This window comes from Aestuariibaculum sp. M13, from assembly GCF_024723255.1.
GTDB lineage: Bacteria > Bacteroidota > Bacteroidia > Flavobacteriales > Flavobacteriaceae > Aestuariibaculum > Aestuariibaculum lutulentum.
The window spans coordinates 115,344-576,716 of record NZ_JANIAC010000002.1; the positions used below are offsets into that span (position 1 = coordinate 115,344).

General features: G+C 34.2%; 377 protein-coding genes, 1 tRNA gene and 2 other RNA genes (2 of these 380 running past the window's edge). 200 read left to right on the forward strand and 180 right to left on the reverse strand.

The features are described 5' to 3' along the window. The 13 genes from NO995_RS07635 to NO995_RS07695 form a co-directional block, all read left to right on the forward strand. Positions 1-583: the 3' end of an efflux RND transporter permease subunit gene (locus tag NO995_RS07635; RefSeq protein ID WP_258226990.1), read on the forward strand. 2,525 nt of this gene lie to the left of the window's left edge; 583 of the gene's 3,108 nt are visible here — the last part of the coding sequence; the start codon falls outside the window, past its left edge; it ends in the stop codon at positions 581-583. After that, positions 570-2,087 carry a TolC family protein gene (locus NO995_RS07640; protein ID WP_258226991.1) on the forward strand — a complete coding sequence of 506 codons (1,518 nt, stop codon included), beginning with the start codon at positions 570-572 and terminating at the stop codon, positions 2,085-2,087. Before NO995_RS07635 ends, NO995_RS07640 begins: the two co-directional genes overlap by 14 nt. Before the next feature lie 559 nt (positions 2,088-2,646). Beyond that, the gene (locus NO995_RS07645; protein WP_258226992.1) at positions 2,647-3,018 is read left to right on the forward strand and encodes a hypothetical protein; all 372 of its coding nucleotides are present in this window, start codon (positions 2,647-2,649) and stop codon (positions 3,016-3,018) included. Between the two features lie 2 nt (positions 3,019-3,020). Then, the gene (locus NO995_RS07650) at positions 3,021-4,298 is read left to right on the forward strand and encodes a 6-bladed beta-propeller (protein WP_258226993.1); all 1,278 of its coding nucleotides are present in this window, start codon (positions 3,021-3,023) and stop codon (positions 4,296-4,298) included. Further along, positions 4,295-4,891, forward strand: a complete 597-nt coding sequence (locus tag NO995_RS07655; RefSeq protein ID WP_258226994.1) for a hypothetical protein — start codon at positions 4,295-4,297, stop codon at positions 4,889-4,891. The genes NO995_RS07650 and NO995_RS07655 overlap by 4 nt, the downstream gene beginning before the upstream one ends. Positions 4,892-5,345: 454 nt before the next feature. After that, positions 5,346-5,615 (forward strand): hypothetical protein, encoded by a 270-nt coding sequence (locus tag NO995_RS07660; RefSeq protein ID WP_258226995.1) that lies wholly within the window; start codon positions 5,346-5,348, stop codon positions 5,613-5,615. Positions 5,616-5,634: 19 nt separating this feature from the next. After that, entirely contained in the window at positions 5,635-5,922 is a 288-nt protein-coding gene (locus NO995_RS07665) for a hypothetical protein (RefSeq protein ID WP_258226996.1), read from the forward strand. Between the two features lie 62 nt (positions 5,923-5,984). Further along, on the forward strand, positions 5,985-7,055 hold the full coding sequence (locus NO995_RS07670) for a TolB-like 6-bladed beta-propeller domain-containing protein (RefSeq protein WP_258226997.1): 1,071 nt from the start codon (positions 5,985-5,987) through the stop codon (positions 7,053-7,055). A gap of 4 nt (positions 7,056-7,059) precedes the next feature. Then, a complete protein-coding gene (locus NO995_RS07675) occupies positions 7,060-7,647 on the forward strand; it encodes a hypothetical protein (RefSeq protein WP_258226998.1) in 588 nt (195 codons plus the stop codon). Between the two features lie 215 nt (positions 7,648-7,862). Then, positions 7,863-9,029, forward strand: coding sequence for a signal peptidase I (gene lepB / locus NO995_RS07680; RefSeq protein ID WP_258226999.1), 1,167 nt, complete (start codon positions 7,863-7,865; stop codon positions 9,027-9,029). 13 nt (positions 9,030-9,042) lie between these two features. Continuing rightward, on the forward strand, positions 9,043-12,243 hold the full coding sequence (locus NO995_RS07685) for an efflux RND transporter permease subunit (RefSeq protein WP_258227000.1): 3,201 nt from the start codon (positions 9,043-9,045) through the stop codon (positions 12,241-12,243). Between the two features lie 337 nt (positions 12,244-12,580). Continuing rightward, positions 12,581-12,880 carry a type II toxin-antitoxin system RelE/ParE family toxin gene (locus NO995_RS07690; RefSeq protein ID WP_258227001.1) on the forward strand — a complete coding sequence of 100 codons (300 nt, stop codon included), beginning with the start codon at positions 12,581-12,583 and terminating at the stop codon, positions 12,878-12,880. A gap of 2 nt (positions 12,881-12,882) precedes the next feature. Then, the gene (locus NO995_RS07695; RefSeq protein WP_258227002.1) at positions 12,883-13,167 is read left to right on the forward strand and encodes an addiction module antidote protein; all 285 of its coding nucleotides are present in this window, start codon (positions 12,883-12,885) and stop codon (positions 13,165-13,167) included. 260 nt (positions 13,168-13,427) lie between these two features. Here NO995_RS07695 and NO995_RS07700 read toward each other — a convergent pair whose 3' ends face one another. The 6 genes from NO995_RS07700 to NO995_RS07725 form a co-directional block, all read right to left on the reverse strand. After that, positions 13,428-14,270 carry a universal stress protein gene (locus NO995_RS07700; RefSeq protein ID WP_258227003.1) on the reverse strand — a complete coding sequence of 281 codons (843 nt, stop codon included), beginning with the start codon at positions 14,268-14,270 and terminating at the stop codon, positions 13,428-13,430. A gap of 32 nt (positions 14,271-14,302) precedes the next feature. Continuing rightward, a complete protein-coding gene (locus NO995_RS07705; protein ID WP_258227004.1) occupies positions 14,303-15,151 on the reverse strand; it encodes a universal stress protein in 849 nt (282 codons plus the stop codon). A gap of 381 nt (positions 15,152-15,532) precedes the next feature. Beyond that, a complete protein-coding gene (locus NO995_RS07710) occupies positions 15,533-15,919 on the reverse strand; it encodes a hypothetical protein (RefSeq protein WP_258227005.1) in 387 nt (128 codons plus the stop codon). A gap of 5 nt (positions 15,920-15,924) precedes the next feature. Beyond that, complete coding sequence (locus NO995_RS07715) at positions 15,925-16,773, reverse strand: universal stress protein (protein ID WP_258227006.1); 849 nt, start codon at positions 16,771-16,773, stop codon at positions 15,925-15,927. Between the two features lie 87 nt (positions 16,774-16,860). Beyond that, positions 16,861-17,919: a response regulator gene (locus tag NO995_RS07720; RefSeq protein WP_258227007.1), complete on the reverse strand. Its 1,059-nt coding sequence runs from the start codon at positions 17,917-17,919 to the stop codon at positions 16,861-16,863. Then, positions 17,916-19,796: a PAS domain S-box protein gene (locus NO995_RS07725; protein ID WP_258227008.1), complete on the reverse strand. Its 1,881-nt coding sequence runs from the start codon at positions 19,794-19,796 to the stop codon at positions 17,916-17,918. The genes NO995_RS07720 and NO995_RS07725 overlap by 4 nt, the downstream gene beginning before the upstream one ends. A 131-nt stretch (positions 19,797-19,927) precedes the next feature. Here NO995_RS07725 and NO995_RS07730 point away from each other — a divergent pair, with 131 nt between their 5' ends. The 8 genes from NO995_RS07730 to NO995_RS07765 all read left to right on the forward strand — a co-directional run bounded on the left by NO995_RS07730 (position 19,928) and on the right by NO995_RS07765 (position 25,724). After that, positions 19,928-20,335, forward strand: a complete 408-nt coding sequence (locus NO995_RS07730; RefSeq protein WP_258227009.1) for a hypothetical protein — start codon at positions 19,928-19,930, stop codon at positions 20,333-20,335. Positions 20,336-20,445: 110 nt separating this feature from the next. Next, positions 20,446-21,333: a J domain-containing protein gene (locus tag NO995_RS07735; protein WP_258227010.1), complete on the forward strand. Its 888-nt coding sequence runs from the start codon at positions 20,446-20,448 to the stop codon at positions 21,331-21,333. Then, positions 21,333-21,629, forward strand: coding sequence for a chaperone modulator CbpM (locus NO995_RS07740; protein ID WP_240575055.1), 297 nt, complete (start codon positions 21,333-21,335; stop codon positions 21,627-21,629). The genes NO995_RS07735 and NO995_RS07740 overlap by 1 nt, the downstream gene beginning before the upstream one ends. A gap of 9 nt (positions 21,630-21,638) precedes the next feature. Next, on the forward strand, positions 21,639-22,559 hold the full coding sequence (locus tag NO995_RS07745; protein ID WP_375141547.1) for a mechanosensitive ion channel family protein: 921 nt from the start codon (positions 21,639-21,641) through the stop codon (positions 22,557-22,559). Continuing rightward, complete coding sequence (locus tag NO995_RS07750) at positions 22,546-23,130, forward strand: CDP-alcohol phosphatidyltransferase family protein (RefSeq protein WP_258227011.1); 585 nt, start codon at positions 22,546-22,548, stop codon at positions 23,128-23,130. The genes NO995_RS07745 and NO995_RS07750 overlap by 14 nt, the downstream gene beginning before the upstream one ends. Positions 23,131-23,146: 16 nt before the next feature. After that, on the forward strand, positions 23,147-24,367 hold the full coding sequence (locus NO995_RS07755) for a metallophosphoesterase (RefSeq protein ID WP_258227012.1): 1,221 nt from the start codon (positions 23,147-23,149) through the stop codon (positions 24,365-24,367). Between the two features lie 127 nt (positions 24,368-24,494). Continuing rightward, entirely contained in the window at positions 24,495-24,992 is a 498-nt protein-coding gene (locus NO995_RS07760; protein ID WP_258227013.1) for a nicotinate-nucleotide adenylyltransferase, read from the forward strand. A 63-nt stretch (positions 24,993-25,055) separates the two neighbouring features. Then, positions 25,056-25,724: a BON domain-containing protein gene (locus NO995_RS07765; RefSeq protein WP_258227014.1), complete on the forward strand. Its 669-nt coding sequence runs from the start codon at positions 25,056-25,058 to the stop codon at positions 25,722-25,724. A gap of 49 nt (positions 25,725-25,773) precedes the next feature. On the opposite strand, the gene NO995_RS07770 is transcribed toward NO995_RS07765, so the two are convergent. From NO995_RS07770 to NO995_RS07780, 3 genes are read right to left on the reverse strand one after another with little or no spacing between them, the layout of a single operon-like run. Continuing rightward, positions 25,774-26,760 carry an MlaD family protein gene (locus NO995_RS07770; protein WP_240575049.1) on the reverse strand — a complete coding sequence of 329 codons (987 nt, stop codon included), beginning with the start codon at positions 26,758-26,760 and terminating at the stop codon, positions 25,774-25,776. 12 nt (positions 26,761-26,772) lie between these two features. Then, on the reverse strand, positions 26,773-27,552 hold the full coding sequence (locus NO995_RS07775) for an ABC transporter ATP-binding protein (RefSeq protein WP_258227593.1): 780 nt from the start codon (positions 27,550-27,552) through the stop codon (positions 26,773-26,775). A 3-nt stretch (positions 27,553-27,555) separates the two neighbouring features. Next, positions 27,556-28,326 (reverse strand): ABC transporter permease, encoded by a 771-nt coding sequence (locus tag NO995_RS07780; protein WP_240575048.1) that lies wholly within the window; start codon positions 28,324-28,326, stop codon positions 27,556-27,558. Positions 28,327-28,544: 218 nt separating this feature from the next. Between NO995_RS07780 and NO995_RS07785 the strand changes: the two genes are divergently transcribed. Next, positions 28,545-29,147: a hypothetical protein gene (locus tag NO995_RS07785; RefSeq protein WP_240575047.1), complete on the forward strand. Its 603-nt coding sequence runs from the start codon at positions 28,545-28,547 to the stop codon at positions 29,145-29,147. 81 nt (positions 29,148-29,228) lie between these two features. Here NO995_RS07785 and NO995_RS07790 read toward each other — a convergent pair whose 3' ends face one another. Then, entirely contained in the window at positions 29,229-30,932 is a 1,704-nt protein-coding gene (locus NO995_RS07790) for an AarF/ABC1/UbiB kinase family protein (RefSeq protein WP_258227015.1), read from the reverse strand. Between the two features lie 4 nt (positions 30,933-30,936). Further along, a complete protein-coding gene (locus NO995_RS07795) occupies positions 30,937-31,305 on the reverse strand; it encodes a hypothetical protein (RefSeq protein ID WP_258227016.1) in 369 nt (122 codons plus the stop codon). A 201-nt stretch (positions 31,306-31,506) separates the two neighbouring features. Between NO995_RS07795 and NO995_RS07800 the strand changes: the two genes are divergently transcribed. Both NO995_RS07800 and NO995_RS07805 read left to right on the forward strand, forming a co-directional pair. Beyond that, positions 31,507-31,914, forward strand: coding sequence for an HPP family protein (locus NO995_RS07800; RefSeq protein WP_240575044.1), 408 nt, complete (start codon positions 31,507-31,509; stop codon positions 31,912-31,914). 22 nt (positions 31,915-31,936) lie between these two features. Then, entirely contained in the window at positions 31,937-32,836 is a 900-nt protein-coding gene (locus NO995_RS07805) for a L,D-transpeptidase (protein ID WP_258227017.1), read from the forward strand. Between the two features lie 48 nt (positions 32,837-32,884). On the opposite strand, the gene fucP is transcribed toward NO995_RS07805, so the two are convergent. Continuing rightward, complete coding sequence (gene fucP / locus NO995_RS07810; protein ID WP_258227018.1) at positions 32,885-34,189, reverse strand: L-fucose:H+ symporter permease; 1,305 nt, start codon at positions 34,187-34,189, stop codon at positions 32,885-32,887. A gap of 214 nt (positions 34,190-34,403) precedes the next feature. On the opposite strand from fucP, the gene NO995_RS07815 reads away from it, so the two are divergent. From NO995_RS07815 to nagB, 3 genes are all read left to right on the forward strand, one after another. Beyond that, entirely contained in the window at positions 34,404-36,302 is a 1,899-nt protein-coding gene (locus NO995_RS07815; RefSeq protein ID WP_258227019.1) for a six-hairpin glycosidase, read from the forward strand. A 30-nt stretch (positions 36,303-36,332) separates the two neighbouring features. After that, positions 36,333-38,438 (forward strand): alpha-L-fucosidase, encoded by a 2,106-nt coding sequence (locus tag NO995_RS07820; RefSeq protein WP_258227020.1) that lies wholly within the window; start codon positions 36,333-36,335, stop codon positions 38,436-38,438. Between the two features lie 131 nt (positions 38,439-38,569). After that, positions 38,570-40,501, forward strand: coding sequence for a glucosamine-6-phosphate deaminase (gene nagB, locus NO995_RS07825; protein WP_258227021.1), 1,932 nt, complete (start codon positions 38,570-38,572; stop codon positions 40,499-40,501). Between the two features lie 118 nt (positions 40,502-40,619). Here the strand turns inward: nagB and NO995_RS07830 are convergent, their stop codons facing one another. Then, on the reverse strand, positions 40,620-41,333 hold the full coding sequence (locus NO995_RS07830; RefSeq protein ID WP_240575038.1) for a LytTR family DNA-binding domain-containing protein: 714 nt from the start codon (positions 41,331-41,333) through the stop codon (positions 40,620-40,622). A 39-nt stretch (positions 41,334-41,372) separates the two neighbouring features. After that, complete coding sequence (locus NO995_RS07835) at positions 41,373-42,431, reverse strand: sensor histidine kinase (protein WP_240575037.1); 1,059 nt, start codon at positions 42,429-42,431, stop codon at positions 41,373-41,375. A gap of 117 nt (positions 42,432-42,548) precedes the next feature. On the opposite strand from NO995_RS07835, the gene NO995_RS07840 reads away from it, so the two are divergent. From NO995_RS07840 to NO995_RS07920, 17 genes are all read left to right on the forward strand, one after another. After that, positions 42,549-44,792, forward strand: coding sequence for a GH92 family glycosyl hydrolase (locus NO995_RS07840; RefSeq protein WP_258227022.1), 2,244 nt, complete (start codon positions 42,549-42,551; stop codon positions 44,790-44,792). 4 nt (positions 44,793-44,796) lie between these two features. Next, positions 44,797-46,671 (forward strand): sodium:solute symporter family protein, encoded by a 1,875-nt coding sequence (locus tag NO995_RS07845; RefSeq protein ID WP_258227023.1) that lies wholly within the window; start codon positions 44,797-44,799, stop codon positions 46,669-46,671. A gap of 12 nt (positions 46,672-46,683) precedes the next feature. Then, positions 46,684-47,649 carry a glycoside hydrolase family 130 protein gene (locus NO995_RS07850; protein WP_258227024.1) on the forward strand — a complete coding sequence of 322 codons (966 nt, stop codon included), beginning with the start codon at positions 46,684-46,686 and terminating at the stop codon, positions 47,647-47,649. A gap of 40 nt (positions 47,650-47,689) precedes the next feature. Further along, entirely contained in the window at positions 47,690-48,730 is a 1,041-nt protein-coding gene (locus NO995_RS07855) for a carbohydrate-binding family 9-like protein (protein WP_258227594.1), read from the forward strand. A 71-nt stretch (positions 48,731-48,801) separates the two neighbouring features. Then, positions 48,802-49,971 (forward strand): glycoside hydrolase family 18 protein, encoded by a 1,170-nt coding sequence (locus tag NO995_RS07860; RefSeq protein WP_258227025.1) that lies wholly within the window; start codon positions 48,802-48,804, stop codon positions 49,969-49,971. 59 nt (positions 49,972-50,030) lie between these two features. Next, positions 50,031-51,146: a putative glycoside hydrolase gene (locus tag NO995_RS07865; RefSeq protein ID WP_258227026.1), complete on the forward strand. Its 1,116-nt coding sequence runs from the start codon at positions 50,031-50,033 to the stop codon at positions 51,144-51,146. A gap of 9 nt (positions 51,147-51,155) precedes the next feature. Further along, positions 51,156-53,396 (forward strand): GH92 family glycosyl hydrolase, encoded by a 2,241-nt coding sequence (locus NO995_RS07870; RefSeq protein WP_258227027.1) that lies wholly within the window; start codon positions 51,156-51,158, stop codon positions 53,394-53,396. 10 nt (positions 53,397-53,406) lie between these two features. Further along, complete coding sequence (locus tag NO995_RS07875; RefSeq protein ID WP_258227028.1) at positions 53,407-54,423, forward strand: isoaspartyl peptidase/L-asparaginase family protein; 1,017 nt, start codon at positions 53,407-53,409, stop codon at positions 54,421-54,423. Between the two features lie 23 nt (positions 54,424-54,446). Beyond that, complete coding sequence (locus NO995_RS07880) at positions 54,447-56,774, forward strand: glycoside hydrolase family 20 protein (RefSeq protein ID WP_258227029.1); 2,328 nt, start codon at positions 54,447-54,449, stop codon at positions 56,772-56,774. Between the two features lie 26 nt (positions 56,775-56,800). Then, the gene (locus tag NO995_RS07885; protein ID WP_258227030.1) at positions 56,801-58,129 is read left to right on the forward strand and encodes an alpha-L-fucosidase; all 1,329 of its coding nucleotides are present in this window, start codon (positions 56,801-56,803) and stop codon (positions 58,127-58,129) included. Positions 58,130-58,142: 13 nt separating this feature from the next. After that, entirely contained in the window at positions 58,143-60,470 is a 2,328-nt protein-coding gene (locus tag NO995_RS07890; RefSeq protein ID WP_375141548.1) for a GH92 family glycosyl hydrolase, read from the forward strand. Between the two features lie 7 nt (positions 60,471-60,477). Beyond that, entirely contained in the window at positions 60,478-61,953 is a 1,476-nt protein-coding gene (locus tag NO995_RS07895; RefSeq protein ID WP_258227032.1) for an alpha-L-fucosidase, read from the forward strand. 149 nt (positions 61,954-62,102) lie between these two features. Further along, the gene (locus tag NO995_RS07900; protein WP_258227033.1) at positions 62,103-64,526 is read left to right on the forward strand and encodes a glycoside hydrolase family 3 N-terminal domain-containing protein; all 2,424 of its coding nucleotides are present in this window, start codon (positions 62,103-62,105) and stop codon (positions 64,524-64,526) included. Between the two features lie 11 nt (positions 64,527-64,537). Then, positions 64,538-66,799: a GH92 family glycosyl hydrolase gene (locus tag NO995_RS07905; protein WP_258227034.1), complete on the forward strand. Its 2,262-nt coding sequence runs from the start codon at positions 64,538-64,540 to the stop codon at positions 66,797-66,799. A gap of 216 nt (positions 66,800-67,015) precedes the next feature. After that, positions 67,016-70,333, forward strand: coding sequence for a SusC/RagA family TonB-linked outer membrane protein (locus NO995_RS07910; RefSeq protein ID WP_258227035.1), 3,318 nt, complete (start codon positions 67,016-67,018; stop codon positions 70,331-70,333). A 37-nt stretch (positions 70,334-70,370) separates the two neighbouring features. Further along, complete coding sequence (locus NO995_RS07915) at positions 70,371-71,945, forward strand: SusD/RagB family nutrient-binding outer membrane lipoprotein (RefSeq protein ID WP_258227036.1); 1,575 nt, start codon at positions 70,371-70,373, stop codon at positions 71,943-71,945. A gap of 182 nt (positions 71,946-72,127) precedes the next feature. Then, entirely contained in the window at positions 72,128-73,231 is a 1,104-nt protein-coding gene (locus tag NO995_RS07920) for a formylglycine-generating enzyme family protein (protein WP_258227037.1), read from the forward strand. A gap of 91 nt (positions 73,232-73,322) precedes the next feature. Here the strand turns inward: NO995_RS07920 and NO995_RS07925 are convergent, their stop codons facing one another. Continuing rightward, complete coding sequence (locus tag NO995_RS07925) at positions 73,323-73,955, reverse strand: hypothetical protein (RefSeq protein ID WP_258227038.1); 633 nt, start codon at positions 73,953-73,955, stop codon at positions 73,323-73,325. 168 nt (positions 73,956-74,123) lie between these two features. On the opposite strand from NO995_RS07925, the gene NO995_RS07930 reads away from it, so the two are divergent. Beyond that, the gene (locus NO995_RS07930) at positions 74,124-75,101 is read left to right on the forward strand and encodes a DUF3667 domain-containing protein (RefSeq protein ID WP_258227039.1); all 978 of its coding nucleotides are present in this window, start codon (positions 74,124-74,126) and stop codon (positions 75,099-75,101) included. A 58-nt stretch (positions 75,102-75,159) separates the two neighbouring features. On the opposite strand, the gene uvrA (NO995_RS07935) is transcribed toward NO995_RS07930, so the two are convergent. Then, on the reverse strand, positions 75,160-77,940 hold the full coding sequence (gene uvrA, locus NO995_RS07935) for an excinuclease ABC subunit UvrA (RefSeq protein WP_258227040.1): 2,781 nt from the start codon (positions 77,938-77,940) through the stop codon (positions 75,160-75,162). Positions 77,941-78,264: 324 nt separating this feature from the next. Between uvrA (NO995_RS07935) and NO995_RS07940 the strand changes: the two genes are divergently transcribed. Beyond that, positions 78,265-78,849, forward strand: coding sequence for an RNA polymerase sigma factor (locus tag NO995_RS07940; protein ID WP_258227595.1), 585 nt, complete (start codon positions 78,265-78,267; stop codon positions 78,847-78,849). 57 nt (positions 78,850-78,906) lie between these two features. Then, the gene (locus NO995_RS07945; RefSeq protein ID WP_240575016.1) at positions 78,907-79,053 is read left to right on the forward strand and encodes a hypothetical protein; all 147 of its coding nucleotides are present in this window, start codon (positions 78,907-78,909) and stop codon (positions 79,051-79,053) included. A gap of 22 nt (positions 79,054-79,075) precedes the next feature. On the opposite strand, the gene nth is transcribed toward NO995_RS07945, so the two are convergent. Then, positions 79,076-79,735: an endonuclease III gene (nth, locus tag NO995_RS07950; RefSeq protein ID WP_258227041.1), complete on the reverse strand. Its 660-nt coding sequence runs from the start codon at positions 79,733-79,735 to the stop codon at positions 79,076-79,078. Positions 79,736-79,820: 85 nt separating this feature from the next. On the opposite strand from nth, the gene bcp reads away from it, so the two are divergent. Next, positions 79,821-80,276, forward strand: coding sequence for a thioredoxin-dependent thiol peroxidase (gene bcp / locus NO995_RS07955; RefSeq protein ID WP_258227042.1), 456 nt, complete (start codon positions 79,821-79,823; stop codon positions 80,274-80,276). Between the two features lie 66 nt (positions 80,277-80,342). Here bcp and NO995_RS07960 read toward each other — a convergent pair whose 3' ends face one another. Beyond that, complete coding sequence (locus NO995_RS07960) at positions 80,343-81,806, reverse strand: TonB-dependent receptor (RefSeq protein ID WP_240575013.1); 1,464 nt, start codon at positions 81,804-81,806, stop codon at positions 80,343-80,345. Between the two features lie 97 nt (positions 81,807-81,903). Between NO995_RS07960 and NO995_RS07965 the strand changes: the two genes are divergently transcribed. Beyond that, positions 81,904-82,665: an MBL fold metallo-hydrolase gene (locus tag NO995_RS07965; protein WP_258227043.1), complete on the forward strand. Its 762-nt coding sequence runs from the start codon at positions 81,904-81,906 to the stop codon at positions 82,663-82,665. Positions 82,666-82,675: 10 nt separating this feature from the next. After that, the gene (locus tag NO995_RS07970; protein ID WP_258227044.1) at positions 82,676-83,176 is read left to right on the forward strand and encodes a hydrolase; all 501 of its coding nucleotides are present in this window, start codon (positions 82,676-82,678) and stop codon (positions 83,174-83,176) included. Between the two features lie 103 nt (positions 83,177-83,279). On the opposite strand, the gene NO995_RS07975 is transcribed toward NO995_RS07970, so the two are convergent. Both NO995_RS07975 and NO995_RS07980 read right to left on the reverse strand, forming a co-directional pair. After that, positions 83,280-83,648, reverse strand: a complete 369-nt coding sequence (locus tag NO995_RS07975) for a DNA topoisomerase IV (RefSeq protein ID WP_258227045.1) — start codon at positions 83,646-83,648, stop codon at positions 83,280-83,282. A gap of 56 nt (positions 83,649-83,704) precedes the next feature. Continuing rightward, entirely contained in the window at positions 83,705-84,124 is a 420-nt protein-coding gene (locus NO995_RS07980) for a helix-turn-helix domain-containing protein (RefSeq protein WP_258227046.1), read from the reverse strand. A 335-nt stretch (positions 84,125-84,459) separates the two neighbouring features. Between NO995_RS07980 and NO995_RS07985 the strand changes: the two genes are divergently transcribed. Then, the gene (locus tag NO995_RS07985; protein WP_258227047.1) at positions 84,460-85,593 is read left to right on the forward strand and encodes a M14 family zinc carboxypeptidase; all 1,134 of its coding nucleotides are present in this window, start codon (positions 84,460-84,462) and stop codon (positions 85,591-85,593) included. 70 nt (positions 85,594-85,663) lie between these two features. Further along, positions 85,664-86,143 carry an Lrp/AsnC family transcriptional regulator gene (locus NO995_RS07990; protein ID WP_240575007.1) on the forward strand — a complete coding sequence of 160 codons (480 nt, stop codon included), beginning with the start codon at positions 85,664-85,666 and terminating at the stop codon, positions 86,141-86,143. 57 nt (positions 86,144-86,200) lie between these two features. On the opposite strand, the gene NO995_RS07995 is transcribed toward NO995_RS07990, so the two are convergent. Together NO995_RS07995 and NO995_RS08000 are read right to left on the reverse strand one after the other, a co-directional pair. Beyond that, complete coding sequence (locus tag NO995_RS07995) at positions 86,201-87,484, reverse strand: nucleotide sugar dehydrogenase (RefSeq protein ID WP_258227048.1); 1,284 nt, start codon at positions 87,482-87,484, stop codon at positions 86,201-86,203. Between the two features lie 15 nt (positions 87,485-87,499). After that, a complete protein-coding gene (locus tag NO995_RS08000) occupies positions 87,500-88,498 on the reverse strand; it encodes an SDR family oxidoreductase (RefSeq protein ID WP_258227049.1) in 999 nt (332 codons plus the stop codon). A gap of 134 nt (positions 88,499-88,632) precedes the next feature. On the opposite strand from NO995_RS08000, the gene NO995_RS08005 reads away from it, so the two are divergent. Next, a complete protein-coding gene (locus NO995_RS08005; protein ID WP_258227050.1) occupies positions 88,633-89,760 on the forward strand; it encodes a DegT/DnrJ/EryC1/StrS aminotransferase family protein in 1,128 nt (375 codons plus the stop codon). Positions 89,761-89,798: 38 nt separating this feature from the next. Here the strand turns inward: NO995_RS08005 and aroB are convergent, their stop codons facing one another. Beyond that, positions 89,799-90,866 (reverse strand): 3-dehydroquinate synthase, encoded by a 1,068-nt coding sequence (aroB, locus tag NO995_RS08010; RefSeq protein ID WP_258227051.1) that lies wholly within the window; start codon positions 90,864-90,866, stop codon positions 89,799-89,801. 101 nt (positions 90,867-90,967) lie between these two features. On the opposite strand from aroB, the gene NO995_RS08015 reads away from it, so the two are divergent. After that, complete coding sequence (locus NO995_RS08015) at positions 90,968-92,143, forward strand: proline dehydrogenase family protein (RefSeq protein WP_258227052.1); 1,176 nt, start codon at positions 90,968-90,970, stop codon at positions 92,141-92,143. A 2-nt stretch (positions 92,144-92,145) separates the two neighbouring features. Here the strand turns inward: NO995_RS08015 and NO995_RS08020 are convergent, their stop codons facing one another. The 4 genes from NO995_RS08020 to NO995_RS08035 all read right to left on the reverse strand — a co-directional run bounded on the left by NO995_RS08020 (position 92,146) and on the right by NO995_RS08035 (position 95,469). After that, the gene (locus NO995_RS08020) at positions 92,146-93,210 is read right to left on the reverse strand and encodes a polysaccharide biosynthesis protein (protein WP_258227053.1); all 1,065 of its coding nucleotides are present in this window, start codon (positions 93,208-93,210) and stop codon (positions 92,146-92,148) included. 65 nt (positions 93,211-93,275) lie between these two features. Then, positions 93,276-93,872: a sugar transferase gene (locus tag NO995_RS08025; protein WP_258227054.1), complete on the reverse strand. Its 597-nt coding sequence runs from the start codon at positions 93,870-93,872 to the stop codon at positions 93,276-93,278. An 8-nt stretch (positions 93,873-93,880) separates the two neighbouring features. Further along, positions 93,881-94,228 carry a hypothetical protein gene (locus tag NO995_RS08030; RefSeq protein ID WP_240574999.1) on the reverse strand — a complete coding sequence of 116 codons (348 nt, stop codon included), beginning with the start codon at positions 94,226-94,228 and terminating at the stop codon, positions 93,881-93,883. A gap of 41 nt (positions 94,229-94,269) precedes the next feature. Next, positions 94,270-95,469 carry an alanine dehydrogenase gene (locus tag NO995_RS08035; RefSeq protein WP_240574998.1) on the reverse strand — a complete coding sequence of 400 codons (1,200 nt, stop codon included), beginning with the start codon at positions 95,467-95,469 and terminating at the stop codon, positions 94,270-94,272. A 205-nt stretch (positions 95,470-95,674) separates the two neighbouring features. Here NO995_RS08035 and NO995_RS08040 point away from each other — a divergent pair, with 205 nt between their 5' ends. Next, a complete protein-coding gene (locus NO995_RS08040; RefSeq protein ID WP_258227055.1) occupies positions 95,675-98,113 on the forward strand; it encodes an outer membrane beta-barrel protein in 2,439 nt (812 codons plus the stop codon). Here the strand turns inward: NO995_RS08040 and NO995_RS08045 are convergent. The 4 genes from NO995_RS08045 to NO995_RS08060 all read right to left on the reverse strand — a co-directional run bounded on the left by NO995_RS08045 (position 98,110) and on the right by NO995_RS08060 (position 100,971). Then, the gene (locus NO995_RS08045; protein ID WP_258227056.1) at positions 98,110-98,586 is read right to left on the reverse strand and encodes a hypothetical protein; all 477 of its coding nucleotides are present in this window, start codon (positions 98,584-98,586) and stop codon (positions 98,110-98,112) included. The two genes, NO995_RS08040 and NO995_RS08045, sit on opposite strands and share 4 nt — an antisense overlap. Positions 98,587-98,593: 7 nt before the next feature. Continuing rightward, positions 98,594-98,737: a hypothetical protein gene (locus tag NO995_RS08050; RefSeq protein ID WP_258227057.1), complete on the reverse strand. Its 144-nt coding sequence runs from the start codon at positions 98,735-98,737 to the stop codon at positions 98,594-98,596. A 185-nt stretch (positions 98,738-98,922) separates the two neighbouring features. Then, the gene (tsaE, locus tag NO995_RS08055; RefSeq protein ID WP_258227058.1) at positions 98,923-99,327 is read right to left on the reverse strand and encodes a tRNA (adenosine(37)-N6)-threonylcarbamoyltransferase complex ATPase subunit type 1 TsaE; all 405 of its coding nucleotides are present in this window, start codon (positions 99,325-99,327) and stop codon (positions 98,923-98,925) included. 90 nt (positions 99,328-99,417) lie between these two features. Further along, entirely contained in the window at positions 99,418-100,971 is a 1,554-nt protein-coding gene (locus NO995_RS08060; protein ID WP_258227059.1) for a PglZ domain-containing protein, read from the reverse strand. 106 nt (positions 100,972-101,077) lie between these two features. Between NO995_RS08060 and NO995_RS08065 the strand changes: the two genes are divergently transcribed. The 18 genes from NO995_RS08065 (at position 101,078) to hisIE (ending at position 119,453) form a co-directional block, all read left to right on the forward strand. Beyond that, complete coding sequence (locus tag NO995_RS08065; protein WP_258227060.1) at positions 101,078-102,298, forward strand: HD domain-containing protein; 1,221 nt, start codon at positions 101,078-101,080, stop codon at positions 102,296-102,298. A 117-nt stretch (positions 102,299-102,415) separates the two neighbouring features. Continuing rightward, positions 102,416-103,438 (forward strand): UDP-3-O-(3-hydroxymyristoyl)glucosamine N-acyltransferase, encoded by a 1,023-nt coding sequence (gene lpxD, locus NO995_RS08070; RefSeq protein ID WP_258227061.1) that lies wholly within the window; start codon positions 102,416-102,418, stop codon positions 103,436-103,438. After that, positions 103,429-104,841 carry a bifunctional UDP-3-O-[3-hydroxymyristoyl] N-acetylglucosamine deacetylase/3-hydroxyacyl-ACP dehydratase gene (locus NO995_RS08075; protein WP_258227062.1) on the forward strand — a complete coding sequence of 471 codons (1,413 nt, stop codon included), beginning with the start codon at positions 103,429-103,431 and terminating at the stop codon, positions 104,839-104,841. Before lpxD ends, NO995_RS08075 begins: the two co-directional genes overlap by 10 nt. 106 nt (positions 104,842-104,947) lie before the next feature. Beyond that, positions 104,948-105,733 (forward strand): acyl-ACP--UDP-N-acetylglucosamine O-acyltransferase, encoded by a 786-nt coding sequence (gene lpxA / locus NO995_RS08080; RefSeq protein WP_240574990.1) that lies wholly within the window; start codon positions 104,948-104,950, stop codon positions 105,731-105,733. Between the two features lie 34 nt (positions 105,734-105,767). After that, entirely contained in the window at positions 105,768-106,337 is a 570-nt protein-coding gene (efp, locus tag NO995_RS08085; protein ID WP_240574989.1) for an elongation factor P, read from the forward strand. 6 nt (positions 106,338-106,343) lie between these two features. Then, positions 106,344-107,282, forward strand: coding sequence for a UDP-3-O-(3-hydroxymyristoyl)glucosamine N-acyltransferase (locus NO995_RS08090; RefSeq protein WP_258227063.1), 939 nt, complete (start codon positions 106,344-106,346; stop codon positions 107,280-107,282). 72 nt (positions 107,283-107,354) lie between these two features. Then, positions 107,355-108,227, forward strand: coding sequence for a succinate--CoA ligase subunit alpha (sucD, locus tag NO995_RS08095; RefSeq protein ID WP_240574987.1), 873 nt, complete (start codon positions 107,355-107,357; stop codon positions 108,225-108,227). Between the two features lie 245 nt (positions 108,228-108,472). After that, complete coding sequence (fabG, locus tag NO995_RS08100) at positions 108,473-109,219, forward strand: 3-oxoacyl-[acyl-carrier-protein] reductase (protein ID WP_240574986.1); 747 nt, start codon at positions 108,473-108,475, stop codon at positions 109,217-109,219. A gap of 52 nt (positions 109,220-109,271) precedes the next feature. Further along, positions 109,272-111,305 (forward strand): VWA domain-containing protein, encoded by a 2,034-nt coding sequence (locus tag NO995_RS08105; protein ID WP_258227064.1) that lies wholly within the window; start codon positions 109,272-109,274, stop codon positions 111,303-111,305. A gap of 13 nt (positions 111,306-111,318) precedes the next feature. Next, positions 111,319-112,134 (forward strand): prohibitin family protein, encoded by an 816-nt coding sequence (locus NO995_RS08110; protein WP_258227065.1) that lies wholly within the window; start codon positions 111,319-111,321, stop codon positions 112,132-112,134. 330 nt (positions 112,135-112,464) lie between these two features. After that, entirely contained in the window at positions 112,465-113,322 is an 858-nt protein-coding gene (hisG, locus tag NO995_RS08115) for an ATP phosphoribosyltransferase (protein ID WP_258227066.1), read from the forward strand. 12 nt (positions 113,323-113,334) lie between these two features. Beyond that, on the forward strand, positions 113,335-114,618 hold the full coding sequence (gene hisD, locus NO995_RS08120) for a histidinol dehydrogenase (RefSeq protein ID WP_258227067.1): 1,284 nt from the start codon (positions 113,335-113,337) through the stop codon (positions 114,616-114,618). Then, positions 114,618-115,652, forward strand: coding sequence for a histidinol-phosphate transaminase (gene hisC, locus NO995_RS08125; protein ID WP_258227068.1), 1,035 nt, complete (start codon positions 114,618-114,620; stop codon positions 115,650-115,652). The genes hisD and hisC overlap by 1 nt, the downstream gene beginning before the upstream one ends. Continuing rightward, positions 115,652-116,788, forward strand: a complete 1,137-nt coding sequence (gene hisB / locus NO995_RS08130) for a bifunctional histidinol-phosphatase/imidazoleglycerol-phosphate dehydratase HisB (protein WP_258227069.1) — start codon at positions 115,652-115,654, stop codon at positions 116,786-116,788. The genes hisC and hisB overlap by 1 nt, the downstream gene beginning before the upstream one ends. Further along, positions 116,789-117,370 carry an imidazole glycerol phosphate synthase subunit HisH gene (hisH, locus tag NO995_RS08135; protein ID WP_258227070.1) on the forward strand — a complete coding sequence of 194 codons (582 nt, stop codon included), beginning with the start codon at positions 116,789-116,791 and terminating at the stop codon, positions 117,368-117,370. Position 117,371: 1 nt separating this feature from the next. Continuing rightward, positions 117,372-118,106 (forward strand): 1-(5-phosphoribosyl)-5-[(5-phosphoribosylamino)methylideneamino]imidazole-4-carboxamide isomerase, encoded by a 735-nt coding sequence (hisA, locus tag NO995_RS08140; RefSeq protein WP_258227071.1) that lies wholly within the window; start codon positions 117,372-117,374, stop codon positions 118,104-118,106. Between the two features lies 1 nt (position 118,107). After that, entirely contained in the window at positions 118,108-118,863 is a 756-nt protein-coding gene (gene hisF / locus NO995_RS08145) for an imidazole glycerol phosphate synthase subunit HisF (RefSeq protein ID WP_258227072.1), read from the forward strand. Further along, on the forward strand, positions 118,860-119,453 hold the full coding sequence (hisIE, locus tag NO995_RS08150; RefSeq protein WP_258227073.1) for a bifunctional phosphoribosyl-AMP cyclohydrolase/phosphoribosyl-ATP diphosphatase HisIE: 594 nt from the start codon (positions 118,860-118,862) through the stop codon (positions 119,451-119,453). The genes hisF and hisIE overlap by 4 nt, the downstream gene beginning before the upstream one ends. A gap of 54 nt (positions 119,454-119,507) precedes the next feature. On the opposite strand, the gene NO995_RS08155 is transcribed toward hisIE, so the two are convergent. Continuing rightward, the gene (locus NO995_RS08155) at positions 119,508-119,924 is read right to left on the reverse strand and encodes a hypothetical protein (RefSeq protein ID WP_258227074.1); all 417 of its coding nucleotides are present in this window, start codon (positions 119,922-119,924) and stop codon (positions 119,508-119,510) included. Positions 119,925-120,024: 100 nt separating this feature from the next. Between NO995_RS08155 and NO995_RS08160 the strand changes: the two genes are divergently transcribed. Both NO995_RS08160 and NO995_RS08165 read left to right on the forward strand, forming a co-directional pair. Beyond that, on the forward strand, positions 120,025-120,801 hold the full coding sequence (locus NO995_RS08160; protein WP_258227075.1) for a tRNA pseudouridine(38-40) synthase TruA: 777 nt from the start codon (positions 120,025-120,027) through the stop codon (positions 120,799-120,801). 46 nt (positions 120,802-120,847) lie between these two features. Continuing rightward, positions 120,848-121,522: a DUF2461 domain-containing protein gene (locus NO995_RS08165; protein WP_258227076.1), complete on the forward strand. Its 675-nt coding sequence runs from the start codon at positions 120,848-120,850 to the stop codon at positions 121,520-121,522. Here the strand turns inward: NO995_RS08165 and NO995_RS08170 are convergent. Next, positions 121,519-121,935 (reverse strand): glyoxalase, encoded by a 417-nt coding sequence (locus NO995_RS08170; protein WP_240574972.1) that lies wholly within the window; start codon positions 121,933-121,935, stop codon positions 121,519-121,521. The two genes, NO995_RS08165 and NO995_RS08170, sit on opposite strands and share 4 nt — an antisense overlap. Before the next feature lie 129 nt (positions 121,936-122,064). Here NO995_RS08170 and NO995_RS08175 point away from each other — a divergent pair, with 129 nt between their 5' ends. The 6 genes from NO995_RS08175 (at position 122,065) to leuB (ending at position 128,240) form a co-directional block, all read left to right on the forward strand. Next, on the forward strand, positions 122,065-122,952 hold the full coding sequence (locus tag NO995_RS08175) for a DUF72 domain-containing protein (protein ID WP_258227077.1): 888 nt from the start codon (positions 122,065-122,067) through the stop codon (positions 122,950-122,952). Between the two features lie 18 nt (positions 122,953-122,970). Further along, positions 122,971-123,357 (forward strand): acyl-CoA thioesterase, encoded by a 387-nt coding sequence (locus NO995_RS08180; protein ID WP_258227078.1) that lies wholly within the window; start codon positions 122,971-122,973, stop codon positions 123,355-123,357. Positions 123,358-123,593: 236 nt separating this feature from the next. Continuing rightward, a complete protein-coding gene (gene leuC, locus NO995_RS08185) occupies positions 123,594-124,988 on the forward strand; it encodes a 3-isopropylmalate dehydratase large subunit (RefSeq protein ID WP_258227079.1) in 1,395 nt (464 codons plus the stop codon). A gap of 56 nt (positions 124,989-125,044) precedes the next feature. Further along, the gene (gene leuD, locus NO995_RS08190) at positions 125,045-125,641 is read left to right on the forward strand and encodes a 3-isopropylmalate dehydratase small subunit (RefSeq protein ID WP_258227080.1); all 597 of its coding nucleotides are present in this window, start codon (positions 125,045-125,047) and stop codon (positions 125,639-125,641) included. Between the two features lie 3 nt (positions 125,642-125,644). Continuing rightward, positions 125,645-127,168 carry an alpha-isopropylmalate synthase regulatory domain-containing protein gene (locus NO995_RS08195; protein ID WP_258227081.1) on the forward strand — a complete coding sequence of 508 codons (1,524 nt, stop codon included), beginning with the start codon at positions 125,645-125,647 and terminating at the stop codon, positions 127,166-127,168. A 13-nt stretch (positions 127,169-127,181) separates the two neighbouring features. Further along, a complete protein-coding gene (gene leuB / locus NO995_RS08200; RefSeq protein ID WP_258227082.1) occupies positions 127,182-128,240 on the forward strand; it encodes a 3-isopropylmalate dehydrogenase in 1,059 nt (352 codons plus the stop codon). Between the two features lie 91 nt (positions 128,241-128,331). Here leuB and NO995_RS08205 read toward each other — a convergent pair whose 3' ends face one another. From NO995_RS08205 to NO995_RS08220, 4 genes are all read right to left on the reverse strand, one after another. Then, positions 128,332-129,618, reverse strand: a complete 1,287-nt coding sequence (locus tag NO995_RS08205; RefSeq protein WP_258227083.1) for a mechanosensitive ion channel family protein — start codon at positions 129,616-129,618, stop codon at positions 128,332-128,334. 2 nt (positions 129,619-129,620) lie between these two features. Continuing rightward, entirely contained in the window at positions 129,621-129,911 is a 291-nt protein-coding gene (locus tag NO995_RS08210; protein WP_258227084.1) for a DUF3817 domain-containing protein, read from the reverse strand. Between the two features lie 65 nt (positions 129,912-129,976). Then, positions 129,977-130,594 (reverse strand): YqaA family protein, encoded by a 618-nt coding sequence (locus NO995_RS08215; protein WP_258227085.1) that lies wholly within the window; start codon positions 130,592-130,594, stop codon positions 129,977-129,979. A gap of 187 nt (positions 130,595-130,781) precedes the next feature. Then, positions 130,782-131,609 (reverse strand): OmpA family protein, encoded by an 828-nt coding sequence (locus NO995_RS08220; protein WP_240574962.1) that lies wholly within the window; start codon positions 131,607-131,609, stop codon positions 130,782-130,784. Between the two features lie 472 nt (positions 131,610-132,081). On the opposite strand from NO995_RS08220, the gene NO995_RS08225 reads away from it, so the two are divergent. The 5 genes from NO995_RS08225 to NO995_RS08245 all read left to right on the forward strand — a co-directional run bounded on the left by NO995_RS08225 (position 132,082) and on the right by NO995_RS08245 (position 138,293). Next, positions 132,082-132,711 carry a fasciclin domain-containing protein gene (locus tag NO995_RS08225; RefSeq protein WP_258227086.1) on the forward strand — a complete coding sequence of 210 codons (630 nt, stop codon included), beginning with the start codon at positions 132,082-132,084 and terminating at the stop codon, positions 132,709-132,711. Between the two features lie 193 nt (positions 132,712-132,904). Continuing rightward, complete coding sequence (locus NO995_RS08230; RefSeq protein ID WP_258227087.1) at positions 132,905-134,095, forward strand: histidinol-phosphate transaminase; 1,191 nt, start codon at positions 132,905-132,907, stop codon at positions 134,093-134,095. Further along, on the forward strand, positions 134,095-135,204 hold the full coding sequence (locus NO995_RS08235; protein WP_258227088.1) for a permease: 1,110 nt from the start codon (positions 134,095-134,097) through the stop codon (positions 135,202-135,204). Before NO995_RS08230 ends, NO995_RS08235 begins: the two co-directional genes overlap by 1 nt. Positions 135,205-135,310: 106 nt before the next feature. Beyond that, a complete protein-coding gene (locus NO995_RS08240; protein WP_258227089.1) occupies positions 135,311-137,008 on the forward strand; it encodes an IPT/TIG domain-containing protein in 1,698 nt (565 codons plus the stop codon). Next, positions 136,995-138,293 (forward strand): hypothetical protein, encoded by a 1,299-nt coding sequence (locus tag NO995_RS08245; protein ID WP_258227090.1) that lies wholly within the window; start codon positions 136,995-136,997, stop codon positions 138,291-138,293. The genes NO995_RS08240 and NO995_RS08245 overlap by 14 nt, the downstream gene beginning before the upstream one ends. Positions 138,294-138,309: 16 nt before the next feature. On the opposite strand, the gene NO995_RS08250 is transcribed toward NO995_RS08245, so the two are convergent. Then, entirely contained in the window at positions 138,310-140,436 is a 2,127-nt protein-coding gene (locus tag NO995_RS08250) for a DUF748 domain-containing protein (protein ID WP_258227091.1), read from the reverse strand. A 764-nt stretch (positions 140,437-141,200) separates the two neighbouring features. Between NO995_RS08250 and NO995_RS08255 the strand changes: the two genes are divergently transcribed. Beyond that, positions 141,201-142,934: an APC family permease gene (locus tag NO995_RS08255; RefSeq protein WP_258227092.1), complete on the forward strand. Its 1,734-nt coding sequence runs from the start codon at positions 141,201-141,203 to the stop codon at positions 142,932-142,934. 45 nt (positions 142,935-142,979) lie between these two features. Beyond that, positions 142,980-143,138, forward strand: a complete 159-nt coding sequence (locus NO995_RS08260) for a hypothetical protein (protein WP_258227093.1) — start codon at positions 142,980-142,982, stop codon at positions 143,136-143,138. Here NO995_RS08260 and NO995_RS08265 read toward each other — a convergent pair whose 3' ends face one another. The 10 genes from NO995_RS08265 to NO995_RS08310 all read right to left on the reverse strand — a co-directional run bounded on the left by NO995_RS08265 (position 143,139) and on the right by NO995_RS08310 (position 152,720). Continuing rightward, positions 143,139-144,353: a glycoside hydrolase family protein gene (locus NO995_RS08265; RefSeq protein ID WP_258227094.1), complete on the reverse strand. Its 1,215-nt coding sequence runs from the start codon at positions 144,351-144,353 to the stop codon at positions 143,139-143,141. It lies immediately after the preceding gene. A gap of 16 nt (positions 144,354-144,369) precedes the next feature. Next, positions 144,370-145,902, reverse strand: a complete 1,533-nt coding sequence (locus NO995_RS08270; RefSeq protein WP_258227095.1) for an arylsulfatase — start codon at positions 145,900-145,902, stop codon at positions 144,370-144,372. Between the two features lie 160 nt (positions 145,903-146,062). Next, positions 146,063-147,097, reverse strand: coding sequence for an MBL fold metallo-hydrolase (locus tag NO995_RS08275; protein WP_258227096.1), 1,035 nt, complete (start codon positions 147,095-147,097; stop codon positions 146,063-146,065). 59 nt (positions 147,098-147,156) lie between these two features. Continuing rightward, positions 147,157-147,717 carry a GNAT family N-acetyltransferase gene (locus tag NO995_RS08280; RefSeq protein WP_258227097.1) on the reverse strand — a complete coding sequence of 187 codons (561 nt, stop codon included), beginning with the start codon at positions 147,715-147,717 and terminating at the stop codon, positions 147,157-147,159. 33 nt (positions 147,718-147,750) lie between these two features. Beyond that, complete coding sequence (locus tag NO995_RS08285; RefSeq protein WP_258227098.1) at positions 147,751-148,227, reverse strand: GNAT family N-acetyltransferase; 477 nt, start codon at positions 148,225-148,227, stop codon at positions 147,751-147,753. 2 nt (positions 148,228-148,229) lie between these two features. After that, a complete protein-coding gene (locus tag NO995_RS08290; RefSeq protein ID WP_258227099.1) occupies positions 148,230-148,760 on the reverse strand; it encodes a GNAT family N-acetyltransferase in 531 nt (176 codons plus the stop codon). 522 nt (positions 148,761-149,282) lie between these two features. After that, positions 149,283-149,531, reverse strand: coding sequence for a hypothetical protein (locus NO995_RS08295; RefSeq protein WP_258227100.1), 249 nt, complete (start codon positions 149,529-149,531; stop codon positions 149,283-149,285). A 141-nt stretch (positions 149,532-149,672) separates the two neighbouring features. Then, positions 149,673-150,314, reverse strand: a complete 642-nt coding sequence (locus tag NO995_RS08300; protein ID WP_258227101.1) for an HdeD family acid-resistance protein — start codon at positions 150,312-150,314, stop codon at positions 149,673-149,675. Positions 150,315-150,356: 42 nt separating this feature from the next. Continuing rightward, positions 150,357-150,791 (reverse strand): VOC family protein, encoded by a 435-nt coding sequence (locus NO995_RS08305; RefSeq protein WP_258227102.1) that lies wholly within the window; start codon positions 150,789-150,791, stop codon positions 150,357-150,359. A gap of 123 nt (positions 150,792-150,914) precedes the next feature. Then, positions 150,915-152,720, reverse strand: coding sequence for a von Willebrand factor type A domain-containing protein (locus NO995_RS08310; RefSeq protein ID WP_258227103.1), 1,806 nt, complete (start codon positions 152,718-152,720; stop codon positions 150,915-150,917). A 324-nt stretch (positions 152,721-153,044) separates the two neighbouring features. On the opposite strand from NO995_RS08310, the gene NO995_RS08315 reads away from it, so the two are divergent. Continuing rightward, the gene (locus NO995_RS08315; RefSeq protein ID WP_258227104.1) at positions 153,045-153,428 is read left to right on the forward strand and encodes a hypothetical protein; all 384 of its coding nucleotides are present in this window, start codon (positions 153,045-153,047) and stop codon (positions 153,426-153,428) included. Between the two features lie 130 nt (positions 153,429-153,558). Here the strand turns inward: NO995_RS08315 and NO995_RS08320 are convergent, their stop codons facing one another. The 14 genes from NO995_RS08320 to NO995_RS08385 form a co-directional block, all read right to left on the reverse strand. After that, positions 153,559-154,257 (reverse strand): SIMPL domain-containing protein, encoded by a 699-nt coding sequence (locus tag NO995_RS08320; RefSeq protein WP_258227105.1) that lies wholly within the window; start codon positions 154,255-154,257, stop codon positions 153,559-153,561. A gap of 111 nt (positions 154,258-154,368) precedes the next feature. Beyond that, positions 154,369-154,896 (reverse strand): menaquinone-dependent protoporphyrinogen IX dehydrogenase, encoded by a 528-nt coding sequence (gene hemG, locus NO995_RS08325; RefSeq protein WP_258227106.1) that lies wholly within the window; start codon positions 154,894-154,896, stop codon positions 154,369-154,371. Between the two features lie 196 nt (positions 154,897-155,092). Then, positions 155,093-155,632, reverse strand: a complete 540-nt coding sequence (locus NO995_RS08330) for a hypothetical protein (protein ID WP_258227107.1) — start codon at positions 155,630-155,632, stop codon at positions 155,093-155,095. 133 nt (positions 155,633-155,765) lie between these two features. Further along, entirely contained in the window at positions 155,766-156,125 is a 360-nt protein-coding gene (locus tag NO995_RS08335; RefSeq protein ID WP_258227108.1) for an iron chaperone, read from the reverse strand. Between the two features lie 66 nt (positions 156,126-156,191). Next, positions 156,192-157,367, reverse strand: a complete 1,176-nt coding sequence (locus NO995_RS08340; protein ID WP_258227109.1) for a P1 family peptidase — start codon at positions 157,365-157,367, stop codon at positions 156,192-156,194. 150 nt (positions 157,368-157,517) lie between these two features. Continuing rightward, positions 157,518-157,991, reverse strand: coding sequence for a VOC family protein (locus NO995_RS08345; protein ID WP_258227110.1), 474 nt, complete (start codon positions 157,989-157,991; stop codon positions 157,518-157,520). Between the two features lie 175 nt (positions 157,992-158,166). After that, positions 158,167-159,387, reverse strand: coding sequence for an alpha/beta hydrolase-fold protein (locus tag NO995_RS08350; protein WP_258227111.1), 1,221 nt, complete (start codon positions 159,385-159,387; stop codon positions 158,167-158,169). Positions 159,388-159,608: 221 nt separating this feature from the next. Beyond that, a complete protein-coding gene (locus NO995_RS08355) occupies positions 159,609-160,355 on the reverse strand; it encodes a DUF6090 family protein (protein ID WP_258227112.1) in 747 nt (248 codons plus the stop codon). A gap of 178 nt (positions 160,356-160,533) precedes the next feature. Further along, complete coding sequence (locus NO995_RS08360) at positions 160,534-161,850, reverse strand: serine hydrolase (protein ID WP_258227113.1); 1,317 nt, start codon at positions 161,848-161,850, stop codon at positions 160,534-160,536. Between the two features lie 172 nt (positions 161,851-162,022). Beyond that, positions 162,023-162,481: a hypothetical protein gene (locus tag NO995_RS08365; protein ID WP_258227114.1), complete on the reverse strand. Its 459-nt coding sequence runs from the start codon at positions 162,479-162,481 to the stop codon at positions 162,023-162,025. A 191-nt stretch (positions 162,482-162,672) separates the two neighbouring features. After that, positions 162,673-163,491, reverse strand: coding sequence for a DUF6090 family protein (locus NO995_RS08370; protein ID WP_258227115.1), 819 nt, complete (start codon positions 163,489-163,491; stop codon positions 162,673-162,675). Between the two features lie 169 nt (positions 163,492-163,660). After that, a complete protein-coding gene (locus NO995_RS08375) occupies positions 163,661-164,143 on the reverse strand; it encodes a hypothetical protein (protein ID WP_258227116.1) in 483 nt (160 codons plus the stop codon). 79 nt (positions 164,144-164,222) lie between these two features. Then, positions 164,223-164,747, reverse strand: a complete 525-nt coding sequence (locus NO995_RS08380) for a hypothetical protein (protein WP_258227117.1) — start codon at positions 164,745-164,747, stop codon at positions 164,223-164,225. 156 nt (positions 164,748-164,903) lie between these two features. After that, positions 164,904-165,473: a hypothetical protein gene (locus tag NO995_RS08385; protein WP_258227118.1), complete on the reverse strand. Its 570-nt coding sequence runs from the start codon at positions 165,471-165,473 to the stop codon at positions 164,904-164,906. A gap of 360 nt (positions 165,474-165,833) precedes the next feature. Here NO995_RS08385 and NO995_RS08390 point away from each other — a divergent pair, with 360 nt between their 5' ends. Further along, positions 165,834-166,475 carry a DUF6266 family protein gene (locus NO995_RS08390; RefSeq protein ID WP_258227119.1) on the forward strand — a complete coding sequence of 214 codons (642 nt, stop codon included), beginning with the start codon at positions 165,834-165,836 and terminating at the stop codon, positions 166,473-166,475. 29 nt (positions 166,476-166,504) lie between these two features. Here the strand turns inward: NO995_RS08390 and NO995_RS08395 are convergent, their stop codons facing one another. From NO995_RS08395 to NO995_RS08405, 3 genes are all read right to left on the reverse strand, one after another. Next, entirely contained in the window at positions 166,505-168,316 is a 1,812-nt protein-coding gene (locus tag NO995_RS08395; RefSeq protein WP_258227120.1) for a prolipoprotein diacylglyceryl transferase, read from the reverse strand. Between the two features lie 189 nt (positions 168,317-168,505). Further along, entirely contained in the window at positions 168,506-169,135 is a 630-nt protein-coding gene (locus NO995_RS08400) for a hypothetical protein (protein WP_258227121.1), read from the reverse strand. 152 nt (positions 169,136-169,287) lie between these two features. Then, positions 169,288-169,839 (reverse strand): DUF4251 domain-containing protein, encoded by a 552-nt coding sequence (locus NO995_RS08405; protein ID WP_240575412.1) that lies wholly within the window; start codon positions 169,837-169,839, stop codon positions 169,288-169,290. A 117-nt stretch (positions 169,840-169,956) separates the two neighbouring features. On the opposite strand from NO995_RS08405, the gene NO995_RS08410 reads away from it, so the two are divergent. Both NO995_RS08410 and NO995_RS08415 read left to right on the forward strand, forming a co-directional pair. Then, positions 169,957-170,775, forward strand: coding sequence for a DUF1853 family protein (locus NO995_RS08410; protein ID WP_258227122.1), 819 nt, complete (start codon positions 169,957-169,959; stop codon positions 170,773-170,775). Between the two features lie 39 nt (positions 170,776-170,814). Beyond that, positions 170,815-171,717: a DMT family transporter gene (locus NO995_RS08415; RefSeq protein ID WP_258227123.1), complete on the forward strand. Its 903-nt coding sequence runs from the start codon at positions 170,815-170,817 to the stop codon at positions 171,715-171,717. A gap of 293 nt (positions 171,718-172,010) precedes the next feature. Here the strand turns inward: NO995_RS08415 and NO995_RS08420 are convergent, their stop codons facing one another. From NO995_RS08420 to NO995_RS08445, 6 genes are all read right to left on the reverse strand, one after another. Further along, complete coding sequence (locus tag NO995_RS08420; protein ID WP_240575408.1) at positions 172,011-172,622, reverse strand: Crp/Fnr family transcriptional regulator; 612 nt, start codon at positions 172,620-172,622, stop codon at positions 172,011-172,013. Between the two features lie 197 nt (positions 172,623-172,819). Then, positions 172,820-173,866: a glycosyltransferase family 9 protein gene (locus NO995_RS08425; RefSeq protein ID WP_258227124.1), complete on the reverse strand. Its 1,047-nt coding sequence runs from the start codon at positions 173,864-173,866 to the stop codon at positions 172,820-172,822. Between the two features lie 82 nt (positions 173,867-173,948). After that, on the reverse strand, positions 173,949-174,794 hold the full coding sequence (locus NO995_RS08430) for a DMT family transporter (RefSeq protein ID WP_258227125.1): 846 nt from the start codon (positions 174,792-174,794) through the stop codon (positions 173,949-173,951). Beyond that, positions 174,784-175,698 carry an EamA family transporter gene (locus NO995_RS08435; RefSeq protein WP_258227126.1) on the reverse strand — a complete coding sequence of 305 codons (915 nt, stop codon included), beginning with the start codon at positions 175,696-175,698 and terminating at the stop codon, positions 174,784-174,786. The genes NO995_RS08430 and NO995_RS08435 overlap by 11 nt, the downstream gene beginning before the upstream one ends. Before the next feature lie 27 nt (positions 175,699-175,725). Continuing rightward, complete coding sequence (locus tag NO995_RS08440) at positions 175,726-176,178, reverse strand: cold-shock protein (RefSeq protein WP_258227127.1); 453 nt, start codon at positions 176,176-176,178, stop codon at positions 175,726-175,728. A gap of 169 nt (positions 176,179-176,347) precedes the next feature. After that, a complete protein-coding gene (locus NO995_RS08445) occupies positions 176,348-177,910 on the reverse strand; it encodes a DEAD/DEAH box helicase (protein ID WP_240575392.1) in 1,563 nt (520 codons plus the stop codon). Between the two features lie 172 nt (positions 177,911-178,082). Here NO995_RS08445 and mgrA point away from each other — a divergent pair, with 172 nt between their 5' ends. Beyond that, on the forward strand, positions 178,083-179,096 hold the full coding sequence (gene mgrA / locus NO995_RS08450; protein WP_258227128.1) for an L-glyceraldehyde 3-phosphate reductase: 1,014 nt from the start codon (positions 178,083-178,085) through the stop codon (positions 179,094-179,096). 2 nt (positions 179,097-179,098) lie between these two features. Here the strand turns inward: mgrA and NO995_RS08455 are convergent, their stop codons facing one another. Continuing rightward, the gene (locus NO995_RS08455) at positions 179,099-179,776 is read right to left on the reverse strand and encodes a hypothetical protein (RefSeq protein ID WP_258227129.1); all 678 of its coding nucleotides are present in this window, start codon (positions 179,774-179,776) and stop codon (positions 179,099-179,101) included. A gap of 251 nt (positions 179,777-180,027) precedes the next feature. On the opposite strand from NO995_RS08455, the gene NO995_RS08460 reads away from it, so the two are divergent. After that, positions 180,028-180,585 carry a biopolymer transporter ExbD gene (locus NO995_RS08460; protein WP_258227130.1) on the forward strand — a complete coding sequence of 186 codons (558 nt, stop codon included), beginning with the start codon at positions 180,028-180,030 and terminating at the stop codon, positions 180,583-180,585. Between the two features lie 6 nt (positions 180,586-180,591). On the opposite strand, the gene NO995_RS08465 is transcribed toward NO995_RS08460, so the two are convergent. From NO995_RS08465 to NO995_RS08475, 3 genes are all read right to left on the reverse strand, one after another. After that, complete coding sequence (locus NO995_RS08465; RefSeq protein ID WP_258227131.1) at positions 180,592-180,993, reverse strand: 3D domain-containing protein; 402 nt, start codon at positions 180,991-180,993, stop codon at positions 180,592-180,594. 86 nt (positions 180,994-181,079) lie between these two features. Continuing rightward, positions 181,080-181,556 (reverse strand): Hsp20/alpha crystallin family protein, encoded by a 477-nt coding sequence (locus tag NO995_RS08470; protein WP_240575385.1) that lies wholly within the window; start codon positions 181,554-181,556, stop codon positions 181,080-181,082. 137 nt (positions 181,557-181,693) lie between these two features. Continuing rightward, complete coding sequence (locus tag NO995_RS08475; RefSeq protein ID WP_258227132.1) at positions 181,694-183,670, reverse strand: dehydrogenase E1 component subunit alpha/beta; 1,977 nt, start codon at positions 183,668-183,670, stop codon at positions 181,694-181,696. A 148-nt stretch (positions 183,671-183,818) separates the two neighbouring features. Here NO995_RS08475 and NO995_RS08480 point away from each other — a divergent pair, with 148 nt between their 5' ends. The 6 genes from NO995_RS08480 to NO995_RS08505 all read left to right on the forward strand — a co-directional run bounded on the left by NO995_RS08480 (position 183,819) and on the right by NO995_RS08505 (position 189,093). Further along, complete coding sequence (locus tag NO995_RS08480) at positions 183,819-184,769, forward strand: isopenicillin N synthase family oxygenase (RefSeq protein ID WP_258227133.1); 951 nt, start codon at positions 183,819-183,821, stop codon at positions 184,767-184,769. Positions 184,770-184,773: 4 nt separating this feature from the next. Continuing rightward, entirely contained in the window at positions 184,774-185,103 is a 330-nt protein-coding gene (locus NO995_RS08485; RefSeq protein WP_240575381.1) for a translation initiation factor, read from the forward strand. 3 nt (positions 185,104-185,106) lie between these two features. Continuing rightward, positions 185,107-186,036: a DUF1835 domain-containing protein gene (locus NO995_RS08490; protein WP_258227134.1), complete on the forward strand. Its 930-nt coding sequence runs from the start codon at positions 185,107-185,109 to the stop codon at positions 186,034-186,036. A gap of 1 nt (position 186,037) precedes the next feature. Next, positions 186,038-186,907, forward strand: coding sequence for a nucleoside phosphorylase (locus NO995_RS08495; protein WP_258227135.1), 870 nt, complete (start codon positions 186,038-186,040; stop codon positions 186,905-186,907). 13 nt (positions 186,908-186,920) lie between these two features. Further along, positions 186,921-187,775 (forward strand): substrate-binding domain-containing protein, encoded by an 855-nt coding sequence (locus tag NO995_RS08500; RefSeq protein ID WP_258227136.1) that lies wholly within the window; start codon positions 186,921-186,923, stop codon positions 187,773-187,775. A 112-nt stretch (positions 187,776-187,887) separates the two neighbouring features. Beyond that, complete coding sequence (locus tag NO995_RS08505; RefSeq protein WP_258227137.1) at positions 187,888-189,093, forward strand: T9SS type A sorting domain-containing protein; 1,206 nt, start codon at positions 187,888-187,890, stop codon at positions 189,091-189,093. A gap of 69 nt (positions 189,094-189,162) precedes the next feature. Here the strand turns inward: NO995_RS08505 and NO995_RS08510 are convergent, their stop codons facing one another. Continuing rightward, on the reverse strand, positions 189,163-192,762 hold the full coding sequence (locus NO995_RS08510) for a T9SS type A sorting domain-containing protein (RefSeq protein WP_258227138.1): 3,600 nt from the start codon (positions 192,760-192,762) through the stop codon (positions 189,163-189,165). Positions 192,763-193,148: 386 nt separating this feature from the next. On the opposite strand from NO995_RS08510, the gene NO995_RS08515 reads away from it, so the two are divergent. After that, the gene (locus NO995_RS08515) at positions 193,149-195,470 is read left to right on the forward strand and encodes a T9SS type A sorting domain-containing protein (RefSeq protein ID WP_258227139.1); all 2,322 of its coding nucleotides are present in this window, start codon (positions 193,149-193,151) and stop codon (positions 195,468-195,470) included. Positions 195,471-195,514: 44 nt separating this feature from the next. Then, a complete protein-coding gene (locus NO995_RS08520) occupies positions 195,515-196,897 on the forward strand; it encodes a VCBS repeat-containing protein (protein ID WP_258227140.1) in 1,383 nt (460 codons plus the stop codon). A gap of 67 nt (positions 196,898-196,964) precedes the next feature. On the opposite strand, the gene NO995_RS08525 is transcribed toward NO995_RS08520, so the two are convergent. After that, on the reverse strand, positions 196,965-200,567 hold the full coding sequence (locus tag NO995_RS08525; protein WP_258227141.1) for a T9SS type A sorting domain-containing protein: 3,603 nt from the start codon (positions 200,565-200,567) through the stop codon (positions 196,965-196,967). A 635-nt stretch (positions 200,568-201,202) separates the two neighbouring features. On the opposite strand from NO995_RS08525, the gene NO995_RS08530 reads away from it, so the two are divergent. Further along, positions 201,203-202,579, forward strand: a complete 1,377-nt coding sequence (locus NO995_RS08530; protein ID WP_258227142.1) for a TlpA disulfide reductase family protein — start codon at positions 201,203-201,205, stop codon at positions 202,577-202,579. A gap of 49 nt (positions 202,580-202,628) precedes the next feature. Here NO995_RS08530 and NO995_RS08535 read toward each other — a convergent pair whose 3' ends face one another. Continuing rightward, entirely contained in the window at positions 202,629-204,185 is a 1,557-nt protein-coding gene (locus tag NO995_RS08535) for an NAD(P)H-hydrate dehydratase (protein WP_258227143.1), read from the reverse strand. A gap of 395 nt (positions 204,186-204,580) precedes the next feature. On the opposite strand from NO995_RS08535, the gene thrA reads away from it, so the two are divergent. The 6 genes from thrA to NO995_RS08565 all read left to right on the forward strand — a co-directional run bounded on the left by thrA (position 204,581) and on the right by NO995_RS08565 (position 212,086). Further along, positions 204,581-207,028, forward strand: coding sequence for a bifunctional aspartate kinase/homoserine dehydrogenase I (thrA, locus tag NO995_RS08540; RefSeq protein ID WP_258227144.1), 2,448 nt, complete (start codon positions 204,581-204,583; stop codon positions 207,026-207,028). 94 nt (positions 207,029-207,122) lie between these two features. After that, positions 207,123-208,046, forward strand: coding sequence for a homoserine kinase (locus NO995_RS08545; RefSeq protein WP_258227596.1), 924 nt, complete (start codon positions 207,123-207,125; stop codon positions 208,044-208,046). Positions 208,047-208,071: 25 nt separating this feature from the next. Further along, entirely contained in the window at positions 208,072-209,364 is a 1,293-nt protein-coding gene (gene thrC, locus NO995_RS08550) for a threonine synthase (RefSeq protein ID WP_258227145.1), read from the forward strand. Positions 209,365-209,477: 113 nt separating this feature from the next. Further along, positions 209,478-211,118: a sulfatase gene (locus NO995_RS08555; protein ID WP_258227146.1), complete on the forward strand. Its 1,641-nt coding sequence runs from the start codon at positions 209,478-209,480 to the stop codon at positions 211,116-211,118. 169 nt (positions 211,119-211,287) lie between these two features. Further along, positions 211,288-211,848: a sugar O-acetyltransferase gene (locus tag NO995_RS08560; protein WP_258227147.1), complete on the forward strand. Its 561-nt coding sequence runs from the start codon at positions 211,288-211,290 to the stop codon at positions 211,846-211,848. Position 211,849: 1 nt separating this feature from the next. Next, complete coding sequence (locus NO995_RS08565; protein ID WP_258227148.1) at positions 211,850-212,086, forward strand: hypothetical protein; 237 nt, start codon at positions 211,850-211,852, stop codon at positions 212,084-212,086. Between the two features lie 13 nt (positions 212,087-212,099). Here NO995_RS08565 and NO995_RS08570 read toward each other — a convergent pair whose 3' ends face one another. Beyond that, positions 212,100-213,425, reverse strand: coding sequence for a LamG domain-containing protein (locus NO995_RS08570; protein WP_258227149.1), 1,326 nt, complete (start codon positions 213,423-213,425; stop codon positions 212,100-212,102). A 293-nt stretch (positions 213,426-213,718) separates the two neighbouring features. On the opposite strand from NO995_RS08570, the gene gcvT reads away from it, so the two are divergent. The 6 genes from gcvT (at position 213,719) to NO995_RS08600 (ending at position 220,685) form a co-directional block, all read left to right on the forward strand. Then, positions 213,719-214,801, forward strand: a complete 1,083-nt coding sequence (gene gcvT / locus NO995_RS08575; RefSeq protein ID WP_240573935.1) for a glycine cleavage system aminomethyltransferase GcvT — start codon at positions 213,719-213,721, stop codon at positions 214,799-214,801. Between the two features lie 17 nt (positions 214,802-214,818). Further along, positions 214,819-215,655, forward strand: coding sequence for a sugar nucleotide-binding protein (locus tag NO995_RS08580; RefSeq protein WP_258227150.1), 837 nt, complete (start codon positions 214,819-214,821; stop codon positions 215,653-215,655). Positions 215,656-215,719: 64 nt separating this feature from the next. Further along, a complete protein-coding gene (locus tag NO995_RS08585) occupies positions 215,720-216,016 on the forward strand; it encodes a 4a-hydroxytetrahydrobiopterin dehydratase (protein WP_240573941.1) in 297 nt (98 codons plus the stop codon). Positions 216,017-216,143: 127 nt separating this feature from the next. After that, on the forward strand, positions 216,144-216,863 hold the full coding sequence (locus tag NO995_RS08590) for a YebC/PmpR family DNA-binding transcriptional regulator (RefSeq protein ID WP_240573944.1): 720 nt from the start codon (positions 216,144-216,146) through the stop codon (positions 216,861-216,863). 137 nt (positions 216,864-217,000) lie between these two features. After that, positions 217,001-217,987 carry a Gfo/Idh/MocA family protein gene (locus tag NO995_RS08595; RefSeq protein ID WP_258227151.1) on the forward strand — a complete coding sequence of 329 codons (987 nt, stop codon included), beginning with the start codon at positions 217,001-217,003 and terminating at the stop codon, positions 217,985-217,987. Positions 217,988-218,087: 100 nt separating this feature from the next. Beyond that, the gene (locus tag NO995_RS08600) at positions 218,088-220,685 is read left to right on the forward strand and encodes a zinc-dependent metalloprotease (protein WP_258227152.1); all 2,598 of its coding nucleotides are present in this window, start codon (positions 218,088-218,090) and stop codon (positions 220,683-220,685) included. 180 nt (positions 220,686-220,865) lie between these two features. Here the strand turns inward: NO995_RS08600 and NO995_RS08605 are convergent, their stop codons facing one another. The 5 genes from NO995_RS08605 to NO995_RS08625 form a co-directional block, all read right to left on the reverse strand. After that, positions 220,866-221,948: an iron-containing alcohol dehydrogenase family protein gene (locus NO995_RS08605; protein ID WP_258227153.1), complete on the reverse strand. Its 1,083-nt coding sequence runs from the start codon at positions 221,946-221,948 to the stop codon at positions 220,866-220,868. A 98-nt stretch (positions 221,949-222,046) separates the two neighbouring features. Continuing rightward, positions 222,047-222,751, reverse strand: a complete 705-nt coding sequence (locus NO995_RS08610; RefSeq protein WP_258227154.1) for an HAD family hydrolase — start codon at positions 222,749-222,751, stop codon at positions 222,047-222,049. Continuing rightward, a complete protein-coding gene (gene kdsB / locus NO995_RS08615) occupies positions 222,742-223,470 on the reverse strand; it encodes a 3-deoxy-manno-octulosonate cytidylyltransferase (RefSeq protein ID WP_258227155.1) in 729 nt (242 codons plus the stop codon). Before kdsB ends, NO995_RS08610 begins: the two co-directional genes overlap by 10 nt. An 83-nt stretch (positions 223,471-223,553) precedes the next feature. After that, positions 223,554-224,129: a DUF4126 domain-containing protein gene (locus NO995_RS08620; protein ID WP_258227156.1), complete on the reverse strand. Its 576-nt coding sequence runs from the start codon at positions 224,127-224,129 to the stop codon at positions 223,554-223,556. Positions 224,130-224,148: 19 nt separating this feature from the next. Further along, positions 224,149-225,573: an ATP-dependent RecD-like DNA helicase gene (locus tag NO995_RS08625; protein ID WP_240573964.1), complete on the reverse strand. Its 1,425-nt coding sequence runs from the start codon at positions 225,571-225,573 to the stop codon at positions 224,149-224,151. Between the two features lie 127 nt (positions 225,574-225,700). On the opposite strand from NO995_RS08625, the gene NO995_RS08630 reads away from it, so the two are divergent. The 5 genes from NO995_RS08630 to NO995_RS08650 all read left to right on the forward strand — a co-directional run bounded on the left by NO995_RS08630 (position 225,701) and on the right by NO995_RS08650 (position 229,255). Further along, positions 225,701-226,438, forward strand: a complete 738-nt coding sequence (locus NO995_RS08630) for a hypothetical protein (protein WP_258227157.1) — start codon at positions 225,701-225,703, stop codon at positions 226,436-226,438. Next, complete coding sequence (locus NO995_RS08635) at positions 226,422-227,243, forward strand: DUF3822 family protein (protein ID WP_258227158.1); 822 nt, start codon at positions 226,422-226,424, stop codon at positions 227,241-227,243. Before NO995_RS08630 ends, NO995_RS08635 begins: the two co-directional genes overlap by 17 nt. Then, positions 227,243-227,788 carry a 16S rRNA (guanine(966)-N(2))-methyltransferase RsmD gene (gene rsmD / locus NO995_RS08640; RefSeq protein WP_258227159.1) on the forward strand — a complete coding sequence of 182 codons (546 nt, stop codon included), beginning with the start codon at positions 227,243-227,245 and terminating at the stop codon, positions 227,786-227,788. The genes NO995_RS08635 and rsmD overlap by 1 nt, the downstream gene beginning before the upstream one ends. Positions 227,789-227,934: 146 nt before the next feature. Then, entirely contained in the window at positions 227,935-228,480 is a 546-nt protein-coding gene (locus tag NO995_RS08645; RefSeq protein ID WP_258227160.1) for a nuclear transport factor 2 family protein, read from the forward strand. Positions 228,481-228,511: 31 nt separating this feature from the next. Then, positions 228,512-229,255, forward strand: coding sequence for a hypothetical protein (locus tag NO995_RS08650; RefSeq protein ID WP_258227161.1), 744 nt, complete (start codon positions 228,512-228,514; stop codon positions 229,253-229,255). 57 nt (positions 229,256-229,312) lie between these two features. Here the strand turns inward: NO995_RS08650 and rnpB are convergent. Further along, positions 229,313-229,694, reverse strand: an RNA gene (gene rnpB, locus NO995_RS08655) — RNase P RNA component class A. Positions 229,695-229,797: 103 nt separating this feature from the next. Between rnpB and dnaX the strand changes: the two genes are divergently transcribed. From dnaX to NO995_RS08670, 3 genes are read left to right on the forward strand one after another with little or no spacing between them, the layout of a single operon-like run. After that, positions 229,798-231,501: a DNA polymerase III subunit gamma/tau gene (dnaX, locus tag NO995_RS08660; RefSeq protein ID WP_258227162.1), complete on the forward strand. Its 1,704-nt coding sequence runs from the start codon at positions 229,798-229,800 to the stop codon at positions 231,499-231,501. 10 nt (positions 231,502-231,511) lie between these two features. Next, on the forward strand, positions 231,512-232,078 hold the full coding sequence (locus NO995_RS08665; protein WP_258227163.1) for a hypothetical protein: 567 nt from the start codon (positions 231,512-231,514) through the stop codon (positions 232,076-232,078). A 1-nt stretch (position 232,079) separates the two neighbouring features. Beyond that, positions 232,080-232,661, forward strand: a complete 582-nt coding sequence (locus NO995_RS08670; RefSeq protein ID WP_258227164.1) for a tRNA-(ms[2]io[6]A)-hydroxylase — start codon at positions 232,080-232,082, stop codon at positions 232,659-232,661. Here the strand turns inward: NO995_RS08670 and NO995_RS08675 are convergent. From NO995_RS08675 to NO995_RS08690, 4 genes are all read right to left on the reverse strand, one after another. Next, positions 232,658-233,182 carry a porin family protein gene (locus NO995_RS08675; RefSeq protein WP_240574013.1) on the reverse strand — a complete coding sequence of 175 codons (525 nt, stop codon included), beginning with the start codon at positions 233,180-233,182 and terminating at the stop codon, positions 232,658-232,660. The two genes, NO995_RS08670 and NO995_RS08675, sit on opposite strands and share 4 nt — an antisense overlap. A gap of 106 nt (positions 233,183-233,288) precedes the next feature. Beyond that, on the reverse strand, positions 233,289-234,194 hold the full coding sequence (locus NO995_RS08680) for a Ppx/GppA phosphatase family protein (protein WP_258227165.1): 906 nt from the start codon (positions 234,192-234,194) through the stop codon (positions 233,289-233,291). Between the two features lies 1 nt (position 234,195). Then, the gene (gene ppk1, locus NO995_RS08685; protein WP_240574017.1) at positions 234,196-236,259 is read right to left on the reverse strand and encodes a polyphosphate kinase 1; all 2,064 of its coding nucleotides are present in this window, start codon (positions 236,257-236,259) and stop codon (positions 234,196-234,198) included. A gap of 74 nt (positions 236,260-236,333) precedes the next feature. Continuing rightward, positions 236,334-236,828, reverse strand: a complete 495-nt coding sequence (locus tag NO995_RS08690) for a histidine phosphatase family protein (protein ID WP_258227166.1) — start codon at positions 236,826-236,828, stop codon at positions 236,334-236,336. Positions 236,829-237,273: 445 nt separating this feature from the next. On the opposite strand from NO995_RS08690, the gene NO995_RS17810 reads away from it, so the two are divergent. The 4 genes from NO995_RS17810 (at position 237,274) to NO995_RS08715 (ending at position 246,702) form a co-directional block, all read left to right on the forward strand. Continuing rightward, the gene (locus tag NO995_RS17810) at positions 237,274-243,240 is read left to right on the forward strand and encodes a gliding motility-associated C-terminal domain-containing protein (RefSeq protein WP_308813195.1); all 5,967 of its coding nucleotides are present in this window, start codon (positions 237,274-237,276) and stop codon (positions 243,238-243,240) included. Between the two features lie 12 nt (positions 243,241-243,252). Further along, positions 243,253-244,179, forward strand: coding sequence for a type IX secretion system membrane protein PorP/SprF (locus tag NO995_RS08705; RefSeq protein WP_240574026.1), 927 nt, complete (start codon positions 243,253-243,255; stop codon positions 244,177-244,179). Positions 244,180-244,190: 11 nt separating this feature from the next. Continuing rightward, entirely contained in the window at positions 244,191-246,107 is a 1,917-nt protein-coding gene (locus tag NO995_RS08710; RefSeq protein ID WP_258227167.1) for an OmpA family protein, read from the forward strand. 223 nt (positions 246,108-246,330) lie between these two features. After that, complete coding sequence (locus tag NO995_RS08715) at positions 246,331-246,702, forward strand: hypothetical protein (protein ID WP_258227168.1); 372 nt, start codon at positions 246,331-246,333, stop codon at positions 246,700-246,702. 162 nt (positions 246,703-246,864) lie between these two features. Here the strand turns inward: NO995_RS08715 and NO995_RS08720 are convergent, their stop codons facing one another. Further along, a complete protein-coding gene (locus NO995_RS08720) occupies positions 246,865-247,359 on the reverse strand; it encodes a CAP domain-containing protein (RefSeq protein ID WP_258227169.1) in 495 nt (164 codons plus the stop codon). A gap of 166 nt (positions 247,360-247,525) precedes the next feature. Beyond that, positions 247,526-248,173 (reverse strand): pyridoxamine 5'-phosphate oxidase, encoded by a 648-nt coding sequence (pdxH, locus tag NO995_RS08725; RefSeq protein ID WP_258227170.1) that lies wholly within the window; start codon positions 248,171-248,173, stop codon positions 247,526-247,528. A gap of 88 nt (positions 248,174-248,261) precedes the next feature. On the opposite strand from pdxH, the gene NO995_RS08730 reads away from it, so the two are divergent. After that, positions 248,262-248,672, forward strand: a complete 411-nt coding sequence (locus NO995_RS08730; RefSeq protein WP_258227171.1) for a hypothetical protein — start codon at positions 248,262-248,264, stop codon at positions 248,670-248,672. Here the strand turns inward: NO995_RS08730 and NO995_RS08735 are convergent. The 6 genes from NO995_RS08735 to rpsA form a co-directional block, all read right to left on the reverse strand. Next, positions 248,665-249,573 carry a ribonuclease Z gene (locus NO995_RS08735; protein WP_240574043.1) on the reverse strand — a complete coding sequence of 303 codons (909 nt, stop codon included), beginning with the start codon at positions 249,571-249,573 and terminating at the stop codon, positions 248,665-248,667. The two genes, NO995_RS08730 and NO995_RS08735, sit on opposite strands and share 8 nt — an antisense overlap. Before the next feature lie 3 nt (positions 249,574-249,576). Further along, positions 249,577-250,044, reverse strand: coding sequence for a DUF3291 domain-containing protein (locus NO995_RS08740; protein ID WP_240574046.1), 468 nt, complete (start codon positions 250,042-250,044; stop codon positions 249,577-249,579). Between the two features lies 1 nt (position 250,045). Next, a complete protein-coding gene (locus tag NO995_RS08745) occupies positions 250,046-250,378 on the reverse strand; it encodes a ribonuclease Z (RefSeq protein ID WP_240574048.1) in 333 nt (110 codons plus the stop codon). Between the two features lie 3 nt (positions 250,379-250,381). Beyond that, a complete protein-coding gene (locus NO995_RS08750; RefSeq protein WP_258227172.1) occupies positions 250,382-251,311 on the reverse strand; it encodes an aspartate carbamoyltransferase catalytic subunit in 930 nt (309 codons plus the stop codon). Between the two features lie 62 nt (positions 251,312-251,373). Next, a complete protein-coding gene (gene pyrR / locus NO995_RS08755) occupies positions 251,374-251,913 on the reverse strand; it encodes a bifunctional pyr operon transcriptional regulator/uracil phosphoribosyltransferase PyrR (RefSeq protein ID WP_258227173.1) in 540 nt (179 codons plus the stop codon). A 203-nt stretch (positions 251,914-252,116) separates the two neighbouring features. Continuing rightward, on the reverse strand, positions 252,117-253,949 hold the full coding sequence (rpsA, locus tag NO995_RS08760) for a 30S ribosomal protein S1 (RefSeq protein ID WP_258227174.1): 1,833 nt from the start codon (positions 253,947-253,949) through the stop codon (positions 252,117-252,119). A gap of 294 nt (positions 253,950-254,243) precedes the next feature. On the opposite strand from rpsA, the gene NO995_RS08765 reads away from it, so the two are divergent. Continuing rightward, the gene (locus NO995_RS08765) at positions 254,244-254,624 is read left to right on the forward strand and encodes a LysM peptidoglycan-binding domain-containing protein (protein WP_258227175.1); all 381 of its coding nucleotides are present in this window, start codon (positions 254,244-254,246) and stop codon (positions 254,622-254,624) included. Positions 254,625-254,692: 68 nt separating this feature from the next. Here NO995_RS08765 and cmk read toward each other — a convergent pair whose 3' ends face one another. Next, on the reverse strand, positions 254,693-255,385 hold the full coding sequence (cmk, locus tag NO995_RS08770; protein WP_258227176.1) for a (d)CMP kinase: 693 nt from the start codon (positions 255,383-255,385) through the stop codon (positions 254,693-254,695). Between the two features lies 1 nt (position 255,386). Beyond that, the gene (gene porQ / locus NO995_RS08775; protein WP_258227177.1) at positions 255,387-256,406 is read right to left on the reverse strand and encodes a type IX secretion system protein PorQ; all 1,020 of its coding nucleotides are present in this window, start codon (positions 256,404-256,406) and stop codon (positions 255,387-255,389) included. Positions 256,407-256,588: 182 nt separating this feature from the next. Here porQ and NO995_RS08780 point away from each other — a divergent pair, with 182 nt between their 5' ends. After that, positions 256,589-257,758 carry a retropepsin-like aspartic protease gene (locus NO995_RS08780; RefSeq protein WP_258227178.1) on the forward strand — a complete coding sequence of 390 codons (1,170 nt, stop codon included), beginning with the start codon at positions 256,589-256,591 and terminating at the stop codon, positions 257,756-257,758. Positions 257,759-257,797: 39 nt separating this feature from the next. Here NO995_RS08780 and lon read toward each other — a convergent pair whose 3' ends face one another. Then, a complete protein-coding gene (gene lon / locus NO995_RS08785; RefSeq protein ID WP_258227179.1) occupies positions 257,798-260,248 on the reverse strand; it encodes an endopeptidase La in 2,451 nt (816 codons plus the stop codon). Positions 260,249-260,481: 233 nt separating this feature from the next. Further along, positions 260,482-261,129, reverse strand: coding sequence for a rhomboid family intramembrane serine protease (locus tag NO995_RS08790; RefSeq protein ID WP_258227180.1), 648 nt, complete (start codon positions 261,127-261,129; stop codon positions 260,482-260,484). A 62-nt stretch (positions 261,130-261,191) separates the two neighbouring features. Here NO995_RS08790 and NO995_RS08795 point away from each other — a divergent pair, with 62 nt between their 5' ends. Then, positions 261,192-262,073: a lysophospholipid acyltransferase family protein gene (locus NO995_RS08795; protein ID WP_258227181.1), complete on the forward strand. Its 882-nt coding sequence runs from the start codon at positions 261,192-261,194 to the stop codon at positions 262,071-262,073. 51 nt (positions 262,074-262,124) lie between these two features. Here the strand turns inward: NO995_RS08795 and NO995_RS08800 are convergent, their stop codons facing one another. Together NO995_RS08800 and glmM are read right to left on the reverse strand one after the other, a co-directional pair. Continuing rightward, entirely contained in the window at positions 262,125-262,640 is a 516-nt protein-coding gene (locus NO995_RS08800; RefSeq protein WP_240574106.1) for a DUF3124 domain-containing protein, read from the reverse strand. A 13-nt stretch (positions 262,641-262,653) separates the two neighbouring features. Continuing rightward, positions 262,654-264,048: a phosphoglucosamine mutase gene (glmM, locus tag NO995_RS08805; RefSeq protein WP_258227182.1), complete on the reverse strand. Its 1,395-nt coding sequence runs from the start codon at positions 264,046-264,048 to the stop codon at positions 262,654-262,656. An 83-nt stretch (positions 264,049-264,131) separates the two neighbouring features. Here glmM and NO995_RS08810 point away from each other — a divergent pair, with 83 nt between their 5' ends. The 9 genes from NO995_RS08810 to pheT all read left to right on the forward strand — a co-directional run bounded on the left by NO995_RS08810 (position 264,132) and on the right by pheT (position 278,683). Then, positions 264,132-264,743 carry an ACP phosphodiesterase gene (locus tag NO995_RS08810; protein ID WP_258227183.1) on the forward strand — a complete coding sequence of 204 codons (612 nt, stop codon included), beginning with the start codon at positions 264,132-264,134 and terminating at the stop codon, positions 264,741-264,743. A 141-nt stretch (positions 264,744-264,884) separates the two neighbouring features. Continuing rightward, positions 264,885-265,601 (forward strand): hypothetical protein, encoded by a 717-nt coding sequence (locus NO995_RS08815; protein WP_258227184.1) that lies wholly within the window; start codon positions 264,885-264,887, stop codon positions 265,599-265,601. Between the two features lie 498 nt (positions 265,602-266,099). Beyond that, on the forward strand, positions 266,100-268,934 hold the full coding sequence (gene uvrA / locus NO995_RS08820) for an excinuclease ABC subunit UvrA (RefSeq protein ID WP_258227185.1): 2,835 nt from the start codon (positions 266,100-266,102) through the stop codon (positions 268,932-268,934). A 113-nt stretch (positions 268,935-269,047) separates the two neighbouring features. Further along, on the forward strand, positions 269,048-269,734 hold the full coding sequence (locus NO995_RS08825) for a TIGR00730 family Rossman fold protein (protein WP_240574120.1): 687 nt from the start codon (positions 269,048-269,050) through the stop codon (positions 269,732-269,734). Positions 269,735-269,832: 98 nt separating this feature from the next. Next, positions 269,833-272,664 (forward strand): metalloprotease, encoded by a 2,832-nt coding sequence (locus NO995_RS08830; protein ID WP_258227186.1) that lies wholly within the window; start codon positions 269,833-269,835, stop codon positions 272,662-272,664. Positions 272,665-272,831: 167 nt separating this feature from the next. Continuing rightward, positions 272,832-275,243, forward strand: a complete 2,412-nt coding sequence (locus NO995_RS08835; protein ID WP_258227187.1) for a thiamine pyrophosphate-dependent enzyme — start codon at positions 272,832-272,834, stop codon at positions 275,241-275,243. Between the two features lie 34 nt (positions 275,244-275,277). Continuing rightward, positions 275,278-275,661, forward strand: coding sequence for a DoxX family protein (locus NO995_RS08840; RefSeq protein ID WP_240574145.1), 384 nt, complete (start codon positions 275,278-275,280; stop codon positions 275,659-275,661). A gap of 3 nt (positions 275,662-275,664) precedes the next feature. Continuing rightward, positions 275,665-276,135 (forward strand): hypothetical protein, encoded by a 471-nt coding sequence (locus NO995_RS08845; RefSeq protein WP_258227188.1) that lies wholly within the window; start codon positions 275,665-275,667, stop codon positions 276,133-276,135. A gap of 118 nt (positions 276,136-276,253) precedes the next feature. Continuing rightward, entirely contained in the window at positions 276,254-278,683 is a 2,430-nt protein-coding gene (pheT, locus tag NO995_RS08850; protein WP_258227189.1) for a phenylalanine--tRNA ligase subunit beta, read from the forward strand. 38 nt (positions 278,684-278,721) lie between these two features. On the opposite strand, the gene NO995_RS08855 is transcribed toward pheT, so the two are convergent. Then, complete coding sequence (locus NO995_RS08855) at positions 278,722-279,453, reverse strand: sulfite exporter TauE/SafE family protein (RefSeq protein WP_258227190.1); 732 nt, start codon at positions 279,451-279,453, stop codon at positions 278,722-278,724. Positions 279,454-279,568: 115 nt separating this feature from the next. Here NO995_RS08855 and NO995_RS08860 point away from each other — a divergent pair, with 115 nt between their 5' ends. Further along, complete coding sequence (locus NO995_RS08860; RefSeq protein WP_240574156.1) at positions 279,569-279,805, forward strand: DUF2007 domain-containing protein; 237 nt, start codon at positions 279,569-279,571, stop codon at positions 279,803-279,805. A gap of 18 nt (positions 279,806-279,823) precedes the next feature. Then, the gene (locus NO995_RS08865; protein WP_258227191.1) at positions 279,824-280,063 is read left to right on the forward strand and encodes a DUF2007 domain-containing protein; all 240 of its coding nucleotides are present in this window, start codon (positions 279,824-279,826) and stop codon (positions 280,061-280,063) included. 69 nt (positions 280,064-280,132) lie between these two features. Here NO995_RS08865 and NO995_RS08870 read toward each other — a convergent pair whose 3' ends face one another. Beyond that, a complete protein-coding gene (locus NO995_RS08870; protein ID WP_240574173.1) occupies positions 280,133-281,758 on the reverse strand; it encodes an ABC-F family ATP-binding cassette domain-containing protein in 1,626 nt (541 codons plus the stop codon). Between the two features lie 291 nt (positions 281,759-282,049). Here NO995_RS08870 and NO995_RS08875 point away from each other — a divergent pair, with 291 nt between their 5' ends. Beyond that, positions 282,050-283,474, forward strand: a complete 1,425-nt coding sequence (locus NO995_RS08875; RefSeq protein WP_258227192.1) for a hypothetical protein — start codon at positions 282,050-282,052, stop codon at positions 283,472-283,474. Between the two features lie 17 nt (positions 283,475-283,491). On the opposite strand, the gene NO995_RS08880 is transcribed toward NO995_RS08875, so the two are convergent. Continuing rightward, a complete protein-coding gene (locus NO995_RS08880) occupies positions 283,492-284,295 on the reverse strand; it encodes an SDR family oxidoreductase (protein WP_258227193.1) in 804 nt (267 codons plus the stop codon). Positions 284,296-284,364: 69 nt separating this feature from the next. Then, positions 284,365-284,463, reverse strand: an RNA gene (gene ffs / locus NO995_RS08885) — signal recognition particle sRNA small type. Positions 284,464-284,550: 87 nt separating this feature from the next. Here ffs and NO995_RS08890 point away from each other — a divergent pair. Beyond that, complete coding sequence (locus NO995_RS08890) at positions 284,551-285,585, forward strand: glutaminyl-peptide cyclotransferase (RefSeq protein WP_258227194.1); 1,035 nt, start codon at positions 284,551-284,553, stop codon at positions 285,583-285,585. Positions 285,586-285,689: 104 nt separating this feature from the next. Here the strand turns inward: NO995_RS08890 and NO995_RS08895 are convergent, their stop codons facing one another. From NO995_RS08895 to dnaK, 8 genes are all read right to left on the reverse strand, one after another. Then, complete coding sequence (locus tag NO995_RS08895) at positions 285,690-286,832, reverse strand: MFS transporter (RefSeq protein ID WP_258227195.1); 1,143 nt, start codon at positions 286,830-286,832, stop codon at positions 285,690-285,692. A gap of 173 nt (positions 286,833-287,005) precedes the next feature. Next, a complete protein-coding gene (locus NO995_RS08900; RefSeq protein WP_240574184.1) occupies positions 287,006-287,983 on the reverse strand; it encodes a type IX secretion system membrane protein PorP/SprF in 978 nt (325 codons plus the stop codon). A 38-nt stretch (positions 287,984-288,021) separates the two neighbouring features. Next, the gene (locus tag NO995_RS08905; protein ID WP_258227196.1) at positions 288,022-301,767 is read right to left on the reverse strand and encodes a T9SS type B sorting domain-containing protein; all 13,746 of its coding nucleotides are present in this window, start codon (positions 301,765-301,767) and stop codon (positions 288,022-288,024) included. Between the two features lie 73 nt (positions 301,768-301,840). Further along, positions 301,841-304,432 carry a PorP/SprF family type IX secretion system membrane protein gene (locus tag NO995_RS08910; RefSeq protein WP_258227197.1) on the reverse strand — a complete coding sequence of 864 codons (2,592 nt, stop codon included), beginning with the start codon at positions 304,430-304,432 and terminating at the stop codon, positions 301,841-301,843. Position 304,433: 1 nt separating this feature from the next. Further along, positions 304,434-305,873 (reverse strand): gliding motility-associated C-terminal domain-containing protein, encoded by a 1,440-nt coding sequence (locus tag NO995_RS08915; protein WP_258227198.1) that lies wholly within the window; start codon positions 305,871-305,873, stop codon positions 304,434-304,436. Between the two features lie 198 nt (positions 305,874-306,071). Then, the gene (locus tag NO995_RS08920; protein ID WP_240574192.1) at positions 306,072-307,382 is read right to left on the reverse strand and encodes a hypothetical protein; all 1,311 of its coding nucleotides are present in this window, start codon (positions 307,380-307,382) and stop codon (positions 306,072-306,074) included. Between the two features lie 318 nt (positions 307,383-307,700). Next, on the reverse strand, positions 307,701-308,150 hold the full coding sequence (locus tag NO995_RS08925; RefSeq protein ID WP_240574195.1) for a hypothetical protein: 450 nt from the start codon (positions 308,148-308,150) through the stop codon (positions 307,701-307,703). A 266-nt stretch (positions 308,151-308,416) separates the two neighbouring features. Further along, positions 308,417-310,324 (reverse strand): molecular chaperone DnaK, encoded by a 1,908-nt coding sequence (dnaK, locus tag NO995_RS08930; RefSeq protein ID WP_258227199.1) that lies wholly within the window; start codon positions 310,322-310,324, stop codon positions 308,417-308,419. A 339-nt stretch (positions 310,325-310,663) separates the two neighbouring features. Here dnaK and NO995_RS08935 point away from each other — a divergent pair, with 339 nt between their 5' ends. The 3 genes from NO995_RS08935 (at position 310,664) to NO995_RS08945 (ending at position 313,694) form a co-directional block, all read left to right on the forward strand. Continuing rightward, the gene (locus NO995_RS08935) at positions 310,664-311,614 is read left to right on the forward strand and encodes a BamA/TamA family outer membrane protein (protein WP_258227200.1); all 951 of its coding nucleotides are present in this window, start codon (positions 310,664-310,666) and stop codon (positions 311,612-311,614) included. Between the two features lie 43 nt (positions 311,615-311,657). Next, positions 311,658-312,149 carry a hypothetical protein gene (locus NO995_RS08940; RefSeq protein WP_258227201.1) on the forward strand — a complete coding sequence of 164 codons (492 nt, stop codon included), beginning with the start codon at positions 311,658-311,660 and terminating at the stop codon, positions 312,147-312,149. 123 nt (positions 312,150-312,272) lie between these two features. Next, the gene (locus NO995_RS08945) at positions 312,273-313,694 is read left to right on the forward strand and encodes an L-serine ammonia-lyase (RefSeq protein ID WP_258227202.1); all 1,422 of its coding nucleotides are present in this window, start codon (positions 312,273-312,275) and stop codon (positions 313,692-313,694) included. A 1-nt stretch (position 313,695) separates the two neighbouring features. Here the strand turns inward: NO995_RS08945 and NO995_RS08950 are convergent, their stop codons facing one another. Beyond that, a complete protein-coding gene (locus NO995_RS08950) occupies positions 313,696-314,157 on the reverse strand; it encodes a nuclear transport factor 2 family protein (protein ID WP_258227203.1) in 462 nt (153 codons plus the stop codon). Between the two features lie 158 nt (positions 314,158-314,315). On the opposite strand from NO995_RS08950, the gene NO995_RS08955 reads away from it, so the two are divergent. The 4 genes from NO995_RS08955 to NO995_RS08970 are packed head-to-tail and all read left to right on the forward strand — an operon-like array spanning position 314,316 to position 318,546. Further along, complete coding sequence (locus tag NO995_RS08955) at positions 314,316-315,671, forward strand: glycoside hydrolase family 28 protein (protein ID WP_258227204.1); 1,356 nt, start codon at positions 314,316-314,318, stop codon at positions 315,669-315,671. A gap of 4 nt (positions 315,672-315,675) precedes the next feature. Further along, positions 315,676-316,974 (forward strand): acetylxylan esterase, encoded by a 1,299-nt coding sequence (locus NO995_RS08960; protein WP_258227205.1) that lies wholly within the window; start codon positions 315,676-315,678, stop codon positions 316,972-316,974. Between the two features lie 41 nt (positions 316,975-317,015). Continuing rightward, a complete protein-coding gene (gene panB, locus NO995_RS08965) occupies positions 317,016-317,834 on the forward strand; it encodes a 3-methyl-2-oxobutanoate hydroxymethyltransferase (protein ID WP_188215535.1) in 819 nt (272 codons plus the stop codon). Positions 317,835-317,850: 16 nt separating this feature from the next. Beyond that, the gene (locus tag NO995_RS08970; RefSeq protein WP_240574249.1) at positions 317,851-318,546 is read left to right on the forward strand and encodes an RluA family pseudouridine synthase; all 696 of its coding nucleotides are present in this window, start codon (positions 317,851-317,853) and stop codon (positions 318,544-318,546) included. A gap of 26 nt (positions 318,547-318,572) precedes the next feature. Here the strand turns inward: NO995_RS08970 and NO995_RS08975 are convergent, their stop codons facing one another. The 5 genes from NO995_RS08975 to NO995_RS08995 form a co-directional block, all read right to left on the reverse strand. Next, positions 318,573-319,370: a sensor histidine kinase gene (locus NO995_RS08975; RefSeq protein WP_258227206.1), complete on the reverse strand. Its 798-nt coding sequence runs from the start codon at positions 319,368-319,370 to the stop codon at positions 318,573-318,575. A gap of 24 nt (positions 319,371-319,394) precedes the next feature. Continuing rightward, positions 319,395-320,108, reverse strand: coding sequence for a hypothetical protein (locus tag NO995_RS08980; RefSeq protein ID WP_258227207.1), 714 nt, complete (start codon positions 320,106-320,108; stop codon positions 319,395-319,397). 10 nt (positions 320,109-320,118) lie between these two features. Further along, on the reverse strand, positions 320,119-320,841 hold the full coding sequence (locus NO995_RS08985; RefSeq protein ID WP_258227208.1) for a hypothetical protein: 723 nt from the start codon (positions 320,839-320,841) through the stop codon (positions 320,119-320,121). 21 nt (positions 320,842-320,862) lie between these two features. Next, positions 320,863-321,369, reverse strand: a complete 507-nt coding sequence (locus NO995_RS08990) for a hypothetical protein (protein ID WP_258227209.1) — start codon at positions 321,367-321,369, stop codon at positions 320,863-320,865. 95 nt (positions 321,370-321,464) lie between these two features. Further along, entirely contained in the window at positions 321,465-321,926 is a 462-nt protein-coding gene (locus tag NO995_RS08995) for an Lrp/AsnC family transcriptional regulator (RefSeq protein ID WP_258227210.1), read from the reverse strand. A gap of 160 nt (positions 321,927-322,086) precedes the next feature. Here NO995_RS08995 and NO995_RS09000 point away from each other — a divergent pair, with 160 nt between their 5' ends. The 12 genes from NO995_RS09000 to NO995_RS09055 all read left to right on the forward strand — a co-directional run bounded on the left by NO995_RS09000 (position 322,087) and on the right by NO995_RS09055 (position 333,483). After that, on the forward strand, positions 322,087-323,301 hold the full coding sequence (locus NO995_RS09000) for an aminotransferase class I/II-fold pyridoxal phosphate-dependent enzyme (RefSeq protein WP_258227211.1): 1,215 nt from the start codon (positions 322,087-322,089) through the stop codon (positions 323,299-323,301). A 124-nt stretch (positions 323,302-323,425) separates the two neighbouring features. Further along, positions 323,426-324,895 (forward strand): Na+/H+ antiporter NhaC, encoded by a 1,470-nt coding sequence (nhaC, locus tag NO995_RS09005; protein WP_258227212.1) that lies wholly within the window; start codon positions 323,426-323,428, stop codon positions 324,893-324,895. 139 nt (positions 324,896-325,034) lie between these two features. Next, entirely contained in the window at positions 325,035-325,676 is a 642-nt protein-coding gene (locus NO995_RS09010) for a peroxiredoxin (protein ID WP_240574285.1), read from the forward strand. 7 nt (positions 325,677-325,683) lie between these two features. Continuing rightward, positions 325,684-325,998, forward strand: coding sequence for a co-chaperone YbbN (locus NO995_RS09015; protein ID WP_240574288.1), 315 nt, complete (start codon positions 325,684-325,686; stop codon positions 325,996-325,998). Then, complete coding sequence (locus NO995_RS09020) at positions 325,979-326,236, forward strand: DUF6952 family protein (RefSeq protein WP_188221844.1); 258 nt, start codon at positions 325,979-325,981, stop codon at positions 326,234-326,236. Before NO995_RS09015 ends, NO995_RS09020 begins: the two co-directional genes overlap by 20 nt. Positions 326,237-326,433: 197 nt before the next feature. After that, complete coding sequence (locus NO995_RS09025) at positions 326,434-327,252, forward strand: AraC family transcriptional regulator (RefSeq protein WP_258227213.1); 819 nt, start codon at positions 326,434-326,436, stop codon at positions 327,250-327,252. Between the two features lie 82 nt (positions 327,253-327,334). Continuing rightward, a complete protein-coding gene (locus tag NO995_RS09030) occupies positions 327,335-329,809 on the forward strand; it encodes a TonB-dependent receptor domain-containing protein (protein ID WP_258227214.1) in 2,475 nt (824 codons plus the stop codon). A 264-nt stretch (positions 329,810-330,073) separates the two neighbouring features. Then, positions 330,074-330,520, forward strand: a complete 447-nt coding sequence (locus NO995_RS09035; protein WP_258227215.1) for an SRPBCC family protein — start codon at positions 330,074-330,076, stop codon at positions 330,518-330,520. A gap of 76 nt (positions 330,521-330,596) precedes the next feature. After that, a complete protein-coding gene (locus NO995_RS09040; RefSeq protein ID WP_258227216.1) occupies positions 330,597-330,971 on the forward strand; it encodes a hypothetical protein in 375 nt (124 codons plus the stop codon). Positions 330,972-331,116: 145 nt separating this feature from the next. Continuing rightward, a complete protein-coding gene (locus tag NO995_RS09045) occupies positions 331,117-331,539 on the forward strand; it encodes a DsrE family protein (protein ID WP_258227217.1) in 423 nt (140 codons plus the stop codon). A 14-nt stretch (positions 331,540-331,553) separates the two neighbouring features. Beyond that, the gene (locus tag NO995_RS09050; protein WP_258227218.1) at positions 331,554-332,573 is read left to right on the forward strand and encodes a TQO small subunit DoxD; all 1,020 of its coding nucleotides are present in this window, start codon (positions 331,554-331,556) and stop codon (positions 332,571-332,573) included. Between the two features lie 115 nt (positions 332,574-332,688). Then, entirely contained in the window at positions 332,689-333,483 is a 795-nt protein-coding gene (locus NO995_RS09055) for a cation transporter (RefSeq protein WP_258227598.1), read from the forward strand. Positions 333,484-333,487: 4 nt separating this feature from the next. On the opposite strand, the gene NO995_RS09060 is transcribed toward NO995_RS09055, so the two are convergent. Further along, on the reverse strand, positions 333,488-333,940 hold the full coding sequence (locus NO995_RS09060) for an Lrp/AsnC family transcriptional regulator (RefSeq protein WP_258227219.1): 453 nt from the start codon (positions 333,938-333,940) through the stop codon (positions 333,488-333,490). A 182-nt stretch (positions 333,941-334,122) separates the two neighbouring features. Here NO995_RS09060 and NO995_RS09065 point away from each other — a divergent pair, with 182 nt between their 5' ends. Beyond that, positions 334,123-335,244, forward strand: a complete 1,122-nt coding sequence (locus NO995_RS09065; protein WP_258227220.1) for a histidine decarboxylase — start codon at positions 334,123-334,125, stop codon at positions 335,242-335,244. A 115-nt stretch (positions 335,245-335,359) separates the two neighbouring features. Next, positions 335,360-335,815, forward strand: coding sequence for a hypothetical protein (locus NO995_RS09070; RefSeq protein ID WP_258227221.1), 456 nt, complete (start codon positions 335,360-335,362; stop codon positions 335,813-335,815). Between the two features lie 57 nt (positions 335,816-335,872). On the opposite strand, the gene katG is transcribed toward NO995_RS09070, so the two are convergent. Next, positions 335,873-338,047, reverse strand: a complete 2,175-nt coding sequence (gene katG / locus NO995_RS09075) for a catalase/peroxidase HPI (protein WP_258227222.1) — start codon at positions 338,045-338,047, stop codon at positions 335,873-335,875. 282 nt (positions 338,048-338,329) lie between these two features. On the opposite strand from katG, the gene tpx reads away from it, so the two are divergent. The 6 genes from tpx to ribB all read left to right on the forward strand — a co-directional run bounded on the left by tpx (position 338,330) and on the right by ribB (position 345,542). After that, on the forward strand, positions 338,330-338,830 hold the full coding sequence (gene tpx / locus NO995_RS09080; RefSeq protein WP_258227223.1) for a thiol peroxidase: 501 nt from the start codon (positions 338,330-338,332) through the stop codon (positions 338,828-338,830). A gap of 18 nt (positions 338,831-338,848) precedes the next feature. Beyond that, positions 338,849-339,217, forward strand: a complete 369-nt coding sequence (locus NO995_RS09085) for a diacylglycerol kinase (protein ID WP_240574320.1) — start codon at positions 338,849-338,851, stop codon at positions 339,215-339,217. A 64-nt stretch (positions 339,218-339,281) separates the two neighbouring features. Further along, positions 339,282-341,726, forward strand: a complete 2,445-nt coding sequence (locus tag NO995_RS09090; protein WP_258227224.1) for a DNA translocase FtsK — start codon at positions 339,282-339,284, stop codon at positions 341,724-341,726. A gap of 13 nt (positions 341,727-341,739) precedes the next feature. After that, the gene (locus NO995_RS09095) at positions 341,740-342,375 is read left to right on the forward strand and encodes an outer membrane lipoprotein carrier protein LolA (protein ID WP_258227599.1); all 636 of its coding nucleotides are present in this window, start codon (positions 341,740-341,742) and stop codon (positions 342,373-342,375) included. Positions 342,376-342,386: 11 nt separating this feature from the next. Then, complete coding sequence (locus NO995_RS09100) at positions 342,387-344,354, forward strand: LptF/LptG family permease (protein ID WP_258227225.1); 1,968 nt, start codon at positions 342,387-342,389, stop codon at positions 344,352-344,354. Positions 344,355-344,384: 30 nt separating this feature from the next. Next, on the forward strand, positions 344,385-345,542 hold the full coding sequence (gene ribB / locus NO995_RS09105) for a 3,4-dihydroxy-2-butanone-4-phosphate synthase (protein ID WP_258227600.1): 1,158 nt from the start codon (positions 344,385-344,387) through the stop codon (positions 345,540-345,542). Here ribB and NO995_RS09110 read toward each other — a convergent pair. The 3 genes from NO995_RS09110 to NO995_RS09120 all read right to left on the reverse strand — a co-directional run bounded on the left by NO995_RS09110 (position 345,539) and on the right by NO995_RS09120 (position 348,568). Then, complete coding sequence (locus tag NO995_RS09110) at positions 345,539-346,504, reverse strand: hypothetical protein (RefSeq protein ID WP_258227226.1); 966 nt, start codon at positions 346,502-346,504, stop codon at positions 345,539-345,541. The two genes, ribB and NO995_RS09110, sit on opposite strands and share 4 nt — an antisense overlap. A gap of 120 nt (positions 346,505-346,624) precedes the next feature. Beyond that, on the reverse strand, positions 346,625-347,824 hold the full coding sequence (locus NO995_RS09115; protein WP_258227227.1) for a DegT/DnrJ/EryC1/StrS aminotransferase family protein: 1,200 nt from the start codon (positions 347,822-347,824) through the stop codon (positions 346,625-346,627). A gap of 114 nt (positions 347,825-347,938) precedes the next feature. Continuing rightward, a complete protein-coding gene (locus NO995_RS09120) occupies positions 347,939-348,568 on the reverse strand; it encodes an NAD(P)H-dependent oxidoreductase (RefSeq protein ID WP_258227228.1) in 630 nt (209 codons plus the stop codon). A gap of 193 nt (positions 348,569-348,761) precedes the next feature. Here NO995_RS09120 and NO995_RS09125 point away from each other — a divergent pair. From NO995_RS09125 to NO995_RS09160, 8 genes are all read left to right on the forward strand, one after another. Beyond that, a tRNA-Ser gene (locus NO995_RS09125) sits at positions 348,762-348,846 on the forward strand. A gap of 306 nt (positions 348,847-349,152) precedes the next feature. Continuing rightward, complete coding sequence (locus NO995_RS09130; protein ID WP_258227229.1) at positions 349,153-349,635, forward strand: hypothetical protein; 483 nt, start codon at positions 349,153-349,155, stop codon at positions 349,633-349,635. A gap of 157 nt (positions 349,636-349,792) precedes the next feature. Beyond that, the gene (locus NO995_RS09135) at positions 349,793-350,260 is read left to right on the forward strand and encodes a type II secretion system protein GspG (RefSeq protein ID WP_258227230.1); all 468 of its coding nucleotides are present in this window, start codon (positions 349,793-349,795) and stop codon (positions 350,258-350,260) included. Between the two features lie 526 nt (positions 350,261-350,786). Continuing rightward, positions 350,787-351,467 carry a TetR/AcrR family transcriptional regulator gene (locus tag NO995_RS09140; RefSeq protein ID WP_240574343.1) on the forward strand — a complete coding sequence of 227 codons (681 nt, stop codon included), beginning with the start codon at positions 350,787-350,789 and terminating at the stop codon, positions 351,465-351,467. Next, complete coding sequence (locus tag NO995_RS09145) at positions 351,457-353,121, forward strand: peptidase domain-containing ABC transporter (protein WP_258227231.1); 1,665 nt, start codon at positions 351,457-351,459, stop codon at positions 353,119-353,121. Before NO995_RS09140 ends, NO995_RS09145 begins: the two co-directional genes overlap by 11 nt. 5 nt (positions 353,122-353,126) lie before the next feature. Then, the gene (locus NO995_RS09150) at positions 353,127-354,488 is read left to right on the forward strand and encodes an HlyD family secretion protein (RefSeq protein ID WP_258227232.1); all 1,362 of its coding nucleotides are present in this window, start codon (positions 353,127-353,129) and stop codon (positions 354,486-354,488) included. Between the two features lie 29 nt (positions 354,489-354,517). Further along, complete coding sequence (locus NO995_RS09155) at positions 354,518-355,942, forward strand: TolC family protein (RefSeq protein ID WP_258227233.1); 1,425 nt, start codon at positions 354,518-354,520, stop codon at positions 355,940-355,942. A 403-nt stretch (positions 355,943-356,345) separates the two neighbouring features. After that, the gene (locus tag NO995_RS09160; protein WP_258227234.1) at positions 356,346-360,368 is read left to right on the forward strand and encodes a glycoside hydrolase family 2 TIM barrel-domain containing protein; all 4,023 of its coding nucleotides are present in this window, start codon (positions 356,346-356,348) and stop codon (positions 360,366-360,368) included. 93 nt (positions 360,369-360,461) lie between these two features. Here the strand turns inward: NO995_RS09160 and bglX are convergent, their stop codons facing one another. The 7 genes from bglX to NO995_RS09195 form a co-directional block, all read right to left on the reverse strand. Next, a complete protein-coding gene (gene bglX, locus NO995_RS09165) occupies positions 360,462-362,741 on the reverse strand; it encodes a beta-glucosidase BglX (protein ID WP_258227235.1) in 2,280 nt (759 codons plus the stop codon). Position 362,742: 1 nt separating this feature from the next. Next, complete coding sequence (locus NO995_RS09170) at positions 362,743-363,852, reverse strand: glycoside hydrolase family 16 protein (RefSeq protein ID WP_258227236.1); 1,110 nt, start codon at positions 363,850-363,852, stop codon at positions 362,743-362,745. Positions 363,853-363,923: 71 nt separating this feature from the next. Continuing rightward, the gene (locus NO995_RS09175) at positions 363,924-364,880 is read right to left on the reverse strand and encodes a PKD domain-containing protein (RefSeq protein ID WP_258227237.1); all 957 of its coding nucleotides are present in this window, start codon (positions 364,878-364,880) and stop codon (positions 363,924-363,926) included. Positions 364,881-364,898: 18 nt separating this feature from the next. Continuing rightward, positions 364,899-367,034, reverse strand: coding sequence for a hypothetical protein (locus NO995_RS09180; protein ID WP_258227238.1), 2,136 nt, complete (start codon positions 367,032-367,034; stop codon positions 364,899-364,901). Positions 367,035-367,045: 11 nt separating this feature from the next. After that, complete coding sequence (locus tag NO995_RS09185) at positions 367,046-368,506, reverse strand: RagB/SusD family nutrient uptake outer membrane protein (protein ID WP_258227239.1); 1,461 nt, start codon at positions 368,504-368,506, stop codon at positions 367,046-367,048. A 7-nt stretch (positions 368,507-368,513) separates the two neighbouring features. Continuing rightward, the gene (locus NO995_RS09190) at positions 368,514-371,522 is read right to left on the reverse strand and encodes a TonB-dependent receptor (protein WP_258227240.1); all 3,009 of its coding nucleotides are present in this window, start codon (positions 371,520-371,522) and stop codon (positions 368,514-368,516) included. 230 nt (positions 371,523-371,752) lie between these two features. After that, positions 371,753-374,530: a triple tyrosine motif-containing protein gene (locus NO995_RS09195; protein ID WP_258227241.1), complete on the reverse strand. Its 2,778-nt coding sequence runs from the start codon at positions 374,528-374,530 to the stop codon at positions 371,753-371,755. Between the two features lie 634 nt (positions 374,531-375,164). Between NO995_RS09195 and NO995_RS09200 the strand changes: the two genes are divergently transcribed. From NO995_RS09200 to NO995_RS09215, 4 genes are all read left to right on the forward strand, one after another. Then, positions 375,165-375,659 carry a hypothetical protein gene (locus NO995_RS09200; protein ID WP_258227242.1) on the forward strand — a complete coding sequence of 165 codons (495 nt, stop codon included), beginning with the start codon at positions 375,165-375,167 and terminating at the stop codon, positions 375,657-375,659. 118 nt (positions 375,660-375,777) lie between these two features. Next, positions 375,778-376,497 carry a hypothetical protein gene (locus NO995_RS09205; protein WP_258227243.1) on the forward strand — a complete coding sequence of 240 codons (720 nt, stop codon included), beginning with the start codon at positions 375,778-375,780 and terminating at the stop codon, positions 376,495-376,497. A 63-nt stretch (positions 376,498-376,560) separates the two neighbouring features. After that, positions 376,561-377,037, forward strand: coding sequence for a hypothetical protein (locus NO995_RS09210; RefSeq protein ID WP_258227244.1), 477 nt, complete (start codon positions 376,561-376,563; stop codon positions 377,035-377,037). A 99-nt stretch (positions 377,038-377,136) separates the two neighbouring features. Then, positions 377,137-378,693 carry a PQQ-binding-like beta-propeller repeat protein gene (locus NO995_RS09215; RefSeq protein ID WP_258227245.1) on the forward strand — a complete coding sequence of 519 codons (1,557 nt, stop codon included), beginning with the start codon at positions 377,137-377,139 and terminating at the stop codon, positions 378,691-378,693. 533 nt (positions 378,694-379,226) lie between these two features. Here NO995_RS09215 and NO995_RS09220 read toward each other — a convergent pair. The 27 genes from NO995_RS09220 to NO995_RS09350 form a co-directional block, all read right to left on the reverse strand. Next, complete coding sequence (locus NO995_RS09220) at positions 379,227-380,102, reverse strand: DUF6268 family outer membrane beta-barrel protein (RefSeq protein ID WP_258227246.1); 876 nt, start codon at positions 380,100-380,102, stop codon at positions 379,227-379,229. 405 nt (positions 380,103-380,507) lie between these two features. Further along, a complete protein-coding gene (locus tag NO995_RS09225; RefSeq protein WP_258227247.1) occupies positions 380,508-382,370 on the reverse strand; it encodes a hypothetical protein in 1,863 nt (620 codons plus the stop codon). 19 nt (positions 382,371-382,389) lie between these two features. Then, complete coding sequence (locus NO995_RS09230; protein ID WP_258227248.1) at positions 382,390-384,714, reverse strand: glycoside hydrolase family 3 protein; 2,325 nt, start codon at positions 384,712-384,714, stop codon at positions 382,390-382,392. 88 nt (positions 384,715-384,802) lie between these two features. Then, a complete protein-coding gene (locus NO995_RS09235; protein ID WP_258227249.1) occupies positions 384,803-385,222 on the reverse strand; it encodes a DUF2141 domain-containing protein in 420 nt (139 codons plus the stop codon). Positions 385,223-385,233: 11 nt separating this feature from the next. Beyond that, positions 385,234-386,046 carry an SDR family oxidoreductase gene (locus NO995_RS09240; RefSeq protein WP_258227250.1) on the reverse strand — a complete coding sequence of 271 codons (813 nt, stop codon included), beginning with the start codon at positions 386,044-386,046 and terminating at the stop codon, positions 385,234-385,236. A 10-nt stretch (positions 386,047-386,056) separates the two neighbouring features. Next, the gene (locus tag NO995_RS09245) at positions 386,057-386,821 is read right to left on the reverse strand and encodes an SDR family NAD(P)-dependent oxidoreductase (RefSeq protein WP_258227251.1); all 765 of its coding nucleotides are present in this window, start codon (positions 386,819-386,821) and stop codon (positions 386,057-386,059) included. A gap of 249 nt (positions 386,822-387,070) precedes the next feature. Further along, the gene (locus NO995_RS09250; protein WP_258227252.1) at positions 387,071-388,195 is read right to left on the reverse strand and encodes a helix-turn-helix domain-containing protein; all 1,125 of its coding nucleotides are present in this window, start codon (positions 388,193-388,195) and stop codon (positions 387,071-387,073) included. A 182-nt stretch (positions 388,196-388,377) separates the two neighbouring features. Continuing rightward, on the reverse strand, positions 388,378-391,272 hold the full coding sequence (locus NO995_RS09255; protein WP_258227253.1) for a TonB-dependent receptor: 2,895 nt from the start codon (positions 391,270-391,272) through the stop codon (positions 388,378-388,380). Between the two features lie 473 nt (positions 391,273-391,745). After that, positions 391,746-393,602, reverse strand: coding sequence for a beta-glucuronidase (gene uidA / locus NO995_RS09260; RefSeq protein WP_258227254.1), 1,857 nt, complete (start codon positions 393,600-393,602; stop codon positions 391,746-391,748). Positions 393,603-393,700: 98 nt separating this feature from the next. After that, a complete protein-coding gene (locus NO995_RS09265) occupies positions 393,701-394,126 on the reverse strand; it encodes a hypothetical protein (RefSeq protein ID WP_258227255.1) in 426 nt (141 codons plus the stop codon). A gap of 208 nt (positions 394,127-394,334) precedes the next feature. Then, complete coding sequence (locus NO995_RS09270; protein WP_258227256.1) at positions 394,335-395,384, reverse strand: GntR family transcriptional regulator; 1,050 nt, start codon at positions 395,382-395,384, stop codon at positions 394,335-394,337. Positions 395,385-395,408: 24 nt separating this feature from the next. After that, the gene (gene uxuA, locus NO995_RS09275; protein WP_258227257.1) at positions 395,409-396,587 is read right to left on the reverse strand and encodes a mannonate dehydratase; all 1,179 of its coding nucleotides are present in this window, start codon (positions 396,585-396,587) and stop codon (positions 395,409-395,411) included. Between the two features lie 19 nt (positions 396,588-396,606). Then, positions 396,607-397,434 carry an SDR family oxidoreductase gene (locus tag NO995_RS09280; protein WP_258227258.1) on the reverse strand — a complete coding sequence of 276 codons (828 nt, stop codon included), beginning with the start codon at positions 397,432-397,434 and terminating at the stop codon, positions 396,607-396,609. 32 nt (positions 397,435-397,466) lie between these two features. After that, the gene (locus NO995_RS09285) at positions 397,467-398,327 is read right to left on the reverse strand and encodes an alpha/beta hydrolase (RefSeq protein ID WP_258227259.1); all 861 of its coding nucleotides are present in this window, start codon (positions 398,325-398,327) and stop codon (positions 397,467-397,469) included. 13 nt (positions 398,328-398,340) lie between these two features. Next, positions 398,341-400,572 carry a glycoside hydrolase family 3 N-terminal domain-containing protein gene (locus NO995_RS09290; RefSeq protein ID WP_258227260.1) on the reverse strand — a complete coding sequence of 744 codons (2,232 nt, stop codon included), beginning with the start codon at positions 400,570-400,572 and terminating at the stop codon, positions 398,341-398,343. A gap of 18 nt (positions 400,573-400,590) precedes the next feature. After that, positions 400,591-402,735: a hypothetical protein gene (locus NO995_RS09295; protein WP_258227261.1), complete on the reverse strand. Its 2,145-nt coding sequence runs from the start codon at positions 402,733-402,735 to the stop codon at positions 400,591-400,593. Between the two features lie 17 nt (positions 402,736-402,752). After that, positions 402,753-406,532, reverse strand: a complete 3,780-nt coding sequence (locus NO995_RS09300) for a glycoside hydrolase family 2 TIM barrel-domain containing protein (RefSeq protein WP_258227262.1) — start codon at positions 406,530-406,532, stop codon at positions 402,753-402,755. A 44-nt stretch (positions 406,533-406,576) separates the two neighbouring features. Then, positions 406,577-407,242 carry a LamG domain-containing protein gene (locus NO995_RS09305; RefSeq protein WP_258227263.1) on the reverse strand — a complete coding sequence of 222 codons (666 nt, stop codon included), beginning with the start codon at positions 407,240-407,242 and terminating at the stop codon, positions 406,577-406,579. 55 nt (positions 407,243-407,297) lie between these two features. After that, positions 407,298-408,176, reverse strand: coding sequence for an alpha/beta hydrolase (locus tag NO995_RS09310; RefSeq protein WP_258227264.1), 879 nt, complete (start codon positions 408,174-408,176; stop codon positions 407,298-407,300). A gap of 18 nt (positions 408,177-408,194) precedes the next feature. Further along, positions 408,195-409,520: a family 43 glycosylhydrolase gene (locus NO995_RS09315; protein ID WP_258227265.1), complete on the reverse strand. Its 1,326-nt coding sequence runs from the start codon at positions 409,518-409,520 to the stop codon at positions 408,195-408,197. Between the two features lie 6 nt (positions 409,521-409,526). Beyond that, positions 409,527-411,296, reverse strand: a complete 1,770-nt coding sequence (locus tag NO995_RS09320) for an alpha-L-rhamnosidase C-terminal domain-containing protein (RefSeq protein ID WP_258227266.1) — start codon at positions 411,294-411,296, stop codon at positions 409,527-409,529. A 255-nt stretch (positions 411,297-411,551) separates the two neighbouring features. Further along, the gene (locus NO995_RS09325; RefSeq protein ID WP_258227267.1) at positions 411,552-413,126 is read right to left on the reverse strand and encodes a carboxylesterase/lipase family protein; all 1,575 of its coding nucleotides are present in this window, start codon (positions 413,124-413,126) and stop codon (positions 411,552-411,554) included. A gap of 1 nt (position 413,127) precedes the next feature. Further along, a complete protein-coding gene (locus NO995_RS09330) occupies positions 413,128-414,828 on the reverse strand; it encodes a carboxylesterase/lipase family protein (RefSeq protein ID WP_258227268.1) in 1,701 nt (566 codons plus the stop codon). 241 nt (positions 414,829-415,069) lie between these two features. After that, positions 415,070-416,623, reverse strand: coding sequence for a RagB/SusD family nutrient uptake outer membrane protein (locus tag NO995_RS09335; protein ID WP_258227269.1), 1,554 nt, complete (start codon positions 416,621-416,623; stop codon positions 415,070-415,072). A 23-nt stretch (positions 416,624-416,646) separates the two neighbouring features. After that, positions 416,647-419,928 (reverse strand): TonB-dependent receptor, encoded by a 3,282-nt coding sequence (locus tag NO995_RS09340; RefSeq protein ID WP_258227270.1) that lies wholly within the window; start codon positions 419,926-419,928, stop codon positions 416,647-416,649. Positions 419,929-420,165: 237 nt separating this feature from the next. After that, positions 420,166-421,323 (reverse strand): FecR family protein, encoded by a 1,158-nt coding sequence (locus NO995_RS09345; RefSeq protein WP_258227271.1) that lies wholly within the window; start codon positions 421,321-421,323, stop codon positions 420,166-420,168. 184 nt (positions 421,324-421,507) lie between these two features. Further along, a complete protein-coding gene (locus NO995_RS09350) occupies positions 421,508-422,032 on the reverse strand; it encodes a sigma-70 family RNA polymerase sigma factor (protein ID WP_258227272.1) in 525 nt (174 codons plus the stop codon). Between the two features lie 243 nt (positions 422,033-422,275). Between NO995_RS09350 and NO995_RS09355 the strand changes: the two genes are divergently transcribed. The 6 genes from NO995_RS09355 (at position 422,276) to NO995_RS09380 (ending at position 429,257) form a co-directional block, all read left to right on the forward strand. Continuing rightward, positions 422,276-422,800 (forward strand): Crp/Fnr family transcriptional regulator, encoded by a 525-nt coding sequence (locus NO995_RS09355; protein ID WP_258227273.1) that lies wholly within the window; start codon positions 422,276-422,278, stop codon positions 422,798-422,800. 71 nt (positions 422,801-422,871) lie between these two features. Continuing rightward, positions 422,872-423,468: an NAD(P)H-dependent oxidoreductase gene (locus NO995_RS09360; protein ID WP_258227274.1), complete on the forward strand. Its 597-nt coding sequence runs from the start codon at positions 422,872-422,874 to the stop codon at positions 423,466-423,468. Positions 423,469-423,923: 455 nt separating this feature from the next. Beyond that, positions 423,924-426,512, forward strand: coding sequence for an AAA family ATPase (locus NO995_RS09365; protein WP_258227275.1), 2,589 nt, complete (start codon positions 423,924-423,926; stop codon positions 426,510-426,512). A gap of 407 nt (positions 426,513-426,919) precedes the next feature. Then, complete coding sequence (locus tag NO995_RS09370; RefSeq protein WP_258227276.1) at positions 426,920-427,702, forward strand: hypothetical protein; 783 nt, start codon at positions 426,920-426,922, stop codon at positions 427,700-427,702. Between the two features lie 27 nt (positions 427,703-427,729). Beyond that, positions 427,730-428,515, forward strand: a complete 786-nt coding sequence (locus NO995_RS09375) for an ion transporter (RefSeq protein WP_258227277.1) — start codon at positions 427,730-427,732, stop codon at positions 428,513-428,515. Between the two features lie 61 nt (positions 428,516-428,576). Then, positions 428,577-429,257: a hypothetical protein gene (locus NO995_RS09380; protein ID WP_258227278.1), complete on the forward strand. Its 681-nt coding sequence runs from the start codon at positions 428,577-428,579 to the stop codon at positions 429,255-429,257. A 135-nt stretch (positions 429,258-429,392) separates the two neighbouring features. Here NO995_RS09380 and NO995_RS09385 read toward each other — a convergent pair whose 3' ends face one another. The 13 genes from NO995_RS09385 to NO995_RS09445 form a co-directional block, all read right to left on the reverse strand. Beyond that, positions 429,393-430,328 (reverse strand): DUF6371 domain-containing protein, encoded by a 936-nt coding sequence (locus tag NO995_RS09385; RefSeq protein WP_258227279.1) that lies wholly within the window; start codon positions 430,326-430,328, stop codon positions 429,393-429,395. Positions 430,329-430,339: 11 nt separating this feature from the next. Beyond that, the gene (locus NO995_RS09390; RefSeq protein ID WP_258227280.1) at positions 430,340-431,818 is read right to left on the reverse strand and encodes a phage/plasmid primase, P4 family; all 1,479 of its coding nucleotides are present in this window, start codon (positions 431,816-431,818) and stop codon (positions 430,340-430,342) included. A 12-nt stretch (positions 431,819-431,830) separates the two neighbouring features. Beyond that, complete coding sequence (locus NO995_RS09395; protein WP_258227281.1) at positions 431,831-432,181, reverse strand: hypothetical protein; 351 nt, start codon at positions 432,179-432,181, stop codon at positions 431,831-431,833. Further along, a complete protein-coding gene (locus tag NO995_RS09400) occupies positions 432,171-432,527 on the reverse strand; it encodes a helix-turn-helix domain-containing protein (protein ID WP_258227282.1) in 357 nt (118 codons plus the stop codon). The genes NO995_RS09395 and NO995_RS09400 overlap by 11 nt, the downstream gene beginning before the upstream one ends. 146 nt (positions 432,528-432,673) lie before the next feature. Next, complete coding sequence (locus NO995_RS09405; RefSeq protein WP_258227283.1) at positions 432,674-433,432, reverse strand: hypothetical protein; 759 nt, start codon at positions 433,430-433,432, stop codon at positions 432,674-432,676. Positions 433,433-433,494: 62 nt separating this feature from the next. After that, positions 433,495-434,637, reverse strand: a complete 1,143-nt coding sequence (locus NO995_RS09410; RefSeq protein WP_258227284.1) for a site-specific integrase — start codon at positions 434,635-434,637, stop codon at positions 433,495-433,497. Between the two features lie 84 nt (positions 434,638-434,721). Continuing rightward, positions 434,722-435,273, reverse strand: a complete 552-nt coding sequence (locus NO995_RS09415; RefSeq protein WP_258227285.1) for a helix-turn-helix domain-containing protein — start codon at positions 435,271-435,273, stop codon at positions 434,722-434,724. A 235-nt stretch (positions 435,274-435,508) separates the two neighbouring features. Continuing rightward, positions 435,509-436,906, reverse strand: coding sequence for a tRNA uridine-5-carboxymethylaminomethyl(34) synthesis GTPase MnmE (mnmE, locus tag NO995_RS09420; protein WP_258227286.1), 1,398 nt, complete (start codon positions 436,904-436,906; stop codon positions 435,509-435,511). A 5-nt stretch (positions 436,907-436,911) separates the two neighbouring features. Then, on the reverse strand, positions 436,912-437,742 hold the full coding sequence (locus NO995_RS09425) for a S1 RNA-binding domain-containing protein (protein WP_258227287.1): 831 nt from the start codon (positions 437,740-437,742) through the stop codon (positions 436,912-436,914). A 108-nt stretch (positions 437,743-437,850) separates the two neighbouring features. Continuing rightward, positions 437,851-438,189 carry a DUF2853 family protein gene (locus tag NO995_RS09430; RefSeq protein ID WP_258227288.1) on the reverse strand — a complete coding sequence of 113 codons (339 nt, stop codon included), beginning with the start codon at positions 438,187-438,189 and terminating at the stop codon, positions 437,851-437,853. A gap of 141 nt (positions 438,190-438,330) precedes the next feature. Beyond that, positions 438,331-440,091, reverse strand: coding sequence for a 2-succinyl-5-enolpyruvyl-6-hydroxy-3-cyclohexene-1-carboxylate synthase (gene menD / locus NO995_RS09435; protein ID WP_258227289.1), 1,761 nt, complete (start codon positions 440,089-440,091; stop codon positions 438,331-438,333). Between the two features lie 50 nt (positions 440,092-440,141). Beyond that, positions 440,142-441,260: a chorismate-binding protein gene (locus NO995_RS09440; RefSeq protein ID WP_258227290.1), complete on the reverse strand. Its 1,119-nt coding sequence runs from the start codon at positions 441,258-441,260 to the stop codon at positions 440,142-440,144. Between the two features lie 3 nt (positions 441,261-441,263). Further along, the gene (locus NO995_RS09445) at positions 441,264-441,689 is read right to left on the reverse strand and encodes a PaaI family thioesterase (RefSeq protein WP_258227291.1); all 426 of its coding nucleotides are present in this window, start codon (positions 441,687-441,689) and stop codon (positions 441,264-441,266) included. Between the two features lie 98 nt (positions 441,690-441,787). Between NO995_RS09445 and NO995_RS09450 the strand changes: the two genes are divergently transcribed. Further along, positions 441,788-442,360: a GNAT family N-acetyltransferase gene (locus NO995_RS09450; RefSeq protein WP_258227292.1), complete on the forward strand. Its 573-nt coding sequence runs from the start codon at positions 441,788-441,790 to the stop codon at positions 442,358-442,360. Here the strand turns inward: NO995_RS09450 and NO995_RS09455 are convergent. The 6 genes from NO995_RS09455 to NO995_RS09480 all read right to left on the reverse strand — a co-directional run bounded on the left by NO995_RS09455 (position 442,337) and on the right by NO995_RS09480 (position 447,644). Beyond that, on the reverse strand, positions 442,337-442,945 hold the full coding sequence (locus NO995_RS09455) for a Pr6Pr family membrane protein (RefSeq protein ID WP_258227293.1): 609 nt from the start codon (positions 442,943-442,945) through the stop codon (positions 442,337-442,339). The genes NO995_RS09450 and NO995_RS09455 overlap by 24 nt on opposite strands. An 18-nt stretch (positions 442,946-442,963) precedes the next feature. Beyond that, a complete protein-coding gene (locus tag NO995_RS09460; protein ID WP_258227294.1) occupies positions 442,964-443,761 on the reverse strand; it encodes a COG3650 family protein in 798 nt (265 codons plus the stop codon). A 3-nt stretch (positions 443,762-443,764) separates the two neighbouring features. Further along, positions 443,765-444,193 (reverse strand): META domain-containing protein, encoded by a 429-nt coding sequence (locus tag NO995_RS09465; RefSeq protein ID WP_240574527.1) that lies wholly within the window; start codon positions 444,191-444,193, stop codon positions 443,765-443,767. 163 nt (positions 444,194-444,356) lie between these two features. Then, the gene (locus NO995_RS09470) at positions 444,357-445,343 is read right to left on the reverse strand and encodes an aldo/keto reductase (protein ID WP_258227295.1); all 987 of its coding nucleotides are present in this window, start codon (positions 445,341-445,343) and stop codon (positions 444,357-444,359) included. A 62-nt stretch (positions 445,344-445,405) separates the two neighbouring features. After that, a complete protein-coding gene (locus NO995_RS09475) occupies positions 445,406-446,353 on the reverse strand; it encodes a nitronate monooxygenase family protein (protein ID WP_258227296.1) in 948 nt (315 codons plus the stop codon). 67 nt (positions 446,354-446,420) lie between these two features. Then, a complete protein-coding gene (locus NO995_RS09480) occupies positions 446,421-447,644 on the reverse strand; it encodes a class I SAM-dependent rRNA methyltransferase (RefSeq protein ID WP_258227297.1) in 1,224 nt (407 codons plus the stop codon). Positions 447,645-447,812: 168 nt separating this feature from the next. On the opposite strand from NO995_RS09480, the gene NO995_RS09485 reads away from it, so the two are divergent. Further along, on the forward strand, positions 447,813-448,508 hold the full coding sequence (locus NO995_RS09485; RefSeq protein ID WP_258227298.1) for a Crp/Fnr family transcriptional regulator: 696 nt from the start codon (positions 447,813-447,815) through the stop codon (positions 448,506-448,508). A gap of 145 nt (positions 448,509-448,653) precedes the next feature. Further along, entirely contained in the window at positions 448,654-449,388 is a 735-nt protein-coding gene (locus NO995_RS09490) for a hypothetical protein (protein WP_258227299.1), read from the forward strand. Positions 449,389-449,454: 66 nt separating this feature from the next. Here NO995_RS09490 and NO995_RS09495 read toward each other — a convergent pair whose 3' ends face one another. Beyond that, the gene (locus tag NO995_RS09495) at positions 449,455-451,488 is read right to left on the reverse strand and encodes a tetratricopeptide repeat protein (RefSeq protein WP_258227300.1); all 2,034 of its coding nucleotides are present in this window, start codon (positions 451,486-451,488) and stop codon (positions 449,455-449,457) included. Positions 451,489-451,582: 94 nt separating this feature from the next. Here NO995_RS09495 and NO995_RS09500 point away from each other — a divergent pair, with 94 nt between their 5' ends. From NO995_RS09500 to NO995_RS09535, 8 genes are all read left to right on the forward strand, one after another. Further along, on the forward strand, positions 451,583-453,466 hold the full coding sequence (locus tag NO995_RS09500) for a sigma 54-interacting transcriptional regulator (RefSeq protein WP_258227301.1): 1,884 nt from the start codon (positions 451,583-451,585) through the stop codon (positions 453,464-453,466). A gap of 186 nt (positions 453,467-453,652) precedes the next feature. Further along, positions 453,653-454,207, forward strand: a complete 555-nt coding sequence (locus NO995_RS09505) for an OsmC family protein (RefSeq protein WP_240574551.1) — start codon at positions 453,653-453,655, stop codon at positions 454,205-454,207. A 72-nt stretch (positions 454,208-454,279) separates the two neighbouring features. Next, positions 454,280-457,729 (forward strand): 4Fe-4S binding protein, encoded by a 3,450-nt coding sequence (locus NO995_RS09510; protein ID WP_258227302.1) that lies wholly within the window; start codon positions 454,280-454,282, stop codon positions 457,727-457,729. Between the two features lie 301 nt (positions 457,730-458,030). Then, positions 458,031-458,924: a c-type cytochrome gene (locus NO995_RS09515; protein WP_258227303.1), complete on the forward strand. Its 894-nt coding sequence runs from the start codon at positions 458,031-458,033 to the stop codon at positions 458,922-458,924. 2 nt (positions 458,925-458,926) lie between these two features. Further along, complete coding sequence (locus tag NO995_RS09520) at positions 458,927-459,601, forward strand: Tat (twin-arginine translocation) pathway signal sequence containing protein (RefSeq protein WP_258227304.1); 675 nt, start codon at positions 458,927-458,929, stop codon at positions 459,599-459,601. A gap of 18 nt (positions 459,602-459,619) precedes the next feature. Continuing rightward, a complete protein-coding gene (locus NO995_RS09525; protein WP_240574556.1) occupies positions 459,620-460,033 on the forward strand; it encodes a DsrE family protein in 414 nt (137 codons plus the stop codon). Between the two features lie 226 nt (positions 460,034-460,259). Next, positions 460,260-461,225: a hypothetical protein gene (locus tag NO995_RS09530; protein ID WP_258227305.1), complete on the forward strand. Its 966-nt coding sequence runs from the start codon at positions 460,260-460,262 to the stop codon at positions 461,223-461,225. Between the two features lie 48 nt (positions 461,226-461,273). After that, positions 461,274-461,373: the beginning of a DUF418 domain-containing protein gene (locus NO995_RS09535; RefSeq protein WP_258227306.1), read on the forward strand. The gene runs 1,196 nt beyond the window's last position; 100 of the gene's 1,296 nt are visible here — the first part of the coding sequence; its start codon is at positions 461,274-461,276; its stop codon lies beyond the right edge, outside the window.

Here is a 461,373-nt window from a genome sequence, read left to right on the forward strand (position 1 = left end):
AAACAAATGGTACGACGTTACCTTTTCGGGAAGTTTTTTTGATAATAAGAGCATGTTAAACCAGCTTATTATAATCCTGTCTATTTCATTGGCACTCCTCTATTTTATTTTAGCTTCACAATTTGAATCGTTTTTATTGCCCCTGATTATTTTGTTGGAGGTACCCATAGATTTGGCCGGGGCTTTTTTGTTTCTCAAGCTTTTTGGAATGGGAATCAATCTCATGTCGCTTATAGGTATGGTTGTGATGTGCGGTATTATTATAAATGATTCTATTTTGAAAATAGATACTGTAATTCAGTTACAGCGTCAGGGCTATTCTATACTAAAAGCATTACTTGTAGCTGGTCAACGACGATTGAAACCTATTTTGATGACTAGTCTAACAACCATTTTGGCAGTAGTCCCTCTACTCTTTTCTACTGGAATGGGAGCTGAATTGCAAAGACCATTGGCGGTTACGTTAATTGGTGGTATGCTATTAGGGACTTTGGTTAGTATTTATTTTATTCCGTTATGTTATTATTATACTCAAACCAAACTATTAAAAACAACTAACAAATTTGTTGATGACAACGTATAAATATAAAATAGAAATTGTGTTTGTCTTACTAGGGTTAATACTATTTAATAACAACTTGAATGCCCAAGAAGATTTGTTAGTTTCTAGTAAAGGCGAAATTACTCTTAAAGAAGTTTTGAAAATAGCCAGTAAAAGTTCGTTGGATGCCTTTAAGGCAAAACGGAAGTACGAATATAGCTATTGGGATTTCAGGTCATTCAAGGCCAGTGTGTTGCCCCAGATAGATTTTAATACGGCACCATTAACCTATAGGAGTTCTGTAATAGAACGTTACGATTCTAATTTAAACCAAGATGTCTTTAGACCTGTGCAGAGTTTAAATTCCTATGCAGGCTTGTCGTTAAGCCAGAATATATTGCAGACTGGAGGACGGATTTCGTTAAACTCAACGTATAACAAGCTGACAAATTATAACGATGGCATAACCAATAGTTATAACGTAACCCCAGTAAATATTGCTTTATCGCAACCGTTAATGGCCTTCAATAGTTTCAAATGGTTGAAGCGAACGGCTCCTTTGGAGTTCTCAAAATCCCAGAAGGAACTGGTTTATGAACTGCAAAGTATCAATGTAAAAACCGTAAGCTATTTTTTTGCATGGGCTTTGGCAGCCAAAAAGGTTGTAATGGCAAGAGAAAACCTTGCATCGTCAAAAAAAATGTATGGAATTGGAAAAAAAAGGTATGACATAGGGAGTATCGAAAAGGAAGACCTTTTAAATCTTGAATTGCAACTATATAATGCTGAGACTAACTTGACCATAGAAGAGAAAAACTTAATTCAGGTTAAAAACAATTTGACCATATTTTTAAGGGATGATTTAGAGAATTATAATGTGCCTGTTCTTCCGGAACTAATATCAGATTTGAAAATAGATTTAGATTCTGCCATAGAGCTTTATAAAGAAAACAATCCCCAAATGTTGGATTTGGAAATCAATAATATTGAGGCCGAGCGCGATTTGGATCGTGCCATTAAGGAAAATAGATTTGATCTGTCCATCTCAGCAAGTTATGGTTTGAACCAACAGGCCGATGTGTTTGCCGATGTCTACCATAATTTACTGGAGCAACAATTGGTGTCCGTAAATTTTAGAATACCCATATTGGATTGGGGAGAGCGAAAAGGCAACATTAAAAAAGCCAAAATGAACAAAGAGGTGCAGGAAATAGACAGGCAACAGGAAGAAAGTAGGTTAATTCAGGATATTGAAACCAAGGTGAGGGATTTTAACCTACAGGAGCAACTCGTTCAAAACGCTTTAAAGGCTTCGGAAATTTCAAAGGAGTCATATATCATAACAGAAAAGCGTTTTTTGGCGGGCAGGGTAGATTTGCTAAAGTTAACGAGTGCATTAAATGCTTGGCAATCCAGTAATGAAAGCTATATGTCCAAGCTTGCGAATTATTGGCGGTATTATTATGAATTGCAACAATATACCTTGTATAACTTTATGGAATCGAGAGCGGTGCAAATTGATATAGAAAAAGGAATTTTAGACTAAAACTTGTTATGACCTATCTAGAAAGAAAGGAAAAGGAAAAACATCTGCTATATTTAATAGAACATAAAAGATTGTGTGATTTACAGAAGGTAGCGGAAGATTTTGAATGTAGTGTTCGAACAGTCAAGCGGATTCTAAATGGTTTAAGGCATGAAGGATATCACATAAAATATAGCAGAAAATCTGGGTGTTATTTTATTGAAAAACAGTAAAGTGACAAAATTTGTCCATGGGAGATTTTATTATTGTAAGATAATAATTCAAAAAGTAAATACCTCTGGGTTTAAAAAGTTAAAATAGCAAAAAATGTATAACCTTTAAAATGAAAGCCTATGTAATATAAACTAACCGCACCTAGAGGGTAGATTTATGCCTGCTTAGGCATAAATATTATGAGTTGAAACCTGAAATTCAAATGTAATATTAAAAATCTATTATAACAACCAAAAGGGATTCGGTTGGTTGTGTTTTCAAAGTGGCATGACTCTTTAGACTTTTAATAGTAAATAAATTTAAAGGACGTTTGGACCTTGAATAATTTTTAAATTAAAATAGTATAATGAAAAAAACAATAAAAGTAATTGGATTTCTGGCAGCAATTGTGCTGTCAATGTTCTTAAACACAAATGCAATTGAAAGTAGATCTGAAAAATTTAATTTAGCTGATGCCATATCAATGATTTCTGCTAATGCTGAATGTAATTGGTGGGACCCCGGTTATCCTAATTGTGAACCAGAGCCTTATGGAGAAGTAGAAGAGCCATATGTTGATCTTTGTTATTATAGTTTACAAGATCCTGAAAATCCAATGGTATGGTATACTTATTCATATCAGGGAGAAGGGATTACGTGTGAAGATGCTCAAACTATGGGACCATTATATTGTGAGCCTAAACCAGCTTGTGATCCAGAAGATAACCCAATTGTTTAAGGATGGATGTAAATAAAAAAAAACACATATTAAAGCTTTCATTTTTTGTATTTACTTTATTCTTTAATTGTACAAATGAATCAAAAAATAATGTTTCATTAAAAAGTATTGGTGCAAGTGGTAGAAATAAGCAAATAAAAATAAAAACTGAGGCCGTAAAACTCTTGGATGTAAATAATAAAGGAGCTACAAAAGTTGTTATTCCTTCTGATGTTTTTAATTCCAATATTGAATTGAATGGTATAATTTATAACATTGACTTAATTCCGTTAGAAACGACTTCAGAGAGTATTATAGGTAGTATTCATAATATATTATTTGATTCAGATTCTTATTTTATTCATGATATAAGGAATAATAAATTGTTAAGGTTTAGTGAAAACGGTAAGTTTTTAAACTCAATTGGCACAATAGGTAATGGACCTAATGAGTTACTTAGAATAAGAGATGTAGCTATTAACACTGAAAAGAAATTTATCTCAATTTTAGATTCCAAATCAAGAAAAATATGTAGGTATCGCTACTCAGGTGAATTTATAGATTCGAAGCCCTTTTATTACATGGTTTCTGAACATGAGTACGGCAATAATTCTTTGGTTTTTGGAGCCTCCATAGCACAAAAAAATAAAGGTATACCATTGGTTGAGTCTTTCAGGTTGATATTAGCAGATACTAACGTTATTCCTCTAGGTAGAGCTTTTAAAACTCCTGAAAATTCATTTATCTATGCAACGAAACGTCCTCTTCGTAAATTTAATAATAGTATTTATTATCATCAACCTTTTTCAAACGGTATATGGAAAGTTGAAGATGGGGTCTTAATTCCAGTAATTAAGTTTGAATTTGAAAAAAATGGATTTCCAGATGGGGTATGGAAAAAAGAAATTAGTACCAAAAAATTTAAGAGCATTCTTGATAAATATATGACATTCTCTGGAGAATTTATAATGTCTGATAGTATTTACTTCTTTAGATTTTTCAACAAAGGAGAGGTTTCTGACTTGTATTATAATAAAGAATCGGAAGAAATAATTTATGGAAAAGGTATAAAAATCAATAAAGATAATCCAGAAATGGTATTGTACAGAAGCCCTATAGGGATTGGAAAGAACAACTCTTTTTTTACAAAAATTGAGGCAATGAGTTTGTTTTCTTATAGGCAGGCAGTTGAAGAAAAAGAAATAAAAAACACACTTAAAACAAAATATTGGGAAGTAATTAAAGATATCAAACAAACCGATAATCCATTAATCGTAACGTATAAAATAAAAGATTTTTGAAAAAAAGATATAAAAATTATTTGATTTATAGCCTTTTCCTGTTATCGATGGGTTTTTTAGGAATAATTTTTATTTTAATAAAAGAGAATAAAGATCAATCAATTAGATATGCCGAAAAAATTGAAAAATTAAGCACGAGAGTGTTACTGCAATCTCATTATTCGGGGCATATTAAAATACCTGAAAATAATAAACTCCAAACTGTTGAAGGCGACTTACAATATTTTGCAAAGGTGTTTTCAGAATTAAATCTTGTATTATATATAAGTTCAAATCAATGTAATTCTTGTATGAATGATGCTATTGATAAAGTTGAAACATATTTAAAAAATCATCCAGAATTTAAATATGTAATTATTTCAAAAGGCTTTAGTTTAAGGGAATTAAAATTAATACAGACAGTTAGAGGTATCAATGCAGAGATCTATTCTCTAACCAATGTTGAACTTTCTTTTTTTAAGAAAATGGATGATGTGCAATATCCATATTATTTTACAGTAAATAAGAATTTAGAAATTTCAAACATATTTTTTCCAATCAAATCGTCTTCAATATTAGAAAACCGATATTTTAATAAACTCAAGTCTAAGTGATTTATTTTATACTAGACTCGTAACAAAAAGCGATGATATCTAATTTAAGCTTGAAGGGAATCACAAGGGCACAATATTGTTTACTGTAGGGCAAAACATAAATGTTGTGTAAAAAATAGTATAAGAACAAAATTTGTCCCAGCGACTTGTTTTATTTACCAAATGAAAGATAAAAACCTCTGGGTTTTCAAAAGTTAAAATAGCTAAAAAATGTATAACCTTTAAAATAATGCCTATGTAACATAAACAATATACCCAGAGGATAGGTTTGTTTTCTTTGTAAAAGGATTATTTTTAATTAAATCCATAAATTTCAAAATTAAGAATTAAATCTATCACAACAACTTAAAAGTTTAAGTTGTTGTCATGTTTTATAAAGTAGCATGTCTAGAGACTTTTTGAAAATAATTACCAAATTAAGGGATTTTTTCCAGTAATATTAAAACTTAAAACAATGAAAAAAACAATAGTAATAGCCTTTGTTTTCATTTTTGCATTAGCCATTTCTTTTACAACGAATGCTAATGGAGGTAACTTAACTGAAAATTTAGACCTAACTGACTTATTGACTCTAAACACAGCAAATGCTGAGTGTGAGTATAAGAAAAATGGAACTTGCGAATTTAAATGTGATGATACCCCTAATGAAACCTGTAAGGGAGAGGCTACTGTAGCAGGTTATAAGACTAGAGTAACCTGTGATGGCAAAGAAGTAAGTTGTTAATAATTATATATTTTTAAATATGAAAACAATATTAAGTCTAATTGGAATTGTATTATTAGTTGTATCATTCTCTTTTGGTACTGAAAATAGAACTAATGGGGATATAAACTTAACTGATCTAGTTGGTATTAATACTGCCAATGCTGAATGTGAAGTTGAAGTGAAAATTGGCATATTCTGGAAAACAGTATTGAAGTGCGATGATACCCCTAATGAAACATGTACCTTTGAACATACTGATGAAGACACAGGAGAAACAACGACGTTTTCTTGTTCAGGAAAACAAACATATATCTATCAACCTTAAATAAGCAATTACCACCTCCTTGCATATATAATTGTTTGGAGGTGTTTTAATTAAAAAATTATATGAAACAAACTAGTCTAATGTTTTTTCTTTTTATTTTAAGCATAAGTTGTAATAAAAAGACAGCTTCAAATGAAAGAGATATTTTTTCGCGAGCTGACTTTAATGAAATAGATTCTTTAACATCTGAAACAGTTAAGTTTAACAAATCTTTAAACCCTTCTTCATTCAATGTTGTAAAGGATACAATAATTTTATCTGTTGATTTAAAAGCAAGTAATAAATGCTTTATTGAACTTTTTGGAATCCAATCTAAAAAATTGTTAGCAAAAGTAGCTTTCAAAGGTAGAGGTCCAGGTGAGTTTTTAAGTTGTAGAGTTATATATAACAATGCAGAAGATGCTTTTATTGTTCATGACTATATCTCCCATAAGTTTGCAGAATATGCAATTGATTCTATCTTACAGAACAATAAGTATTTCCCTAAACAAATTAAATTACCTACTGAGGTGGAAAGTCTGAGCAAAATTGATGATGGTAAGTTTATAGTATACAACGATATGTATATTGACAATAATAAAATAACAAACAACGTAGATGAAATTTCCTTGATAGATTTATCAAAAGATAACACGTCATCTATTGTTACAGGTAATGAAAAGTTTTTCCCTCCTAATGTTAATGGCGCTTATGTATTAGTGTCTCCAAAAAAAGATAAAATTTTTGTAGTGGATCATCATGATGACAATATTAATATCTACAATAACCAGTTAAATCTGATTAAATCACTAAAAGGACCTGATCAATTTCAAATAGAATATCAGATAATTGATAATAGACGTTTAAGTTTTAAAAAGGATGAGTATTATAGATCTTATTACCCAAGTTATTACACGAAAGATTATATCTATTTGTTATATGTTGGAGCTAACAGAATTAGTAGTAATATTAAAAAGTTAGACGCAAAACCTGTAGAATTATTCAAATTAGATTGGAATGGAAATCTTTTGCATTGTTATCAATTAGATAAATTTCTTATTAATATTTCTTTAGACAGTAACGAGCAATATTTGTACGGTACAGTTTGGCATAGTGACGGTAAATCACCAGATTTAGTGAAATATAAACTTTAATAAAATGGGGTCACATATATATATAAAATTAGTAGGTCTATCTTTATTTTTCACAATATTATTTGTGGGTTGTGAGAATACAAATAAAAATACAAATCCTACTTCTGATTTGGAATATTTGTTACCGCAAAAAGAATGGATAGGAAGAAAAATAAATATTAATTCTTTTTCTAAAATGGATACTATTTTTTGTTCTGAAAGATCTTCTTTAGAAAAAAATGAAACCCATAATATTGTATATTATTTTAATGGGGAATGTTCTTCATGTATAGCAAAATTAGCAGAGTGGCATAAGGATTTTATTAAAGTAAAAAAAAATAATGAAGATGTCAAATGCACATACGTTTCTTTTGGAATAGATTCTGATATATTGCAATATTATTTAGAACAATTAAACGTTAATTTAAATCATTGCTTATTACATGACAAAAACAAACAGATATTAAAAAAAAATGACCTCCTTAATAAGAAAAAGTTATATACCTATGTATTACTGTTAGATGCACAAGGTAAAGTTATGGCTTTTGGAAACCCCTTTGAAGCTAAAAATGTTATGGATATTTACAAAAAAAATAGAGTTTTTAAATTGTAAATTTTATATGCACACCCCCATTACTATAGACCTTAAAGTTATTCGAAGTCATAGCAATAAGTTAGATTTCCGTATTCTATAGTAAATCCAACTAAAAATCGTTATGACATCAAGAATACGAACCTAAAGGCTATCTTCTCGCAATACTTGAAGGTGATTTGTCAAAAATGATTTTTCAATTCAGATATTATTTAAATTAAAATGAGAAATACTACATGAAATTGGAAAAGATAAAAAAGAAATATCTAATATTATTAGCTATATTATTAGTTGTTTTATCAGTTTTAAAACTATTCTGGTTAAGCATCGCTATACTGATACATATACTATTATCGTGGGGTATTAATTATGTAATAAACCTAATAAAATATGAGGTTGTAAAAAAGCTATGCAAAATTGTATTTTTAATTTTAATATTTCTTTATGTAGGTATTGGTATTCGCGTGTTTGTAATAGATATTTATTTAATACCAAGCCCATCCATGGCAAACACTCTGTATCCACAAGATGTTATTTTGGTAAATAAGTTAAAGTATGGCCCTAATTTACCTCAATCACCCTATGAAATCCCGTTGGTAAATATTTTTTATTATTTAAATGATAATTCTAAAAAAACGGTTAATCGTAAAGTGTGGCCATATAAACGCTTATCGGGCACAACCACTATAACTCAAGGGGATGTGGCTGTTTTTAAAAATAGAGCAGTTTTGGTAAAGCGAGTTGCTGCTATTGCCGGAGATACGCTTAAAATAGTTAATGCAGAGGTGTATTTAAATAATAAATTGATAGAGCCACAAAAACATGTACGTAACTCTTATGTGTTTAAATTAAACAAACCCAAACAGTTTTATCGGGCTATAGATTCTTTAAACATTGAAGGCCGTTTTTTTTCCATAAATGATTTTAATTGGAAACAAGCTGAACTATACTACTTGGAGGCTAAACAGATTAAACAGTTGAACAGTATTGATTCTTTTTCCGTAAAAGTGGCCGATACACCTATTAAGGCTAAAATGTTCCCATGGTATAAAGATAAGAATTGGACATTAGATAATTATGGACCCATTATTATACCTAAAAAAGGTATGGAAATACAACTTAACGATGATTCTTTCGAACTGTATAAATACATTTTACAAACCTATGAAAATATCGATATAAAAAAACAAAATGATAACTTCTATGCTAATGGCAATGTGTTGACCAAATACATTTTTAAGCGAAATTATTATTTTATGTTGGGAGACAACAGAAACGATTCAAGGGATTCCAGGTATATGGGTTTTATACCTGAAGAAAATATTATTGGTAAAGTGTCATGTATATTGTTTTCCAATAAAGATGGGTGTTTTCAATGGAATCGTTTGTTTAAAGGTGTTTAAAAAGAAATAAGGTATGAAGTTTAAGTTACCGTCGTTTACAGTGTTAACCCTTTTTTGTTGCCTTTCTCTTATTGGGTTGAGTCTGTTGCCTTTATTAAATGTGCAATTAAAACCTTCCAAGCAAAAACACTCCTTGTACATAAGTTACAGTTGGAGAGATGCTTCAGCTAAAGTAGTTGAGCAGGAGGTGACCTCAAAACTAGAAGGGGTTTTTAATACGGTGGGTGGTGTTAGAAATATTAACTCTACCTCATTTAAAGGAGGAGGTAAAATTTGGTTGGATTTCAAAAAGAATTCCGATATGAATATGCTCCGTTTCGAAGCTGCCAATCTCATTCGCCAAATATATCCTAATCTACCTGAAGGGGTCAGCTATCCCAATCTTTCAGGTGATTTTCAAGACGATGAGGAAGATGCCAAAAAGGCCATTTTATCCTACAGTATCAATGCCCATGAAAGCCCATATTATATAAAAAAATATGTTGAGGAAAAGCTCATGCCCCGTTTAACAAACTTAAAAGGGGTGAACGAAGTGCGATTAAACGGAGCAACCTCTTACGAATGGGTAATCGAGTATGATACCGATAAGCTTCTACAGCTCAATCTATCGGTCAATGATATTGCTGAAAGTATAAACACCTATATCGGATACCAGGAATTGGGGGTTGGGGACTATTATGTTGATGAAACTTCGAAAAAAGAGCAGGTTTCAGTTACGTTGGTATATAACACCTTAGATGAAATAGAATGGAGCCATATCCCCATACGTAAAATTGGAAACAGAATAATCTATTTAAGGGATGTGGCTCAAGTGCGTTTTAAAGAAGCGGAAGTTAGAAATTATAACCGCATCAATGGCTTGAATTCGGTATCCATTGTTATCTATTCAGACAAGGGGAGTAATACTATCGAGTTGGCAAAACAAGTAAAGGGAGTCGTTGAGGGGTTGAAGATGGAAGTGGGAAATGATGGCTATTCTTTAAAATTAACTAATGATGCTTCAGCGTTTTTATCGGAAGAAATAAACAAAATAGAAGCTAGGACTTGTTATTCCCTATTGATTTTATTGTTACTGATTATTCTTATCAATAGGAGCATTAAATATCTAACCGTTTTATTTTTAAGCATCCTGGTTAATCTATCCATAGCGGTTATTTTCTATTATATTTTGGATATAGAATTACACATTTATGCTTTTGCAGGTATAACCATTTCTTTTGGAATCATAATAGATAATAGTATCATTATGATTGACCATTTAAGGAACAAAAAGGACAAAAAGGCTTTTTTGGCTATCTTGGCAGCCACTTTAACTACCATTGGTGCGTTGACAATCATTTTCTTTTTAAAGGAAGACCAACGCATCAACTTAATTGATTTTGGACTGATTATGGCCGTTAATTTAGGGGTGTCGTTGTTGGTGTCGCTGTTTTTTGTTCCTGCATTGATGGAGCGTTTAAAGTTTCAAAGCAAAAAGAGTAAATTCTCCATTAAACGTAAACGAAGAATCATAAAATTTACAAAAGGATATTATACACTCTCTATACATCTAAAAAGAAAACCAATAAGACTGGGTTTAATTTTGCTTTTGATTTTGGGCTTTGGTATACCATTGCATTTAGCACCTGATAAAATTAAGGGTGACTCTTTTTGGGTAAGCTTGTATAATGATACTTTAGGTAAGGAATGGTTTGTTAAAGAAGTAAAACCAACGTTGAAAAAGTTTATAGGTGGTTCGTTACGTTTATTTACTGAAGAAACTTTTGCCAATTCTTACAACACTGAGCCAGAGGAGACCATGCTGAGAGTGACAGCCAAAATGCCACCGGGGTGTTCCATTGAACAGTTAAATGAAGCAGTTGTAAAAATGGAAAATTTGATTTCTAAATATGATGAAGTGAGATTATATGAAACCAATATATACAATCCACAAAATGCCATAATACGAATTTATTTTAAAGACGAATTTGAGTTTGGAAGTTTCCCTTATACTTTGAAAAGTTTATTGGAATCCAAAGCTATAAGTTTAGGGGCTTCCGATTGGACGGTTTCAGGTGTAGGCCGAGGGTTTTCCAATACTTTAGGAACAGGATATAAGAGTCAACGGATTACCTTGGAAGGCTATAATTATGATAGGTTGTATGGCTATGCAGAAGAATTGAAGAAACAACTTGTAGATAGTTCGATGTCCAGAATTAGGGAAATTGAAATTCAAAGTGGCGGCCACTCAACAACAAATTTGGATGAATATTATCTGAGTTTCGATCCTGAAAAAGTTGCTGAAGTAGGAATTTCCCAGTCTAGTATATATGGCTTTTTGAAGAATCAAGTTTATTCCAATAATATTGCAAGTATTGTTAACCATGATGAATTACAATCGGTAAAGTTAGTATCAAATAATTATAAAAAGTTTAATGTTTGGGATTTGAGTAATGTTCCCCTATGGATTCAAAATAAGCAGTACAAATTAAACCAATTGGCAACCATTGAAAAGCGCAATACAGGAAATATAATTTCTAAAACTAATCAAAAGTACAGTTTGAATTTGACATATGATTTTATTGGAACATATCAACTGGCTAAAAAAGTAAAAGAGGACAATGTTAAAAGTTTCGAGGGGAAATTGCCCATAGGTTATAGTGTGGGAAAATCGACAAAAAACAACTGGGATAAGGACGGTGCAAATCAATATTACTCACTATTTATTGTCGTATTGATTATTTTCTTTATTTGTTCCATTTTATTGGAATCCTTAAAACAGCCTTTTGCAATAATAATGATGATCCCCATTTCATTTATTGGTGTTTTTTTAACTTTCTATCTTTTTGATTTTAATTTTGACCAAGGTGGGTATGCGTCATTTATTTTACTATGTGGGATTAGTGTAAATTCGGCACTGTATATAATCAACGATTATAACAATCTATTAAAACAATATCCAGAAAGAGATGTGAAATTATTATACTTTAAAGCATTCAATTACAAGATAATCCCTGTCTTACTTACAATAATATCTACGGTTGTGGGGTTAATTCCTTTTGTTTGGAATGGGCAAAATGAAGGCTTTTGGTTCTCGTTTGCTGTTGGGTCGATTGGAGGGTTGATTTTTTCTTTGGTCGGTATCTTAGTTTATTTACCTGTTTTTGTTTTAAAAGATTATAGAAGTAAAACTCATAAATATAAAGTAGTTGAAATTCATAATGGGGATATTTAGTTTTATTAATCATTTGCAGAGGTATGTTGTGTTTCTATTATATAAAACAAATGATCCTTAAAAGTAATTAGTTGTGTGCTGCTAAATTATTAAATAAAAACAGGCTGGACTTGCAATATAGAAAGTCGGTAATTTTTCTAAGACCTATACTATATTTTTAAATTGATAAAATTCTTGTGCTTCTTGATAGAAGTTTATATCATAAAAGGAGCGTCAATGTTTCCTTTTGTGTCATTTTTATCTTTGCAGTTTTGTTACCTAAATTTTATATGAATTACAAATTGGTTAACATCAAAAAAAAATGTATATTTGTATCCAAATGAATACAATTTAATAAATGTACTTTATTGAGAAAACTTCAGAGTTCGATAAATGGTTAAGGAAACTAAAGGATATTAAGGCTAAGGCTAAAATTTTATTCAGGATTCAAAAATTAGAGAATGATGAACATTTTGGAGATTGTAAACCTGTTGGAAATGGTATTAGTGAATTAAGAATAAATTATGCCAAGGGATATAGGATTTACTTCAAAGAAAAGGATGGAAAAATTATAATACTTTTGGTAGGCGGGGATAAGTCAACTCAGCAAAAGGATATTGAAAAAGCAAAAGAGATTTGGAATAAATTAAAAGACTAAAAATGGAAGCATCAAAATTTGATATTGCAGATTACTTAGACAGTAATGAAATGATTGCTGAATATCTTAATACAGTACTTGAAGAAGGAGATAACACAGATGTTATTATCGCTTTAGGGCATATAGCAAAAGCCATTGGTATGTCTAAAATAGCTGAGGAAACAGGGTTAAGTAGACCAAGCCTATATAAAGCATTATCTGAAGGAGCTAAACCTCAATTTTCAACGATAATGAAAGTATTGAAGGCTGTAGGAGGTCAGATTAGAATTAATCCGATTTCAGCATAAAAAATGTAAATCATATAAAGTCTATTGTGATTAATAAGATTTCTGTAATTTTATAATAGAGCAATAATTTTAGTATAAATACAAACAAAAGTTCCTGTCAAATAAGTTACTTATTCGGTTACCAAAGGTTAATTGGAGTCTGAAACTTATTGATTTCACAACATAAGTTGGGATTTTAGGTCTTCCTGCCACCCCGACAAACAACGCCTGATGAATTTCATCAGGCGTTGTTATTTTTATGAAGCTGATAAAGCCAATTGTTATAGTTTAGCAGGAATAACCAAAAAAGGAACATTTAAGTGAAACCCTATTTGGTTTATGGTGGATTTAAAGAATAGATTTGTAAAGAATGAGTGTTTGTTATTTAGCATGACTAATAAATTAATTCTGTTTTTAAGTTGAAAATTTGAAATACCTTCCTCAACAGTTTGTTTATCTACTTCATGAATTAAGTAGGTCGCATCTTTAAAATGATTTTTAAGAGCTTCTTTATTTTCTTTTTGATATCCAGCCAAACCGTATCCATCGAGTACGTGAAGGATATTAACACAAGTATGATCTAATGAAATTAAATCCAAAATGGGTTTTATATGTCGTTCTTCATATTCCACGCCATAATCTGTTGGGAACAATACTTCATGAAGTTCTTCAAATTCAAATTCACTGGGAATAGCCAGCACCGGACATTTTACGTGTTTTAAAACATGTACGGTGTTAGACCCAAACAGAATGCCTTCGACACCTGTTGCTCCCTTGGTGCCCATAACAACATAGTCTATGTGTTTGTCTTTTATAATATCATTGATTTCTGAAATTAGAGTGTTAAAGGCGGCAATGATTTCTATAGTGTGTTTAGGATTATCAAATTCGTTTTTTATTCGAGTTTTAAAATCTTCCAGACCATGAATCGAATTGTCTCTAATAGCGTCGTACATCCCAAATTGAGCTGGCTGAACTAATACATATTCAACATGATAAATAGCAGGTGTGTATATGTTTAATAAATAGAATGTACAGGTTTCATTTTTAAAAAGTTGCATGGCATACTTTATGGCATTCCATGAGTTCTCGGAAAAATCGGTGGGAAGCAGTATTGTTTTCATGACTTTAGTTTTATTTAGTTAGCTGTTATTCGTTAGTAGCGTTTGATGTTTTGCAAGGCTAAAAATGGAATATCTAAGTTTAAGCCGAATTCATCTATGGCAGATTGGTATATCATATTTTCTAAAAATGAATGTCTCGTATTTACCATGACTAGCATATTAATGTCATTCTCTTTTATGTGTTGGTAAATTGAATTTATAATATGTTTACTATTAGCTATTTTAAAATTAAGGGTGGTTTTATGTAACTCTTCTTTTATAAATTTTTGATTGTCTTTTTGTCTTAAGGATAGTTTGTCGCTAACAGATATATAAAGTACATCAACTACAGCTCTATAAGTTGATGCCATTTCACAAAGTAATTTTAATTCTCTTCTTTTATATGGAATTAAATAGTTGGTAGGAAAGAGTATATGTTTAGGTTGTGTGTATTTATAGTTTTCAGGAATGGCTAAAACAGGGCACTGCACGTATTTTATAACTTGTAGAGTATGGCTTCCAAAGGTTATTTTTTTATCATTAGTTTTTCCTTTAGTTCCCATGATAATAACATCAATGTTTTTATCATCAACAATAGCGTCCATTTCGTCTATTAGCATATTATTTGCTGAAATAATATTATAAGTATGTTTTGGATTAGGAGAGATGGTTTTAATGGTTTTTAAAGTGCGTTCTAAGGAAGTTTTCGATGAGTTGCTTACGGTTTCAGTTACCTTTTCTACGTTGCTTTCATCAATTAGATCTTCAGACTCATATATTTCATCTTGATAAGCGTGCATTATATAAAATTCACTTACCTCATATTTAAATAGGTCGATGGCAAACTTTATAGCATTGAATGCATTTTCAGAAAAATCGGTAGGAATTAATATCTTTCTCATCACTTTAGGTATTAGTATTTAAAAGTAATTAGTACAGGGAGTTGATGCAATGATATTTATCAGATGGATTTAAAAAAAGGGAATGTTTTTAATAAAGAAACATTCCCTTTTTTCATCGCAAATCCTCAAGAAAGCGAACTGATCAATAGCCAATTTGAAACTAAAAGAAACAGGACGTTTTAACTTAACGGCCTGTTTCTTCTAAAGATTTAATGCTAAGCCTTGATTTTTGGCTTTCAACAATATGTATTTAGATTTTATAACTTGAAAAGCATTAAACCGTTTGTTGTTTTAGTTTGTCATTAAATAAATGAACGTTTTATGGTGTCGAAGATATTTTAACTTTTCAGTTTTAAAAATGATATTTATCAGTCGTTAAAATTATAACGGAACAACATTATAAGCCATGTTTAAAAGAAATAATCCAACAAGAAATAAAAGCGTGTAAATAAGTTGAATAAGTTTAATGTTTATGATTTGTAATACGTAAACGGTTTGCTTTGGAAAAATAAAAAGCGATAATCCAATAAAAATGGAAAACCAGCCTGTAAGTGTAATGATTAACGTCCAGTTTGGTTCCCATATGTTATGAAAAAGGGTGTTTACTAAACCTACAAGAATGGCTATAAAAGATGATAGAATGAGAAATTTTTCATCTTTCAAATCGCTGAAAATTTGTTTAATGCGTTTCGGGTTGAAACTCAATATCAGGAAGAATATGATGAGATACCATCCCCAGAATTTTGCTAATAAAATTGAAGTTTCCATAATATTTAAGGTGTTTCATGTAATACTAAAAATGGTATTTTTAAATGATAGCTTAATTCTTCAATTTGCGAATGAAATAAGATTTGCTGAAAATAGTTTAAGTTTTTGGCTACCATACAAATCATATTGATCTCTCTGCTATCAATAAAGCATTGTACAGCATCTTCTAATTTCCTGTTTGTTAAGTAGTGAAAACTAGATTCGATACAGGTAAAGTAATCTTCAAGCAATTCACGGTTTTTTAATTGTTCAGCATTTAAATCGGTTTTGTTTTTACTAATGTGTAATACGCGAAGAGATGCTTCGTTGTGTTCTAATATATCTAATAGTGGTTGGAGAATTTGAATGTTATAGGTTAGTGAAAAATCTGAAGGAAAAGCAATTTCCTTTATGGTGTTAAACGTTGCTTTTTCGGGAACTGTTAAAACATTACATTTTACTTTTTTTATAACATCTCCTGTATTGCTTCCCATAACAATCTTTCTTAAACCATCGGAGCCTTTTGTACCCATAACAATAAGGTCTATATTTTTTTCTTCAACATGTTTCCGAATAGAGTCAATAAAGAAATTATAGTCAAACAGTGTATGGAATTTATGATTGGTGTTTGCCGGGAGTTCTGTTATTATACGTTTTAAAATGCTATGTAATTTTTGTTTAGTTGGTTTTACATAAACATCTTCTAGCACCTCCTCTGAAACGATATAAGGGGAGCCATTCATGTAATTCTCGCCAACTCTGTTAACATGCAGTAAATAAAAATGACATGTATCTTTTTCAAAAAAGTTAATAGCATACTTTATGGCATTCCATGAGTTCTCAGAAAAGTCCGTTGGTAAGAGTATATTTTTCATTTTAACAACATCTTAATATGTCTAAATTACAATGAAGATGTTGTTGCTAAAATGATATTCATCATTTTAATGAGGTGAGCCAAAGCATTAAGTAATGCTTTTTAATTTGTTAAGGTCTAATATTTTAATGTTTCGTCCTTCAGCAGAAATAATGCCCGATTTTTTAAATTCGGTTAGGGCTCTTATTAAGGTTTCTGTTGCAATACCGGCAACACTGGCCAGGTCATTTCTTGAAATTTTTATAGGGTCGTCTGGCTTCCGATTTATTTTTTCAGCAAACTTTAAAATGGTTGAGGCGGTTTTTTTATTTACGGTTCCATAAGCCATTTGTAATAGTAATCCTTTGGCAGAGGAGAGGTCGTCGGTTAGTAATTCTATAAGCGCTAAAGCGACTTTGTGATTTTTATCCAGAAGTTCATTGAAGTGTAAAAGGGAGATGCCCAGTAATTTTGTATCTGAAATGGCCGAAGCAGTTTCTTTATGTGGCGCATTAGTGTTTAAGGAAGTGTAGCCAAACAAATCGTCTTCTTTATAAAGTGCGGTAACCAGTTCCTTGCCTTTTTCATCAATTCTAAAACATTTAACTGTGCCATAGCTAATAAGGTAGATGAAATTAGAATGATCGCCTTCGTAGTAAATAATATCTTCTTCATTATACTTAAACTCCTTTCCGTGGTCATCAAAGAAATTTTTTAAATCGTTAAGCGATTTTATTTCGTTTTCTTCAGTATGCGCTGCTTCAGCAACTTGATTCTGGTGTTTTAAATCTTCCAGTATGGAAACTTTTGCTAACCGGCTTTCAATAGCACTTACAATATCGTCTTCAGTAAAGGGTTTTGTAATATAATCGTCAGCTCCAAGATTCATGCCTTTTCTAATGTCCTGTCGTTCAGTTTTCGCCGATAAAAATATAAACGGAATATGTTTAGTTGTACTTTGTTTAGACAGGGTTTGTAGCGTTGTATAACCATCCATAACAGGCATCATAATATCGCAGATAATAATATCAGGGATTTGTTTTTTTGCCAGTTCAACACCTAAACGACCATTAGAAGCGGTTAAAACTTTGTAATTAGAGAGCTCTAAAAGTTCGGCTGTGTTTTCTCTTAAAACAGTATCATCTTCAATTAATAAAACAGTTTTCATGGTGTGGCTGTATTTGGAAAAGTTATTATGAAGGTAGAACCAATATGTTCTTTAGTTTCAAAACAAATAGAACCACCTAAGTTTTCTAAGTGGTTTTTAACGATATTTAAGCCAATGCCAGTGCCTTGGGTGTTGAGTACATTTTCGGCTCTGAAATAGCGTTCAAATATATGTTTCTGGTCTTTTTCAGGAATACCAATACCTTGATCTATAACTTTAATGGTTGTAGTGTTATTGTTTTGTTTTACAATAAGTTCAATGCTTGTGCTTTCGTGTGAATATTTTATAGCATTATAAAGCAAGTTGGATAAAATAAGCTGAATTATTTTTTCATCCTGGTATATCGATAAATCATCAATATTTTCAGGGTATTTAATTTGCTGCCCTTCTTTTAAATGCATATTCGCATCGTAAACCGCCTCGTTAATAACCTTGCTGAGTTTAAAATGACTAAAGCGGTAATTTACTTTACCCGTTTCCAGTTTTTCAACCGATAAAAAGTCGTTAAGAATATTATTTAGGAAATGAACTTTATCTACAACAGTTTTAATGTGTTTGTTGCGCTTGTCTTGCTGTTCCTCTAGCTGATATTTGTTTAATAATTCACAGGATGTTAAAATAGCACTTAGCGGTGTTTTGAATTCATGGGATACTAACGATAAGAAGCTTGTTTTGAGTTCGTTGAGTTCCTTTTCTTTGTTCAGGGCTTTTTCTAATTGTTTGGTTCGTTCTTCAACCTGATTTTCAAGATTCGTGGTATAGTTTTTACGTTCGGTAATATCTAAAATAATGGCGACCAACACATCCATTTCATTTAAACGTGATAGCTGAAGGTGCACTTCAATAGGGTATTCGCTGCCATCTTTTCTTTTGTGAATACTTTCAAATTCTAATTTCTCTATATCTTTTTTTAATAAAGATTTGATTGTTTTTCTGAAGTTAGATTCGGTTTCACTCTTAGTTAAATCTAAAGGCGTCATCGCTTTTAGTTCTTCTAAACTGTAACCTATATTTTTCTGAGCTCCATAATTAGCATTTACAAACTTTAAAGTGTGAGCATCGAAAACGTAAATTTCGTTAAGAGATTCATCGAAGATGGTAGCCAGGTGAAGGCGCTCTTCTTCGGCTATTTTCTTTGTTGTAACATCGTTTTGTATGCCCACAAAATTAGAGACAACACCTCTGGAATTGGTTATCGGGAAAATGTATAAATCGTTCCAGAACATGGAACCGTCTTTTCGGTAATTACGAATGGTAATTTGGCAACTTTCTCCTTTTTGTAAGGCTTCGTTGAGTTTTTTTATAGCCTCTTGTTTGGTGTCTTTGCCTAAAAGAAATCTAAAATTATGATTTAGAATTTCTTCCTCAGGATATCCTGTTAAGTTTTGAAAACTGGAATTAAAATAGATTATGGGGTTGTCCTTTTTTAAAGCGTCGGTAATGAAAATGCCACTTTTAGCAGATTCCAAAGCCTGCGTTCGCAACATCAGGTTTTTTTCTACTTCTTTCCGTTTAGAAATATCATTAATTAAGGCGATAACAAAGTTTTGATTGTAACTTTTAAACGGATTTAATTCAATATCAATAGGGAAGATAGTACCATCTTTTTTTAACCCGTAAATGTCGGCAGACTCTGTCATTTTACGACGTTTACCTTCCTCAATAAACCGTTGAAAATAGTTATGATGATTGATGTGATAATTTGAAGGGATAAGTACATTAAGAGGTTTGCCTATTAATTCCTCCCTGGTATATCCAAATATGGCTTCAGAAGCCGCATTCACTTCTCTTAATATTTGATGACTATCAACTATAACCACGCCTTCTGATACGGTTTCTAATAGAATGTTAAATATTTCCTGATCTTGGTGAAACATGAATGATTTTAAGTTAGGAATGGTTACTTAAAAATACGAAAAAATCAACTTTAAATGTTAATGTAACTGATGAATATCATTACAAAAACACTCTATAGCGTGTATTTTTATTGTAATAAAAACGCGACGTCATGGAAACTACAAAGAAATTAACCCATACCTTTTACCAAAATCTTGGTAAGCTATTTTATGCCATTGCGGCTTCCGATAATCAGGTGAGACAAACAGAGTTTAATAAGCTGAAAGCATTAGTGAAAAGCAATTGGTTAGACATGGACCCTTTAGTGGATGAATTTGGTACAGATGCAGCTTACGAGATAGAAATTGTTTTCGACTGGCTAAACGCACAACAAGCATTAAACGTTAATACTTGTTTTAATGATTTTGTGACTTATAAAAACGCTCAACCTCATCTGTTCACTCCCGAGGGTAAAAAACTCATTTTAAAAACAGCTCATGCTGTAGCCGATGCTTTTTCAGGCATTAATAAGTCTGAATTAATCCTTTTAGCGAAGTTAGATTTGGAATTGAAAAAATAGCACATGATCCTTTTGGTATAAGACTAAAAACGTCAGATTTCACTCTGATATATATCATTTTATTATTGGTATAAACGCTTTAATTTAGGAAATACTTTAATAAGAAAACCATGGCTTATATAGATTATTATAAGGTATTAGGAATGTCGAAAACAGCTTCCGAAAACGATATTAAAAAAGCGTACAGGAAGTTAGCAAGAAAATATCACCCTGACTTAAATCCTAATGATGCTGAGGCCGAAAAGAAATTCAAAGAAATTAACGAGGCTAACGAAGTTTTAAGCAACCCTGAGAATCGTAAAAAATACGATCAGTATGGAGAGCACTGGCAACATGCCGAAGAATACGAAAAAGCAAGACAGCAGGAACAGTACCATCGTCAGCATCAAAGTGATGGTGGTCGTTATTCTGAAGAGGATTTTTCAGAGTTTTTTGAGAATATGTTTGGTGGCGCCGGAAGAGCTTCAGGTGGCCGACAAGTTAAGTTTAGAGGACAGGATTTCAACGCAACACTTCAGCTGGATTTAAAAGATGTATATGCCACACACAAGCGCACTTTAACAGTAAACAATAAGAATATTAGAATTACAATTCCGGCAGGTGTTGAAAACGGTCAAATCATTAAAATTAAAGGTCATGGCGGTAAAGGCATTAATGGCGGACCAAATGGTGATTTGTACATTCAGTTTTCTATTGAAAACCATTCAAAATTTAAACGCGACAAAGATAATCTTTATACAAATGTAGATTTGGATTTGTACAAAGCTTTATTAGGAGGAGACATTATGGTTGACACGTTTACCGGAAAAGTAAAACTTACAGTAAAACCGGAAACTCAAAGCGACACCAAAGTAAAATTAAAAGGCAAAGGATTTCCTAAATATAAAATGGAAGGGCAGTTTGGTGATTTAATCATTACCTATAAAATTATTTTGCCAACCAAACTTTCTGAAAAAGAAAGAGCACTGATAGAACAATTACAAACCTTAAGAACCTAATGGAAACAACAGATTTTATATCGGTACAACTTATTTGCAAGCATTATAATATTCCACAGGACTTTATAAACAGGTTACAGGAATTTGAGTTAATAGAATTAAAGATGGAATCAAACGATTTTTTTATTCATAAAACAGAATTGAAAAGGGTTGAAAAAATGGTTCGGTTGCATTACGATTTAGATATTAATATGGAAGGTATTGATGCAATTTCTAATCTCTTAGATCAGGTAGATAGTTTGAAAAAGCAAATAACAAACCTGAACAACAGATTGCGTTTGTATGAGGATTTTTAAATAGCAGCCATGGAACAAATAAAACAATGGACAATAGATAATCCAACACTTTACAGTGTTGTAAAATATGTTTTGCTTGTTGTTTTTGTGTTTGTTTTAATTCAGCTGGTAAGAAGGTTGCTACGGAAACAAGTAACCGATTCTACAGCAAGATACAAGTCACAAAAGGCTATCGAGATTGTAGGTTATGTTGTTTTAATTTTTTTAACGGTTTCTTATTTTACGGGGAATATTAGAGATTTTACCTTAGCTATTGGTTTGTTTTCTGCGGGCGTAGCCATTACGCTTCAGGAACTTATTTTAAGCATTGCAGGATCACTTTATATTTTTGTTGTTAAAGTATATAAACCAGGCGACCGTATAGAAATAAACGGCATTAAAGGCGATGTCATAGATGTGGATAGTATTTACACCACGATGATGGAAATAGGGCAGTGGGTAAGTAGCGATAATTACAGTGGTCGTATTGTTAAACTAAGCAACTCCTTTGTGTTTAAAGGGCCGATATATAATTATTCCAGTGATTTTCCTTTTATATGGGATGAATTTAATATTCCCATTAAATACGGAAGCAATATAGAATTAGCTAAATCTATAGTTATTGAAATCGCTTCCAAAATTCTTTCAGAGTATACCGCAAATTCTAAATCGCAATGGCAAGAGGTGGTCAATAAATACTATATAGAGGACGCTCAGGTCGATCCCACACTGGCTATAACATTAAACGATAACTGGATTCAGTTTAACCTGAGATATATTGTAGATTATAAAAAACGGCGATTAGTAAAACATATGCTTAATGAGGAAATTCATAAAGTTATTTTAGAAACAAATCGTGAAGTAGAACTGGCATCAACGACGTTAGAACTTATAAAAATTCCAGAACTGAGTGTTGAATTAAAAAATAATCAAACACATGCTAACCTTTAAAAACTATAACATAGCCGATTGGTTATCATTTTACCGAATAGCCGCTGCACCTTTTTTACTTGTAATAATTGGGTTAGATCATCGTTTGCTGTTTTCGTGTTTTTTATTAATAAGTTATTTAACCGATGCTCTGGATGGGTATTTAGCTAGAAGGCTTAAAATAACGAGTCCCAGAGGTTCTCAGCTTGATTCTTTTGGCGACCAAATAACCTTGATTGTAGGGCTTGTAGGTTTGTTTTATTTCGAGATGGCCTTTATTAAAATCCATCTAAAATTAATAATTATTGCGTTTATCCCTTATGTGTCTCAAATGCTTATAGCATATTTTAAGTATGGCAAAGCCACGGCGTTTCATACGTATTTGGCAAAACTTTCAGCTATACTTCAAAGTATATTCATCTTATTCTCCCTGTTTTTCTTTCCGGAAAAGCACTTGTTTTACATCATGATTATTATTGGAGTTTTAGAAACCATAGAAGAGATTACCCTCATTTTTATGTACGATAACTGGGCATCCGATGTTAAAGGTATTTACTGGGCCTTAAGAGATAAACGAAGATTGAAAGAATAATTAAAAACATACTCTAATGCGCAGCTATTCGTTATTTACCATATTACTGTTATGCGCTGCTGTTTTACTGGTTGATGTGCTGTCGTTTTACTGGTTACAAAACATTACTAAACTTATAAGTTCGTCATTTCTGAAAAATAGTATTTTTATACTATTCTGGTGTTTTTCTATAGGGTTGATAAGTGCCATAATTGTTCTAAAAGTAACTTTAGATGATATCAATCCACAACGAAAACATCTTTTAATCTCATCGTTATACGGGCTAACAGTGTCATCATTTATTCCGAAAATTCTTTTTGTTATTGTAATATCCGTGCTGTTTTTCGGGAATTATATGTTTTCAGAAAATCAGTCTTTAGTGGTCATACCATTAGTTGGTCTGCTTTCAGGAGTTTTACCATTTCTGGCTATTTCCTATGGTATTTTCAGAGCCGTTTATCGCTTTAAAATTTATAAGCATAAATTGTATTTTGATCATTTGCCTGAAGCCTTTGCAGGATTAAAGATTGTGCATATTTCCGACTTGCATTTGGGAGGGTTTAATAAGCGATACAAGGTGTTAAAGAAAGCTGTGAATCTGATTAATGATTTGCATGCAGATTATATTTTTTTTACGGGTGATTTGGTAAACAACTACGCCTGGGAGCTTGTAGGCTGGGATAAAGTGTTTAATCAACTATTGGCAAAAAAAGGAAAATACGCAGTCTTAGGAAATCATGATTATGGCGATTATTCGAAGTGGAATAACAATGAGGAAAAAGAGGAAAACTTAAATCAAATTAAGCATTTTTATAAAGAAGTAGACTTTAAATTATTACTTAATTCGTCGGAGATTGTGGAGAGCGAAGGAGAAGCTATTGCCATTGTTGGTGTGGAAAACTGGGGAAAACCACCGTTTAAGCAATATGGCAATTTAACCGAGGCTTTAAAATCGGCTTTACATATTCCGTTTAAAATTTTATTATCTCACGATCCCACGCATTGGAATGAAGAAGTAATAGAAGATACCACTATCGCTCTTACTTTGTCAGGACATACACACGGTATGCAATTGGGACTCAATTATAAAAATATGACCTGGAGTCCCATAAAATACAAGTATAAACATTGGGCAGGTTTATATAAGCATAATCAGCAGTATTTACATGTTAACAGGGGACTGGGTTGGATTGGTTTTCCTGGCCGATTAGGTATGCGTCCTGAGATTACTTATTTAGAACTTCACTCGAATCAATAGGGGTTTTAAAATCATGATTTTATGATTTAGGCTTTTGGGTTGTAAGTGTAAAAAACTGATGTTCATCATTTTACATTTTTTATTATCTCAATAGATTTAATCGTATTAACCCGTAAAGATTAGAATCATGAAAAAGTTAATTATTGGTTTGTTTATTTTGGGATTAACCATCCCTATGCACGCCCAAGATCCCATTCAATTACCAACAGTAGTTTTAGTTCACAACTATAAATATTTGGATGCTACGGGCTCAGAAGATTTGGCGGTAGACGTTGAACAGTTAGAGTTAAAAGTTAGCGATTTCAACGTTAAAGAATTAGATGTCTATTCAGAAGACAATGAATTTTACAGAGTGTTTTTTATCATTCCAAAAGGAAAAATATTAGCAACTTACGATGAGCATAGCCATCTAATAAGAACAGCTGAAAGATTTCAAGATATCGATTTACCAATACATATAAAAGAATCGATTGCTGAAAGATTTCCTCAATGGACTGTTTCAAAAAATGTGTATTTGGTGAATTATTACGAACCAGACAACATAAAAAAAATGTACAAAATTACATTAGAAAATGGTGATAAACGTATTAGAATAAAAGTAGATGATCATGGTGATTTTATGTAAAATCCTTATGATTCTAATGTGTTAAACATAGCTAGACCAGATAAAATATTAAATCTTAAAATTATGAAAACAGATTCTCAAATAAAACAAGATGTGCTTGACGAATTAGCGTGGCAATCAAGTATAGATGAAACTCAAATAGGGGTCATTGTAAAAGATGGTATAGTGACTCTAAACGGCGTGGTAGATTCATATGCAAAGAAAATGGCAGCAGAACGCGCAGCTAAAAGTGTTTATGGAGTAAAAGCCGTGGCAGAAGATATCGAAGTTAATTTTAAAACAGGACAAGGAAAATCAGATGCAGAGATTGCTAAAGTAGTGGTTGATGCTATTAAATGGAATTCCTCCCTTCCTGAAGATAAAATTAGCATTAAAGTAGAAAATGCCTGGGTTTATTTATCAGGAGAGGTAGAATGGTCTTTTCAAAAAACCGCGGCCAAGGTAGCTGTCGAAAACTTACATGGTGTTAAAGGCGTTGTAGATAATCTTAAAATAAAACAACGTGTAGAACCTGTGGAAGTTAAAGACAGAATTACCAAAGCCTTTGAAAGATCGGCTGATCTTGAAGCTAAAAACATTCAGGTAGAAGTTAGTGGAGGTGTGGTAACCTTAAGCGGAACAGTGCACTCTATTACCGAAAAAGAAGAAGCTCGAAGAGCCACTTTTTTCGCACCTGGAGTAACTAAGGTTATTAATAACTTAAAAGTTAAATTCTACCCTGAATACGCCTAAGTATTTTCTAAAGAACAACTAAAAGTATGATACAAATACAATTATGCTTTTAGTTGTTTTCTTTTTCAGCTTTCTTTTGCTGACGCTCTAATTTTCTAAAATAACCACGAGTTAAAAAGTTGTGTTTTAAAGCCTCCATGTTCTGATTGAAGTTATCCGTGCCTTCGTTTATATTTTTTATGGATTGCTCCAGGTTTTTTACAAATTCTTCATCGTTAAAAAGGTAGTTTACCGCGCCATTTCCATTTCTGTAGTCGGAAATCGTTTCGTTTAGATTATTAATGACTGTTTTAATCTCTTCGGTTGAGGTTTCAAGGTTTGTAAGTACAGCACTTACTTTTTGGGCTTCAATAGAATCGTTAAGCAATTTGCCTGCAACACTTTCATCAAAATTCACGGAGTTTATTATAGTATTTAATTCTCGCATGGCTTTATTGGCTTCAATACTCATGATTCGCAATTGGTTTACGGTTTGTTTTAAATTTGAGGCTACTAAAGTGTCGTTAATCAACATACCCAAGGTTCCTTTATCATCCGACATGGCATCGGCTACATTAAGCAATTTTGCTGTTAATAGGGCGGCATTTTCATTGGTTACATTTAAGGTGTTTAACATTTCGCTCGTGCCTATTTTCGTGTAGGTTTTAATTACATCGCCCGATGAAATCATTTCAGCATCACCTTTTCCTGGAATAATATTTACAATCATATTACCCACAAGTCCGTCTGTACTAATGGTGGCAATCGCATCTTTTTTTATATGTTGAACCATTTTTTCATCGATAACCATATTTACGTTTATGGTAGAATCGTTAATCATGAAAATGGTTTTTACGGTTCCAATATTAATACCCGAATACCTTACATTATTACCTTGCATAAGGCCATTTACGTTAGTGAAATTAGCACTTATGGAGAAGGTTTTAACAAACATGTTTTGTCGGTTGCCAATTAAATAGACAGCAACCACAAAAAGTATTAAACCAATAACAACAAAAAGGCCTAAATTCAGTTTTTGATTATTTGTTTGTTTCATGACTCTAAATATTTATTTAAAGAATGCTTTTACTTTATCGTCTTTAGAAGCTCTTAAATCTTCAAAAGTACCTTCGGCATAATTAACACCTTCAACCAATAAAATCATCCGTTCCGATACGACACGTGCGCAATCGACATCGTGGGTAATTATAAGCGATGACGTTTTATATTGTTTTTGTACGCGACGCATGAGTTCTATAATTTCTTTTGATGTAATCGGGTCTAAACCACTTGTAGGTTCGTCGTATAAAATGATTTTAGGTTTTAGTATTAATGTTCTGGCTAATGCCACGCGTCTTTGCATACCACCGGAAAGCTCATTGGGCATAAGGTCTATAGTGTTTGCAAGACCAACATTTTCTAAAGCTTCTAAAACCAGGGGTTCGGTGTCCGTAATATTGCCAAATTTGTGTTTGTGCCGTCTTAGCGGAAATTCTAAATTTTCCCGAACCGTCATAGAATCGTATAAAGCACTTCCTTGAAACAGGAATCCGATTTCGGTTCGAAGTTTATCTAAATCCATGCGATTTAAGGTGTTGATGTCTTGCCCCATAACATTAATGCTACCGGAATCGGGCAGCATTAAACCAACCAGACATTTTACCATTACCGATTTACCCGCGCCCGATCTGCCCATAATTACGAGATTTTCACCTTCGTATAGTTTTAGGTTGAATCCGTTTAACACTGCTTTATCACCAAACGATTTTTTCAAATTTTTGATTTCAAGAATAGGTTGTTTAACCTGTAAACTTTCAATTGAATGTGATATGTTATGTGTTTCGATCATCATTTAAATTTCAAAGAAAATATCGGTTACAAACACAGCTATAAAGTCGATAATAAAGAGCAACATGGATGAAAAAACCACCGCCGAATTGGCTGCTAAACCTACACCAACCGTACCTTTTTCGCAATAATATCCTTTAAAACAGCCTACCAGTCCTATGGCAAATCCAAAAAAATAGGTTTTAATAGTCGCTGGGATTAAATCTCCAAACTCTAAAGCATTAAAAACCTTATTAAAATATAACAGAAAGGAAACGTCTCCCTTTAAATTCTCTATAATGTAAGACCCGTAAAGCGCAATGGCATCGCCTAAAACAACCAGAATAGGAAGCATTAAAGTGGTAGCCAGAATACGAGTTACTACCAAAAACTTAAACGGATTGGTACCTGAAACTTCCATAGCATCAATTTGTTCGGTAACACGCATAGATCCCAATTCGGCACCAATACCAGAAGCAATACGCCCAGCGAAGGTTAGAGCAATAATTACAGGGCCAATTTCACGAATTATAGAAATACTAACCATGGAAGGCATCCACGATTCCGCTCCGAATTCTTCTAAAGTGGGACGGGTTTGTAAAGTAATAACCAAGCCAATTATGAAACCCGTAACTCCAACTAATAATAAAGACCGGTTACCAATGTTATAGCACTGTTTGAGTAGCTCATTAAATTCAAAAGGTTTATTAAAAAGCTCTTTAAAGAACCTTTTGGTAAAATAAGTGAGTTCACCAATTTCTATAAAAAAGGATTTTATTTTAGTTGGTTTTAGCATTGCATGTGTTTCTATATTTAAAGTTATAATAGCAATGACACATATAAAATGATTAAAATCATTTGGTTAATTAGGTTAAGTTACTAAAATTAAGTGTAAAACAAATATTACTAACCTTTAAAAGGAAAAGTATATGTAAAGTGGTTTAAAACTGATATTCCTCATTGCAAAACAGTTAGTTTGTTATGATATTTAGTAGAATCTTAAACTAAATAGTCATGAAAAACAAGGATATTCATTTTGTCGATCGGGTAATAGATGCTCTTAGAAAATCGGCTACCGAACTTGAGGAATTTCAGGTACAGGCTGCTTTAGGAAAAGCAGAGGCTCAAGATAAATATGAAGAGGTTAAGAAAAAATTTAATCAATTCATTCACGATAACGAACATAAAATAAAAGATGTTAAAGAGAAAATAGAAGAATTGCACACTAAATTCGATCAGCTTCGTGTACAATTAGCATTAGGTAAAGCAGAAACCAAAGACATGTTTAAAAAACAAAAAAAACAGCTGCTGGCTATAATACATGATATAGAAACTAAAATAAAAACCAACGAAACGTTAAATAGAATGTATGCACTAACGCTTATTGAAATGGAGCAGTTTAAAATACAACTGGAAATTTTAGAGCAAAAATTCAATAAGGAAAAACCGGAGGCTAAGGCGTCTTTCGAACAAGGGAAAAAAGACTTCAATACTTTTATAGATAAGTTTAGAAGTAAATACACCCAAAAGAAAGAAGAAACCAAATTGGAGCATTTTCAAAATGAAATATCTGCAGCCTACGACCATTTTAAAAAAGCATTTTCAATGCCAAACTAATTATAACCTCTCTGAAAAAGAAAAGCACAATTTAAAGTTGTGCTTTTCTTTTTTGGTGGAACGTTATTTTATGAATACTCTTCAGTAATCGTAATCGCCTTTTTTTATATTAGAGAGCATGCCAAAACCTAATAGAAAAGCAATGACGAAACAAATAATTCCAATTACAGATATACCTTTCCAAAGCGGAAGAATTTTAAAGGCTATAAACAGAGAGGCGCCAACAATTAAAGCAACCATAATAAAGGCTGTTATGAGCTGTTTAGTTATTCTTTGAAGGGTGTGAACCATAGGATCAATGCCCTTGTGGGTAAGATCTACTTTTATTTGACCAGAATTTATTTTTCGAATGGCATTTTTTAAATCCATTGGAAATTCTTCAATATAATCGGTAAGTTCTACAATAGAATTTATGACTTTTTTTCCCATTTTTATAGGATTGTATTTTCTGGTGGCACTGGCTGTTAAATAGGGTTTTGCAATTTCAAATTGTTCTAAATCCGTATCCAGTTTTTCAATAACACCTTCAATGGTTACTAAGGAACGTGCAAAAAGGAAAAAGTAAGTTGGCACTTTTAATCCGTGAGAAATAATAATATCTTTTAGTTCCAATAGTACCGTGCTCATTTCGTTATCATGAATATCACGCACGTAATATTTTTCTACAAACTCATTAATATCAAACTCCAGATCTCTGCGGTTTGCAATTGGAGCATTATTGGAAAGAGCTTGTAAGACTTTGATTATTTTCTTTACATCCTTATCGGTAATAGCCATAAATAATCTTCCAAAAATTGTAATATCTCGAGGGAGCATACTACCCATCATGCCAAAATCTAAATAGCAAATATGGTTGTTTGGGAGCACTAATAAATTGCCAGGATGTGGATCGGCATGAAAGAAACCATATTCGAAAATTTGTTTGTAAAAGCTAATGCTTAAACGTCTGGCAATAATTTTCGTGTCAACATTTTTAGCCTTAAGTTCTTCAATTCTATCAATTTTAATTCCAGATACAAATTCCAATGCCAGAACTCTTGAGGTTGTAAATTCCTGATACACTTTAGGAGCTTGAGCAAATTGTTCCAAAGAATCGTCTTTTTTAATGTTATTATAAAATCGTTGAACGTTAATGGATTCATGAATAAAGTCGAGTTCTTTTAAAATAGAGGATTCAAAATTTTTAACTAAGCCAACAGGATCAAAACTTTTTAATGAAGGAATTCTGTGCTCTAGAATTCTGGCAATTTTGTACATGACTTTAATATCTTCAACAATAACATCATGAATGCCTGCACGTTGGATTTTTAAAGCAATTCGTTTGCCAGAGTGCAAGGTTACTTTGTGAACCTGTGCCATTGAAGCCGATGCAAAAGGGGTAGGCTCAAACCAAGCAAACAGATGTTCTACAGAATTTTTTAATTCGGTTTCCACAACTTCCTTGGCTAAATCTTCAGACATAGGAGGTACATTGTCCTGAAGTTTTTCAAGTTCGATGGTCAATTCCAAAGGAACCAAATCGGGGCGGTTACTTAAAATTTGACCAAACTTCACAAAAGTAGGGCCTAATTCTTCGCAAACTAATCGCATTTTAGCCCATTTGCTATACTGTGCAACATGTTTTTTTGTGCTGTTAGGAATGAATTTTTGAATGAAAGTATAGCGTTTGTTTTCTTCCAGATAATGTACTAAATCCTCAAAGCCATATTTCATCAAGACTTTAAGAATCTGGTTATATCTGGAAAAGGATTTAAAACGTTTTGTTATGTCGGTTACGATTCCCATGGTATTAAGCTTCCATTTTGTTCAATCTGGCCTCCAAAAGCGCAACAGCTGTGTCCAGCTTTTCAATTTTTTCATTTAGGGCTTTGATTTCATCTAAGTGAGCTACATTTATTTTTTTATAAAACTTAGCCACCAGTTCTTCAATTTTAGTATCTAATTCTTCTTTGAATTCATGGGTTTTTAAAAAAATCTTATCCATAAATTCCAGTTCATTTCCATTTTCATCCAACTGAGATTCGGCCATTGCTTTGTTGATGTTATCTTTTCCTTTTTCGGAATACTCATTTAGTTTTTCTAAAAATTTAGTGTCTCTGGCCAAAACATATAAACTAGAACTTAAAGTGAGTAATTCTATGATGGTTTTAGTTTTCATAACTATATTTTTTATTGATCATATTTACAGAAGAAAATGTGCTGTTTTAGTTGTTGTTAATCTTTTGTATGTAAGACTACACTTAACTTATACTTGTATTAAATGTATTAACAATTATGGTTTTTTAACATGATATATATCATGTGAGAAAAGCGCTTTAAGTTCTAACTTTAAGTGTTGGATAAACTAAATAATTGCGCCATGAAAACCAATTCAATTGTATTAGTAATGACTAGAGATGTGGTAACGGTATCACCGCATCAAAAGCTTTTAGATGTAAAACATATTTACGAAAAAGAAAAATGGCATCATCACATTCCGGTTTTGGAAAATGATAAACTGGTGGGTATGGTTAGTTTGGTGGACTTTATGTACAACATCGCAGGAGCCGGATTGAAAGATAATCATGAGGTTTATAAAACCTTGGAGGTGAAAGATATCATGACTGCTAAGCCTTTTTATTTAACTACCAGTGCGAGTGTTGAAGATGCTGCAAAAGTATTTTCTAAAGCATATTATCATGCCGTACCTGTTTTAGAAGACGATAAGCTGGTAGGAATTGTTTCAACTGCCGATATTATAAATTATTACCTTAAGAAAGCCGTGTAAAAGATTTAAAGTATCAATGGATATGAAACTTTTTAAAGCATTTCTGATTGTTTTTACTTGGCTTTTATCGAATTCACTATTAGCTCAGAATACAAAGGTTTATTCAAGAGATAAAGAGCAAATTTACCCCGAATATATTCAGGTAGATCGAAATATTCTGGTTGAGAGTTATTTTCAATTTATGGATTCACTTGTAACGGTATATGATTCTATAACAGCTTATACTTTAACGGAGCATCTTTTGGTTAGAAATAACCCGTGGATTATTGATACACTTCAAAATACCGATTATTACCGAATGAAAGCGAGAGATTCCTTTGTGTACAATCAAAAAAAGATGATTGTAATTCCAAAAGGAAATAGAATTAGGCTACCTGATTCACATACGGCAGATTCCCTTCAAAATGTATTTAATCACACTCAAATAGATATCAATATCCCTGAATTTAAACTTCGTATTTTTCACGATGCTGTTAAGATGTATGAGTTTCCTATTCGGGTAGGACGAAATGAAAAGAAGTTTCTTGAGATGTCAGGCAGAGAGGAGGATTTAAGAACTAAAACCGGAACGGGAAGTATTGTAGGTTATAATAAAGATCCGAGATATGCCAATCCTGCTAATAATCATGATTATACTGTAACCAGACGAGATGATAAAAAAATCACTTTAGTTCCGCAAATTCCGTTTATAGAAACCGAGCTAAATGGTATTAGATACGGACAAATGATTCACCCGACGACCAATCCTGAGACTTTAGGGAAAGCATATTCTAATGGATGTATCGGTACTAAAGAGGCTGATGCCTGGGTGATTTATTATTATGCACCTATCAATACTAAAGTAACAATTAGATATGATTTGAGGGTTCTTAATGAGAATGGAGATATTGAAATTTTAAAAGATATTTATGGGTATCAATAAAAAAAAGCCTGATACTGTTATCAGGCTTTTTTTTTAAAAGAATATTATTTATTCATGCTTTTTATAAACATGAGCACCATACCAGGCTATAAAACAAAAGCAAATAAGCGGTAAGACAAACGAAAAGTTGATTTCTGAAACGCCTAAAACTGTTGTGTCGGCAACACCATGTCCGCCAAGGTCAATAATATCACCTTGAAGTTTTGGTAATAAAGCACCACCTACAATAGCCATAACTAGTCCCGCTGACCCAATTTTTGATTCTTCCTCGGTTAAATCACCTAATGCAATTCCGTAAATTGTAGGGAACATTAAAGACATAAAAAATGAAATCATAACAAGGAAATAAAGTCCAACAGAACCTTTTATAACAATTGCTCCTAAAACACATAAAGCGGCCAATAAGGCAAAAGACATTAAAAGTTTACCAGAGCTAACAAAACGTAACATGTATGTTCCAACAGCTCTTCCAACAGTAAACAGTATAAATGCTGCCATCTGATAATATCCGGCTGTGACGCTATCGACACCAATAGCCTCTGCATATTGATAAATATAGGTCCAGCACATAATCTGAGCACCTACATATAAAATTTGAGCTAAAACTCCTAGAATGTATTTTTTGTTTTTAGCCAAAATACCAAAGGTTTCTCCAATTTTTGGAGTATTTCCCTCATCTTTTGATTGTGGCATTTTACTAACTAAAAATAACACGAATACAGCAGAAATAACTAAACCTAAAACCACATAAGGGTTGCGAATCACTATTAAATCTGAGGTTCTTATTAATAGTTTAGAAGCTTCATCTAAAACACTAAAGTCAGCAATGTCATCTGATTGTAAATTTTTTAACACGAATTGTTGAGCGACTAATAACCCAATAATTAATCCAACAGGATTAAAGGCCTGTGCGAGATTTAAACGTTGTGTAGCTGTTTCTTTAGCACCCATAGCTAAGGCATAAGGGTTGGCTGCGGTTTCTAAAAAGGCCAATCCGAAGGTTAAAATATAAAGACCCAAACAGAAAAACCAAAACTTTTCGGTAATTGCAGCTGGATAAAATAATAAAGCGCCGGTCGCATAAAGAGCCAATCCAATTAAAATTCCAACTTTATAAGAGTACTTTCTCATAAAAATGGCCGCTGGAAGCGCCATACAAAAATAACCACCGTAAAATGCCATTTGAACCCAGGCGGCTTGCGAGTTAGATAGTTCTAATACTTTTTTGAAAGCTTGCACCATAGGGTCGGTTACGGCATTTGCAAAACCCCATAAAGCAAAAAGCGAAGTGACTAGAATAAATGGTACGAGCATTTTTTTCTCAACCACAGGAACGTGTTTAATTTCACTCATGTTTAATATTTAGTTTAGTTTTTAATTGAAGGAAAAATAATTTTTTTGTTGACAATAATAAATATTTTTTCGACGAGCGCTACTTTTAATTATCTAAATGTTATAAAGAATAATATTTCAAATAGGACTTTTAAAGACGCATTCGTCGAAAAAAATGCAGAGCGTGAGCTATTTATGTTAATCTTGTTTATTCCGATAACACAAGGTTTTAAAAATGAACACTAAAATAAAAATCACTCGCCCTAATTGTTTTAAACGTTTTAAAGCAGGTATCTTAGTAGTTGGGGTGTTTTTTGGAGGATTTCAAGTTGTATTTGGTCAAACGGGAAGTGTCTATGAACCTTTACGTTATGCTGGAGGGATACATATAGATCGTTTTACACATGAAGGCGGTTTACGATATGCTATTGGCGTAGAAAATATTCAAACCATGAGAGCGAACAGAACGCATCCTGAATGGAGTGATGGTTTTGGATGGACCTATAATCACGCTTCAAATTTAGCGTATTGGAATGGGCAGTTTTTTCAGCAATATTTAAGTGGAGAATCAGATGAACATGTTCCTCCGGTTCAAACACTATTAATAACATCGAAGAATGGAAAAGAATGGAGTTTTCCTCAAGTTATTTTTCCACCATATCAAGCGCCTAAAGGTGTGGCATTGCAAGAAGGAGCTACTGGGTATATGATGCATCAGCGTATGGGTTTTTATGTGGCGCCAAACGGACGGTTTTTAACCCTCGCATTTTATGGGCATTCCGAAAATCCGTTTAGAGAAAATGGGATTGGTAGGGTTGTTAGAGAAATATATAAAGACGGTAGCTTCGGACCAATTTATTTCATTCGTTATGATAGTCAGACAAAATGGAATGAAACCAATACGTCTTATCCATTTTATAAAACCTCTAAAGACAAAGGTTTTATTAAGGCTTGTGAGGCACTACTTAGCAATAAGTTACAAACCTTGCAATGGTTTGAAGAAGATAATGGTGATGATGGTTTTTATTCATTTAACAAAGGAGAGCAGGCGTTTTCATGGTATCATAGAAAAGATGGTAAGGTTGTAGGGCTATGGAAAAAGTCTTATGCAGCCTTGTCTGATGATGAAGGAGAAACTTTTTCAAATCCCGTTAAGGCAAAAACCTTAATTATGTCTGGAGGAAAAGTATGGGGGCAGCAAACTGATGACGGAAAATATGCGATGTCTTATAATCCTATAGACCAAACACAATATCGTTTCCCGATGGCTTTGGTGACAAGTGATGATGGAATTGTTTATGATAACTTATTGTTAGTGCAGGGAGAAGTGCCACCGCGTCGTTTTTTTGGAAGATGGAAGGATTTCGGACCGTGCTATATGCGTGGAATTTCAGAAGGAAATGGAAATCCACCCGGCGATGATATGTGGATGACTTATAGTATGAACAAGGAGGATATTTGGATGTCTCGTATACCGGTTCCTGTTAAATATGTTGTAGAAGAAGACATTCATGATGATTTTGAAAACATGAAAGAGGGAGGGCACATTATAGATTGGAATACGTATTCACCAAAATGGGCTCCGGTAAGTTTGATTAAAGAAAATAGAGGCAATCAATGCTTGCAACTAATTGATGAAGATTATTACGATTATAGCCGTGCTATTCGCATTTTTAAAGAAGGAACTCAGGTAAGCGTAAGTTTTAAACTGAAATTGGAAAGTGTTGACACGACGCAGTTTGATATTGATATTACAGATCGATATGGCAATCGACCAGTTCAAATATCTATAGATAAAAACGGAGTTTTAAATGCTTCTAAAGGCTCTAACATGAAGTCTATATTGAAGTTGGACCTAAGGAAATGGTACAATATAAAAATAGTGATGAATACTGCTGGATTAGGAAGTTATTCGTTGTTTGTTAATGAGGAACAGGTTTTAACGGAAGTTTCAACTGTTATGGCGGTTAAATCTGTAGAAAGAATATCTTTTAGAACCGGAGCATATAGAGACATTCCTAATAGAGAAACACCTAACGAAGTGAAATATCCTCCGCTTGAAAATGCAGATGAGAAACAAAATAAATCTATGTATTTAATTGACGATGTGTTCATCTCATCCGAATTGAAATAATCTTACTGAACATAACTAAAAACTTAAATAATGAATTACAAAGGCTTATTGATTATTATGCTAGCATTTATTCAACTATACAGTTGTAAAGACGCAGTTGCGCAGCCAAAAGCATATGGTCCAACACCTTCTGAAAAACAATTGAAATGGCATGAAATGGAGTTTTACGCCTTCGTCCATTTTTCTTTAAACACCTTTACTAATAAAGAATGGGGTTACGGAGATGAATCTCCTGAATTATTTAATCCAACAGAATTGGATGCCAAACAATGGGCTAGAGTAGCAAAGGAAGCGGGTATGAAAGGGATTATCATAACAGCAAAGCATCACGACGGATTTTGTTTGTGGCCATCAGAATACACAGAGCGTTCTGTTAAAAATTCACCATGGAAAGATGGTAAAGGCGATGTAGTTAAAGAGTTGGCTGAAGCTTGTAAGGAATATGGTTTAAAACTAGGTATCTATTTATCGCCATGGGATAGGAATCACCCAGGTTACGGAAAAGAAGAGTATATCACATATTTCAGAAATCAGTTAAAGGAATTGTTAACCAATTACGGTGATGTTTTCGAGATGTGGTTTGATGGAGCTAATGGTGGTGATGGTTATTACGGAGGAGCTAATGAAACAAGAAAAATAAATACTTTAGAGTATTACGACTGGGATGAAACCTATAAAATGATTTACGATATTTCTCCCAACACTTTGGTTTGGGGTATTGGGCCATCAGAAGCACGTTGGATAGGGAATGAAAGAGGAAGAGCAGGAAAAACCAATTGGTGTTTATTACGACAAAAAGATGAGTTAGCGGGAAAAGTCCATTATTCCGAATTTATGAATGGCCATGAAGACGGTGAAAAATGGGTACCAGGAGAAGCCGATGTATCAATTCGTCCGGGGTGGTTTTATCATGAATCTGAAGACGATAAAGTCAGACCACTAGAAGAAATGGTGGATATCTATTACGAGTCGATTGGAAGAAATGCAAATCTGTTACTTAATCTTCCAGTAGATAAGCGCGGACTTGTTAATGAAAATGACATAGCCAGATTAAAGGAACTTACCGCGGTAATTAAAGCAGATTTCAAAGAAGAACTTTTAGCGAACAGTAAAGTTTCAGCTGATAATATTCGAGGTAATAGCGAAACATATTCCACAGACAACTTAGTAGATGATAATAAAGAAACCTATTGGGCTACTGATGATAGTATAAGCACAGCTTCAGTTCTATTTGAATTTGAAAGACCAACGAAATTAAATCGATTAGAATTTCAGGAGTATATTAAGTTAGGTCAGCGAGTAAAAGCATTTAATGTTGAAGTTAAAGTAAACGGCAAGTGGGAAACTATAGCAAGCGAAACCACTATTGGTTACAAGAGGATTTTACGTTTACCAAGAGTGAAAGCAGAAGCTCTTAGGGTAAATTTTACAGAGTCTAAATCAAGTTTAGTTATTTCTGCAATTAAAGCATATAACGCACCAACTTTAGTAACCATGCCTAAAGTTACGCGTGATAAATCAGGAGAGATAACTGTTGAAGCTGAAGGCGATAATATAATTTACTATACCCTGGACGGAACGGAGCCAACAGTAGATAGTCAACTTTATTCAAAATCCATTAAAGCGCCACAGGCGGTTACATTAAAAGTTATGTCTTATAATGAAGAAGAAGGTGTAAGTAGTAAGGTGAAAACTGTAAATTATGGAAAGGCTAAAGGAAAATGGAAAGTGATTTCCAGTTCAGCAAAGGACTTTAAATCTGCAGACAGAACTATTGATGGTGATAGAAATACATTTTGGACTTTTGGAGAAAACAATCCAGATAACCCACAAGAAATTGTAATTGATATGACAGAGACTTTAAGTATTAAGGGGTTTTCTTATTTTCCTAAGCAGTTGGGGCATGATTTAAATTTAATTTCTCAATACGAGTTTTATACAAGCACAGATAATAAACTCTGGGTAAAACAATCTGAGGGAGAGTTTTCCAACATTAAGAATAATCCGGTAGAGCAATTAAAAACATTTAATAGTGTAAAGGCTCGTTACATAAAATTTGTTGCAAAATCAGGGATTGATGACAAGCATATTTTTTCAATAGCTGAATTAGATGTACAGGAAACATTAGAAAACTAAATTCTCCTGTTAGGTATTTAAAAATATTTCCTTTGGAGCAGTTCTGTTGTTATTAGTCGAAATTATAAAAACAAAACAGATTGTAATAGGTAACTTAGATAACCATCATTTAATTAGTAATCGACATGTTTATGATTAATACGGTAATAAATAAATCTAAGGAAATAAGTTACAGCGAGGCTGGTAAGTTTGAAGAAACGCGATTTGAAAAAATTCACAATGTTATTTTTGAATCGTCGCAAGAAGCATCGGTTTTAGTAGCACACGAAATAGCAAACTTAATTCGTCGTAAAGAAGAATTAGACGAAGTCTGTGTGTTAGGGTTGGCAACTGGTTCTTCACCTGTAAAGGTGTATGAGGAATTGGTAAGAATGCACCGTGAGGAAGGATTGAGTTTTAAAAATGTGGTAACTTTTAACTTAGATGAGTATTATCCTTTGGATAAAGATAATATTCAGAGTTACTATTATTTTATGCATGATCATCTTTTTAATCATGTCGATATTTTACATGAGAATATAAATATTCCAGATGGTACTGTAAGTGATCAGGACTTGCATCAGTATTGTATTGATTATGAAATGAAAATTCAATCTTATGGAGGTATCGATTTTCAGTTGTTAGGAATAGGAAGAACAGGACATATCGGATTTAATGAGCCAGGTTCTCATATAAATTCAGGAACCAGAGCTATTAATTTAGATTATATAACGCGAGTAGATGCAGCTCCTGCTTTTTTAGGCTTAAAAAATGTACCTAGAAAGGCAATAACAATGGGAGTAGGAACGGTAAGGAAAGCCAAACGCATTGTACTTTTAGCTTGGGGTATCAATAAAGCGGGTATTGTTAAGGAAGCCATAGAAGGAGAAATATCTTCACACGTTCCTGCTACATATTTACAAGAACATAATAATACCACATTTGTACTTGATGTTGAAGCGTCGTATGAGTTAACAAGGGTAAAAACGCCTTGGTTGGTGAAATCCTGTCGATGGAATGATGAATTGAAGTGTAAAGCCGTAATTTGGTTAAGTGAGCTAACGGGAAAACCATTTTTAAAACTTACGGACAAGGATTATAATGATAATGGAATGTCCAGCATATTAACCGAAGAAGGTTCTGCTTATAATTTGAACATAAAAATGTTTAATAAAATGCAGCATACCATTACAGGTTGGCCAGGAGGAAAACCAAATGTGGATGATAGTTGCAGACCAGAACGTTCCGAGCCAGCTAAAAAGCGAGTGATTATTTTCAGTCCGCACCCAGATGATGATGTCATATCTATGGGCGGAACCTTTGCGAGATTAGTAGAGCAAGGGCATGAAGTTCACGTGGCATATCAAACTTCAGGAAATATAGCAGTGTCTAATGAGGAAGCCTTAAAATTTGTAGAAGTTTCTAAAGTGTTGAATTCAGATTCAGCCGAAGTAGATAGTATTATTCATTTTTTAAAGAATAAATCTCAAAATGATATAGATACTCTTGAGGTAAGAAAATTAAAAACTACAATTAGAAAATGTGAGTCTTTAGCGGCTACAAGATATGTAGGTTTATCAGACGATAATGTTCACTTTTTAGAACTTCCGTTTTATGAGACAGGAACCATAAAAAAAGGGAAACTTACTGAAGTGGATATTAAAATTATGTGCGATTTAATAGATGATATTAAGCCTCATCAAATTTATGCAGCAGGTGATTTGGCAGATCCACACGGAACTCATAAAGTGTGTTTAGATGCTTTGTTTGAAGCTTTAAAAATATTAAAGCCAGAAAGTTATATGAACGATTGCTGGGTATGGTTATATCGTGGTGCATGGCACGAATGGGAACCTTACCAGATAGATATGGCTGTTCCTATGAGTCCGGATCAGGTGCTTAAAAAACGTCAGTCGATATTCTATCACCAATCACAAAAAGATGGTGTCATGTTTCAAGGTGATGATAATCGTGAGTTTTGGGTACGTGCCGAAGATAGAAATCGCGAAACAGCAAAAAAATATAAAGACCTTGGTTTAGCAGATTACGAGGCAATAGAAGCGTTTAAACGCTTCTATTTTTAAAAGTTAAGAACGAACTCATTATAGTTTTTTATTGTTTAGTTTATGTTATTTGAGTTTGGTTAATTAGATGGTTGTTTCTATTGAATTAGAGGTAACCATCTTCCTTTTTATAAACATACTAAACAGAAGCGTCTAAAATTTTTTGCTTTACTTCATCAATATAAGAGCGTCCAATAACATATCTTAAACCTTCAATTTCCACACTATTTCCCTCTAAAGCATCAATTTTGTCGATAGCTACAGTGTAAGATCTGTGAATTCTAATAAAATCGCCTGGAGGCAGTAAGTTTGTAAAATCCTTTAAGGTATAATGGACGATGTAAGAGCCAGAAAATGTTTTTATTTTTAAGTAATCCTTTAAACTTTCAATGATTAAAATTTCATTAAGAAAAATTTTCTTCATTTTCTTTTTGTCTATTTTAATAAAGATAAAAGGAGTTTCTTTATTAGCGCTAACCGGTATTTTTTTTGCGTTTTCAAGACGTTTGGTAATTTTATTTAAGGTTTTCATAAACCTAGGCATTTCAATAGGCTTTACCAGATAGTCTAAAACATCTAACTCATAAGTTTCCAAGGCATATTCATCATAAGCACTGGTAATAATAATTAATGGTGGATTTTCTAAGCTTTTTATGAAATTAATACCATCAAGAACAGGCATATTAATATCAAGAAAAATAACATCAACATTGTTGTTTTTAAGAAAATTTAATCCATCGATCGCATTGTTAAAAGTTTCTGCGATTTCATAATTATCTATTTGCTCAAGATAATTTTTAATCACATTTACAGCTAACGGCTCGTCATCAATTATCAAGCATTTAATTTTCATAGTTTGTTTGGTCGTAGTTTTTAGTTTTGTAATAGTTTGTTAAGCAACTTTAATCTTTAGTTTAACAACAAATTTGTTCTTTTTTTGCTTTATTGAAAGTTTGTAATCGTTTTTATTGTAGCCTAATTCCAATCTTTTTTTTGCATTTACCAATCCAATTCCGCCGGCTTTTTTATTCGGTTTTTGATGCTCACTAATTTGAGGTAATGGGTTGGTGACGGTAAAGTAAAGAAAATTTTCTATAATCTTAAAGTTGATGTTGATTTTTACTTTGCCAATATTCTTGTCAGCCCCGTGTTTAAAGGCGTTTTCAATAAAAGTTAATAAAAGAATAGGTGCGATTTTCTTGTCTTGAATGTCGCCGGATATGTACATATTAACTTCTAAATTCTCATCATATCTAACACGCTCTAAATCCAGATAATTTTGAATATATATAATTTCCTTTTCTAAAGTTTGTCGCCTTTCTCGTGTTTCATAAAGGAGATAACGCATCAATTCAGAAAGTTTTAAAATCATTCGAGGTGTTTTGTTCGATTTTTCTACTGATAATGAATAGATGTTATTTAAAGTGTTAAAAAAGAAATGCGGAGAAACCTGTGTTTTTAAAAAACGCAGTTCTGTTTCTAATTGGGTTTTTTCTAAAAGGGCTACACGCTTATGTTCTTTGAGGTAGTCTAAAGTTATTTTTATAGCGGTAACAAAAGTGATGACATAAAGCTCGCCAATCATCATATCTATAGTATAATTTAAACTTAGCTTGTCGGTAGCTTCAGGACCTTCGGGCCATACGTTATGGCTAACCAGCCAATAGGTTAAATTGTACTTTACTAGGACCATAATAAATATGGATCCTAAAACAGAAATAACATAGAGCACATACTTTTTATTATAAACCAAATAGGGCATTAGAATAAATATGTTCAAGTAGCACAAAATCATATGTATAGGAAATCCAATAAGAGTGGTTTTTAAAGAATATCCGTAATCGTCAAAATAACTTCCCCAGCGTAATGTATTCAGAAGAAAGTAAATTGACCAAAAAACAATGTGGTAAAACAATGGAATTTTAAAGAGTTTGTTTTGATTTGCATCCATTTTAGAAAACAATTTTTATTTTTTGGTGTTTAGGTCTTAAAATGTGTTATCCGTCTAAAATAATTTTAAAGTTTAGAAAAAACTAGAAACTTTAGAGTTCAATATTAAAAATATTATATGAAAAACGTATCGGTAATTGTTTTATTAGTTGGTCTTTTTGTGAGCTGCGGAGACAATGTTACTAATAAAACCATGACTAGCAAAATTTTAAGTGATAAAGTAGATCCGTTTATTGGCACAGGAGGACATGGACATACATACCCAGGAGCAACAGTGCCTTTTGGAATGTTACAGGTTAGTCCTATAAACGGTATAAGTAAATGGGACTGGTGCTCTGGGTATCATTATTCAGATTCCATTGCCGTAGGATTTAGTCACTTAAGTTTAAGCGGAACAGGAATTGGAGATTTAGCCGATATTTTATTCATGCCGATAAATAAAGAAGTGGATCTTTCGGTTTATCCAAAATCGAGAGACAGCATTACGTATAAATCAAAATACAGTCATTCAAATGAAACAGCCAAGCCAGGTTATTATCAATTGTATTTGGATGATCACAATATAAATGTAGAATTAACAACGGCTAAACGCACAGGGTATCATAAGTATACCTTTAAGGCTGGAGATGCTCAATCTGTTGTTGTTGATTTAGGGTTTACTTTAAACTGGGATAGAACGGTTGAGACTATTATTACTGTTGAAGATGAACATACCATTTCTGGTTACCGATACAGTAAGGGATGGGCGCCTAATCAAAAAGTATTTTTTGTAGCGAAGTTTTCAAAACCTATTACTGGTAAAAATGTATTTGCTGATGGCTCAAAAGTTAAAGGGAACAAAGTTGAAGGAGAAAAAACAGCCATTCAGCTATTTTTCGATAATGCTGACTCTAATGAGCTTTTTGCAAAAGTAGCTTTGTCCTCTGTTAGTATTGAAAATGCTAAAGGAAATTTAGAAGATGGTGGTTTTGAATTTGAAGCAGTTAAATCTACTGCAGATAAAAGCTGGAATAATGCTTTAAAATCTATTGAAGTAGAAAGCTCAGTAGATTCATTGGAAACCATTTTTTATACCGCCATGTATCATGCTCAAGTAGCTCCGGTAACTTTTAGTGATGCTAATGGGGAGTTTAGACTGGAAACAGACAGCATTGCAACAGCGAAAGATTATACAGCATATTCTACATTGTCGCTTTGGGATACTTTTAGAGCAGAGCAACCACTATTAACTTTAATAGCGCCTAAAAATGTCTCGGATATCATCAATTCGATGTTGGCATATTATGAAACAAAGAAGATTTTACCGGTATGGACACTTTATGCCAATGAAACGAATACTATGACAGGGTATCATTCCATTCCTGTAATTGTTGAAGCTTACTTAAAAGGTATTAAAGGTTTTGATGCTGAAAAGGCGTTTGAAGCGATGAAAAATACCATGATGCAGGATGAACGCGGTTTAAAATATTATAAAGAATTCGGATATATTCCGTACACGTCAATAGATGAATCGGTTACTATTACTTTAGAATATGCTTACGACGACTGGTGTGTGGCGCAAATGGCAAAAGCCCTTGGTAAAACAGAAGATTATAATTTCTTTTTAAAACGTTCTGAAGCTTACAAACACTTATTAGATACCGAAACCGGATTTATGCGTGGAAAATCTGAAGATGGTAAATCTTGGAACGAGCCATTCGATCCGAAATACTCAAACCATAGAGTTCAAACCGATTATACCGAAGGTAATGCCTGGCAACATAGCTGGTTTGTACCTCATGCTGTTAAGGAATTAGCAGAGTTGCATGGTGGTGAAGATGTATTTACTTCGCGTTTAGAGCAACTTTTCACTGAAAGTTCTGAGATTACAGGGACTCACACCTCGGCAGATATTTCAGGTTTAATTGGTCAGTACGCACATGGTAACGAGCCTAGTCACCATATTGCTTATATGTTTAACGATGCCAATAAACCATGGAGAACACAATATTGGGTACGTCATATTTTAGACACGCAATACAATACAACGCCTAACGGATTAAGTGGTAATGAAGATTGTGGGCAAATGTCGGCTTGGTATGTATTTAGTTCAATTGGTCTTTACCCAATGAATCCGGCTTCAGCTGAATACGAAATTGGAAGTCCGATTTTCGACAAGACCACCTTGAATTTAGCAAACGGAAAAACATTCACCATTGAAGCAGAAAACGTTTCCGATAAGAATATTTACATTCAATCGGCAACCTTAAATGGTGAAGATTTCAACGACACATCAATAGCCCATAAAACAATTTTAGAAGGAGGTACTTTACATTTCGTAATGGGACCAAATCCAAATAAAAACTGGGGAATTAAAAAATAGTAGGATGGATATAATAGATATAAGTATTATTGTCTCCTACGTTTTAATAACCGTAGGAGTAGGAGTCTGGATTTCAAAAAAGGCTTCACAGGGGTTAGACCATTATTTTTTAGGTGGAAAATCCATTAAATGGTATTACTTAGGTTTAAGTAATGGCTCCGGAATGTTTGATGTCTCTGGAACGGCCTGGATGGTTGGAATTTTATTCCTGTATGGTGTTAAAAGTTTCATGTTTATGTGGCTTTGGCCTATCTGGAATCAGATTTTCGTTATGATGTTCCTGGCAGTTTGGATTCGCCGTTCAAAAGTAATGACAGGTTCTGAATGGATTTTAACACGATTCGGAAATGATAAAGCCGGAAAAGCATCTCATATTATTGTGGCTATTTTTGCTATTATTTCAGCCATTGGTTTTATAGCTTATTTCTTTGAAGGTGTAGGAAAGTTTTTAACCATTATTTTACCTTGGGATTTAACTGCGCAAATAGGTGAAACAGTATTGTTTACATCCACCCAATCTTACGCATTAATCATTATTTTACTAACGACAATTTATACCATAAAAGGGGGGATGTTTTCTGTTGTGGCAACAGAGGTTCTTCAGTATTTAATAATGGTTGTGGCAGGTCTTCTTGTGGCGAGTTATACGTTAATTACCTTTACAGATTTCGAAATAACGTCTATCATTTCAGAAGAATGGAAAAACATTTTCTTTGGATGGGAATTAGGTCCGCAGTGGAGTGATAAATATCAGGCGTTTAACGATTTGATAGACTCTGAAGGCTATAAAATGTTCGGTGCTTTTATTGGTATGTCTTTGTTTAAAGGCTTCTTTGCAAGTATTGCAGGACCAACGCCGAGTTACGATTTACAACGTATTCTTTCTACAAAAACGGTTAAAGAAGCAGCGTATATGTCTGGATTTACGAACCTGATTTTATTTATTCCAAGGTATTTATTAATTGGTGGAATTGTAGTTATAGCATTGGTTGTTTTATCTTCGGAAATGAATAATGGCGCTTTAACTGGAGGCGATTTAGAAATTATTCTACCAAAAGTGATTAATTTTCATGTTCCTGTTGGGATAAAAGGCTTGCTGTTGGCAGGTTTATTAGCAGCTTTTATGTCTACGTTTTCAGCCTTTGTAAATGCTGGTCCAGCGTACATAGTTAACGATATTTATAAAAAATATTTTAAACCAGTTGCTGATAGTTCACACTATATAAAAGTGAGTCATTTGGCTTCTTTGGTTATTGTTTTGCTGGGGGTTTTAATGGGCTTTTTTGCAGACTCCATTAACTCGTTAACCTTATGGATTACTAGTTCTCTGTTTGGTGGTTATGTAGCAGCTAATTTTCTGAAATGGGTTTGGTGGCGTTTTAATGGCTGGGGCTATTTCTGGGGTATGCTAGCAGGTCTTGTAATAGCGTCATTTCAGTTTGTATTAGATCAGAATAAAATGAATTTTGATGTAGAGGGTGTATGGTATCAATTAGCAACCATGCCATCAATCTACTTATTCCCAATCATCTTTGGTTTTTCATTATTAGGTAGTTTATTAGGAACCTGTTTTTCAAAACCTACTGATGAAGCGGTTCTAAAATCGTTCTACACGAATGTTAGACCTTGGGGTTGGTGGAAACCTGTATTTGAAAAATTAAAAGCAGAAGATGCGTCTTTTGAGAAAAATAATGAGTTTTTTAGCGATATGTTAAATTGTATTATTGGGATTGTATGGCAATCGAGTATGATTGTTTTGCCAATATTTCTTTTAATACGCGATTATCCTAAAACAATCATATCGTTAGTTGTATTTGTAATTACCTCAATAATTTTAAAATACACTTGGTTAAATAAAGTGAATAAAATAACAGATTAAATTATATAAAAAGTGGCAAATATACCTTGGCAAGACAGACCGGAGAATAATAATGAGGTCATGTGGAGATATTCTGAAAACCCGATTATAGATCGATATGCAATCCCATCATCAAACAGTATTTTTAACAGCGCTGTAGTACCTTTTAAAGATGGATTCGCAGGTGTGTTCAGATGTGATAATAAGGCGGTGCAGATGAATATTTTTGCAGGCTTTAGTAAAGATGGAATTAACTGGGATATTAATCATGATCCAATTGTGATGAAAGCCGGAAACACCGAGATGATTGAGTCGGATTATAAATACGATCCTCGTGTGGTATTTATTGAAGATAGATATTGGATTACCTGGTGTAACGGGTATCATGGCCCAACAATTGGTATCGCATATACATTTGATTTTGTGGAGTTTTTTCAATGTGAAAATGCCTTTTTACCATTCAATAGAAATGGGGTGTTATTCCCAAAAAAAATTAATGGAAAATATGCGATGTTAAGTCGCCCGAGTGATAACGGTCATACGCCTTTTGGTGATATCTATATTAGTTACAGCCCGGATATGAAATACTGGGGAGAGCATCGTTGTGTTATGAAAGTAGCTCCTTTTCAGGATAGTGCCTGGCAATGTACTAAAATAGGCGCAGGACCTATACCAATTTTAACTGATGACGGTTGGTTAATGTTGTATCATGGGGTTATTAATACCTGTAATGGATTCCGTTATGCTATGGGAGCTGCCATTTTAGATGAAAATGAACCAGACAAGGTAAAATACAGAACCAAGCCTTATTTATTAGGCCCTGCAGAAATGTATGAGTTAACAGGTGATGTACCAAATGTTGTATTCCCATGTGCAGCGTTACATGATTACGAAGAAGATAAATTAGCAGTGTATTATGGCGCTGCCGATACCGTTGTAGCTATGGCATTTGGTAAATTGAGTGAAGTAGTAGAATTCACAAAAAATAACAGTTTGTAATTTGAAAATACAGAGAAAAATAAAGGTGTTGTTTGGAGCAATGAGTTGTTTTTGTGCCGTTGGTTGCGCACAACCTAAGCAAGACATGGAACCCAGACAATACATAGCCTATAAAACTTCAGAATCCATTTCTATTGATGGAATGGGTTCTGAGGCTTCATGGGATAAAGCCGAATGGACTGATTTGTTTATCGATATTGAAGGTGATAAAAAACCAAAATATGAAACCAAAGTAAAAATGCTTTGGGATGAACAATACTATTACATTCTGGCTAGAATGGAAGAGCCTCACGTATGGGCCGATTTAAAACAGCGTGATACTATTATTTTTTATAATAATGATTTCGAAGTGTTTATTGATCCGGATAGTGACTCCTACAATTATTATGAATTGGAAATTAACGCCTTAAATACAGTTTGGGATTTGTTTTTAACGAAACCTTACCGCGATAATCCAAAGATTTTAAACGACTGGGATATTAATGGGTTAAAGTCAGCCGTTACTATTCAAGGTACTCTAAATAATTCAAAAGATATAGATGAAGGCTGGACATTAGAAATTGCCATTCCTTTTGCAGCTTATAAAACCTCGTATTTTCATAAAAATGTACCGGTTGATAGTTTTTGGCGTGTTAATTTTTCACGTGTTAACTGGCAACATGATTTATCAAACGGAAAGTATAGTCGTAAAAAAGGAGAGGATGGTAAATTTATACCAGAATACAACTGGGTATGGTCCCCAATGGGCGTGATTAATATGCACGAGCCAGAAAAATGGGGTTATGTGTATTTTTCATCGAAGGAAATTGGTGGGAAAGATGCCTTTGAAATTCCTCAAGATGAAAAAATAAAATGGCAAATGTTCAGTTTATACCGTGCTCAAAAAAGCTATAAAAACAAAAATAAAGTTTGGGCATCATCATTATCCGAACTTGTCGATAACGATATTAAGGTTGATGGTAAAGTTTTAAAACCAGTTTTAGAAAACCATTCAACGGGGTATAATATTTCTGTGAAAAGCCCTTTTTCAAATAAAACACTGATAATTAAGGAAAATGGAGAATTTTCTGAAATAAAATAAAAATCCAGAATAAAAAGAAGCAGGGTTCAAAAAAAAAATTGAACGTATTATTATTAAGAAAAAGTCGATACATGTTACAGTTAAACTTAATCAATACAACATCGAAATTCATAAAATCAGGAGTTTGTCTTTTGATGTTTTCTGCACTTTTAAACTGTGAAAACAAGGTAGAAAAAGAAGGAAAAGTTGAAGCTCCAGTTGAAAACTTAAAATTGATTGGTTACGTGGCGGGTTACGAAGATTTTGATCCTTCTCAGGTCGATGCCAAGAAGTTAACACATATTAATTATGCTTTTGCCAATATTGTACAAGGCAAACCAAAATTTGAGTTAGCTGTAGATTCTAGTAAAATTGCGAGTTTAATGGCGTTAAAATCTAAAAAATCAGATTTAAAAGTGTTGTACTCTGTTGGTGGTTGGGTTTGGTCTGATCAATTTTCTCATTTAGCGGCATCAGAATCAGCACGACAAATTTTTGCTAATGGTTGTGTTTCACTTTTGAAAAAACACGGTTTTGATGGTGTTGATTTAGACTGGGAATACCCGGGGCAACGTGGTGAGGACAACGCATTTCGTCCGTCGGATAAAGAGAATTTTACGTTATTATTAAAAACCATCCGCGAAGCTTTAGAAATACAAGGAAAAACAGATAACAAGCATTATTTACTAACTATTGCGAGTGGTGCAGATCAGGCTTATATAGATCATACCCAATTAGGCAAGGCTCAGGAGTATCTTGATTTTATTAATGTAATGTGTTACGACTACTATCATGGATGGCATTATCAAACGGGGCATCATGCGAATTTAAATCCTTCACATGCAGAAAAATTTGAAGGAAATAGTGGTAAACAAGCCATAGAACGCCATTTGAAAGCGGGTGTTCCGGCAAATAAATTAGTGATGGGCATTCCGTTTTACGGAAGAATGTGGGAAAAAGTGAATCCGCAGAATAACGGATTGTACCAATCGGCTAAGTCTACCGGTATGATTGTACCGTATTGGGATATTGTTGAGAAAATCAAGTCTGGGCATTTTAAAGAATTATATGATGAATCTGCTAAAGCATCATATCTGTGGAATGCAAAAGATAGCGTGTTCATCTCATGGGAAACACCTAAAGATATCGAAACTAAAGTTCAGTTTATAAAAGAAAATGGACTTGGAGGCGCGATGTTTTGGGAATACAGTTTAGATAACAATCAGGAATTATTAAACGCATTGTTTAAGGGTATGGAATAACAAAAGACGTCTAGGGATAGACAAAAGGCGACAAAATAACAAACGACTAACAACAACTTATGAAAACAAAATACTTACTAATAACTGCTTTGGTGTTACTCTGCATATCTTGTGGATATCAAAAAAAAGAGAATACTATAGCTGAAGTTGATTCTCCTGAACCTAAAAAAGAAGCTTTCGAATTTGGGGTTTGGACAACCGCAAATGGAAAAAAATCGGATGAAGAATTCCTTAAGGAATTTGAAAAATACAGTAACGGAGGCATAGATGAAGTGTTAATCAACACCGGAACTGACCCTAAGTTGTTAGAGCGATTAGTGCCTTTAGCCAAGGAAAAAGGTTTACGGGTGCATGCCTGGATTATGGCAGTAAACCGTCCGGGAGATACTATTGCTCTGCAACATCCAGAATGGTATCAGGTAAGTAGAGAAGGAAAATCTTGCTTTGATACACGTCCTTATGTAGGGTATTATCAGTGGTTATGTCCGAAAAGAAAAGAATCACGAAATCATATTTTGGGCTTAGTGGAAGGTTTGGCAAAAGTTGAAGGAGTGGAGAGTGTCCACTTAGATTATATTCGTTTTCCGGACATCTTTTTACCAATCGGACTATTACCAAAATACAATTTAGTTCAGGATGAAGAATTACCTGAATACGATTTTTGTTATTGCGATGTGTGCATTAGCGAGTTTGAAAAATTACACCATAAAAATCCTTTAAAAAGTAAAAATACGGCGATTGATATGGAGTGGAAAAACTTCAGATTAAACGCTATTAAATCTGTTGTTGATGATGCTTATAAAATCGTTCACAATAACAATAAGATTTTAACAGCTGCGGTATTTCCATACCCTGAAATGGCCGATCACATGGTGCGTCAACGTTGGGATAAATGGGATATTGATGAAGTTTACCCAATGATTTACCATGGATTTTACGACGAAGAGGTTGACTGGATTGGTTATGCGACCAAGCAAGGTGTAACCGATACTGAAAGCGAAGGGATTTCATTGAACACAGGAATTTACATCCCCGATTTTAAAACCGCTGAGGATTTAAAGCAAGCTATTTTATATGCTAAAGAAAATGGAGCAAAAGGGGTTTCATTTTTCGATGGTAATGCGATTTCAGATGAGTTTTTTGAAACTATAAAAACGACAAAAGCTAATTTATAATCATACGAAATGAAGTTTGGAGTTTACATAGTTTCAGTTTGTGCAATGCTTTTTGTGGGTTGCAAACAAACCGATGATATTATTCAAACAAACTTTACACAATATGTTAATCCATTTATAGGAACCGATGGGTCGGGAAATACGTATCCGGGGGCCACAGTCCCTTTCGGCATGGTGCAACTCAGTCCCGATATAGGTATTCCGGGATGGGATAGAATTGCGGGGTATTTCTATCAGGATTCTATAATTTCCGGTTTTTCACATACGCACCTATCTGGAACTGGAGCGGGCGATTTATATGATATTTTAGTCATGCCTACCAATAGCCATTTTAATGAACGAATGGAGGCTAATAATTTTAAACCTTTTTCAAGATATAATCATGAGCAGGAATCGGCTGAACCAGGGTATTATCAAGTTGATTTAATAGATTATGGCATCAAGGCAGAGTTAACAGCTACTCAAAGAACAGGTATTCATAAATATACCTTTCCAAAAGATACATTGTCGCAAATTCATATCGATTTAGGCTATGCGCTTAATTGGGATGCACCTACAGATACATATATAAAAGTGTTGAACGACAGCACACTTCAAGGTTATCGAAAATCTACAGGATGGGCTAAAGATCAGCGTGTGTATTTTGAAATTCAGGCGTCTAAACCATTTCAGTCCTATCAGTTGTTTTCAAATGATTCAATAGTAGAAGGTGAAGCCTCAGGAAAAAACACCAAAATCATTTTAAATTATAAAACTGAAGATATTGATGTCATCATTTTAAAAACAGGGTTATCGACAGCAAGTCTGGATGGTGCCCATAAATCTTTGGAGAACGAAGCGCCTCATTTCAATTTTAAGGAATATAAAGAGCAAGCGAACCAGGTTTGGGAACATCAACTTGAAAAAATTGAAGTATTCACTACTGATGAAACAAAGAAGCATATTTTTTACACGATGCTGTATCAATCCATGTTAGCGCCAACTTTATTGAGTGATTACAATAACGAATACAAAGGTGCTAATGATAGTGTTATGACAACTTCTGGTTTTAAACGTTACGATACCTTTTCGTTATGGGATACGTATCGTGCAGCACATCCTTTATACACCATAATACATCCTAATAGGGTTTCGGATATGATTAATTCATTGCTGGCGCATTATAAGGAAACTGGATTGTTACCGGTTTGGTCGATGCAAGGGAATGAAACAAATATGATGATTGGTAATCATGCGATTCCTGTTATTGTTGATGCTTATTTTAAAGGAGTTAACGGGTTTAATGAAAATTTAGTCTATGAAGCCTGTAAAGTTAGTTCTATGGTGGATGCTCGTCAGTTGGATGAATATAAGACATTAGGCTTTATTCCAGTTGATGAGCATCACGAAAATTGGTCGGTTTCAAAAACTTTGGAATATGCATACAACGATTGGTGTGTCGCTCAATTTGCCAAAGCTTTAAATAAAACAGAAGATTACGAGTATTTCCTAAATCGTTCTGAAAACTGGAGGAATTTATACGATTCAAAGAGTACTTTTTTACGTCCAAAAAAGGAAGAAGGAAGCTTTATAGAAAACTTCATTCCTAAAGAATATACACCCTATTATTGCGAGAGTAATGCCTGGCAATATATGTGGTCAGTACCCCAAAACATTGAAGGTTTGATAAAAGAAGTTGGTACTGAGCAATTTGAAAAAAAACTGGATTCTATGTTTAGTTTTTACCCTTTAGCTACCGACAAATTACCTATTTTTAGCACGGGTATGATAGGTCAATATGCCCACGGTAATGAGCCAAGTCATCATGTGGGCTACTTGTATAATTACATAGGGAAGCCTGAAAAAACTCAGGAAATTATCAGAAGAATTTTAGAAACACAATATAACAATACACCAGATGGCCATTGCGGAAATGAAGACTGCGGACAAATGTCGTCTTGGTATGTATTTAGTGCTTTAGGGTTTTATCCGGTAAATCCTGCCCAGGGTGTTTACGCTTTTGGTTCGCCTATTTTCGATAAGGCCATTATTCACTTAGAATCGGGAAAAGATTTTACAATTGAAGCTGAAAATAACACCTCGAAAAACAAATACATTCAATCTATAACTTTAAACGGAAAAGAAATTTCAAAAAGTTATATAGAACACAAAGACATTATTAACGGTGGCTCATTACGATTTGTTATGGGGCCTCAACCAAATAAAAACCAAACGTACACAATGGCAATATCGTCACAGGTATATAAATAATATTGAGAACATGGGAGACAGAAGACATTTTATTAAAAACGCAGCGTTAGGAACTTTAGGTGTTAGCACGCTTTTAAGTTGTAAAGAGGAAGCTAAATCAGCAGTTTCAGCTGTTGCAACCGAAGAAAAAACAGGAAAAAAACCTTTAATTATATCCACTTGGAATCATGGCTTACCAGCTAACGAAGAAGCATGGAAATTACTAAAATCTGGTAAATCTGGACTGGATGCTATTGTTGCGGGAGTTGGAATTCCGGAAGGGGATCCGAAAGTGAGAAGTGTTGGTTACGGTGGTTACCCAGATCGAGAAGGTAAAGTGACTTTAGATGCTTGTATAATGGATTCTAATAGCGATTGTGGTTCGGTATCTTTTCTTCAAAATATAAAACACCCTATTGCAGTTGCACAAAAAGTATTAGAAAATACGCCTCATGTTATGTTAACTGGCGCTGGCGCCTTACAGTTTGCTAAAGAGCAAGGTTTTAAAGAAGAAAATTTGTTAACAGAAGCCTCTGAAAAAGACTGGAAAAACTGGTTAGAAAAATCGAAATATCAACCAGTCATTAATATTGAAAATCACGATACTATAAGCATGTTGGTGATTGATGAAAATGGCGACATTACGGGGGGGTGTACAACCAGTGGTGCGGCTTGGAAAATGCACGGACGCGTAGGAGATTCTCCTATAATTGGTGCAGGATTATTTTTAGATAATGAAGTTGGAGCTGCCGCTGCTACAGGACTTGGTGAAGCAGTTATAAGAACGGCAGGAAGTGCTATGGTTGTTGAGTTAATGCGTCAGGGGAAATCTCCGGACGAAGCTTGTAAAGAAATTGTAGAACGTATTTATGATAAACACAAAAACCATAAAGATATGGAATATTTGCAGGTAGGATTTATAGCCGTAAATAAGGCCGGTGAATATGGTGGTTATAGTTTAAGATCTGGGTTTAATTATGCAGTTTACGATGAAGCTCATGGTAACAGAATGGAAGATTCTAAATTTAAAATGACCTGGGATAAATAAAACAAGACACAAACTAACTTAAAATGATAAAATTTAGTCACTCAAAAATATTGCTTTTAGGACTTGGATTGATGTTGGCATTGTGCCAGTCGAAACAGGTAAATTTCACAGAAGCCGATATTCAAATCATTCCAAAACCTGTTGAATTAACCTTGAATCAAGGTGGATTTGAGATAAACGAGAACACGCAATTTGTTATTGAAGATGAAAGTCAGAAAGCTGCTTTAGAGGTTTTAATTAATAAATTAAAAACGGCTGCAGGATTTACTCCTGAAATTGTTAATGAAGCGCCTTCAGAAAATTATGTTCAATTTGTAACAGATGCTAATCTCAAACCCGAAGCTTATGAGTTAGATTCAGATTCAAAGGGTGTAATCATAAAATCCAACGGGGCTGCTGGTTTTGTGTATGGTATTGAAACGCTTAGACAATTACTGCCAACAACAATCGAGAATACTTCTTTAGTAGCAAATCAAGATTGGATTGTTCCTAATGTTTCGATTAAAGATGAACCGCGTTTTCAATATCGAGGTTTAATGTTAGATTTATCGCGCCATTTTTTCGACAGTGATTATATTAAGCAAACTATCGATCGTTTAGCGATGCATAAAATGAATGTGTTGCATTTGCATTTGGTTGATGATCAAGGGTGGCGAATAGAAATTAAAAAATATCCAAAATTAACCGAAGTTGGTGCATGGCGCGTCGATCAGGAAGATAAATTCTGGCACAACCGCGATAAAAATCCACATGGTGTTAAAGGAACTTACGGCGGTTTTTTAACCCAGGAAGAATTAAAAGATATCGTTGCTTACGCAGCGTCTAAAAACATAGAGGTGATTCCTGAAATTGAAATGCCAGCTCACGTGTCGAGTGCAATAGCGTCCTACCCGGAACTGGCCTGTTTTAATCAAGAGATTGGAGTACCTTCTGGTGGACTTTGGCCAATCACAGATATTTATTGTGCAGGAAAGGACAGTACGTTCAAGTTTTTAGAGAATGTATTGGATGAAGTCATGACCATTTTTCCATCAAAATATATTCATATTGGAGGCGACGAAGCCACTAAAACCAATTGGAAAATCTGTCCGCATTGTCAAAAACGTGTTAAAGAGGAAGGTTTAAAAGATGTTGATGAATTACAAAGTTATTTTGTAAAACGTATGGAAAAATACATCAACTCGAAAGGCAAACAACTAATAGGTTGGGATGAAATTATTGAAGGTGGTCTTGCTCCTGAAGCTACGGTGATGAGCTGGAGAGGTAACAAACCAGGTATCGAAGCAGCAAAGCAAGGACATGACGTGATTATGACACCAACATCTCATTGTTATTTTGATTATTATCAAGGACCTCAGGAATACGAACCAACAGCATTTACGGCTTATACACCTTTAAGTAAGGTATACGAATTCGATCCGGTTGCAGATGAAATGACTTCCGAAGAAGCGAAGCATGTTTTAGGTGGTCAGGCGAATTTATGGGCGGAATATTTACCAACTACAGATCAGTCTGAATATATGATCTTCCCAAGATTGGCAGCCATGTCTGAAGCTTTATGGAGTACTAAGGAATCTCGTAATTTTGAAGATTTTTCACGCCGAATGGAAATGATGTTTGAGCGTTATAAGGATTTAGATATCAATTATGCGAAAAGTGCCTATATTTTAAGGCCTGCATATTCTTTCGATTCAATTAATCAAGCAGTCAATTTATCCCTTAAAAATGAATTTCCAAATCCAGATATTCGTTATGTGTTAGGAGCTGCGGACTTAAATGAAAATGCACAGAAGTACGCTGATACGTTTCAGATTAAAGAAACTACAATTTTAAAGGCGTCTTTATTCAAAGATGAAAAACCTGTTGGAATCACTTATGTAGATACGATTAAATTTCATAAAGCCATAGGAAAAAAAGTTTCCTACAATACGCAGTATAGCAATGCTTATAAAGGAACTGGAGCAACCACTCTGGATAATGCATTAAGAGGTTCTCAAAATTTTCACGACGGACAATGGCAAGGCTGGTTAACCGATATGGAAGTGGTAATCGATTTAGAAAATGAAACCGAAATTAGTAATGTAGCTGTTGGAACTTTAGAAAGTCAGAAGGCAGGTATTTATTTTCCTGTTGCTGTTGAAGTATCGATATCTAATGATGGTAAAGTTTTCGAAAAAATAGGAGAAACAACAAGACCATATGCGCAAGCTTCAAAAGTCTCTAAAAAAGATTTTGCGGTGAATTTCCCTGAACAATCTGCAAGATTTGTAAAAGTGAAAGCAAAAGCTTTAGAAAATAATCCAAGAGGTGGCGGGGTTTGGCTATTTGTTGATGAAATATTGGTAAACTAATTAGACTCTAATAGATAAACTTAAAAATGAAAAAACGTTATATAGCTGCAGCTTTACTGATGACATTATTCAGTTTTCAAACTAAAGCGCAGGAATCAGAGCAAAGTAAGGAAGAGCGCATGGCGTGGTTTAAAGATGCCAAGCTTGGTATTTTTATCCACTGGGGTATCTATGCCGTAAACGGAATCGACGAATCCTGGTCGTTTCACAACGGATACATCACTTATGATGATTATATGAAGCAATTAAATGGCTTTACAGCTAAGAACTATGATCCTGAATACTGGGCAAAACTAATTAAAGAAAGCGGCGCAAAATATACAGTTATTACTACAAAACATCATGATGGTGTAGCTTTATGGAATACCAAACAGGGCGATTTAAATGTTATTGATAAAACCCCGGCGAAAAAAGATTTAATCACGCCTTTTGCAAAAGCGGTTCGTAAAGAAGGCTTAAAATTAGGGTTGTATTATTCATTGTTAGACTGGTCTTATCCTGATTATCCAAACTTTTTAAGAAATGAAAAACGTTATAAAGAAGATGATAAACGTTGGGATAAATTCACCAAATTTAATTTCGGTCAATTAAAAGAATTAGCTGCTTACAATCCGGATTTATACTGGTTTGATGGCGATTGGGAACAGAAAGCAGAAAAGTGGAAAGCTAAAGAAATTCGTGAGCTTTTATTCAAAGAAACCCCTTCAACCATCATCAATTCAAGACTACAAGGTTACGGAGATTACGCGACGCCAGAGCAAGGGGTTCCTGTAAACAAACCAAAAGATAAGTACTGGGAATTATGCATGACCATGAACAACTCTTGGGGCTATCAACCAAACGACACCAAATACAAGAGCTTGAATCAAATCATTCGCATTTTTGTGGACTGTATTAATATGGGAGGTAATCTACTTTTAGATATCGGACCTAAAGCGGATGGAACTATTCCAGAGGAGCAAGTTGAAATCTTAAAAGGATTAGGAAAATGGACGAACAAGCATGCTGCAGCCATTTATGGAACACGTGCAGGAATTCCATTCGGTCATTTTAATGGTTATACGGCATTATCGAAAGATAAAACCATTTTGTATCTGTACGTAGACAACAAACCAAACGGGCCGTTATTAATTAAAGGACTTAAAAATAAAGTAAACCGTGCTTGGGTAGTTGGTAATGGCACCAAATTAAAAACCGATGTGGTTGGGAAATTATACTGGAGCAAAGTTCCTGGTTTATTATATATCGATTTGCCAGAACACGTACAGGATGAAAACGTTACAGTAATCGCTCTTCAGTTAGATGGCGAGGTTGATTTATATGGAGACGCTGGTCAGGTAATAGAAAGTAATTAGAAGAATTATGGATATGAGTCGGTTAACAATATTTTTTGGGGTATTACTATTAAGCTTTGTTTCTTGCAATAAGGCGACCAAACAATCTGAAAATACCAAAGCGGTTAAAAATGATAATTTAGTCGACTTGGTAAACCCGTTAATGGGAACCGACTCCGATTACAGTTTATCTAACGGAAATACCTATCCAGCTATAGCCACACCATGGGCGATGAACTTCTGGACTCCCCAAACGGCAAAAATGGGAGATGGCTGGACCTATGCTTATGATGCCAAGAAAATAAGAGGGATCAAGCAAACACATCAACCAAGTCCGTGGATTAATGATTATGCCGCCTTTTCTTTAATGGCAGTTACTGGCGATTTAAAATTTCAGGAGGATGAACGTGCCTCATGGTTCTCGCATAAAGCGGAAACTGTAAAACCGTATCATTATTCGGTGTATTTAGCTGATTACGATGTGAAAGCAGAAGTTGCTCCAACCGAAAGAGCAGCACATTTTAAATTTACGTTTCCTGAAGCCGAACAGTCGTATATTTTATTAGATGCCTTTTTTAAAGGATCCATGGTGAAAATCATTCCTGAAGAACGAAAAATCATTGGCTATTGCAGAAATAACAGTGGCGGCGTTCCAGAGAATTTTCATAACTATTTTGTTGCGGAATTCGATTGTGATTTTGAAATAATAAACACCTGGCATGACGATTGGAAATTACAGGAAAACGTTAAAAACAGTGAAGGAAATCATGTTGGTGCGATCATTGGATTTAAAACCAAACGAGGCGATGTGGTGCATGTAAAAGTAGCGTCGTCTTTTATAAGTCCAGAACAAGCGCAGTTAAATCTTGATAGAGAAATTGGAGGAGATTCTTTTGAAGACACTAAAGACAAAGCAAAGCAGGCATGGAATAAAGAGTTAAACAGAATTGAAATAGAAGATGATAATATCGATCATATTCGAACTTTTTATTCGTGTTTATATCGTGTTTTACTGTTTCCGAGAAAGTTTTATGAATTTGATGCAAATAACAACATCGTTCATTACAGTCCGTACAACGGAAAAGTATTATCAGGTTATATGTTCACTGATAACGGGTTTTGGGATACATTTAGAGCTGTTTTTCCATTTTTTAATATGATGTATCCAGAATTGAATAGTCACATCATGGAGGGGCTTGCAAATACATATAAAGAATCAGGATGGTTGCCGGAATGGGCAAGTCCCGGGCATCGCGATTGTATGATTGGTTCTAATTCAGCGCCAATAATTGTTGATGCATTTCTTAAAGGAAATGTAAAAGAGAAAGATGTTGATGTCCTTTTTGAAGCGATTCTAAAAAATGCTACCGTTGAAGACGGTCGCCCAGTAAATTCTGTTGGTCGTGCAGGGTTAGACTATTATAATACCTTAGGATACGTGCCTTATAATGTAGATATAAAAGAAAATGCAGCTAGAACTTTAGAATATGCGTATGCAGATTTTACAATTTCTGAAATGGCTAAAAAACTCGGTAAACAAGAATTAGTAGAAAAGTTCGAAAAGCAGTCGTTGAATTATAATCACTTGTTCGATCCTTCATCGGGGTTAATGCGTGGAAAAAATGAAGACGGTTCGTTTCAATATCCATTTAACCCGTTAAAATGGGGTGATGCATTTACCGAAGGCAATAGTTTACATTATACTTGGTCGGTATTTCATGATGTTCAGGGATTAATCAATCTCATGGGCGGAAATGAAGCGTTTGTTTCAAAATTAGATGGTGTTTTTATGATGCCTCCAAAATTTGACGATTCGTATTACGGACACACTATCCATGAAATTAGAGAAATGCAGGTGGTAAATATGGGGAACTATGCGCATGGGAATCAACCTATTCAGCATATGATTTACCTGTACAATTTTGCAGGAGCACCTTACAAAACTCAGCAACACATAAGAGAAGTTTTAACTAAACTATATTCATCAGCCCCAGATGGCTATTGTGGTGATGAGGATAACGGCCAAACTTCGGCTTGGTATGTGTTCAGCTCTTTAGGATTTTATCCGGTAACCCCTGGAATAAATCAGTATGTCATCGGTAGTCCGCTATTCAAAAAGGCAACACTTCATTTAGAAAACGGGAATACTTTCGAAATACATTCAGAAAATAACTCAGAAGACAACTTTTATATTCAATCAGTAGATCTGAATGAAGCATTTTACAACAATACCTATTTGAATTATGAAACCATCCAGAATGGAGGTGTTTTAAAATTCAATCTTACAAACACAGCAAACATAGAGTGGGGAAGCAAAGTGGAAAATGCTCCTTATTCACTTAATAACTCAATTAAAAAATAATTAAAGTATGAAAAAGACGCTTATAGCTATTACGGCATTGCTATCGATGCAATCGTTTTCGCAGGCTATTTATGAAGATGAACGTTATGTGCCGGAAACCGATCCGTTAGTATTAGAAAAACTTGATGAATGGCAAGACCTTAAGTTCGGATTACTAATGCACTGGGGTACTTATAGTCAATGGGGAATTGTGGAATCATGGTCCTTGTCACCAGAAGAGTACGGATGGTGTGAACGTAAAAAAGGAAGCAATCCAGACGATTATTTTGCATATAAAAAGGAATATGAAGCGCTTCAAACCACTTTTAATCCAACAAAATTCGACCCAGATAAATGGGCAAAAGCAGCCAAACATGCTGGGATGAAATATGTGGTGTTTACGACAAAGCACCATGACGGATTTAGTATGTTCGATTCAAAATATACCGATTATAAAATTACATCGCCTAAAACACCTTTCTCCTCAAATCCTAAGGCGAATATTGCTAAAGAAGTATTCAATTCATTTAGAAACGAAGGACTTTGGGCAGGAGCATATTTCTCAAAACCAGATTGGAATGTAGATAGTTACTGGTGGCCAAAATACCCACCAAAAGATAGAAACGTAAACTATTCGCCTTCAGAAAATCCTGAAAAATGGCAGGAGTATGTCGATTTCACGCATAACCAGATTATGGAACTTTTAACCGATTATGGTAAAATTGATATTCTTTGGTTAGATGGTGGTTGGGTTGCTAAAACGCCAAAAGCTGAAATTACGGAGTGGTACAAACATACGCTTGACAATGTTGAAGATGGCTACTTGAAACACCGCATCATCAATCAGGATATTAAAATGGATGAGTTAGTGGTTAAAGCTCGTAAACAACAACCTGGTTTAATTGTGGTTGATCGTGCTGTTCACGGCAAAAACCAAAACTACTTAACACCTGAAAATCGTGTGCCAGAGAAGACGTTGCCATATCCTTGGGAGTCTTGCATTATTTCAGGTGGAGGATGGTCATACACGCCAAATGCAAAATACATGAGTCCTCGCGAAGGTATTCACACGCTTATTGATGTGGTTGCTAAAGGTGGTAATTTACTATTAAATATTGCCCCAAGTCCGGAAGGTGAGTGGCAGCAAGGTGCATACGATTTATTACAGGCTTATGGCGATTGGATGGATGTAAACAGCACAGCTATTTATGCTACAAAACCAATCGCGCCATTTAAAGAAAATAACATTTGTATGACGCAAAATGAAAAAGGTAATGTGTTTTTATTCTATATGGCAGGAGAAAATGAAAACAAAATTCCTGCTGAAGTTATTGTGAAATCAATCACACCAAAAAAAGGAACAAAAATTACTATGCTTGGTTCAAAAACACGTTTAAAATGGGAGAAACAAGCTGAAGGATTTAAAGTGATTATTCCTGAAAACTTAAGAAACAACCTGCCTTCAAAATATGCTTGGACATTAAAAATTGATGCAGTAAATTAATAAACATTTGCTTTATATTATAGATAGGTGTTTGCTTAATTTTTAATTATGTAAACACCTATTTTTGATTTGATTACTAGTCAATAATTCGTTTAAAACTTTAGTTGCTTAGAAATGTGATTAATGCCTCAAATAGAACAATATAGTTTATGAAAATAAAACAATTAATTCCATTATTAATAATAGGTGCTGTATCTTACAATACAGTGTCTGCTCAGGAATTTATTTCAAAGAAAAGGAAAGTTAAAATATATCACGATAGTTGGATTGATTTTAATAAGAATAATAAAAAAGAAATTTACGAAGATCCAAATCAACCTTTAGATGCCAGAGTTAATGACTTAATAAGTCAGATGTCGTTGGATGAAAAAACCTGTCAAATGGCAACGCTTTATGGGTTTGGCCGTGTTCTTCAGGATGAATTACCAAACGCCGATTGGAAAAATCGAGTTTATAAAGATGGAATTGGTAACATCGATGAACATTTAAACGGTTTAGCTTATCATAAGAGTGCCGAAACGGAATACTCTTGGCCGCCATCAAACCATGCGAAAGCTATTAATGAGGTGCAACGTTTTTTTGTTGAAGATACGCGTTTAGGTATTCCGGTAGATTTTACCAACGAGGGTATTCGGGGCTTATGTCACGACGGCGCAACGAGTTTTCCAGCTCAAATAGGCATTGGAAGTACCTGGGATAAAGATTTGGTTTCAGAAATTGGTGCCATCACAGGAAAGGAAGCCCGGGTTTTAGGCTATACCAATGTGTATTCTCCAATTTTAGATTTAGCCAGAGACCCGAGATGGGGCAGAACGGTAGAGTGTTATGGGGAAGATCCTTATTTAGTGTCTCAGTTAGGCTTGGCAATGGTGAAATCTATAAAAAAACAGAATGTGGTAGCTACAGCAAAGCATTTTGCGGTGTACAGTGCTCCAAAAGGTGGACGTGATGGCGATGCCAGAACCGATCCGCATATTACTGAGCGCGAAATGCATGAAATTTACCTTGAGCCTTTTCGAACTGTAGTTCAGGAAGGCGGATTAAAAGGCATTATGTCTTCGTACAACGATTATAATGGTATTCCGGTAACCGGAAGTCATTATTTTTTAACCGAATTATTAAGAGATCAGTGGGGTTTTAAAGGGTATGTGGTTTCAGATAGCTGGGCTGTTGGAGGTTTGAAAGGGCGTCATCACGTTGCAGAAGACTTTAAAGAAACCGTATATTTATCAGTGATGGCGGGCTTAAATGTGCGTACTAATTTTTCACCTGCCGAAGATTTTATTTTGCCCTTAAGAGAATTGGTTGAAGAAGGCAGAATTCCAATGAGAGTTATAGACGACCGCGTTAAAGATGTTTTAAGAGTTAAATTTGAATTAGGTTTATTCGATAGTCCTTATGTAAATAAAGCAAAAGAAGCTGATGCCATTGTTCATGGTGCCGAAAGTGAAAACATAGCTTTAAAAGCATCGCGAGAGTCTTTGGTGTTATTGAAAAATTCAGAAAATCTGTTACCAATTAAAGTTGATGCTTTCAAAAATATTTTGGTAACTGGGCCAAATGCCAAAGCGATAAATCATTCTATTAGCCGTTACGGTCCTTCCAACGTGAAAATTCAATCGGTTTATGAGGGCATTAAAACATTTGTTGGCGATAAAGCGAATGTGAATTTTGCACAGGGTTGTGACTTTTACGATGCAAACTGGCCTAAAAGTGAGTTGTATAGTATTGCTCCAGATGAAGTACAACAAAACTATATAAATGAGGCTATTAAAGCAGCTGGAAAATCAGATTTAATAGTGGTTGCTGTTGGTGATAATGAAGATACTGTAGGTGAATCAAAATCCAGAACCTCCTTAGATTTACCGGGAAACCAATTAGATTTAATAAAAGCACTTTACGCTACCGGAAAGCCAATTGTGGTTGTTTTAATTAATGGTCGCCCTATGAGTATTAACTGGGTAGACGATCATATTTCGTCTATTATTGAAGCGTGGTTTCCCGGAGAATATGGTGGACAAGCCATTGCCGAAGCTATTTTTGGAGCTTATAATCCGGGCGGAAAATTATCAATAACGTTCCCAAGAACCGCAGGTCAAATTCCTTATAACTTCCCGTATAAAAGAAGTTCGCAAAAAGGACAAGGTAAAGGCGATATTGGACAAACCAGAATCAATACTGCCCTATATCCGTTTGGATATGGATTAAGCTATACTACTTTTGAATACAGCGATATAAAAATTACACCGGATAACACTTCAAAAGATTTCAATTCTATTTCAGTGTCATTTAAGCTTAAAAATACTGGGGAATATGAAGGTGATGAAGTGGTTCAGCTTTATATTCAGGATGAGTATGCTTCGGTTGTAACTTACACAAAAGTACTTAGAGGTTTTGAGCGTGTTACATTGAAACCTGGAGAGATAAAGGAAATAACAATGACGCTTAATCCAAAAGATTTATCTTTATTAAATCCAGAAATGGAACGCGTTGTTGAGCCTGGTATGTTTAATGTTTTTATTGGATCCTCTTCAGAAGACGATCGTTTAACCGGGCAAATAATCATAAAATAAAAGTGATAATTATGAGAAAAAGTAACATAACTCATTCTACTATAAATCAATTAAAAAAAGCTTTTGTTTTTGGTTTGTGTGGCATCGTTTTTCAAAGCCTGCAAGCCCAAGAGCAACCAGCAGATTATGTGAATCCGTTTATTGGAACTTCAAATTATGGCGCGACCTATCCAGGGCCTATCGCTCCAAGAGGAATGGCAAGTGTGAGCCCGTTTAACGTGGCGGGACCTCAAAATCCTTTAGAAAAAGATAGTCAGTGGTTGTCTAACCCTTATGTTAACGAAAACACCTTTTTAACTGGTTTTTCACATGTGAATTTAAGCGGCGTTGGTTGTCCGGATTTAGGGGTGTTATTATTGATGCCAACTACAGGAGATTTAAAAACCAATCATTTGGAATATGGTACCACCTATAAAAACGAAGTTGCCAAAGCAGGCTATTACAGTGTTGATTTAGATAAATATGATACAAAAGTAGAATTAACAGCTTCAGAACATGTGGGGGTTAGTCGAATTTCTTTTCCGGAAGGTAAATCTAATCTTTTATTAAATCTTGGTTTAGGACTTACAAACGAGCAAGGCGCCATGGTTAAAATTATATCGCCAACCGAAATTGAAGGCATGCGCACCGTAGGGTCGTTCTGTTATAATAGTCCTGAAGATTCTTATCCTGTGTATTTTGTAGCACAATTTTCTATGCCGGCAGAAACTTTCGGTGTTTGGAATACGCCTGCAAAATATGATGGTGTTGAAGCGCAATGGATGGGTTATAATGGTAAAACCCGTATTATGGAAAATGCCACAAAAACGGTAGCAGGCGATAGTATCGGCACTTTTTTTTCATATCAATTCGAAAAGCCGGAAACCATTGAAGTTAAAATAGGAGTATCGTACGTAAGTATTGAAAATGCCAGAGAGAATTTAGAAAAAGAAACTCAAGGAAAATCATTCGATGATATCTATAATGAAACTTATAACAAATGGAACAACTTATTATCCAGAATAAAAGTTGAAGGCGGCTCACAAGACGACAAAACCTTATTTTATACAGCATTATACCACACGTTAATTCACCCGAATATGCTTAACGATGTTAATGGTGAATATCCGGAAATTAAAACCGGAAAGATTGGCAAAACAATCGGAACGCGATACACGGTGTTTTCATTATGGGATACCTATAGAAATCTGCATCAGCTGATGTCGTTGGTTTATCCTGAACAGCAGGTCGATATGGTTAATAGTATGATTGACATGTATGATGAAAATGGCTGGTTGCCAAAATGGGAATTAAATTCTACCGAAACCTTTACTATGGTGGGAGATCCTGCAAGTATTGTTATTACTGATACATATTTAAAAGGCATAAAGGATTTTAATGTTGAAAAGGCTTATGAAGCGATGCTTAAAAGTGCCGATCAAATTGAAAACAATCCGTTACGTCCTGCATTGAAAGATTATATAGAAAAAGGCTATTTAACTACAGAAAGCAAAGGGCCGGTTTCCACCACTCAGGAATATAATATTGCCGACTATGCAATCGCACTTATGGCGAAAGCCTTGGGAAAGAATGATGATTACAAACGTTTTTATAACCGTTCATTATCATATAGAACATTATTTGATAATGATTGGGATTTACTAAGACCACGCAATGCCGATGGCAGTTGGTATGAGCCTTTCGATCCGGATGCAGGCGCAAACTTCACAGAAAATGTTGGTTTTATAGAAGGTAATGCATGGCAATATGCTTTTATGGAGCCACATGATATTAAAGGTTTGAAAAAGCTTATGGGTGGCGATAAGCCATTTACGGCTCAACTACAAAAGATTTTTGATGCTGATAAATTCGATATGGCTAACGAACCTGATATCGCTTATCCATATTTATTTAATTATGTAAAAGGCGAGGAGTATCGCACACAGGAGTTGGTTAAAGCATTAGTTAGAAAGCATTTCAAAAACACTCCTGCTGGTTTACCAGGTAATGACGATACAGGAACCATGTCTGCATGGTTGGTGTATTCCATGATGGGTTTTTACCCAATTATTCCGGGAGAACCATTATATACCATTACAACACCAATGTTCGATAAAGTTACCATTCAATTAAATTCTAAATATTATAATAAAAAAGAGTTGGTTATTGAGCGTGTAAAAAACAATGATGGTCATGTTAAGGAAATCCTAACAAAGAACAAGAAGAACAACAGTTATTTTATTAGTCATGATGACTTAATTCATTCAGAAATAATAAAAATTATTCAGGAATAATAGATTTCTGAAAAATAAAGTGTATTTATGCCACTTCAAAAAGCTTATAAATAGTGGGTTTTCCCATTCTTTGTAAGCTTTTTACTATTATAAAACAGCAATTATTCAATTTGTTTTTCATTCACTGCTTCAACATGGTTGTTGGTCGAAAAAAGAATGTGAGTCAAGTTAAATAATTGTTAATTCAATCCTTATTAACTCAAAACTAAAAAATTTATGAACCAAAAATTATTTAAACTACTGTTTGTATTTTGTTTCTTCGGTGTTTTGTATGCCGGAGCGCAAACTACAGTTTCAGGGGTTGTTTCCGATGCAAATAGCGGGATTCCTCTTCCAGGGGCCAACGTTATTGTTAAAGGGACATCAAAAGGGGTTGCTACAGATTTCGACGGGCGTTATGTTATCGAAATTTCAGGCGATGAAATATTGGTGTTTTCCAGCATTGGATATACAACTAAAGAAATTTCTATTGCGGGACAAAAAACAATTGATGTACAATTAGCTGAAAGCACTGAAAGCTTAGAAGAAGTTGTTGTAACTTCTTTTGGTATAAGCAAGGAAAAAAGGGCTCTTGGTTATGCCACTTCTATTGTTGAAGCAGAAGAAATAACAAAAACAGGAACACCTAATTTTGCAACAGCTTTATATGGTAAAGCGCCAGGTGTTCAAATTGCAGCAACTACGGGAGGATCAACTTCTGGAGTTAACATGCAAATTCGTGGTTTAGGATCTATTACTGGAAATTCACAACCTCTATACGTTGTAGATGGGGTGCCTATTCGTAATGGAGAAAATGATAATACGAGTTACTGGAATGATCAACGTATCCAGGGTAATGGTATCTTAGATATTAACCCGGAAGATATTGAAAACATTTCTATTCTTAAAGGAGCTTCTGCTGCTGCAACTTATGGTAACGAAGCTATGAATGGTGTGGTTTTAATTACAACTAAAAGTGGAAAAGGTGTGAAAAAAGGATTAGGAGTTGCTTTTAATTCAACTTACACAATGGACAAAGCCGCATATTTTCCGCGTTTTCAAAATGTAAGAGGTCCTGGTTACCCAGTATATTTTAACGATGCTGGTCAGGATGAGGATATGTGGTTATATAACTCAGAGTATGGTGTAAGAACACCTATCGCTACTAATGTTAACTTTGGTCCTAAATTTGACGGGCAACCAACTTTAGCTTGGACAGGAGATGTAATTGCTTATAATGCGCAGGATGGAGTAGAAGCTTTATATCAAGATGCGCATAACTTTATGAATAACATTTCTATTGTTAATGCTACTGATAAATCTAACACACGTTTTTCTTATACACGTCAGGATAACGAAGGTTTAAGTAGAAACTCGGAGAATGATAAGAACATTTTTAATTTAAATACAAGTTTTAACTGGAATGATGATTTAAAAACTGATGTTTTAGTGAATTACATAAATTCTAAAGTTAGTAACAGACCTTACAAAATCGACCGTATGGTTAATAATTTTGGAGGGATGATGACTCGATTTGATAGTGGTGATTGGTATTATAAATATGCTCAAACGAGTTTAGGATATCGCTACGTGACAGGAAATGGAGCTAGTTTAACACCAGACGAAAACTTAAGAATTCCAGGGTATAGAGGTGATGTATTAGACTACGCTTGGCGTGTGAATAATTACCAATTTGAAGAAAATAGCGATCGTGTGCTTGCTAGTATAACTCAACATTGGAATATTATAGACGAGTTAACTTTAAGAGGTAGAATGTCTACAGATTTCACGGCATTCGAATATGAAGACAAAAGACCTAGCGTAAGACCATTATCTCTTGGAAATGCAAATGGATCTTTATATAGAGTACAAAATAGAATCGATAAATTAGTTTATGGTGATATCTTCTTAACTTATAATAAAGATTTAACTGAGGATTTAGGAATGACTTTAATGGCTGGTTATACAGGTACAAAATCGATGTATAAATGGACAGAAAGAGCTACTAACGGTGGGTTAAGTGTTGAGAACTGGTTCTCAATTAACGCTTCAACCAATACTCCTAATTCTAACAACGATAAACAAGGTTTTGTTAAAGATGCCTTTGTAGGAACTGCAAGTTTTAGCTATAAAAACTTTTTATTCGTAGAGGGAACAGTTCGTCGTGACCGTACATCAACTATGAATCCTAAAGATAATTCATTCTATTATCCTTCTGTTAATTCAAGTTTTGTGTTTTCTGATGCTTTCGAGATGCCAGACTTTATTAACTATGGTAAATTCCGTGCATCTTGGGGTAAAGTAGGTAATTTCCCAGTACCTTACCAAGCAAATATAGCTTATACTCAAAGTTCTTTAGGAGATCAAGGTGATGGCTCTGTAATTTATACGACCCTTCCTTTAGCTGCGGGTAATGATGGTATTAAATCTGAAACAAAGCGTGATGCTGAGTTTGGTTTAGAGTTAAAAATGTTTAACGGACGTATGGGTATAGATATGGCTTATTACGATTCTAGATTACAAGACCAAATTTTACCATTAACATTACCTAACTCAGCAGGTGCTAATTCTGTTTTAACAAACATTGGTACGATGCGTAATAAAGGTTTTGAAATAGCTTTTACAACAACACCAGTAGCAGGTAAAGATTTTACTTGGGATGCAAATATTAATTTTGCTTTCAATAAAAATACTGTAGAATCTTTAGCTCCAGGTCTAGAAGAATTAGTACACGCAAACTACGACGGTAGTGCTGCTAAATTAGTGTCACAGCCAGGTGAGCCAGTAGGTGTATTCTATACACACCCTGTAGCTACAGATGCTAACGGAAATAAAATTGTTGATCCAAATGGATTATATAAAGTAGATGCAGACGAGTGGATTAAAGTAGGAAGCGCTCAACCTAAATTTATTGGTGGTTTCTCAAACTTCTTTACTTATAAAAACTTTACGTTAAGTGCACTTGTTGATTTTAGAGTAGGTGGTTATGTAATGCCTACAGGTATTAACTGGATGACAAGTAGAGGTTTAACTGAAGAGAGTTTAAAATATATGGATGCTGAACACGGTGGTTTATCATGGTTTGAGAACTCTGTAACTGGCAATAGAGAATTAATTGCTGAAGGTACTGCTCAAGGTCCAAACGGAGAGACTGTTTATGACAACGGTATCGTTTTAGACGGTGTTAAAGCAGATGGAACTGAAAATGATTATATCACTTCTAATCCAGAGTATTATAACACAGTTTACAACTGGGGAGGACCTCAATACAGCCCAAATACACGTTATGAATTGTATATTAAAGAAAATACGTATTTCAAAATGCGTGAATTATCTCTAGCGTATCAATTACCATCAACAATAGTTAAGAAAATTGGTTTCCAGGATTTACAATTATCAGTATTTGGTAGAAACTTATTTTACTTCTATAGAACAATCAAAGATATGGACGCAGAGCAACTTACTGCAGGATCTAGATGGTTCCAAAACGTGAACAGTGCAGGTATGAACCCTTCTAGTAGAACATTTGGATTAAGTTTAAGAGCTAAACTTTAATATGATGGTGAAAATGAATAATTTTAAAAGATACAACATGAAGAAACATATTTTCATAGCATTAGTAGCGCTAGGACTAGTAAGTACAGGGTGTTCAGATGCAGAACTTAGCGACAACTATAGCGATCCTAATAAAATTGGAGAAACGACAGTTCCAAAACAATTTACAGGTGTGTTATATGCTAATGCTAATTACGTTTTACCGAACTACGGGAACTACTTTATAATTTTAAGACCAACATTGTTACCTTGGACACAAGCTGCAGGATGGCTAAATAGTTTAAGTCAGTATAAAGTAGGAGCGGCTACAGTAGATGAGCAATGGAATCAATACTATAGCATGCTTACGCAGTATAGAGAATTACAAAAAGTGTATAATGCATCTTCATCTGAAGACCAAGCTAAAAATGAGATATTCATGTTAGCTTCTACCATTTATTTGTATGATCATACTCAAGATATGGTAGATTTATTTGGATATATTCCATTTACTGAAGCTGGTATGCTAAGTACTAACGGAGGAGATTACATTTCTTCGTTACCTGCTTATGACTCATCAACTAGTCTCTATACAATGATGTTAGATGATTTAGCAACTATCGCAGATCAGTTAAATAGTATCTCTTTAGATGCCGTAACAGCTACGATATTTACAAATCAGGATTATGTAAATCATGGAGATTTATCAATTTGGAAAAAATACTGTAACTCTTTACGTTTACGTTTACTTAATAGAGTTTCAGGAACTTCTGAGTTTGCTTCTCGTGCGAGTTCTGAAATGGCTACAATTTTAAGCGGAAGCACCTATTCTGTAGTTGATTCAAATGATGAAAACGTACAAATAGAAGTAGTTAATGTTGATTCTGATATCAACTCAAAAGGATTCGAAAATGGATTCGGAAGTGACGGTTGGTATACAAACTTTGCTGGTAAATTGATGGTAGACCATATGGTAGCCAATACCGACCCGAGATTACGTGTTTATTTTGAGGAAATTACCGGAGGTGGTTATGCTGGGATTGACCCATTAGCAGATGCTACAGCGCAGCAGGCAGCTGCAGATGCTGGACAAATTAGTTTATTTAACAGATCTACTTTCAATTTAAATCAGGTATTTCCTGGTGTTATTATAGATGCTGCTGAAGTTAACTTTATTAAAGCAGAGTATTATTTACGTGCTGGTAATGACGCTATGGCAAAAACAGCTTACGAAACAGCTATCGAGCAGTCTGTGGAGTGGTATTTTTGGGTAAGATCAATTACTAATAACACTATTGCTGGAGCAGTAACGGCTTTAGGAGCTACTGAGGTATCCGATTATATCGCTGGTTCAGGTATTGCTTGGTCTGGAACAGCAGCTGAAAAGTTAGAGTTAATTGCTACTCAAAAATGGATTCATTATGGAGTTGTAAACTTACGTGAGAGCTGGGCAGAGCAACGTCGTTTAGACTTACCTGCACTTTCATTTATGGAGGATAATTCAGATGTTCAGTCATTACCACCTGTAAGATGGATTTATCCAGATAAAGAGAGAGCTCTTAATACAGAGAATTTCTCAGAAGTATCTTCAATGGATAATATGACAACCCCAATTTTCTGGGACGTTAATTAAAGTTTGATTTATATAAGTGTTCTAAAAAGGCCTTTCATTAATTTGAAAGGTCTTTTTTGTTTTCGAGAGTTTACAAATAACTTTAAAAGTTTGCTTATAACCCGTCTTCAATTTTTATATTTGTTTGTATTGAAAACGAATTTTTTCAACCTATTTATTAAATAACAGTGGTCATTTCCTAAATGAAAGCAACAATAAATTCTAAGATTTTAGTATTTCTTCTTACATCTTCAATTGTATTTAGTTGTAAAAATGAAAACAAAACGAATAGTTCCGAAATTAAAGAAATAGCAGAACTTAAATCAACTGGTATCCCAAAGAGTCTTAAAGCTCCAAAGGGAATGGTTTGGGTAGAAGCAAAAACGTTTACTCAAGGTACTAAAAAAGATGATGAAATGGCTTTGCCAAGAGAAAAGCCTGGGCATGATGTATTTGTTGATGGATTTTTCATTGATGTTACTGAAGTCACCAATAAGCAATTTAAAGCTTTTGTTAAGGAGACAGGCTACATTACGGTTGCAGAACGTCCTATAGATTGGGAAGATTTAAAAAAAGAATTACCAGAAGGTACACCAAAACCACACGATTCTGTTTTAAAGCCAGGTAGTTTAATATTTAATAAAGAAATAAAGCAGGTAGCTAATATGCGAAACTACGAACAGTGGTGGCGTTGGCAGGTAGGAGCGGACTGGAAACATCCGGAAGGCCCTGAAAGTTCTATAAAAGGAAAAGATAATTACCCGGTAGTACATATTGCTTTAGAAGATGCTTTGGCGTATTGTAAATGGGCTAATCGAAGATTGCCTACAGAAGCAGAATGGGAGTCGGCGGCGCAAGGAAGTAACAAGGATGCTGTGTATACCTGGGGAAATAATCCAGAGATTTTAAATGAAAAGGCAAACACATGGCAAGGTGTTTTTCCTGTGAAAAACGAATCCAAAGATGGTTTTGATCTAATTGCACCTGTAAAAGCATATCCGGCAAACAGCATCGGTATTTATGATATGTTGGGCAATGTCTGGGAATTGACTGGTGATTTATTTAATGAGAATTATTACAATCAAATAGATTCTAATAAAGTTTTAAAGAACCCTAAAGGCGCTGATAAAGGCTATAGCATAGGAAAACCTTATATTGAAGAACAAGTTATTAAAGGAGGATCTTTTTTATGTAATGCTTCATATTGTGCAAGTTTTAGAATTTCAGCAAAAATGGGTATGGAGCCTAATTCAAGTTCAGATCATATTGGTTTTAGAACCGTTGCCACTCCAGATATGTTAGAATAATTTCAACTTGAAAAGAAATACGTTATTGCAAAAAAAAATCCCGAACTCGTGGAAAACCGAGTCCGGGAATCTTTAACTAACTAATAAAAATCTAATTTCTCTTTTTCACTTTCTTTACTTTACCATTTTTCTGGTAATAGTAATAATTATCGTCGTTATCGAAATGCGTGTTGTTATTCCATGAGTCATTTTGAACAGCACATAAATCTGCATTTCGGTTATGTGTATTTATGTATCCTCTGGTCGAAACAATTTGTCCCCAATTATTGTAATTAACTGTTAATCCACCAACTTGGTTTAACGTTGTGTTTCTTCCGCGACCGTAACCAATAAAAACAGAACCTATTTGAGTTACATTTCCAGCACGGTCGTAATTAATTGGTACATTTCCAATAACACGAATCGTGCCATTTCTGTCTCTTGAGATATAATTTCTGTTTGGAGAGGTAGATGTGTAGTTAATACTTACTCTGGGGCCATTATAAGAAGCATTTATAGAACTTCTTCTTGAATTTGAATTGTAATATGCGTCATTATAAAGAAAATCAAAATCGAAATTTCCATCAGGAAAAATTGAAAATTCAATGCCATTCTCTACAAAAGTTACAGGTTGTACATAACGATAGTGTTTCGGGGTATCTGTACTGTTAGCATTTAAATCTAAGGCCGTAACACTATTTATGCTAAAAAGTATCCCTGCAAATAAAAGTACTAGTGTTTTCATAATCATTCAATTTTTAGATTGTACCTACTCATAAGCTTTTCGGTATCCGCTTCGATCTTAAATTAAACAATTTGCGTGCCAAAAATGTAAGTAATTGTTTATCAGTAATCTTAGTTTTGTAGATGTGTCGGCTTTTTTATTATTTTTATATAAACCAACCTTTATTAGATGAAAAAATCTATGGAAACTTGTAAAAATTGTGAAAATGATTTTGAGCAAGGTTATAATTTTTGTCCGCACTGTGGGCAGAAATCAAATGACGAACTCACGGTATCTGTTTTGTTTTATAATACGATAAGCAATTATTTTTCGGTTGATGCTCGTTTTTTTAAAAGTTTTATTCCTTTAATGTTTAAGCCGGGGTATTTGGCTAAGCGCTTTGTTGAAGGGAAACGTTTGTTGTATTTGCATCCAGCACAAATGTATTTGTTTATTTCTGTAGTGTTTTTCTTTTTGTTTTCATTTATTAGTCGAGATCAGGTTAAAACGGTAAATAATGCATTAAAAAAAGGTGAAATACCAGTGGTTGTTCACGATAGTTTAAAAACTCAGGTTATCGATTCCTTGAAAAATGTAACTACAGCAGATTATGTTCTTAAAGATGATTTTTCTTTCAATCAAAGAACTGTAGATTCCTTGATAGCGATTGATGCTCGGGAAGAGGACATATATACAGCTATGGGAATGGATAGTGATGCCGGATTTTTTAAAAGAAGATTGTATACACAAATTTTGAAATTCTACGAGCAACGAAATGGCGGGTCTATTTTACAGGTGTTTTATGATAGTATACCTATGGCTATGTTTTTTTTATTACCCATTTTTGCTTTTATTTTAAAATTGCTCTATTACAGGAAAGCTTCATTTTCATATCACCTTGTTTTTAGCTTGTACTTTTTCGCTTTTATTTTTATGGCTTTTAGTATTTTAGTACTCGTAGATTTGATTTGGAAACCGCAATCATGGCTAAATACTCTGGTGTTAATTTTAATTTTTATTTATTTCTATCTTTCTGTTTTAAAGTTTTATAATCAAGGTAAGTTGAAAAGTTTATTTAAGAGTATAGTTGCTGCTTTTTCTTTTATATTAATGGTTATTCCAGCTGCAGTTGTAGTGATGTTTATGGTCGCCTTTTTCTTTTATTAGGACATAAAAAAAAGACTTAGGTTTTTCTAAGTCTTATCTTTATGATATTAATTAATTATTAAAGTTTATCTCTAAGATATTTAGCAATAAGTGAGTTTGAATGAATAATGTCTTCCGGTGTGCCGGATGCTACTAAGTTGCCTCCGTATTCACCGCCATTTGGACCTAAATCGATAATATGATCAGCGGATTTAATTAATTCAATGTTGTGTTCTACAACGATAATGGAGTGTCCTATTTCAATTAGAGCATTAAATGATTTAAGTAGCTTTTTAATATCATGAAAGTGCAAACCAGTGGTTGGCTCATCGAAAATAAAAAGTGCTTTTTCTTTACTACTACCTTTTCCTAAAAACGATGCCAGTTTTATACGTTGCGCTTCACCACCTGAAAGTGTAGAGGAACTTTGTCCTAAAGTAACATAACCAAGTCCAACATCCTGAAGCGGTTGCAGTTTGTTCTTTATTTTAGTTTCATCGTTTGCTTCAAAGAATGTGATAGCATCGTCAATGGTTAAGTTTAAAATATCGTCGATGTTTTTATTAGCAAACTGGACTTCCAAAACTTCTTTTTTAAAACGCTTTCCTTTACAAGTTTCGCATTCTAAGTGAACATCAGCCATGAATTGCATTTCAATGGTTACTTCACCCTCGCCTTTACAAGTCTCACAACGTCCGCCATCTACGTTAAAAGAGAAGTGCTTGGCCTGGTAATTTCTAAGCTTACTTAATTTCTGTTTAGAAAATAAAGTTCTAATATCATCGTAAGCCTTAATGTAGGTTACCGGATTTGATCTTGAAGAACGCCCAATAGGGTTTTGGTCTACAAATTCGATATGTTTTATGTTGCTGAAGTTTCCTTCTAGATCAGTAAACTGACCAGCTTTATCGCTAAAATCGGTTAGTTTTTTCTGTAAAGCCGGAAATAAAATCTTTTTAACTAAGGTGCTTTTTCCACTTCCGGAAACTCCTGTTACCACCGTAAGCATACCTAAAGGAAAACGCACATCAATATTTTTTAAATTGTTTTCACGAGCCCCTAACACGTCTACATAGTATTTTGAAGTACGACGTTTTTCAGGGATTTCAATCTTTAATGTTTCATTTAAATATTGAGCTGTTAGTGATTTCGAATCAAGTAGTTCTGTAAAATTACCATATGCTACAACTTCACCTCCAAAAGTCCCTGCTTCAGGCCCGATATCGATAATAGTATCTGCCGCTTTCATGATGTCTTCATCGTGTTCTACTACAATTACGGTATTTCCTAAATCACGTAATTGTTTTAAAACCAAAATCAATCGCTCGGTATCTTTAGGATGCAAACCAATACTTGGTTCATCTAAAATATACATCGATCCTACAAGACTACTTCCTAAAGAGGTTGCCAGGTTAATACGCTGACTTTCTCCACCCGAAAGTGTGTTAGATTTTCTATTAAGTGTTAAATAATCTAAACCTACATTCGATAAAAATGACAAACGGTTATTAATTTCCTTTAAAAGACGATCTGCAATTTTTGTATCGTGTTCGTTTAAAGTCAGGTTTTTAAAGAATTCGGCTAATCGGTCTAAGGGCATTTCAACCAAATCTGTTATTGTAGCTCCAGCTATTTTAATGTAATTTGCTTCTATGCGTAAACGTTTGCCATTACAGGCTTTACATTTGGTTTTTCCGCGGTAACGCGATAACATCACTCTGTTTTGTATTTTATAGGCCTTAGCTTCTAGCTCAGCAAAGAAGGAATTTAAACCTTCAAAGTGTTTGTTGCCGTCCCAGATAAGTTGTTTCTGCTCGTTACTTAACTGGAAATAGGGTTTATGAATAGGAAAATCAAATTTATGAGAATTATTAACCAATTGGTCTCTATACCAACTCATGCTTTCGCCTCGCCAAGGAAAGATGGCATTTTCGTAAATTGAAAGTGCCGTATTTGGAATGACTAAATCCTCATCAATCCCAATAATATCACCATAACCTTCGCACTTAGGACAAGCTCCATAAGGATTATTAAAACTAAACAGATGCACATTAGGTTCTAAAAAGCTCATGCCATCCAATTCAAATTTATTAGAAAATGGGCGCAAATTGCTGTCTGATAGCGTTTCAATAAAACATTCTCCTTTTCCTTCAAAAAATGCGGTTTGAATAGAATCTGCAAGTCTATTAAAAAAATCTTCGTCCTGTTTAATAACGATTCGGTCTACAACCAATAAAACATTGTCCTTTTCAGTAAGATGTTCAGCTTCGTCTATTCGAATAACACTTCCCTTAACTTTTATTCTGGCATATCCTTGTTGAGCTAAAGTGCTAATTTTATCATTCATCGCTCGACCTTCCTCCAAATGAATAGGAGATAGTAACAGTAATTTTTCGCGTTCAGGAAAACTTTTTAAATATTCAAGAACATCGGTAACGGTATCTTTTTTTACTTCTAAGCCAGAAATAGGCGAGTAGGTCTTACCAATCCTGGCGAATAACAATTTTAAATAGTCGTAAATCTCTGTACTTGTTCCAACAGTTGACCTTGGGTTTGTTGAATTCACCTTTTGTTCAATAGCTATAGCTGGCGCTATTCCTTTTATGTAATCGACTTTAGGTTTGTTTAATCGTCCTAAAAACTGACGCGCGTAACTCGATAAACTTTCAACATAACGTCTTTGTCCTTCAGCATATAATGTATCGAAAGCTAAGCTAGACTTTCCAGAACCCGATAACCCCGTAATAACTACAAGTTTATTGCGCGGTATTACAACATCTATATTTTTTAAATTGTGCAGTTTAGCACCTTTTATAATAATATTTTCTTTCGGATTTACTTCAGAAATAGTCGTATTCATAGGTCTTAAAAGGAATGATTTCGCAAAGATACTAAAGTATTTATTCTGTTAAATATAATCTGTTTTTAAATGAATTTACAGCAATCTTTTTAATTGAATTCTAAAAGAAAAACAATTTTTTAAGATAAAAGCAGTATAAATCATCGGGTTAAGAATAAAAAAAGTCGCATTATTTTTGTTTTGGGAACGATTGTTGCTATATTTGAATCTATTAATCAATTTATCAAACTAACACAAACTCCGCCTATAGTATAACATTACTTTAAAAAGTTTATAACCCCAAAAGCCTGGAAGTTCACTTCTATGCCTAAAAAAGTAATGATTATGCAATACGATAACATACAAGATTCTATCTTAGTTAGCAACTACATTAAAGGAGATGAAAGTGCTCTGGAAATACTAATAAACAGGCACAAACAAAAAATTTACAGTTTTATATTCTCGAAGGTTTACGACAGAGATGTTGCCGAAGATATTTTTCAGGATACCTTTATTAAAGTGATTCGCACTTTAAAACGAGGAGCGTATAACGAAGAAGGTAAATTTTTACCTTGGGTGATGCGAATATCTCATAACCTTGTGATTGATTATTTCAGGAAAAACAATCGTATGCCTAAATTCGATAATACTGAGGAATTCAATATTTTTTCGGTTTTGAGTGATAATAGCTTAAATGCAGAAAGTAGTATTATTAAATATCAGGTAGAAAATGATGTAAGACGTTTGGTTGAAGAACTTCCGGACGATCAAAAACAGGTGTTGCTAATGCGTATTTATGATGACTTAAGTTTTAAAGAAATATCAGATAAAACAGGGGTGAGTATCAATACGGCTTTAGGGCGCATGCGATATGCTTTAATTAACCTTAGAAAAATAATTGATAAGCATAATATTATTTTAACGAATTAATGCAATAAACTGATTTTTGCCACGTTAGTAATTTAAATGAATCCTTAAATTAATATAATGGCAAAACTTTACTCTGGAAATTCTATTAAAAAATCGAATGCAATGGAACCGCGCGAAGAAACGGTAAAATTTCTTCTTGATTATTCAAAGGCTTTAAGTGTTATAAATTGTAATAAAAAGAAGTTTGAAGCGCTTCTGAATTAAGTTGGAAAAGTCCTAATGAAAATTAGGACTTTTTTGCTTTATAGTAATCATCGATCACAGACTTTCTTCCTATTGTTTTAGTAATAATATCTTTATCTAAATTCCAACCTCGGGCAGGCGAATATTCGCGGCCATACCAAATAATTTGAAGATGCAAATCATTCCATAATTCCATCGGGAATAGGCGTTTAGCATCTTTTTCTGTTTGAGCAACACTTTTTCCGTTACTTAAATTCCAGCGATACATTAAACGAAGAATATGTGTGTCTACCGGAAAAGCAGGAATACCAAAAGCTTGAGACAAAACCACTCCCGCAGTTTTATGACCTACAGCAGGTAATTCCTCTAAATCTTCAAAATTTTGAGGTACCTCGCCATTGTGTTTTTCAATAAGAATTTTCGATAAGCCATGAATGCCTTTACTTTTCATAGGTGACAAACCTACAGGTTTGATGATTTCTCTAATTTCTTCAACCGTTAGTTTTACCATATCATAAGGATTGTCGGCTTTTTCAAACAACAAAGGTGTAATTTGATTAACGCGAACATCGGTACTTTGTGCAGACATTAATACCGCAATTAACAAGGTATACGGATCTTTATGATCTAATGGTACTGGTATAGTAGGATATAACTCTTTAAGTGTTTTTATTACGAACTCAATTTTTTGTTCCTTGGTCATAAATCGTATTTTTGTACAAAAGCAAAGTTAATACAACTATTGTATTTGGCTTTGATATTGAATTTAAATTGTAAAAATTAAACAAATGAATACGTTAAAAGTAGGAGATACAGTACCTGATTTTTCTTCAATAGACGAACAAGGTAATGCGGTATCGCTAAGTGATTATAAAGGTAAAAAGTTAATTGTATTTTTCTATCCGAAAGCGAGCACGCCTGGTTGTACTGCTGAAGCTTGTAATCTTAGAGATAATTTTGAGGTTTTAAAAGAAAAAGGATTTGAATTGTTAGGCGTGAGTGCCGATAGCGCAAAGCGTCAAAGCAATTTTAAAGATAAATATGAATTTCCTTTTCCTTTGTTAGCTGATGAAGATAAAACGGTGATTAATGCATTTGGTGTTTGGGGACCGAAGAAATTTATGGGACGCGAATTCGATGGAATTCACCGAATGACTTTTATTATTGATGAAAACGGGGTTGTAGAGCGTGTTATTGAAAAAGTAAAAACTAAAGATCACGCAGCTCAAATTTTAGAAGCTTAAAGTTTGAAAATATCACATAAAAAAAGCAGCTTAATAAAGCTGCTTTTTTGTTTCTATATAGAAAGATTATTTTCTTTTTCTGATTAGAGTTAATGGTTTTCTTGAATAACCGAATAATCTATAATCTTTAATTAATTCAGCTGTTCCGTCAGGTACCATATCTTCCCATCCGCTTTCCCCATTGGCAATCATATTTAAGATTTCGCGAGAGAAAATATTCATAATTGTAGGATCGTATTCTTCAATGTCGATTACTTTGCCATTGTATTTAAAGAATTTATATAATTCTTTCATACGTGGATACACTTTTAGGTTTTCACTGGTAATTAATTCACCGGTTTCCTGATCGTGCATTGGGTATAGGTAAACTTTTAAATCCTTAAAGAATAACTTACCAAATGCTTCTAAAATACCTCCACTTAAATGTCTGTAATATTTCTCGTCGAAAATATCAACTAGATTGCTAACACCCATGGCTAATCCCATTCTGGATTTTGTATAGTTAGAGAAGTATTCTACTACTTTATAGTATTCCTGGAAGTTCGAAATCATTACCGAATGTCCAAGCGCACAAAGTAAATCGGCTCTATCAATGAAATCCTGCTCGTCAATTTCACCTTCAGCTCTTAAATTAGATAAGGTAATCTCGAAAACAACTTCGGTTTTTTCTTTATCAACTTTATTTTCTTTGATAAACATTTCGTATGATTTTTCATACATCTCCATGTTTACCTTGGTTACGGGTCTAAAACTTCCGCGAAGCGCTAAAATGTTTTTTTTGTAAAATATTTTAGCAGGCAAAACATTTGTTCCGTCAGGCCCAAACATTACGGCATCGGTCATGCCATTCTTAACCAGTTGTAAACTCATTAAACGGTTGTCTACATTTTTAAAGACAGGACCAGAGAAGTTTATGGTATCGATTTCTAATCGATCTTTATCTAAATGGTCGTATAAATAACGAAGTAATTTTTTAGGTTCGTTATATTTATAAAAAGCGCCATAAATTAAGTTAGTTCCTAAAACTCCAAGGGTTTCTTGTTGTAATCTGGCATCGGTTTCTTTAAAACGAAGGTGTAAAATAATTTCGTTGTAATCGCCACCAGCTTCAACCTGATATTTAATACCAACCCAACCGTGTCCTTTAAATTGCTTAGCAAAATCTATAGTTGCTACAGTATTGGCATAGGTAAAGAAGATTTTATTCGGATTTTTTTCACGTGTTAAGCGGTTTTCCATAAGATTCATCTCATGGGTTAACATTTTTCTTAAACGCGCTTCAGTTACATATCGACCGTCGTCTTCGGCACCATATATAGCATCACTAAAATCTTTATCGTAAGCAGACATTGCCTTTGCAATGGTTCCAGAAGCACCCCCGGCTCTAAAAAAATGTCTACAGGTTTCTTGTCCGGCACCAATTTCGGCGAAGGTTCCGTAAATATTTTCGTTTAAGTTAATTCGAAGGGCTTTAGTTTTTAACGAAGGAATATCATCAAATTCTCTATCACCTTTAATGGTTATTTCCATAGGTTTTTAAAGTTAGTTTCTATTGTGGAGTAAAGATATTAAATAAGTAAGGGAAACAAAAAAACATTCTTATTTTTGTGATAAACTTAAGAATCGATTGAAAATAACATTTCTTGGTACAGGTACATCTCAAGGAGTTCCTATAATAGGGAGCGATCATCCAGTTTGTTTAAGTAAAGATCCTAAGGATAAGCGACTAAGAGTGTCCGTTTTAGTTGAATGGAATAATTACACTTATGTAATAGATTGTGGTCCTGATTTCAGATATCAAATGTTACGTTCAGGTTGTAAAAGAATAGATGGTATTGTGTTCACTCATGAACATGCCGACCATGTTGCGGGTTTAGATGATATTCGTCCGTTTTATTTCAGACAAGGCGACATTCCTATTTATGCACACAAGCGTGTTTTAAAATCTTTAGTAAAGAAGTACGATTATATATTTGCTACAAAAAACAAATATCCGGGAGCACCAACAGTCCTTACAAACCGTGTTAAAAATAAACCGTTTCAGTTAAAGAATTTGGAAGTTATTCCGGTAAACGGAAAGCATGGAGACTTACAGGTTTTTGGATATAAATTTGGAGATTTTGCATATCTCACCGATATGAAGACCTTAAAAGAAAAGGAGATTGAAAAAATAAAAAATGTAAAAGTTTTAGTTGTTAATGCATTACGTTACGAACCACATTATTCTCACTTTAATTTAGACGAGGCTTTAGACTTTATAAATAAGGTAAATCCGGGAAAAGCATATTTAACTCATATTAGTCATTTGTTAGGTTTTCACGAAGAAGTAGAGAAAACTTTGCCAGAAAATGTATTTTTGGCCCACGATGAATTACAAATTATCATTTAAAAAATAGAAGATGAAGCAAAGAATTTTTATGTATTTGTTTGTGTTTGCCATGTTATTGGTATTGTTTCAGTTTGTTAACTCGAAACGCGTGTTTGAAGACATGAACAAAAACATTGGTGATTATAAAGAACAATTACAGCAATACAAAGATTCACTGGTAACCATGCAACACGAAATTGCAGATTTATCACATTTCAATTTAAATAGAAATGAAGACGCGATTAGCTATTTTGAAAATCAAGGTTACAATACAAGTGAATTAATTCCTATTATAAAAGACGAACTTTACAAGTTGAATGAAGTAAAAGGAGAACATCCTATGGTACCATATGCCGCAAGTGAAGGTAAACGTATGATGATTAACACTATTAAATTGTTAAATCACAAATGGATTATTGCAGATTTCACGGATGGAAAATACTGGGGAGAAATGTTTTTAACCTATTACATTAACGAAGATCAACAAATTGAATTTAATGTTGTTGAGTCGTTTTTGTATCCATTCGATTAAATTCTGAATTTTACTCGATAACCGAAATGTCAATATTTTGAAGCTTGCTTCAAAATTAAACTAAGTTTCTTTATAACGCCTCGTGTACTTGTATCGAGGTGTTTTACTTTGTTCTATAAGCTATTCCCTTTTGTTTTTTGGTTTCGCCAACATACGAGTATTCGTAAGTGTAAGAGCTGTCGGTGGTTGTTAAGATTTTTAAATGAATATCTTTTCGTTCGGCCATGTTTTTCGGATTAATGGTTTTAAAAATAACTTCACAATCATTAATCCATCGTAAAGAAGAAGAATCTACTTTATTGTTGTAGGTTTCCACCTGAAGATCTTCAGTACGTTTAAACTTTGACTTAAATAATTCGCCGTTAATAGTTACTTCGCTATAAAATTCTCCGGTTTTGTAATCACTACAATTACGTGTCGTTTCATAACAGCTAAATAAGCTTAAAAAGATTAGAGCGTATAAAAATTTCATCTGGACGAATTATATGGTTTTAAAATTTCAGGCAAAGGTACTAAACAATCTTAATTTTAATTGTGATAGTTCTTAAAAGTACCATCTGAATAAAAAACAACAATACGCTCTATAGTTTTGTCATTTGCATTTTCAGAAAATATTTTTTCTTCTGGAAGATTTATGGGCGCTCTGGAAATTGGTGGTGTATTTACAACCTGATTAATTTTTGGAGGAGCTTCAACCGGAGGTGAAGGTGTAATTTCTTTTTTCGCAGGAAAACTTCCTTTGCCATTTAACAACCAATACAATTCTACTTCCGGATAAGCTGAAAGAATTTTTAGAACAAACTCTAAACTTGGTTTATTTCGCCCGGATAAAATGTGCGATATGCTTGAGCGTTGAACACCTATTTTTTCTGCAAAAGAAGAGGCAGATTCACCGTAAAAATTGATGACTCTCTCCAGGCGTGTTGTGAATTCTTCTGTGTTTATCATTGTAATCGTTTACAAATGTTTACCATGTCACAAATGTAACAAAAATATATTTACAGTATACAAATGTATACAAAAAACAAGTAAAAAATGTAAATTTATATAAAGCTTTACTTTAATGTAATATCATTAAATAACTGAAATATAATATTTTAAATATATATTGCTGTTTGTCGATAAACAACTAAGTTATTATGGAGATTAAAGGGTTATCCGACGAAACACCAGTGTTTACAAATGTATACAACTAATTTTAAATTAATGTTTACAATTGTAAATCACCGATTGTTGACAATTGTAACTTTTTAAATTCTTACATTTGTCAACAAATTATTATCATGCAATTAGAGACCATAAAATCACTTTACTTAAACAACAAAGAGTCGCGTTTAAGTCATCGATATATAACCAACAATCACATTAAACCTGTTCTAGATTCTTTAAACAACCAATTAAATATTGAGTGTATTGGGCAATCTGTTTTAAAAGACGATATATATGCATTTAAAATTGGTAAAGGTGATAAACGGATTCTTATGTGGTCGCAAATGCACGGTAACGAATCGACAACAACTAAGGCTATTTTTGATCTTACAAACACCTTATTAAGCAACGATGCTTCTGTAAAACACATTTTAGAAGCTTGTACTTTGTATGTTATTCCAATTTTAAATCCGGATGGCGCTAAGGCTTATACTCGAATAAATGCCAATGAAGTGGATTTAAACAGGGATGCTCAAAATTTAACTCAGCCTGAAAGTTTGGTTCTGAAAGCAGCTTTCGAAGCTTTTAAACCACATTATTGTTATAATCTACATGGTCAGCGTACTATTTTTAGTGCTGGGAGAGCTGAAAAATCGGCTACAATATCATTCTTGTCACCAGCGCAGGACCAGGAATGTACTATTACGCCTAACAGAAAGGTGGCTATGGAGATTATAAGTGTAATGAATGAGGCTCTGCAAAAGGAGATACCAGGGCAGGTTGGGGTGTATGATGATGCCTTTAACTTAAATTGTGTAGGAGATACGTTTCAAAGTAAAAATGTGCCAACCATTTTATTTGAAGCAGGTCATTTTCATGATGATTACGGAAGGGAAAAGACACGAGAGCTTATTTATATATCTTACATCACTTCCTTTGATTATATAGCTAAAAACAACGTTTCAGGGGGTAATTATGAAGCTTATTTAGAAATTCCTGAAAACGAAAAACTATTTTTAGATGTTATTATTAGAAATGCATCTATTGGTGATATTGGCATTATGTTTCAGGAGACATTGGTTGATGATGAAGTTGTTTTTATTCCTAAAGTTGATAAAATCGAGGATTTGAAAGAATTTTATGCACATAAAACGATTCAGGCCAATGGTTTAGAAGTGTTAAATGAATCAGGGAATCCTATTAAGATAGGTGACGAAAACGTTTTCGTGATTATGAATAATGAAAAAATCTCATTAATTTCAAAATAAAGCCTATTATTAATGTATTATTTTTAAAGAAAATGTACTATTTTTGCTTTATACTTAAGAATAATTAATTATGGGGAAAATTAAATTAGACGAGATTGATCACCAAATCCTTGATATGTTAATCGATAACACTAGGATTCCGTTTACAGACATTGCAAAAAAATTACTAATATCGGCAGGTACTGTGCACGTAAGAGTGAAGAAAATGGAAGAACATGGTATTATTAAAGGTTCTTCTTTAATGTTAGATTATAAAAAATTAGGATATTCTTTCATAGCATACGTAGGAGTATTTTTAAATAAAACTTCGGAAACTAAATTTGTTTTAGAAAGAATTAATCAGATTCCTTACGTTACCGTTGCGCATATTACAACAGGTAAATTTAATGTTTTCTGTAAGATTCGTGCAAAAAGTACAGAACACGCTAAGGAAGTAATCTTTATGCTGGATGATATTGAAGGTGTTTACAGAACAGAAACTATGATATCGTTAGAAGAGAGTATCAATGATAAAAAACGATTAATGCATACTATTTTCAATGAAATGTAAGCTTAATCTCTATGCATAAGAAAAACGCTGATTTATATAATCAGCGTTTTTTTTGTTTTATAGCCTTCCGTTAACAGGTTCTTTTAAAAAACCTTTTACGTCGTATAGAACGCTATTTGGTTTTAAAAGATTCTTTATAGTTATGTTTAGAAATTCGCTGTGAGAAACAGCTAATACTACAGCGTCAAATGTGTTATCTGGTAATTCTGTAATTGTTTTAAGGTTGTATTCGTAAAATACTTCGTCTGGTTCGGCCCAAGGGTCGTAAATCGTTACTTCTGTACCGTAACTTTGTAATTGATTAATTACATCTACAACTTTGGTATTTCTAACATCAGGGCAATTTTCTTTAAATGTGATGCCGAGGATTAAAATTTTAGCATCCTTGATTCGAATATCTTTTTGCGCCATAAGTTTAATAACCTCAGAAGCCACATAATGCCCCATGCTGTCATTCACGCGACGTCCGGCTAAGATGATTTCCGGGTGATAACCTATTTCGATAGCTTTTTGAGCTAAATAATAAGGATCAACACCTATGCAGTGTCCTCCAACTAAGCCAGGTTTAAAAGGAAGAAAGTTCCATTTGGTTCCGGCAGCTTCTAAAACGGCTTGTGTGTCAATATTCATTAGGTTGAAAATCTTTGCTAACTCATTCACAAAAGCAATATTAATATCGCGTTGTGAGTTTTCAATAACTTTTGCAGCTTCAGCAACTTTTATAGATGGGGCTAAATGAGTGCCTGCAGAAATAACACTAGCGTATAATTGGTCTACTTTTTTACCAATTTCTGGGGTGGAGCCAGAAGTGACCTTTAGAATTTTGTCTACCGTATGCAATTTATCTCCTGGGTTAATACGCTCCGGAGAATAACCTGCAAAAAAGTCTTTGTTGAATTTTAATCCGCTTATATTTTCTAAAACAGGGATGCATTCATCTTCTGTTACTCCCGGGTAAACTGTGGACTCGTAAATAACAATATCGCCTTGTTTTAAAACTTTAGCAATCGATTCAGTGGATTTATAAAGAGGTGTTAAATCAGGTTTATTGTTTTTGTCAATAGGAGTAGGGACAGTTACAATGTAATAATTACATTCTTTAATGTCTTCTAATTGAGAAGAACAAAAAAGACCATTAGACATGCTTTCTGTTGAAGATTTTAAAACCGCTTTCAGTTCATCTTCTTCAACTTCTAGTGTTATGTCATTGCCTTTGTTTAATTCTTCTATGCGTTTTTGACTGATATCAAAACCTATAACGGGGTATTTTGTAGCAAATAATCTTGCGAGGGGTAAGCCAACATAGCCTAAGCCTACAATAGCAATTTTAATATCCTTCATATGTATTAAAGTCTTTTATCTCAAATGATTCCAATACCACTTAACAGCTTCTTGTAATCCTGATTTTATATCGTATTTTGGGTTGTAATTTAATAAATCTTTTGCCTTGTCTATTGAGGCTAAGGAATGGGGGATGTCACCAATTCTATTGTCTTTGTGTTTAATTTCAATGTGTTTTATATTTTCATCATAAGATGACAGGTAGGTTTTTAGTAAAGACGTAAGTTCTAAAAGTGTTGTACGCTCACCATAGGCTACATTGTAAACGGTATTTAACGCATTTTCATTTGTAGTTGTTAATGCATTAATATTAATTTGAACAACATTATCTATATAAGTAAAATCCCTTGAGTAGCTTCCATCTCCATTAATTACGGGAGATTCATGTTTTATAAGTTGCTGAACAAATTTTGGGATAACAGCAGCATACGCTCCGTTTGGGTCTTGACGTCTTCCAAATACATTGAAATATCGCAATCCGATAGAATCCAAACCATATGTAGAATGGAAAATATCAGCATATAATTCGTTAACGTATTTTGTAATAGCGTATGGAGAAAGCGGTTTTCCTATTTTATGTTCTACTTTAGGTAAAGATTTGCTATCTCCATAAGTTGAGGAGCTTGCGGCATAAATAAAACGCTTTACATTAGCTTCTTTTGAGGCAACAAGCATATTTAAAAAACCAGAAACATTAACCTCGTTTGTGGTGATTGGGTCACTTATAGATCGGGGAACAGAACCTAGAGCGGCTTGATGTAAAACATAATCTACATTGTAGCATGCAGCTTTACAATCATTCAGATTTCTAATATCTCCTTCAATGAGCTTAAAATTCGGATGATTTTTAAAACCCTCCAGATTTTCTCTTTTTCCGGTGGAAAAATTATCCAGACAAGTCACCTTTATATGGTAAGATAGAAGATATTCACAAAGATTTGAGCCTATAAAACCAGCGCCACCCGTTACTAAAACGTGTTTATTTTTTAGGATGTCTAATTGTTCAGGTGTCATTTTATAGTTCTTTTTAGAAAACGGATTAAAAATATAAATGTATTTTTAATTGCTAAACTAATTCATGTATTGTTTTCTTTTTTTATTCAATTTTAAATGATTTAATTTAGTTTTAAACCTACTAAAAGAATTTGATGAGCAGTAGTAAGAGGATTTATTTATCGTCTCCGCATATGAGTGGGTTAGAGCAGGATTTTGTAAATCATGCTTTTGAAACAAATTGGATAGCTCCTGTAGGGGATAATATTGAAGGGTTTGAATCCGATTTGGAAAACTTTCTGAATAATAAAGCTTATGCGATTGCATTAAATTCGGGAACATCAGCAATTCACCTGGCTATGCTGTTATTGGGAATAACAAAAGGCGATGAAGTTTTATGTCAGAGTTTTACGTTTGTAGCTTCAGTGAATCCTGTGATTTATGCTGGTGCAACACCTGTTTTTGTGGATAGTGAAGCTGAAACCTGGAATATGTCCCCAAAACTTCTGGAAGAAGCTATTCAAAACAGAATAAAAAATTACAAAAAACCCAAAGCAATTATTACGGTACATCTTTATGGAATGCCTTATAAAGTTGATGAAATAAATACTGTTGCTAAAAAATATGATATTCCGGTTATTGAAGATGCTGCCGAAGCCCTGGGTAGTTTCTATAAAGGTGAGCCTTGTGGTATTTTTGGGGATTTTAGCGTGTTTTCGTTTAATGGAAATAAAATTATTACGACTTCGGCAGGAGGAGCTTTAATGGTGAAAAATTTAGATGAAAAGAGTAATGCAATATTCTTGTCTAGTCAGGCAAAAGAAGAATCTGAACATTATGAGCATTCTAAAATAGGGTTTAACTATAGGATGAGTAATGTTTTGGCAGGAATTGGGCGAGGACAAATGAAAGTTTTAAAAGGCAGAGTGGAAGCGAGACGGAATAATTTCGAGTTTTATAAAACAGAATTATCTACACTTAAAAATATTACATTCTTAGAGGAGCCTAGTAATAGTGTGTCTAACCGTTGGTTAAGCTGTGTTGTGTTGGAGTCTTTTGAGGAAAGGGAGTGTATTCGTTTAGCTTTAGAAGCCGAAAACATAGAATCACGACCTTTATGGAAGCCTATGCATTTGCAACCTGTTTTTAAAAATTGTTTGAGTTTTACTAATGGAATTTCTGAAGACCTATTCAGAAGGGGGCTATGTTTACCAAGCGGATCCAACCTAAGTCAGGAAGATTTGAAGAAAGTAGTAAACGTGATATTGAAATTGGTTGACTAATAAAAAAAGCCTGCAATTATATTGCAGGCTTTTGGTTTTTATGATGCATAAAAATTAAAAGCATCAATTATAATGTTATCATCGACCAAACAGTCTATTTTCGGTTTACCTATGTCTTCTAAAAGAACGAAATTGATATTCCCATGATTGTTCTTTTTGTCGTATTTCATTAAATCCATAATCGGCTGACGTTCATCTTCACTTATGTCAATCTTTCCGTAGTATTCAGTAAAGAACTCTTTGATTTTTAATGTTGTTTCTTTTGGGAATCCGGTTAACTCTGTTGAGATGTAAGCGGCTAAAATCATACCTATTACAATGGCTTCTCCGTGTAAGAGCGTTGTTTTTTCCGGGGTACTTAAAAAATAAGTTTCAATAGCATGACCTAAGGTGTGGCCGAAATTCAATGTCTTTCTTAATCCGTTTTCGAAAGGATCAATTTCAACGACATTCTTTTTAATTAAAACCGATTCATGAATCAGTTGATCTAAATCGTTCGTGTTTAATTCTGAAAGGTTTTGAAACTTATTCCAATAGTTCTCACTGCTTATAAGTCCGTGTTTTAGCATTTCAGCTAAACCTGAACGCATTTGGTTTTGAGGTAATGTAGCTAGGAATTGGGTATCGATTAATACTAGGTTGGGATTACTTATGACTCCAATTTGATTTTTCAAATGACCAAGATCAACGCCGGTTTTTCCTCCAACAGAAGCATCAACCATGGAAAGAAGAGTTGTTGGGACATTTACATAAGCAATACCACGTTTAAAAGTGCAGGCTACAAAACCTCCTAAATCGGTAATAACTCCGCCGCCAATATTAATTAATAAACTTTTTCTATCGGCATCTAATTCAGATAGGGTGTTCCACACACCAACGCAGGTGTCGATTGTTTTGTTTATTTCGCCAGATTCTATTTCTATAATTTCTATAACAATCTCCGTTTCTAATTGTTTTAAGAAAAATGGTAAGCAAAATTCATGTGTATTTTCATCAACTAAAATAAATATTTTTGAAAAATTATTTTCATTAATGTGCTTATTTAAAGCAGGATATATAATGTCATTAAAATGAATAGTACAGTTGTTTGTTTGAATAGAATCCATTGATTTTTTTAACTTTTTTTTAAGTTGTGAAATTTAAGGAGATTTTACATAAAATGATAACTTCGCCTGCATTATCTTTATATAAATTTTGATTTTTCGTTATGAGTGTAGAACGCATATTCGACAACACGGAAGTAGCCTTTGCGCTTAAAAGTGACTCTGAATTAGAGCGCGCTTATTTTTTATTCAAAATGATATCTATAGAGCCTTTGGTTCGAATAGGGACAGCAGCGACAAATTTTGCAATTAAAGCACATTTGCCGGTTAAAGGTCTTATTCGCGCCACGGTATTCGATCATTTTTGTGGCGGCGTAAATGAAGAGGACTGCTTACCTGTCATTAATAAAATGTATGAAAAAGGCGTGAGCTCTGTACTTGATTTTTCTGTTGAAGGAAAAGAAAGTGAAAAAGAGTTTGATAACGCTTGCAATGTGGTTCTTAAAATCATGGAATTTTCAAAGGAACTAAAAGCTATTCCAATTGCTGTATTTAAACCAACAGGCTTTGGTCGTTTTTATTTATATGAAAAATTAGGAAAAGGAGAAGCTTTTACAGATAAAGAGCAAGAAGAATGGAATAAGGTTGTAGCTCGATTTGATGCTGTTTGTAAAAAAGCGAAAGATTATAATATAGCGGTTCTAATCGATGCTGAAGAAAGCTGGATGCAAGATGCTGCTGATGATTTGGTAACTGAGATGATGAAAAAATATAACACTGAGAAACCAGTTGTATATAATACACTTCAAATGTATCGTCACGATAGAATGGAATTTCTAAAGAAGGAATATGCGAAAGCTAAAGCTGAAGGTTATTTTTTAGGGTATAAGATTGTTCGTGGTGCTTACATGGAAAAGGAAAATGAAAGAGCAGAAGAGAATGGATATCCAACACCTATTTGTGCAAGTAAAGCCGCTACAGATGATAACTTTAATGATTGTTTAAATTATATTTTAGATCATATTGAAGATATATCGCTGTTTGCTGGGACACATAACGAAGAGAGTTCATATTTATTAATGAACTTGATGAAACAAAAAGGATTAGAGAATAATGACTCTCGAGTTTGGTTTGGTCAGTTATATGGAATGAGTGATCATATAAGTTTCAATTTATCAAGCTTAGGTTATAATGTAGCTAAATATATTCCTTTTGGCCCGGTTAGAGATGTGATGCCTTATTTAATTCGTCGTGCAGAAGAAAACACTTCAGTGGCGGGGCAAACAGGAAGAGAGTTAACATTATTGACCAAAGAAAAGAAGCGAAGAAAGAAACTTTAATATTAAAGAAGTTTTTTTAAAATCGACTTAATTTCCTGAGTTGATGATTCTGGAGAAATATTTTCCAAAGATTTAAAGTCTACTATTTGTTTAGTAGGCTTTTTTTTGTGTTCAATCTGAAAGATTTCGGGGTGATTTGTTGGAGTTAGTAATTCACTTTCAGCTACCATAGTTTCGTGCATTTTTTCTCCAGAACGAACACCTGAAACTTCAATTTTTAAATCACTCTTTTTTGAAATGGAAATAATAGCTTTTGCTAAATCTAAAATCTTTACGGCTTGACTTGTTTTAAATATTAAAGTATTGTTTTTGTTCGTTTTAAGACAGGTAGACTCAAGTATTAGTTGACATGCTTTTTCTTTGCCTATAAAGTAGCGCGTCATGCTATTATCAGTAATTGTTAGAGTTGAATTCAACTCAATTTGTCTTAAAAACACAGGTAGCACAGAGCCATTCGAACCTAGTATATTTCCAAACCTAGTTATTATAAATTGTGTATTTGAATTTGGAGTAATTTGTTTGAGATACTGTTCTGAAATATTTTTAGTCATTCCCATAATACTGGTGGGTTCAACAGCTTTGTCGGAAGAAATAAAAACAAAGGTCTTTACATTATAGTTAATAGCAAAATCTGAAAGGTGCTTTGTTGCTAAAATGTTTGTTTTTATAGCTTCGTAAGGATGAGTTTCCATTAGAGGCACATGCTTATAAGCAGCGCAATGAAAAATAATGGTTGGTTTGTAGGTGTTAAATAAACATTCAACCGAAGTTTTATCGTTTATGTTTGTTATTTTGAAAACTATTGAACTGGTGAGTTGTGTTTCAAAATCAATAAAAAGGTTATAAAGTGCAGATTCTGCAATATCGACCAGGATGATTTTTTTATAAGAACATTTTATAAGTTGATTAAATAGTTCTTTACCAATCGTACCTGCAGCACCAGTAATTAAGATGGTTTCTTCAGAAAAATCGAAAGTTTTATTCGGATTGAAATTATTAATATTAGTATCAAATATATTGGTATGGTTAATAAGTTGATCTATATAATAATCAATCGAGTAGTTCATTCGGTTTAATTTAAGTAGCTACAAAGTAGAAATAATAAAAATTTAGTGCAAATAGAAGTTATTTCTTATTCTACGATAATCTTGGTAAAAGTTTGTAATAATAATTTTATATCGAACAATAAACTTCTTTTTTTAATATATTCCTTGTTGAGTTTTAATTTATCCGGCATGATAGAATGAATGTAGAATTTTTCTGGGTTTTCAGCTGATTTTAATAACTCTGCTTCATGCCTGTATTTTATAGATGCCAAACCTGTAACGCCTGGTTTAACGGCTAATACTTCTAAATCAGATTGAGAATACAAGTTAACATAATGTCGCAATTCAGGTCTTGGGCCTACAAAACTCATGTCTCCAATTAAAACGTTGATTAGCTGAGGGAGTTCGTCTAATTTATATTTGCGTAAAATACAGCCTAGTTTCGTTATTCTTTTATCGTTGTTCCCTAAGGTAAGAAGGTTTTTATCTTCAGAATTAACAATCATAGTACGAAACTTAAAGATATTGAAATCTTTATTCATTTTGCCGACACGCGATTGTTTAAAAATAACAGGTCCTTTTGAATCTAGTCTTATGAGAAGAGCTAATAATAGGAGCAAAGGAGTAAATAAAACGAGCGATAAAAAAGAAAAAACAATATCAAATATTCGTTTTATTACCATGCCCCATTTTATTTGTATGCAATATTGCTTATGGTTGCAATACTATCGCAGTTTTCAATCGTTAATAAAATATTTTTTTCTTCATATTCTCCTTCAACAACATAAACTCCGCATGGTTTTTTATGCACATCACTTTCAGAGAAATTAACATCCCCTTTTTTTAAAATATAATTCACCATAATAGTGTCCGATAATTCTGAAGGATAAACAATTTGCTTTTCTCTTATATTTTTAAGCACTCTGGCATCTGGCCCGTAACTGCATGATACTTTTTTTCCGTTTAAAAAGAATGCCAAAATGATTAAACCGAATGAAAATCCGCCAAGATAATACCCAATACGTTGAATTAATTTCATGTATAAAATTTATGGTTGGCTTTAATTAAAACAGGATGAGATTAAAATATAATTAAATTAATGTCGCTGTAATTAAGGTTAAACCATTCACCAACCGATTTGTTTGTTAAAATTCCGTGGTAAAAGTACAACCCATTTTTTAAACCTTTGTCAAATCTTATAGAATTTTCAACGCCGCCATCTTCAGCAATCTTTAAGAGGTATGGTGTAAAAATGTTACTGATTGATAATGATGATGTTCTGGAATATCTTGCTGGAATGTTAGGCACGCAATAGTGTACAACGTCATGTTTTAAAAATGTTGGTTGTTTGTGAGAAGTGACTTCACTGGTTTCAAAGCAACCACCCATATCAATGCTAACGTCAATAATGATACTGCCTTTCTTCATGACTTGAACCATGTTTTCGGTAACAATAATAGGGGAGCGGTTATTTCCTCGAATCGCACCAATAACCACATCACAGCGCTTAAGAGCTTTCGTTAATATTTTAGGTTGTATGGTGGAAGTATATAATGGACGACCTAAATGTGTTTGAATACGTCTTAACTTGGTAATTGAATTATCGAAAATCTTTACACTTGCACCTAAACCAATGGAACTTCGTGCAGCAAATTCACCAACGGTCCCTGCTCCAAGTATAACGACTTCCAATGGAGGTACACCACTGATATTGCCAAACATACGTCCGTTTCCGCTTTTAGCGTCTGTTAAAAGTTCTGAAGCAATTAAAACCGCAGCTGTCCCTGCAATTTCACTCTGCGATTTAACAGCAGGGTAGTTGCCGTCAGTATCACGAATAAATTCAAAAGCCAAGGCTGTAATGCGTTTAGCTGCAAGGGCTTCGAAATATTTTTTAGATTGTGTTTTAAGTTGTAATGCTGAAATGAGAATCGTTTGTGGATTCATCATTTTGATTTGTTCTAAGCTTGGTGGTTCAACTTTTAAAATCATCGGGCAAGCAAAAACTTTAGCCGTGTCTTTTGTGATTTCGGCCCCAGCTTCACTATACTCCTTGTCACTAAAATTTGCACCATCACCAGCTCCAGACTCTAAAAGAACACGGTGACCATTACTAACAATAGCAAAAACAGCATCAGGTGTTAAGCAAATACGGCTTTCTTGAAAAGCTGTTTCTTTTGGGATCCCTATAAAAAGCTCACCTTTTCGTTTAAAAATTTCCAGTGTTTCCTCTTGGGGTAAGAGTTGTTGTTTTGTGAAAGGAGATAATTGTTTAGACATGCTTTATGCTTGGTTGATATCAAAAAGTTAAATTACAAATTATTTAGTTAGCACATTTAAGTAAAAAGGAAATTTTTCGATTTATATCTTTAATATGTTATTCGTCTGATATTTTACAGGTTAACAAATAAAGTTTTGGCTTTTATGGATTTCCCTCAAAATATTTTAAATAAATTATTTTATGTTTGTATGTAGAAATCGCTCTATGTTAAAAAAACTACCACTACTTTTTATATGCTTCTTTCCTTTGTTTGCTTTGACGCAAAACTACATTATTTCCGGACATGTAGTAGATGAAAATAAAATCTCGGTTGCTTTTTCTAATGTTATTTTAATGGATAGCGATTCTGAAGTAAAAAGTGGAACAACAACAGATGATTCAGGTGATTTTAAATTTGAAAACATTCAAGAGGGTACTTATATTCTTAAGATTTCGTATTTAGGTTTTGAAGATTACAGTTTGACTTTTGAGTTGTACAAAAATATAGCATTTAACAATATTGTTTTAAGTGAAAAGGCTGAGGCATTAGAAGGAGTTTTGGTTACCGCTAAAAGACCCACTGTAAAACGATTGATTGACCGTGTTGTTTTTGATGTTGAAAATTCTACATTGTCAAATTATAATGTTTTAGATGTTTTAAAGAATACACCAGGTGTAATGGTGGCAGATAATAAGATTACTGTTAAAAACGGAGAGCCGATAATTTACTTAAATGATAAACGGGTTTATTTGTCTTCTAATGAAATTCAGCAACTCTTAGAAGGCACTACAGCTCAAAACTTGAAATCAATTGAGGTTATAACTAATCCTCCAGCAAGATACGATGCAGAAGGAAATGCTGTAATAAATATTGTAACTAGTAAAAATATTGTAGCAGGCTATAATGGTAGTGTTTATGGAAATTACAAGCAAGGTTATAAATACCCGAAGTATTCTTTAGGAACAAGTCACTTTTTTAAAGCTGATAAATTAAATGGGTATTTAAACTATAGTGGAAATCCAAGAAAAGATTACAGGCATAATAGTGAAATTGTAAATTTCAAAGATGAATTAAACGAAACATCAGCTATTTGGGAAACAGATTTTAAACGCACTAAAGAAACTCTTAATCATAATTTAAACGCTAATATAGATTATGAGTTAAATGAAAATAACACTTTAAGTTTTTCTTCCAGTATTTTAATTGCCCCAGAAAAAAACACAAATACAGATATTAATTCAACTACCGAAATGTTTAGTGTGAATTATATTTTAGATTCTTTATTCGACACAACTAATAGGGCTAATCTTAAAACCAATAATTTGGCTTTTAATCTTGATTTTGTTCATGATTTCAAAAAAGAAGGAGAAAAGTTATCTGTAAATTTTCATCATACAAATTATGATTTTACAAGTTTACAAAATGTAAATACAAAATATTATTTGCCAAATGGAAACGTCTCTTTTAGAGAAAATGTGTTTCAAACAAATGCAAATCAAAAAACACAATTATATACTGGGCAATTAGATTATCAATTACCTTTAAATCATAACATTCAAATCGAAGCAGGCATTAAGGTTTCTGACATTGATTCAGAAAGTTTTATTAATCAGTTTGTTTTAAATAACGGTCAGATATCGGAAGATATTGACGAGCAAGACACCTTTCTTTATGGAGAAAAAAATTACGCTGTTTATTCAAGTTTTGCAAAAGACTGGGATAAATGGAGTTTTAAAACAGGATTGCGAGTTGAGCACACCAGCTTGATCGGGGAGTTATTGTTAGCGGCAAGTTCGAATAAAATAAATTATACTAAATTCTTTCCTTCATTTTATTTATCTGATCAAATTAATGATAATAATCAGATTTACTTTAGTTATAATAAACGAATATCAAGACCAAGATATAATGATTTAAATCCATTTAAATATTACTTAAACGATAACACCTATATCGTTGGAAACCCGAATTTACAACCACAAATTGATGATGTTTTTACTTTAGGCTATACTTTAAAAAGCACCTATACATTTGAGGTTTATTACAGAAACGAAAACAATCCGTCGTTACAATTATTACAGCAGGATAATGAAAATAATAAGGTTAGATATATAAATACAAATATTGACAGAAATATATCTTATGGATTGGATTTTATGACGTATACCAACATTGTCACGAACTGGAATTTGTATGTATTGTCTTCTTTGTTTTATTACGAAGGAAAGTACTATGGAGGGTTAAATAAAAATCAACTATACACAAATGATAAATGGTCTGTTTACGGTCAGATTATTAACTATTTTTCTTTTTTACAAGACAAAAGTTTAACCGCTGATATATCCTATAATTATATTTCCGCAATAGTTGATGGGCCTTCAGTGTATAGTTTACGTCACGGACTTGATGTGAATTTAAGAAAATCTTTTTGGAGTAATAGAGCTTCGTTAAGTATTGGTGTTACAGATGCTTTTAATACTCAAAATTTTGATATGACAAATAATTATGCTAACCAAGATCTATACATGAAGTCCAGAATGGAAAACAGAATGTTTACTTTTGGTTTTAATTATAAGTTTGGTAATTATAAGTTATCTTCAAATAAGAAAGAAATTAATATAGATGAACGAGATCGATTAGAAAATAATAATTCGAATCATTAAAAATAATTTCTAAGCCTATCCCAGAAGTTTTTAGGAGTCATTTTAAATTCATCTTCAAGTTCCTCCATAGTTTTATCTGCATTATTGATTTTGTTAAAAATCTGCGCTCGAATAAGATATATAGAAGGTACAATAACTGCCATTATAGGAATTAGATATATTAATTGATTAGAATCAACATAATCTAAATCATCATTTAATGTGATGAAAATTTGATAGGCATACATAGCAATAGGAACAAGTAAAACATGATACCACCAATGACGACAAGTAAAGAACCAAATAAAAATTAAATATAATGGTATAACTTTACCGGTTAAAGTCCAGGCTAAAACAAAGATGCTACCATAGTATTTACTGTCGTATGTAAATAAAAAAGTGTCCCAAACTTGAATGTCTGGAGCACTTTCATATAGGTAAAATAAATAGGGTGTAATTGCTATCAATGTAGCTATAATACTCCCTATAATCAAGCTTTTTTTATCCAGCCGATGGAACTTTAATTCTTGATCTTTCAATTTTTGCTGTTTGTTGCTCATCTTGGTTAACTGCGTTAGCTGCATAAGCTGTAAACAACATTCCTCCGAAGATCGCTAATGCGATTAAATACTTTTTAGTTTTCATTTTTTAAGGGATTTAATTAATTAATTACCCAAATGTAACTAAAGGCTGATTTGAAGTTTTTCTTAAAATGTTAAAAAAATGTTAAAAACTAATGTTTTTGTTTTTTTTGTTACGGGTTTGCCGTAAAACTTCAAATTTCGGAGCAAATGTGTGTTTATATCATGTAACTTAAACGTTATTAATTACTATTTTAGAACTAATAATCTATTATTAGCTTCCTTTACATCAATTGATATGATGTCAAATTTATTTGGCAATAAATCATCTATGACATCTGGCCACTCAATTAAATTCCAGTATCCCGAATCTAAATAATCTTCTATGCCAAAATTATAAGCCTCTTCAATATCTTTAATTCTATATAAATCGAAATGATAAATTTTGTCATTTGTCAATTCATATTCATTAACTATTGAAAAGGTAGGGCTGCTCACTTCGTCATGACTTCCTAAAGCTTTAATTAAAGCCTTAATTAGTGTTGTTTTTCCAGCGCCCATATTACCATGAAATAATAATGTCTTGGTTTTTAGGTTTTTGATGATTTGCTCAGCAACATTATCAAGTTGATCAAGATTATAATTTATTTCCAATTCAATCAAATTTAAAAACAATATTACAAATTATATACGAAAATTGCTAATCATTTTAGCTTTTTATCGGATTTTTATGTATTTTATAGATTATTTTGGTAGAAAAACGGAAAAAGGAATAATCATCTCTTCTAGCGAAACACCACCATGTTGGTATGTGTTTCGGTAATAACTAACATAATGGTTATAGTTATTAGGATATGCAAAGAATGAATCACTTTTCGCGAAAATATAAGAACTACTCATATTTATTGAAGGCAAATGCACTTCTTTTGGATCTTTAAACACAAGTACTTCCTTCTCTTCATACGTTAAGCTTCTACCGGTTTTATAGCGCAAATTTAAACTAGTATCTCTATCTCCAATAACTTTAGATGGGTTTTTTACATTAATAGTACCATGATCTGTAGTTATGATTAATTTAAAACCTAATTGCTGAGCTTGTTGAATCATTTCTAAAAGAGGTGAATTTTTAAACCAGCTAAGAGTTAAAGATCTGTAAGCCTTATCGTTGGAAGCTAATTCCTTTACAACTTCCATTTCTGTTTTAGCATGCGAAAGCATATCAACAAAATTATAAACGACTACTGTGAGATCGTTGTTTTTGAGTGATTTAAAATTATCGACTAGCTTTTTTCCTGTTTTAAGATTAGTGATTTTATGAAATTCACAAGTCAAGTGACTCAGGTTTAATCGCTTCATTTGTGCCTGTAAGAAATCTTCCTCATGCAGATTCTTGCCTCCCTCGTCAGTGTCGTTTTTCCAGTACTGAGGATATAGTTTCTCCATGTCGCCTGGCATTAGCCCGGAAAAAATAGCATTTCTAGCATATTGAGTTGCTGTTGGTAATATGCTAAAAAAAGCTTCTTCATGATTTTTTTTATAATGATTGTTAACAATAGGCTCGAAAACTTTCCATTGATCATAACGTAAATTATCAACTACAACTAATAGTGTTGGTTGGTCTTTGCTTAGTTCCGGAACAATTTTTTCTCTGAATAAAGTGTGAGACATTACAGGAGCTTTGGTGTGAGGACTGAACCAATCGGCGTAATTTTTCTCAATAAACTTCCCGAATTGAATGTTAGCTTCTGTTTTTTGAGATTCCAGAATTTCAAACATACTCGGGTCTTCAATATTTTCTAATTGAATCTCCCAATACAGTAATTTTTGATATAAACTCACCCATTCTTCAAAAGAATTTACCATAGCTAAATCCATGGCTATTTTTCTAAATTCTTGTTGGTAGCTTGATGTTGTTTTTTCAGAAACCAATCTGGAATGGTCTAAGTTTTTTTTCAGACTTAATAATATTTGATTCGGATTTACTGGCTTTATGAGGTAGTCGGCTATTTTACTGCCAATAGCTTCTTCCATAATATATTCCTCCTCACTTTTTGTAATCATGACAACTGGAAGATTGTCTTGCTTGGCTTTTAACTCATTTAAGGTTTCAAGACCTGTAAGTCCAGGCATATTTTCATCTAAAAATACAATATCAAATTTTTCATTTTCTAAAACATCGATGGCTTCAGTACCGCTTTTGCAGGTGGTTACATTGTAATTGCGTTGCTCTAAAAATAAAATATGTGGTTTTAGTAAGTCAATTTCATCATCTACCCAAAGTATTTGTATTGCACCCATTTAAATATGTTTAATAATTAATTTATTTCAATTTGTTTTGTAAATGTCTTTTGTTGAGACTGTCTATATATTTATATTTGTTAGTATAAACCTTAATGATTAAAGTTTGAACAAACTTAAAATATTAAACGACCCAATTTACGGATTTATTACTATTCCGAATTCTCTAATATTCGATTTAATTCAGCATAAATATTTTCAACGTTTACGTAGAATAACCCAAATGGGGATGTCTTATACGGTTTATCCGGGAGCGCATCACACGCGTTTTCATCATGCTATTGGCTGCGTGCATTTAATGCAGCAGGCGGTTAATGTACTTCGTTTTAAAGGGGTTACAGTATCTGAAGAAGAAGAAAACGGACTCTATATAGCAATTTTATTGCATGATATTGGTCATGGGCCATTTTCGCACGCCATGGAACATAGCATTGTGAATAGCGTGTCTCATGAGCAACTTTCATTGCTTTTCATGGAACGTTTAAACGAGGAATTTAACGGAAGTTTAACGTTAGCAATTGAGATTTTTAAAGGAGAATACCCGCGCGCTTTTATGTGTCAGTTAATCTCTGGTCAATTTGATATTGATCGTGCCGATTATTTAAAGCGGGATAGTTTTTACACAGGTGTTGCTGAAGGTAATGTGAATAGCGAGCGTTTAATTACGATGCTCAATGTGGTTGATGATAATTTGGTTGTTGAAGAGAAGGGTATTTATAGTGTAGAAAAGTTTATTGTAGCCCGGCGATTAATGTACTGGCAGGTGTATCTTCATAAAACAGGATTGGTTGCCGAACAATTATTGATAAGGGTACTGCAACGTGCTAAAGAGTTATATAGTGAAGGTTATAAATTAACTGCAAGTAAGGCTTTAATCTATTTCTTGGAAAATAAAATTAAACTAGAAGATTTTAATGAACACAGACTTAATGTTTTTGCACAATTAGACGATTATGACGTTATAAGCGCCATGAAGGAATGGCAGTTTGAAGATGATTTTGTATTGAGTCATTTATGTGAAATGATTATCAATAGAAATCTTTTAACCATAAAATTGAAAAAGAAACCCATAAAACCTGAAAGTCTGGAAAGGTTTTTAGAGGAATTAATAGCTAAATATAATATAAGTAGAGAAGAGGCGTCTTATTTTGTTTTTACTGGAGATATTTCAAATCAGGCTTATCAGCTTAAAAATAAGAGTATAAATATTTTACATAAATCGGGTAAAATTCAGGATGTGGTTAAGGCGTCGGATCATTTAAACATAAAAGCCTTATCAAAACCGGTAACAAAATATTATATATGTTACCCAAAACAAACAACTTAGGCTATATGGCGTTGAAAAGTGACGTTAATCTTTAAAACAATAAGCGGGTAGAGATGAAAAACTTTAGGACATTTTTCCTATTTTTGCCCAATATATTAAATCATCAAACTCTAAAGTGTGAAATTTACAGCAGAACAAATAGCAGGGATTTTAATGGGTGATGTCGTTGGAAATCCTGATGCTGAAGTGTCTAAACTTTCTAAAATAGAGGAAGGAACCGAAGGCTCTTTAACGTTTTTAGCGAATCCAAAATACAAACACTATATCTACACCACAAAGGCTTCAATCACCATAGTTAATAAAACTTTTGAACCTGAGGAAGAAATCAATACGACGTTAATAAAAGTTGATGATGCTTATCTGGCATTTTCAAAAATTCTCGAATATTACAATTCTGTAAAACTTAATAAAACTGGTATTGAACAACCTTCATTTATAGCTGAATCCTCTAGTTATGGAGACGATATTTATGTAGGAGCATTTTCCTATATAGGTGAAAATGTCACTATTGGGAATAATGTTAAGATTTTCCCTAATTCATATATAGGGGATAATTCTGTTGTAGGAGATAATACCATTATTTTCTCAGGGGCAAAAATATATTCAGAAACTGTTATTGGTAAGAATTGTGTGATCAACTCAGGTTCTATTATTGGTGCCGATGGATTTGGTTATGCGCCTAACGAAGAGGGGGGATACAATAAAGTACCGCAGACAGGAAATGTAATTATTGAAGATTATGTAGATGTTGGTGCGGCCACCACAATAGATAGAGCAACTCTAGGTTCAACCATAATTAGAACGGGAGTTAAGCTAGACAATCAGATTCAGATTGCTCATAATGTCGAGATTGGAAAAAACACCGTTATTGCTGCACAAACCGGAATAGCAGGATCGACCAAAATTGGTGAAAACTGTGTAATTGGAGGTCAGGTTGGTATTGCCGGACATATTGTTATTGGTAATAATGTGAAAGTTCAGGCACAATCTGGCATTGCCAGAAAAGTAAAAGATAACGAAGTGTTACAAGGGTCTCCTGCGATAACACTTAGTGATTATAATAAATCGTACGTTCACTTTAAGAACCTACCTAAGATTGTTAAAAACATTAATGATTTAGAAAAAAATAAATGGGAATAGTAGTTACTGAAACGAAGCAAAAAACTATTGAGAAAGAAATTTCTTTAACTGGTGTTGGTTTACATACAGGTAAAGACGTTACCTTGACTTTTAAACCAGCTCCTGCTAATACCGGATTAGCATTTAAGCGAGTGGATTTAGAGGGTGCGCCTGTTATTGAAGCTGATGCAAATTATGTTACAAACACCCAAAGAGGGACATGTTTAGAAAAAAACGGAGTTACTATTCAAACTTCAGAACATGTACTTGCAGCGTTAATTGGTTTAGATATCGATAACGTTATTTTAGAATTAAATGCTTCAGAACCTCCAATTATGGATGGATCTTCAAAGTTTTTTGTGGAAGCTATCGAAAAAGCAGGTATTGTTGAGCAAGATGCTTTTCGTGAAGAATTTGTAGTGACCGACATTGTTGCTTATACCGATGAAGATTCAGGAAGCGAAATTCTTGTTATGCCGGCAAATCAGTATCAAATTACTACTATGGTAGATTTCGGCACTAAAGTTTTAGGAACTCAAAATGCCACTTTAAATCAGATGTCTGATTTTAAAGAGGAAATATCTACGTCAAGAACATTTAGTTTTTTACACGAAATAGAAATGCTTTTAGAGCATGGTTTAATTAAAGGGGGTGATTTAAACAATGCTATTGTTTACGTAGATAAACCTTTATCTCCTGAAACAATGGAGAAATTGAAAGTGGCATTCAAGAAAGATGCTATTGCGGTTAAACCAAATGGTATTTTAGACAATTTAACTTTGCATCATCCAAATGAAGCAGCCAGACACAAACTGTTAGATGTTGTTGGTGATTTAGCTTTAGTAGGAACTAAAATTAGAGGTAAGGTTATTGCTAACAAACCAGGACACTATATTAATACACAATTCGCTAAAAAATTATCTAAAATAATTAAAAACGAGCGTCGTAACAATGTACCAAATATCGATTTAAATCAGCCTCCATTAATGGATGTGACTCAGATTATGGCTATGTTACCTCACAGACAGCCGTTCTTATTAATCGATAAAGTTTTCGAGCTTAGTGACCAGCACGTAACAGCTACAAAGAATGTGACTATGAATGAGGATTTCTTCAGAGGTCATTTCCCGGGAGCACCTGTTATGCCAGGTGTTTTAATTGTAGAAGCGATGGCCCAGACAGGAGGTATTTTAGTTTTAAGTACAGTTCCGGATCCTGAAAATTATTTAACATTCTTCATGAAAATGGATAATGTTAAATTCAAACAAAAAGTATCTCCAGGAGATACGTTAATATTTAAATGTACATTAATAACACCTATTAGAAGAGGTATTTGCCACATGCAGGGATATGCGTATGCTAACGGAAAATTATGTGCTGAAGCAGAGCTTATGGCGCAAATTTCAAAGGTGAAAAACGATTAATAATAACGAGCCGTTATATGGCTTAAAGACTGATTTCGATAAAAGCATCGAAGCAATAAATCTCGATTATTGAGGAAAATAAACTTTTAAAGACAAAACTAAACAAATGAATCAACCTCTTGCATACGTTCATCCAGGAGCTAAAATCGCAAAAAATGTTGTAATCGAGCCGTTTACAACTATTCATAACAATGTAGTTATTGGTGAAGGAACCTGGATAGGAAGTAATGTGACTATTATGGAAGGTGCTCGCATCGGAAAAAATTGTAACATCTTTCCTGGTGCGGTTATTTCAGCAGTTCCACAAGATTTAAAATATAACGACGAAGAAACTACTGTAGAAATCGGTGATAACGTAACCATTAGAGAATGTGTTACTATTAACCGTGGAACTACAGATAGAATGAAAACCGTAATCGGGAACAATTGTTTAATCATGGCTTATTGCCATATCGCTCATGATTGTGTTGTAGGCGATAACTGTATATTTTCTAATAACAGTACCTTGGCAGGTCATATAACCGTTGGGAATTATGTGGTGTTAGCAGGTATGGCTGCGGTGCATCAATTTGTTTCTATTGGTAATCACGCCTTTGTGACCGGAGGGTCATTAGTACGTAAAGACGTGCCACCGTTTGTTAAAGCAGCAAGAGAGCCGTTATCATATGTTGGGATTAACTCAGTAGGGTTAAGACGTCGTGGTTTTTCAACGGAAAAAATCAGAGAAATACAAGACATTTACAGAATCCTTTATCAAAAGAATTATAATAACACCCAGGCGGCAGAAATTATTGAAGCTGAAATGGAAGCAACACCGGAGCGTGATGAAATCCTTCAATTTATTAAAGATTCTCAGCGTGGTATTATGAAAGGATACTTTAAATCAAATTAAAAAAAATAAAAATACAATTTTAGATACATAAATTATGGCAGTTACAACGAGCGATATTAGAAACGGATTATGTTTAAGATTCAATAACGATATCTATAAAATTATAGAGTTTTTACACGTAAAGCCAGGAAAAGGACCTGCTTTCGTAAGAACAAAATTAAAAAGTGTAACAACAGGAAAAGTATTAGATAATACCTTTTCGGCAGGACATAAATTAGAAGATGTTCGTGTTGAAACTCACAAATTCCAGTTTTTATACAACGATGGTGAGTATTACCACTTTATGAATACAGAAGATTATTCTCAAATTCAATTATCTGAGGCTGCTTTAGATAACCCAGGTTTAATGAAAGAAGGAGAAGTAGTTACGGTTATGATTAACGCTGAAGATAACATGCCGCTTTCTGTAGAGATGCCTGCAAGTGTTGTTTTAGAAGTTGTTGCAACTGAGCCTGGAGTTAAAGGAAATACTGCAACTAACGCAACAAAGCCTGCTACTGTTGAAACTGGAGCGATTGTAAACGTACCCTTATTCATCAACGAAGGTGATAAAATTAAAGTTGAAACTGAAAAAGGAACTTACAAAGAACGCGTTAAAGAATAATTTCAGTTGAAATTTCCAAAACCACATACTTTAAAACAAATTGCTCAATTAATCGATTGTGAATTTGTTGGGGGTGACGATTTTCCTGTTTTAGGAATGAACGAAATACATGTTGTCGAGCCTGGCGACATTGTATTTGTTGATCATCCAAAATATTACGATAAAGCTTTAAATTCAGCTGCAACTATTGTTTTAATTAACAAAGAAGTTGAATGTCCTGAAGGCAAAGCTTTGTTGGTAAGTGATGACCCTTTTAGAGATTTTAATAAGCTTACTAATCATTTTAAGCCTTTTAAACAGGCTAATGCTCAGGTTTCGGATTCAGCTCAAATAGGAGAGGGAACCGTTATTCAACCTAATTGTTTTATCGGCCATAATGTTGTTATTGGTAAAAATTGTGTCATTCATTCTAATGTAAGTATTTATGATGATGCTGTTATTGGTGATAACGTAACTATTCATGCTAATACCGTTTTAGGAGCTAATGCATTTTATTATAAAAAACGTCCAGAAGGTTTCGATCGATTAAAATCTAGTGGGCGAGTGGTTATTCAGGATAATGTTGATATCGGAGCTTCTTGTACAATTGACAGAGGAGTTACAGGAGATACTATTATTGGTGAAGGTTCTAAACTTGATAATCTTATTCAAATTGGTCATGATACTGTTGTAGGTAAAAAATGTTTAATTGCCTCTCAGGCCGGAATTGCTGGATGTGTTATTATTGAAGATGAAGTGACTATTTGGGGACAGGTTGGTTGTGCTAGCGGAATAACGATAGGAACTAAAGCTGTAGTGCACGCTCAAGCTGGTATTAGTAAATCGTTAGCAGGACATACAACCTATTGGGGAACACCTGCTCAGGAAGCTAAAGAACACCTAAAAGGCTTAGCTTTAGTGAAACAAATTCCTAAAATTTTAGAAGAATTAAAATATAAAAAATAAATTAAAAATGCTGCCCAAAGTATATTCAAAAAAAGTATTTTTGTGCAGCTTTATTCAAAATAATAATAAAAAATGAGTGTTTTAGTAAACAAAGATTCAAAAATAATAGTTCAAGGGTTTACTGGAAGTGAAGGTACTTTCCACGCTAGCCAAATGATTGAATACGGAACAAACGTAGTAGGTGGTGTTACTCCAGGAAAAGGAGGACAAACTCACTTAGATAAGCCTGTTTTTAATACAGTTAAAGACGCTGTAGAGCAAGTAGGTGCCGATACTACTATTATTTTTGTACCGCCAGCTTTTGCTGCTGATGCGATTATGGAAGCTGCTGATGCAGGTATTAAAGTAATTATTACAATTACTGAAGGTATTCCTGTTGCAGATATGATTATTGCTTCAGATTACATTAAAGATAAAGACTGTCGTTTAATTGGTCCTAACTGTCCAGGTGTAATTACTCCGGGAGAAGCTAAAGTTGGTATCATGCCAGGATTTGTATTTAAGCAAGGTAAAGTAGGTATTGTTTCTAAATCAGGTACATTAACTTATGAAGCTGCAGACCAAGTTGGAAAACAAGGTTTAGGTATTACTACTGCAATTGGTATTGGTGGAGATCCAATCATTGGAACAACTACTAAAGAAGCTGTTGAGTTATTAATCAACGATCCTGCTACAGAAGCTGTAGTTATGATTGGTGAGATTGGTGGTCAGTTAGAAGCTGATGCTGCACAATGGTACAAAGCTAGCGGAAGTAAAAAACCTATCATCGGTTTCATCGCTGGTGAAACTGCTCCGGCAGGACGTACAATGGGGCACGCAGGTGCAATTGTAGGTGGTAGCGATGATACTGCTCAGGCTAAAAAGAAAATTATGAGAGAATGCGGAATTCACGTGGTGGATTCTCCAGCTGAAATCGGTAAGAAAGTTGCTGAAGTTTTAGGATAATCTCTCTAAACATATCTGAAAAACCTCGCAATAATTTGTGAGGTTTTTTATTTGTTGCAATTTGTATTTGTTATATTTGAAATAAGGAAAAATTTCCAACCATGTACATGACTCTTTTTAATAGAGTTATGTTCAAATAAAATTAAAGTAATCACAATGAAACACCTAACATTTTGATTTAACAATATTAAGCAGTGTTAAATTTGGTGTTGCATGTGACTATTAAAAAACAATAAATATTACACATGAAATTATTAGAAGGTAAAACCGCCATTATCACAGGAGCAAGTAGAGGTATTGGAAGAGGTATTGCACAAGTTTTTGCTGCTCAAGGTGCTAATGTAGCGTTTACATATAGTTCTTCTGTTGAAGCTGCTAACGAGCTTGAAAAAGAATTAATCGCTTTAGGAGTTAAAGCTAAAGGTTATAAAAGTAACGCAGCAAGTTTTGATGAAGCTCAAAAATTAGCTGACGATGTTGTTGCCGAATTTGGTAGTATCGATGTATTAGTAAATAATGCAGGTATCACTAAAGACAACTTATTAATGCGTATCTCTGAAGAAGATTTCGACACCGTTATTGAAGTGAACTTAAAGTCGGTTTTCAACATGACTAAAGCAGTACAACGCACCATGTTAAAGCAACGTGCAGGTTCTATTATTAACATGAGTTCTGTTGTTGGTGTTAAAGGAAATGCTGGTCAAACAAACTATGCGGCTTCTAAAGCGGGTATCATCGGATTCTCTAAGTCTGTTGCTTTAGAGTTAGGTTCTCGTAACATTCGTAGTAACGTTGTTGCTCCAGGTTTCATTGAAACTGAAATGACAGCTAAATTAGATGAAGAAGTGGTTAAAGGATGGAGAGCTGGTATTCCATTAAAACGTGGTGGGACTCCTGAAGATGTTGCTAACGTATGTGTATTCTTAGCAAGTGATATGAGTGCATACGTAACAGGGCAAACATTAAACGTTGACGGTGGAATGTTAACCTAATTTTCAATTTCTGCGAAAGCGGAAATCTCACTTTTAAACTTTATGTAAATTAATGAGTTCTGAAACTCTGGTATACATCATAATTTCTGGAATAACTGCTTTATTAATAGCGGGATTTCAGTATTATAAAAACAAAAAAGGCATGTCTAAATTAAGCATGCTTTTTTTGTTTCTGCGTTTTATCACAATTTTCTCGGTTATTTTATTGTTAATCAATCCTAAATTTGAGCAAGTTGTTTTATCTGTAGAAAAACCAAATTTAGTCTTAGCCATAGATAATTCATCTTCAATAAAGTATTTAGGTCATGACACAGAAGCCAACACATTATTAAATCAATTAAGGACTAATAAGGAATTACAGGATAAATTCAATTTAAGTATTTATAGTTTTGGAAATACTATAAAAGCTTTTGATTCGCTTTCCTTTACAGAACAAGAGACAAATATCAATCAGGCGTTTTCTCAATTAACGCAAATATACAAGCAAAGTACATCGCCTACAGTACTTATAACCGATGGTAATCAAACCTACGGTAATAATTATGAGTTTGCTTATCTCGATTATAAACAACCTGTATATCCTGTTATTTTAGGTGATACAATTAGTTATGTTGATTTAAAAATTCAGCAGCTTAGCGTTAATAAATACGCATATTTAAAAAATAAATTTCCTGTTGAAACCATTTTAGTTTACAACGGAATAGGTTCAGTAAAATCCCAATTTACAGTAACAATAGGGAATTCTATAATTTATTCTGAACCAGTTAATTTTTCGCAAGAGAACAATTCCAAGGTTATCAATTTCACTTTACCTGCAAATCAGGTAGGTGTGCAGGTGTACAAAGCGACACTATCGCCTTTAAATTCAGAAAAAAACACCATAAATAACTCTAAAAATTTTGCAATAGAAGTTATTGATCAAAAAACAAAAGTGGCTATTGTTAGCGATATTATACATCCGGATTTGGGTGCTTTAAAAAAGAGTATTGAAAGTAACGAACAACGCTCTGTTAGCTTTTTTAACTCAAAATCGATTTTAAATCAAATAAATGATTTTCAATTAATTGTGCTGTATCAGCCAAATGATAAGTTTAAAGAATTGTTTGAGCAATTAGACAATGAAAACAAAAACAGATTTATTATCGTAGGGCCAAAAACAGACATTGAATTCTTAAATAATATCAATAAAAGTTATGAGTTCGAAATCACCTATAATACAGAAAATTATCAGGCAGCTTTAGAGAAAAATTACACGCCATTTTTTGTTGATGATATCGATTTTGAATCCTTCCCTCCATTACATTCATATTACAGTTCGTTGATTGCCTTGGTGCCTTTTGAAACGATTCTGTATAAAACGCTAAACGGAATAGATGTTGGAGAGCCTTTACTTGGAACTTTTGAAACCCAAGGTAGAAGGGAAGCGTTGTTGTTAGGTGAAAACATCTGGCAATGGCGATCGCAAAGTTATGTGGAAACCAAATCGTTTCACGGATTTGATAATTTCTTCAATAAATTAATTCAGTATTTAGCTTCAAATAAATTAAAAAGCAGACTGAATGTCGATTATCAATCGTTTTACAATGGCTCCGGAAATGTTATTGTAACAGCGCAATATTTTGACAAGAACTATATTTTTAATGAACGGGAAACTCTTAATATTACCGTAGCAGATAAAATATCGAAAGAATCTAAAACATTTCCACTCATTCTAAAAAATAATAATTACGAGGTAGATTTAAGTAGTTTATCACCTTCGGAGTATGATTTTAAGGTTCATGCTGAAGAAGCTAATATTTCAAAAACCGGTAGTTTTACTATTCTTGAATATAATGTAGAGCAACAATTCTTAAATGCTAATGTAACAAAGCTTCAACAACTAGCGTCTAATAGTTCAGGAAAGGCATATTTTATTGATAATCCAGATGCTTTAATTGATGATTTGCTTAATGATAATCGTTTTAGCACAATTCAGAAAAGCCATAAAAATAGCTTACCTTTAATAGATTGGAAATATTTACTAGCCGTAATCGCTCTGAGCCTAAGTCTAGAGTGGTTTTTAAGAAAATATAACGGATTAATTTAAACTAAATATATAGATGGAAAAATTACCAAAAATTGCATTTCCTGTAATTATTGTTGCAGTAGTTTTAATTGTTTTATTGTCAAAATCAGCAGTGACTATTGGTTCTGGTGAAGCAGGTGTTTTGTATAGAACCTTTGGAGGCGGGGTTGTAACCGATGAGCCACCGTTAAGTGAAGGATTTCATATTGTGGCACCTTGGAATAAAGTGTTTGTTTATGAAGTGCGTCAGCAGGAGAAATTAGAAAAAATGAATGTATTATCCTCAAACGGTTTAGATATTAAACTGGAAGCTTCAGTTTGGTTTCAGCCTAAATACGATCAGTTAGGAAAACTGCATCAGGAGAAAAGTGAGCAGTATATCGATCGCGTGCTGCTTCCGGCAATTCGTTCTGCGGCACGTAGTGTAGTTGGCCGTTATACCCCTGAGCAATTATATTCTAGTAAGCGTGATGCCATTCAGCAGGAAATCTTTGAAGAAACTCAAAAAATTGTTGAGGATCAATACATTCAGTTAAATGAAGTGTTGGTGAGAGATGTGACTTTACCGCCTACTATTAAAGATGCTATTGAGCGCAAACTGAAACAAGAACAGGAGTCATTAGAGTATGAGTTTAGATTAGTGACTGCTCAAAAAGAAGCTGAAAAAGTGATTATTGAAGCGCAAGGTAAAGCTGATGCTAATAAAATTCTAAGCGCTTCGTTAACCGATAAAATCCTTCAGGATAAAGGTATTGAGGCGACGGTTAAATTATCAGAATCACCAAATAGCAAAGTGATTGTTATTGGTTCGGGAGATAGTGGTATGCCTATTATTTTAGGAAACCAATAAACAGTCGATTAATAGATTATTTAGCTTTGTATTTAAATATTGAATTTTAGTTAACAGAATTGAGCTAAAACTTTTAAATGTTAAATACTTTAAAAAAATAATAGCATTATTTGGAATTAAACGTTTTTATTTTAAATATTTGTGAAACAGAAATAGAACAAATGACATTTATTCAAGCACATTATCATCATTTTCAAATTTGCCCTCAAGCGAAGTGAAAATGTATTGAATAAATTCAACATATTTTAAAACCCGTTTGAGACAATCAAGCGGGTTTTTTATTTCTAAACCAACTAATTGTTTCAAACTCATATAAACCGAAATGAACTAATGAGTAAATTACGAATTGCAGTACAAAAAGCTGGTCGTTTACACGACGAATCCATGGAATTGTTAAAAAATATCGGTATATCTATCGATAACGGAAAAGATCAATTAAAGGCTTCTGCCAGAAACTTCCCTGTCGAAGTGTTTTATTTAAGAAATGGCGATATCCCTCAATATCTTAAAGATGGTGTTGTTGATGCCGCGATTATTGGAGAAAATGTTCTAATTGAAAAGGGTGAAGATATTGGCATTGCCGAAAAATTAGGGTTTTCATCTTGTCGTGTTTGTATTGCTGTGCCAAAATCTATGAAATATAACGGACTTACAGATTTAGAAGGTAAGCGCATTGCGACATCTTATCCGAATACTGTTCAAAAATATCTTGATACTAAAGGGGTTTCTGCAAACATTCACATTATTAACGGGTCGGTTGAAATTGCGCCAAACATAGGGCTCTCTGAAGCTATTTGTGATATTGTTTCTAGTGGAAGCACCTTGTTTAAGAATAACTTAAAGGAAGTTGAAACGCTGTTAAGGTCGGAAGCTGTTTTAGCTGTATCTCCAGTGCTAAACAAAGAAAAACAAGCTATTTTAGATAAAATCCAGTTTAGAATTCAATCGGTTTTAAAAGGAAGAGAATCTAAATATGTATTATTAAATGCACCAAACGATAAAGTTCAGGATATTATTAATGTTCTGCCGGGAATGAAAAGCCCAACAGTTTTACCGTTAGCTCAGGAAGGGTGGAGTTCAATACACTCGGTTATTAGTAAAAATGAATTCTGGGATGTTATTGATGAATTGAAAGCCAAGGGCGCCCAAGGTATTTTAGTATGTCCTATTGAAAAAATGGTTCTTTAATTTTTTGATGATATGCAGATAATTAATAATCCTAAACAATCGAAATGGGCAGAAGTCTTGAAGCGACCTACGCAGACTGTCGACGATATAGAAGCTACTGTCAATAAAATATTCAATGAAGTTAAAAAGGAAGGTGATAAAGCGATTAAAAATTATACGCTTCAGTTTGATCAAGTTGATTTAGAAACGAATATCGTGTCTGCTGAAGAAATTCAATTGGCTGCCGATAGAGTTTCAGAAGATTTAAAAAAAGCCATAACTGAGGCAAAACAGAATATAGAGACTTTTCACAGCGCTCAAAAAACTTCAAGAGTTAAAGTTGAAACCACTAACGGAGTCGTTTGCTGGCAGGAAAAACGTCCCATTGAAAAAGTGGGATTATACATTCCGGGAGGAACAGCGCCTTTGTTTTCAACAGTTTTAATGTTGGCTGTGCCTGCGCAAATCGCTGGATGCAAGGAAATTGTTTTATGTTCTCCTCCAAACAAAGAAGGGCAATTGGCAAACGAAATTCTATTTGCAGCACAGCTTTGTGGGGTCACTAAAATTATAAAAGTCGGAGGTATTCAAGCGATTGCCGGATTAACTTTCGGTACAGAAATTATCCCTAAGGTTTATAAAATTTTCGGACCAGGGAATCAGTTTGTAACTGTAGCTAAGCAATTGGCGACAAAATTTGGCGTGGCTATCGATATGCCTGCAGGACCAAGTGAATTATTGGTGGTGGCCGATGACACCGGGAATCCAGCCTATATTGCTTCAGATCTCCTTAGTCAGGCAGAGCACGGCGTCGATAGCCAGGTGATTTTAGTGTCAACTTCTAAAAATGTGGTTCAAAAAGTATCTGAGGAAGTTGAAAAACAATTAGAGGTTCTTCCGCGTAAAGCCATTGCAGAAAAAGCTATTGCAAATTCGAAGTTGATTTATGTTGAAAATGACAATGCTGCATTAGAATTAATCAATGAATACGGCCCGGAACACTTTATTATTTGTGCTAAAAATGAAGATTTTTATGTAAATGGTATTGCCAATGCAGGCTCTATTTTTATTGGTGATTATACCCCTGAAAGCGCTGGTGATTATGCTTCTGGTACGAATCATACTTTGCCTACTAATGGATTTTCAAAAGCGTATTCTGGTGTGAATTTAGATAGTTTTCAAAAGAGTATGACCTTTCAGAAAATTTCTAAAGAAGGCTTGTTGAACATAGGTAACACTATTGAGCAAATGGCGGAAGCTGAAGGATTGCAAGCCCATAAAAACGCAGTGTCAATTCGATTAAAGGATATTGAATAATGAATATAAAAGATTTATTAAGGCCCACCATTAAGGCATTAAAGCCGTATTCTTCTGCGCGTGATGAGTTTCAGGGTGCTTCCGATAATATGGTGTTTTTAGATGCTAATGAAAATCCGTTCGAGAACGGGGTTAACCGGTATCCAGATCCGTTACAACGTACTTTAAAATCACTTTGGTCAGACATTAAAGGTGTGCCAACGCAAAATATCATGTTTGGAAATGGAAGCGACGAAGTTTTAGATTTAATCTATCGTGCGTTTTGCGAACCCAACCAGGATAATGTTATCACCTTACCGCCAACATACGGGATGTATGAGGTGTTGGCCAATTTAAATGCGATTAGCATTAAGAAAGTTAGCTTAGATGAAAATTTTCAACCTAAAGTCGATAAGATTTTAAGTGTTGTAGACGAGAATAGTAAACTGTTGTTTGTTTGTTCACCAAACAATCCGTCAGGAAATAGTTTTAATGCTAAAGCTATTGAAAGATTGGTTTCAGAGTTTAAAGGTATTGTAGTAATTGACGAAGCTTATATCGACTTTTCAAAAGAACAAAGCTGGGTCTCTAAATTAGAACAATTCCCTAATTTAATTGTAACGCAAACCGTTTCTAAGGCTTATGCTATGGCAGGAATCCGTTTAGGAATTTGTTATGCGTCAACTGAAATTATTTCGGTGTTAAACGCCATAAAACCACCATATAACATCAATGAGCTCACTCAGAAGAAAGCCATTGAATTATTAAGTATTAAAGATATAGCAACTAACCAAATTCAAGATATCCTTTCAGAAAGAGAAAAGTTAATAGAGGCTTTAACATCGGTGAATTATATTTCTAAAATTTACCCAACCGATGCCAATTTTGTATTAGTTAAGGTTGATGATGCCAATAAACGTTATAATCAGCTAATTGAAAAGGGGATTGTAATTAGAAACAGAACAACACAACCAGGCTGTGAAAATACGTTAAGATTAACGGTTGGAACAGCTGATGAAAATAAAATATTAATAGATACCTTAAAATCTATATAATGAAAAAAGTATTATTTATAGACCGCGATGGTACATTGGTGTTAGAGCCACCCGTAGATTATCAGTTAGATAGTTTAGAGAAATTGGAGTTCTATCCCAAAGTATTTCAATATATGGCTAAAATAGCCAGTGAATTAGATTACGAACTGGTTATGGTAACCAATCAGGACGGCTTGGGAACCGATTCATTTCCTGAAGACACTTTTTGGCCGGCTCAAAATAAAATTATTGATGCCTTTGTTAAAGAAGGTGTTGAATTTGCAGATATTCATATCGATAAAACATTTCCACACGAAAATGCACCAACGCGAAAACCAAGAACCGGTTTATTAACCAAATATTTTTCTCAAGATTACGATTTAGAAAACTCCTTCGTTTTAGGTGATCGTATTACCGATATGGAATTAGCAAAGAATCTTGGGGCAAAAGGGATTTATCTTTCTGAAGACCCGAATCTTGGAGCAGATGAAATAGAATCCTCAACCAAAGAAATCTACGACGCTATTGCATTAACATCGACTGACTGGAAAGAAATCTACGAGTTTTTAAAACTGAAGGATCGCGTTTCTGAAATTACCAGAAATACAAACGAAACCAAAATTTATATCAAACTGAATTTAGACGGTTCAGGTAAAAATGATATCGAGACTGGTTTGTCGTTTTTCGATCATATGTTAGATCAGATTGGGCGTCACGGTGCTATGGACTTAACCATTAAAGTTGATGGTGATTTAGAGGTTGATGAACACCATACTATCGAAGACACTATGATTGCTTTAGGGGAAGTGTTTAGTAAAGCTCTTGGTAATAAATTAGGCATTGAACGTTACGGGTTTTGTTTGCCAATGGACGATTGTTTAGCTCAGGTAGCTGTAGATTTTGGTGGTCGTAACTGGCTAGAATGGGATGCCGAATTTAAACGTGAAAAAATCGGCGATATGCCAACCGAAATGTTCTTTCATTTATTTAAATCGTTTACTGATGGTGCTAAATGTAATTTAAATGTAAAAGCCGAAGGTGTAAACGAACATCACAAAATCGAAGGTATTTTTAAAGCCTTTGCTAAAGCCATGAAAATGGCGGTAAAACGAGATTCGAATAAGATGTTTTTACCATCAACAAAAGGAATGTTATAAATGAAACTAGTTATTATAAATTACGGAGCAGGAAATATTAAAAGTATTCAGTTTGCTTTTAAGCGTCTGGGTGTTGATGCTGTGCTTTCAAACGACCCAGAAGAAATTCTTGCTGCCGAGAAAATCATATTTCCTGGTGTAGGTGAGGCCAGTAGTGCTATGGCAATGCTGGAAGAATCCGGATTAGATAAACTTATCCCAAAATTAAAACAACCGGTTTTAGGGATTTGCTTAGGGATGCAACTACTTTGTGAATTCACCGAAGAAGGCAATACCAAGGGACTTGGTGTATTTAAAACGGTAGTAAAACGTTTTGATAACTCCGTTAAAGTACCTCAAATGGGCTGGAATGTCATTAAAGAGCTGAAATCGAATCTATTTAAAGATGTTAAAGAAAAGGAATACATGTATCTTGTACATAGTTATTATGCTGAGCATTGCCCTGAAACCATCGCAACCACAGATTACGGATTAAACTATGCTTCGGCTTTGCAACATAAAAACTTTTACGGCGTGCAGTTTCACCCAGAAAAGAGTAGCTTAGCAGGAGAACAAATTTTAAAAAACTTTTTAGAGCTATAACATGAGAATTATACCAGCCATAGATATTATAGATGGGAAATGTGTCCGTCTAACCAAAGGCGATTACGACACAAAAAAAGTATACAACGAGAATCCGTTAGAAGTTGCTAAAATGTTTGAAGATGCAGGTATTCAGTATTTGCATTTAGTCGATTTAGATGGCGCAAAAGCCCAGCACATCGTTAATTACAAGGTTTTAGAGCAAATTGCATCAAAAACCAAGTTAAAGGTAGATTTTGGCGGCGGATTAAAAACTAATGAAGATTTACATATTGCCTTCAATTCAGGAGCCCGACAAATTACAGGAGGTAGTATTGCAGTAAAGGACGCTAAGACTTTTGAAGGTTGGATTTCAAAATACGGATCTGAAAAAATTATTCTGGGGGCCGACAGTAATGCAGGAAAAATTGCAATTAGCGGTTGGCAGGAAGATAGTCAGGAAGAGTTAATTCCGTTTATAAAAGGTTATCAGAAAAAGGGCATTCAATATGTGATTTGTACAGATATTTCCAAAGACGGTATGCTGCAGGGACCTTCAGTAGATTTATATAAAGAAATTATTACTGAGTGTTCAAGCGCGAGTAACGGCCAATCAGTTAAATTAATTGCTTCAGGAGGTATTTCAATTATTGATGAATTGCCGGTTTTAAAAGAATTGGGTTGCGAAGGTGTTATTATTGGTAAGGCGATTTACGAAAATAGAATCACCTTAAAACAGCTCGAAAAATTTATATAGTATGCTAACAAAACGAATAGTTCCTTGTTTGGACATAAAAAACGGACGCACCGTAAAAGGCGTGAATTTTGTTGATTTACGTGATGCTGGTGATCCAGTGGAATTAGCGAAGCAATATGCCGAAGTTGGCGCTGATGAATTGGTGTTTTTAGATATTGCAGCGACGTTAGAAGGTCGTGCTACAACCTTAGACATGGTGTTGCGTGTTGCGGAACAAGTAAATATTCCATTTACCGTTGGCGGCGGAATTTCTTCGGTAGAGCACGTTGATGCTTTGCTTCAGTGTGGTGCAGATAAGGTATCTATCAACTCTTCGGCAGTTAAACGCCCGGAGCTGGTTAACGAATTAGCCGATAAATTCGGGAGCCAATGCGTGGTAGTGGCTATTGATGCCAAACAGATTGATGGTGATTGGAAAGTACATTTGGCTGGCGGGAGTATTCCAACAGATATCGATTTATTTGAATGGGCTAAAGAAGTTGAAGATCGCGGCGCTGGTGAAATTCTATTCACATCCATGGATCATGACGGTACCAAAAACGGATTTGCAAATGAAGCTTTAGCTCGACTTTCTGAGGAATTAAACATCCCGATTATTGCCTCAGGAGGCGCTGGAAATGTACAGCATTTTGTAGATACGTTTACAGAGGGGAAAGCCGATGCCGCTTTGGCTGCCAGTGTGTTTCACTTTGGAGAAATCCCAATCCCTGAATTAAAAAAAGAATTGAAAAAACATAATATAGAAGTGCGATTATGACTACAAAATATGATGATAATGGACTAGTTCCAGCTATTATTCAAGATGCTACAACAAAAACGGTATTGATGTTGGGGTATATGAATGAAGCAGCTTATCAAAAGACTTTAGAAACTCAAAAGGTTACGTTTTTTAGTAGAAGTAAGCAACGCCTTTGGACGAAAGGAGAAGAAAGCGGTAATTTTTTAAACCTTGTTTCTATTAAGAACGACTGTGATAATGATACCTTGTTGGTTCAAGTGAATCCTGATGGACCAACTTGCCACAAAGGAACAGATAACTGTTGGGGAGAAGAAAATCAGTCTTCTTACGGATTTTTTTCAACTCTGGAAGATGTGATTAAAGAGCGCGTTGAAAACAAAGACACCAGCAAATCGTATGTAGCAAGCTTGTTTGCAAAGGGGATTAATAAAGTGGCTCAAAAAGTAGGAGAGGAGGCTGTAGAAACGGTTATTGAAGCTATGGATAATAATGATGAGTTGTTTCTGTACGAATCAGCTGATTTGTTGTTCCACTATTTAATGTTGTTACAAGCAAAAGGTTTCACTTTAAAAGATATTGAAGCCCAATTAAAAGGGAGGCATAAATAAAATAAAAAAGGCATTAGAATTTCTAATGCCTTTTTTATTTATTGAGATTCTTGATTAAACAATCCAATGTTTTGAAATGGATTTTTTAGCAAACCAAACCAAAAATACGGCAAAAGCAATAATACTAATCGTCATGCCTATGTGATCTGTGTAGCCGTTGATTAGAAAATACCCCATTTGAATAATTACTGCAATTAAAGAAATTACGAGTAACGAATAAGAAGCTTTCTTTCTTAATAGTAAACCCAAACTGCCAATTGCTGCTGTGAATACTGCGATGGCAAAAGCGGCTGTTAACCATGAAGGTAGTGTGGATGCTAATTCTATTTGTTCTGAAGTCATTGATGCTTTCCAGCGGTCTGTTTTGTAAGCCTGACCAATATATTGATCAACGCCCATGAGATTCCATAAAAGGGCGATAACACTCACCACCCAAAACCAGAAAGGAGGCTTTTGTTTTAAATTTGTCATAATAATCGGTTTGTTAGTTAGTATTTACACTATACAATTTAGAAAATTTTTGCCATAACTAATAAAATAAGTTTACTTTGCTCGCGGATTAAATACAATAATGAAAAAGCATTTTTACGTTATCACCATTCAATATTTGGGTTATAGATTTCACGGCTGGCAAAAACAACCAGATGTAAAAACCCTGCATTTAATGGTTGATCGCACTTTGAATTTTATTTTAGAAGGTAAAACCTTTAAAAGTTTAAGCTCAGGTAGAACCGATGCCATGGTGTCTGCGGAATGTGCCAAATTCGAATTATTTTTAGCTGAACCTTTGGAGGACATGCAAGCGTTCTTAAATTTGTTTAATTATAATTTACCACAAGATATTCGTGCTTTAGATATTACGGAAGTTGATGCTAAATTTAATATTATCAATCATTCAAAAACAAAGGAATACCTATATCTGTTTACGTTTGGAGAAAAATGTCATCCGTTTTGCGCGCCAATCATGACAACTATTCTTGATGATTTAGATATTGAATTAATGAAGGAAGGTGCAAAACTGTTTCAAGGGGAACATTACTTTAAATCGTATTGCTTTAAACCAACTGATAACGGAATTTATAATCGTGAAATCATGACCTGTGAAATTGTAGAAAACAATATTTACACCGCCAATTATTTCCCAAAGCAATCGTATGTATTACGAGTAAAAGGAAAAGGATTTATGCGTAATCAAATCCGACTCATGATGGGAACTTTAATCGATTTAGGAAAAGGTAAATTAACTCTGGAAGATATAAAATACAGTTTGCAACAAGATGTTTTTGTGAAAATGGAATATATCGCTCCAGCATCAGGGCTGATTCTAAATAATATAGAATTTGAATAACGAAACTCCTTTTGTAATTTAGACTTCTAATTAAAAACCAATCTATATGAAAACCGTATCTGCAAACGTATTTAAGTTTTTTAAACAGTTAGAGCAAAACAATAACAGAGATTGGTTTAATGAACACAAAAAGGAATTTAAAGCGGTCGAGAAAGATATTAAGGGGTTTTACAATAGCGTTTTAGAAACGTTAAAAACACACGACGAGGTTGATAAACTAAAAATCTTCCGTATCTATCGTGATGTGCGTTTTTCTAAAAACAAATTGCCATATAAAACACATTTTGGAGGTGCATTTCATAGAGTGAAACCACAGTTGAGAGGTGGGTATTATGTTCATATTCAGCCTAACAACGAAAGTTTTATAGCTACAGGATTTTGGGAGCCAAACCCAGCAGATTTACTGCGTATTCGCAAGGAGTTTGAAATGGATGCCAGTGAGATGAGAGCTATTTTAAAAGACGAAAAATTTAAAAATAATTGGGGAGCGCTTGTTGGAGATGAAGTCAAAACTGCTCCTAAAGGTTTCAGCAAAGATCATGAAAACATCGATTTAATAAAGAAAAAACAATATATATTTATTAGAAAATATACTGACGCACAAGTTTTAGACGAAGGTTTTATAGATGATGTTGGCTTGGCATTTAAAGCTATTCGCCCATATTTTAATTATATGAGCGATGTGCTTACTACTAATTTAAACGGGGAAAGTTTGCTTTAAATAGCTTTTAGAATTTCTGGTTTTTCAAAAAGCTGAACATTGTCAATTAGGCGTTGTCTTACCAAATTCATCATGCGTTTATTTAATGCAGACGAATTTTGAATATAGATTACATATTCTTCAACCGTAAACAATCCAATAATCATTCCTTTTAAGGAGTTCCTAAATTTCATATCCTTAATAATAGCATTTTCAATGTAATCAATACGCTTTTCAATCGACAAGCTGTAAAACACATTTTTATGTTTGCCAACATAATTCAGGAAAACTTCGTTTAGTAAATTGTTCTGAAATTTCACAATAGGGCGCAATACTAAATTCTGAAAACGTTCGTCACTACTCATATTGTCGTTAATTGTAGTGGTTTTAAATTCAGGACGAATTTTTGTCAAGTTAATCTGTCTAGTATCCATAATTATAAGAGTTTTACTAAAACTATAAAATTAAAAAGCTTGATTTTGTATAGTAAATTATAATTGTTAACGACTTTATTAACAAATGATCTTTTTATCTTTATTCCAAAATTGATTTAAGAAGAAAAAATGAAGTTTGGAAGTGTTGAAAATCCACAGGATATTGACTTTAGTTTACCTCCGGACCATCCGGAAACTAAGAAAACTTTAGAGAAATTTAAAGACGATAATATTCCTGAAATCTATGTAGGCTGTGCCAAATGGAATAGAGCTGATTTGAAAGGCTTTTATCCGCGGGGTACCAAGGATGAATTAGCGTATTATTCGTCTCAGTTTAATTCAATTGAGCTAAACGCTACGTTTTACAGAATATTTCCAGCCGAACAATTTGAAACCTGGCATAATAAAACACCGGATAATTTTAAGTTCTTCCCAAAGCTAAATCAGGAGATTAGCCATTGGAAACGTTTGCAGGAAACCACAGATGTGGTTAATCATTATCTAATTAATGCGGCGAACCTGAAAGAAAAATTAGGAACCATATTTTTACAAATGCATAATAATTTTGCGCCTAAAGATTTTGATAGGGTTGTGAAATTTGCTGAAACCTGGCCTAGGGAAATACCATTAGCAATGGAGTTCAGACATACAGATTGGTATAACGATAATGGAGTTGCTGATGAATTATACCAATTGCTTGAAGCAAATAATATTTCAAATGTCATTGTCGATACTGCGGGAAGACGCGATTTAATACATATGCGTTTAACCAATGCCACAGCTTTTGTGCGTTATGTTGGAGCAAATCATCCAAGTGATTACGCACGTTTAGATGACTGGATAGAACGTTTGAAACTTTGGACAGAGCAAGGAGTAAAAGAAATAGATTTTTTTATTCATCAGAACATCGAAAAAGAATCCCCTTTGTTATCGGCTTATTTTATTAAAAAGCTGAATTCAGAATTGGGATACAATTTGAAAATTCCTAATGACAATGACCAGCAGTCGTTATTCTAACTTTAAAAATATATAATTATGAAATTTCACACTAGAAAATGGGTTAAACCCGAAGACTTAAATGCAAATGGCACCTTGTTTGGAGGGCGTCTTTTAGAATGGATAGACGAAGAAGCTGCTTTATATACTATCATTCAGTTGGAAAACCAAAAAGTGGTTACCAAATACATGAGTGAAATCGACTTTAAAGCTTCGGCAAAGCAAGGCGATATTGTTGAAATAGGTATGGAAGTCGTGAAATTCGGTAAAGCCTCCTTAGTCTTAAGTTGTGAGGTTCGTAATAAAATGACCCATGAAACCATTATTACTATTTCCAGTATAGTCATGGTAAATTTAGGGCCAGACGGCAAGGCAAAACCACACGGAAAGACCGAAGTAGAATATGTAGCCGACAGGTTGAAGTAGATTACGGATTGTGGCGCTTTAAAATTTTAAAGCAATTTTACGATTCTGTTAGAAAATTATCGATTTTTTTCAGCTTCGCTAATAATCCTATAAAAATATCACAACGATGCGCCATATGTATTGGTAAATGCTGAAAAAATTAGAGTATTTATTAACTTTGTCTGCCTTGGTTATTTGAACTTCATTAACCAACATCATTCACTAAGATTTAAAACTAAAATTAGAGATATATTATTATGAGCAAGACATTGTTTGACAAAGTATGGGATTCACATGTGGTTAGGAAAATTGAAGGTGGTCCGGATGTGTTTTTTATAGACCGTCATTTTATTCATGAAGTTACAAGTCCTGTGGCATTTCTTGGGTTAAAAAATAGAGGATTAAAAGTATTATACCCAGAGCGTACGTTTGCTACAGCAGACCATAACACGCCAACAATTAATCAGCATTTACCGGTAGAAGATCCGTTATCTGCAAATCAGTTAAAAGCCTTAGAAGAAAACTCTAACGAATATGGTATTAGTCACTGGGGATTAGGACACAAAAAGAACGGTATTGTTCACGTTGTAGGTCCTGAAAACGGAATTACATTCCCAGGAGCAACGATTGTTTGTGGAGATTCACACACCTCTACGCACGGTGCATTTGGTGCTATTGCTTTTGGTATTGGGACTTCAGAGGTAGAAATGGTATTGTCTACACAATGTATTATGCAGCCTAAGCCTAAAAAAATGCGTATTAACGTAAATGGCGAATTAAGTAAAGGGGTGACGCCAAAAGATGTTGCGTTATATATTATTTCACAATTAACAACATCTGGCGCAACAGGTTATTTTGTAGAATATGCAGGTGATGTTTTTGAAAATATGACTATGGAAGGCCGTATGACGGTGTGTAATTTATCTATCGAGATGGGTGCACGTGGCGGTATGATTGCTCCAGACGAAACGACTTTCAATTACTTAAAAGATAAACCATTATCTCCAAAAGGCGAGGAGTGGGATAAAGCAGTTGCTTATTGGAAAACTTTAAAAACGGACGAAGGGTCTACTTTTGATAAGGAAATCAATATCGAAGCAAAAGATATCGAACCAATGATTACCTACGGAACCAATCCAGGTATGGGTATCGGTATTTCTAAACACATTCCAACAGCAGAATCTGTAGAAGGTGGTGTAGCTACATTTAAAAAATCTTTAGATTACATGGGGTACCATGAAGATGAGGCTATGGTTGGTAAGAAAATCGATTACGTTTTCTTAGGAAGTTGTACAAACGGTCGTATTGAAGATTTCCGCGCCTTTGCTTCTATTGTAAAAGGACGTAAAAAAGCCGACCACGTAACGGCTTGGTTAGTTCCAGGATCGCACGAAGTTGAAGATAAAATTAAAGAAGAAGGTATTTTAGATATCATTACTGAGGCTGGATTTACGTTAAGACAACCAGGATGTTCTGCATGTTTAGCAATGAACGACGATAAAATTCCTGCTGGAAAATATGCGGTTAGTACGTCTAATAGAAATTTCGAAGGACGTCAGGGACCTGGGTCAAGAACTTTATTAGCATCTCCTTTAGTGGCTGCTGCAGCTGCTGTAACAGGGGTAGTAACCGATCCAAGAGAATTATTATAATCATTGAATTAAAAATCGATTAAATCAAGGATTAAACACAAAAATTAGAATTTAAAATGGCTTACGATAAATTTAATATACTAACAAGCACTGCGGTACCATTACCGTTAGAAAATGTAGATACAGATCAAATCATCCCGGCACGTTTCTTAAAAGCAACAAAGCGTGAAGGATTTGGTGATAACTTATTCCGCGACTGGCGATACAATGGAGATAATACTCCAAAAGAAGATTTCGTTTTAAACAATCCTATTTACACTGGTAAAATCTTAGTAGGAGGAAAGAACTTTGGTTCCGGATCTTCAAGAGAGCACGCGGCATGGGCGGTTTACGATTACGGATTCCGTTGTGTGGTATCGAGTTTCTTTGCTGATATCTTTAAAAATAACTGTTTAAATATTGGGGTTTTACCTGTGCAGGTATCTCCGGAATTTTTAGAGCAAATCTTTACAGCAGTTTACGACGACCCTAAAACGGAAATTGAAGTAAATCTACCTACACAAACTATTACTATTCTTTCTACTGGCGCTCAGGAATCTTTTGATATTAATAGCTACAAAAAAGGGAATATGGAAAATGGCTTTGATGATATCGATTATTTACAAAGCATGAAAGGTGAAATAGAAGCATTCGCTGAAACTTTACCGTTATAATACATGGCATCTAAAAGAATTGAAATAATGGATACGACACTCCGCGATGGTGAACAAACCTCGGGAGTGTCGTTTTCTGCTTCAGAAAAACTCACCATCGCTAAACTTCTTTTAGAAGAATTAAAAGTAGACCGTATTGAAATAGCATCGGCTCGCGTATCTGAAGGCGAATTTCAGGCGGTTAAAAATGTGACAAAATGGGCTAAAGACAATAACTATTTGAGTAAAGTTGAAGTCTTAACCTTTGTGGATAAAGGTGTTTCTATCGATTGGATGATTGAAGCAGGAGCAGTAGTTCAAAACCTATTAACTAAAGGCTCATTAAATCATTTAACTTATCAACTTAAAAAAACTGAAGATCAGCATTTTAAAGAAATTTCAGAAGCCATTTCACTAGCCACTTCCAAAGGTATTAAAACAAATGTTTATTTGGAGGACTGGAGTAATGGTATGCGTAATTCTAAAGACTATGTTTTTGAGTTTTTAGAGTTTTTAAGCACACAGAATGTAGACCGTATTATGCTTCCTGATACCTTAGGTATTTTAACACCTCCTGAATCGTATGAGTTCGTTAAAGAAATCAAGGAGAAGTATCCGGATTTGCATTTCGATTTTCACGCGCACAACGATTACGATTTAAGTGTTGCTAATGTGATGTCTGCTTTAAATGCTGGTGCCGATGGTTTGCATCTTACAGTAAATGGTATGGGTGAGCGTGCAGGTAACGCACCAATGGCGAGCACCATTGCTATGATTAATGATTTTATGCCGACTATTGAAATTGGTGTAAACGAGAAGGTGTTATTCACGGTTAGCAAACTGGTCGAAAACTTTTCTGGTATTATGATTCCGGCCAATAAACCGGTAATTGGAGCAAATGTATTTACACAAACGGCTGGTATTCATGCTGATGGTGACAATAAAAAGAACCTGTATTTCAGCGATTTAATGCCGGAACGTTTTGGGAGAACACGTAAATATGCGCTTGGAAAAGCCTCAGGGAAAGCTAATATTCAGAAGAATTTACAGGAATTAGGCTTATCGCTTAATGATGAGGATTTAAAGAAAGTTACTCAGCGTATTATTGAGTTGGGGGATAAAAAAGAAGTGGTTACCAAAGAAGACCTTCCTTATATCATATCGGACGTTTTAGATAGCTATTCATACGAAGAACACACTAAGGTTAATTCGTATGTTTTAACGCATGCTAAGGGCTTAAAACCATCAACAACAGTATCTCTTACTATCGATGGAGAAACTTACGAGGAAAACGCTTCTGGTGACGGACAATTTGATGCGTTTATGAAAGCATTGCATAAAATCTATAATATGCGTGACGAAAATCTTCCGGATTTGATAGATTATGCTGTGCGTATTCCTCCGGGAAGTCATTCTGATGCGTTGTGTGAAACCATTATTACCTGGAAAAACGGTAAAAATGAATTTAAAACACGTGGTCTGGATTCCGATCAAACGGTATCTGCAATTAAAGCCACAGAAAAAATGTTGAATATAATTACTAACTAAGAATACAAAATAAATGAAATTTAATATAGCACTTTTAGCAGGTGACGGAATTGGACCTGAGGTGATTGAACAAGCAGTAAAAGTAAGTGATGCAGTTGCTAAAAAATTTGGACATGAAATAACCTGGAGACCGGCTTTAACTGGAGCTGCAGCTATTGATGCCGTAGGAGAACCTTATCCGGACGAAACTCATGAAGTTTGTGCAACTTCAGATGCTGTTTTATTTGGTGCTATCGGGCATCCAAAATTTGATAACGATCCATCGGCTCCTGTACGACCTGAGCAAGGATTGTTAAAGATGCGTAAAAAATTAGGCTTATTCGCTAACGTACGTCCAACCTTTACATTTCCATCGTTATTAGATAAATCGCCTTTAAAACAAGAACGTATTGAAGGTACAGATTTAGTGTTTTTACGCGAATTAACGGGAGGTATTTACTTTGGTGAAAAAGGAAGAAGAGACGAAGGTGAAACAGCTTTCGATAACTGTGTATACACACGTGAAGAAGTGCAGCGTTTAGCTAAAAAAGGTTTCGAATTAGCTATGACACGTTCTAAAAAATTGTGTTGTGTAGATAAAGCTAACGTTTTAGAAACATCACGTTTATGGAGAGAAACGGTTCAGGCTATGGAAAAGGATTATCCAGAGGTTGAAGTAAGCTACGAGTTTGTTGATGCTGTTGCGATGCGTTTAGTACAGTGGCCAAACAGTTACGATGTTCTAATTACAGAAAACCTTTTTGGTGATATCTTAACCGATGAAGCTTCTGTGATTTCAGGATCTATGGGATTAATGCCTTCGGCGTCTATGGGTGCTGATATCGCGCTATTTGAGCCTATTCACGGGTCATACCCACAAGCTACAGGCTTAAATATTGCTAATCCAATGGCAACGGTATTGTCTGCAGCCATGATGTTCGAAACGGCGTTTAATTTACCTGAAGAGGGACAAGCGATTAGAGATGCTGTTAATAAAGCTTTAGCTGAAGGTATTGTAACTGAAGATTTAGCTGACGGCGGAAAAGCTTACGGAACTAAAGAAGTAGGAGACTGGTTAGCAGCAAATATTTAAGCTATCAATTCTATATAAAAACAGAAAGGTGAATTCTTATGAACTCACCTTTTTTTTATGTGGTTACTGAAATAAATTCAGCATAACAATTTTAGTTTCCTTTAAAACTTGAATCACTTGGCAATTCAAAAATTTCTAAATCGAAATAAGGAAGTGCCGCTATCAGGTGATCGAAAATATCAGACATAATATACTCGTAGTTTTCCCAGCGTTTATCACTACTAAACGCATAAATTTCTAAAGGAATACCTTGTGTTGTTGGTGCTAATTGGCGTGCCATAATCATCATATCTTTATTGATGGCAGAATGTTGCTTAAGGTATGAATCTATATACTTTCTGAACACCCCTAAATTTGTCAGGTTTCTTCCGTTTAGTAAAATGGACTTGTCAATATTGTGAGAAGCATTAAACGACTTAATGTCTTCTTGTCTGCTTTCTAAATAACTAGTGATTAAATGAATGCCTTTTAATTTTTCAACCGCTGTGTCATCTAAATATTTCACTCCACTTTGCTTGATGTAAAGGGCACGTTTAATACGACGACCATCAGAACTTGTCATGCCTCGCCAGTTCTTAAAAGAATCGGAGATTAAAGCGTAGGTTGGAATGGTTGTAATAGTTTTGTCGAAATTCTGAACTTTAACCGTTGCCAGACTTATTTCAATAACGTCTCCATCGGCACCGTATTTTTCAAATGTAATCCAGTCGCCAATACGAACCATATCGTTTATAGACACCTGAATACTGGCTACAAACCCTAAAATTGTATCTCTAAATACTAAAATAACGACAGCCGATCCAGCTCCTAAAGCAGTTATGAATTTATAAAATGGAATGCCTGTAACAATTGCAAAAGATGAAAATATACCAATAACCCAGGCAAAAATCATAAACACCTGAATATAACTCGCAATAGGTTTGTCTTTAAAATTAGGCAGCGTTTTTAGATAGTCTTTAATAGTATTTAAAAAGCTTCGAACTACCCATAAGGTTAAAACAATTGCAAAAACCTGTAATGTTTTTTCTGCGAAATTTTCAAAATCAGGAAAATCGGTAAACACTAAAGGAACAAACTCTAAAGTGATAAGTAGCGGAATGATGTGGGCAATATTTCTCGGGACTTTATTTGTGATTAAAAGATCATCGAAATTTGTTTTCGATCTGGTCGCGAATTGCGTAAACAACCCTCTTAAAAACTTTCTTATAATAAAGTCTATAATAAAAACCAGTACCACTAAAGCTAAGAGCAACGCAAACATGTTTAAAAATTTAGCATTGGTTTCGCTTAGACCTAATGATACAAAATGATCGTAAAGCCAGTGTTTTAGATCTAACCCTGTGGTTTCCATAATATTTTCAGTTTCTTTTTGAAACATTATTAAAGAGCAGGTTTTAAATATTTTTTATCGACATAAAATGTTCCGAAAGGTAAAATAGCAGCAAATAGAATAAATGAAAATTGCTTACCATTCCAGCTAAAATCAGGTTTAATTAAAAAAGTTAAAACAATATACCCTATAAATAGTAAACCGTGAGGCATGCCCAGTAATTTAACATACTGAGGCTCATTTAGCATGTATTTTACAGGTGTAGCAATAAAAAGTAATAGAATGTATGACAGACCTTCTAAAAAGGCAACGATTCTAAAAATGTTAAGCAATGAAAACATAGTGTAAATTTTTGCCTGTAAAAATAATGCACAATGATGACATAGAGCGTTACTTTAAGACTTTTTTAAAACGCATGGAAAATTACTATTCCATAGATTAAAAAGCGTAGTAAACGCAATGAGCCAAAAAGCATTACATTTCTGAACGGAAAAGAAATGATTCCTGCTGCCATGCACGAAATTGAAAAGGGTAGTGGAAGTAGGGCTCCAACAACAATTAAGAAACCACCCCATTTTTTGGAGTTTTTTAATTGCTTTTCCATTTTATCTTCCAGGTAGTTATGAATAGCTGGAATTTTAGTGATAACCCGGCCTATGTAGTAAGAAACTAATCCGCCAGAATACGATAAAATAGCCAGTAAAGCTAGGTATCCCCAAGGCGCATACATTTTTCCTGCCCAGGCTATAAAAATTTCTGGAGGAACCAATCCTAACAAAGTTTCGGAAATAAAAAAGAAGCTTAATACTCCGTAAACAGGTAGTGTTTTTGTAAGTTGAACCAGTAAATCGTTAATATTAAAATAATGATTTACAATATAAATTCCCGCAACAGCTAAAACAATATAAGGTAGTGCTTTTTTTACAGCATTCCAAACAAAACCGTAAAACCCGGTATAACTATAATACTGGTGTAATAGTTGCCATCTGGATTTCTCAGATTTTGTTTTTGGTTTGGATTTCATGGTAAAAGCAATTTTTTAGGCTAACAAATATAACAGATAAAAAGGCTTAACCTGAGTAATGGCGGGTTTTTTAATAAAGATTTAAGACTTTTCTAATCTAAAATTAACGAAATCTTAAACAAGAAAAAAAGCTGTCTAAACCTTATTAGACAGCTTTTTTTACAATGGATTAATAGAGAGATATTTTTTATTGTTCTGCATCCATAAGTGCAAAAAACTTATCGATGTTAGGTAAAATAACAATTCTTGTTCTTCTGTTTTTAGCTCTGTTTTCAGCAGAATCATTATCAACTAAAGGTTGGTAAAAACTTCTACCAGCTGCAATTAATTTTTCAGGAGCTACAGCGAAATTGTTTTGTAAACGCTTAACAACAGATGTTGCACGTAACACACTTAAATCCCAGTTATCTTTAACAGCTGCATTTTCAACCATCTTTTTATCATCGGTGTGTCCTTCAACCATAACATCTAAGCTTTCTTCAGAATTGATTACATCGGCAATTTTTTGTAAAATAGCATCAGCCTTATCTGTTACTTTGTAGCTTCCAGATTTAAATAACATTTTATCTGAAATAGAAATCATTACTACAGTTTCTTCAACTTTTACAGCAATATCATCACTTTCGTCAATATCGTTAGCTGAATTTTTAATATTGTAGGCAATGGCAGCATTCATTGAATCTTTAAGGGTAGTGGCGCCAACTAAATATTCTGCAGGCACATTTTTAAGTGTTTCACGCATTTTAACTTTAGCATCTTCACTCATAACAACACCATCAACGTTTACCATTTTGGCGTTACTTTCTTCGGTTAATGAATTAATTTTGTTGTTATACTCATCAACTCTTTGTTGAATTTTGGCAAATTTAGCTTCTAATTCTTCGTTTTCAACTCTTGTTTTGGTTAATTCACTTTTAAGTTGACCATTTTCTGTTTCTAAAGCAACATATTTCTTTTTAGAAACACAAGACGATAATAAAATCGCAGATAATACTACTAATGATATTTTTCTCATAATTAAAGTTTGTTGTTTTGCTATTAATTACGATAAGATGTTGATTATAGACGTTGACATGTAAAAAAAAACAAAAATAATTTATAAACCCTTGAAATAGAGTAGTTTTAAATATTCTATTTTACATAATATAAATTATAGTTCTTTTGTGTTATTTTAGTTTTCCAGTCATGACAATCAAAACTTTTAATGTGTCATTAATAAATCCTTAATTTTCAAATTCTTATTAATGTACGATAAATGAACGTCCTTGTCGTTTGAATAAGAAATTAAATTGAAATTCATATTATAAATCATATGTGTTTTATCTTGATATATTTGATCATTGAACTCTGTTGGTACAGATTGTTATATAGCTGATTTTATATAGATTAAAATTTGAATTGTTAATTTTGTTTAATTTTTTTTAAAAAAACTTGAACAAATAAAATAAATTGCTTAATTTTAGCGTATTAACTAAAACAAATAAGTGATGAAACGATTTTACAAATTAACTCCCCAAATCGTCATTTGTTTAACCCTAATCTTTTTTATGTTCTCTTGTAATTCAGAAGAAATTTCTACCATGCAAGATGATTCATCGGTGTCTCTTTATGAAATTATTGAGGCTAATTCAAGTTACAGTACAGCTAAAGCTGCGCCCAAAAAGGGTTCAGATCCTATAGCTGCAATTGCAATTGATAACGGAAGTTTTACGCAGTTGGTAGCTGCTTTAATGTATGTAGATGAACAACTTGGCACAGGTTTGGTTGATTTATTTTTAAACGGAAAGGATCAATTCACTGTTTTCGCTCCAAATGATGACGCTTTTAATGCTTTGTATGACGCATTAGAAATTACAGGAATTACCGATTTAGATGCTGAACTTGTTTTAAGTGTATTACAATATCACGTAACTACAGGTCGTAGAGCATCAAACAGCGTAGTTCCAAAAAATGGCATGCGCACGATTGAAACATTATTACCCGAAGCTACTTTTAATGTTTATCCAGACTTGAGTATTATGGCTATCGGAAATTCAGCAAACATCCTGGCAGCTGATATTTCTGCTTCTAACGGAATTATTCACGTAATCGATACGGTTATACTCCCTATAGAATAATTTGTTTGTAGTTTAATTGGTTTATTAGGTATAAAAGCTATCAAAATTTTGATAGCTTTTATTTTACATTTTTCTCAATAAAAACCAACTAATTCATTAATGAAAGTTAATTAAATATACTTTTTAGGTAATATTTATCATGAATTATACGTAATCTAATGTTAAATTAGCAATTAAATATAAGCTTCAAAAAATGAAAAACACAAAAATCAGCAGACGAGATTGGTTAAAAAAGGGATCTTTATCATTAGCAGGAATGGCACTGGTACCATCTGATGTATGGGCAGAATCTGTGAAAATGGCGCAAGCTAATAACAGTACTTTTTTATATAGTACCGATAACAATTTTAATGAATTTACGCCTCCTGATTTATTTGAATCTGAACTCAAAGCGATTTTAAGAGCTAATGAAAATCCTTATGGACCTCCTCCCCTTGCGGCTAAAGCTTTCCAGGAAGAAGTGTTTTCTGGAAACAGGTATGCTTGGTCTACACTTAACAATCTGATTGAAATGATTGCCAAAAAAGAAAATGTAAAACCTGAACAAATACTAATGGCTCCCGGGTCGTCTGATATTTTGGAGAAAGTAGCTATGGTATTCTTTCAGCATGGTGGAAATGTTGTTAGTGCCGATCCGAGTTACATGTCTTTAATAAATGTTTCCGAATCGTTTGGAGGGCAATGGAAGTCTGTTGAATTACTTGAAGATTATCAGCATGATTTAGAAGAAATGAATTCTGCTATTGATGCGAACACTAAACTTATCTATATATGTAATCCAAATAACCCTACAGGCTCTATAACCGATGCTAAAAAACTTAAAAATTTCTGTAGTAAAGTATCTGAAAAAGTTCCTGTTTTTGTTGATGAAGCCTATATTGAATTATCCGATAATGGTTTAAAGGATAGTATGGTTAGCTTGGTTAGTGAAGGAAAGGATGTTATGGTAGCCAGAACATTTTCTAAAATACACGGAATGGCTGGTTTGCGGATAGGTTATTTAATAGGAAAAGAGGAAACGATTGATAGAATTAATCAAATCACTAGAGGTGGTATGGGTATTACCGGTCCTTCTATCATGGCTGCCACAACAAGCTTAAAAGGGTCTGAATTTTTAGAAATGACTAAAACTAAAATAGCTGAGGCTCGTTCCTATACAAAAGCTTATTTAGAGCGTAAAGGATTTAACTATATGCCTTCTCAAACCAATTTTATGATTTTTGAAATAGACATGGACGGTAAAGAATTTTTAGAAAAAATATACAGTAAACAGGTTGGCGTTAGGGCATTTACATTCTGGGGGAAAAACTGGTGTCGGGTTAGTATGGGAACTATGGATGAAATGAAACTTTTTACCAATGCTATGGATGAAATATTTGCTTAATGACTGAATCTCTTACCAAAATTGTTTCTTTCATTTTATTTATTCTTGTTGGAGTTTTATTAAAGAAAAAATTCGCAAACAGTGAAGAACTAAATGGGTTAAAAAAAATAATACTGTTATTAGCACTTCCCGCTACTATTTTTATAGCACTCCTAAAGATTGATTTACAGCTAAACCTAATATTATTACCTGTTTTAGCATTAGGATTTAATCTGTTCTTGTTTTTGGTTACTCCTGTATTATTAATCTTTCTAGATATTACGAATGAATCTCAAATTAAAACAGCTAAATTACTTATACCTTCTTTAGCTCCCGGGTTATCTTGTTTTCCGTTTATTTTTGAATTTTTAGGAAATTCATACTTAGCCAAAGCTGCCATGGCTGATTTAGGGAATAAATTTTTTGTTCTTTTTGTATTGTATATAATTGCTATAAAATGGTATTACAGAAACAATAAAAACAATGAAGAATCTCTAAAAGATAAAATGACGTCTTTGGCTAAAGTCATGTTTTTTGAACCTGTAAATATTTTAATAATAATCGCATTATTGCTTTTAGCATTTGGAATTTCTATGTCGGATTTGCCATTATTTCTTCAAGATAATTTAAACAGGCTGGCAGGTTTACTTACTCCTATGGTCTTACTTTTTATAGGACTTGCGGTAAAAATTAAAAGCAAATCTTTTATTCAAATATTTTCGCTACTTATGTTAAGATATGGCGTCACACTTTTGTTAGTGGCTAGTATAGTGGCATTTGCTAAACTCAATGTTCATGACGATGTGTTATTTATAATTGTTTTTTCGCTAAGTGCCTGCAGTTTTTGGCCTTTTGCACATATTTCCAGTATTACTTCTAAGGAAATTAGTTTAAAAGTAAAACAAAACACATTCGATACAGATTACGCCTTATCCATTTTGGCTCTATCATTGCCATTATCCGTCTTATTAATTCTTACTGTTTTCACAACAGGAAAAACATTTACAACACCTGGAAATATTTTCTTATTAGCGTGTTGTATTATTTTGACAGGAACTAGTGTTCCCTTTTATAAATGGGCTAAAAAGGGTGCGCAGATTAAATCTAAGTATAGTAACGTAAAAAATTAAAAGTATCTGTCATTTCATTTATTCCCTTATTTATAACTGTTAGGTTCATATTATTCTTATATATTTGTTTTTTATATAAGTTAAATCTTTCAAAAAAACATAATTAATGAAACTCCTCTTAAAAGACATAAATTTAATACTATGTCTTATTTGTTTGGTTTTTATTTCTTGCGATAATAATTCTGAAGAAGTAAAATCTCAAATAGTAACTGAAATTGAACTAAGTGGTGTGTTTGACGAGGAAATAGCCATTAAAGGAGAAAATTTTGAATGGGATAAACTTCAGGTTTTTTTCGATTTAGAAAAGGCCCCAATAACATATTTTTCATTTACAGAAATAAGAGTTCGTGTTCCTAGGTCATTGGGGAAACATAATCCTACAATTAGAGTTATAGATTTGGTTAGTAATGAAGATATTATTAATCAAGTTTTTAATTTAAAACCTCCTAAAATTGAAAGTTACAGTAGTGCTGAAATAACCTTTGACGAGAAATTAATAATTAGAGGAGAAAATTTTGATATTAACAAAGACTATGTGGACGTCCGTATTAACAATGTAAAAGCTGAAATTTTTGCAGTTAGCTATAATATTATTGAAGTTTACATTCCATATGCCATTACAGACTCCAATTTAAAGATAGAAGTAACCTCGCAATTGCAAAGCGTCTTATCGTCTTTAGATTTAACACTAAAAAGACCTCAAATAAGTAAACTGCTTACTGAAAACATCTCTTATTTTGGACAAAAAATCATGTTAACCGGAGCTAATTTTAATCCAGATGAAGACTTTGGAGATGTTTATGTAGATGGTATATTGTGTAATTATTTTTCAGACAATAGTAATTTAATTGTAGACTCACCTATTGGCCCTTTTAACGAGTTTGAAATGAAAACTCTAACATATACAACTGCAGGAATGACAGTTAATTTTGACTTACATTTACCTATTACTAATTCAAGTATTATGGTAGAAGAATTAGCAAATATTAATTTCAACATTATAACTTACAATAATAAAGCCTACGCATTTACTGTAGATTATTATGATCCTCAGGAATTTGGATATCAGGTTGATTTGTTTGAATTTTCCCCTAATACAGAAAAATGGACTAAAATTGAAAGTTTTAGTTATGGCGGTTATCTAAACGAAGTTATATTCGATAATATAAATTCGGTTTATTTATATAAAGGCGTTGATAGAGTTAATAATAATGAACTTACAAAATTAAATTTGGATGATTTAACTGAAAAGAAATTATCTCTCCCTTTTCATGAAAGTCTGGGAGGAGCCAGTATGTTTGCTTTTCAAAATTATTTATATGTCTTTAATGGAAACTCCTATGAGAATGACCAAACAACTCCGTCTAATAAAAAATTTGTTTATTCAAGTAATGAAGATAAGTGGCAAGAAGTTAATAATGATGATTTCGCCAATAATATTTGGTTAGATAGTCAGGTTTATAATCGTATTTTTAATAACGGAAATCTTTACTTAACATTTGGCTATCCTAATGGTACCTACGAACTAAATCAAAATTTAGACCTTAATTTAATGATTGGTCCATATAGTGGAGGAATGCTATTTCCTAAAGACAACAAAATTATATGTGCTGGTAATACTGTTAATGACAGAACTTATATTTATAATATTTACGATAATAATACAACTACTCAAGTTATTTTTGCACCTCTTAGTAATCATAAGTTTTTTGTCTTAAATAATAACATTTACTTTTCGGCACAGCATAGTGCTAAATATTACACCTTTAAACTAAAAGATGGTTTTTTCAATGAAATTTTATAAAACTAATATCCTGCGTTTCTTAGTTTTTCTTTTGTTAGCGTCTTGTAGCTCACCAGATAATAAAGCGTTTCAAGATTCTATTGCAATAGAAATTACGTCTTTTACCACGTCTAAAAATAAGGTAGATATTTCTTGGAGTATAGAACGTTTCAACAGCGCAATTATTTCAAGTTTAAGCATTTACAGATACAGTACTGATAGTGATGCCGATAATTCTAATAGAGGGCAATTGATAGCAAATTTACCTTCTAATGAAACTTCTTTTACCGATAACGATGTACCTTATTTGGAAAACTTACATTATGTTATAAAGATTAATTATTTTATAGAAAATGAAAGCGGTAATGAATATTTTAATGTAGAGTCTGATGAAGCTGTTTTTGAACGGAATATTGTTAAATTGGAAAGAGTTCCTAATCACATAGTTCAGGATCAAACGAATCTGGATAATTATCATTTTTTAACCAAAAGTTCTAATCTTGATGTATTTCGTTATAATATGAATACGAATGCTATAGAAATGGATGTCACTTTTGAAAAAGGCTATAATTATCTCGATAAACTCATTATTAAGGATGAAAATATATTTGTAGGAAGTATTTATGGAGTTATAAATGGCTTAAATACTAATGATTATAGTAAGACAATAACTTATAATCTTCCTATTATTGATGAGTTAAAATCTTTTGGGTTTAGAGATAACGAAATTCATTTTAATGACAAAGAAACTTGGAATTGCTTTAAAATTGATAGCGGAGAGACAATTCCGGTGGGCTCATATTATTCAACAAACTTTGTGTTTTCCATAGATTTGAAAGACAATAAATTTTTAAATATAAGTAACCATTATCCTCATTTCTGGGCAACGATATATGATATAAGTGATTTTGAAAATATTAAAAAATTATACGAAACAGACGCCGTACTTAATCATACAAGTTATTTAGATAAAAGCATTCTTCATTTTAAAAATGATAATTCGCAATTTATTTCCACATTTTACGGCAGAGTCCTTAGCATCAAAGATTTAAGTTTATTGGCAGAGTTAAGCAAAATAACGGGATATCAATATTATCATTTTAAGTACGATAATAAAGGTAAGCTTTACGGTACTGTAAAAAACAACAAACTTATACATGTATTTAACGATGAAACATACGAGCTAATTGAAACCATCAAAACCAAATTATACCCTGTATTTCCTCTTATCTCAAAAGACGGCAGTCTTCAGTGTATTGGTGATTTAAATAGTTATTCTTTAAGACACGCTATCGAGACATTTTAAAATATTTTTAAATAAATTACTCTTCCTCTATTTCAAAATCCTGCTGTTCCTGACCTTCCATTTTATACTTAATTTCAAATACCGGCTGAGCTCCAATATTTTTTAAATTTGAAGATGAAGGTAATGTAATTTTAATCTTTGTGCTGTCGTTAGACTGTTTAGCCAAATACGTTTTAATACTTGCCACTCGAACCGAATCAAATGCTTTTGAAATGGAATCCACTTTCATTGTATCTAAAAGTTCTAATTGCTTAGCTATTTCTTCCTGTTGCTTGGTTTTATCATTAAAATACACCAATTCTATATCTAAACCGGGTTTGCTTTTTTCTAATCTACGAAGTAAATTAAGCTGATGCTCACGTTTACCAACAAGCGTAGTGTCCATATAAGTGTAATTAATTTCCTTAATATCACTGGGATCTACATTAATAAGGTTGGATAAAGCTCTAAAAGGCGAGGTTACTGTTTTTACTAAAAACTTACCAAAAGTACTCCAAACAATTTTTTTAATATTTATTTGAGGATCGTTTAAATCGCCTCGTACTGGAATATCCATATTTATTACACCGTCTTTATCTTTTAAAATAAATAGAGCCACTTTTAAAGGTAAATTGTAAAACGGACTTCCCTTTTTATTTCCAACTTCGGCGTTATGTACTATTAATTTATTTTCCAGATTAAGCTTGCCATGATCGATATCTATAATGCCTTTATAATACATGTCTCCATAAAGAATTGGATATCCGGTATATTCCATAGAATATATATTCAAATCGCTAAGCTGGAAGTTAGAAATCACGTAGTTAACCTTCATATTCATAGCAGCATCATTAGGATTAAAGCCAATATCGGCAGCTAATTGTCCACGTTCGTTTAAAACCATTGAAGCTTTACCGTTTACCCAGTCTGAATCACTTTTTATTTCGTTAAAATCCATCTTGGCTTTAGAAAAATTATAAACAAAAGGTGATGACGTTGTGTGGTCTGTAAATTTTAGTTTTCCATCGTTTACATGTAAAGATTTTATACTGTAACGCAATGGTGTTTCTTCGTGATTTTCAGACAAAACGGGAGGCTTTTCATTTGTTTCAGGTTCGTCTAAACCGAAAGACTTATAAAAATTATTGGAGTCTTTAAACAGTTCAAAATCAACATCCGGAGCCTGAATACTTATATCTCCTAATTGATATAAAGATTGCATTGGCATTAGCTTTTCTATTGGACAAACTATTTTATTGGCACCTAAAAATGTACGCCCGGAAACATCAGATAACGCAAAATGTTCTAAGGATGATGTTCCCTGAATAGTTAGTGTGTTAACAGTATTTATATTACCCGAAATATCAACTTTACCATAGGCTAAACCTTTAAGTCCTCCTATATTTAAATAGTCTTTTGTGTATGGTTTAAATGTTGAAATATCTAAGCTATCCATCTCTACATGAAGTAAATAGTCTCCTTTTTTAGAGTCAAACTTTGAAGCAATTCCAAAGCGTCCTCCTTCGGTAAGTTTAAAGGAAGCATCCATATTACTGGAGCCTCTTCCCCATTCGACATGAGGCAAATAAAATGATAAATTATTTAAGGTTTGAGTAACCTCGTGAGCTTCATCATTATACACCAAAGTTCCGCCATTTAACCTGAAATCCGATAAACTAAACAAATAAGCTTCATCATCGTTGGTTTTCTGTATAGAAACGGTATCCTTTTTATTTTCAGTAGTATAAAAAGCAACTAAATCATCAAAATTAAAAATAGAGTCTTTTTGAGAAATGTTTACCCAAAGATTTTTAATATATAATTGCTCAACAACTATTGAGGATGAAAAATACTCCAATGGATCGACATCCAGAATTAAACTATCTATAGAAACAAATTTATCCCGGTCATTTACTTCATACATGGTGGCACCAGAAAGCTTCACTGTTGATGTAAAATAGTTTATGGATAAATCATTAAGAGTTAACTTTCTACCCACCCATTCTTTGCCATTTTTTTCAAGCTGACTTCGAATAATTGAAGGTGAAACAGCAAGTAATACAACAATTAATAGCAATAAACTGAAACTTATAATTAAAAGTCGTTTTATGGAATTTCTTAAAGTGAAACCAAATAAATTTGACTTTTGTTTTTCGGTTGCCATAGTAAATAATATCTAGGGTTAAATTTTTATTTTGAAAAAGCAATGAATATACAAAGGTAACTATATAGCAAATACTTTCCATGGGTAATAGATAAACCAAAAGTTAAAATATATGAAATGCTTTATTTTATAGACCAATGACCTTGTTTTGACATATTGTTAAAACCAATTAAAAAGATGGAGTTTTATTTGATTTTATTATAATTAATTTTTACTATAAAAACACAGAATTGCATTGAGTAAAACTATGGAAATTGCAAAATCTTACTGCTTCTCATATTTTTCATATTTCGTACAAAGGCTAAGAAATTTTTAAATACGCGATTCTCAGAGAGAAGGAAATAGATTACAAAAATAATATCAATTTTCACCTTATCGATGAAAACTATTAAAATTAAAATATTAATATCAAAATCTTATATAGGTGTTTTAAATTCAGGATTCTTATAATTTTATTATTCCTTGTTAGCGGACAATTATTTTCAAATAAGCGATTCTCAGCCAATAAAGAACTGTATTGTAAACCGACATATATTTTATGTATAAACATAACTAAATCAGTTTGTTATTAATTATTTCCTTAATAATGTATGCTTCAAAATTTAGAAATATAGTTTGATTTAGATACCAAGAAGATTTTTTTTCATATTTTAAAATAGGAAAATATTATAATTAAAAGTTTCATTTACAGCAATATAAGAGATGAAAATTCCTTAAATTAGTTAGAGTGAATTATTTCATGTTTCCGACTAAATTCTCATATTATGTCTAAAAAACAGTTAAACGAATTGGCTGCAACAGCAATTTGTGGAAATGACATTAGTTCTTCTTGTTTATATGTTTCAGCTCTATCAATTGTTTATGCCGGTCAGTATGCCTGGATTTCTTTACTCCTGGTTTCTGCTATTTTATTTTTATACCGAAAAATATATGGAGAAGTTGTTGGAGCATTACCATTAAACGGAGGTGCTTATAATGCATTACTTAATACCACAAAAAAATCTACAGCTTCTTTTGCGGCAACATTAACAGTATTATCTTACATGGCTACTGCGGTAATCTCTTCAAGCGAAGCTGTGAAATATGCACATAGTTTATGGAGCGGCATACCTATTGTTTATGCCACCATTTTTTTATTATTTATTTTCATGGCATTAGTGATTTTAGGAATCGGTGAATCTTCTAAGGTTGCCATTTTCATATTTATATTTCATTTAAGCTCGCTCGTTATTTTATGTTTTTTCAGTTTATACTTTTTATTTTCAAATGGGTTTGATGTATTTGTTGAAAATTTCAAAGCGCCAGTTAAAGGAAGTATAGCTACTGCCCTATTCTTCGGATTTGCGGCAGCTATGTTGGGAATTAGTGGTTTTGAAAGTTCTGCAAATTACGTAGAAGAGCAGAAAAAGGGTGTTTTTAGAAAAACCTTAAAAAATATGTGGATTATTGTAACCGTATTTAATCCGTTATTAGCATTTTTAGCCTTATCCACAATTCCGCTGCCAACCATTACAACCCATGAAGATACACTATTGTCTTTTATGGGGCATTTAACCGGCGGAAACTGGTTATTATATTTAATATCTATCGACGCCGCCTTGGTTTTAAGTGGCGCTGTATTAACATCTTATGTAGGTGTAGGAGGCTTAGTTGAACGTATGGCGTTAGATCGCATTCTGCCTAAAATCTTATTAAAAAAGAACAAACGTGGTAGTTCTTATTTAATATTTGTTGCTTTCTTTTTGCTCTCTACTTCCATCCTGTTAATCACCGAAGGAAATTTAGAGTCGCTGGCGGGTATTTATACTATTGCCTTTTTATGTGTTATGATTTTGTTCAGTTTTGGAAATATGCTTTTAAAAGTGAATCGTAAAAAATTACCAAGACCGGAAGTTGCCGGTTGGCTACAATTACTCATTGCGATTTTTGGTGTAGGTATAGCTTTAATTGGAAATATTATTTTAAATCCGAAAGATTTAAATGTGTTTTTAGAATATTTTATTCCAGCCATGTTAGTCATTGGTTTTATGTTATATCGTATTACTATTCTAAAAGCTGTATTATTTTTTCTTGATTATATTACCCCTGAAAAGAAAACCATTTTTAAATATTTGAATGTAAAAATAAAACACGCTATCCATAGAATTAATTCTCAGCATTTTGTGTTTTTCACCAATCATGACGATGTTGCAACCCTAAATAAAGTACTTCAATACATTGAAAGTAATGAGAATACAAGACGTTTAAAAATTGTATCTGTTTTAGGAAATCAACCTCATGTCTCCGAAAATCTTAAAATTGATGTTGAAGTTTTAGATCGTGCGTATCCAGATATTGATATTGAATTTATTGAAGAACCCGGTAAATTTGGTCCTGAAAAAATTCAGGAACTTTCTAAACGCTGGCGTATCCCCATTAACTTTATGTTTATTGGTTCGCCAGGAGATAAATTCCCTTATCGTATTGAAGAGCTTGGCGATGTCAGGCTTATTATATAGCCTTTAGCTTTACAACAAACTATCTAATTCCAAACGCTTTTTTTTATGTTGCTTAAAGCAAAAGCTGCGGCGGAAGCGGTAAATACTAAGAAATCGAAAGCTCTTTTAATTCCGGTTGAGAAGGTCATTGAAAATGCGAAAGTCAATATCAATATGCCGCTCAAAAATGCTTTTATAATTGTAATATTTAAGTTTCTAAAGTAATTAATTCTCAATTAACTTCAACGGAATATGCACATTAAAAGATTCACCCTTTTGTGTAGGGTTGACATTAATTAAAGCTCCTGCAGAATAAAGTACTTCTGGCGTACCATCCTCAGCTATTAGTAATTGAGGGCGTTCTAAACGATTCATATGTAAAGTATCTCCAGATTTTAGAATCACTTCCTTTTTCATAAAGAAAGATTTTTCAGGTTTCGTCCATTTAATGCCATCTACAGATTCTAATAAAGCCAAACCGGGCTGTCCCATTGTAATTTTACCAGTAAAATCCTTTAGAACTACATAAAATTTTTGATGTGTTTTATGATACCAGACATACGGATCTTCGCCACTGGCAATTGTACCGTCTTCGTTTCGAATATCAAACACAAAATTATCAGTAGCTGTAAAAGGCCCTGTTGGAGAATCGCTAATTGCAACACCGTGAACACCTCTCCAACCCGGATTATAAAAATTTCCTTTAAAAAATAATAGGTATTTTCCATCTGAAGGGCGTTGAACAACCGACGGATTAACCACTATAATATTATCTGGTTTTGGCTCTGTTCCTTCTGGTGACGGCATCACAATATTGTTTGGTTTTACACGGGTTCTTGGCGTTAAAAGAGGTGTGTCAAATCGTTTGTATTTTCCGTTCATCAAGTCCTCAAAACTATTGAATTCAATAACTCCGATACACTGACTTTGCTGAACGCGATTACGTTTGTCGACATGTTCTCCTTTAGAACCTGTTGGTTGAACTCCGGGATCTTTACCTGCGCCATAATACAAATAATACTTGTTGTTAAATTTCTTCACATGAGGATTATGAACCATTTGTGCATCCCATGCTGTTGAGTCTCCTTCTAATGCCCTACCTTTTAATACTATTTTTTGAATCTTGAAATCTCTGTCTGGATAATCGGAAACGGCATATGCTATTTTAGAATGCAGGACCCATGAATTCGAAAAAGATGGAATAGAATCACCGCATTCCCATGTGGAATATAGCATATGAAACTTGTTATCATCTCCTTTTACAACACTACCACCCCACACAAAACGGTTAGGATCATTTAACACAGATGGCCCAACAATAAGGTTTCCTTCTACTTTACCATCGATTGGCAATTCTTGTATTTGTATGAAAGTTGAATGCTTTTCGGCACAGCTATAAGCAAATAAAGCTATGCTTAAACTAAGAAAAAATATCTTCATGAATTTTAATTTGTTATTATTTGGAGCTAGTAGTTGTTCTATTAACGGAAAATCCTTGGTTACGATATGTTTCAAGTAATACTTCTAATTCTTTAATTTTTTCAGGATATTCATTATAAAGATTAGTACGTTGCTCTGGATCATTCTTCATATTAAACAGAATGCCTTCAGTATCGAAATCGGTATATCCTGTTAAATTTTTAAATGCTTCGGGCATATCACGATGTCCTCCAGATGAACTATTTATATATATCCAATCGCCCTTTCTGATTCCCCACTTAGAATCAAACGTGTTATGAACTGTTGCTTCGCGAAGTGGCTTTTGGTATTCTTCACCATTTAAAAGTGGTAGCAGATTATAACTATCAGGAGCTGCATTATCAGGCAAATCGGCACCGACAATTTTTGACAAAGTAGCCATAATATCCACTTGAGAAACCACTTCATCTGTTACCAAACTGGCTTTAATATGGTCTGGCCATTTCATAATAAGAGGCACATGGTGACCACCTTCCCAAACATCTCGCTTTAAGCCTCTAAATTTTCCCATACTATAGTGATCGTATTCTACAGCACGTTGCCAGGCATAATGTTCTGGGCCATTATCGGCGCTAAAAATAACAATGGTATTATCTTCAAAACCATTATTCTTTAAAGCTTTCAAAACTTGTCCAACAACCCAATCGGTTTGAACCATATAGTCGCCATAAGCGCCTGCCTTCGATTTTCCATCAAATTCATCATTAGGAATAATAGGAGCATGTGGTGATGGTAAAGCAAAGTACAAAAAGAATGGTTGGTTTCCTTTTTGTTTATTAATCCATTCTGTAGTCTTCCTTGTTAGTGTGGGTAATACATTATAAGGATTCCACCCCTTGACTCTTGGTCCGGGACGAAATTCCCATTTCCCTTCTTTAATTTCAAAACCTATGTTTTCACGAGTCATCTTTTCTGTTGGAGCTTCAAGAACTTTCACGTTTTCAACCCAGGCATAAGGAGGAAAATTAATGGTGCCGTCACCAAAATAATAATCAAACCCTCGATCTAAAGGCCCACCTTTTATGGGTTGACTCCAATCTATATCTTCAGGTAAATACTCATTAACTTTTCCCTCCTTTGATTGAGATTCCTGTTTCAACTGCCAATCCCAGCCTAAATGCCATTTGCCAATGCATGCTGTAGTGTAATCCTTGGTTTTTAATACCTGAGGAAGTGTTACATCAGAATCCTTAAAAAACGGTTTACCAAAAGATCCAACAATTCCATGTTGCCTGCGCCAATGATATGTGCCGGTTAAAAGCGCAAAACGACTTGGAGAACATATCCCTGAAGAGCTATGTGCATCTGTAAAACGTATACCTTCTTTGGCCAGATTATCTAAATGAGGCGTCGGTATTTTTGAATTCGGATTTTGTATATTCAAATCACCATAACCCATATCGTCTGCATAAATGATAACAATATTAGGTTTGGACTTATCCGTTTTTTTAATACAACCTGTTAACAAACTTGATATAAAAACAAGTTGAACTAATTTGAGTACTCGCATAAATCATTACTTAATCGTAAGACACAAAATACTATCTGTGTTTTATTTATTCAGAAAAATTTCGATAGACAACAAGGTGTAAACCTTCAACAGCATCTGGCTTTATAAATTATCATCCTAAATATATACTTCCAATTTATGCGAGACCCTTATTCAAAAATTACTTCCACCATACGGAATTTTTGTAATCTTTATAATTTATTAATTCTCCCAACCTTGGATAACTAACAGGAATATTTTTTTCTTCAGCCGATTTTATAAATTCATCTACAGGATGTTGCCAATGGTGTTGAGCTAAAGCAAAACCTGCCCAATGTACAGGCATGATATGTTTGGCGTCAGCATCAATAGCGGCCTGCACACTTTCTTCGGGGAACATATGTATTAAATGCCAGTTTTCGTTATACTGGCCACATTCCATAAAGGCAAAATCGAACGGCCCTAAGCGCTCTCCAATTTCTTTAAAATGGTTACCGTATCCACCATCTCCAGAAAACCATACATTTTCAGAGGCCGTTTTAAAAGTCCAGCCTCCCCAAAGAGACTTAGCTCTATCCGTTAATCCTCTTCCGGAAAAATGACGGGTTGGCGTAAAGGTTATTTGAATATCATCTATAGATTTTGCATCCCACCAATCAAATTCGGTTATTTTTTCTTCATGGATTCCCCATTTCGCTAAATGACGTTTTACACCCAAAGCAACAAAATATTGTTTCACTTTAGATTTTAATTTTTTTATACTTTTATAATCTAAATGATCGTAGTGATCGTGGGTAAGCATTATTAAATCAATCTCCGGAAACTCATCTATTAAATTTAACGTGTCCTTACTAAAACGCTTTATTGGAAATGGCGATATTGGTGCGGCATTATCCCCTAACATAGGGTCGATAAGTATAGTTTTGTTGTTGATGCGTATAAGTACTGCCGAATGACCATACCAGATAAATTTCATCGTTTCCGAAGGTGATAAAAACTGCTCGCTATCAAAAGAATCCATAGCTATAAAGCTTGCAGGTTCTCTGCCATCCTTTTTGCAAAATTGCTTGTATAATAGTTTCGGAATGTTCTGAATGCTAATAGACATGGTTGTTTCTTCAAGATTTTGAAACTTACCGTCTTTCCAGTTTTTGCTATTTGAGTATTTTAAAATGTCTGCTTCTGTTGGCTTCGCGCCGTATTGTTTTTTATTCATAATCCCTTTGTCGGAAACCTTCAAGAAACCTTTTCTCAAACAAATAAAATAAATCAAATCTACCCATTGCTTTTACTCCAGTGAGATTTCGATATTTCATAGCAAAGACAAACTTCGTATTCAGGGTATTCTTTAAGTTTAGGATGCTTAAATTCTGAAACTTTTTTCATTCCTATTTTTTTCATGACTTGTTCTGAGTTTACATTTTGCCTGGTGCAGGTCGCTATAACCTGATCTAAATTCAATTCTGTAAAAGCTAATTCCAGACATCGCTTGGCACCTTCGGTAGCATAGCCTCTACCCCAAGCCTTTTTCTTTAAACGCCAGCCTATATCAACGGCCGGAGTAAACTCCGATTCATAAGTTTGATAAGCCAAACCTATAAACCCTATAAATTCTCCAGTTTCTAAAACTTCAACAACAAAATAATTATAACTGTGTTTTTCAAAATGGACCTGTAATCGATCAATAAATTCAGATGTTTCTTTTGTTGTTAGAGTCTTTGGAAAATGCTTCATCACATCTTCATCGGCATTCATTTTAGCAAATTCATCTAAATCATTTGTGCTCCAGTTACGAAAGCCAAGTCTTCGTGAAGTAAAAATGTAATCTATTTCCATGGTTTGTTTAGTTGGTATTGGTAATTTTAAATCTTATATTTTTTTATTCATCCAAATGTTACATGATGTATGTCCTGATTTACCTAAGGGCTCCCTTAAGGTTTGAAAACCTAATTTTGTATACATTTTTACTGCTGTGGCAAAATGAGGCAAACTTTCCAGATATATATTGGTATAACCTAAAGCTTTAGCTGATTCTATACTTTGCTCCATTAGCTTTGTTCCAACTCCTTTACCTCGGGCTGAAGGAGCTAAATAAAACTTAACCAATTCCACATAACCTTCGGGCAGCCCATCGGTTGGATATATACCACAACAACCTAAAATTTCACCTTTTTCTTCCGCTACCCATAATATTGATTTTTCTGTATCAAATAATGAAAACAAATCATCAGTTGTCGGATCTGAATATACCGTGCCACATTTTGGAGCATCATGTTCATCGAATGTATTTTTTATAATACTTGCTAAAAACGGATTGTCTTCTGGTTGGATTTTTCGAATAATCATGATTACAAATTGCTTTGTTTTGAAAATTTATAATGTAATAGATCTTCATCGTCATTTGGGATATTAATGATTCCCATACATGTTAATCCTAATTTTTCCAACAAGCGCTGTGAACTTATATTTTCCTTTGTTGTAATGGCATGAATTTCTGATAGTCCAAATTCAAATAAAGCTAATTCCTTCACTTTAGTAGCCGCTTCAAAAGCATATCCTAGCTTTTCGAATGCAGGAAGAAAGGCAAAACCAATATCGATGCCATCTAAACCTTCTCGGTCGTAAAGTCCGCAACTACCAATTTTACAAAGGTCTGTTTTTCGAATTAATGTGTAATTTCCATAGCCCAATCGTTGTAATTGAGGCATCATTTTACTTTCAATATAATCTTTCGCAGCTTCAATGGTATTTACTTGTCTGTCTCCAATATATTCTAGCCATTTAGGTGTATTAAATAATTCTAACACAAAAGCAGCATCCTCTACAGTTGTTGGTTTAAGAATGAGACGTTCTGTTTCGTAGCATTTATATAAATTCATTAGTCATATTTAGAACTTAAATATAAATTATATCTGAATAACTTTTTTAGAAAAAATCAGTTGTACTTCTTGTCCTATTTCCAAACTCACAGGAAAATTTATGTTTTTTGATTTAATGAATTCCATACCTTTAATTTCTTCTTTTATGGTGATTTGTCCCGATTCTAATTTTGAGTTGGATCACAAACAGAAACTACAAGTGGATTTTTTTCCTTTTTGATAAAACTAAACAAATACTTAAGTCTTTTCTATAATATAAATACAAACACCAATAGAAAAATTAAAAATCTATTTGTAATTATTTAAATGTCATAATTTTTCTGAAGAAAATCCTGTTAGTTACTTACGAACTGTTGAATGCAGGAATTTGAGTTTCCATTGGCCATTTACCTTTTTAAACGTGGCGCTCTCCAACCATTCAATCTCGCGATATATGGAATCGTTAATTACAAAACTGCCATGATTGTAATATACCATATCTCCATAATTGCCATTAATTTCTACACTTTTAAAATCGAATTGCTAATGCCTTTTAATAGACTTCATTTTCGGGTTTTCACGTACTAAACTATCATTAGTCCAGATTAGGTCATTTTCAAAAAGCACAAAATCTTCGGTAGTTAATCGGTTTAATTCATCTAAATCCTGCGTTTTTATACCATCAAAATAGTTTATCAATACCTTTTTTAACAGTTCAGGATTTTCAACCTCGTGACTGCAGTTGAAAAATAACACAAAGCATACAGCTATCAATGGAATTATTGATTTCATAATTTGTTGATTGATTTAAATGAACAAACGAAATAGACAATAATCTTTTATGTCTATGGAAATTAATGTTTTATAAATATAAAAAACAAAGCGCCTTTCAAGTAGCGCTTTGTTTTTGTTTATCAATTTTATATGGCCTTTTTAGGTCTTATTCATTTCATCGTGCATTTCCTTTTTAATAGCATCATATCTACTTTTTAACTCATCGGAAATTTTACCAGGCATGGCATTTAACTTTTTAAGTTTTATGGATAAATAAATACTAAATGCACCTACAACTATTAATGTTAATCCTATCCAGAAAATAATTGTCATACCTGCCAATACCGGATTCCAAATTAAAATAAAAGAAAACACAACACCCAATACGCTTACAATCATTAATTTTGTCCAGTCCGACACGCCGTATTGCTTTAATTCTAAGGCATAGCTAATCCCCATCATGGAGCGAAACAACATAAGAAATCCGATGTAAAATGATAAGGTTACTAACGTAATTTCAGGTTTAGACATTAATAGTATACCGATTAAAAAGGTCATGATACCAAATGCTAAATTCCAGCCCCAATTATCCATTTCATCTTTATTTGCCATTGCAAAAGTAATTTCTCCTATACCTGAAAAGATAAAAGAAAGGCTAAACATAAATGCTAAAGCTAAAAATGATTCTACTGGAGACATTAAAGCATAGATACCTAAGCCTGCAAATAGTAGGCCGACAATAAAAGGAATATACCAATGCTTAACAGAATTTCTAATGGTTTTTAAGAATTGTGCTTTCATATTTTATAATGATTTATTTAGTTACAGCTTGAAAAATCTACATTAAATATTATGCTTTTCATCAAAATCAACCATCCACTCAATACCGTATTTATCTCTGAACATTCCGAAATAAGAACCCCAAGGACTGTCTGCAATTGGCATTTCTATGGTTCCGCCTTCAGAAAGTCCGTTAAATAACTTATCGGCTTCCTCTTTGCTTTCTGCACCAATAGAAATTTTACTTCGGGTTTCGTTTTCATTATGTTTTCCCATAAACTCCGGCGTATCGCTAGCCATTAAAACATTGGTTTTACCAATTGGAAGGGCTATATGCATTATTTTGTTGGCCTCTTTATCTGATACCTGATCATCTAAGTTTTCAAAATCTTTAAAACGTACCAACATGGCAAACTCACCTCCAAACACCGATTTATAAAATGTAAAGGCTTCTTCGGCGTTTCCATTAAAATGGATATAGGGATTAATTTGTGCCATTTGGAAGGATTTTAAAGTTAATTAACAAACAATTACCACTTCATTTTCAATGACTTAAATATACTAAAAGTGATAAACATTTTGTTGAAAAATCCCAGTAAAATAACAGCAAATAATTAAGATTTACTCCTGTACAGTAGTACTTAAAAGTTCTGCGCTTTTTATTAAACGAATCATTTCCCCCCGGTAACCTTCTTCGTCATTTCCTTTTGATTCTTTTGCTAAGTTGTAAGCTGATTCCCAGGTAGTGGTTCCCAAATATTTTGAATTTCTTAAAAGCATTCCAAATTCTGCTACAGACGCTGAAAACCTAAAATTATCTGAAGTTTGATTTATTGCTACTGTTGTGTTTTTCACAGATTGCTCAATGAGTAAACTCTTATTTTTATCCGGTTTTTTGTAGCGTAATTTAAGCGTGATTAAATCATTGCTTTCCAGTGCCTGGTTAGTTAATTCTGATGTCTGATATTTTAAACCTCTGTCATTCTTTTCATTATTTTTAGAAGGTATTATCTCGTATAAGGCAGTAACCGTATGCCCTGCTCCTATCTCTCCGGCATCTTTGGTGTCGTCTTCAAAATCTTCATCATTTAACAGCCTGTTTTCGTAACCTACCAGTCGGTATTTTGAAACATGAGCCGGATTAAACTCCAGCTGAAATTTAACGTCTTTCGCAATGGTATATAATGTGCCACCAAACTCACTAACCAGTACTTTTCTGGCTTCTAATAAATTGTCGATATAGGCATAGTTACCATTGCCTTTATCAGCAATAATTTCCATTTTATCATCTTTATAATTTCCCATACCAAAACCTAAAACAGAAATCGCAATCCCCTTTTCTCGCTCGCTGGTTATAAGCTGTTCCATTTCAGAATTGCTACTTAAACCCACATTGAAATCACCATCCGTAGCCATAATAATTCTATTATTTCCCTTTTTCAAGAAATTCTCGTTAGCCACCTTATAGGCTAATTTTAAACCTGCACCACCAGCAGTCGATCCACCAGCACTCAAGCTTTCCAGTGCATCAATTATGGTTTTCTTTTCACTACAACTTGTAGAAGGCAGTACCAAACCAGAGTTTCCGGCATAAACTACAATAGCCACACGATCTTCAGGTCTTAAGTTTTCTAAAAGTAGTTTTAATGATGATTTTAATAATGGTAATTTATTAGGGCTGTTCATAGATCCTGAAACGTCTAATAAAAATACAATGTTTGAAGGCGGCAAATCTTCCATAGGTATGTCTTTTCCCTGTAATCCTACGTGTAAAAGCAGGTTGTTTTTATTCCAGGGACAAGTTGATAATTCTGTGTTAATGCTAAAGGGCACATCGCCTTTTGGTTGCTGATAATCGTATTTGAAATAATTTATCATTTCTTCAATTCGAACAGCATCTATAGGTGGTAAATTTCCATTGTTAATGTGTCGGCGCACATTACTATAGGATGCTTTATCAACATCTACAGAAAATGTGGATAACGGATTTTTAGTCACATCCTTAAAATCATTTTCTTTAACAGTGGCATAACTTTCATTGTTTGGAATAACAAAATGCGCAACAGCACCTACAGCTGATTTTCTCTCCATTTTAGCCATACCTACTACTACAACTTCTTCTAAAGCAGCAGAATCCTGCTCTAAAGTTACGTTGATTACAGTTTTACCTTTAGCATTGACTTCTTTAGTTTTAAATCCTACAAATGAAAATACCAAAATTTGATGCTTTGCATCGATTTCAATTTCGTATTTGCCATCAAAGTCTGTTACGGTCCCCTTTGGTGTACCTTTTACATAAACAGACGCTCCCGGAAGCGGCGTTTTATTATCATCATAAACTATTCCTGTTATTTTTTGCCCAAATACGGTGTGAGTCAATAATAAAACAAAGAAAGCAATAGTAAAAGAGGTCTTGTTTAGTTTCATAATGGTATGTTTTAAGATTAATGATTCGAATGCATTATATATGTAAAATTTTTAATACACATAAACTATTCCAAACTAACTTGCTCAACCAAAGATTTTTAGGTTTGTAAATAATTTCTTTAAGTTAAAGAAATTGTACGTAATATCCTAAACAAAAAACATCTTGAATAATAGGTCTTCATATGATACTTAAATTAACTCTTCTTTCCTTTCAAACTTCCATAAACGGACAAATTAGAATTAATCTGATCCGTATCATTTGGAAGACTTTATTTTAGATATAACTTATAACTAATTGAAGGAGTTTAATTTAAATCTACTGTCATGAAAAAAATGATAACTTCATTAAAAGCTATTATAATAACTATTTTGTTGACAATGCTTATTCAAAGTTGCACAACTTATAAAGCAGCAAATGTTAGTTTAAATAAAGCTGTAAAATCTGAACTAAAGGTTAAGGTTACTAAAACAGACGGTAAAAAAGAGAAGTTCGCAAGAATTGAGATTTTTAATGATGGCCAGTACTATGGTTTAAAAAAGATTAGAGCCAATGAATATAGTAATATATTAATAGATACAAATACTGTAAAAAAAGTTCAGCTTTATGATAAAACAAATTCAATTATTCAAAGTGTTGCGCTTCCGGTGGTTGTAATAGGTAGTGTTATTGCAATCAGGGAGTCAGTCATTAATAGTATTGGTTTTTAGTGCAATACATATAATTCCCAATAGTTTATTTTGAGAAAAGACAAAAAATTGTCATGAATAATCTTTAAACTAAAACATGAAAAAAAAGCTACAAACTTAAACGCAAATTTAGGTGTTATTATATCAGCTATTATTCAAGAGCATATTTCACATTCACTGAAACTTCAAATTTAACCTTTTGAAATTCAGTATTAATGGGGTCGGCTACTTTAGCTTCATACATGCTGGACATGCCACGAATTTGAATGCCTGCAGCTTGACCCTGTAAGGCATTAGAAATAGAATAGCCGTCTGCAATATAAAGCGCTTTGCCTATGTTTTGATTTAAGGGTTTTGCCAGTTTTTTTGCCGTTAACAGTGATTTCTCAACCGCCTTGTATTTTAATTCCAACAATAGATCTTCAGCTTTTGAGTATTCTGTTCTTTCAATGGTAACATTAGATATTCCGGCATTTTCAAGTTCGGCTAATACTTTTCCCGCCGTAACAGCATCATTCACCAACAATGAATACATTTTCGACTTCACTACATTTTGTCCTTTAAGAAAGTAGTTTTTAAAATTACTTGACAAATCCAGTAATGAAAGATCTTTTTCTGTATTGATTTTTAGTTGTTTTAGTGTCGACTCCAATGTCTTTTCCTGCTCTTCAACAGATGTTTTGTTTTTGCTATCTGCTTCATTTAAAAGTATAGAAATGAATATTTTATCGGGAACTACTAAGGTATCTACCTTTGCATTGGTTTCAACATAAGGTTGATCGATAAAGTTTTTTTGTGCAAATGATAAAGAGGAAACGGCTAAGCAAAAGACTATTAAAAGGTTTTTCATAAGTGTTCTTTTTTTAATTTAAAGATGTCTTAAAAAGGAATTGGTTGCGTAAAAAAGCGCCTTTAAAACATCTGTTAATTGCCTAACTACAATTAGCATACCATAATCAAACTATAATCTCAGAATTTCACTTATAAAATCATCAACTCTGTTCCAGTCTGTATATTCTATTGGCCATTCTGTTTTTGTTGGCCCTTTTGTCATTTTCATAATGAGTTTTATCATTAGTTTATCAAAAAACGAATAGGCGCCATAGTCTAATTTACCAGCAAACACATCAATAATATCTGGTTTCCATTGTTGTTTTTCAAAAAATTTCATCACATAAGGATTGGTATTAAACTGGTTCTTATCCTCTTTTCTGGCCACCAGATTTACCGAGAAAAACGCCGTTTTAATATTCTCAAGTTGTTTTAAGTTTTTATCAATAAATGAAGAAACTTCTTTATGGTGTTTACCGTACCTGATGCTGGCTCCAATAATTAATTTAGAATAGTTTGAAATATCTCCTTGAAAATTAGAAACCTCAAACAAATCAACTGTAAACCCTTCTTGTTGTAAGGTCTTGGATATTTTATTACAGATTTTTAATGTTTGTCCGTCAACGGATGAATATAAAATTAATATTCTATTACTCATTGCTTAATTGAATGTTATAAATAAGGTTTTATGGTAATCATATACTGAAAAACCATAGGTTCTTATGAAGAAAAAACAGATGCTTTAAATGTACTATATTTTCTGGTTTTTATTCAATAACACAAGATTAAAACAAGATTTAAATGCTATTAAAGTTGATTGCAGAAGTTGTTCATCCGTTTTATATAAACCTGGTTTATGCGCTTCCGTTAACTTTAAAATCGAAACACTCTTTTTTACTTAAATTCACTTTTAAATTAAAATAACAATTCCCTCCATCTTTAACTAATATTGTTTGTGTTTTCCAACGGTTATTTACCTCAGAAGATTTACAAAAGCAAATTACCCAAACTACTTTTTCTTCATTCTCATTGAGCGATGGAATATATTGTCTACGATACTGTGACAGGTAAATAAAAAATTCTTCTGGGTTATTGTAGATATCAGGGTGCTTCGTTTGTTTTTCAAGAAATACTTTTTCCTGCTCTTTATTGTGGTCTGCTAACAAATCACGTACTAAAACTTCAATTATTTCCAGTTCTTCATCCGTTAGGGTTATGTCATTATTAGGGTAAGATTTAGAAATAACAACATCCGGATTGCTTGTTGTAACAAAGAATTCTTTGTCAGTATTAAAAACACTACCTTTATTTAATAATCTAGTATCTTTTTGTTGTGCCAGTATTAAGCTGGTTGAGAAAAGGACAATTAAAATAGCAAAAAGTTTTTTCTTCATTTGTTCAGTTTTATAAAAGTAATCATGAAGTTAATCTACGATAATTCAGTCGGATTTATGTTTTTTTGAAGTTAGCATTTTGTTATGATTAAATTGGATTATAGATTTCAATAGCTTTTTTCATGACATTCATTTATGTTTGAATGCTATTTTCTTTTACTCTGAATTCCACAATTTGTTTAATCAAGTCAAAAGGTATGGGTTCATTAAGTGGAAACTGCACCGACCCTTTTCCTTGTCTGTATTTCGATAATTCGTTTGCAAATTCTGAATGGCCAGAAGGTGTTGCATAAAACCCAATATGTTTCTTGAATGCCCCAAAATACACTAATGGTTTTCCATTAGTTTTGTAAGCAGGCATTCCATAGGAAATACTTTCACTAGACGCTGGTGCCGCTTTAAAGATTATTGTTCTTAGTTGTTTAAGAATCCCTTGAGTTTCCAGCGGGAATTCTTTTATGTACTGTTCAACAGATTTAATTTCTGTTTTCATTATTTCCAGTTTTTCTAATCTATTCATTTTTTATAACCACCAACGGTTTCTATAGTATGTGCCTCGTTATTTTTTTATTCGATTATATTTTTTCAGCGTTTCAATCAGCAAGTCATGTGGAATTGAATAGGCTTTATTCCCATTAATTCCTTCCATAGTTTCTGCAGCAACCATTGCGTTTATTATGGCTTCTTCTACCGCTTGAACTGTCGCTTCAAAAACTGGCATGAGTAAATCGTTCGACATAGTTTCTACGGTTGTCAGTTCATCACGATTAAATGCATTTTCATTTGCTGTAGAAAATGCTAAAAATATATCTCCAGAACCGTTACTACCTCTTCCTCCAACAATACCAACGCCTAGAGGTATTCTTTGAGCGACTCTTTTTAATTGGTGAGGTAATAAAGGAACATCTGTTGCTACAATAATAATTATCGAGCCATCTCCTTCTTGTCTTCTTGATTTTGGAGCTGCTTTAAATTCATAATTTAAAGTGTCCTTTAATTCAATTCCAACAGGAACTCCTGCTATTGATAAGTTTCTTTTAGCTCCGAAATTTGATTGTACAATTGCCCCAACGGTATAAGTTGAATCTTTTATTTTAAATACTCTTGAAGATGTTCCGGTGCCTCCTTTAAAGCCCAAACACATCATTCCAGTCCCTCCGCCCACATTACCCTCGGCTATTTTTCCACCTGAAGCATTTTCTATAGCTTCTAAAACATGCTTTTCTTTTACATGAAATCCATAAATATCATTTAGAAACCCATCATATGTTTCTGCCACTACTGGATAGGTATACCACCAGCTTTCTCCACTATACCAATCGGTATCAACAAACCATTTCAATACAGCCTGTCTAACTTCTCCAACACTATTGGTGTTAGTTATCATTATCGGTGTTTCTAAAAAACCAGATTCAGTTACCCAGGTTGTACCTGTCATTTCTCCATTTCCGTTTAAACTGTACCAATTAGCGTAAACAGGGCTAAATTTTTTAGTCTTTCCTCTTGGAAATATCGCAGTAACACCCGTTCTAATTGGACCTTTCCCAATTATATTTTCTCCTTCTCCTGAAATAATTGTACTATATCCAACTTCTACATCTGCTACATCTGTTATTGCATTAAATTTCCCTGTTGTCCCAACAAAAGGAATTCCTAAATCTCTTGCTCTTGGTTTTTGTCCGTATGATAGAGAACAAACGAGTAGGGTTATAAAAATTGCTAATATTCTTTTCATATATGTTGGTTGTTTTTTGATGAAGCACGGTGGTCAATCTATGATTTGTGTCAGGTGGTTCTAATACTGAATTCGACAGGGGACAAAATACTTAGATGCGTTCATGAATTTATTATTTTTTTTGAGCAAGAAACTAGTCATTAATATTGATTAAATTTTTTCAATAAATTGAATTAAGTTATTGTCTGGATCTTTGATGATAAAGCTTTTTATATTTAAGTCTTTATCATATTGCAATTCCATATGCATTTCTGTATTTTTTAGTTTTAATCTATTGTAAAACTTTTCTATTCGTTTTATTTCAAAACTAATTTTGTAAAATCCCCTTAAAGCACTCTCCCTCACATGATAATTAGGTTTTAAGTCATAAATATCAAAGGAGTTATTTCTTTCAACTAATTCAAAATTCAGATTTTTATTTTTGAGCAATTCAATGTTTAAACTATCCAATTCGGGATATGAGATTGATTTATATGATTTAACATTAAAAATTTCTTCATACCATTGAACCGATGCTTTTAAATCTTCAACATAAATTGCCGTACTGAATGGTTTAATATTCTGAGCTCGTATTATGCTAAAATGGAGAAGCAATAAAAAAAAGAGTAAATTATGATTTTTCATTTATCTCTATATAGGTTTAGTTAAAACTACTCTTGACGGTTCGTATATGGAGCTTTGCTGTTTTGTTTACGAATTTTTCCCAACAGAAAATCCGATCTAACGAAACAGCAACAACCTTTTGTTGTTCATATTACACTATGCTATGAACTTACGAAGCTAATTACAGCTATTTTTTTTATTCACTTTTCAGTACTTTTAATTTGTCTTTTGATGGAGAATTTTTATTTAACGAAACAGATTTTTCATAATTTTCAATGGCTTTTGCTTTGTCTCCTATTTCTAAATAGAGGTCCCCAAGTGAATTATATGCGTTGGAACTTTCAGGGTAATTTTCAATATTATATTTAAAAAACTGTTCGGCTCTTTCAAATTGTCTTAATCTATTCCTAATAAGTCCCCCAAGAACATCTATATACTCTTCGTCTGGTTTTAATTCACTTCCAAACTCTTTAGATAATTGCTTATAGTGGTTTTTTATTTTGTCAAGAATAGGGCTATCAGGATTAAAGTAATCCTCTAACTCTATATTCAATTGAAAGGTCTCGAAAAAAAAGCGTAGGGCATCGTACTCTGCAACAAGTGGTACAGACATATGATCCTCTTTTTCATAGTATTTCCCTTTGTACCTTAAGTTTTTTGCAGGGTTTTTACTCAGTATGGAATGAAAACTTAAGTTAGCGCGAATATGGGCTGTCATTTTAGTAGTGTCCTTTTGCACAGTTAAGGTATCCATATCTTTACCCATAGTATTTGCAATTGCTAAAAAAAGTTTTTTGTTACTGTATTTTTCATCAAGTGGGGTACTCTTAATTTTATTAAGTAACAAATTATTGTCCCAGGACAAAGAAGGATCAATAGCTAGATAGGTATTGAATAGTTCTGGTTTTTCTATTAAGGTATTTATAACGGCCAATCCACCAAAGGAATGACCAATAAGCATACGATATGAGTCTGCCGGATAATTGGAACTTATATAAGGAATTAATTCTTTCTCTATAAATGAGATGAATTTATTTCCGCCACCCGAATTGGCAGCCATAATACTGTCTGTAAAAGGAGGATCCATTTCTACTTTTGAGGGTGTCAAGTCCCTTGTTCTATTAGTGTTTGGTATTCCAACTACAATCATTTTGGGACAAATGTTTAATGTACCGCTTAACTGATGTATCGCTCCTACTACATAGTGAAAATTATAATCGCCATCCAACAAATAAACTACAGGGTACTTTTTATTTGAGCCCTCATTAGCAGGAACATGCACCCATAACTTTCTTTCCTCGCTTAAAATACTTGAATTTATACTGTCTATTTTACCTATAATTATATCGTTACTATTCTGTGCGTTTATAGTAAAAACAGTCGAAATTAATAAACACAAAATTTGTAATGTTTTCATTTTAGACTTTTAAAAGTTTAATTTACTAAAACATTTCGTACAAACGTTAATTCTAGGTTTAGTTTACTTCTTTTTTCGGTTAAGCACAGGCTTTAGCAATTCTGAGTAGATTACTTCGTCAGTTCACTACGCTCGTGTCGGACGTAGTCAAATCCGCCAACTAGAGCATAGCGACTGGCAAAGCAAATTGCGGTTATATTATGTTGTGCTTTCGTTATTTTTTACAAACTCTCTTCTATAAGTGAAAGCAAATATTCCGCTTTATCTTTTCTTTTGAGTAAAATTTTAGTAAGTGCTTGTTTTCTATTCATAGCTAACCTGATTCGTTTTCTTCCTTCAATAGAATTAATGATTCTCATCAATTCCTGTTTTCTTTCAGCTTCGGTTTGTTTATATGCAACGTTATTCTCTGAAGAAAAACTATTTGGGAATTCCATTTTAGAAGCACTGAGCCAAAAATCATTGTCATTTTGAGTTTGCTCTTGCTCCCAATTCGTAAAACCTTGAGTCATATGTGTTGATTTAACGTAATACTCTGTAATGGTGCTGTCTAACTCTTTTAAACCTAACAAATTGGTAAGCCCAACATTTTTTATCTTATCAAATGACTGTGAATTTATTTCTAATGTCGTTGCCCACAAGGGAAGTTTTTTATAAAGACTATCGGCATCTATAGCCTCATTTAAAGAATCATTTAATATTTCAACTGAATACTTAACCTGTTTTTCATTCCCTTCAACATAAGCTATAAGAAAATTAATATCTGACCTTAAATCGTTTTTCATATTCTGTAAAAGGTCTCTTGTTCGTAGATTTTCTATTCTGTTTTGGTTCCAGTTATTCATTTGAAGGGCAATCAAAATACCAAAGACCACTAATACGATTTCTCCCAAGGCATATTTAAGGTAATTGGTTGTTTTACCTTCATTGATAAGTCTTTTACGAATATTTCTAAAGAATTTTATCATTGGTTATCACTTGTTCATAATTAAGCACAACGGTAAATTGTATGAGTAGTGGCAGATTGCGTGATACTTTCCTGTCAAACTACTATGTTGTTTGAGCGGGCTACAAACGTTGATATTTTGCCACTTCGCCTGACATTACTTATACAAAGTGTTATAAGACGTTTTATATCGATAGAATTTAATTTTTAACAAAAGCTCCATAAACAATTTCTCTCAGCTGGGTATTTATTTCTTCAATATCAGGAGAGAATAAAACCTGTCTCATTTGAATAACTATTAAATCGTTTTCAGGATCAATCCAAAACTCTGTGCCAAAAGCTCCTCCCCAGCTATAAACTCCATTGGGGAATATTGGATGACCTTTTGAAACAGCAAATCCGTATCCGAATGTTGCAGGCCACCATTGGAATGTGACAGTATCAATTTGATTGGAATGCATTTGTTTTGCAGTTTCCGGTTTTAGAATCCTAATGTTTCTTAAGCTACCATCATTCAGCATAGCCTGGCAAAAAAGGTAATAATCACGAGCTGTCCCTGTCATTCCGGTACCGCCCGCAAAATAATATTGTTCTTTTTGCACAGGATAATCCGGATTTACAAACCCAATGGGCGCTTTCAATTCTACAAACTTCCCATCAGTGTTTGTGCCGTATACTTTCACCAAATCTCTTGATAATGAATCCGGGAAGTAGAAGTCCAATTTTTCTATACCTAGTGGTTTGGTGATATTTTCTCGTATATAATCATCTAATTCTAAACCTGATGCAACTTCTACCACTCTTCCCAATACATCAATACTTAATCCGTATTGCCATTTGGTTCCCGGTTCAAAAGTGATAGGAGCTTTGCCCAATTTCTCCATAGATTCTGTGATATTTTTACCAGGCTGAAATGTGTTATTTGTAGGAACACCGCCAAGTTTCGTATAAATGGCCGAAAAGTCGGGTGACCCCCATGTAAAATCAAACTTTTCACCATAAGTTATACCCGAGGTAAATGTCAGGAGGTGGTGTATATTAATATAGGTGCTTGTTGGGGAGCTTGTCCATGTGGTGTCATTAGGATTGTAACTTGTAATAATCCCCATTTCATTAAAGGAATTAATGTATTTACCAACAGGGTCATATAGGTTTATTTTCCCCTGTTCTACCAGTTGCATGATTGCAACAGAAACAATAGGTTTAGTCATGGAAGCCAATCGAAACAAGTGGTTTTTACGATATGGTACTGTTCGTAGTGAATCTGACCAGCCTATTTCAGATTCGTAAATGATTTTCCCATTCTTGGCAATTAAGGTAACTGCTCCAGGAAATTTTTTAGCTTCAACAAACTCCATTACCATTGAATCTATTTTTGAAAGACTATCTAAGCGCATACCTGATTCTTCCGGTGTAGCAAACAGGAATTTATTCTGCTTTATCTCCTTCTCTTTACGATTACAACTATAATTGAAAATGATAATCGTTAATAACAAAATTAACTTATATAACTTCATATACAATATTCTATAGTACCCGAATGTCTTATAACGGTTTGTGTAAGGATAGTTGCGTGTGCGAGCAACTAACTTACTAAAAATGGAACGAACCAGAGGAAAATCCGCAGGATTTTCCGAGTAGGCTAGAACCAAGCAATTATTTTTACACGTTGTTACCACAAGTTATTTTTTATCTGGTCACTTTCATAAAGTCATCCGAATAAATACAATTTTGTCCAGTTTTGTCCAAAATGAAAGTTTGTTCAATTAAGTCATTAGGGTTATTGCTCAAAGTGAATTTACAACTTATCATTTTTGCAATAATTTCTTTTTGGTCTCTGTTTTTCAAATTTTCAGGGATATTTTTGATTGTAATTTGTTCTCTTTTGGAGTTTTGGTTAATATAAGAGTCAAAATTGTTCTCGTCGCTCAGAACTGCAATATATGACATTGGTATATCCGCAATGCTAAATGAATGAAATCTAACATTAATATCATTAGTCGGATAGTTTGGAATCAGATAATTGGCAACAGTTCTTTCTTCTATTGTCAGCGGTTCCTTTCCACTTTCTGAAATGTTACATGAGTTAAATGAAATTCCAATTAGAATAATTAGTAAGGTCTTTAAAAAAGTCAGTTTGGTTTTCATATTTAGTGTTGTTTGTTATAATTTGTGGTAACGGTTTGTGTATAGTTTCGTTGCGTGAAAATCCGCAGGATTTTTGTGTTAAGAAACTAAGATAGTAAAGTTGCGAGGATTTTCCGAGAGGAAAATCGGAAGCAATGAATTATACATGGTGTTGTGCTTTCGTTATTTAATTGGATGAGATACCGATCGATCTAAGGTTTTATTTCCTTTTCTATCTTGACAAGAAGACCACTGGTTAAATCTAAAATATCATTATACCTATAATAAACGTTTCTATGGGCAATGTATAAGCTTTTGTATGCAATAAAAAGTTCCTTGTTATTAAAGAATTCTTCCAAATTGGATTGAAAAGGGACTTTATCCAAATCAGGTGGAATTAGGTATAAGCCAAGTTCATAATTTTTGCGTTGGGTTACTTTTTCTAAATTCTCACTATAATAATTTTTATGTTCTTCTAGTGAAGTAAAAGTATTGGGAAAATTTTGATTTACTTTTTCTACCCCTTTACGGTAATAGGTTTCCTCGTACCGACGAATGTCTTTTAGCAAATAGTCTACCTTTTCCAAATAAGAGGTCAGCTCATTTTTAATACTGTCTGAGCTTATATTATCCATATTTCCTGAATTGATAAGCGACCTTAAAGTGCCAAGAACTGGACTATAAATTCTACTGCTCATAGGGATGCGTATTGACTTTTCAATAGTATCATTCGGAATCTCTTCTTTCCAGAATGCCCTTTCTACTAAAGCACTGGCACGGGCCCTATCCAGATAAAAAGCACTAATTTTTTTAAGTTCCGTTTCTGATGTTTTTAAATCGGTTTCAAGCTGTTTAAGAATGGTGGACTCTATATTTTTCCTATTGCGTTCATTGTTCCACTCATTAACCTGAAGAGCAATCAATATCCCAAGAACTACCAAAATTGTTTCTCCAAAAGCATATTTTAGGTAATTAATAGTTTTATTTTCTTTTATGCTGTTTTGTCTAATTTTTCTAAAGAATTTAATCATTGGTTAATGGTTGGTTATTATGAAGCACAACGGTTTGTATAACCGTCAGTTATCGGTTTGGTTTACTTTGTTTTTCGGTTTAGCACTGGCGTTAGCAATTCCGAGTGGATTCGGACGCAGTCGAATCCGCCGTAATTGCGGTTATATATTGTTAGCTACAGTTTTTATTTTAAGTCGGATTGTATTTAACAAAGTCATAATTCATTTTTTTTGCTATTTTTTTAGCTTCTAAATTAGCACTTTCTATATTTTTAAAATCTTTTATTTTTATTTTTTCTCTATGTGTTTTGTCCAATAAACAAACTCTAAAGACTTTATTTTTCTCTGAAAACTGGACTCCTGTTCTACTATATCCATGACTTTTTAAATTCAGGTGTAATAAAGTGACGTAAGAATAATTTTCTAGAGTTTTCCAATTCCCAATTTTTATAAGAAAGAGTCCAACATAGTGTTTCGTTTTCTTTTTTTCAAAATCAATTAATGTACCTTTTCTGGTAAAAACTATTATTAATCCAATTACTAAAAAAGAAAGACCTGCAATTGCTTTTTTATCAAAATTTACAATTAATAGTATGCCTGAAATTAAAAGAGTTATTCCGATTATTAAAAACATTAAAGGAAAAACTTTTTCTCTTTTGTAATCAATTATCATATAGGTTTAGGTTAATTGTGGCTAACGGTTTAGCTATGCGCAGTGTCCCGAAGGGCATTGCGTATAGGTGTTGTTGTGGCTAGTATTTTTTTCTTTTATAATCAATTACAACTTCAATTTCAGGTATCCATTCGCGTCCACCAATATTGTACATTTTCGAGTCAATCAGTATTAGTGAATGACCATTGTAAACATAAGTATCATCCCTGTATTTGATTTTTTTGTGTTCTGAATTATCAACGTGTGGAATGTCATATTCTGCAATGAAGACTTTGTTACCTTCAATTCTGTATGTCATTTCATACTCTTCTTCCATTTCACAATTATAACTTACACCTATTCCATTTTCTTGAAATTTCAAAAACGATTCACAGTTGTCAAATGGTCTGTAAATCCATTGATTTCTAGTTAGAAAATCAACAATTACATTATTAATTGTTATGGTGTCCAAAATGGTTTTAAACAACTCTTCACCAACTTTCTTTTTAATTATTTGGTTGTCAATTTTTTCAATTAAACGTGACTCTGATTGGCTTTTGTCAACCACTTGAATTTCTGATTCCTGTTGTCTAGCTTTTTGACCACAAGAACACAAGAATGTCAATACTAATAATGTCTGTATTATTATCTTCATATTATTAGCCACAACGGTTCGTATAACCGTCAGTTATCGGTTTGGTTTTTTTTTATTTTTCGGTTTAGCACTATTGTTAGCAATTCCGAGTGGATTCGGACACAGTCGAATCCGCCGTAATTGCGGTTATATAGTGTTGTAACACGTTTTTATTCCGTTAAATATTGTATTTAGTTCAATTTCTTTTTTTTCAATTCCATCCATTTTGTCAATTTTCTGTCCAAATATTTTTTTCCAAAAACCTCTTTTTGTAAAGTCATACGAATAGCTGAAGTTAGGGTTAGACTCAGAAATGTAAAGTTTGGATTTCAGGATTTTTTTGTTTTTTATGAATTGCACTTCTTTTCCTTTTAGTCCTTTTTCAAGAATTGAGATAATACCATTTCGATTAAGCTCATTAAATTCTAAAGCTGGGTCTCCATAATTTGGCGGTTCGCTAAAATGATATTGATAAAAGTATTCCCCGAATACATATTTGTTATATCCAGGAACTGTCGGATTGAAAATATGAAGATAAATCAGTTTATTTTCTTTGGTAAAATATCCGACACGAATTTCAGTCAGAGAACCTTTTTTAGTTGATTTGAATGTTTCAATTTCAGTTGTATTTCTTAAATCAGAAGTTGCATTTTCAAATTGTCCGCTGTCAATTAAAATTCGGTTAATAAACTCTTTCCAATCTTTAAATTCCTGCATTTTTCTTGATTTGGTCAAATGTGTTACAACAAGTACATAAACACACTGGTGTGTTTATTTCTATTATATATACACCCAAATATACATAAATACCTACAAGAAATTACCTTTATTTAAGAAAATACACATTTAATTGAAACGCCTGTTTTAGGGGTTTCCTTCGAGTCATGTTCGATAGTCCTTCGGGATTTCTTCGGTAAACGCCTTATTTTACGAAGAAAACCCGAAGATTTCCCGAAGGAAATACGAAGTAAACTCCTGAAAAGCACATTTTACATAATTAAAATCTTACATTAAAATTATATTCGTAAGGTTTTTCTTTGTATATTTAATTTTAGTAACCCCTTAATAATCAAACTCATGGCAACATACCAACAAGGTGTTTTAGGCGACTTCTCAGGAAAAGTAGGGACTGTAATTGGCAGTCGCTGGCGCGGTAAAGCAGTGTTGCGATCGCTACCCAACAAGTCGCAAAAACCACCAACACCAGCCCAACAAAAGCAACGCAATAGATTTAAATGTATCCACAGCTTTTTAACCCCCATTAAAGACCTTTTAAATGAGACCTTTGGAGCACCTGTAAAAAGTAAATCGCGATACAATCTGGGGTTTTCGTATCACTTAAAAGAAGCTACCATTTTTAATGGTGTAGACTTTGAAATACAGTATAACAAAGTATTAATAAGCATGGGGCCGTTATGTGGTGTAGAGAGTCCCTTGGTGACACATCCGGAAACAGGTCATCTCCATCTGCAATGGGCAGACAACAGTAATCAAGGCATGGCCTACCACGATGATGTACTTTTGGTTGTGGCCTATGCCCCGGCGCTTAAACTATTCTCTTGTTTTACACATATGGCACGCCGTACTAATGGCGAATGCCTGTTGGATTTTGAACTGGTTTTTCACGGGCTTGAAGTTGAGCTTTGGGCAGGATTTACCAATAGCAATAAACAGCTAAGTGCAACCAGTATGTATTTAGGGAATTATACCGTACAATAGCCCGTAATTAAATCATTGTATGATTCTTACTATTTGGTTTTATGTCCAAATCTGTAATTTAAAGAAAATACCACCTTGCTGCTTGTTTTATCATCAAACGGAATATAAAAATCTTCCTTAAAAATGTACATGATATTAATGCCAAACTGCTCGGTTATTAAGGCTTCTGCCGATATAAAGCTGGTGTCTAAATTTAATATATAACCGTAACGAAGACTGTAATTATCGCTTATACCAAATCCGGTACCCGCACTTGCTCTGGAGTATAAGGTTGGAAAAGCAGTAGGGTACATAAATCCGTAATTATAATCGATATCGAAGTATTTTTTAGGTCCAAGACGCACATAAAACTCCGGCAGAATGGTGTAGGTCTTACTGGCATCGCCTATGTTACTCTCGTCTATGGTTTCATCTTTATTCATACGGAGATTACCTAGCTGGAAACCGCCGCCTCCACCCAACCACTTACCATCTACTTTGAAATACGGATTCACGGCATATATAAAATCAGATTCCTTAATATTTGCTGAAAGATTATGGCTTTTTATAGTTCCGGCCGAAAGATTTGCGCCGTAGGTAATTCTGCTCTTCTCTTTTTCGGTAACAAACGAATAGCCACCGCCTACAATGCTGTAGGTTTGTTTAAAATACTGACTATCGTAGGTCGTGCCACACTCCCCTGCCTGCGGATTATAACGTACCTCATTATTGAAATCGCCAAACGAAGCGCCAAGATCTACCCTGTGATACTGTTTAATAACCGGTTTGTGATTCGGGATGGTTTGAGCAAAAACGTAAACCGGCATGAGTAGTACGATGCTTGTTACCCATCGATAGGCTTTTAAACGCTGGTCGGTGTATAAATAATAAGCTGAAAGTACAATAGCGGGTAAAAACTTAATCCAGATAACTGTTAATTCGTAAACAGACAGCAATTCTTTAAAGGTATAGAGTCCCAATGATATTAAGATGATATATATAAAATCGGCATGCAGAAATGGGGTATTCTGACGCCCTTTTACCAACTCAATTTTCAGATATTTTTCATAAATCAATAATAGTAGCGCAGCTATCAAACTATACAAAAGCATGCTCCACTGATACCAGCGTAGTCCAAAATAATACACATTATTAAACTGGGAGCCGTTAGGATCTCTGAAAAACTCAATAAAAAAACGCATGACAAAGAACAGCGTTAAGCCTGATAGAATGGCTGTAAAATTTTTACGCCAGTACTTATGGGTTTTGAAAACCATATAACCAATAAGAAATAATGCCAGACTTTCGTATAGCTGCACCGGATGCACCGCTAAAGACATCGCCATATGCGGCTCTATAAGTCCTTCTGCCCACTGATTAAAATGAGCATGCGTGCCTACAGGATACTTTACTGCCCACAAGGCATGAGTAGGCACACCATAACAACAACCGTTAAACAAACAGCCGAATTTTATAATCCCTAAAGCTATCGGGCCTAACCACGCATATAAATCGAGCATAGGACGGTTGAACCCAAAAACACGCTGAGATATAATCAGCCCCATTAAGCCAAATAACAAGCCTCCTACAGCCGAGCGATTGTTGAATGTTGTTACAGGCGACTGTATAGCTGTTAGCCAGTCCCCGACCGGAATGGTAAACAACCTGGATCCCAATACCGTAAACAGCGAGATGGTGGTTAGCATGAGTAATACCGAGCGCAAATGATACCCACGTTTAACACTTTTGTAAATCACCATCAGGTAAATAAACACAAAAGCCAATACATAAAACAGTTTGAAGTAAAACCGAGGATGATCGATAGTCATGTCCATATTTAATGCATTTATTAAATAGGCCATTTCAAGACCATGTGCTCTTAAAATGAAAAGTAAACAGGTAGTTGGTTAAAGTCGGCTATTAAATTTAACAAATTATACCGACATATCCTCCTGAAAAACAAAAATTAAAGGATTGTATAATGGTTGTAAATACAAAAAAAACAGGCAACCAAAGGTTGCCTGCTTGTTATTCGATTAACAGAGTAAAAACTATTGAGCTAAAATATCAACACCTTTTTTAAGGGTTATGTCTTTAGTGGCTACCAGCATGCCGTCTTTCATTTCTAAACGCAACATACTTTTAACCGCTTCGGCTCTGCAGGACAACGTTAACTCTGGAATTAAAGGGTCATCATTAAAGAAAAACGACGATAATCCCTGTTCTGGTTTTCCAGGTACTTTAACAATCCTGTGAATTTGTTTTAGCTCCTTTTCTCCTAAATATTTACCCGGCATAAAGGTATAAAAGGTATATTTTCCATCGGCATCGGTTTTAATCCATGCACGGTGGTGAACATAACGTTTACGGTTACTATCGCGTTTCATAACGTAGTCTCCGTCTTCATCGGGTTGAAAAATAAATAAAACCACATCTTTAGCAGGCGTTACACCATCACTTTCGTAAATGGTACCGGATATTTTAAGCTTGTTTGGTTTTTCAGCAAAATCCGGAATGGTATCGGTGTTATTCAGTTGGTGATCCGACAATAAATATATAGGGCTTTCTTTTTTGTAATTAGGTGGTACATCGTCTAAAATACTTGTTGATTCCTGAGCATAACTCAAAGTACCAGCTAATATGAAACAAGCGATGCGTAATGAAGAATAAAGGGCTTTCATAGTAAGGCTTAAATAAATTATTGAGATTAAAACTAAATATTTAAACCTATTTGTAATAAAATACTATACGAACGCTTTATTTAAACGATAAACGGTTAGAATACCTTTGAATTTCTGGTAAAAAAAGAGGCTCCCATCGGAGCCTGTATAACTTAGTCTTCTTCCTTTTTGGCAGATACTTTTCCAGTATACTGTATGGGCGTTCTGGTATTTCCTGTAAGGGTCATGGAACTTTTCATATTAGGAAACAAATCGACAGATACGGTAAAGTTTTCATTATTGCTTTTTGCATCAAAATTAATAGTATAACCACTGTGTTTATTTGCTTTAACACGATAGTCTTCCACCAATCCTTTAAACTCAATACTGTTATCGGTACCACCATAGGCAGCCCCCATTCTACGTTCCCCGAAATAAGGTAAATAACTGGTAATGCTATCGCCTTCCAGTTTTAAAAAATTAGAATTACCTATTAAATTCACCCCTCCACCGCCGCTTCCTGGCTGCATTAACGGGGAGTTTAATACCTGCGACATGGCTGCTGTTATTTGAGGGTAAGCCCAATCGGACTCTATATAAAACGTTTTACTGTCTACCAGCTTTTTTAAGGCTTCAATTTCGGCTGGTGTAGCTGCGGTTTGCGTGCTTCCGCAGGATATAAGTGTAAGTGTGAATAGGCTAAGAACGAATGTAAGAGCTTTCATAATATAACATCTGTTTAATTGATATTCTAAATTACAAAAAAAAAGGAATTTTCCCTAACATGATTTCATTCGCCTGTGCTTTGCTGGTCGGTATAATTCCTTTACATTAGCAATACTATGCATCACAAAACCAAGGAAACACAACTGCAGTATCAGGGTTATGCCAATACACCCCTGCTTTGGAATGATGGGGCGGTATATAATCTGAAACAGCTGGAATTTACTCCGGAAACAACAGAGCGATTTACTGAAGTTTTACCTGATACTATGCGTTTGGGAAAACGAGTGGAGCGTTTTGTTAGTCATGAGTTGTCTCATGATGCCAGCATTGATATTCTCGCTGAAAACATACAAATACAACAGGATAAATTAACGCTTGGTGAATTAGATGTTTTGTTACTGTATAATAAGCAGCCTGTACATCTGGAAATTGTGTATAAATTTTACCTGTATGATGCCCGTGTGGGTGCCTCTGAACTGGATCATTGGATTGGTCCTAACCGTAGCGATACATTAGTAAAAAAACTGGATAAGCTTAAAGATAAACAATTACCACTTTTGTTTAATTCGCATACAATGCCCGTTTTAGAATGTCTGCATTTGACTCCTAACGATATTCTGCAACGGGTTTGGTTTAAAGCTCAGCTATTCACGCCTTATCAGGATTATGACATAGCGTTTAATTTACTTAATAAAGCCTGTTTAAAAGGCTTTTATATCAGACCATACCAACTTAAACTTTTTGTTGATTGTAAATTCAATATACCAAACAAAATCAACTGGTTACAAGAAAAAGAAGTCCATGTTGATTGGTTAAATTATAATGCATTTTATGAAGCTGTTAGTGTTATAATAAACAACAAAACATCACCGCTTTGCTGGGTGAAATTCCCCAACGGAAATATTAAAAAGTTTTTTGTGGTTTGGTGGGATTAACACTCGTGTAAAACGCCTTAAAACCTTACCTTTGCGGCCATGTGGATGTATCTTGGGCTGCTTGCAGCATTATTTTTAGGCTTACATAATTTATGTAAAAAACACGCCGTACAAGGCAATGAAGTATTTCCGGTACTTTTTGGTACCATTCTGGCTGGATTTTTATTATTACTACCCTGGTTTGTTCTGTCGAAAGTCGACCCTGCTTTAGCAAAAGACATCGGGTTGTACATTACCGATATTCCTTTAGCCAAACATGGTTATATTTTTATAAAGTCGGGCATTATGGCGGCTTCATGGATTTTGGCTTATCAGGCACTAAAACATTTACCCATTACCATCGTGACTCCTATTCGTTCGGCTGGTCCGTTTTTCACGTTTATTGGTGCTATTTTAATTTATAGAGAACAACCCACATTTACGCAATGGATTGGTTTCTTCCTGATTATTTTTTCGGTGTTTTTATATTCTAAAATCGGAAAGAAAGAAGGCATACATTTTAAAAGCAACAAATGGATTTTCGCTATCGTTGGTGCTACATTTTTAGGGTCATCAGCCGGATTATATGATAAATTCCTGATTCAGAATTTAAGTTTAGAGCCTCAAACCTTACAGTTCTGGTTTTGTTTATACACCACATTAATTTTGTTAGGGGTTTTGTGCGTTACCTTTTTTCCGAACGCTGAAAAACGTAAAGCATTTAAATTCCGGTGGACGATTCCAGCTGTTGGAATCCTGCTGCAAATGGCAGATTACTTCTCGTTTAAGGCATTACAAGACCCGGATGCATTAATTATGCTGCTTTCAGCTATAAAACGCAGTCAGATTTTAATTGCCGTAGTTATTGGCGGATTAATATTCAGGGAACAAAACAAACGCAAGAAACTTATTCCGTTGGTAGGTATTATGCTTGGGGTAGCCTTAATACTCTATTCGAAGTAAGGATCGCAAAAAACTTAAAGTACTGTTTTACTGAGTAATGCTTTTTTTACTGTGTCTTTGCCCGAAGTGATACCCTATACCTAATCCCAACCCGAAGGTTACAATAAGTATAGTTGAGGAGGTGATAACTAAAGATACCATAATCAAAAAAATTAAAAAGTTAGTAGGTTAAGTCTTCTGTTTAATAGCAAAACAAAAGGGTGTAGATATTAGCAATTTACACTACAATAGTATTGCGTTTTCGTTAAATATGACAGAAAAATTGGTCTAAAAACATATTCTCTTGACATATGTCAAGATTCCATTTCGTTAGCAAAATCAACCTGATGCGCCTTTAAAATACGACTAAACGTTTCCGGTCTCATACTTAACATATTAGCTAAAAACTTATGAGGAGCCCGATTTAAAAGAAAAGTATTTCCGTTAGACACAAAATGATCAAAGCGTCCTTTAGCCGATGGTATTCGAGATAACAGTGTTCTGTTTTCGGCATGAATATAATATTCGATAAGTAATATATTGAAAATCTGAACCATCTCAGGAAACTTGCTTAAAGCCACTTGAAAATCGTTGTAAGCCAGATATTCCACATAGGTATCTTCCACAGCCTGCATGTTTTCTGAAGCCGGAATATGCTTGAAAAAACCTGTGATAGAGGTTACTAACTCGTTATCGGTACTTAACCAGGTGGTAATCTCGTTATTCTCAATGTTATGATAACCACGAATCATCCCTTTCTTTATGAAATATAATTTATCGCATAAAGAACCGCATTCGTTTAATAAAGTTCCTTTTTTATATAAAGCATGTTTGACATGCTGCTGATAAAAAGACTTAAATTCATTTGATAAGGGACATATTTTTTCTAAAAAATACAGAGAGAAAGATATTTTTTTGCCATTCATAATTCAAGGGTAAACTTCAAACCTAAAAGTAGACAAAAGTCAGTAATAACCAAGCTTAATTAATAAATCTATAGTGATTATAAATTAGATTACCCTGTGACTTTATAACAAAAAAATGGTCCTAATGCGTTAATTGCAATAGAACCATATACTTATATTAAGAACACCAGAAGATATGTCTATGAATTGATTTAAGCTTAATCCAGAATTTTATGGATACTCTGCATCCAGTCATCAATTGTAGTGTTATTGGTATTAATGGCTATGTTGCCATTTCCATAAGGCCCGTACTTTTCTTCATCGGTTACAGAGAAGAACCCAACGGTAGGCGTCAAGGAAGCTGCTGCAAGATGCATCACTCCATTATCGGCTGCAATGAAAATAGCGGTATTATGAAGCACCCCACCCATTTCACGAATGTCCTTACTGTAAAAGTTAGGTGCTTTAAAATTAACACGTGAGATATTTTCAATAGGTAGCATTTCAATAATATTATACTCCGGAAACTCTTTTAATAAACGTTCGTAAAAAGACTCCCACCACTCATAAGAATAACATTTGGCACCAGTAGCATTTGTGTAGATGCATATGGTTGGTTTTTTATTTTTAATAATGCCGTCTAAAATGGTTTTTCCATTTGCAATTTCGGCATCGTTTAATTTAATATTTAAAGTTGGCAAAGAACGCTCCGGCATAACTACGCCCAGGTTTTTCAAAAAATAACGTAAGTTATAAATGGTATATTTTGAAATGTGTCTGTGATCGGGATGTGCTTTTTTTATGTCTTCATTTACATCGCCATACACTTTAAACTTGGCTCTTGAAAGATCGGTTAACAAACGTCCTGAAGAAGAATCTTTATCGCCGTTAATCACCAAATCGTAAGATTTCTGTTTTATCGATGCCCAGCTTTTTGCGTATTTATATAAGTTATTGAAAGGCTTTCTCGGTAACTGAATAATTTTATCAACTTCAGCATAGTTTTCAAACACCGGAAAAGCGACACCTCCTTTTACAAACAAGTCAATTTTACAGTTCGGAAAGCTTTGAATCACTTCCTGCACAATAGAGGTTAATAATATCTGATTCCCAAGTCTGTGGTTAGGCCTGATGATTAAAACCCGCTTAATATCTTCCGGATTTAACGAACCATATTCAGGCTCCTTATAAGAACTCCCTACATTTTTAGTAATGCTGTGCATTACCTTTCTTCTAACGTTGTTTACTGCTATTTTAAATGACATGCGCTACCTCGTTTTTATTTAAAGGCGAACAAAAGTACCAATTTGAATGCTTTAGAACAAGAATAAAACCAGTAATGCAGTTCTATTTGATGTATTTAGATTTGTACCAGACATTTAACACCAAGCCACCAATGATTAATGCTATTCCCACCAAATTCCAAATGGTATACACTTCCTGAAACAACATCACTCCTATGGTTGCTGTAAAAACCACCTCTATGTATTTTAATGGCGCCACAATATTGGTAGATGCCGACTGAAATGCCTTGGTCATGTAGATCTGACCGATATAACCAAAAATACCTAAAGAGAATAAAAAAGGCCATTCTGAAGCTTTAGGCGTTACCCAGTTACCAATAGAAAGTACACCTCCCAAAATAGTTGCTGTTACCATAAAATAATTTACGATAACCGCAGGATGTTCACGCTTTCCTATTTTACTGATGATAATATACACCAGGCCACTTAAAACAGCTGCTATGAGTACCAGTATTAATCCGTAACTATTGATATGGCTGTCTAACCCTTTTAATACAATAACACCTATAAATGAGACAATGAAGAACAGCCACTGTAAAGGTTTTACCCTTTCACGAAGTAAAAACACCGCCATAATAGCTGCAAAAATAGGTGCCGTGTATCGTAAAGACACCGCCGTACCAATTGACAGATATTTAACCGACATAAAAAACAGCAACATAGATGTTGCACCAACTACAGAACGCGCAATAAGCAAACCATTATGCTTGCCTATAATGGGAATCCTATTTTTTAATAAAAATCCGAAGGTGAAAAACAATGATCCTAAAGATCGGAAAAATACAATTTGATAACTGTTAACATCTTTTAGATACTTTACCGTAGCGTTCATGCAAGCGAACCCCAGGGTACTAATTACCATGTATTTTAATGCTTTTTTAACGTCCAAAAGGTCTTAGTTTTATTTTTCGTTTGGTGGTTATAAAATACACCCCGGTTAATAATATGGCTGCGGCAATTATGGTTTGAGCACTAATGGCTTCGTCCAGAACCAACCAACCTAAAAATATAGCGATAACCGGATTTACATAAGCTGAAGTGGATACCTTTTCCGGTGATACCACTTTAAGCAAATAATTAAAAGCGGTAAAGGCCACAACACTTCCAAAAATGGCAAGCAACAACATAGACCACATAACCGGAGTGCTCCAGTTATTGGGTGCTACCCAGGTTTCATCTAAGGTTAAGCTCGTTATAGCCAGCATTACGCCCGAAGCTATCATTTGGTATGCGGTACTTACAAAATAATTGGCTGGCAAGTCGGCTTTTGAAACAAAAATACTGCCGTAACTCCAGCTTAAAACACAGGTTAGAATCATAAACATACCTAGCAGAGTACCTTCCTGGGTTACGAGTTCATTCTGACTTACCAGAATATACATCCCGACCACACCTAAGATCACCCCGATAACAGAATTAGATTGCATCTTTTTACCATCGATTAGCTTCAAAAGCAACAAAACAAACAATGGTTGCGTTGAAGCTTCTAAAGCGCCAAAGCCACTATCAACATATCTTAAGGCCCAAACAAACACACCATTACCATACACCAGAAATAAAAATCCGGTAATAATAGAATTAATTAACTGTCTTCGGGTAATAGCCAAAGGTAACTTCATCAATTTTGAAATCGCAAAAATGATAAGTCCTGCCAATGTAAAACGAAAGGACGCTAAAAAAAAAGGTGGTAATTCGGAAACGGCTATTTTGTTTAACAGATAGGTAGAACCCCAAATCACGTAAATAGCAAAAAATGCCAATACAATTAAAACAGTTTTACGAGGTATACTCATAAATACACAATTAGTTCTTATTGCAAATTATATTTTTTTAACTCTGACAGCGTTCATGCCTTTAGGTCCGCTTTCCAGCTCGTAAGTTACCTTGTCATTTTCAGAAACAGGTTCAAGTAAACCACTAACATGAACGAAATATTTTTCCTGATTAATACTGTCTAAAATAAATCCGAACCCCTTAGAGGTGTCAAAAAATGATACTTTACCTTCTTTAGCAGCTGGCTCCTCCTCTTCGCGTTCTTCCTTCTTTGGAATTCCCACCTCAATACTTTCCAGGTCTATTTGCTCTTTTAGTTGTGGATTTGGTGGCGTATCAGTTAAATTGCCGTTATGATCTACATAGGCGAACTGAATTCCTTTAGGGTTTTCCTTCGCTTCGATCTTGCGTGCTTCTTTCTTCTTCTGCTTTTCCTCGCGCTTTTTTAAACGTTTCTTTTCTTTTTCAATTTTGTTATAAGTAACCTGAGATTTTGCCATAAATAATTCGTTTTAGATTAATACTGAATGTTACAGTGAATTTTTATGAAAAACCTAAACCAAGACCACTGAAAAAATGGAAAAATTAAATAAAAATTGCCTAACAAACTTACATGGCGTAAAGGTACATTTATTTTTTTTTCGTTTTAACAATTATTGTAAGATATATTTAATCTTCCGGCGGATATCCATGAATATCTTCAAATACCTCGTCAAAATTATGACGTAAATACGAGTTTAATTTCTTACGGTAATCGTCTTTTAACCACTCTACAAAGTTATAGGTGCTTTTACTAATGCACTTGGTGTAACGCTGAATTCTGAAGTCGATATCATCTCCTAACATCTTCGCTAAACCAATAGCATCATATACATCTTCACTATTCTCAATACATATTCTGGCGTGTTGCTCGATAGAACGTTCTAAAACTACTTTTGAAGACTCCCCGCTTCTAATAGAATCTACATATGTTTTCTGAATATCGAAATACACCTCGTCGCTCTTGCCAAACTCTTTACGTAAATCGTCCGGCATTTCGTAACGGAAATTACTTTCTAACTCTTCATCACTTATAATAGAATCTAAGTAATAATTAGGTGATTTAAAGATACGTTGCCAGTCTAAATTATCTCCCCAAGGTCCGAAACGGTAGAAGTTATTACCTAAATCGATAACAGTAAACTTGGTTTTGTCTTTTAATATACGAGACCCACGACCAATCATCTGGTAATATAAAGTTAACGATTTGGTTGCACGGTTAAGAATGATACTTTCTACCGACGGCTCATCGAAACCAGTGGTTAAGATACTAACCGAGGTTAAAATAGCATCCGGCGTATTCTTAAACCATTTTAAGATTTGAGCTCGCTCTTTCTTTGTGTTTGTATTGTCTAAGTGTGCAATTGGGTAACCTGCCCTTTTAAAGGTGTCGTAAACGTGCAACGACGTATTAATACCATTATTAAAGATTAAGGTCTTCTTCCCTTTTGAACGCTCTTCATAAGCTTGTAATAACTTCGATAACATATCATCGGCTGTATACAGATCTTCAGAAGATTTTACCGTATAATCACCATTAGCACCAACCACTAACGAGGTTAAACCTACGTTATACGTATACATATCGGCACGTGCCAAGAATCCGTTTTCAATTAACGATTCAATGCTTTCACCAACAATTAACTCATCGTAATTGTCGGTCATTGGTAATTCTATACTTGAACTTAAAGGTGTTGCCGTAACACCTAGAATAAACGACTGACTAAAAAACTTAAATAGCTTAGTAAATGAGTTGTAGTGGGCCTCATCAATAATTACTAAACCAATATCTGAGATATCAAGTTTATTGTCGTTTAAACGGTTATTTAAAGTTTCAACCATCGCTACAAAACAGCTGTAGTTTGCCTGATCGCTTAAATCTGCCTTACTATCAACCACTTTGTTTTCCACAGCAAACTCGGTAAGCATTCTTGATGTTTGTCTGCAAAGCTCAATACGGTGTGTCATAATTAACACCTTCTTGTTGTGGTTTTTTAAATACTGTCTAACGATTTCAGAAAATATAACCGTTTTACCACCACCTGTTGGTAATTGGTATAATAAGTGGTAATCATCGCGCGATTCATCAAAAGCCTTAAAAATTTTATTTATGGCTCCCTTCTGATAACTATATAAATCTTTCCCTGCTTTACGCTCTTCTTGTTCTAATTCTGCTTTCGATGTAATAGACATGTAATTAACTTTTAGGCGTGCAAAAATAACACCTTTGCAGGGTTTATGACGAATAAATGATGGAAAAATTTAGAAGTTTTTATTTATTCTAATCTTCAATAAGATACATTTAACAAAAGCTAATTATGAAAAGAATTTTATATTTACGAGCAAACTAAACGAATACAGATTTATGCAAATCAACGACAAAAGCCAGACCAAAGCCTATTACGCCGACGAAAATCGTTACGACAACATGACCTATAATCGCACTGGAAAAAGCGGTGTGTTGTTACCGGCTCTATCGCTGGGTTTGTGGCATAATTTCGGATTTGTAGATAGTATTCAAAACGGACGCGATATTTTAAGAACAGCATTCGATTTAGGAATTACCCATTTCGACCTTGCAAACAACTACGGGCCACCTTATGGTTCGGCTGAAGAAAATTTCGGAACCATCTTCAAAAAAGATTTTAAACCATATCGAGACGAATTATTTATTGCCACAAAAGCAGGTTACGACATGTGGCCGGGACCTTATGGCAACTGGGGTTCAAGGAAATATTTAATATCAAGTTTAGGCCAAAGCTTGAAGCGGATGAATCTTGAATACGTTGATGTATTTTACCATCACAGGCCAGATCCAGAAACACCTCTTGAAGAAACTATGGGAGCCTTGGCAGATATTGTTCGACAGGGAAAAGCTTTATATGTAGGTATTTCTAATTACAAACCAAAAGAAACAGCTGAGGCTGCAAAGCTTCTTAAAGCACTGAATACCCCTTTTATTTTGCATCAGGCACGTTACTCAATGTTTGACCGTTGGGTTGAAGACGATTTATTAGATACATTAAAAGATACTGGTGTGGGATGTATTGCCTTCTCGCCTTTAGCACAGGGTATGCTTACCGATAAATACTTAAAAGGGATTCCTGATGGTTCAAGAGCAGCTAAAAATTTAACGTATTTACAATCTGAAACCGTAAACGAGAACATTGAAAAAGTACAGGCTTTAAATACCATTGCCGAATCCCGAAACCAGAAACTATCGCAAATGGCATTGGCATGGATTTTACGACAGCCACAAGTCGCTTCTGTATTAATTGGAGCTAGTTCTTCCAGTCAATTAAAAGAGAATGTAAAAGCTTTAGATAATTTAGAATTTAGTAAAGAGGAACTTGAAGCTATTCATCAAATTCTCAAATAGCATTATTCCTTTACAATAATAATACTGGCCTTAACGCCTGTAGCAAGATTCCAACGGTTACCTGAAATTAGGTTTTCCTGATCGTCCACCACTCTGAATTCAGCCGTGTTTGGACCAGATTCACCTTGATTTAAGGCTACAAAGTCTATTTTATTAAGTCCAGGTCTTAAATCGATTTTAACACCCTGGTAACCGCCATTTAAATATACTCTGGCTTTAATAACGTCGTCGTTCACACGAACCTGAATAATATCACCGTCAACCGCACCGTGATCGCGATACACCACGTTCACAAACTTCGAATTGCTTTTAAAATCACCAAAATACTGATCGGTTTTACTACCGTTTAATTGCTCTACTTCTTCAGGAGTTAATTTTAAATCAGCTATATTTTTATTAATTTGCTTCGTGTATAACTCACCCGGATTTCCGAATTCTTCTTCAAATAGTGAAAATGATTTTTTGGGAGTATTCAAACCTGTAGCAGTAACATCGGGAACATTTAAATTCCCAAACACCACAGGATCTTCTTTCTTTTCCTCAGGCAATATCGTTTTAGACTCCGTTTCCTTTTTGGTTTCAACTGCAGGAATAGCCACAGAAGTTTTCCTGCTATCCAATTGCGCTTGGACGGATAACGATATAAAAAATAAAATAATATATAACGAAACTAACTTCATTGTCATTTAAATAATTGGGGGTTCGCCTAAACGTTTCGGTTTATAATACATTCAAATATATTTCTTAAAATTTAAACCGCCATGTTCAATACCATATTTTGCATTGATTTAACAAAAATCATTCCTGTTTTCTTGAAAAACCAATAAATTTCCCCTTTAAAATCATTAATCTCAATTAATCCTTTCATTTTCTTTGGTTTATGGTATTGTTTTTGTGAGGTATTTATCATATAACCTCTAAACATTTTCTTATGCGACTTTCAAAACAACATCCTGAAGTTAATGCCGGTTCTATGGCAGACATCGCCTTTTTATTACTTATTTTCTTTTTAGTAACTGCTACTATCTCATCTGATGAAGGAATTAATCGCAAACTTCCTGCGGACTGTCCGCCTGGTTCAGATTGTGGAAGTGTGATTCCTGAACGGAACTTATTTCGTATTTCTATTAATAATAAAGACGAAATTATGGTGGAAAACGAAATTATCGATTTAGACGAATTGAAAGATTTAACGAAATTATTTATAGATAACAATGGAGACGGATCTTGTCATTACTGTACGGGGATTAAAAATCCTAAAGGCTCTGATAATCCATCTGAAGCCGTTATTTCTTTATTAACACATCCACAAACCACTTATAATCGGTTTATTGAGGTGCAGGACAGACTAACTGCCGCCTATTATGAACTGAGAAATGATTATTGTACGAATGTTTTAAAGAAATCGCCAAGCGATTTAACAACTGAAGAACTTAAACAAGCTAAAGAAGCTTATCCATTTATTATTTCGGAAGCCGAAACAAAATAAAATCCACTATTCATCAATAAGCTCGCCATAAGCAATGGAAACTGTTCGTCTACCCCAGGCTTTGGCGGCTTTTACATCAGTTCCCATATAGATATCAATCTTGTTTTTCCAGCGCGCAGGCATTCTATCTTTAACATAATACACGCCTTCAAGCCCTTTTATTCTCACAGGCGTATTATATTTAAGACCTTTAGCGTAAAGGTCACTTGAAACCGCTATAACTTTAATTCCCGGTTTTAAACTATCACCAAATGCTGTAATTCTGGGCTTGGAATTCGTTTGCGATTCTACAGAATTATAGGCCGTGGCCGTCACAGTTAAATCATGCCAAACATAATCATCCTGCACATCGTAAGACATTAAAGTGAATGACAATAACAAAAGAATAAATAAAGAAAAAGTTCTCAAAATCAGTTATATTTTACTAAATATACGAAAAACTATAGCTTATGGATGCTTAAAAAAAAGAGAGCTTTGTAGCTCTCTTTTTTTATTTAGGAAATATCTATTTTCTTTACGGGCTTAACTTTGGCTTCTTCCTTTTTAGGCAGATGAATTTTTAATATACCATCATTATATTCAGCTTTTATACCTTCCGTATTCACAGAGTCTGGAATGGTGAAGGTTCTTTTAAATGAAGAATAACCAAACTCTCTGCGTGTATAACGTTCGTTTTCATTTTTATTTTCAACCTTAGACGCTACACCAATAGACAAAACATTATTATCCATGTTAATGTCGAAATCTGATTTTTTAAGTCCTGGCACAGCCATTTCTATAGTAAAATGGTCCTCAGAATTCTTGACATTTACGGCAGGTAAAGACATGCCTGTGTTAAAATTAGGCATAAATTCCGTTCCTAATCGGCTGCCTAAAATATCATCAAACCAAGATGTTAAATTCGGTAATAAATTAAAGTTAGAGTCTGAAATTTTATTACCATTTTTAGTTGTTGGAATTAAAGTACTCATAACTATTCTGTTTTTTATTGTTAAACATATCATTTCAATACATGTTTAAACAAAAAAAATACCAAGCTATTTTACCTGAAAAAATTTCACAAAACCTGACATATTTTCATATTAAAAACTTGAAATCAAACACTTTACTAATAATTCACCAATTCAAAAAGCGATTCTTCAAAGCGTGATTTGGCAAGATATTGTGCTTCTATTGCCTTGTTAAAGGGAATCGGTGTATCTAAACTCGCTACGCGTTTAATTGGCGCATCCAAATATTCAAAACAATGTTCTGCTATCAAAGCCGAAATATCACTGGCAATACCTCCAAAAAGTGAATCTTCCTGTAAGATAATAACACGACCTGTTTTTCTGACCGATGAATAAATGGAGTCGATATCCAGTGGTTGAAGCGTTCTTAAGTCTATTAAATCGGCTTGAATATGCTGATGCTTTTCTAAAACATCTAATGCCCAGTGCACTCCTGCTCCATAGGTGACAACAGATACCTGCTCCCCTGTTCTAATAAATGATGCTTTTCCAAATGGTAAGGTGTAATAATCTATAGGCACATCTTGTTTTATGGTACGATACAGCCCTTTATGCTCAAAAAACAACACTGGATTCGAATCGTTAATTGCAGTATTTAACAAGCCTTTAGCATCATACGGAAACGCAGGGTAAACCACTTTTAACCCCGGAGTTTTAGTGAACCAGGCTTCATTGGTTTGTGAATGAAATGGTCCGGCACCAACCCCTGCTCCACAAGGCATCCTTAAAACAACATCAGCAACTTGTCCCCAACGGTAAAAGCTCTTCGCTAAATAATTAACTACCGGATTAAATCCTGAAGATACGAAATCGGCAAACTGAAGCTCAACCACACTTTTTATACCAGCTATTGATAAGCCCATGGCTGTTTCAATAATAGCGGATTCGCAAATCGGTGTATTACGCACACGTTCCTTTCCGAAAGCTTCAACGAAGCCTTCAGTGATTTTAAAGACGCCACCGTATTCTGCAACATCCTGCCCCATAATCACCAGATTATCATGATGTTGCATGCTTTGTTTTAAACCTTCGGAAACAGCATCAACGAATCTCATTTCTTGACATTCATCACTTGGCTCAACTAATTGAAAATCAAAACTATGATAAACATCATTCAATTCATTACTTAAATCAGGAGTAATATCATCTTCATCAAAAGCCAACTGCAAATTATTAGTAATTTCTTTTGTAAAATCCGCCTTGATAACGTCAATCTGTTCTTCATTTAAAACACCGGAATCTTTCAAAAAGCGCTCATAATTTTCAACAGGATCTTTTTCCGCCCAGGCATCCATAAGTTCTTGAGGAACGTATTTCGTTCCGCTAGCCTCTTCATGCCCCCGCATTCTGAACGTCTTAAATTCAATCAATACCGGACGCGGATACTCCCGAACACTTCTAGCTATTTCTGAAACTTTGGTGTAGACCTCAATAATATTATTTCCATCCACAATATGCGATTCCATACCGTAACCAACGCCACGGTCTGCAATATTTTCGCAGCGATATTGCTCGTTTGTAGGGGTAGAAAGTCCATAACCATTATTTTCAACACAAAACAACACAGGTAATTGCCATACTGAAGCGACGTTTAAAGCTTCGTGAAAGTCTCCTTCACTGGTTCCACCTTCACCTGTAAAAACAGCTGTTACCTGTTTTTTATTATTCAATTTTGAAGCCAAAGCAATGCCATCAGCAACACCTAATTGTGGACCCAAATGCGAAATCATCCCAATAATCTTGTACTCCTGAGTTCCAAAATGAAATGAACGATCACGCCCTTTGGTAAACCCTGACGCCTTACCTTGCCACTGCCCAAACAAACGATATAAAGGTATATTTCGAGTGGTGAAAACCCCTAAATTTCTATGCATAGGTAAAATGTATTCTTCGGCATCTAGTGCCATCGTTACGCCAACTGCAATCGCCTCTTGCCCAATACCTGAAAACCATTTACTAATTTTTCCCTGACGCAGCAAAACAAGCATTTTCTCTTCTATTAATCGAGGTTTCAAAAGCGCTTTGTAAAGTTTAATTTGCAAATCGGCATTCAGAAATTTGGTATTAAATTCCATAGATAACAAGTGTAATTAAGTGTCGTTTAGTGGTTTGATTTTAATCAAATATAACATAAATTTAGTGGTTGATAAACAAATTTCATTACTCTAAACTTAGCAATGTTTTTGTACATTTGTATAGAGTCATATTTTAAAAAAATCCCACATGAATGTAATTCCAAGTGTAGATTTATCCGATTTTATTTCGGGTGATGCTTCCAGAAAACAAAAATTTGTTGATGCCATAGGTAAAGCTTACGAGGAGATTGGTTTCGTTGCTTTAAAAGGTCATTTTCTTGATGACACCTTAGTTGAAAATCTGTATACAGAAGTTAAAAACTTTTTCAGTTTACCGCTTGAAACCAAACAGAAATATGAAATACCTGGCATAGGTGGCCAACGTGGTTATGTGTCTTTCGGAAAAGAAAGCGCAAAAGGTAAAAAAGAAGGTGATTTAAAGGAATTCTGGCATTTTGGACAATATGTGGAAGATGACGACAAATTAAAAGCTGAATATCCGGACAACGTTATTGTTGAAGAATTACCTGAATTCAATAAAGTTGGCAAAGAAACCTATCAAATGCTGGAGAAAACCGCTAAATATGTGTTACGTGCTTTGGCACTTCATTTAGGTTTAGAGGAAACTTATTTTGATGGGTATATTCACAATGGTAATTCTATTCTTCGCCCAATTCACTACCCACCAATTACCGAAGAACCAAAAGAAGCGGTTCGCGCTGCAGCCCACGGAGATATTAATTTAATTACTTTGTTAATGGGTGCGCAAGGACGTGGTTTACAGGTACAAAACCACAAAGGCGAATGGATTGATGCTATTGCTCAGCCCGACGAATTAATGATTAATGTTGGAGATATGCTTTCCCGACACACTAACAATAAACTTAAATCGACCATCCACCGCGTGGTAAACCCGCCAAAAGAACTTTGGGGTACTTCGCGTTACTCTATTCCGTTTTTTATGCACCCAATCAGCAGTATGAAACTTGATGTTTTGGACAGTTGTGTAGACGAAAATACACCTAAGGCATTTGAAGATATTACTGCAGGTGAATTTTTAACGGAGCGTTTAATAGAGTTAGGACTTATCAAAAAATAAAATAATGGATTTACAAGACCAGTTAAAAAATCTGTTTCCAGATCACGTGTCTGAAGACCCTATTGAAGAAACTCCTGAAGGAAATGATATCTGGATGCAAGATGACCCTTTAATTTGCAAATACGAAAAACGTAAAGGCAAACCCATAACTATTATAGAAGGTTATACCGGAGCTACAAGCGATTTTAAACTATTAGCTAAAGATATAAAAACAGCATTAAGTGTTGGTGGAAGTTTTAAAGATGATAAAATCATTATTCAAGGCGACTACCGCGACAAAATCATGCAAATGCTAAAAGACAAAGGGTTTCTTGTTAAGCGTGTTGGCGGATAATTAATGAGTGAAACTTCGCTACATATTACCAACGGAACTGTTTTAACCAATCGTTTAAAAGAGTTAAATATAGACGGGACAATGCTTACCTGGCAGGAAATGTTATGCGAAGGACCAACGGTTGAACAGGTGTATTCCAAGGAGTTTTACGAGCTTAGAAAACAATTTTTCAATGACTTTTATCAAATCGATTTAGAAATTGAAAAGATAAAATCAGCTTTAGATCTTCTAAATCACACCGAAGATTTTACAGAAATTATCCTTTGGTTTGAATACGACTTATTTTGCCACATTAACATGATAGCGGTAATCAGTTTAATTCAGCAAAAAAAAATAAAACTTCCGCTCTATTTGGTATGTAGTGGTCGGGTAAAACGAAGTAAAAACATGAAAGGTTTAGCCGAATTAACCACCGGGCAGTTATTAAGACATTACAACAACAAAGTAAAATTAACTCCTGAAGATATCGATTTGGCCCGCACCGTTTGGAATATTTATTGTGGAAAAGACCATAATTTACTCAAACCCTTTATTGTAAAAAACTCCTCATTCGACTATTTAACCAGTTGTTTAAAAGCCCATTTAGAACGCTTTCCCGCAACAAAAGATGGCTTAAACAATTTAGAAAGAAATATTCTTGAGATAGTTAGAGATATCGAAGTGAATTCAACGAATCATTTACTGGGATATGCCCTGCATTTTCAAGGGTTTTACGGTTATGGTGATTTACAGCTTTTGAGAATTATAGGCAACCTTATGGTTTATATTGACGTTCATAAAGACAAACTAATCCTTAACCGAAAGGGACATGAAGTCTTATTGGGAACGCATCGTTATCTTTCTGAACTTGATAATCGTATGGTTTTTGGTGGTGTAAAAAAAATGGATTTTCAATTTAACAGCACCATCAACCGATTAGTTAAAAACGCATAACATGAGTATTAAAGCATCCGAACTTATACTAAATCCAGATGGTAGTGTTTATCATTTGAATTTAAAACCAGAACATATTGCTGAGACTATTATTTTAGTCGGTGATCAGGATCGGGTTGAAAAGGTATCCAAGCACTTCGATACGATTGAATTCAAAACTCAAAAGCGCGAATTCAAAACTCATACCGGGAATCTTAATGGAAAACGTATTTCAGTAATCTCCACAGGTATTGGTCCCGATAATATCGACATTGTTTTAAACGAATTGGATGCTTTAGTCAATATAGATTTAGAAACCCGATTACCAAAAACAAATTTAACATCGCTAAACCTGATTCGTATTGGAACATCAGGAGCATTACAAGCTTCTATCCCTGTAGATAGTTTTGTTTTGAGCTCTGCAGGTTTAGATATTAACGGTATGCTTCACGCCTATCAAATGGAAAATATATGCAACCCTGATTACGAAGCAGCCTTTATAAAACATACCAATTGGAGCAAAAATAAAGCACGTCCTATACTGGTTAAAAATAGCGAATCATTAGAAAAAAAGTTAATTGATGACAATATTTACAAAGGTGTTACACTTACGGCAGGCGGATTCTACGGACCTCAGGGCCGCGTTCTAAGACTGCCGCTCCAAGATCCTGATTTAAATACGAAAATTGACAGCTTTAGTTTCGACGGATATCAAGTAACTAATCTGGAAATGGAAACGTCCGCCATTTATGGTTTATCGAAACTTTTAGGACATCACGCAGTGTCCTTAAATGCTATTATTGCCAATCGCGCTACAGGAGATTTTAGTAAAAACCCTTCCGAAACCATAGAAAAACTCATAACTTATACACTTAATAAAATTTTAGCATAAACGTAGAGGATTCATGAAGAAAGTAACTATTGGCGGTGTACCTGAACATTTCAATTTACCCTGGTATTTAACCTTAAAAAACGGAGAATACAAAGAGAAAGGGATTAATCTGCGTTGGAACGATTATCCTGGAGGTACCGGTGCCATGTGTAAAGCGTTACGTGAAAAAGAAATTGATATTGCCATAATCCTTACAGAAGGTATTATTAAAGATATTATTGAAGGAAACCCCAGTAAGATTGTACAAACATTTATTCAAACGCCTTTAAACTGGGGAATTCATGTAGCTCATGATTCCCCCTATAAAACCGTTCAAGATTTAAAAGGCACCAAAGCAGCAATTAGTAGGTATGGTTCGGGCTCTCATTTAATGGCTTATATCAATGCTGAAAGCCACAATTGGGACCTAGAAAACGATTTAGATTTTGAAGTTATCAAAGATTTAGAAGGCGCTATTGAAGGTTTAACAAATGGTACTGCCGATTATTTCATGTGGGAAAAATTCACCACTAAACCCATTGTAGACAGAGGTGTTTTCAGAAATATTGGTAACTGCCCTACACCCTGGCCATGTTTTGTAATTGCTGTCCGTGAAGATTTTATAGAAAATAACAAGGAAGACTTAAAAACAATTATAGACATCATCAACAACAACACTGCTGATTTTAAAGCTATTCCAAATATAGATAAAACCATTGCCAATCGTTATGAACAGGAACTGGAAGACGTTCAGGAATGGCTAAGCATAACCGAATGGTCCCAAAGTTTAATTGATGAGGAAACTGTTATGAATACTCAAAAAGAACTTCATGCCTTAAATATTATTTCAGAAATAGTGTCTTATGGTAAGTTAACCGCTAAAATATAAACTCTTATCAAAATTAACTTCTGTTAACCTATAAATTAAACAGTTAGACTAATATTCGTAAATATCTCACTTTTTTTTTCATAAATTTAATAAAGCCTAAACTTCTTTATTTATGAAAAAAACTACGTTCTATTTTCTTCTAATTTTATTATTAAGCAACATCTCTGCATTAGCTCAGCCAGCAAATAATCTACCTTGTGGAGCTACCGCATTAACAGTTAATGAATCTGGAATTTGCTCAAATCAAGTTTACTCTTTTGATGGCAGTGAAACAGATTCCAATATGGGAATACCTTCGTGCACCAGTAGTTACAGTGGTGAAGATCTTTGGTTTAAATTTATAATGCCTACAGATGGTGCTGTAACTATAAAAACTTCATATGAATCTTTAATTGATAATCTTGATTTAGAGGTGTTTGCCGGAAGTGACTGTAACTCTTTAACATCTGTAGGATGTAATGCTGATGGCAACCCAGATGTTGGTTTAAGTGCTTACTATGCACAAATAGATGTTGTGCAACCTGCGGGAAGCACGGTGTACTTTAGAGTCTGGGATGTTGATTATTTAGAAGAAGGTTCTTTTAATGTTTGTGTTTACAAAATAGACACTCCAATGATTGCTACTAATGATAATTGTAGTAGCCCTATAAATCTTCCTTTATCTGCCGATTGTTCTTCACCTATTTTAGCAACAAACTTTCAAGCAACACCTTCAAGCGGAATAGACGACCCTAGTTGCGGTGTTTACGAAGGATATGATGATGTTTGGTTTACTGTAAATGTTGATGATACCAAATTTTACGATATAACCATAGAAACATCTGAAGACACAGGCTCCGCTTTTTTAGATACGGGTATTGTTGTATATAGTGGCTCCTGTGATGGAACTCTCACCGAAATCCAAAATGGCTGCGATGACGACAAAGGAAATAAAAATTTCTCAAAAGTAACCATTGAAAACCGAAGGAATGAAACCCTTTTTGTTCGTATTTTTCCTTCGTTTGAAGCTCAAACTGGAACTTTTAATATTTGTGCCATTGGCACTGAAACACTTTCTGTTTTATCTCCGGACAATTTATCTTTTAATCTTTATCCAAATCCCGCGGAATCTTTAGTTAACTTAAAGTTTAAAAAAACAGTAAACAATAACATCAATATTAATATTTACAACATTCAAGGCAAATTGGTATTAAGCACGACAAAAACAATTAAAAACAACCTATTACAATTAGATGTTTCCATGCTTATTAATGGATTTTATTTCCTTAAAGTAAATGATGGTTTTCAAACAATTTCTAAAAAACTCATTAAAAAATAAACCATACTTCTAGAAAATTAAAAAGACTACTTATTAATAAGTAGTCTTTTTAATTAATATCAATATTAGTTAGAACTTAACAATCTGCTTCATTGTAAATTCTTCACTATCAAAGTTTTTAATTTTAATTAAATACATACCCTGTTGAAAAGCTTCAACATTATTTATTTCAATGCGTTGATTACTACTTTTCATAATTCTCTTTAATACAATTCTTCCATTTAAATCATAGATTGATATTTCAAAATCAGTCTTTCCATAGTTTTCTGGAAGACGAATTAATATTGTTTCGTTAAACGGATTTGGTTTAACCAATAAGGGACTTAATAAATCTCCATTTACGCTCAAACTCTCACAACCATCTGGAATATTATTATTATTTGTATCAATCGCATCATCAAAACCAGGACATAAATCATTACAATCTGGAGTACCATCAGCATCTGAATCTGTATCTGCTACACCACAACCACAATTACCCGGATCGGTTTTATTAGGGTCGGAAGGACATAAATCATTACAATCTGGAGTACCATCACCATCTGAATCGGTATCAGCTACCCCGCAACCACAACTACCCGGATCGGTTTTATTAGGGTCGGAAGGACATAAATCATTACAATCTGGAGTACCATCACCATCTGAATCGATATCAGCTACCCCGCAACCACAACTACCCGGATCGGTTTTGTTAGGATCGGAAGGACATAAATCATTACAATCTGGAATACCATCACCATCTGAATCGGTATCTTCTACCTCGCAACCACAACTACCCGGATCGGTTTTGTTAGGATCGGAAGGACATAAATCATTACAATCTGGAGTACCATCACCATCTGAATCGGTATCTGCTACCCCGCAACCACAATTACCCGGATCGGTTTTGTTAGGATCGGAAGGACATAAATCATTACAATCTGGAGTACCATCACCATCTGAATCGGTATCTGCTACCCCACAACCACAATTACCCGGATTGGTTTTATTAGGGTCATTAGGACAATCATCAACACAATCGGCTACACCATCTTGATCGGTATCTAAAAAACCTTCATCTACCTCTCCATCACCATCATTATCTAATCCGTCACAAGTTTCTGTATCCACACAATCGGCTACACCATCTCCATCGGTATCAGGAAAACCTTCATCGACTTCTCCATCACCATCATTATCTAATCCGTCACAAGTTTCTGTATCCACACAATCGGCTACACCATCTCCATCGGTATCAGGAAAACCTTCATCGACTTCTCCATCACCATCATTATCAATACCATCGCAATCTTCTAAAACACCTGGATTAATATTTGGATTTTCATCATCTGAATCTCCACTTAATGCTGAAAATCCTTGTGGAGGAGTAAGTTCGCAAAAATCGGCAGTTTCACTTGAGCCATAGCCATCTTCATCACTATCAACATAATAAGTTACTGGTTCATGAATCGCATTATTATTGTCGTTACAATCGGTATTATCTAAAACATAACCTGATGGTTGTGTTAATGCTTCCTGACTTACTTCAGGATTTCCATAACCATCCTGATCGGAATCTTCATACCATAAATAAGAATCCGATCCATCACAATTTTCATCAATACTATTATTTGGAATTTCAGTTGCATTCGGATTAATCCCTGCTACAGTATCATTACAATCCTCACTATTTAAAACATAGCCTGATGGTTGAGTACATTGTGTTAAAGTGGTATTTATATCTCCATAGCCATCCTGATCGGAATCTCTGTACCAAACGGTATCTGGATGAATGTCTGGATCACTATCAACACAATCTGTGGCATCTAAAACATAACCTGCTGGTTGTGTGCATTGTGTTAAAGTGGTGTTTATATCGCCATAACCATCCTGATCGGAATCTCTATACCAAACAGTATCTGGATTAATGGCTGAATCACTATCAACACAATCTGCGGCATCTAAAATATAACCTTCTGGTTGGGTGCATTGTGTTAAAGTAGTGTTTACATCTCCATAACCATCCTGATCGGAATCTCTATACCAAACAGTATCTGGATTAATCTCTGGATCACTATCAACACAATCTGTGGCATCTAAAATATAACCTGCTGGTTGGGTGCATTGTATTAAAGTAGTGTTTATATCTCCATAACCATCCTGATCGGAATCTCTATACCAAACAGTATCTGGATTAATCTCTGATTTATTATCATTACAATCATTGCTATTCAAAACATAACCTTCTGGCTGCTCGCATTGAGTTAAAGTTGTATTTAAATCACCATAACTATCTTCATCTAAATCTCTATACCAAACGGTATCTGGATTAATATTTGGATCATCATCATTACAATCTTCACTGTTAGTAGAGAAACCTGGAGAAGGTGTTAATTCGCATCGCATTGCAACCACAGAAGAACCATAACCATCTTCATCTTTATCTTCATAATACAATTGCCGTTCATAAATTAACGGATTATCATCATCACAATCTACAGCATCACTATAACCATCATTATCTAAATCTACTGTAGTTGTGGGGCTCCATAAATTCAAATCGAAATTAGCATTAGATGCAGAAAAGCCTTGAGAATAAACTCTAAAATAATAGGTTTGACCAATGTTTAAACCACTAAAAGCAATCTCTTCAAAAGTTGTAGATAACCCACTGTTATTATCACTGCAATCTATTTCATTAAGATTGTTACAATCTCCAGAAAACAATGTTATAATAGCATCAAATGAAGGATTTACAGTAATGTTTATATCTGTCGTTTGTGCCAAAAAAGAATACCACACATCGTCTCGAGCATTAGCACTTCCATTACAAGATTCAGCTGCCACGTCTGTGCCTGCTGCACCTGAAACACTTCCTTGAACAGTATTTTCAGAATCATTAATAGTATTTACACCTGTTTCCTGAAGTAATGAAATAGCTCCACTACAAAAGTCGTTAGATGGCGGGCTAACAGATAAAGTTGTTATTACAGGTGTTTCGTACCAAATACTATAGGTGTCTTCATCACATTTAGACCTAATAAAAACCACATATTGCGTACTTGGTGATAACACGCCTTCTCCACTTGTTGCATTGGTGTTGCCGCCTGTACTACCTGAAGCTACTACTCCAACGCCCTGAGTATTTCCATTTGGGACAATTTCCCATTGATAATCTATTGGAGTATCTCCAGAAGATGGAGATTGCCAATAAAAATCCAACCTTGTATTAGACAGATAACTAATTCGTGCACTATTATCCAATGGCTCATAACAAGTTGGTAAATTATCTAAATTTATCAAGGATATTGTATGGTTCCCATTATCGGTCGAGCTACAGCTTGAATTTAAATGCATGTGAATTTGAATGGTATTATCATCTACTTCGCCTATCTGAAACTGATAAGTTAACGGTGATGTCCCTTGAGCTAAAATGATATCACCTGAAGAGTCTCTAATTGTAATATAATCATGAACATCAGTTAAAACTGAGGTAAAAGTATATTCGTTTTCCAATATATTGTCTACCACCACATACTCATCTGGAACAATATTCGTTGTAACTGTTTCTGTATAACCGCTATTTGTTGCTGTATATGGAGGACTAATTTCAGTACTACTTCTACAATCTTGAGCATACATTAAATTTAACTGAAGAATAAGAAATGTAACGACAGTAATTTTTTTCATATCTAATTGGTTGAAGGTGTTTATTAAATATAAAATATTTCGTTATAAACTTAATTATTAGTAGATGTATCGCATATAAAATTGATAATCTGATACACAGGTAGTTAATCCCATTTTAATTGTGTTAAAATATTTTATTATTTAACCTTGTTTCCTTTATATTTGCCCGACTTGATTTTAGATGGCTTCACTAGTAGTTAACTGAGCGTCAAATAGATTTAGTTGTCTTCTCCTACTTTTTTTAAAAATCATTATTGGAGTATTTTTCTTTCTTTTAAAATAAAAACATAAGAATTTTATCGTTTAAAAGCTTAAAAATCAGATTATTGGTTGCAAATTAACATTTGTTTATTTATGTTTGACCCAAACCAACAACTAATCATCTTATGAATAAAGTTTTATTTTTCATTTTTTTAATAGCTACTAATTCTATTTCTTACAGCCAATCCCTTTTCGGTCCCAAGCAGACCATTTCAACAAGTACGGGGTACCTTCCGTATGTTATTGATTCTAAAGATTTGGATAATGACTCTTATATCGATATTGTTATCGGTACAAATGCGGGTAATACCATTGAATGGTATAAGAACAATAAAAATGGGACTTTCACTTTACAACCACTTGTTTCGTCAACTATTTCAAGCATTGGTGGTCTTGTAATAGCCGATATTGATGGTGATAACGATAATGACATTATAGCTACATCTAGTTTGAGCAATAATTTAGTCTGGTATGAAAATAATGGTGCGGGTGAATTTAGCAGCGCCCGAATTATTGCTAGCGGTTTAACTCGTGCTGAAAAGGTTAAAGTTGCTGATATAGACAATAATAATACTTTAGATATCATTGTAAGCGTATACGATTTAGATGTTGTTCAGTGGTATTCAAATGATGGATCTGCTAATTTTAGCGCAGCACAACCTATAAGTAATTTAGCAAATTACAGACCAGTTAGTTTTGATGTAGGAGATGTTGATAATGATGGAGATATGGATGTTGTAGTTGCCTATGACTATACCTATTTAGTGAAATTATTCTTAAATAACTATACAGGAAGCAATAGCGTTTCTTTTACACAGGCATCGAATAATGTTTCCATAAATGACTTTAAATTAAAAAATGTTTCCTTTGGTGATATTGACAATGATAATGATTTAGAAATTTTAAAGATTGACAAAAATCAAAATCCTAAATGGTATAATATTGAATCTGACGGTAGTTTTACCGAGCACACTCTATCATCTTCCGTCTCTAATCCCGCATTTGCTCAAATATCAGATTTTGATGGAGATTCAAAAAATGATATAGCTATTGGATATTCAAGCACATCCTCTAATGCCAAAATAACCTGGTATAAAAATTCAAATTTATCAACAGAAAATACTATTGACGATTCTCAAAATAATGTCTTAGGGTTTACCGTTAACGACTTCGATAACGACGGCGATTTAGACATTGCAAGTGTTTCTACTTCTGAAAACCATCTAAACTGGTTTGAAAATATTGGGAGTACTGCTTGTCTAGATTCAGATTATGATGGTGTTTGTGATAGTGAAGATGTTTGCCCTGGTTTTGATGATACTATAGACAATAATGGCAATGGTATACCTGATGGTTGTGAAGATATTAATATTTGTACTGAAAGCACAACTTATTTTAGTAATAGTTCATTATCCCATAGCGGCAATGACTCTAATAGCAACACTCTAGACCTACCTGCTAATAGTCAAAATGTTTCTTTTATTATAAGTGGTATAGATGAAAAGCTAAAAGGTAAACCATCAAGCCAATATATTGAGCAAGTTATGGTTACTTATGTTGATGGGCAAAATAATACTCATAACTATGGAGCTTATAGTGGATCTGTAACTAACAGTCAATTAATAGAAATTAATGGTTTTGTTAAATCTGTAACTATTACTTTATCAAATTCATTAAATACTAATACCAATTCTAACATGATAATTGATTTTTCAGATGTAACCTTTTGTGGTGAAAATAATGAATCAAGTGATTGTATTGAAAACACGTCTTACTTTAATGTTAATCAACTTACTAACAACAACTCAAATTCCAATAGCACAACACTTTTACTACCAAATGATAATAAAAATGTATCATTTTCAATAAGTGGAATAAATCAGAAGTTAAAAGGAAAAACCGGCAGTACCTATTCAGAACAAGTTATTGTGAATTATGTCGATTCAAACGGACAAACTCAAAATTACGGTTACTATAGTGGATCTACTACATCAGAAATATCTATATATATTCCTGAAAAAATAAATTCTGTTACAATTACCTTGAATAATGAATTAAGCGGAAGTACATCCGCTAATATGTCAATTGATTTAAGTGCAGTTACCTTTTGCTCTAACCAAACTATTCAATCTAAAACAGTAATCACAAAAAAAACATTAGAAAACAATTCTTTAAATAACAATGAAGAACATTTAAATAATCAAATTAATATTTACCCAAATCCCGTATCAGAAAACTTATTTATTAAAGTAAACTCTTTTTTTAATCCTGAACTCGAAATTTCAATTTTCAACTTATCAGGTCAGCTGGTAAAGAAGAATATTTCACAAAACAGGGATAGCTTAAATTTAAATCTTAATGAATTACCAAGTGGTTTTTACATTATTCAAATTCTGAATAGCGAAAATAAAAGTTTACTAAAGACAGAAAAACTGTTAGTTAAATAAATGGCACACTATAAATAAAACACAATATTTTAAACTATTATGTTATGAAAAAAATATTACTTTTTTTAGCTGGATTATTATTTATAATTCCTACTTACAGCCAATCCCTTTTCGGTCCCAAGCAGACCATTTCAACAAGTACGGGGTACCTTCCGTATGTTATTGATTCTAAAGATTTGGATAATGACTCTTATATCGATATTGTTATCGGTACAAATGCGGGTAATACCATTGAATGGTATAAGAACAATAAAAATGGGACTTTCACTTTACAACCACTTGTTTCGTCAACTATTTCAAGCATTGGTGGTCTTGTAATAGCCGATATTGATGGTGATAACGATAATGACATTATAGCTACATCTAGTTTGAGCAATAATTTAGTCTGGTATGAAAATAATGGTGCGGGTGAATTTAGCAGCGCCCGAATTATTGCTAGCGGTTTAACTCGTGCTGAAAAGGTTAAAGTTGCTGATATAGACAATAATAATACTTTAGATATCATTGTAAGCGTATACGATTTAGATGTTGTTCAGTGGTATTCAAATGATGGATCTGCTAATTTTAGCGCAGCACAACCTATAAGTAATTTAGCAAATTACAGACCAGTTAGTTTTGATGTAGGAGATGTTGATAATGATGGAGATATGGATGTTGTAGTTGCCTATGACTATACCTATTTAGTGAAATTATTCTTAAATAACTATACAGGAAGCAATAGCGTTTCTTTTACACAGGCATCGAATAATGTTTCCATAAATGACTTTAAATTAAAAAATGTTTCCTTTGGTGATATTGACAATGATAATGATTTAGAAATTTTAAAGATTGACAAAAATCAAAATCCTAAATGGTATAATATTGAATCTGACGGTAGTTTTACCGAGCACACTCTATCATCTTCCGTCTCTAATCCCGCATTTGCTCAAATATCAGATTTTGATGGAGATTCAAAAAATGATATAGCTATTGGATATTCAAGCACATCCTCTAATGCCAAAATAACCTGGTATAAAAATTCAAATTTATCAACAGAAAATACTATTGACGATTCTCAAAATAATGTCTTAGGGTTTACCGTTAACGACTTCGATAACGACGGCGATTTAGACATTGCAAGTGTTTCTACCTCTGAAAACCATTTAAATTGGTTTGAAAATTTAACAGTATCAAAATCACTAAGTAGTGACGATTTCAATAAAAATACAATTACAATTTATCCTAATCCAACAAGTGATTATTTATATTTCAACAACTACAACCTTAGTAATAAGAACGTATCAATATTTAATATGTTAGGCAAAAGAGTTTTAACTTCTAAAATAGAATCTTCTAATAATAGCTTAAATGTTTCTTTTTTAACAAAAGGATTGTACATTATTCAAATACAAGAAACAAATACCACATTAAAATTTATAAAACAATAATTATTTTTAACTTATAAATAAAGGGGCAGCCAAATGGCTGCCCTTTTTCATTTTAATTAACTAACTCTTATTGTCGTTTTATTTGCTGTCTCTTAGAGGAAACAACTTTTTTAACTAAGGTTCCTTTATTTGTGGTTAATCTAACAAAGAACATTTGATCATCAAAACGAGATAAATCCAGTTTCGTATTATCAACAGTTCCTTTTCTGTAATTGTTATTTACAGCTTTTTTAACCACTGCACCTTTAAGATCATAAACATCTATTTTCACATTTGTATCGTATTCGAACTTGTAACTAACCGTTACTTCTTCTTCAAACGGCACAGGATAAGCTGTAAATGTTACTTTAGTATCTCCTACTTTACCCCAACCATCTGTATCAACATCACATCCAACAACTGGCAATCCATTCGAGGTATCAGTATCAAATATACCTCCTTCTTCTGGAGATGCTGGATACGGAGTACAACCTTCAGGGATATAACTTTCACAAACTACAGCATGAACAATAACATAGAAATCTCCTGACACATTTTCAAGTACTGGTGTGCAGTAATTTTGAATGTATCCTAAATCTCCTCCATTAAAACTATATTGCCCAGGGGCTACTGTATTAGCTCCTTTATTAGTTTTAGGATAAGGTTCACAACCTATATAAACATGTGCTTCAGACATTACATAGCCAGGTTTTAAGTTATAACATACCTGCACTGTACCATCGTTGTTATACTCAACTGTTACTGTTCCTGTATTAGTGCCTTTACTTAAGTCACAACGTCCAGCTCCAGCATAAAGATCGAACTCAACTGGGGCTCCACCTTGAGCTGATGCTGGTATTCTGTTAACCCATCCCCAACGATTGAAACCATCATTACGGAAGCAACTACTATAATCCTCATCTACAACTGTGTAATCACCAGAAACTTCAGTTTTAACTGCAAATCCAGTTTCACAATTAGGTGTACAATTATAAACTTCTACCTGGACATTACAAGTACTTGAACATCTTGTATCTTGCGAACTTTCATCATATACAGTTACTGTTAAATTATAGATGCCTTCAGGAGCTGTTCCTAATAATGTAGGATTTGCTGAGGTCGCATCATCTAAATATTCAGAACCAACGCCACTCCATACAAAACTATAAGTGCTTTGATCGTCTTCTCCTATACCTCCTGAACCTATAACGTGTAATGTTATTGGTGCTCCAACACAGGCCATTACATTATCTGCATAGGCGTTACATGATGGTGTAGGATTTATTGTTATTAAGAAACTCTCTTCATCGTAACAGTTTGGATCAGTTCCAGTTTCTGCATACACATAAATGGTTTGTGTTGAAGTAATTGGATCTCCTACAGATAACATAGTTCCTGTTCCTCCTGGACCTGTGTAATAATCTCCATCACCTGTTATTGCTGGAAGATTATAACTATCACAAGCTGTTACTGGATCAATCGGATCTACATCTGGTGTTACATTTATTGTTATTAAGAAACTCTCTTCATCGTAACAGTTTGGATCAGTTCCAGTTTCTGCATACACATAAATGGTTTGTGTTGAAGTAATTGGATCTCCTACAGATAACATAGTTCCTGTTCCTCCTGGACCTGTGTAATAGTCTCCATCACCTGTTATTGCTGGAAGATTATAACTATCACAAGCTGTTACTGGGTCAATCGGATCTACATCTGGCTCTCCAATTATAGTCAACTGTAACTCTGCTTTAATAGGACAATCAACCCCTGATTTTGAAACTTTTGCAAAAAAAGTATAAAACCCGGCTTTAGCAATTAAGTCTTGAACATCTTCTAAAGTTAACACCTTATCACTAAACACCTTTGTTCCTGCATCATAGTTTTTAAACCACTCAATGACAATATCTGTTAAATCAGGAAGTAATTGAGTATTGTAGGTACTAAATGGAGTGGTTAGAGCTAAAGCTCCTTCACATGAGGACAGAGGTACATTTTGTGGAGCTGGTGGTGCTGATATTACAACATTAACAGGTTCTGTAGTTACAGCACATCCCCAAGGACTTGTCACAGTTACTCTGTATTGTCTTACTCCAGCCACATTGGTTGCAGCAGGATAAGTTGGAGAGTCTACCCCTACAGAAGACCATACATCTGGATCTGAACTTGTTTTTTCCTCCCAAGCATAATGATAAAGGGCTGGAGCTATATCGTCCGCAGAAGGTGTTGGTACTGCTGTAAGTGATACAGGGTCACCATCTAAACAAGCTGTACCACCTGCAAGGCTAACTTCTAACACCGGTTTATCTCCTAAATTAAAGGGCCCTCCTAAATCTTTTAACGAAGACGTCCAAGATGCTGAGGATCTTGATTTGACCATTACAGAACCTAAAGTACTTTCACAGTTACCAGATTCCGATTGTGTATCAAACCCTAAAGCTGTTGCGTTAATAGCAAATTCCACAAAAGTATCTGTAGGGTATTCTAAAACTGGCTGACTATTTCCTGAATCAATGGTTCCCCAATAAGGAGCGGGACTCGGTCCTGTATTATTTAATTGTGTAAAAACAGCCTGATCTTTACCTTGTCTCAATTTAATTTCAGCGTAACCAAAATTAGATTCATCACCTTCTATTGAGTTTGTACATGGTGTAAAATCTCCAGTAAAATCAAAAGGTCTTGCATCATATAATGAATCATTATTAAAATCTGTTAGTGTTCCTAAAAATTGACTTATTGCATCGATATCAATCCAAACCAATAACGTTACTTCTGCTGTACGCCCACCATCTTTATAATCTACAGACAATAAAATATCTCCATGGTTATCATCAAGAACCCCTCCATCTGTAGGATCAAAATAATACGCCGTGTGACCACAATCCTCTCCCTCACCTGGATTATCATAAACAATATTCTGAATGGTACTAACTCCCTCTGGTCCATCTATTGGTTCCAAGTGTATTTTTTTCCGGTAATATTCAAAATCCAGGTGATTACTACCATCGGCATCAGCAGTAGATGCGCCTAAAAACGCCCACTCATTTGTTCCATCTTCATCACCAACATTTCCTCTTCTTAAATGTCCATAAACATCTATAATATCAGTCTTAGTTGGCACACTGGCTATTTTAAACTGCCAGGCACGTGGATCATCGAAATTTTTATTAATATCCTGTTCAAAAACCGTTTTATCCGGATCGTTACCGGATTTCACATAGGTATCTCTAAAATATTTGGCATCAATCCAAACACGACCATCACCTTCAGGAGTTGTGTAAATTGGTGATGATTGCCCCAATTCTATACTGGTATTTTCTCCATTTTCAATTGTAGCAATTTTTGCTAAAGCTGAAGCTGAAAAAATATCAATTACACCTGCTCCTGTGACGGTAGTTCCATCAGGTGCTATTTTAAACCAATCATCAGTACCATATCCAAGCGTTCCGAAACCAAATATTTTTTCTCTTCCTGTATTCGGCCACATGGATATTGTATCGTTATAAACATCTCCATCAGTACCAAAATCAGCTTTTGTTTCGGTAGATGCAGGAATAATAATCTGCGCCTTAACCGTAGTGACGCTAAACAAAAAAAGCATGAATACAAACAAGCTTAAGGCTCGTTTAACATGCTTTGATAACCAACAGTAATACGCTGTTTGATTAGTAAATCGTTGAGTAAAATTGTTCATTAACATAACAGTAGTTTTAATTAGTAAATATGTTAACACAACAATCGTAAAGTTCGAAACATCTAAACTTGCTTAGCAACTCCAGGTGTTCTTTCAGAACAGGGTGACATGTGGGCATTTTAATTACCTAACAGTCGTAAAGTTCAAATTCTTTAAGCTGTAATAGCCTAAAACATAAAGTATAGAGATAAATAGGGCGGCTTACCCAACAAAAGAAAAGTTCCAGAAAACCAAAGCAATTATATAACAAATTACTCAAGTAAACTTGATAGTACAAGGATGAAAATAGGGCATTTCAAACTGCTATTAATCAAAATGCGCTTTTAACTATTAAAGAGAATAATAATATAAATATGAAAAGCATATGAGAGAATGGGTTATAACAAATATATGTAATAAAATACTGTTAAGCAAGAAGATTTTACCTTATAATTTATTTTTAGACCATCCGCACATTTAAACGATTAACAGATTTTTAACAATGTCTTTCATCTCCAAAACCTGCCCTTCTATATCTTTCCGCAACTTTAAAAATAATAAGAAACCAGTAATATTCAATCGTTAATATTAAGTGAAAGTTGCCAGCTAAACCATGTGTTTTTATATTTTTGAGAACATTAAATCTAAAATCAAACATGAAAAAACTACTAATCTTATCTACAGCTGTTGCTATGATAGCCTGTAAAGAAACGCCACAAGTAGATTACGCCCTTATTGGTGGAACTATTACAAATTTTAAAACCAACGCCAAAGTAACCATTAATACGCCTGATGGGTCTGTTAAAGAAGATTTAATGGTTGCTGAAAACGGTACTTTTGCAGATACTCTAAATACTAATAAAAATCTTTACGCTCTATACGACGGAAAGACACCTGTTTACCTTTATGTTGAACCTGGTTTTAATTTAAATGTTAATTATGATATTAACGATGTTCAAAATTCTTTAACTATTACAGGCAAGGGTGCTGAAATTAACAATTACTTAATTGCTAAAAGAAAAAAAGAAGGTGAACTTTTCGGTAAACCCAGAGAGACATATAAGCTTGAAGAAGCCGTTTATAAAGCTAAGTTAAATGATATTAAGACCGAACTTTCTGCTTTACTTAATGAAACTAAAGGTTTACCTGAAGAGTTTAAAGCCAAAGAGTTAAGAAATATAAATTACTTCTATTTAATGCTTCATGATAACTACGAAAATGCGCATCGAGCTTTAACGCAAAATCCAACATTCAAGGTCTCTGAAGAATTCATGAAAGAATTAGAAAACGTAGATTTTTCAAACCAAGAGGATTTTAAATACTCAACTTATTATAAAAACTTAGTGTCCGCTCACTACAGAAATAAAGCACAGGAATTAGTTAAAAATGATTCCATTGATTATGAAGTAGCTTACTTAAAATCTGTAGCAACAATTACAAATACCGATATGAAAAATGCTTTGGCTTTCGAGTTTGCAAACCAATACATTGGTCGCGCAGAGGATGTTGAAGCGTTTTATAACTTATACATTGAAAACTCTACAAACTCAGAAAATAATGCCATCATCACTGAAAAATATAATAAGTTAATGGCCTTAGCGGAAGGAAAACCTTCTCCAACCTTTACCGATTATGTAAATTATGAAGGAGGAAAAACATCGCTTTCAGACTTAAAAGGGAAATATGTTTACGTTGATGTTTGGGCAACCTGGTGCGGACCATGTAAACGTGAAATTCCTTTCTTAAAAGAAACTGAAGAAAAGTTTCATGATAATAACATCGAATTTGTAAGTATTTCAATTGACCAACAAAAAGATTTTGAAAAATGGAAATCTATGGTTGCTGAAAAAGAACTTAAAGGTGTTCAGTTATTTGCTGATAGTGATTGGAAATCATCTTTTGTTCAAGAGTACCAAATTAACGGTATTCCTCGTTTTATCTTAATCGATCCGAATGGAAATATTGTAAACTCGAATGCACCAAGACCTTCAGATCCTAAATTAACAGAATTATTTACATCGTTAGATATTTAATTTAAATCATTATAAAAACAAAAAAAGGCAGCTATTAGGCTGCCTTTTTTTATTTCTGTTCCTTATTATTTTGTTCATCTTCCTGAGTTGGTTCTGGTCGTTTAAACAAATCCAGATATGCTTCACCTATGTAACTAATAACATGACTGGCAGTTAAACTTTCGTAGCCATAATCTTCAACAGCAATATTTGCTGATTTTCCATGTAAATAAACACCAAAAACAGATGCAATCAACGGATCGTAACCTTGTGCTATTAATCCTGTAATCATCCCCGTTAAGACATCACCACTTCCTGCTGTGGCTAATCCGGGATTCCCAGTTGAATTGATATAAAGTTTCTCTTGATAGACAGTAATGGTATGTGCGCCTTTAATAATTACAATGACATTATGTTTTTTTGAGAAGGCTTTTACCTTATTAAGCTTATCAAAATCGTCAGTCCACTCGCCTATTAATCGTTCTAATTCTTTAGGATGTGGCGTTAAAACCGTTTCAGATGGTAATAAGTCTAATAACTCAGGCGCTCTGGACAATATATTTATTCCGTCAGCATCTATTACAGACGGTATTTTATTTTGTTTAAAAAAAACTTCCAAAGCTTTAATTGTTGGCGCTGCAGTTCCAATTCCTACACCCAAACCTATAACCGTAGGCTTAATCACAAAAGAAATATTCGTGATTTTCTCCTCATTTTTATCAGTTATAACCATCGCTTCTGGAAATCCAGATTGCAAAGGTATATAGCCGCATTTTGGAACATAAGCCGTAACCAATCCTGAGCCCACCGTAAGGGCTGCTTTACTTGCCAAGGTTACCGCACCAATCTTTCCGTAGCTTCCTCCAATAATCAAACTATGGCCAAAACTACCTTTATGTGAAAATTTATCTCGCGGAATATATAAAGGAATAACTTCGTTTTTACCAATTAAATTAGCTTCAGTTTCCGTTTCAAAAATATATTGCTGGTCAAAACCAATATCTAATACTTCCCATTGATCTGTAAACTTTGCGGTTTCTGGCAAGAAGAACACGAGTTTAGGTGTAACAAAACTCAACGTATAATTCGCTTTCACGACACACAAATCACTCTCAGGAACTTTATCGGTTTGTAACCCGGAAGGAATATCTACCGACAACGTAAAGGCTCTTGACTCATCAAAATGTTTAAACAATAATAAAACCCATTGCTGCATAGGTCGGTTTAAGCCAATTCCGAAAACGGCATCAACAATTATATCGCGTTCTCCTATTTCAGGAAAGTCATCACCTTCCTTTAATAATGTTGGCCAATCCTTTGTGGTTTGCTTAATACGGTCGTAATTAATTAAAAAATCTTTAGAACGCTTATCACTATAATTAACGATATAGGTTTTTACATTATACCCATCCAGAATAAGATGCCTCGCCAAAACTAACCCATCACCTCCATTATTACCTATTCCGCAAAAAATATGAATGGGTACTTGCCCACCCTGCATGCGCCGATGAAACCAATCAAAAATTGCCATTCCTGCCCGCTCCATAAGATCTGCAGACGATATTTGTTGACGTTCTACAGTTAAACGATCGCCTTCATAAACCTGTTCCTTCGAAAATATTTTCATTTATATTTTTATGTTTTAAAAAACTTCCTGTTTATAACTTCTTAATATTATCTTAAAATTATTTTGTTGAATATTCATTTCTCAATTCCTTTCGTGAATTTTATTAAACGAAAATCGATTCAATATAAGAATACCGTAAAAAAATTAGATTTGTTTTTTTATTACATTAAAAATAATACTTTTGGAAAGTACTATTACAGAAATAATGAATCTTTTAACCCAAAATATTAGCACAATGCATCCTTTTTCTTCAAAAGGATACACTACTATTTTCGGTACAACTACAATTATTACAACCCCTTGGGGTTGCTAATTATATATTCTTCAGGCTCATTTTGTAATTCTACAATTACAACCAAACAACATATTTAACTAAACAAACAATTTCTTAAAACATGAAAGTTTTAAAATTTGGAGGAACATCTGTAGGTTCATCGAAAAACATCAACAACGTTATAAATATATTAGAAAACTATTCTAAAAACGATACCATTGCTTGTGTGGTTTCGGCTGTTGGTGGCATTACAGACAAACTGCTTTTAGCTGGTAAACAGGCTCAAAATAAAGAGCAACAATATATCGATACCTTTAACTTAATTAAAGACATTCATTTTAACATTATTAATGAACTTAATTTAGGAAACAGTTCATCAATCATTTCTTTTGTAGATGAAAAATTAAATGCCCTTAAAAGTTTATTAGATGGTATCTTTTTAATTAATGAATTATCGCCAAAAACATCTGATAAATTAGTTAGTTTTGGCGAATTATTATCATCGTACATTATTGCTGAAACAATGAAGAATCGGGGCATTTCAGCTAATTCTAAAAACTCACAGGAGCTCATCGTTACTAATTCCAACTTCACAAAAGCAGAAGTTAAATACGACTTAACAAATAAAAATATTCAGGACTATTTTAATAGTGCTACTCAAAAAATTACCATTCTTCCGGGGTTCATTTCAAAATCTAAATTAGGCGAACAAACTACTTTAGGTCGTGGAGGATCGGACTTTACAGCTGCTATTGTTGCCGCTGCTTTAAAAGTGGAACAATTAGAAATCTGGACAGATGTAAGTGGTATGTTTACGACTAATCCAAAACTAGTCAAGCAGGCCTACCCTATTGAAAAAATATCGTATCAGGAAGCTATGGAATTATCGCACTTTGGAGCTAAAGTATTATACCCTCCAACAGTGCAACCTGTACTGGACTTAAATATTCCTATTCATATAAAAAACACTTTAGAGCCGGAAGCTGCCGGAACCGTAATTTCTAACGATGAAGCTCCTGTAAATGGCTCTGTAGTAAAAGGGATTAGTAATATTAGTAACATTGCCTTGCTGACTTTAGAAGGCAGTGGTATGGTTGGTATTCCGGGTTTTTCGAAGCGTTTATTTGAAACCTTATCTCAGGAAAAAATTAATGTGATTTTAATCACTCAGGCGTCATCTGAACATTCTATATGTTTAGGTATTGATGAAAAGGATGCAGATTTAGCGAAATCGGCCATAGATGCGACGTTTGAAAACGAAATTCAGCTTCATAAAATCAATCCGATTATTGTTGAAACCGGTCTTTCAATCATTGCTTTAGTTGGTGATAATATGAAAAACCACCAGGGTATTAGCGGAAAAATGTTTAGCGCTTTAGGTCGAAACAATATTAATATACGTGCCATTGCCCAAGGAGCATCAGAGAAAAACATTTCAACGGTTATTGCAGAAAAAGATGTAAAAAAGGCGCTTAATACGTTACACGAACAATTTTTCGAATCGAGAACCAAACAGCTAAACGTATTTATTACCGGCGTTGGTAATGTGGGTGAAAAATTAGTAGAGCAAATTAAACAACAACGTAAATATTTAAAAGAAAATTTAAAAATCAACTTGCGTATAGCTGGTTTATCGAATTCAAGAAAAATGATTTTCAATGAAGACGGCATCGAATTAAGTGACTGGAAAGAACAACTTGAAAACGGTGAGCAGGCTTCTTTGGATGGTTTCTTCGAAAAAACAAAATCTTTAAACTTACGCAACAGTATTTTCGTTGACGTAACTGCGAATAAGGATGTAGCTTCACTTTACGAAAAATATTTGCGTCAAAGTATAGGCGTAGTTGCCTGTAATAAAATTGCATGCTCAAGCGATTATGACAATTATAAATTATTGAAGCGTCTATCTCTTAAATACAATGCGCCGTTTTTATTTGAAACTAATGTTGGTGCCGGTCTGCCTATCATGGATACACTTAATAATCTGGTGGCTTCTGGAGATAAAGTAACATCTATTCATGCCGTATTATCAGGGAGTTTAAACTTCGTTTTTAATAATTTTAATGATACAAATAAGTTCTATGATATTGTAAAACAGGCTGCAGCCGAAGGATACACAGAACCAGATCCACGAATTGATTTAAGTGGTGTTGATGTAGCCAGAAAAATTTTAATTCTTGCCAGAGAAAGTGGTATTGAAATGAATTTAGAAGATATTGAAAACACACCTTTCTTGTCGGAAGCCGGTTTAAAAAGTGACTCTGTAGACGATTTCTATCAGACTTTAATTGAAGATGAAGCTCATTACCAGGCATTATATGCGTCAGCGAAAGCGAAAGATTGCCAGTTAAAATATGTAGCCCAATTTAACAACGGAAAAGCAAGTGTTAGCTTACAGGAAATCCCAAGCGATCACCCGTTTTATAATTTGAAAGGTAGCGATAACATTGTTATGTTCTACACTAACCGTTACGCGAACCAACCAATGATTATAAAAGGAGCTGGTGCTGGTGCCGATGTAACGGCTTCTGGTTTATTTGCCGATATTATAAGAATTGGAAATAATTAAAACTGTTATCTAACTAAAACAAGAAAGGATGACATTACACAAACAAAATTCCAGCTTTTGCTCAAGTGCTGCTGAGAACTATTTATTAGAAAAGATGAACGAAATAAAAATATTTTCACCTGCTACCGTTGCCAATGTGGCTTGTGGTTTCGATGTTTTAGGATTTTGCCTTGACAGTGTAGGAGACGACATGGTTATTAGAAAGGTAGAACGAAAAGGCATCCATATCACACATATTGAAGGTTTCGATTTACCTTATAACGCTGAAGAAAATGTGGCCGGAGTTTCAGCTTTAGCCATGTACAATGCTATAGATGTGGACTTCGGTTTTGAAATTGAAATCTATAAAAACATCAAGCCAGGTAGTGGTATTGGTAGCAGTGCTGCCAGCGCAGTTGGTAGTGTTTTCGGTATGAACGAACTTATTGGTCGTCCGTTTAACAAAACGCAATTAACCGAATTTGCTATTAAAGGTGAAGCTTTAGCCAGTAAATGTGAACATGCCGATAACCTTGCGCCTGCCATGTTTGGTGGTTTTACTTTGGTAAAAAGTATCAGTCCTTTAGAGATTTTAGAAATCCCATCACCGGAAGATTTATACGCTACGATCATACATCCGCAAATAGAAATAAAAACTTCAGAAGCCAGAGCCATTCTTCCAAAAGAGGTGGCGTTAAGCAATGCCATTACGCAATGGGCTAACTTTGGAAGTTTAATTCATGGTTTACATACCAGCGATTATGGATTAATTCAGCGTTCACTTCAAGATGTCATTGTCGAACCTTACAGAAGTCAGTTAATTCCGAATTACCACGACGTTAAACAAGCTGTTATTGAAGCGGGAGCGTTAGGTGCCGGAATTTCAGGTTCAGGCCCTTCTATTTTTTCATTAAGTAAAGGGTTAGAAACGGCGCAAAAGGTTAAAGAAGCCATGAGTCAGGTTTACTCGAAGACAAATATTGATTTCGAAATTCACGTGACTAAGATTAACACTAACGGAATTAAAGTTTTAAACTAACTATTCATCATTATTTGATAATAAAATGAACTATTACTCATTAAACCAACAAGCACTAAATACATCTTTTAGAGATGCCGTTATAAAAGGGTTGGCACCCGATAAAGGCTTATACTTCCCTGAAAGTATTACACCACTTCCTCAGTCTTTTTTCGATAATATTGATAATTTGTCATATAGCGAAATTGCTTTCGAAGCTATTAAACAATTCGTTTCTCCTGAAATCCCGGAAGACATTCTAAAAACTATCGTTGAAGAAACCTTGTCTTTCGATTTTCCGATAGTGAAATTAAACGAAAACATTTCAACGCTTGAATTATTTCATGGCCCTACTATGGCCTTTAAAGATGTTGGAGCCCGTTTTATGGCACGTTGTTTAGGATATTTTAATCAAGATAACGATAAAGAGGTTACGGTTTTAGTTGCTACATCAGGTGATACTGGTGGTGCAGTTGCTAATGGTTTCTTAGGTGTAAAGGGTGTTAATGTAGTAATTCTTTACCCAAGCGGAAAAGTAAGCGATATTCAAGAAAAGCAGTTAACTACTCTCGGACAAAATATTAAAGCACTAGAAGTTAACGGCACGTTTGATGATTGCCAGGCCATGGTTAAAACAGCCTTTTTAGATGAAAGCTTAACCAGCCAGATGCAGCTAACATCGGCTAACTCTATTAATGTAGCGCGTTGGTTACCGCAATTGTTCTATTTTATGTTTGCGTACAAGCAATTACACAAACAATATAAAGACATTGTATTTTCTGTTCCGAGTGGAAACTTTGGTAATATCTGTGCTGGTATGATGGCTCAACAATTAGGGTTGCCAATCAAGCATTTTGTAGCTTCAAACAATGCTAATAATGTGGTAACGCGCTATTTGATTACGAAATTGTACGAACCAAAACCATCGGTTCAAACCATAAGTAATGCCATGGATGTTGGAGCACCGAGTAATTTTATCCGTATTCAGGAGATTTACAAAAACGATTTTGAAAACCTAAAAGAGAATTTAACCTCTTTTAGTTATTCTGATGCTGAGACCAAAGAAGCGATGCTGGAAATGTACAAAGATTTCAACTACGTTGCCGATCCGCATGGCGCTGTAGGCTATTTAGGTTGTAAAGACTATTTGGAATTAGAACCAGATGCACATTGCGTATTTTTAGAAACGGCCCATCCAACAAAGTTTTTAGATATTGTTGAGGATGTCATTAAAGAAAAACAATCGTTTCCAGAACAAATTCAAGCAGTAATGGATAAAGAAAAAGAATCTGTAGTTATTTCTACTTACGATGATCTAAAAGATTTCCTTTTAAAATAATACTGAAAAGCGTTTCAAATTGAAACGCTTTTTTTTTGTTCGAACGAATTGATATGAATGTTTATATTTACTACTCAAACTAAAACTTTCAAATTTTCTACTTAAAATCAACTATGAATTTTAAAAAATTTTCGACCCTAACCTTATCACTATCATTACTGATTTCTTGCGGGAAAGCAAATAAAACTCAAGATAAAACAGAAACAACATCAAAACGTCCGAATATTATCTTTATCATGTCCGACGATCATGCTTATCAGGCTATAAGTGCCTATAGTGATAAGTTAACAACAACACCAAATATTGACAGGATAGCCAACGATGGAATTTTATTTACCAATGCCTCAGTTACCAATTCCATATGTGCCCCATCAAGAGCAACAATTCTTACCGGAAAGCACACACATATTAATGGAAAAATAGATAACCTGTCCCCTTTTGACACCACTCAGGTTACATTCCCACAATTATTTCAAAAGGCGGGTTATCAAACCGCAATGTTTGGAAAACTTCATTTTGGAAATAGTCCCAAAGGTGTCGATGACTTCATGATTCTTCCTGGACAAGGGAATTATATTAATCCTGATTTTATTACTACAACCGGAGAAATAGTTAAGAAGGAAGGCTATGCTACAGATATTATCACAGATATGTCTATTGAATGGATGGATAAAAAAAGAGATACCACTAAACCATTCTTATTAATGTATCTTCATAAGGCGCCACACCGTGCCTGGTGGCCTAAACCAGATAGGTTTAAAGCTTATTCTCAACGTACATTCCTTGAACCAGAGTCTTTATTCGACGATTATTCCAACAGAGGAACGGCTGCTAAAACTTCCGAGATGAACATATTAAATCACATGTTGTTGTCTTACGACTTGAAAGTGTTTCCTGAAACTGTTGATGCTCTTGGCGCAAACACCGATAAAAGAAACACAGGCATGTTCAATCACGGTGATTTTTCAAGAATGAATGAAGAGCAAAAAGCCTTATACATGCCTATTTTAGATGCTATCAATAAGGATTTTAAAGACCGTTGGCCAACAATGACTGATGAAGACAAAATGCGTTGGAAATACCAACGTTACATGCAGGACTACTTAGCATGTATTTCTACTGTTGATGATAATATTGGTCGTGTTTTAGACTATTTAGAAGACCATGATTTAGAGGATAACACCATTGTAGTATATACTTCCGATCAAGGGTTTTACTTAGGAGAACATGGCTGGTTCGATAAACGCTTTATGTATAACGAATCTTTCAGAACGCCTTTAATGATTAAATGGCCTAACCAAATTGAGCCAGGTATAACGAGTGATGAAATGGTTCAGAATTTAGATTTTGCACAAACCTTTTTAGAAGCAGCCGGAATAGCCATTCCTGATGATATGCAAGGAGAAAGTTTGATGCCGCTACTAACAGGAAAAACCGAAGAATGGACTCGTGATGGTGTGTATTATCATTATTACGAATATCCTGCCGAACATTCGGTTAAACGTCATTATGGTATAGCTACCAAGGAATTCAAACTCATTCACTTCTATTACGATGTTGATGAATGGGAGTTATACGACCTTAAAAACGATCCGCAAGAAATGAATAATGTTTACAACCATCCTGATTATGCTGAAGTTGTTACCAGACTGAAAAAAGAATTAGCAGAAATGCGTGTAAAATATAAAGACTCTGATGAATTAGATGAAAAATTTATAAACCGATATAAAGAAAAAAGGAATCAGCATTACTAATAAAAAAGCGTTTCAATTGTGGAACGCTTTTTTATTGAAGTAAATAACTCGTAAATTTATTATCTCAAATGTTTAAATATGTAATGCCCACTGTTAATAAGTTACAAACAAACCGATATGTTAATTAGGGCATTCCATCTGACAATAAAAAAAAATAAAATATAAACAGATGAAATCAGAAAAGGAAAAAATGCTTGCCGGAGAGCCTTTCGATGCACATGGTGAAGAAATGATCGCCATCAGAACCAAAGTAAAACATATTCTGCACAAACTAAACGTTACTGAATATTACACCGATAAGTTTCAGGATACCATAAATGAATTGTGCCCAAATTCGGCTAAAAACATTCACTTAGAACCACCTTTTTATTGTGATTACGGAGAAAATATTTTTGCCGGTGATGGCGTATTCATAAACTTTGGAGCTGTTATTCTCGATGGCGCAAAAGTCTCTATCGGCAGAAAAACACTTATTGCTCCAGGCGTTCATATTTATACAGCGAGACATCCGCTAAATATTAAAGATAGACGCGTATGGGAAGACGTGCGCCCTATAACCATTGGTGAGGAATGCTGGATAGGTGGCCATGCAACTATATGCCCTGGAGTTACTATTGGCGACCGTTCAGTAATTGGTGCCGGATCGGTTGTTACAAAAGACATTCCTGCCGATTGTTTGGCGGTTGGTAATCCGGCAAGGGTTGTTAAACAATTAAATCAAAAGGACTAAAATGAATTTAACAGACTGGATTGGCTTCATTGGCGTTTCATTAATTCTCCTGGCTTATATTTTGAACGTTAGTAACAGAATTTCAAATACGCATATGGCTTTTATACTCCTAAATTTTATTGGAGCTTCAACAGCATGCTTTGCTTCAGTACTTTTAAACTACTGGCCCTTTATTATTTTAGAAGGTGTTTGGGCTACAGTGTCGTTAGTTTCCTTTTGGAAATACTTTAGGACCTAGCTATGCAACGGTTTTAAAACTTTTGAATTTTTGATTTTTCTATAGCTTCGATTTGCTTTTTTAAACTACCTGTAATTACCATATTAGATTTTTCTAATAAAAAATCCATAGCATTATCATCAATTGATTTTTTTTCATAAAGTCCGGCTAAGGATAGATAATTATGATGTTGATTCAATAAAAATGAAAAGGCATTCTCTCCCTGACTATCTAAAATATATACATTAATGCCAAATACTACATTGTATTCAGATTCGTTTGGAGGAAAAAGAATTTCAGAAACTAAATGATAATCTGTGGTCACTTCATTTTCTTTAACAGCACTGATTAATGCTTTTAATCCATTCTGAAAAAATTCAAGCTGTCCCCTTCCACTCAATTCTCCTGGATATAAATTTGAAGCATTAAATGAGACATTAAGATTACCCTCTTGTTGAAGCATTTCAAACAATTGTTTTCCTGTAGACTGAGAATACATTATAGTATCGACAGTTCTTAATATTGTAGGATATACAGTTATTTTAGACTTTTTATAAGTACCTACAAACGTATCTAGTGCTTTATTTTCAGGCATAAATCCCATATCAATTTCAGGAACATACTTCAGCATAGATAAAAATTTATCTGTAGTATGATTAGTGCCTTTTAAATAAGCATCAGCAGATTTAGCAATAATCTTCTCATTTAAAACACCTTCATAAATATTAAAGCCATCAATAGCTCCCAACCAAGTTTTATCTTGTAAATAACCCGATTTTCCAAGGTAGGCATACATATTACTCAAGTGCTCTATAGTATTTTCTATATGATTGTCTTTGCTTTTAGATCCAATAAGAACACCGTCTATGTAAAACTTAATCACTTTATTATCAAAAGTAGTTACCACATGATGAAATTTTGCATCTTGTAAAAAGGTAGTAGCTACATCTGTGCCTGAAGCCCAAGGTGCTGTATAATTTTTACAGGATATAGTTGTAACACTTGATTGGTTATTACATAATGATTGAAATACATAATCTACACCATAATTTCCTAAAGTATTTCCAAAATAGGAAAACATAGTATGTAAGTCATTACCTCCTCCTGCTAATAAAAAGGCTTCTAGGGAAAAGGACTTGTAGTTGTTAATCTTGATTATATCGGCTGGTAAATCTACATATTGATCTAACGCATACGCTAAATACATGCCATTAGTTATTTTACCGCCTTTAACAATACCATGAGCATCTCCTACAACATCATTAGGAGAGCCATCGTTAAAAGTATAGGAATGCCTTAATACCGGTTTTTGTGCTTGAATTTGAAGACAAAAAGACAATAGAATTAAGCAAAAAAACATAATCTTTATGTTTAGCCTAGTGTTTATATCTAAATATAAAATCATTACAACCTATTTAAAAACAGCTATTTAAATTACTAAATAATCTGATTTAAAACCACAATAAACTTCAATATTTAACTATATAAGTTAAGTTTTATATATAAAATAGGTTTTACATTATAATTCAATGTATAACATTTTGTGAACCATTTAAATTCAAAACTATTTCTTAAGTTCTTTTTAACTTTATATAAAATCAGGTATCTATAAAATTTCAATACATTTGCGTCACAAACTAAAATATTACGTAAATGAAGAATACAGCCTTAACAGAAACTCACATTGCTCTGGGCGCTAAAATGGTGCCTTTCGCAGGATACAACATGCCTGTACAATATGAAGGAGTTAATATTGAACATGAAACCGTAAGAAATGCTGTTGGTGTTTTTGATGTGTCTCACATGGGTGAGTTTTTAATTGAAGGTGAACATGCATTAGCTTTAATTCAAAAAGTATCGACTAACGATGCTTCTAAATTAACCATTGGTAAAGCGCAGTACAGCTGTATGCCAAACGATAATGGTGGAATTGTAGACGATTTAATTATTTATAAAATTAAAGACGAGCAATACTTATTAGTTGTTAATGCAAGTAACATAGATAAAGACTGGAACTGGATTCAATCTAAAAACGATGTAGGAGCAGACATGCGTAACCTAAGCGATGAATACTCGTTATTAGCTATTCAAGGACCAAAGGCTATCGAAGCGATGCAAAGCTTAACAAGTCACGATTTATCAGCTATAAAATTTTATTCTTTTGAAGTTGGTGATTTTGCTGGTATCGATAACGTAATCATCTCTGCAACCGGATATACCGGAAGTGGTGGATTTGAAATCTATGTAAAGAATGAAGATGTTCAACAAGTTTGGGATAAAGTATTTGAAGCTGGTGCCGATTTCGGAATTAAACCAATTGGTTTAGCTGCTCGTGATACGCTTCGTTTAGAAATGGGATATTGCCTATACGGAAATGATATCGACGACACCACCTCTCCTATTGAAGCTGGTTTAGGTTGGATTACAAAATTCACGAAAGACTTTACAAATTCTGAAGCTTTAAAAGCGCAAAAAGAAAACGGAGTAACACGCAAATTAGTCGCTTTCGAATTAGACGAACGTGGTATTCCGCGTCAAGGTTACGACATCGTTGATGCAGAAGGCAACAAAATTGGTAATGTTACTTCAGGAACTATGTCGCCAAGCTTAGGTAAAGGTATTGGTTTAGGGTATGTTCCAACAGAATTAACTGGACTAGAAAGCAAAATCTACATCCAAATACGTAAAAATGCAGTTCCTGCTACTGTAGTAAAACTGCCTTTTTATAAGGTATAACCACAAAATTCTATGTTATGAAACGCCTGCAAAACGAAGAAAAACATAGAATATTAATATTAGGGGCTAGCGGCTTTTTAGGCAATGCAATTTATAAAGAGCTATGCCCCTATTTTAACACTTTCGGCACCTTCAATACCGAAAACAAGCAATACGAAAAAAATCAGCATTTCTTTCAGTATAACTTTGAAGAGGATGATGTTTATGAAATTCTCGATGTTGTAAAACCAAGCATCATTATCTCAGCACTTCGTGGCGATTTTGCTGCACAGTTTATAGCCCATAAACACGTTGCTGAATACATTAGCAACCATAAAACCAAATTCATCTTTCTATCTTCGGCTAATGTATTTGATGCGTATAGCAAATACCCGAGTTATGAAGAAGACAAAACCCTTAGTAACAGCATTTACGGGCATTTCAAAATTAAAATTGAAAATATGCTCTTAAGACTTCCAAAAAAGAAAGTCGCTATACTTCGGTTACCAATGGTTTTTGGCCCCTATTCACCAAGAATCAAAGAAATTGCTCAGCATATTCGTGATAAAGAACCTGTTGAAGTCTTTCCTAATTTAATTATGAATGTCACCACACACACCAAAGTGACGCAACAGATTCACTATATAATCAACCGAAACAAATCGGGCATATTTCATTTAGGAAGTACCGATTTGGTACATCACGATGAGTTTATTCGAGAAATAATAAAAGTATCCGGCTTCAAAAAAGCTATTTATAAACGTGTATACACCACAAACGACGACCGGTATTTAGCTGTTTTACCAAAATACAACATGCTACCTAAAAACCTGCAATTACTAAGTCAGGAAATTTTAACAGAATTAGAAATATAATTGATTTTACAATTCTTAATTAGTACATTGTAGTTAATTATAACCCAATTAAAAACCATAGATTATGAGCAAATTATCAGAACAAGATATCGAAAAACGTTTACTTTCATTACCAGAATGGGACTATTATGACGATGCCATTCACGCTGAATTCGAATTCGACAACTTTAAAGACTGTTTTAGCGCCATGAGTCGTATTGCTTTCGAGTGCGAAGCATTAAACCATCACCCGGACTGGTCTAATACTTATAATATACTAACCATTTCGTTGTCTACTCACTCTGCGCATGGTGTAACCGAAAAGGATTTTGATTTAGCAAAAGCCATTGAAGCCATTGTAGAACCAGAGGACGAAGAATAAATACGCACAACAATTTAAAATCTAGCACAAATCCTTTACAGATTTTTTTAAATTTGCAGTTGAATATAAAATAACAATAACCTCTAAAAAGTTACTTTTAAAGTGACTTGATATAAATAATTAAATTATGGGAAGAGCTTTTGAGTTTAGAAAAGCACGTAAAATGAAGCGCTGGTCGGCGATGAGTAAAGCATTTACTCGCATTGGTAAAGATATTGTAATGGCTGTTAAAGAAGGAGGCCCAGATCCGGACAGCAACGCACGTTTAAGAGCGGTAATACAAAATGCCAAGTCGGTAAACATGCCTAAAGACAATGTTGAACGTGCCATTAAACGAGCTTCAGATAAAAATCAGGGTGATTATAAAGAAGTTATTTTTGAAGGTTATGCACCACACGGAATTGCTGTTTTAGTTGAAACGGCAACCGACAACAATACAAGAACTGTAGCTAACGTTCGTAGTTATTTTAATAAATGCGACGGAAGCTTAGGAACTTCAGGTTCTGTAGTATTTATGTTCGACCATACCTGTAATTTCAGAATTAAAGCTGATGGTTTAGATCCTGAAGAGTTAGAACTTGAATTTATCGATTTTGGTGCAGAAGAAGTATTTGCTGATGAAGATGGTATTTTAATCTATGCCCCTTTCGAAAACTTCGGAACCATTCAAGCGGAGTTAGAATCTCGTGGTATTGAAATTTTATCATCAGGTTTCGAGCGTATACCTCAGGTAACTAAAGAACTTTCTGCCGAGCAAGCTGCCGATGTAGAAAAGCTTCTAGAAAAACTTGAGGAAGACGATGACGTGCAAAACGTGTACCACACGATGCAAGAAGTTGAAGAATAATTCTTTACTATAAATATTGAAAAGGCTATCATTAATTTTGATAGCCTTTTTCTTTTCTAATATTCTTAACATAAAGATTATATTCGCTAAGTCTGACTTTAAATATAAATCTTAATTTAGAAAGAAAATATATACACATGATAAAAAACAATAAAGTTATTAGATGGGGCATTATAGGCTGCGGTGATGTTACCGAAGTAAAAAGTGGACCTGCATACAAACTAACAAAAGGTTTTGAGTTAACGGCTGTCATGCGGAGAAATGCAGATAAGGTTAAAGACTACGCAAAACGTCATCAAATTGAAAAATACTATACCGATGCCGACCAACTCATTGACGATCCTGATATTGATGCTGTATATATTGCCACACCACCAGATTCTCATATGTTTTATGCTTTAAAGGTAGCCGAAGCAGGAAAAATTTGTTGTATAGAAAAACCAATGGCGCCCAGTTATCAAGAAAGTTTAGCCATATACAATGCCTTTAATGAAAAGAATATTCCGCTTTTTGTGGCTTACTACAGACGCTCATTACCTCGCTTTACACAAGTAAAAGAATGGATTGACAATAATGAAATTGGTGATGTTAGACACATCAGTTGGCAATTCAGCGCACCTGCTTCCGACTTAGACAAATCTGGTGAATACAATTGGAGAACCGATGTAAAAATCGCTCCAGGAGGCTATTTCGATGATTTAGCAAGCCATGGTCTGGATTTTTTCACCTTTATTTTAGGAAACATAAAAGAAATAAAGGGTATTAGCCTCAATCAACAAGGTAACTATTCTGCAAAAGATGCCATAACCGCCTGCTGGGTGCACGAAAATAATGTAACCGGATCGGCATTCTGGAATTTTGATTGTAACGATAGACTAGACAAAGTCACCATTCTAGGAAGCAAAGGCAGCATTGAATTTGCTATATTTCATGAGAAACCTATAAAATTAAAAAGCGACAGGAATAAAGAAACGTTACATATCGAGCACCCAAAACACATTCAAATCTACCATGTTGAAGACATGCGAAACATGCTTATTCAAGGTAATTTTACACATCCTTCGCTTGGTGCTTCAGCATTACATACCAGTTGGGTGATGGATAAGATTTTAGGTAATTTATAACTAAACTTTTTTATTTAGCATTTTTTAACGTTTTCAAAGGTAAAACCAATCTGTTTAATGGGTATTTTTAGCTTCAATCATTTGAAATTCAAATCAAAATATGAAGCAACACAAACTAAACATTCACCATTACGCATGTATTGCACTCGCATCGCTCTGTTTTTTGAATCCTTCAAACATGGAAGCTCAAAACAAGAAAAAAAAGAAAAAAGATGCTCAAACGGAAATTGTCGCCGAAACGCCTAAAAAAAGCAAAGACAAAACCATTGCTGAACTCGTAAAAACGAGTAAGGAAATAGATGGTTTATTTAAGATTTATCAGGATACCATAAAAGGCTCCCTCCAAATGGTTATTTCTGAAGAGCAGCTCGGTAAAGAATACATTTATTTCAGTCAGATATCAGATGGTGTCATGGATGCCGGAAGAGTTATAAGAGGCATGTACCGGGGTTCTAAAGTTTTCAAAGTTGAAAAGTATTTCAATAAAATTGAATTTATTACGCAAAATACGTCCTTCTACTTCGATCCTGAAAATCCTTTATCTAAATCAAAAGATGCTAATATTAGTGAAGGCAATATGGCTAGTATAGAAATTTCAGCTTACGATAAAGACAAAAAGCTTTATTTAATTAATGCCGATAATTTATTTTTAGCAGAAACCTTTTCCCAAATTAAAAATCCATCAAGACCAGGATCATCTCCAACAGAGTTTAAGATTGGGAATTTAGACAAATCGAAAACCAAAATATTAGACATTAACAACTATCCTGAAAACACTAATATGGAAGTTGAATATGTTTACTCTCAACCTTCTGTATTAAATGGCGGCTCGAATGCTGTTGCTGATGGCAGAAACGTAAGCATAAAAGTGTATCATAGCTTAATTGCTATGCCTGAAAATGATTTCCAACCTAGATTTGACGATCCACGAGTTGGTTATTTCACAACTCAGGTAGACGATAAAACATCGGCAAGCTCGACGCCTTACCGTGATTTAATTCACCGTTGGAATTTAGTTAAAAAGAATCCGGAACTGGAATTATCTGAACCTGTCGAACCGATTACCTGGTGGATAGAAAATTCAACTCCTTTAGAATGGCGTGAAACTATTAAAGAAGGTGTTTTACAATGGAATAAAGCTTTTGAAAAAGCGGGCTTTAAAAATGCCATGGTTGTAAAAGTGCAGCCTGATGATGCTACCTGGGATGCCGGAGATATTCGCTATAACGTTTTACGTTGGACATCGTCGCCAGAACCACCGTTTGGAGGTTACGGCCCTAGTTTTGTGAACCCTAGAACCGGAGAGATTTTAGGAGCCGATATTATGCTGGAATTTGCGCATTTTTCTAACCGTGTGTTCTATGATAAAGTTTTTGAATTAACATCTTCAGTAAAAACTTTCGAAAACAACACATCAAACACAAACGACCATACGTTTTGCTTTTTAGGTGATGAATTGCATGATGAAATGATGTTTGCTAGCTCAGTTGCTGAAGCTGCCGGAGCATCAGATTTTGAGTTAGAGCGCATTAAAAAGGAATCAATGACCGCTTTAATTATGCATGAAGTTGGACATACTTTAGGTCTAAATCATAATATGAAAGCGAGTCAGTTATTTTCACCTGAACAATTGAACGATGCTGAATTTATTAAAGGAAAATGTTTAACCGCTTCAGTAATGGATTATGCGGCTTTAAATGTAACTAAAGACCGAAGTAAACAGGGACAATACGACGATGTTACAGTTGGCCCTTACGATATTTGGGCTATTCAATTAGGTTATAAACCTTTTAAAACAGAAAAGGAACATCAGGATTTATTAAATGAATCTACAAAACCAGAACATATTTTTGGTAATGATGCCGATGATATGCGTTCGCCCGGTAAGGCTATAGACCCTCGTGTAAATACAGGAGACCAATCGAACAATCAAATTGCCTGGGCTGTTGATCGAATTGAATTGTCGAATAATTTAATGAAGGATCTAAAGGGTAATTTCAGTAATACAGGAGAATCTTACCAGGAACTCCGTCGTGTTTACTATTTGTTATCTGGACAAAAAGGATCTGCCGCAAATACCATTTCAAGATTTATTGGAGGTGTTTATGTAGAACGTTCTATGGTAGGGCAAGAAGGTGAAAAACAACCGTATACTCCGGTAAGTTTAGAAGATCAAAAACGCGCTATGAATGCCTTAAGCAAATATATATTTGCTCCTGATGCTTTTGATGTACCTAATGATTTATATAATTATTTAGCCATGCAGCGTCGTGGTTTTAATTTCAGAACACCTGAAGACCCTAAAATACATGATCAGGTTTTAGGATACCAGAAGGCTGTTTTAAGTCATATATTACATTATAATACACTTCAAAGAATTTCAGATTCTGAATTATATGGCAATAAGTATACGCTTTCAACCATGATGACAGATTTAAACACCGCTATTTTTAAAGCCGATATCTCTGGAAACGTGAATTCCTTCAGACAAAATTTACAATTAGAATACACAAACATGCTCATTTCTATGTTAACAAATAAGCAAGGATCCAGATATTCTAATTTAGCACAATCTATGGCTTTGTATAATTTAAATGCAATTAAAACGATGACAAGTTCTGGTGGCGATGTTTCTTCAAGAGCACATAAGCAACACCTAAAAACGTTAATTGATAATGCTTTAAAGGAAGTGAAATAGTGATCTATAAAATCAGAAAAGCGACTCTAATCGAGTCGCTTTTTTTGTATGTAGAACATTAATGTTTCTTTTTAGGGACAAATAATTGTTTACTTTATGTTTCATTACAACCACACATGAAGTAAAATTCAAAATCTATGCCAAATCACTAGTTCAAATTACTGTTTAACAAAATTTTTACTACATTTTTTGATATAGACTTTTCAGTTTTTCTGGTGTCATAATGTTTTTCCAGTTTTTACCTAAGGCATTTTCCCAAAGCGGTGCCATTCCTAACGAAACTTTAATCATAATATCGAAATCAGCATCAGTTAAATCGGCACAAATCCCCTGTGGTAATTTTATATTATGTTTGGCTTTCATTTCTTTAAACAATTTAACGCCTTCAGGGTAAAACTCTTCTAAATGATCGAAAACTATACAATTTCCAATACCGTGTTTTGTTCCTAATAAATAAGCTAAACCATAACTCATAGCATGGGCTACCCCCACCTGAGAGTAAGCAATACTCATTCCACCGTGCCAGGATGCCATCATCAATTTTTCCTGAGATTCAACTTCTGACAGATTATTATCAAGAAATATTTCTTTACATAAATCAAAAGCTTTCTCGCCATAACTTTGGCTAAAGGCATTTAAATAAGACCCTTCTAGCGATTCTATGCAATGAATATAACAATCCATTCCTGTATAAAACCATTGTTCTTTAGGAACATCTTGTGTTAACTCAGAATCTAAAACCACCTGATCAAAAGGCGTATAATCGGAGTTGATTCCTAACTTCTTTTCAGGTCCGGTTAACACCGTTGTTCTTGAAACCTCTGCTCCTGTTCCTGAAATAGTTGGAATCCCCACATGATAAACGGCTTCATTCTTAACTAAATCCCACCCTTGGTAATCTTTAGCTTCACCTTCGTTGGTTAACATAATAGAAACTGCTTTGGCTAAATCTAACAAGGTTCCGCCTCCTATTCCAATAATTCCTGAGGGACGTTCTTTTGTGGTAAGTATGATATCTTCTACCAATTCATCAACCTGTGAGGTTTTTGGTTCTTCGGCAGCTGATATATATATTATTCTATCATCGTAAGCTAAAGGGATTCTAGAAGTCAACCAGGCATTATTTTTAAATACATCATCTACCAAAAATATAAATGGAGCTTTTGAATTTAAGCGCTTTGGTTCTAAAATATCATTTAACTGATTGAAACTACCGCGACCAAAAATAACTCTTGGTACCATTGGAAAGTTTTTATAACTCATCTACTATGCTTTCTTTTTCGTAACCCAAAAATAAGGTTATTTTAAAATTAACATCATAAAATCGCACTTGATTTTATGAATTTTAACACAATTATATTTTAGTTTAAAAGTGTAATTAAATCCTTTAAACTACTAATGGTTTTGTAATTTTTGCCATTCGTTTCTTTTTCAGACACTTGCTCATGAGCCCAAGTGGTATGAAACGGAATATGCACCGCATGTGCTTTAATATTTACTAATGGTAACACATCAGATTTTAATGAATTACCAACCATTAAAAACTCGGACGGATTAATATCTAAATGATTTAAAAGTTTCGAATAATTTTCTTCCTTTTTATCACTCAATACCTCTATGTGGTGAAAATATTTCGTTAGTCCTGACTTTTCTAACTTACGCTCCTGATCTAATAAATCTCCTTTTGTTGCCAGAATTAATCGGTATTTTTTCGATAATGATTCTAAAACATCTTCAACACCATCAAGCAATTCCACTGGTTTATTAAGCATGTCTTTTCCTATGTTTAATATTGCTTCAATTGTTTGTTGAGACACATTATAATTGGACTGTTCTAAAGCGCTTTCAACCATCGACAAAACAAAAGCTTTAACTCCGTATCCGTAGAGCGGTAAATTATCAATCTCTTTTTTGAAAAGCTCCTGGTCTAATTTATTCAAGGTTTCATACTCCGATAGTAAGTTACCAAAACTAGCTTCAGCCTCTCTAAAATAGGTTTCGTTTACCCAAAGGGTATCGTCGGCATCAAAGCCAATTACTTTTATGTGCTGGTAGTTTACTTCCATTGTTTTTGTGCTCGTATTAAATCTTCAGGCGTGTCTATTTCAACTCCTTCAACATCGGTCTCCACCATTTTAATGCGTTTTCCGTATTCTAAATAGCGTAGTTGCTCCAATTTTTCAGAAGCTTCTAATGTTAGCATTGGTAAACGGTAAAAATCTAAAATAGCCTGTTTTCTGAAAGCATAAACCCCTTTATGCTTATAGTACTTTACATTAACTGTTTCGTCTCTGTGATACGGAATCGGGCTTCTTGAAAAGTACAAAGCAAAATTAAAATGGTCTAGAACCACCTTAACTGTATTCGGGTTTTTTATATCCTCTTCTTCGGTAATATGAACCATTAAAGACGCTAAGTCAATAGATTTATCGTGATCATCTTTAAACACATTAATTAACTTTGATAAGGATTCCTTATCGGTAAACGGCTCATCTCCCTGAACATTAATTACGATATCAATATCCAAATCCTCAACAGCCTCAGCGATTCTGTCACTTCCGCATTCGTGTTCCTTTTTACTCATAATGGCCTTACCTCCATTATTTACAATTTCATTATAAATAATCTCGCTATCAGTCACCACAAACACATCATCAAACAAACCAGTAGCCACAGTGGCTTCGTAAGTTCTAAGAATAACAGGTTTTCCTCCTAAATCTTGCATAAGCTTTCCAGGAAAACGAGAAGCACTGTAACGTGCCGGAATCATTGAAATTATCTTCATTCGTATATTATTAATATCTGCTTTCAGAACTTTCTTTTTATTTCGTTACATTCTGAATTTACAGGACAAAAATAGAATTTTTATTATCGATTTGAAGCTTTAGGACGACTAAACTTTTTATACAATTTAAATATGATAAACAAGATGAGTATTACAAACAGAAAGGCTATTACCGGAACAAAAATAGATAGCACAGACATTACTATTGATGTTCCAGTTTCTACGGTAGAAACGATAGGGTTTCCCAAACCACCTGTTGTTGCTGTCGATGCTAATCGTGTTGTTCCTGAAGAACCCGAAATAGCGGCTGCCGTTCCACCACCAGCAATAATAGCCAATGCCCAGGTTACTACCGGACTTAAATCGGACACAGTTGAAAGCATAACAGCCGTTCCTGCAAGTGCGGCTAAAGGGACAGCTATACTATCTAAAGCATTATCTACAAAGGGAATAAAATAAGCAAAGATTTCAACTATGGTCGCCACCCCTAACGTTATCAATGCTACTGAACTCCCCACCCATTGCCAAGACTCGTTAAGTTCCCAAACATTAAAACAGGCTGCTAAACTTAAGGTGAATAAAGGTAAAAATACCCGAAAACCTACCGAAGCTGCCAGACCTATTCCCAAACAAATGCTTATAATTGAATCTACTGCCATAGTTATAGTATATCAAAAACTATTCCTCAAAAAAATCGTCTTTAAAGCCTATAAGATACAATTTTTCTTTGGCACGTGTCACCGCAGTATATAACCAACGTAAATAATCGGTATCGATGCCATTGGGCAAATACGGCTGCTCGACGAAAACCGTGTTCCACTGCCCTCCCTGAGATTTATGACAGGTTATAGCGTAAGAGAATTTTACCTGCAAGGCATTAAAATGTTTGCTGCCTTTAACCTTTAAAAATTTTCGATAGTTACTACTCTCGTTGGCGAAATCTTTCATAACCTCCTGATACAGTCTGTTTGAATCGTCGTAAGATAACGACGGACTTTCAGCTTCAATAGTGTCTAACAATAAAACCGTTTCTATCGGGGCCATTTTGGGATAATCGACCATTCTTATTTTTACTTCCGCGAAGCGAAAGCCATAAAGCTCTTCAATTCTAAATATTTCAAGAACTTCTATAATGTCACCATTGGCTATAAAACCGGCTTCACTGGTTGGTTTTACCCAAAAATAATTGTTCTTAACCACCATGAGATAATCGCCGGCCGACAGTTCGCTTTCATTAAATAGTATACGATTTCTAATGTTTTGGTTGTATAAATTAGCCCGTTTATTACTACGAACAATTATAGCCGTTTCTTCATTTCCTAAATCGCTGTATGCGCTGTTGATGGCATCCATGATTTCGTGACCATCAACCAAACGAACAATATCCTTAAACCCGTGTAAATCGAATTTAAAATAATCATGAAAATCACTCGCCAATGCTTCACGTAACACTGTGGCATTAGCTAAAATGCCTGAATCGTATTCCTGACGTACTACTTCGTCTAACTCCATTAGAGTGACTTCCTTATTATAATTTAGAGCTAAGGTATTTTCATTTAAGGCAGGACTTAAATCTAATTTTACAGGTGGTAACTGCGCGGTATCTCCTATCAACAACAATTTACATTTATGTCCTGAATACACATATTGAATAAGGTCATCTAGTAATGATCCGTTTTCAAAAAGTTTAGACTCTCCGGGTGTATCTGGAATCATAGATGCCTCGTCAACTATAAAAATGGTGTTTTTATGCTTGTTGGGTTGTAATACAAAAGACAACCCACCGCCTTTATCCTTTTTTGGGAAATATATCTTCTTATGAATGGTAAATGCCTCTCTACCAGAGTAATTCGATATTACTTTGGCAGCACGACCTGTTGGAGCCATTAAAACCGAACTTTTTTTCGCTTTCCATAAATTATTTACTATCGCACCAATTATGGTTGTTTTTCCTGTTCCTGCATATCCTTTTAATAAATACAATCCGTTAGGTGAATCGTCAAAGATAAATTCTGAAAGTTGCTGTAACACAACACTCTGCTTTAACGTAGGTTCAAATGGGAATTGTTTTTTAACTAAGGAATTAAATTCGGATGCAGTCATTAAAAGGAATAAAAATTATAAATTATTCAAATATAGAAATGATTTTATTCTCAATAGATTTTTACGATTAAAAAAAAATTGTAGATTTGCGAAAGACCTTTAATAACTTTTTAATTAAAAAATAACGATGTTAAAATTTATTCTTATTGCTGTTGCAGTAATCCTACTTACAGTTGTCCTGGTTAAGGTAATTGACAAATTTGTTCCTTCTAAAGTTAAACCAGTTATTAGTATAGCACTTTGGATTTTAATCATATTTTTAGGTTATCAAACCTATATGTCTATATACACTCCAATCTTATTCAATCAGGAGAAAAACAGACGTTATGCTGAAGTTATCAAAAAATTAAATGACATTAGAGATGCCGAGTTGGCTCATAAAACGGTTACTGGAAAATTCGTTGACAATTTCAACGATTTAATTAAATTTATCGATACAGCAGAATTTACCATTACTGAACGTCGTGATTCTTCTGTAATTGACGTTGAGCAAACAAAACGTTTCGGAGTAGATATGTTTAAGGATATTGTAGTTATCGATACTTTAGGATATGTACCAGTAAAAGACTCTTTATTCAAAAATTCTGATCGTTACAAAACAATGATGAATGTACCTGTTGGAGAGCCTGGAGCTCAATTTAAATTAGATGCAGGTTTTATCGAGCAAAGTAAAATTAACATTCCTGTATTTGAAGCTTCAGTTAAAAAAGATGTTATTCTATTCGACCAGGATAGAGATATGGTAATCCAAGAAAACCAAGTTATGTCGGTAGACGGTGTTAACGGCGAGGTTTTAAAAGTTGGATCTATGGAAGAAGTAAATACTGCTGGTAACTGGCCTAAAAACTATGGCGCAAACGAGTAAAGAATTAAATACTTTAACAAATAAAGACTTGTCCATTCAAATTAGTTTGAGTGGACTTTCTTTTTGTATCCTACAAAGAGACACCAATACTATCAGTAATCTTACTGAAATTAATTTTGGCAAAAAACTAAATTATCTTGTGCTTTTAGATCATCTAAAAAATGCTTTAGAGGCTAACCCAAATTTGCAAGAGACATTTGATAACGTAACTGTCGTTCATGATAACGAAATAGCAAACTTGGTACCTATGCCTTTATTTGATGAAGATCATCTTGCCGATTACCTGAAGTTTAATTCTAAAATTTTAAAGTCTGATTACATAGCGACTGATGACATTGTTCTTAACGACAGCGTAAACGTTTATGTGCCATTCACCAACATTAACAATTTTGTTTACGATACCTTTGGTGAATTTACCTTTAAGCATGTGTCTTCTGTTTTAATTGAAAACATTTTACTTATTGAAAAAAATGCAGATGCTCCAAAAGTTTATGTAAATGTTGGTCAAAATCATTTTGAAATTGTCGTGGTCGATAAAGCCAAGCTTTTACTTTATAACACTTTCGATTTTACAACAAAAGAAGACTTTATTTATTACATCCTCTTCACGACAGAGCAACTCAAATTAAACCCAGAAACCTTTCAGTTAGTATTGCTGGGAGAAATTGCAGAAAACGATGAATTATACAACATAGCTTATAAATACATAAGATTTATTAGCTTTGGCAGCAGAAATGAAAATTACATTTACACGGAAGTTCCGAAATCAAATCATTCTAATTTTACACTTATAAACAGTTTTTAATGCGAATTATCTCAGGATCACTTAAAGGAAGAAAAATTATAGCACCTAAAAAATTGCCAGTTCGTCCAACAACCGATATGGCAAAGGAATCCTTATTCAATATTTTAAACAATACCTTTTATTTTGATAGTATTTCGGTATTAGATTTATTTGCCGGAACTGGTAATATAAGTTATGAGTTTGCTTCTCGCGGCACTTCACAAATCACTTGCGTCGATCAGGATTTTGGCTGTATCAAGTTCATTAAGCAAACAGCTGATAGTTTAAATATTCCAATTCAAACTATTAAAAGCGATGTGTTTAAATTCTTAGAAAAAGCTTCTATGCAGACCGATATCGTTTTTGCCGATCCGCCATACAATTTCCCTGACGAAGATTTTGCAAAGATTGCCGAATTGGTTTTTGAAAACGATTTTCTTTTAGAAGAAGGCGTTCTAATTATAGAACATTCTAAACACACCGATTTATCTCAGGTAAAACATTTTAGCTATGCTAAAAACTACGGCAGCAGCGTATTTAGTTTCTTCGAAAATGAAGTAAGTTAAATTTTACTTCTGTAATTCTTTTTTTTTCAGTACTTTAGAGTTAGGAAGAAGCCCTTTCTCTAACTTTTACTTATTTTTTTGATGTAAGCTGTATGTAGCTCTTATTTATGGTTCATGTTTTTAATAACCAATAAAAAACCATAAATATGAAAAAACTTCTTCTAGTAATGCTTGCAACCATATTGTTTGTTGCATGTAAAGACCAACCACAACGCTATTTCGAAACTTCTCATGAAATAGACATTTTAAAATCGGGTATTAAAGCCTATGAAGACCAGGACTGGACTGCCTGGAGAGCCAATTTTGCAGACACTGCAAAAATTCATCATAACACTATTAAAGGACTATCTCCTGAAGATAACATGACCAACCTGCAAAATATGGTTGTCAATTTCGCTTCTTATGGATTTCAGGACAAAGGATCATTCTCTGAAATGGTTATAGATAAAGATGGAGAAACCTGGGTAAATTATTGGGGTATCTGGAATGGCGTTGTTATGGAATCGGGAGAAAAAGTAACAGTTCCGGTACACCTAACAGCGAGATTTATTGATAGTAAAATTGTTGAAGAATACGTGTATTACGACTCCGCTCCTATTTTAAAAGCTTTAGAAGCAGCCAAAAAACTATCTGAAGCCGAAGCACCAATTGAAGAAGCTGAGATTGAAAATGCAGAAATGGCTGAAGAATAAAACCCTAAATAATTCAATAAAATATACCAACATGAAAACTATCAAACACATTTTATCTATCATATTTATTATTGTTTTAATTCCGAATGTTTCTGCTCAAATGTATCGTATACATCAGGATAATGTAAAACCTTCGAAACTTGAGGATTATGAAAAAACCGCTAAAGCCTTTAACGAAGCCTGCGTAAAGTATAATGTTCAAGCTAATTGGGCAACTGCAACAACCGATAACCTAAAGTATCTTTATATTTCTGAAATTGAAAACATGGCAGCTTTAGATAATCGTCCATTTGCCGAAATGGCTAAAGCTATGGGTGACGACTTTGGTAAATTGTTCGATGATTTCGATAAGTGCTACGACTCTCACAGCAGCTATATTATTCATTTAGTCAAAGATTTATCTTATATGCCAGAAGGCTTCAGTATGATGCAGGAAGGTCAGGATTACCGCAAGTGGTTCTATATTTACTTCACCCCTCAGAATGCTAAAAAAGTTAGAGAAGGTATGGAAGCCGTGAAAAATATGTACGAAACAAAAAAATCAAAAGAATATTACCGCGTTTACAGAAATGGCTTTGGCACATCTGAAGACTGCTATCTTGTTGCTGTCTCTTCAAAAGATGAAATTGACGGAGCAACAAAAGCTAAAGAAAATGACAAACTTTTAGGTCCAGATAGCTGGGATACGTTCAAAAAAGTTATGGATTATGCCGAAAGATTTGAAGAGGTAAGCGGTAAAATGCGACCTGATCTCTCTTATTTCCCTAAAAAGTAAATTAAGGCAGATTTTATTAAATAGAAAATCCTTCTGGTTTACCAGAAGGATTTTTTGTACTTAAGTAAATCTATAAGCCGAATTCTGTACTTTTAAAATTAAAAGCCCTTATCATTTATCTGAATGTACTGTTACCAGCACACTTTAGCTGCCTACCCTCCAACAATCGAACGTGCCGCCCTCAAGCGTTGGTATACATGGCATTGCACCTCATAGAGTTTACCTGATTTCACTACAGCATTACCTGTACATCCTTTCTGTTGCACTTTTCCTGACCTCTCGGCCGGTGGCCATTAACCACTATGATGCACTATGGTGTTCGGACTTTCCTCCCTAAATGCTGAACTTGTTTCAGTATCATTTTCAAATCAACTATAACGTTAACAAGAAGCAGGTACTGAAATAAATTCAGCACAAGAGCGATAAGGCGATTTACTCGCGGGCAAAAATACAATTAATTGTTAATAACTCCTGTTTAATTTTTATAAGGTTTACACATATTTTTGACTTGAATTTTTAACTTTGTTTATCAAAAAATATCAATGGAACACTTTGTAGTATCAGCCCGTAAATACAGACCTCAAACGTTTAAAGACGTTGTTGGTCAGCAGGCCATTACAAACACTTTACTTAATGCCATTGATAACAATCACTTAGCGCAAGCCTTACTATTTACAGGGCCACGAGGTGTGGGTAAAACCACCTGTGCGCGTATCCTGGCCAAAATGATTAACAGCGATGGAACTGAAACTGGTGATGAAGATTTTGCTTTTAATGTTTTTGAACTCGATGCTGCCTCTAATAATTCGGTTGACGATATTAGAAGCTTAACGGACCAGGTTAGAATTCCTCCGCAAGTTGGTAAATATAAAGTCTATATTATAGACGAGGTACACATGCTGTCTCAGGCTGCTTTTAATGCGTTTCTTAAAACCCTAGAAGAACCACCAAAGCATTGCATTTTTATTTTAGCAACTACCGAAAAACATAAAATTATCCCAACCATCTTATCGCGTTGTCAGATTTTTGACTTTAAGCGAATTACAGTTAAAGATGCTAAGGACTATTTAAAATATATTGCTGAAGAACAAGGCGTAAAAGCTGATGATGATGCGCTGCATATTATTGCCCAAAAGGCAGATGGTGCTATGCGTGATGCCTTATCGATTTTCGATCGTGTAGTTAGTTTTTCAGGTAAAGACTTAACCAGACAAGCAGTTACCGAAAATTTAAATGTACTGGATTACGAAACCTATTTCACCAGTACCGATTTAATTTTAGAAAACAAGATTCCAGATTTACTACTTCAGTTTAACAACACCTTATCTAAGGGTTTTGATGGTCATCATTACATCGCCGGATTAGCATCTCACTTTAGAGATTTACTGGTAAGCAAAACTCCTGAAACCATTGAGCTTTTAGAAGTTGGTGAAGAAACTAAAAAGAAATATTTAGAACAGTCTCAAAAAGCAACACAAGCCTTTTTACTTGAGGCCATAAATCTGGCTAACGACTGTGATTTAAAATATAAAACGAGTAAAAACCAACGCTTACTCATTGAATTATGCCTTATGCAGCTTGCCTCTATCACTTTTGATGGAGAAAAAAAAAATAGCAGACATTACATAATTCCGGCATCTTTCTTTAAGAAAAAAGGGATCACTCCTGTTCCTGTTAACCTTCCGAAGGCATCAACTACAATAGAAGAGACAACTCCAAAAAAGCAAATACCTGCTAATAATTTTCAGGCGCCGCAGCCGGCTAAAATTGATTTAAAAAGCGATAATAAACGTAAATCTGGATTATCGCTAAGTAGTTTACGGGTTAAGAAAGAACACCAGATTAAACAAATGGAAGTTGTTGTAGATGAAGAAAATCTACCAAGCGAACCATTTACTGAGCAAGCTCTTATCGCGTCCTGGAACGAATATACAAACTCTATAAGGAGTAAAGGTCTGCATAACCTGGCCTCTATTTTGGCGATGGATACTCCGAAAGTAAAAGGCACTACAATACACGTAGAATATCCTGCCGAAACCAATAAAGTTGAAGTTGAGCGTAACCAATACGATCTTTTGGCGTATATTAGAAAGTCTTTAAGCAATTACGAAATTAGTTTGTCTATTGATGTTAACGAGGTGAAACAAAAACAATACGCTTACACCCCGATGGAGAAATTTGAAAAGCTTAAAGAAAAAAATGCTAATATCGATATCTTAAGAAAGACTTTCGATTTAGACCTTTAATGGATTTAAAATGAAAAAACTACTGTATTTAATTTTCATTATTATAGGTTTTATAAGTTGTGATGGTCGTGAACGTGCATACATGTCTAACGAAGCCATTTTGAAAGAAGACAATCTATTTAAAGCCTTCAGTGAGGAGTTACACTTTATTCCTGAAACGCCTGTAAAAATTGTAACAGACACCATTTTAAGCACAGGATTTCAGGTAAAAATCAACTATCATTCAACGGAGAGCAATCCTCTTGTTTATACCAAAAGAAATAAACGCGATTCCATTACATATTCACATTACAAAAACTTTGAAGCCCATATTCAGATTTCAAAAAATTCCGAATCCATTATTAATTCTGCTTTAGACAAACGTCTTTTTAAGTCGTTTGAAAACTCAGAATTTTGGGATAAGGCCATAATGCAATATGTATGGATCAATCATGAAGCTTCAACTGAACAAAAAATTCAGTTACATACCGCTTTTCAAATACCAGAAACTGAAATTTACAGAGATTTTATTCTAAACATTTTTGAAGACGGAACCATAGAGATTAAAGAATACCACATTAAACCTAAAACAACATAGTATGTTAGGATTAAAATTACCAACAGACCCACGTTGGGTTAATATTGTAGAAAAGAACATTGAAGAAATACTTACCGATCACGCATTTTGTGAGCAAAAAGCAACCAGCACCGCGATATCGTTTATTGTAAGTTTTCCTGAATACACCGATTTGGTGCAGGAAATGACAGCTTTGGTAAAGGAAGAAATCAGCCATTTTAAAATGGTTCATGATAAAATTATTGAACGCGGCTGGACTTTAGGACGCGATCGTCGTGACGATTATGTTATAGAATTAACGAAATTCTTTCCCAAAGGCGGAAGCCGAACAACACAGCTGGTTCACCGCTTACTTTACGCGGCCCTAATTGAAGCCAGAAGTTGTGAACGTTTCAGGTTGTTATCTGAAGAACTTGAAGATCAGGAATTGGCTAAATTTTACAGAAACCTTATGGTTAGTGAAGCCAACCATTACACCATGTTTTTAGGCTTTGCCCGTAAATATGGGGTAAAAAAAGAAGTTGATGCCAAATGGCAACAACTTCTGGAATATGAAGCTGAAATTATGTCTAAACTAGGTACTTCTGAAGCTATACATGGTTAAAATTTAAACCCAACACCTATTTGGATATTGGTGTTTTTAGCTTCAGCATTTACATTATCATCAAAGATATTAGAGAATCCGTAAGTATATCGTACGTCTGCAAACAGGCTGTACGATATCTTATAATCTAAACCTGCGACACCAGAGTACGCGAAGTTTTTCATCATATCTTCCTCTTTATGAACTTTTAATCCCACTTGTGGCGCTATACCGAAACGTAGTTTTTCCGCTAGTCTGAATTTTAAAAAGATAGGCATTTGAATGTAGTCTAAGTTTAAAACTTCATCCTTAGCACCTTCGGCAGAAAACTGAAGTTCAGGAACCAATGAAAATCCTTTGGAGAAAGCGATATCACTAAAAGCTCCAAAATAAAAGCTATTTCTATGCTTGTTTTCCATTATTGGTGTATCCTTAAAATCTAGATTTGATATATTATATCCTCCTCTAACACCAAATTTTACATCTTGTGAAAACCCGTAAAAGGACGCACCAAGAAGTATTGTAAGTAGTATTTTTTTCATAATAATATAGGTTTAGTATGTAAATCTGTTGCTTAACTAAATAAGTAACACGAATATATATTATAAACCTAAAATCTTACAATTTTAAAAGGTGAAGTGCATAATTTTACTGTGTATTGCTCGAAACCGTATCGTAGTATATACTTTTTATAATACCATCGGCCAAACCAATCTTCGGTACATAGATGTTTTTGGCACCACTCCATTTCATTGACGATAAATAAATTCGCATTGCCGGTATAATAACGTCTGCACGGTCTTGATTTAAGTCTAATTCTGAAATACGTTCTTCGTATGAATAACTTTGGAGCGTGTTATAGTATGAGGTTAGATAGAAATAAGATAAGGGTTTTCCTAAAGCCTTTCCTGAAATTTTAAAAATCTTATTAATGTTACCACCAGAACCTAACACAGATATCATATCATACTGACTGGTATGGGTTTTAATCCAGGCCTCCAAATCCTGCCACGTTTCTTTAGATACCATATCGTTAAGCAGACGTACCGTACCAATTTTAAATGATCGGGAGGTAACCTGAACACCTTCATGAATTACGGTAAACTCAGTACTACCCCCTCCCACATCGACATACAAATAAGTTTTACTTTCGTCGATATAAGTATTTAAATCGGTAGCTGCAATAATAGCTGCTTCTTCCTCTCCATCAATAATATCGATTTTTATTCCGGACTGCTGGGAAATGGCTTCCACAATTTTTTTTCCGTTAGTTGATTCGCGCATCGCCGATGTGGCACAGGCTTTATATTTAACCACTTTATGAGATTTCATAAGCAACCTGAAAGCCAGCATGGTATCCAGCATACGCTGTGTATTTTCCTTAGATATTCTTTGATTCACGAAAACATCTGCTCCCAAACGAATAGGCACACGTACCAAAGAGTTCTTTTTGAACTTAACTGGTTTCCCTTCGCGTTCAATAATATTAGATATAAGTAATCTTACCGCATTGGAACCGATATCTATCGCTGCATATTTTTTAATTGAAAGCATATTAGTTTTTCATTTTATCTACATAATACTCGTAAGTGGCAAATTGTGACCTTACCTTTTCCTTGTCATTAACTCGATATTTATTCTCTTGCGAGTCGCAAATAATACGTGCTTTAACATTATCGCTCCAGGAAATATTAAAGGTATCGATAATTTCTCTTTTTATATCTTCATCATAAATTGGGCAACTCACTTCCACTCTATTTTCTATATTTCTGGTCATCCAGTCTGCCGAAGAAATATATACTTTTGGATCGCCGCCATTTCCGAAGATATACACACGAGGATGCTCTAAAAATTTATCGACAATACTTATCGCCTCAATATTTTCGCTCATACCTTCTATTCCAGGAATCAAACAACAGATTCCTCGAACAATCATTTGAATTTTCACACCGGCATTACTTGCTTCATACAATTTATCGACCATAGTATAGCTCGAAATACTATTCATTTTAAGTCTTATGTATCCCGGCTTACCTTGTTTTACATTTTCAATTTCTTTATCTATCAATTTGAAAATCGCTTTCTTGGTATAATGCGGCGAGGTAATTAAATGCTTGTATCTGAAAATTTTATAATTCGTTTCAAAAAAACTAAAAATTTTAGTCACATCTTTTAATATGCGCTGATCTGAAGTCAATAACGTGTAATCTGTGTAAATCTTTGCAGTAGATTCGTTAAAGTTTCCTGTGCTAATAAAACCATAACGTCTTAACTTTTTACCTTCTTCACGCTCTATAATACACATTTTGCTGTGCACTTTTAAGCCCTGAACACCAAATATTAAGTTAATGCCTTCATCTTCCATTTGCTGTGCATAGGCAATATTGGCCTGCTCATCAAAACGAGCTCTAAGCTCAATTGCCACGGTAACCGATTTCCCATTAATCGCTGCATTAATTAAAGAACTTGCAATATGTGAAATCTCAGCAAGGCGATAAATAGTAATTTTTATGGTTTTAACACTCGGATCTAAAGCCGCTTCACGTAAAAACTTAACCACATAAGAAAACGTCTGATAAGGTGCATAGATTAAATAATCTTTCTTTTTTATGGCTTTAAAAATACTTTCCTCAAGACTTAATCCTTTTACAGGTAAAGCTTCAATTTTATCATACATTAAATCGGTGCGACCTAAGCTCGGGAAACTCATATAATCTCTTCGGTTATGGTAGCGACCTCCAGGAATGATACTATCGGTATTATCAATACCCATTTTAGACATTAAATAATCTAATGTGTCCTGATGAATTGTTTTATCGTAAACAAAGCGAACCGGCTCACCTATTTTTCGGTGTTTAACACTATCGGAAACCTTATCAATAAAACTCTTACTTAAATCACTATCAAAATCCAGCTCACCATCACGCGTGATTTTAATCATGTGCGCAGATATTTCCTTATAATCAAAAATATTAAAGATATCTTTCAAACAATAGCGTAGCATATCATCAATCATAATGATATAACTTTTATCGCCCTGCTTTGGCAATTCAACAAATCGATTAACAGATTTTGGAATTTCAATTAAAGCAAACTGTTTGCTTTTGTTTGCCATAATCATTTTAACCGCCAAGTAAGCAGCACTATCCTTTAAATTTGGTAAAACAACATCATCATTAAGGATAATGGTTACCAGTGCAGGACTGACCTTTCTAAGAAAATAACGTCTTATAAATTCACTTTGGGAAGCATCAATTTGTGTTTCATTAATAATATGAATATCCTCGTCTTCCAGACGCTGCTGAATCATATCCAGAATCTCTAAACTTTCACTTTGCTGTTTAATAACAATCTGAGTAATGATTTCCAGTAGTTCTTCAGCTCTGATACCTCCAAGCTCGTTTTTCCCCGCTTTACCTGCATCAACAATACGTTTTACTGTAGCATAACGTACCTTAAAAAATTCATCTAAGTTGTTTGAAAAAATTCCAAGAAACCTTAAACGTTCGATTAACGGCACCGCTTCGTCTTCTGCTTCCTGTAAAACCCGTGCATTAAATTGTAACCAGCTTATTTCTCTATTTATATAGCTATTCGTGTGTACTTCGGGTTTCGTCATGCTCATAATTCGTTTATATCGGTTTAAGCAAATATATTTATTTGCAGGAAATAATGTTCAATATAAATGATGCTTTATTCATCATTTTTTAAATCTCTTGGAAATAAAGTTAATACAGTTTTTCCTTTATTCAAATCTTTCCAATCGTTAATATCGAACTCTATAATAACCACTCCGCTAGTCGGGACATTATCAATGTATTGACTACCAAACGTATTAACAAAGTCTGTAACAGCATGGTTATGTCCAAAAACTAGTAAAGTTTTCACATCTGTATCGCAAGATTTAATAACGCGTGTTAAATCTCTACCATCAAAATCGTACAATTCATACATATACTCTAAATCTTTATCCATTAGATTTAAATTTGAAATGAAGATTTTTGAGGTTTGTGTAGTACGCACAGAATCGCTGGAAAGTATTAAATCTATAGCAGCAGAATCCATGTTTAAATGCTTTGAAACAAGGTTTGAATCTGTAATACCACGTTGGTTTAACGGTCTCTCATGATCGATGACATTAAATTCCCACGAGGATTTAGCATGTCTTACTAGTATAATTTTTTTCATAACTTCGATAAAATGCAATTTTCATCGTTAAAATGTTGTTTTTGTCGATGAAAATCACTTTATTTGTTGAATTAAAGTATAACTAATTTAATCAGAAAATATAAATAAAGCTATTATCAATTCTCAACTTTAATAAATTAACATATGTAAACCATGCTTATCGCTAAAAAAACACATTAACTCGATTAACTGTTATTACTGTACGGTTTATCGTTTTTTTAAGGTGTTTAACATTTTTTTTTGAAAAAGCAACGTCGCGTATGTTCTTTTGTTGTGTAGAATATTAAAAAATGACCCCAAATCTAATATCTCTTTTAAGTCTTAGTGTAAACAATAGCACTCCTCCCTCACTACTTTAAGAAAATTAGATTATTAAAAATTAGTAAGATAATTTTATATACATACCTAAATACTATTCAAACTGATGTTAACCAATTATTGGCTTATGAAAACAAGTACTTTTAATTCAATATTTAAACAAAATCTTAATATAAAGCGTACTTTATTTGCTTTTTTGTTTGTATTCTTGAGTATTTCCTATGCTCAAGCAGACTGTGAGATTACTAATAATATGACAGGTGCTCAGTTAGTTGCTTATATAAACAACCCTGCTAATAATTGTGGTGGAACTGTTACTATTGCTAATGGTACAATTATTAGTATCACTGAAGATACAACCATTCCTGATACAGTCGATCGTATCATTATAAAAGAAGGAGGTCATATTTGGTGGACTGCAAAAGCGGTTTTAATTCTAGCGGCTAACACTGCACTAGTTATAGAAGATATAGATAAATCCGAAGGTGATCCAATTGGTACTTCTGGAGGACAATCGTGTAATAATAACATACAAATAAGGATAGGAAATGTTGAATATTCACGTTGTGCGGGTCAGGGCAATAATTGTATATATTTCGAAGATTTAATTGGTGCAGGAGGAACACCCCAATTAGATCCAGATTTTGCTATAATTTCTGGTTCAGATAACGCTGTATGTTTTGGGCCTACTGACATTTCAATTGATCTTAATGGGCTTATAAGTGGTGCCGTTACTTATGAATGGACAGTTCCTCCGATAAATACAAACCCTGGAAATGTTATTTTTACTCCAAATGATATGCCTCAAACGACAGTTACTGTAGATCAACCTGGAATATATACCTTAAGAATTAATGTTAATATTAAGTTAGGTATAGAAGGGACTTCTTGTGCTGACTCAAGTGTTGATGTATTTGCTGATATAGAAATTGAATTTGTTGAAGGAGTAACAGCTTCAATCATGGAAAGCTCACCTAGCACTGGTAGTGATTGTCAATTAGATGTAGATTTTACAGCTACAACAAATGGAGGTCCAAATACTCAATTTTTATGGGAATTTGGAGATGGAAATATAAGTACAGAAGAAAATCCTTCATATACATATGCTAGCTGTGGAACTTACACAGTAACATTAACAACAACTGATCCAAATGCCATTGCTGAATGTAATTCATCAACTGTCTCTAAAGAAATTACAGTTGAAGACGATACTCCCCCTGTAATTACAGGTGGAACTTCTGGTTTGGTTGAATGTGATGGAAATGGCAATCAAATAGAATATGAAGCTTGGTTACAAACCCATGCGGGAGCTACAGCTACAGATAATTGTGATGATAATGTTATTTGGTCATATGAAGTTTTACAAATATTTGATACTTGTGGAAATACTAAAACATATAATGTGTTATTTACAGCTACAGATAAGTGTGACAATACCGCACAAATTGATGCTAATTTTGTAATCCAAGATACTCAAGCACCAACTGGCAATACTCCAGTTGGAGTTACAGGGGTAAATCTTTGTGCTTCAGATGCTGAAGCAACATATCCTTTCAATAATGCGACGGTTGCTGCTTATTATTCTGACACCTGTGGAGGAGATGTAACTGTTATCCTTACCAACACCACTCTAAATGGAGACAACTGTTCTTGGCAACTAGTTTACACCTTTGATGTAAGCGATGAATGTGGTAACAAGTTGGTTGGGGAAACGATTACTCATTCTGGGTCCGACCAAAACGCCCCTACAGGATTTGAGCCTATTGGAATATCTAATTTAGATTTATGTGCCGATAAGTCTGCAATTGACAGCTACGCACCAACTTCAACAGACATCTCTAATATAGAAGACGCTTATACAGATGATTGTGGGACAGTAACGGCTACTTTTAAAAATTCAACACTTTCTGGTGATGATTGTGCTTGGTATTTAGAACGTATTTATACTATTTCTGATGGTTGTCCTAGCAATGATTTTGAGATTAAAATAATATATTCTGGTGGCGATAAAACAACCCCTAGCTTAACAGGAACTATTCCTGCAGGTGCTGCAAATCAAGACCTTTGTTTTAATGCTATTCCTGAGGGACCTACTGTAGCGGACATCGCTGCGTTATACACAGACAACTGTGGTGGTGATATCACTGTAGTGAAATCTGGCACGCCTGCTGGAGACGATTGTTCTTGGTCAGTAACTTACACATATACCGTAGAAGATAAATGTGGTAATGCTATCGCTAACCCAGTTGAAATTACATACTCTGGTGGCGATAAAACAGCACCTAGCTTAACAGGAACTATTCCTGCAGGTGCTGCGAATCAAGACCTTTGTTTTAATGCTATTCCTGAGGGACCTACTGTAGCGGACATCGCTGCGCTATACACAGACAACTGTGGTGGTGATATCACTGTAGTGAAATCTGGCACGCCTGCTGGAGACGATTGTTCTTGGTCAGTAACTTACACATATACCGTAGAAGATAAATGTGGTAATGCTATCGCTAACCCAGTTGAAATTACATACTCTGGTGGCGATAAAACAGCACCTAGCTTAACAGGAACTATTCCTGCAGGTGCTGCGAATCAAGACCTTTGTTTTAATGCTATTCCTGAGGGACCTACTGTAGCGGACATCGCTGCGCTATACACAGACAACTGTGGTGGTGATATCACTGTAGTGAAATCTGGCACGCCTGCTGGAGACGACTGTTCTTGGTCAGTAACTTACACATATACCGTAGAAGATAAATGTGGTAATGCTATCGCTAACCCAGTTGAAATTACATACTCTGGTGGCGATAAAACAGCACCTATTATTAATAATTCTAACATTGCTAACATCGAAATAGAATGTGGTGTTACAGATCCTGATGCACTTCAAAACTGGTTAGATAGTAATGGAGGTGCAACGGCTACTGATAACTGTGGTGAAGTATTTTGGTCTAATGATTATGGACAAAATACAACTGTTGATTGTGACGGTAATGGTATTTTGGTAACCTTTACAGCTACCGATGCTTGTGGGAATAAAACAACTACAACTGCAACATATATCATTAAAGATACAACTGCTCCAACAATCACAACTGCAGCTGCTGCTTATGTGGCTGAATGTGATGGTGCTGGAAACGTAACAGAATTAAACGATTGGTTAAACTCCAACGGCGGAGCTGCTGCAACAGACGATTGTTCCGTAATTACCTGGTCTAATAATTTCACTGCATTGAGTGATGATTGTGGAAATACTGGTTCGGCTACAGTAATCTTTACAGCTACTGATGCTTGTGGAAATGAATCATCTACAACTGCAACCTTCACAATCGAAGATACAACAGCACCAGTACTAACAGTACCTGCTGATGTGACTATCGAATGTACTGAGGACGAAACTAGTGCTAATACTGGTATAGCAACATCAACCGATATGTGTGGTGATGTAACCATTACTGAAAGTGATGAGGTTGTAACGGCTTGTGGTAATACTAAAGTAATCACCAGAACATGGACCGCTACTGATGAATGTGGTAACCCTACTTCTGCAACGCAAACTATTACAGTTCAAGATACAACGCCTCCGGTATTAACAATACCTGCTGATGTCACTATCGAGTGTACTGAAGATGAAACTAGTGCTAATACTGGTGTAGCTACTGCTACGGATACTTGCGGGGATGTAACTATTACTGAAACTGATGATGTTGTAACGGCTTGTGGTAATACGAAAGTAATCACCAGAACATGGACCGCTACTGATGAGTGTGGTAACCCTACTTCTGCAACGCAAACTATTACTGTTCAAGATACAACGCCTCCGGTATTAACAGTACCTGCCGATGTCACTATCGAGTGTACTGAAGATGAAACTAGTGCTAATACTGGTGTCGCTACCGCTACGGATACTTGCGGGGATGTAACTATTACTGAAACTGATGATGTTGTAACGGCTTGTGGTAATACGAAAGTAATCACCAGAACATGGACAGCTACTGATGAGTGTGGTAACCCTACTTCTGCAACGCAAACTATTACAGTTCAAGACACAACGCCTCCGGTATTAACAATACCTGCTGATGTCACTATCGAGTGTACTGAAGATGAAACTAGTGCTAATACTGGTGTAGCTACTGCTACGGATACTTGCGGGGATGTAACTATTACTGAAACTGATGATGTTGTAACGGCTTGTGGTAATACGAAAGTAATCACCAGAACATGGACGGCTACTGATGAGTGTGGTAACCCTACTTCTGCAACGCAAACTATTACTGTTCAAGATACAACGCCTCCGGTATTAACAATACCTGCTGATGTCACTATCGAGTGTAGTGAAGATGAAACTAGTGCTAATACTGGTGTAGCTACTGCTACGGATACTTGCGGGGATGTAACTATTACTGAAACTGATGATGTTGTAACGGCTTGTGGTAATACGAAAGTAATCGCCAGAACATGGACGGCTACTGATGAATGTGGTAACCCTACTTCTGCAACGCAAACTATTACTGTTCAAGATACAACGCCTCCGGTATTAACAGTACCTGCCGATGTCACTATCGAGTGTAATGAAGACGAAACTAGTGCTAATACGGGTGTAGCTACAGCTACTGATACTTGTGGTGATGTAACAATTACTGAAAGTGATGATGTTGTAACGGCTTGTGGTAATACCAAAGTAATTACTAGAACCTGGACGGCTACTGATGAATGTGGTAACCCTACTTCTGCAACGCAGACCATTACTATAGTTGATACTGTTGCTCCAACAATTACAGCTCCGGATAACGTAACTATTGAATGCTCTGAAGATGAAACAAGCGTGAGTACTGGTGTCGCTACGGCTACCGATACTTGTGGTAATGTAACCATCACAGAAAGTGATTCTGAGGTTGCTGCTTGTGGTAATACCAAAGTAATTACCAGAACATGGACAGCGACCGATGATTGTGGAAATGCTTCTACAGCTACACAAATTATTACGGTTATTGATACTACGGCACCAACCTTTGTTGAATCATTACCTACAGATATAACTGTAGAATGTGATGCCGTTCCTACCATTGACGATGTCGTTTTAACAGCTACTGATAACTGTGGAAATGCCACGGTAACTGTTGAAGATGTAAGAACAGACGGTTCGTGTCCTTCTAGTTATTCAATTGCTCGTACCTGGACAGCAACTGATGAATGTGGTAACGCAATTTCTCATACTCAAAACATCACGGTTCAGGATACTAAAGCTCCTGAGAATATTACTGAATATGAAGAAATCATAGCTGTTACTTCATTAGATATTCCAGATGCTCCGGAACTTGAATTCACCGACTGTTCAGAATATACTGTAGAATTTACTGAAGAAAGTACTTTTGTAGATAACGTTTTTGTAGATTACCAAATTACAAGAACCTGGACAGCAACTGATGCTTGTGGTAACGAATCTGTTTATACACAAACTGTATTAATTGCAATTCAAACAGTAACAACTCAAACTACCGCAGCACCACTATGTTATGACGATGGCGCTGTAGACTTGAAAGATATCATACAAGACCTGATTCCAAGTGATGTAAACCTTCAAGGGGTTTGGGAATTCCTTTCTGGATCTAATGTAGCCACTTTAATAGGTTCAATTTTCGATCCAACGAAATTACAACTTGGAGAAGATTTCAATCCTGGAGAAGTATTAGAATTCTTAGTTAAATACAAGACCACAAGAGATGGTTCTATCTACGAAACAGAACTTACACTTCAGGTTAATTCAGATTGTGTGGTATTACCATGTGGAGAAAATGACATTGTAATTTCAAAAGCTGTAACACCTAACGGAGATGCTTACAACGAGTCATTTGATATTAAAGGAATCGAATTATGTGGATTTGTAGCAGATGTTAAGATCTTCAACCGTTGGGGAGCTTTAATTTATGAATCTAGCAACTATACGCTTGGAGAAAATATGGGAGACTGGAGAGGAAATTCTAATAAGTCTTCTTTCGGAACTTCTGATACAGTACCAAACGGAACGTACTATTATATAATAACATTAAAAGATAGTGGATTGGCACCATTTACAGGACCAGTTTATTTAGGAACTAAATAAAAATCTTAACCTATGAAACTTTTTAAACATTACGTAATCGCTATTGCATTATTAAGCTGTACGGTTGGACTTGCGCAACAATTACCGCAGTTCACACAGTACATGTATAATACAATATCTGTTAACCCGGCTTATGCCGGTAGTAGAGAAGCCTTGAGCATTGTTGGATTGCACAGAAGCCAGTGGGTTGGTTTTAAAGGTGGTCCTATAACACAAACATTATCTATTCATAGTCCGTTAAGAAATGACAGAATAGGTTTAGGTTTGTCGTTTATAGAAGACGATTTGGGTCCTGAAAATTTCACGTATCTGTACGGTGATTTCTCTTATGCCATTCCAACCGGAAAAACAGGAAAACTGGCTTTCGGTATTAAAGGAGGATTTACTCAATACAGTCTGGATGATGAATTTTTAAACGATCCTACTGTTATTGAAGACACCTACTTTAGAGGATTTTCTAATCGCTGGTCGCCAAATATAGGTTTAGGTGTTTACTGGAGTACGGACAAATGGTATTTAGGTTTATCTACCCCAAGAGTCTTAAACACCGATAGAAATACGGAAGAAGGCTATGAAGCTTTAGATCGTTTAAGTTATTACTTTACCGGTGGATATGTTTTCAATCTTGGTGATAAGGTAAAATTCAAACCAGCATACTTAATAAAAGCAACAAACGGTGCCCCTTTATCATACGATCTTACAGCTAACTTCTTGTTCAATGAAAAATTCTGGTTAGGAGGTTCGTATAGAATTAACGAGCAAACTGCTGCGATTGGAGGTATTGTAGATTTTCAAATTTCACGACAACTACGTATAGGTTATGCATACGAGAAAGCCATTTCTGATATAGCAGACTATACAACAGGAACACATGAAATCCTGCTTATTTACGAATTCAAATTCTTAAGTACTAAACTAAAATCACCTAGATACTTCTAATACCCTAAGATATGAAGATTAAAAATTACATTTTAGTATTCGCTGCGCTAATGTTAACCGTAACTGTGTTTGCACAGCAAGGAAAACAAAATCACGCAGACACGCTATTCAATAAATTCTCTTTTGTAAAAGCGGCTGAAGTTTATAAAGAACTTATTGCTAAAAATTACAACAAAGATTACGCAACAAGAAAGCTGGCCGATTGTTATGCCCTGTTAAGAGATCCGAAAAACGCCTCTAAATATTACAAAAAAGTTGTTGAACAAGATAATGTTCCTATTGAGTATTATTACAGTTACGCTCAATCTTTACGTGGTGTTAAAGATTACGATGCATCGGAAAAATGGTTACAACGTTATAAAGATTCTGGCGGTGTTGTAAATAATAACGACTTCTCTAAGGATTCAAATTTCATTACAAATGTCTTTAATGCCAAACAACAGTATTTCTTAGATAAGTTCGATTTCAATTCTGAGTATAGTGATTTTGGAGCTTATGAGCATGATGGTAAAATTTACTTCTGTTCTACCCGCGATGCTGGTGTTGCCATTAAACGTTTATATGGTTGGAACGAACAACCGTTTTTAGATGTTTATGTTACCGACGTAGACTCTAATGAAGAAGTTGATCACACCAATAAGTTAAATGGCGATATTAATACTGTTTTCCACGATGGTCCCGTGACTATCACTAAAGACGGAAAATACATGTATTTCTCCAGAAATAACTTTAAAGATAATGTAGAAAACAAAGACTCTAAAGGTCTTACGAACATGAAAATTTATCGCGCAACATTTAGAGATAGTATCTGGACAGATGTTGAAGATTTACCAATTAACAGCGATAATTTCTCAACACAACATGCTGCTTTAAACAGTGATGATACAAAACTTTACTTCGCATCAGACAGACCTGGTGGTTTTGGAGGTTCAGATATCTATGTGGTTGACATCTCTGCCGATGGTGTTTTAGGTGAACCTAAAAACTTAGGGAATGTAGTAAATACAAATAGTGCAGAAGGTTTTCCTTTTATTAATAATGAAGGTACTCTGTTCTTCTCTTCAGACGGACACGTAGGTTTAGGATTATTAGACGTTTTTGCAACGGTAAACGATGAGAATGATAATATTATAGATGTTATAAATTTAGGTACACCTGTTAATTCCAGTAACGATGACTTTTCTTTCACGATGAGTGCTAATGGTACTTCTGGTTATTTTGCATCAAATAGATCTGGAGGAAAAGGTGATGACGACATTTATGCTTATAACAGAATACCGCCTTTAAAAGTTGAAGGAGTAGTTTCAGATGCTATTAATGGTAATCCAATAGCCAATTCAACCATCAAATTATACGATGAAAAAGGTGCAGAAATTGCCTATATGGAAACCGACGAAAAAGGATATTACTCTATTAATATAGACAGAAATCAGGATTACAAAGTTGTTGGAAGTCATGAGAAATACATAGAGGACTACAGAACATTTACCTCTAAAAATTTAAAAACCGAGTTAACAACAATTACAGCTAACTTATTACTAAATCCTGTTGAAGATGTGGTAACACTAGCTGAGTTAAATACAATTTACTTCGACTTCGATAAACACAACATTAGACCTGATGCAGCTTTAGAATTAGACAAGATCGTTGACTTAATGGTAAACCAGTATCCTGATATGGTAATCAGAATTGAATCGCACACCGATTCCAGAGGTACCTTATCTTATAACGATAAATTATCTATCGACAGAGCTAACTCTACTTATGAATATTTAATATCACATGGAGTTGCTGCCGAACGTATAACAGCTCATGAAGGATTTGGTGAGCGTAGATTAACAAACGGATGTGATGGTAGTGAAGATTGTGAAGAGGCTGCCCACCAGTTAAACAGACGTACACAGTTTATTGTTATTAAAATGGAATAACAACAAACAAAAAATAAAGCTAAATTCAATTTTTTTAAAACCCACTTAGGAAGAATCTTAAGTGGGTTTTTAATTTTTAATCCTTACCTATCTCATCTTAATTTAAATTGTTGTAACAATAACTCGCTTAGTTACGTTTATATGAAAGAAGTGTTAATAGATTACTTTCAAAACATATATCTAATTACAAGTTGATGTTAAAAAGTACTAATGAACAAGCCAATTGTTTGAAAAAGTAGTGTTTCTAGAATTAACAAATAAACAATTTTCGAAGTTTCATGATTCAGAATATTATGCAGCGTACAACTTATTAAATCAAAACTTTAAAGATTTAATTGATTATAAAATCTCAAAAGAAATAAATGAAATTTGGGATTGTATAAACATGGTTTATTCCAATTCCGACAAAAGATCTTATGTAAACAGTGTTAGCGATTATAATAATTTAATTAAACCTGTTTCCCATATAATTTTAAAAGTCACTAATGACTTTAATATTACCATGAAAAATGAAATTACAGAAGAATTTAAAAATGCTATCGGAAATATTTTATGTCAAGGTTTTTTAAATAAATTTTTACGCAGATATAAATAACAGTATATCTACAGTTTAGGATTTATAACACAAAAAAGCCTCCCCAACCAAGGGAGGCTCATACCTAAAGCTAAATTCAATAACAATTAAGTTATCAAGATATAACCAATTATAAATAAATGGTTATGTTGTAATTGCTATCAAACTGAGACTAGCAAATAATTATTTTTTTATGAAGATATTGGTGTAATACCATTTACCTTCAGAGTTTACTTCGGCTGAAATGTCGAAGTTGGTAAAATCACCTTCTATGGTAGCGCGGTGCCCTTCGCTTTTAAGCCATGCATTAACTACCGATTCCGCAGAACTGTAACCATAAGCTACATTCTCAGAAACTTTAGATGCCCCTGCATTAGCCTTTAAGTATTCACTTCTCTTAAAAAAATTAGCATGCGATACTTCATTATTATCTACCATATAGTCGGTGTGTGTGTAAGCAACAGATTTTACAATAGACATGTCTGTTAAAGGACTAAGTCCGACTGATAATCTGTGATCGTTTATAAGTTCTAAAATTTCTACTTCGATTGATTTGTCTTCTAAAATAATAAGACTAAACTCTTCTCCCAGGGGTTGTTCTTCAAGGCTATCTGTAGTACAGGAGAAAGTTAAAATAGCTAGAAGTGCCAAAAATGGCAATTTGGTTAATAACTTCATGGTTAAGTAAATTTAGATTTGGTTCTGTAAATTTAGAAGCCTAACCCGAAGTAAGTGTTAAGGAAATGTTAAAATCGATTAAATGAATGTTTTTAATCGTTAAATAATGTATTTCATCGGATATTTTATTTTGAAATTAGAATAATTGTGTATTTCAGCGTTAAAATCATGGAGATAATCGATCAACCTGCCAATTATAGTCTTCTTGTAATGTATATCGAATTCTATCGTGTAATCTGTTAGCTCTTCCCTGCCAAAATTCAATCTCCACAGGTTTAACAATATACCCCCCCCAATGCTCAGGACGAGGTATTTCTTTACCCTCATACTCCTGCTCTAAAGCCTGAAGCTTACTTTCAAGAGCTTCCCTGCTCTCAATAACTTTGCTTTGGTCTGAAGCTATAGCCCCTAACTGACTACCACGGGGTCTGGACTCAAAATAACCATCACTTAAATTTTCAGCAATTTTTTCAGCTTTACCTTTAATAATAACCTGACGTTCGGCACCATGCCAGAAAAAGGATAAACATACATTTGGATTCTTGGCAATAGCCTTACCTTTTTCACTGTTGTAATTGGTGTAAAATATAAATCCTTCGTAAGTATAACGTTTAAGAAGTACTACCCTGCTTTTTGGAAATCCATCCAGACCGATAGTTGAAACCGTCATCGCATTTGTTTCATCTTCAACAAAATAATTGTCGACCTCATAAAACCATTTTTGAAACAATTCCATTGGATTTTCCGGAGCATTTTTTAATAATAATTCTCCCTTTTCGTAAGATTTCCTGTAGCTGCTTAAGTCCTTTTCCATGCTAATTTAAAATTGTTCAAAATTAAATATTCTTTTCATTTCCTAATAGAATAATCTTTCTAAATTAGTGCCTCCCTAAAGAATTAATATGATATTTGAGAATTCCGCCTATTACGATAGAGAGCAATTCTTTAAATTGGAAAAACCATATGGAACCTTTTATTTCGGTGAAAAGTACATCTTATCTGAAATGCATGAAGGCATTCATTTCGATTGGTCTATGGTTAAAGATTTATTGAACGATATCGAGGCTTATTATGAAAATGAGGTTAAACTGGCTTACATTTCCAATCGCATACACTCCTATTCCCGAGATCCGCACAACTGGCAGAAGTTATCTGCTTTAAATTTTATTGTAGCCAGTGCTATTGTAATATACAATGATATGGCCTATTTAAACGCGACCTTGGAAAAACGTTTTTCTAAAGAAAGTATAAAACGTTGTCAATGTTTAAACGAAGCTATTGAGTGGGTATTAGATTTAAAAGAGTTTAACTAAAATCGAACACCTTACCATCCTGAGATAACCTGACGTGTTTAAAGACTTCCTGAGCTTCTTCTTTAAACGGTTTTAGGCTATCGTAACGCGTTGAATAATGTCCTAACAATAAAACCCCTGCATTTGCTTTTTTAGCAATTGTAGCAGCTTCTTTTGCAGTTGAATGCTTAGTTTGTGGTGCCAGATTTGCGTGCTTTTCCAGGAATGTCGATTCGTGATATAACACATCGACATCTTTAATTATCGGCACAATATCTTCCTTATACATGGTGTCACTACAAAAGGCATAGCTTTTGGGCTTCTTGGCAGGCTTCGTCACTTTTTCATTGGCAATTAAAACGCCATCTTCATTTACAACATCAAATCCTTGCTGTAATTTTCGATAGTAAGCCACATCAATATTTGCTTCTTCAACCAGATTAATATCCAGTTTGCGATTTCCTTCCTTTTCTTTGAATAAATACCCGTTGGTATATACCCTATGATTTAAAGGAATGGTATGCACTTCAACCAAATCATCCTCAAAAATTAGTTGAGATTCAGTTGATGTTAATTCGTGAAAAATGAGCTTGTAATTGGTCCAGGAATCTGATAATTTCATTTGAAGCGTAATCACCTCTTTTATGCCTTTCGGACCGTAAATATGTAAATCGGTTTCACGAGTAAGTAATCGAAATGTCGAAATGAGCCCAACAAGACCAAAAAAATGATCACCATGCAAATGCGAAATAAAAATATGCTTAATCCTGTTAAACTTTATTTTATGCTTTCGCAACTGCACCTGAGTACCTTCACCACAGTCTATTAAAAACATGTGGTTGTTAATTTCTAAAACTTGTGAAGTGGTATTGGTTAAAGCTCTTGGTGTAGCACTGTAACAACCTAAAATAGTGAGCTTCATGTATTATTGGGTTTTATAATTAATAGAATCGACTACCGAAAATTTACTTTTAAAGGTAAACGCATATGGGGTTTCTCCATGTGAATTTAAGTAATCTAATCGAATTTTAGCATCTTTTAAGGTAGGTTTAGTTCCAAACGGAACGTACCAAAAGGCCATATGCTTCATTTCTACTTTGTTAAACCACTCTTTTTTTCTTTTGAAAACCTCAATATGATCGGAATGATAAATGTAATTGAAAAGGGATTCTAAATCTTCCCAAACTGAAATATTAACCAATAAATCCTCTTCTTTAAAAATAGATAAGGCTTCATCTTTATCTTCGTCTTTAAAACGCCAGACAAAGCCTTTGCTATCGTCTGCAATAGCATTTATACGGTCTACATTATTTATAAAATCCTGCATAATAGGATCGCTTAGAGGCGCTAAACCTTTAGCGATATTAACTTGTGCAAGATGGTAAGTGTTCATGTTAAAACCCTAAATCGCGTTCCATTTCCTCCATTTCAATAATATCGTACGCCTCTTGGGTGGTTGGCACTACTACGATTTCATCTGGAGTTTCGTCTAAAGCAATCTTGTCGGTAACAATTACAAACGACTGTTTAGCTCCACGGTGGGTATTAGAAAGTTCTAAAAATTCAACAATATCCTGAACGCCCAACGATTTTAATGACGACAAAACAACAATAATATTATTATTTTTAAACTTAGGGTATAAAGCCTGAATCTTCTTAACTAACTCTGGAAGCGTTGCTTTCTCCTGAGTAATAATCGATATGTTTCCGTCTTGATCTAGTATCATAGCTTATTGTTTTATTTTAGAGGCTAATAAATATATCACAGCCATTCTTACTGCCACACCATTTTGAACCTGATCTAAAATGATGGCTTGTTTAGAATCGGCCACATCACTCGTTATCTCCACACCGCGGTTAATTGGCCCCGGGTGCATGATAATAATCTCTTTATCTAAAGAATCTAATAGTTCCTTATTTACTCCAAACTGTTGTGTATATTCTCTTGTCGACGGGAAGTAACTAATATCCATACGTTCGTTTTGTACACGAAGCATATTAGCCACATCACACCAGTTTAAAGCTTTACGTAAGTCTATTTCTACTTTTACACCTAACTCATGAATATAGCGCGGAATTAACGTTTTTGGTCCGCAAACCATAACTTCTGCACCTTGCATTTGCAGTGCAAAAACATTTGAAAGCGCTACCCTACTGTGTAAAATATCGCCGACAATAACTACTTTTTTACCTGCCACATCCCCCAGACGCTCACGAATAGAATACGAATCTAACAACGCTTGTGTTGGATGCTCGTGGGCTCCATCTCCAGCATTTACAATACTAGCATTAACGTGCTTTGATAAAAATACACCAGCTCCCGGATTGGGGTGACGCATAACCACCATATCTACCTTCATAGATAAAATGTTGTTTACAGTATCGATAAGCGTTTCACCTTTTTTAACCGAAGACTGTGCAGATGAAAAATTTAAAACATCTGCAGACAGACGCTTTTCTGCCAATTCGAAAGACAACTTGGTTCTGGTTGAATTTTCAAAAAATAAATTGGCAATGGTAATATCTCGAAGTGAAGGCACTTTTTTAATGGGCCTGTTAATCACTTCCTTAAAATGATCGGCGGTTTCAAAAATAAGTTGAATATCTTTCTCTTGAAGATATTTAATTCCTAATAAGTGATTTACACTTAATTCGCTCATTTTCTATGTTTAAAGTTAAGTGTTTAAACCTACCCTATTGCGGTAGTTTAAACGTGTAAAAATTATCGTTCTATAAGGTAAACTGAATCTTCATTATCCTTCTCTTTCCAGTTTACACGTACTTTCTCATTATTAATCACATCTACCTGTCTTCCTCTGTAGTTAGGCTGAATTGGTAAATGCCTGCTAAAACGTCTATCAATTAGCGTTAAAAGTTCTATTTCGTTCGGTCTTCCAAACGATTGTATAGCGGTTAAAGCCGCTCTAATACTTCTACCGGTATATAATACATCGTCTATAAACACGATGTTTTTATCTTCTACTAAAAAATTGATTTTGGTTTTATTCGCCTCTAATGGCTTTTCTCCTCGGCGAAAATCATCTCTAAAAAACGTAATGTCTAAATACCCTAACTGGATATTTTCAACCTTATAGTCTTCTCGTAAAATTTTAGCGATTCTATCGGCTAAATACACGCCACGCGGCTGTAAACCAATAAGTACGGTATCTGAGAAGTCGTTATGTTTTTCAATAAGTTGACAAGCCAATCGGTGAAGAATGATGTTTACCTCTTTTTCGTTAAGTAAAACTTTTTGACTCATATACTATCCAAACGTATTTGGAGAGCAAAGTTAACTAAAAAAAACGTGTGAACCATGCAGAAATGATGTCTATTAAAAATAAAATCTTTCAAATAACGTTAATCAGTTTTTACTCATTGAGATATAAACACATAAAAAAAGACCTTCAGTTTCCTGAAGGTCTTTTTTAATTTATAATGGTTTCCTATTTAAAGGATGGTAAATTATTTTTTACCGTCCATTTTGTCTTTAAGAGCTTGTAAAGCATCGTTAGCATCACCTAAAGTTGGTTTTGCTTCTGCTGCTTGAGCTTCAGCTTTTCTAGCTGCAGCTTTTACGTTAGCGATTTCTTCTGCTTTAAAGATAGCAGTGTGAGATGCAACTACACGTTTAAACTCTTTGTTAAATTCAATGATTTTGAATTCAGCAGTTTCACCCTTTTTAAGTTTGCTTCCGTCTTCTTTTTCTAAGTGACGAGAAGGGATGAATGCAACGATATCTTCGTTAAATTCTACTGTAGCTCCTTTATCAACGATTTCAGCGATAGTTCCTTCGTGAACAGTTTCTAAAGCAAATTCAGTTTCGTATTTATCCCAAGGGTTTTCAGTTGTTTGTTTGTGACCTAAAGATAATTTACGTCCTTCAACATCTAACTCTAATACTACTACTTCTAACTCATCTCCAGCTGCACAGAATTCACTTGGGTGCTTAATTTTCTTAGTCCAAGATAAATCAGAGATATAAATTAATCCGTCAATACCTTCTTCTAATTCTACGAATACACCAAAGTTAGTGAAGTTACGTACAATACCTTTGTGCTTAGAACCTACTGGGTATTTAGCAGTGATATCAGTCCAAGGATCTGAAGTTAATTGCTTAATACCTAAAGACATTTTACGCTCTTCTCTATCTAAAGTTAAGATAACTGCTTCAACTTCGTCTCCTACAGATACGAAATCTTGAGCTGAACGTAAGTGTGTAGACCAAGACATTTCAGATACGTGGATTAATCCTTCAACACCATCAGCTACCTCGATAAATGCACCGTAATCTGCAATTACAACAACTTTACCTTTTACTTTATCTCCTACAGCAACTGTATCAGCTAAAGCTTCCCATGGGTGTTTGCTTAATTGTTTTAATCCTAATTGGATTCTTGATTTATCTTCATCAAAATCAAGGATTACAACGTTAAGTTTTTGGTCTAATTCAACGATCTCATTTGGATGGTTGATACGAGACCAAGAAAGATCTGTAATGTGGATTAAACCATCTACACCACCTAAGTCGATGAATACACCGTAAGAAGTAATGTTTTTAACAACACCTTCTAATACTTGACCTTTTTCTAACTGACCAATGATTTCTTTCTTCTGAACTTCGATATCAGCTTCGATAAGCGCTTTGTGAGATACTACTACGTTCTTAAATTCGTGGTTGATTTTAACAACTTTGAATTCCATAGTTTTGTTTACGTATTGATCGTAATCTCTAATTGGCTTAACATCTATTTGAGAACCTGGTAAGAACGCTTCGATACCGAATACGTCTACAATCATACCACCTTTAGTTCTACACTTAACAAAACCGTTAACGATTTCTCCAGTTTCGTTTGCTTTAATTACACGATCCCATGCTTTGATTACACGAGCTTTTCTGTGAGATAATACTAATTGACCAGTTGCGTCTTCACGAACGTCGATTAATACTTCTACTTTATCTCCAACTGCTAAGTTAGGGTTGTAACGGAACTCGTTTAAAGAAATTACACCTTCAGATTTAGCATTGATATCGATAATAGCATCTCTATCAGTGATGTGTACTACAGTACCTTCTACAACTTCATCATCTAAAGTGTCAACGAAATTCTCAGCTACTAATTTTTCAAATTCTTGTAATTGTTGAGCGTCTACTTCGTCAATACCTTCTTGATAGTTGTGCCAGTTAAACTCTTTTAAGAATTTTTCAGGGTTTGCTTTAGCTTCAGATACTACTGGAGCTTCTACAGTTTTAGCTTCTGTTGCTTCAACTTCAGCTTGTTTTGCGTTTTCAGCCATGTGCTGATAAAAAATTTGTATTTTGCATGCTTAGGAAATATTATGCGGCAACCACACAAAAGTGTTATTAAATATTTGATTTACAATCCTTTTACCTTTCCTGAACCGCTAAAAGGAGCGCAAAAATACATATTATTCTGCTAATTACCTAAAAATGAGGAAATAAATTTAATCGTGACTTTCTTTATTAGTTAAGGGTCTAAAGTATACATGTTTTAAAAGCTTAACTTTTTATTAAATTTAAAGAGTATATTATTCGTTATATTGAAAGAAAAATATTAAACACTTATAATTATGACTGTAAAAGAAAAATACCAACCGGTTTTAGATTTAGGAGAAGCTCTTAATGTCACAAACGGTAACGTTGAAGAAACAGAAAACAAATTAAAAGTTTGGGGAACTACAAAAACCCAATACGAAAAAAACCTGCTTTGGGATAAAATAAAGGAAATTGGAGGCAACAGTCCTGATGATATTATGGCCGATATTAAAGTTAAAGACACCAGTGTTTACCACAGACACATTGTAAAAAGTGGTGAAACTTTAGGTAAAATTGCAAGACACTATTATAAAGATGCTTCAAAATATCAGGCTATTTTTGAAGCCAACACAGACAAGCTAAAAAATCCTGATTTAATTTATCCCGATCAGGAATTGGTGATTCCGAATTTGTAAAAAATTATAATCTGAAATAAGCTCAGATTAACAAGCAACAAAAAAGGAGCGGTTTTAAACCGCTCCTTTTATTTATTCAATACTTTATTTACTAAATCCAGAATAACATTAAATTGCTCTTCCAGACTCATATTAGAATTATCGACTTCAATAGCATCATCAGCTTTTACCAAAGGAGAATCTTCCCGATGTGTATCAATATAATCGCGCTCCTGAACATTTTTTAAAACCTCATCATACACTACAGCATCTCCTCTATCAATAAGCTCTTTGTAACGGCGCTGTGCTCTGGTTTCAGCTGAAGCTGTCATAAATAGTTTTAATTCGGCATCAGGAAACACGACTGTACCAATATCACGTCCATCCATAACAACACCTTTATCTTTCCCCATTTGTTGCTGTTGTTCAACTAATTTGTGTCTGACTTCAGAAACAGCCGCAACGGTACTAACAAATCCGGACACTTCGAGGGTTCTAATCTTTTTTTCAACATTAACACCATTCAAATACACCTCAGCAAAACCTAAACCTTCATTAAACTTAAAAGCAATATTGATATCTGAAAGTTTATCAATTAAACCTTTCTTATCAAAATAATCTTTAGTTATAAATCCATTACCCATAGCATAATAGGCCACAGCACGATACATAGCGCCTGTATCAACATACACATAGCCTAAATACTTTGCTAACTGCTTCGCAACCGTACTTTTTCCCGTTGAAGAAAATCCGTCTATGGCAATGGTAATTTTATTATTCATGTTATTGTAAATCTATTTGCAAACCAAAAAAGTTAGAATTCGCTGCACTGGTATACTTTGCATGCGTATAACTAAAACGCAGTTTGTTTAATTTAACTAAAAAACCTGCTGATAACCCAGAAAAATTACGCTGATCAACCAAACGCAACTCCTCTGCTCTTCTGAAATTATAACCTAACCTGATATTAAATCCACTCTCAGGAAACACCTCAGCACCAATAATAGTGTGACGAATCACCTGACCTAAAAAACCTACTTTCTCTTCGGTTTGATTTCCGCTTAAGTCACTCGTAACACGTGCTGGATTGGGTCGGGCTATTGGCCATTCCTGTAAATTCTCTAAAGTTACATGCCATCGGATAGGCACATTTTCTAAAGTTTGCGACATTCCAAAATCGACTTCCAACGGTAATTTTTCCTGAAGCCCAGCGTAGGTAGTGATTTGAGTTCCTAAATTTCGAATAGCTAAAGCAGCATGAAAGTCATTAACCTCATCAATATAAATTAAGCCTAAATCTACCGCTGCTCCAAATGAATTGTACTGCTCTAATTTAGACGTTATTAATTTTAAATTTCCACCAAAATAAAAATCAGAATAGCCTATCTGCAAAGCATAGCCCAAAGACAAAGCGGTTTCGCTTCCTGTAAATGTTCCTGTAGAATTACCATCTTCATCGTAACCATCAAAAGACCCATAATTAATATAAGTGATCCCACCGTGAAACGTTTGTGTACGCCTATCTAAAGTGTAAGCATAAGATGCCGTTCCGTAACTAATACCTCCTAAATAACTCGTGTAATTCAATGCTAACTGATTATCCATTTCCGGATTAATCGTTGCCGGATTAAAAAGCCCTTGAGTAACATCGTAATCGACATTGGTTAACACCTTTCCTCCAAGTGCAGCCTGACGTGGCGAAGAGACTAAGTTCAAAAACTGATACGTTGCTTCCCCTCCTAACTGTGCATAGGAGATACCTGATGTAAATACAGAAAAAGCGACAATAATTTTCTTTAGCATATATAGGGCGCAAAGTAAACAAATCTATCTTAAAACGAGAACATGCGCTTTTTATTTTAATAAAAAAAATAGAGTTAAATTGAATGCAGATTATTAATAATTGTATAAATATTTTAGAAATTAACACTTTAAAACTCATTATCACGCATCGTTATTCTTTAAATGGAATTAAAATTAAAAACATGAAATTTATTTTAAGCATCTTGAGTCTATTTTTATTTGTAAACATGCATTCTCAGAATACCAATTTAAATAAAGGAAAATCTTCAAAGCAATATTTTGAATTCATCCCCATTGAAATAGTTAAAAATAAGATTATTTTACCTGTAGACATTCAAGGAAAAACCTATCGCTTTATTCTTGATACCGGAGCTCCAAATGTTATTTCAAACGAGCTGAAAGAAATTTTAAACCCCTCAAAAACTAAAACTATTTCAATAACGGATGCCAACGGAAAGCAAAACCAATTAGAATTAATATTACTTGATAAACTAAAAATAGGTACTGCAGAATTTACCAAAACACCAACCCTGATTTACGACTTAAATGCCGACCCCGTTTTTAAATGCTTTAAAGTAGATGGATTTATTGGCAGTAATCTTTTAAGACATTCGATTCTTCAGATTAATATGAAAACTAAGAAGATAATTATTACTGATGATTCTAAAAACTTGGAATTAAACAAAAGTGAAGCTTTAGAAATTCAATTTATAGACAATCAAAGTAGCCCATACATCTGGATTAATCTAGAAGGAAAACAAAAAGCCAGAGAGCGGATTTTAGTAGATACAGGCATGAGCGAATTTTACAATATCGCTTTAGAAAACTTCAAACTGTTAAACACGAAAGAAATATTTAAAATTAAAGGTAAAAGCATAGGTGCTTCAGGAATAGGTCTTTTTGGAACGCAGCCAATTAATGAACAATATAAAGTTTTAACACCTATATTAAAACTAAACCATGTGGTTTTTGAAAATGTTCCTGCGCAGACATCTAACGACAATAACTCAAAAATAGGAACCAAATTGCTACAAAAAGGGATAACCACTATAGATTACAAAAACAAAAAATTCTATTTTGAATCTGATACCAATACTATAAAGGTTAACCGCCCAGAATTAGGATTTTCATTTTCTGTAAAAGATGAAAACGTTATTATTGGATATATCTGGAACGAAAGCTTGAAAAGCAAATTACATTATGGAGATCAACTCTTAGAAATAAATAACACCCCTGTAAATTTATGTGACATTGTTACCTCTGAAAAAATCTCTGATGACCTAAACCCAATAAAAATGAAAATACAACCTGTTAAAGGAGATCTCTTTGAAATAACCGTTAACAAAGAATAGATATAAAAAAAGAGGTTGAACATTCAACCTCTTTTCTATTTATAGCTTTTTAGCATTTGTTACTTTTTGATTCGTGACAGCTATTTTTATAACCTCACTCATATCTGTGACGTAATGAAACGTTAAGCCTTTTAAATAATCCTGCTTAATCTCTTCGATATCACGTCTGTTTTCTTCACAAAGAATAACATCTTTAATATGAGCTCTTTTCGCTGCTAAAATTTTCTCTTTAATACCGCCCACTGGTAGTACCTTGCCACGAAGTGTAATCTCCCCAGTCATCGCCAAATTTTTCTTCACTTTTTTCTGAGTGAATAAAGACACCAACGACGTTAACATGGTAATACCTGCACTAGGTCCATCTTTAGGCGTTGCTCCTTCCGGTACGTGAATATGAACATTATACTTATCGAACACTTCACTGTCAATACCGAATTCATCAGCGTTAGCTTTAATATACTCCATGGCAATGGTTGCCGACTCCTTCATAACCTTACCAAGATTTCCGGTAATATTAAGCATGCCTTTTCCTTTAGAAAGAATAGACTCTATAAATAAGATATCACCACCAACACTTGTCCAGGCTAAACCTGTAACCACACCAGCTACATTGTTATTCTCGTACTTATCTCGCTCTAATTTTGGTCGACCAAGTACTTCTATAATATCTTCGTTCGTCACTTTGATATTGTACTCTTCTTCCATAGCGATATTCTTAGCTGCATGACGTACCATTTTAGCTATCTGTTTCTCTAAGCCACGAACACCTGATTCTCTGGTATAACCTTCTACAATTTTCTCCAGTTGCGGTTTTCCTATCTTTAAATGCGAATCGTTAAGTCCGTGCTCTTTTAACTGCTTAGGTAATAAGTGACGTTTTGCTATCTCTACCTTTTCCTCGATAGTATATCCAGTAACGTTAATGATCTCCATACGGTCACGCAAAGCCGGCTGAATACTTCCTAAGCTATTAGATGTTGCTATAAACATGACTTTAGAAAGATCGTAACCCATTTCAAGGAAGTTATCATAGAATTCACTGTTTTGCTCAGGATCTAAAACTTCAAGCATTGCTGAAGATGGATCGCCGTTATGCGAATTGGTTAACTTATCGATTTCATCAAGAACAAATACAGGATTCGATGTTCCTGCCTTTTTCAAACTCTGAATAATACGCCCTGGCATAGCACCAATATAGGTTTTTCTATGACCTCGAATCTCAGCTTCATCACGCAAGCCACCTAACGAAATACGCACATACTCTCTGCCTAACGCTTCAGCAATAGATTTTCCTAACGATGTTTTACCAACACCCGGAGGTCCGTAAAGACATAAAATCGGCGACTTCATATCGTTACGCAATTTTAACACCGCTAAATATTCAATAATACGGCGTTTTACATCTTCTAATCCGAAATGCTCACGATCTAAAATCTTTTTAGCACGTTTTAAATCGAATTTATCCTGGCTGTATTCATTCCATGGTAAATCTAAAAACAGCTCTAAATAGTTGCGCTGAATAGAATACTCTGCTACCTGAGGATTCATGCGTTGCATTTTCGATAACTCTTTATCAAAATGATTCGCTACTTTCTCATCCCATTCTTTGGTAAGCGCACGCTCACGCATTTCCTCAATCTCTTCCTCATGGTTCACACCACCCAATTCTTCCTGAATGGTTTTCATTTGCTGATGCAGGAAATATTCACGTTGCTGCTGACTCATGTCCATTTGTACTCTGGACTGAATATCGTTTTTAAGTTCCAGTTTTTGAAACTCAATATTCATGAATTTCAAAGTCGCCAATGCACGTTTCTTAAGGTCATCAACTTCTAATAACGATTGCTTTTCAGCTACCGTTAAATTCATATTTGATGACACGAAATTGATTAAAAACGAATTACTTTCAATGTTTTTAATAGCAAAAGATGCCTCACTTGGAATATTCGGACTCTCCTTAATAATGTTTAAAGCTAATTCCTTAATAGAATCAATAATTGCTGAAAACTCCTTATTCTTCACTGCTGGCTTTGCTTCCGGTAAATCTCTTACCGTAGCATTCATATAAGGCTCTTCTGTAATAACCTCTGCTACTTTAAAACGCTTTTTACCTTGAATGATAACCGTTACATTACCATCAGGCATTTTTAAAACACGTAAAATTTTAGCAACGGTACCAACCTCATGAATTTCTTTAGCTGATGGGTTTTCTACCGACTCGTCTTTTTGAGCGACAACTCCTATAATTTTAGAGCCTTTGTTTGCATCGTTAATTAGTTTAATAGACTTATCACGACCAGCTGTAATAGGTATAACTACCCCAGGAAACAGAACCGTATTTCTTAATGAAAGAATAGGTAATGTCTCGGGCAACTCTTCGTTGTTTATTTCTTCTTCGTCTTCAGGTGTCATTAAAGGAATTAATTCTGCATTTTCATCAAAATCCTGTAATGACAAACTGTCAAGGGTTAAAAAATTAGATTTCTTCATATGTATATTTAAGCCAATCTGTCAGTGAACAGACTAGTCTTTCAGTTTTAATAATTAACCTATAACATCAATTATTTAACATTCAGTCGTTTAAATAATTAAAATTATACATCTTTCCTATATAAAGTCAATTCTTATGCCATAAAACATTATAAGACGAGCCAAAACCAAAAAAAGCAAGGCTATCTTATAAAAAAGCCTATTCAAAATATTGAACAGGCTTTAAATATAATTTACATTTTCCCTGATTTCCTAAGAATATAGAGTAGAATAATTGGAATAGCTAGCAACACAATCATTAATAGATTTTCCTGAAACAACGAGGGTGCTAATATCAATGTAATAATATACCCTCCTACTGCCCCACCAAAATGCGCATCGTGACCAATATTACCTATTCTGTTTTTCATACCATAGATAGAATATAACAAATAACCGATACCAAAAATATAAGCTGGAATGGGAATGGGAATCAAAAAAAACATCAAAGTCATATCAGGTCTTAATAAAATGGCTGAATACAATACGCCTGTTACAGCTCCACTAGCCCCCACGGCACTATAATGATATTCATTCTTATGAAAGTATAACGACAAGACATTACCAAACAACAAACTCCCTATATAAATAAATAAAAAGCTAACTACTCCCAAACTCAAAACAGTATTAGCAAAGAAGTACAAGGTTAACATATTAAACAGTAAATGTTGAGTGTCTACATGTAAAAACGCCGAACTAAACAAACGTACTTTCTCCCCACGTTGCACACTGCCAACCTGAAATTTATACCTATCAAAAAAACCATAATCACTAAACCCTTTATAAGATATCAGCACATTTGCAGCAATTATTACAATGGTTATTAAATTTAAATTACCCATAAAGCTTAAAAGTTTATTTTCAAATTAGCATATATTTGCCCTTACAAATCTAAAATTTATTCATGCAATTTCTAGCATATATTCTGGTTTATCCACTTTTATGGTTTATATCCATACTACCATTTCCTTTGCTTTATCTTGTTTCAGATGGCTTATATATACTCATTTACTATATTGTAGGGTACCGAAAAAAAGTCGTAAAGAGCAACATTAAACTTGTTTTTCCTGAAAAGACGGATGAAGAAGTTTTATTCATTACAAAAAAATTCTACAAGCATTTATGTGATATGTTTTTAGAAATGACTAAAACACTAACTATATCTGAAAAGGAATTAAACAAACGTTTCAAAATAAAAAACCCGGAGGAGTTTAAACGACTTGAAAGTTTAAACAAAAGTATTATTATAATGTTTGGTCATTATGCCAGCTGGGAATGGTCATTAGCATTACAAAATTATATAAATTTTAATGGGCTAGCTGTTTATAAAAAATTATCAAATAAATATTTTGACGGTTTGGTAAGACGCATGCGCTCTAAGTATAACACCACTCTTATCAGTACAAAAGAAACCATTAGCACCATAAATGAAAACGAGAGCCAGAATATTAAAAGCATTATGGCTTTTCTGAGTGATCAATCTCCTCGCCTAACGAAGGAAGTTTACTGGGGTCATTTTATGGGAATTGAAGTTCCTTGCTTTACTGGCGCCGAACGTTTAGCTAAAAAATTAGACTTAACCACAGCCTTTTTAAAAGTCACAAAGGTAAAACGCGGACATTATGAAGCTGAAATAAAAACATTAGCAGAAAACAGTACTGAATATAAGGATTATGAATTAACCGACATGTTTTTACGCGAAGTTGAAAAACAAATTCAGGACGCTCCTGAATATTATTTCTGGACACATAAACGTTGGAAATACAAAGACAGAAAACCAGAATAATAAAAAAGGCAACATTTTTAATGTTGCCTTTTTTATTACAAATACTTTTATCTATTTCAGTTCTTTTCCTTGAGTTGTGAAAGAAATACCTTGTTGTCCTGAAGTTGAAATCATGACACTTTCAAAAAATGGAGAATTTGAAGACCCTTTAATTCGCCAATTGAATAAAAAATTAGCTCCGGTTCCTCCTTCCTCGTCACGTTCATCAATAACAATCTCTACAGCTTCCATAGGCGCAACATAAATTGTCTTATCGAAATAGGTTCGAATGGCATTTCCATGTGTATCAAAATAGGTAGCTTTATCAATATAAACCGTGTCCTTTTCATTAATATTTCTAATACTTACAGTAGCCGTTAAACTGTGAATACGATGTTCTGTTTCACTATAAATTTGAGAATACACCGATAAATACGTTTTCCCTTTAATTAAAGAATCAGGTAACACCGAATGAACCGTTCTGCTTTTCCAGTTGACTTCATCAATAGAACTGTATTCTTTATCTTTATCGCATGACTGCAAAAAAAGTACTGCAATTAAAATAGTAGATAAAATTTTTGTAGCCATGACTTCCAAAGTTTTAAACGTTAATTCCTGCTATCTCTCCAATCTCTTCAATAAATTTATCTGCCAATTCATCTGCTAATATTTGAGATTTTGCTTCGGTATAAATTCTAACAATTGGCTCTGTATTGCTTTTTCTTAAATGCACCCAGCTTTCGGCAAAATCAATTTTCACACCATCAATAGTTGACAATTGCTCGTTCTGATAACGTTCCTCAATGGATTTCAAAATAGCATCAACATCTAAACCTGGTGTTAATTCTATTTTCTTTTTACTCATATAATAATCTGGATACGTTTTTCTAAGTTCGCTTACTTTCATATCCTTTTCAGCTAACAAGCTTAAAAATAAAGCCACACCAACCAAAGCATCACGACCGTAATGTGCATCTGGGTAAATAATTCCTCCGTTACCTTCACCTCCAATAACAACTTTATTTTGCTTCATGAGTTTCACCACGTTTACTTCCCCTACCGCACTGGCTTCATAAGTTCCGCCATACTTTTCGGTAACATCGCGCAATGCACGTGTAGAACTCATATTGCTCACCGTATTACCAGGTGTTTTACTTAACACATAATCGGCGCAGGCCACAAGTGTATATTCTTCCCCAAACATCTCTCCATTTTCATCCACAAAAGCCAAACGATCGACATCCGGATCTACAACAATACCGAAATCGGCACGTTCTTCAACCACACGTTTTGACAACTCAGACAAATGCTCTTTTAATGGTTCGGGATTATGCGGAAAATGTCCGTTAGGCTCACAATACAATTTAACAACTTCCACCCCCAAACGTTCAAGCAATAAAGGTATTGCCCAGCCACCTGTAGAATTCACTCCGTCTACTACAACTTTAAAACGCGCTTCTTCAATTGGACTTACCGTAACTAAAGGCAAATCTAAAACCTCAATGATATGTAAATCGATGTAGGCTTTGTTTTTAGTTATTTTTCCAAGACTGTCAACATTCGCAAAATCTATAGTCCCACTGTCAGCGAAATCTAATATTTTAGCACCTTCAACCCCATCTAAAAATTCACCTTTTGCATTTAATAATTTTAAAGCATTCCACTGCTTTGGGTTATGGCTTGCTGTTAATATAATTCCGCCATCGGCGTGTTCCATAGGCACCGCTACTTCAACAGTTGGTGTTGTAGATAATCCTATATCCACTACATGAATACCCATACCCACTAAAGTATTCATCACTAAATCCTGAATCATTTTACCCGAAATACGTGCATCTCTCCCAACAACTACCTTATAATCTTTCTTATCGCGCTGCTGCTTAATCCATGTACCATATGCCGCTGCAAATTTAACCGCATCAATAGGTGTTAAATTCTCTCCTACTTGCCCCCCTATGGTTCCTCTAATTCCCGAAATCGATTTTATTAATGTCATTAATTTTTTAATTATATTTAGTTTGAAACAAATATACAATTACAAAGTTGTAATTCTTAAAACCTAATTCGTAAATTTCACAAATGAATTATTTAGCCCATATTTACCTTTCCGGAGAAAACGAATTAGTTACTATTGGTAATTTTATTGCCGATGGCATCAAAGGAAAAGCCTACAAAAACTACGATACCGATATTCAAATTGGTATTCTACTTCACAGAAACATCGACACCTTTACAGATGCACATCAGGTAGTCAGACAAAGCACTAAACGTTTACATGAAAAATACGGTCATTACTCGGGTATTATTGTCGATATTCTTTACGATCATTTTTTAGCAAAAAACTGGCAACAATATCACCACAGCTCCCTTAAAGTTTATGCTGAGAATTTTTATGACACTTTAGAGAATCATTACGACCTGCTTCCACTTCGTATCCAAAACATGATGCCATATATGATGACCGACAACTGGTTGCTAAGCTACGCTTCAATAGATGGTATTTCCAGGGTTTTAGATGGTATGAACCGACGCACCAAACATCGCTCAAGTATGAATGAGGCCGTTAATGAACTTGAAGAGTTTTATGATGAATTTGAAAATGAGTTTTTGGAATTTTTCGATGAACTTATGCTGTTCTCTAAACAAAAACTAAAAGAGCACACTTATATTATTAATAAAAATGCTTCGTAAACAAATAATAAACAACACTTTATCGAAAACTTGTTACACCTATCGTTTTTAATCTAATTTATTTCATCAAGTCATTAGTAATTAATATTTTAGAATGCATTCGACTTTTCATTTTTATAACATTCATCAGATAATCTGCCTATGAAACTAAAACGCGGTTTAAAAATATTTTTCGGAGTACTGGTATTTTTCACCCTTCCCAGTCTACTGTTTTTTAGTTTTCTTTATTTTAAATACAACGAAAATCTTCCACATGGCACCCAAGGACAAGAAGCAGATGCCCTGGCAAAAGCCATGCTAACATCTCTAAACTACGAAGCCTACGAAAACACAAAACTAATTGAATGGACATTTAAGAAAAGACATCACTACGAATGGAACAAGACCAACAATACCTGTAAAGTTTACTGGAAAGAATATAGTGTAGATCTTGATTTAAACAACCCAAACAACCATAAAGCTTTTGTTCACAGCTTTGATGTGCATGGCGAATTAGCCATCGAGCTTATCGAAAAAGCTGTAAAATATTTCAACAACGACTCTTTCTGGTTAGTAGCACCTTATAAAGTTTTCGATACAGGCACCGAGCGCAGAATTGTAGATTTACCCAATAATAAAAAAGGGTTATTAATAACCTATACTGCAGGAGGCTCAACACCTGGAGATTCTTATTTATGGCTTTTTGATGAAACAGGAAAACCCTCAAGTTTTAAAATGTGGACTTCCATTTTACCTATAGACGGCTTGGAAGCCACATGGAGCGATTGGATAACAACTTCAACAAATGCTCAGCTCCCAACTTTTCATAAGCTTCTTTTCTTAGGTTTAGAAATTGATGACATTAAAACCAGCTTTTAATTCATTACATTTCTTAAAAATTTGTTAAATAATTAACATTCGTTAACTTTTTTTAAACCCCAAAAAAAACAAGGGTAGCTAATCTTAAACATAAAATAAACATCACACACCCCCGTAAAAACACACTCTTAACATTAAATTAACTTCAACAACACACACAGACCCCTCAAAAAAAACAAAAACAACAACTCTCAAACATGGTAATTTTACACTTATAATGAGAAACCCCATTTGCATAATATCTTAAACTCTATTACTTTAGAACCACAATTAAACTAATTACCTATCGGTAACTACCTGTAAAATTTAAAAACAGTAGTTATTCAAAATTTTGATCTGATTCATTTCAGACATAATAATACTTTACCAACTAATTAAAATACACCACCAAAAGCTGCGTTTAACAACGCGGCTTTTTTTATTACTTCGACTAAAATCAAAAGTCTTCCTTCTAATTATTTAACAACTAAAATTGTAACTTTGCGCTTTTGCGATTATATGAGTCATTTCGAAGAATTTATAGAAGTAAAAGGAGCCCGAGTACACAATTTGAAAAACATTGATGTATCTATTCCTCGTGAAAAACTTGTGGTTATCACAGGGTTATCCGGCAGTGGAAAATCATCATTAGCTTTTGATACCATTTACGCTGAAGGACAACGACGATACATAGAAACCTTCTCGGCGTATGCCAGACAATTTCTTGGAGGACTGGAACGTCCTGACGTTGATAAAATCGACGGACTTTCACCCGTAATCGCGATAGAACAAAAGACTACCAGCAAATCACCACGATCTACTGTAGGTACCATAACCGAAATCTACGACTTTCTACGTTTGCTTTATGCGCGTGCCAGCGATGCCTATAGCTACAATACCGGAGACAAAATGGTTAGCTATAGCGATGAGCAGATTAAAGAATTAATTATAAAAGATTTTAAAGGCAAGCGCATTAATGTTTTAGCTCCGGTTATTCGTTCGCGTAAAGGTCATTATCGTGAATTATTCGAACAGATTGCAAAACAGGGTTTTGTTAAGGTTAGAACAGACGGTGAAATTCAAGACCTTAAAAAAGGCATGAAACTCGATCGTTACAAAACGCACGATATTGAAATTGTAATTGACCGACTGGTAATAGACGAATCTGCCGATAACGATAAACGCTTAACTGAAACCATTAACACAGCTATGTATCATGGCGAAGACGTTTTAATGATTCTTGATCAGTATTCACAGGAAGTTCGTTATTTCAGCAGAAACTTAATGTGTCCGTCTTCGGGTATTTCATATCCAAACCCAGAACCTAATAACTTTTCATTTAACTCGCCAAAAGGCGCTTGTCCGGCTTGTAATGGTATAGGCACCATGCGAAAAGTCAACGAAAAGAAAATTATTCCTGACGACACCTTATCTATTAAAAACGGAGCATTAGCCCCACACGGACCAGAAAAAAACAGCTGGATTTTTAAACAACTAAACACCATTGCTCAGCGATATAATTTTGACTTATCAGACCCCTACAAAGACATTCCTGAAGAAGCCAAACATTTAATTCTTTACGGTGGAAATGAAAAATTTTCAATAGAAAGCAAAAGCTTAGGTGTTACCAGAGATTACAAAATAGATTTTGAAGGCGTTGCTAATTTTATTGAAAACCAATATAAAACTGCCGAAACCACATCGCTTAAACGTTGGGCCAAAGATTATATGGATAAAATTGAATGTCCGGAATGTCATGGCACTCGTTTAAAGAAAGAATCTTTATACTTTAAAATAAACGAGAAAAACATTGCTGAACTCGCCAATACAGACGTTTCAGAGTTAGCCGCATGGTTTAATGAATTAAACAAACATCTTTCGGAAAAGCAATTAAAAATCGCGGAAGAAGTTTTAAAAGAAATTAAATCAAGACTTCAGTTTTTATTAGATGTCGGATTAAACTACCTATCACTAAACCGCAGCTCTAAATCCCTTTCAGGTGGCGAAGCGCAACGTATTCGTTTAGCAACACAAATAGGCTCACAACTTGTAGGTGTGCTATACATTTTAGATGAACCAAGCATTGGTCTGCACCAACGAGATAACGAAAAACTAATTAATTCTTTAGTTTCACTAAGAGATATCGGTAATTCAGTGATAGTGGTTGAACACGACAAAGACATGATTGAACGTGCCGATTATGTTATCGACATCGGTCCGAAAGCAGGGAAACACGGTGGAAAAATCATTAGTATTGGTACACCTCAGGAACTTTTAACTCACGACACGCTTACTGCCGATTATTTAAATGGTACAAAAGAAATTGAAATTCCTGAAAAGCGTCGAGAAGGCAACGGTAAATTCCTTGAACTTAACGGGTGTACAGGTAACAATCTTAAAAATGTATCGGTTAAATTTCCTTTAGGAAAAATGATTGGGGTTACCGGTGTTTCCGGAAGTGGAAAATCGACATTAATTAACGAAACCCTCTACCCGATTCTTAACGCGCATTATTTTAACGGCGTTAAAAAACCTATGCCTTATAAAAGCATTAAAGGTCTGGAGCATATAGATAAGGTTATAGATATCAACCAATCGCCGATTGGTAGAACACCAAGAAGCAACCCGGCAACTTATACTGGTGTTTTTAGCGAAATCAGAAGTTTATTCGCTAAAATTCCCGAAGCAATGATTCGCGGGTACAAACCGGGACGCTTTAGTTTTAACGTTAAAGGCGGACGCTGTGAAACCTGTCAAGGTGGTGGATTAAAAGTAATCGAAATGAATTTCCTTCCAGACGTTTATGTGGAATGTGAAACCTGTCAAGGAAAACGCTTCAACCGTGAAACTCTTGAAATTAGGTACAAAGGAAAATCTATTAGTGATGTATTAGATATGACCATTAACGAGTCCGTTGAATTCTTCGAGCATATCCCTAAAATTCACAATAAGGTTAAAACCATTAAAGATGTTGGCTTAGGATATATCACACTCGGACAACAAAGCACTACCCTATCTGGTGGTGAAGCACAACGCATCAAATTAGCAACCGAATTAAGTAAGCGCGACACTGGAAACACCTTCTATATTTTAGATGAGCCCACTACGGGATTGCATTTTGAAGATATTCGCGTGTTAATGATTGTGCTTAACAAATTAGCCAACAAAGGAAATACGGTGCTAATTATAGAACACAATCTGGATGTTATAAAAGCAGTAGATCATATTATCGACATAGGTTACGAAGGCGGTAAAGGCGGCGGTAAAGTAGTTGTTGAAGGTACCCCCGAAGAAGTTGCCATGCACAAAAAGAGTTATACGGCTAAATTTTTAAAGAAAGAATTAGGTCTTTAAATAATATGACTGTCGTAGTTTGCTTTTCATAAAATAGAAAACTAAATTTGAGCAATTCACTAAGCATACTAACCAGTAGGCGTAATGAATAATCAAAAAAAATAATGCAATTTATGAGAAAAGAACAACACCCTAAAGGGTGGAATGCGATAAAAACGAACGACTCTTGGGCAATATTCAAAATCATGGGCGAATTTGTTAATGGTTTTGAAAAAATGAGCAAAATAGGTCCTTGTGTATCCATATTTGGTTCAGCCAGAACAAAATCAGATCAAAAATACTATCAACTTGCCGAAAGCATTGCCAGACGTATTGTCGAAGCTGGCTACGGGGTAATAACCGGTGGTGGTCCAGGTATTATGGAAGCCGGAAACAAAGGTGCTCATATTGGCGGCGGAACATCGGTTGGATTGAATATAGAACTACCTTTCGAACAGCACGACAATCCTTATATAGATTCAGATAAAAGTCTGGATTTCGATTATTTTTTTGTTAGAAAGGTTATGTTCGTTAAATATTCACAAGGCTTCGTAGTTATGCCAGGTGGCTTCGGAACTTTAGATGAATTGTTTGAAGCAATGACTCTGATTCAGACCCATAAAATAGAAAAATTTCCAATTATCCTTGTCGGAACTGAATTCTGGGAAGGCCTTATAGACTGGATTAAATCGACACTTCTAAGTCACGGTAACATAAGCCCTGATGATTTAAATTTAATTCATTTAGTGGATTCTGAAGATGAAGTTATAGACATCTTAGATGGTTTCTATAAAGAATCCGGTTTAAGTCCAAATTTTTAAAACATTCGACGAACTATATCTTACACAATATTTTAATTAATAATTTTCGTTTACATCTTTGTATAATAGAATTACGAACCCCTAATTTTAAATAAAAATTGAAAATCCGTCACCTTAGTTCTGCCATAAGCCTATTATTGGGATTCTATTGTTTTGGTCAAAACAAAATTGACGTACACGCGGTATTTAATATTGAGAACAAACAGATTAAAATTTCTCAAAACATTCAATATCAAAATACATCTCAAGACACACTTCAATCCATATATTTAAACAACTGGGCAAATTCGTATGCTACAAAAACGACGCCTTTAGCGAAGCGTATTGCTGATGAATATCGTAACGATTTTCATTTAGCAAAAAATGAGGAACGCGGCTTTTCTATTTTAACATCGGTAAAAAGTAATGACCAGGACTTAAAATATCACGACCTGAAAGGACAAATAGATATTGTCAAGGTATTATTAGATTCGACACTGCTACCTGGAGAATCATACAACATTCATTTGGATTATATAGTTCAACTGCCTAGCGATAAATTCACAGGATACGGCATCACTAAAACAGGTGATTTAAATTTAAAGTACTGGTATATTACTCCTGCCATATATAATGGTGAATGGCAGCATTATAGCAACAAAGATTTGAATGATTTATTCATTCCTAAAACCGATGTTTCTTTAAAAATAGAATGTCCTAAATCCTACACGATTACTTCAGATTTAGATTTAATTAAAGAATCACAAAATACTGATTTAAAATTAGTTACGCTAGAAGGAAAAACCCGAACAGTTAACAAATTATTCCTAAGCAAAACATCAAAATTCAATACAGTTGAAACCAAAGACTTTTCAATTGTTTCAGATATTGATGATGAAGATTTAGAGATCATAGACAAGGTACTTATCACCGAAAAAATAATAAAATACATTACAAAAAAATTTGGTGATTACCCTCATGAAAAACTTCTTGTAACACAAACCGATTACGACGACAATCCGGTTTATGGCTTAAATTTTCTACCGAGTTTTATAAACACATATCCAAATAATTTCAAATACGAGGTAAAACTTCTAAAAGTTGCTCTTCATAATTATCTAGAAAATACATTGCTAATTAACCCGAGAAAAGACCAATGGTTAATTGATGGTATTGAGATTTTCTATCTCATGAATTATGTTGAAGAACATTACCCAAACATGAAATTCCTTGGATCTTTAGCTAATTTTTGGGGCGTACGTTCATTTCATGCGGCCGATATGCGCTATAATGACAAGTACAATTTAGCCTTTATGCTAATGGCAAGAACCAACAGAGATCAACCTTTAACGATGGCTAAAGATTCTCTTTTAAAATTCAATGCTAACATTGCTAATAAATACAAAGCAGGCATAGGATTAAACTACCTTGACGATTTTGTAAATAGTCATATTGTTGAAAATACAATTGAGTCTTTTGTAGCAGAAAACAAACTAAAACCAATAAATTCTTCCGATTTTGAAACCTATTTAAAATCTAAAACCAATAAAAATATTGATTGGTTTTTCAACGATTACTTGTCTACAAGAGAAAAACTGGATTTCAAAATCAAGAACGTATCTAAAACCAAAGATTCTGTTACGCTTACTATTAAGAACAAGCGTCACAACAACATGCCTGTATCTTTATATACACTAAATAATGACAGTGTAATTTCTAAAATATGGATTGAAAACATAAGCAATAACAAAACCCTGACGATTCCTAGGGACGAAGCGAATAAACTGGTTTTAAACTACAACAGTATTATTCCTGAAATTAATGAACGAGACAATTGGAAATCGTTAAAAGGTTTCTTCTTCAATAACAAACCATTACAATTCAGACTATTTAAAGATATTGAAGACCCTTATTATAATCAGGTCTTTTTAATGCCGCTTTTGGAGTTTAATAATATTTATGATGGCTTTACTCTGGGCATGAAAGCCTACAATAAAACATTGCTAAGAAAACGTTTCAGCTATAAACTATCGCCGCAATACGCTTTTAAATCCAGATCATTTACTGGCTCTGGTGTAGTTTCAATGACTCACAATCTTGAAAACAGAAACCTTTATGCCATTAACTATGGCTTTTTTGGTGGCTACCATTCATATGCACCAGATCTATTTGTTCGACAGTTTACGCCATCGTTATCTTTATATTTCAGACAAGATGACGATTTCAGGTCAAACAAAAGACATTTAGTTTCTTTTAGATATTTGGATATTCACAGAGATAAAGATGCTAATAATATATATACTACTGATGAACCAAGCTATAATGTTTTTAATGCGCGTTACGTACATTCCAATGATAATTTAATCAATTACACAAAATGGTACACTGACTTGCAAATAGCAAAAACATTTAGCAAAGTGGTGTTTAATTTTGAATACAGGCACCTGTTTCAAAATAACCGGCAACTTAATTTACGTTCGTATACCGGAGTATTTTTAAGTAATAGAAATGATATTAATTCCGATTATTTTAGTTTTGCATTAGATCGCCCTACCGATTATTTATTTGAATATCCATACTTAGGAAGATCGGAAAGCTCGGGAATTTTCAGCCAGCAGTACATTGAAGCCGAAGGAGGGTTTAAATCTAAACTAGAAACTCCATTTGCCAATCAATGGATTTCTACAGTTAATATGAGCACCACTTTATGGCGTTACATTTTAGCATATGGGGATATTGGTTATGTAAAAAACAAATATAGTTCTGCTGAATTTGTATACGATTCAGGAATTAGAATAAATCTGGTTACCGATTATTTTGAGGTCTATTTCCCAATTTATTCTAACCTGGGCTGGGAAGTTTCGCAACCAAAATACGAAGAAAGAATACGCTTTAAATTTACTTTAGACCCTCAAGTGTTACTTGGTTTATTTAGAAGGCGTTGGTTCTAACCTATTGCGTAATTATTACTAAATCATTAATTCGAGTAAACATTTTTCAATCAAAACATCTTAAAAATCATTTTTTTAGAAATTTGTTAATTTCTTCAATCGAAATATAATTGCATAAAACCTAAAGATTAACTACTTTTGCAAAAAGTTTAAAAGAGGCAACTAACATGCAAACCACTCCAGATTTGAAAAACAACATCTCATTCGAAGATTTTAAAACAGAAGTTTTAAACGATTATAAAATAGCAGTGAGAAGTCGGGAATGTAGCTTACTTGGGCGACGTGAAGTGTTAACAGGAAAGGCAAAATTCGGGATCTTTGGAGACGGTAAAGAAGTGCCTCAGTTAGCGATGGCTAAAGCCTTTCAAAAAGGTGACTGGCGTTCAGGATATTATCGGGACCAAACTTTTATGATGGCGATAGGAGAACTTACTCCTGAACAATTTTTCGCAGGTTTATATGCTAATACAGATATCGAGCAGGAACCTATGTCGGCTGGTCGTCAAATGGGCGGACACTTTGTTACCCACAGTTTAAATAATGACGGTAGCTGGAAAAACCTAACCAAACAATACAATTCAAGTTCAGACATCTCTCCTACTGCTGGTCAAATGCCACGTTTACTAGGATTGGCTCAGGCATCAAAAATCTTCAGAAACGTTGAAGGGATTAACGCTTCAAATTTTTCTGTTAATGGAAATGAAGTCGCTTGGGGAACTATTGGTAATGCCAGTACAAGTGAAGGTTTATTTTTTGAAACCATCAATGCTGCAGGTGTATTGCAAGTACCAATGGTAATTAGCGTTTGGGATGACGAATATGGCATCTCTGTTCACGCCAGACATCAAACAACAAAAGAAAACATCTCAGAAATTCTTAAAGGATTTCAACGTGATGAAAACAATAAAGGTTACGAAATTTTACGCGTAAAAGGCTGGGATTATGCTAACCTGATTGAGACCTATCAGGAAGCTAGTGCTATTGCTCGCGAAGAGCATGTTCCTGTTTTAATTCACGTTACCGAATTAACACAACCTCAGGGACACTCAACTTCAGGATCTCATGAACGTTATAAATCACCTGAACGTTTAAACTGGGAAGTTCAGCAGGACTGCAACACCAGAATGCGTCAATGGATTATTGACAGCGGTATTGCTACCAATGAAGATTTAACCGAAATTGATCGTGTTATTAAACGAGAAGTTAAGGAAGCGAAACGCAAAGCATGGACTACATTCTTAAAACCAGTGTCAGACGATCAGCGTGAGTTGGTTGCTGTTTTAAAACAATTAGCCGAAAGCAGTGTTAATGGTGTTTTCATTAATAAATTAAAAGACAGCTTAGAAGCTATTGACGAACCTACCAGAAAAGACATCTTATCTCATGGTAGACGCGCTTTAAGATATACCATAGGTGAAGAATCTTCTAAGAAAGACAAATTAGTTCAATGGATTGACAAATGTCTTGAGGAAACACAGCCTAAATTTAGTTCTCATCTTTATTCTGAAACAGAACATTCTAACATTTTAATCAAGGAAGTTAAACCAACCTACGACGAAAAGGCACAGCAGGTTGATGGAAGAATCATTCTTCGTGATAACTTCGATGTTATTTTCAACAAATACCCTGAAGCTTTAATTTTCGGAGAAGATACCGGAAATATTGGTGATGTTAATCAGGGACTGGAAGGCTTACAGGAAAAATACGGTGAGCTTCGTATTGCTGATGCTGGTATTCGTGAGGCAACCATCGTAGGGCAAGGTATTGGAATGGCTTTAAGAGGTTTAAAACCTATTGCCGAAATTCAGTACTTAGATTACTTAATGTACGCTTTACAGATTATCAGTGACGACCTTGCAACTGTACATTACAGAACTAAAGGAAAACAAAAAGCGCCTTTAATTGTTAGAACACGTGGTCACCGATTAGAAGGTATCTGGCACTCGGGTTCTCAAATGGGTGGTATTTTAAATTTAGTAAAAGGAGTTAATGTATTAGTTCCTCGAAACATGACTAAAGCCGCTGGTTTCTATAATACGTTACTGCAAGGTGACGACCCTGCAATTGTTGTTGAATGTCTTAACGGTTATCGTTTAAAAGAGAAAATGCCTAACAACCTTGGCTACTTAAAAACACCAATTGGTGTTGTTGAAACCGTAAAAGAAGGTTCAGATATCACTTTAGTGTCTTATGGCTCAACGCTTCGTATAGTTGAACAAGTCGCTACCGAACTTTTAGCTGTTGGTATAGATGCCGAAGTTATCGATGTACAATCGTTAATGCCTTTCGATTTAAATCATGATATTGTTAAAAGTATTCAAAAAACAAATCGTGTCATGATTATTGACGAAGACGTACCTGGTGGTGCTTCAGCTTACATTTTAAATGAAATTTTAAACAAGCAAAACGCCTACCAGTATTTAGACAGTCAGCCTAAAACCTTAACAGCTAAAGAGCATAGACCAGCTTACGGAAATGACGGAGATTACTTCTCTAAACCTTCTGCTGAAGATATTTTTGAAGCTATTTATGGTGTGATGCACGAAACAAATCCAGAAGAATTTCCAAAACTTCGTTAAATTAGTGTATATTTAATTCAAATATATACTACATATGAAAAGGAATTTTCCTGATATCGGTTTACTGGTTTTAAGAGTTGGATTCTGTGTGATGATGCTAACACATGGCATTCCTAAATTTCAGTCTTTGTTTTTAGGCCCAATTAAATTCGCAGACCCTATTGGTTTAGGTCAGCCTTTATCATTAAGTCTGGCTATTATTGGTGAAGCAGTCGCTCCCCTATTGGTGTTAATTGGTTTTAAAACCAGATGGGCAACCATTCCAACGATTATTACCATGTTGGTTGCAGGTCTAATTGTTCACGCCAGTGACCCAATTTCCGTTAAAGAAAAATCTATTTTATTCTTAATTGGGTTCATTGCTATTTTCTTAATGGGACCAGGTAAATTCTCAATCGACGGATTCAAAAAACAATAAGTATTGCAAGCGACTTCTATAGTTAACATAAAAAAGGAGTTAAAACATAAATCTCCGGAAGAACTTATAGAATTCTGCCTGCGGTTATCGAAATTCAAAAAAGAAAACAAAGAACTTATTACCTACCTGCTTTTTGAGTCTGACGATGAAAGCGGGTATATAGAAAGTATAAAACAACATATCGATTCACAATTTGAAACGATAAATACTAAAAGCTATTTTTTCATTCGAAAAAGTGTGCGTAAAATTTTAACGCAGACCAAAAAGTACATTCGCTACTCACAAAACAAAGAAACCGAAGTAGAACTTCTACTCCACTTTCTACAAACCCTACAAGATTTCAAACCTAGTTACAAAAAAAGTGCTCAGCTTCAAAACCTGTATAATCGTCAGCTGGCACTAATAAAAAAAGTGGTTTCCGGTCTTCACGAAGACCTTCAGTACGACTATAATTTACTTCTTGAAAACCTGTAATTTCACACTTAAAATTCTGTTGTTTAATATCCTTCTAAAAACGAGATAAATTAAGGGTTTATGTTTGAATGCTAACCGCAATATTTTATCTTTACAGCCTTAAAACAGAACTTGGTTTATGAAGATTTCTTATAATTGGTTAAAACAATTTATAAAAACAGATTGGACACCAGAACAAACTGGTGAGTTACTTACAGATTTAGGTTTAGAAGTTGAAGGTATTGACACTTACCAATCTGTAAAAGGAGGCTTGGAAGGCGTTGTAGTTGGAGAAGTATTAACTTGTGTACAACACCCAAATGCCGATAAATTAAGCGTTACTACTGTAAATATTGGAGGTGATACCCCTGTACAAATTGTATGTGGTGCACCAAATGTTGCCGCTGGGCAAAAAGTACCTGTAGCGACTATTGGAACAACTTTATACACTGAAGAAGGTGAAGCCTGGACCATTAAAAAAGGGAAAATTCGTGGTGAAGAAAGTCACGGAATGATTTGTGCTGAAGACGAACTTGGTTTAGGTAAATCGCACGATGGCATTATGGTTCTTGATAGTGAACTTACTGTTGGAACTCCTTGTGCTGAAATATTTGAGGTTGAAAGCGATCACGTATTTGAAATAGGCTTAACGCCAAACCGTTCCGATGCGATGAGTCATTGGGGAACTGCCCGCGACTTAAAAGCTGGCTTAGTTCAAAAAGAAATTAATTTAGAATTAATTACACCATCCGTTAGTGCTTTTCATGTGGATAGCAGAACACTAAAAATTGATGTTGAAGTTAAAAATAAAGATTTAGCACCAAGATACTGTGGCGTTACCATTTCTGGTTTAAAAGTAAAAGAATCTCCGGCCTGGTTAAAGCACCGTTTAAAAGCTATTGGCTTAGCTCCAATAAACAACGTGGTAGATGCTACAAATTATGTTTTACACGAATTAGGGCAACCACTTCACGCGTTTGATGCGGCAAAAATTGCAGGAAATAAAGTTGAAGTTAAAACACTGCCTTCTGGAACCAAATTTAAAACCTTAGATGGTGTTGAGCGCGAATTACATGAAGATGATTTAATGATTTGTGATGCTGAAAAACCGATGTGTATTGCTGGTGTTTTTGGTGGTGAATATTCCGGAGTTTCAGAAACGACAACAAGTATCTTTTTAGAAAGTGCGTATTTCAATCCGGTAAGTGTTCGTAAAACAGCGAAGCGTCATGCTTTAAATACAGATGCTTCTTTCAGATTTGAACGTGGTATTGATCCAAATATTACAGAATATGCATTAAAACGAGCTGCTTTATTAATTCAGGATATTGCGGGTGGTGAAGTAACTTCAGATGTTATGGACTTCTACCCGAACAAAATTGAAGATTTCCAGGTGCGTTTAAGTTTCGATAACGCCAAGAAATTAATTGGAGAAGAAATTCCGAAGGAAACGATCAAACGTATTTTATCGTCTTTAGAAATTAAGGTTAATAACGTTACCGAAGCTGGTTTAGGTTTAACCGTACCTGCTTACAGAAACGACGTGCAACGTGAAGCAGATATTATTGAAGAAATATTACGTGTTTACGGATATAACAATATTAAAACTACTGAAAAGTTAAATGCTTCTATTTCTAATTCAACGCGTTTTGAAGATCATAAAATTCAAAACATAATTGGAGATCAGTTAGCGGCTTTAGGATTCTTTGAAACTTTATCAAATTCGTTAACAACACCCGCTTATGCTGCTTTAAGTGACCAGTTAAAAGAAGAGCATAACATAAGCATGTTGAATCCGTTAAGTAACGATTTATCTGTTTTAAGACAGTCGTTATTGTTCTCTGGTTTAGAAGCTATTTCTTTTAATATTAATAGAAGACGTGGTGATTTAAAACTCTTTGAATTTGGAAAAACCTACCACGGTTTAGGTGAAGACAAACGTGAAGAATTTAAACATTTGGCTTTATTTGTAACAGGAAATAAATCTTTAGAAAGTTGGAATTCTCCTAGTTCAAAAAGTGATTTCTTCTATTTAAAAGGTTATGTGATTAATATTTTAGAACGTTTAGGTATTTCTAAATTCAATGAAAGTCCTGTAAACTCTGATTTATTTGCTGAAGGCGTAAGTTTCAGTTTAGGTAAAATGAAATTGGTTGATTTCGGACTGGTGAAAAAACCAATCTTAAAACATTTCGATATTGCTCAGGAAGTGTTATTTGCCGATTTTGACTGGGATACCATTTTAACGATTGTTAAGCGTAATAAAGTTGTTTTTGAACCAATTCCTAAATACCCCGAAGTGCGTCGTGATTTCGCTTTATTATTGGACGATCAGGTAACATTTGAATCTATTTACAAAATTGCCAGACAAACCGAAAAGCAATTACTTAAAAGTGTAAACCTGTTTGATGTATACCAAGGTAAAAACTTACCAGCTGGCAAAAAGAGTTATGCAGTAAGTTTCACGCTTCAGGATGAAAACAAAACGCTTAATGATAAGCAAATTGATAAGATTATGAGTAAATTACAATCTAATTTTGAAAGCCAGTTAGGAGCGGAATTAAGATAATTTACAAACTATAAATCTAAAAGAGCGCATTCGATTTTCTAATCAAATGCGCTTTTTATTATGGTTACTATCCCTATAATCAATATCAATCCCAGAGATATTTTTTTAAAGTTTTCCTGTGAAATTTTATACAAAAGCAATTTTCCTATATAAGTTCCAAGAATACCAATCCCTACTAAAAACGGAATGTATATTAAAATGTCTTCTTTAATATACCCGTTAAAGAAATAGACAATTGTTCTGCTTAAATCTACACCAAAATCTATAATGGCCGAAGTTGCTATAAATACATTTTTTTCAAGATTAAAAGCCGCCATAGTTAATCCGCGAATAGCCCCTCCTGTGCCCACTACTCCGGCTACAAACCCAGAAAGCGTTCCACCAACAATGGCTTCTTTTTTGTGAGGTTTTATGATTAAATCTTTTTTAATGAGAAATAATAAACTTAGAGATACAAGAAAGAAACCTAAAAACAACTCTAAAAAAGTGACTTTTAAAAACTTGCTCACAATTCCGCCAATAATAACAAATAAAACTGCTGGTACACCAATATAAAGGATTAAGGTTTTATCAATTCCTTTTTTAAACAAAGCAATTTTACTAAGATTACTCACTACATGAAACACAGCTGTGATGCCTAAAACGGTTTGAAAATCGAAATAAAAATTAGCAATAGGCACAAAAAACACAGACGATCCAAAACCACCAACAGTCCCTATAACTTCTGCGATAAGAGCTAATAATAAGAATACAAATTGAATGTCTTTCACAACGGAGATTTATATACTAAAGATACTCAATAAAGTAGACTTTAGCTACACATATCGTGATACAAATTCACAAAAAAATTGTATCTTTAGAAGACAACGATTAAAACTTAATATCATGAAAGACTCAAATTATATTAAAATATATACTGGCAGTTTGGTTACAACCCAACGCATTATAAGTGAATTAGATAAAGTTGGCATTAGTGCCGTCGTTAAAGAACAATCTGAAACTGGTTTAATAGCCGATGTTTTTGGAGGATCAAGAGATTTCCAGGAAGTTTTTGTGCATAAAGATGAACTTGAAGCCGCTACTAAAGCAATAAAAGATTTAACCTCTGAACTGGAAGCTTAATTACAAAAACTAAAATTTATGAAAAACTCTGAATACACAAAAATTTACACCGGCGATGCCATTATGGTCAGGCGTTTTATTTTAGAACTTGAAGATGCCGGGATAAACCCTATTGTAAAAGATCAGACAGAATCGGCGCGATTAGCAGGTTTTGGAGGTGGTATATTACCTGGATTTCAGGAAATATTCGTTCATCAGGATGAATTAGAGAAAGCAACACAAATAATAAATGATGTTAATTCAGAATTAGAAGCTTAAACTAAAAATATTCTACAAAAAAAGCGACTCCAGCATATGAAGTCGCTTTTTTTATCTATAAAGTTTTGATTAAGCTTTAACCGAATACATACTGTTTCGTAATTCCTTAATTTTTGGATCCTGCATATATTCATCGAATGTTGTGTAACGATCGATAACGCCGTTTGGAGTTAATTCTACCACACGATTTGCTACTGTTTGAGCAAACTCATGATCGTGAGTTGTAAATAACACCGTTCCTTTAAAGTTTGTTAACGAGTTATTGAACGCCGTAATACTTTCAAGATCCAAGTGGTTAGTAGGCTCATCTAACATTAATACGTTAGCTCTGGTCATCATCATTCTACTTAACATACAACGCACCTTCTCTCCTCCTGATAGTACATTCGATTTTTTAAGCGCTTCTTCACCACTAAAAATCATTTTTCCAAGGAAACCGCGAATATGAACTTCTTCACGCTCTTCTTCGGTTTTAGCCCACTGGCGTAACCATTCTACCAACGTTAAATCGTTTTCAAAATATTCGCTGTTATCTAATGGTAAATAAGATTGTGTGGTTGTTACACCCCAGTCAAATTTACCTGCATCTGCTTCTTGCTTATTGTTTAAAATCTGATAAAATGCTGTAGTTGCTCTTGAATCTCTCGAGAACACTACTACTTTATCTCCTTTAGCTAAGTTTAGGTCGATATCTTTAAATAACGTTTCGCCATCAATGGATGCGGCTAAACCTTGAACATTTAAAATTTGATCTCCTGCTTCTCTATCTCGATCAAAAATAATCGCCGGGTAACGACGACTTGTTGGTTTAATATCATCGATATTTAACTTATCAATCATTTTCTTTCTACTGGTTGCCTGTTTACTTTTTGCAACGTTAGCAGAAAAACGACGAATAAACTCTTCTAATTCTTTCTTCTTTTCTTCGGCTTTCTTATTCTGTTGTGCACGTTGACGTGCTGCTAACTGCGACGACTCGTACCAGAAGGTATAGTTTCCTGAAAAGTGATTAATTTTTCCGAAGTCGATATCTGAAATGTGTGTACAAACCGCATCTAAAAAGTGACGGTCGTGAGAAACCACAATAACACAGTTTTCATAATTTGCCAAAAAGTTCTCTAACCAAGAAATCGTTTCATAATCCAGGTCGTTGGTAGGCTCATCCATAATTAATACATCCGGATTTCCAAATAAGGCCTGTGCCAATAACACACGTACTTTTTGCTTACCATCTAGATCTTTCATTAACATGTAATGAAAATCTTCTTTAATATCCAGGTTAGAAAGCATCGCAGCTGCATCGCTATCGGCGTTCCATCCATTCATTTCCTCAAACTGCACCTGAAGCTCACCAATTTTTTCAGCATTCTCATCTGTGTAATCTGCATATAATGCATCTATCTCCGTTTTAATCTTGAATAATGGTTTGTTTCCCATTAATACGGTTTCTAAAACGGTGTGTTCGTCATATAAGTTGTGGTTCTGTTCTAAAACCGACATACGTTTTCCCGGTTCTAAATGAACATGACCAGAAGTTGCATCCTGCTTTCCTGAGATAATCTTTAAAAACGTAGATTTACCGGCTCCGTTTGCGCCAATAATTCCATAGCAATTCCCTGTAGTAAATGTTGTGTTTACTTCATCGAACAACACACGTTTTCCAAATTGTACTGATAAATTTGATACTGATAACATAAGTTTATAATCGTTTAACTCAGATGTTTTAAAATCCTGATTTTGTATTCGCTTAATTTATATATAGCAAACATTTCTAAAACTCTTTTGTAGAGCGTTGCTATAAATTTGTGCAAAAGTAGAAAATTCAAACCGTAAGTGGAAACTTAGTTCCTGAATTTTAACCCGAATAACTCAATGATTTTGTTATATTAGCTGTTTTTTCGAAGTTTCAACTTTAACAACGCCTTAACAGCACTATATTAATACAACCCATATTTTTGTATAGTAATAAAGTCGACCAAACATTCTATGAGATTACACTATTTATGCATATTTTTAGGTTTAACACTGGTTAACTGTGTAGATGACAAAAAAGCCGAAAATGAGAATTATGCATATTTTGGAGGGGAAATTATTAACCCTGGTAATGACTTTGTTGTTCTCTCGAAAGCCGATAAAATTATTGATACGGTTAAGTTAGATAATCGTAACCGTTTTCTTTACAAATTTGAAAATATTGAAACTGGTGGTTTATACACCTTTCATCATGGTGGTGAAATTCAGGTTGTTTTTTTAGAACCAAAAGACAGTTTACTTTTTAGGCTTAATACCCTTGAATTTGATGAATCTCTGGTTTACACCGGACGCGGTGACAAAAAGAACAACTATTTGGTTAATGAATTTTTAATAAACGAAATTCAGGAAAAGAATATTTTTAAATACTGCCAATTAAATCCTGAATTATATCTTAAACGTATTGATTCTTTAAAATTCATCAAACTTAAAAACCTTAAGTTGTTTAAAGATCGTTATGAAACTTCTGAGCTATTTGACAAAATAGCCATGGCTGATATTAATTATAACTATTATTCTAGCAAAGAGGTTTATCCTATGGTGCATTACGGAAGAGATAAAAGTACTATTTTAGAATCTCTTCCTAAGGATTTCTACGATTACAGAAAAGATGTTGATTACAACGATGCTTTTTTTAAAGACAATCATTATTACGATAAGTTTTTAAGACATAGTTTTAACAATATGGCGCTTCATGAGCATTACAACCATAATGACAAACAACACTTTAATAGAAGCTCGCTGTGTTACACTTTAGATAAGCTGGAACTCATTGATAGTTTAGTAAGTAATCCTGTTATTAAAGAAGAGCTACTTTATTATTATACTATAAACTATTTAGCAAGAAGTACAGATTCTATAAGCAATAATAAACTTCTAAATTCTTATTTAAATAAAAGTACTGACGAAGAAAGTAAAGAAAATTTCAAACGCTTTGTTTCGATGCTGGACGTAACTAAAAATGGGGCAACCTTCCCATCGGTTAAAGCTTTCGATACTAAAAACAACGAATTAGATTTAAAGGAAATTATTGATAGACCTACTGTTATTACATTCTGGTCTCATTTATATTACGATCACTTTAAGGATAGTCATTATAAATTAAGAGAACTAAGAATGAAATATCCTGAAGTTAACTTTATTTCAGTTAATATCGATAATTACGATAGTGATAGAATTAAGAAATCACTAATAGATAAAAGATTCCCTTTACAGTACGAGTACATCTTAAAAAACCCAAAAGTATCTAAAGAGTTTTTAGCTGTACAGCCTATGACTAAAACTTATTTAGTAGATAAGCACAAAATTATAGTTAACAGTAATGCCAATATTTTCTCAAGTAATTTTGAGGAGGAAGTATTAGGTATGATTAACCGATAATAATCACTACAAACTTATTAAAGCTTATAGTGATTCATTAGTAATTTTTCGTATACCTTATCTGGTAAAATACGTTTTAAAGCCACAGAGAATTTCTGCATAAACTCCCCTACTTTGTAATGCACCTTGGGTGATTTTGTATTGATTACATTATAGACTGCTTTAGCCATCATTAAAGGGTCACTGCCACTGTCTACGTGAGTATTCATTAACTCTAAGGTATTTCCGTAAGGTTCTTTATATGGTGAGTCATCCAGTAACGGCGCATGATAACGTCCTGCAGCTATATTGGTAGCAAAATCTCCGGGAGCAATATTAGTCATATTAATATTAAACCCTTTCAATTCCATTCTAAAAGCCTCAGTAATCAATTCCAAAGCGCCTTTACTTGCACTGTAAACACCGCGATAAGGTAAGCCCATATAACCGGCAATAGACGTAATATTGATGATTAAACCCGATTGTTGTTTACGCATCTGCGGTAATACGGCTTTAATCACATTTATAGGTCCGAAAAAATTAGTTTCAAAGTTCGCTTTAATTTCTTCCTCTGGAATTTCTTCAATAGCTCCGGTAATTCCGGCTCCGGCATTATTAATAGCAATATCCAATCTGCCTTCCTTTTCTATAATGGTAAAAACCGTTTGCTTAATCGTATCTGTATTTTTTACATCTAAAGCTAAAATGGGAAATTTACTATCCGGATATTTCTCAGGATTTCTACTTGTTCCGTAAACAATAAAACCTTTATCTGTTAAAAATTCTCCAATAGATTTTCCTATACCAGAAGATCCTCCTGTAATTAAAATAACTTTAGACATATTTAGATGTTTTTTGAAGACGTAAAGGTAGTATTTTGAATGGCTTTTTAGGAAACAAAAAGGCATAAAAAAAGGCAAGCTACCTACATCACACCGCTACGACCATTTACCTTTGCTGCGTTCCCGCCCTGGAGGATTCAACAGGAGCTGGTTGTGTAGGACTTGCCGCTGCAAATATACAATCTTTTAAAAGTTTCACAATGATTTTTTACTCTGATTTTAAATAAATATCTTGCTTTAAATTAAACATCTCAAATGAAAACATACAAGTACTTAGTAATCATATTTTTAAGCACAACCCTTATAAACTGTGGTTCTAACACAGGATCGAAAAAAAATGGATTTTCTATTAAAACGAATGCCGAAAAAGGCAATATTTCCAGTAATGAGACCCTAAAATTAGATCTTGAAAATCTAAAATCGTATACTATCGACTCCGTTTCTTATACTTTCGACGGAAAGTCTATTGAAAATAATCTTACACTTTCAAATTACAAATTAGGAAAACACACTGTTGAAGCCACTGTTTACTTTAATGGCGAAAAACAAACCATCAATACTGTGGTCACTATTTTAGCCAGCGAATTACCTAAAGTGTATACCTATAACATCGTTAATGAATATCCACATGATATTACTTCTTATACCCAAGGATTAGAATTTCACAACGGACAACTTTACGAAAGTGTTGGTCAATATAAAGAATCTAAACTTCGCTTAGTTGATTACAAAACCGGAGATGTTTTAAAGAATATAAATATAGCTGATCAGTTTTTCGCGGAAGGTTTAACCATTTTAAATGATAAAATCTATCAGCTTACCTGGAGAGAAAACACAGGTTTTGTTTACGATGTAAATTCATTTGAAAAAATAAGCAGTTTTAAATACGGGAAAAGTAAAGAAGGCTGGGGACTTTGTAACGATGGCAAATCGATTTACAAAAGTGACGGTAGTGAAAATATCTGGTTGTTAAATCCGGAAACATTAACTGAAGACGACCATATTGAAGTTTACACTAACAAAGGCAAAATTGTTGGTGTAAATGAACTGGAATGGGTTAATGGCGATATTTATGCTAACCGTTATCAAAAGGATGGTGTAGCTATTATAAATCCTAAAAACGGAGCTGTTATTGGTGTTGTAGACTTCTCTCCTCTTAAAAAGAAAGTTACACAACACGAAGGTTTAGACGTATTAAATGGTATAGCCTACAATCCAGATACCAATACCTTGTTTATTACCGGAAAACGTTGGGATAAATTATTTGAAGTAGAAATTGTAGAGAAATAATTTTAGTAAAACATATTACTAAATAATCAAGCCACAAATTCATAGATAATTTTAATCTAAGTTATGTATGAATTAGTGGCTATTTTTTTTAAAACAATAAAAACTTATTGTTGTTTAGATTGGTAATTCATCATTTTAAACGCCACTGGAATAAATAAGATTCCAATTAATACAAACAGGAAAAACGCATTTTCAAGATTAAAGGCATGCGCAAGATAGCCTATCAATGGTGGTCCTATAAGCATGCCTAGTATTGCATATGTAGTTATAATTGAAATTGCCATTCCCGGTGAATATTTTTTCGAAGTTCCAGCCAATGACATGGTTACCGGAAAAATCGCAGCCGTGCCAAAACCTACCAGGAAAAAACCTGCCAAAGCCATCCAAAATGTTTTAAAAACAATAGCCATAAGTATTCCTGTAGCAATTAACAATCCGCTTAAAATATAAGTTTTTAAAATCCCTATAACATTAACTAATTTATCTGAGAAGAAACGTGACAGAGCCATGGTAGTCATAAAAATTAAATAGCCATAGGTAAAGACTTCTTCATGTAAAACTTCTTTAAAAAAGACACCACTCCAGTCGAACATACCACCTTCACATACTGCTCCAAAAAATATAAGTATTCCCAAACTCATAATATAAGGATCAGGCTTACTAATGATTAATTTATTTCCTGAAGGCGATTTATCATTTTTAACTGTAAATCTAAATGTTAACAACGCCACAGCTAAGCTAAAAACAGCAATGCTTAACATGTGAATTTGAATAGGCACATCAAATTTCACCATAAGTGTTGAAATACCAACACCTAAAACACCTCCCGAACTCCAAAGCCCGTGAAAAGCCCCTACTACCCTTTTTTCATATTTCTTTTGAAGCGTAATAGATTGGGTATTAATTGAAATATTTAAAATTCTTAAACAAAATGCAAATCCTGAAATAGAACACACTAAGGCAAAAGTTGTTGTGGCAAAACCAATGGATGCCATACTAATAGAAAATAATGTAAAAGCGAAAATTAACGGAATACGACTATCAAATTTTGACACCAGCCACCCTGAAATTGGCAAACCTATTAACGAACTTATAGGCATGGCTATTAAAATGGTTCCTAATTGCGCATCATTTAAATCGAAAAATGTTTTAATGGTTGGTATGCGCGATGCCCAAGTGGCAAAACAAATACCAGATAAAAAGAAATAAATACTTAAAGCAATACGTTGTTTGGCTCTTAATTCCATTGTTAGCTTATTAATTTTCAACTTATAATGAAGTTCATTTTTTGAATCTTCAGTCTAATACAAATTGAATTATAAAAGTAAACCTCAGCTTAAAAACTGAGGTTTATAAATTATTAATATTTTAAGCTGCAAAAATACTACAACGTATTGATTTTAAATCATAATTGTCATTTTTAATTATGAACAGGACTTTGCGTACACGGACAGTTACTAATACCTTGTAAAAATTCTAATCCAATAGTTACGACATGCGTTCCGGAGTTATAGCCAGAAAGTCCGTTTGTAGTAACCTGATACGCATAACCAAAGTAGAAGATTGATTTTTTGAATCCTACCATTGGCCCAATATTTAAAGGTTTTAAGAATTGATCGTTTAAGAAACGATAAGAGATTCCTCCCCAGAAATAATCTTCGTAACGGTTGTATTTTCTAAACTTAAAGTTTAAATCGGTACTTGAACGTTTATCACTACTAAACATTTGATAGAATACAGAAGGTTCAAACTCTAAACCACTTTTTTTAGGTCCTCTAATGGTATACCCTGAATAAATCTGATAGTTTAAAAGTAAACGTGGCTCCAGTTTTCTAATATCTCCATTAAAGTTTTTCGGCAATAAGTTATTCGCATTAAAACTTAAATAAAATCCATGATTTCTGTAAAGTGCACCAACATCAAAGTTGTTGTTCGAAGTTCTTCTATCATCTGTAATAAAGGGATCTACTACAGGGTTTTCATAACCTGTGTTGAAATTATTAATGTCTATTCGGAAATTATTAATGTTATACGAAATACCAAACGATAAATACTGCTTAGAATAATAATCTAAAATAATGTGGTGAGCGAATGAAAACTTAGCACCGGTTTGAAGCGTGTTACCATTTTTATCATTGTAAAACGACACCCCAACTCCAGAACGATCAGCAATTCTAAAATCGGCATACACCGACTGGTTATCGGGTGCACCTTTAATTCCAACCCATTGTGTTAATCCGTTGGCTCTGATCTTTAAATTATCACCAATACCAGCAAATGTTGGAGACACCACAAAATTATTATCTGCCAGATATTGAGTAAATACCGGCAAGTTTAACTCTTGACTATAACTGGTTGTTATAGTCAAGAATAAGATATATATGATTAGTTTTCGCATCGTCGTAAATTTAATATTAACAGTCATAAAACCACTAATTACCTGTAAAGCGTAAAGTGTCCAACAAAATCTCTATCGTCTTTAGGGTCGTTAAGTTTCACAACAAACCAGTAATCACCCGTTGGTAATTCTTCGCCGTTATACTTGCCATCCCATTTTTGTCCGGCTTTCAATCTCGCTACTACACGTCCGTAACGGTCATAGATATCGAACGTCAAATCTTTATACTGCTCTGTACATCCAGGGCCCCATTCATCTAAGGTACCATCACCATTTGGTGTAAAGTAATTAGGAATACAAACATCAATATACTCGAAATATCCTGAAGCTTCTAAAGTACATCCGTTACTATCAACTACTGTTACTGTATAGTTACCAGTTTCATAATAAATGAATGTGCTTTCGCTACCATAAGATTCTCCATTTAAGAAAAACTCATATTCACCAGTACCTCCGGTTGCCATAGCTTCAATTGTATTGATAGTTTCACCTTCCTGAATCGCTAACTGTAACGGTTCGTAAGCTTCAATATCAAATAATTCGGTTTGCTTCGTACATCCGTTAGTATGCCTAACATCTATATAATGACCAATGCCTGCAGGAACATTTACAAATATATTACTTGCCTGATATGGCCCGCCATCTAATGAATATTCTAACTGTGTCGGGTCTGTCATGGTTTCATCCACATAAACCGTTACCATATTTGTAGAAATATTGTTTTCACAACCATACTCCAATACGGCTACAGGATCAATCTTAACAGGATCTGGGAATTCAATATTCCATTCAGACTGACAACCTTCACTATCGGTTACGTAAACCACATGATCTTCTCCATTTAAATTAGAGAATGTGAACAACGTTTGACCATCAGCTCCTTGAACATAATTTCCGTTGATATCATCAAGAGCAACACTATAAGGTTGAGTACCTCCCGTAATTTCAATACTGAATTCTCCGTTCATATCGCCATCACATAACACAGGGATTAACGAATTCGGAACAATAGTTACGAACTGAGGATCTGGTTGTGCTATTGTGAAATCGAATAACACATAACAACCTAATTGATCCTGAACTAAACCTTGATAATAACCTGGCTCAAGGTTATCGAAAATAGGCTCATCAAAGAACTGATTCATTTGTGGTGAAATCGCATACTTGATGATACCACTTCCTCCTGTTGCTGTGATTTCTAAAATACCATCGTTACTTCCGTTACAGGTTACATCGGTAACATCCCATTGCACTTCTAATGGTAAATTAGGTTCTGTAATAGTTACTAGAACAGATGTCACTAAACAATCACCACTTTCTACATGTACCTGATACGTTCCGATTGGTAATTCGGTAAATACACCAGGGCTATCCTGAACTGCTGTTGTGATGTCGTTACCTGAAGCGTCTTGTAAAGTATAAACATAGTTTCCTAAACCTCCTTCAGCTTCTGCAACAATAACTCCTGTTGTATCTCCGGCACAATTAATAGTTGCATTAGTTGTATCTAAAATTACTGTCAACTCCGGAAGTTCTTCCACAACAATATCGTTAGATACCACAGACGTACATCCGTTAGCATCTCTAACATAATATCTGTACGTACCTGGCGCCACAGAGAACGTGGTTTCTGTTGTAAACGAACCTAAAACTGTTGCAAATAATTCATCTGCACTATACTCATAAGTTCCTGTGCCACCCGTTGCGCTTAAAGTCAATGTCGCATCAACTGTACAGGTTTGAGTTGAAGCTTTCACTAAACTTGCCACCATTTGCTCAGGTTCCGCAATAACGATATCTGCAAAAGTCGTTTCACAAGTAAAGCCATCTGAAACAGTCACGTTATATGTTCCTGCTCCCAAACCTGTAAACACGTTAGATGTTTGCGGCCCAGATGAACTTACTACCGGTGATAATGTGTTTAAAGTATAGGTATAATTTCCACCTTGTCCACCTAATACATTCGTTACAGTAATGCTTGCCGTTCTGTCACCAAAACATGACAACATAGTTGTGCTTGGAGTAACTATTGCGTCAATTGGTAGCGGATCTATTAATTCCACTGTTTCTGAAGCAATACAGCCTTGGCTATCTCTTACGCTTACCGTATAAATACCCGCAGATAAACCTTCGAAATAATAAGTACTGCTGAACGCTGAAATGACAGTTGCTCCTAATTCTAACTGATACTCATAAGCTCCTGGCCATCCACCTGAACCACTTGCTGAAATGGTTCCGTCTGCACCAATACAAGTAATATCGGTATGAGATGTTTGAATTTCTAATGGTGCTGTTGGTGCTGTAATGGTTACATTCGTTGTTACCGAACAGAATGGCGCATTCGTTAACGTCGCATTAATAGTGTAGGTTCCTGATGCTAATCCAGTAATCGTTAACGGACCAGCATTAGTCGAAGCTCCCGATTGTACTGAAACTCCTGAAGCATCTAATACATCATAAGTAAACGGGCCAGCTTCGTCGGTTGGTGTTGGTACACGATCTACTAACGTTAAAGTAACATTTCCGTCGTTATCGCTAAAACACGTTACATCTGTAATACTTTCAACTTCTAATTCAAAGGTATTTGGATTGGTTACATAGTGCACCGTTTGTAAACTACAACCTGTATCTATGTTTTCTACTGTAATAATGTAATTACCTACTGTTAAACCTGTAAAGATTCCTGTTGCATTGGTTTGGTTGTATGACACATTAACCCCTTCAACAGTATATTGCAGATTTGCTGCTCCAGAAGTTGTTGCAGAAACCGTAATATCTTCATCGTTAACACAAGTAATCGCATTATCAATTGCGATATTGATGTTCTCTAACTCTACATAAGGAGCAATAACTGCAGTTGTTGTTCCAGAGCATCCATTTTCATCGTATACGTTAATGGTATAACTTCCGCCAAGGAAATCAGCTTCATTATAAACATTATTTAAACCAGATTGTGCTAAAACACCATCTCTGTAGAATTCGTATATCACATAGTTATTAGAGCCACCTGTAACACCCGAAACTGTGATTGAAGCAAAGTTTGCTGCATTTGTATCCGGAGTACAAGTATACTCTACAACTGTTGGATTTGGCACTACAATAGCATCCGGCTCTCCAACTGTTTCCTCTTGTGTTAATGTACAGTTTCTTCCTGAAGTCACCGTGACATCATACACCCCTGGTGCTAATCCTGTAAATACATTCGATGTTTGTGTGGTTACACCTCCGTCTAAGCTATAAGTATAAATAGGGTTATCGTTAGTCGCTGGTAAATTCACAGTAATCGTTCCATCAGCACTTCCGTTACACGTTACATCGGTTGGCGTAGTAGTAAATGTTACCGGTGTTGGAGCATCTAAAATAATAGGTGCTGTATTGTTACATCCTGTATCCACATCAGTGATTATAACTGTATAAGAACCTGAAGGAATGCCAGAAATTTCATTACCTGTAATGGTGGCTCCTGCAAAATCAATCGCGTAGCTATAATTTCCTGAACCTCCCGTTCCGTTAACTGTAATAACACCATCGGCAGTATCACAACTTGGTAAGGTGGTCACTGAAACATTTAAATCTAATGTCGGATAAATTTCAATTGGCGTTGTTTCTGTATACGTACATCCGTTTCCATCTTTAACTGTAACATAATACGTACCCGGTGTAGACACTGTGAACGTTGGACTTGTTTGGAATCCGGCACCAATAGAAAAACTATACGGTTCTACTCCATTTTCTGCAGAAACTGTAAATGTAAATGCATCGCCATTTAAGTTACACTGGTTATCTGAACCAGTTGGTACCGTTACTGTTGGTAGTGGGTCAGTTGTAATGGTTACATCAATCATATCTATACACCCATTCGCATCTCTTACCCATACATCCCAATCTGTACTTGTTGTAGGATCTAAAACTGCAGACGCACTATTGCTATAGTCTGCATCAACCGGAGCAGAACCATTAATAATAAATGCATACTCGTAAGGCAATGTACCTCCTGTTGCTTCAACCGTTACATGCGCACCAAAATTACAGTTGGCGTTAATATTGCCAACTTGTACTAAACTTACTGGTGTTGGATCGGTAACCACAACCGTAGCTTCATCTTTACAACCCGTAGCTGTATCGGTAACTTCAAGGGAATAACTTCCTGCGGAAAGATTAGTTAAAGTAACGGTATTACCCGACTTGGTAACTGTTTCTGTTCCTGTGCCTCCTGATAAAGACACGGAATAATCTGCAGAATAGTTAGCCACCGTAAACTCAGCGGCGCCGTTAGCATCACCTGTACACAATACATTATTAGTTAATAAACCTGAAACAGTTATATTAGTTACTGGGTCTATGGTATAAGCTTCTGTGTAAAAACATCCATTTGCGTCGGTAACTGTAAATACATAAGTTCCTGGCAATAATCCTGTAAATTCACCTGAATCTTCACCCGATATATTTGTTGTTTCGGATGCTGGTGAAATAATACTGTATTTCAATGGTGCTACACCATTAGTTGCCGTTAAATTAACTGAAGCCGTCGTTGTTATACAGGTTATATCTGTTGGAACAAAATCTAAATCCGTAGGAACACTTAATGGTTCAATATCTGTAGTTGCAGAACTTGCGGCAGTACATCCATTGGTATCTTTTACCCAAACCGTTACAGTACCAGGATTATATGTTCTATATGTATTTGTTGTTGTGTAATTAACACCTCCATCGAAACTGAATAAATAAGATCCTGAACCACCTGTTGCTGTTGCTGTAACTTCAGCTGGCTCAGTAGCATTTCCTACTCCACAGCTTAAGGTTGTAGTTACTTGTGCAAATGCTTCAACCAAATCTGGTTCACCAACTGGTATATCAACTTGAGGAGATTCACAATTTTTACTATCTCTTACTTGTATAGTATAAGTACCTTCTGTTAAACCATCAAATACATTTGAAGTTTGCCAAGCATCCCAAGAAGAACCAGCATCATCACTTTTTCTATACTCATAAGGTGCTATGCCATTGGCAGCCGTTACAATAATACTTCCATCTGTACCACCATTACAAGTTACATCAAACACTTGAGTTGTATGCGTAGGAGTTGTAATAGGAGTTACTGTAATATCATTAGATATAGCTTGACAACCTTGATCGTCTGTAACTCTAAATGTATAAACACCCGGTGTATTAACTGTATATTCTCCAGCTACTGGCGTTATTGTTGTATAACTTCCGCCATCTAGGCTTACTTCATATAAACTATAAATATTAGATCCTCCTGAAGCCGATAAATTAATAATGGCATCGTCATCACAAGTTAAATCTAAACTTAAAATCGCATCTAATAAAACAGGTGGATGAACTGTATAAACTGTTGTTGCAATACAACCATTGTCATCTTTTATGTATAAATCATAATCTCCCGCGGCGCTAATAGTAAAAATAGCACTTGTTTGATAAACTCCTCCACCTATACTGTATGTTTCATTTCCATTATAGGTTGTTCCTGTTATAGTAATTGGAAATGGTGTACCATCAAAACAATACGGACTTGGATCATTAATTGTCGGTGGTGCATCAGTTGAAATATCTTCATTAAGTCTAACAGTACAATTGTTAGCATCTGTAACAACGATATCCCAATTCGTTCTGATACTTGGATCTAAAACCACAACATTACTAGATACAAAATCACCTACACCAGGGGTGAATCCAGGAGCTCCAACGGCGTATTGATACGGTCCAGTACCTCCAGTAGTTGTAATAGTTAATTGAGCTCCAGTGTTACAATTTGCATTCACCGTATTTGATACAGCCGATAATAAAGGTTGAATTGGTTGATTAATTCTAAATGATTCTGAAACAGTACACAATGTTCCATCTGCCTCTCTTACAAATAATTTATAATTTCCTGCCGCTAATCCTGTAACAGAACCATTTGCAGGAGCACCAGTTAATCCTGTGAAAGTACCATTTTGAGCTGGTATTATGGGTGAATTAGTCAAATCATCCTGAATTTCATAATATAACGAAGTAACTGAAGAATCATAATTAGATATTGTAAAACTTATACTTCCATCATCACTTCCGTGGCAATTTACATCAGTTGTGGTTAATGGATTTATTTCTATTCCGGATAAAACTGGAGTTGTAACCTCTATTATTGAATAACACCCTCCTGAGTCAACCACCTGAAATAAATAAGTTACTCCATGATTTAAACCCGTAAATATATGTGATGTTGATGCTGTTGGACCAACTTCTGTTGCTGTTTGTCCATAAATAGAATATGTAAATGGACCTGCCCCCGTAATTACAGAAATTTCAACTGTTGCTCCTGTAGCACAAGACCCTGTTGATACATTACTATCTAATTGAATATTTGGAGGAGTTTCAATTCTTTGTTTATCACTAATATATTCACATCCTTTTGCATCAACTATAGTCACATAATAATCACCAAATGATAAACCGGAAAATGTATTTGTCACTAATGAAGTTGTTACACTTGAACCTACCTGAGTAAAAGTGTTATCATACAATGAATATGTAAATGGAGCTATTCCTCCTGAATTTATAGTAATGTCTATACTTCCTGGAACATTTGAATTACATTGTATAGCATTTCTAACAATAGTTACATCTATAGGATCTGGCTCTCCTAACGTAACCGTTCCATCGACAAAACAGCCTTTGCTATCCATCACAACATAATCATAAGCTACATTTGCAATTAAACCACCAAATACATTAGATGACACAAAAGTGGTTCCTCCATCTAAACTATAAGTAAAAGGCGCCTCTCCTGTTAAACCTGTTAACTGAATTGAACCATCTGAAAACCCGTTACATGTTGGATCTATAGAAACAGCATTAGCTGTAACTAAAACGGGATCAGTTGTTGTAAATACTTCGGTCTCAAAAGTACAACCATTAGCATCACTTATTTCAAACTTATACGTTCCTTCAACCGTTGTTAATAAACTAAAATCATTTCCACTAACTGTTGGTGTACCTGTTCCTTGAATTAAAACTACAGTATAAGGCGCATTTCCACCGGAAATAGTTCCTTCAATTGTGGCTTCAGCTGGTGCCGAACAGGTTAAGTCTTTAGTTAATAAAGCATTTACTGTAATAGGTTCAAAAACATCTGTAGCTGTATCGGCTGTTGCTATACATCCATTAGCATCTCTAACCATTACAGTATAACTTCCAGCTGCATTAACAGTGAAAATCGGACTTGATTGATATGAAGCACCTCCATTAATACTATACGATAATGGTGCAATTCCAGTCGCACTAACTTCAAAAGTAAATCCTGAACTTGCTGTACACTGATTATCTACTGTTGGCGCTGATACCGTTGGTAACTCATCCTGGTCAATAGTAACTTGTGTAGGTGTTGGCTCTGTACATCCGTTAGCATCTTTCACATAAACATCCCAAACTAAAATTGTTCCATTACTGGTATCAACTGTAATTACATTACTTGTTCCATAATCAAAATCACCTGGAACAGGATCTCCTGAAGGTACAGCTGCATACCAATAATTAGGTGTTCCACCTGTAGCTGAAACTGTAATTTGAGATTCTGAAATATTACAAGTAATATTAGATGCTGAAGCAGTCACCCCTATAGCAGCTGTAGGTTCATTAATAGTTACACTTTCGGTAGCTGTACATCCCGTGTCGGTATCTGTCACTGTAACAGTATACGTTCCTGCTGTTAAATCTGCCAAATTAATTACAGATCCTGTAACGGTATCTGTTCCACCAGTTACTGTATACGTGAAATTCGTCGCATTAAATACTTCAAATTGTGCTGATCCGTCATTTGCTCCAAAACATAACACATCACTTAATTTCAGAGCGGTCATTGCTATCGGCGTTACCGGGTCGATAACAAACGATTCTGTATAATAACATCCGTTTTCATCGGTTACTCTAAATACATAAGTATCTGGCGCTAATCCTGAGAAAACATTTGATGTTTGAGGCGCAACCACTACCGGAGAAATAATTTCATAGGTTAATGTACCTACACCATCTGTTGCTGTCACAGTTACTGTAGATGTGGTATTATCACAAGTTACAACAGTTGCCGAAAAATCTAAATCGGTTGGTGGATTTAACGCTGAAATAGTTAACGAACCATCAGCGGTACATCCATTAGCATCCTGAACAGAATATGTTATGGTTTGGTCTGAACCATTATCATTGACTTCTAATGTATTTGAAGCACTATATCCTGAACCGTTAAAACTATACTTATACGGTGCGGTTCCTGTTGTTGGAACAGCAATAGTCACTGTTGAAGATTGTGCTGTATTATCGGCAGCACAGCTGAAAGGCGTTGCCGCAGCACTAGCCACTAAAGTTGTAGGTTCTGTAATCGTTACAGTTCCATCAAAAGTACATTCATTAGCATCCTGAACCTGATAATTATAAGTTCCAGCCGCTAATCCTGTATATAAGGACGTTGATGAAAAACCACTTCCGTTAAAACTAAATAAATAAGGCCCTACACCTCCTGATGGCACAATTTGAACCGAACCATCTGCACTTCCATTACACAAAGCATCAACTACTGTCGTTGTCGCTGTTGGGTTTTCAATAGGGTTTACTGTAATCACATTCGATACAGCTGTACATCCATTGGCATCGGTTACCTCGAATTGATAAGCCCCTTCCGCTCCTGTGGTTAAAGTAAAGGTGTTCCCTGTTAGGTTAACCGTACCAGATCCTTGAATCAAACTTACTGAATATGGTGCATAACCATCGGTAATAGTTCCCGAGATAACTGCATCTGGTGATACTGTACAATCTAATTCTTTTGTTAATGTTGCAGAAATATTAACTTGAGAAGCAATGGTTTCAGCATCTAAAGTAACTTCACAACCATAAGCATCTCTTACTGTAAATATATAATCTCCAGGAGTTAAATCGCTGAAAACAGGACTTGACTGAAAAGCTCCTCCGTTAACACTATACTCGTAAGGTGTTTGCCCGCCTGAAGCAGAAACTTCTAAAGTTGCCCCATTAGCCGCATCGTAACAATAATCAGCATTAACAATTGATGCTGTTGGTGCAGTTGGAGCTATTAAACTTATTGTTGTCGTTGCCGTACATCCGTTAGCATCGGTTGCTCTAATGGTATAATCGCCTGCAGCTACATTGGTTAAAATACCATTCGCCGGGAATGTATTTACAACTGTTAATGTAGCATCTAATAATTCGTATGTATACGCCGGTGTTCCACCTGTTGCTGTTGCAGTTACTGTAGAACCATCCAAACAAGTTACCGGAGTAGTTGTAGCCGATACGCTTAATGGTGATGGCGCTGTTATTACAGCTTGTAATGTTGCATCACAAAGTCCATCTGAAGCCGCATCGTAGCGCACCACAATATCATAAGTTCCTTCACCTAAGTTTGAAATAGTTAAAGGAGAGGTTGTGGTGGTGTTCCAGGTTGTTCCTCCATCAATTGAATACTGGTAGCCATTCGTAGCATCAAAATTTTGTGCCGCAATAGTAATACTTCCGTCTCCTGCACTTGCACAGGTTACATCGCTTGTTGAAACAATATCCGCAGAAAACGCTTGTCCTGATTCAATAATGAATGGGAAATCCTCCTGAGTAATACAAGTTACAGGTAACTGATACACTTCAATATCGTCTACGGCAAAATCAATACCGTTTACCTGAGCAATTTCTAATCGTAATACAAAATCTAAAGACGTATTATTTCCAGGATCTACGGTTTCATTAAACTCTACCCAACCATTAGTTTTAGGAATACCACCAATAGACTGAGATGATAAAGCCATACCATTACTATCCTGTAATTCTACAGTAAGTGATGCATCTGGTTGTGTATTTCCAACTTTTAATAAGTTAGTCGCAAAGAAACGCACCTGAATTGGTTGATTCGGAATGATATCTGTAATCGGTTTTCTGTAAACCACCGCATTGTCTGGAATAGCAAAACCAGCATCTACTGCTAAGAATCTACCCGGAATACTTCCTGTAGTATGATCTCTCGGACTCCACCATCCGCTATACGGATTGTTTCTTAATTCGTTTGTAACCGTATATTCTCCATTACCAAATAATCTATCACCATTACATTTTGTTGCTTCAACCTGTCTTTCAAAACAGAAATTCGGATTAATACCTGGTGATGTTACATCGCCACCTGAACCGAAACTTTCAAATAATAGGTTACTATAGGTTGGTACAGTTTCTAATTTATAAGTTACACTAATGGTATGACTACCTTCAGATACATTTAAGAAGGTTTGTGGATCTGCTAAATTCGGATTTTCAACGCCATCTAATAAATAGCCGTAAGAATACGAATCTGATCCTGTATTATTTACCACAACCGTTGTGTTACCTGTACCATCACAATTGTAATCTACATCTGAAATACTAATTGACGGTGGCACTGGTTCCGGATCGATAATGATTCCAGGCATTGCATAAATACAGCCATTGGCATCTCTCATGTAAATAGTATAGGTTCCCGGAGCTACCCAAGCTTCATTATCTGAAGTCCAGCTTACCTGATTATCAAAACTATATTCATATGGCGGTGTTCCTCCCGTTGGGTTTGTAACACGCACTCTTCCTTCACCATTTGGTCCACAACCTGCCAATTGCGATACCCCAGCCGAAGCACTTAACGGATAATCGGTTTCTGTTATAACAATATCTTCAGCAACACTAAAACACTCCTCGCCATCTAAAGTATATTCAATAAGTGTTTGGTATGTTCCTGCAGTAAGATTATAAAAATTAGGATTCGATGAGAATGTATTTCCATTATCTATACTATAGCTAACACTGTAACCATTCGCATTGGTCACGCTAAAAGTTATACTTCCAGAGTTCTCTCCGTTACATAAAATATTGGTTTGCTCCACTGTAAATTCCGGAGGTAAAATACCTTCGATAGTTTGGGTTGTTGAAGCCGAACATCCATTAAAATCAAATACTGTAATATCGTATGTTCCTGGTGTTGGAGCTGCAATCACTGGAGAATCCTGTGAAATAGTATTCCCGTTAACATAATACTGATAAGGAGGTGTTCCTCCTACCGGATATACTGTAATCTCACCATCGGTACAGGTTAAAGGTTTAGTAATAGCCGATGTTACCGTTAATACCGGTGGCTCAATAATTTCAATATCACCGGTAAATGTACAGCCATCATCTGTGGTGATGGTATATGAATAAGTTCCCGGATTAAGATTATCGAATGTATAATCGCTATCCATAATCGGACCTACGCTATTTATTAGCGTTCCTCCCATAGATAAACTATAGTAATACTGTGGAAGTGCATCGTTAACCGCTAATTTTATCGTCCCTTTATCTCCGTTACAGGTAGGCTGCGTTACAAATTCGGTAACATCAGCTTCTCTTTCACGCACATAAATACTAGGTGTTTGGAAAATACAAGGATTCATATCCACTTCAACCTGACGAATATAAACGGTGTAATAATCTGGCGTAGTAATTTCAAAAACGTTAGACGATTGCCATGGTCCGTTTGGATCTAAACTGTACTCATATCCAGAAGGCACACCACCAACGGTTACTTCACCTGGAGTGGTACAAATAATATCTTTAGCCGTAATAGTTGGATCTAATAGGTTCTGATAAACATTGAAATAGAAAATACTAAAACATCCACCAGGATAATTTATTACTATTCTAAACTGCCCTGCATCGTCAACTAGGAAATCTGGTCCTGAACCTACTTCGTTCCAGGTACAAGATTCATTTTCGTTAGCACAATCATCAACTAACATTTCATCACAACTAGATTCATCTAATTGTTGCCAGCTAATAGAAACCGCATCACTAATACCTGTTTGAATATTACGAACATCATTCGCACCACATAAGAAAATATAAGGTAATACCTTACCGTCGTTAGGACAGATTGGTAATAAATCGGCATATGGAATAATTGGATTCGTGATTGTATTTCCGTAAGGAATAACATGTATTGTTTCCTGAATAGAAATACAGGTTGATGATGTCGTATTATTTACGTAATAAGTTCCTGTACCTGTTGCTGTATATGTTTGTCCTGTTCCTACAACCGGTGACCCAGTCGGACTGGTAGACCATGAATAACTATCGTAACCAGCAGCAGCCGTTAGTACAACTGTAGAACCACATAGTATTTCTGTTTTTTCGAACGTACAGTTAGAAATATCCACTAAAAAGTTTGTAGATCCTGGCACACCAAGACATTCTTCGGTAGCAAAACTGCCTTCATCTACAACAACTGTCTGACTGATTACCCCTGTATATGTACCAAAAGCCTGATTCTTAATTTCATTAGAACAGGCCTGACTTAAATCGTAACAGTTAGGAACAATTCGTACCGGAATACGTATCGTGAATTTCGGATCGTTAACTTCTACCGAACCATCGGGTATCTCAAAAATAATTGTTCTTGTTGCGGGATCGTAAGACTGAATGGTCGCTCCTCCGGCGTTGCTTAAGTCTACATCTGCAGGATCAAAAATAATATTATCGGGTAATACGTCTTTAATGGTAAAATTAGTAACGTTATCGTTACCAACACTTTGATAAGTAATCTCATAAAATAATTGCTGACCTAAGTACACATCATCACCATCAATATCATCGCCGCTGGTATCTACAACCGTTTTAATTAGGTCAATATCTGGTGAAAAAATATCTACAGCAAACGCACTAAAAAATGCATAAATAGGATCGGCTTGTCCATTGGCTACCTGCAATCTAAAATCGGCTGAAGTCACATTATTATTGATGTATTCAGGATTGGCATGCAATATTTCCAAGAAACCCGTATCATAACCTAAGGTATTATTTCCTTCAGGGTTTCTCGGGTGTGAAACACCATTGGTATTTTCAATTACAGAATTAAAAAAGTTATTCGCAGGTCCTCGTAATGGTGTACTAACCTCTTTACCGTTAATTTCTAATTTATTGGCTTTTTGCGTTTTATCACCATCTAAAGCACCATAAGCAAATTGTAAATCAATATCACCTGTTGATGGTGTTCTAAAACCAGTTACAGGAATAGTTTCTTGATGCCCTTTATATAAATGACTAAATCCATCAAAAAGGGTGAATGATTTTGTATGTAACGCTGGATCTTCATAAATCACAATTAAAGACCAACCCGCACTTAACCCTGTAGATTCGTTCGTTCCTTCACTAGATACCACATTAGCCATAGTATATGTTCCTTCTACATCACCTAAACTAGACATAATATCGGTTACATCGGCAAAACACGCATATGGTGTATTAGCAGTTTCGTTATTAAATGCTGAAATTGGATTAACAATAGCATCATAAATTATTTCACCCGAAATATCGGTGTAAGCAGAACTATTAGGAACCTTAAGCTTTACATTAGTAATATTCGATCTGTTTTCACCTTGCTTAAGCATCGCACTCCAATACAATCCAGCGAAGACTACGCGATAACAATCTGTCGAGGTTCCATCTGGGTGGTCTGATAGTACAAGGTCTGCACTACTGGAACTAAAAGTTGAAGCATCACCATCAATATCAATATATTGCATACTGAAATCCTGGTTATTAGCTCGATTATCGTTAAAATCCTGATTGCTTTGTCCTAAAATATTATTACCTATTACAAGCATACTTCCTCGAACATCGACCTTTTCCCTAACAGAAAATTCCTTGTAGGTTTGAGCCATACCGCAATAGGATAGCAGCAGGAATAACAAAACCAAAGTAGGTTTAATAAAAGTAGTTTTTTTCATGGCGGTTAGTTTTTTATCACTTATAATACCTAATTGGGGCACAGTATTATAAATGCTGGGCTTCTTTATTTTTCTAGTTATTTTCAATTTTTACCATAGACATTTTACTGTTATATGGTTGAGGTCCTTTATTATCTAATGCTCTTTTAGCAGTTTCAATGCTATCATACTTATCATTATATATATAATATTTACTTGTATTTACATCGAAGAAGAAATCGATATTCTTTTGTCCTGCTTCTATAGCACGTTGTACAAACTGATCTCTTTTCGCTACATCACTATGAACAGCTAATACTAAATAATAACCACTCTCTACATGCTTAACATCTTTAACAATTCGAATGTTACCTGTTAATTCTTCTCCGTAATCAAAATCTTTATCAGATAATGGTAACTGACTTGGCTTAGTATATTGTTTAATAGAATTTAATGCCGCACGGTCTTTATTGTATCTGTCCTCCTCATTATCATAAAGTGCACGTTTAATTCTACGCTTACGCTCTATCTCTGTGGCTACTCTTACACTTTCAAACTTATCAAGCACGTTTTCTCTAGTTCGAATCATTTGAAATTGATTTTCTTTTAAAGCATTAATTGTTCTTGAATAGAACATATTTGTTTCATCACGTTTATCTTTTACTTTTTTAAGTCTTAAACTGTAAAGTGTCTCTAATTCAGCAATTTTTTCATTTTGAGAATTAATCTCATTATCCAATTGCAATTTGATAGATTCCAGTTTCGCATTTTCGGCACTTACACTCTTGAATGCTTTTGGTGCACTCACAATACCTTGCTCGCTTAAATCGTTTTCTTCTTTTAAATCTTTTAAATCTTTTTCTTTTATAATTAACACTTCATTTAACTGAATCATTAATTGCTTTTGAATATTTTGATTTTCTAAAGCCAATCTGGTTACAGCACTTAAAGCATCTGTATTCTCGTCCGTTGGTTCCGGAATAACAATACCACTCTCTTTAACTTCTGACACTATTTCTGCAGCAACTCTCGCCTGTTCTTCCTGCTCTGCTTTCAATCTAGTGGCTTCTGCCAATCTTGCTTGTTCTTCCTGTTCTGCCTTTAATCTAGCAGCTTCTGCCAATCTCGCCTGTTCTTCCTGCTCTGCTTTCAATCTAGTGGCTTCTGCCAATCTTGCTTGTTCTTCCTGTTCTGCTTTTAATCTAGCGGCTTCTGCCAATCTTGCTTGTTCTTCTTGTGCTGCTTTTAATCTAGCAGCTTCTGCTAATCTCGCTTGCTCTTCTTGTTGTGCTTTCAGTCTTGCAGCTTCGGCTAATCTCGCTTGCTCTTGCTGTTGTGCTCTTAATCTAGCAGCTTCAGCCAATCTCGCTTGTTCTTCTTGTGCTGCTTTTAATCTAGCAGCCTCAGCTAATCTGGCTTGCTCTTCTTGTTCTGCTTTCAGTCTTGCGGCTTCTTCCGCATCTTTATCATCTTTGTTAGCTACTATTTCTGTAGGGATAACAACTTTAGCTATATTAGTATTGTTGGCTTGTTTTTTCTCCTCAATACGTTCAGCAGCAGCAGCTTTTTGTTTTGCTCGTAACTCTACCTTTGCTTGCGCAATAGAATCCAATCTAATTTGCATTAATGCTCTCTCTTCTTCACGTTTGGCCGCTAAAGCCTCGCGATCTACCTTGGCTGTAGCTGCATTAGCTTTACGTCTTGCTGCAATTTGTCTGGTGCGCTTATCTTGAATTAAAAGAGCCTCTTCCTGCTCCTCATCACTGTAATTATATCTGTATTGCTTTTTAAATTTATAGGCCAAAGTAAATTCATGAGAATTTCCAAAAGATGATAAATCTCCAACCGCCTTTTCATAATTATATTCAATGGCGATTTGGTTGCTTATATTAATACCTAATCCTGCCGACATCCCATACATAGTATTATATCCTGCTTGAGCCCAAATTCCTTTTGGAACAGCAATCATGGCAAGTCCGGAAATAATGGTCTTGTCCTTTTTAAATTCTGTTCTTAATAGAGCGCTGAATTTGCTTTCATCGAAAAATCCGCGACTGTCCATAAAACCAGTATACATCACATGAGCCTGTAAACCTTGCTCTGGATTTTCTTCCAGTAGATTAGACGATTTTAAGTTATAGGCAACAATATTATTTAATGCTAATCCGAAATCTAAAAATGTTGTCCCATAATTAATTCCAGGATTTAAAGTTAAAATAGAGTTGTTTGGGATATTTTGTAATGCCGGATCGGAATAATTTGAAACAACAAGACCTTCATTAATACCACTTTGGTAAAATCCTAAGTTGGCACCAAAAGTTAGATTACTATCACGGTCTAAAACTACATTGTAGGCATAGTTTACAATGCCTCCAAAAGTGGTAAGGACACCATAATCCTGCTGAAATAAACCGATACCCATACCTCTATTTTCTGCAAACCTTCCGGAGTAGCTGAATAAATAGGTCTGCGGGGCATCATCAAACTGTACCCATTCTCTTTTATTCGTGAATGTGATGAATTTATTCTGCTCACGAACAAAACTAAAGGTCGGATTTATAGCATATTTATTAAACTTTAAAGACGTTCTTACTGGTAATACAAAAGCAACAACACCATTTTCCTGAGCAAAGAAAAACTGCGTCGTCGCTAAAAATAAAATGATATGTAATAAATATTTAGTCATATTATTTTACTACCGTAATGGAACCTTTTTTGACGGCATTGTTAGCCGTTGTTATTATGTAATAGTACACTGGATTTATTTCGTTAAAATCTATCTGGTTTTCAGGCCAGTTATTTAAATAATTATTTGTTTGATGAACCACCTTGCCCTGAGCACTCATAATAATGACTTCGGTATTTGACCCACTGGTATACTCTACAGGTATGGTCCAAGTATCGTTAATGCCATCGCCGTTGGGACTAATAATATTCGGAATATTAGACACATCTGGAAAAGGTTCTGTCACAAAAAGTGAAAACAAAAATTCTTCGGAAGCCGCACAGCCACTGGTTTGTGTTACAACAACTTTATAATCACCAGTTTCTGCAGCTGTATAACTGTTACCCGCTGCGCCAGAAATTAAATTATTATTTAAATACCATTGAAATGTTGGACTATTGGCGGTAGTAGTTACGGTTGCGGTTAACGCTTCCCCTTCCTGAATGGAATTGGTTTCATCAACATCTATAGAACTTGTAAAACCAGACGTTTCTAATGTAATCGACGCCGTGGTAGAACATTGTCCCAAATCAATACTCACAGAATATGTTCCAGACTCATCAGTTACATAAGTCTGACTGGTTGCTCCGTCAATCTTTTTTCCATCTTTATACCACTGATAAGCATCAGCATTTATAGTACTTAAAGTTGTTGCGCCTTCGGCGGAACAATACGGATTACCTAAACTTGAACTGATTTCAGAACTCGTTCCTGATGAAGCTTCAGAAATCGTTACACGGTTAGAATAGGAATCGGAAGTACATGATCCATAATTCGTTTCACAATAATATGTTCCTGCGCTTGTTACATTAAAAGTTTCGCCTGTTCCTACTAATGTAGAGGTTGTTGAACTGGTTTCTCTATACCAGTTAAATGTTAAAGAAGGATATTTTAAAGGAGAATCGTTATCGCCAGTACCAGGATTATCAATCGTTAATAAATAACTACCACCAGCACAAAAGGCTGCAGTACCAATTAAATTGTTGATAGTAAAAGGGCTATCCTGAATTTTATAATAAGCAGGAAACGACACAGAACCAACACTTGTTGCTGATGGAGAACTACTTTTTACTCTAATTTTGTATGATTCTCCTGCCGTATCTAATGGTAAAGAAAACTGTACTGTAGCGGGCGAAGTGTTATACTGTCCTGCACTGGTTGTAAGTATAACTTGTCCGTTAGCAAAACTACCATTAGCATCAGACAATTCGATAGTGAATTGATTGCTACCGCTCGCCGCGATATCAGCTGAAAAGCTAAACGTGGTATAATAGGTATTAAATGAGGGACTCGCACAGGCCTGAGTAAAACCCAAACTTGGTGTACTAATCGTTTGAGCGTAAGTAAAGTTAATTACACTTGCAAAAAAAACGATAAAGCCTATAAAAGTAAAGTTCCTCATTACTATTCGTTTTTAAATAAAACTCCAAGAAATAATATCACCTTAGTTATAAGCTATTACCAAAAATTCTTTGCTCCTAGTTTTTTAAAAACCACAGAGCAAAGGAATTCTTATTTATATTAATAGTAAATTTGGGATTAAAAGATCTGGAGCTATAATTTTCTTATTAAATCTTAATCAAATTAAACCGAACCGTGGTTAGTCCTTTTCGTTTGATGCTATAATTTTATTAATACGTAATCTAAAATCTGGACGTCTTTCATTTTTTAGATCGATAAACGTTTCAGAATTCTGACTTTTCGAATATACATTAAAGAAAGCACTGTTTCCGTACCAGTTTTCAAGATCCTCATTATTAGAATTGTTCTCTACAAATATATTTCCATTACAATTATTGAAATACATATCTGTAAACTTAATTTTTTCTAAGTTTCCTTGGTTGATAGCTATTTTATCTTCGAAGATAACTGCTGGATTAAATCCTGAAATCACACTCTTATTCATATCTAATGACGCACTTTGTGCTACATAAACCGCTTCCTTCACCAATCCTTTATCGATATCTGCTTTTAAATCATCACTATTATTTAACATGGTTAAATTTTTAGCAACAACGCTGGTTTGCTTTTTGGTAAAATCTACATCCTCTATTTTATCAAAAGACGATACGTATAAACATCTTGTACCTGCAGTACTTGAAGATATATAAGGAGATCTCACTGCTAATGAATTATTTAATACACCTTGAGCTCCGTAGTTAAATTTGAAATCATTATTTGTTGCACGGTAAGAGACCATTTTAGTCATATTTACTTCTCCGCCCCAAATCTCAAATGAATTTCCAGCAGCATAAGACACCATAATATTTTCCAAAACAGTTTCACTACCTACACTGGCAAGTAACAAACCGTTTAACTGTGTTCCGTTTTTTTGCTTTTTACCAGCATACTCAATTCTTACATATTTTAAAATACCTGAATTACTGTTTGGGTTCTCTCCTCCATAATTAATATATGGATAAGATGATGAATTCAGATTATTATAATATGAAATCACAGAACCTTTTCCGAATTTATTTGTAGGAGCATCACCTAAAATCATAATTCCTCCCCAGTCTCCTGCTCTTTTTAAACTTCTGTTAGAAGTAAAAATAATAGGATCGGTTTCAGTACCTTCAGCAATAATTGCAGAACCTTTAGCAATAGTTAAAGTTGCTTTAGAATCATAATCACCTAAAATAACCGTTCCAGGCTCAATAGTAAGTGTAGCATTATTAGTAACAAATACATTACCTAATAATAAATACACATCGCGCTTGGTTAACTTAGTATCTTCTGTAATGTTTCCGGCTAATATTTGTGTGGCTTCTCCGAAATCAGATGTATTAGACCTAAAATCAGTCCAGCCATACAACCAGTTATCAGAACCAATAATTCCCTTTTCCTGCTGAGCGAACAAGCTCCCAAATGCAAGAAGGAATATCCATATTGAGTGAGTAAAGTTTTTCATAGTTACGGTTTTATGATTAAAACTAATAAGATTTTACTTCAAATATATAACCAAAAATATAAAAATATCCCATGAAATACCTTTTTTTTCGTTAAAATACACTTTTTAACAAAATTTTAAGAGATTAACAGCCGTTAAACTGTAAGATTCTGTAATATATTTTTGATTTATTTAATTTTTAATGTCATTGTATACATCAAATTTCAAAGCTCAGCACTTTCAATAGAATTCAACCACATTAAAAACATCAATTGTTTTCAAAAAAAATCTTCAAGCTTGAAAACAAACCCGAAGACCTTTATATTATTTTATGTTTTATTAATTGTATTCGCTATACTCATGTAAGGATTTCATAATATCCTCATAGAAAATAATAGCTGAAATTAATTTATTAGTATCTGAATACGGCAAAAATTTCTTGTGAAATTCTCCTGTATTTTCTAAATATTCATCTGTTGATTTAAATTGATGTTCTAAGGCATGTTTATTATCCTTGTCATTTGGTATCCCCAAGGTCTCCAAAGTAACACCTGGTTTGGTTGCGAAAGCAATATACGGCAACATTTTAACCAGACTCTCTATACGCTCCATATAAAGACCCAATAAATCACCTTTTGGCATTCTGTCCAGCTCATCTTTACTATGATACTTTTTAATAGCCACTTTTGCACTAATAATATTTAGCGCCTCATCTTTCTTATGTTGAGCGTATCCTACACCAACTGCTAAGAAAAAACTAAAACTGAATAAAATAATTTTCACTTTCATGGTTAACATTTAGGGATTGTATTTTACAAAAATATGTAATTAATCGTCAAAAACAAGCTTTTTATCGATATTTTTAAAATTTAACACAAAATATCACAAAAAAACGGAATCTCCAAAACCTAAGAATCTATTTACATACAGTAAACACAATAGGTTACAAATTTTAATTTAATTAAATACAAATTTAAATTTTACGCCTAACAATATTACAAACAAAAAAAGGCGGGTTTTAAACCCGCCTTTTTACAATATAGATTACTAATATCTTATTTCACTTCTTCGAAATCAACATCTTCTACATCGCTTGCTTCTCCTGCTTGTCCGTTTTGACTTGCATCAGGTCCTGCTTGCGCACCACCTTGCTGAGCTTCAGCTTGTGCTTTGTACATCTCTTCACTAGCTGCTTTCCATGCTTCATTAATTTTTTCTAAAGCTGGATCGATAACCGCAACATCTTTAGTTTCGAAAGCTTTTTTCAATTCATCTAACGCATCTTCAATTGGCTTTTTCTTATCATCTGATAATTTATCACCAAACTCTTTAAGCTGATTTTCTGTTTGGAAAATCATAGCATCAGCAGCGTTTAATTTTTCAGCTTTTTCTTTTGCTAATTTATCAGCTTCAGCATTAGCCTCAGCCTCTTGTTTCATCTTTTGGATTTCTTCTTCTGTTAATCCTGAAGATGCCTCGATACGGATATCCTGAGTTTTATTTGTTGCTTTATCTGTTGCTGTAACATGAATAATACCGTTTGCATCGATATCGAAAGTTACTTCAATTTGAGGTGTTCCTCTTTTTGCTGGTGGAATACCATCTAAGTGGAAACGTCCGATTGTTTTGTTATCAGCCGCCATAGCGCGCTCACCTTGTAACACATGGATTTCTACCGATGGCTGGTTATCTGCCGCTGTAGAGAATACCTGTGATTTTTTAGTAGGGATTGTTGTATTTGCTTCGATAAGCTTAGTCATAACATTACCCATAGTTTCGATACCTAATGATAATGGGGTTACGTCTAATAATAATACATCTTTAACATCTCCTGTTAATACACCACCCTGGATACCTGCTCCTAAAGACACTACCTCGTCTGGGTTAACTCCTTTACTTGGTGCTTTACCAAAGAATTTCTCAACAGCCGCTTGTACTGCAGGAATACGAGTTGAACCTCCTACCAAGATAACTTCATCAATATCACTTTTACTTAAACCTGCAGCTTTTAATGCAGACTCACATGGCGCGATAGTACGTTTTACTAAATCGTCGATTAATTGCTCGAATTTAGCACGAGTTAACGTACGCACTAAGTGCTTAGGTCCTGTAGCCGTAGCTGTAATATACGGTAAGTTGATTTCTGTTTGAGCAGAAGATGATAATTCAATCTTAGCTTTTTCAGCAGCTTCTTTTAAACGTTGTAAAGACATTGCATCTTTACGTAAGTCCATATCTTCTTCAGCTTTAAACTCATCAGCTAACCAGTTAATGATTTTCTCATCTACATCGTCACCACCTAAGTGCGTATCTCCATCTGTAGATAATACTTCAAATACACCATCACCTAACTCAAGAATAGAAACGTCATGTGTACCACCACCAAAGTCGAATACTACGATTTTCTGGTCTGTACCTTTTTTATCTAAACCATAAGCTAAAGCCGCTGCTGTAGGCTCGTTAATAATACGACGTACTTTTAAACCTGCAATCTCACCAGCTTCTTTTGTAGCCTGACGTTGAGAATCGTTAAAGTAAGCTGGCACAGTAATTACTGCTTCACTTACATCCTGACCTAAATAATCCTCAGCCGTTTTCTTCATTTTTTGAAGAATCATAGCTGATAATTCCTGAGGTGTATATAAACGACCATCGATATCTACACGTGGTGTATCGTTATCTCCTTTTACTACTGTATATGGTACGCGTTCTGCTTCTTTTTGTGATTCAGAATATTTATTACCCATAAAACGTTTAATAGAATAAACCGTTTTGTTTGGGTTAGTTACTGCTTGACGTTTAGCAGGATCTCCAACTTTAATTTCTCCTCCTTCAACAAAAGCGATAACTGATGGTGTAGTACGCTTACCTTCTGCGTTTGGGATTACAACCGGCTCGTTACCTTCCATTACAGAAACGCAAGAGTTTGTTGTTCCTAAATCGATTCCAATAATTTTACTCATAATATTTTTTATTAATTGTGTTGAATGTTCATTTTTAAATTCGTTAGCTAAAAGTCAATGATTATGCCATTTCAAAAAAACTGACATCATGTCACTTTAGTAATTTATCCGTCTAAAAACAATACTCATAATTAAGAACTATTCTATGATTGTACTTTTTTAATTACAAAAATGGTAGTATATTAGAAGTAAACTTATTGACTAACCATAATGATTAAAAAACTAAGTCTACTAGTAACATTGTTCCTGTGTTTTTTTATAGCAAACGCCCAAGAAAGCACGTCACATGACAAAAAGCACAAAGACTCAACCAAAGAAAAAAAGATTGAGTTAAAAATAATGCCCTATATAAGTTATAACCGAAACTTAAAAGTCATGCTAGGTGTTATTCCTATGGCAAATTACAGATTAAACCCAAATGACAGTATTTCTCCTAAGTCTATGTCTGGTATTGCCGGCGTTTACACGACAAACGGATCGTACTTTGCAACCGTTTTTAACCGCTGGTTTTTGAATGAGAATAAATGGCGTGTAGCATTTTTTGCCGTTACCGGAACTCATATTTCCCAGTTTTTCATGGAAGATGTTGATGTTAGTGGGTTTTATGATTACGACACCAAAACCACGATGGCAAGCATTGCGGTTAAACGTAAAATTACTGAATCGCTATATGGCGGGCTTACCTATACTTATTCCTTTTTTGATACCGTATACGAAGATGATGTACAACCTGCATCTAAAACAAAAACAAATGCAGTAGAGCTAAATATGCTTTACGACTCTAGGAACTCACAGTATTACCCAACCAAAGGAATCAATACTCAGGTTCGGTTAATCACTTATCCTGAATGGTTTGGTAATGAAAATAGTGCCAATAAATTTGTCACCAACTACAACACCTACTTTCCTATGCGCCAAAACAATGATGTACTTGCTGCACGTTTCTCTGGTCAATTCGGTTTAGGAGATGTACCCTTTGAGCAACAGGAAACTATTGGAGGCAAGGATATTCGCGGGTATTCTGAAGGGAAATACCGTGGAGATGGATTAATTTCTCTTCAAGGAGAGTACCGCTACAATTTTAATCAAAAAATGGGAGTAGTTGGCTTTGCTGGAATCGCAACCATTTATGGTTCAACAAACGAAAATTTCGATTGGGATGCGTACCCTGGTTTCGGCGTTGGTTATCGTTATAATGTTTTTAGTGGAATGAAATTCAATATAGGACTCGATGCCGCCGTAGGTAAAGGCGATTGGGGAATCTATTTCAGAATTGGTGAATCGTTTTAATTAAAAAAGTATTCGTAAATTTATTACAAATAAATACTTAGCTATGAAAAAACTTATTTACCTTTTCGCTTTATCCATAAGCTTTTTAGCTTGTGAAGGTCCTCAAGGACCTCCTGGGCTTCCAGGTTCCGATGGTGGATTATTTGTTGCCAGTGCTTTTGAAATTGAAATAAATTTTAATGCCGCCAACAACTACGAATATATTGAAAACTATGGTTTCGATGTCTACCCTTCCGATGTGGTTATGGTTTACATTTCTTGGGAAACCGATAATGGTCAGGATATTTGGCGTGCATTACCGCAAACAACCTATTTCAACGAAGGGACATTAATTTACAATTTCGACTTTACTCAGGACGATGTCCGTTTCTTTTTAGATGGCGATATCGACTTTAGTATTTTAGCTAGTGAATGGACACAAAACCAGGTATTCCGTGTCGTGGTTATTCCTGCAGATAATGTAGATGGATTAGATTTAAATAACTACAATAATGTTATTGAATCTCTAAATATTCAATCTTTCAAAGCGCAATAAACAAAAAACATAAGTGTCTTAAAACCCCTTAATTAAAAGGGGTTTTTACGTTTTTTTAAAGTTTTTTTAACTAAAAACCGTACACAAGTTCTTGTATATTTGCGAGGATTCAAATTTTACAACATGGAATGTATTTCGGTTTTTGATATGCTAAAAATTGGTGTTGGACCTTCAAGTTCGCACACGCTTGGGCCCTGGCGTGCTGCCGAGCAATGGATTAACGAATTAAAGCAAAAAAACCGTTTCGATACCGTTGAAAGTATATCTGTAGATCTTTATGGTTCATTAAGTTTAACCGGAAAAGGGCATGCTACCGATTATGCCATAATGCTTGGTTTGAGTGGTGCTGACCCCGAAACTGTACCGACAGAAAATATTCAAACGATCATAGATACCATTAAATCTTCTAAAACTATTCAGTTTAACAATGAAAAGTCTTTAGATTTTGATTCTTCGGTAAATATAAAATTCAACAAAAAATTTCTGCCATTCCATGCCAATGCCCTTGTATTTACAGCAAGAATTGATGGTAAAAACAAAAAATCGACCTTTTACTCTATAGGTGGCGGTTTTGTTGTAAAAGAAGAACGTAAAAATGCCAAAAGAAATAAAGAGTTCCTAAAATCGTTTCCATATCCTATTACTTTAGGAACCGATCTTATCGACTATTCTAAAAAATTAAATTTACCCATCTCAGATATCGTTTTAGAAAACGAAAAATCAATAAGAACTGAAGCTGAAATTGACTTTGAACTAAAACGTATTTGGGAAACCATGCTAGAATGCATGTATATTGGTTGTCATACCGAAGGCAATCTTCCCGGAGGTTTAAATGTAAGACGTCGTGCTCATGATGTACACCAGAAACTTAAAGGCGATTTACCATATAACACCCCTCAGGAATGGCTTGAAACCATTCGTAAAACCGAAGTAAAATTCCGGGCTATTTTAAAATGGGTAAGCTGCTTTGCTCTGAGTGTAAACGAAGTAAATGCCTCTTTAGGGCGTGTAGTAACAGCGCCTACAAACGGAAGTGCAGGTGTTATTCCTGCCGTTTTAATGTATTACATGGTTATTGAAAATCATCAGGCTGATTTTAACCACATCAAAAAATTTCTACTTGTGGCCGGAGAAATTGGCAGCATCTTTAAAAAAGGCGCCACTATTTCTGCTGCTATGGGTGGTTGTCAGGCCGAAATCGGTGTATCGTCTGCCATGGCTGCGGGAGCATTAACCGAACTTTTAGGAGGTACCCCTGAACAGGTTTTAATCGCTGCCGAAATTGCGATGGAGCATCATTTGGGTTTAACCTGCGATCCTATCGGTGGTTTGGTTCAAGTGCCATGTATAGAACGAAACTCTATGGGTGCTATTAAAGCTATTAATGCCGCCGAATTAGCTTTAGACACCGATCCCGCAAATGCCAAAGTACCTTTAGACAAGGTCGTTTCAACCATGTGGGAAACCGCTAAAGATATGAATTCCAAATACAAAGAAACCTCTGAAGGCGGCTTAGCTATTGGCGTTAATTTAGTGGACTGTTAGTTTAACCTTCATTACAACCTTGTCGGCGACGCGTATCAATTAAATAAATAATTTTCCAGGTGCCGTTATCATTAAACAACTGAAAATTATTTACACCACAATGACTAAATGTATCATTATACCAAAATTCATAGGGTATCCACACATTAGCCATATTGCCATCCACCTGTATTTTATAATCTAACAGGCGTTCATTCCATTTTTGATCGCTGGTTCTTTTGGTTATGGCTTCAAAAAGCTTATCAGGTTTATCTGTCATTAAAATAGCCTTCCCTTCTTTCGTTGTATATGTGGTTTGCAAAATAACATCATCCATCATAACAGACTTCATTAGGGTAGTATCCCCCTTATGAAAACCTTCAAAAAACGTATCAACAGCATATTTAGCTTTTAATTCTTCATCTTCTTGTCCGTAAAGCATTGAGGTAATGAGTAAAACGAGATAAAAAATAAAGCGTGCCATAAAGTTCAGTTTTTACTAAAATTAAATCAAAACAGTCAGGTATTCATTCATTTAAAGAAAAGTTTAACAGAACATTCTATTTTTATTACATTTACGTTTTTGCCTAAAATAAGCTTAAAACCCAACTGTAAAACCTTACTAAATATAAAGACTTTAAAATGAAGAAGATTAGTTTTCTAATTATTGCATTGTTACTGCTTTCATGTAACCAACAAACAAAAACATCACATTCTGAAACCTCTGAAACATCAAATCAAGAAGATGTTTTTCCTGATAGCACGCCAATTTCAGATTGGTTTAAAGACGATTCCAAAATAAATCCTCCCGATTTAGGTAAATTTTATTCTATTACTGATTACGGTTGTGTAATCGATAGCACTAAATTACAAACTGAAGCTATTCAGCATACTATCGATGAAGCATACCGAAATGGCGGTGGTGTTGTAGTGATCCCTAAAGGTGTATTTTTAAGTGGCGCATTATTTTTTAAACCTAATACACATTTACATGTGGAAGAAGGTGCTGTTTTAAAAGGTTCAGACGATATCGACGATTACCCATTCATTCCTTCAAGAATTGAAGGACAAAGCATTGAATATTTTGCAGCCTTAGTCAATGCTAAAGCTGTTGACGGATTTACCATTACCGGAACCGGAACCATAGATGGTAACGGATTAAACTATTGGAAAGCCTTTTGGAAACGCCGTGAAGAAAACCCGAAATGTACCAATCTAGAAGTATCAAGACCGCGTTTAGTCTTTATCTGGAAATGCAACAATGTACAGTTACAAGATGTAAAACTGCGCAATTCAGGGTTCTGGTCAAGTCACTACTACCAATGTAATAATGTGAAAATTTTAGACCTACGTATTACCTCGCCACACAAACCTATAAAAGCCCCAAGTACTGATGCTATTGATATTGATGTATGTAACAATGTTTTAGTAAAAGGGTGTTATATGGCGGTTAACGATGATGCCATTGCTTTAAAAGGTGGAAAAGGCCCATGGGCAGATAAAGATGCAAGTAACGGCGAAAACACAAACATTATTATTGAAGATTGTGAGTTTGGTTTCTGTCATGCGGCATTAACAAACGGAAGTGAAGCTATACACAACAAAAACATTGTCATGCGTAATTGTAAAGTTACCGATGCCAAACGTTTATTATGGTTAAAAATGCGTCCGGATACGGCTCAACATTACGAGTACATAACTGTTGAAAATATTACCGGACAAGCCCACAGTTTTATTTATATTAAGCCCTGGACTCAGTTTTTCGATTTAAAAGGTCGTGAAGATGTACCATTGTCTTTTTCTGATCATATTACCATGAGAAACATTAATTTAAACTGTGACATCTTTTACGACATGAAAATTACCGAATATGACAAACTTTCAAATTTCACTTTCGAAAACATTAAAGTAACGGCTAAAAATGGCGCATACGACAAGTCAATTATTGAAAATGTTACCTTTAATAACGTTGAAGTTAATGGTGAATTAATTAAGTAAAAGCATGAAATATTTAAAATTGCTGTTACTATTTGTTGTCCTCTTTAATAGCTTATTTATAAATGCACAAAATTCTCCTGCACCAATTAAGTTGGTGCAGTTTGTTTTAACACCAAATCACTCCGATTGGAATTACAATTTAAAAGAAAATGCCATCGTAAAGATTGCAGTTTTAAAATATGGCATTCCAGTAAATAATACAAAAGTAATTTACGAATTTGGTAATGACGAAATGCTTCCTGACAAAACGGGTAAACTCCTGTTAAAAACCGGAACAGCAGAAATCAATATTGGCACGTTGAAAACCCTAGGTTTTAGACAACTAAAAGTCAAAACCATTATTGATGGGCACACCTACCGAGATCAGGTAAAAGTTGGGTTCTCCCCTTTCGAAATTCAGGCAACACTAGAAAACCCGAAAGATTTTGATGCCTTCTGGGAACAAGCTATAGAAACAAACAAATCAATTCCCTTAGAGCCTGTAACGACTCATAAACCTGAATTCTCTACGCCTGCGGTTGATGTATATTTAGTACGATTACAGAATTACAAAAAAGGAAAATTTATTTACGGTTATTTAAGCAAACCTAAGGACAATAAAAAACATCCGGTTTTGTTTAATCCGCCAGGTGCCGGAGTTAAAAAAATAAATGCCATAACGTCCTTTGCAGAAGAAGGCTTTATAAGTTTTACAACAGAAATTCACGGCATATCCCCTGAATTATCTAAACAAGACTACAAATCGATTAGTAATGCCATAGGCGATTACTGGAGCATTAATCTTGATGACAAAGACCAGTATTATTATAAAAGTGTTTATTTAGGCTGTGTACGTGCTATTGATTTTTTAACCAGTTTACCTGAATTTGATAGTAAAAACGTGGTGGTTACCGGAGGCAGTCAAGGTGGGGCTTTAAGTATGATTACTGCTGCTTTAGACAAACGCGTCACTGCGGTTTCAGCCTTCTATCCTGCTCTATGCGACAATTCTGGATATTTAAACCAACGTGCCGGTGGGTGGCCACATATGTTCAGTTCAAAATACCAATTTGCGACTCCTGAAAAACTAAATACTATGCAGTATTACGATGTGGTAAACTTCGCTAAACGCATCCGTATTCCTGGTTTTTATTCTACTGGTTATAATGACAACACCTGTCCACCAACATCCGTATTATCAGCGTTTAATAGTATCAACGCTAAAAAAGAAATCGTCATCACGCCTATTTCAGGACACTGGCGTTTTCCTGAAACCAACGAAAAGTCTATAAAATGGCTTAAACAAACCTGTGGTATCGACTAACATTTTAGTACTTTTGCACTCTATCTTAAAAAATTAATACAATGTCTACTGCAAAAAAAGAATATAAACGTATTACAGTCAAAACTTTAGTTGACATGAAAGCTAATGGTGAAAAAATTTCGATGCTTACGGCATACGACTATACCATGGCTAAAATTGTTGATGGTGCTGGTGTTGACGTGATCCTTGTTGGGGATTCTGCCAGTAACGTTATGGCAGGTCACGAAACCACATTACCTATTACTTTAGATCAGATGATTTATCATGCGTCTTCAGTAATTCGTGCTGTTGAACGTGCTTTGGTTGTTGTAGATTTACCATTTGGTTCTTACCAGAGTGACCCAAAAGAAGCCCTGCGTTCTGCCATTAGGATCATGAAAGAAAGCGGGGGACACGCTGTTAAACTTGAGGGTGGAAAAGAAATAAAAGAATCTATTAAACGTATTTTACACGCTGGTATTCCAGTTATGGGACACCTTGGATTAACACCACAATCGATTTATAAATTCGGAACGTATACCGTTCGTGCTAAGGAGGAAGAAGAAGCTAAACGCTTAATTGAAGATGCAAAAATGCTTGAAAAAGTTGGCTGTTTTGCGATTGTTCTTGAAAAAATCCCGGCGAAATTAGCGAAACAAGTTGCCGAAAGTGTAAGCATTCCAATTATTGGTATTGGCGCTGGTAATGGTGTTGATGGTCAGGTGTTAGTAGTTCACGATATGTTAGGCATGACTCATGAATTCCATCCGCGTTTTTTACGTCGTTACATGAATTTATACGAAGGCATGACTTCGGCTATTTCTCAATATGTTGACGATGTGAAAACCCTTGATTTTCCTAGTGATCAAGAGCAATATTAATTTCTAACGCTTAGAGATGTCTAAAGTTTTATCTAACAAATCCAACCTCCAGGTCTTATTTGAAGACAATCACATTATTGTGGTAAATAAAAGAGCTGGAGATATTGTGCAAGGCGATAAAACCGGAGATAAACCACTTAGCGACGTTGTTAAAGCGTATATAAAAGACAAGTATAACAAACCCGGTAATGTGTATTTGGGCGTCGTACACCGCTTAGACAGACCTACTACCGGGCTTGTTATCTTTGCTAAAACCAGCAAGGTTTTACCACGCTTGAACGCCCTTTTTGTATCGAAAGACATACATAAAACCTATTGGGCTATTGTAAAAAACGAACCTCCGAAACCAAGTGACACCTTAATTAACTGGTTAAAGAAAAACCCAAAGAATAACAAATCCACCGCTTTTCCTAAGGAAGTAAAAGACAGCAAAAAAGCTGTTTTACACTACAAAACTTTAAATCAACTCGATAATTATTACCTGCTTGAAGTGAATCTGGAAACCGGAAGACATCATCAAATTCGCTCGCAATTATCGAATATTGGATGCCCGATAAAAGGGGATTTAAAATACGGATTTGACCGTAGTAATAAAGATGGAAGCATCCATTTGCATGCCAGACATATTACATTTGAACACCCCGTAAAAAAAGAACCTGTAAGTATTACGGCGCCACTACCTAACGATCCGATTTGGGACGCCTGTAAGTAGGAGCTCTTCAATTACTCAGACTAAAACTAAAGGGGATAATTTAATATTAACTTTACCCCTTCTCCTTCTTGAGACTGCAGGTTAATGTCAGCGTTTATTAAAGTGGCGCGGCTGCGCATGTTAATTAATCCGGAGCCTTTTTCGGCTTCATCGACATCGAAACCTTTGCCGTCATCTGTTAAAGTAACGATTAGATTTTCTGGTTGATAGTTCAATCGGACTTTAATATTATCGGCTTCCGAATATTTTACTGAATTTGATAAAAATTCCTGAATAATTCTGAATATAATGATTTCGTGTTTTCGGTTTTTAAACTCAGTTTTATTTCCAATAATTTCCAGTTCCGCCGATTTGAATTTCAGTTTCTTCATTCGGTTTAACTCGTTGGTAATCGACTTTTCAAATCCTTGATTAAGCACCACTTCATTATTCAAGGTTTTTGAAAGTGCGCGAACTTCGGCTAGACTTTCTTTTAAAGCTTCGGTAGTGTCTTTAAATTTTTCTTTGGTTTCATTATCTACCTGCATTTTTAAAATACTGAGCTGCATATTGGCAAAAGACAGTAATTGCCCGATATTATCGTGCAACTCCCACCCTACGTTTTTAAGGGTTTGTTCCTGCGTTTCAGTTTGTGCCTGCACTATTTCTGCTTCAAAAGCCTGTTCCTGCTCGAGTTTTTCCAGCATCAGTTTGTTTTTTCGTTTTAAAAACACGACAAAAAATATAACCACCAAAGCGGTAACGATAAATAATACCGACACGGAATAAATTAATAAATATCGTTCTGAAGCCGTACTGGCTAATCGTTCTGTGGTTTGTAGCATATTAAAAAACGTTTTAAACATAAATTAAACTTCTGTTTCATTCTCCGGTCTACAACAGATTAAAGCAAAAGTAATGGTTAAATACATAACCATATTCGCGATTAAATATATTAGGCTTTGTAAATTTCTAAACACTATGTCTCCACCTCCAAAATAAATTCCATAAAACACAAAAGGCGTTGTAATGATCCACCAAATAAAAAACGAGAAACTGATGTAAAAATTTAATGACTTATAAAAGTTTAAAATTTTATCACTCAGCAACACTTCAATAAAATAAAACATGATACACATGAACACAATAAAAGCACCATTTACACTAATAGCAGGAAAAAACATTTTGAAGAATGCATCCCAATGGGTAAAAATCCATATAAACGACATTAATACAAAAATATAAGTCGCATATTTAATTGTGTTTTTAAATACGGTATGAATTAAAATTTTTCGAAAATAAAAAGACACAAAAAGAATAGCTCCAATATGCCAATACAATGTTCCAAACCAATAATTGTTTATAAAAACTGTGCCTTCCAAAAAGCTAAAAAGCCCTTCGTTTTTAATACAATAGGTATAATTACTGGCAAAATCACAGATGGATAAATACCATAAAAACCATATAAAATATTTAGCAGCTGTATGTTTATACTTTTTATAAAGTATTAAACCAGTTACAGCTGCTAAACATTCAACAACAGTGGTTAATAAGAAATAATTTTTAAGTAAAAAATCTTCCATTTGTTTAGACCTAGCTTAATGAAGGTTTAACATCTCCTTTGGGTCTACACCACATTAAAGCGAAAGTAAAAGTTAAATACATAAATACATTAGCTATTAAATACAATAACTTTCTTGTAATTCTAAAATTTTCATCACCATGAGAACCATAAATTTCATAAAATACAATTGGAGTCACTATCAACCACCAAATAAAAATGGCTAAACTAATATAAAAATCCAGCGTCCTGTAAAATGTTAAAATTCTATCGCTCAGCAAAATCTCAAGAAAATAAAAAATACTACACATAAAAATTACGATAGCTCCTAAGACACTTATTATTGGAAAAAAAACTTTAAAATAAGCTTGCCAGTGCGTTAAAATATATCCTATTGAAAACAGTAAAAAACTATAGGTACTGCTTTTAATAATTTTTTTGAAAATAGAATTGGTTAAAACTTGGTTGTAATAAAAACCAAAAAACAGAATAGCCCCAATTTTCCAGTATAACGTGGTCCACCAATAGTTAGAAACCAAAGCTGTACCTTCTAAAAAGCTAAAGATCCCGTCATTTTTTATACAAAAAGTATAGAGACTAAAAAAATCGCAAATAGACAAATACACTAAAAACCAAATAAAATATTTAACAGCTGTATGTCTGTACTTTGCATAAAGTATTAAACCTGTTACAGCTGCTAAACATTCTACTAAGCTAGTAATTAAAGAATAATTTTTAAGTAAGAAATCTTCCAATACGAGGCTATTTATATCATGTTAAGGATAATCTCCATTACCTCCATTACCCTCATTAAGCGGGTCTACAGGAAGGTCTTCATCATCATCACCTCTTAAATTAAGAATACTAGCTTGTGCTTTGTTCACTTTACCAATAGGTGCAATAAACATGGTCGTTAAATCTTTTTTAGCCTGACCGGCATTTTTACCATACACCCCAAGATACACGCGAATACCTGTCATGGTATATCCTAAAGTATCTGCTTCCTGCTGTGCCCAGGCTAAATAGTCCTGAATATCACTCAAAGACCATTCTACAGAACGGGTATCATCTTTAGTAGCCCCTTGTGCTTTAGCTGCCGAATCGACTGCTTTTTTCCGGTACTTCGTCCAGTTATTATTCAGTTTAATAGCTTCCGCTTGCGGAATAACCCCTTTGGGTTTCATAACTATTGGTACGGCTTCTTTAATTGGTTTGGGCGTTAAAAAGAAGGTGAGCAACCCTCCTATAACGATACCAAGAAATACATAACTTAATTTTTTCATATGTAATTGGTTTGTGATTTTTTAAGTGTAATAAAAGTATAAAAAAGATTTCACTAAATAGGTATTTATTGATTACTCTAGTAATCCTTTTCATATTATTCGAAGTTTATAACTGTACTATATTTCACTTCATTAATCACAAACATGCTGTGTGTACTCCCAATATGACTGATGCTCGTGAGTTTGGTTACCATGAATTCCCTGAAAGATGTCATGTCTTCAACCATAACTTTAAGCAGGTAATCGTACTCACCACTGATATGATGACATTCCAAAACTTCATTTAATTTTGCCACTTCATTTTCAAATTTTATAACCACATCCTGCGCATGCTTTTCCAGTTTAATATGGCAAAATGCCACAAAGGCTTTATTTACCTGATGCTTATTTACTAAAGCTACATATTTACTAATAAAGCCTTCTTTTTCAAGTTTCTTAATGCGCTCGTAAACGGCAGTAACCGATAAATTTAATTTATTAGCCAGTTCCTTGTTGGTTTGTTTACTATCGGTTTGTAAAAGCTCCAATAGCTTTTTATCTGTTTTATCAAAAATCATAACAGAAAATTTTTCATTAAAAATTCATTCGAGACTATAACACCTTTAAAATAATCTACATAAACACTAAATTATAGATTTATAATCTAACATATCACAAAACTGTTGTAATTCCTTCTAAATACTTGTAATTTAAAGTCTACTTTAAACACAAACCGCTATGACTTTTAAACCCGCAAATAACATTCAGGATTTACAGTACTTTGGTGAATTTGGAGGTGTAAACCCATCCATTTCCGATTCATCAACCTATACGTTTTTATCGGCAAAAACCATGTTCGATACTTTTGAGGGCAATGCCGATGGTTGCTACCTGTACTCCAGACACTCCTCGCCTTCCAATTTATATTTAGGTGAAGCCCTTGCTGCCATGGAAGGCACTGAGACTGCCAATGTAACAGCTTCAGGAATGGGTGCGATAACTTCGGTGCTTTTGCAATTATGCGGAAGCGAAGATCATATTGTTTCAAGCCGTACGATTTACGGCGGAACCTATGCCTTTATGAAAAACTTCATGCCTCGATTTAATATTTCAACTTCATTTATAGATATTACAGATTTAAATGCTGTTGAAGCTGCTATAACAAAACACACGAAAGTTATTTACTGTGAATCTGTAAGTAATCCGTTATTAGAAGTTGCAGATATTAAATGCTTATCCAAACTCGCAAAAAAGCATAACCTGAAACTGGTGGTCGATAATACCTTTTCGCCCCTGTCTATTGCTCCAAAGACCTTAGGTGCCGATGTGGTAATTCATAGTTTAACAAAATTCATAAACGGCTCCAGCGATACCGTTGGCGGCGTAGTTTGTGGCACACAGGACTTTATTAACGATTTACGAAATGTAAATAACGGAGCAGCTATGTTGCTGGGGCCAACCATGGATAGTCTGCGTTCGGCATCCATTTTAAAAAACTTAAGAACATTACATATACGCATGCAGCAACATAGTAAAAATGCTTTCTTGTTGGCTAAAAAATTTGAAGCTGATGGTTTAAAAATTGTGTATCCGGGTTTAGAATCGCATCCGTCTCATGAATTATTTAAAAGCATGATGAATGAAACTTATGGGTTTGGAGGTATGCTTACCATAGATGTTGGTAATTTAGATACTGCCAACGCCCTAATGGAACTCATGCAACATAAAAACTTAGGCTATTTAGCGGTTAGTTTAGGTTTTTACAAAACTTTATTTTCGGCACCAGGAACATCTACTTCTTCAGAAATTCCAATAGAAGAGCAACAAAAAATGGGCTTAAGCGATGGGTTAATAAGATTTTCCATTGGTTTAGATGCCGATATAGAACGCACATATTCGATAATGCGAAAATGCATGGAAGAACTAGGTGTTCTTCAACCGTCAATGGTTTAAAACCATTTTAAATAAAAAAACATTAAGACAACTTTTTTAGGTTGTCTTTTTTTATTTTACCTACTGAAATTGAATTTGCGTAACTTCTTGCAAAATTGTAACATTACATTCTAATTCCTAAACAATGCACGACAACAAAAATATTTCTGAATTTGAAGCCGGTAACATACATGTCATTAAAAACAAAGAATTAAGGATCCAGGAAGCTTTAATTCCTGTTCTTATTCTTATGAGTATGCTGGCTTATAACATCTTTTTTGTAGACGGTCAGGAATGGTTTGGAACATACACCAATCAAATTATTTTATTACTGGGTGGTGCCGTTGCGGCTATTGTAGGGTTTCTTAATAAAGTTAGCATCAAAATTATGCTAAAAGAAATCTGGGAAAACCTAAAAAGTGTTTTTACGCCTATCATCATTTTATTTTTAGTTGGTGCCTTAGCTGGAACCTGGTTAATCAGTGGTGTAATTCCTGCCATGGTTTATTACGGTTTACAAGTGCTAAACCCAACTATTTTCTTACCGGCATCGGTAATTATTTGTGCTATTATTTCGATCGCAACCGGAAGTTCGTGGACTACCTCTGCTACCGTTGGTATCGCATTAGTTGGTATTGGTACAGCTTTAGGTATTGACACAGGTATGATTGCGGGTGCTGTAATTTCAGGTGCTTATTTTGGAGATAAAATGTCACCATTAAGTGATACGACTAACTTAGCTCCTGCCATGGCTGGAACAGATTTATTCACACATATTCGCTATATGAGTATCACCACGGTGCCGACGCTAATTGTAACCCTTGTGTTTTTTACTGTTTTAAGTTTAAATATTGAAACCTCCGGGAATGCGGATTTGAGTGGCTTATTACTTACTATAGAACAAACATTCAAAATCACACCTTTACTTTTTATTGTACCTGTTGTGGTTATCGCATTAATCCTATTTAAGACCAAACCAACCATAGCTTTAAGTGCCGGAGTTTTATTGGCAGCGGTATTTTCATTCATCTTTCAACCCGATATTTTAAATCAGTTATCAGACACAAAACTGAGTAGTATAATAAATGCCATTTTAACCGATACACAAATTACTACCGAAAATGAAAAGCTTAACGATTTATTTGCTTCAGGCGGTATGCAAGGCATGATCTGGACCATACTTTTAATCGTTTCCGCAATGGTATTTGGAGGTATTATGGATGGTATAGGCGCTTTAGCGAAAATAACCACATCACTTCTTAAAGTTTTTCATAGCACCTTTGGCCTGTTTGCAAGTACCGTTGGTAGTTGTTTGGCAATAAATATTAGTGCCAGCGATCAGTATCTGGCCATTGTTATCCCAGGAAAAATGTATGCTAACGCCTATAAAGAAAAAGGCCTTGCTCCTGAAAATTTAAGTCGTACGCTTGAAGATTCAGGAACTGTAACCTCAGTTCTTATTCCTTGGAATACTTGTGGTGCTTACCAAAGTGGCGTTTTAGGTGTAGATACTTTACATTATGCCGGGTATGCCATCTTCAATTGGTTAAGTCCGTTTACAACTTTATTATTTGCGGCATTATCAGTTAAAATAAGACAACTTACTGATAAATAACACCATACTATAACCATAATACGTTTCCATAATTAAAACCTATTACTCAATAGATTTTTAAGATTTTATTAATCGAATAAATCCTGTCTCGTTTCTATATTTGCATCGTTAAAAACAAATAACCTTTAAATAAAAAAACATGGCATTAGTAGGAAAAAAATTCCCAAATTTAAATGTTAACGCAATGAACGACTTAGGAGATACTTTCCAAGTAAACGTTTTAGAAGAAGCAGTTAACAACAAGAAAAAAGTACTTTTATTCTGGTACCCAAAAGATTTTACTTTTGTATGTCCTACAGAATTACATGCTTTTCAAGCAGCTTTAGGTGAGTTCGAAAAACGTAACACTATTGTTATTGGTGCGTCTTGTGATACTCCAGAAGTACACTTTGCTTGGTTAAGCACTGCTAAAGATAATGGTGGTATTGAAGGTGTAACTTACCCATTATTAGCAGATAGCAACAGAAACTTATCTAGCATTTTAGGTATTTTAGATATCACTAAAGAAACTTACGACGAAGAAACTGGTACAGTTCAAGTTGAAGGAGACAACGTAACTTACCGTGCTACTTACTTAATCGACGAAGACGGTTTAGTACAACACGAGAGCATTAACAATATGCCATTAGGAAGAAACGTTAACGAATATTTACGTTTAATCGACGCATTAACTCACGTTCAAGAAAAAGGTGAAGTTTGTCCTGCTAACTGGGAAGAAGGTAAGCAAGCTATGCAAGCTAACGCTAAAGGAACTGCAGAGTACTTAGCACAATTAAACTAATTTAACCATGGTTAAGGAATTAGAACAAGATAATTTAACAGAACTTGTATCATCAAACGATACTGTAGTTGTACAGTTTTCTGCTACATGGTGTGGTAACTGCCGCATTATGAAGCCTAAATTTAAAAAATTAGCAACAGAAAACGAAAACGTTACGTTTGTAATGGCTGACGCTGAAAAGTTCCCGGAATCAAGAAAATTAGCAACTGTAGATAACTTACCTACATTCGCAACTTTTAAAGCCGGTGCTTTTGTAAATCAAGTACAAACAAACAAATTCGAAGTTTTAAAAGATTTAGTAAATGAAGTTACCAGTAATTAAGCATTTAACGCAGTTTATTGAAGAGAACGATGAAGATTTCGTAATCGAAACTATCGAAACTCTTGAAGCATTAACCGAAGTTCCTTCGCTAAAAGACGAAGAATTAGACGTTATTGGAGAGCTAATCTCTAATATGTACGGTGCTGTTGAAGTTAATAAAATGATTAAAGACGGTACGCCTAAAAAAGAAGCCCTTAACAATTTTATGGGTCGCGTTTTAGGTTCGATTGACAAATAAACAATGCTCTCGACTTACGAGTAATGTAGAAATTATTTAGTACTAAAAAAGCCATGATTCTTAATTGAATTGTGGCTTTTTTACATTAAAGAAATAACTTCTCTAAAAGTTATAGACTCTTTTTAAACTATAATAGACAAATTTCTCTACCATAACATTACTGTTTCCTGTTAAATTTGCGGAAAAAAGTATTTAATATGCAACAGGCAGACATTCGTATTAACGATAAAATATCCTCTTCCGATTTCTTAAAAATCGAAGCTTTCGATATTAATAAACGTTATACAAAACCCCATAAGCATAATAAATACCTTGAGTTGGTATATTTTACTGAAGGTAGCGGATTTCACTATCTAGACACAACTCCACACCCTATTCTCCCACCCACCGTTTTTCTAATTCATCAAAATCAGGTGCATCACTGGCATATAGACACGATTCCTAATGGCTATGTTATCATTATAAAAGAGAAGTTCTTAAACACCGTTTTAGATGCTTCTATCCCCATTCTATTAAACAGACTATCCGCCTTTGATGCCATAAAATTAAATAATACCCCCATTTTAGATGCTTTGTTTAAGGCTTTATGTCTGGAAATGAAAAACCAAAAACCGGATAACAATGTTATTGAAGGTGGCCTAAAGGCTTTATTCTCCAAAATATTGTCATACACCAATCAAATCCATAAAATAGTTTCAAGCGATATAGATAGCAGATTTATTCAAATGTTATCTGAAACTCCTAAAAACAATGTTGCCTTTTATGCTGAAGCGCTGAATACAAGTGCTCAAAACCTCAATACCATTTGCCAGAAGACTTATAAAAAATCGGCATCAGACATCATTGCAGAGCATTTAATAAGGGAGATAAAACGGCAGTTATTATATACTTCTAAAAACGTAAGTGATATTGCTTACAGTTTAGAATTTAAAGACACTTCTAACTTTACCAAATTTTTTAAACGTCATACATCCCTAACCCCTTTAAAGTATAGAAAACAAAAAATGACTTTGTAAATTTTACCATTAATTTTTCATTTAAACCAAAATGAATCAATTCATAATTGTAGCTTGCACGGCTTAATTGAAACATAAATTTATGCTAAACCCCATTCGATTTTTATTCTTATTAGCTTTCATGATGACCTGCCAGTTGAGCTATTCTCAGATCACAGGAATTATTCTAGATGAAACCGATACACCTTTAGAATATGCCACAGCTGTAATTCACAATCAAGACACTAACGACATGATTACCGGTGTGGTTACAGATGCCCATGGTCGTTTTGAAATTAAGCATCTAAAAAAAGGTAATTATTACCTTATAGCGTCATTTATCGGTTATGATGCTAAAACCATTAATAACATTAACGTTAAACATAGTAACCAAAACATAAATATTGGCAGTATTAAATTAAGCCCAGGAACCTCTCTAAACGAGGTTGTTGTAAAAGGAAAACAAGCTACGGTAACGAATAAAATTGACCGTCAGGTGTTTAGCGCTAATGAATTTAAAAGTGCTCAAGGTGGTTCTGGAATTGATGTTATTAGAAATCTGCCATCGGTAAGTATTGATGGCCAGGGTGATATTAGTGTTCGTGGTTCTAACGGTTTTGTTGTTTTACTAAACAGTAAACCGCTTCAAGGCAATGCTAGCAGTTTAATTGCTCAGCTACCAGCTAATGCCATCGAACGTGTTGAAGTTATTACAGCGCCTTCAGCAAAATACGACCCGGAAGGAAAAGCAGGTTTGCTAAACATCATCACTAAAAAAGGAGCTGCGAATGGTGCTTACGGACAAATTAATGTAAAAGGCGGGCTACCTTCTATCGAAAATTATGGAAACGACAAAGCCCACCAGCGTTACGGAATTGACGGAACTTACAATTTTAGAACAGACATTTGGAATATATCGTTAAGTGCTAATTACCAGCGTAACGATTTGGGGGGGCGCCGCGAAGGTGATGTGTATACCATTATCGACGATGTAAAAACCCAGTTTCCTTCTACTGGAGAACGTAGTTTTGATGAAACCAATTATAGCGGACGCTTTACGGTGGAATTTACACCAGATACCACCAATGTGTTTTCTTTGGGATTCTTTGCAGGAAAACGCGATAAAGACCGTTTAGCCGATATTGTGTATTACGATAATCATGCCGTTTCTCCAGCCGATAGCGACAACCTATTGTACACCTTTCAGTATTACAATCACAATTTAAGAAATCGCAAAAGTGATTTTGCTTTAGGAAGTTTAGACTACGATCACACGTTTAAAAACACTTCTAAACTTTCAACTTCGGTGCTTTACGAATACACCTTGTTGGGAGGCCCGACAGTGAATCAAAATTTAGGTTACCCCGACAATTCAATCCTTTATCAGGATGAATACAATACAAATGACAATCCGTTACACGGTATTCGTGTGCAGGTTGATTATAGCTTTAAACCATTTAATTTCGGTCAGTTAGAAATAGGGTATCAATTCCGTAATTTAGACCATACCGGAGATTTTATTTATGAACGACGTACCGATTTTAACGATGATTTTACCTTAGTTCCAGAATTTTCAAGTGAAGTGAATTTAATTCGTAGGATCAACTCGTTTTATTCGCAATTAAACGGAAAACAAGGTCATTGGAATTATTCAGCTGGGGTGCGTTTAGAAGTTATGGATCGTGAATTAACATTGAAAGATAAAGCTAATACCATTGATGAAACCTACAACTACGATTTCACGAAACTATATCCTTCGGCTTCGCTTCAATATGCTATAAACGAAAAAACTAATATAAAAGCAGCCTACAGTAAACGAGTGGAACGTACCACCACTTTTAAAATGAATCCATTTCCTGAGCGTGAACACTCTGAAACTTTAGAGCAAGGAGACCCAGAACTAAAACCAGAATTTATTGATTTAGTTGAATTAGGAATCAACAAAAAAATGAAAGGCAGTAATTCTGTTTGTGCTACAGCCTATTACAGAAACACTAAAAATCTGGTAAACCGTGTAAATACCATTTACAACGACACCATTTTAAACCGAATTTATTCAAATGTTGGTAAAGCCAAAGCTATTGGTCTTGAATTGGGTACCGAACTAAAGCTGGCTAAAAACTGGAGTAATTTTATCGGTGCCAATATTTATAATTACGCAATTGACGGCAGTTTCGACAACAAACCTGTAGACTCAAAATCGACACAATATTCTATTAATCTGAATTCTACATATACCTTTTGGCAGAATGCTTCTTTACAATTTACATTTAACTACCTGTCTGAACGCGTAACCGCTCAAGGTGAAGATTCCAGATTTTATTCACCGAATTTAACTTTTCAAAAGTCTTTTTTTAATGATGCCCTAACCGCAACACTACAATGGCAAAACATCGATATGGGATTATTAAACACGAACGAGCAACGGATCACCACATACAGACCAGGTGAATTTTATACAACAACCAACTACGTTTACGAGGTAGACATGGTATTTATCAACTTATCATACACCTTTAAAAATGGTAAAAACAAATCGAAGTTTATAGAAAGTGAATTCGGTAAACGCGAGTTTTAACGGAGTCTAATCCTCAAAAACTTTTATTAAAACGCCACAATTCTTAGTTGAATTGTGGCGTTTTATTTTGGGTTTCATTCGATATTCCTTCGGGATTTGTTCGAGTTTTCTTCATAAATACTGGCTTTTACCGAAGAATCCCCGAACAAATGTCGAACATGACTCGAAGGAAACCCCTAAATCACTTAGCAAAACCAACTAATTATAAAACCAAAATATTTACTATTTTTAAGAAGAATAAGTTTCTTTTAATTCTCTTTCATCATGGCAACAAACAAAGTCACAATACACCGTGTTGTTAAAAGTACAGCTGAAAAAGTTTTTCGAGCCTTTACCGAACCCAACGCTTTATCTTCATGGAGTCCACCCTATGGTTTTTTGTGTACTGTTCATGAGTTTGAAGCTAACGTTGGTGGTAAATACAAAATGTCGTTTACCAACTTTACAACAGGTAACAGTCATTCGTTTGGTGGTGAATTTTTAGAGTTGGAACCTAATTCATTTATTAAACACACCGATGGTTTTGACGACCCCAACCTTCCCGGCGTTATGATTACCAGCGTAAAGATTAACGAAGTTTCCTGTGGTGTAGAACTCACCATAACTCAGGAAAACATTCCAGAAGTTATTCCTGTTGAATTATGTTATCTGGGCTGGCAGGAATCTTTAGATAAACTAACAAAACTGGTAGAACCCAATATTCCAGATTAAATAACTGAATATTACTTTAAAAGTATTAAGAAAAATATAACAGGTCCAATTTTTAGCTTTGTGTATATTTGTTTCTATGCTCGAAAAATCTAACCAGAACATCATAATAAAAGCAATCTCCTTGTTGGGATTAGCTTTGTTATTGATGCTTTCACCGTGTAAGGTTAGAAACTTTATTCAGGACGAGTTAGGCATTCCGCAAACCGAAATATCTAACAAGAACAAAACAACATTTAGTCAGTCTTGTAGTGACTCAGATACTTCAATTGAATTAACAGTAAAGGAAAAACAGACTAAGCAAAGGCTTTTTGCCGAATTTAAACCTTTTGAAGCTGTTCTTATCATTACAGATTTTCACGAAGAACCTTCATCATTAACCCAAACACTGTTTCACAGGGTTAATCATATTCCTTTTTATATTTTATATCAGAATTTTAAAGATTATCTGTAATTTTTATCACCACTTTGCTGTTCGATAGCTAGTCATTTTTTCGAATAGCATTTCAACTTTAAGATTTATAAAATTACAATACTATATGCTTTATAATAGACAAAAAGCATAAGACTTTGTATATCCATTTCTAAAATTCAAAAACATGAAAACCCCAATAAAACATATTACAATGTGGTGTTTCGTTCTATTTTCTGCCATAACATTACAGGCACAAAACGAAAACACCGAGACATTAAATTACTCAATCCTTTCAAAAAATATTCAACAACTTAAACCAGCATTAATCACAGCTAATGCCTTAGCCAAAGAAGACGGCAAAACCTATGGTAATTTATATGTTGTGTTCTGCGGAAAAACAGTTCAGGATATTGCTGATAATTCTGAATTTAACGCGCTTTTAAAAGACATTATTTCAAATCAAGTAAAAATATTTATCTGCGGACTCTCATTAAAAAAATTTAATGTAAATCCCGTCGATTTACGAAAGAATATTCAAGTTGTAGAAAACGGTATACTATACGCATTTCAGCTAAAAAAACAAGGATTTATAAGTCTAACCATATAAACTAACGCTACATAATGAATACTTTTAAAATAAAAAACGATGCCGGTTTACTGACGCTTGCTCTTCGATTGGTTATTGGTTGGACTTATTTTTCAGCCTTTTGGAGGCGCACCATTTTAACCGATAAATTAGACCCGGACACAGCTAATTATATTGGTGAAAAATTCAATCACTTTTTACCGAATGCTATAGGCATAAAACCTTTAATTCAATACATGGTTGAAAACCCAGATGTGCTTTGGTGGAATATGGTTTTATTTACCATTATTGAAGGCATTGTTGGTCTGTTTATTATGATTGGATTATTTACCCGCCTGTCAAGTATTGGCGTTTTTGGTTTAGCTATGGGCATTTTATTAGGCTCTGGCTGGATTGGCACTACCTGCCTCGACGAATGGCAAATAGGCGTACTTGGTATTGCTACCGGATTTGTATTATTCCTTACCGGAAGTGGTAAATATTCTTTAGATTATTATTTTATAACAAACCAATTTGCTTTTACCAAAAGAAAATGGTTTAGTTGGTTAGGTTCTGGTATTTTACCTATTAAAGAAGCTGTTTTTCCAAAAGTTATACTTACTGGTTCCCTATTTATTTTAGGAATTACGCTCATGACCAATCAAATTTTTCATGGCGGTTTATGGGGAACGCTGCATAACAAATCTATAAAACCAAAACTTGAAATTACCAACGGAATGATTAAAAACGACACACTGTCTTTTGATGTTTACCGAACCGAGGGTGTCGATGTTTACGGATCATGGACCATTGCGATCGAGCTATTCAACGAAGCCAATCAATGTGTTTTGAGTTATAATCAGGAAGATTTGACTCATTTAACCAATGAAAACATTTCGAATTATTACATCGCTAAAATCAAGCCTGGCAAGCATAGTTTAGTTATTCCGCTTGGTGGAAAAGCAAAATTAATATTTAAAAATGATGCTTTAACAAAACTTCCTTTGGGCAATTACACCTTGAAAATAACCGATATTAGCGGATTATACTGGGAGCACAATATTGTTAAACATTAAAAACATTTAAAAGCGGTTTAGAAAACATATCTGAACCGCTTTTTATTTTTAAAGATTCATTTCATTCCAGAAGAAAGATTATTGTTATTTTTATAATGGAATAAATCTTTTAATGATGAACAAAACCACTTTTGAAATTACTAAAATGGATTGCCCTTCGGAAGAAAATCTGATTCGTATGAAATTAGAAGGATTCACAAACATTAACCATTTAGATTTCGATATTCCCAACCGAAAATTATTTGTTTATCATACCGAAACTTCAGATACCATTGAAACAGCATTAACAGAGCTTAACTTAGGAAGTCAAAAAACTTTAACCGAAATTAGTGAGCAAACCCAATTTGAAGAACACAGCAACCAAAAACAACTGCTCTGGACGGTTCTTGCCATTAATTTTGCTTTTTTTATTATTGAAATACTTACCGGATGGATTTCAAAATCTATGGGATTAGTAGCCGATAGTTTAGATATGCTCGCCGATAGTTTTGTATATGGCATTAGTCTTTTTGCTGTGGGCGGCACAGTCGTCAAAAAAAAACGAATAGCCAAAATTGCTGGATATTTTCAAATTACATTAGCAATTATTGGATTTATTGAAGTAATCAGACGTTTTTTAAATGCCGAACAACTTCCTAATTTTTCAACCATGATTATCGTTTCAGTTTTTGCTCTTATCGCTAATGGTATTTGTCTTTACATTTTACAAAAATCTAAAAGTAAAGAAGAAGCACATATGAAAGCGAGCATGATATTCACTTCAAACGATGTTATTATCAATCTTGGTGTAATCATCGCCGGACTCTTAGTGCTTTGGTTACAATCAAATAAACCCGATTTAATCATAGGAACAATAGTTTTTATTCTCGTTGTTCAAGGGGCTTTTAGAATTTTAAAACTCAGTAAATAAACCTCTACAATTCATAAATCGTAGTCTCCTTAACGCTTTCCATAACAAACGAACTGTTAATAGTAGAAATACAATCCAACAGCGATAATTTTTCATTTATAAATTGCTGGTACTGGCTAATATCGTTTACCACAATCTTTAATAAAAAATCGAAATTTCCGGAAATGTGATGACATTCCATAATTTCTGAAAACTGGAGTGTTTTCGTTTTAAAATCATCAATCAACTCCTTATGATGTCGAATTAAAGTTATTTGGCAATAGGCTACAAACTTTTTACCAATAACATCTCTGTCTAATAAAGCCACATAAGATTTAATAATGTTTGCCTGCTCCAGCTTCTTCACGCGTTCGTACGTTGGTGTAACACTCAACCCTACTTTAGCAGCTATTTCCTTGATATTTTGCTTCGCATTAATTTGAAGTTGTTTCAGTATGTTTTTATCTATTTTATCCATAGTAGATTTTATTTCTAAATTTTGATATCCGCACTTCACTTATCAATACAAAAATATTGAATAATTATTTTATATAGAATAATTTACCAATTAAATCATATTGTAAGAAACAAAACCTATTAAAATATACTTTTGAAGAGTTTTAAACCAAAAATACACGACAAAATATAACCATTTTATTGATGAATATACACACCCAACTTGAAGACACCTTAGAAAATATAAAAAAAGCCAGCAACCTGTTTTTAGGCTACCCTATTTCAAAAGATTTTGATTACACGCCACTTTTTGAATTCCTTAAATTCCCGATTAATAACGTGGGAGACCCTTTTATTAATAGCACCTACAAAGTGCAAACGCACGACATGGAACGGGAGGTTATTGAATTTTTTGCTGATTTATTCAGAGCTAATCCAGAGGATTATTGGGGTTATATTACAAATGGCGGATCGGAAAGTAACCTATACGGATTATACATTGCCCGTGAATTATACCCAAAAGCGATGGTGTATTATTCAGAATCGACACACTATAGTGTGAAGAAAAACATTCATTTACTTAACATTCCTGGCATTGTTATTCGTTCTCAGGAAAATGGTGAGATTGATTATGAAGATTTGCAAAACACTTTACAGTATAATCGTCATAAACCAGCCATCATTTTATCGAATTTTGGAACTACAATGACTGAAGCTAAAGATGATATTTCAAAAATTAAAGGCATTTTACGAAAATTGGCTATTCAGGATCATTACATTCATTGCGACGGTGCCCTCTCAGGAACTTATGGAGCTTTCTTGAATGAAAAGATTCCTTTTGATATCGCCGATGGTGCAGACAGCATTTCTATAAGCGGACATAAATTCATTGGCTCACCTATTCCAAGTGGTGTGGTTATAACAAAGCGATCATTAAGAGATCGTGTTTCTAAAGGCGTCAGTTATATCGGTTCTTTAGACACGACTATTACTGGCTCAAGAAATGGGCACAGCGTTTTATTTTTATGGTACGCCATTAAAAATATGGGAGTCGACGGATTAAAAGCACGCTACAACCATAGCTTAGAAATCGCCGAGTACTGTAAAACTAAATTAAACGCTATAGGCATTAACGCATGGAGCAATCAAGGGGCCATAACAGTTGTATTACCTAAAACTTCTGATGCTATTAAAAACAAATGGCAATTAGCTACTGAAGGAGATGTTACGCATCTTATCTGCATGCCAAATGTTAACAAACAACAAATTGATGCCTTTATTGAAGATTTGATTATAGAGAAAGAAGCTGAGACCGTCTTAGTCTAAAAAAATTAATATTAAGAAGATAAAGGCCACTTTAAATTGAAGTGACCTTTTGTTATACAGTTAAAAAAACATTCTATTTTCCTACATTTACGTTTCAATTTTTCAAATATAACCAATGACAACTAAATACTCTTTAACCGTATTACTTCTAATTATATTGTCCTGTGGTCAGGAACAAAACGCTAAACAGCCTGAGCCTGTACCAATAGTAGGAACTTGGAAACTAATTTCAGCGACAACCATTAAAGAAGACAGTACTATATCAAGCGATTTATCTAATAGAAGTATGATTAAAATTATAAATGCTTCTCACTTTGCGTTCCTAAATCATGACCTTAACGAAGGAAAAGATTCTCTCGCTTTTTTTGCTTCTGGCGGAGGTAAATATAATTTAGAAAACAACAAATACACGGAATATTTAGAATATTGCAATTTTAGAAATTGGGAGGGCAACACCTTTGAATTTACAGTTGAAGTTCGTGGTGACACTTTAATACAAAGTGGTATAGAAAAAGTAGATGAAGCCGACGTTGATCATAAAATTATTGAAACATACATACGCTTCAAATAATTGAAAATAAAAAGCCACTTCAGTTTGAAGTGGCTTTTTATCTATAAATATAAATGATTAAGCTAAATCAAAACGATCAGCATTCATCACTTTTACCCAGGCATTAACAAAGTCATTTACAAACTTTTCTTTGCTATCGTCTTGTGCATATACTTCGGAATAAGAACGTAAAATAGAATTCGAACCAAACACCAAGTCAATACGAGTAGCTGTCCATTTTACAGCGCCCGACTTACGATCTACAATCTCGTAAACACCGTTACTAATTGGTTTCCATTTGTAAGCCATATCGGTTAGGTTTACAAAGAAATCGTTAGTTAAAGCACCTACATTATTAGTAAATACACCGTGTTTTGTTCCTCCGTAATTAGTTCCCATAGCACGCATACCTCCAACTAACACTGTCATTTCAGGAGCAGTTAATCCCATCAATTGAGCACGATCTAATAACATTTCTTCCGGACTAACCACATAATCTTTTTTCTGCCAGTTTCTGAATCCATCAGCTAAAGGTTCAAGCGGTGCGAACGAATCTACATCGGTCATCTCTTGAGAAGCATCACCACGCCCTGGAGCAAAAGGCACCTTCACATCCATTCCTGCATTTTTAATGGCTTTTTCAACACCCACATTACCTGCAAGAACAATAGTATCTGCTACGCTGATACCAAATTCAGCAGCGATAGGTTCTAAAACAGTAAGTACTTTCGATAATTTATCCGGCTCATTACCTTCCCAATCCTTTTGTGGTTCTAAACGAATACGCGCTCCGTTTGCTCCTCCTCTAAAGTCTGAACCTCTAAATGTTCTGGCACTATCCCAAGCAGTAGAGACTAATTCTGAAATAGTTAAACCAGAATCGGCAATTTTAGCTTTAACGGCATCAACGTTGTAATCTGATTTTCCTTTTGGCACAGGGTCTTGCCAGATTAAATCTTCGGTTGGTACATCTGGTCCAAACCAACGATCTTTAGGTCCCATATCGCGATGTGTTAACTTAAACCACGCTCTTGCGAAAGCATCAGAAAAGGCATCAAAATCATCTTTAAATTTCAATGAAATTTCTTTATAAATAGGATCTATACGCATCGCCATATCGGCATCAGTCATCATTGGATTGTATTTTGTTTTTAAATCTTCAACATCTACGGGCATATCTGCTTCGGCAATACTTACAGGCTCCCACTGGTGCGCCCCTGCAGGACTTTTACGCAGTTCCCACTCATGGTTAAATAACATCTCAAAATAGCCATTATCCCATTTTGTTGGATGTGTCGTCCATGCTCCTTCAATCCCACTGGTTACCGTATCTCTACCAACTCCTGAGCGTGTTGGATTAGACCATCCGAAACCTTGTTCTTCAACTGGCGCAGATTCAGGATCTGCTCCTAAAATACTGGCATCGCCGTTACCATGTGCTTTACCTACGGTATGTCCACCAGCCGTTAAGGCAACGGTTTCCTCATCATTCATAGCCATACGCTTAAAGGTTTCTCGAACCTGTGCACCTGTTTTAATAGGATCTGGATTTCCGTTTACACCTTCAGGATTTACATAAATTAATCCCATTTGCACTGCTGCCAACGGATTTTCCATAGTTTCTGGTTTAGAAACATCTTCATAACGACCGTCACTTGGTGCTAACCATTCTTTTTCAGCGCCCCAGTATACGTCTTTTTCAGGAGCCCAGATATCTTCACGCCCAAACGCGAATCCGTAAGTCTTTAATCCCATGCTTTCGTAAGCAATAGTTCCGGCCAGAATAATTAAATCGGCCCAACTAACTTTATTGCCATATTTTTTCTTTATTGGCCATAGCAAACGTCTGGCTTTATCTAAACTCACGTTATCGGGCCAGGAATTAAGCGGAGCAAAACGCTGATTTCCGGTTCCTCCTCCACCTCGACCATCGGCTACTCTATACGATCCAGCAGCATGCCAGGCCATACGAATCATTAATCCGCCATAGTGCCCCCAATCGGCAGGCCACCACTCTTGCGAATCGGTCATTAAATCGGTTACATCTTTCTTTAAAGCTTCAACATCTAAAGTTTTTAAAGCTTCCTGATAATTAAAATCTTCTCCTAAGGGGTTAACTTTTGTGTCATGCTGACTTAAAATGTCTAAGTTTAACGAGTTAGGCCACCACTCTACTACAGAATCTTTAGTTTCCGTATTGGAACCATGTATAAACGGACATTTTCCGCCGGATGAATTTGAATTTCCTTCCATATTTTGAGATTTAAAAATTTATAGGTTATTTCTTTCCCCTAAAGTTATGAAATATGATTTAAAAAACCATTAACTCATATTTATATTAACTATACAATTATTACGAAAATTTATTGAAGGATTCATAATTACCTTCAGAACCAATCTCAGGTCAAGTAATCAAAAAGGTTTTATTAAATTCCAAGTTGATAACCTTTAGTTAAAGATTTCAAAAACCCAAACCGGTTTACTTTGATATTCTTATTTAATTACTACTTTTAAAAAAAATTAAAACAGGAAAAAATGGCAACAGTAACATTAAAAGGAAATGCAATACACACTTCTGGAGAACTTCCAAAAATTGGCACAAAAGCTCCGGATTTTAAATTAACAAATACAGATTTAGCTACCGTTAGCTTAAGTGATTTTGCAGGAAGTAAAGTCGTTTTAAATATATTTCCAAGTATAGATACAGGAACCTGTGCTGCTTCAGTTAGAGCCTTTAATAAAGAAGCAAGCGAATTAGAAAACACTAAAGTACTTTGTATTTCTCATGATTTACCTTTTGCTATGGCACGATTTTGTGGAGCTGAAGGCTTAGATAATGTTGTAAATTTATCGGATTATAAAGACGGAAGTTTTGGTAAAGCTTATGGTCTAGATTTTACCGATGGCCCTTTAGAAACCTTACATTCTAGATGTGTTGTTGTTCTTGACGAAACAGGAACTGTGCTTTACAACGAACAAGTATCAGAAATTGTTGACGAGCCAAATTACAAAGCTGCTTTAGAAGCTTTGGTTTAATATATACCTTCAATTTAAGTGACAAAAAAAGAATCCTTCTTTACAAACCGTTTAAAAAGTGTAGGCTATGCTTTTAAAGGTGCAATTTTACTTTTACAACGAGAAGCCAGCATAAAAATTCAATTTGTAATCGCTTTAAGTGTTTGTGCAGCAGGATTCTTTTTCAATATATCTGCTACCGAATGGATTTTGCAACTTTTTGCTATTGGTTTGGTTATGAGTATTGAAGGTATTAACACCGCCATTGAAGAAATTGCAAATTTTGTTCACCCCGAGCATCATGCTAAAATAGGCTATATTAAAGATATAGCAGCAGGAGCCGTTTTTATAGCCTCTGTTTTCGCCTCTATTATTGGATTAATCATATATCTTCCGAAGATTTTTTAAAATAATATATCGTTAGGATAAACGTTAGTAATTTGTATTTTTGTTTTAACCTAAACGTGCATGAATGGCGAAGAAAAAAACCAACTCAAAAACATCTACTAAAAAAAAATTAAAACTACCTAGCTTTCAATTATCAAGCCAACAAAAACTGGTTTTCGGAAGTTTTCTGGTTATTTTCGGTATCGTACTTTGCATTGCATTTGTGTCTTTTCTTTTCACAGGTGAAGCAGACCAAAGCACGCTTTCTGACTTTGCTTCAAGGGAAGTAAAACCAAAAAACTGGCTAAGTAAAACCGGAGCCTGGTTAAGCGATTTATTCATTCAGCGCGGTTTTGGTATTTCATCATTTATTTTCTCTGGCCTTTGTTGCTTATCGGGCGTTTATATTTTAACCGACAGTAACAAAACGAAATTAAGAAAGCACTGGTTCTGGGGAATTTTAATCATCATCTGGCTATCAGTATTCTTTGGATTTTTCGGGTCTAAAATAGATATTCTTGGAGGTACTGTTGGTTTTGAAATTAACACATATTTACAGGACTATATTGGTAAAATAGGTGTGTCGCTTTTATTGTTATTCGGAGTGATTACTTATTTAGCTATTCGTTTCAGATTAACTTTTGAAAGCTTTGCGAATCTTTTCCATTCTGCTAAAAAAGACATTAAGGATGAATTTGCAATGGCAAATGATGAGCTTATCGTTCCTGTAGACAATAATCTAACAGAAGAAGCCGAAGCTTTTAAGTCGGCATTCGATATTAAAGAAAAAGAAACAATCGACACGTCATTCGATGACGATTTAAACGATGATATTCTTGGTGATAACATGACGTTAAACACCATTGATACTGAAGAGAAAGAAGTTTCAACCAACACGGCTCTTGAGGTTAACATTGCTGAAGAAGAAACTGAAGAGGAAGATTTATCTATAGAAGTTGAAAAGGTTGCCGAAGAACAATCTGAAACCGATAACCTTTCTGATAAACTAGTTGCCGATTTTGGATTATTCGACCCAACCCTTGAACTGGCAAAATACCAGTTCCCTACTCTCGATTTACTAAGAAAATACGATTCTGAAGGCATAACCATTAACCAGGAGGAATTAGAAGAAAATAAAAACCGAATTGTAGATACACTTAAAAACTACAACATTGGTATTGCAAATATTAAAGCAACTATTGGTCCGACGGTAACCCTTTATGAAATTGTTCCTGAAGCAGGTATTCGTATTTCGAAAATTAAAAACTTGGAAGACGATATTGCCTTATCGCTTTCGGCATTAGGTATTCGTATTATCGCGCCTATCCCAGGGAAAGGAACTATTGGTATCGAGGTTCCTAATAAAAATTCAACCATCGTTTCCATGCGTTCAGTGATTGCTTCGAAGAAATTCCAGAGTTCCGATATGCAATTACCAATAGCATTAGGAAAAACCATCAGTAACGAAACCTTTGTAGTCGATTTGGCTAAAATGCCTCACTTACTTATGGCGGGTGCTACGGGACAAGGTAAATCGGTTGGATTAAATGCCGTATTAACCTCTTTACTATATAAAAAACACCCTGCCGAAGTTAAATTCGTTTTAGTTGACCCTAAGAAAGTAGAACTTACGCTATTCAATAAAATTGAGCGTCACTATCTGGCAAAATTACCTGACAGCGAAGATGCTATTATTACAGACAATACAAAAGTGATTAACACACTTAACTCTTTATGTATTGAAATGGATAACCGATACGAGTTGCTTAAATCGGCGATGTGTCGAAATATAGCCGAATACAACGCCAAGTTTAAAGAACGTAAACTTAATCCTAACGAAGGGCATCAGTTTTTACCATACATCGTTTTAGTTGTCGACGAGTTCGCCGATCTTATTATGACGGCTGGTAAAGAAGTTGAAACGCCTATTGCTCGTTTAGCCCAGTTAGCCCGTGCCATTGGGATTCACCTGATTATTGCAACGCAACGGCCGTCGGTGAATGTTATCACGGGTATTATTAAAGCTAACTTCCCCGCACGTATCGCATTTAGAGTAACTTCTAAAATTGACTCGAGAACCATTTTAGATGGTGCCGGAGCCGATCAGTTAATTGGTCGTGGTGATATGCTTTACACCCAAGGAAACGACTTAATTCGTGTACAATGTGCCTTTGTTGATACCCCTGAAGTAGAAAACATAACAGACTTTATTGGCTCGCAAAAAGCTTACCCTGAAGCATATATGCTACCGGAGTTTGTAGGCGAAGAAAGTGGCACAAGTCTTGATATAGATATCTCAGATCGCGATAGTTTATTTAAAGATGCAGCCATTGTTATTGTAACCGCTCAACAAGGATCTGCATCCCTATTACAACGAAAATTAAAATTAGGTTATAACAGAGCCGGTAGGTTAATTGATCAATTGGAAGCCGCAGGTATTGTTGGTCCTTTTGAAGGTAGTAAAGCCAGACAGGTTTTAATACCAGATTTAACCGCTTTAGATAACCACTTAGAAAATGAAATACAATAATTTAAAAATGAAAATGAAGAAGATTATCACTGTTTTACTGTTAACATTATCAGTTACGGCATTTGCTCAAAACAAAGCTAAAACCCTTTTAAATGAAGTTTCAGCTAAAGTTAAGAGTTATAGTAACATTTCTATTGACTTTAAATATGTTTTAGAAAACACAGCCGAAAACATTAAACAACAAACCAAAGGTGATGTGGTGATGGAAGGTGAAAAATACCGTCTAAACATTCTTGGTGTAACACGTCTTTTCGATGGTAAAAAATTATACAGCATCAGTTTAGAAGATGAAGAAGTTACTGTAACTTCAGATAGTGATAGTGAAGAAGATTCAGTAACCCCAAGTAAAATGTTATCGTTTTACGAAGATGGTTACACTTATGCTACGGATATTGAGCAAAACATCAATGGCAGAAAAATTCAGTATGTAAAATTAACACCTATCGATTCTAACTCCGAAATAAAAAGTATTTTGTTAGGTATCGATAAGCAAACCAAACACATTTATAACTTAATTCAGGTTGGTAAAAACGGCACCAAAACAACGCTTACTGTTAATTCTTTTAAAACAAACGAGCCTTTATCGAAAAGCTTATTTACCTTTGACGCCAACAAATACAAAGATTTTTACATCAACAATCTAGATTAAGCCACCTACACTTGAAAATACTAGACCGATATATCCTTACGTCTTACCTCAAGACTTTTTTGAGCGTGTTTATTATACTCATGCTCATTTTTGTATTACAAACCATCTGGTTATACATTAAAGAACTTGCAGGGAAAGATCTTGACATAGAAGTAATTTTTAAATTTCTGTTTTATTTCACACCTAAGCTAATTCCATTAGTTTTACCATTAACCATTCTTCTGGCCTCTATTATGGTTTTTGGAAGTTTTGCAGAAAACTACGAGTTTGCTGCCATGAAATCGACTGGAATTTCATTACAACGTGCCATGTCGGGACTAAGTGTTTTTATAGTAATCTTAGGGGTTACAACGTTTTTCTTTTCTAATAACGTTATTCCCTGGGCGGAGCTAAAGTCTTATAACCTGCGTAAAAATATAGCGAAGTTAAAACCAGCTATGGTTTTAGCTGAAGGACAATTCAATCCTGTTGGCACTTACAATATAAAGTTTGACAAGAAACATGGCGATCGCGGACAGTATTTAGACAGTGTTACCATTCATATTAAAGGTAATGATGGTCGTAAAAATGCTACGGTTATTCGCTCTAAAACTGGTGAATTAGCCAGTAGAGAAGATTCAAATGTTATCAAACTTATTTTAAAAGATGGTAATTATTACAGCGATATTTACTCGAAAGATCCGAAAGAACGAAACAAAAAGCCATTCGCAAAAAGTTCTTTCGAAACGTACACCATAAATATAGACATCTCGCAAATGAACGAGGTTGATATGGACGACGAATCACAAACCGATAAGCACAGCATGCTGGATGTGATTGATTTAAACAAGGCTATAGATTCGCTTGAAATTAAACGTAAGGAAGACCACGAAACGTTTTCAAAAAGTATTTTCCAACGAACCAGTATCATGGCTAATAACCACAGAATATCTAAAGTTAAAGAGCGTGATTCTGTAAACTTAGGCCCCTTATTAGATAGTCTGGAATTAAAACGACAAATAGAATTAGTTGATATGGCTCAAAAAACAATGGGAAGCGCCAATCAGCTCCTCATTTCCAGAGAAACTCCAATTAAAGCTACCAATTCCATCATCAACAGACATTATATTTCTCTGCATGAAAAATTCGCTTTAGGTTTTGCTTGTATCGTTCTGTTCTTTGTTGGGGCACCATTAGGAGCTTTAATACGTAAAGGAGGAATTGGTTTGCCAATGGTTATCGCTATTTTATTATTCCTAACCTATCACTTTATTGGAATTTTTGCTACAAACAGTGCTAAAAACGGAGGCTTCAACCCTATTCTTGCCAGCTGGTTTTCTACTCTGGTTATGTTACCTCTTGGTGTATTTTTAACCAAACGAGCCACAGCAGATAAAGGCCTATTTGAATTCGATCATTTAATTGAACCAATTAAGAAAGCTCTAAATATTAAAGAAAAAGAAACCGTAGACTACACGTTTATGCATTCGTATAAAAACGATAGAATTCTTGATGTTATAGCCAACTATGAAGCTTTGGGTCATGACGAGAACACACGATACGAAGCTTTAAAACTGCTTAATTTTCGGGGGTATTCAACACGATCTTTGCGTAGTCAAGGTCTGGAGATAGATGAAGCCTTTGATACTTCTGAAGATATTTATGCTGATTATAAAGACCACACCAAATTTGCAATTACACTATATACAACAGGAGCTATTTTACTTATCCTACACTTTGTCTTTGCAAATAATAAATTACCATCGGTTGCAACGGCTTCCATTCAGTTAAGTATTGTGTCGTTTACCATGTATATTATTTATTATTTCAAAACGATTATAAATATCAATCAGTTTTATAAACATATCAATAAACCAGAAAAAAAACCACATCTCATTTTAATCATTATTGGTTTACCTCTTTATTTTATTGGATATGTTTTTCTAAATTCTAAAATGAAGGAAGACCTAAAACAAAATTGTTTAAATTCCTTAAAATAGCAATATCTTTGCATCATGATACTTGAAGCCATGACACATAGCACAACAAATATAACAACGCCAAAATTTAAATTAGATCGCATACAAGACGCCATTGAAGATATAAGACATGGCAAAGTGATTATTGTTGTTGATGATGAAAACCGTGAAAATGAAGGTGATTTTTTAGCTGCTGCCGATAAAGTAACACCAGAAATGATCAACTTTATGGCAACTCATGGTCGTGGACTTATTTGTGCGCCCCTTACCGAAAAACGTTGTAAAGAGTTAGATTTACACATGATGGTAACCAACAATACCGATCATATGGAGACCGCTTTTACCGTATCTGTAGATTTACGTGGTAATGGAGTAACAACAGGGATTTCTGCAAGCGATAGAGCTAAAACCATAAAAGCCTTAATAGACCCTTCAACTAAACCATTTGAATTAGCAAGACCTGGACATATTTTCCCTTTAGTTGCTAAAGAAGGGGGAGTTTTAAGACGTACCGGACATACCGAAGCTGCCATTGATTTTGCGCGTCTGGCTGGCTTACAACCTGCTGGTGTTATCGTTGAAATTATGAATGAAGACGGTACCATGGCACGTTTACCACAACTAATGGAAGTGGCTAAAAAACTGGATTTAAAAATCGTTTCTATTGAAGATTTAGTGGCATACAGAATGCAACACGATTCTTTAATTGAGAAAAAAGAAGATTTTGAAATTGAAACCCGTTTTGGAAGTTTCAGATTAAGAGCTTACAAACAAACTACTAATAATCAAATACATTTAGCATTAACTAAAGGCATCTGGAATGAAGAAGATGCCGTACTTACCAGGATTAATTCAACGTTAATTAATAACGATATCTTAGGTACATTAACCAATAACGTTGATGAACAATTAGAGAATATGTTTAACGTAATTAATGATGAAGGTAAAGGTGCCATCATCTTTATCAATCAGGAAGTACAGTCTATGGATATTTTAAGCCGATTGAGTTTCTTAAAGGAAAACCAAAAACCTAATGCAGTATCTAAGGCACCAAGAATTAGTATGGATGCGAGAGACTTTGGTATTGGTGCCCAAATACTACACGACTTAGATATTCATAAAATGCGCTTAATCTCGAACAGTGCTCAAACTAAGCGCATAGGTATGGTTGGTTACGGTTTAGAAATTGTAGATTACGTAAACTACTAATCAGATACGTTAAATACTTTAAGTAAGTTTTTACTTTTTGAAGCAGGAACTTCCGATATTAAAACATAACGGCCGGGTCTTAAATCGGCCGTAAAATATCCATGTTTTCCGGCTAGCATTTCCTGGATGCCTCCCAAAAACTTAACCCCTTCCGGAACTGGTGTTATTAATCCTTTTGGATTGGCCCAATCCATCCAGCTTTCTAAAGCATCTAAATTTACGCTATCAGATATTTCAGCCAAATGTATATCGGTTTGTACAAAATTTTCGTGTAATTTTTGATCTTTAAACGTCACTTTAAATACCGTTTGTCCTTTTGGTAAACTATCTGCAATAACAATTCCTTCATCATTAGAAATTGCTATTTCAACATCCTCCTTTGGCTCAATATTTCCTGAATCCTCATCAATTACAATAAGTTCTTTTATCATGCCTATTGCGTTATGAAATTTACCATTAGGCATTTTTACATAACACTCCATCACATAATAGCCGGGTTCTAAATACAAGGTCGTAATACTCGTTTCTCCTCCTGCAATTAATCCGGAACCTCCTGTAAATACAATTTGAGGAAACCATTCCGGAAGTTTACCAAATTCGGCAAAGCCAGCCTCGGCATTGCCTTCATTTATTAAATCCATGCCTTTATCGAAAACAGGAATTATCTCCTTTTCACCATCTTCAACAGTTTTTCCTTGTGGGTATTTATCCAATAATATAAAATGCGTTTCATTGGCCCTATTCATGTATTTAAACGTATTCCATCCAGACAGAATCGTATCCGGACCTATAAACTCCATAGATAAGGTTTTAAAAACAATGGCGTCTTTATAAGTGTTATAGGGCTTTACCGGAACCTTTTCTTCAACAGTAATTTCTGTTTCCGATTTGGTTTTAGATTTACATCCTACATAAAGAAAAATGAATAATAAGAAAGAAAAATAAATAAAAAATCTCTTCATAATTGAAACTTTAATGTTTTATTGATTAATAGCTTAACCAAAGTTAAAATTTCAACTATGAAGAGTATAAAAGATATGTAACAAATGATAGAAGATATATAACACGAATATGTGTTACGCCTAATATTTTAAGGCCTCTTGAATAACCTGAACCATTTTAGAAGCTCTGGCTTTTACCTCCTCTTCAGTCCATGATAACTTGATTAAACTCGAAATATTTCGCCCGATAAAATGATCAGATTCTGTAAATTCTGCGTCTTTTAAATAGGCTAATCCTGCTTTTACTTCCTCCGAAATTGGATATAAAGATTTTAGTTCTTTTAAATGTTCCCACTTGCGAACATAATGCCAGTTGTTGTCGTAATAATGAAAACAAGCATCAACACCATTGGTTTTAAATCCTTCTGAAACTTTACGAGCCACTTCTAAATTTGGTAAAAAGAAATTTAAGAAGCCGTAGCTTTCCTCTCCACCTTCCGGAACAGTTCTAAAAGTAACTTCTGGAATTGCAGATAAAGCCTCTCGTAGAATGTTAAAGTTCCTTTTTTGAGTCTCTATAATCTCCGGTAAACGTTTCAACTGACCTAAACCAACGGCAGCATGTAATTCTGAAATTCTGAAATTATATCCTAAAAAAGGATGAGATTCTGCTCCCCTATCGTTGCCAACATGGTCATGCCCATGATCGCTGTAATGATCGGAATACAGGTAATATTTTTCATTATTGGTAATAACTGCTCCACCTTCGCCACAGGTAATGGTTTTTACAAAGTCGAATGAAAAACAACCTAAATCTCCAATGCTTCCTAAAGCTTTACCTTTGTAGGTTCCGCCAATAGCCTGACAAGCATCCTCAACTAATATCAAATTATGCTTATCGCAAACAGTCTGTAAAGCTTCTAAATCGCCCATACTTCCACACATATGGACAACCATAACGGCTTTAGTTTTTGAAGTAATAGCGGCTTCTACTGCTTTTGGATTTAAGGTTAAGGTATCGTCTATATCGACTAAAATCGGGGTTGCCCCCAGTATCATAACAGCTTCAAAACTGGCAACAAACGTAAAGGTTGGTAAAATAACCTCGTCTCCTGCACCTACTCCTGCGGCTGCTAAAGCAACTGAAATGGCTGCTGTTCCGCTTGAAACCAGCTGAACGTGATTCGCTTTAAACGTATTTTCTAATTCTTTTTCTAATTTTTTGGCTTTCCAGTGTCCGTTGCGCATACCGTCGAAACCATAGCGCATAAGCACACCATTATCTAAAACATCGTTTACTTCTTTACGTTCTAAATCTCCAAATAATTCAAATCCTGGCATATTTTTTTTGTTTTTGCGTTAGGGATTGAGGTTTTGTTGAAGCTCCTCGCAGAGAGCGACTACCGAAAGCCCGACCCCAAAGGTATTTTGGGGTAACGCCATTAATTGTATTTTTTATAATTCTATGATTGCTTCTTCAAGCGGTTTTCTAACCTTAGCGAAGTCTGAAAACATATCGTCGTCTGAACGGTATCCTACAGGAAGTAATAAAACCGATTTTAAGCCTTTTTCCTGAAGGCTTAAGATTTTATCGTATTCTGAAGCTTTAAAGCCTTCCATTGGGCAGGAATCGATATTTTCAACCGCACAAACAGTCATTAAGTTTCCTAATGCAATATATGCCTGATGTTTTGACCACTGCTGGCGTTCTTCGACAGACATTTTACCCATCATTTTAATGAGGTCTTCACGATAAGGTTTCAAAATATCTTCAGACGTTTTCCTAATATCCTTTATGTTTTCGTAATAGTTAACCACGTCGTGCTCTAAAACATTTTCCTGAATACAAATAACAAGAAGATGGGAAGCATCGGTAACCTGACGTTGATTGTACGCATGCGGCAATAACGACTGACGTAAACTCTCGGTTTCTACAATAAGTAGTTTTATGGTTTGTAATCCGAATGAGGTTGCTGTAAGATTAAAAGCTTGTTTTAAAGTATCCAGTTTGGCAGGCGATAATTTTTTATTTACATCAAACTTTTTAGTGGCATAGCGCCACTTGAGCTGTTTTATGATATCCATTTTTCAATATTATGTTACACAAAAGTAAGGTTTGCATTTTTATTTTACATCACTATTTTTAAAATTACTCATAATGAATGGATTAAAAATTATTTACAAAAAAGTCGAAAAAAAGCCGAAAAAACTTTGATAGAATTGAAAAAGGATTCTATATTTGCACCCGCAATCAGGGAATACCTGATGAGACACTCAAGGAGAAATGGCAGAGTGGTCGAATGCGGCGGTCTTGAAAACCGTTGAGGGTCACACCTCCGGGGGTTCGAATCCCTCTTTCTCCGCAACAAAAGCTCGTAACAGTAATGTTTACGGGCTTTTTTATTTTTGGTTGACAATATAGTTGACAGTTCTTTTTATTAAATTTCTTTAGCGATAGGACTTTTTCTTTAAAAGGTTTCACCTCCTATCAATCGTTTAGATAAAATTTAATTTTATCGCTTCAAGCTAAACTATTCCTATAAATTTATTTAATATTTTCTCCTTGATCATTCATCTGTAAGAATAATATTTATATTTATCATAATAAATATAATGTGGATAAACACAATAGTGTTTATCCAATTGTTAGCAACAATTTGAGAACTACAATGAGAAAACCAATATTTTTAGTTTTAATTTTAACAATTCTTTCTTGCCATAGTAAGAAATCTGAAAAACCTCAAAATGCGGAATTGAATACTGAAAAGGAAATTATCCAACCTGAAAAATTAGTTCTTAACGACACAGTTTTTTATTTAAGTGGAGATAATGACTTGGCTCTTATAAAACTAACTTTAATTCCAAATGGAACTTTTGATTTTTATATGAGCATTTATCCTGAACCAATGCAAGACGCGGAACCTGAATCTGACATAATAAACTCGAACGGAACTTGGAGCGTAAATGCGAAAACTGTATCGCTAAACTTTGCGGAACGAAAAAAAGACACACTGAATTTAAATGACCTTTTTGACTCAAACTTTAAAGAAGGAAATGAATTTAAAGTTATTAATAAAAATACGGTTGAGATAGACTATTCTTTAGACAAACTAAACATTTGGGGAATTAGTTGTCATAAATCGGAAAAATAAAAACTGGTGCTAACACCGTAAAAATTGCTATTTTGGTGTTAAACCGATGGAGGTTGCTTGTTTTGCTACTTCTGATTTTCCTACGGAAAATCCTCGCACACAAAACCGCAACTTTCCATATACAAACCGTTATAGCACATACCTCTAAATCAACTGAATGATTGAATTAATCTTATCTACTTTAGCTGAATTCGGACTTATCCATGAAGATTATAAACATCGTAAACGGATTAGTAAAAAAGAGAACGAAGACGGAATAAAAAGACCTTTTCAAAAATATTTTTTACCACCTAGCTCTATAGTGGTAATTTCTATTTTTGTAATTGGACTTTTAAGTGCATTCATATTTTTTATTTATCAGCATAAATCCATTTTTCCTGAAACAACGGAAAAAGAAATTGTGGAAATGACTGCAAGAATGGAAAAATGGAAAGAAAAATACGGGCAATATCCAACTAACTTAAAAGAACTGATTGGAAATGACCCAATGAGACAAGATTGGAATAAAGATTCCTGGAATAGACCTTATCATTATTTTGTGAACGAAAATGGAACAAAATTTTTAATTATTTCAGCGGGCTCAGACGGAAATTTCAAAACGGAAGATGACATTAAATCGAAATAAAATAAATTTAAAAATTATAAAACTTTACATCCTTAGTCTGATTTGTATTGTCTTTTTCTTTTTACTTGAAAATACCATTATCATATCTGAATTAATTGAAAAATCAAGCAAATTACGATATAATGGATTTGTTACATTTTTACTGGCTGGATTACTCAAATACGGATTGTTAATAATCGGAATAGGGCTTATCGTAATTTTAAGTTTTATTCTAATTAGAAAAAAATTATAAACTTACTACAACACTATATAAAGCTCATCGCTTCTGATTTCCATTCGAAAATTCTCGCAAACGTGCTATCTTGATTTCACAATCTGAAAATCCTCTCGGATTTTTATACAATACCTCCAGGGTCAAATTCCTTACTCTTATTCATTCTCTACCAATTTATTATTAATTTAGATATCGAATATTTTTACCGATTATAATTATCAATTCCACAAAAATATTCACATATTTTTAATATATAATAACACAATTTTAAAAGTATTACTATTAAATTTGTGAGATAGACAATTATACACTATGATTAATTTACTACAAAGCTTTAAAATAGAAGTACCTAAGGGTATTTTCATTAAAGACCCTGAAACCTCAGACTTGGGTAAACGTATCATTAAACATAGCATTTTGCTTATTGATGAATTAGGATTTGAACTTTTCACATTCAAAAAACTTGGGGTAGCAATTAATTCAAACGAAAGTTCTATTTATCGATATTTCGAAAGCAAACATCATTTGCTCATGTATTTAACCTCGTGGTACTGGGTTTGGATTGAGTATCAATTAGTTTTAGAAACTTTTGCATTAAAACATCCTGAAGAAAAACTTAAAAAAAGCATTGAGGTACTAACCAGAACTACTGAAGAGGATAGTAATTTTGAGCATATTAACGAAGTTGTGCTAAACAAAATCATTATTAGTGAAAATGCTAAGGCCTACTTAACCTGTGATGTAGACTCAGAAAACGAAGAAGGCTTTTTTAAACCCTTTAAACGTGTTGTGACAAGATTTTCTGAAATTATTCAGGAATATAATAAAAACTATACTTACTCGATTAGTTTGGCCAGTTCTACAATTGAAGGCGCTTTACATCAGCACTTTTTTCAACAGCACATAAAAAGTATTACAAACTGTAATAAAACAACATCTGTAACCGAATTTTATACCAACTTAATATTTAATACACTAAAGCATGGAGAATAACAACGTTTTATCACCTTGGAAACGTTTTCTAGGTCTTGTTCAACTTGAAAAAAAAGACATATTCAGAGTCGCTTACTTTGCCATTTTTGAGGGGATTTTAGCTTTAACCTTACCCTTAGGAATTCAAGCTATTATTACACTTTTACAGGGCGGACAGGTTTCTACTTCCTGGATTGTTTTAGTGGTTTTAGTAACCTCGGGCGTGGCGTTTACAGGTATCTTAAAACTTATACAAATTAGAATTATTGAAAGTATACAGCAGCGTATTTTCACAAGAGCTTCATTCGATTTAGCTTATAGATTTCCTAAAATTAAAATGGACGAAATGCGCAATTACTACCTGCCCGAATTAGCCAATCGTTTTTTCGATACCTTGAGTATTCAAAAGGGACTTTCTAAAATACTTATCGATATTCCATCAGCTTTTTTACAGGTTATCTTTGCCTTAATCCTGTTATCATTTTATCATCCATTCTTTATTGTATTCGGAATTCTTTTATTAGGACTCATTTTTATCGTATTTAAATACACCGCAAAAAAAGGTTTGGACACCAGTTTAAAAGAATCTAAATACAAGTATAAAATGGCGCACTGGCTTGAAGAAATTGCCCGTACCGTTATAAGCTTTAAACTATCAGGAAAAACCAGTTTGGCTCTTGACAAAACCGACGATTTAGTTTTCGATTATGTAAGCGGGCGTGAAAGTCACTTTAAAGTTTTAATGCTTCAGTTTAAACAAATGATTGGTTTTAAGGTTATTGTAACTGCAAGTTTATTATTGGTTGGAGGATCTTTAGTACTTCATCAACAAATGAATATTGGTCAGTTTGTTGCTGCCGAAATCATCATCATCTTAATTATTGCTTCAGTTGAAAAACTTATTTTAAGTTTAGAATCTATTTACGATGTCCTTACAGCTATTGAAAAATTAGGTCAAGTAGTAGATAAACCTATTGAAAATCAATTCGGAGAAGAAGTATCTGATGCAAGACCGTTTACTATAGAACTTAAAAATGCTGGATATCGGGTTTACAACCGTAACAAGCCAATTTTAGAACGCATTTCTTTTACTATAGAGCCAAGTGATCGTGTTTTAATTCAAGGAGAAAGTGGTTCCGGTAAATCAAGTTTATTGCAGCTTATCTCAGGCGTCGTTGCCCCTACCGATGGTTATATTTATATCGACAACTTATCTATTGAAAGTTTACACATTAACAAATACCGTTCGCATTTAGGGATGGTGCTTTCGGAAGAATCGCCTTTTGAAGGAACCATTCGAGAAAATGTGACGTTTGGAAATCGTGACATTAGTGACGAAGACATTTTTAGTGTGTTTGAAAAAGTAGGTCTAACCAGTTTTTTAAAGCGACAACAACACGGTTTAAACACCTTAATAAAACCAGAAGGAAAACAGATTCCGTACTTTATTTCCAGTAAACTACTACTGGCAAGAGCCATTTTAAAACAACCTAAAGTTTTAATTTTAGAAGAGCCTTTAAAGCAATTTAATTTTGAAGAATCTGAAAAAATATTTGAATACTTATGCGACAAATCCAATCCTTGGAGTGTTATTGTAGTTAGTAACCTTAACTACTGGAAACACAAGTGCAACAAGCACATCACTTTAGAAGATGGTCACATGATTAATTCGTAATTACTATGCTAAATATATCTCATAATAAAGTTTCAGAACTACTTGATTTAAACAAATACAAATCAGGTCAGGCAACACAACATACCAATCAGCATAACCTGTTTAGACGTGTTTTGCTAATCAGTACCATATTGGTTGTTATCATTTTGTTTTTACCCTGGACACAGAATGTAACCAGTAAAGGTTTAGTAACTACACTAAAGCCTAACCAACGTCCGCAAACGTTACAATCGCCTATTCCGGGACGTATTGATTCTTGGTTTGTTCAGGAAGGTGATTTTGTTAAACAAGGCGATACCATTCTTAAAATATCGGAAATTAAAAGTGAATATTTCGACGACTTACTAACCGAACGTACAGGTGACCAGATTAAGGCAAAATCGGCTTCTGTTGATGCATACCGTTCAAAAGTTCAAGCGTTGAAAAATCAGTATGCAGCATTACAACAGGAGCAACAGTTAAAGTTGGAGCAAGCTAAAAACAAATACATCCAGTCTAAATTAAAAGTAGAATCAGATAGCATTGATTTAGAAGCTGCTAAAACCAAAGCCAAAATTGCCGAAACTCAGTTTGAGCGTACTTTATCGTTACAAGAGCAAGGGTTAAAAGCTGTTAAGGATGTTGAAGAATACCGAAATAAACTTCAGGAAGCCAATGCCAAATACGTATCTCAGGAAAACAAATGGCTGGTGTCAAAAAACGAGGTGATAAATACCAAACTGAACATCTCAACCATCAAGGCCACTTACGGCGACAAACTATCTAAAGCACAAAGTGATTTATACACTGCCGAATCGAGTGCTTTAGACAGTGAGGCTCAAGTTTCAAAATTAGAAAACAGTTTGGCTAACTACGAAAAAAGAAACAGTTTACTTTATATAACGGCTCCGCAGGATGGTTATATCAATAAAGCCATAAAATCAGGAATTGGAGAAACTTTTAAAGAAGGAGAACCATTAGTTGGTATTATGCCGGCAAACTACGAATTAGCTGTCGAAATGTGGGTTAGACCAATAGATTTACCTCTTTTACATAAAGGAGAGCACGTGCAAGTGCAATTTGAAGGTTGGCCTGCAATCGTATTTAGTGGCTGGCCTAATGTCTCTTACGGTACTTATGGCGCAACCATTGTTGCTATCGAAAACTTTGCCAGCAAAAATGGTATGTATCGTGTGCTAATAAACAGAGATCCAGATTATGGTCCGTGGCCAGAAGCTTTACGTGTTGGTTCTGGGGCACAAACTATTACACTTTTAGAAGATGTGCCTATTTGGTTTGAAATCTGGCGACAAATAAACAGCTTCCCTCCTAACTTTTATGTTCCAGAAGGTGAAGATGATTCTAAAAAAGGTGAAGAAAAGAAATAAATCCAATCATTTAATTCTACATAATGATTTTGAAAAACATACATTTTACAAAACTTAAAACATTATCACTTCTGTTATGCATGTTTGGTTTGTTCTTTTCAGTTCAGGCGCAAACATCAACTGATAGTATTTTTAGCCTGGAAGAGTATTTAGGTTATGTAAAACAATACCATCCTATTGTGAAACAGGCACAGCTAATCGCTTCCGAGGGAGAAATAAAACTTCTTAAAGCACGTGGTGCTTTCGACCCTAAAATAGAAGTCGATTATAGTAAAAAGAAATTCACAGGAACTGAATATTACGATAAGTTAAACGCTGCCTTTAAAATTCCTACCTGGTACGGGATTGAACTTAAAGCTAATTACGAAAATAATGAAGGCTACTACCTCAATCCGGAATCAAAAGTTCCTGAGGACGGACTGTACAGTGCAGGTGTTTCCATGTCGTTAGCCAAAGGATTTTTAGCTAATGAACGTATGGCAACCCTAAAACAAGCCAAGCTTTACAAAGATATTAGTCTTAACAAACAAAGTCTGACTACTAATGAGGTACTTTATAATGCCATTGAAACCTATTTTAACTGGTTGAAATGCTATCAGGAATTTAAAGTTTATACCGATTACCAAACCAATGCTGACGAACGCTTAAAAAATGTGATTACCAGCTTTGAAGCAGGCGACAAACCTGCTGTAGATACTTTAGAAGCCAGCATCAATTTTAAAAACAGAGCACTGGATGTTGAAAAATCGCGTATTAAATACATTAAATCTCAACTGGAATTATCCAATTACCTGTGGTTAGAAGATAATACTCCTGTTGAACTTGACTATAGCTTAATCCCCGATGTAAATTCACCATTTATAGCAGATAGAGTTTTAAATAGTAGTCTCCTTGAAATTTCAGATGATCTTCTTGAAAATCATCCTAAAATACAAGCTTTAGCTTTGCAAAGGCAACAATTAATTTTTGAAAAACGTTTAAACAATAATAATCTGCTTCCGAAAATAGATGTACAATACAACTTTTTAACCAGCGATTACGAAAAATTAAACACCTTAAACACGCAAAACTATAAAGCCGGACTAAATATTAGTATGCCTCTGTTTCTGCGTAAAGAACGTGCTGATTTAAAACTTACGAAACTAAAATTGCAGGATATCGATTTTAATTTATCGTCAACCAAAGTCACTTTACTAAACAAAATCAATGCAGTACAACAGGAAATCGAATCATACGAAAAACAAAGTGATATTGTGCAAAATCTGGTTAATGATTACAAACAATTGGTTATAGCTGAAGAGAAGAAATTTGAACTTGGGGAAGGCTCTTTATTTCTAATTAATTATAGAGAAGCCAAACTTATTGAAACCGAATTAAAAAATATTGAAGTCACAAATAAGGTCTTAACGACTAAAGCTAATTTTGCGCAAATATTAAATACCTTAGAAGATTAAAAATTCAATTTTATAAAAATAAAAAAAAGCCTTTCAATAAAAACTGAAAGGCTTTTTTATTTAGTAAACTTCATGTCAGCTTAAACAGTTTAGCTCACTTACCACAATTAATAGAGCCTCTTAGATATTTAGAAAAACAAATTTGAGAACCTTTTAATGTTGTTTTATTTTTAAATCTTAAAAATTAAGATTAGAGCCAATTCTTTTCATCTATACATCCATTTCACTGGAGAATAAAAAATAAACAAAACAATAGTGTGCTCGAACACAATTTATTATTATCTTCATCCCGCAAAAATAATATTTGTTAATTACATGGTTATAAAAGCCGCATTAGATGAACTATTTCAGCAATGAAATCAACTATAATTTTATACTAATCATTTTGAAAATATAATAATTAATGAAAAAATCTGCTCTTGGATTAATGCTGTGTTTCGTTGCACATTGTTATGTAGCTTCGGCACAACTTAAAGGATTTACTTATGGCGACAGAGAAGCTCCAACTGGTAAAGAATGGGAATCACCTTCTCACATAGCTCATAATAAAGAACAACCTCGTGCTACTTTTTTCTCTTTTAAAGAAGTTAATACGGCTCGTAAAGTTTTACCTGAACATTCTGAATATTGGAAATCATTAGACGGTACATGGAAATTTAACTGGGTAAAACACCCCGATTTACGTCCTATCGAGTTCTTTAAACCTCAGTTTGATGTTAGTAACTGGGATGATATTTCTGTTCCTTCCAACTGGAATATTTATGGACTTAATAAAGATGGAAAACAAAAATATGGAACCCCTATTTACTGTAATCAGCCTGTAATTTTTCAACATACTGTCGCCTTAGATGACTGGAGAGGTGGCGTTATGCGAGAGCCAGCCAAAGACTGGGTAACCTATGATGCGCGCAATGAAGTTGGTTCTTATCGTCGGAATTTTGAAATCCCTGAACATTGGGATGGACGCGAAATTTTTATTCAATTTGATGGTGTAGACTCTTTCTTCTACCTATGGATAAATGGCGAATACATTGGTTTCTCTAAAAACTCCCGAAATGCCGCAGCATTTAATATTAGTAAATACATAAAAAAGGGTAATAATATAATTGCTGCCGAAGTGTATCGTAATTCTGATGGTTCTTTCCTTGAAGCACAAGATATGTTCAGACTGCCTGGAATATTCAGAACTGTACAATTGTATGCTACACCTAAAGTTCAAATTCGTGATCTTTTCGTACTTCCAGAACTTGATGATAGCTTTAAAACTGGTTCCTTGAAGATTTCAGCTGATATTCGAAACTTTAATAAAAAGACAGCTAAAGGCTACAAAGTAGACTATTCGTTATTCGAAAACACACTTTATTCTGACGAAAACAGCCATGTTAAAGACGCAATTGCAAGGGCAACTATACCTATTGTAGAAGGAAACGAACAAGCAAATACTTCCGCCATAATGCATATTACCTCTCCAAAATTGTGGTCTGCTGAGAAACCTTATCGCTATACGCTTGTAGCTCAGCTAAAAGATAAAACAGGTAAAGTCGTTGAAACGATTTCTACATATACGGGATTCCGGGAAGTGGTAATTAAAGATACGGCAGCAGAAGATGACGAATTTGGTTTAGCTGGTCGTTACTACTATATAAATGGTAATACAGTAAAACTTAAAGGTGTTAATCGACATGAAACAAACCCTAAAACGGGACATACACTTTCTCGTGAACAAATGGAACAAGAAGTAATGTTAATGAAGCGCGCTAACATTAATCATGTTCGTAACTCTCACTACCCTCCCGATCCTTACTGGTACTACCTTTGTAATAAATACGGAATTTATCTTGAGGACGAAGCTAACATTGAATCACATCAGTATTATTATGGCGAAGCATCACTATCGCATCCACCTGAGTGGCAAAATGCCCATGTTGGACGTGTGGTTGAAATGACGCATCAAAACAAAAACCACCCTTCCATTGTTATTTGGTCTCTTGGTAACGAAGCCGGGCCTGGTAAAAATTTTGAACATGCCTACGATGCCTTAAAACAAATTGATATCTCACGACCGGTTCAGTATGAACGCAACAACAGCATTGTCGATATGGGATCCAATCAATACCCTTCAATTGGCTGGATGAAAAGTGCGGTTACCGGCACCATGGGAATTAAATATCCGTTTCACATTTCAGAATATGCCCACTCTATGGGTAATGCCTGCGGTAACTTAATTGATTATTGGGAAGCTATAGAATCTACCAATTTCTTTTGTGGAGGAGCTATTTGGGACTGGATTGACCAGGCCATATACAATTATAAAGCTGATGGTACTTCATATCTAGCATATGGTGGCGACTTTGGAGACAAACCTAATAGCGGACAGTTTGTGATGAACGGAATCCTTTTTGCCGAACGCGACCCAAAACCTCAATATTTTGAAGTAAAAAAAGTATATCAGAACATTGGAGTTAAGGCTTTGGATTTAAAAAATGGAACATTCGAAGTTTTCAATAAATATTATTTCAAATCACTCTCAGATTATAATTTAGAATGGTCTCTATGGGAAAACGGTTCAAAAATAGAAGATGGTCAATTAATCCTTGCTCCAATGGATGCAAGAACAAAATCCGCAATATCCATCCCTTATAACTTTTCAGATTTTAAAACTCAGTCTGAATACTTTATAAAACTTCAGTTTACACTGAAAGAAAATCAACCATGGGCTAAAAAAAGTTATGTTCAGGCTGAGGATCAGTTTTTACTGAAAACAAAAACAGACATTCCTTCCATTGCCAAAATGACTAAAGCTGAGGGAGGTGAAAATGTTGAAATTATAGATTCTGAAAACAACATTAAAATTGTAAAAGGAAAAGGATTCATTGCTAAATTCAACATGCTTGACGGGTCGCTATTTGGACTAAACTATGATGGCAATACAATTATTACTGATGGCTATGGTCCAAAACTCGATGCTTTCCGTGCCTTTGTTAATAACGATACATGGGGCTACCAAAGTTGGTACGAAAAAGGTCTTCATAATTTAAAACACAAAACTATAAGTTCTAAAATTAAAACTAATGAAGATGGTACAGCTACGTTAGCTTTTACAGTTATTTCTCAAGCACCAAATGCCGCTCGGGAGCATGGTGGAACAAGTGGTAACGTTTTAAGTATTGAAAAACTTACAAATCGTAAATTCGATGAAAATGACTTTCGTTTTATTACAAACCAAATTTGGACGGTTTATCAGGATGGTTCTATAGAATTGCAATCCAACATCAGTTCCAATGAACCCAAATTCGTACTACCACGACTTGGGTATTCTATGACAATTCCAAAAAAATATAATAATTTCACTTATTATGGTCGCGGACCTATTGGTAACTATAACGATCGTAAAACGTCTCAAAATATTGAAAAATATAACACCACGGTTAACGAAGAATTTATAAACTTTCCGAAACCTCAGGATATGGGGAATCACGAAGAAACACGCTGGTGTGCTTTGACTAACAACAATACAGGTGCTGTATTTATATCGAATAACAGCATGTCTGTTAGTGCATTGCCTTATACTGCTCAGGCCATGGCGACATCTGCTCATATATACGAATTACCTAAAACTGGAGATACCACACTCCATCTCGATGTAAAAGTATCTGGTCTCGGAGGTGCCAGTTGCGGACAAGGAGGGCCTTTAACATACGATCGTGTTTATGCCGACCAATATGACTTTGGATTTATTATTCGTCCGGCTGGCGAGGATATAAATAGTATAGTTCATGTTGCGCCTGCAGGAGAAGTACCTATTGGGATGACAAGATCTACTACCGGAGCCGTAAGCCTTTCTTCTAGAAATAAGAGTTCCCAAATATGTTATTCTTTAAATGGAGGTAAGACTCATAACTACATAGAACCTATACCCCTTCGTACTGGAGGTACTGTGAAAGCCTGGTTTAAAGACAATAAAGATTCTGAAATTTCAATAACCTTTAATAAAATTGAAACCATTAAAACCACAGTGGCATTCGTTAGTAGTGAAGAACCAGGTAGCGGTAATACTGCCAAAAATTTAGTTGATGGTGACCCTGCTACTATCTGGCACACGATGTACTCGGTTACGGTTGCACAGTTTCCGCACTGGGTGGACTTTGATTGTGGTGAAGCTAAATCCATTAAAGGATTCTCGTATATGCCGCGCCAGGACGGAGGTAATAATGGGAATATAAAAGATTATACCATTCATACTAGTCTTGATGGAAAAAACTGGGGCGAACCATTACACACTGGTAAATTTTCAAGTGATAGCAAAGCAAAACGCATCGTATTTAAAGTTCCTATAAAGGCGCGTTTCATTCGCTTAACGGGAAAAAGTTCACATAACGGCCAGGATTTTGCCAGTGGTGCAAGCTTTGATGTTCTTGCTGAATAATCTAACACAAATAAATTTGACACTTTTAAAAGCTCGAACATAAAAAAAAGCCTTTCAATAAAATTTGAAAGGCTTTTTACCAACTAAACTAGATTAAAGTTCAAAATCCTGTTCTAAAACAGTTTCAGAACTTCCACCAACAAAAACTTTAAAATCACCTGACTCGAAAACAAACACTCCAGAGTTATCAAAGAAGCCTAATTCATTTTTAGTTAAAACAAAGTTTATCGTTTTTTTCTCATCAGGATCTAAGTCTATTAACTCAAATCCTTTTAACTCTTTTACAGGTCGGGTAATACTAGCTACTAAATCTCTTATATAGAGTTGAACAACTTCCTTCCCCTGAACATCTCCTGTATTTGTAATATCAACCGAAACTTTTACCTCTTCTTCATTTACTTTACTGATTTTAAGATTAGAATACGAAAATGTAGTATAACTTAACCCATGACCAAACGCATATAAAGGTTTATTACTTTCATCCGTATAATGCGACCAAAACACTTCGTTTGGTGCTGGAATAACTGGTCGCCCGGTATTTTTATAATTGTAATAAATTGGCACCTGCCCCACATGTCTTGGGAAAGACATAGGTAACTTTCCACTTGGGTTATAATCCCCATACAACACCTGTGCTATGGCGTGACCGCTCTGTGTTCCCAACTGCCAAGCCTCTACAATTGCCGGAATATGTTTGTCTGCCCAGGTAATAGCCAATGGTCTTCCATTGTTTAATACCAAAACAATATTCTTGTTTACAGCATATACAGCTTCTAATAATTCCTGTTGTACACCTGGTAAATCTAAATCAACTCTACTTCTTGCCTCTCCACTTTGAAAACCATGCTCCCCTAGAACCATGACCACAACGTCAGCATTTTTAGCAACAGAGATAGCTTCTAAAAACCCACTTTTATCAGACATATTAATATTTAATTCCTTTGCAAAAGTAGTTTCTCCATAAACTAAATCGGCTCCTTTAGCATACGTTAGTTTATTTTCTGAATACTGCTGCATCCCTTCTAAAACTGAAACCGCAGTACTATCTTTCGCTGCAATGCGCCAGCTTCCTAGCGGACTTGTCTTATCGGCAGCCAAGGCTCCTATTAAAGCTATATTCTGACCACGTTTCTTTAATGGTAATAACTGATTCTCATTCTTTAAAAGCACAATTGATTTCTTAGCGACATCTAAAACAGCATCATTAATTTCTTTGCTACCTATTACTTCCTTTTCGGTTTCGCTGTCACAATATTTGTAAGGATCATCGAACAGTCCTAATTCAAACTTTACTCTTAGAATGCGCTTTACCGCATCATCAATTAAAGCTTCATCTACCTGCCCTTCTCTAACAAGGTTTGCTAATTCATCAACATAGGCATAGGATTCCATATCCATATCGGAACCGGCAGTAACTGCTAATCTTGCGGCTCCCTTTTTATCTTCAGCAAAACCGTGTGCCATCATTTCATTTATTGAACCCCAATCGGAAACTACAAAACCATCATAATTCCATTTTCCTTTTAAAATGTCACGCTGCAAAAAAGCATTTCCAGTTGCCGGAATACCGTTTAATTCATTAAACGAATTCATAAAAGTTTTCACGCCGGCATCGGCTGCAGCCTTAAACGGTGGAAAAATGATGTTATTCAATGTCGAGGTTCCTATATCGACGGTATTATAATCTCTTCCTGATTCTGAAAAACCATAACCCGCCCAATGTTTGGCACAGGCTGCAATGGTTTCTGAAGATGATAAATCATCACCTTGAAATCCTTCTACACGAGCTACGGCTATTTTACTACCCAAAAACGGATCTTCACCTGCGCCTTCCATAACACGTCCCCAACGGGCATCTCTGGAAATATCAACCATGGGTGCAAATGTCCAGTTTATACCTGCCGCTGCAGCTTCCTTTGCAGCCACCTCAGCCGATTTTTTTATAGCTTTCAGATCCCAACTAGCAGCTTCTGCTAATGGAATAGGACTTAAAGTTTCATAACCGTGAATCACGTCGAAACCAATAATTAACGGAATTCCTAAACGGGTTTCTTCAACCGCTATTTTCTGAACGGCTTTAACCTCTTTTACACCGCGAACATTTAACATCGAGCCAACGTAACCTTTCTTTAAATGCTCGTACTTTTTAGCAGCATCGCCCGAAGACGGCGTTGGACCCGTAACATCCCAAAATCCGTTGTACTGATTCATCTGGCCAATTTTTTCTTCCAACGTCATTTTAGCTAATAAACTGGTTACTTTTTGTTCAATACCATCTGCTTTTATTTCAGTATTTACTTTTGCATTTTCTTTACATGAACTGTTAAAAATGAAAAGCAATATAAGTATCTTATATATGCGTTTTGTTTTCATATTATTGGTATACTTTTACGTAATCAATCTCCATAACAGCCTCAGTAAAGTTGGGATCAATGGTAAACCAACTTCCACCAAGTGCTACATTTAAAATCAAAAACTGTGGTTTATCATACGGCCAGGTAGTCACATTCTTAGTGGCTGGATTATAAGTGTATTTTAAATCGCCATCAATCAAAAACTGTAGTTCGTCTTCGTTCCAAATTAAGGAATATATGTGAAACGATGTCGCGTAGTCGGTCACTGTGGTTTCTCCTACTTTTACATTTTCGCAACCCCCGGAACAAGACAAGGTATGTGTGGCACTTGAAACCACAGTTGCATTATGCCCCCAGTGTTCCATAATATCTATTTCACCGCACTCAGGCCAACCAACTTCATCAATGTTGGCTCCTAGCATCCAAATGGCTGGCCATGTTCCCTGTCCGCTTGGTAACTTCGCTCTTACGTCGATTCGTCCATAAGTAAACTCATATTTATCTTTAGTCAATAATCTTGCGGAGGTATAAGCCGAGCCCTGATAATCTTCCTTTTTAGCAATAATTTTCAACAGACCGTTTTCAACCTTCACATTATCTGAACGGTTGGTATAATATTGTTTTTCGCCATTTCCCCAGCCACAAATATCGGGACAACCATTACCTATATCGTACCCCCATTTTGAAGCGTCGGGAACACCATTTGTATTAAATTCATCAGACCAAACTAACTGTAAATCATTTGAAGCCACGTAAACCATCACCTTTTTAAATGTACTAATCTCATGGCCTGTTTTGGAATATGCAAATGCAGTGATTACATATTCATTAGTGCCTTCATTAATAAATGTATATTCAAAAACACCGGTTGTATTTTTAACTTCCTGTTGAGATTCTACTTTAAAACCATAGGAATCGGCATTATCTGCATGTATCGAGACAGTAATTACTCCAGAGCCATCTCCATTAGGATTATTAGTGTCTGTTCCCAAAACATCAACCATTAAGGTTAAATTAGTAGGTATAATATCTTTTGGGGTATCTGGTGGGCTTAAATCATCGCTACCTCCTGAACAAGACAATAGCAGCCATAAGCCTATATTTAGAATATAAAGCATCTTTTTTATCATTATATTTTGTTTGAAATTTTCTAAATGCAGGAGATTAATTAAATAACCTCCTGCTATAGCTATATATCAAATTACGGTTGAACTGGTTTTTCTGTTTGAAATAAGCAATACCAGGCATAACCGGGTTCAGTAACCCGAACTTCCAGCGTGCTATCTGTAATTTCTATGATTTCAAAACTACTACTACCCACATACCAGCTCATAAAACCACCATCTGAAAAATTAATGGTTGTTCCTCGATAAGGTTCATTATCAGGGTCATTTTGATCGATAGTGGCAATAGATGTAGAAGGTACAAGCTGCACATTTTTAACGCCAGCTAAAGACGGTACTACATCTGCACCATGACACGTATCACCAGTGACACCTAAATTACCAGCATAGGTGCCCGGAACATAAGCATCCCCGACAGTTTGTTCAAAAGTTAAAGTCCCATCAGCGGCCTGGGTAAAGACCATTTCGGCATCGTACATACATAATTTATCAGGGTGCCAGGCATTAGACTGAAACCAGGCCGGATATCTATGTTCTCCTCCACTTGAAACTTCATTAGGGCCTAAACCTATATTTGATGGCTTATCGGCTGCCCAATACCAGGTTTTACTGGTCCCAGGGCCTCCACTTAAGAAATCTTTAGCCTCCTGGTCTTCGAACGAACTATAGACTTCTACAATCATAGACTTCGAACTTTGTGCGCCTCCTGTACCTGATGCAATCACTGTTACGGTATAAGCATTAACGCCAACTTGAGTAAAACGGTGTATTGCCTCTCCTGTTGAAACTACGTTATCGGTATCGTCTCCAAAATTGAAAATATAAGTAAAGGCATTATCGGCTTTAGCGGAAAATTTCACAAAACCAGTACCATCACCATTGGGATTACTGGCATCTACTCCAATAATCTCGACATCCATCTGAATATTAGTAGGTGTTATTATATCACCTATTTCTAAATCTTCATCCTGACAGCTCATCGTAAAGAATAAAACTGCACAAAGCGGAATTAATATATATTTTAGTGTTTTCATCTTTCTGTTTTTTTATTCTTAATTATGAAAATAAATATTGTCGACATACACCGTTGAACTGCCTCCAGAAGTGTCCCATATTAACTGCGTAATATTCGAAAAATCAAGATTGTATTTTGACAACGGAATAGTGACGCTTATCCAAGTTCCGGTAATAACTTTAGGCAAAAACACAATATCTTCCATTGCAGGATCGAAAGTCGTATTAACTATTTTAAACCCTAAGGTCGTAGCATCAGGTGTATAATAATCAAAATGCAGATATTTCACTCCTGTTAAATCTGTAGGATTCCCATAATCGGTTACAATTCCAGAATAGTTTAAAGATTCGTACAGCCATATATTATCACCTGAAACACTGTAATCAGTCAAGGTTGTTGTTTGTCCCCACCCTGGATTTACCTCATTTAATGTCACTCCTGTGTAAGCATCGCTGTAAATAGAAACCACATCGGCCTGAGCAATAGTAGGCACAGGGGCTGTTACTTCTGGTTGACTTGTACTATCTGAATAAAAATAAAGATTATCTATATACACTTTGGCACTTCCTCCTGCCGTATCAAACAACAGTTGCGTTACCGCTGAAGCATCAATATTGAATTCAGACATTGGAATGGTTACACTTACCCAGGTACCTCGAACAATTTCATCAACGAATACAATATCTTCCTGATTAACTACAGTATTTACTATTTTTAAGCCTAAAGCTTCTGCGTCTGGCGTAAAATAATCGAAATGCACATAATCCATACTTGCCAGATTGGTTGGATTTCCATAATCGGTAACGATGCCCGTATAATTTAAAGCTTCATACAACCAGATATTATTTCCGTTAAGGTTCACTTCTGTCAACGTTGTGGTTTGTCCCCAATTCGGATTTAACTCACTTATTCCAACACTTGTGTAAGCATCACTGTAAATAGACACCACATTCGATGCATTTTGAGTAGGTGTAGGTGCATTATATTCTGGTGTTTCTGCTACCGTTGAAGGTTTATAGAAATAGATATTATCAATAAACACCGTGCCAGTCGCCCAAGGATCTCCAACAAATTTCATTTGAAATATTTCGGTTACCGTAAGCCCTTGATCTGTGTATTCTGAAATTGGAATATCAAGACTTGTCCATTCACCTGATGTTAAATCGCGCCAAACTGGTTTTTCAGTTACTGTTCCAGAAGCATTATTAATTAAAGAGGTCTCTATTTTTAAACCTTCAGAAGCCGTCCAAACATCAAGGTGTAAGTATTTCATTCCTGAAACATCAACAGTCGTTCCGTCGGCCAGAGCAATTCCCTGATAACTTAGATTAATGTATTGTAACATTTCATCACCGTTTAAATCAAAGGTAGCCCATCCACTACCCTGACCTGCTTGTCCCCAGTCTGGAAAATAATTAGTCCCTGCCACATCGTTATATTTCGCACTGTAAATTGAAATCACATCCTGGTCTTCTCTATTAGGCGGTGTGGGAGCCGATTCTATAGGTTGTAAAATCTCGGTGACTTCAAAATCGAAAGTACATTCTGTAGTTTGAGAAGAAGCACTCATAGCTACAATTTTAATACTATAAGTTCCCGGTTCCTGATAAACATAGAATACTGGGTCACCAATATTAGCTACCAAAGGTTCGTCATTGCCTTCTTCCCCAAAATACACCTCATAACTCAATCCGTATTTTGCACTTACCTGAACATCAACTTGTTTTGAAATGGCTTCATTATTTGAGATTTTAATATCGGAAGCATTAACAATATCACAACTTAATTCTGGTGCTTTAAATACAACCTCAAGATTTTCTGTTGCCGAAGTTTTTAATCCTGACAATCCCACAGCTTCAATAGTTACCGTATAAAATTCACCTTCAGGTTTTTCGGCATATTTATGTACTACACTTTCCCCCTGCATTACTTTTGCCTTTTCTGTTGTACCATCACCAAAATCGATATTATACGATGAAGCTCCCACGGCATTTGGTGTAATGGTTATTAAACCTAAATCTCCATTAGCTTCATCTAACACTGGAAGAAAGGTTGCCGTAACACCTGAAGGCGCCACGATATCGTCTAAATACTCGAAGCTATCGTCGTCGCTACAATTAAAAACAATTAGTAGCATTAGACATAAACTGTATATATATTTTAATGTTTTCATAATGTCGTTTTTTAGTATCCTGGGTTTTGGTTCCATCTGCCTCCAGACAATTCAATCTCCTCTACTGGTATTGGGAATACCTCATGTTTACCAGAAACAAACCCTTCAATTTCTTGAGCTGCTCGTCCTGTTCTTACTAAATCGAAGAAACGATGCCCTTCTCCCACCAATTCTACACGACGTTCCTTATAAATAGCATTGGTTAAATTAGACCCTGATACATTTACAGGAGCCAATGTCGCTCTGATTCTAACCATGTTTAAATATTCGGCTGCACGCGTATCACTAATACTACCCCTATTTAAAGCTTCAGCAGCCATTAATAAAACATCGGCAAAACGAATGGATCTATAATTATTAGGATTGGTTAACGCAGCATCTGGTTGATTTAAATCTCCCTTTCTGGCGATATACTTTAAATTGAAATACCCAGTATGCTCATAACCTGTCGTATAAGTCGCTCCTGTTTCTTCTGCCCAGGCTTCTATATCTAAAATAGAATAGCCTAATCGAATATCTCCATCTTCGAAAGCATCAACGACCTCTTGAGTTGGCACATTAAAACTATATCCGAAGTCGTAAAGTGGTCCATCATAACTTCTAACCCCATTAAACCCAACTGCATAATTCCCTTCCAAACACTGAAAACAATCATAACTACCACCATCAACATCGGAATACTGGATTTCAAATACCGATTCAATATTGTTTTCATATTCATTTTCAAACATTAACGGCGCTTCTTCTGAAGACAACAATCTATGCGGCCCATTGTTTATCAAATCTTCCAAAACCGTTGCTGATTCAGAAAATTTATTTTGATACAAGTACGCTTTACCTAATAAAGCCTGTGCAGCACCTTTGGTCACGCGACCGGTTTCACTTTGTGTATATGGCAGATTAGCAGATGCAAAGATTAAATCTTGTTCAATCAAATCATAAACATCTGATGCTGGCGCGCGATCGATATTAAATTGTTCTCCAAACTGAATACGCTTATCGATGGCTAAAGGCACATCTCCAAACCATTTTACCAGTTCGAAATAATAATATGCTCTTAAAAATCTAGTTTGCGCAATTACACTGGTCTTATTAGGAAAATCTAACTTATCCTGAAATTCCATAATGTAATTTGCACGATTCACCCCCGTATACATCCAAGTCCAGATTTCTCTTAAATTAGCATTAATAGGGGTATGAATCATATCGTCTATTTCCTGAAAACCTATCACATCGGTAGCACTTTCACCACCACACAACGTATTATCTGAAGCAATTTCACCAAGCTGAACATTTCTAGCTGTTGCCTGTAAATAATCGTAAGCGGCAACCAAGGCATCCTGATAATCTTTTTCAGAATTAAAAAAGTCTTCTGAATTCGTATCTTCTGAGTCTACATCAACAAAGCTATCACTGCATGACCAAGTGATAAGTACCATCAGTAAGATTATATTTAGTTTTATATTTTTCATGATGAGATTAGAATTTTAAGTTAACACCGAATAAATACGTTCTGGCACTCGGGTAGAATCCCTGATCGATTCCGCCTCCAATTGGAGCGCCACTAGACGCTGTTGGGTCGTAGCCAGAATACTTAGTAAGTGTAAACAAATTACTTGCCGACACATATAAACGAAGCTTATTGATTTTGGAATTACCAAAAACCTTGTCACCAAATGTGTAGCCTAACTGTACATTTTGAAGTCTTACAAATGAGCCATCTTCAACATAAAAATCTGAAAACAGAATATTAGAAGTCGCTCCCGTTGTTACTCGAGGGGTTGTATTTGTTGAGCCTTCACCCGTCCAACGGTCCAGATAATAAACCGTCTTGTTTGTCAGCGCCTGATTTCGCTCAAAATTTCTAACAATCTCATTACCGACAGATGCAAAAGCGTAAGCTGAAAAATCGAAGTTTTTAAAGTCCATAGACAAGTTAAGCCCCATAGTTGCATCCGGAATCGGGTCTCCGATGTTCGTCTTATCATCATCGTTAATAACACCGTCGTCGTTAATATCTACAAATCTTAAGTCGCCCGACTGAACACGTTCATCAATTGTTGGATAATTATCAACTTCATCTTGATTTTGAAAAATACCATCGGTTTTATAACCTCTAAAATACCCAATTGGATAACCTGCTTCCATTCTTGATGGTGTTGGCTGACCTATGCCAAAAGAACCACCTGTTAGAAAGTCGCCATCGGTATTTACCGAAATCACTTCGTTTTTAAGAGTTGTTAAGTTGTATCGCACACTGAATTTAAAATCGTCGCTGAAATTATCGGTATATCCAATAGCAAATTCAAATCCTGTATTCTCGATAATACCACCATTTATTACTGGCGCACCACCAGTTCCCAGCAATCCGGAAACTTGAGGAATAACTAATAAATCTTCAGTACGTTTTTTAAAATAATCGGCAGTAATGTCAATTTTATTACCAGCAAAACGCATATCGACACCAACATCTAAAGTCTTTTGTTTTTCCCACTTAATGCCTGGGTTTGAAATCGCTCCACTGGCAACACCAAACACCTCGTTATCATTAAAGATGTAAGTTCCTTCACCATTTAAAAGGGATACAAATCGATAATCGGGAATTCTATCATTACCTAAAATACCATAAGAAGCTCTGAATTTAAGTAAATCGAAAAACTTACTTTCTGAAAGAAACGATTCATCTGAAGCTACCCAACCAATTGATCCTGAAGGGAAAAATCCAAATTTATTTTCCGGTCCGAATTTGGTTGAACCATCACGACGCAATACCGCTGAAAACAAATACTTGCCTTTATAGTCATACTGAAGTCTTGTGAAATATGATAATAATCGAGAATCGAATGTAGGGTTTCTACCCTGAGCCTCGTAACGATCTTCAATATCGGATGCCACATCCATTGATGGATTTGCAATGGTAACATCATATCCTGTTAACCCTGAAAACTCCCCGGTAGTTTTAAATACCGATGTTCCTAAAAGCACATTAATGTTATGAGTGTCATTAATTGAATTTTGATACTTAACAAAAGCATCAAATGTATAATCTCTGTAATGGTCTAAAGTGGTTACAATAGAACTCCTGTCTACATTACTATTTTTACCACTACCAAAATAAGCAACCGGATTAAAGATATTAGAACTCACTTCGGAATAATTCCACTGAATATTGGTTTGAGCTGTAAAATGATCTAAAAAGTTATAAGATAATCCGGCGTTACCGCTAAGTTTTAGAACCTTTCCTCGGTCGTGAGTGTCATCGATTTGAGCTAAAGGATTAATAACCTCTCCTCCTAACCCTTCGGCTAAAGTATAAGCCCCATCTTCATCTCTAACTGTAAATGTTGGTGCCATATTTAAGGCATTAAATAAAACAGATGAATTAGAATTTTCCGGAAGGTTTCGTTTACTCGTTCTTATCAACATCAACCCTGAAGTAAATTTAAAATTCTTCAGAAAGTCCACATTATAACTGATGTTATTTGTAAAACGTGTGAAGTTTGATCTTGGTCCGCCAACAATACCATCTTGAGTTAAAAATGATCCACTATAAGAATAATAAGAATTCTTTGTTCCGCCTTTAAACAAAATATTATGGTTGGTAATAAAAGCATTACTAAACACTTTATCTTGCCAATCTGTACCCGAGCCTAAATTTGATACATCCGGAAAAGGAATGGCACTCCCTCCGGCAGCATGCGCCTCATTAACGATTAAAGAATACTCTGTGGCATTGAGCACCGGAATTTCTCTTGTTGTTTGCTGAAAACCGCCATAAGCATTGTACTCCACCTGAAGCGGCATTTCTTTACGACCTGTTTTGGTTTTAATAAGAATAACCCCATTTGCAGCTCTAACACCATAAATACCGGCGGTTGCATCTTTAAGAATATTGATACTTTCAATATCGTTAGGGTTAATAACGCTCAAATCTTCAATAACGTTACCATCAACCAGAATTAGAGGCCTGCTATCTCCGTTGGTAGACACCCCACGAATACTTATTGTTGCTCCCGCACCCGGCGACCCGGACTGCGAAGTAATATTAACACCAGCAACCTGCCCCTGCAGCGCCTGCTCAATTCGGGTGGGTTTTAATTCCTCGATGGTTTCAGCTCCTAATACACTTACCGCACCGGTAATTTCCTTTTTGGTTTGGGTACCATATCCAATAACTACGACTTCGTCTAGTTTAGCCAAGTCTTCCTGTAACTGAATATTTAAAAAGGAATCGTTTGCAACAACAATATCCTGAGTTATGTAACCTACATAACTAAAGGTTAATGTTGAACCTATTTCAATGTTAGAAATGGTAAAATTTCCATCAAAATCGGAAACTGTTCCATTTGCTGTATTCTTTTGCAAGATATTAACTCCGGGAATAGGCACACCGGATCCATCTTTTACATTACCTTTTATTTCAATGCTTTGAGCATTCGCATAGGAAACAAAGAATAATGTTAAAATCATAAAGAGATAATGTCTCATGTGAATTTAGTTTATTTAGTTTCCATAAAATTATGTTTACACTTTGATGTATTCTAATTTTCAACCACTACAAAAAACATACATCTTAAAAAAGAATGAAAAATATTACTAAAACCTCAATATTAATGCGTTTTACTAATAATTTACAAAAGCCATAGAAGTTACTTAAAATCCTAAAATTCAGCAAATGTTGTGGTGTTGTATAGGTGAAAAAACTAGATGTTGTGGATTTAAATTTTCAAAATGTAATCTGTTAAGCTATCATCGTGTGGTAAATCGATTTTTTTTCGAAGTCGATAACGTTTTACTTCCACACTTCTAGGAGAAATATTTAATAACGGAGCAATTTCCTTTGAGGATAAATTCAGCCTTAAATACGTACATAATCGTAAATCGTTTGAAGTTAATGATGGATGAAGTTCTTTAATCTTTTTAAGAAAATCTTTATCAGCATTATTAAAGGCTTCTTCAAAGGTTTGCCAGTCATCAGTGTTGTTTAGATTTTTATCAATGATTCTAACCACATTTTTCAAGTTTTTATCATCCGGAATCTTCTTTAGTTCCTTTTTAAGATTATTTAAAAACTCGTTCTTCTTAATTAAGTTCATGGTCGACAAACTAAGTTCCCTATTCTTACTTTCAATATCCTGCTTAAGCTTTTCATTATTATGACGCATGGCCTGCTCCTTATTCTCCAATTCTTTGAGTTCTAATTCACGTTTCGTTTTAAATAAGAGTTTTTCACGTTGTCTTTTATAATGACGTTTGTATGCATGATGCATAAAAATTGAAAATAAAGCTACAAGAATAGCGTAACCTAAAATTGCGATATTAGATAAATACCATGGCCTTGCAATGGAAAAACTGTAGTCCTCTATATTTTCTGAGGTTTCATTCCCCAACCTGGATCTTACTGAAAACTTATAATTTCCAAATGGTAAATTTTCGAAAAACACTTCTGAATTTGTAGACCAAGTGCTCCAATCGTTATAAATACCTTCTAATCTGTATTGGTATTCAGGAACAGAAAATTTCTCATAAACTGGAACACTAAAATGAAATTCCAGATTATTATCGTTGTTTTTAAACACCCCTTTTTCGGTAGCATCCACAAAAATATTTTCATGGCTACTTTTGAGATTTCTGTTAGCTATTAAATTTAAGTGAACTTTATGAGGACTGTTCTTTAGCATATTTAAATCTATTACAATATAGCCTGTAGTTGTTCCATACAAATATTTACTATTCCCCAAATAGGCCATATTTTCGTAACCTGAAACATCATTTCTAACATAACTAGGTAGAAAAACATTATTTACTTTAAGCGAATTACTTAACTGACCCGTCGATAAATAACTAAGTCCTTGCTCGGAAAATCCCCAAAGTTTATCAGTTTCCTTAGTGTAAACTAATTTACCCGAAGTGTAGTCCTCTGAATTATATAATTTACTAATTATAGTATCTTTTTCAAACCTCCCTAATTTTATTTCATATTTAAAAACACCCTTACTTTGTGAATACAGTATGCTGTTTTTATATTTTATTAAGCTTGTTTTTACATCTTTATTTACCGAGGTATCACGTTGTACAACTACCGCTTTTTTATAACTCGTGTCTAACGTAATTATAAAAACGCCTTTGTATTCATGACTAACAAATACTTCGGATTCGTTTAACATTTCCAAATACCGACTTGAGATATCAAAATTTTCAATAGTGTTTCGCCATTCCCATCTACCGTTATTCTTCTGCAATATGTTTAAGCCGTTGTAATTTCCTTGAATAAGCAAATTTTCATGTGTAGCAATTGGTTTAATATCCCAGGTTCCTAAAACATCCGCTACTAAAGACGCCTTACTACCTTCTATAACAAAGGTTCCTGAATTATGACCACAAAACAAAGTATCATTAATATTTCTTAAACACCAAACCGCACCTTGCGTTCCGGAAATAAATTGAAATTTTTCATTACTATTAAAAGTCTTGCAAAACAACCCTTGATTTGTTCCGATGTATAATTTATTATCTAAGACTATAGACGTGTTTACTGAACCTATTTTGCCCTTTTCATCGTTATAAATCCGGAATGGCGATTTTATATTAACACAGTTAATTCCGTTTTCCAATCCTAACCAGATGTTATTATCGGCATCCTCAAAAACCGATAAAACCGTATTGTTACTTAGTCCATTATTTTGATTAATTTGATAATTAATGACTCCAGAAGCTGTTAAATGAATTATTCCATTAGAAATACTTCCTAATACAAAAGAATCATCCGTAAGCTTTATGCTGCTATAAATTCTATCGTTTAAAAGTGTTTGATTTGCTGGAATTTCCCATTGACTTAATTCTTTACCCATTAACTTAAAAAAGCCTTTATCTTCTGTTTGAAAAAGAATTCCTCCTTGGTGATTAAAAATATTAACCAAAAGATTATCCTTTAAAATAGAATGAAATGTAACGAGCTTGGCTTGTCCATTTACAATTTGAAAAACACCCTCCTTAGGCTTTTGAAAATAAACACCTTCCTTTATCCTGAAAATTTTATAAATCCCAGAATTAGAATTAATAATACTTACGCTATCCTTCTTTTTATTATAAACATAAATCCTTTTTAATGTTTGGAACAAAATAAAATCTTCAACATCCATAATATTCCAAACCTCTTCATCTTCTAAAAAATCGATGCTAAGTTTTGAGGACAGGGAGACATATTCCAAAAGTCCGTTTTTTAAATGGTGCCAATAACCAAACTCTCTATAAGAACCCGTATAGATAAAATCGTCTATAACCTTAACAGATCTTACAATAGCTCTGTTAGGGGATTCATATACCGTCCATTTCGCGCCATTAAACTCTAGTAGTCCTTTGTTATTGGCAACATAAATATATTTCTCTTTAGACTGAGAAATCGACCAATTTTGATTCTCAGCACCATAGTCGGTTGGCGTATAAATTTGAATTGGTGGATGTTCCTGTGCTGTTAGTACAAAGCACAAAAACATTATAAAAATTTGTGGTAGTGATTTAGTTGGTATCAAAATACAATGCTTTACTTACTAATGTACTAAAATTAATAGTAATTTGGCAACAGTCCTGCTACAATCGACTTCATTTCCAGCAGGATACAAAAAAGTTATTCCATTCCCTACTCCTGAAATGTTTAGTAAATAAAATCTTAACAAAATCGTAGAATGAAAATAGAAATTAATTATCTTTATAGTAAGTCAATAATGCAGTTACCATTTTGAATGATTTAAATAAATTGAAAAATATTATTTAATTCCCCTAATCTCTAGAAATTATACTAGCTTTTTTTAAGTACATTCCCCAAAATTTATCAAATTTTAGATGTGTTAACTATTTACTTGGTGGCCAAACTAATATTACGAAAAGTATTGAGTCATTTAACAATAGTACAATAAAAAGTCTTTAACTAAGACATCTTTTAATCAACATTTATAAGATTTATCCAAATTTAAAATTGAAAAACCAAACGAATTTGGATTTTGCACGACATGTTGAACGACTAGTTAACCAATCAACTTTTACACAAGCCTTTTAATTTTATAGTAAAGTCTCTAAATTCTAAATTTTCTTAGAATAATTTAAGCTGAATAATTAATTAACTTTTTAATTATGAATAAACACGCTTTACTCTTATGCTTTTGTCTGATAATTATTGAATGTCAAGGCCAAAATGGAATTTCAATTTCTGGTTCTACTAATAATACCTATAGTATAGACCTTTTTGCAATTGAAGGAAACAATAGATTTCATACTGGATATTCACACCAATTTAATGGACAGCATGGCAATGTTGAAAAGGAAAAAATGAATGAATCAATAGAAACAGGAAAAGGAAAATATTTTTGGGCATGCGATTTTGGATATAGTTGGATTTTCTTTAACCATTTAGCGATCGAAACTGAAGTTAGTATTGGAGCCACTAAAAAGTATACCAATTATAAAGATAATAGAGATTACATTGATGATTATTCGGTTATCACTTGTAGAAATTTAGCAGCCGGAGTTGGGGTAAAACTCGGATACTCATTTAAAATTGGTTTTGAACCTTTCATAGGATTTAATACACTGAAAAACGTAGATTTTGGAGCAAGATTTTTTTGGTGAGTAATGAAATGCAGTATCGAATATTTCGAATAATTAAATTCTAATTTTTAAAAAAATAAACTAAAACAAATCCTTTAATCAAATGATGAGTGCAATTATTTTTAGCCCCCTTTTTAGAATGACACTAATCTTCGCAACTAGCATTGTTTTTGCTCAAGATTCCATTAAGGATTTTGAACCATTACCCGCAAATTCAAAAAAATTGAATATTGTCTATCCTAATGTATATTGGTTTAATTCATACAAGATAAAGATACCCGGTTATGGTGTAGCTAAAATAAAGGAAAATGCCTCAGATACCGATGCCATAAAAAAACAAAAGATAACAATTAGTTTAACCGATTTAAAAAATAATGTGGTTAAACTGGAAGCAAATTCTATTCAAGAATACGTGTATTCCGTAAAAACACATTATTTAGAAAACGACGTTTTGAGAATTTTAAAAACTGGTTTAGAGGTTGATACTGAAGAACTCATGATAGACTCTATTGGTCTTAAAATAATTGAAGGAAAGGTTGTTACAAATCTGGAAAATTTAAAAAACTGGAAGCTTAGTTTAGTTAAAACTAAAAATACAACACCTTTTTCAGAACTGGGGAATCTTACTTTTGGAGATCGAACTATAAAAATGATACAATCCACCTTAGAAAGCAATCAAAATTTAAATCAGGAAGGAAATATTTATCAACATGCCCTTTTTTATGAATTAATAGAAGATGGTATTTCGTTAGGAGCTATGGCATTTCATGGAGAAACTGGAATATGGTTAAAACCAGATTTAGACACATCAACTAAACTTGTTTTATGTTCAACTTTATTGTTATTAACTAATTTTTAAGGTGGTTTCACATTAAAAATAAGGTCCTTTTACAATTATATAACCAACCAATCGCTTAGAATCATGTTAAAAACAGTCATTTTAATCCTTAGTTTATTAATTATTTCAAGCTTATATGCTCAAGAAAAAGTACTCAACATTTTTAACGAGCAAAAGTTTAAAGGGACTTTGATTAAGGAAAATAGAAAAATTAGAATTAAAACCAATGATGGGTTGAAATTAACCGGAAGGTTTAAAATAGTTGATGATGAAACTATTTACATAAAGAATAGAGAAATAAAACTGAACCAAATAAAAAAAATAAAAAAACACCCTTTAGTAATGTCTGTTATCATAGATGGATTTTTTTATTATTTGGGAACCACTTTTATTCTTGGAAGTCTTGCTCTTTATGCGCTTTCCAGCGGCGATGCTTCTGTTTTATTACTCATGATACCTTCTCCTTTATTTCTTTACGCAGCAGTAAAATCGCCTAACATCTTAAGAAGCTACAATACTGCCGACCAATGGCAATTTGAGATTATTAACCTATCTGATTAATAAACGCCCCGTGAATGATTGAAAACTTTAATTATTGCAATAGACCACTAAAAAGAAACACAAAATAAATTTTCATTATTAACCATAAACTAAATGCATATGAAAACCTTAGTAATAGTACTTTCATTTTTAAGCTCATTAATAGGTTTTGGTCAAAAAAATCAAATTTCAGTTATAAAAAGCGAAAAAATATTAGGTAAAAACTTTTTAGACAGTTCAGATATCAAGGGATTTGAATATGCCTTTTCTGATAGAATTGAAGAAACGTTTCTTGATACAACTACAGGCTTTTTAACGACAAAATTAAGAGGCCTTACTAAAAATGGAAAATGGCTTAATAGTACAGGTTATATTGTACAATACGACATTAAAAATGAAACTGTCTTGTGGAATAAAAAGTTTTCTTATCAAACAAGTGATTTAAAACAATTTAATAACACAATGATTTATACCATTTCCAATAAAAGTTATTGTCTTGATGTGCATACTGGGTCCGAAATCTGGGAGGTTAAAAATAACATCTATTTAGTCGATCCAATTGATCAAATTGGCATTGGTTATAAATTTAAAACTATGGATGGTTATTCCGATGAACTAGAAGGTATTGATTTAAAAAACGGACAGGTAGTCTGGAAAAGAAATCTAAACAGAGAATACGGTTGGAATGATGTTTTTTATGCAAACGATTCAATTTTGGTTGTAGTGGCCTCTGGTTTGCATGCTCTAAATATAAAAACAGGTCAAGGATGGGATTACAACACAATAACAGGAAAAAAAGATTATAAAGGAACGGCTGTTAAAAATGCTTTTGGCGTTGGACTAGGATTGCTCACTGGTACATCTGTTTTATCTATTGGACATGATGTGGTAAGAGATCTCGTCTCTAATAAGTTAACAGACAGCTCTCACATATACATCGCTTCAAAAGAGCAAGTTGCAAAAATTAACAAAACCACGGGAGAAATGGTTTGGAGCTACCCTTTTTCAAAAAACGAGGCTAGCAAATCATCAATTTTTATGAATGACAGTTTAGTATTTATGATTAACAAAGGCATGGCATTCATGGGGAACAAACAATTAAACTTTGGTAAACCATTTTTTGCCGCATTTAACAAACAGTCGGGTGAAAAGCATTTTTTAACCATAATAAACACTACAGATGATCCTATTTTAAGTTATCACCGACAAAATACTTTTACGTATTTAATATTTAAAAACAGAATTGAAAAATATGAAACGACCACTGGAAATTTAATTTGTAAAAAAGACTTTCCGGAAGAAAACTATGGGGATTTAAAATATTTCATTGGAGACCAAGTGTATATTAAGAACCCAAATGGTGATTTAACCTGTCTTAAACAATCTGATTCTACAAATGTATATGTTTACACTAGTCAAAAGAAAACATTAGCTCTTGATTCTGAATTAAATATTTCTAAAACTATAGATTATAATGATTTAAATATTTATTATTTAAGCACAAAAAATTATAAGTTTTTTGCAAAAGACAATAAAACTTTGGTGGTTAACAATAATGGGCATCAAATTGCTGAAATCTATACCTCATCCAGTGCTTTTACTAAAGGAAATACATTATACGACACACAGGACAATAAATTAATAGCCATAGATTTGATTGATAATCTAAAGAATTAACACCCATAACAATGTTAGTTACTATTTAATGAGGTGGGTAACTACTAATAATTAGCAAAAAAAAGATTATATCTAAAACAAAAACGTTTACTTCCCGATACAAAAAGTAATCAATATTGATTATCAATTATTTAAAAATAAAAGATACAAATAAGGTACAAATCAACACAAAATAAACAGATAACAAACCATTAGTTGAGACTATGAATTAAAAATTTCTTACTTGTTAATAACCTAATCTTCTCTTGTGTTTTAAGAATTTAAAAATAAAAAAATTATTTGTCCGAAAGCTACATAAACTACATTATCTACATTCATGTATATAATAGTTTCCAAAAATTTAAATATAGTTACTCAGGATTACACCCCACCCCCTAAAAAAAAGTGATTTTCTAATTAGCCCCTCCATCATTATATACCCATAGAGAAGCACACCTAATATCAGATCAAATTTTTCAAAAATCTAATGCTATATTATTTAAACAAATTTGATTTTTATTACTAACCAAATCCGTCCTTAATACATAAAATCACTATTTTAAAATTCTTATTCCTAAATTAAAAAACATTCTATTTTTGAAAGTAAATTCTAGTTTCTTATTTTGCTGTCTATCTTCTACTTCAAAAACGTTTCTAACAGTAAATCCACCCCCTGCATTCACATATAAATCCCCGATGAGTTTAAATACAAACTCTGGCCCTAACGTCACCCTAGAATATGAAAACTTGTTTAAATTTAGAGGAGAATTAATTTCGTCAAAATTCACATTATACAAATCTCCGCCTACAGCTGCCTTAACACCCACTTTGTATTTGTCATTAAACTTAAAATATTGCCCAATATAGGCCGGAATTACGGCCATAGTAAGCCATTTGTCTCTTTTATACGTTAGACTAAAAAGTGGAATGATTGTTAAATTTCCAAACCGACTGGTATAGGCTAACCCAAACCCATATTGAACATTTTGACTTGATCTTTTAGTTGCCAAAGCAGAAATCTGGAAAGTAAAATCTTCGGAACTTAAATTATTGTGGAAATCCGATGCCAGTGTAGGTGTTATATTAAAAATTAATTTCCATTGTTTTGGTAAAATTTTAATCAAACCCAAAGAATACTGAATTGAATGGTAGCTTTCATTAATCGTCAATGAATTTTGATCAAAAACAGTATTATAATGGAATAACGTATAATTTAAACTGCTAAACAGATACGTTTTTTTACCTTTTAATGGAATAGCCGCTTGCATGGACAGTCGTTGCTCATTAACTTCAATCTCACCCTGACCAATATTGGTATTAAAAGTTGTATTTGGGTAATAAAATTGATCTAAGGTGAGCAAAGGAAACTTATGAAGTCTATTATATGTTATTGTGTCTTTTAATTCTTGTGCACATAAAGAAATAGACATAATAAAAAGTATAAATATTGTAAGAAGAAATTTTAATATATGCATAAGTATTTGCTTCATTTAATGGTATTTAAAACTTGATAGCACCTGTAGATTTTAATAAAATTATTAGTCTTAATACTTTCTTTATTAAAAAAAATTTGAATGCAGGTCATTTATAGCCTCTACAAGAGTTTTCCCATATCCCCGAACAATAGGAAACCCAGAATTATCTATCAATGAAACACAGTGCTCTTCATTTTTAAATTCAAACCTCAAACTTTTTAATTCTTCAACTTCTATAACCATCTTGTCTCTCCAACTTAATTAGACCTAAACTTTTTTCTTAAAAAATAAGGTTGAAAATATCTAGACATAAGGAATAACTCTAGTATCTCCAACCTTAACAACTAAACTGCAATATTTTTATTCTGACTCTAATACAACCAAATAAAGTGCATTAGGCTGTAATGAAAGTTTGGTTTTAAAAACTCCTTCTTTTAAAGGCTTTATGGTAGTTTCAACCATGCTTAAATTACAATTATCTAAATCGTATTGATAATTACTGTGTTCAGAATCAATTAACCCTGTTTTAACCTTAACACTCTTATTCTTAAAAGATTTTGGAAGATTTTCAACAAGTAAATCTAAATTATAACCCACAGTATTTTTACTTTGATAGTTCCATATCATAATAGAAACTCCCGATTCATCTGAACTTGCAATGGAATAAACACCTTTTCCTTCATCTAATTCTGATGAGCTTGATACTTCTAACCTGTTTTTCTTCATCTTTGACACCATAAGTACAGAATTACCATATGGCGTAAATTTTCTAGTATGAATCATATCTCCTCCAGTTGAATCCCTAGTAACTAATTGATCTTTCCTTCCTTCTGTTTGATGTCTTAAAACCCAATTAAAAGGATATGAATTCTTACTATTAAGATACCAATAGTTGATAGACATAACGCCCGCTGCTTGACGCAAACGATCATTTTTCATATTACCATAGTCGTCAAACAGTGGTCCTGGATACACCCCCATTTCTGTAATAAAGGTTGGTATCTCTGTGGATATACCTCTACTTGTCATTTCCTTTTCTAAGATTGATCTTTGATCTTTAACTAAACTCGGATTGTCTTTATAAAACTTGTATTCCTTTCCTGGTTTTGTAAAATATCCGTGATATGAAATAAAGTCTAATCGCTTATCTTTAGATGAATCCTTACTATATTCCTCTAAAAATGTAGTAATCCAATTTAAATCAAACTGAGCTGTTGAAGGACCTCCAACTTGTAATGGATATTTAGGGTTAAGGTTTTTATTTACTTCATTAACTGCCTGATAAAACACCTTATAAACACCATAGTATTGTGTTGGAGTTAATCTCTTTTCGTAATCTGGTTCATTTAATACTTCGATGTAAGTGAAAGCAGGGTACTTTGATTTTAAATCCGTTAGTATGTTTACCAAAATCTTTTTACTCTCATCTACCGAAACACCCCAATCACCTGTAATTCCTCGTCCATTCATATTAAACATTAAGTGATCAGATAGCTTACTTGTATCCTCAATGTAGTCGGCATACTTACTATAATCGTAGGTTTTAGTTTCTGGATTATAGAAGTCTGCGTCATAAATCCACAATTTATAGATTTTACCATGCAATCCCTGATCATTATAAAATGCCACGTCTGCATCTCTCTGTTCTGTAAATAAGTGGTGATCTGTTAAATTATTATAGCGCTCTGTTCTTATTAATTCGCCTATATTTTTACCGGCATCTACTTTAATAGTTGAATTAACAAAATTGGTTGCTACCGCTGTTGCTACTTCACCTGATCCAGACGCTCCCTGAGCCATTAAATTTCTACGAATTTCTTCTGGTGGACCTCCGACACTAGGATCAGGTATTTCAAAATCAAAATCACTGCCTAGCGCTAGTCTTTCTGCTTTTAAGTTAAATCTACCAAGCAATTTTGCCTTCATGTGATTTTCATCTCCTTCAACCTTGGTTAGTATAATATTTGCTGGAGTACCTGCTGTTGTAAAGTATACTGTTAAAGTTGAATCTGTAGATTCCTTTTTATAAATTAAATCCGGATCACCATCGTCATTTTTAAATGCTCCAACCAACTCTTCCCCTTCATATTTAAATTTCAAATACATTTTGCTATGCGCAAATGATCCTTCTCCTTTAAGATGCCACAGACCTTCATAATCCTGACTTTGAGCAAAAGCATTGCATGCAAAAACAAGTAATATAATTGTATATAATCGTTTCATTTTGTCTTTACTTAATTATTTATTGTTTAGCTGATAATTCATTAATCTTTACTTGTGGAACAAGCGCCTTATTTACCTTTTGCACAACTCTATCTTTGCCTAGATTAAAAGTTTTCTCTGTTTTAATATCTTCACTAGACGCACCAACTTTCACTATATATTGGCCAGCTTCAGCAACCCAAGCAGATGCTTCTGAGTCAAAAGATGTTAAACTTGTAATATCAATTTTAAAGGTTATGGTTTCTGATTCTTTGGGTGCTAAATTTTTAGTTTTAGCAAAAGCTTTCAATTCCTGAATAGGTTTCTCAAGATTACCTGTTGGTGCTGATACATATAACTGTACCACTTCTTTCCCACTTAATTCCCCTTCATTTGTTACAGTAATACTAACTTCTAGTTCATTCTTGAATTCTGTATTACTCAATGATAAGTCACCAAAAGAAAAGTTTGTATAACTTAATCCGAAGCCAAAAGGATAAGATGTTTCTACACCAAAAGTATTGTAATAGCGATACCCCACATAAATACCTTCCTCATAGATTACCTGTTTAGGATTATCAACTGGTGTTCCTGGAAAGTTCTTTGCTGATGGATCATCTTCATATTTCATAGGAAATGATGCCGTTAGTTTTCCTGAAGGATTAACATTCCCACTTAATACATCTGCAATCGAATTCCCAGCTTCTTGACCAGGTTGCCAAGCTATTAAAATTGAATCCGGTAAATCTTTCCAACTGGCAGTTTCAATAACTCCACCTATATTTAGAACCACAATTACCTTTTTCCCTTTTGCATGAAATGCCTGTGAAACATTATTAATATTATTTAGCTCTACCTCTGTAAGCTTAAAATTCCCTTCAATACTTCTGTCTGTTGTTTCACCTGATATTCTGGCTATTGTAATAATTGCCAAATCAGATTCATTTGCCATTGTTTGAATTAATTTTTCATCTAACAACATTTCAGGAGCTCTTTTCTTTCTCCCTCTAGTCATGTCAATCATTCCAGTTGGAGGTGTGTTTTCAGAAATGTATGCCGTATATATATCTTCAAGTGATTTTGAAACATTGAAGTTTTGATTTTTCAACCCCTCAATTATATGTACAGTAGGCCCAGCTCTCATCACAAATCCACTACCTGATCCCCCTACGATTGTTTCATATGACCCATTACCGAACAATGCTAAATTTTGCCCTTTATCTGATAATGGTAATGCTTCATTTTCATTTTTAAGTAACACCATTCCCTGTGCAGCTGCACTTCTGGCTATACTAGCATTTTCTTCAAGATTAGGTTTATTGGAATATTTATAATCTTTGAATTTTTGAACTTTCATAGCCCCATTTAAAATCCAACTTATGTTTTCATCCAACACCTTTTCATCTAATTTCTTATCCTTTACCGCCTGTAACAACACGGTATCTTGATAAGGTCCTGGCATTAACAAATTAAGACCTGATTTCATTTGTTTAACAGGATCTTTACCTGCTTCCCAGTCTGACATAATTATACCTTCATAGCCCCAATCTTCCCTAGCCACTTTAGTAAGTAAATCATAATTTTCGGTAGCTAAATTTCCATTCACTGAATTATATGAAGCCATTAATGTCCATGGATCAGATTCCTTAATAGCTATTTCAAAACCTTTAAGATAAATTTCTCTTAATGCTCTTTCACTTATGATAGCATCAACTTCAATACGGTTAGTTTCCTGGTTGTTTGCCACAAAATGCTTTAATGAAGTCCCGGCTCCCTGAGATTGTATCCCATTTATAAGAGCAGCTCCCATTTTTCCAGATAATAATGGATCTTCAGAAAAATATTCAAAATTTCTCCCTGTTAACGGATTTCTGTGAATATTGATAGCTGGAGCTAAAAGGATATCTAATCCATACTCAAGTGTCTCATTACCCATGCACTCTCCAATTTTTTTGACAAGATCTACATCCCAAGAACTTGAAAGTGCTGTACCAATAGGATAGGCTGTACTTCTAGACATAAAACTTACACCTGCAGGGCCATCTACCATTTCAATTGTATTAACACCAAGACGAGGAATTTCCAACGTTCTACCTACTGCACCACTCACGTACACCTTCGATTTTGCAGCTAAACTGCCTGGTGCTGGTTGATTAGGAATTGGAAACGGTGAATTTTTATCAATAGAATCTCCAAATTTTAAGCCTGTACCAACAACTAATGCCACCTTTTCTTCTAAGGTCATGGCTTCAATTACATCCTCAATGGAAGATTTGCCTAAAAATGGAGTGGTTTTACTTTTACACGATGTTAATGCCAGTATTGATACTGCCATTACCGTGATGTAAACTTTTATTTTTTTCATTACTTATTTGTTTTTGGTCTTTTAGTTTAGTTTGGATGCTTCATTTTACATTCTTCTCCTCAATTAAAATTTATATATACTTATAAAATCACAATAGATTTATGGTTATACTATCAGTATTCCCAACTGACACACTACAATCCTGAAAATCGGGAGAAGAAAATCTTGGTTTAAAATTTTTTGAAAAGCCATACGGCTCTTTTGGTATCCCAAAAAAGTTTTTGTCGATATCTTTATTATTATTTATATCATGATATATTATAAATGCGTATTCAGCATTTGGTAAATCAGTTATTGTGAATTTTTGAGATTGTGATGTTACTTTAAACCTGTAAATTCTAAATTCTTTACCTTCCTTCAAAAAAGATTCATTAGTATCAAAAACGCTAACTTGAATTTCTCCCACACTTTTTTTTATGTTAGGGACACTAATTGTAAATGCTTGCTGAGAGAATACTGTGAAACTACTCAGGAACATTAATATATAGAGATATTTAATATTTCCCATTGATTAGAATTTTAACTTTGAGGTAACTCTATACCTTTCATTTGTTTTATTATTATATTACTTGCAAAGCGAGGGGAAATTCTATATAAAATATCAAGCATAGTTGAATCCTTTCCTACTGTAGCTCTATATTTATTTTTTTCCATTGCCTTTATAATCATAGTAGCGGCCTTTTTAGGTTCAAGTGCCATTTTACTGTCTTTGGATGTTTCTGGATCAACACTATTCTTTAAACCAGAATTAGCCATGATATTCGTTTTAATTGCTCCTGGATGAATTACCGTTGCTCTCACATTTGTATCCTTTAACTCTGCATATAAGCCTTCCGTTAAAAGTTTTATTGCTGCTTTTGATGCACCATATATAGTTTGCCCCGGAAAAGGCATAAATCCTCCAAGACTCGATACGTTAACAATATGCCCTTCCGGTCTTTCTAAGAAATATGGCAAAAATGCTTTAACCAAATAGAGTGAACCGTAAAAATTAACATTCATAATCTGCTCAATTTTATCCATTCCAAGCTTATCTACATGTATAAAAGGCTGGATAATTCCTGCATTATTAATTAAACCATCAACAGCTCCATGTATTTTTATTACTTCCTCTGGAAAACCATTCACCTTCTCCCAATTTGTAATGTTTAAATTATGAATTGAAAGATTTGAATTAAACTTACCTGATAAACTTTTAGTTTCTTCAAGTGCATCTTGATTTATATCAATTGCCGCAACCTTAGCTCCTTTCTCTAGCAGATGTAAAACTAAGGCACGACCAAGACCTCCTCCTCCTCCTGTAACTACAATTACTTTGTTATTTACTTTCATGCTCTCTTAATTAAGATCTCATTATTGCTCCACCATCAACACAAATAGATTGACCAGTTATCCATTCAGATAAGTCTGAAAGAAGAAATGACACTATAGCTCCCATATCTTTTGGCGTTCCTATTCTAGGCGCTGGTATCATTTGTAAAACCATTTCTACCAAATGTCCAGAGTTCTGGATTCCACTTTCTGTCAGTACTAACCCTGGTGAAACAGCATTACATCTAATTCCTTGTTTACCATATCTTGCAGCAATGTTACGTGTTAAAGCTCCTATTCCTGCTTTGGTTACAGAATATGCCACTTTATCGTGCATCCCTGCATAAACAGCATCTGATATAGTATTTACGATTGAACCACCTCCTGAAGCAATAATATGAGGTATGGCATATTTTGAAGTTAACAGATATCCGGTTAAATTAATATCAAGATTCTTTTGCCAAATCTCTAAGTTTATATCTACCGGATCTGTATCCTTAGCAACTTCATCCGGAGCTATATTGGCAGCAACGTTAAAAAGACCGTTAATTTGACCATACTTATCAATAGCCAAATCTACAAGAGCCTTAACATCGTCTTCTTTTGAAATATCCATTTGTATTGCTACGCCATCTCCTCCGGCTTCCTGTACTACCTTTACGCATCTTAATGCGTTTTCATTGATAATATCCCCAACAACTATTTTTGCTCCGTATGATCCTAAAAGTTTAGCAGTCCCATCTGAGATTCCTCCTGCACCTGCAATTACAATAACTTTATCTTTTAATCCTTCCATTTTATATTTAGTTTATTTAAAATCATTTATAGCAGTAATTAAAAAGGAAAAGCCAGTTTAACTACTTTGATTAAACCAAATATAAATAAAGACTATAGGAGAAATGTTTTACTAATTATGCCCATACCAAAAACACGTTCCATATTCTTGGCTAGAGCGAACGCATTTTATAGGACACTGAAAGACAATATATTACACAAAGAAAACAACACTGCTTTTTTAAAAAAACTTTTAAAATTTCCAGGTAATTTAAGAGTGCTTTTTCTTATATTCTGTTGGTGTCATTCCTGTATACTTCTTGAAAAATATATTAAACGCCGTTTTAGAATTAAAACCACTCTCAAATGCAATACCAACAAAAGATAAGGAGTCATATTTTGGTGATATAATCATTTCCATTGCAAGCTTAACTCTATACTCGTTTACGAATGTGTAGAAATTTTTCTGAATATTTTCGTTTAATACTTGAGTGATATGATGCTTTGGTATGTCTGTTGCTTCTGACAATGCTGCAACATTTAATTCGTTATTCTTCCAGGCCTCAGAATGATCCATATAATCAATAAGTCTTAGAGCATATTGCTCTGCCTTCTTAGGTGACAATCCAGACTTCGTATATCTTTTTGACTCAGATTCATCGTTCTTTTTCAAAAAGTTTAATTTAGGAGAACGGATATTTGTTGCTAACTGATTTTGTTTAAAGCCCCAAAAACTAATAATGTAAACAAATAAAAGTAATGCTCCACTTCTAAAGGATTCTATATGAGGCATTGCGGCTCCTAGATAATATTTTGTACTGATGTAAATAATATAATTGTATATCACCAAGAATGAAACAATTATAAATATCAACCAGTTCAAACTATTCTTGTAGGATTGGAAAGAGAAATAATTCTTAATCTTTCTTCTATAATTAATGATAAAAATTAAAGCTAAAAGACAATACACCCAAATATATAATTTGAAAACATACCCTACCTCATTAGGTGAATTGATATTGTTTAACTCCTCCTTAAATTCTTCTATCCCTTGAGTAAGTGATGGAACAAAATATATTAGAACAACGCAACCAACTAATAGAGGCACAAAATGCAAATAATCAATACGTTGAAACGTCGAATAATCTGAAACGACATATTTTGTATAGATATATAAAAAAATAGGAAAAGAAGTAGACAACGTTAACGATATTGGCCAAAAATCCTGAGTTGCTTCGTAATGTAACTTCACAACATTAAGAGCAAACATTCCTCCAATTGCTAAAAGCCAAAAACCCAATATCCGATTAGCTATATTTCTAGGTTTTTTAAAATAAATAATAAATGCAGAAAATAAAGATTGTGCTAATCCAATATAAATAAAAGCAATATCCATGAATGTCTTTTGGTCGATAAGATTTCTAACCAAATAAACAAAATATCAATCAATAATAAAAATATAGTTGTTACTAATACCTCCTAAGAAACTTAGAAATTAAGGTATTATCAAAAACTAATGAATAAAAAAACCGTCAAGAATTTTCATCCTGACGGTTTCATATTTTTATTTAATATTTATTAAAATTTAAAACTAGCAGTTAAAAAGTAAGCTCTTGGAGGTATACTCTGCGTGTAATAAACCGCATTTGGATTTGCCAATAACTGTTCCCTAGTAAAAGCCTCTGGATTAAGTGATGTTGGATCTGTTCCTGGAGGCATAAAAGCATTTACACCAATTGAATTAAAAATATTATTCATATTGAATTGTAGTCTGAACATTTTAGAAAATTCATAGCCCATTGATAAATCAAATTGATGATATGCTGGTAATTCAAAAGCTTTAATAGTATTAGCCGGTCTGTCTCCAACAAAAGACCAATCAACCGTTGAATAGAATTTTCCTATATTATATGATGGAGAAATTCTAAAATTCAATGTTGAAGCTCCATCATTGCCTTCGGTTAAATCAATTATAACATCATCGGCTTCTCCTGGAGCTCCTGTATCGTAAGTTTGAGCAATTATAGGAGCACGATGTTGATAGGTAAACACACTACGAAGATTGATATTTTTATGTAACGCAACGTTTCCTTCAAGCTCAATACCATAAGCCTCATTTTTATTATAAAGAACTGGTGTATAATAAATATCTCCAGCATCATCTCTACCAATAGATTGTACATAAATGTTATCCAACAAGGTATAGAATGGCGTTAAAAATAAACTATACTTTTCTCGATTCATTTTTATACCTCCCTCTATTTGTTGAACCCTTTGAGGTTTTGGGGCCAATAAACCTTGAGAACCATCAGAATCAATACTTAAAAACTGAGATAAATCTGCTGGTAATTCACCTTGTGAAAAACGTCCGAAAATAGCAAACTCATCAGAAAACTTATAGTTAAGACCAAGTGAATATGAAAATGCCGTGATAGATTCATCGTAGGCAAATGTAGAAGCATCCCCTACTAAATAGTTATCATATAATGTTAATGGATTGCCATCTGTTCCTCCTGTATCAGACTTTGGTCTTGGATATTGAGGAGTAACAATATTCTCACCGTCTACCCAATCTTTCTCATATCTTACACCCCAGTCAAAATTTAAGTCTGGCGTTATTTTCCAATTTTGTCCAAAAAATCCAGCAAGCTGAGTTTGCTTTAGATTAAAAAACGATGTAGGAGCAATAAAACCACTTCCCCCAACGACACCATCAGGATTTGTAAGTTGAAATTCATTACCATATGGATCTAGGTAGCTTATAGTCGTTAAACTTGGTATAGGGGATGTTAATTGAGGAAATGCTATACCTCCACTAGATGAAAGTCTGTCTACATTTGATGTTGAAAAGTAAGCTCCAGCAGTGAAACTCATATTCTCAAATTCCTTAGTAATCATCAATTGATCGATTACTTCAGAAACATTGTTGTCAAAAACGGTTAACGGATTAAACAATAATGAATTAGGAGCATATTCTCCTGCAAGCTCTCCACTTACATGGTCAAAAGAAAGCCCTGTTGCACTGGCACTAAATCTAACCTGCATTAATTCTTGTCCTGAAGCCTGATCTCTGAAAATTACATTACCAAATGGTGTCACATTTAGTCCTTGATTATCAAACAAACCTAAAGAACCATATAGTACAGCAGCTCCACTTCCTGGAATTACCTGACCAGTAGTTGCTATAGGAGTTGGTATAGAGGTTTGATTCCAGTTACTTCCCTTATCTGAATACCTGAAATTATTTTTAAAATTCCAACCATTATCTAACTCATAATCTAGGTTAGCTCCAATTGAAAAGTCAGTAGAATGAATCAAATCTTCAGAATCAAAAGTACTGAATACTCCTGACTGATTTTGTTCATATCTTGATATTACAGAAGGTATTAACACAGAACTGGTTTGAGTAACTCCAGGTGCCATTCTAGGATTGTCAAAATCTACTGTTGGTAAAAACTCAAAAGAGGAGTTTCTATCATTTAAATACTTCGCATAAACTTTTAAACCTCCATTATTAAATGGCATATATAAATTAGCCTTTAATTGACCACCTTTATTCATTTCATAACCCGGGTATCTTGCACCATCTGCTTCTCTCCAAAATCCTCCTATGTTATAAGTTATGGATCCTCCTTTTACCAAAGGCCCTCCTACATTTATATCAGTTCTATAATATGGATTTTTTCCATCTCCTTCCAGACCAAATTTTGCCTGAACTTCTGCTCCGAATTCATGACCTCCAACTTTAGAAACATAATTATATATACCACCTGGAGCATTATTTCCTAAAATAGATGCTGTTCCACCTCTTACTGCTTCAAGTTTTGATAAGGTAATATCTGATCTTAAAAAGTAATCAGGTCCATAGTTGTTATACTTAGCACTTGTTACAGGCAAACCATCTTCCTGGACAGAAACATAAAAGTATCCTCCCAATCCTCTAGATACAATAGTATTTTTAATTTCACCTGCCGAAGAGTTTACATAAACACCTGGTACGTTTTTTAATAAATCTGTTGCACTAACAGGCACCTGGCGTTCAATTAATCCTTCCTTAAGTACCGAAATTGCAACAGAAGACTCCATAGCCGTTCTTTTATCAAAAACTCCGGTTATTATAACTTCATCAAGAGTTTCATTACTTTCTTTTAAAACAATATTTAGATTTCCTGTTCCTGTAACAGAAACCTCTTGCTTCTGATATCCAATATAGGATACCACTAAAGTTACTTTACCTTCTGGAACATCTAAGAAAAACTCACCATCAAAATCAGTCATTGTTCCTGTGGTTGTTCCTTTAACTAATACACTCGCACCTGGCAGTGGCATACCAGATTCATCTACAACCTTTCCTTTTATACTTTTCTGTATTAATTTTAAATTCTCAGATTTACTTAAATCCTTTACATTAATATTATTTTCAATCGCTTCAGAACTCATCGAAACCGAAAACAAAACAATGGATGTACACAAGTACCTTTTAAAAGTGTTTTTAAAACATTCACTTAAATAGTTCATAATTCTTATTCTTTAGTTATTAATTGGTTTTTGTTAATCAAATTGGTATTGCTAAATGTATAAAACAACTTCTTTCAAACTATTCAGATAATTTAGCATACACTACAAATACGTTCCTATTTTATAACAACAATTGTTCACCTAATGTAGGACACTAATAATCAACTAATTACAATAAACAGAGAAAACTCCTGAGCTACGCATTTTTAAATTTGATACTAGTAAAAACCATAAACCATTCTTTTAATCTGGATTTCCAAATACCTATTATTTTCGATATACTGTCTTCTCTTTTATTCCTTATCATTTAAAAACTCTTTGAAAGATAATTTATATAAAATTGAAACAAAAAGGGTCAATTTTCATTTAAAAAAATAAAAATTGACCACTTAAATAAACTCAACAAACATTCTATTTTTTTTAATAGACTACAATTCCTTCCATCTATTTCTAAGAAACCAAGCAGCTAATTTAGGTCTTCTATCTCTTGTAAATACACCTTTAAGATTATACCCCCCAAACCGGATTAAACCTTGGCTTGTTTTAAAATCAGCTAAGTTCCAAACATGCATTCCGGTTACAAAATCCTTTTCATCTGCCACGTCTAAATACGCCTTAATAAACTCCTTTTGATATTCTTCGGTGAACATTTCTGGATTTACCGCATGCAATCCGGCCTGAGCATCAGCTCCAAACTCAGTAATCATACATGGCTTTTTAAATTTTCTATGTAATCTATCCAGTTCCTTACTTATAGCATTCGCACCTGTCTTAATATCTCCTGGCGAACTGTACCACCCCCAATACCTATTAATAGCTATAACATCGGTAAGATTAAACCAATCTACAGGGCCAAACATCACTCCAACATACATGACAAGTCTAGTAGCATCCAATGATCTAACTTGTTTAAATAATTTTTCAAACTCTTCATATGCCATTTTTTTATCATTATTTTCTGTATACCCCATTTGGCCTAATTGAGCTTTATCATTTGGTTCATTTGCAACACACCACATAATTATAGAAGGATGGTTTTTGTCTCGATAAATCATCTCGGTGATATACCTCTCCATGGCGCGTTGTCTTTTTTCCATCGATTCTGGATCACCTAAAAAATAAAGTCCAACTCCCGGTGTTTCTCCTATAACTAAAAACCCTTCTCTATCTGCCAAATTATAGTTTTCTTCATCATAAGGGTAATGCGTTGTTCTAAAAGAATTAGCTCCTGTCCATTTCATCAATTCAAAATCCTTAACAATCAAAGAGTTTGAACTTGACCTTCCTAAGACTGGAAAATCTTCATGTCTTCCAAAACCTTTTAAAAAAACGGGCTCATCATTTAATAAAATACTTTTTTCGTTTACACTTACCTTTCTAACTCCTGCTTTAAGTTCATATATATCTACTGGATTTCTTTTGTCGCCTAGTGTTACTTTTACCGTGTAGAGAAATGGATCTTTTGGCCCCCATAATCTCACATTGGGTACTTCTACCTTTACAACTCCTTGATTTTCTATAAATTTTATAGAACTTTCTATAACCTTTTCTCCCCCATAGACATAAACATTCCCTGTTTTATAACTTCCAATTTTCTCAACATTTACATCTATCACTCCCACATTTTCGTTATAATCTGTTTTAACAGTAATATCTCTGATAAATGATTTAGGAACGGAGAACAACTCGACAGACCTATTGAGTCCTGAGTAAGGGAAAAAGTCATAGTTTGATGCAGGTAAGGTCTCAAACGATCCTCCTTTTACATTACCTGTTGGAACTCTTTCAGGTGACAATTGATTTTCAACCTGTATTATTATTTTATTTTTTTTATCCCAATTTATATAACCGGAGATATCGAATGCAAAAGGCACATGGCAACCTTCATGGTATCCCACAGAAATTCCGTTTATCCAAATATTAGCCGTGTAAGTTGCATCATTAATTCTAAGAAACACTTTTTGATCTTTCCAGTTTGAAGGAACATAAGTTTCGGTTTCATACCAAACCCAATCTAAGTAATCCCGCATATCATCAAACTGCTCATTCCAACTGCCAGGTACAGCAATAGATCTGGTTTTAGATAAGCCATTATACCATTGTTCTTTAACTCCAATATTTAGAGAATCCTTTTTAAACTTCCAGATTCCTGAAAGATCCAAAACATTACGCTTTGTATTTTGTATTGGAGATAAGGCTATATCTTTTGGGTCACTAAGATTATCGTTTTGAGAATTTAGCATCGAAGAAAATGCTAAAAACAGTAATAGAATAGAATATTTCATAAGAGTAGATTAAAAAATATTAGACATAAAAATCCCTACCTAAGATTTATACATTCTTAAGTACAAATTTTGTAATAGTAAAAACTGTGAAATATAATTTACTCTACAACACGTTCGCCCTTAGCATCGAACATATCCATTAGAGAACCAGTAATAACATTATCCTTAACTTTTTCTAACTGAAGATATACATTATAGCCACCTGCTAACCAATAAACTTTAAGCTCATTGTCTTTAATTTCTATTTTATCTGCTTTAACAGGATTCGGCCCAGAGCCATCAGTTTGAACGCTCCCCACGTATTTGTCATCTATTTTTTTAATTTCTAAATTCATAATAACATCTCCATTTGGAGTTCCATCAACCTGCACCTTCCATTTACCAATAAAATAGTCATTAGAATTTATATCATTTCCAATAAGAACTAAATTTACATCAACTGGATATTGACTTATATTTGAAGCAAAAGTATTGAATGTTAACAGTGTAAAAATACTTGAGATAATAATTGGTAATTTTTTCATAATTAAATAGTTAAGTTGGTGAAAATTTTTATTTAACTCTCAAAAAAACAGATTCAGTTTCGGAGTCAAATTAAATTTAATTAAATCTTGACAATATCTAGTTTTTCTAAAATGGCTCAATTCTAAAAAGCGTACATGTTTTTTAGCAATAATGTTCATGTATTCTAGGACACTGAATAACAAACACTTAAAACACCCCTAAACATAATCAAACAGAACTACGATCAATAAAAACAAAAGGGTTTTTTCTTCTACCTTTTTTATTATTAAGAATCATATTTGCCGCCGACTCCCCCATTTTTACAAAATTTGTAGATATCACCGCGATATTTAATAATCGCTTGAATGGTGTTTCATTGTACGATATAACCCCTACATTCTCTCCTAAATTTAATTCTTTATTTGCAGAAATACAATCCAATAAACTAACTAAATGATCATCAGTAATAGTGATAAACAAATTACCAGGTTCTATAATCTCACTTTCATCCACTTTGTTTATAATTTTAAAATCAAATGAAAACTCATTACAAAATTTTATAAAACCGTTACATATCTTGTTTAGGTAAGGATAAGTTTCACCCTTTGATATTATTAAATTGATTTTGTTATACTTTTTAATTTTATTAAACCCTTCCTTTAGTGACCTATATATGTCATTTTCAAAATCTTGATAAATCTCAATAATATCTCCATCAATATTCATGTCATTGTTATCCAGTAATATAATTTTATTAGATGGAATACTGTTTATCAATTTGGTGGACTCACTTTTAATACTTGCCTCCTCAGGACTAAGTATTTTAAAATGAGGCATAATCACATAATAGTCGTATTTGTTTAAATTTTTATCTATTAAACTTAAAAATAAAGATTCATTGCAATGATAAACTTCAAAATCTGTATGATAATCATCTCCTATTCTATTGATAAAAGCGTCGTAAACTTTTAATTTATAAGGACTCAACTTATTAATCAAGAATAAAACACTAGCCTTAGAAACAAGTTCATTTGTATTTATAAAAGAGCCTAGGCCCTTTTTACCAACAATAATACTTTTTGACTTTAAAACCTTATAAGCCTTTTCTACAGTATCTCTTGACACATTATACTCCTTACTAAAAACATTAATTGAAGGAAGTTTTGTATCATTTTTAATGTTTCCTCTAGCTATATTATCAGTTATACAATTCGCTATTTGTAAATAAAGTGGTGTTTTATTCTCCGTATTAAAATTTAAGTCCTTAAGTAGATTCATAGTAGAAGTTTTAAGGGGTTATAATTAAGTCAAACTCTTACTGATTCCGAATTCTAATCCTCGAAGTTCGGCTAAACCTCTTAGCCTTCCTATTCCTGAATAACCAGGGTTGGTTCGTTTATTTAAATCGTCAAGCATTTGATGTCCATGATCAGGCCTCATAGGTATTAAAGCATCTTTTATTCCCAAAGCTTTTCGTCTATACTCTTCAAGAACAACAGCTTTTACAACTCGAAACATATCTACATCGCCCTCCAAATGATTAGCTTCGTAAAAATTACCCTTCTCATCGCGTTGCGTACTACGAAGGTGAAGGAAATGAACACGGTCTGCAAATCGATTAAAAATTTTAACCAAGTCATTATCTGCTCTTACCCCTAATGATCCTGTACAGAATGTTATACCATTTGATCTATCCGGCACTTCCGTGAATAGATGAGCGTAATCCTCTTCAGTGCTAACAACACGTGGTAATCCTAATATTGGATACGGAGGGTCATCAGGATGAATACACATTAACACCTCATTTTTTGAAGCTATTGGAATAATCTCTTTTAAGAACAATACCAAATTCTCTCTTAATTTTTGAGCATCGATATCTTTATAAGTATCTAAAATGGTTTGAAATTGCTCTAAAGTATAACCTTCCTCTGCTCCTGGTAACCCTGCAATAATATTTTTAACCAAAGTTTCCTTTTGAACATCAGACAAGGTATCTAAATAAGCTTTAGCTTCGACTTGTTGCTCTTTAGAATACTTTGCTTCTGCTCCAGGTCGTATTAATAAATACAACTCAAAAGCTGCAAATGCATTAACGTCAAAACGCAGTGCTCTGGACCCGTCCGCTACTTCAAATTCTAAATCCGTTCTTGTCCAATCTAAAACTGGCATAAAATTGTAGCAAACAATACTAATACCACAACTTGCCAAATTTTCAATACTGGTCTTATAATTCTCAATATAAGTTTGAAAATTCCCGGAACGCGTTTTTATATTTTCATGTACCGGAATACTTTCTACAACACTCCAGGTTAACCCAGCATTTTCAATAAGCTCTTTACGCTTAATTATTTCTTCAACCGTCCAAACGTCACCATTTGAAATATGATGAAGTGCAGACACAATTCCTGTTGCTCCCGCTTGTTTTATATCTGATAACGACACCGGATCTTTCGGTCCGTACCAACGCCATGTTTGTTCCATTTTCTATTTTCCTTTTTAATTAAACTCCACTATAAGCACTAAATCCCCCATCGATTGGAATTACAACTCCTGTTACAAAGGATGATTTCTCATCACATAAATACATTGTAGTACTAATTAAATCCTCAGGTTCTCCGTAACGTTCCATTGGTGTTTGATCAATTATTTGTTGTCCCCTTTGAGTTAAACTACCATCTTCATTTGTTAGTAAAGTTCTGTTTTGATCAGTTAGAAAAAAACCAGGAGCTAATGCATTTACTCTAACCCCTACTTTAGCTAAATGAACCGCAAGCCACTGAGTGAAGTTTGAAACTGCCGCTTTAGCTCCACTATAAGCAGGTATCTTTGTCAAAGGAGTAAAAGCATTCATAGACGAAATATTTAATATACTACACCCCTTCTTTCCTATCATATCTTTAGCGAAAATTTGGGTTGGCAATAATGTTCCGATAAAATTTAAATTAAAAACGAATTTAATTCCCTCTGGATCTAAATCGAAAAACGTTTTAAACCCTTCTGTTGTATTTTCCAAATCCTCAATATTTAGATATGGATTTGAAGTCGTTCCTAAAGGGTGATTTCCACCTGCTCCATTGACTAAAATGTCACATGATCCAAATGTTTTATTCACTTCTTCTTTTGCCTTTTTTAACGACTCTTCATTCAAAACATCGGCCATCACCCCTATAGCATCACCTCCTTTTGACTTTATCATATTAGCCACTTCTTCAGCTGCATCTAGTTTTAAATCTAAAACAGCAACTTTATGTCCTTCTTCTGCAAATGCCATTGCTATTGTGCTGCATAACACCCCTCCGGCTCCAGTCACTACAACTACTTTACTCATTATTAGTTTATTTATGGTTAGTTAATTATTGATTAAAATCCTTGATTTATCATCCAATCTTTAAAAAGCGTTGTCCAAATATCAGATGACTTATTTTGTTTGTTTACTGAAAATCCATGGCCTCCATCATAAAAACAATGCATTTCTATCGATTTTCCAGCATCTCTCCATTTCTCGTATAGTCTTGGGTTTCCATTAGCAATAACATCGTCTGAAGCCCAGGCTAAAAACATGGGTGGCGCATCATCCGGAATATCATTTCCTAAAATTGCTCCACAATAAGCATAAATAGGCACTACAAAATCTGGGCGAGTTACAGAATCATAATTTTGAGCTACAGAACTTACAATCGTTCCTCCTGCCGAATATCCAATTATTCCAATTTTGTTTGGATCAACGTTATAATCATCACAATGATTCCTAACATACTTTATAGCCTCTAAACCATCAGTAACTGCTAGTTTTACATAAGGTGTAAATATGGAATCTCTTTGGGTATGATTTGCTGTATTCAATTCTGGATTAGGAAATGGCATTAATCGATATTTTAAGATAACGGCTGTAATTCCATTCTCTAAACACCATTTGGCAGTCGCAGTACCTTCTGTTTGATAAGCTAAACCTTGAAATCCGCCTCCAGGACATATAATCAGAGCTGTTCCTGTAGATTTAGTTGGCTCTGGCTTATATACAGTAATCGTAGGAACAGAGACATTTCTAATAGTAACAATTTCACCATTCTCATCTAATCTTGCACTTTCTTTTAAGGTAAATATTTCCGAACCTGGCGGAATCGAATCTTTATAAATCGGAATCACTTCTTGGCTATTTCCTATCAGACAGCCAAACACGAATATGGTTGACCAAATTCTTAAATCACTAATTATCTTCATTTTAAATTCTTTATTATTCTAATAGATTAATTACTATTTCTTTATTGTCAACAGAAATATGATACTCACCTGATTCAAGTATTTTATTCCCAGAACTATCCACAAAACTTAAATCACGAATAGGATTCAAGTGAAATTCAAAAGCTTCAGTCTTTCCTGCCTTAATTGATTTTTTCTCAAAAAACTTTAACTCCTTGATAGGTCTCGAAATTGAACATACAGGGTCTGAAACAAACCAATGCACAACATCTGCCCCATCAATATCAGATGCATTGGTTACCGGAATTTCAATTATTAGATTTTCATCTTTCCTCAGGTTAGTTTTTGAAGATTTTAAATCTCCATATTTAAAGTTTGAATAGCTTAATCCATGAGTAAAACCATAAAGAGGCTCTTTTGGAATATCCTGATACATACCTGACGTGGGACGTGCCTTTTTCCTCATATTATAGTAGATAGGTACTTGTCCTGTAGAAAAGGGAAAAGTCATCGCAAGTTTTCCTGATGGGTTAATTCTTCCTGATAGAATACCAGCAACTGGTTTCCCTCCAATAACTCCAGGTTGCCACATTTCGATAATCCCATCAGACAATGGAGCTAAGCGGCTTAAATCTAATGGCCGCCCATTTGATAATAATAAAACAATAGGTTTCCCTAATTCACTTAGTTTTAAAAGTAAGTCCTCTTGAATTTTTGGAAGGGAAATTGTAGAACGTGAAGCATTTTCACCACTCCAGGATTTTTTTTCTCCCAAGCAAACAACGACTACCTCTGCCTTTCTAGCTACATTAATAGCTTCAGTATATCCAGAAGTATCATTGCCATCAAAATCACAACCCTGAGCATAAAATATTTTAGATTGTACAAACTCAGATTCTATTGCTTTATAAATACTTTCCACATCCTTGGCATCTCCATAAGCAGACCATGACCCCAAAAGATCTTCTTGATTTTTAGCCATCGGTCCTATAACAGCTAAAGAAGAAACCTTGTTATTTAAAGGAAGTATATTATCTGAGTTCTTTAGCAACACCATGGTTTCTTCAGCCAATTTTTCAGCTGTTGAAATATACTCTGGAAGCAGATAACGATTATTCTGAGGAATTATAGAAACATATGGTTTATCAAATAAACCTAGTTGAAATTTAAGCTTTAAAACCCTGCCAACTGCATCATCTACACGATTTAGCGAAACCTTGTTTTCTTTTACTAAATCAGAAATATGGTCAAGATAAAGTCGATCTGCCATATCCATATCAACACCTGCATTAATTGCTTTTAAAGTAGCTTCCTTATCAGAACTGGCAACACCTTGGTTTATTAGTTGTTTGACTGAATTCCAATCTGACACCACAAAACCATCCATTTCCCATTTTTCTTTGAGTATTTCAGTTAACGTATAATAATTTGCACTAGCTGGCACTCCACTAATGTCATTAAAACCACTCATAACAGTCGCCGCCCCTACATTAACTCCTGCTTCAAAAGATGGTAAATAGGTATCCCAAAGTGTTTGTTTTGAAATTTCGGTGTATATATAATCCTGACCTCCCTCTGAAGCGCCATATCCAACATAATGCTTTAAACATGCGGCAATGGAGTTCTCATCTGCCAAATCATTACCTTGATATCCCTTTACTGAAGCTTTAGAAAAAACAGCATTTGTATAAGGATCTTCACCATATCCTTCAGCAACTCTTCCCCATCTCGGATCGCGAGCGACATCTACCATTGGAGAAAATGTCCAATCGATGCCCGAAACTTTTGACTCTTTGGCTGCCATTGCACAAGCTTGTTCAACCAATTCAGGTTTCCATGAACATGCCTGAGCTAAGGAAATGGGATAAATTGTTTTAAACCCATGTATTATATCATTAGCAAAAATTATTGGAATACCTAATCGAGACTGCTCCATAGCCTTTTTCTGCAAATCGTTTCTAAGATTTGGATCTTGATTCACATAAATTATAGAACCTATCAATGGTGAAACCTTTGCCATTTCTCCTCCAATATTATTTGCAGTCATATGTTTTCCAAAAGCCACCTGATTTAATTGATAAACCTTCTCTTCAAGTGTCATCCTTCCCAATAAATCTATTACTCTATCGTCTATTGGAGCTTGTTGATTTTTGTAAACAACCAAATCTGAACTCTTCTCTTCATTAGAAACACATCCAAATTCTGTTAGCAAACAAAAACAAATTACAGCTATAATTGCTTTACGGTATTTCATATATTTTTTCATAAAAAGCAATCAATTAAATTATGGCGCAGGATGTAGACCTTCCCATTTCACTGTCCAACTTCCATCATCAGGAAATCCTGGCGCATGTTTGTCTGGAGCTCCATCCCATCCAGCTGCCATCATAGCAACAGCATATAATAGTCCACCGTTACCAGGTAAATATGGACAAGGCCCTCCGGTACATACCCCTCGTTCATCGTAATAATTTTTTGTACCGGCATCAATAAGTAGAGCATCTACTGCCATTTTTGGTTCACCTAAACGAGCTGCTGCCATAGCTGTCCATGGAAAATCCCAACCCCAACAGCGCTTCCATTCCCAGGTTTCCCAAACTTTAAGTAAACTTCGATGAGCGGTTTCATAATCCATAGTATCATTTGGAGGCAACATTCCCCAAACTCCTACGGTATTAGGGTGTTCCCAGTTACGCTCTGTATAGGTATCTTCCCATTCTTTAGAATGAAGATATAAGCCATCCTTTACAGGTAATTCTTCAAGATTAGCTAAAACATCTTCCCAATCAGGGTTACGTTCTAATCCCATACGCTCCCTCCAAATTTGAGCATGTTCTAACCCCCATTTCCAATAGGCCAAATCAAAAATATCGTCTTTAGTTACACCCTGCTCGCTAGGAGGCATGACTGGTTCTAAATGATATACTCCTGTCTCTTCATCTCGAACGGCATAATCTGCCATATGCTCCGCGGTTCCGTCAATAATTTCAGCCCATCGCTCAAGAGTTTCCTTATTGGGATTTAATCTATAATCTAACTCTGCAAAAAAGATTGGGTGTGGTTGTTTCCAAATCAAAATTTGATTGCCTACCCAAGGTGCTGTTCGACCTTCAGGTCCAACAGATTTTTGCCATTTTAAACCTTTATAATCTAATTGTTCTGCTAAAGCACGTGCAGAAGGAATAAATCTTTCATATACATTAAGAGCCTCCTGAGGCAAATCCCATCTATCCCATAAAGCATAATGTGACAAATGCCACCAAATCATTTCCATATGAAACTGACCTCTCCAAGAATCTATTCCCATTAAACCAACTTCTGCCGGAGGATTACTTCCTTTAGATTGTGCAGCCATTAAATATTGCGAAAGCACAATTCGTCTCTCCAATTCCTGCCATCTTGGATCTTTACTTTCAGATAAATCAATAGCCCCACCACTTTTCCAAAAAGATGGCCAATATACTTCACTTGAAGCTATAGTTTCATTTACGTCAGGCAAATTATATGATAATGCACTTTTTGAAAAAGCACAGGAGAACTTAATACTATTCGTATTATCTGCTATTAACTGACACGTATTAGGAGCCTTATTGCTATCAAATTGGATATTAGCATCTGAGCTCCAATTAATCGTTGCATAATAACTAACATCATCCATTTCTCTCTTAAAATCAGCCTGATTACTCTCATTTGGGTCATTCAATAAAATGGTATTGTTGCCTTGATGCTCATTGAAATCACCTACCCAAGCAAGTCTTCTATTTATAGATGGATATGGAAAGTCTATGCTTATTTGTAAAACACCTTTTTTAAGCAATTCTGACTCAACATCAACAGAAACCAAATCTTTATCGGGGTGGACACTAGTTGTAACATTAACTTGTTCTCCATCTATGGTAAAACTTGAAGTTAAAACACCAGACCATAAATCATAGGTTCTATCTATGTTCTGAATATCTTTCTCTTCTAATTCATTACCATCTGTTCTGATTAATCGTATTCTTCCTAGGTTGTAACTATGAGGGTTATCAAACATCCATTGGCGCAACTCTGATTTATCCTCAGGAAATTCATCAAGACCTGTATTTCTTCCCTGTTGGAAGGTACCTGTTGCAGGTATATCTTCGGCTGAAATACCTTCCGGAAGAGGAAATGAATGCCAAGCCCAATGAGACATGGAACTACCTCCAAATGTTTGCAAACCTGTTCCGTCGGCATTAAAACAAAACTCACCATTCCCTAAAGGAATTTGCCCATTTACATCATTCCAATTAATATTATGTCTTGTAACCAAAGCATAGCGATCTATTGGTTCTTCAGGCTTCTTTTTGTCGTCTGTTTTACAAGAGTAAATTGATAAACACACAAGTAAAAGGATATTTAAAGCCTTTATATTTTTATTGAATATTGAAAATTTATAAGTTTTCATTTTTTTGATAATTTAGCTTAGTTGCTTATTGGTTTAATTGTTATGGTTCTTTCGTATTTTTTAGGAAATACTCTATAAGAATTTAGAACTGGTTGCGACGTATCTCCAACACCAGTGGTGTCATAATCTAAATTAAGAGTTATACCTTCCGCCTTTTTTAATTGAAATGCGTAAAGTGCTTTTGTGATGTTTTCGGTGGTAAATGCATGAGCATTGAAATTGAAGTGATCATTCATTGAAAATTCTAGACCATTCCCTTCTTTATCAGTCATTCTTAAATAACGATTATCCATTCTTAACCCGTAATCCTGAGGCACTAAATAAGGCTCAAACATATTATCTACAGTAGAATTGTAAATTCCCAATTTATATCCAGTCTTTCTGTCAGGATAATTCTCCTGAGGACCTCTACCGTACCATTCTACCTGATCACAGCTATTATCTAACATCAGAGATATTCCTATTCTTGGTAAAAGCTGGGGCATTTTACCTTGTGGCATCACCTGATGGTTAACCTCTACAAGACCATCTCCATAAAAACTATACTCATAAATACTTTCAAAGCCTCCTAATTGCCCTGCTGCTCCTCCCTCAATAAGAAAATCTAAGGAAGAGGCTTTACTATCCTGACGTGTAAGAGCTACTTCTCGAACATAAATTGAAACCACTCCATCTGCTTCATTAGCTCTAACTTCTAATGGAATAAAATCCAGTTGATCGATACCATTAGAATATAAATCCGTTGCCATAGTTCTTCCATATTCAGGCTTCCATGATGGTGCGATGAAACTATAACCAGCCCATCTGTCATTTTGGTTATTAACCGGGGCTCTCCATACATTTAACTTAATAGGAGCTACAAGTAATTCTTTTCCATTAACAACCATAGACTTTAATTCTCCTGTAGTCTTATCCAATAGGTAAGTAAAATTATCTCCGTGGATTACATAATCTCCTTCCTGATTTTTAAGAGATATTGAAGCATCAGTCTCGTAAGATTTTATTTTCAAAACATTCCAATGTTTTAACTCAAATTGATCCCATGAAACCTCATGCCCCTTTACTGCCCATATCTCATCTTTTCTTAAAACGGAACTAATATTTAGTCTATATTCTTTTCCAGGAATAATGTTAGGCTTTGTATAATTTATTGTTGTAGTCAGTCTCGATCTAGGCTGTAAATCCAGATCTATAACTCCCTCTTGAAGCACTTTATCATCTTCTGTCAATGTCCAAGTAGTTTTCCAAAAAGAAGCATTTGTAAAGTCACTTCTATTCCATACCTCAACAATTCCTTTTTCGTTGTTTAATAATCTAAATGATAAAGGTTGTGGAGATTTCTTCATTTGCCATAATTCTGGTTGAGGCTGACGATCTGGCCAAATACTACCATAGGTTCTTGCGGCCATACCATTGCTGTAATAAGTCCCTCCATTACTTTCTTCTTCAAAATCCAACCATAAAACAGTATCTGAAACATTAATTTCTTCTGTTGGATTTACAGCTTTATCTAACACTCTAACATTATCAATCTGAGCATCACATATATAAACCTTAGTATCCTGAGTATGTATTTCTGCATTTCTTCCAATATTTAAAGGGAAAGGTAAATTTTTAATATTACCACTTACAGACTTAACAGCTACCTCAACTTTATCAATAAACAATTTCATTTGTTTACCATCATAAACTGCTGCTATGTTATGCCAGTTATTCTCCCAATCTGATGGTAAATCGGCACTTAATACATGTTTGGCTTTTGTGAAAATGTAAAAATCCAAAGAATCATTTCCATTTTGTACTAAACCAAATTGGTTACTTCCTTTAGTTAAAAATGACCCAGAACTACTATTAAGAGGTCTTGGATATACATCCATAGATATCGATAGTTGATCTCCAGAAATTTCTAAATTGTTACTTCTATAAACTTCTACCCATTCATCATGTCCATTCAAATCAAGCACTTTACCTGATTCACTATCTGCAAGTTTTGAATTACCCATGGCATGCAAAGGTGTATTATATGGGGATTTATCCTTTAGAATACGAACATTATCTGTAAGTCCATTACTTACGAAATCCCAAATAGCACCTCCCATAACTCTTGGGTGTGTATAAATTCCTCTCCAATATTCATCCAATGCTCCTCCTCCATTACCTGTAACCGATAAATATTCATCCATAAATGAAGGACGACTATCTGTTGTATCTAAACCCAGGTTGATTTCTTCCTGCATTGGTGACGGATAACGAGGTCCAATAATATCCTCAGCCGGGTGAACCATATCATTTCCTCCATACATCCATAATCTTGTTGGATCTAGCTTCTTTCCTTCTTTAACAACTTCTGTAATATTCATGCCTTCACCACTTTCATTTCCAGCACTCCAAAACAAAATACTTGGGTGATTACGATCTCGAAGAACAGCCTTTCTTGTTCTATCTTTATACATTTCTGTATACTCTGGCATATCTGAGACGAATTGAGTAGCATGACACTCATTACCTACCTCATCAACAATGAACAGACCATATTCATCAGCAAGTTCTAAATATCGATTTACCGGAATATAATGTGAAATACGAACAAGATTGAAATTAAATTGTTTTAAAATTTCCATATCCTTCCTGATTGTTGCCTCATCAACTACATGTCCCATCTCAGGATGTTGCATATGGGTATTTGTTCCATTAACCTTAATTGGCAGACCATTGAAATAAAATACATTACCTCGGATTTCAGTTTTTTGGAATCCCATTCTGGTATCAATCTGATCCACAACTTCACCCGAGCTATCTAATAACTGTAATTTTAAGTCATACAGAACAGGTGTATCAGGTGTCCATTTAAGAGGTTTTTTTATTAATTCATTTAGATTAATTGTTTGTTTTCCTTTATTCAAACTGAATTTTGAGCTTTTTAAAACCGAAATCTCTTCTCCATTTCTTTGCAGAATAGCCTGTACCTTATAATTATTTATTTTCTGACCATAATTTTTAATATCAAGATTTATCGAAAGTTTAGAATCTGTATAAGTTTCATCAAAATCGGTGATAACCTGCCAATCAAAAAGTCTTACTTTAGGCGTTGCATATACCCAAACGTCGTCAAAAACACCTGCCAATCTCCAATAATCTTGTCCTTCTAGGTAGTATCCATCTGAAAATTTCAAAACAAAAATGGCAATGGTATTTTCACCTGGTTTTAAATAAGATGTGATATTATATTCTGACGGCTCGTGCGCGCCTTCATTATAGCCTACTTCCTGACCATTTACCCAGACGAAAGATGCTGAAGCTACTTTCTCTAAATGTAAAAACACTTCATCTCCATTCCAATCTTGTGGTAGGTTAAAAGATTTCCTGTAAGCACCTGTAGGGTTGTATTCCTTAGGAACCTCCGGAAGAACAATAGCAAATTCACTTGCATTTTTTTTACTCTCCTCATTTTCTACAAATTCATAACCTAAGCCTATATTTCTAAACATTCTATCACCGTAGCCATGCATTTCCCAATTTGAGGGCACAGAAATATCGTCCCAAGTTTTATCGTCAAAATCATCTTTATAGAAATCCCCTGGTATCCCTTCTGGAACATCACTATACATAAACTTCCAGTCTCCGTTAAGTAAAATATTTTTCTCGGGAATATTAAAAGCCCTTGCTTCCTCCTGTCCCTTTTCAAATACATTGGTGTTCTCTATATAACTAGATAAATTATTTAAAAAACCTCCTTCCTGGGCCAATACCCCTGTAATATTAATTAGGAAAACTGTTAGTAAAGTTATTCTTCTCATTATTAGCTCTTTTTATTTTTAGTCTCTTTTAGTTTTAATATTGGTTATTTTATACCTGTAAAGTCTTTGGAGTTTAAATACTTGTCTGTAATTGTAACACTATATATAGCTCCTTTAAACCAAGACAGTTTATTTTGACGAACACCTATAGAGGTTTGCCCTTCTATTATTGGCTTATATTCAACATTTCCTTCCAATTCCTTTTTTCCATTAACATAAGTAGCTTGTTGTCCATCTTTAACTGTAAAAGCAATATGATACCACTCCCCTAAAGGATGGGAATATTCTGGAGACATTAAAACCACCCACTTTTCTTTAGATTCAAACATACCATCCAAATACCACGTATCTTCACCTGATCGCATTTCCATAAGTGACCGATCTTTACTTACCGTACCCGTATGAAAATAGCGTTGCTCCTCAAAACCACCTTTATCAAATCGAATAATCATTTCAACTGTAAATTCTTTAAGGTTTTTTATAGGCATTTCTTCTAAAAACAAGGCATCATCCACACCATCAAACTCTACAGCTTTACCATATGGTGATTCTATCAATTTAGGGTTTCCATTCACTAAAACGCCCTCTTTAGATTGAAGCAAATCTGACATTACCCATACTATCTTACCATTATTTCGACTAACCCCTGAACAGGAGATAAGCATCAAAACTAAAGAGAGATTCATTACATAGTGACTAACACGTTTCATATTTTGTATGATGTTTTTATAATATTATTTCTTTCTAATTTTTCAGTATTAATAATTATTCTCCTAACAAAACTGTAAGACTTAACCATTCATGAAATCTGTCTATCCAACCATCTACAGGCAGGTTCTTTTTATCCATTCCAAAACCATGACCACCTTTGGAATACACGTGTAGCTCTGCAGATTTACCCGCTTGTCTCCAAGCCTTAAAAACTTCCGGACTATTAGCAGCAATAAAATCGTCAGCAGCACATAAAATAAACACAGGAGGTGCACTTGCTGGTACTTCGGCATCATTTAACCATCCTCCATAAATTAATCCTGCAAAATTCAATTGATCTTCAGGTGAAACATTAAGGATTGTATGCATGGTTACACCTGCACCTGCCGAAAAACCAATCATTCCAATTTTATTGGGGTCAACACCGAAGCGTTCACAATTTGCGCGAACGTATTGAACAGCTTTAATACCATCATCCCCACCATAAAAAACTGGTTTTTCAGGTATCCCTCTTTTACCCTTTTCTTTTTTTAATGACTTTCCAAAGTTGTTCCAGAAAACCTTAAATTCAGATTTATCAATTGGTGTTTTATTAAGTCTGTATTTTAAAACAAATGCCGTAAAACCTTTTTTAACTAACCACTCTGCAACTGCAGTTCCCTCACTTTCATAAGACAACCATACATTTCCTCCTCCGGGACAAATTATTACAGCTGTTCCATTAGAAATTGATTCATCCGGAACATACACTTCTAATGTTGGATCAACCACATTCCTTAGCATTCTTGTATTTGTTCCTGAATTATAAAATTCAATTTCCTGATAATCCCAATTTTCAGAACCCGGGGCTTTTCCTTCATACAACCGTATAATCTCTTGCGAATTACCAAGCGTAACAGAAAAAAGCATAGCAACCAATAAAAAATATTTCATAATAATTAGTTCTTGAGATTATTCATTAAACTTAAACCAATCCAAATCCAAAAGATCTTCACCTTCTCCTCTAAAGCTTATAAAAACAGCATGTTCTCCTTTTATTGGTTTTATTGGAAAGTTTATTACTGTCCATTCAGCGTTCTCTTCATTTTTTATTGAATAGTTTCCTAAGGTTGGTCCCCAAGGCTGATCTTGTTTTATAACAATAGTCCCTCCATTAGCAGGTTTTATTCTCATATGAATAGAACTCGCTCCTCCTTTAAAATCAAAATTTTTATAAGCCACATTATCTGAAGGATTAATAGCTGTTAACATTTCATTTGCTTGTTCAAACAGCACAATCCTAACATTTCCATTCAACAGACAAGCTCTTTCCGCTTCAGTTTTAAGAAAGGCATTCAAGGGAGGACCTGCACCTTGGGATGTCATTTCTACTTCGTTAATTGTTCCATCTTCATTAAAGAAAATTGGCTCTATACAAGCTTTTCGCATTGTACTACTATTGTGTGTTGATCTGTGATAAAAAACGAACCAGTCGCTATTAAACTCAACTATTGATCCATGGTTATTCCAGTTCGAGGGGTCTGAATTATCGTTATCAATTATTACTCCCTGATATTTATATGGTCCTGTTGGGTTTTTACTTGTAGCATAGCCAATACAAGTTGGCCTATTAGCTCGACTTATATCTGTATAAACCAAGTAATAAAGACCATCTCTCTTGGTCATAAAAGCTCCCTCATGGAAGTAATGCTCGTTTTCGGTAAGTATATTTGAAACAATTGATGATGTGTCAACTTCTACCATATCAGGCTTTAACTTAGCTATCTTAGCATTAAATTGCCCCCATACGAAATACGCTTGGCCATCATCATCAATAAAAACTGATGGATCTATTTCTTCAATACCTCCAACATCTAGTTTAACTCCTTTAGTAAATGGCCCTTGTGGATTTTCACTTATGGCTACACCCTCAGCAGAATTCTTATCAGATAGACAATAGTATAAATAATACCTCCCATTGTTATACTGGCAATCTGGCGCATATAAATAAGCATCATTATAAGCTACTTGATCACTATCTCCTTTTGAAGAAAATGAATTTGAACTTACCTCCCAATTAACTAAATCTGATGTACTTAAAATGTCATAGCTATTAGAGCAGTAATACTCTGTACTCTCATCTTTTGAGCCATAAACATATAACTTGCCATCGTTCCAAACTTTAGCTGAAGGATCAGCAAAATAAACTCCTGATGGTACTATAGGATTTTGTGCTTCAATAGTTTTAGAAAACAAGAAACAAAAAACAAGAGCTATATAATATTTTGAGTAAACCATAAAGATCTATTCGTTTGAATTAACTAATTCAACTTCTATCTCCTGTGGTTTTTTATAAGTTGTTTTCACAGATCCATTCGGTAATTTTTCATGTCTTAACTCTAACAATCCATAAGGGGTTGGGAAGGTTCCTTCCACCCAACTCAAATCACCTAAATGCGGTTCAACAACTATCTTCTTACATCCCGGATCAACCACATTAACTCCCAAAACATAACGACTTAACCATGCCGTAGGGCCTGATGCCCAACCATGACATAGACTATGTCTGTAACCTACGTAACAATAGTCTCCATATTCACCATGAACATCAACTTTATTCTCTGGAACAATCTCATCAATACGTGCTGCATTTTCTTTCCAATCTATATTAAAATCTTCCCAAAACGTGGTCGCACCTAAATCTAACATAGCTCCCCAATATTCACGAATATTATCTATAGCTCCTTGATAGTCGCCTGCCATAGCTCTTGCTATAAGCATATAATACCCATAAAAAGTTGACATATTCTTTACACCGTTTTGGGCTAACATGCTTTTATTTGAAACTTCCGGAGAAACCAAATTGGCCATAGCTAATAAAGCTGCTGCCTGTTTTGACCCTGCCATTGATGGGGTGTGTTTTTTCAATTTTTTAACTGAAGCCTCACATAATTGTACTGTCTCCTTATCTCCTAGAATTTCACTTAGCTCTTTACCTGCTTCAAACCCTAATAACATAAGCGAATGAAGTCCAGCATGAATAGCATCTTTATTTTCACTTGATGGCCAGTCTAAAAAGCGTTCTCCATCTAAACTTTCACTACCATCCTCTTTTATTTTATCCGATAGCTGATTTAATAATCCTGTTAAATATTCCTTTTGTTTTTTAAGGTATTCTAAATCTCCCTGATAATAATACCAGTCCCTTTGAATAAGAATCCACCAAATGGAATATGACCCTATGCCATTCATGTAATTTGGTAATGGCGTTTGTTTTTTAACAAAATCTAATGTGTTAGGTACGACTTCATTATATCCAAACACAGAATTAATAGTCATAACTTCTGGATGCATGTCTCCGACCCAAATTAATCGATCTCTTTTAATCCCATCCCACAAATAGTCCTGCATATTTAAATGAACTGTATACGCTCCTGTCATCCAAATATCATTGAGCCTTTGGTCATTACATTTAAAAGAGCCTTTATATGGAATATCTCTATACCTAAATACAGCACTTATTTCTTTAATAAAAACTCGTGAATTTGGATCAACTAAGTCAATGCGAACAAATCTAAAACCTGATTCTCCAACATTAATCCTACCTAACTTGGGAACTAAAATTTCAAAATCTCTAATGGCATGGTCATTTGTTGCTCCATTTTCACCAACATTACTCATTACCTCAGCGACCGACTCCCCAAATCTTACCCGTAATGTTCCCGCTGGATTCATATTTCCCCTTGGAAGAACTATTTCTATTCCACCTTGAATTTCTCTTCCAAAGTCCAGAATAATACCATGGTTAGAAATACTGTCATTTCTAATCATTAAAAAATCATCCCTCCTCAAATCAGCTTGGCCTGACCCAGGTTTTAATACATATTCTGAATTCTTTATAAACTCTCCTGATTCATCTGTTTTCCAGATAATTCGAGATGGCGTTATGTATTTTGTTGTTAGACTTGTACTTCTCACTAATGCGGTATCCATGGATTGAAATACCGGAGGTAGCTGAGCTTCTGCTTTGAATACAAAAGCTAAACAAATCATTAATATATATATGTTTTTCATTATGCAGTTAAATATCTTATTTAGTTTTTTACAATGACTGGTCAGGTCATAAGGGCTGCTTTCAATACAATTAATTTACAACTTAAATTCCACCTAATTGAAACCCTTTATCTCAAATATATCCAACAATTAATTAAATTAAGTAAAGCTAATCTCGCCCATATAAGAGATGCGTTCATTTGGTTTAGGAACACTGTTCGTATTATTTAGGAAGCTGATTAACAATAACTTGAATCAAACATCTTAAATTCCAACTTAATCATTTGGTTTATCTTTTTTAAGCATTATTTCTATCAATTCGCGTTCCTCCTTGTTCGGGTTATCCTCTACTACACTTTCATCTACATCAAAAATCATGGTGCTTCGTGTATCCAATGAATACGAAGGCCATTCTAAAGCTGTTGTACTTGGATCACTCTTTCTTGCAAATTCAGCCCAAGCATTAGCCATCTGTTTTGACAATTGTTCCGATTCAGGATAAAGCGTTAATCGCATCACTAAAGGAAGATCATAAGTATGAAAAGCTCTAAGTTTCCCATTTTCAATTGGAGTATTATACTGGCTTAAATACATCCATACCTTTGATTTTTTATTAGCTAATTGCAATTCCGCTAATTTATTAGCAGACCTCCTAAAACTGCGATCTGATGATATTCTAAAATATAAATCACTCATAGAATCCTCAGGGTAGTCTTGCAGATAAAGCTGTAATAACTTATCTATATAATCCTTAGTTAAACCTTCTTCAAATAATTGATTTTTCAAACCCTTTAAATCCAAAGAAAAAAGTGTTGAATCTTGTTGTCTGAATAACGTGGTTTCATCCTTGCAAGTTCCTATTAATAAAGGAATACCCTCCGATTCATTAGGAGCATCAGGGTAGAAAGGATGTCTTTTTAGGGAATAACCATCTACAACAGGACCAAAACCAAAAGCTTTTTGCATGAGTATATCAGCCGGAACAGATAATAATTCCTCTACTGAATCAACTTGAATTTCAGACATAAAGTCTCTGATTTTTGCATTGGCCTCCTCTTGCTCGCTCATTTTTATACCTGCACCACTCATTATGGCTGCCTTATGAAATAATCCCTTTGCTCCAGGCATAGCCAAAAGACAACTTACCTTTGCTGCTCCTCCTGATTCTCCAAAAATCATAACATTATTAGGATCTCCACCAAAGTTTTGAATATTATCTCGTACCCACTCAAGAGATGCAATAAGATCCAACTGTCCAGGGTTTCCTATTTTATATTTTTCATCAATTCCACCTAAATAAGTATAACCAAAAACACTTAAACGATGATTGACACCAACCAAAACAACATTCTGCTCCTTAACAAACTTGTCTGAAAAAACACTAAGCAAACCGCCTCCATCTTTAAAGCCGCCTCCATGAAAATATACCATAACTGGAAGTTTTCCTTTTAAATCAGGACTAAGAACATTCAGGTTTAAGCAATCTTCGCTCATTCCCTGTTTTGACAATTCAAACCTATCTTCTCTACCTCCAGAAAACCAAGGTCCTAATTGATTCGTTTCAAAAATACTTCTGCCTGTTTGAAAACATCGATCACCATTAGTTGTACATTCTCTCACTCCACTCCATTTTTCAGGCCTTTGGGGTGGCAGAAATCTGTTCTCTCCACCAGTATCAGCCCCATAAGGGATGCCACGGAATATTTTAACTTCATTAAACTGATATCCCTTAACGTTTCCATAGACAGTTCCTGTAATAACCTCTGAAGTCTTAGATTTACTTGAATTACAGTTCACATTAATAAATCCTAAAACCAAAAAAAATATAAGTCTGAAAAAATTAGATTTCATATTAGCTTCGGTTTAAAATTTTATTAGCAAGATCCCTAGCTTCCCGATCTGGATCATTACGAACCTCACAGATATCGTTTAAAATCATGACAGCTCCCTTTTCATCATCGTATGCAGGCCAATGTGGAATTCCTGAATGATTTGGATTTCCCGTTCTTGCAAAATTTGTCAAAGCCAACCCCATTTTTTCAGCCAATTTACGTGGCCTACTTCCTCCTCCTGTAATCGTATCCATAATGTCTGTTGTATTAAACCAAAATGGCAAATCGCTATTATGATAAGCTCTAGGTCTACCATCATATAAAGGGGTCGCCCAATCAAATAAATAATTGTAAACCACACCTCCATTAGCTGATTGCCTTTTAGCCTGTTTGATTTGACCATTTCTACCTGCCAACAACGACCATATTTCAACTGGTTTTTTATTGGGAAATGCCTTAGCGTAAGCCATGACTACATCTCTGGTTTTCTCACCAAAATTCAAATTCCCAACAAAATATCCCTTACCTCCTTGGTTATTTTCAATACGATTTATTAATTCTTCAAATGAAATATCTTCTAGTTCTGGATTATCACGACTTGGAGAGAACTCGGCAGTCGTACTTCCTATTATCATTGGAATTCTTGCTGATATTAAAGGAGCCTGTGGTTCAAATGGATGTTGGGGTATATTTAAATTATCTAAACACGGTGAAAACACTCCAGACCTTAAACTCGGATTATTTCTTGTTACTTTATACAAATCAACCCATGACATCTCCTGAAGTTGATCTATTTGTTTTGATGAAATACCCAATGCATCAATAAAGGATTGAGCTATTTGAGCTTGCGTATCATAACTGGATAATTTTAAAGCTGCTCCACTAATAGTTACTGCTTTATGAAAAAGACCATTCGCAGCAGGCATTGCCATTAAAGTACTAACCTTTGCCCCTCCTCCTGATTGGCCAAATATTGTAACATTAGAAGGGTCTCCTCCAAAATTAGATATATTTTCATTTACCCATTTTAAAGCCTGAACACAGTCCAGCATACCGGCAGTACCAGAGTCTTTATACTTTTCACCACCTATCTCTCTTAAATTAAGAAATCCAAATAGGTTTAATCTATGATTAACCGTTACAACCACTACATCATCTAGAGCACTAAGATTCTCTCCTATATAAGCTTCTATTTGAATTGATGAGCCTCCTGCAAAACCTCCACCATGAAACCAAACTAACACAGGTCTTTTGGTATTATCATTAATTTCAGGAGTCCATACATTTAGAGACAAACAATCTTCACCATATCTTTTTTCTGCCCAATCAAATGTAAACCAATCATTAAAATGACTAAAATCTGCCTCCATAGGATCTCCCAATCCACCTCCTTGTGGGGCAGCGTTGCCCCAGGCTAAAGCATTACGAATACCCGCCCAGCTTTTAGGTTCAATTGGAGCCATGAATCTATTTTTACCTGCAGTTGAATCTCCATACGGTATGCCTTTATAAGTATAAATATTATTACGTCGAAACCCTCTTATTTTCCCATATTTGGTTTCAACAATAGCTCCTTTCTCAGATACCTCTACAACTTGTTTATCTTCATCCTCCAGCTTTTCGTTCTTAGAAGAACAAGAAACCAAAGATAATCCTCCAACACCTAGTGACGTTGCACTAGCTCCTACTACTTTTAAGAACTCTCTTCTATTATTTTGCATATTTAAGTAAGATTAAGTTAGGACAAATAGAGCCCTATAGAATTTTAAAATTCTATTCCAACAAGGAATAATTTTTAATAAACTATGAGATTATATAAAAGAAACTTGTGTCAAATTGTAGACTAACACAAATTAAAAAGGTCTTCTCTTTAAATAGTAAAACTGAAGAATAAATACCTTAATTTGACACAAGTTCTTCCTGAAAGTCAATTAACTTTCAAATAATAAACAAAAAACTAAACTAATACCCTGGTTGAGGAAAACCTCCCATTAAATCAATCTCAGATTGAGGTATAGGATAATTTACCATATGAGGTTGCATAATTCTATTTGATACATTTGTAGAGTTTGAACCCACCATAAAATGTAGATTTACCCTTTCTACTAATAACCCCAGTCTTTTAAGTACAAACCAACGAGAATGTTCTAATGCCATCTCACGCGCATGCTCTTCTAAATAAGTATCTAAGGTTATAGAAGTATAATCAAAAGCAGGATCATTATTGAAAGCTCTTCTTCTAACCTTATTAATGTATTCCAAAGCTTTAGCATCTGTATTTCCACCTAATCTCCAATGTGCTTCTGCTCCAAATAATAATGTTTCAGCAAATCTGTAATGAATATAGTTTTGATAACTATCTGTTGAAGTTGCTGGTTTATTTTCATCATGGAACTTTCTTAAACTAAAATGGAATCTTCTGTAGTTATCTTCTGTCGATACAAAAGGCTGTCCAAAATTTGGATGATCAGGGTTATTTACGACATATGTGCTAGGGTCATAATAATATGTTGTAAATCTATTGTCGTTATCCTGGTCATATAATGACTCAAGGTAATCGTTAGGGAATGCCCAACCAAAAGACTGACCTCCATATTCAACGGCCTGAATTATTTCGCCACTTCCAGCTTCATAAAGTCTATTAACAAACATACTTGCAAATGCTGTTGCTCCTCCACCTGCTGAAGCATTACCACTAGCAAGTTCCTGATTAAACATGTATGTATATAAAGACTCGGCATGAATTCTATCTCCTGAAAACACTTCATCTAATCCTACTAAATAATGAATATCATTTTTTTCTACAATAGCATCATACTGATCTGCAGCCTCCTGCCAATCTTCCTGCCACATAGCAGCGTTTCCTCTAATGTGTCGAACAACACCTTGTCCATAACGTCCGGACTCTGCTGTCCAATCAAGTTTAGAAATAGCGAAATCTAAATCACTATTAACTAAAGCCCAAATATCAGCAGGGTCTGCAGGTACATATTCTACAGCTGTATTTGGTTCCGTTTTAAGCACTATATTATTATAAATCGTATAAGCCTCCATATAAACCTCTGCTCTCATAGCGCGTGCCTGAGCTACCAGTTTATCTTTCTTATTCTGATCCATGTCAATACCCTCAGCCTTTGCAATTATAACATTACATCTTTCAATAATTAGATACAATTGATTCCATTTTCCTGTAGGACCTATACTAGTAGGACTATATTGACTAGGATCGTACGCCCAACTTGATGCTATCCTAGCTATACCTAAATCAGTTGCTATTCGGAAAAACCCACTAGCCTGAATTGGCGCATCAGTCCCTGCCGGGTAATATAACTCACGCATAAGATTATAAAGGCCTGTAATACCAGACTCTAATCCTGCCTCAGTTGATAAAAATTCTGAGTCTATAACATCAATCGGTGTTTCTTCTAATAAATCATCACAAGACACGATTAGTAAAATTGACAATAATAGAATATAAACACTTTTTATTTTATATAAATTTTTAATTGTTTTCATCTTTCTTAACATTTTAAAGTTCATTAAAATCCAACTTGAATACCTGCAGTTACCGAAATAGCCTCCGGATATGAATACGCATCGTTTTCAGGGCTAAAAGACTGAAAATCTGTAACAGTTATCAGGTTTTGACCTGTAACATAAAACCTAAGCTTACTTAGTTTCAGGTTTTCAAGAATACTGTCAGATAAAGAATACCCTAAAGTCACATTTTGTAATCTGAAAAATGAAGCATCTTCTAAACCTGCTGTAACGTTACCTGAATCCATAAATCTTCTTCCACGTGCTTCCAATGGTCTAGGACGATCTCCTGTTGGGTTTTCAGGAGTCCAGTAATTAACCTTTACTCCAGATAAAATCCCTCTTGGATTACCTCCTGTTTGATAATCTACCAGGAAAGGGTTGAATTTAGTAACTCCTTGAACTGTATATAAACTGCTAGAAAAATCGAAATTTTTATATTCCATGTTTAGAGTAAACGTTCCATACCAATCAGGTGCCTGACTAGTTATTACACGATCATCTCCGTTTAACTCACCATCATTCGGATCTCTATCCCAAACCTGAATATCACCTAACTCTGCATTAGGCGTGTTGGAATTATCTATTTGGTCTTGTGAACTAAAAATACCTTGGTATAAGTAATCGTAATAAACATCTATTGGTTGACCAATAAACCATTGATTGGCTACATCATCATCTTCTCTTCCGTCTCCATCCTTATCTTCTCCATACAGGCTAATTATTTTATTACGGTTACTATTAACCACAATTCCTGCACTTAAAGTAAAGTCCTTTTTTCTAATGATATCAGCGTTAAATGAAGCTTCAATACCTTGGTTCTCTATTTCCCCAACATTTGTTTTACTGATAGAATAACCAGAAACCGCCTCTAATGCTCTATCTACAAGTAAATCTTTAGTTCTTGTATTATAAAACTCAACTGTACCACTTATTCTATTCTCTAAAAAACCATAGTCAATAGCTAAGTTTAAAGTTGTTGATGTTTCCCATTTAAGGTCAGGGTTTGGAAGGCTTGGCCCTGGTAATAAACCTGCGGTTTTTACTCCGTTAATTATATAATCTCTCGGTATTAAAGTGTTTAAACTTTGGTAAGGCTGAATACCTTCGTTACCTACACTACCATAACTTGCTCTTAGCTTTAAATTATTTACAGCGCTGTCTGATAAAAAGTCTTCTTTATGTACATTCCAACCAGCTCCAACTGCTGGGAAATAACCCCATTTGTTGTTATCACCAAATACACTGGATCCATCAGCACGCATTGATGCTGTTAAGTAATATTTTCCGCCGAAATTATATTGTCCTCTGGCAACAAATGAAACTAAATTTCTTTCTAAACCACTAATAGTTGTTTGATTTGTTCCTGCAGAAGCAATTCCATAAATTCCTAGGTTATCATTCGGAAAATTACTCGCCTGATTCGTTAAAGATGTAGTTTGCGTATTTAAAACACTTTGTACAAAAGTTAGATTTAGATTATGGTTATCATTTTTGAAATCAAAATCATAATTAAAGATATTCTCTAACTGCCATGATTTATTCTCATCGTAAGTAATAGAACCTAATCCAAATCCTCCGGCCTGTATACCTAACAAAGATTTAGAAGAGTTATAAATAATAGATTTTCTATTTATTGTATTTCTACTTGCATTAAATCTATAGTTTAAACCTTTAAATGGTTTAACATCTAAAAATACATTAACGATATCACGTTTGTCTTCAATATTATTTGTTATCTCATTTAAATCTAACAATGGGTTAAAACTATCCTGAACTTCACTTGGATGAATTTTCAAGCTTCCATCATCATTGTAAACCTGACCCAGTGGAGATGTAGTAATTGATCTCAACAACATAGAAGCAGCATCATCTGTATATGCTACACCTGGATTATCTTTTTCAGATATTTGATATGAAGTATTTAAACCAACTGTAAACCATTCGTTAATTTTTTGATCTAAATTTAATCGGATTTGTCCTCTGTTGAATTCAGAACCTTTAATTAGACCTTCCTGCTTCAAATAATTGAAACTAGAATATACTTTAGTTTTTTCTGAACCTGCAGAAACACTAACATCTCCATTTGTAATTACTGCTGAATTATTAATAATCTTATCCTCCCAGTTAATGTAATCACCTGATGCTATAGTTTCTAATTCAGAAGCAGAAAACACCTGATCATCGGGTAAAAACACTCCACCATTAGATGCTCTAAATGCTTCTCTTTTATAAGCGATAAATTCATCACCATTATAAGTATCAAAATGTTTTTGTAATGATTGTACACCTGTGTATCCGTTAAAATTCACCTGAACTTTTCCCTCTTTACCTCTTTCAGTGGTTATTAAAATAACACCATTAGATGCACGTGCTCCATATATAGCTTGGGCGGCAGCATCTTTAAGAACTTCCATAGAAGAAATATCATTAGGGTTAACATCATTCAAACTAGTTACCTGAACACCATCAACGATTACTAAAGGATCGTTACCTCCATTAATCGATCTTTTTCCTCTAATTTGAATTGTTGTGCTACTACCTGGGCTGGCATCAGATGTACTAATTAATACCCCTGGCGCTTTACCTCTTAACATCTCCCCAACATCCGAACTAGGTACTTTAACAAGATCAGCTGTTTCCACTTTAGATACAGAACTAATTAAATCACTCTTTCTTTGAGCTCCATATCCAACGACTACAACTTCATCTAAGGCAGCTGCATCTTCTTGTAAAACCACTTTAATTTGTGATTCTCCATTTAATTTATACTCCTGAGATTTAAATCCAACGTACGAAACAACTATTGTTGTATTTAGATCAGAAACTTCTAAACTAAAATTCCCATCAAAGTCTGACTGAGCTCCATTTGTAGTTCCCTTTTCTAAAACATTAGCTCCTGGTAATGGTTGTCCATTTGCATCTGTTATTGTTCCTGATACGGGAAATTTCTGCTGCATCAAGGTACTCACTTTCGGCTTAGGTTTAACAATAATACCCTTTCCGTCTGTTACTATAAACTCACAATTTGTTTGAGGTAAACTTTTAGTTAATAAATCACGGGTTTTTATTACGCCCTTTTTAACTTCCACCTTAGGAAAGTTATCGAACATACCTTCTTCATAAATGAATTTGTATTCGGTTTGACTCATTATTAAGTCGAAGACTTCATCTACAGTTAATACTTTATCTTCTTTGATCTCAATCTTAGAATTTTGAGATACAACATGATTAGGGATAATAGCAAAAACTGCTGTGCAGAAAAAGAAAATGAATGTCCTCATAATAATTAGCAATAGCTGCTTTCTACTTAGAAAGCAACAATTAGTAAATTTAATTTTCATAAATTAGTCGATTATTTAGTTAGTTAATAAAAATTAATTAATTGGTAATGCTTAAAGGGGATAAAGCATAAAAACTTGCTGGTTAGACAACTTTATCCTCTTCTTTTTATTCCTTAAGTTTATATCATAGGCAAATCTTGATTTAGTTGATTATATTTTATAAAATTTAGTTTCTCTTTATTTAAGTGTAACCGTTTTTCCCTCTATAGAATACCCATTTATTGAGGTGGAATTTATGATAGACAAAATTTCCTCTAAACTTTGATCTTTATCTAAAATCCCTTTGAATTTTATGTTTTCAAGATCCTTGTTTTCAAAAACAACATTAACGTCATACCATCTGGACACAACCTTCATCATATCTTTTAAACTTTCATTTCTGAAACTAAAGATTCCCTGTTTCCAGGAAATAATCTGGTTAACATCTACTTTTTCTACCTTAAAAGATTTTTGTTTTTTGTCTAGGATTGATTGCTGATTTGGTAAGAGATTTTTGGAAGACATTCCATTATCAACCAACACCTTCCCTTCTACAAGCGTTGTAAATACCGCTTCCTCATCAGAATAAGCTTTTACATTAAACTCTGTACCAATCACTTCTATTTCCTGAGATTTATTTAGCACTTTAAACTTAGCTCCTCCATGCTCTGTACTTGGAGAGACATCAAAATAGGCTTCTCCATAAACAAGCTCTACTTCTCTGGTTGTTCCTTGTTTGAAAGCAACAGGGTACTTTAACTGAGATTCTGAATTCAGCCAAACCTCTGTTCCATCAGACAAGACTATGTAAAACTGACCTCCCCTAGGTATCGTTAAATAGTTATATAAAATTTTGGCAGATTTCCCGTTTTGCTTTTGATAAACAATCTTTTCTCCATTGCTCTGAGCATTGTTCGTTTGAAATGGATTCTTTTTATCAAGTTCTATAACAGAACCATCCTCTAATGTCAAAGTCGCTTTATCTGTTCCTGGCAATATTGGAGTAGTTACTACTTGAGGTACTTCTATACTCCCATTGTAAGTATTGTTAACTTTAAAATAAACCAGAGCACAAATACCTATAATTGCAGCAGCAGCTGCAAATTTATAGATGGCTCTTATAGGTAATTTATAAACCGGGATACTCTTATTGGATTTAGATTCAATTGCTCCCCATGCTTTTTCTTTATCTATCTGAGAATAGTCTTCTAGACGATCTATTAAATCCTCTATTTTAATCTCATCGACATGCGTGTTTTCTTTATAAAATTGTCCAAGTTGATTTTCATCTGAATCTGACAAAAGACCCAACTTCTTTTTTATAATTAATCTCGATATATTGAAGATTTCGATCATTACTTTTTATCACTGTTTTATTAAGGAACAACTCAATTACTAAAAAGTACTATCGAATTTTGATTTTTTTTTAATTTTTTAATTAAAATATTGTGAATAGGTCTATTAAACTTACCGTTTTAACAGCAAAAAACACCTACAAGCCTTTATAAACAAAGAGATTATGATATTAGCAAGAAAAAAATTAATTGATTAGCAAAAAATAAATAATTGCGCTTAAATCTTTAAACTCTTCTCTTAAAATGTTATAAGATTGTGATTTTAGTGTTTTAACAGTTTGAAGTTTAATCCCCAATCTTTCTGAAATTTCTATATTTCTTAACCCTTTTAAGCTCAGTTTAATAATCTCTTTCTTTCTAACGGGTAATTTTTCTATAGCAATATATAACTGACGTACTACTTCCTCTTCTAAAATCTGATTTAAAAACAAATTATCATCATCTAAAGATTTAATGGTACTCTCCTGATATTTGATTTTTACTTTTTGATGTTTAATTACATTGTAACATTTATTTCTAACAGCTTTATATAAATAAACCTTTATAGATATATCATCAGAGAATGAATTATCGCTCTCCCACATAGTAACTAAAACATCTTGCACCAGGTCTTCACACTCTGCTTTAGATTCCAAAAATCTATTGGCATACATGACTAAGGCCTCATAGTAAAGGTCAAAAACTTCTTTTAATTTGTCTTTAGTTAACATTAACTATTAATCTGTCTTGAGGGTTTAAACTGTTTAGCTATGGAGCACAAATTAATACAAATATTTATGAATTGACTAATTATTAATATGAATTGGTAACTGTTATTTTAAACCTTTAGGTAATTTACTACAGGGGTTTTTAAATACATTCGTAGAAAATATTTAACTTGCTTTAATGTTAACTATTTCTTTTTAAAGCGCATTTGAATTGAATTTTCGTCACCTATACGCTAAACAACACCTATGAATACATTGCAATGGAATAAATTCAAACACCTGCTAACAAAAGAAGAAATCTCATCGAAAACAATTTTACTTAATGAAGGTGAAATTTCAAGAAAAGTGTTTTTTATTGAGAAAGGCTGTTTAAGATCCTGGTTTAACAATAATGGAAAGGATATCACATTTCAGTTTTTCACAGAGGGTCAAATCGTGGCATCTATTGAAAGTTTTAAATCAAACCAACCAAGTTTATTTACTATCGAAAGTATAGAATCCTCTATTATATATTCGATGTCCAAAACCGAATTCGATAGAGTCTTAGAAGAATCTTTAGACATAAAAAAACAATTTGAAGCCCTCACTTTCGATAGACTAATTACTTACCAAAAACTATTTCTTTCCAGAATAAAAGATAATCCAGAGAAAAGATATCTAAACCTACTTGAAACTCAACCTGAAATTATTTTAAGAGTTCCGCAGCACTACATAGCCTCCTATTTAGGCATAACGTCTGTTTCCTTAAGTAGGATTAGAAACCGAAGATAGATTTCTTAACAATTGTTATCGTCAAAAAAACGTATTGATAGGACATTTGTACAAAATTAAAAACAGTACAAATGAAAGTAGTAATAATATTCAACCACCCATACAAAGGTAGCTTTTGCAATGCCATTTTAGAATCTGTATCTAAAGGTCTTATTAATAATGGCCATGACATTGATTTAATACATCTTGACCAAGACAACTTCAACCCTGTAATGACATCTAATGACCTCAAGGCCTTTAGGGATAAAAAACCTGTAGATCCTAAAGTTATAGAGTACAACAATAGAATTAAACAGGCCGATCACCTAATATTTATTTTCCCCATCTGGTGGGAACTCATGCCTGCCATGACCAAAGGGTTTATAGACAAAGTCATCTTTCCAGGAGTAGCATACGACTATTCTAATACTCAAAACACACGTATGAAACCGCTTTGGAACAAACTTAAAGGCATAACCATCCTAACAACCATGAACACGCCTAAATTCCTCTATTGGGCTATTTTTGGTAACGCTATTAAGAAAGCAATGCTATTAGGAACATTTTGGAAGCTGGGATATAAAAACCGAAAATGGATTAGTTTCAATAAAGTAAAACAAGTCTCCCCAGAGAAAAGAGAGCAATGGTTAACTAAACTAGAGCATCGATTTATGAAAACATATATTTAAAGTAGCCTTATAATGCTACATTAATCATAATACTCAAAAATTTAATTGTAATAAAACCCTATCTCCTTTTACTAAAATAAAACACCATATAAAAGACTAAAAATGTACAAGTTAAAAAACTACACTTAAACCATTTAATTATCCTTTTGTTTACCTGTAAGTCATATTTCTATGTAAATACTATAGCATCTACACGCAAACAGCTGTATAAAATTTTACATTAAGCATAGATTTTTAAGTTATCAAAATTTTAAGGTCTTAATCCATTTTTATAATATATTTCCTATTTATTAGTAAGATTTTATTATATATTTATAGCTACTTAATTAAGCAATTATTTTGTTTTTCCTGCCCTGTGAGCATATAAATTGACTATTTAATTATGATGTAATACGTTAGCTTTAAGCTAAAAGAGACCCCGGGGTACTCAAAATGAACTAAACTAAAAAAATAAAATGTCAATATATCAGGAAATATTAGATTGGTCACAACAGAGACCTGATTTTATTAAAGATGCACTTAGGAGAATAGTCTCAAATTCAACAATTAATCAAAATGATATTGATGAATTAGTGCAGCTACTAAAGAAAGAAAATGGGGATACAACTATAACATTAAGTGTTTTTCCTTTTAACAACACACATATTCCTTCATCGACTGGTTCTTTAGCTTATTATCCAAGATTAACACGTTTAGAGCAACCTGTCAACATTTGTGCATTGCACAATCAAGGAAAATTACAATTTCCTAGTATTGGATTGACTGTAGTATATGGTAATAATGGTTCAGGAAAGTCAAGCTATTCAAGAATACTGAAGAAGCTCTGTTGGAGTAGAAACTCAAATATTGAATTAAAGAAAAATGTATTTGCACAAAACCCAAATCCTCAACAAGTTGATTTTGAGATTGATCTTAATGGAACAAGTACTAGATTTCAATGGGTAGAAAATACTCCTTCACATCCTGCCTTAAATTCCATAAATGTTTTTGATACTAACTGTGGGGATATCTATATAAATAGTGAAAATCCTACGGAGTACAAGCCAATTGGAATTGATGTTTTAGAAAGGTTGATTCCTGTTTTAAACGCAATCTCTCAATCTTTAACTAACGAAGTTACTGTTTACACAGCAACAAAACCATCTATTGACCAATTATTAAATACAACCCCAACTGGCCAGTGGTATTCTAATTTCGAGAGTTTAACAAAACCAGTAATTGATAATTACATACAATTTGGTTCTGAAAATGCAGCTCGTAAACAAGAACTACACAAACTTATTAATACTCAAAACCCTCAAGAGAATATTAAGAATCTAACAGGTTTTAAAGCAAGAGTAGATAATTATGCGAACCAGTTTGAAGGTATTGAGGTTCTTTTTAATGAAGAAAATATTACAGAATTAATAAGTCTAAGAACAAGTTTTGAGAATACAAAAAAAGCTTATGACGCTCTGACTATTGAAGTTAAGGAAATAAATACAATTGATGGTTTTGGCTCCAATCCTTGGAGAGTACTTTGGGAGGCAGCACAAAAATTTGCACTCAGCAATGGAATGTCAGATGGTGTGAAATTCCCTTCTTTTAGTTCATTGGAAAAATGTGTGTTGTGTCAACAGGATTTAGATGAAACAGCTCAAAAAAGATTGCTTGGCTTCAATCAATTTATATCTAATGATGTTTCAATACAATTAACTAATATCCAAAATGGAATAAATGGAAAAATACAATTCTTAAAATCGTTAACAGCTTTCTCTTTTGACAATTTTAAAGAGCTTAATCAATATATCCCTGACTTTGAAAAGGAGTTTAAGGAATTTTCAAACACAGTTGAAACTCTTAAAGCAAACCTTATTGATTACCTTGAAAAAGGTACAGAACTAAATATACAAATCAATGCTATTTCTATTAGTATAAGAAGCTTAGTACCGAATATTAATGCTCAATTAATACAAAACAATCAATTATTAAGAAATCGAAACGCTTTAATAGCTGAATATAATGAGCTGATAGCAAAAGAATTTTTATTCAATAATAAGGTTCAGATATTAAAATACTATGATGAACTGAAGTACAAAGAATGGATATCAAGGTGTCAATCGAATTTAAATACAAATAGCATCTCCAGAAAAATTGGAGATATAATGGAAAATCAAGCAATAAACTTACAGCATCAAGAATTTATAAATCACTTAAACGATTTTAACTCTGATTTAGCTGCAAAAGTATTATTATCAAAAACTAGGACATCTCAGGGGAGTACTTTTCAAAAATGCAGTTTGGATGGTATCAATCATTCTATTGAATCCATTTTAAGTGAAGGCGAGCAAAAAATAATTGCTCTCTCTAATTTTTTAGCTGAGTGTACGATTGATGGACGAAAAAATACTATTGTATTTGATGACCCTGTAAATTCTTTAGATATGGATTATCGGGATTTAATTGCAAACAAGATTGTAACGCTTTCACAGGACAGACAGATAATTGTTCTAACTCATGATTTATCATTTTTGCGTCTTTTAATTGATACACATAAGGCAGTAAATTTATCTGATTGCGAAATAGTTGGGATTGATAAGTATAATGGGATTAGTGGCATTGTCACCGATGAAATACCATATTTAGCAAAGAATGTTCAAGAACGGATTAACTCAATAAGGAGAATACTTACAGAACATGATGCTCTACAATTAAGGGATGCACATGGTCGAGAAACTAAATTGGACTCGGCAAGAAAAAGATTTAGAATGTTATTAGAGCGTTCGGTAGAAGAAATTCTTTCCAATAAAACCTATGAGCGATTCTCAAAGAATATCCATTTGAAAAAAGGAAATTTATCAAGCTATATTGTAACAGAACAATCAGATATTGATTTCTTGTTAAACTTATTTGGTAAATATTCTGTAACTGAACATGATGGTGGAACAACAACAATTCCTCAGTTGCCAAATAAGACCGTCATTGAACAAGATATAAGGGACTACTCAATGTGGAAAGATGGTTTTAAAGCCAAACTAAAAACATTTGTAGCCTCATACAATTAATATGAATAAAAATAAACAAAGGCTAGCAGCTAACATTTTGAATAAGTAATGGCAGTGAAAGTAGCATATTCCAAGGTTTGTAATCCGCTCGAACGGCAAAGCAGTTTAACATTAAAGTACTACGCAATATGTCACTAATCATACAATTAACCTACAAAGAAAATGAATTCATTAAATAAACTTAACAATAACAGGACAGCGAAGTGCTTTAAAGTGCCACACTAAGAAACGCCGTTAATATCATAACAGTATCAAAACCAAATAATTTCATTAAAACATAATAGAAAAACACCTATTTTCAGATTAATTTTTATCATTGAATTAAAGAAAGATACGGGAAACCTTACTTATACTTTTATCATTATCCCTATATTGGTCTTAATTTAAAATCTACAAAACTACGATAAATGAGTTTTTTAAAAAGTGCTATAAACCAGGTCGGAAGAGACATGGGGAAAGTTGTTAGTAATCAAATTTTTCAAGATAACCATTCGTCCCCATATAGAAGTGTTGGTCAACATACTGTAAGATTAAATAATTCTACAAAACAATCAAATTTAAAATCAGATTTTGATAAGGCAATTAACTTTCAGATGGGACATAGACCGATTACCTTAATTGCCAAAATATCTGGTGTTTATACTGTGATTAAAAATGAAGCCAACTACTATGTTTCTGATGGTTACCTTGACACAAAGGAATCTGAAAGTCTATTTGAAATGTTGAACAGATTAAATATGAAAATAGATGATATTTGCGATGTTTTAGAATTAGACTCAAAGGGTAATGAAAAAGAAATAAATCAACTTACCATTCTTGTTGAAAAAACAAACATTCTATTTAAAAATACCTTAGAAATTTCTGCGAAAGGTTGCTTTCAAAGACAAAAAGAACATGAGATTGAGGCATTACAAATTAAGAAACCTGAATTACTTTCTTTTATTGGATACCATTTAATTTGGATGGGTAAATATGCTAGAGGGTCAAAAAAATCCATAACAAATACCATCTTAGCAAACATTGCAGACGTGATTACTTGTACCTTCCCCTTAACCAGAACATATTTATTTTTAAAAGGATTATTTACTTTTTCTGGAGAAAAGAAACGCATAATAACAATCAAAAATGCACACATGAGACTAGCTGAATTGGAAGGTAAAAGAGCGGAAACCTATTTAAATATGGCTTAATTTTTTATTAAATACACACAGATACACTTGAAAACAAAAAAGAAAGTTTTCGACTTTATAAACACGAATCCAATTTTCACAAAGTTTATTTATGGTCTTATTATACTTAATGTAATTTCTATAATTTTAGAATCTTATAACGAAATAAAAATTGAATATAGCTCTCAATTATATTACTTTGAAGTTTTTTCTGTTATAATTTTTTCCTTTGAATATGTCTTAAGATTTTGGACATCTGATTTAGAATACAAAACAGGGACTAAATTTTTAAAACGATTAAAATTTTCAACATCAACATATGGTCTTATAGACATATTGGCCATCCTTCCTTTCTATCTCCCGTTATTATTTCCATTCGACCTAAGGGTTCTTAGAATATTGAGACTATTTAGATTATTAAGGATTTTCAAATTGGGGAGACTTTCTAAATCTATGAAGACGATTACGAGCGTATTAAAAGACTCTAAATCTGAATTATCTATAACTATCTTTGTAGCATTCATTTTGTTAATATTATCATCAACTTTAATGTACTATGTGGAAAGCGATGTACAACCTGAAAAATTTGAAAATATTGGTCAAGCACTATGGTGGTCTGTAGCAACATTAACAACTGTTGGCTACGGAGATGTTTACCCTATAACTGGGGTTGGTAAATTTTTAAGTGCAATAATTGCACTCATAGGTATTGGATTCGTAGCTCTACCAACAGGTATTATTAGTTCTGCCTTTGTTGAACGTATACAAAGTGAAAAAAGGAAAAAATTAAAACAACATCAATGTAAATGTCCTTCTTGTGGTATAGAACATTGATTCTACTATTAACCAAGCCTTCTTAGATTGAATTACAGCATCGATAAATAAATAAAAATACATGACCGACTTAACCAAAACAATACTTGAATATTCAAAAGATTATATAACTCTAGAAAATAACTGGTATAACTGGCGTGAAATAAATGAAGTAAAACTTCCAGAAGGTATTTCACTACCTAAAGGAAATCAGTATTTAAAAAATATTGCATTAAAAAATAACTTGCATACTAAATGGATAGAATCTACTACACAAAAGGAAAAATTTGAGCTTATAAAATATTACATTGCTACTTGGGGAGGTATACAAACAAACAGCAAAGCTTCTATGGAAGAGTATACTACTTTACCTGCTACAGATCTTATAAAAAAAGGGAAAAAAGGTATCGCTTCATGGTCTAAGGCTATCGTAGTACATAATCCAAACACCTATGCCATTTTTGATGCACGTGTAGCCATATCTTTAAACTGTATTCAAATTATCTATAACTTAAAATACAAAGTATTGTTCCCTGTATTATCGAGCAGAAACAAAGTCGTGTCTAAAGGTAATTCCCTTCTTAAAACATTGGCTAAAAAAGAAAAATGGGAAATAGCATCGGAAAACAGTTTCTATCTTGATTATATTAACATTTTAAATACGGTTGCCAAAGATATAGGTAGTGACATTTCAACAATTGAAATGCTATTATTCGCCAAAGCAGAATCTTTAGTTGATAAAGCTTTTAACCATACATCTTAAAGTTTAGTATAAACCCTAAATACGCAGTGAATTAAGAAGTACTTTAAAAGCAATATGCAAATAAAAAAACTAAGCCATATTGACAACTGTATAAACTATCAATATGGCTAAGTTCAAAATCTCTTAAAACAGCAATTAAACCATCTCTTCTGACTTTTTTATTCCAATCAAGTAATCAGCAATATCTAAACCCTGTAATTTTTCTTCAGGAGAAGCTTTAGTTTCAATCAGATCTGACACTCTAAAGCTTGCCAATTTAGTTAGGCTTGGTATTTTGTCATTCCATATGTCATAACATCCTAGATCCGGGAACAAAATAACGCTTCGGCCTTTTAACACTCTTGTTTTTTCTTCTGTCAGGTTATTTACACTGCCACAGGACATCCAAATAAATTCAGGTAAAAACACACTTGCTATTATTGCCGTTTTCTCACTCTCTACTATAGCAACAGGCTTATCTTCGTCTTCATTTAATAAATGCTCTCCAAACAAACACTGTTTTAAGTTAAAATCCTCCAGTTTTAAAACCTTATGAGCCCAGGTTATATGATTAAAAGGCTTCTTCACTCTTTTACCTGTTTTAGGATCATAAAGCATTATTTTCCCTGAACGGATTTTATTATTTATATCCATTTGCCAAAATACTGTTCCTCCCTGCCAGTGCTTGGATGATCCTATATTATATCTTTCCGCTAATGATAGCGCTATTCCAGGATTCCACAAATGAGACAAATAATCTAAAAAGTAGTTTGTACTTCCCTCCTTTTGACTTCTGTCAAATATGTCTTCATCAATAAAACTGGGTTGCCTTTTAACTACTTCAGATTGGATTCTTTCATTACCAGTAAAAACCTTATTCAAAGAAATATCATTGACCTGTAAATAATCTTTTGGAGGGTAATGATACCCGCATTTATTTATTCGATCACAAATACCCACACTTTCATGTAAATATTCATTTGTTTCTAAATCAATATACTTAGTAAACACCCCAATTTTATAACAATTGGGGCATTTAAAACGACTTTTTATTCCTTTATATGGCTCCAGTATAAACCTATATGAATTCATTTCGATAAGCTTTAAAATCCTAAACCATCAGGATCTAGTTCCTTACGTTGAATAAAGACTTCATTTCCTCCAGACTTTCGCTCAATACAATAGCCATCATTTTTCAAGCGCTTTGAAAATGTTTTATTGGAACATGGCTTATATCCACCATCCAGACAATACGATTTATATTCTGTATAGATATCCTTTAAAGGTCGATGAAAAGTTATAGATTTTTCATAACCTTCCTCCTCTAAAAACATAAGAACACTATCACTTTCCTTTTTATACTTTTGAATCTCATCCTGAACTATCGTACTATTGGTGAAACTCTTATTTTTTAATAAACGCTCCAGACCCATTAAAACCCAGTTAAACACACCCGACAATTCAGATTCTATAATACGCTTAGAAAGTTCCTTGTCTTGTTTATCCTCAGGTATGGTAACTTTAAAAGGAAGAATTAAAAAACGACGGAAATAACCATTCGTATTTTCTATTTCTGTTGGCAATTCATTACAGTTAAATATAAACCTAGCATAATCTGTAATAGTTTGAGTGTCCTTATAAAGCAATTTAGCTTCAACAGGCTCACCTGAAATTAACTGCTTAAAAATACTACTTTCTAGCTTTCCATTAATTTCGCTGGCATAATTCAAAAGCTTATTCTCCAACATAGCTCTTGAATTACCATTTTCTGCTGTTAACGACTGAAGTGAATAATTGGTTATATTCTGTGCGCCCAATAATGCCATTAAAATCTCAAATAATACACTTTTACCATTTGCTCCTGTCCCGAATAGTAAAAGCACTTTTTCTAGCTTTAGAACACTATTCTTAACAAATACATACCCTATGTATTCCGCTAAAATATCTTGCAACTCCTGTTCTGGCAACACCTCATCTAAAAACTTTCTAAATTGAGGAGCTACCGCTTGAGGATCATATCTAAATGGTAATTGATATGTTAAAAAATCACTTTCTCGAAATTCTCTTAAAAAACTCTTTTCAGGTCCTATTTCAAATGTACCGTTTTTTAAATTTATCAATGTCGTTTTAATATTGGGTTTAATTTCCTTTAAACGTGCATCAGACAAAAACTGTTTATACATCTCGTCTTTATACAAATGATGCTTAGCATCATACTTATCGACTCCCATCTTTAAGGCTACATTGCTTAAAAAATCCTTAAAAACCCCTTCACTTAGGTTTACCCAATGTTCTGAATTAAATAAGTATATATTATCATTTTTTCTGCACAGGTTAAAACCTTTAATTTTGGCTGATTCTAACAACAGCTCTACACTAGCAACTAAAAAATGTTTCCTTTTTAAACTACTCTTTTCCTCTGATAAGTTGCAATACCTCCTAAAGTCAATTGTATTAATATTTCTTAATATTTCTGAAAGAATTAAGTCCACTTGACTCCAATAACAATATTCCTTATCCTCAGTAACCTCAACCAATAGCTTTTCAGCTTCATCTAAAATATCTTCTCTGTTAATCCCCATAAGTTTCTCCTATTATATTTTATGTTCCTCATTTGACATATCATCTTTTTCAAGATAATATTGATTGATTTCTTCAAAACTTAATATACGATTATCCTTACAAGTATTAGTATTAAACGAATTACAATCCCAACTTTTAATATTAAATCCACTCATAAACTCACCAATAATATTCTTATATATTTCATTTGTTTCATTCATTTTATTTACTAAAAAATCATTCTCTTCCAAAAATCTTCTCTTGTTCTTAGCAATCTCATATTCTACATTCTTCCTTTCATAAAGATACTCTTGAACTATTTCATCAAGAAAATCCAAAAAATAATCGTTGTCCTCTGAATGCAGTAGTACATTAATACTCATAGCGACCTCCTTTCTTTGAGTTTAGAAAGTATACTTCCGCTTCCGCTTCCAACTCTTTTAAAGTTTGTTGCCTATCTGTTTTAATCCAGTCTATTATTTCAGATTTAAAGAAATACAACCTGTTCCCTTTTTTATAAAAGGGAATTTCGTTACGTTGCACATAACCGTACAGTGTTGGCTTTGTTAAACCTGTAAGCTCTGAAACCTTAATGATATCAATAGGACTTTCTGTTTCGGTAACTTCTACTGAAGCGAACATAGCTAAAAGCTGTTCTTTGAAGTTTTGTAATTCTTGTTTTAGACCTAATACCTCAGCAGGTAGTTGATCGAATGTAATTGAATTCATTTTTTGATGTTTTAAAAAATTTTAACACCGCAAATGACCGACTAATGATGGAAAGGAATTTTAAAGAATTTTTGAGAATTTATTAAAGTGTTAAAAAACAGAAACATAAAGACATTATTTTTTTTTACAAAGAATTTTAAAGAATTTTATCGTATACCTAAAGCCCTTTTAATCTCTTCAATATATTTAGGCTTCCCTTTCTGAAAAGATTTAAATGCACTGTCTTTAGTTTTATCTACAGAGATATTAAATGTATTACAAAAAGCCTCTCCAACTATTTTGTGGTCTAAATTTTCATTAATCGCATATGATTTTAATGAAACCGATAGTGCTGCTAAAAAATCTTTCCCGGAACCATAAGGTGATCCCTTTTTTAATAGAATTTTATTATCGTCATCCCATAACCCTGCATCTTTACCTTTTTTTATAAAATTATCATAAGTTGTTTTTGCTTTATCATTCCATAAGTTTTCGACAGTATTCTCAAGAATTTCTTTAGATGATTTTCTTTCAAAACTGGAAATATAACTCAATAAATACTCGTAGTTTTTTGCAGTACTGTACCTTTTATAAGTCTGTTCTAGTTTATATATAAAATCATAACTGTAGTAGTTTCCCCTTGAATTCGGGAATTCATCTGTAAGTAACTTATACTCCTCTAGCATATCTTCATTCCAACAGTCCAATTCACGTTTATGGTATAATTCTTTAATGAAGAATGCTTGCTCTTTAAGTCTTTTAGTTTCCATACTAAAAACCCCTTCATGCATTAAACCATAGGAGTTTAGTTTATCAAATAACTCTTTATTTAAAACATCTAATCTTCTTTTTCTTTCCTCATTTGATAGAAATACTAAGTTTTTTACTCTTTCATTCAAAAATACATCTGGATCATAATACGCCATTAATCGATCTTGTACATGTCTACATATTAATTTATGTAATTTCAAATTACTCATCATTATTTTTATAAATCAAGTATAATTTTGTTGGTTGTTGCTTGTTTAGCTTCATCAACAACCTTAGCATATATCTGTGTTGTTTTTAAATCTTTATGTCCTAACATCTTTGAAACCGTATATATATCTGTTCCGTTTACTAGCTGTAGTGTTGCATAAGTATGCCTAAAACAGTGAAACGTAACATGTTTTTGCACACCGGCATCCTTAACCCATTTCAAAAGAATTTCGTTTTCGCGTGCAGAATATTTTAACCCTTCAAACACTTTCATACTAGGATCCTTTCGTTCCCCTAACAAATCATAAGCTTGTACTGAAATCGGAAAGTATTCATGACTTTTCGTTTTCTTTTGCTGAAAATGAATCGAATAGTTAGAAGTGTCATTTTTAATAACCTCTCCCCATATTAACTTTACTATATCTGAATGTCTTAATCCTGTTAAAGCCGAAAACAAGGCTGCCTGTTTTAAAACAGCATTATCACAATTTGTTTGCACCAATAAGTTAAGCTCTTCCAATGTCAAAAAAACCCGCTCACTACTGGCCTCTTTTATTGGGGTTATTTTAGAGTTTAAATCTTGTAGTAACAAGTCATCAACGAAAGCTTGTTTTAAAGTTGCTTTAAACTTATTAAAGTAGCTCCTTGCCGAATTTTGAGAAATTGTTTCTGTCTTACTCCTTCGGCTTTTGGCATGTAACAAATAATACTTGTAATCGTTACAAAACTTTTCATTTAGGTCACTAAATTTCAGATTACCATTTGTAAACTCCTTTAAATAATGAAAAGCGGAAAACCAAACATCATAATTATTACCATCCCTTTTCTTCATCAACTGTTCATAGTAAACTATAAACGATTGTTCTCCCTTTTCCTTTAGTTTTAGCTGTTCTAACTCAAAAGCACTATAAACTTCTGGCTTATTTAATTCATTATCCCATTTTTGTCTAATCTGTTCTGCTATAAGCAAAATTCTCTTTTTATCCTGCTTTAATATGGTTGTATTAGCTTTTTCTGGAATATGAAGTTTTAAAAACTTTCTTCGAGTTGTTTTATCAGAACCCGAAACCTTTATTGCTGGGTAAAAATCTAAATAAAGACTTTGCTTACCATTGCCTATAGGCTTTCTTCTTAAAGTTACTTTTATTGCCATTTAATTTAAACTATGTATAAAGTGTAGTTTATGTAGTAATTTTATAAAATATATTTTTTTAACTATTTTGAGTTTGGCTCAACATTAGCTAAGCAAAGCTTCTATTTTAACTTTAGGTACGTAAACAAATTTCCCTTCCTTAATCTTTGGTATTTTGTTTCGTTTGATGAGATTATATAAAGCCCCACTAGATATATTGTATTTTAATATTACTTCATTAATGCTATAGCAGTCAGAAATATCATAATTTTCGGATTCATCCATAACTGTTTCTGGTTCGGACTCTACAAACATTTTATCAATTTCCGAACGCTTTACTCTAGTTAATCTTTCTCCTATATTAAATGCGCTAATTGTTCCCTGTTCGATGTAATAATAAACAGATCTAACCGAACAATTTAAAAGAATAGACACTTCCTTCACTGTTAATATTTCCTTTGAATTAATAACTTCTAGTTTACTATCCTCTTTCTTTTCCGTCTGCTTTTTAGAAACTTCAACTTTCAAGTTTTTAATCCGCTCCTTATACGCCCTACTATTACACTTATGGGAACAAAACCGAGTTACCGTTGTTTTTGCAACAAACTCTTTTTTACAATGCTCACAAACCCTAATAACTTCGATTTTACTACTCATTTTTATATCATTTAATACTATTAAGATAATTTAAATGCAATTAAGCGCAAAAAAATAGAAGTATTAGATTGACTTTGTACTTCTACAAGCCCAAAGGTACAAACGAGGTACAAATCTACAAGTATTTAACCAGTACTAATTATTAACAATTATTAAATAGGAATCATTAAAAAACCCTGTATATATAAAGTATACAAGGTTTATTATATTTTCGTTACCGATTAATTAATGAAGGTTACTTTCCGATACAGAAATTAGCAAAAATATTACCCAGTAACTCATCGTTCGTAACCTGACCAGTAATTTCACCGAAGTAATACAAGGCCTGACGAATATCGATAGCCAATAAATCTCCAGACAAACCAGAATCTAAACCGTAGCGCACTTTTTCAATCTCTTCTAAAGCTTTTAATAACGAATCGTAGTGTCTTGTATTTGTTACAATGGTATCGTTATTTCTTAAAGCTCCGGTATTTACAAAACTTAGCAATTTATCCTTTAATTCTTCGACACCAAATCCAGTTTTTGCCGATAATAAATGTAAATCTGAAATCTGAATTTTAATGTTTTCTATCTCGGTTTCTGAAAGCTTATCGATTTTATTAGCAATTATTACGATTGGCTTTTGAGGATATTTGTTCTTAATTTTTTCAATTTCAATCTTAAACGATCTAATGAAACCGTCTTCTTTAAGATTGGTGCTATCTGCTAAGAAAATCACAACCTGAGCTTGCTCTATCTTCTCAAACGTCTTTTTAATACCGATGCTTTCAACCACATCCTGAGTTTCTCGAATACCTGCGGTATCTATAAACCGGAAACCAATTCCTCCTATTGAAATTTCGTCTTCAATGGTATCGCGAGTGGTTCCTGCAATATCTGAAACAATAGCGCGTTCCTCATTTAAAAGCGCATTTAACAAGGTAGATTTACCAACGTTTGGTTCTCCTACAATAGCTACAGGAATTCCGTTTTTAATAACGTTACCTACAGCAAACGAATCGATTAAACGCTTTAATACCACACTAATGCGATCTACTAAATCTTTAAACTGAGATCTGTCTGCAAACTCGACATCTTCTTCTGCGAAATCTAATTCTAGTTCAATTAAGGAAGCAAAATTCAATAACTCTTCACGAAGTTTAGCGATTTCAGATGAAAATCCACCGCGCATTTGTTGCATGGCGATTTGATGAGACGCCTCATTATCACTGGCAATTAAATCGGCTACAGCTTCCGCCTGACTTAAATCTAATTTTCCATTTAAAAACGCACGAAGCGTAAATTCACCCGGTGTTGCTGTTCTACAGCCTTTTCTAAGAAACAACTGAATAATTTCCTGTTGAATATAATTAGAACCATGACAAGACACCTCAACCACATCTTCACCGGTATAGGAGTTCGGGTTTTTAAAAACCGAAACTAAAACTTCATCAATAGTTTTTGGTCCATCGACAATATGTCCTAAATGTATGGTATGGGTTTTCTGTTTGGTAAGCGATTTATTATTTACAACCGACCTAAAACAACTATCGGCAATAGTAATAGCATCTTTACCTGATAAACGAATAACAGCAATGGCACCCGCTCCTGAAGGTGTTGCCAAGGCAACTATGGTATCTTGATTAATCATAAGGTTTAAACTAAATAAATGCCGTCTGGTTTAATCTCAATTTTCTTGTCTTTGTACAATGAACCTACTGCTTTTTTAAAGTTCTTTTTACTCATTTGAAGCAGATCCTTAATATCTTCAGGGTTCGATTTATCGGTTAAGTCTAAATAACCGCCATTATCTTCTAATTCCTTTAAAATACGCTCGGCATTTGGTTCAATATTTCTATAGCCAATTTGCCCCAATGATATATCTAATTTATTACCGGGACGAATCTTCTTAACGACACCTTTTAACTTATCGCCTACGCTCAATTCTGTAAAAATTTGATCGTTATAAATTAAACCGGTATGTTTTTTATTCACAATAACGTTCATTCCAATTTCTGAAGGATGTGAGACAATTAAATCGACTTCATCAAACTGCTTAACGGTAAGTTCCTTATTGCTCAAAAAACGGTTGGTTTTACTCGAAGCGACTAACCTTTCAGTTTTCTCGTCCATATAACAATGCACCAGATACCATCCTTTAGGCTTCATTTTAAAGGCTTGTTCTTTAAACGGACAGAATAATTCCTTTACCAGTCCCCAATCTAAAAAAGCTCCGAAATCGTTTACCTGACTGCATCGCAATAAAGCAAATTCGCCTAATTTAATATAAGGCATATCGGTAGTGGCTACCGGACGTTCTTCATTGTCTAAATACACAAAAACATCTAGCTTATCCCAAATTTTAAAAGTTTCTGGAACATACCTGTTTGGTACTAAAACCTCGTTATTTTCTTCATCTACTAAGTAAATACCATGATCGGTTTCACGTAGAATTTCTAATGTATTAACTTGCCCTATATTTATCATGCTGCAAAGGTAATAATATTAACACGAGTTTTTCCAATAAATATAAGACATAAAAAAAGCGCTGCAATATATAATTACAACGCTTTTCTATGCATAATTAAGTGTATTCTAATAAACAGATTCTTTACCGAAGTGCTTCGTTAATAAGTAATAAACCACCGCTCTGTATTTATTACGATTAGATTTACCATATTGCTCCATAACAGCATCAATACCTGCGTCTAAATCTGGCCCGTCTGCTAAACCTAATTTTTTAATTAAAAAATTGTTTTTTACAGTAGCTACCTCTGCTTCATCTGATCCTGAAACTGTTGCTGCATCAGCGTTATAAATTGCAGGTCCGCACCCAATAGTTACTTTTGTTAATAAATCCATATCAGCATCAATACCACATTTCTCTTTTAAATCGGCAGCATATTTCGCAATAAGCTCATCTCTTTTACTCATAATAATGTCTTTTATAAATTAATAAAATTAGTAGTTTTAAATATACTTAATTTTATGACACTGTAAAAGGGAAATAGTCACATATAACACAGATTTTACATACGTCAATTAACAAAACGCGAGGAAATCTATAAAATACCGTTACTTTAAAAACTCAAAATAATTTAAAAGGACTTTGTCGTTAACTTGTTTAGGCGTAAAAACCTCAAGTAATTTTGGTCTTTCACTTTTTTCGTAAAAACCTTCTAAAGCATACTCCAAAGAGGTTTCCTCGTTAGCTGTTATATACTCGAAACCATACATCTCACTTAAATGCTTTGCTGTTAAATTATGATTGGTTTCAAAGTAAGTATCGAAATTTTCAGTATCCTTATGCCCAGGAAGAATTCTAAAAATACCGCCACCTGTATTGTTCACTACTATAATTCTGAAATTAGCCGGTATATAGTTATTCCAAAGTGCATTACTATCGTATAAAAAACTTAAATCACCAGTAATAAATGTGGTTTGCTTTTCATTGGCAACTGCACAGCCTATCGCTGTAGACGTACTACCATCGATTCCACTGGTTCCTCGATTACAATACACCTCCAGAGTTTTATTTATTGTAAAAAGTTGAGCATAACGAATTGGTGAACTATTGGCTATTTGTAATATTGTGTAATTAGGAACAGCATTGAACAAATAATTAAAAACCTTAAAATCACTAAACGGAATTTGATTTAAATACTGATTATGTTTTTCCATTCGTTGAGTTCTTACCTTCTTCCAGTCAGAATGATAATGGCTCTTTACATAATGCGTAAGTTTTGGTAAAAACGTTTCGAAAAACTGATTTGGTGTAACCTCCAAGTGATTACTTAAACAGAAAAATGTATCGTTGGCATCCTTCTTACCAATATGCCAGTGTTCCCTAGGCTGATATTTACGTAAAAATGCTTTAATTTTTTTAGAAACAATCAGTCCTCCAAAAGTTACAAGAATATCAGGCTGTAGCTCCTTTTCTTCTTCCTCTGTTAGAGGCGCAATCATTTGATCGATACTCGGGAAAAAGCTGTCGTGATATAAATTCGATGTTGTCTCTGTAAATACAATAACACTATCGTCTTCAGCCAATTCATCAAGCCATTTTCGTTCTATCTCATTAGGTTGATTTACTCCAACCAAAACCATCTTTTTGGTAGCAGCATTCCAATCTTCCAGACATTCCTGTAGCGTATACGTTTCAATCGTTTTTTGCTTCACTGAAAACTCTGTTACCTTAGGCGAAACACTTAATTTATCAACCGTTTGATACAAAGGTTCATCAAAAGGAATATTAATATGAACCGGACCTTGTTTTATAATGGAATGATTTATTGCCGTTTGAATTTCTTCCTCATTATACGACTGAATATCTTTCTGAAGTCCTAAAAAACGCTCTAATCGGTCTTCAATGTTCTTAAATATTGGTAAATCTTCATTACCAGGAAGGTTATTCTCATCCTTTAAATCTAATTTCAGATTCGCTGAATACAGAATATGATTATCAAAAACGTTTTTCTGATTTATCGTTTGTCCATCACCAATCCCAATTAAATGCTTTGGTCGATCTGCCGACAAAACTACTAACGGAATATCGCTGTAAAACGCTTCAGCTACCGCCGGATAATAATTCAACAAAGCACTACCCGATGTACATACCACAGCTGTTGGCTCCTTTATTTGTTGCGCAATACCTAAAGCAAAAAAAGCAGCACATCGTTCATCGACAATACTATAACACTTAAAATACGGATCGTTGGAAAAACCAAGAGTTAATGGAGCATTTCTACTTCCCGGAGATATTATAATATGTTGAATGCCTTTAGCCTTACAAAGCTCTATAACAGTTTGAGCAAGAGGGATATTTGGGTACATCATAGCTTTTTAATGAGTATGTAAAAGTAATAATAGCGTAGCAAATACCCTAATTACAAAACGTTTTTCATCACTTTAGATTTCGATACCGTTTCTTCCCATTCGCTTTCCGCATTTGAATGTGATGTGATACCGCCTCCAACATAGATAATTGCAGTACTATTTTTAATTTGCATGCAACGTAAATTCACATACAACTGGGTACTTTTCTTAGGAATGGCGTATGCCCGGTTTTCTATATTACGTCGCCCTGAACGGGGTTTAGCGACGGTTTCTAAATTTAATTCACCTAAAAAACCTGTATAATATTCTCTATTATAGTTTTCATTTTTTAAGATAAACTCTTTTGACTCCTGTTTAGGCAAACCACAAACGGCTGGCGTTGGATGAATTATTGAAATGACATCCTTTAACGCTGAATTAGAGTCCAGTCGTGCTGAAATTAGAGTTCTTAAATGAACTAGATTACCGGCTTTTACCGTCTCTGTTTTCGAAACTTTTAAATGGCCTACTGAAGGCTTAATGCTATCTACAATAAAATCAGTTACAAATTGTTGTTCTTCCCTTTCCTTATTCTGCCAGGTCACATCAAGTGTACCGTTGTATTCCTGAGTGCCGGCTAATGACATGATTGAAAACTGCTGACCTTCAATTTTTATCAAAGTTTCCGGAGTCGCGCCTAACCATAAACCCACTTTTGGATGATACCAGCAATACGCAAAAGCTAACGGATAATGATTAAGAAGACTTTTAAAAATTTCAATAGGATTAGTTTCTTTAATTTTAACGTCTTCCTTTCTTGACAATACTACTTTTTCAAAAGCAGCATCTTTAATAGCTTCAACCCCTTTGTTAACCAAATTAATATGAAAGGCCTTTTGCTCGCCTGTCACAACAGATAACGGCTTACCGTTAAGTTGTGTTGGTATTACCTCATAATCTGAACAAATAATTTTTGAAGCATTATCTACAGGCAACAAAATAGCATCTAAAGCATCATCAAAAGGTGCAAAAACAAATCCTTTCTCTGTAAAATCTTTGGTAATATGTAACGTATTATCTTTTTGTAAAAACGCCGATATAGATGATTCTCCTGGTTTTCTATAAGCAACAAAAGGCAACTCGTTATTGTATTGGGTTTCAATACAGGTAAAAAAATTAAATAAGGTCATTAACTATCCTTGTTTTGGTAACGAAATGGTAGATAATTTACAAACCGAGATTAAATTATTGTCTTCATCGGTTACTTTGATATCCAACAACTGGGTTGTTCTTCCTTTATGAACAAACGTTGCTTTAGCATAAACAAAGCCCTCACGAATACTTTTTAAATGGTTTGCTGAAATTTCTATACCACGCACAAAAAACTTTTCGGTATCTATAAAAATATGCGAAGCAAAACTCCCTACACTTTCTGCTAAAGCGGCTGTTGCACCACCGTGCAAAACACCATCAGGCTGGTGTACTCTCGAGTTTACAGGCATTCGAGCCACTAAAAAATCATCACCATAATCTACAACTTCAATTTCTAAGGTTTCCATTAAAGTATTTTTGCAAGCTGCATTAGCTTGAGCTATTACATTCTCTTTAGATAATGGCATTTAATATTGTATTTTTATTAGCGCAGGTAAAAATACAAAATGCTAATCAAAGGCATGAAAAATTAACCTTTAATTAAATTTACCTTATTAATAATTTTATGAAAGCACCTACTTTAGAAAATAACCGTGTTAAACTAACCTTATTAGATTTAAGCAACTATAAACACCTTTTAGATATTGCACTGCAACCCAATCTTGTTCAGTATTCGCCGAGTAAAATTAACACCCCGGAAGACTTAAAAGATTATGTACAAACGGCGGTTGATGCATATTACCACCAAACAGCAATCCCTTTTATTATTTTTGACAAACAACTGAACTCATATGCTGGGAGTACTCGTTTTGCTCTAATAAACTGGCAAAACAAACTTTTACACATTGGTTGGACCTGGATTGGCAAAGAATTTCAAGGAAGCGGATTAAATACACAAATGAAATACCTAATGCTTGAATATGCTTTTGAAACGCTGAACTTCGACAAAGTTTGCTTCACCGTAGATGAACGCAATACAAAATCAAGAAAAGCAGTTGAAAAATTAGGAGCAACCTTAGAAGGCATCCTAAGAAAAGATGTTTTAATGCTGGACGGTTTTAAGCGTAGTACTTGTTATTATGGCATTTTAAAAGAAGAATGGCCAAAGATAAAATCAACTATAGTAGCCCAGCTTTAAACGTTGTCCTAAACCAATAAACATAGAAAATAGCATTAAAAACAGCAAACACATTAAAACACTATTAATTAAGGTTTGTTGCCAGCCTATTTCCAAAACATTAATAAACGGGTAGGGATAAAACCCGGAAAACATACCTCGTGTTAATATATATATTAAATACACCAACGGGTAAATCAACCATTTCGGAATTAAAGACCAAACAACATGTTTGGCTCCATCGTACAAAAACCAATACACCACGGTTAAAACAGGAATAATACTATGAAGTAATTCGTCTATAACAATCTGAAAACCTTCAGGTGTCCAGACCGGTCTCAATAAGGTTTGATATACTACGCAAACCACCGTAATATAAACCGCAATTGGTGTTAACCATGTTTTGTAATCCACCTTTTGAAAGTTTAAACTTTTCATGGTAAAAAACAGCGCTACAATGGTGTTTGTTAATATGGTGAAATAACTAAAAAACCGTTCTATCGATTCTACCGAAGACATGGTTTTATCCATTAGCATCAAAAAAAACTGCATTATTACGGCAAACCAGCCCAATATAGCAATACTATAAGCCAACCGTGTTTTCATAAATGGTTAATATAAATGTTATTTACAATTGGTTTTCACCAGAGGCATTTTAGAAGAATAAGCAATACTATCTCTAAACTTAAAGGCTGTTCCCGTTTCGTTTAAGGTGCCGAATCCTTCAATTAGAGTATCTTTTTTCACTAAAAACGCGACTTCCCTAACGCTTTCTATACCTTCCGAAATAAAAGTAAATGTACCCAGAAGCTTATCGCTATACAACTTCCCTCTAAAATTACCCATGTTCTCATCTTTTTCGTGATACCTGTATTTTAACCGACCGTAAACATCGTCACTCACATCGGTAATTTGAAATAGCAACTCATTTCCGTCTCCACTATATACGTAGCAACCTGTCTTCAAAGATGTTGTGTAATAACCACAGCCTGCTAAGGTATGATGTGCTGTTTCTCCTGTGTAATTATAATTAATAGTTACAGCATAAGGAAACGACTCGCCTGACATAGCGTTTATACAATTGCGTTTTGAAATCTGAATCGTTAAAACCACAGCTTCTGTTTCTACATGATAACGCTTTACGTTAGCATCCATAGCACGAACAGGCTCAATATGCGGTGTTATAATGGTATCACTCATCATCTTCAATTCAATTTTATTATCCGCAATTTCCAAACCCCAAAATGGTTCGGTTCCTGCTGCTTTAAAATAAGAACCAGACTCAAGTGTTTCTGAATATTCTTCTTTTGTTTGAACTTTCAAAGTGTCTGATAATTCAGTATCTGAAGTTTCCAATTTTTCAGTATTCTTATTTTTACATCCAATGAGTAAAATCAAGAAAACAAAAGCAAACCTAAACATGACTTATGGTGTTACTTTTTTGAAGCGCATCATAGGTAAATCGCCCATCAATAAATTCAATTTTCCATCGGCATCAATACTATAAGCATCTATTTTCTTCATAGTTTTAAGAAATACCACTTCTCCTCCGCCTTCACAAAACATTAAAGTTGTTGGTCCCGGCTCTCCGAAAGACAATTTATTTCCTTCTAAAGTATAATCTGCCGAATATCCATTACAGCCATTGTTTCCCATAACTTTCCCTTCTTCTTTACTAAAAGTTATTTGAGGTTTTTTGTTCGGATAAAGACCATCAAATGCTATGCGAGGTCCAGTAACATATTCTAGTTCCCATGATGAATTATATATGGCATCTGTTGTAGACTGTGATGTTTTACATGAAAAGACAAATAGAAGACAAGCAATACAAAAAGTTAAGCTTAAGTATTTCATAAGTTAAGGTTTTTAATATGTTCCCTACGAAGTTAGCTTATTAATAACTTAAAATCAAACGTTTTAACGATTCGAAATATCTTTTAACATAAAAAAAACATAGCAACCATAAATAGAGTATTTGATGGTTGCCATGGTTTATATTTTATTAAAAATGAAAATATTAATATCCGCCTCGAATACAGTCGTGAACCTTTTCTTTATATAACTGAGTTAATGCCTGATGCACAATGGGAGATAATGTGTTTAAACCAGATGCCTGGGCATTACCAATAACCTGTTGCTTTGAACTAGCTCCCGGAATAATTGTACTCACTGCTTCATGGTCTAAAATCCAGCGTAAAGCTAATTGCACCATGGTTAATTCATCGGGAAGTATATCTTTCTTTATTTCTTCAACAAACTTTAATCCCTTTTCAAAAGGAAGGCCTGCAAAAGTTTCACCAACATTAAACGCTTGACCGTCGCGATTAAAGTTTCTGTGATCATCTTCAGTAAAAATGGTATTTTCATTAAATTTTCCGGTTAACAAACCACTCGCTAATGGTAATCGCACAATAATTCCCACGCCTTTGTCCTGTGCCTGTGGCAATAATTCGTCTGCCAATTTCTGACGGAAAATATTGAAAATAACCTGTAAGGACAATAAACCTTCCTGTTGTAAACAAATTAAACCTTCTTCAACGGTTTCTACACTTGCTCCAAAATGCTTAATTAAACCTTCCGATTTCAATTCACGTAACCAATTGAATACCTCTCCGTCTTTTAAATACTGTGTTGGAATACAATGTAGTTGTAATAAATCTAAACTATCTGTTCCTAACAGTTCTAAAGAACCTTCAACAGTATTACGTAATACCTCCTTGGTGTATTTATCTGGGAAGGCATTGGCTGCTCTTCCAAATTTGGTAGCTACTCGAATTGGATTTTCACAGGTTTTTAAAAATTCGCCTATTAAAGCTTCACTTTTTCCGTTACCGTATACATCCGCGGTATCAAAAAAAGTAATGTCATTTTTTACAGCTTCGTTTAAAATTTCGAATGCCGATTCTTTCGACAAATCTTGTCCCCAATCGGCACCCAGTTGCCAGCATCCTAATCCAACCTCACTAACCTGAAAACCTTTTCGTCCTAAATTTCTATATTTCATTATTGTTTAGTTTCTTCTTTTTACCAAACAAAGTTAAAACAAACAATTAAGAATTAAATATCTTATTCAACTAAGCGTTTTACAATTAATGAAACAGGCAAAACTTCAGTGGTGTGCTCAATGCTTGGGCCCGCCACCCAAACCGTTTTATATGTCGCTTTGGTAGCAGCATTTTTTGTAGCATTCATCCCTATTGAAAACCGAATCATTTTCACCCACTTTTTAAGTTTTTTATGTCGGTTTAAAACCGATTCAAGCCAGGTAGCTTTGGTTCCTATTTTTTGAACATAAGGCGTATTAATAACTGTACATGGTGTACCTGAAATACGCTCAGTCATAACAATATCGCCGACACCATATTTAATACAGGCTTGTTTATATTCGTCGGTGACATTAGCCTCTACCGAAGCAATAAACGGACTTCCAACCGAAACTCCAGCAGCACCGTAATTCAGCATCCTGTCAACATCGGCTTTACATCCCACACCTCCGGCAGAAATAACAGGGATTTTACATTGCGCCGTTAGTAATTTTATAAGTGTTTCAGGTGATAAATCGCCACGATGTCCTCCGGCTTCATTATTAACGGCAATTACCGCATCGGCCCCCAAAGCTTCCACTTTTCTGGCATACTTTAAGTCCACCACATCACAAAATACTTTAATACCATATTTATGAGCTTCCTTAATAGTTTCTTCAGGACTCCCTAATGAAGTTATAATAAAGTCGCAGCCTTCTTCACAAAGTACCCGTAACTGTTCCTTATATTTAATATTCGATTTGTTAACGATTAAATTAAATCCGAATGAGCCTCCTTGAACTTTAGATGCTTTTAAGTCTTTTATAGCAACTTTTAATTCGTCTAAAGTTCGGTAATTAAGCGCAGGAATACACCCGGCAATACCCTCGTTCATAGCTGCCTTAACCATTGCAGTATTCGACACCAAGAACATTGGCGCCTGAATAATTGGGTATTTTATATTAAGAAGTTTGGTAAGTTTAGTTGACATTTTAAAAATGAATTTCAACAAATATACCAATTATTATGCGTGCATAACACTTAAAGTAATGTAAATATTAAAATTGATAATATCCACATTTTAGGTAAGCGCCTTCTTCAAATGCTACAGGATGATCGATATCATGATACGTTTTTAATTTTATTGTATAAGACCGTTTTACATTACTTAGAACCTGCTGATTGATATCGAAAAAAGCCTGTGCTGTAACTCGAGACGAGCAAGAAGCCAAAACCAAAAGACCGTTTTTTGCAGTGAGTTTTTCGGCTAATTCTGCTAATTGGGCGTATTTTTTCTTTGCCAAGTCTACTTCTGAAGCCTGTTTTGCAAAACTAGGCGGATCGATAACGACGACATCAAAAGTTACTTTGTTAACGATAAGTTTTTGAAGCTCCTCAAAAGCATCACCAGCAATAATTTTATGTTCTCCAGTATAGTCATTAAGTTTACCGTTTTCCAAAGCAATTTCTAAAGCCTGCTTACTAATATCTAAACTGGTAACCGATGTTGCTCCGTTATATAATGCATGTACCGAAAATCCACCGGCGTAGCTAAATACATCTAAAACTGATTTTCCTTTACTCCACTCTCCTACCTGTTTTCTATTGGCACGATGATCTAAAAAATAGCCTGTTTTATGCCCTTTAATAACATTTGCAGAAAACTTCACATTGTGCTCAACAAACTCTACTACTTCATTTTCAAGTGTCCCGAAAACCACTTCTCCATTTTCCAGATTATGTAATCCAGACTGCTCCAGACTTCTACTTAAACGCATCACTACCGTTTTAGCCCTTGACACCTCCTGCAAACTTGGAACAATACTTTCTAAATATGGCAACCAGATTTCTGAATAAATTTTCACCACTAAAACAGAATCATACACATCGGCAATTAAACCTGGAAATCCATCATTTTCACCAAACAACAAGCGATAGCTATTGGTATTGGTTTGAAGTAATTCGTATCGTTTGGCAAATGCTTCTTCGATTCTATTTTGAAAAAATTCAGCATTTATTTCAACCTTTTCAAAACCACTATGAAGCATTTTTATACGAATTGGTGAATTTTCATCGTAAAGTCCAATACCTACAACACGATTCTTACTTTTATCGAAAATAATAGCTAAATCTCCCGACTTGGCATCATCTTTAATCTTGGAAATATTATTTGAAAACACCCATGGATGTCCTTTTAACACAAACTGTTCGCCTTTAGTATTTAGTTTAACGGCTAATCTGTTTGGCTTGTAAGTTGATTTTAATTTATTGGAAAAGGACATGATTTTAAACTATAAATTTCAAGTGTCAAAAGTATTCCATTTAAAACGCTTATTAAAACAATTCTAACCAAAAAATTAGGGTTACTTAATTAAAAATGATTAAATTTGGTAACCCTGAGGCCTTAGCTCCTCCTTAATAATCTTTATTAGCACTAATTGTTTCCTAAAATGGCCAAAGAAAATAAAGATTATATCATCCCTATTTTGAAAGAAAATCCTTTATTCAAAGAGATTTCAGATGAAGAATTATGTGCTTTCCTTAAAATTTCATCTGTAAAAAAATGGCCTAAGAACACTTGTTTATTTGACGGAGACAGTACGCTTTACAATTTTTATATCATCATATCCGGAAAACTAAAACTCTATTATTACAACAAAGCTAAAGATCGTAAAATCACTTTGTTTTTATTAGTTAAAAACGATGCTTTTGATGTTTCTCGTCTATTAAATTTTTCACAACATAAAGTATACTACGAAACTTTAACCAGTGCCAACATACTGACTACAAATTCGCTTTTATTAAAACGATGGATGATGGATAATCCTGAATTTTACAAATCCTTATTACATTATACACTTATTAAACTTAAAGACTTAGAAGAGTATGTTACCAGCTCCTCTATTGATGATACTTCAACAAAACTAGCAAAACTTCTCATAAATAACGTTAATTATTCTTCAAATCAGATTGAAAAAATCAACGACTTACCACATAAGGAATTAGCTCAACTTATTGGTACCACACGCGCCGTATTAAACCGTCAGATTCAGGTTTTCAAAAAAGAAGGCATTATAGATATCAGAAATAAAAATATAGAAATCAAGAACATGGATTTACTTTTAGATAAATTAAAAAACAACTGATAATCCAAATGTTAAACATTTATTAAAACAACAAAAAGTGCTACCTGGGTAGCAAACAACTGTGCATTTTCCGACTAGTTTTACAGTATAAAATTTTTCTCCCTGAATAATAGTGGTAGCAAATTGTTTAATTAAATCTATTATTATGAAAAATTTTTTACTGGCTCTAACTATTTTAGGATTTGCCAACCTATGTTTCTCTCAAATTGAAGATAAACGCCATCCGCTTTATATGGCGTCGACTATGGATGATTACTTTAAAGAATCTCCTACAGCAAAAGAAAAAGAAGCAAATATCAATAAGATATTGCGAGAAAGAGAACCTAATTTTGCTTCAGCAAGCAAAAATTCAAGTTTTGAAGAAAACCTTTTAGCTGTCTTAAACGACAACTTTATGATTAATGACAATTATGTTTTTGAATCTTTAAAAGAAAAAACTTCGTCTCCTGAAACAACAAAAAGTCACTTAAATGATGAGTATTACGATGCTGTTGCTGTTTCTGCAGACTGTGAACGCATAAATGCCTTAGAAACTCTGGTTGCTAATTTCGATATTACCAAACATCAATTTTATAATGAACGTTCTAATAGATTTGAAATTGGATTTAAAGAAGGTGATGATAAAAGTGGACAGATAACTGCAGTTTTTGATGCTGAAGGAAATCTAATTAAATCATTTGAACGCTTTAAAGATATCAGACTTCCTCGTGTTGTTTTGGATGCCATAAACGATGAATACCCTGGCGCAATTATAAAAACCAACACATACATTGTTTCATACAACGAAGATTCAGGAACAAACAAAATTTATAAGGTAAAAATAGATGCAAACGGAAATAAAAAATCTTTGAAGATAAATAGTAATGGTAAGTTTATTTGAGTTATTATTTGAATTAGTCAACTAAAAGCACAATCAAAATCCCTGGTTGTGCTTTTTAATTTTATGTCAATTAACCTTATTTAGTAAAGCCTGAAACCTAGGTTCTTCTCTTATAGGTTTAAATCTTACATCTTGCTTTAATCCCCAAAAGAAAAGCCCCTGACCTCCTACTTCATAATCCTTTTCTAACCAGGTAAGAGTATTTTCGACATCGCCTAATCCCATATAAATGGTTGCAATCATAAATGGAGGCACATAAACCATCTTATTTTTGTTCAGTTGAAATTCTAATATTTCTCTGGCTTTTTCATACTCGCCAATTTTCCCATAACAATATCCAAGCATCCAGTTAGTATTAGATGCTACACTTCTTGATGTATAAAGGTCTATAGCTTCCTGATACTTACCTAAACCTGATAAATTAGTAGCCTTCATCCAGATAAGCATATTATTGTTTGGAAACAATTTTAACGACTCATCCATTTTATCAATCGCTTTTTGAAATTCCCCTAGATAATAATAATGTTGCCCCATATCGCCTAAATATTTAGAAGACAACGGATCTAATTTAATTACTTTATTAAAATTTTCTTCCATCAACTTAAGGTTTCCTTCAAAAGCATAAATCCACGCTAACTTATCGTATGCACTAACATAACTAGGGTTAATCTCTGTTGCCTTCTTTAAGTACAATATGGCTGTTTCTCTTTGATATTTATAATAACTAATTGCTCCTAAAGCACCGAATGTTCCTCCATCACTTGAATTAATAGCTAAAGCTTTTAAAGCGGGTATAGAGGCAAGCTCTAACATTTTTTTAGGGGATTCCCTGCCCCAGAAAATATATTCAAGATACGTTTCTGCTAATCCAACATAAGCTCTGCAAAAATTAGGATCCAGTTCTGTGGCTCGTTTAAATAATTGTTCCGCTTTTTTAAGTTCTTCAACCTTACCTCCTCCACGATGCAAAAAAGCTTGTCCTTCTTTAAACACACTATAAGCCTCAGGGTTATTTGTTGGTAAATTATTTAAACGGGATTCTTCGGTTTCACTCAATCGAATTTTAAGAGCATTAGCAATATCTTTTGATACATCGGTTTGTAATTTAAAAATCTGAACCATGGTATTGTCGTAATTGTTAGCCCATAAATTTTTATTACTTGTAGCATCTACCAAATTAGCATTAATACGCACCTGATTATCATTAACACGAACACTACCTTCAAGAATATAATTAACATCTAATTCCTTCGCTATTTGTTTGATGGATTTAGCAGTGCCTTTATAATGCATGGCCGATGCTCTAGAAATCACTTGAAGATGTTGAATTTTAGAAAGATGTGTTATAATATCTTCAGTAACACCATCGGTAAACGCCTCAGAATTTTCATCTAAATTCACACTGTTAAATGGTAAAACGGCAATGGTTAAATCATTTAATTGGTTATTATCTAAATTTTCAGGTCTCGTAAGCAATAATGTTGTGATAAAAGCTAACAAAATGACTAACAAAACAGCTGCTTTTCGTTTAAAGCTTTTGAATGATTTCCCTATTCGTTCTTCTGTTTTACCATTAATCTCGGATAAACTCGGAACAACAACACCTTCATTCGCTACTGCAAAAACAGGCATGGTTTGATTCACATTCTTAAATTCAAAAACATCCAAATACTTAGTTTGAAACTCATTTTGATTCCTTAAATCATCATTAACTTTATCTGAAATTAAAATACTTCCGGGAACCGCCAACGATTCAATTCTAGACGCAATATTTACAGCATCACCAATAACATCGGTTTCCGTGCGAATAATATCTCCGAGGTGCACTCCAATACGAACTGGTATAACTGGTTCTTCCTGAAAATGCTGCTGCATTTTAATGGCACAATTTATAGCCGAAATGGAGCTTTTAAAAACACTTAAAGTACCGTCTCCATAATATTGAATAAGTTCTCCACCACATTCTGTTGTAGATCTATTAAATATTTCACGGTGTTTCTGACGAATAAGAACAGCTTGTTTTTCATCCTTTTGCATCAAGGCTGTATACCCTTCAATATCGGTAAACATAATTGCTACAAGCTGTCGGGTTTGTGTCATTTTATCTCAGTGGAAAATGTTTAATACACTAATTTAAAACATTATCCTTAAAAACAACATATTTCACATAATTACTTAACTAACAGAATTCTATATGATATTTATTTATATTTATAGAAGTAATGCAACCAATATGCCAGACGTTTTTAATAATAGTGTTTCAGAATTTCTTACCGGGGTTCCTTTTTTCACCGAGGTTTCCAGACCTTCTTTAGATAAACTATGCAAAGCATCTAAGACTGAAACCTTTTTAAAGAATGAAAGCATACTTACGAAAGGAGATGTTGGTGATTCTATGTTTGTTATCCTTGAAGGACATGTTAAAGTTCATGAAGGAAATCATATTTACTGTTTTCTTAAAGCTGGTGAATGTTTTGGTGAATACGCTTTAATTGATGATCAAAGACGTTCGGCATCGGTGACTACTGTTGAAAAAACAAACGTCCTTATTATTGATCGTAAAAACTTTGTCAACTTAATAAAAACCGACACCGGCTTTGCCAACGGTATTTTATCTGTTTTAATTAAACGGCATCGCGAACTCGATATCATTCAGGAACGATTGGCCAGCTCAAAAAAAGATATTGAAATTGCTCATTCTAAAATGAGCGGACTCATTAATGGCGCGATGGATGCCATTATTATGTTTAATCAGAATTTTAAAATCACCCTAACCAATCCTTCTGCAAACAAATTACTGGAAAACGACGATGTTCTACAACGAAACGTGCTGTTCTTTTTTGATGATGACAGCGCCGATTTAATTGAAACCATAGTTAACAATGAAATTGATAATGATACCATAAACCAATTTCTTCCTCAGATAATAAAGGTTATAGGTTCCAACAATACCGAAACACTAAACGAAGGTACTATTAGTAAATATGGTGTTGACAACGATTATTACTATACTTTAATCTTAAGAAATACAGAAGATAGAATCCGTGCCGAAAACAAAATCAATCAATTAACTAATCAGGCACAGTATCTTGAAGAAGAAATTCAGGAACTTACCAGTGGTTATGGCATTATTGCTGAAAACCAAAACATGAAAGCGGCATTAAACCTTATTCATCAGGTTGCAAAAACTAATGCCACGGTATTAATTCATGGTGAAACCGGTACTGGAAAAGAACTAGTTGCCAGAGCTATTCATAAAGAGAGCGACCGAAGCGATAAACCTCTCATTAAAATTAACTGCGGTGCTATACCTGCCAATCTTATAGAAAGTGAATTGTTTGGTCATGAAAAAGGCGCCTTTACCGGAGCCACAGCTAGCCGAAAAGGACGATTTTTATTAGCCGACAAAGGCACTATCTTTTTAGATGAAATTGGCGAGATGCCTTTAGACCTTCAACCCAAACTGTTGCGCATTATCCAGGAAGGCGAATTTGACCCTGTGGGAAGCTCTGAAACTATTAAGGTCGATGTACGTATTATTGCCGCCACCCACCGTAACCTAAAAACTTTTGCTAAAGAAGGCAAATTCAGAGAAGATTTATATTACCGCCTTAATGTATTTCCTATTGAAGTTCCTGCTTTAAGAGAGCGTGGTGAAGACGTGGTTTTAATTGCACAGGAAATGGTTAACCAGTTTTCAAAAAAAATGGGAAAACTTCCTCTTGCCCTATCTGAAACTGATAAAACCTTATTGATTCAATATCATTGGCCGGGAAATGTTCGTGAGCTACAAAACCTGATTGAACGTGCTGTTATTGTTTCAAAAAACAAAAGTCTCAATTTACCTAGTATTATTCCTCTTCAAACAAATGAAGAAACCAAAACTACAAAACCCGCACCTGATAAAATTTATACTGCCGGAGAATTAGCTTCTTTGGAAAAAAACAATATTCTCAAAGCGCTAAAACAGACCAAGTGGAAAATATCCGGCGAAAACGGTGCAGCTGCTCTTTTAAAAATACCTCCTACCACTTTGGCTTCAAAAATTAAGGCCTTTGGTATAGAACGTCCTCTGTAAATTCACGAAATCTCGTAAATACACTAACGAAATCTCGTAAATATACGATTTTAAGTTAGTTAACTTCGCATCCTTAAACCATGTAAGTCATTGATTTTAAGTATTTTAAAAAGTTTGGCACGCCAAATGCATTTACTATGGCAACGAATCAATTAATCAAATTAATCAATTTAAAATTTAGAAAACATGATTACAACAGCAAATGTAAAAAACGGAGTAAACGTAGACCAATTGGTAGAAACCATTGGAGCAGTTCAACAAAATCCAGAATTAGCAAAATTCCAATTCAGATCTAAAAACAACTGGATTGATGGCGGACATTGTGTGTCAAGCATCAAAGAATTTTACGGCGTAGGACAAGAAGATACTTCTCGTCAAGAAACTTTCACTATGGAATGTGACCACCCAAATGTTTTATTAGGTAACGACACAGCTGCTACACCACCAGAAGTTGTATTACACGCTTTAGGATCTTGCTTAACAGGAGCTATGGTTTACCACGCCGCTGCAAACGGTATTACCATTGAAGGTGCCGAATCGTCCTTAAAAGGTAACTTAGACTTACACGGATTCTTAGGATTAGATCCTGAAGTTAGAACCGGATTCGACGGTATTACCTTTACTTTAAAAGTGAAATCTGATGCAAGCGTAGAACAACTTGAAAACCTTGCTAAATTCTCTCCGGTATTCGACATGATTACCAACCCAACGCCTGTTAAAATAGAAATTGTAAAACAATAGGCTAACCAAAAAAATGGCTACTATAAACTAACCGGTAGCCATTTTTTTATCACTTAATTTTTAACCAGCATCATGAAAACTTCAAAATACAGTATCCTAAACGCCAATCAGGCTGTGGCTAAAATCGCCTTCAAAACCAATGAAGTGATGCCTATTTACCCGATTACTCCAGCATCAGAAATGAGCGAACTGGTTGAGCAATGGGCTGCTGAAAACAAAATAAATTATCAAGGTTTAACACCTAGTGTTTATCAAATGCAAAGTGAAGCCGGTGTTGCCGGCTCCATGCATGGTGCCTTAATAACCGGAGCGTTATCATCAACTTTCACAGCCTCACAAGGCTTACTGTTGATGCTACCGAACCTTTATAAAATTGCAGGAGAACTTACCCCTAATGTTATTCATGTTGCCACTAGAAGTATTGCAACTCATGCTTTATCTGTATTTGGAGATCACAGCGATGTTATGGCTGTTAGACAATCCGGCTATGCTATGCTTGCCAGTGCTTCAGTTCAGGAGGCTCATGACTTTGCTCTTATCGCCCAGGTAGCCAGTCTGAAAAGTAGAATACCTTTTATTCATTTTTTTGATGGTTTCAGAACCTCACACGAAATTTCTAAAATTGAAACTAATACAGATGAAATCATTCAGCAACTTACCCCTTCCGAAGCTATTCAAGAACATCGTGATCGTGCTTTAAATCCAAATAAACCAACTATCAAAGGAACATCACAAGCTGCTGATGTGTTTTTTCAAAGTCGGGAAGCGACAAATACCACATATAACTCATGTCCCGATATCGTTCAACATACAATGGAAATATTCGAAACCCTAACCGGAAGACCATACAAATTATTCGAATATATCGGACATTCTGAAGCAGAATCAATCATCATATCAATGGCATCTTCTACTGAAACGATTGAAGAAACCATTGAATATTTAAACCAAAAAGGCAAAAAACTAGGTTTAATTAAAGTGAAATTGTACAGACCCTTTAGCACTAAACATCTCATTGAAGCCTTACCAAAAACTTGCAAATCCGTAGCCGTTTTAGACCGAACCAAAGAACCAGGATCTAACGGTGAACCTTTATATTTAGATGTGTTACAGTCTTTAACTGAAGCATTTCAAACTCATCAAATAACTCATTTACCCCAAGTCCTTGGAGGGCGCTACGGCTTATCTTCAAAAGAGTTTACGCCAACCATGGTCAAAGCAATTTTCGATAACCTTAAGGAAAACAGCCCTAAAAATCATTTTACTGTAGGCATTACAGACGATGTAACTCACTTAAGTTTAACTACAAAAGAAAATCTTTACATAAATCAATCTTATCAAGCTGTATTTTACGAAACCAAACGCAAATCGCTTGGCGAAAACTTTAAACAGATATTAAAGCTTATCGGTTCAAAAAAACATACGTTTATTCAAGGCTATACAGAGTGTGATTATAAAAAATCGAACTCCAGAAATGTATCACATTTACGAATAGACAACAAACCTATAAAAGCTCCGTACCTAATTGAAAATGCCAACTTTATCGCCACTGATAGCGTAAACTTTATAGAAAACGATTCGGTTATAGAAACTCTAAAACCAGGCGGTTTATTATTAGTAAATTCTGATTTAACAACCACAAACTTCTGGACATCTCTATCTCAATCGGTACAAACGGAAATCATTAAAAAATCAATCATTTTAAAGATTGTAAACATTAAAACTATTCAAGATTTAGAGATTACAAGTAACCTTAATGTTTCAGCATTACAAGTTTGTTTTTTGGCGCTAACAAATCAGTGTTTAGATGCCGAAACCATAGCATTGATAAAACAACATATCCAACAGGTAGATACTTCCGAAGTTATATTAAACTCAGAAAATAGCAATCCATTTTCTAACACCTTTTTAGGAAAACTACTTGCTAACCAGGGGCATTCTATTCCCGTTAGTGCACTACCTTTAGATGGCACCTACCCTACAAACACCTCACAATTCAACTCTATTGAAGCAACATCTTATATACCAGATTGGAAAACTGATTTATGTACACAATGCGGAGTTTGTAGTATGGCTTGTCCACAAGGGGCTTTACGCATTAAAGTCTTTGACGATATCTATTTAAAACAAGCTCCTAAAGGTTTTAAATCTGTTAAAGCCACAGAAACAGAATGGGAAATCGATCTTTTAAATTATACTATTCAAATCAATCCTAACCAATGTAACGGCTGCAATAACTGTGTTGATGCCTGTAGCTCAAAAGCTTTAAAATTAACAGATAAACAAGCTAAAACAAATGACGACAACTGGGATTATTTCAATTCTATGCCTGAATTTGACCGAACAAAAATTGACACTACAAAAATGAGTCAGCAGCAATTACAGGAACCCTTATTTAAATACCCTATGGGCGTTAAAGGCTGTGGTGAAGCACCTTACTTAAAACTATTATCTCAACTTTACGGCGACCGATTATTAATTGCAAATGCTACGGGTGCCAGTTCTATTTTTGGAGGTGCATTACCAACCACCCCCTGGAGCACAAACAATAATGGACAAGGTCCTGCCTGGGCAAACTCTCTATTTGAAGATAATGCCGAATTCGGTTTAGGTTATAAATTATCTATTGACCAACAATTAGCACAAGCCAGACAACTTTTAAAACAATTGTCTCCCGAATTACCTTTAAAACTGGTTTACGATATTTTAAATAATAAACAAACCAATGAAAAGGAAATACACAATCAGAGAGCTTATGTGAACCAGCTAAAAACAATTTTAAAAACAATTGAAACTAATAAACACAAACAACTCTATAATTTAGCCGATAATTTTATTAAAAAAAGCATCTGGATTGTTGGTGGTGATGGCTGGGCTTACGATATAGGATTCGGTGGTATCGACCATGTATTGGCTTCTGGTAAAAATGTAAATATTCTGGTTTTAGATAATGAAGTTTATGATAATACTGGTGGACAAGCCTCTAAAGCAACTCCTTTTGGTGCCGAAGCTAAATTTACTTTTAATGGCAATAAAAAACAAAAAAAGGATTTGGGTTTAATAGCTATGAACTATAGCAATGTTTATGTAGCTTCAGTTGCTATGGGAGCTAATCCGGAACAAACTTTAAAAGCCTTTAATGAAGCCGAAAGTTTTAATGGACCATCAATTATCATTGCTTACTGTCATAGCGAGTCACATGGTATCGACATGACTAAACCCAGTCAATATCACAAAGCAGCAGTACAATCCGGACAATGGCTGCTATACCGTCATGACCCAAGACGTCTAAAATATAGTCAACCACCTCTACAACTAGATTCTAAAGCACCAAGTATTAAGATTACAGACTATCTGAAACTGGAACAACGATTTTCAAAACTATTCAAAAATGATAATCATTCAGCTGAAAAAGCACTGGTAACTTATCAAACTCACATTAATAATAAATTTAAAACACACCTAAACATATCGCAACCCAACAATCTCATAAACAACAAAATAACTTATACTAACAACTAAACTTATTTTTTTGTAATTTTAAGTAAGATTTTTACTCAACACCCTAATTTACAGATTGCAGCAAACCATTATTCTTTGGTTTATTTCGGTCACATTTACCTTACCTACCTGTTTGCCCCTTTCTATAGAAAACCTTAACTACTGCTTGTTTTTTTAAACCCTAACAATGCATAATCAACCCATTAAAATAATAAATAAAATAGGTAGACTAATCGTTATATGCTTTAGTGTTATTGTCGTTTTATCCATCTTTTTGGTTCTCATACTTTTCGATGTTATCACGCTAAACACTCCTAAAAAGATGCCTAACATCTATTACATGAATTATGACGTAGCGTCATTGAACGATTCCGAAGCTAATACTATAATTAAATACGGATACGAATTATTCAACGAGACGCCTAAATACATTGGTCCCGATAACGGAAACCCTAATATGGCTTATCAGGGAAATCGCTTAGCCTGTAAAAATTGTCATCTCAACTCAGGAACAAAACCCTATTCGGCTCCCTTAATAGGCATCATTCAGCGCTTTCCACAGTTTAGAGGACGAGAAAATAAAATAGGCACCATTGAAGAACGTATTAATGGATGCATGGAACGAAGTATGAACGGCCATATGCTTCCTACAGATAGTCAAGAAATGAAAGCTATCGTAAAATATCTGGAATACCTGAGCCGATATGCCCCGAAAGATGGTAATATTGAGGGTCAGGGGTTTGTAAAACTAAAAATACCTAATCGTCCTGTGAATTTAGCTCATGGAAAGATCGTCTTTGAAAACAATTGTGTGGTATGCCATACCAGTAGCGGTTTAGGTGTTAAAGATAGTAACGGATTCACCTATGAATATCCACCTCTTTGGGGAGAAGATTCGTATAATCATGGCGCAGGAATGGCTAGAGTAATTACTTCTGCCCAGTTTATAAAAGCCAATATGCCTTTCGGAACCACCTATGATGCTCCTGTTTTAACCGATGAGGAAGCTTACGATGTTGCTGGATATGTAAACATGCAGCAACGCCCGTTAAAATCAAATCCTGAAAAAGATTTCCCCGATTTAAAAAAGAAACCCGTCTCTACCCCTTATCCGCCTTACGCCGATAATTTTTCAACTGAACAGCACCAGATAGGTCCATTTCAACCTATTATGGAATACTACAAAAAAACCTATAACATTACTAAAACCAAATAATTATGAAAACAACAAACAACACTAGACGACAATTTTTAGGCGCACTTGCCTTAGGAGCAACAGCCAGCACTATTTCGGTATTAACGAATCCGATTTACGCCAGTACCACTATTTTTGACGAATCAAAAATGAATGAAACTTACGATTGGTTCGACCAAATTAAAGGAACTCATCGTGTAGTTTATGATGGTTCAACGCCTCACTACGGATTGCCAATACTCTGGAACTGGGCCTTCTATTTAACCAACAATGAAACTGGCTCACCTGATACCGATATTACAGCCATGACTGTTTTACGCCATAGTGGACTATGTCTGGCACTTAACGATGAAATCTGGAAAAAATACAAACTAGGTGAAATTTTCAATGTAAAAGATCACACAAAAGAATTTGCTGTTAGAAATCCATTCTACGAACCACAGGATGGTGATTATCCAATAAACGGTCCTGGTGGACTAAAAAGTTTAGATGAACGTGGTGCCATGTTCTGTGCATGCGATTTGGCAACTAAAGTTTATAGTGGCAAAGTAGCCGAAAAAATTGGCTTAGATCCAACTAAAGTATATCAGGAATGGGTAAATGGCATGTTACCAAACGTTAAGCTTGTTCCATCAGGAGTTTGGGCTCTTGAAAGAGCGCAAGCACATCAATGTGCCTATATTTTTGCTGGCGAATAATATTAAAACGCAATAAAAATGAAAACAGTAATCAGCTGTATCTGGGCATGCCTGCTCTCTTTGATTGTCATTGCTCAGGAAAAACCCGTAAAAATAGTATTCGATGTTACCAGTGGCGATACCAAAGTACATCAAGCCGCTGTTCGGCATGTTAAAGCCATGTCTGAAGCTTATCCGAATTCACAATTCGAAGTGGTGATGTACAGCGGCGCTATGGATATGGTTTTAAAAGACAAATCGGTAGTCGCCGATGATGTTGCCAAACTGGTTCAAAAAGACAATATCGACTTTGTCATTTGTCAGGGCACCATGAAACGTCATAATACCAAAGACGAAGATCTTATTAAAGGCGTCAAACAAGTACCCGACGGTATTCTGGAAATTGTTTCTAAGCAAAAAGAAGGTTGGGGTTACATAAAAGAAAGTCAGTAAATTCCTTTTATACCCCATAAAAAAACCGCTTGATAAAGCGGTTTTTTTCAAGACACCATTAGCGATATATCATTAATAATCAATAAATTAATTTATCACTCCCTCTAATTTTATTTAAGAAAATTACCTATATTTAACATATTGATTCTTAGCAAGAACACTGAAATCATCCCTGATTTATAATAGCGTATTCTGTTTTCTAAATTTTATAAAACAAAACACTATTATGATTTTAAAATTCAAACTTTCAAAACACATTATCTTAATTACTCTCAGTTTGCTTTTAATAGTATCCTGTAAAAAGGAGACAAGTAAAAACAACAATCACATTAAAGAATCTAATTTAAAGTCTTTAGATGAAAATATTGTGAACGTAACCACAAACGTGATGGACTTTATTATACCAGATACTCTTCTATCCGGATGGACTACATTTCGTTACAACAATAAATCGACAGAAACCCACTTTTTTATCTTAGAAAAATTACCCGACGGCGTTAATTTAGAAACTTACAAAAACGAACTCGTTCCGCCTTTTAAATCAGCCTTTTCAGCTTTAATTAAAAATGATTTTGAAGCCGCCATGAAAGCTCTTGAACAAACTCCAAAATGGTGGTATGATGTTAAATTTTATGGAGGTGTTGGTCTACTATCTCCCAAAAGTCAGGCTGAAACAACGCTATTCCTTGATTCGGGAACATACGCTATGGAATGTTATATTCGTATGCCTGATGGCATGCCTCATGCGTTTTACGGTATGCTTAAAGAAATTACTGTTACCAAAGAAAAAAGTAATGCTAAAATACCTGAGGCAGACTATAATATTATCGTGTCGAGTGAAACAGGAATCACATTTCAAGATTCTTTGAAAGCCGGAAATTATCATTTGAGTGTTCATTTTAAAGACCAAAAGCGTTATGAAACCTTTCTTGGGCACGATGTGAATCTGGTTAAAATTGAAAATGACACACTTATTCCAATTCTTAATAAATGGATTAATGCTGGAGATATCACATCTCTTAGATCTCCTGCGCCTTCAGGATTAATCTTTTTAGGTGGTGTTGAAGACTTAGAAGTTGGCGAAACAGGATTTTTTCAGGTTTTTCTGGATAAAGGACACTATGTCCTTATCTCAGAAATACCAAACGCCTTAGAAAGAAACATGTTTAAGGCTTTCACCGTATACAATTAACCCTTCCTATTTATAAAATGCTTTTTCCAAAAACCTAAAAACCGCTATATGACCACAAATGAACAAAACTTATCCCCTTTAAAACCTACAGACCGAATTCAATCTCTAGATATTATGAGGGGCATTGTCCTTCTGGGAATTCTAATTA

Bases quoted from the DNA above. Each gene is read 5' to 3' on its own strand.
- NO995_RS07640 (WP_258226991.1), top strand. From the start codon at position 570: ATGACAACGTATAAATATAAAATAGAAATTGTGTTTGTCTTACTAGGG.
- NO995_RS07645 (WP_258226992.1), top strand. From the start codon at position 2,647: ATGAAAAAAACAATAAAAGTAATTGGATTTCTGGCAGCAATTGTGCTG.
- NO995_RS07650 (WP_258226993.1), top strand. From the start codon at position 3,021: ATGGATGTAAATAAAAAAAAACACATATTAAAGCTTTCATTTTTTGTA.
- NO995_RS07660 (WP_258226995.1), top strand. From the start codon at position 5,346: ATGAAAAAAACAATAGTAATAGCCTTTGTTTTCATTTTTGCATTAGCC.
- NO995_RS07665 (WP_258226996.1), top strand. From the start codon at position 5,635: ATGAAAACAATATTAAGTCTAATTGGAATTGTATTATTAGTTGTATCA.
- NO995_RS07670 (WP_258226997.1), top strand. From the start codon at position 5,985: ATGAAACAAACTAGTCTAATGTTTTTTCTTTTTATTTTAAGCATAAGT.
- NO995_RS07675 (WP_258226998.1), top strand. From the start codon at position 7,060: ATGGGGTCACATATATATATAAAATTAGTAGGTCTATCTTTATTTTTC.
- lepB (WP_258226999.1), top strand. From the start codon at position 7,863: ATGAAATTGGAAAAGATAAAAAAGAAATATCTAATATTATTAGCTATA.
- NO995_RS07685 (WP_258227000.1), top strand. From the start codon at position 9,043: ATGAAGTTTAAGTTACCGTCGTTTACAGTGTTAACCCTTTTTTGTTGC.
- NO995_RS07690 (WP_258227001.1), top strand. From the start codon at position 12,581: ATGTACTTTATTGAGAAAACTTCAGAGTTCGATAAATGGTTAAGGAAA.
- NO995_RS07695 (WP_258227002.1), top strand. From the start codon at position 12,883: ATGGAAGCATCAAAATTTGATATTGCAGATTACTTAGACAGTAATGAA.
- NO995_RS07700 (WP_258227003.1), bottom strand. From the start codon at position 14,270: ATGAAAACAATACTGCTTCCCACCGATTTTTCCGAGAACTCATGGAAT.
- NO995_RS07705 (WP_258227004.1), bottom strand. From the start codon at position 15,151: ATGAGAAAGATATTAATTCCTACCGATTTTTCTGAAAATGCATTCAAT.
- NO995_RS07710 (WP_258227005.1), bottom strand. From the start codon at position 15,919: ATGGAAACTTCAATTTTATTAGCAAAATTCTGGGGATGGTATCTCATC.
- NO995_RS07715 (WP_258227006.1), bottom strand. From the start codon at position 16,773: ATGAAAAATATACTCTTACCAACGGACTTTTCTGAGAACTCATGGAAT.
- NO995_RS07720 (WP_258227007.1), bottom strand. From the start codon at position 17,919: ATGAAAACTGTTTTATTAATTGAAGATGATACTGTTTTAAGAGAAAAC.
- NO995_RS07725 (WP_258227008.1), bottom strand. From the start codon at position 19,796: ATGTTTCACCAAGATCAGGAAATATTTAACATTCTATTAGAAACCGTA.
- NO995_RS07730 (WP_258227009.1), top strand. From the start codon at position 19,928: ATGGAAACTACAAAGAAATTAACCCATACCTTTTACCAAAATCTTGGT.
- NO995_RS07735 (WP_258227010.1), top strand. From the start codon at position 20,446: ATGGCTTATATAGATTATTATAAGGTATTAGGAATGTCGAAAACAGCT.
- NO995_RS07740 (WP_240575055.1), top strand. From the start codon at position 21,333: ATGGAAACAACAGATTTTATATCGGTACAACTTATTTGCAAGCATTAT.
- NO995_RS07745 (WP_375141547.1), top strand. From the start codon at position 21,639: ATGGAACAAATAAAACAATGGACAATAGATAATCCAACACTTTACAGT.
- NO995_RS07750 (WP_258227011.1), top strand. From the start codon at position 22,546: ATGCTAACCTTTAAAAACTATAACATAGCCGATTGGTTATCATTTTAC.
- NO995_RS07755 (WP_258227012.1), top strand. From the start codon at position 23,147: ATGCGCAGCTATTCGTTATTTACCATATTACTGTTATGCGCTGCTGTT.
- NO995_RS07760 (WP_258227013.1), top strand. From the start codon at position 24,495: ATGAAAAAGTTAATTATTGGTTTGTTTATTTTGGGATTAACCATCCCT.
- NO995_RS07765 (WP_258227014.1), top strand. From the start codon at position 25,056: ATGAAAACAGATTCTCAAATAAAACAAGATGTGCTTGACGAATTAGCG.
- NO995_RS07770 (WP_240575049.1), bottom strand. From the start codon at position 26,760: ATGAAACAAACAAATAATCAAAAACTGAATTTAGGCCTTTTTGTTGTT.
- NO995_RS07775 (WP_258227593.1), bottom strand. From the start codon at position 27,552: ATGATCGAAACACATAACATATCACATTCAATTGAAAGTTTACAGGTT.
- NO995_RS07780 (WP_240575048.1), bottom strand. From the start codon at position 28,326: ATGCTAAAACCAACTAAAATAAAATCCTTTTTTATAGAAATTGGTGAA.
- NO995_RS07785 (WP_240575047.1), top strand. From the start codon at position 28,545: ATGAAAAACAAGGATATTCATTTTGTCGATCGGGTAATAGATGCTCTT.
- NO995_RS07790 (WP_258227015.1), bottom strand. From the start codon at position 30,932: ATGGGAATCGTAACCGACATAACAAAACGTTTTAAATCCTTTTCCAGA.
- NO995_RS07795 (WP_258227016.1), bottom strand. From the start codon at position 31,305: ATGAAAACTAAAACCATCATAGAATTACTCACTTTAAGTTCTAGTTTA.
- NO995_RS07800 (WP_240575044.1), top strand. From the start codon at position 31,507: ATGAAAACCAATTCAATTGTATTAGTAATGACTAGAGATGTGGTAACG.
- NO995_RS07805 (WP_258227017.1), top strand. From the start codon at position 31,937: ATGAAACTTTTTAAAGCATTTCTGATTGTTTTTACTTGGCTTTTATCG.
- fucP (WP_258227018.1), bottom strand. From the start codon at position 34,189: ATGAGTGAAATTAAACACGTTCCTGTGGTTGAGAAAAAAATGCTCGTA.
- NO995_RS07815 (WP_258227019.1), top strand. From the start codon at position 34,404: ATGAACACTAAAATAAAAATCACTCGCCCTAATTGTTTTAAACGTTTT.
- NO995_RS07820 (WP_258227020.1), top strand. From the start codon at position 36,333: ATGAATTACAAAGGCTTATTGATTATTATGCTAGCATTTATTCAACTA.
- nagB (WP_258227021.1), top strand. From the start codon at position 38,570: ATGATTAATACGGTAATAAATAAATCTAAGGAAATAAGTTACAGCGAG.
- NO995_RS07830 (WP_240575038.1), bottom strand. From the start codon at position 41,333: ATGAAAATTAAATGCTTGATAATTGATGACGAGCCGTTAGCTGTAAAT.
- NO995_RS07835 (WP_240575037.1), bottom strand. From the start codon at position 42,431: ATGGATGCAAATCAAAACAAACTCTTTAAAATTCCATTGTTTTACCAC.
- NO995_RS07840 (WP_258227022.1), top strand. From the start codon at position 42,549: ATGAAAAACGTATCGGTAATTGTTTTATTAGTTGGTCTTTTTGTGAGC.
- NO995_RS07845 (WP_258227023.1), top strand. From the start codon at position 44,797: ATGGATATAATAGATATAAGTATTATTGTCTCCTACGTTTTAATAACC.
- NO995_RS07855 (WP_258227594.1), top strand. From the start codon at position 47,690: ATGAGTTGTTTTTGTGCCGTTGGTTGCGCACAACCTAAGCAAGACATG.
- NO995_RS07860 (WP_258227025.1), top strand. From the start codon at position 48,802: ATGTTACAGTTAAACTTAATCAATACAACATCGAAATTCATAAAATCA.
- NO995_RS07865 (WP_258227026.1), top strand. From the start codon at position 50,031: ATGAAAACAAAATACTTACTAATAACTGCTTTGGTGTTACTCTGCATA.
- NO995_RS07870 (WP_258227027.1), top strand. From the start codon at position 51,156: ATGAAGTTTGGAGTTTACATAGTTTCAGTTTGTGCAATGCTTTTTGTG.
- NO995_RS07875 (WP_258227028.1), top strand. From the start codon at position 53,407: ATGGGAGACAGAAGACATTTTATTAAAAACGCAGCGTTAGGAACTTTA.
- NO995_RS07880 (WP_258227029.1), top strand. From the start codon at position 54,447: ATGATAAAATTTAGTCACTCAAAAATATTGCTTTTAGGACTTGGATTG.
- NO995_RS07885 (WP_258227030.1), top strand. From the start codon at position 56,801: ATGAAAAAACGTTATATAGCTGCAGCTTTACTGATGACATTATTCAGT.
- NO995_RS07890 (WP_375141548.1), top strand. From the start codon at position 58,143: ATGAGTCGGTTAACAATATTTTTTGGGGTATTACTATTAAGCTTTGTT.
- NO995_RS07895 (WP_258227032.1), top strand. From the start codon at position 60,478: ATGAAAAAGACGCTTATAGCTATTACGGCATTGCTATCGATGCAATCG.
- NO995_RS07900 (WP_258227033.1), top strand. From the start codon at position 62,103: ATGAAAATAAAACAATTAATTCCATTATTAATAATAGGTGCTGTATCT.
- NO995_RS07905 (WP_258227034.1), top strand. From the start codon at position 64,538: ATGAGAAAAAGTAACATAACTCATTCTACTATAAATCAATTAAAAAAA.
- NO995_RS07910 (WP_258227035.1), top strand. From the start codon at position 67,016: ATGAACCAAAAATTATTTAAACTACTGTTTGTATTTTGTTTCTTCGGT.
- NO995_RS07915 (WP_258227036.1), top strand. From the start codon at position 70,371: ATGAAGAAACATATTTTCATAGCATTAGTAGCGCTAGGACTAGTAAGT.
- NO995_RS07920 (WP_258227037.1), top strand. From the start codon at position 72,128: ATGAAAGCAACAATAAATTCTAAGATTTTAGTATTTCTTCTTACATCT.
- NO995_RS07925 (WP_258227038.1), bottom strand. From the start codon at position 73,955: ATGAAAACACTAGTACTTTTATTTGCAGGGATACTTTTTAGCATAAAT.
- NO995_RS07930 (WP_258227039.1), top strand. From the start codon at position 74,124: ATGAAAAAATCTATGGAAACTTGTAAAAATTGTGAAAATGATTTTGAG.
- uvrA (WP_258227040.1), bottom strand. From the start codon at position 77,940: ATGAATACGACTATTTCTGAAGTAAATCCGAAAGAAAATATTATTATA.
- NO995_RS07940 (WP_258227595.1), top strand. From the start codon at position 78,265: ATGCAATACGATAACATACAAGATTCTATCTTAGTTAGCAACTACATT.
- NO995_RS07945 (WP_240575016.1), top strand. From the start codon at position 78,907: ATGGCAAAACTTTACTCTGGAAATTCTATTAAAAAATCGAATGCAATG.
- nth (WP_258227041.1), bottom strand. From the start codon at position 79,735: ATGACCAAGGAACAAAAAATTGAGTTCGTAATAAAAACACTTAAAGAG.
- bcp (WP_258227042.1), top strand. From the start codon at position 79,821: ATGAATACGTTAAAAGTAGGAGATACAGTACCTGATTTTTCTTCAATA.
- NO995_RS07960 (WP_240575013.1), bottom strand. From the start codon at position 81,806: ATGGAAATAACCATTAAAGGTGATAGAGAATTTGATGATATTCCTTCG.
- NO995_RS07970 (WP_258227044.1), top strand. From the start codon at position 82,676: ATGAAGCAAAGAATTTTTATGTATTTGTTTGTGTTTGCCATGTTATTG.
- NO995_RS07975 (WP_258227045.1), bottom strand. From the start codon at position 83,648: ATGAAATTTTTATACGCTCTAATCTTTTTAAGCTTATTTAGCTGTTAT.
- NO995_RS07980 (WP_258227046.1), bottom strand. From the start codon at position 84,124: ATGATAAACACAGAAGAATTCACAACACGCCTGGAGAGAGTCATCAAT.
- NO995_RS07985 (WP_258227047.1), top strand. From the start codon at position 84,460: ATGCAATTAGAGACCATAAAATCACTTTACTTAAACAACAAAGAGTCG.
- NO995_RS07990 (WP_240575007.1), top strand. From the start codon at position 85,664: ATGGGGAAAATTAAATTAGACGAGATTGATCACCAAATCCTTGATATG.
- NO995_RS07995 (WP_258227048.1), bottom strand. From the start codon at position 87,484: ATGAAGGATATTAAAATTGCTATTGTAGGCTTAGGCTATGTTGGCTTA.
- NO995_RS08000 (WP_258227049.1), bottom strand. From the start codon at position 88,498: ATGACACCTGAACAATTAGACATCCTAAAAAATAAACACGTTTTAGTA.
- NO995_RS08005 (WP_258227050.1), top strand. From the start codon at position 88,633: ATGAGCAGTAGTAAGAGGATTTATTTATCGTCTCCGCATATGAGTGGG.
- aroB (WP_258227051.1), bottom strand. From the start codon at position 90,866: ATGGATTCTATTCAAACAAACAACTGTACTATTCATTTTAATGACATT.
- NO995_RS08015 (WP_258227052.1), top strand. From the start codon at position 90,968: ATGAGTGTAGAACGCATATTCGACAACACGGAAGTAGCCTTTGCGCTT.
- NO995_RS08020 (WP_258227053.1), bottom strand. From the start codon at position 93,210: ATGAACTACTCGATTGATTATTATATAGATCAACTTATTAACCATACC.
- NO995_RS08025 (WP_258227054.1), bottom strand. From the start codon at position 93,872: ATGGTAATAAAACGAATATTTGATATTGTTTTTTCTTTTTTATCGCTC.
- NO995_RS08030 (WP_240574999.1), bottom strand. From the start codon at position 94,228: ATGAAATTAATTCAACGTATTGGGTATTATCTTGGCGGATTTTCATTC.
- NO995_RS08035 (WP_240574998.1), bottom strand. From the start codon at position 95,469: ATGTCTAAACAATTATCTCCTTTCACAAAACAACAACTCTTACCCCAA.
- NO995_RS08040 (WP_258227055.1), top strand. From the start codon at position 95,675: ATGTTAAAAAAACTACCACTACTTTTTATATGCTTCTTTCCTTTGTTT.
- NO995_RS08050 (WP_258227057.1), bottom strand. From the start codon at position 98,737: ATGAAAACTAAAAAGTATTTAATCGCATTAGCGATCTTCGGAGGAATG.
- NO995_RS08060 (WP_258227059.1), bottom strand. From the start codon at position 100,971: ATGGGTGCAATACAAATACTTTGGGTAGATGATGAAATTGACTTACTA.
- NO995_RS08075 (WP_258227062.1), top strand. From the start codon at position 103,429: ATGGGAATAGTAGTTACTGAAACGAAGCAAAAAACTATTGAGAAAGAA.
- lpxA (WP_240574990.1), top strand. From the start codon at position 104,948: ATGAATCAACCTCTTGCATACGTTCATCCAGGAGCTAAAATCGCAAAA.
- efp (WP_240574989.1), top strand. From the start codon at position 105,768: ATGGCAGTTACAACGAGCGATATTAGAAACGGATTATGTTTAAGATTC.
- sucD (WP_240574987.1), top strand. From the start codon at position 107,355: ATGAGTGTTTTAGTAAACAAAGATTCAAAAATAATAGTTCAAGGGTTT.
- fabG (WP_240574986.1), top strand. From the start codon at position 108,473: ATGAAATTATTAGAAGGTAAAACCGCCATTATCACAGGAGCAAGTAGA.
- NO995_RS08105 (WP_258227064.1), top strand. From the start codon at position 109,272: ATGAGTTCTGAAACTCTGGTATACATCATAATTTCTGGAATAACTGCT.
- NO995_RS08110 (WP_258227065.1), top strand. From the start codon at position 111,319: ATGGAAAAATTACCAAAAATTGCATTTCCTGTAATTATTGTTGCAGTA.
- hisG (WP_258227066.1), top strand. From the start codon at position 112,465: ATGAGTAAATTACGAATTGCAGTACAAAAAGCTGGTCGTTTACACGAC.
- hisD (WP_258227067.1), top strand. From the start codon at position 113,335: ATGCAGATAATTAATAATCCTAAACAATCGAAATGGGCAGAAGTCTTG.
- hisC (WP_258227068.1), top strand. From the start codon at position 114,618: ATGAATATAAAAGATTTATTAAGGCCCACCATTAAGGCATTAAAGCCG.
- hisB (WP_258227069.1), top strand. From the start codon at position 115,652: ATGAAAAAAGTATTATTTATAGACCGCGATGGTACATTGGTGTTAGAG.
- hisH (WP_258227070.1), top strand. From the start codon at position 116,789: ATGAAACTAGTTATTATAAATTACGGAGCAGGAAATATTAAAAGTATT.
- hisA (WP_258227071.1), top strand. From the start codon at position 117,372: ATGAGAATTATACCAGCCATAGATATTATAGATGGGAAATGTGTCCGT.
- hisF (WP_258227072.1), top strand. From the start codon at position 118,108: ATGCTAACAAAACGAATAGTTCCTTGTTTGGACATAAAAAACGGACGC.
- hisIE (WP_258227073.1), top strand. From the start codon at position 118,860: ATGACTACAAAATATGATGATAATGGACTAGTTCCAGCTATTATTCAA.
- NO995_RS08155 (WP_258227074.1), bottom strand. From the start codon at position 119,924: ATGACAAATTTAAAACAAAAGCCTCCTTTCTGGTTTTGGGTGGTGAGT.
- NO995_RS08160 (WP_258227075.1), top strand. From the start codon at position 120,025: ATGAAAAAGCATTTTTACGTTATCACCATTCAATATTTGGGTTATAGA.
- NO995_RS08165 (WP_258227076.1), top strand. From the start codon at position 120,848: ATGAAAACCGTATCTGCAAACGTATTTAAGTTTTTTAAACAGTTAGAG.
- NO995_RS08170 (WP_240574972.1), bottom strand. From the start codon at position 121,935: ATGGATACTAGACAGATTAACTTGACAAAAATTCGTCCTGAATTTAAA.
- NO995_RS08175 (WP_258227077.1), top strand. From the start codon at position 122,065: ATGAAGTTTGGAAGTGTTGAAAATCCACAGGATATTGACTTTAGTTTA.
- NO995_RS08180 (WP_258227078.1), top strand. From the start codon at position 122,971: ATGAAATTTCACACTAGAAAATGGGTTAAACCCGAAGACTTAAATGCA.
- leuC (WP_258227079.1), top strand. From the start codon at position 123,594: ATGAGCAAGACATTGTTTGACAAAGTATGGGATTCACATGTGGTTAGG.
- leuD (WP_258227080.1), top strand. From the start codon at position 125,045: ATGGCTTACGATAAATTTAATATACTAACAAGCACTGCGGTACCATTA.
- NO995_RS08195 (WP_258227081.1), top strand. From the start codon at position 125,645: ATGGCATCTAAAAGAATTGAAATAATGGATACGACACTCCGCGATGGT.
- leuB (WP_258227082.1), top strand. From the start codon at position 127,182: ATGAAATTTAATATAGCACTTTTAGCAGGTGACGGAATTGGACCTGAG.
- NO995_RS08205 (WP_258227083.1), bottom strand. From the start codon at position 129,618: ATGTTTCAAAAAGAAACTGAAAATATTATGGAAACCACAGGGTTAGAT.
- NO995_RS08210 (WP_258227084.1), bottom strand. From the start codon at position 129,911: ATGTTTTCATTGCTTAACATTTTTAGAATCGTTGCCTTTTTAGAAGGT.
- NO995_RS08215 (WP_258227085.1), bottom strand. From the start codon at position 130,594: ATGAAATCCAAACCAAAAACAAAATCTGAGAAATCCAGATGGCAACTA.
- NO995_RS08220 (WP_240574962.1), bottom strand. From the start codon at position 131,609: ATGAGAAAAATATCATTAGTAGTATTATCTGCGATTTTATTATCGTCT.
- NO995_RS08225 (WP_258227086.1), top strand. From the start codon at position 132,082: ATGAAACGATTTTACAAATTAACTCCCCAAATCGTCATTTGTTTAACC.
- NO995_RS08230 (WP_258227087.1), top strand. From the start codon at position 132,905: ATGAAAAACACAAAAATCAGCAGACGAGATTGGTTAAAAAAGGGATCT.
- NO995_RS08235 (WP_258227088.1), top strand. From the start codon at position 134,095: ATGACTGAATCTCTTACCAAAATTGTTTCTTTCATTTTATTTATTCTT.
- NO995_RS08240 (WP_258227089.1), top strand. From the start codon at position 135,311: ATGAAACTCCTCTTAAAAGACATAAATTTAATACTATGTCTTATTTGT.
- NO995_RS08245 (WP_258227090.1), top strand. From the start codon at position 136,995: ATGAAATTTTATAAAACTAATATCCTGCGTTTCTTAGTTTTTCTTTTG.
- NO995_RS08250 (WP_258227091.1), bottom strand. From the start codon at position 140,436: ATGGCAACCGAAAAACAAAAGTCAAATTTATTTGGTTTCACTTTAAGA.
- NO995_RS08255 (WP_258227092.1), top strand. From the start codon at position 141,201: ATGTCTAAAAAACAGTTAAACGAATTGGCTGCAACAGCAATTTGTGGA.
- NO995_RS08260 (WP_258227093.1), top strand. From the start codon at position 142,980: ATGTTGCTTAAAGCAAAAGCTGCGGCGGAAGCGGTAAATACTAAGAAA.
- NO995_RS08265 (WP_258227094.1), bottom strand. From the start codon at position 144,353: ATGAAGATATTTTTTCTTAGTTTAAGCATAGCTTTATTTGCTTATAGC.
- NO995_RS08270 (WP_258227095.1), bottom strand. From the start codon at position 145,902: ATGCGAGTACTCAAATTAGTTCAACTTGTTTTTATATCAAGTTTGTTA.
- NO995_RS08275 (WP_258227096.1), bottom strand. From the start codon at position 147,097: ATGAATAAAAAACAATACGGCGCGAAGCCAACAGAAGCAGACATTTTA.
- NO995_RS08280 (WP_258227097.1), bottom strand. From the start codon at position 147,717: ATGGAAATAGATTACATTTTTACTTCACGAAGACTTGGCTTTCGTAAC.
- NO995_RS08285 (WP_258227098.1), bottom strand. From the start codon at position 148,227: ATGATTATTCGAAAAATCCAACCAGAAGACAATCCGTTTTTAGCAAGT.
- NO995_RS08290 (WP_258227099.1), bottom strand. From the start codon at position 148,760: ATGAATTTATATAAATGCTACGAAACAGAACGTCTCATTCTTAAACCA.
- NO995_RS08295 (WP_258227100.1), bottom strand. From the start codon at position 149,531: ATGAAATCAATAATTCCATTGATAGCTGTATGCTTTGTGTTATTTTTC.
- NO995_RS08300 (WP_258227101.1), bottom strand. From the start codon at position 150,314: ATGAAAGCACAATTCTTAAAAACCATTAGAAATTCTGTTAAGCATTGG.
- NO995_RS08305 (WP_258227102.1), bottom strand. From the start codon at position 150,791: ATGGCACAAATTAATCCCTATATCCATTTTAATGGAAACGCCGAAGAA.
- NO995_RS08310 (WP_258227103.1), bottom strand. From the start codon at position 152,720: ATGAAACTAAACAAGACCTCTTTTACTATTGCTTTCTTTGTTTTATTA.
- NO995_RS08315 (WP_258227104.1), top strand. From the start codon at position 153,045: ATGAAAAAAATGATAACTTCATTAAAAGCTATTATAATAACTATTTTG.
- NO995_RS08320 (WP_258227105.1), bottom strand. From the start codon at position 154,257: ATGAAAAACCTTTTAATAGTCTTTTGCTTAGCCGTTTCCTCTTTATCA.
- hemG (WP_258227106.1), bottom strand. From the start codon at position 154,896: ATGAGTAATAGAATATTAATTTTATATTCATCCGTTGACGGACAAACA.
- NO995_RS08330 (WP_258227107.1), bottom strand. From the start codon at position 155,632: ATGAAGAAAAAACTTTTTGCTATTTTAATTGTCCTTTTCTCAACCAGC.
- NO995_RS08335 (WP_258227108.1), bottom strand. From the start codon at position 156,125: ATGAAAACAGAAATTAAATCTGTTGAACAGTACATAAAAGAATTCCCG.
- NO995_RS08340 (WP_258227109.1), bottom strand. From the start codon at position 157,367: ATGAAAAGAATATTAGCAATTTTTATAACCCTACTCGTTTGTTCTCTA.
- NO995_RS08345 (WP_258227110.1), bottom strand. From the start codon at position 157,991: ATGAAAAATCATAATTTACTCTTTTTTTTATTGCTTCTCCATTTTAGC.
- NO995_RS08350 (WP_258227111.1), bottom strand. From the start codon at position 159,387: ATGAAAACATTACAAATTTTGTGTTTATTAATTTCGACTGTTTTTACT.
- NO995_RS08355 (WP_258227112.1), bottom strand. From the start codon at position 160,355: ATGATAAAATTCTTTAGAAATATTCGTAAAAGACTTATCAATGAAGGT.
- NO995_RS08360 (WP_258227113.1), bottom strand. From the start codon at position 161,850: ATGAAGTTATATAAGTTAATTTTGTTATTAACGATTATCATTTTCAAT.
- NO995_RS08365 (WP_258227114.1), bottom strand. From the start codon at position 162,481: ATGAAAACCAAACTGACTTTTTTAAAGACCTTACTAATTATTCTAATT.
- NO995_RS08370 (WP_258227115.1), bottom strand. From the start codon at position 163,491: ATGATTAAATTCTTTAGAAAAATTAGACAAAACAGCATAAAAGAAAAT.
- NO995_RS08375 (WP_258227116.1), bottom strand. From the start codon at position 164,143: ATGATAATTGATTACAAAAGAGAAAAAGTTTTTCCTTTAATGTTTTTA.
- NO995_RS08385 (WP_258227118.1), bottom strand. From the start codon at position 165,473: ATGCAGGAATTTAAAGATTGGAAAGAGTTTATTAACCGAATTTTAATT.
- NO995_RS08390 (WP_258227119.1), top strand. From the start codon at position 165,834: ATGGCAACATACCAACAAGGTGTTTTAGGCGACTTCTCAGGAAAAGTA.
- NO995_RS08395 (WP_258227120.1), bottom strand. From the start codon at position 168,316: ATGGCCTATTTAATAAATGCATTAAATATGGACATGACTATCGATCAT.
- NO995_RS08400 (WP_258227121.1), bottom strand. From the start codon at position 169,135: ATGAAAGCCCTTTATTCTTCATTACGCATCGCTTGTTTCATATTAGCT.
- NO995_RS08405 (WP_240575412.1), bottom strand. From the start codon at position 169,839: ATGAAAGCTCTTACATTCGTTCTTAGCCTATTCACACTTACACTTATA.
- NO995_RS08410 (WP_258227122.1), top strand. From the start codon at position 169,957: ATGCATCACAAAACCAAGGAAACACAACTGCAGTATCAGGGTTATGCC.
- NO995_RS08415 (WP_258227123.1), top strand. From the start codon at position 170,815: ATGTGGATGTATCTTGGGCTGCTTGCAGCATTATTTTTAGGCTTACAT.
- NO995_RS08420 (WP_240575408.1), bottom strand. From the start codon at position 172,622: ATGAATGGCAAAAAAATATCTTTCTCTCTGTATTTTTTAGAAAAAATA.
- NO995_RS08425 (WP_258227124.1), bottom strand. From the start codon at position 173,866: ATGTCATTTAAAATAGCAGTAAACAACGTTAGAAGAAAGGTAATGCAC.
- NO995_RS08435 (WP_258227126.1), bottom strand. From the start codon at position 175,698: ATGAGTATACCTCGTAAAACTGTTTTAATTGTATTGGCATTTTTTGCT.
- NO995_RS08440 (WP_258227127.1), bottom strand. From the start codon at position 176,178: ATGGCAAAATCTCAGGTTACTTATAACAAAATTGAAAAAGAAAAGAAA.
- NO995_RS08445 (WP_240575392.1), bottom strand. From the start codon at position 177,910: ATGTCTATTACATCGAAAGCAGAATTAGAACAAGAAGAGCGTAAAGCA.
- mgrA (WP_258227128.1), top strand. From the start codon at position 178,083: ATGCAAATCAACGACAAAAGCCAGACCAAAGCCTATTACGCCGACGAA.
- NO995_RS08455 (WP_258227129.1), bottom strand. From the start codon at position 179,776: ATGAAGTTAGTTTCGTTATATATTATTTTATTTTTTATATCGTTATCC.
- NO995_RS08460 (WP_258227130.1), top strand. From the start codon at position 180,028: ATGCGACTTTCAAAACAACATCCTGAAGTTAATGCCGGTTCTATGGCA.
- NO995_RS08470 (WP_240575385.1), bottom strand. From the start codon at position 181,556: ATGAGTACTTTAATTCCAACAACTAAAAATGGTAATAAAATTTCAGAC.
- NO995_RS08475 (WP_258227132.1), bottom strand. From the start codon at position 183,670: ATGGAATTTAATACCAAATTTCTGAATGCCGATTTGCAAATTAAACTT.
- NO995_RS08480 (WP_258227133.1), top strand. From the start codon at position 183,819: ATGAATGTAATTCCAAGTGTAGATTTATCCGATTTTATTTCGGGTGAT.
- NO995_RS08485 (WP_240575381.1), top strand. From the start codon at position 184,774: ATGGATTTACAAGACCAGTTAAAAAATCTGTTTCCAGATCACGTGTCT.
- NO995_RS08490 (WP_258227134.1), top strand. From the start codon at position 185,107: ATGAGTGAAACTTCGCTACATATTACCAACGGAACTGTTTTAACCAAT.
- NO995_RS08495 (WP_258227135.1), top strand. From the start codon at position 186,038: ATGAGTATTAAAGCATCCGAACTTATACTAAATCCAGATGGTAGTGTT.
- NO995_RS08500 (WP_258227136.1), top strand. From the start codon at position 186,921: ATGAAGAAAGTAACTATTGGCGGTGTACCTGAACATTTCAATTTACCC.
- NO995_RS08505 (WP_258227137.1), top strand. From the start codon at position 187,888: ATGAAAAAAACTACGTTCTATTTTCTTCTAATTTTATTATTAAGCAAC.
- NO995_RS08510 (WP_258227138.1), bottom strand. From the start codon at position 192,762: ATGAAAAAAATTACTGTCGTTACATTTCTTATTCTTCAGTTAAATTTA.
- NO995_RS08515 (WP_258227139.1), top strand. From the start codon at position 193,149: ATGAATAAAGTTTTATTTTTCATTTTTTTAATAGCTACTAATTCTATT.
- NO995_RS08520 (WP_258227140.1), top strand. From the start codon at position 195,515: ATGAAAAAAATATTACTTTTTTTAGCTGGATTATTATTTATAATTCCT.
- NO995_RS08525 (WP_258227141.1), bottom strand. From the start codon at position 200,567: ATGAACAATTTTACTCAACGATTTACTAATCAAACAGCGTATTACTGT.
- NO995_RS08530 (WP_258227142.1), top strand. From the start codon at position 201,203: ATGAAAAAACTACTAATCTTATCTACAGCTGTTGCTATGATAGCCTGT.
- NO995_RS08535 (WP_258227143.1), bottom strand. From the start codon at position 204,185: ATGAAAATATTTTCGAAGGAACAGGTTTATGAAGGCGATCGTTTAACT.
- thrA (WP_258227144.1), top strand. From the start codon at position 204,581: ATGAAAGTTTTAAAATTTGGAGGAACATCTGTAGGTTCATCGAAAAAC.
- NO995_RS08545 (WP_258227596.1), top strand. From the start codon at position 207,123: ATGAACGAAATAAAAATATTTTCACCTGCTACCGTTGCCAATGTGGCT.
- thrC (WP_258227145.1), top strand. From the start codon at position 208,072: ATGAACTATTACTCATTAAACCAACAAGCACTAAATACATCTTTTAGA.
- NO995_RS08555 (WP_258227146.1), top strand. From the start codon at position 209,478: ATGAATTTTAAAAAATTTTCGACCCTAACCTTATCACTATCATTACTG.
- NO995_RS08560 (WP_258227147.1), top strand. From the start codon at position 211,288: ATGAAATCAGAAAAGGAAAAAATGCTTGCCGGAGAGCCTTTCGATGCA.
- NO995_RS08565 (WP_258227148.1), top strand. From the start codon at position 211,850: ATGAATTTAACAGACTGGATTGGCTTCATTGGCGTTTCATTAATTCTC.
- NO995_RS08570 (WP_258227149.1), bottom strand. From the start codon at position 213,425: ATGTTTTTTTGCTTAATTCTATTGTCTTTTTGTCTTCAAATTCAAGCA.
- gcvT (WP_240573935.1), top strand. From the start codon at position 213,719: ATGAAGAATACAGCCTTAACAGAAACTCACATTGCTCTGGGCGCTAAA.
- NO995_RS08580 (WP_258227150.1), top strand. From the start codon at position 214,819: ATGAAACGCCTGCAAAACGAAGAAAAACATAGAATATTAATATTAGGG.
- NO995_RS08585 (WP_240573941.1), top strand. From the start codon at position 215,720: ATGAGCAAATTATCAGAACAAGATATCGAAAAACGTTTACTTTCATTA.
- NO995_RS08590 (WP_240573944.1), top strand. From the start codon at position 216,144: ATGGGAAGAGCTTTTGAGTTTAGAAAAGCACGTAAAATGAAGCGCTGG.
- NO995_RS08595 (WP_258227151.1), top strand. From the start codon at position 217,001: ATGATAAAAAACAATAAAGTTATTAGATGGGGCATTATAGGCTGCGGT.
- NO995_RS08600 (WP_258227152.1), top strand. From the start codon at position 218,088: ATGAAGCAACACAAACTAAACATTCACCATTACGCATGTATTGCACTC.
- NO995_RS08605 (WP_258227153.1), bottom strand. From the start codon at position 221,948: ATGAGTTATAAAAACTTTCCAATGGTACCAAGAGTTATTTTTGGTCGC.
- NO995_RS08610 (WP_258227154.1), bottom strand. From the start codon at position 222,751: ATGGAAGTAAACTACCAGCACATAAAAGTAATTGGCTTTGATGCCGAC.
- kdsB (WP_258227155.1), bottom strand. From the start codon at position 223,470: ATGAAGATAATTTCAATGATTCCGGCACGTTACAGTGCTTCTCGTTTT.
- NO995_RS08620 (WP_258227156.1), bottom strand. From the start codon at position 224,129: ATGGCAGTAGATTCAATTATAAGCATTTGTTTGGGAATAGGTCTGGCA.
- NO995_RS08625 (WP_240573964.1), bottom strand. From the start codon at position 225,573: ATGACTGCATCCGAATTTAATTCCTTAGTTAAAAAACAATTCCCATTT.
- NO995_RS08630 (WP_258227157.1), top strand. From the start codon at position 225,701: ATGTTAAAATTTATTCTTATTGCTGTTGCAGTAATCCTACTTACAGTT.
- NO995_RS08635 (WP_258227158.1), top strand. From the start codon at position 226,422: ATGGCGCAAACGAGTAAAGAATTAAATACTTTAACAAATAAAGACTTG.
- rsmD (WP_258227159.1), top strand. From the start codon at position 227,243: ATGCGAATTATCTCAGGATCACTTAAAGGAAGAAAAATTATAGCACCT.
- NO995_RS08645 (WP_258227160.1), top strand. From the start codon at position 227,935: ATGAAAAAACTTCTTCTAGTAATGCTTGCAACCATATTGTTTGTTGCA.
- NO995_RS08650 (WP_258227161.1), top strand. From the start codon at position 228,512: ATGAAAACTATCAAACACATTTTATCTATCATATTTATTATTGTTTTA.
- dnaX (WP_258227162.1), top strand. From the start codon at position 229,798: ATGGAACACTTTGTAGTATCAGCCCGTAAATACAGACCTCAAACGTTT.
- NO995_RS08665 (WP_258227163.1), top strand. From the start codon at position 231,512: ATGAAAAAACTACTGTATTTAATTTTCATTATTATAGGTTTTATAAGT.
- NO995_RS08670 (WP_258227164.1), top strand. From the start codon at position 232,080: ATGTTAGGATTAAAATTACCAACAGACCCACGTTGGGTTAATATTGTA.
- NO995_RS08675 (WP_240574013.1), bottom strand. From the start codon at position 233,182: ATGAAAAAAATACTACTTACAATACTTCTTGGTGCGTCCTTTTACGGG.
- NO995_RS08680 (WP_258227165.1), bottom strand. From the start codon at position 234,194: ATGCTTTCAATTAAAAAATATGCAGCGATAGATATCGGTTCCAATGCG.
- ppk1 (WP_240574017.1), bottom strand. From the start codon at position 236,259: ATGACGAAACCCGAAGTACACACGAATAGCTATATAAATAGAGAAATA.
- NO995_RS08690 (WP_258227166.1), bottom strand. From the start codon at position 236,828: ATGAAAAAAATTATACTAGTAAGACATGCTAAATCCTCGTGGGAATTT.
- NO995_RS17810 (WP_308813195.1), top strand. From the start codon at position 237,274: ATGAAAACAAGTACTTTTAATTCAATATTTAAACAAAATCTTAATATA.
- NO995_RS08705 (WP_240574026.1), top strand. From the start codon at position 243,253: ATGAAACTTTTTAAACATTACGTAATCGCTATTGCATTATTAAGCTGT.
- NO995_RS08710 (WP_258227167.1), top strand. From the start codon at position 244,191: ATGAAGATTAAAAATTACATTTTAGTATTCGCTGCGCTAATGTTAACC.
- NO995_RS08720 (WP_258227169.1), bottom strand. From the start codon at position 247,359: ATGAAGTTATTAACCAAATTGCCATTTTTGGCACTTCTAGCTATTTTA.
- pdxH (WP_258227170.1), bottom strand. From the start codon at position 248,173: ATGGAAAAGGACTTAAGCAGCTACAGGAAATCTTACGAAAAGGGAGAA.
- NO995_RS08730 (WP_258227171.1), top strand. From the start codon at position 248,262: ATGATATTTGAGAATTCCGCCTATTACGATAGAGAGCAATTCTTTAAA.
- NO995_RS08735 (WP_240574043.1), bottom strand. From the start codon at position 249,573: ATGAAGCTCACTATTTTAGGTTGTTACAGTGCTACACCAAGAGCTTTA.
- NO995_RS08740 (WP_240574046.1), bottom strand. From the start codon at position 250,044: ATGAACACTTACCATCTTGCACAAGTTAATATCGCTAAAGGTTTAGCG.
- NO995_RS08745 (WP_240574048.1), bottom strand. From the start codon at position 250,378: ATGATACTAGATCAAGACGGAAACATATCGATTATTACTCAGGAGAAA.
- NO995_RS08750 (WP_258227172.1), bottom strand. From the start codon at position 251,311: ATGAGCGAATTAAGTGTAAATCACTTATTAGGAATTAAATATCTTCAA.
- pyrR (WP_258227173.1), bottom strand. From the start codon at position 251,913: ATGAGTCAAAAAGTTTTACTTAACGAAAAAGAGGTAAACATCATTCTT.
- rpsA (WP_258227174.1), bottom strand. From the start codon at position 253,949: ATGGCTGAAAACGCAAAACAAGCTGAAGTTGAAGCAACAGAAGCTAAA.
- NO995_RS08765 (WP_258227175.1), top strand. From the start codon at position 254,244: ATGACTGTAAAAGAAAAATACCAACCGGTTTTAGATTTAGGAGAAGCT.
- cmk (WP_258227176.1), bottom strand. From the start codon at position 255,385: ATGAATAATAAAATTACCATTGCCATAGACGGATTTTCTTCAACGGGA.
- porQ (WP_258227177.1), bottom strand. From the start codon at position 256,406: ATGCTAAAGAAAATTATTGTCGCTTTTTCTGTATTTACATCAGGTATC.
- NO995_RS08780 (WP_258227178.1), top strand. From the start codon at position 256,589: ATGAAATTTATTTTAAGCATCTTGAGTCTATTTTTATTTGTAAACATG.
- lon (WP_258227179.1), bottom strand. From the start codon at position 260,248: ATGAAGAAATCTAATTTTTTAACCCTTGACAGTTTGTCATTACAGGAT.
- NO995_RS08790 (WP_258227180.1), bottom strand. From the start codon at position 261,129: ATGGGTAATTTAAATTTAATAACCATTGTAATAATTGCTGCAAATGTG.
- NO995_RS08795 (WP_258227181.1), top strand. From the start codon at position 261,192: ATGCAATTTCTAGCATATATTCTGGTTTATCCACTTTTATGGTTTATA.
- NO995_RS08800 (WP_240574106.1), bottom strand. From the start codon at position 262,640: ATGGCTACAAAAATTTTATCTACTATTTTAATTGCAGTACTTTTTTTG.
- glmM (WP_258227182.1), bottom strand. From the start codon at position 264,048: ATGACATTAATAAAATCGATTTCGGGAATTAGAGGAACCATAGGGGGG.
- NO995_RS08810 (WP_258227183.1), top strand. From the start codon at position 264,132: ATGAATTATTTAGCCCATATTTACCTTTCCGGAGAAAACGAATTAGTT.
- NO995_RS08815 (WP_258227184.1), top strand. From the start codon at position 264,885: ATGAAACTAAAACGCGGTTTAAAAATATTTTTCGGAGTACTGGTATTT.
- uvrA (WP_258227185.1), top strand. From the start codon at position 266,100: ATGAGTCATTTCGAAGAATTTATAGAAGTAAAAGGAGCCCGAGTACAC.
- NO995_RS08825 (WP_240574120.1), top strand. From the start codon at position 269,048: ATGAGAAAAGAACAACACCCTAAAGGGTGGAATGCGATAAAAACGAAC.
- NO995_RS08835 (WP_258227187.1), top strand. From the start codon at position 272,832: ATGCAAACCACTCCAGATTTGAAAAACAACATCTCATTCGAAGATTTT.
- NO995_RS08840 (WP_240574145.1), top strand. From the start codon at position 275,278: ATGAAAAGGAATTTTCCTGATATCGGTTTACTGGTTTTAAGAGTTGGA.
- pheT (WP_258227189.1), top strand. From the start codon at position 276,254: ATGAAGATTTCTTATAATTGGTTAAAACAATTTATAAAAACAGATTGG.
- NO995_RS08860 (WP_240574156.1), top strand. From the start codon at position 279,569: ATGAAAGACTCAAATTATATTAAAATATATACTGGCAGTTTGGTTACA.
- NO995_RS08865 (WP_258227191.1), top strand. From the start codon at position 279,824: ATGAAAAACTCTGAATACACAAAAATTTACACCGGCGATGCCATTATG.
- NO995_RS08870 (WP_240574173.1), bottom strand. From the start codon at position 281,758: ATGTTATCAGTATCAAATTTATCAGTACAATTTGGAAAACGTGTGTTG.
- NO995_RS08875 (WP_258227192.1), top strand. From the start codon at position 282,050: ATGAGATTACACTATTTATGCATATTTTTAGGTTTAACACTGGTTAAC.
- NO995_RS08880 (WP_258227193.1), bottom strand. From the start codon at position 284,295: ATGTCTAAAGTTATTTTAATTACAGGAGGATCTTCTGGTATAGGAAAA.
- NO995_RS08890 (WP_258227194.1), top strand. From the start codon at position 284,551: ATGAAAACATACAAGTACTTAGTAATCATATTTTTAAGCACAACCCTT.
- NO995_RS08895 (WP_258227195.1), bottom strand. From the start codon at position 286,832: ATGGAATTAAGAGCCAAACAACGTATTGCTTTAAGTATTTATTTCTTT.
- NO995_RS08900 (WP_240574184.1), bottom strand. From the start codon at position 287,983: ATGCGAAAACTAATCATATATATCTTATTCTTGACTATAACAACCAGT.
- NO995_RS08905 (WP_258227196.1), bottom strand. From the start codon at position 301,767: ATGAAAAAAACTACTTTTATTAAACCTACTTTGGTTTTGTTATTCCTG.
- NO995_RS08910 (WP_258227197.1), bottom strand. From the start codon at position 304,432: ATGACTAAATATTTATTACATATCATTTTATTTTTAGCGACGACGCAG.
- NO995_RS08915 (WP_258227198.1), bottom strand. From the start codon at position 305,873: ATGAGGAACTTTACTTTTATAGGCTTTATCGTTTTTTTTGCAAGTGTA.
- NO995_RS08920 (WP_240574192.1), bottom strand. From the start codon at position 307,382: ATGAAAAACTTTACTCACTCAATATGGATATTCCTTCTTGCATTTGGG.
- NO995_RS08925 (WP_240574195.1), bottom strand. From the start codon at position 308,150: ATGAAAGTGAAAATTATTTTATTCAGTTTTAGTTTTTTCTTAGCAGTT.
- dnaK (WP_258227199.1), bottom strand. From the start codon at position 310,324: ATGAGTAAAATTATTGGAATCGATTTAGGAACAACAAACTCTTGCGTT.
- NO995_RS08935 (WP_258227200.1), top strand. From the start codon at position 310,664: ATGCCCTATATAAGTTATAACCGAAACTTAAAAGTCATGCTAGGTGTT.
- NO995_RS08940 (WP_258227201.1), top strand. From the start codon at position 311,658: ATGAAAAAACTTATTTACCTTTTCGCTTTATCCATAAGCTTTTTAGCT.
- NO995_RS08945 (WP_258227202.1), top strand. From the start codon at position 312,273: ATGGAATGTATTTCGGTTTTTGATATGCTAAAAATTGGTGTTGGACCT.
- NO995_RS08950 (WP_258227203.1), bottom strand. From the start codon at position 314,157: ATGGCACGCTTTATTTTTTATCTCGTTTTACTCATTACCTCAATGCTT.
- NO995_RS08955 (WP_258227204.1), top strand. From the start codon at position 314,316: ATGAAGAAGATTAGTTTTCTAATTATTGCATTGTTACTGCTTTCATGT.
- NO995_RS08960 (WP_258227205.1), top strand. From the start codon at position 315,676: ATGAAATATTTAAAATTGCTGTTACTATTTGTTGTCCTCTTTAATAGC.
- panB (WP_188215535.1), top strand. From the start codon at position 317,016: ATGTCTACTGCAAAAAAAGAATATAAACGTATTACAGTCAAAACTTTA.
- NO995_RS08970 (WP_240574249.1), top strand. From the start codon at position 317,851: ATGTCTAAAGTTTTATCTAACAAATCCAACCTCCAGGTCTTATTTGAA.
- NO995_RS08975 (WP_258227206.1), bottom strand. From the start codon at position 319,370: ATGCTACAAACCACAGAACGATTAGCCAGTACGGCTTCAGAACGATAT.
- NO995_RS08980 (WP_258227207.1), bottom strand. From the start codon at position 320,108: ATGGAAGATTTTTTACTTAAAAATTATTTCTTATTAACCACTGTTGTT.
- NO995_RS08990 (WP_258227209.1), bottom strand. From the start codon at position 321,369: ATGAAAAAATTAAGTTATGTATTTCTTGGTATCGTTATAGGAGGGTTG.
- NO995_RS08995 (WP_258227210.1), bottom strand. From the start codon at position 321,926: ATGATTTTTGATAAAACAGATAAAAAGCTATTGGAGCTTTTACAAACC.
- NO995_RS09000 (WP_258227211.1), top strand. From the start codon at position 322,087: ATGACTTTTAAACCCGCAAATAACATTCAGGATTTACAGTACTTTGGT.
- nhaC (WP_258227212.1), top strand. From the start codon at position 323,426: ATGCACGACAACAAAAATATTTCTGAATTTGAAGCCGGTAACATACAT.
- NO995_RS09010 (WP_240574285.1), top strand. From the start codon at position 325,035: ATGGCATTAGTAGGAAAAAAATTCCCAAATTTAAATGTTAACGCAATG.
- NO995_RS09015 (WP_240574288.1), top strand. From the start codon at position 325,684: ATGGTTAAGGAATTAGAACAAGATAATTTAACAGAACTTGTATCATCA.
- NO995_RS09020 (WP_188221844.1), top strand. From the start codon at position 325,979: ATGAAGTTACCAGTAATTAAGCATTTAACGCAGTTTATTGAAGAGAAC.
- NO995_RS09025 (WP_258227213.1), top strand. From the start codon at position 326,434: ATGCAACAGGCAGACATTCGTATTAACGATAAAATATCCTCTTCCGAT.
- NO995_RS09030 (WP_258227214.1), top strand. From the start codon at position 327,335: ATGCTAAACCCCATTCGATTTTTATTCTTATTAGCTTTCATGATGACC.
- NO995_RS09035 (WP_258227215.1), top strand. From the start codon at position 330,074: ATGGCAACAAACAAAGTCACAATACACCGTGTTGTTAAAAGTACAGCT.
- NO995_RS09040 (WP_258227216.1), top strand. From the start codon at position 330,597: ATGCTCGAAAAATCTAACCAGAACATCATAATAAAAGCAATCTCCTTG.
- NO995_RS09045 (WP_258227217.1), top strand. From the start codon at position 331,117: ATGAAAACCCCAATAAAACATATTACAATGTGGTGTTTCGTTCTATTT.
- NO995_RS09050 (WP_258227218.1), top strand. From the start codon at position 331,554: ATGAATACTTTTAAAATAAAAAACGATGCCGGTTTACTGACGCTTGCT.
- NO995_RS09055 (WP_258227598.1), top strand. From the start codon at position 332,689: ATGAACAAAACCACTTTTGAAATTACTAAAATGGATTGCCCTTCGGAA.
- NO995_RS09060 (WP_258227219.1), bottom strand. From the start codon at position 333,940: ATGGATAAAATAGATAAAAACATACTGAAACAACTTCAAATTAATGCG.
- NO995_RS09065 (WP_258227220.1), top strand. From the start codon at position 334,123: ATGAATATACACACCCAACTTGAAGACACCTTAGAAAATATAAAAAAA.
- NO995_RS09070 (WP_258227221.1), top strand. From the start codon at position 335,360: ATGACAACTAAATACTCTTTAACCGTATTACTTCTAATTATATTGTCC.
- katG (WP_258227222.1), bottom strand. From the start codon at position 338,047: ATGGAAGGAAATTCAAATTCATCCGGCGGAAAATGTCCGTTTATACAT.
- tpx (WP_258227223.1), top strand. From the start codon at position 338,330: ATGGCAACAGTAACATTAAAAGGAAATGCAATACACACTTCTGGAGAA.
- NO995_RS09090 (WP_258227224.1), top strand. From the start codon at position 339,282: ATGGCGAAGAAAAAAACCAACTCAAAAACATCTACTAAAAAAAAATTA.
- NO995_RS09095 (WP_258227599.1), top strand. From the start codon at position 341,740: ATGAAGAAGATTATCACTGTTTTACTGTTAACATTATCAGTTACGGCA.
- ribB (WP_258227600.1), top strand. From the start codon at position 344,385: ATGACACATAGCACAACAAATATAACAACGCCAAAATTTAAATTAGAT.
- NO995_RS09110 (WP_258227226.1), bottom strand. From the start codon at position 346,504: ATGAAGAGATTTTTTATTTATTTTTCTTTCTTATTATTCATTTTTCTT.
- NO995_RS09115 (WP_258227227.1), bottom strand. From the start codon at position 347,824: ATGCCAGGATTTGAATTATTTGGAGATTTAGAACGTAAAGAAGTAAAC.
- NO995_RS09120 (WP_258227228.1), bottom strand. From the start codon at position 348,568: ATGGATATCATAAAACAGCTCAAGTGGCGCTATGCCACTAAAAAGTTT.
- NO995_RS09130 (WP_258227229.1), top strand. From the start codon at position 349,153: ATGAGAAAACCAATATTTTTAGTTTTAATTTTAACAATTCTTTCTTGC.
- NO995_RS09135 (WP_258227230.1), top strand. From the start codon at position 349,793: ATGATTGAATTAATCTTATCTACTTTAGCTGAATTCGGACTTATCCAT.
- NO995_RS09140 (WP_240574343.1), top strand. From the start codon at position 350,787: ATGATTAATTTACTACAAAGCTTTAAAATAGAAGTACCTAAGGGTATT.
- NO995_RS09145 (WP_258227231.1), top strand. From the start codon at position 351,457: ATGGAGAATAACAACGTTTTATCACCTTGGAAACGTTTTCTAGGTCTT.
- NO995_RS09150 (WP_258227232.1), top strand. From the start codon at position 353,127: ATGCTAAATATATCTCATAATAAAGTTTCAGAACTACTTGATTTAAAC.
- NO995_RS09160 (WP_258227234.1), top strand. From the start codon at position 356,346: ATGAAAAAATCTGCTCTTGGATTAATGCTGTGTTTCGTTGCACATTGT.
- bglX (WP_258227235.1), bottom strand. From the start codon at position 362,741: ATGAAAACAAAACGCATATATAAGATACTTATATTGCTTTTCATTTTT.
- NO995_RS09170 (WP_258227236.1), bottom strand. From the start codon at position 363,852: ATGATAAAAAAGATGCTTTATATTCTAAATATAGGCTTATGGCTGCTA.
- NO995_RS09175 (WP_258227237.1), bottom strand. From the start codon at position 364,880: ATGAAAACACTAAAATATATATTAATTCCGCTTTGTGCAGTTTTATTC.
- NO995_RS09180 (WP_258227238.1), bottom strand. From the start codon at position 367,034: ATGAAAACATTAAAATATATATACAGTTTATGTCTAATGCTACTAATT.
- NO995_RS09185 (WP_258227239.1), bottom strand. From the start codon at position 368,506: ATGAAAAATATAAAACTAAATATAATCTTACTGATGGTACTTATCACT.
- NO995_RS09190 (WP_258227240.1), bottom strand. From the start codon at position 371,522: ATGAGACATTATCTCTTTATGATTTTAACATTATTCTTTGTTTCCTAT.
- NO995_RS09195 (WP_258227241.1), bottom strand. From the start codon at position 374,530: ATGTTTTTGTGCTTTGTACTAACAGCACAGGAACATCCACCAATTCAA.
- NO995_RS09200 (WP_258227242.1), top strand. From the start codon at position 375,165: ATGAATAAACACGCTTTACTCTTATGCTTTTGTCTGATAATTATTGAA.
- NO995_RS09205 (WP_258227243.1), top strand. From the start codon at position 375,778: ATGACACTAATCTTCGCAACTAGCATTGTTTTTGCTCAAGATTCCATT.
- NO995_RS09210 (WP_258227244.1), top strand. From the start codon at position 376,561: ATGTTAAAAACAGTCATTTTAATCCTTAGTTTATTAATTATTTCAAGC.
- NO995_RS09215 (WP_258227245.1), top strand. From the start codon at position 377,137: ATGAAAACCTTAGTAATAGTACTTTCATTTTTAAGCTCATTAATAGGT.
- NO995_RS09220 (WP_258227246.1), bottom strand. From the start codon at position 380,102: ATGTCTATTTCTTTATGTGCACAAGAATTAAAAGACACAATAACATAT.
- NO995_RS09225 (WP_258227247.1), bottom strand. From the start codon at position 382,370: ATGAAACGATTATATACAATTATATTACTTGTTTTTGCATGCAATGCT.
- NO995_RS09230 (WP_258227248.1), bottom strand. From the start codon at position 384,714: ATGAAAAAAATAAAAGTTTACATCACGGTAATGGCAGTATCAATACTG.
- NO995_RS09235 (WP_258227249.1), bottom strand. From the start codon at position 385,222: ATGGGAAATATTAAATATCTCTATATATTAATGTTCCTGAGTAGTTTC.
- NO995_RS09240 (WP_258227250.1), bottom strand. From the start codon at position 386,046: ATGAAAGTAAATAACAAAGTAATTGTAGTTACAGGAGGAGGAGGAGGT.
- NO995_RS09245 (WP_258227251.1), bottom strand. From the start codon at position 386,821: ATGGAAGGATTAAAAGATAAAGTTATTGTAATTGCAGGTGCAGGAGGA.
- NO995_RS09250 (WP_258227252.1), bottom strand. From the start codon at position 388,195: ATGGATATTGCTTTTATTTATATTGGATTAGCACAATCTTTATTTTCT.
- uidA (WP_258227254.1), bottom strand. From the start codon at position 393,602: ATGAAATATTCTATTCTATTACTGTTTTTAGCATTTTCTTCGATGCTA.
- NO995_RS09265 (WP_258227255.1), bottom strand. From the start codon at position 394,126: ATGAAAAAATTACCAATTATTATCTCAAGTATTTTTACACTGTTAACA.
- NO995_RS09270 (WP_258227256.1), bottom strand. From the start codon at position 395,384: ATGAATCTACTTAAGGACTTAAATTTTAATACGGAGAATAAAACACCA.
- uxuA (WP_258227257.1), bottom strand. From the start codon at position 396,587: ATGGAACAAACATGGCGTTGGTACGGACCGAAAGATCCGGTGTCGTTA.
- NO995_RS09280 (WP_258227258.1), bottom strand. From the start codon at position 397,434: ATGAGTAAAGTAGTTGTAGTGACTGGAGCCGGAGGGGTGTTATGCAGC.
- NO995_RS09285 (WP_258227259.1), bottom strand. From the start codon at position 398,327: ATGAAGATAATTAGTGATTTAAGAATTTGGTCAACCATATTCGTGTTT.
- NO995_RS09290 (WP_258227260.1), bottom strand. From the start codon at position 400,572: ATGAAAAAATATATGAAATACCGTAAAGCAATTATAGCTGTAATTTGT.
- NO995_RS09295 (WP_258227261.1), bottom strand. From the start codon at position 402,735: ATGAAAACTTATAAATTTTCAATATTCAATAAAAATATAAAGGCTTTA.
- NO995_RS09300 (WP_258227262.1), bottom strand. From the start codon at position 406,532: ATGAGAAGAATAACTTTACTAACAGTTTTCCTAATTAATATTACAGGG.
- NO995_RS09305 (WP_258227263.1), bottom strand. From the start codon at position 407,242: ATGAAACGTGTTAGTCACTATGTAATGAATCTCTCTTTAGTTTTGATG.
- NO995_RS09310 (WP_258227264.1), bottom strand. From the start codon at position 408,176: ATGAAATATTTTTTATTGGTTGCTATGCTTTTTTCTGTTACGCTTGGT.
- NO995_RS09315 (WP_258227265.1), bottom strand. From the start codon at position 409,520: ATGGTTTACTCAAAATATTATATAGCTCTTGTTTTTTGTTTCTTGTTT.
- NO995_RS09320 (WP_258227266.1), bottom strand. From the start codon at position 411,296: ATGAAAAACATATATATATTAATGATTTGTTTAGCTTTTGTATTCAAA.
- NO995_RS09325 (WP_258227267.1), bottom strand. From the start codon at position 413,126: ATGAAATCTAATTTTTTCAGACTTATATTTTTTTTGGTTTTAGGATTT.
- NO995_RS09330 (WP_258227268.1), bottom strand. From the start codon at position 414,828: ATGCAAAATAATAGAAGAGAGTTCTTAAAAGTAGTAGGAGCTAGTGCA.
- NO995_RS09335 (WP_258227269.1), bottom strand. From the start codon at position 416,623: ATGAAAACAATTAAAAATTTATATAAAATAAAAAGTGTTTATATTCTA.
- NO995_RS09340 (WP_258227270.1), bottom strand. From the start codon at position 419,928: ATGAGGACATTCATTTTCTTTTTCTGCACAGCAGTTTTTGCTATTATC.
- NO995_RS09345 (WP_258227271.1), bottom strand. From the start codon at position 421,323: ATGATCGAAATCTTCAATATATCGAGATTAATTATAAAAAAGAAGTTG.
- NO995_RS09350 (WP_258227272.1), bottom strand. From the start codon at position 422,032: ATGTTAACTAAAGACAAATTAAAAGAAGTTTTTGACCTTTACTATGAG.
- NO995_RS09355 (WP_258227273.1), top strand. From the start codon at position 422,276: ATGAATACATTGCAATGGAATAAATTCAAACACCTGCTAACAAAAGAA.
- NO995_RS09360 (WP_258227274.1), top strand. From the start codon at position 422,872: ATGAAAGTAGTAATAATATTCAACCACCCATACAAAGGTAGCTTTTGC.
- NO995_RS09365 (WP_258227275.1), top strand. From the start codon at position 423,924: ATGTCAATATATCAGGAAATATTAGATTGGTCACAACAGAGACCTGAT.
- NO995_RS09370 (WP_258227276.1), top strand. From the start codon at position 426,920: ATGAGTTTTTTAAAAAGTGCTATAAACCAGGTCGGAAGAGACATGGGG.
- NO995_RS09380 (WP_258227278.1), top strand. From the start codon at position 428,577: ATGACCGACTTAACCAAAACAATACTTGAATATTCAAAAGATTATATA.
- NO995_RS09385 (WP_258227279.1), bottom strand. From the start codon at position 430,328: ATGAATTCATATAGGTTTATACTGGAGCCATATAAAGGAATAAAAAGT.
- NO995_RS09390 (WP_258227280.1), bottom strand. From the start codon at position 431,818: ATGGGGATTAACAGAGAAGATATTTTAGATGAAGCTGAAAAGCTATTG.
- NO995_RS09395 (WP_258227281.1), bottom strand. From the start codon at position 432,181: ATGAGTATTAATGTACTACTGCATTCAGAGGACAACGATTATTTTTTG.
- NO995_RS09400 (WP_258227282.1), bottom strand. From the start codon at position 432,527: ATGAATTCAATTACATTCGATCAACTACCTGCTGAGGTATTAGGTCTA.
- NO995_RS09405 (WP_258227283.1), bottom strand. From the start codon at position 433,432: ATGGCGTATTATGATCCAGATGTATTTTTGAATGAAAGAGTAAAAAAC.
- NO995_RS09410 (WP_258227284.1), bottom strand. From the start codon at position 434,637: ATGGCAATAAAAGTAACTTTAAGAAGAAAGCCTATAGGCAATGGTAAG.
- NO995_RS09415 (WP_258227285.1), bottom strand. From the start codon at position 435,273: ATGAGTAGTAAAATCGAAGTTATTAGGGTTTGTGAGCATTGTAAAAAA.
- mnmE (WP_258227286.1), bottom strand. From the start codon at position 436,906: ATGATTAATCAAGATACCATAGTTGCCTTGGCAACACCTTCAGGAGCG.
- NO995_RS09425 (WP_258227287.1), bottom strand. From the start codon at position 437,742: ATGATAAATATAGGGCAAGTTAATACATTAGAAATTCTACGTGAAACC.
- NO995_RS09430 (WP_258227288.1), bottom strand. From the start codon at position 438,189: ATGAGTAAAAGAGATGAGCTTATTGCGAAATATGCTGCCGATTTAAAA.
- menD (WP_258227289.1), bottom strand. From the start codon at position 440,091: ATGATGTACCCAAATATCCCTCTTGCTCAAACTGTTATAGAGCTTTGT.
- NO995_RS09440 (WP_258227290.1), bottom strand. From the start codon at position 441,260: ATGACCTTATTTAATTTTTTTACCTGTATTGAAACCCAATACAATAAC.
- NO995_RS09445 (WP_258227291.1), bottom strand. From the start codon at position 441,689: ATGCCATTATCTAAAGAGAATGTAATAGCTCAAGCTAATGCAGCTTGC.
- NO995_RS09450 (WP_258227292.1), top strand. From the start codon at position 441,788: ATGAAAGCACCTACTTTAGAAAATAACCGTGTTAAACTAACCTTATTA.
- NO995_RS09455 (WP_258227293.1), bottom strand. From the start codon at position 442,945: ATGAAAACACGGTTGGCTTATAGTATTGCTATATTGGGCTGGTTTGCC.
- NO995_RS09460 (WP_258227294.1), bottom strand. From the start codon at position 443,761: ATGTTTAGGTTTGCTTTTGTTTTCTTGATTTTACTCATTGGATGTAAA.
- NO995_RS09465 (WP_240574527.1), bottom strand. From the start codon at position 444,193: ATGAAATACTTAAGCTTAACTTTTTGTATTGCTTGTCTTCTATTTGTC.
- NO995_RS09470 (WP_258227295.1), bottom strand. From the start codon at position 445,343: ATGAAATATAGAAATTTAGGACGAAAAGGTTTTCAGGTTAGTGAGGTT.
- NO995_RS09475 (WP_258227296.1), bottom strand. From the start codon at position 446,353: ATGTCAACTAAACTTACCAAACTTCTTAATATAAAATACCCAATTATT.
- NO995_RS09480 (WP_258227297.1), bottom strand. From the start codon at position 447,644: ATGTCCTTTTCCAATAAATTAAAATCAACTTACAAGCCAAACAGATTA.
- NO995_RS09485 (WP_258227298.1), top strand. From the start codon at position 447,813: ATGGCCAAAGAAAATAAAGATTATATCATCCCTATTTTGAAAGAAAAT.
- NO995_RS09490 (WP_258227299.1), top strand. From the start codon at position 448,654: ATGAAAAATTTTTTACTGGCTCTAACTATTTTAGGATTTGCCAACCTA.
- NO995_RS09495 (WP_258227300.1), bottom strand. From the start codon at position 451,488: ATGACACAAACCCGACAGCTTGTAGCAATTATGTTTACCGATATTGAA.
- NO995_RS09500 (WP_258227301.1), top strand. From the start codon at position 451,583: ATGATATTTATTTATATTTATAGAAGTAATGCAACCAATATGCCAGAC.
- NO995_RS09505 (WP_240574551.1), top strand. From the start codon at position 453,653: ATGATTACAACAGCAAATGTAAAAAACGGAGTAAACGTAGACCAATTG.
- NO995_RS09510 (WP_258227302.1), top strand. From the start codon at position 454,280: ATGAAAACTTCAAAATACAGTATCCTAAACGCCAATCAGGCTGTGGCT.
- NO995_RS09515 (WP_258227303.1), top strand. From the start codon at position 458,031: ATGCCTAACATCTATTACATGAATTATGACGTAGCGTCATTGAACGAT.
- NO995_RS09520 (WP_258227304.1), top strand. From the start codon at position 458,927: ATGAAAACAACAAACAACACTAGACGACAATTTTTAGGCGCACTTGCC.
- NO995_RS09525 (WP_240574556.1), top strand. From the start codon at position 459,620: ATGAAAACAGTAATCAGCTGTATCTGGGCATGCCTGCTCTCTTTGATT.
- NO995_RS09530 (WP_258227305.1), top strand. From the start codon at position 460,260: ATGATTTTAAAATTCAAACTTTCAAAACACATTATCTTAATTACTCTC.